This is a genomic window from Halostagnicola bangensis (assembly GCF_054653435.1).
Genome location: NZ_BAAIGG010000002.1, coordinates 113,885 through 561,292 on the forward strand (window position 1 = coordinate 113,885; position 447,408 = coordinate 561,292).

Below are 447,408 nucleotides of genomic sequence, written 5' to 3' on the forward strand. Positions count from 1 at the left end.
CCGCGGACGGTTTCGGCGTCGACGCGGTGATCCAGACGAACCACCTTCTCGTAGCCGCCGAACAGTTCGTCGGCACCCTGCCCGACGGCGAGTCGGTCGAACCCGTCCTCGGCGACCCGTTCGCCGACGAGATACAGCCCCAGCGCGATCTGGACGTCCATCGCGTTCGTTCGACCGGTCGCCCGCGCGACTTCGGGAACGGCCCGCTCTAGATCGGCCGGCTCGAGTTCGACGACGGTGAGTTCGCGTCCCATCGCGTCCGCCGCGGTACGTGCGGCTTCGACGTCGTGACTGTCGGGGAAGCCGACGACGTACAGCGGGGCGTCGAGTAGCTCCGCGACTAACGCGGAGTCGACGCCGCCCGAGAACGCGACGGCGGTGTTTTCGGTTCCGATGGTCGAGGTGGCAGTTTCGGTTGCCGTCGAGAGTTTCTCGAGGGCGGTGGCGTGGTCGGTGTACGGAGTCGGCTCGGGAAGCGACCAGACCTGTTCGGGGAGTCCCGTTTCGTTCGGCCTTAACACGGAACCGGCGGGGAACAACTCCGGTGCGTTCAGTTCGGTCGGGTCGAACGCCCACGTCTCGAACCGATCAGCCGTTCGGTCGCCGCTATCGGAGCGATCGATTGTGGAATCCCCTTCGATAAACAGCGGAACGCGTCCGAGAACATCTCGGACGAGCCTGCCGTCGACAGTCCCGGCAAAGCCCGCCGTCCCGGGAAGCGGATCGCGTTCTTCGAGGGCGGTTCGAACGGTCGTCGGGTCGGCTCCGCGAAGCGTCATTGGAACAGCTCCCCGACGCCCTTTCGAACTCGACGAGCCACGCCACCCGCGGCCTGACGGAAGCTAATGTGCCAGGGAGTTCGCTTGCCTTCGACGGAGGTCCGTCCCTCGCCGATCGCCGTCAGGACGGGATCGACGGCGCGCTCTTCAGTGTCGACTCGGGTCACGGCCTGCCCGACCATCTCGCTGATGTGAGCGTCGCTTCCGGCGGTCATGGGCAACCCGTGAGATTCGGCGAACCGTTCGGCCTGCCGATTCGCACGGCCGGTAAGAAGTCGAGAGTTGTAGACCTCGATCGCGTCGGCTTCGGCGAGTTCCTCTCGAGTGATACGAGCCATAACCCCGTGGCGTGATTCTTGAAACGGGTGGGGGACCACGGCGAGGCCTCCCTGGGACCGGATCGCTTCGAGCGTCGATTCGTAGGAGAGTCCTGGCGGTACGGCTTCGTCGATACCGAGCCCGAGGATGTGTCCGGCCTTGCTCGAGATTTCGATGCCGGGAATGCCGACCAAGCCGTACTCCGGCGCTCGTTTGGCGGCCTCGAGGCTCGCATCGATTTCGTCGTGGTCTGTGATCGCGATCGCATCGAGACCGACCGCGGCGGCCTGCTCTAAGATGAGCTCGACCGGGTCCCGGCCGTCGTACGACAGCGATGAGTGAGTATGAAGTTCGACCGACAGCACGGCCCGATCTTTAGGCCGATTGATCAAAAGCACCTCGGTACGCTGGCGCTGCCGGACGAGCCTTTGACTCTGTTTGCCATTGTTCCGTTCCTTGGCTCGCGGCTGTGATCGCCATCTACCGGATAGAGTATACACGGACGTGCACATAGAAATCCATTTACCGGCCCGCTTTCAACATGGGGATGAATGAGTCTTGCCGATTCGGACCGTGAACTCGTCGTCGAGGAACTGGGCCGTGATCCCACCCCGGCCGAGGCGGCGCTGTTCGAGAACCTCTGGAGCGAACACTGTGCGTATCGCTCCTCGAGACCCCTTCTCTCCGCGTTCGAAAGCGAGGGAGAACAGGTCGTTATCGGGCCGGGAGACGACGCGGCGGTCGTCGAACTCCCGTCGAACAGTGACGCTGGTGAGCCGACAACCGGAGCAAACGCGGAGGCCGAGACCGGAGCCGACGAGTCGGTCTACATCACGATGGGTATCGAGAGCCACAACCACCCGTCCTACGTCGATCCGTTCGACGGCGCGGCGACGGGCGTCGGCGGTATCGTCCGCGACACGCTATCGATGGGTGCCTATCCAATCGCCCTCGCGGATTCGCTATACTTTGGCGAATTCGACCGCGAGCACTCCCAGTATCTCTTTGAGGGCGTCGTCGAGGGAATCAGCCACTACGGCAACTGTATCGGCGTTCCGACCGTCGGCGGCAGCGTCGATTTCCACCCCAATTACGAGGGGAACCCGCTTGTCAACGTCGCCTGTGTCGGCCTGACGAACGAAGATCGACTCGTCACCGCCGAGGCACAGGAGCCGGGAAACAAGCTCGTGCTCATCGGCAACGGGACCGGTCGTGACGGCCTCGGTGGCGCGAGTTTCGCGAGCGAAGACCTCGCCGAAGACGCCGAAACCGAAGACAGGCCCGCCGTTCAGGTCGGTGATCCGTACGCTGAAAAACTCCTCATCGAGGCTAATGAGGTCCTCGTCGACGAAACCCTGATCGAGTCCGCACGCGATTTGGGGGCCGCCGGACTCGGCGGTGCCTCGAGCGAACTCGTCGCGAAGGGCGGTCTCGGCGCGATCATCGAACTCGAGCGCGTCCACCAGCGAGAGCCGAACATGAACGCCCTCGAGATCCTGCTCGCGGAGTCCCAGGAGCGGATGTGTTACGAGGTCGAACCCGACAACGTCGACCGTGTTCGCGAAATCGCCGAACGGTTCGACCTGGGGTGTTCGGTGATCGGCGAGGTCACGGACGGAAATTACAGTTGTAGCTTTAACGGCGAGACCGTCGTCGATGTCGACGCGTACTTCCTCGGTGAAGGTGCGCCGATGAACGATCTCCCGGTCGAGAAACCGCCGGAACCGACGGTCGACCGACCGGAAACCGATCTCGAGGAGGCCTTCGAAGCGGTCCTCTCGAGCCCGAGCACGGCCTCGAAACGATGGGTCTACCAGCAGTACGACCACGAGGTCGGCGCTCGAACGAGCGTGCCGCCGGGAGACGACGCTGCGGTCATTGCCATCAGGGAGTGCGAAACTGGCCTCGCGATCTCCTCGGGTGCCGCGCCGAACTGGACCAGTGCGGATCCGCTCGAGGGCGCGAAAGCGATCGCACTCGAGAACGCGACGAACCTCGCGGCCAAGGGCGCGACACCGTTGGCGGCGGTCGACTGCCTCAACGGCGGGAACCCGGAGAAACCCGAGGTCTACGGCGGTTTCAACCGAATCGTCGACGGGCTCGCGGAGATGTGCTCGACGCTTTCCGTTCCCGTCGTCGGCGGCAACGTCTCGCTGTACAACGATTCGGCCGCCGGACCGATTCCGCCGACGCCGACGCTCGCAGTGGTCGGAACGAAGGCGGGCTATGAGGCCCCGCCGCTCGCGGCGGAGTCCGACGGCGAACTGATGCTTGTCGGCGACCTCGGGAACGATGCCGACGGCTACCGGCTCGGTGGCTCCGAGTATCTCGCCCAGTTCTCGGGAAGTGATCGATTCCCGGAACTACCCGACGCACCGGATTCGTTCGTCGAAGCGCTCGCCGCGGTCGCCGACGACGATGCGACCCGGGCCGTCCACGACGTGAGCCACGGTGGACTCGCCGTGTCCCTTGCGGAAATGGTTTCACCGGATGTCGGACTCGAAGTCTCTCTCTCGAGCGACGATGTTGCGGGCGCACTGTTCCACGAACAGCCGGGACGGGCGCTCGTTCAGACGACCGACCCCGATACGGTTCGTGATGCGTTCCCCGACGGAATCTCGGTCGTCTCGCTGGGTTCCCCTACTGACGACGGAACGCTGACGATAGAAATTGCAGACAAAACGCTCGAAACTGACGCGGCTGAGATTCGAGCTCTTCGACGGACGATCGAACGCGAACTCGAGTAGCGAGAAGAGTTCGGAGCAACACTCCGGTAGGAAATGCTGTCTATTATGCTTCTTCGAGGGTCGTAATGTCTCGGAACTCGATTCTGGTTCCGCCGTTCTCAGTCGTTTCGACGGTGACCGTCCAATCGTGTGCTTCCGCGATCACGCGAGCCAGGACCAGCCCGAGCCCAGTACTGGCTAGCTCTTCGCCGATGGGTGGATCCAACAACTGACCGTGTCCATCGAATGCCTCGTCCGAAGCAGTGTCTGTGACGAAAAACCCACGTGTTGGTTCGGACGGGTCACCGACACCGATCGTCCCTAGTTTCACGGTGGCGCCGGTTGACCGACGGGCAGCAACGTCGTCGAAAACGGTCTCGAGGAGTCGAGTAAACCGATCTTCGTCGACCCTGAGCGTCGCACCGTTCTCGAGGCGGATGTCCGATTGCTTGAACTTCGATTGTGACGCGGCAGTCTCAACGGCGGTTTCGAGGTCGACTCGGGAACGGGCTCGGACGCTCCGAGAGTTGCGAGCGAACTCGCGAACGTCGTCGACCAACTGTTCGGCTCGTCCGAGCGTCGTCTCGACCGATTCGTCTGAAGCCGGAAGCGTCATCTCCGAAGCCGAATCGCTCTCGATATCGAGAGCGTTGGAAATCGTCTCGATCTGGTCCTTGAGATCGTTCGAGAGCACGTCGGCGACGGCTTCTAACCGTTCGGTTTGTTGCTCGAGTTGGTCCGTTCGCTTCCGGAGGAGCCGATCCTGCTCGGCGCGATCGAGTGCAACGTTCGTGTTTTCGACGAGCGTCGAGACGAGATCTAGGTCGGTCGGGTCGAACTGGTTGGGCTCAAAGGAGCCGGTCATGAGGACGCCGTGCGTGCCGATCGGAGCGATGATCTCCGATCGAATCGGTGTCGATGGGTTGTACAGTTCGTCGACCTCGGTTAGATCCTTGTAGTACTCCGTCTCGCCGGATTCATAGACGTCCCAGACGAGTCCCTCGCCCGGGCGAAAGCGAGGAAGGCCGCCGAATTCGTCGTGTGCTTTGGCCGTGCCGGCGACCGGATCGAGATAGCCGTGGGTGTCATCGAGCAACCAGACGCCACTGATCGGCAACTCGAGGAGGTCGCTTCCGGCGTGGACCGCGATCGAACAGATCTCGTCAGGGTCGTCGGACTGGAACAACCATCGGGTGAGTTCGTGGAGCGACTCGATAACCTGCTCGTGAGTTCGCTGTTTGGTCACGTCGCGGATAATCCCCGCAATGTTCGCCCGTTCGTCTTCGATCGGGACCAGTCGAAGTTCACAGATCCGATCGTTTCCGTAGCGGTCGGTAAACGGGATCTCGAGTTCCCGAAACTGCGCGGCACCGACGGAGACATCGTCGATCGCCCGCCCGATCTCGAGGGTGTCTTCGTCCTCGATCGACACTAACTGCGGGAGCGACTCGACGTGTTCGCCGAGGAGCTCCGAGCGTTCGATTCCGAAGTTTCCTTCGATAGCTTTGTTGACGGAGACGATGTGATTTCCGTTGTCGAGGACGACGACACCGTCTCGAATGGATTCGACGACGGCGGCGTTCTGGGCGAGTTTCGTCTCCCGATCCTTTCGCTCGGTGATATCCCGCATAAAGACGGAGAGCCCGTCTTCGGAGGGATACGCGCGTGCCTCGAACCAGGTTTCTAGTCGCGTGTGATAGACCTCGAACGAGACGGGGATCTGTTCGTCCATCGAGCGGTAGAACCCGTCAGGAAACTGCGTCTCGATCGTGCGAGGGAACTCGTCCCACATCACTCGGCCGATTAGCTCTCCGCGAGAGCGTTTGAGGAGCGCCTGGGCCCGCTCGTTGATGTACGTAAACCGATATCCCGAATCGAGCGCGAAAAACGCGTCCGTCACCCGATCGACCGGCGGAATCGACCTACTGGCCACGATAGATCACCGACGAGAATTGAGACGACCTGCCGGTCTCTCTCGCTCGAATGCTCAAGTGCACGCCAGATTGCAGGTCTGTCATCGGCTGTAAATGTCTATCATTGCTACGTAGAGACGGTATTTGAGTGTCGTGGCCGTCGATGGAATCACTCGACAGTTCGCGGACACGTGAGACGATCCTGTCGGTCACCATCGAAACAGCGTTCTCTCGAGTGGCTCCCCGTCGGAGTGACTCGAGGGAGTTCACAACGAAACGACCGTCCCGACGTCTTTATCGACGCCACGTTCGTAGACGTATTCCGCAGTCGCTGCATCCAGGACGGCAGACCCGACACTCGAGAAAACGAGTATTTCGTCGGCCTCCTCGCGGCCACTGTCTCCCGCCAGCACGTCGCCGAACTCGATGACTTCGAGTTCCGCGTGGCCCGAGAGATCACCGGTTTCTATGGCCTCTTCGGGAACGTCCGCGAAAATTCGATCCGCTCGAGCGATCGTTTCGTCGTCGAGTTCGCGCATTTCCGGCGAGTACGCGCCGACTGCGATGACGAGCGCTCCTGGACTCAGTGTCTCGCCTGGGAATACGGGCTCCGTGCTCGTCGTTGTCGTGACGACGACGGTCGCCCCGTCGACGGCGTCTCGAGGGTTCGAGACCGGTTCTGCAGGAACGCCAAGTTCGTCCTCGAGGTCGGTTGCACACTGCTTTCTCGAGTCGCTCGGCGAGTAGACGCGGATCGACTCGAGTTCGGTGGCGGCGTCGATCGCACGAGTTTGCCAGCGAGCCTGGGTGCCAGCCCCGATCACGCCGAGATCGATCGGCTCGTCCGGGGCGAGTTCTCTCGCGGCGAGACCACCGATACAGCCCGTTCGAGCGCTCGTTATTTTCGTCCCGGCGAGATAGGCGATGGGCTGGCCGGTTTCGACGTCGACGAGCGAAACCTGTGCGTTGACCGTCGGTAGTTCGCGCTCTGCGTTCTCGGGACAGACGGTGACGAGTTTCGTGGTGGCGTACGGAGAGCCGTGAATATACGCTGGCATGCAGAGGCCGGTTCCAGTCGGCTCGTCGGGTGTGTCGGTATCGATCCCCGTTCCGATCGGATAGTGGGGACGTTCAGGTCGCTCGACGGCACCCTCGCGCTGGCGCTCGAAAGCGCCAGCGACGACGGACAAAACGTCCTCGAGTTCGAGGAGGGAGGCGATGTCCGAATCGGATAAAATACGGACCATACCCGAACCACGGATGGCTACTACTTCAGTGTACGTCAGACAGGTGACACACTCGAACCAGTGAAACGACAAGTCGGAATACCGAGGGAATGCCGCCCCTCGGAACCACCGAATCCTTATCGGTATGTGTGTCCATTGGTAACGCATGAAGGTGGTCGTTATCGGCGGCGGTATCGTCGGCCTCTCGAGTGCGTACGCGCTCGCCTCCCGCGGTGGCGACGTCACCGTCTGTGAAAAAAGGTCCCTCGGGAGCGCAAGCACTGCGCGGAGCGCAGGCGGGATCCGCTCCCAGTTCTCTACGCCCGTCAATATCGACCTCTCGCTCGAGAGCGTCGACGTCTGGGAATCGTTCGAAGAGCGCTTCGGCGTCGATATCGGCTACCGGCGAGCGGGCTACCTCTTTCTCGCCAGAAGCGAAGCGAGAGCGGAGGCGCTCGAAGACGGGGTTCGATTGCAAACCGACCGAGGCGTCCCCAGCGAATTTCTCGAGGCGCCGGACATCGCTCGGTACAATTCACACGTCGACGCGGATTCGTTCGTCGGGGGAACGTACTCACCGGGAGACGGGTTCGCGGACCCGCACCTCGCATCGCAGGGGTACGCGACAGCGTGCGCGGATGCAGGTGTAGAGATCCGAACGAACACCGCTGTCATCGATATTCTCACGGACGCGGACGGAGACAGCGTGGTCGGAGTCGAAACCGAGGACGGACGCCTCGAGGCCGATTTCGTCGTTAATGCCGCCGGTCCCTGGGCGGGTCGCGTCGCATCGATGGCCGGACTCGAGTTGCCGATCGTGCCAAAGCGACGACAGATCGCCATCGTCTCGCCCGAGAAGGCGGTTCCGGCGGACGTTCCGTTTACCATCGATCTCGAGTCCGGAACCTACTATCGCCCGGAACGGGACGGCGACGCGCTCATCGGCGGCCACGGAGCCGAGGTCGCTACTTGCGACGACGCTCGAGCGAACCCCGATTCGTACTGCAAATCGGCGGATTTCGAGTGGATCGCGAACGCGCTCGAGACGATCTCGGGCTGGACGACCTGTTTCGGTCCGGAGACTCGCGTCAAACGCGGCTGGGCGGGTCTCTATGCTGTCACGCCGGACGATCACGCGATCGTCGAGGAGACGGTCCCCGGCTTCGTCACTGCCGGCGGGTTTTCGGGACACGGGTTTCAACACGCGCCGGCGACGGGGAAACTCGTCGCCGAACTGATTTTCGACGGCGAACCGTCGCTTGTGGACGGCTCGGCGCTCTCGAGCGAGCGGTTCGAGACGGGCGACAGACGAATCGAGCGAAACGTCGTTTGACTGTGTCGGAAACCGTGTCGAGTATACGGCGTTCATCTGTGCGGCTCGGAAAGAAACGTTTCTATTTGTACACAAAATCTCACTTTTATCCGAAGAAGGTGACATATTTGTACTCGCGCTCGCAACTGGTGTCGTATGAGTACGACGGAAACCCGACGACTGATTCTGGATACGGACACTGCCGGTGACGACACACAGGCGATTTTGCTCGCGGCGCTCTCTGATCGCGTCTCGCTCGAGGGCGTTACGATCTGTACGGGAAACGTTCCGTTCGAGTACCAGGTCGAAAACGCAAAATACACGCTCGAGCTTGCCGGGGCGGCCGAAGATACACCCGTCTACGAAGGCGCGCGTTCGCCGTTGCTCAAGGAGTACGACTTCGCAGAATACGTCCACGGGGAGGGTGGACTCGGCGGCGACCTCTTCCCCGAGACGGGAGTTCCATCGGCCGACGAGCACGCGGTCGATTACATCGTCCGGATGGCTCGAGAGAACCCCGGCGAGATAACGTTAGCCTGCATCGCTCCGTTGACGAACGTCGCACTGGCACTCCAGCGCGAGCCGGATCTTCCCGAACTGCTCGACGGCGTCTGGATCATGGGCGGAGCCGTCAACACGCTGGGGAACATCACCCCGGCGGCCGAGTACAACTTCTGGGTCGACCCCGACGCGGCTCGGATGGTGATCGAGGCGTTCGAGACGACCCTCGTCGATTGGGGCGTCACGGTGCGTGACTCGTTGTTCGAACGCGACGTGTTCGAAGAAGTCGAGTCGATAGACACCCAGTTGGCCGACTTTTACGTGACGATCACGGAAGCCGTCCGCGAGTTCAACGCCCAATCCGACGACGACGCTCTCGGCGCGGACGTCACGACCCAACCGGACTCGATGACTCTCGCGACGCTCCTCGAGCCGGATATCATCGAAGAAGCCAAAACGTACTACGTCGAAGTCGACGACCGCGAAGGTCCGACGCGGGGATACAGTCTGGTGGACGAACTCGAGGTCACCGACGGAGAGGCCCGAACCTGCGTGATCGAGTCGGTCGACGGCGATAGATTCGAGCAGATGATGCTCGATATGTACCGGCACGGGGACCCTCACTACTCCGGGTGATCAATCCGTCGTCCGTCGTATCGGCCCCCGACTGTTCGGGCGTGCCGGATGGAATTCGTCTCGAGGACCCGACTACTGTATTCGGCCGACGAAACGTGCTTGAAACACACGTACACAAACACGTGTAGGTACCACCGATAACTTTCGGAAATAGGGTTTAGGATGTAAATATAACAACTGAATTTAGGCGATCGGTTGGGGATAGCTAAAACCTCGTTCAGAAAATATAAGATGGTTCGGTTTGATTCATAACTGTTATGGAACGACGAACCTTTCTCACGTCAGTTGGGGTGGGAGCAACCGCGGGAATGGCCGGGTGTTTAGTTGACAACGGAGACGGTGACGACGAAGCGGATGTCACTGTTGGCATCGTCTACTCGACCGGGGGGCTGGGCGACGAATCGTTCAACGACATGGCGTACTCTGGCATCGAAGACGCCGAATCAGACTTCGATATCGACTACCAGGATGCCGAGCCGGATACCGTCGCGGATATGAACGATATGCAGCGGCAGTTCGCAGGGGACGAGGATATCGACCTGGTCTGTTGTATCGGTTTCGACCACGAAACCGATCTGATCGAGAACGCCGATGAATTCGACGACCAGCGGTTCGTCATTATCGACGCAGTTGTCGACGCCGATAACGTCGACAGTTACGTCTTCCGCGAACACGAAGGGTCCTTCCAAGTTGGACATCTCGCAGGGCTCCTGACCGAGACCGAATACGCACACGCTGGCGGCGAAACGAACCCCGATGACTCCATCGTCGGATTCGTCGGTGGCGAAGAGACATCGCTTATCGAGCGATTCGAGGCTGGCTACATCGCCGGTGCAGAGTACGTGGACGACTCTATCGAAACACCGTCCGCGTACGCCGGGAGCTGGGACGATCCGTCGACGGGACAGGAGATCGCAAACGGGATGTACGAAGACGGCGCGGATGTCGTCTATCACTCCGCGGGCGGTACCGGTGGTGGCGTCTTCGAGTCGGCCCAATCGTACGAACGGTTCGCGATCGGCGTCGACGATGACCAGTCACTGAGCGCCGAGGAATCAAGCGATGTCATCGTCGCTAGTATGATCAAACGCGTCGATAACGCCGTCTACGACTCGATCGAATCCGTGGTCGAGGACGAGTTCGAGGGCGGAGATACCAACGACCTCGGTCTCGAGGAGGACGGCGTCGACGCGGTTATCGGACAGGACTTCGAGGACGACCTTCCCGACGATATCGTCGACGCACTCGAAGACTCCCGCCAGCAGATTATTGACGGCGATATCGACGTCCCGGACAACCTCGACGATCTCTAGATTCAGATGAACGTTGACGACGAGTCATCAAATCGTACACGAACTGGAAACCTCGCCGTCCATCTGGACGGAATTACGAAACGGTTTCCGGGAGTCATCGCGAATGATGATGTCGATTTCGAAGTCGAGTCGGGGACGATTCACGCGCTCATCGGCGAGAACGGTGCCGGAAAGACCACGTTGATGAACGTTCTGTACGGGCTCTACGAACCGACCGAGGGGTCCGTGTGGATCCACGGTGAGCGACGCGAATTCGACGGCCCTCGCGACGCGATGGAGGCCGGAATCGGGATGATCCACCAGCACTTCATGCTCGTGGACACGATGACCGTCGCCGAAAACGTCGTCCTGGGCGACGAGCCAACCAAGTGGGGCGGACTCGCAACCGACCGAAAGAAAGCTATCGAGGAGACGAAAGCGCTTGCAAAACAGTACGGCTTCGACCTGGATCCGACCAAACGTATTCAGGATATAAGCGTCGGAGAACAACAGCGCGTCGAAATTCTCAAGACCCTTTATCGAGGATCCGACATCTTGATTCTCGACGAACCGACTGCGGTGCTTACGCCCCAAGAGGTCGATGGATTGTTCGGCATTCTCGAGGAGCTGATCGCCGAGGGGAAGACGATAATTTTCATCACGCACAAACTCAGCGAAGCGTTGCACGCGGCAGACGACATCAGCGTCCTCCGGGACGGCGAACTAGTGGACACCGTTTCGGCCGAAAACGCATCACGCGAGGATCTCGCCCGGATGATGGTCGGCAGAGACGTTCTGCTTGAGGTAGACAAACCGGATGTCGAGCGCGGCAATCCGATCCTGGAGGTCGAGGAAGTGACCGTCGAGGATGAGCGGGGCGTGACGGTGGTCGATGGAGTCGACTTCAGCGTCCACGAAGGTGAAGTGATCGGAATTGCCGGAGTCGACGGCAACGGTCAATCCGAACTCGTCGAGACCATCACGGGCCTTCAGACTCCCTCCGATGGATCGATTACGTTCGACGGGACGGAGATTACCGACGTATCGCGCGCCGACAGGATCGGAATGGGAATGGCATACATTGCCGAGGACCGCCAAAAGCGAAGTCTCGTCATGGAGTATGAGCTCCGTCGAAACGGAATTCTCGGTTGTCAACGTCTCCCGGAGTTTTCCAACGGGTGGCGGATCGACTGGGAAAGCGCCGAAGATTACGTCGACGACGTGATCGACGAGTACGACGTTCGACCGCCCGACCCGTCGGCCGAAGCGCACTCGCTTTCTGGTGGCAACCAACAGAAGTTCATCGTCGGCCGCGAGTTCGAGCGCGATCCGTCGCTCGTCATCGCATCGCAACCGACTCGAGGCGTCGACATCGGAAGCATCGAGTTCATCCACGATCGATTGTTGGACCTCCGAGCGGACGGAAAAGGGGTGTTGCTCGTCTCCTCGAAACTCGAGGAAGTCAGGCGGCTCTCGGATCGGATTGCGGTCATGTACGACGGCGACATCGTTGGTATCGTCGATCCGGCGGACGTTTCCGAAGAGGAACTCGGCCTGCTGATGGCCGGTGAACGACCGACGGGTATGGACGTCGACAGTGCTCGAGTTCGGAGGCGAGAATCCGCATGAGCAGACTACCAACGAGCATCAGCGCGGCGCTCGATCGACTCGTCGACGCCTCGCCGGTCGAACGGATCGTCATCAGTATCGCCTCGCTTCTGTTCGCGGTCGCCGTCGGAGCGGTTCTCGTACTCGTCTCGGGATTCGTCACCGAGTGCGACGACCCGTTCGTTCTCTTGCCGGGGGTCGGCTACGGCTGTTACAACCCACTCGAGGTGTACTGGACGATGCTCGAGGGCGCGTTCGGCTCCTCGAGCGGGATCGGACGGACCTTACAGGAGACGACACTGTTGCTGTTTACCGGACTCTCGGTTGCTGTTGCCTTCCGGGCCGGACTGTTCAACATCGGAACGCAAGGTCAGATGGTTCTGGGCGCACTGGCGACTGCACTAGTCGTGCTCGAACTCGGCCAGCTCGTTCCGCAAAACGTCGTCGGCATGGTCATCGTTATCCCGGTCGGAATCGCCGCCGGGGCGCTTGCCGGCGGGATCTGGGGAATGATCCCGGGGCTGATGAAAGCCTACGCTGACGCACACGAGGTGATCACGACGATCATGCTCAACTTCATCGCGACCGGAGTCGCGTTATATCTTGTCCAGAATCATGTTGGTGATCTGACGTCAGACTCGGTTCTGACCGAGACGATCCCCTCGGTTGCTCGATTCCCGACGTCTATCAGCGACTCTCGGTTTTCGATGTACGCGCTGATCGGCGCGTTACTCGTCGCGGTCGGGATCTCCCTGCTGTACACGCGGACCATCCTCGGCTACGAACTACGTACGAGTGGCATTCAGGAGACCGCCGCCGAGTACAGTGGCGTCAACGCCAAACGAAATATCGTGACCAGCATGACCCTTTCGGGCGCACTCGGTGGCGTTGCCGGTGCCATTTACGTCATGATGGTCCAGTACCGCTGGCAATCCGGCATCCCAGCGCTCGGGTTCGACGGAATCGCGGTCTCCATTCTCGCTGGAAACAACCCGATCGGCGTTATCCCTGCGTCGCTCCTTTTCGGCGGCCTTAAAAGCGGGAGCGTCGCGATCGATCTCTCACTCGGCGTGCCGAACGAACTCGTCGACGTGCTTCGCGGACTGATCATCCTCTTCATCGCGATGCCCGAGTTCTTCCGAATGCTCGGCAAGTGGTCCGGATTCGGGTCCGACCCGGTTGGGGCAAGCGGAGGTGAAGAGGCGTGAAGAAACCGACAATCGAAATTTCCAGGCGGGATGCAATGGCTCTCGGAGCCGTTTTCGTCGGACTGTTCATCTTCGCCCTCTGGACCGTCGGCCTCGTGGGTTCGTCGTCCATCTCTTCGGCGTTGCGACTTACGGTTCCCATCGGGTTCGCCGCGATGGGCGGTATCTTCGCCGAAAAAGCCGGAGTCATCAACATCGGACTCGAAGGCCTGCTCATCATCGGTGCCTTTGGCGCAATTGCAAGTCTGTACGCGCTTTCAGTTACCCCGATCGGCGCGAGCATTTGGCTCGCGTTCGCGTTCGCGGTCGTCGCAAGCACGGTGGTCGCACTGCTGTTCGCGATCGTCTGCATCGAATTCAAGGCCGACCAGATCATCGCCGGGCTCGCAGTCTGGTTGATCGCGCTCGGGTTCGCCCCGTTCGCGAGTTACATCATCTGGGATCAGACGAACAGTCCGAGCGTCGGCTCGTTCTCCGCATGGGCGATTCCCGGTCTCTCCGACCTCCCGGTAATCGGCGGTCTGTTCGTCGCGACGCCGCCCGTGATACTGCTCATTATCGCGGTTCCCGTCTCGTGGTACCTCCTCAATCGAACCACGTTCGGGATGTGGATCGAGGCGAGCGGTGAGGACCCGAAATCGCTCGATACGGCGGGAGTCGACGTTCGGAAGGTCCGATACGCCGGCGTTCTGCTTTCGGGCGTCTATTGTGGAATCGGCGGGGCCGGAATGGCGCTCACGGTCGGCCAGTTCGTCGGGAGCGGCGACACGATGATGGACGGCCGCGGGTTCATCGGACTCACGGCGTACCTGATCGGCAACTACAATCCGATCGCGGCGTTCTTCGCGTCGTTCCTCTTCGCCGGTCTCGAGGCCCTCCAGATCCAAGTTCAACAGATCGCCGGATTCGACGTCTCCTCGAGACTCATCGGGATAATCCCCTACGTCACGGTACTCGTCGTCCTCGCGTTCGTCGGGAAAACTCAGATGCCCTCGTCCGCCGGTGACCACTACGAATCCGACGACTGAGTGACTCCGCTCTTGTTCTGTCGTTCGCCCCGTTTCGACCCGATTTTCGTTTCGGCCTTCAGTTTCCGTTCGACACTCGAACCCACGATCCAGCGATGCCAGTCGACTCGTCGAGCCGACTGACGATACGGACCGAAAATACACCGCTCGAGCGTCTTCGAAGCGTCGTCAAAAATGCTCTCGGAGATAGACCTTGGTTTCCGGAAATAGCGCCTCGAGACGCTCGAGTTCCGCTTCGGATGCGGTTCGAAGCCGTCCGACTCGCTCGAGGTCGCGTGCGGAACGGGTCCCGACCAACAGCTGTGAGAGCGCGCCGATATCGAGTTCGGCGTCAGCCTGACCACTGGTTCGTTCGCAGGTCGCCTCCCCTTTCGCAACCTCGAGTTCGAAGCACCCGTCGTTCCACTCGACTAGCGGATCAGAGACGGAAAGCGTTAGTCGGCGGGTCGTTCCGGACGATTCTGCGACCGGATACGTGACCATCGAAAGCGCCGATTCGACGTCCACGATGCGGACCATCGGTCCCGTTTCGACGGTACAGTCGACGGCCTCGGGTTTCGGCGTGAGATCGAGAAGCTTCGAATCCACGGGACCGGGTAGCTCGACCGTCTCGACCTGCGAATCGTGCGTGTGACAGAACGAGAGAAGGGAGAGAAACGCGTCGTGGTCGTCGAATACCATCTCCTGGACGGCCATCGTTCGGGACTCCCATTCGCCATCGATCGTGTACACGAGATACCCCGAAATTGACCCATCGCGTTCGAGCGCGTACACGAACGGGTCCGTGCCGTGATTGGAGAGGATGCGATGTCGCCACCACGCCTCGTCTCGCTCGAGCGTGAGAGCGTACTCGCTCGAGTGTCGTCTATACACGTCGTCAAGCGATCCGTACGAATCGGAACCGACGGCGACGAAATCCGGGTCGTCGACCGCCGCAGTCGCGAACGCGAGCGCGGCAGGTTCACAGTCGTAGCTCATGCGATCGTTGGCCGTGTCCCAGCCGTACTTCCGGTAGAAGTCGTACTGAAACGGCCAGAGAACGGACACGGCCCGGTTCCGGTCTCGATACTCCTCGAGCGAACACTCGAGGAGTTTTCGAACCAACCCCTTCCGGCGAGATTCCGGGGGAGAGGCGACTCCCGCGAGTCCGGCGACTGAATGGCGCTCGCCGCGAACGTTCGCCTCGAGCCAGTACTGTCGACAGACGACGAGCGGGTCCTCGTCGGATTCACCTTCCCTGTAGAGGCCGCGAGACGATCCCAGATTGAACCGCGGCGTGTCGTGCTCTTCCGAATCGTACTCTACCGGACCCTTCTGCGGGGAGAACGCGTAGTTCGTGTACTCGAAAAAGACCCGCTTGTGTTCGTCCGGAAGGGGACGATAGTCGACCATACGCTCGCAAACGGGCCGGAAAATCAATAACGTGGCGAATAGTCAAATCGGTTACGAGTTATCGATGGGCGCGACCTCGTCGCGTTCCTCGAGAAACGCCTCGATCCGATTCAGCGCTTCCTTGAGATCCTCGAGACCGGTCGCGTAGGAAACCCGGAGATGGCCTTCAGCGCCGTCACCGAACACGTCGCCCGGAACGGCCGCGACGCCCTGGTCGTGCAACAGTTCCTCGGCGAACTCCTCTGCGGTCCATCCCGATGGAACTTCGGGGAAGACGTAAAACGCCCCCTTTGCCTCGAAACACGCCATGCCGATCTCACGAAACCGTGAGAGGACGAACCGCCGCCGCCGGTCGTACTGATCGACCATCTTTCGGACATCGTCTTCGCAGCTATCGAGCGCCTCGAGGGCCGCGTACTGGGGCGTCGTCGGTGCCGAAAGCATCGTGTACTGGTGGATCCGGTTCATCGCGCCGATCGCCTCGGCGGGGCCGAGCGCGTAGCCCAGTCGGAGCCCCGTCATCGCGTGGGCCTTCGAGAACCCGTTGAAGACGATGGTTCGCTCGCGCATCCCCTCGAGCGACGCGATAGAGGTATGGTCGGTGTCGTCGTAGGTGAGTTCCGCGTAGATTTCGTCGGAAAGTACCGTCAGGTCGTGCTCTCGAGCGAAGGCGGCGATCGGCTCGAGATCCGCCCGCGTCATGATTGCTCCCGTCGGATTGTTCGGGTAACAGATCACGAGCACGTCCGCGTCTGCCGCGCCGGCGCGTTCGAGTTCCTCGACGGTGAGCCGAAAGTCGTCCGCTTCGCGGGTCGGAACCGAAAGCACTTCGCCGCCGGCGAAGATGACGCCGGGTTCGTAGGAGATGTAGGACGGTTGGGCGACCGCAACCGTATCACCGGGGTCGACGATGGCTCGAAACGCCAGGTCGACGGCCTCGCTGGCTCCGGCCGTCACGAGTATCTCCTCGTCGGCACCGTACTCGAGGTCGAAGCGCTCGACGTATCTCGAAATGGCTTCGCGAAGCTCGCGTTTTCCGCGATTGGCCGTGTAGGACGTCTTGCCCTGCTCGAGGGAGGCGATAGCCGCGTCTCGAGCGGCCCAGGGGGTCGAAAAGTCCGGTTCGCCGACACCCAGCGAGATGACGTCGTCGCGCTCCTCGGCGATTTCGAAGAACCGGCGGATCCCGGACGGCCCAACCGATTCGACGCGGTCAGACAGCTCGATCGTCATGGGGATACCGAGAGTCTATCGTCGTCGTCGCCGTCGCCGAGCTCGATTCCGTTTTCCTTGTAGGAGGTCATCACGTAGTGGGTGACCGTCTGGGTGATCTCGGGGACGGGTGCGACCTTCTCGCTGATGAATTGGGACACCTCGCGGATGGAGTCCCCTTCGACCTCCATATCGAAGTCGTAGTCGCCGCTGACCAGTCGCAAGGCGGTTACTTGCGGAAACCGCGCGAGACGCTCCGCGATGTCTCCGTAGCCGGTTTCGCGGTCGAGCATGACGTTCAACTCGACTTCCGCGCGGACCCGCTCGTCCTCGAGTTCGTCCCAGTCGACGACCGGCTGATAGCCACAGATCACACCTGCCTCCTCAAGTGACTCGATCGTCTCTTCGACCGCCGACTCCTCGAGGTCGGTCATTCGCGCGATATCCGCAGTGCTGTATCGCGCGTTCTCACGGAGCAACTCGAGAACCTCGCGTTCGCTCATACGGACGGATGCATGAGCGCGAGTAAATTTCTTCCGGACTCGTGTCGGTCACTCCCAAACGCATCGGCCAAGAGCCGGCCTCGCAAACTCGTCGGTCAGACGGTCACCAAATCACGAAGACCGGAGACTATCGATACTTCTTGAAAAGAATCGCCCGAACGTCGTCTTTCGTCTGGACCTCTTCGGTCGATCCATCCGGGAGTTCGACGCTGTAGCGATGGTCGCCCGACGACGATTCCTCCCACTTGTCGTCGTGGGTCTCGAGCAGACTCATCATCTCGTCTAACATATCGTCGTCGTCGGCGGCACCACCGCTTTCGTCGTCGGCGTTTTCGTCGCCGTCGACCTCGCCGGCCCCTTCCGCCTCAGCTACGTCTTCAGCTCCGTCGCCTTCACCACCTTCGTCGCTACCGTCGGCTTCCGAACTCTCATTCGCTGGCTCTGCGTCCGAACCTCCCTCTTCGGATTCGTCGTAGGAAACCTCCTCGAGGTCGTCTAACTCCTCACCATCCTCGATCGGTTCCGTCGAGACATCTGCCGCTTCGAACTCGCCGTCCATCTCGAGGTCCCCGTCGAGATTGTCGATCAGGAACTGCACGGCGTCTTTCTCGCGAACGTGACCGTATTTGCCGACGACCTGTTCCGAAATTTCCTCGCGGAGATGCTGTACGAACGCGTACTGCTCGTCCGTGACCTCGAGTGACTTCATACGACATGGATGTTGCGGGGGGTACAAATAGGTGAGTCGTCGCGGCCCCCTCGAGACTCGTCTTGCGTCGGCCCCCTCAATCTCGTCTTGCTTCAAGATGGCGGCGGCGAACCCGATACTTAAGGGTCGACGGATGAAACCCACCGGGTATGGTCCTGAAAGAGTCCGAGACAGAACTGGACGAAGGTGACGCCGCGCCCCCGTTCGAACTCGAGGGTGCCGACGGAGCCACGCATACGCTCGAGTCGTTCGCGGAACACGAGGCCCTGTTGGTTGTCTTTACCTGTAACCACTGTCCGTACGCCAAAGCCAAGTTCGATCTGATGAACGACCTGGCAGAGGAGTACGACGATGTTGCCGTCGTCGGAATCAACCCCAACGACACCGAAGAGTATCCCGAAGACTCGCTCGAGAAGATGCGCGAGTACGCCGCGGAGGGCCCGATAGACTTCGACGCCTACCTGCGAGACGAGAGCCAGTCGGTCGCCGCGGAGTACGGCGCGGTCTGTACGCCGGATCCGTTCCTCTTCGAAAGCAGTGACGGGGAGTTCCGACTCGCCTACCAGGGACGCCTCGACGATGCGATGAACCCCGAGGACGAACCGACCCGGTTCCACATTCGCGAGGCCATCGACGCAATCCTTGCCGGCGAGGATGTCGACCTCGAGTGGAAGCCCTCGCAGGGCTGTTCGATCAAGTGGGTCGAGGAATAGCTGGGAGCCGTCCTGTTCAATCGTCCGGAACCGTTTCGTAGGTTGATCTTCTCAGGTAGTCGTCAGCTCGAGTAGCCATTCGATCGCCACGAAACCCTGAAGATAGTAATGTTCAAGCTCTGGGGGGATAGATCCGTGGCTATGACTAACCAGGGATGGCGACTCTTCGGAATTCTTGGCGGTGCGCTCGGGCTTCTCTCGCTGGTGTTTCCCTATCTCCGGGTCACCGAATCGGTCGGCGGCTTCGGGACTCGACAGACGGAGTACACGCTTCTCGAGGTGCTCTCCGAGGTCACAGCGCACGGCGATCCGGAAGCGGTCTACGGGGTCGTCCTACTCGTCGTCGGCGGGTCGCTGCTCGCACTCCTCGGAGCGATCGTCTCGAGCTGGCTCGTTTCGCTGGGCGGCGTTATGCAGGGGTTGGGGGCAGGCTCGATCGGGTACGTGGTCGCGACCGAGCGCGTCGTCTTCGCGGCGGGGATCGGTTCGGCGGAGATGGAACCGCGACTCGGCCTCTACGTGATCGGTGCCGCTGCGATCGTATCCGTCCTCGCGGTCGCCGCCGAGTGATCGCGCCACGTCCCGCTGCCGGCATCTCGACAGCGTTCGAAACACCTGCCAGAAGCGCGGGCGTTAAGCCGCCGGGCGCACAACTCGAGTCCATGAGTCTCGAGACCATGCAGCCGAATCCGACGTGGGACGCCCCGTCCTACGAGGAGACCGTCGATACGCTCGAAGCGCACAACGACGAACTAACCTACAAGGTCTGGGGCGGCGACTGGTGTAAGGACTGCCGAAAGCTTCTCCCCGACTTCGGCGCGGCCCTTGAGGCCGCGGACGTTCCCGAGGATCGCATCGAGGAAATCGCCGTTGACGAGGACAAACAGGGCCCCGGTGTCGAGGAGTACGACATCGAATACATCCCGACGGTCGTCGTCGAAGACGACGACGGCGAGGAGGTAACTCGCTTCGTCGAATCCGAGGATCGACCGCCGGCTGTCTGGCTCGCCGACCAGCTCGAGGCGACGCTCGAGACGGCAGAATAACGTTCGGAGAGCGAACAGCGCATATTCTTGTCCGTTCGTGTCCGATCAACATCCACAGCCAGGAGCAGTGCCGTCCGAGGACAGTCGAAGAAATCGGTCGACGTTCTCCGATCCGAGGATTAAAACGGCACGTTCTCGTCGTCGATACCGCCAATTTCGCCCGTTGGTTGTCGATCTTCCAGATACTCGAGGGCCTCGTCGATATCCGTCGTCGGCGGTGAACACGCCCGGTCTCGACAGACGTACAGCGTCGGTTCGCCGTCTCGGGCCTCCCGACCCGCCCAGATCGCCGGCGGCTCCTCGAGGTCGAGCCGATCGAGCCACGTTTCGAGTTCCTCGTCGGTCGACGGCCGTCGAGCGAGGAGTCGGTCGGGAAGATACCGTTCGCCGAGTCGGTCTCGCCACGCCTCGGGCAGCTCCGAGGCGGCAACGGTGAGCTCGAGGAGGCCGCTTTCGAGTCGATCCGCGGCGAGACAAAGCGTCGCGTACTGGAGCGGATTAGACTCGATCGTCGCCGCGTGAGTCTCGAGCGTGGTCGCCGCGATTTCGCCGAAGCCCGAGTCGGGAGCTGCCACGTCCTCGAGCGCGAGCAGGGTCTCGACGGCGACGCCCGTCGAGGAGGGCGTCGAACTGTCGTCGAGTTCCTGGGGCCGGGTCACCAGCGACTCGCCGCTTTCGGGGGTGTAATACAGCGTTTCTTGTTCCGCGTCCCAGAACTCGTCCTCGATGGTCTCTGCGAGCTCAAGCGCGAACGCGAGGTGCTCGAGATCGCCGGTTGCTTCGTAGCAGTGGAGGGCTCCGCGGGCGAGGAACGCGTAGTCCTCGAGGTAGCCCTCAATGGCAACGTCACCGTCTTTGTACCGTCGGGAAAGCCGCCCTGTTTCCTCGTCCCAGAGGGTTTCGCGGGCGAACCCGAGGGCGTCGGTCGCCGTCTCCGCGTGGCCGTCCTCGCCGAGCACGAGTGCGGATTCGGCGAACGCCGAGATCATCATCCCGTTCCAGCCCGCGAGGATCTTCTCGTCGCGGTTGGGTCGAGGGCGTTGCTCACGCGCGTCGTAGAGAGTCTCGAGGGCTTCCTCGAGTCGCCGTTCGACCTCGTCTTCGGACAGCTCGAACTGCTCTGTGAGTTCCGCCGCGGTCGCGGTCCGGTTCAGCACGTTCGATCCCTCGAAGTTCCCCGAGGAGGTGATGTCGTATCCCGCACAGACGAGTTCCGCGGTTTCCTCGTCCTCGAGAACCGCCTCGACTTCTTCGGGTGTCCAGACGTAGAACACGCCCTCTTCCTTCTGGCCGTCCTCGTCTCTGCTCTGGGCGTCGAGCGTGCTGAAGAAGCCGCCGTCGTCGTGGGTGAGTTCTCGTTCGACGAACTCGAGCGTTTCCTCGACGATATCGGCGTAGCGCTCCCTACCGGTGAGCTGGTAGCCTGCGAGCAACGCCCGCGGAATCTCGGCGTTGTCATAGAGCATCTTCTCGAAGTGAGGAATCGTCCAATCCCGATCGACGCAGTAGCGGTGGAAGCCGCCGCCGACGTGGTCGTAGAGGCCGCCCTCGACCATGGCGTCTAGGGTCTCCTCGAGTACCTCGCGGTAGCCGTCGCGATCCGATCGGTCGGCCGCTCGAGCGAGGATGTGGAGCCGAGCGGGCTGGGGGAATTTCGGCCCGTCGGAGCCGAACCCGCCGTACCGACGATCGGTGCTTCGGAGCGCGCTCTGGGCCGCGCTCTCGAGGGTATCGCTCGAGGGTGGTGCGGATTCGCCGTCTCCGACGCCTCCACCCGTTCGGTCGGGACCCGCCGTCTCCTCGAGTTGATCTTTCGCCGCGGCGGTCCACTTCTCGGCACGGTTCTCGACCTCCTCGCGATCCTGATTCCACGAGCCGCTCGTCTTCTCGAGGAGGTCCAGAAAGCCAGGCATGCCCCGCTTTTCCTCCTTCGGGAAGTAGGTTCCGACGTAGAAGGGCTTGCCTTCGGGAGTCAACCACGCCGAGAGCGGCCAGCCTCCCCGGCCCGTCACAAGCTGGGAAACGGTCATGTAGACGCTGTCGACGTCCGGGCGCTCCTCCCGGTCGACCTTGATCGGGACGAAGTTCTCGTTTAGCACCTTGGCGACCTCCTCGTCGGCGAAACTTTCCGACTCCATGACGTGACACCAGTGACACGCCGAGTAGCCGACCGAGAGGAAGATGGGTACGTCGTGTTCCCGGGCGGCCTCGAGGGCCTGCTCGTCCCACGGTTGCCAGTTGACGGGGTTGTCCGCGTGCTGGCGCAGGTAGGGGCTCTGTTCCTCGGAGAGCCGATTGCGCTCGGTTGGTTGGGTCATGCCTCGACGTAAGCCCGGGAGCTGTAAAAACACGGCGGGCTTGCGGATATCGCGATGCTCAAATCACTCATCTCGAGATATGAGTGATTTCCCGTTTCTGGCGCGCTCTCGAGGCGTCCGAGCCGTCAGTGGCGAGGACGCCTCGTTCCTTCGCAAGGGGCGAGTGAGTGAGTCTACGAACGAACGAGTCGGCTGGGGAGTACGAGGTGCGAACGAAGTGAGTACCTCGATGATTCGAGCGGGGAACGAAGTGACCCGTGAGCCGTGAGGTCGTTGTGGGCGGGATCGAAAGGGGCCGATCCGGCCGGGGCTTTCCGGACGTAAAATGCGGTTCAGTACGATCCGTGAGAGACGAGCTGACTCGAGACCGTTCAAACGAGTCCGAGAAGCGAGAGCCCGTAGACGGAGGCGACGACCAGCGCGACCGTCCAGAGGGCGATGCTGATCGTCATCCAGCCGGCCACGTCTCGAGCGCGACTTCCCGCCGCAAGCGCGACCAGCGCGGCGATGTGAACGCCGGTCAGGACGACCCCGCCCAGCGAGAGTCCGGGGAGTCCGTACCGCTCCCACACGCGGCGGGCTCGAGCGTACCGGTCGCTTCGCTCTTTGGGCGGCGCGTCGCGGCGGCTGGCCCACCAGTTCGCGATTCGTTGCTGGAAGAGAATTAAGACGTAGACCGAGGCGACGTTTCCCGCGAACGCGAAGACGCCCGTCAGAACCGGGTTGAGCCCGATCCCGATCGCGACGGGGATCACGAAGAGGATTTCGATGACGGGTATCGCGGCGAACACGAATACGAGGAGGTACTGCAGGAAGCCGGACGCTTCCTCGAGGTTCGTTCCGACGTCGATCAGCAGTGGAAGGAGGGTCATTGTGAGTCTCGGCGGGGAGTTCGATTCGACGGTAGGCGGGGGAAGTACTCTATCCGTCTAAAGGACGCACAGAATTCAAATAGTTGACGCAATCGGCGCGTTGATAGCCGAGTTAGCGCTTCACACGGGCGTGCTCGAGAAACGAGAACCCGTCTCGCTCGTCGCGCACGAGTTCCTCCCACTCGCCGTCGCGATCCCACTCGGGAAAGTGCGTATCGCCGTCAGGCTCGTCGTGGATTTCGGTAACGACCAGCCGATCGAGTGCGGGGAGGAGCTGCTCGTAGACCGTCGCCCCGCCAGCGACGAACGCGCGCTCGGTCCCGCCGTGGCGCTCTCGAGCCGCCGTTTGGGCCGCCTTGAGCGCGTCCTCAAGACTATTGGCCACGACGGCGTTTTCGGGCGTCTCGAGATCCCGACTCGTCAATACGATCGTCGTGCGCCCCGGGAGCGGTTCGCCGAGCGCCTCGAGGATTCCCTCATAGGTCACCCGGCCCATGATGATCGGGTGATCCATCGTCGTCTCCTTGAAGTGTGCCAGATCCTCGGGAACGTGCCAGGGCATGTCGCCGTCCTTGCCGATGACACCGTTTTTAGCGACGGCGACGATGCCGACGAGTTCGAGTTCGGTCTCGAGGCTTCTGCCGTCAATTCCGCCACACCGTTTCTCATTCCCGCTCATTCGGCGACCGCGAACTCGAGTCCGTCGTGGGACTCGTAGTCCTCGAGCGAGACGTCTTCGGCGGTCAGTTCATCGATCGACGCGTCGGCGACCTCGAGCGTCGGGCGCTCGAGTGGCTCCCGAGCGAGCTGCTCGAGTAGCCCCGGCACGTGGTCGAGCCGTTCGTCGCCCTCGGACTCGTCGGGAGCTTCGGCCTCGAGCCACGACTTGACCTCCCGGAAACCTTCGCGGTCGTCGACGTTGGCCAGGCGAGATTGAAGCGTCTCGAGGTTGTCTGCGTACCAGTTCCCCCGATCGCCCCGACCGCAGTAGACGTGCGAGTCGACGACCGTGTGGGCGAAGGTACCGGGTTCGAACCCGGTCTGATTGGCGATCACTTTCGTCAAAAGCGCGTACGCGGCGATGTTGAACGGAACACCGAGTGCAACGTCGCCCGAGCGCTGTGTGAGGTGACAGTTGAGCCGGTCACCCTGAACGTTGAAGACGTAGGAGTAGTGACACGGCGGCAACGTCGAGACGGCGGCGTTGGCGGGATGCCAGGCGTTGACGACGAGCCGACGCGAGTTCGGGCTATCCGAAAGTGTATCGACGACGTACTGAAGCTGATCGAATGTCCGCCGACCGTCTGCCTCCTCGCTAACCCAGCGGTGACTTTCCTCTGGCCAGGACTCGCCCTCGAGTTGGCTCTTCTCAGCTGGAATCGGATACCGACGCCAGAACCGGCCGTAGGCGGTGTCGAGTTTGCCTTCCTCATCGGCCCACGCGTCCCAGATCTTCGTCTCCTTGCGGAGGTTCTTGATGTGTTCCTCACCGGAGAGGTACCAGCAGACCTCGTGGATCATCGAGTTCCACCGGTAGCCGTCCATCGCTTTGGTCGTCAGCAATGGATACCCCTCCTGTAGATCGACCTCGTAGTGCTCGCTAAACGACGAAATCGTGTCGACGCCGGTTCTGTTCGGCTTGTGTGTCCCCTCCGAGAGAACCGAATCGACTAGCTCGAGGTACTGACGCATTATACATTTGTCTCGACTGGGACACCATAAAATCGCCTCGATTCTGCCGGTCGCTCGCGCCGAGTCGCGACCGCGGACGTTCGGGTCGAATACCCTCCACGGGTCCACTCCGGTTTTCCCCGCGAATCGCTTCCGTTGAGCGGTTACTCCGTTTCGTCCTCGGCGTTGACCGCGTCGTCGATTGCCCCGAGAAGCCGACTCGATCCGCTCTCTCCGGAGTAACTCCAGGAGACTTCTCCGTCTCCATCGATCACGATTGTCTCGGGCAAGCTCACGGCGTCGTAGTAATCGCTGGCCACACCGCCTTCGTCGATCCCGAGGAGCCACTCGCCGTCGGTTTCCGTCTCCCACCACTCGGCCAGTTCCTCGTCGGTATCCGCCGGTCCCCTCGTCCAGTCGTTGACCGTGAGAAACTGGACCGAATCCGTCGTCACTTCGGCGAACGCCTCGGACATGTCGGAAACTTGCCCCTCGCTGGTCGGACACTGGGTTCTCGAAAAGCTGACGACGAGTATCGTGTCCTCTTCGGGGATCGTACTCTCCCCACTCTCGCTCCCGCGGGCGTCGATCGTTCTGATATCGAACGGCGGACTCGGGCCGGAGCCGCTCGTCTCGCTTTCCGATCTGTCGTCGTCCGGATCCGAGTCCGAACCGTCGTCGAGACACCCGGCGAACGCCGCCAACGCTCCTACTCCCATCGCCGTCGAAGCGCGGAGATACTGGCGACGAGCGACACCGGACCACCCACCGTTTCGAGGTTGCGGGGATCGAGTGGCTCGCCCGCTCGAGTCTTTCGCCGGCCGATTCGGATCCATGTCGAAACATTGGCCCCGGCTGAAAAAAGCGTGCTGGAGAACGGCCGTTAGTCCAATGCTCAATCGCTCTGTTCGCCTCGGCGGGCGCGAGACGGTCCACCCGGACTCGATATATACTGCCGGCTGTCCGTCGTTCACAATTCTTGACGCCCCGGGGTCCGAGAATCTTTCCATAGTTACAGCTGGCAGTATACTTTCACTCCGATCTCCAAACCCTCATAGTCGCGGGCGGCCTTCCGACCACCGATGCGTACTCGCGACGGCCCGCGCGTGCTCGTGCTCTCGCCATCCGTTCTCTCGAGTCGCTCGCTCACGGCCTTGCGAGACGCTCGAGCGTACTTCGAACCGGATATCGTGTTGGTCCACGGTCCGGAACGCGCGCCGCAAGCGGACGCTCGAGCGCGACACGCGTTCGACGTTCCGGTCGTCCACCCGCCCCTGATGGACGCCGCTGAACAAGTTCAACGGCATTCGATTCGACAGGGGGAACCGGACCGCTATTCGCTCCTCATCGCTCGCTCCGTCAACGGGCTTGCGGACGCCGAACCGACTCGATCCGACGCCGACCCGACCCTCGATCGACAGCTCGAGAACACGGATCCAGTCGCCGCTGTCGTCTGTGACGACGTGACGACGACGGTTCGGCCGACGGCGCTCGAGACCGACCTCTCCTATCGATCCCAACTGGCCGCGGCGCTTCCCGCCGGCGAGACGATGACCATCATGAGCGGCGGACTCGCCGCCGGATACGACGAGGTTTGGCGACTCGAGGCAGACACCGGTGCCGTGTTGGGAGTCGGAACCGAAGGTGATGACGCGATAACGACGCCACATCCGTCCACCGAAACCGCCGTCGGCGTTCGAATCGTCGGAATCGGCCCTCGAGAGGGGTACGGAACGGCGGGATCGATTTCGGCGGTAACTCTCGGCTCCGCTGATCGGCCCGAATCCGGGACTGCAGATACTACCGAATCCGGTTCAGCCGACGTGACCGATGTCGAAACGCTCTCCGCGGACGCCTTCGGCCTCGAGGCCGTTTCCGGAATCGGACCGAAAACCGCCATCCGCCTCGAGAAGCAAGGCGTAACGACCAGAGCCGAACTCCTCGAGACGCCGATCGAGACGCTCTCGTCGATATCGGGTATTGGCCGCCAAACGGCACTGCGGATGCACCAGCACGCGCGGGTGCTCGAGTCGGGAGAACCGCGCCGCCTCTCGGACGAGCCGCTACCCGGCGGAACGCACCCTGGGTCGCCGCTGTGTCTCGACATCGAAACCGACGGACTCTCGCCGACGATCATCTGGCAGATCGGCGTCTACGATCCCGCGGTCGATGAATACCACGCGTTCGTCGAGCGATCGAGCCCGGAGGATCCCGGCCCAGTTCTCGAGCGCTTTTGCGGCTGGCTGTTCGGGGTTCATCCCGATCGGGCGCTCCTGACCTGGAACGGCTGGCGGTTCGATTACCGACACCTCGAGTCGTTTCTCAACCGATACGTTCCCAGATACGTCGACGCCTGGGACGGCGTGGCGAAGCTGGATCTCTACGGCTGGGCCGTCGGCAACGAGAACGCGGTGCTTCCCGGCCGGACGAACACCCTCGAGGACGTCTCGGCGGCGCTTGAGTACGAGGGGGCGGATACCGGCCTCGACGGCGCGCAGACGGCGGCGGCCTACCAGCGATTTATCCGAACCGGAACGGAACTCGAGTGGGATCGCCACGAGGCCTACTGCGAGGACGATTGCCGGGCGCTGTGGCACGTTTACGAACAGCTTCGAACCGCCCCCAAACCCGCTGTGGACCAAACAACGGCGGCAAATGATGGGACCGTTTCGACAAACGAATCGACGACCGCCGGCTCCCAGACCGGACTCGGTGATTTCTGATGGCAGGCCCGCGAAGCCGACTGATGCCGAGCGCGAGAGTACCGGATCACGCGAGTAATCGAACCGACGAGTATCCGAACCCATGACTAATAGCCCGCAGGAAACGGACGCGTCGCCCCTTGAGGGGCCGATAACCGGCGATAAGTTGCTCGAGAGCTTCCCGCGGTATCGCGACCCCGAGGATGTAACTGTCCTCGAGCGACCGGGCCGCGAGGCGGAAACGGTGTCGAACGAGGAGCTACTCGAGCCCGAACTCGCCGACCCGCTGGAACACGACTGTTACGTCCATCAGGCTGAAGCCCTCGAGGCGCTCGAGCGCGGCGAAAACGTCTGCGTCGCGACGAGTACGTCCTCCGGCAAAACGCGGATCTACGCGCTCGAAATCGCCCGGAACTACCTCGAGGCCAGACGCCGGTCAGCGGAGAACGAACGCGGCGACTCGACGGCCTACGTTCTGTATCCGACGAAAGCCCTCTCGAGGGACCAGGAGCGCGAACTCAACGATTTCTACGATCAATTAGGGCTCGACATCACGGTTCGAGTCTACGACGGGGACACCGAACGCGGCACCGAGCGACGCCAAATCCGGGAGGAGGCGGACGTGATCATCTCGAATTTCGCGGGCGTGAACACCTACCTCCACGACCACGATCGCTGGGCACGCTTTTTCTCCGCTTGCGACCTCGTCGTGATCGACGAGTCCCACACCTATACGGGGGTCCACGGAATGCACGTCGCCTGGATTCTCCGACGGCTCAGACGCGTCCTCGAGTACTACGGATCGGAGCCCCAGTTCGTCATGACGAGCGCGACGATCGGAAACCCCGGGGAGCACTCCGAGGGACTGATAGACGAGCCGGTGACGGTGGTCGACGAGGACGGCTCCCCCAAGGGACCCCGTGATATCGTCCTCTGGAACCCGCCGCCGAGGGAGCGCGAGGACGGGAACGCCGGTTCCGAAGACGGCGGCGAACGCGCGGACGCCGTTCCGGATGAGGGCGAGGCTTCCGACGCCGTCGAAGGGGTCATAGAGCGCGTTCCGGCGACCGTCGAGTCGCCAAAGCTCCTCTCGCACCTCGCGTACCAGGACGCTCAGACGCTTCTGTTTACACCCTCGAGAAAGCTCGCCGAACTCTCGGTCAAGCGAGCGAGCCAGCACCGACAGGACCGGCGTCGACACTACACGGACCCCGACAGGGGAAGCGCCATCGAACCGTACCACGCGGGTCACTCGAGGCGAAAACGCCACGGAACCGAACACCAGCTGAAAAACGGGTTGCTCGACGGCGTCGCGTCGACGAACGCCCTCGAACTCGGGATCAACGTGGGAGAGATGGACGCGACGGTCCAGATGGGGTATCCTGGCCAGCGCCAGTCGTTCTGGCAACAGATCGGCCGCGCCGGGCGGGGGACGGATCGCGCGCTGTCGGTGCTCGTCGCCGAACACCGAACCCTCGATCAGTACGTCGTTTCGAATCCCGATTTCTTGCTCGAATCTGCCGTCGAAAACGCTGTCGCGGACATCGGCAACGACGCGGTCTTCGCCCAGCACCTACTTTGTGCGGCCGACGAACTCGCCATTGACGAGCGGGATGTAGATTCGTTCGCCGACCGCGGGCGACTCGAGCGCGCCCTCGAGATGTGGCGACGAGCGGGGAAGCTGACGGGGGTTCTCGAAACGGGCGTTTCCTACCGCGGACCGCCGCGTCCACAGTCGACGATTTCGCTGTACGCGACACGCGGCGAGGAGTACGAGGTTCGACTCGCCGAAGGTGTCGACGAGAAACACGATCCGGAAATGGAGCCCCTCGCCCGCGAACGGGTGTACAGGGATTTCCACGAGGGAGCCGTCCGGCTCCACGAAGGTCGTCAGTACGAGGTCTGTGACGTGGTTCACGAGGGCCCCAAGCCCCACGTCACGGTGCGGCCGACGGACGTGGATTACTACACGGTCACCCAAAGCGACGTCACAGTACTGGACGCGGTCTCCCAACAGCGCCGCGACATTGGCGACTTTACACTCCACTACGGGCGTGGCCGGGTACTGGTCTATCACGGCACTTACGACGAAGTCGGGGTCCACGGCGGGAAACGGCGAGCGCAGGGCGTCCCGACCGACAACCCGCCGCTGTCGATGGAAACCCAACTGTGCTGGCTCGAGGTCCCTCGGGAGGTCGAACGGGAACTCGTCGAGAAGTATCGCGACTTTTCGGTTCCCGATCTCGACTCGGAGCTCGCCGAAACTCCACACCTCGGCTACGCCGCCGGACTCCACGCCGCCGAGCACGCGACGATCGGTGTCGCGCCACTCGAGCTCATGCTCGATAAACGCGATCTGGGCGGGCTCGCGACCCTGACGATCGATTCGCATTTAGATCGCGGAGCTGGAGAGGGGTCGGCGGAGAGCGCCGACGGCACCACCCAGTCAGCGGCGCCGGGCGACAACAAGCCGAAAAACCTCGCCGCTGCCAGGGCGACGGTTCGGGCGACCGCGGCCGAACTCGAGCGGACGCCCTCGAGCGGTTGGTTCATTTACGACGGCATCGAGGGCGGACTGGGGTTCTCGAAGGCGATCTACGAGAACTACGAAGCCGTCGCACGGCGCGCGCGAGAACACATCGCCGACTGCGAGTGCGGACGAGTCGACGGCTGTCCCGCCTGCGTGATGGACGAACAGTGTGGAAACGACAACCAACCGTTACATCGCGGAGCCGCTATCGACGTTCTGGACGCGTTGATCGGAGCCAAGGACGGGGTCGACCCTGACCCGGCCAGTTCGAACGAGACTACCGAGTCGGACGAGGGGCCAAAAGACTGGGACGATGACAGACGACCGCCGCTTTTCTACTCGTAGCGTGGTCAGCTCTCAGATTGCGTTCCTCCGAACTCTCAGATTGCGTTCATCCGAAAGGGGTAGCCGATCTGGTTACTCGTCCTTTCGGTCGATCGCCATCTCGTCGATGACCGTAATTTCCGTCCCCTTCTCGAGATCCGTCTTGGCTCGATCCGCGTCGCCGAATCCGGCACTGACAACTCGAGTAAGCGCCTCTTCGACGGTTTCGTCGATCGTCGTGATGTGGTCGTGATCGACCTCGAGAACGAAGCCGGTGGTGATGTTGGGCGAGGTGGGTAAGAAGAGCAACACCCGATCGTCTTCGGTGGTCTGTCCCGTTTTGAACGCGGTCATTCGGAACCCCTTCCAGGTCTCGAGCTTGACCGGCGTCTGTAGCGATTCGTTCTCGCCGATGGTCGTTTCGGTCGCCGTTTTCGAGGCGTTGTAGACCAGTCGGAGGCCGGGAACGCGGTTCGCGCCGTAGTCGATCAAATCTTCGAACAGTGCCCCCAGTTTCGTCCGCAGGAACGGGCCGAAGGCGATCATCAGGACGGCGAGAAACGTGAGAAACGTGATTACCCGAAGCAATCTGGCGATCTGTGCTCTGGCAGAGTCGCCGATACCGGGCAGAAACGGCTCGAGGAGGTCTGCGTTGATCACCACGCCCGGCGTGAGGTTCGAGATGAACGAATAGAGCAGATAACAGATGAACAACGTCGCGATAATCGGGCCGAGAACGATGAGCCCGCTGGCGAAGTCTCGCTTCCACGTGCTCATGGACTCCAGATCACGGGTGCGTGTACGCAACGATGTTGTTAGTATATTGTGATTGTTGTTTGTAGATTGTGATTGGCACCCAGATTGCGAAGCCGGGTCAAAGGGATATCCCGGATCGTGCTCTCTAAATTATCCACGCACGTGTATATTCTAGGCTCGAGAAAGAGCAACGCTTACAGGTTCGTGCGTCCGGCTATCGAGCATGCGCGAACACGTGCTGTTGATCGGCGGCGGCGGTCGCGAACACGCGATCGCTCGCGAGCTCGCGGGAAGCGACGTGAAACTGTCGGCCTGCGCGGGGAACAAGAACCCGGGTATCGCTCGGCTCGCATCCGAGTTCGAAACGCTCGAGACGACCGATCCCGATGCGGTCGCCGACTACGCCGAGGCGGTCGACGCCACCATCGCCGTCGTCGGCCCCGAAGCGCCGCTCGACGCCGGCGTTTCGGACGCGCTTGAGGAGGTCGGTGTCTACGCCTTCGGGCCGAAGCAGGCAGACGCAAAAATCGAGACGGACAAAGCCTTCCAGCGCCGGTTTATGGCGGAAAACGACGTTCCCGGCTGTCCCGACTTCGAAACGTTCGACGACATGGACGCCGCGTGCGCGTTCATCGACGAGTACGACGGCGACCTCGCGATCAAACCCGCCGGACTCACCGGTGGAAAGGGCGTGAAAGTCATCGGCGACCAGGTGACTCCCGAGGAGGGCAAGGAGTACATCCAGGAGTCGGAGTACGAACGGATCGTCCTCGAGGAACGGCTCATCGGCGAGGAGTTCACGGTTCAGGCGTTCGTCGCTAACGGCGGCCTCGAGACCGCTCCGGCGGTGCAAGATCACAAACGCGCCTACGAGGGAGACGAGGGACCGAACACCGGCGGAATGGGATCCTACAGCGACGCGACGGTCGACCTGCCGTTCATGACCGAACAGGACTACGAGGACGCCGTCGAGATCATCGAGGCGACGGTCGACGCCCTCGAGGACTACCGCGGCATCCTCTACGGCCAGTTCATGCTGACCGCCGAGGGTCCGAAGGTTATCGAGTTCAACGCCCGCTTCGGCGATCCGGAGGCGATGAACACCCTGCCGGTCCTCGAGACCGACTTCCTCGACGTTCTCGTCGCCGCTCGAGACGGGGAGCAGCCGCCGAACCTCGAGTTCGCCGAGCAGGCGACTGTCTGCAAGTACGCGGTTCCCGAGGGCTACCCCACGAACCCGACGGCCGGAGCGAAAGTGCAGGTTGATGAAGAGAGCGCTGGCGAGGCCTTGCTGTACTACGCGAGTGTAGACGAACGCGAGGACGGCATCTACACGACGACCTCGCGGTCGTTCGCTCTCGTCGGCGTCGCGGACTCGATCAGCGAGGCGGAGGAAATCGCCGAAGACGCGCTGGCCGTCGCCGGCGAGGAGGGGCTCCACATGCGCCACGATATCGGCAAACCCGAACTCGTCCAACAACGGATCGATCACGTCGAGGAGCTTCGAGGAGAGTAGGAACCGCGAACCGGATGCGTTGCGGGCCGTCACCGTCGTCGTCGCTATCGGTCTCTTCTCAGGAAATCAACGGAGGACCCACGCTGGGTGAATACTGTTCGAATACCCGATACGCATCTCGAGAGTATACTGCCGGCTGTAAGTCGTTCGGGATTCTCGCCGCCCCGGGGGGTGCGAGAATCTTCACATAGTTACAGCCGGCAGTATAACAACGACAGCGGAGTCGCCACAACTGATAGGCCGGCTTAGAGGACGATGCTCTTCTTGCGCATCATCTCGTGAATCGAGGCGTCGAGACCTTCGCGCCCGATTCCCGAGTCCTTGTTGCCGCCGAACGGAACGTCTCCAAGGCCGTGGCTCGGAGCACCGTTGATCCGAACCCCGCCGGCGTCGACGCGCTCTGCGACGTCCATCGCGCGGTTGTAGTCGCTCGTGAACACGGCCGCGTCAAGTGCGAGGTCGGAGCCGTTGGCGATCTCGAGCGCCTCTTCGCGGTCGTCGAAGGTCGTCACGACGGCGATCGGACCGAACTGCTCTTCGTCGATGAGCCGAGCGTCGTGGGGGACGTTCGCCAGGAGCGTCGGTTCGAAAAACTGGCTGCCGAGTTCGTCCGGAACGCCGTCTGGCGCGTGTCGACTGCCGCCTCGAATGAGATCCGCACCTTTCTCGACGGCGTCCTCGACGAGCTCTTCGACCCACTCGGCCTGATCTTCGGAAATGAGCGGGCCGAAGGCAGTGTCCTCGTCGAAGAGGTCTCCCGCCTGCCACGTGCTCATATTGTAGTCGATCTGTTCGACTAGCTCGTCGTGGACGTCTTCCTGAACGAGGATCCGGGAAACGGCCGAACACCGTTGGCCGGCGTACTTGAGCGATCCCGACGTGCAGGCACCGGCGACCTCCTCGAGTTCGGCGTCGTCGAAGACGATAGCGGGGGCGTTCCCGCCGAGTTCCATGTGGAGGTTGACCATTCCGCTTTCGCCCGCGACGTGTTTTCCGGCTCCCGAGGAACCGGTCATCGCGATCGCGTTGATGCGGTCGTCGCCCGAGAGAATGTCGCCGATATCGCTGGCTTCGCCGGGGACGAAGTTGAACGCGCCGTCTGGAATTCCGTCGACGTCCGCGATGACGTTCGCGAGGATCGCCGCCGAAATCGGCGTCTTGCTCGCGGGTTTGAGCAGAACGCTGTTTCCTGCCGCGAGCGCCGGAGCGACCTGTAACGCGGTCGTCGCGAGCGGGTAGTTGTAGGGCGTGATACAGAGAACGGAGCCGATCGGCTCGTGTTTGACGATTGCCTGCCAGCCCTCGTGACCCTCGGTCGACCCTTCGCGGAACTCTCCCTTGCTCACGATATTGCGGGCTTCCTCTGCCGCGCGGTCGAATCGCTCCGCGGCCGAACCGACTTCGCCACGCGCCGAGGAAATCGGCTTCCCGGCTTCCCGAACGATAATTTCGGCGAGTTCTTCCTCGCGATTGCGAAGCCCTTCGGCGATGGCTTCACACCACTTTGCACGCTCGACGACGGTCGTCTGGCGCATTTCGGGCTTGATCTCGTGTGCCGCTGCCAGTGCGGCACGCGCTTGTGTCGGGCCTGCCGCGGCGACTTTCGCGAACGTTCCGCCGTCTGCGAGGTCGGAGACGGAGAGGGTTTCTCCGGTCTCGAGCCACTCGCCATCGACGTAGATTCGCTCCGTCCGCTGTGCTGTCCTCGTTGCCATAGCGCCTAGTATGGCCTCCACCTTGAAAATATTTACTCAAGGGTGAAAAAACCGTAATCTGTCCGTTACAGTCAGTTCCGACGGGAGCTGTGCCGGATCGAAAGGAGAATTGAACAACTCGCAGTCGGTAATCAATAACATATGTTTCGGGTAACCAAAAAAATATTCTTTCATGGGTAAGCTTTAAGGTGTAGGATCATGTAGTACGAACTGAGATGAGCACCCAAAAGACCGTCCGACAGCAGGCAGATCACGTCGAGGAGAACGAGCTTCGCCTTGACCGTGAAAAGGCCGAACAGGTCGTCGACGCGCTGAACACGGAGCTTGCGAACGCGTACGTCCTGTATCATCAACTCAAGAAACACCACTGGGTCGTCGAGGGTGCGGAGTTCCTCGAACTCCACGTCTTCCTCGAGGAGGCCTACGAACACGCCGAAGAAGGCGCGGATCTCATCGCAGAACGCGCCCAGGCCCTCGGCGGCGTTCCGGTATCCGGACCGACGAACCTCGAAGAACGAGCAACGGTAGAGTTCGAGGGTGAGGATGTCTACGACGTCCGAACGATGTTCCAGAACGACCTCGAAATCTACGGCGACATCATCGAATCGATGCGCGACAGCATCGAACTCGCCGAGAACCTCGGCGATTACGCGTCGGCGGAGATCCTCCGCGAAATTCTCGTCGAAGTCGAGGACGACGCTCACCACTTCGAACACTACCTCGAGGACGACACGCTGGTCCTCGAAGAAGCGACCCACTAACAGTTGTTGGCAATGTGATCTACTTTATTCAGTTTGACCGGCGCGGACACTGCAGAATCGTTACCGGTTATTGTTCGTTTGTTAGTGCTCCGACTTCTGCTTTTCTATCTGTTTGTTGACGTTGGTTTCATCTGGAGTGACTGGTTTCACTCGAAGCTCTCCGAAGCCGTACTTCGAGTGGTTCCCGACACGGGTGAGTCCCGATATCGCAGTCTCCACCGGACGGTCGCCGTTGTAGCCGACAACCACGCCGTGATCGACCGTCTTCAACTCGTACATGTCGCCGCCCTCGATGACCTTCTCCAGCCGCTTCCGGAGTTGCGCTTCGTCGTCTACGCTCCACCACCACGGGACGTCCACGGTGTTCACCTTCGGGTACTCCGACCGGAGAACGAACGGCGTCACGAGTTCGAGGATGAACGCCTCGCCGTCTTCGAGACGCGAGTAGTCCAGGGCCTCTAGGTCAACGACCTGCGTGTCCTTCAGAGTGGTCATTCCGTAGCCGTAGTTCCGATTGCCTCCGAACTGAAGGGCGTCAAGCACGTCCTCGCCGAGAGGCAGAACGTCCGGGTCATCGGCGTGCAAGTAGGCATTCACGTACCAGCGCGTGGTCTGTTGCTGTTTCCGAGCGTCGTCAGGCCGACCCATGATCGTCTCGTGAGCCATCGCGGGCATCCCGCTCTGGAACCGGATGTCGTGGGCGTTCAGCCCGTCGCGGGGTCGGGTATCGAGCAGCCACGGGTGGTCGGGGTGCCGGAAGAGGAACAGATCGGCGTAGCTCTCTATGTCAGGGAGCGACGACCCCATATACGGGCGAATCCCGCTCTGCGAGTGCACCTCTGGGAACCTCCCGAACTGGTCGGGGACGAACATCCCGTGGCTGGCGTTAATGTGCTGGTGGACGTCGTCCTCCAGCTGCATCCCGAGCGCGTGGTAGATCGCGTTCCCCGAGACGTAGTAGGGATGTCCGAGATAGTCCATGTCGAGTTCCCAATGGACTTGCTGGATTCGAGTCACACGTTCCCCCTCCGAGTTTCGAAATCCTCGATGTACTGGAGTGCGGTGCTCCAACTCCAGATCCGGCGAAGGTTCGCATCGAGCACCATGTTATGTTTGTCGTGGTGGACATCGAGCGGGTGCGCGGTAAGCTGTTTCCACGCCGATGCCCAAGATCGCCACGGGCAACTTCCAAGACGCGACCGCGGGTTCCCGCCTGCGTCCTCGTCGGTTCGAAGCGCGAAGCGGTCGCCCGCGTAGATCGTCCGGTAAGGCACGATCTCCTCGGCGTCGTCCACGATCAAGAGGAGATCAGCGAACTCGTGACCGGCGCGGTAGTTGTCCAAGAGGGCTGCCACGAGCAGCGTGTGGTACTTCAGGCTCGTGTACGGGTAGTAGATGCTCTCGTTGAATCCGCTTGCTACGTCCGATGTGAGCTACGCCCGATGCATCGCCTCGGGGTCGGAGCCAGTCAGCAGGTCGCTGATGGCCTCAGAGAGACGGGGGCGTGAGAACTCGTCCGAGTCGTAGTGAGAGTTGCCCGTCAGCAGCGAGAGCCGGTAGTGCGTCTCGTGGTTGTCCACAGTCTGTTCGGGCTTCCCGTTGGGACGCGAGAGCGCCGACGCGTCGCCGTCCGCTCCGTGCGGGACGGTCTGGTTCACCGGGACGCCTTGGAAGGTGTCGGGGGCGTAGTCGTGCGTCTCGCCGTTGAGCTTGTGAGCGTCGTGGCGGTACGCGGCGACCATCACGTCCTGGCCGCCGTCGCCCTGGAAGTCACTGAGGCTGGCGTTCTCGCCCATCTACGGCCCCCCTCGATACGCTCTTTCAGCGCCTCCACGAACGCCGGGCGGTACTCTTCGGCCCACCGGTCGTCTTTCTCGTCCATCTTGTCCGTGTTGCCCTTCCCGCGGTCGAAGACGCGCTTCAGTTCACGTTCCTCGTACAGCGGGTTGATGATGTAGCAATCGACGATTCCCGCGCCGAAGTTGCGAGCACCACCGAGCTGGTGTATGAAGTCGGTCTGGTGCTCATCTAGGAAGTCGATCCCCTCCGCGAGCAGACCGATGAACTCGGGTTTCGTCTCTCGGAAGGAGAGATGCCAGCAGCCGTCCAGATTGGCGATGGCGTCCACTTCGGCGTTCCGTAGCGGTTCGCGGTTGTCTTCCCGATTTCGGGAGACGATGTTCCGGTTGAGCCGGCGGTAGTGGCCTTCGGCCTGTCCACGCGTGTAGTCCACGCTGGAGCGGACGGGGTTGAACTTGATCGGGCGACGCATTACCTTTCCCGGCTGGTTGCCGAAGCCGCCGAAAAGGTCGAAGACTACGCATCCGTGGTCTTCTTTCGGGTCATCGACGCACGCGCCCTTCTCGTGGTAGCCGTCGTCGAGATCGCGCTCGTAGACGTCTTCCTTCATGAAGTTCGCGTTGGCCTCTCCAGGATGGCAGGCGGTGCCGTCGTACTCGTGAACGACGCGCTCGATCCCGTGGCGAAGCCAGCCCGAGAGCGGAAAGGCGGGGATGATGCCGCCAATCTGGTTCTGCGGATCGTCGTCCTCGTAGTTGCCGTTCGAGGCGTGGTGTCTGTCGGTCATGATGCTATCACCGACCACCAGCAGGTCAGTCTGTATCCGCACGAATACGTCGCGGTCGATATCTTCAATCATGGTAACCCAGTTTCGTGACCTGATCACGTTTAAAAGTCAGCGAGTGTCGAGTGCGTTCCTCAGCGCATCGAGAGAGACAATGACGACGCCACCCATGTGCTGCTGGCGGATCAGGCCGTCTATCCCCACAACCGTCCCGGTAATCATCAGTAATCCTCTCACAGGGGTGTTCTAACTTCTCCAGTTGTGTCTTCGCGTTGGCCTGAAGCAGCTCCCTGCAGTGCGGTTCACTAGCATCGGATAGTAGCAGGATCTCCCGCTGCTTCATATCGTCTGACAGCTTCAGTCCGATGTCTTCATCTGGTTTTAGGGTCGAGTTCTTCATGCTTCGTGTGCTCCACGAAGCGCGGGGTCGGTGCCTTCAACACCGGCCTCATTTTCAGCCATCCCGCGCTTCTCAGCTACATCTCTATTGGCCATCAACTTATGACTTTGCATCATAGCCAACAGTTTGCTATGGTGCTAAGTCAGGTTGCTATGGTGCTAACGTAGAAGTAGATGGTCTCTGAATTACGGTACGTGAGCAAATACCGAGCCATTATGACAACGACTGACCGTGAGAGGATTACCGGTGAGGTTACTGTATCTGATGAAAAACGATACCAGGCGATCCACCGTGTGCGTAGCAGAATCGAAGAGTTGGAGACAGATGTCGATGTTCTCGCGGAACATCACCCAGAACTCCTCGAAGAGCTGCGAGACGTTGTCTGTGACGAGGAGTGACTGATTACGAGGAACGCCTCGGGCGGAACATCAGCTCACAGTATTAGCCGTAGACTCTTATTTGAGTGAGAAGCGGTCGTTTCTATTTCCAGTCAGAATACGCCGTGATGGATACAAGGCGTGAATGTGGCACCGACTGAGAGCGATCTACGTGGGTAGTGATCGGTCAGCACAGACCATACTTTGAGTACTATAGCGACTTCCGCATACAGGTGGCCGTTGATGGACAGAGATCCGTAAACTCTGTCGTACTTCGAATGGTATCCGGTACGGTCGGTCGCTCGACGATGGAGTACCCTTCTGCAGCGAAAAACTCCGATGCAGTCGTCGTGAGGAGATACAGCGTTTCAATTCCGTTGTCCCGCGCGGTCGTCTCCACTGCCTCGCAGAGCATAGTTCCGTGGCCCTGTCCTCGTTTCGGAGCTTCGACGACGACTGATCGGAGCAATCCGGTATCTCCGTACCGTTCTAAGCCGCCGATTCCGACCCGCTCGCCGTTGGCTGTCGCGTAGTAAAACTCCGCCGGGGCCGTTGCGAGGTCCTGAACGGGCAAATCGTTTCGGTTGAGGAGCTCCTTGACGTAGTCAAGATCGCCTTCGGCAGGATGGAGCTTCACTGAAGTCATACCATCTATACGTTACCCACCGTGTTCAATCCAGGTACATTTACACGTATAGTATGCAGATGATCCATCGTTTTCAGTGTGAAACAAACGAAGTCGTCGGGCTGCATTGATGCTCTAAGTCTTGCACAATGTATTTTATTGATTTCAGATAGATCGTTAGTCGTCACACTATAGACAGTCATATTGATCGCTAGTTCTGCCCGCAGATATGGATACCAACTGTATCCCATCTCCTGGGTACAACGACGATTCGAGAATTTGCAGCGTTGGTTCGGAATTTGAACCCTACTCGAGCAAATCGCCCCGAACTCGACACCCGCAGGGATACGCGTTGTGGCGATCTGGAACGAGCTGGACGACGGCGGATACCGGGAGTCCACAGTTCGGACACTCGGGATGGGCCGACAGCGACAGGTCCTCGTCGGTTACTCGAACGCCCAGATTCGTCACGATGAGCGATACGTCGCGAACCTCGAGGCGAGCTTCTACCGCACGTCCGCCGGAGTCGATTAGCCGGGCGAGCGCTTCGGGATCGAACTCGCTGGCGAGTTGGCTTGATCTGCGAAAGTGGTGATCGCTCAATACAGGACAAATAGTTACCGAGGCAGCTATTGATTTGTCCGAACATGCCAAAAGTCGTCTGCTGAATATAGAAGATGCCTTCCGCAGAGGCTTGGTTTGTTTCGCGTCAACGATGAGGAACCAACTGCTCACCTACTTACTGCGCACATTCAATATCGACATCTCGGGAGTTTCCTATTTTAATATAGTCTGACGGATACGTTCTACTATTGTTTCCTCATCAGTCATTTCGACTATTTCTTTCCCGCCGTCCCCCATCTTATCTCTCGTGTCCTCACCATCGTCTTCCCTTTCTTCGAGCATTTCGTCCACTTCTTCACCACCTTCTTCGAGCATTTCACCAGTCTCCTCACCGCCTTCTCGGAGCGTCCCTCCTACTTCATCGCCACCTTCTTCGACCATCTCTGCTGTCTCCTCACCACCCTCTTCGAGCATCTCACTCGCCTCTTCACCACTTTCTTCGATCATCTCGCCGGTTTCCTCACCACCCTCTTCGAGCATCTCGCCTGCGTCTTCGAGCATCTCACCCGCCTCTTCACCACTTTCTTCGGCCATCTCACCGATCTGTTTACTTCCCTCTTCGATCTGATCGCTGAGCCCCTCGCTGGACTCTCTAATTCGATTGGCGACGTTCTCCGTCGTCCCTTCTGTCTTTTCTGCTACTTTTTGACCCCCCTTCTGGACTTGATCAGCCGCACCGTGGGTCACTCCCCATGTGCGACTTTTGACCGTGTCAGTGACTCTATGACCCTGATTTGAGGAGCCGTCCCCCTCAGAACGGATCTTTTCGCTTACTGAACCAAACCAATCTCGGAGTACGTAACCAAGGCCGATGAGAGTGACTATATCAATTAGACGGGGACGAGATCTCCCCTTCTCAGTAGTCTTTCTCTCCTCATCGCTGGTCGCCATTTCCTCCTCGCTCCTCCTTCTCTCTTCGTGTCTGGTCGTTCCCCCGTGTGGAGTGGGAATGTCTGGCTTACTAGACATCAATTAATATCGTTGGACCCTACAGACAGTATACTTCGGCCAGCACCAGCAAGTCAAAAAATGGCGGCTGAATCATCATTCTCCAAACAGTATGTGACGGATAATAGATGATATGGAGTGGATACAAAAAATAAAGCGTGTGTTCACTTGGTAGAAGACTATCCGGTCTAAACAGGGGATCGACGTACCGCTGATTGGCCAATTAGTGAGCAGTCCACGCTATGTCGGCTTCATCCACTCCTAAAGGGGTGGGCTTTCGCCTCGCTACCGCTGTAAGCACGTATAGTGGGCAGGTAATTCACTTTATTTGGCGTGAAACAAACGGGGGTGTCGTGTTGCACTGATCCTCTGTATCTCGCATGCCGTTCTTGACAAGGATTGAGTAGTTCAACGATTTGAACGGTATGTGAGTTCCCTGTATTCACCGATCACACCAATAAACTCAGAATCGAACGTACAAATCCTCGAACTCGTGGGGCAAAGGACCTCGAGAAACCATCAGATCATCACACTCGCTGTCGACGCGACCGGACACACAACGAACGATATCCGAGACTCAGGGCTCGAGATCGACGGCCGTATCGCAGGCAATCCAGCCGTCGGTGTTGTTTCGTTCGGTCACGACGAGTTTCCCTGGTCGCGGTTCGTGTGCCGAGATGATCGTCGTCGACTCGTCTCGTGGTTCCTCGAGATCAGTATCCTGTTCCGGGACGGGGGCGTCCATTACATGGTGTTAGGTGAGCCTAAATCTAAAAAGGTTTTGGTCGGCCTAAGATCAACCCGCTGAGACGAAGGTGGATTCGCGTGGTTCACTTTCAAACGACTGGCTTCCGTTTGCACACGTATGGAGTACGATATCGTTCAGGGAGACATCGCCGCACAGTCTGCGGACGCGCTGGTCAACGCCGCGGGGACGAGCCTCGAGATGGGATCGGGCGTCGCGGGCTCGTTGCGCCAGGCGGGCGGCGAGGGCCTCAACCAGGAAGCGACAGAAAACGGTCCGGTCGATCTCGGCGAAGTCGCCGTGACCGACGCGTACGATCTCGACGCCGACTACGTGATCCACGCGGCCGCGATGCCCCACTACGGCGACGGACAGGCGACCGAACAGAGCATCAGGGACGGGACCCGGAACAGTCTCGAGACGGCCGACGACCTCGCGTGTCAGTCGCTCGTGATCCCGGCTCTGGGCTGTGGCGTCGCGGGATTCGATCTCGAGGATGGCGCGAGGATCATCGCGGAAGAACTGGCCGAGTACGACCCAGAGACCCTCGAGGACGTCCGGTTTATCGCCTACAGTGACGAGGAATACGATACGATCCGAACCGTGGTCGACGACGTTCCGGAGACGGGTTCGCACGCGGAAAGCGAAACGGATCGATAGGCGAACGGCGGATTGATAGGCGAACGAGACGACACAAGGATGCGACGCGATTCATACTGCCGGCTGTAACTCTGTGAATATTCTTCCACCCCGGGGCGACAGAATCGTGAACGACGTACAGCCGGCTGTATCAGGAGAGCGACAGCCCGCGAATTTCGACGCTGTCGCCGTCTTCGATGCGTCCGATGATCTGTCCGTCGGTCTCCGCGACCAGCGAATCCGCTTGCTCGGACGGGACGGCGACGACGAATCCGGTCCCCATGTTGAACGTCCGGTGCATCTCTTCAGCAGTGACGTTTCCTTCCGCCTGGACGAATTCGAAAATCGGCTGTGCAGGAAGCGGCTCGTCGACGACGTAGCGGTTCTCGCCCATCCGGAGTAGGTTGGTCCAGCCCCCACCCGTTATGTGAGCCGCCGCTCGCACGCCGTTTTCGACCATCGGCTCGAGTAAGTCCGTGTAGATCCGCGTCGGCCGCAGGAGCTCCTCGCCGATCGAAACCTCGGGATTGAGCGGGAACGTGTCGGTGTACTCGTGTTCGCGGGTCACGGCCTCGCGTGCGAGCGTGAGCCCGTTCGAGTGGATCCCGTTCGATGGAAACCCGACGAGCACGTCGCCGACGGCCGCCTCGCCTTCGAAGATCGCGTCTTTGTCTGCGAGGCCGACGCAGGTGCCCGCCAGATCGAATCCGGAGACGACCTCGGGCATCACGGCGGTTTCGCCACCCAGAAGGGTGAGATCGGCCTGCTCGAGGCCGACCGCGAGTCCCTCGCCGATTTCGTTCGTAATTTCGTCGTCCGGTTCGTCGATCGCGAGGTAGTCGACGAATGCCGTCGGCTCGACGCCCGCCGTGACGAGGTCGTTGACGTTCATCGCGATACAGTCGATTCCAATCGTCGAGAAGTCTTCGATGGCCTCGGCGACGAGCAACTTCGTTCCGACGCCGTCGGTCGCCAGCGCGAGATAGCGATCGCCGATGTCGAGCAGCCCGGCGTACTCCGTTGTCAGGTCGCTCCCGAAGGCCTCGAGCAACGCCGCCGTGGCGTCTTCGCTGGCCTCGATATCGACGCCCGTTTCGGCGTAGGTGAGCCCCTCGGATTTCTCGTCCTCCGGGTTGGAGTCGGTTTCGTCCGTCTGGTCGGTCATATCTGAACGACCTCCCGGATTGTCTAAAAGCCCACCGGTCCTCGCTGTCGGAGTCGAGTTGGGCCAAAAAGCTAGCCAGCCAAACCGCGTGAACCCACGGGGAGTACCCGAAACGGAGTCGCTTACCAGAACTTGAGACCGAACACCATGAGGAATCCGGCTAACAGGCCTACGCTCACGAGGAACACGGCGGCGAAGACGAGCTTGTTCCAGTTCCAGACGGACTTGCCGTCGAGCGGACCGAACGGTATCATATTGAACGCGGCCAGAAAGAGGTTAATCAGGACGCCCATGTGACCGACGATGGACAGTCCCGGGACGAACAACAACGGGAAGAACAGAAGCGCCAGACCGTGGTTGGTCAGCGGTCCAGCCACCGCGATCATTGCGTTCTCGCGTTCGGTAATCTGTCCGGCGTGATAGACCGCTCCCGGTGCGGCGAAGAGAAAGCCGATCAGCGCGCTCATAACCGCCAGAAAGAGCATTTGGTAGTCCGCCCGAAACTCGGCGACCTGACCGTACCGAATCGCGACGACCTTGTGTGCGAGTTCGTGACAGATGAACCCGACACCGACGGTTACGAAACTCAACGCGATCATCATGACGAACGTTCCGGTCGTGTCGGTACCCTGGGGAATCGGGCTCAAGATCAACGCGAATGCGACGCTCAAGACGATCCACGCGATCGCGAGGTCGATCAACTCCTTGTCGCTGAAGCTCAACTCCGGCTTCGTTTGATAGCTCACCGTTCGTTCCCTCCGACGAAGATCATGAGAAGATCCCCCACAGAAGCTCGAGCGTGTTTCGGGCACCGCGGAGCAGTTCGTCGAACAGCGCGTCGACGCCGCCGATTTCGGGGCCAGCCAGCCACGGCAGAACGACCAGTGGGAACAACAGGGTCGCAATCAGGCTCCCGATATTCGTTAACGCGACGATCATGATGAGCCGGAACAGCGGCACGTCGAACATGTCTTCGACGGCTTCGCCGAGCGGCCGCTCCGTGTCGCCGACGATCTCGTTGAGTACCTGGATGTCGCGAACGTTGACCGGTCGGTGTTTGAGTTCGACGTAGCCGGCGAACCAGCCCGGTGCGAGTAGCGGATTGATGCTGGTGAGCCAGGCGACCGAACCGCCGACGCCGGCGCTGGTCCAGCGCGCCCCGGCGAGTCGAGCGAGCGTAAAGGCGAAAATGCCGTTAAAGAGGAACCAGGCGGCAAAGAGCTGGAGCAGGAAGGTATCCTGAACACCGGCCATGATCAACAGGAAGAAAAAGCCGATAAAGACCGTCATCACGAGATAACCAAAGAGCTTGACGACCGAAAACCGGCGTCCGGAATCCGTTCCCGTAATCGACTCGAGGGGCGGCAGCGAGTCCGGGTTCTCGAGGTACTGGTCGATACCCGCTTTGTGTCCTGCACCGACGACGGCGAGGACGTCGTAACCCTGATTCGAGAGCGCGTGGAGATTGTGCGCGATGTAGGCGTCGCGTTCGTCGATCAACGCTTCGGCACCGCCGGGGCTAAAGCGGCGGAACTCTTCCATCATCGCGGCGACGACATCACCGTCGGTCATCTCCTCGATATCTATTTCGTCTACATCTTCGACGTCGGCCGTCAGCATGCCGAGTACGATACCGACGACGCCGCCGATGAGAACACCGATTCCGAGTCCGGCGAGGATACCGATTGTTCCCCGAATGGCGTACGTGCCGACGTTTTCGAACGTAGATGCGGAGATTGGGCCGACGAACGTCTCGGTCGCGACGAGTGCAACGGCGGTGACGAGTCCCAGGCAGATACCGGCGATGACGCGAATTGAGAATCCGTTAATGATCCCGCCCGTATTGGTACCCGCATTATCCAGTGACGGAAGAAAGAGCAGGCCCACTAATCCGCCGACGAGCGTCCCGCCGCCGACGGCACCGACGTATTGTAAGGTCGACTGTTCGGCGATACCGAGCATAAGGAGGTCTCCGAGACCGAACAACGGGGCGATAAACGCCGCGAATATGAATCCGAGGAACGCACCGGCGACGGCACCGAAGGTGAGGCCGAGCGTTCGAGGGTCTGTCACCCCGAGTGCCAGTCCGCCGACCATCTTGAGCTTCTCCGCAAACGAGAGGCGGGCCCAGAACCGCTGGATCGTTATCTGAATGTCTCGGTCGACCAGTGCGACCCCGCTTCCGTTCTCCTCGGCCGCGTCGATCGCGGCGCGCATATCCGCTCCCGGTTCGATATCGAACTGATCACCGAGGCGGGACTGGACGTACGAAAGCATCCAGTACGCGAGAAACTGAAAGACGGTATTACCTGAAAGGAGATCCTCTGCCTCGATGTCGTCGGGCGTCCCGCCCTGCATCTGGCGGTAGCGCCCTTCGTCGAGTTCGACGGCGACCATATCGGGAGACTCCTGTTCGATCGTCTCCTCGACCTCGTCGACGCTTGCCTGTGAAACGTGAGCCGTCCCGAGGACCTGGACGGATCCACGCTCACGTCCGGGCGGATCAGAAGGTTCGGGAACGTCGACATCACCTGCATCGCTCATTACCGGACCAACTCGGGCCCGACTTTTACCAGTATCGAAGCGTGTGAATCAGCAACGTCCGTCGTGCCGTGTCGAGAGATTGATTGCAACCCCCCGGGAAACACCGACCGATGACTGATCTCCTCGAGACCGTGGTGGAAAACCGCGAGATGGTCCAGCCCCACCACGCGAACATGCTCGACGTCACTCACGGTGGGAACGTGATGAAGTGGATGGACGAGGTTGGGGCGATGGCCGCGATGCGGTTCGCCGGCGAAACCTGCGTGACCGCGCGTGTCGATCGAATGGACTTCGAACGACCGATCCCGGTGGGGGATACGGCGTTTATCACCGCGTACGTCTACGACGTCGGGTCCTCGAGCGTGAAGGTGCGGATCGTTACCGAACGCGAGGATCTCCGGACGCACGAGCGAGAGAAAACGACCGAATCCTACTTCGTGTACGTGGCTATCGACGAAGACGAAGCGCCGACGACCGTCCCCGAACTGACCGTCGACACGACAGAGGGCGAACGCCTCCGGGAGGAGGCGCTCGCGGGCGAAAACGGCAACTAGTCGAATTCCGTTACCGGCCTCGACCAGTCGGATCCATCGCTGACTCCAGCTATCCAGTTGGCTACCGGTTTCGACCGCGGCCGCCGGTAGACAGACTCTCGCCGCCGGCACACCTATTGTTGCCACCAGTACGCCGATAGTCGGCAGTGACACACCGATCGGCAGGCTAGCGACATACCGATCGGCAGGCCAGCGACACGCGGTCTGGGTTGACAGCTGTCCGAGGACCGTTCCGTGTTCGTTTCGGAGAAGGGAGACGAGTTGCGCTACTCCAGTAGCTCCCCAACCTCGCCGAGCGACTCGAGAACGTAATCCGGTTCGACCGCTGCGTCCTCGAGGTCACCGCGTTCGGTGACGCCGGTGAGGACGGCGGCTGTCGTCATTTCGGCCTGGTTTCCGAGTTCGATATCGGTGTTGAGCCGGTCGCCGACCACGAGCGTTCGTTCCGGCGGCGTCTCGAGCCGGGAGATCGCGGTCTCGGCCGCCATTTTCGACGGTTTTCCCAAAATCGCGTCAGGTTCGCGGCCGGCGACGGCCTCCATCGCGGCGAGAATCGTCCCCGAACCGGGGATTTCCCCCTCGTCCGTTGGGATGGTCACGTCAGGATCGGTGCCGTAAAACGGGGTGTCGCCCTCGAGTGCGCGTAACGACTCCCAGATCGTTCCATAGGAGAACTCCCGATCGAACGAGCCGAGGACGACGTCGCTCTCGTCGGGATCGTCGGTTACAGCGAGATCGTGATTCTCGAGAATGGCTCGTAATCGATCGTCGCCGACCAGGAAGATGGACTCGCTGGCGTGATTCGCCTGCAGATACTCGGCCGAAACGAGCGCGGACGTCAGAACCGATTCCGACGCGATATCGAGCCCGTGTGGCTCGAGTTTCGCTCCGTAGTGGGCCGCTCCTCGGGTCGGATTGTTCGAAAAAAGCAATCTGTCGACCCCCGCGTTCTCGAGGGCGCGGAGGCCGTCGATCGCACCGGGAATCAACTCCTCGCCGCGAACGATCGTTCCGTCGACGTCGAGGATCGCAGCCTCGAAGGCAGTCATTATCCCGATAAAAGGGCGTCCACCGGTTGAGTTTTCGGGTTCCGGTTGCGCGCGTGCCCTTGTCTCGAGCGACCAAACAGTACTCGGCGGGTTCGAGGTGGGAATTCTTATCCGGAGACGACGCGAAGGATCGGTTATGGGACTCGAGGTCGAGCCGCCGGATCCGCCCGAGTTGTCGTTCGTCGATCCGAACGAGTACGACGACGCGACGATCAGCGGTGGAGAAGAGGATACTGATATCGACTACCGTCGCGAGGAACTACAGGGGTTCCTCGAGGAGGGAGCGTGGGAGGAAGCTTTCGACGAGTGGCTCGAGGACACGGATCTCGATGAACGGGAGTTCGGGATCGCTCGTGATCTCGACCTCTTCGTCGAATTCGATTTCTTCTGGGACGACTTTGCCGATCGAGTCGGCTATCACGCGCCGGGCATCGCCGAGGACTGGCAGGCGCGCGAGTACCATCCGGCTCTCGATTCGTGGGGGACCGTTTCGTCGATCAATGCGGAACTCACGGAGTTTGGACAGATCGTTTCCGTCTTACTGAAAGAGGAATACATCGACTGGGAAGCCCAGTACGAACCGCCCGAGGATCTTCCCGATTTCGACTGATCGGTCCTGTTCGCGAGCCCTCGATTCGCGGACGATCGACCGACGGTTCTCACTCTCGAGTGACGCCGATGTTCAACACCGCACCGTGGCACTTCGGACAGAACCCGATCGAAGTCGACGTCGTTTCTCGGTGTCCGCAGGCTCGACACTCGTACGTTCGCTTGTTCTCGTTCGGCGTGTACGGATCTGTATAGACCATACTGTACGGGCGAGTAAGTTTACCCAAAAGCGTTGTGTGGGTGTGCTTCGGTGGACGATTGAACAATAACTTCCGATAATATGGCGTAATATAGTGGACGATTGTGCAGTACTTCCATCCGGCCCCGCGGTAGGACCGGTCGGAATTCGGATCGATCGCGACTCAAGTATCCCTGTGTGTGAAAAGAGTTAACATGGGGCAATTGTTACAACGACATATGTCCCGGCCCGTCCAACTCGAGTACGAGTGTCTCAGGTGCGGGCGACGAGAGACGGTTGACGACGCACTTCTCAGTGAGTGTCCCCGGTGTGGTGGTGACATGCGGAACGTGGATCGGATCCAAACGTATTGATCGGCGACGAAAAGATGGCTCGAGTATCCCGTCAGCGGTGAGACGGTATAACGCCAACGCGTCTCCAACAGCCCTCAAGGTGTCGTAGGAGCCGAATCCGGTTTCGGTTCGCCGGCCGTAATCGACTCGCCGGTTACGAGGCGATTCCCCCAGACGGTTTCGGGGACTCGCGTGTTAACCATCAGCCGGAAGTAGTGATCGAACCACGCCGGATTCGCCCACTCCGGAAGCGTCGCTTCGCGCCGTTCGACGAATCGATTCTGAAAGCCGTCCGTTTGTGCTCCCGTATCCGGATCTCGTGTCGGAACGACGCATCGTTGGCACGGGTTGACGCCATTGATCGTACTCGAGCCGATCTTGAACGGAACGACCGTTCCCGGCTGATCGTAGAGTCGATCCTCCCAGAACGGTTCGACGCCGCTGATCTCGAGGTTCGGCCGGAGCCGCCGACGCATCTCTGCAGTATCGATTCCCTCGAACCACGATGCGACGGCTTCGAGGGTTCCGGTACTGATGACGGTCGGTCCCGATGCGTCGGTGTCGTCGGGAAATCCGCCTTCGTCGGCGCGGACGACCTCGACGTCGTAGCCGAAATAACACGTCAGCCACGAACCGAAATTGTCGCGATCGACCTCGAGGTGAAACGTAAAGCTGTCGTCGGTACCGTGCTCCCGGACTGAAATCGTCTCGCGTTCGACGTCGTACTCCGCGCGTAATCCGTGAATTTGTCGCTCCCGCTTGCCGTTGACGTAGTTCCCGTCCTCGTCGACGATCGCGTAACGGCGGTCCCATTCCAGACCTCCGTGTTCCCGAATCGTTGCCGCTTCTACCGGCGTACCATCCAGTGATTTGACGGGATAGACGAGTATTTGCTCGAGGTGAGCCATTGGCTGTACTAATATGATCCACCCTGAAATCAGTATCTATAACGATTATTTTATCGTTTCCAACCTCGGTTCGGGTGAGCCGATCAGCAGCCTGGGCTCTTTCGTCCAACCCGTGAGAAAATCGACGGCTCTGACCGTCCTCCGAACGAAGAGTATTCCTCACCGCTTCGGCGTGAACGTCTCGATTACGTGTGCTAAAAGATCTTATTTCTGTCTCGAGTAAATACTCATAACTACCAGTACTGTGACTATATATTCCCAAAACAGGATTCGACTAGTTGAACCCCTAAATCGGTAATAACTCCCATATGACAGCTACAATTAGGGTAGGTTGTGACACACTCAATTCAGAAACCTCCGGGTTTATGCATCAGGATGTTGGCTGGTTACGTATATGTCCGAAACCGGGACGGAGTCCCGTCCGCTGGTCAGACAGCTTCCCGATCCATCCACGGCGTCGAACGTCCGATACAACCCGTCACTCGAGGCACTGCGAGAACTCGCGAGCCCCGACGAGACGACGACCGAATACGGGTCGCCGTCGTACGTCAGCGAGTTCCGTTCCCGAAGCTCCGACCGGACGAAAAACGCGATCGATAGCGAGTTTTCAGACGACGATTACGACCTGCTCGCCGACGCCGTCGAAATCGCGGACGAGCAGGACATGCTCTGTATCGATCGCCTCCTCGGTCGTCATCCCGACGCAACGTTTTGTTGTCGACTATTCGTGCCGGTCGAGCACGCTCGAATCGCGCTCGCCTGGGCCAAACTGTTCGAGCCGGCCGACGGCCGCGATCCCAATTTCTCGACCGTTCAGCTTCCCGATCACGACGAGCGGGCGATCCGCGTCTTGCCCGACGACGGGTTCACCGCCGTCCTCGGCACCGATTATCTCGGCGAGGCCAAGAAATCGTTCCTCCGACTGTTCATGCGCCGGGCCAAAGAGCGCGACGGACTCGGCCTCCACGCCGGGAGCAAGCGCGTCCGCGTCCGCGACGAAGACGACGACCTCCGAATCGTCGGACAGGTCTTCATGGGTCTCTCCGCGACGGGTAAGTCGACCCTAACCTCCCACGGCTGTTGGCTCGAGGATCCCGAGGGGGCGGTGATGCTACAGGATGACGTCTGTGCACTCCTGCCCGACGGATCCGTCGCCGGAAGCGAAGGTGAAGGACTGTTCATCAAAACGATCGGCCTCGATCCCGACGAACAGCCCGGTCTCTACGAGGCCGCAACCGACGAATCAGCCGTCCTCGAGAACGTCGCCGTCGACGACGACGGAACGGTCGACTTCAACGAACCCCGCTATACGTCCAACTCCCGGGCGGTCGTCCAGCGCGAGGAACTCGAGAGTGCGGACGAGGAAATCGACCTGGATCGGATGGATCAAGTCTTTTTCATCACGCGCAATCCGCTGATGCCGCCGGTCGCGAAACTCGACACCGATCAGGCCGCCGTCGCGTTCATGCTCGGTGAGTCGATCGAAACGAGCGCCGGTGATCCGTCTCGAGCGGGCGAGTCGATCCGCGTCGTCGGAACGAACCCGTTCATCATCGGTCCGGAGGGCGAGGAGGGGAACATCTTTCAGGACCTTATCGAGACGCTCGATGTCGACTGCTACGTGATCAACACGGGCTATCTCGGCAACGAATCGATGGATATCGGCGTCACCGAGTCCGTGACCGTCCTCACCGAAGTCGCTCGCGGCACAATCGACTGGACCGACGACGAACGGACGGGACTGACGATTCCCGAATCCGTTCCGGGCCTCGACATCGAGGAGTACTACGTTCCGGATCACGTCGACGACTACGACGAGGCGCTCTCGAATCTTCGAGCCGACCGTCGTGCGTACCTCGAGGAGTTCGACGAACTTCGCGAGGAAATCGTCGACGCTGTCTACTGACCCGGTTATCCACTTTTCGAGTCGCACTTCCATCTATCACGATCGTTCGACGATTGAAGCAGTGTTTGCCGAACACAGTCACGATTATATGCGTTGAGTTCTCATAGCCGCTAATGAGCGTCGAACTTCGAACGCCGACCGCCCGTGTCTGCGAGCGGTGTGGTCGCGGCGAACAGTGGGACGAAACCCTCGAGGCCTGGCAACTTGCAACCGAAGACGGCAAAAAACAGATCGGAAATCCTCATTGTCTCCACGAATGGGACATCAACGGTGCGTTCAATCCGTTTGGCGGAAACTGATCCGATTGCCTGGCGTCGACCGGTGACGTAGCCACAGCCGAACTCGAAGCGTGAACACTTTTCTCCGACTCGAGCGTAGTCGGTCCCGTGCCGACAGTCTATCTCACTTCGCCGCCGGAGTCAGCCAAAGCGATTTCGGAAACGTTGCTCGAGGAGCGTCTCGTCGCCTGCGTGAACCAGTTGTCCTCGGAATCGGTCTACCGCTGGGAGGGTGAGGTGCACCGGGACGAAGAGGTCATCTTGCTCGCGAAGACGACCGAGGATGCGTACGACGACCTTCTCGCCCGCGTTCAGGAAATCCATCCCCACGAAGTGCCCTGCATCGAGCGATTCGATGAGGACCACGTTCTCGAATCGTTCGCGACGTGGCGAGCGGAGAACGTCGACTAGCCGCCGACCGGGGCCGCCAGCGCGGAGCGGATCCGTTCCGTTCGATATCTGCCAGTCCGTTTCGTTCGAGCCCTGTCAGACAGTCACAGGATCGGACTGCACGAAAAAGCAACCCTTAAAACTCGAGCGAGGATTGATTGGGGTATGGCTGGAACCATCGAAGTGCTCGTTCCGGGTGGCCAGGCGAACCCTGGCCCACCGCTCGGTCCCGAGCTCGGACCGACGCCCGTCGACGTACAGGCGGTCGTCAACGACATCAACGAACAGACAGAAGCGTTCGACGGCACCGAAGTACCCGTGACCGTCGAGTACGAGGAGGACGGCTCCTACTCGATCGACGTCGGTGTGCCACCGACGGCCGCGCTCGTCAAAGACGAGGCTGGCTTCGAGACCGGAAGCGGCGAACCGCAGGTCGATTTCGTCGCCGACATCTCCGTCGATCAGGTCAAGACGATCGCAGAGCAGAAACATCCGGATCTGCTCGCCTACGATACGAAAAACGCCGCCAAAGAAGTCGTCGGCACCTGCGCCTCGATGGGCGTCACCATCGAAGGCGACGATGCCCGCGAGTTCAAGGCGAAAGTCGACGACGGCGAGTACGACGACGTCCTCGTCGAATAACTCCCGAGCTCGCGACCGAGCTCCGCGGATTTTCGTTGTTTCCGATTCGTTAGCCGTCGGATTGTCGTTTGTCGGGTTCTTCGTCATCACTCCCTCGAGCGAGCCACGTTACAGTTGCTGGCAAGTTCAGGTACGACGATTATTCGTCTTCGGCCGGAAAGCAAACTCATGAGTGAGAAAGAAGAGATGGAAGTCGAATACGAGGGAATGCTTTCACGTGAAGACATCGCAACGCACCTCGAGGCGTTCGCGGAGAACCTGCGCGAGTCCGGCGACTTCGATATCGAAATCGGCGACAACACCGTTTCGATCGCCCCGCCCGATTCGCTCGAGTTCGAGGTCGAACTCGAGGACGAACCGGAAGACGGCGGCGTCGAGCGCAGCATCGAATTCGAACTCGAGTGGATGCGAACCGACAAGGAGGATCCGCTCCCCGATTCGAAGGAGTTCGAAGACTAATCTGTAGGCCAATCGGAAAGAGTAGTCCCATCCGGTTGCCATGCAGTCCCCTCTCATATAGTCGTGGTCCCGCGAGAGCGTGGTTCGACGGGTTTAAGTTCGTCATGGGACTTCTCTCAAAGGAGACAGGCTTCGCCTGTTTCACTGACCCGTAGGAGCATCCCTGCGTACTACGGAGGTGAACGATGGCAAACTCGGATATTGAAACAGCAGTCGCTCGAGCGCTCGAGGACTCACCGGATCGGAACTTTACCGAAACGGTCGACCTCGCAGTTAACTTGCGCGACCTAGACCTAGACGAACCGTCGAATCGTGTCGACGAGTCCGTCGTCTTGCCGTCCGGAACCGGCCAAGAAACTCAGATTATCGTCATCGCCGAGGGAGAAACTGCAGTCCGCGCAGAAGAAGTCGCGGACGACGTTCTCTCGGGCGACGACGTGGCCGATCTGGACGACGACGAGGCCAAAGACCTCGCAGACGAGACGGACTTCTTCATCGCCGAAGAGGCGATGATGCAAGATATCGCCCGGCACCTCGGGACCATTCTCGGTCCGCGAGGAAAGATGCCGGACCCGCTCTCGCACGACCAGGATGTCGTCGAGACCGTCAACAGACTCAAGAACACGGTTCAAATTCGCTCACGGGACCGGCGCACGTTCCACACGCGCGTCGGTGCCGAAGATATGGAGGCAGAGGATATCGCCGACAACGTCGACGTTATCCTTCGCCGACTGCACGCCGACCTCGAAAAGGGTCCACAGAACATCGATTCAGTCTTCCTGAAGACGACGATGGGCCCGTCCGTGGAGGTGGCCTGAGATGAGCGCAGAAGCCGAGCGCAAAACTGAGAACCTTCCACAGTGGAAAGAAGAGGAAGTCGCCGAACTCTCGGAGATCATCGAGAACTACGAGAGCGTCGGCGTCGTCGGCATCGCCGGCATTCCGAGCAAACAGCTCCAGGATATGCGCCGCGGTCTCCACGGCACCGCCGTGGTCCGCGTCAGCCGAAACACGCTCCAGACGCACGCACTCGAGAAAGCCGGATTCGACGAACTCGTTCCTCATATTGAGGGACAGGTCGGTCTGGTTGCGACGGATAGCAATCCGTTCGCACTCTACAAGGAACTCGAGGCGTCGAAGACGCCCGCCCCGATCAACGAGGGCGAGGTTGCCCCGAACGACATCGTCATCCCGGAGGGTGACACCGGCGTCGATCCGGGGCCGTTCGTCGGCGAACTGCAGAGCGTGGGTGCCAACGCACGCATCGAGGACGGTTCGATTCAGGTGATGGAGGACTCGACCGTCCTCGAAGCCGGAGAAGAGGTCTCAACTGACCTCTCGAACGTTCTCAACGAACTCGGCATCGAGCCAAAGGAGGTCGGACTCGACCTTCGTTCGGTCGTCGCCGAGGGCGTCCAGTTCGATCCCGAAGATCTCGACATCGACATCGAAGCCTACGAGAGCGACGTGGCCACCGCGGCCGCTCGCGCACGGAACCTTGCGGTCAACGCGACGTTCCCAACCGAGTCGACCGCACCGACGCTCATCGCGAAAGCGACGGGCGAGGCCAAGAGCCTCGGCCTGCAGGCGTCGATCGAATCCCCGGATCTCGCCGACGACCTCGTGAGCAAAGCGGACGCACAGCTTCGTGCGCTCGCCGCCCAGATCGAGGACGAAGAGGCGCTTCCGGAGGAACTCCAGGGTGTCGAGGCACCGGCTGTCACACAGGCAGAGCCCGACGAAGACGAATCGGCTGACGATCAAGACGAGGAGTCCGACGCTGACACCGAAGACGAAGCGGACGACGAAGACGACGATGACGATTCCGGTGGCGGCGAAGGGCTCGGCGAAATGTTCGGTTAATAGAGGTTACAACAATGGAATACGTATACGCTGCACTCATCCTGAACGAAACGGACGAAGAGATCAACGAAGACAACCTGACGGACGTGCTCGACGCAGCCGGCGTCGACGTCGAAGAGTCCCGAGTCAAGGCGCTCGTCGCCGCACTCGAGGACGTCGACATCGACGAGGCCGTCGACGAGGCCGCCGCAGTTCCTGCCGCGGGCGGCGCAGCAGCCGGCGCAGCCGCAGCGGAAGGCGGCGCTGACGAAGGCGGAGACGAGGACGCAACAGACGAAGGCGGCGACGCCGACGCTGGTGCCGACGATGAAGATGACGACGAAGACGAAGGCGACGGCGGCGAAGGGCTCGGCGAACTCTTCGGATAACTCGTCTCTAAACGATTCAATCCCGTTATTTTCTTTCAACGATAACGCGATAGCCCCGGCTCCGTTTTGCGCGATTTTCACTCGTCGGAGACTCGATTCTCACTGGCCGTCCGAGAGTTGATAACCGATTCCGCGGCCAGACCGGGCATGGCCGTCTCCGCACTCGAGTTGCTCACGGATCCAGCGCTTTCGGCCCGGTTAGTCGTCTGGGTTCTCGCGGGGGTTGTACTCGGAAGTTGTAGCGGCCTGATTCCGGGATTGCACGCGAACAATTTTGCACTGTTGCTTGCGGGGGTCGCTCCGTCGATTCCAGGGCCGCCGCTTTTCGTCGGCTGTGCAATGCTCGCGGCGGGTGTCGTCCACACGTTCGTCAACGCGGTTCCGGCGATGGCACTCGGGGTGCCCGACGCGGAGATGGCGATCACCGCACTCCCTGCCCATCGAATGGTGATGGATGGCCGGGGTTACGAGGCGATTCGACTCTCCGCACTTGGGAGTATCCTCGCCGTGATCGCGGCCGTCCCCCTCGCGCTTCCGATCACCTGGGGCGTCACCGCCGCCTATCCGACGATCCGATCGAACCTCCCGCTCGTACTGGCGATGGTCGTCGTTGCGCTGGTCGCCTCGGAGTACACGTGGAAACGCCGTTTCGGCGCGATGCTTTCCTTTACGCTCGCCGCCGCACTCGGCGGGCTCACGCTCGATCTCGAGCCGGACTCGCCCCTCGAGGCCGGGGGGATGCTCGCGCCGCTGTTCGCGGGGTTGTTCGGCGCACCCGTCCTGATCGACGCGATTCGCGGCGGCGGAGTTCCGTACCAGCGCGACGAGGAGATCCGACTGTCGCGTCGGTTGGTCGGATTGACGGCGCTCGCCGGCGCGTTCGCGGGAGCCGTCGTCGGCTACATTCCCGGTATCTCCGCGGCCATCGCGGCGGTCGCCGTCCTCGTTCTCGTTCCGGGCGAATCGGGCGACCGGGGATACATCGTCGCGACGAGCGGCGTCGACACCGCGAATTCGATTTTCGCATTGTTTGCACTCGTCGCGATCGGACAACCCCGAACCGGCGTCATGGTCGCCTTCGAGAACGCGAACGCGCCGCTCGAGCTTCCAATCTTACTCTTGAGTATCGTACTCGCCGGTGTCGCCGGATTCGTTCTCGTGATCGTTATCGGAGACTTCTACCTCGAGTTCGTCGGCCGGCTGTCCTACTGGAAGATTTCGGTGGTCGTTCTCGGACTCCTGCTCGTCCTCTCGTATCTCTTTACCGGTGTGATCGGAATCGGCGTGTTCGTCGTCGCGGCCGCGATCGGCATGGTTCCGGTTCGGCTTCGGACTCGCAGAGTCCACCTGATGGGCGTTTTGATCGGGCCGCTGATGATCGGGTTCTGACACGGTGTGATTGGGTCCGTTTCTCAGCGCGCCAAACTAACACGAACAATTATTTATTATATCGGTGTAGCGAATCGAGGTGTATTATCATGGTTGATGCTACCATTGACGTTCTGTATCGGGGCGCACTCGAGTGCGATCAAAACTACATGATCGAGGGCGAAACCCTCGGCACGAAAAACGAACCGAATCCGGAGCTCAACTACGACGAGATCCCCGTCTGGAACCTCGTCATCGACCACCCCGAAGGGACGATCCTCTGGGATACCGGCTCGCATCACGACGCGCTCGAGGGCCATTGGCCCGAGGAACTCGCCCAAGCGTTCTATCCGTACGACGCGGCCGAATACCCGCTTGACGGGGTCCTCGAGGAGAACGGTTACGGGCTCGGTGACATCGACTACGTGTTTCAGACCCACCTCCACCTGGATCACGCCGGCGGCTTGGAGTTCTTCGACGGCACGGACGTGCCGATCTTCGTCCACGAAAAAGAGCTCAAGTTCGCCTACTACAGCGCGAAGACCGACAAGGGGAGCGGCGCGTACATCCTCGAGGACTTCGATCACGATCTGAACTGGCGAATCCTCCATCGAGACCGCGAGCAACACTTCGAGGATGTCGAATTCGTGCGCCTCCCTGGCCATACGCCCGGCCTAACGGGAACGATGATTCACCTCGACGACGACGGAACCGTCGTCTTCACGGGCGATCAGATCTACCAGTCGCCCAACTACGAGGACGAAGAACCCCTCGGTGCGTCGCTCCTCTGGGGCAAAACCGAGTGGTTCGATAGCCTCCGACGGATCAAGTCGCTCGAGCGATGCCACGACGCGGAGATCGTCTACGGTCACGATACCGACCAGTTCGAGGAGATTCAGGACGGGTGGGGCAGATGAGCTACGAGCGATCGGTTTCTGCGGAACGTCACGCGCTCGAGCCCGAGACCGTCTGGCACCTACAGATGCCCCAGATTTGTTTCGGGCGCGACGCGGTCGAGGAACTGGGCTTTCAGCTCCGAGACCTCGGCGTCGAGGGGGAGGCCCGCGGGCTGGTCGTTACCGACGAGAACCTAGACCAAATCGGACACGTCGGCCGGGTCACTGACCACCTCGAGGACGCCGGCTACGACGCCACCGTCTGGGACGGCGTCGAACGCGAACCCTCGATCGAGGTCGTTGACGACTGCATCTCGTTTGTCCGTGAGAACAAAGGCGAGGAGGGCTACGACTTCTACATCGGGTTCGGCGGCGGGAGCTGCATCGATGTAGCCAAAACGACTCGCGCAGTGATCGCCAACGGCGGCGAGGTGCTCGATTACATTGCCGAGCCGACGGGCGATGGCGAGAACCTGACTGAGTCGGGGCCGCCGCTGGTCCTCATGCCGACGACGGCCGGGACCGGCGCTGAAATCTCGCCCGTCGCGATTCTCTCCGTCGAGGAAAAGGACATCAAGGAGGGGATCTCGAGCAATCACATACGCGCGGACGCGGCCGTGCTCGATCCGACGTTTACGACGACGTTGCCGCCGGATACGACCGCGAAAACCGCGATGGACGCGCTCGGTCACGCGATTGAAGGCTACACCACGCACCCGTTCGACGGATTGCTCCGCGCCACGGATCCGCAAGAACGGCCCGTCTACGCCGGCCGAACGGAACTCACCGAGATGTTCTCCGAAAAAGCGATCGAGTTGCTCTCGAGCAACGTTCGAACCGCCGTTCACAACGGCGACGACCTCGACGCTCGAGCGGGCATGTTGAAGGGTGCGTTGTTCGGCGCGATAGCGGGGCTCACTGCGGGGGCGAGTCTCTGTCACGCGATGGCCTACCCCGTCGGAAACCGATATCACACCTACCACGGGGAGACGATCGCCGTCCTCACGCCCGCTTCGACGCTCGGCTACAACGCCGCGAGCGACCCGGAACAGTTCGCCGAGGTGAGCAGGCTGCTGGGCGTCGATACGGGCGGGATGGGGGACAGAGAAGCGGCTGATCTCGCTCGAGATGCGTACGTTCGGCTCCAACAAGACCTCAACGTCATCCCGAGCGGCCTCAACGAACTTGCGGGGATTACGGAAGAAGACGTCGACTGGCTCGCGAGCCAGACCGTCGAGACCCAACAACGACTGCTCCGGTGCAATCCGCGACCGGTGACCGAGGCCGATGCCGAGGCCATCTTCCGGGACGCGCTGTACAACTGGGACTGAAATACACCGGCACGTCCTGCCGAGGTCCAGCACCGGTTTACGTCTCGACTCCATAGGCGATTTTAATGAAGGGGAGCATCCTGGATACCATCGGATCGCCGCTCGTCCAGGTGGACTCGCCGGAGGGTGTGACGATCGCGGCCAAGATCGAATCGTTCAACCCCGGCGGGTCGGCCAAGGATCGACCGGCGCGCGAGATGGTGCGAGCGGCCGAACGCGAGGGACTGATCGAGCCAGGCGACTGGCTCGTCGAGCCGACCAGCGGCAACACCGGAATCGGGCTCGCCCTCGTCTGTGCCGCTCGAGACTACGATCTCACGATCGTGATGCCGGCCTCGAAATCCGAGGAGCGACGGCGAATCATGTCCGCCTACGGAGCGGATCTGGAGCTCGTCGATGGCGACATGGAAGACGCCCGCGAACGCGCGGACGAACTTGAGGCCGAGGGCGCGATTCAACTCGGTCAGTTCGAGAACCCGGCCAACCCGGAAGCGCACTACCGAACGACGGGTGAGGAAATCGTCGAACAGGTCGGCGAACGCGAAATCGACGCCCTCGTCGCCGGCGTCGGCACCGGCGGAACCCTCTCGGGGATCGGTCGACGACTCCGCGAGGAGTTTCCAGAGATGGACGTCGTCGCCGTCGAACCCGAGCGCAACGCCGTTCTCTCGACGGGCGAATCCGGAAACGACGAGTTCCAGGGTATGGGGCCGGGATTCATCAGCGATAATCTCGACCGGGAACTGATCGATTCGGTGGAAACGGTTCGACTCGAGGACGCAGAAGACGAGTGTCGGCGGCTCGCTCGCGAGGAGGGCATCCTCGTCGGCCAGTCCAGCGGCGCGACGAGTCTGGTCTCTCGACGCGTCGCAGAGCGCATCGCCGAACCCGAACTGAACTGCCCCGAGGTGCCGGACGCCTTCGACGCGGAACCACAGCCGTCGCCGGAAACCCGATCCGACGGTAGTGGAACACTGAGCGGGGCGGGCCCCGGCGAGTTCGACGACTGTCCGCTGGTCGTGACGATCTTCTGGGACAGCGGCGAACGGTATCTCTCGACCGGGCTGTTCGACTAACTGCCGTCGTGGCGGTGGCACTCGGAATGGGAACCGCTCGATAAAATAGCTTTTTCAGCTAGCCTGAGATACATAACCGCGAACAGTGTAGCGTCACCTATCATGTCACGCCCTTCAAGACGTCACGTCATCGCCGGTTCGATTGGATTGGTCGCACTCACCGCAGGCTGTTTGGATAACGGTGGACTGGCCTCTTCACCCGACTCGACGGCCGAGAACGAAAACGGCTCGAACGATGGGGAGGACGATTCGAACGATGGAGACAACGGCACCGAAGACGACCAAGACGACGATCCGCTCGAGTACGAACCCGTCGGCTTCCGACACCCCGATCGACCCGAAACCCCCGAGGTAGATCTGCTGAGAACTGAAGCCGACGCCGAGGACTGGGCCGAAGAACGCGGTCTCGAGGCCGACGAGGACGTTTCGGCGTTCATCGCAGAGACGGATTTCGACGGCTCGAGGGTACTTTCGCTCGAGGGCGGCGCGACGGATCTCTGTTACGAAATGGTGCTCGAAACCGTCGAACTCGATGACGAAACGGTGACGGTTCGCGGCTACGTCACCGACGAGGAGACGGACGGTGAGATGTGCGCAGAGCAGATCACTGCCGTCGGCGCGCTCGTCCGAGCGACGGTCGACGGTGAACAGCCGTCTTCGTTTTCGGTGACGATCACCGACGCCGACGGGAGAGAGTACGGAACCGGAATCGCCACCGGCAGCGCCAGCGACGAGGGGTCAGAAACCAGCGATGAAGGGCACTCCGGTTCCGCTACGGGCTCCGACCAAGCGGGCGGGAACACAACCAGCTCCGAACGAGACGACTCGAGTTAACTACCCGGGTAGAAGAAACAATCAGTCATCGGTACCGTTCTTGAGAAATTCTCGCAGAATTTCGTTGAACTCCTCTGGGCGTTCGCGGGGAACCCAATGACCACAGTTGTCGACGATCTCGAGTCTCGAATTCGGAATCAGTTCGTGGGCGCGTTTCGACCACCGAACGGGGAAGAGCGGATCGTCGACGCCGTGGACCAGTAACGTCGGAACCGAGAGCGATTCGAGTTCGTCGGTGAAATCCGTTCGAGCCTCGCCCTCTGCGGTGAGTTCCGCGCGCTGAAAGGCTTCGAAGGCCTCGCCGGCACCCCGTTGGCGCGCTCGAGATCGAAACTCGTCGACGAAGTCGGAGTCGAGATCCGACGGGTTCGCGACGACGTTTCCGAGCGCCAGTCGCGTCGTTTCGCTCGAGACGCTCATCGCCGTCCAGCCGAGCGAGTTCGCGCCGGGAACGTGTGCCGCCCCTTTGAAGAACGAACCGCCGGGGATCCGGCGTCCGAGTCCGTAGCTGTCGACGAGTCCGAGCGCGTCGATGTGCTCCGGGTGCCGGAGTGCGTAACCGAGCGCGCCGGCACCTCCCATCGAGATGCCGACGAGGGTGACTCCCTCGTCCTCGAGGTCGGTTTCGGCGAGAAACCCCTCGAGGACGGAAACGTAGCGGTCGATCGTTTGCTCGCCGATCGGGGTGCTGTCGCCGTATCCCGGCCAGTTGGGGGCGTACACTCGGTAGTCGTCGGCGAGCGCGTCGATCGCGTGTCGCCAGGAGAGCATCGCGTCGTCGACGCCGCCGCCGTGGAGCAAGACGACCGGAGCTCCGGAGGTTCCGGCGCGACGGTAGCTCAGCCGAACGTCAGCGTCGCCGGGCTTGCCGATACCGGAAACAGTCGTGACGCCGGTGCCACCCGTCATCGGGTAAATTCTGATTCGGTGAGGCGAACGACGAGTGTTTCTTCGACGTCTCTGAGGTCGTATTCGGGGAGATCGCCGTCGATTCGGCGAACGAACAACGGTTCGACCAGTTCCCTCGGCCCGAACGCTGTGGTGACGGTTCGTTCTGTATTCGACCCCTCGGGATCGTCCGCAGAGTCGGCTTCGGGGCCCGTCGGTCGAGTCCGTCTCGATCCACCGTCGGATTCTCCGCCGCCGTCCGTCTCCGAATGTGGCGGCGTGTCGGTTCCGTCGCTCCCGTCTTCCCGAGAAGCAGGTGTCTCGAGGCCGTACACCTTGCAGAACTCTCCCGTAGTATCGGGGTCGATATCGCCGTTTCGAAGCTGTTCGGCGAGCTGACGCGACAGCCACTCCTCATCGTCAATGCTCGGCTCCTGAACGAGGCATTCGTCGACGAATCGAGTGAGGTACCACTGCAGATCGTTGAGCAACGAAACCGCGGCTCCGACGCTTACGGTTCGAACCGCAAGTGCGTTCTCGAACGGACGTTCGAGATCGTACGTCGCCAGCGCGTCCCTGGAGGTCTCTCGAGAGAGTAGTTCGTACTGGAGGTTCACACCGTCTTCTCCGATGAGACAGACGCGGGTCACTGTTGGGATGTGTGCGGGACTCGGTAATGTGGGTTTCGCCTCTGGCCCGGTTTTCGATCGGTACTGAAGCCGAAATATTTGTTCCGAACGGTCTCGTCGACGAAGGGCTCCCATCGGAGCAATTTTCCTTACTGGTTTGGGACCTGCGCCGTCTGCGGCCGTTTGGAGCTACTCGAGACGACTCGTTCGACGTTTCCGCGCGCCTCGGCGACGTCGACGATCAGTTCTGTGAGGTTGACGAGACCCCCGACGTAGGCATCACGGCGTTCGCGTCGACGGCTGCGAACGCTCTCGTCTCGAAGGGACTCGAGCGCTCGCGACTTGACACGCTCGTATCGATCGCAGTCCTCGATCAGTCCCACATCCTCGAGCGCGGCGAATTCGCCGAACTCTCGGTCCTCGGTCCCGCCGTAGCGGATGGCCGGTGTTCCGAGGAGACCCGCTTCGGTGACGATCGTTCCGGTGTCCGCGACGAGGAGATGGGCTTCTCGGATCGCATCGTGGATCAACGCGGGATGGAGATCGTACTCGCGCGCCGGTAACTGTCGGAGGTCCATCGTCCCGGCCTCGTCGGAGACGAAGACGGTTGCCTCTTCGGAGAGCGAGGTGAGAAGGTCCTCACGTTGTGCCGGCGAAAACCCCGCCGCACCGACGTCGTGGAGTGCATCGAAGGCGTTGAACCGCACGATGGCGTACCGTTCGTCGTCCTCGACACCGAGTCGATCGCGGATATCTGGAATCGGTTCGTAGACCGCCGGATGGAGGTACGCACACTCTTTGAACCCGTCGAACGTGTAGTGGTCCGACCCGAGATCTCGCCGCGTGACGTGTGGGGTGATGATTGCGTCGGCGAACGGCTGCGAGACGGTGTGGTTGAAATCACCCGGCTCGTCGTCGAGAAGTAACACCGTGTTCGCCGCCGTAATCGTTCCCGAAAACGCGGCGTAGGGCCCTCGTCCGAATATCACGTCCGGTTGAAACCGTCGCGCTTCGAGCGCGATTTCTGTGAGTTGCCCGCCCAGTTCGCGGGCGAACTCGAGCCGAGAGTATGCTGTTGTTTCGTGGCTACCGTACACTCTGTATGTGATACCAAAAAAATCCAGAAGGTCAGTTGTGCATCCATACTCGCGGGCCAGAACGAGGACGTTGTGGCCCCGTTCGGTGAGCCGAGAGATGGCGTTGCTGTACGTGTGGGCGTGTGCCGGCGTATTCGCGAAGATGAGAACCCGCATCGAGACGACCTTGCCACTATCGACCCTTTGTAATTAGAATGGTACAAAAGACGGTGCCGAGTTGTGTTAGATATACACACCGTAGTAAATAGCTATAGGAAAGAAACTGGACCGAAACGGTCGAGTAACTGTTTCATACCTATCCATAGCCCACGCTTACGGATCCTCACTTTTCTGTCCAGAGAACTGTGAACGACGAACTTCACGGACGCCCCACTCCAGTATGTCTCCCACAACATCGACTACCTCACAGATATGTGATAACTCAGCTTATGGTTCGACCAGTTTCGCACCCTTGGCCGCCGTCGTTGCGCGTTCGAGTAGGTCGTCCGGTTCGGCCGCCAACAGCGGCTCGAGTTGCGCGTTCGTCTCGGCCCGGTCGGGGGCGACCCGGTTACAACCCGCGTCGATCGTCGAGTCCGTGTACGTTCCGATTTCGCGGGCTTTCGCGACGATATCCTGTTTGTCCCAGGTGAGGAGGGGTCGATGGATCGGCAAATCCGTTACGCGGCTCGTCACGCCCAGGTTCTGTGCGGTCTGACTCGATTTCTGCCCGATCGCCTCGCCGGTCACGATACCGCTCGCACCCGTTCGGGTGGCGGTTTCCTCAGCCACTCGATAGAAGAACCGTCGAAGCGAGAGCATTCGCCCCTCCTCCATTCGCTCGACAAGCTTCGAAACGACGTCGCCACCGGGAACGCGATAGACGCGCATATCGAAATCCGGCGCGTACCGCGAGAGCGATCGAACGGTTTCCATCGCTCGAGCCTCGTGATCGATCCCGCCATAATCGCCGAGGTCGACGTAGACCGGGATGATCGGCGACCCGCGTTTCATGATCTCGTAGGCGGCAACCGGCGAGTCGATTCCGCCGCTGACCAGCGCGACCATCGGTTCCTGCGAGCCGAGCGGGAGACCGCCGGGCCCGGAAATCGAATCGAGGTAGACGAACGCCTCTTCGTCGCGAATCTCGACGCCGAACGTGAGATCCGGATCGTCGAGGTCGACTTCCGGTTCGAACTCGTCTTCGACCGCCTCCCAGATGACGGTGCCGCCCTCTCGAGCGAGGTCCTCGCTCGTGTAGGGAAGCCGTTTGTCCGCCCGTCTGGCGTCGACGGCGAAGGAGCCGCCGTCGTAGTGCTCTCGTGCGGTTTCTTCGAGTACGTCGTAGATTTCGTCCCGCTCGGGTGGAAGGGTAACGGCGGCGCTCGCAGAGACCACTCCGAAGGTCGTCGCCGCGGCCTCGACGGCCTCCGCGACGTCGGCTTCGTCAGTGGTAATCAGCGGTCGATGCCACCGTCGATCGACCTCGCCGGAAACCGACCGGTCCTCGAGTGATGCCTCAAGATTCTCGACGAGAATTCGAAGCATGTACCGCTTGACCGTCGTACTTTTGGTGTTTAAGTCCCCGTGGCGAACGAGGACGGTGTCAGCGCCCGGCGGGTGCATAGGATTCGATAGACGACCCTGGCTATAAGGGGGTTACGGGGAATCAAGGAGAAAGCCTCGCCCCTTCAGGGCGGGGATGAATCCGACACTACCATTCACAAACCACGTTCGATGGCACGGCTGGATATTCCACGCGGGGCAATCCATACTTTCAAGTCGGTTTACCAATATAGATTACGTATGGCGAAACAGGTCGTCACACGCACCTACACTGCTTCCATCAGGAACCAGTCACGGGTGCAAAACGACCTTGATTCGCTCGGATTCGCCGCCTCGAAACTCTGGAACGTCGGACGGTGGACAATCAGTCGCGTCTGGGACGAAATCGACTATATCCCTGAACACGACGAACTCACCGCGTACCTCAAGAGCCACGAACGCTACGATGACCTGCATTCTCAGTCAAGTCAGCGAGTCCTTCAAGAACTCGCTGAGGCGTTCAACGGCTGGTACGGCAAACGACGTAACGGAGACGTGAGAGCGAACCCGCCTGGCTACCGCAAACACGGCGACGAACACCCACGAAGCACGGTCACGTTCAAAGCCGCTGGCTTCAAACTCGACACCAAGTACAACCGGGTTCGACTCTCAAAAGGCTCGAACCTCAAAGAGTACTGGTCGGACTTCATCCTCTGTGAGTACCAGACCCGACCCGACGTCGATCTCTCCACCGTGGAAAACGTCCAACAGGTGCGGGCGGTCTGGACGGGTGACAAGTGGGAACTGCACTTCGTGTGCAACGTCGAGATCGAAGTGGCCGACACACCGGGTGAGAAGACCGTTGGTGTCGATCTCGGTATCAACAACTTTGCAGCACTCGCCTACGAGGACGGCCACAGCGAGTTGTACCCGCTTAACTGCCTGAAGCAAGATGACTACTACTTCAGCAAGCGGATTGCTCGGTGCGATGACTCCGACTCTGAGCAGGCCACCCGGCTGAACCAAAAAAAGTCTCGGCGGCGCACTCACTACTTCCACACGCTCTCCAAGCACATTGTTCAGCGGTGTGTTGAGGAAGGCGTTGGAACGATCGTGGTGGGCGATCTCTCCGGAATCCGTGAGGATGAGGAGAGTGGCGAGTCGAAAGACTGGGGCAAACACGGCAACCTCGACCTACACTCGTGGCCGTTCGACCGATTCACCGATCTGCTCGAATACAAGGCCGAGATGGATGGTATCACAGTTGAGGAAGTGTCTGAGCGTGATACGTCGAAGTCATGTTCGAGTTGCGGTCGCACGCGGGACACGAACCGTGTTGAACGCGGATTGTACGTCTGCGATGAGTGTGAGACGGTGGCGAACGCAGACGTGAACGGCGCTGAGAACATTCGACAGAAAGTATCTCCGAGTCTCGCCTGTGATGGGGGAGATAGGAGTAACGGCTGGTTGGCACAGCCATCGACGTTCCTGTTTGACAAAGAAACTGGTGCGTTCGCACCGCAAGAACAGGTCACGTCGTAAACCACAATATCCCAACGCGGTCAGGAATCTTCGCCCTTCAGGGCGGAGAGGATGTCAAGAGGGGCGGACGACGGAGCGCACGCGTCAAATGATCGACTCGTCGACCGTCGGGCTGAGACTTCCCGTGTGACTGTAAATCCCTGCAACGAGGATGACAGCCGCACAGAGCGGGATGAAGACGCTCAGCGTGTAAATGAAGCTAAAGCCGACGGCTTCCGCAACCGGAACCGCGATCAACGGACCGAGCCCGCCACCGACATCGCCGAGGACGTTGTTCGTGGCCATCGCACGCCCCATTCTGTCTTCGGGTGTGAGGTCCGCCAACAGCGCCGTAAGCGGGCCGCCGACGCCGCCCTGTCCGGCACCGATCAGCGCGCAGGCGATAACAACGTACCAGAACGACGGGGCCAAGATGAGGACGACGAAGCCGATACAGTTCGTGATCAGGAAAAAGACGAGGACGGGGACTCGAGCACCGACGCTGTCGCTGATCACACCGCCCGAGATCGTAAAGACCGCTCCACAAAGCACGGAAACCGCCATCAGCATGCCGGACGTTCCCTGCTCTTCGTAATCGATTGCGTAGCCCAGAATATCGACGGAAAGGGTCAACGATTCTGCGTCGAGGTAGATCACGAGCGTCGAGAACAGGACGCCGATGTACGCGAAGTAGAGCCCGAAGTTGACCAAGCCGACGGTGACCGCCGGCAGGGTCAACTCGACATCCCACGGTTTGACCGAGGTGTTGTGGTCCTCGACGTGCGTTTCGGGGACAATGAAGTAGGCGATAACGCTCGCGAGACCCGCGAAGGCGGCTGCGAGGATGAACGCGCTGGCGTTGCTGTATATTTCGCTGACGAGACCGCCCAGAACCATTCCGGCGGGGAACCCGAACGTAATTCCCGCGCGAACGATCCCCATGCTGGTTCCTCGCGAGTCGGCTTCGCTGACATCGGCCGTAATCGTGTACGCCGTCGCGAAGACGAGTGCGCTTCCGACCCCCCACATAACCCGCGAAAGGACGAACCAGAACTCGGGAACGTCCGGGATGAACGCGATGTCCTGGGCGAGAATCGCGACGACGTAGCCGAACGTCGCGACGCCTTCAATCGCCAGACCCGCGATGAACGGTTTTCGGGTTCCGATCCGGTCGACGAGAATCCCTGCGGGCGCGTTCGCAAAGAGCCGCGTCCACCGATTGGCCGACAGAATAACACCGACCATCAGCGCCGAGATACCGAGCACCTCGCCGAGGTTCGGGAGAATCGGGAAAATAACGCCGCCACCAAACCCGACGAAGAAAGTGCTCGCGACGACCGCAAAAACGACCGCTCGAGCGTTCGCTTCGGATGTAGACACTACGCTGACACCATGGTGTTTCGATTCGTAATAGTAGTTTGCGGGGGGAGCTAATTATTATTCCGAAGGCCGACGAGACGCTCCAGTATACGTCGGGCCGGACGAAGCCGAAGAGGGACTTCTCTGTTCCCCTATCGATCGAAAACCGAACTGTTCGGAAACGCTCTCGAGCGCGTTCTGAAAATCCTGGTCGAGTCTAGAACGTCGACAGTTCGCCGTCGATGATGCGACGGGTAATCTCTGTGACGTTTCCGAGCCCGTCATCGACGATTGCTTCGATTTCTTCTTCCACATCGGCGAGGACGACGCCGTCTTCGGTGACGACGTGAACGTCGGCGACGTGCGGTTGATCGATCGGTCGGCCGATCTGGCTCAGCAATCGAACGCGAAGGTCCCGAATGCCGTCGACTTCATCGACGACTCGTTCCGCGATGTCGGTCGAGAGCAAGTTGTAGATCTTTCCGATGTGGTTGACCGGGTTCTTCCCGCTGGTCGCTTCCATCGACATCGATCGATTCGGCGAGATGAGGCCGTTCGCTCGGTTGCCACGCCCAACGGATCCGTCGTCGCCTTGCTCGGCGGACGTTCCCGTAACGGTCAGATATATCGCGCCCTGGTCGTAATCGTCCGCGGTGTTGACGTATACGTTGACGTCTCGATCGGTGTACTCCGTGGCGATGGTCTCGACGAACTCCCGCACCGATTCGACCGCGTCGATGTACGCGTCCATGTTCGGGAGGTACTCGTCGATCATGGCCGCCGCGACGGTGACGTCGATCTGGTCACCCTCGCGCTTGCCCATGATCTTCACGTCGGGACCGAGATACGGATTCTCTTCGGCGAATTCTCCGTTGAGCCGACTCTCGGCGTTGTAGACGATCTGCTCCGTCTCAGAGAGCGGGGCGTGGCCGACGCCGAAACTGGTGTCGTTCGCCATCGGAACGGTCACTTCGTCTTCTCCGAAGACCTCTTGGAGGTCGCCGCTTCCTTCGCCCAACTTCACGTCGACGACGATATCCTCGCCGTAGGTGAGCTGTGGAATCTCCGACTCGAGGTACTCCCGCGCCGCTTTGAGCGCGATCGTTTCGGTCGGGATGATCTCACCCTCGTAGCGTTTAGTCGCTCGTCCGACGATGAGCACGTAGATCGGGTCGACGACTTCGCCGCCGCCGAACGCGGGCGCGGCTTCTCCGGCGACGAGTTGCGTTTCGTCCGTGTTGAAATGCAGGACCTGCCCGACGCGGTCGAGATACTCGCGTGCGAGCGCTCCCGCGACGCTTTCGGCGATACCGTCACAGATCGAATCGGGGTGACCGATCCCCTTTCGCTCGACGATTTCGACTTCCTGATCCTCAACAGCCCGACGTTCGATCGGTTCGACTCTGATGTTCCGCTCGCTCATTGTCTGATCTTGATCGAGCGTGGTTCTATAACTTGCGGAAACAGTTGGCCCCGATAATATGCTCTGGGGTAATCGATCGGTCGATCGAGCCGGGTTACTCCTCGAGGAGCATGCCGAGATAAGAGGTTTGAACGGTTTCGTCCGGGTCGAGTCCAAGCTGCTCGAGCACCTCGAACGCGCCCTCGCGCGCCGGTTCGAGGTCGGCGTCGGTAGCGATCGTTTCCACTTCGACGTACTCACCCACGTCGTCGACCGCATCACAGGTGATCGTATACGAGTCGAACGCCTCGAGCTCGAAGCGCTCGCGTTCCTTTCGAACCGTCGCGGCCGGTTCGAATCCGAGGCTCTTCAACACCGCGTCGAAGGCCTCCCCGTCTTCGAGACCGGTTTCGATTTCCTCGCGCGTCTTCGATTCGTCGTCTACGAGCGGCCCTTTGTACGTGACGTTGGTCTCGGCGTTTTGCTCGTCGATGGATCGTTCCCGTCGAATCCGTAGCGCTTCGTCCGTTTCGGCGAACGACCGATGCGGAGCATCGTAGTAGGTGTCCGTCTGAACGACGGTTCCCAGCTCTGTCGCCCCGAGTTCGATCACCCGATCGCGGACGCGCTCGAGATTGGCGGGGACTTTTACTTCGACCTCGTACATACCCGTTTCCACGCACAGGGAGGGTAAGTATCGGTCGTTTCTATCCGGTTTGTGGAACGGAGCTTTCAGGTTATGCACTCGAACCACGTGCTGGCGCGAAAACGTCGTCCTTAAATGTAGACAGGGGGACGTACAACGTATGACCGAGGATCAAGAGGCCGAGCTCGATGAGCAGGCCGATGACGTCGACGAAGAAACTGAAGAAGAGACCGTCGAGGGGCTCCAGAACGGAGACTTCGTCGAAATCGCCTACACAGCACGCACCGTCGAGGAAGGACAGCTAGTCGACACGACCGACGCCGAGGTTGCCGAGGAAGAGGGTGTCGACGAGGAGGACCGCGAGTTCGAGCCGCGAACGATCGTCCTCGGTGAAGGCCACATCTTCGACGGTGTCGAAGAAGAGATCACCGGCGGCGAAGCCGGTGACGAAGGCACTGTCACGATCTCCGCCGAGGAGGCATTCGGCGAGTACGACCCTGACGACGTCCAGACCGTCAGCGCCGACAAAATCGAGGAGGACGACCGCTATCCCGGCGCACACGTCCACATCGACGGCGAGCACGGCTACATTAGTACCATCATCGGCGGCCGCGCCCGCGTCGACTTCAACCACCCGCTGGCCGGCGAGGATGTCGAGTACGAGTACGAAATCCTCGAGGAGGTCGACGACCGCGAACAGCAGGCTCAGGGCCTCATCGAGATGTACCTCGACCAGAAGCTCGAACTCTGGATCGAGACGGACGAAGTCGAAGAGGAAGTCCCCGTCGAGCCCGACGAGGACGAAGACGACGAAGACCCAGAGCCTGAGTTCGAGACCGAGACGGTCGAGAAGGAAACGCTCTACGTCGAGGCGACGCCACAGCTGACGATGAACCAGCAGTGGATGTTCTCGAAACAGCAGATCGCACAGGACGTCATGAGCAAGATCGGCGTCGACCGCGTCATCGTTCAGGAGACCATCGACGGCATGGGCGGCATGGGCATGCCTGGCATGATGGGCGGTGGCATGGGCGGTATGGGCGGCGGCGACATCGAGGACGCACTCGAGGACGCCGACGTCGATGCGGACGAGATCGTCGACGAACTCGAAGGCGCAGTCGACGAAGAGTAGCTCGCACCGCTCGAGTGTCTTTTGCCGTTTTATTAACTGCTGAGATCACTTTCTTTCGGACGCGATCAGAGACAGGTGTGACCGGAACCTGATGCTCGCCGACGCGCGAACACCCGCCTTTGTCTGCCGAAATCGGGCTATTCTCATTGAGTCGGTTGTACGTCATTTCCGGCCATTCGCCACCCCGCTCTGGCGACAAACCGGTACACAGGTACAACCGACCCTATCAGGCGATGTCCCGACTCGTATCGATCTCGACACCATCAGTGAACTCGAGTTTGATCGCTTCGGTCGGTTGGCCGCCACACCGCAGTTTCGGTATTGACAGGTGATTCTCGAGTTCGGCCCCGGAGCAGTCGGTTCGGAGATCAAAAACAGCGTCGGCGCAGTGTTCCGTTCGCGTACGATTATCGGGTTCGTCCGGTCCTTTCAGACAGTGTAAGAACGCGAGGCTATCGGTCTCGCACAGTTGCTCGTCGAGTCGGTTGAGAAATTCGACGTAGGCCGCGGTTTCGGCGTACTCCAGCAGATCTACCGTGTCGATGACGACGTTCGACTCGTTCGGAAACGCTTCGATCAGTTGACTGACTTCCTCGAGGCTGTCGCCGTCACTGATCGATCGGACGGTCGGTCTGCCGACGTCTGCCCGTGTCGATTCGATCGTCCGCAACACGCCGTCGACAGAGCGCTCCGTCGTCAGAAACAGCGTCCGGCGCGCGGAAGTGAGTTCGTACAACAGTAGCTCGGATTGACTCGCCGCATCGGCTCTGTAGGCGACGACAGAGCCCGTTGGTAACCCGCCGCCGAGCGCTCGATCGAGCGCATCGATGCCGGTCTCGAGTCGCCGATCCGGAGGACTATCGACGGTCATCGTACTGGAGAGATATCCCTGCGATGCTAACGCCGAAGCGAGCCCATCGAACGCAGTACACGCTGAAGCCGTCTCGAGTGGCTGTTCGACGTCGGGAATCGTGGCGAGGACTGGGGCATCGATCCGATCGTCATACCGCGTCGGCACCGTGTCACATTTCGTAAGTACCGTTCCGACGACGGTCGCATCGAGACGACGAGCGATATCGATCGTTTTGGCCGCGGCGGTGAGGCTCTCGTCGGTCGTGGTCGTAACGACGACGACCGCATCGGCGACCGAAAGCGGGTCGGCGAGATCCGATCGCGCGCCCGAGGGACAGTCCAGTACGATGTCGGCTGTCTCGGTGCTGAGCGTCCGGAGTTGAGTTTGCATCGCCTCTCCCGCTTTCGGAGCGGGAAGGACGGCTACGTCCGAGTGATCGGGAACCTGTTGTGCGAAATCTGTGGCGGTACCGTCCACATCGACCCGCTCGATGGTCGGCTCGCGATCGACATGAGCGGCAACGTGGAGGTTCGGAAGGTGACGATCGGCATCCACGGCGATGGTCGGGTTTCCGGCACGGCCGATCGCCTGTGCGAGTCCGAGCGCTGTCGTCGTCTTTCCGCAGCCGCCTTTCGCCCCTGCAATTGCGATCATAGCCGGGTTGGTCCCGTTTTCCTACTTGAACTTACGGGGTGAATCGGCGACCGGAGAACGGAGGGATTCAAGGTGAACGCAACTGCGTACACGAACGGATGCGATACGATCACCTCATCACGAGCAAACAACTTTCGCGCGCTGCTATCGAGACCGTCCTCGATCACGCAGCCGAGATCGACGACGATCAGTCGGCCTTCGCCGACAAACACGCGGGTCGGCTTCTCGGCTTGCTCTTTTTCGAACCGAGTACGCGGACGAAGCTCAGCTTCGAGACCGCGATGAAACGTCTCGGCGGGGACGTTATCGACCTCGGTTCGGTCGAATCCTCGAGCGTGACGAAAGGTGAAAGCCTCGCAGATACGATCCGAGTAATCGAGGGGTACGCCGATGCGCTCGTCTTGCGCCACCCAAAACAGGGATCGGCAACGATGGCGAGCGAGTTCGTCGACGTGCCGCTGGTAAACGCCGGCGATGGCGCAGGTCACCATCCGACACAGACGATGCTCGACCTGTACACGATTCGGGAGAACGCGGGGTTGGACGATCTGACGATCGGCATCATGGGCGACCTGAAGTACGGTCGAACGGTTCATTCACTCGCGTACGCGCTCTCGAAGTTCGACGCCCGACAACACTTTATCAGTCCGGACAGTCTCGCGCTCCCACGAGAGGTCGTCTACGACCTCCACCAGGAGGGGGCGTCGATTCGCGAACACGACGGACTCGAGGAGATCCTGCCGTCGCTGGACGTCCTGTACGTGACTCGAATTCAGCGCGAACGCTTCCCGGACGAGGACGAGTATCAGAAGGTCGCGGGTGAATACCAGATCGGCCCCGACTCGCTGGCGGCTGCGGCCGACGATCTGACCGTCATGCATCCGTTGCCGCGAGTGGACGAGATCGCGCCCGAAATCGATGAGACCGACCACGCGGCGTACTTCGAGCAGGCACACAACGGTGTCCCCGTTCGAATGGCTCTGCTCGATCTACTTCTGGGTGAGACAGATGAGTAACGACAACCACGATGAGGAGGCCGGCCGCAACGAAACCCACGATCACGACCACGAACTCCGAGTCAGCAAGATCCACAACGGAACCGTTATCGATCACGTCCGGAGCGGGCAGGCGTTGAACGTCCTTGCAGTCCTGGGTATCGACGGAAGCGAGGGAGAAGAGATTTCGATCGGGATGAACGTTCCCTCCGATCGATTCGCCAGAAAGGATATTATCAAAGTCGAGGATCGCGAACTGAGTCAGGACGAAGTCGACGTCCTCACGCTCATTGCGCCGGACGCGACGATCAACATCGTCCGGGAGTACGAAGTCGTCGAAAAATCTCGTGTCGACCGCCCCGACTCGGTCGAGGGCGTTCTCTCATGTTCGAACTCCGGTTGTATCACGACCGGCGACGAGCCGGTTACCTCGAAGTTCGACGTGCTCGACGATGCTGTCCGGTGTTCGTACTGCGAGACGATCTTCCGCGAAAACATCCCGGCGTTGATCGATACCTGAACTTCGCGTTGAGTGATATCGATACTCGAGGGCGACAAAACCGATTCGCCGATCGATCAAAGCCCGTGAACTAACAGAAATCATAAGTACGTTGTGGCCGTAGCTGCTACTGAGTATGTCGCGCACACTCAAAATCCTGGTCGCCCTGTTCGCAATCGCCGTCCTCTGGAAGGTCGTCTCTGGTGGTGGCTCTTCGGAGGTCGAATACGATTTCGAACCGGCTGAGCAGGCCGAGCAGACGGAATAATTTCCTGAAACCAACCGAACGGACCGAACGAACACTGGAACGGGAATCGCTCGAGCCGAAGTTCGCCGGACGATTTCCCAACCAGCAAACGAGAAACCCGAACCGCTTACCCGTGCGGCGTCGTACGAACGACTATGTATGGCGTCGTCACGCGGAACGAAGACGAACTTGAGTGGCCGGAGTTCGACCGCGCCTTCTACGAAGTCAAAGACGTGACCGGTAGGTCTGCAGAACCCGTCCCGAACGCGGTGAATATGGTCTCCTGCTTCGGTGATAACGCGGCCGCCGACGCGGAGCCGTCGCTCGTTCCGGTTGATGAGAAGGGCAACGCCGCTACTCGAGACCAACCGTACTTCGACTGGGCCTACATCTGTCCGACCCGCGAGGAGTATCGCGAGGGCCTCTTCGACATCATCGACGACTGCGTCGCGGCGAACGAAGACGTTCGACTCGACGACATCGGTTTTCCGCGGGAAGAGTACTGTCACTGTGATACCTGTCAGGAGGGCTTCGAAGCTAGCGAGTACGACGACCGCCTCGAGTGGCGTGCAAGCGTCATCACGGAGTTCGTCGCCGAGGCTGTCGAGCGAATCCCCGGTCGAGTCTATATGACGCTGTATCCGGACCCGTATCCCGGCCACCTCTACGAACGCGCGGGAATCGATCTCGAGGCGCTCGAGGCTCACATCGACGAGTTCGTCGTTCCGTTGTACGACATGGCCTACTCGACGACCTACTGGCTCGAGACGATCGCGAAGGGATTCGAGAGCGCGCTCGAGACTCCGTTCAGCATCGAATTGTACGCGATAAACATCGAAATCGACGATCTGATCCACGCCGCGGAGGTTGCAGATGCCTACAGCGAGTCGGTTCTCTTCGGCTACGAGGCGAGCAATGGTCGAGCAACGTTACGACGAATGCAGGCAGATCAGCGGGAGGGAGTGTCACACGGAAATCCGGGTGCCTAACGCCGTCTCTGCTGTGAGTGAATCGCGACCGATTCGACGGCACGGTCGTTCACTTTCCCGAGTCTCGCCGTTCGTTCTGCCGGTCTACTCGAATCGCTGGGCTCGCCAGGTACGCAACTCCGCTCTATCGCGGGTATCTCCGGGCAACGTGTCGAACCATTTCGCGGCCGAAATCTCGTCGTCAGGATCCGAGATATCCGGTGTGGTGGTCTCCGCACGCGCCGCAAACACCGGTAAAACACCCCACGTTCGGTAGCCGTTCGTCTCAAGTTCGATACGCGTAATCATCGCGAGACCGTCGTAACACGCATCGACGCCCGCTTCTTCCGCCAGTTCCCGACGTGCGGTTTCGAGAAATGATTCGCCGGGATCGATGCCACCACCGGGAAGCACCCAGAGGTCGACGGCGTCGTGGCGGACTAACAGTAACTCTCCGGACGGGCGATAGACGATCGTGTGAACGCCGTACGGCGCGCCAGTTTGCCGGATCCGGTCGACGAGCGTACGGAACCGCTGGCGAGAGACCGATTCAGTTCGCTCTTGCTCGAGAAACGATTCGTACCGTCGCTCGAGTCCAAGGCTCGCCTCTTCGGCACAGCGGGTCGCCTCTTCGGCTCGGAGCGTTAGCTCGTCGACTACCATTGAACTCTCGGTAACCGATCACGGACCGACGAGCCAATACATGTGGAGGGAGTGACCATAGAGAAACATATCCACCCTCGAGGAATAACGCTTCGGTCAACGAAATTCTCGAACCGGTTCGGTTCCGAACGGTTCGTAGGCCGTTGGTCACAGGACCATTGTCAGCGGATACGAAACCGGTTATACGGTCGTCTACGAACGAAGGGTAGAAGTTCCGTCGTTCACCCGTCCGTGAACCGCCTCGGGTCAAGTGGCTCGAGACGCCATCGGCGTCTCGTCATCAAGCGAACGCTTCGCGTTCGCGGACATCGCGAATTCTGGCGGGACGAAGTCCCGCTGACCTCGCGGGATCAGAGATCCCGCTTCGCTCCGATTCGCTCAGTCACGGAAATCTTCGATTTCCGTACGACCCCGAGGCACTCGGCCTGTTCTCTCTGTAGAACACTCCTGATTGCCGAAATTTGTTCACGCGTCATCACAAAAGCGATAGTTACGAAACGCGATCGCTTCCGGTCTAAAAGCGCCCTCAAGCGTGTTAATCGGTGCTGAAATACCGAGACGGACTATATCGTGTCGTCATCGTCGTCGTCGTCGTCCATGAGTCCGCCATCGTCGTCGTTGTCGTCGTCCATCAATCCGCCATCGTCGTCGCTGTCGTCGTCCATGAGTCCGCCATCGTCGTCGCTGTCGTCCATCAATCCGCCATCATCGTCGCTGTCGTCGTCCATCAATCCGCCATCGTCATCATCGTCCATGAGTCCGCCATCATCGTCGCTGTCGTCGTCCATGAGTCCGCCATCGTCGTCGTCGTCCATGAGTCCGCCATCGTCGTCGGATCCCATCCCGTCATCGTCACCCATCAATCCGTCGTCGTCGTCCATGATGCCGTCATCATCCTCTCGCATCGACTCGCCACCTACTCCCGTCTCATCGCCAATATCCGACCCCGTCGCGGATCCGGCACCTGCGCCGGCACCGGCACCCGCACCTGTACCGGTGTCTCCGAGATCGCCCTCGAGTCTGATCTCGTCGCCGGAAACGCTGGCGACCGCCGTCTCCTGAAGTGGGAACGTGTCGTCGCCCGTCCCCTGCCAGCCGAGTTTCGCTTTTATCGTGTCCGTAATTCCTGGATCTGGTTTGACGTGTGCGGTACCGTGCTCGATATCTGCAACGATTCCGACCTCGTCACCGTTTTCGTTGACGACGCTCTTTCCGATGTCGTCATCGTTAAATTGTGCACACATTGCGTCAAGAACTACCACGAACTGCATTATGTCGGTGCTGCTTGCGAGTGACACCCCTCGGGAGGACGAAGAAGTATACTGTTGTTACTGCCACTTGCTAGCTGTGTTCTTCTTATTCCCCTGAAACGAGCGAGCCTCCCGCGACCAGTTCAGTTCGTCGGAACGGATTTCGATGGCGTCCGACGGTCGGCGTTCTCGAGCTCAGCTGTCACGAGGGCCTGATACGCCCGTCGAAGCCGTTCCGAAAGAGCCTGATGGGAGACGTCCAGTTCGTCGGACAGCTCTTGCATCGATATTTCGCGGGGAATCTCGAAATAGCCGTGATCGATCGCGGCGAGGAGCGTTTCGTACTGCTGATTCGTCATTCCGTATCGGGAATGCATCTCCGTCGTCGGATCGTACAAGCGAACGATCTCCGGCGTGATATCCACCGAGCGGAACCGATCGTAGAGCGTGCGTAGCGCTTCGCGTTCGACGAACCGCACTCTGAGCTGCCAGGAACCATTCGTCGCCGATGCAGAAAGGACGGTACCGTCCGTCGACCGAACGATTTCGAAAATATCGACGATATCTTGATCGAAGTCGATGTCGAACAACCACCGCCCGTCTCCGCTGCCGACTCGCTGATAGTTTCGGACAGTTGACGCGTCGTCCAGTGCGGATTCGAGCACCGGTAAATCCGCTCCTGAGAGCCACAACGTTCTGTTTCTCGAGGAAATAACCTGTTCCATTTCACAGGAAAGCGTCGGAACTGTGTCCGAGACATCGCCGAGACTGGTTTCGTCGATAGGGAGTTTGATATCTACGATCGAGGTCATGGACTCAGTTACAGGTAGGGAGCAATAACGGCAGTTCCAAACATATTAGCCCTGTTCAGTCTGACTGTTTCGTCTCCCGACCGGTCGCTGTGTTACTCGCGGTCGAATTAACTATCGAATAACGGGAACGCGGATCTGAGGTCGTTTTTCCCACAGAAATGGCAGACTCGTTCGCATTTTCTGAGACTGAAATTCCTCTCATCGTGTTATGTATCGTATGTGAGAATGTCCGATCACATGACGTTATGGCCATTCAATAGGCTTTCGCGAGGACAGCAAGTTGCGGTGGTAGCGTTGCTTGCAATCGCAGCTGGTGCGCTTGCAGCGCCGCAGGTGTACGCCCTCGGCAGTGGTGGAGACGGGACAGTCAAAGTCGTCGAAGTAAACGGCATTATCGACTCGAGCGAATCTCAGGAGTTCGAAGACGAACTTCGAGACGCGCGTCACAACGACTCCGTCGAAGCGGTCGTTCTCGAGATCGACAGTGGCGGCGGCCAACCGGCCTCGAGCGAACGAATGTACACGGCGGTCGAACGAACCGCCGAAGAGATGCCGGTAACGGCGGCGGTCGACTCGGTAGGTGCATCTGGTGCCTACTACGCGATGGCACCCGCCGACAAAATCTACGTTGCGCCATCCTCATCCGTCGGCAGTGTTGGCGTGACCGGCCCGGCACCGATGCCGACCGGCCCGAGCGAGGGACAGAGTGCGCCGGATAAGGGATCCTCCCATCCGGACGATGATCGAGCTGATACGGAGATGATCAAACAGACGTTCGTCGACAGTGTCATGGAACAACGCGGCGATGAAATCGAACTCGATCGCGAAGAGGTCGCACATGCACGGACCTACTTCGGCGTCGAAGCAGTCGACAACGGGTACGCCGACGAGATAGGTACGCTCGACGATGCAATCCACAGCGCCGCTGAGGCGGCCGGAGTGGACTCCTACGATATCGAGATGAACCGTAGCGATGCCGGTCCCTTCGACGGACTGGTTATCGAAACGACGGACGACGGTGAACCAGTGATACAGGCTACCGGCGAGACGGGGATCAATCCGTATCAACCGCAACTGATCGCTCCGGAGGTCTGGCACGAGCAGGTCGGCGGTGAACCGGCCGATTCAGTAGTTGCCGCCGATCACGGAGGTGAACAGCCATGAGCGCGACTGGCCGGACGCTGATTGCCACGTTCGTTCTCGGATTCGTTCTCACCATCGGGCTCGTGGCCGCAGGCACTCTCGTCGTCGACGATGGAACGCCGGAACCGGCCGAGCTCGAGCAAAGCCACTTCGAACCCGAGCACGCACTGCCCGACGAAACGGCGGACGGTGGCGATATCACGATGGATAGTCAGGAGTCGTCGAATACCATCCTGATCCACACCGGTGGAGCGGCCGCGGGGCAGGTTGCGGTCGATCCGCTGCCGATCGAGGATAGCGGGGAGTCCCCCGAACTCTCGACGGGTACCATGGGCGGTGCCGATCGGAGTGTTACGCCGCTCGTCTCGACGCTCATCGAAAACGGCCACGAGGTCGAGTTCTACGCGGGTGCTATGGAAGACGGACCGCTCGCACAATCACTCGACGAGGCTGACGCGTTCGTTGCGCCCGGCTCCGTCTCGTTCACCGCACAAGACCGACAGAGCATCGACGCGTTTACCGATGCCGGTGGCCGCTTCGTGATGACCGCCGACCCCGGTAGCTCCGGGAGCGTCGCCGAACTCGGCGGCTCGGACGGACTGTACACGGATGCGGGCTACCTCTACAACATCGCGGAAAACGACAACAACTACCTCAGCATCTACGCCGAGCCGACCGGCAGTTCGGAACTGACCGACGATGTCGACGAGGTCGTTTTCCGCAGTGCCTCCTCGGTGGGAACCAGCGACAGTGATGCGGTGCTCGAGACCGAAGCGACGCTGTCAACCACCCGCGAGGACGGCGAGTACGACGTCGCTACCGTGGACGGAAACATTGCATTGATCGGGGACTCGAGCTTTCTCGAGCCCGAAAACGCACAGCGCGCGGACAACAACGTCCTCATCGGAAATATTGCTGACTTCCTCGTGACAGGATCGGCCGGCGACGCCGATCTACCGGGAACCGAACCGCCGGTGGAGCAACCGCCGGCTGACGAACCGATCGAGGAACCGATAGACGAATCCGAAAACATTCCGGAGATGAACGCCGACGAATCGGAATAGCGCATCGAACGAACACTCGTTTTGACGGGTTTTGATTGGATCGCTCGCGCGGGATGCTCGGCCTCGAGTCGACGTTCATGATCGGCACGAGACTCGAGCGAGTCCGCGCGGACGACACGCAGATCGTCAGAATCCGAACGACACGCACGAGCCAAGAGATGCGTCGGTTGCAATAACCGAAATATCCAATTAAGTTCTCGAGAACTGTCAGACATGACGACGTACGATTCGGTCCTCTTCGACAGCGACGGCATCCTCGTCGATCCACCTGCCAGCGAGACTCAGGCCGAAGCGACCCGTGATGCGTTCCGGTCGGTCGGCGCAACCGTTGTCGAACCTCATCACGTCGACGCGATTGTCGAGGGCGTCACGCTCGAGGAACTCCACGAAATCTGTACCACGTACGACCTCGAGCCCGAGCGGTTCTGGAAAGCGCGCGAACGCCTCGACGAGGAATCCCAGTTCGAGAAATTTCGTGACGGGACCAGGGCCCTATACGACGACGTTTCCGCGATTGCGGCGCTTCCACACACCTGTGGCGTCGTCAGCAACAACCACCATAGCACGATCGAGTACGTCCTGGACGCGTTCGACCTCCACTCGCTGTTCGACACCTACTACGGCCGCGAGAAAACGCTCGAGAGCCTCGAACTGAAAAAGCCGAACACTCACTATCTCGAGAAGGCCCTAGACGACCTGGAGGCCGATTCGGCGCTCTACATCGGCGATAGCGAAAGCGACGTAATCGCGGCGCGTCGGGCGGGCATGGACTCGGTTTTCGTCCGCCGTGACCACTGCCGCGACGTCGGCCTCTCTGTTTCGCCGACGTACGAGGTTTCGAATCTGCTCGAGTTGTCCGAGATCGTAGATAGTTCGGACGAGGGGCCATACAATGTCTGGCGGACGAAAACCGAGAATCACGACTGACGATGTTCTCCACCTCTTTGTAGCGGCCGAAGATCGGTGCGAGCCCTTCGACGCCCCCGAGATCGCTGAATTGTTGAACTGTCACCGGAATACTGCACGGAACACGCTCGAGGATCTGACTTTCATGGGTGACCTCGAGTCGAAGAAGATTGCGAGCGGGAAAGTGTATTGGCGACCCTGCGAGAAGAGCTAACGGTATCGGTTTGGCCGTGAAAAGTGCGGGCCGAGCGCGATTATGAACTACGCCCAGAAATGCTCGCTCCGCTGCGCCTTTCTGGTCTAGTTCAAATCACGCCGATTCCGTTGCTGTCGGCTCACGATTTTATTCGCCGACAGAAAGCGGGCCGGGCGCGATTTGAACACACGGTCGGACGTGCTCACTCCGTTGTGCGCGACCTCCCTGCGATTCAAATCTCGCCGGTTCCGTGATGCACCGCTCACGAATTGTTCGCGGTGTAGAACGGGCCGGGCGCGATTTGAACACGCGACCGTCTGATTAAGAGTCAGACGCTCTGCCTAACTGAGCTACCGGCCCTGTACCCGAAATTTTCGGATACGCATTCAAATACGTTTCCCTTGGTACCCGTCGTGGGAGGGGAACACACACATCAACTACTGCCAATCCCAATCACCGTTCACGGAACGTACCAATCTTCGGGAGCGTTAAGTGCTGTGAGACCTACATCACGTTCATATGAGTATGGGGGTTACGATCTCGTCGATCTCTGACTACGCTATTCTCGGCTGTGGAAGCGTCGGCTACGCCGTCGCGGAGGAACTCGTCGAGCAAGGCAAAGACGTTCTTATCATCGACCGAGACGAAAGCCGGGTCGAATCACTTCGAGATCAGGACCTCGATGCACGAACCGCAGACATTCGCGAACCGGAGGCCGCCGATCTGGTCGCCGAACGCGATGTCGTTTTGATCCTCGCCTCGAACGTCGAGGCGAACAAACGCGCCGTCGAACACATCCGAAATACGGACAGCAATCAGTTCGTCGTCGCCCGCGCGAGCGATCCCGTCTCCGGCGACGAACTTTCCGAACTCGGGGCTGATATCGTCATCAACCCCTCGGCCGTTATCGCAGATTCCGCGCTTCGCGCACTCGAGTCGGGGGAACTTGAGTACAACGCCGGAAAGCTCGCACAGCTCTTAGAGGAGACGACGGAGCGACTGGCGATCGTGACCCAGGAGAGTCCGGATCCGGACTCGATCGCGAGCGCGGCGGCGTTACAGGCGATCGCCACACACCTCGACGTGGAGTCAGATATCGTCTATCTCGGCGATATGGGCCACCAGGAAAACAGGGCCTTCGTGAACTTACTTGGAATCGATCTCGTCCAGTGGGACGAACTCGAGGACCTCTCCGATCACGATACGGTCGCCCTCGTCGATCACTCGACCTCGAGCGAGGTCGATCTCGACGTGGATATCATTATCGATCACCACGAACCCGAGGCGGAGTACGAACCCGATTTCGTCGACATTCGCCCGAACATGTCCTCGACGTCGACGATCATGACGAAGTACATCCAGGAGTTCGACGTCAATGTCTCCGAAGAAGTCGCGACCGCGCTCCTGTATGGGATTCGAGCTGAAACGCTGGATTTCAAACGCGATACGACCCCTGCAGATCTCACCGCCGCCGCCTACCTCTACCCGTTTGCGGATCACGATACCCTAGAACAGGTCGAATCGCCATCGATGTCTCCGGAGACGCTCGACGTTCTCGCGGAGGCAATCGCGAACCGGGACGTACAGGGGAGCCATCTCGTCTCCAACGCGGGAATCGTTCGTGACCGCGAAGCGTTGACCCAGGCCGCCAGCCATCTGCTCAATCTCGAGGGCGTGACGACGACCGCGGTCTTTGGTATCGCCGACGAGACTATTTTCCTCTCGGCGCGGTCGAAGGATATCCGAATCAATATCGGAAAAATCCTCGCCGACGCCTACGGCGAAATCGGCGAAACGGCGGGTCACTCCACGCAGGCGAGCGCGGAGATCCCGCTCGGCATCTTTACCGGAATCGAAATCTCGGCGGAGACGAGAGATACGTTCCTCGAACTGACCGAAGAAGCGGTCAAACGGACGTTGTTCGATGCGATGGGCGTCGAAGGTGGAGAAGGATCGAACGGGAGCTAACTAGGCGATTACTTCTTCTTCTTCCTCGTCGGGGTTGCGAACGCGTTCGACGACATCGTTGATGAGGATGACATCCCCAGCGGCGCGGACCCAACGATACGGGACGATAACGCCGCTCGCACCGCGAGCTTCGGCCTCGAATAGCTCCGTGTTGAGACCCCCGAGCGCGAGCCCGGTAACGGTCTGGCCGTCGACGTTCAGGCGCAGGTCTTCGACTTCGCCGACGAAAACGCCGTTGTTCGAATAGACTTCGCGACCGACGAGGGAGGTAATTTCCTGCTGGGTATCGTCCATAATTCCATTCTTGCATGGCACACTCTTAATTGTTAGTCAGACGCGCAAGCCCTCGGCATTATGTCGGATTAAAACACAATACTGCCGTCATTTCCGAGAAAAATGACGCTAAAAAGTGTATTCTCTCTTGAGTTTAGACACCATCACTTATAAATAACCATAAGATCTAAATAATCGAGATCACCGTGTGGTCGGTAACGCACCAAATGAGCATATGGGTATGGAACGTGTAGACACAGTTGCCGGGGTGCCTCTGACATTCGGCGACCCGGAACGGGTCGGTTTGCCCGGACCGACCTACCGGTTTTACGAAGACCCAGTGAGCGAGACTCGAGTCACTCCTCTGGACGGGTTTCAAGAACGTGTTCGATATCCGCGTACTCGGTAAGCAAGGATTCCATCTCTTCGACGGTCCGTTCGCTTCGCGTTCGTCCACTGCGAACGATGTCCTCGGCGCGTTCGACGGTGGTGAGCGTGTCCGTTTGGACTGCCAGTATCGGAATCCCGCGTTCGGTTGCCTGCCCGATAATGGCTCCCGACGGACGGTGCCCACCGGTAAGGATGAGACAACGAACTCCCGGTGCCTCGAGGGCGGCAGTGTGAATTTCCGACCGATCGCCACCCGTGATGACAGCAGCGTTTTTTGTCCGGCGAAAGTGCCGAAGCGCGCTTTCGGCTCCCATCGCTCCGACGGTAAACCGTTCTACGTACGATTCGGATCCATCCTCCGCGAGCATCGTCGCCCCAAGTGCCTCGGCGAGTTCGTTCACCGTGACACCGGCCAGCGTCTGCTCCCGCGGAAGAATTCCGCGCGTCGAAATACCGTTTCCGTCGAGAAACGGAACGACGTCCGTGTCGAGTTCGTCGTACGCCGCGTCGGAAACGTTGTTAAAGAGGACGCCGTCCAGCCGATCCCCGAACGTCCGAGCCGCCGTGATGACGCGGTCGACATCGCCGGGTGACTCGTAGGACGCGACGAGTAGTACCCGAGCGTCGAGCAACTCGGCGATGTCCGCATCGGTGAGGTCGATGATGCCGCCGACGTCGAGATTGCCGCCACCTTCGACGAACAGCCGATCGCAGTCCGCCGCGAGCGTTTCGTATGCTTCGAGGACCCGTTCTCGAAGCTCATCGGGATCCTCCCGCCCTCGAATCACTTGCTCGACGAACGTCGGTGAGTAAACGATGGGCTCCATATCGTGGATCTCCGCCTCGAACTCGAGGAGTTCTCGGGCGAGGAACGGGTCTTCGTCGAGCGTCTTCCCGACGTTACTCTCGAGACGGGTCCCTTTCGGTTTCATGTAGCCGACGGCTTCGCCGCCGTCGCTACCGTTGTGAACGAGTCGGGCGAGCGCCAGCGCAATCGCGGTCTTTCCGGTGCTTGCCTCGAGGGAACTGATGAGGAGCGCCTCCGTCTCGGTCCGGGTATCCGTGTCGCTATCTGGGGTAGTATCTGTGTCTGTCATAGTTTCTCCGTATCGACTGTGAGAACGAGATCGATCGCCTGTACGCCGTCCGGCCCTGCGACGAGCGGGTTGATGTCGAGTTCGAGGATGGCCGGGAAATCGCTCACGAGCTGTGACAACCGCTGGATCGACTCCACGACGGCGTCGATATCCGCCGGTTCGCGCCCCCGTGCACCGGCCAACAGCGGGGCGGCCGTAAGGTCGTCGACCATCTCGCGGGCCTCGCTCTCGCCGATCGGTGCGACCCGTACCGACGTGTCCTCGAGAATCTCCACGAAAATCCCGCCGAGGCCGAACAACAACAGCGGGCCGAACTGTGGGTCACGGTTCATGCCGACGATCGTTTCGGTCGACTCGTCTATCTCGAGCATCTCCTGAACTTGAACGCCGAGCACTCTCGCATCCGGCTGGTAATTTCGCGCCCGAGTGACGAGGTCCTCGTAGGCGTCGTAGACGTTCTCGTCGGGAACGCCGACCTTTACGCCGCCGATGTCCGACTTGTGTGAAATCTCCGGACTCGCGATTTTCATGACGACATCGCCGTCGATCGATTCCGCAACGTCTCGTGCCTTCTCCGGGTCATCGACGACGGAACCTGCTGGCGTCGGAATGCCGTACGCCTCGAGAAGGTCCATCGACTCGATTCCGAGGCGATTCCCGGGACGCGATGTTGTCCGCTCGAGAATCTCCCGCGCTCGCTCGCGGTCGACGTCGAAGGTTGTCGGTTCGTCCCTGGATCGGTTCCGAATAGCGCGGTACCGAGCGAGCGCATCGAGCCCGGAAACTGCGCGCGCCGGATCGAAGTAGTTCGGGATTCCGAACTCGCGGAGCACTTCCTCGGCGGCTCGCGCTCGGTCGCCGCCCATCATCGAGGCGACGACGGGCTTTCCGTGTCGCTCCCGCGTCTCGATCACCACCTCCGCGAGTTTGTCGTACGTGAGGACGGCCGTCGGCGCGCTGACGACGACGGCGCTCCCGACGTTCGGATCGGCCAGTGCAGTATCGAGCGCTTGGCCGAACCGTTCGACGTCCGCATCGCCGATGATGTCGATCGGATTGTAGATGTTCGCCTCCTCAGGCATCGACTCGGTGAGTGTCTCGAGCGTCTCGTCTGCAAACGATGCCATCTCGAGGGACGAATCACCGACGGCATCCGTCGTGAGAACGCCGGGGCCGCCGGCGTTCGTGACGACGGCGACGTCGCCGGACTCCGGGAGCGGTAACCCGGAAAGCGCACGGGCGTAATCGAACAGTTCCTGCACGGACTCCGCTCGGAGTACTCCGGCTTGCTGGAGCCCCGTTTCGTACGCGCGTTCGCTCCCAGCGATCGCACCCGTGTGGGACGAGGCCGCGTGTGCCCCCGCGTCTGTCCGGCCGGATTTGACCAGCACGATCGGCGTCTCGTCGCTCACCGCCCGCGCGGCGCGGACGAATTCCTCGCCCGCGTCGATATCCTCGAGATAGCCGATGATGACGTCCGTGTTGGGGTCGTCTCCCCACTCGCGGACGAAGTCCGTCTCCTCGAGAACGGACTTGTTGCCCAGCGAGACGACGTCTCGGAACCCGATCTTTTGCTCGTTGGCCCAGTCGAGCACCGCGGTGATGAACGCACCCGACTGGCTCATGAAGGATATCGATCCCTCGCGAGCGTTTTCGGGGCCGAACGTCGCGTTCATTCCGACTGGTGTCGACATGACTCCCAGACTGTTCGGGCCGACGACGTTGAGGTCGTACGTTTTCGCGATTTCTCGGAGTTCGCGTTCGCGTTCGGCCCCTTCAACACCGGTTTCGGAGAAGCCAGCCGTGATGACGACGACGTTTTCGGTTCCCGCCTCGCCGATCTCTCGGAGCGTCTCGAGGACGACCGGCGGCGGAACGATGACAATCGCGAGATCGACCGCCGGGGCGCTCTCGAGGTCGGCGTAACACTCGAGGCCGAGCACGGTTTCGCGGTTCGGGTTTACCGGAACGACCTCGCCGGCGAATCCGCTCGAAAGGTTCTCGAGGATCGCCCGACCGACTGCGCCTTCGCGATCCGTTGCGCCGACGACGGCGACGGTATCGGGTTCGAACAGCTCGGATAGCCTTCCCATCGGTCGAGGATTTCACGAGCAGCGTGTTAAACGTGTTCGGCGTTCCCAGTCCGAAGGAGGATCTCGAATTAGTGCGTCGACAGCGCCGATATCGACTGGCTCGATCCAAAAATCGCGAAGAGATAGATGACGATCGCGGCGACGACGATCGAGCCACCCGGGGGAAGTCCCTGATGGATAGCGATACCATAGCCGCCAAGCACCGAGAGTTGTCCGAACAGGATCGAGAGGATAAGCGTCTCCCTGAAGCTGTGAGATATCTGGGAGGCGGCCGCGACAGGGATGACCAACATCGCGGCGACGAGGATCACGCCGAGAATCTGCATGGCTCCGACGACGACGACGGCGGTCATCACGATCAACAGCGTGTTGTACCAGGTGACGTTGAGCCGCGCAACGCGTGCGGCCTGCTCGTCGAAGGTGATAAACAGCAACTGTTTGTACGTCACCGCGACAATGGCGACGACCACGAGACTTAACACCGCCATCAGCTGTGACCCGCCGGTCGTCACGTACGCGGCGCTTCCGAAGAGATACTCTTCGATGTTCACGCCGGAGAGACCACGGCCGTAACTGATGATGAGCGTTCCGACGGCGAAACTCCCCGTCAGCATGATCGCGATGGGAACGTCCCCGTAGGTGTTCGTTCGCTCCGTCAACCACTGAACGCCAAGAGCCCCGAGGACGCCAACCACGAGCGCGGCCGTCAACAGCGAGCCGTCCCAATCAGTCGTCGTGGTGAACAGCAATCCGACGGCGACGCCGGCAAAAGCCGTGTGCGCGAGGGTTTCACCGATGAGCGCCATCTCCCGGTGGACCAGATATGTTCCGACCAGCGGTGCGACGATGCCGATCAAGACGGCCGTCGCGACCGATCGCCACATGAACCCGTAGCTGAAGACGTTCGTTCCCAGGTAGACGTCCATCCATTGTCCGAAGATGATGAACTGGTCGTAGAGCCCTTCAGCATAGCCGTAGCCGCGAAGCCACTCGAGACCGACGAACGCGATCATGACGACTGCCAGCAGGGCGGTCAATCCGATGCCGACGAGTTCGAGCGGGCGTCTCAGAGATCCGTTCATCAGTGGTGGTGGTGGACGACCTGTCCGGATGTTCCGTACGCCTCGGTCAGGGCGTCGCTTTCGACGAACGATTCGGTATCGCCGTGGTGGTACAGTTCCTGATTGATACAGGCGATGTGGTCTGCGCGGTCAGTGACGACGCCGATATCGTGTTCGATCAGTACGATAGTGATTCCCGACTCGTTCAGCGAATCGAGCAGTCGATAGAACTCGTCACGAGATTCGGCATCGACGCCCACCGTCGGCTCGTCCAACGCGAGCAGGTCCGCTTCGGAGGCGAGCGCCCGAGCGATAAATGCCCGCTGGCGCTGGCCGCCCGAGAGCTGGTTGACTCGCCGGTCGGCGAGTTCCGTTATTCCGACCGTCTCGATAGCATCGTCGACGATTTCGTAATCGAAATTGGTTAACCTCGAGTGGCCCGCGTGCGGAAACCGGCCCATCGTTACGGCTTCGCGGACGGTCACCGGCATCGTTCCGCCGCGGCTAGTCGCTTGCTGGGAAACGTAGCCGATGCGTTCGCCGTGTTCGAACTCCGAAACCGGCTCGCCGAACAGTTCGATGGAACCCTCGTCGGGAGAGTGAAGCCCGAGCATGAGGTGCAAGAGCGTCGTCTTCCCCGACCCGTTCGGGCCGATCAATCCGAGAAAGTCACCCTTCTCGATCGTCAGCGACACGTCTCTGACCGCGACTTTGTCTCCGTACGCGAACGTGACGTTCTCGATAGCAACTGCCGGGTTCACGGTATACTCACTTCCTCCTCGGACGCGAGGCGGCTTATTTCTTCCATTTTCGTCGAATCACTCGGCACCGAGTGCCCGTTTCAACGACGGGATGTTGATCTCTTCCATCTGTTCGACCCACCCGTATCCCGCATCGTCCCACGCTTCGGTGTTGCCCTCGAGTGGCGTCAGGGGTTCGTACTCCGTTGCATCCGTTTCGTCGAGGAGGACCTCGACCATGTCGGGAACATCTTCGTCGGGATTTTGCGTCTCGAAGGGGTCATAGAGGATCGTCTCGATATCGTGTTTCTCGACGACTTCGATCATCTCAGAGATATCTTCGGTACTCTCGACTTCGTCCGGCGAGACGCCGGCCGGCGTGTGGAGTTCGAAATCGTACCGGCGCTCGATGTACTGATAGGAATCGTGGCCAGCGAAAACCGCAACGTCACGGTCCGCGTTTTCGCTTAGCTCGTGTAGTTGGTCGTCAATTGCCTCGAGTTCGTCGAGATAGCCCGCTGCGTTTTCCTCGTAAAACTCGGCGTTATCCGGATCGGCCTCCGCGAGACCTTCGGCGATCGTTTCGACGATGTCCTGGGCGATTACGGGATCGATCCAGACGTGCGGATCCGCGTTCTCGGGAGCGTCGGTCTCCTCGAGTTCCTCCACGACCGAGACGATCGAGGTATCGGCACTCGTTTCCCAGACGACTTCGCCGTCGGCGACGAGTTCGAAGACGATCCGCGTCTGGGACACCTCGGTACCGGAGAGGACGACGTGATCGCCTCGAGATTCGGTCTCGAGTGCGTCGCTTTCCTCGTCCACGTAGCTGACTTCGAGCTGAAACTGTTCGTCGGATCCGAGCGGGAGCACGTTCCCGTCTGCGTCTTCGAAGACGCCAGCGACAGCAATTTCGCCGTCGACGGGAACGTCCGGAACGCCGCCGTGCCAGTGGCCGTCGTGCCAGTAGGCGACTTCCGCTCCGGTTCGCTGATCGTAGAGGTCGAACCCGGTAATGTCGATCTGGTCGGGGTCGAAATCGCGGTCTGCCGGCTCGCGGTCGAAATCGCCGTCGGTGTCCATCTCGAGAAGCTGGTTCTCGAGTCCAGCCATCCCGTCGATCAACGTGACGTGGTCGTAATCGCGTTTGAACTCCGCCGCAAACTCCTGTGCCCACGCGAACTCGTCCGTATCGAGATAGATAAAAACGTTCGAGTCCGCGATGTCTCGCTGCAGATCGCTGGGCGGCTCCCACCCGTGTCCCATCTGACCGGTGTCGATGGCGTTTTCGAACGCTATTTCCTCCCCGGCAATCTGCTCGGCCCAGTCCCAAAGTGGAAAGAACGCAGCGTAGCCGCCTTCGGATCCACCGCTATCGGGCTCGCTAAGACACCCCGCGATCGTGCCGAACGCAACGGCCCCCACCCCTGTTCGGAGGACGGATCGGCGTGTACGGTTCATACGAGTACGTACGAGTGAATGGGTAAAAGGGTTATTATGGAATCGGATATCGTTAATAACTCGTGACACTCGAGAGAGTCGTCTTAGTAATTAGTCCGAACGAAAGCGGTCATCGGCGTGCGAATTCGGCGCATCACAAACGCACTGGCTCTCACGGACGATAATCGAGAAGCGCATTCCGTCGGTGGTAGCGTCGAAATCAGAAAATCCGATCAGTGGTCGTCGTCGTGGTCGTCATCGTCGTGATCGTGGTCGTCATCGTCGTGATCGTGGTCGTCATCGTGGTCATGATCATGCTCGTCATCGCCGTGCTCGTCATCGTCGTGGTCGTTGTCGTATTCACCTATGACGACCTCGAGATCAGGCGTTTCGTACACGACGTGGTCGTCGGCTCGAATCTGGAAGACGACCGTCGTGAACCCGTCGCCGACGCCGTGGAGGTGGACGTGATCCCCGTGGAAATCCTCGTCCGGATCGCTTTCGACGATTCCCTCCTCCGCGCTGTCTGGCACCTCGACGGCGAGTTCGTACTCGTCACCGAGTTCGATCTCGTCGCCGTCCTCGTCCTCGACGCGTGCGCCGAGGGAGAGATTGTTGTCGTCTGGAACCTCGAGCGGATCGTCGTGCCAGTGTTCGCCGTGGATGTATACGGTTACGGAATCGTCGTCTCGATCGATGACCTCGAACTCTTCGATCTCGAGGTCCTCGGGTTCCTCACCGTTTCCGTTGTCGTCGCCTCCGTCGCCACCGTCGTCATCACCGTTCTCTTCCCCATCGTCGTCCCCGCCGAGACAACCGGCGAGAGCGAGCGTTGTCAGCGAACCCGATGCAGCGAGCACCCGTCGTCGGGACGCCGATCGTGGATTAACAGTCACTATTAGACACCAACACCCTATTGTGGGAAGTTACTAATAAATACACCGGTGTTGTTAATCAGTGTGTGTTGATGCCTAGCGCTACGAGTATTCGGAATCCGGAAATCACACCTCGACATCCTCCACGGCATAGGCCGTGATATTGCGTCTGTTCAGCGCACAACCACCTCTTCATCACTCCAACGAAACCGATAGCTGAATGCCGTCGAGGCGTTCGTAGACCGGAGTCGCTTTCCGAACGATATCGAATACGTCGAACCGGATGAGCACTCGGCCGGGTTCGATCGTCGCCCGGCAGATCGGCCCTCGACTCGTGAGAACGACGTAGGGGGGAGCCGGAACCGGTGTCGACGCGAGATCGTATCCCGCTGATTCGACGGCGTCGGACAGAACGATCGGGAGCGTTTCGAGGATTCCCGCGGACTCGAGGGCGGACTGCAACGGTTCGATTACGCGTCGGCGCTCGGTCGTCTGGGTACCGTCCCAGGAGTTGGCGACCAGGTCAGCACAGTAGTCAATCCCGTCGATGACCGTTTCGTGATCGCGCTGAATGCAGCGCCGAGTCGCTCGAACCGGATATGACACGTCGTATACTGTGTCGTGGATACCCAAAGCTGTCCCGGCTTTGGAGTGGCGTTCCGGTCGTGGTATCCCAACTCGGGAGCAAACGTACTCCTAAATGACGAGAACAACGGAGGCAAGCGCGCCGCCGAGCAGGAGGACGGCGCTGTAGGTTGCAACTTGATTTTTGAACTGCTGGTTCGACGACGTCGCAGCGAGGAGGGCTTTGACGACGATACTCGAGACCGTTGCGAGCAAGATCGCGATCGTCGCTTCTGTCGGACCGAGCTGTCCGCCACGATACAGGACGACGGCCGAGGTCGTCGCACCGGCACTCGAAACGAGTCCACTCGCGACGGCTGTAACGTAGAACCCGAGCGTTCCGAACCACACCTCCGCGAGCGATCCGAACACCAACACAGCGAGAAAGACCGCCCCGAACGCGAGTGCGTTTTTCATCGAAAACGGGCTCTCGAGTTCCATCACAGTCGACTCTCGCCAATTCGCGGTGACACCAGCCACGATGAACGCAACGACGATCACCGCGCCGAGGGGAACGATTGCCTCGTAGAGGATATCGACGCCGCCTCCCACGGTAAACGCGAGCGCGATAGCCAGATTCCGAACGGCCATCGCCGCGTCCGCGAGGATGATCGCCGCTACCGCGTAGGAGGCAGCCTCCGGCCGTTGGCGGACGTGATCGAGCATCGTCCCCACAACCGCGGTCGAGGCCGCCAGTCCGCCGAAAAAGCCCGTGACGGCGATTCCGCGGCCGCCGTAACTCGAGACGATGGCGTAGTTGACGATCCCGATCCCCGCCACAGCGACGACCATCAACCAGATCACCTGTGGCTCGACCGGTATGTCGGTGGTCCCGAGCTCGAGAACGTATTCGGGAGGTAACAGCGGGTAGATGACGAACGCCAGGATCGCGAACTCGGTCGTCGAGCGCATTTCTTCTCGAGAGAGCCCCCAGGCGAACTCGTGGAGTTCGCGTTTGAGGACGAGCAGTAGTGAGGAGAGTACTGCAACGGTTACGCCCTCGATGATGAATCCGGCCGCGACTAGCGATCCGACCCCGTAGGCGACGAGCATCGAGACGGAGGTCGTCAGCGAAAGACCCGCTTCCTCATCGTCGTCTATGAGGCCCCTGACGGCGAGTAAGACACCTTGAACGATGACCAACAGTCCACCCAAGACGAGTAACCCTTCTCCAATATCGGTCTCGAGAACGAGAATCGTAAAAACGGCCGCGAGGAGACTGATCAGGGAGAACGTTCTGATTCCGGCCGATCGTTTGGACCATTCTCGCTCGAGGCCGAGAAACAATCCGAGCGCACCAGCCAGCGCGATCCGAACGACCGTCTCGTCGAGCGTCCCCTCGACGACCTGTAACGTGATTCCGTTCATCTCCCAGTGTTATTCGTAGACACATATAAACGGACTGCCGAAATACAGCTTCTGTATCGGAAGAATTCGGATTCGAGCGGATTCGCTGATCTGTTCTCACGGGAATTCAGTGGGTGCGGAAATTGGAGCTTCGAACCGCCCCCGGCCAGTTGAGACGACTATCGAGTCGATATGTCTCGAAGAGCGAGGGGACCGATTTCGCCGTTAGAGCTCGACGTACTGCGCTTCCCACTCGCGACGGGCCTCGAGTTCGCGTTGCCCGCGTCGGGTGAGCGTATAGAAATTGGTCCGCCGGTCCCGTTGCCCCTTCTCTACGAGGCCTTTATCGACAAGCGTGTCCAGATTCGGGTAGAGTCGCCCGTGGTGAATCTCTTTTTCGTAGTACTGTTCGAGTTCCTCCTTGATGGCCAGTCCGTGAGGTTCTTCCTCGCCAGCGATGACATAGAGCAAGTCACGCTGAAATCCTGTCAGGTCGTACATTGGGTAAGTACCGGTTGTACTTTCTGTCGGAATTTAATAAATATATCGGGTTGCTCCGATCAATACGGCCATTTTCCGAGTAGCGTACGCACAACGGAGATACATACCACCTATAGCACTAGTGAGAGATTAGCCACGGATCCACACATAACACGCAGTTCATGTTTAGCTTTCAGATGATTTTTGAGAGTACAATTATGGGGTATCCGCTCCGCTACCTTCGACAGCGAGGAAAACCCAGCGTCCACGCTGGGGAGGATGTCATACAACATTGTACCGACCGTACCCTATCGAGTTGACTCGAGAAGTGCAATGATACAACTATTCTAGATTAGCCATCCGTAAACAGGAAAGCAAACCGCGTGGCGGAAAAATGCCACGCGGTTGCTTGCCGCCCTGAATTGGTCCCCGCTGACGCTTCGGCCCTCCAAGCGAAGCGTCAACTGAAGAAATTGGCCCGGAGTACTTAAAGGTATCGACAATGCCTGAAAGACGGATATATTTGAGACGATTCCTGTTTTCCGTTAAATATGTTCTTCCTCGAGGGTCCATCCAAGCGCCCGTTTGTAATACGTGAACATTTTCTCGACGCCATCGTGGTTCATATCTTCGCTTTCGAGATGTTCTTTGAGGAACTCGTACTGCTCTCGGATCTCCTGCTCGTCTCGCATGTGAAGGAATAACCACTCGAGACGCAAAAAGGTCGCCACTGCCCGTTTTCGTGGACGTTCCCGAGACTCGGAACAGACTGTCGGATACCAGTGGCCGCGACAGATACCCGCTTCGTCACAACGCTACCGCTGTCGGATTGCAGTGGCGCGAAAAAATGTGCGACCGATTTGGGTATCCGATCGAACGGTGACCAAACGGTGACCGAAGGGGATCTCGATCGATCCTCCCGATCAGGCGTTGTTATCGTTTGATTCGTTATCGTCGCCTTCGTCGTCCATATCGTCGTCATCCGCTCCGTTCATGTCGTCGTCCTCTTCGTCCATACCGTTTCCTTCCTCACCGAGGGTGAGCGTAACTTCTTCGTCGTCGCCGTCGATTTCGACGTCTTCTTCCGCCTCATCCCCTTCGTACTCGGCGGTAACGGTGTATTCGCCGTCCTCGAGGCCCTCGAATTCGACCTCGCCGTCCTCGTCGGTTTCGTCTTCCATCTCTTCGTCGTCCATCTCATCGTCGTCCTCGTCCGCTGGGCCGTCTTCGTCTTCTTCGTCCTCACCGTTCTCGTCGTCCATCTCTTCGTCGTCCATCTCTTCATCGTCTTCCTCGTCCGCTGGATCGGCTTCGTCACCCTCGTCGACAGTGACGGTCGCTCCCTCCACGGGCTCTTCGTCACCGTCTTCGACGGTTACGGTGAGCGTATACTCGCCGTCTTCGTCGTCATCTGCTGGGTCGTCGTCATCGTCGTCGTCACCGACCGGATCACCGTTGTCGTCTTCGGGGTCGTCCGCGGGATCATCGTTGTCCTGATCGTCGTCGGCACAACCGGCTAAAACCAGTGCACTTGCTGAACCAGCGGCAACTACGAACTTCCGTCGATTGAGTCGTGGGCGAGACATACAATCAGATAGTACGTTCCAGACTGTTGGAATGCGGCCTGCAACTGCCGTACGTTGATCACCTAGGGCACTTCCAATAACGAAATCAGACAGTCGGCGTAACTGAGAGGACGGTTGTCGCAACCGATGGAATTAATACGGGCTCGATCCCGTTGCATTCATAACCTAGTTGTAACTACAATACAATGATCGAGGCGTGAAACGACGGATCGCGCTCGGGTTTGGGTTTGCGGCGCTCCTCATGGCCGTTCTCATTACCGCAGTTGGGGGCCAAGACGTATTCGATGAGCTCTCCAGGGCGGATTACTCAGTGTTGGGTCTCGGTGTCTTATCGGGCATTTTCGCGTTGGCCTTTCGTGGATTCGTCTGGAACAGGTTCCTCACGTTGGTCGATAGCGGACTGTCTCGAAAACGGATCACTGGCGTCTTTCTCACCGCGATGTTCCTCAAGTACGTGACGCCCTACGGCCAGCTTGCCACCGAGCCATTCGTCGCGTACCTCGTTGTCCAGGAGTCGGAGATGGCGTACGAGGACGGTCTCGCGGGAATCATCTCCGCGGATCTGCTGAACTACCTTCCCTATTACTCGTTCGGGTTTCTGGCCCTCGGAATCGTCGCAACCGGTGATGCGCTCGGTAACGATCTGTTCGCGCAATTCGTCGCCTTCAGCGCCCTCTTCGTCGCGGTCATCTCGATTATCGCCGTCGGTGCTCGTCGCCCAGATATTGTCTACAGAATCGTCCTCTTTATTACCAGCGTCCTCCGACGCGTTCTCGGAAAACTCACGCCTCGGTTCGACGAACAACTCAGTCGGTCCGCCGTCCGCACCAGACTCGACGGCTTTTACGCGACTATCACGATGATTACGGCGGACAGACGAACGCTCCTCATCACGGCGGTGTACGCACACATCGGGATGCTATTCCTGATGCTCCCGGTCTACATCGGTGCAGCCGCGCTCGGTCACCAACTCTCACTGCCGGTCGTTGCCCTCGTTGTCGCCCTCGGAAAGCTCGGTGCCATCGTCCCCGCTCCCGGCGGAACTGGCGGAGTCGAAGCAATGGTAACGGCGAGCCTGACGACACTGGGGCAACTCGAGCCGGCGGCCGCGCTGACTATCGCGATCATCTACAGAGTCTGTACGTACTGGCTCACGGTCGGTATCGGAGGGATCTCTGCGGTATCTGTCTTGTTTCGAGGAGAGTGATTAGGTCGGTGGGTCTTTTGGGCTCCTCGCCGTACACGCGAGTATGAAAATTCGGGGCGAACGCGAGTGTACCGAGTGTGGCACCCGATGGTCGTACTACGAGACCGGGAGCGTTAGCTGTCCGAACTGCGGGACGCTCCGAAGCGTCGGTCTCGACGATCGAACCGAACACACGGATATGGAGGTCGCGTTCGATCTGACGCCGGTCCGGAACACTATCGACGACAGCTCGACGGGCGAACTCGCCGAGCAAAGTCGCGAGCGCGCCCGCGAGTACATTCGTCAACGGGGATTCGTCAACGGCGGCGATCTTCGGGAACTCGACGACACCTATCTCGCCGCGACCGAGTTACTTCACATCGCAGATATCGTTGCGCGCGAACGACGACTCGAGGAAGACGAAGAGCTCTACTTCCTTTCCCTGCTCGAGATCGCAGATCGCGGTCAACGGCCACCGCCAGCCGAGGTTCCCCCGTCGCTCCGCTCGGCTCGCGGGATCGCCGCCGCGAACGCCGTTCGAGAGTACCGCCGCGATATCCGAACCTGGAGCGAGGACGAATCGTTCACGACCGACCAACAAAGCGCGCTCGAGACGCTCGGGGATCACGTCACGCGAATCCGAATGCTCGAGGGCGATATCGAACCGAAAACTGCCGAGACCCTGATCCGGGCGACACGCGAACTCGCGGATGGACTCCGCGGCGACGGGGACGCCCTGGCGAGTGCGACACACAGAATTCAAACGCTCGAGTACGAGTAGATCGGATCACCGAAGCGGTGTCACAAACTGCCGGAAGACCCCATCCGGCTCATAGGGTCGCTCGTAATTCTCTCCCGATATAGATACTCAGTCATCGGTTTCGCTCGGCGAAACTCGTTCTCCGCTGAGGCTGGCTGAAAATAGGTACGAACGACCCTATCAGGGAAGGTCGACGTCGATTCCTTGCTGCGTACTCGCCGCGTTGACCGTGTTGTGAAGCAACATCGCTCGAGTCATCGGCCCGACGCCGCCGGGAACGGGCGTGATGGCGCTCGCTTTCGATTTCGCGCTCTCGAAGTCGACGTCGCCGACGAGTTCGTACCCCTTCTCGTTGTCCGCGTCGACCCGAGAGATGCCGACGTCGATCACGACCGCTCCGTCGGCGAGCATCGAGGCGTCGACGAGTTCCGTGACGCCGGAGGCGGCGATCACGATGTCGGCACGCCTCGTTTTTGCCTCGAGATCCTCGGTTCGGGAGTGACAGACCGTAACCGTCGCGTTGCCGCCGTCGGCTTTTTGCATAAGCAGGTTCGCCATCGGTTTCCCGACGATGTTCGATCGACCGATGATGGTCACGTCCGCCCCTTCCGTCTCGACGTCGTAGGCCTCGAGCAACTTCTGGATCCCGTGCGGGGTACACGGCTTGAATCGAGGCTGGCCCGCGACGAGCCGGCCGACGTTTTCGGGATGGAACGCGTCGGCGTCCTTGGCCGGGTCGATTCGTCGAAGCACCTCTCGATAATCGATGTGATCGGGAACCGGTTCCTGGACGATGTATCCGTGAACGGACGAATCGTCGTTGAGATCCTCGATTGCGTCGTACAGCTCGGTCGCCGGGGCGTCCCCGTCGATTTCGACGTGGGTTCCTTCGATCCCGACCTCCTCGCAATCGCGCTGTTTCATGTTGACGTACGTCTGACTCGCGGGATCGTCGCCCATCAGGACGGTCGCGAGTCCCGGCCGCGTTCCGGCGTCGGCGAGCGTTTCGATCGCGTCGGTCAGTCCATCGCGAATCTCGCTCGCAACGGCGTTTCCGTCGATGATCTCGGTCATCACTCGAGTTGCCGTGAGCGAGCGTAATCAACCCTCGGGTTTGTGCCTATTTTCGGATGACTGGTGGCAGTGATATGCATGTTCTTGCCTACTAGTGCGATCGGAACCGTAGACTCCCATCACTATCGGCGTTTGTAGAGGCCGGAAAGAATACTCTGTGGCGCGTTGGACCGAAGGCCGTCGCGATTCGGTCGCTCGAGTTGGGCTATTCGTACAGCGGGTTCGCCTCACAGAGTGCGTCGACTTCCGCTCGAACCTCGCTCTTGACGTCGTCGTCTTCGGGTGCGTCGATGACTCGAGCGATGCAGTCGGCGACCGTTTGCATGTCGCTCTCGTCGAAGCCGCGCGTCGTCAGGGCTGGCGTTCCTGCGCGGATACCGCTCGGGTCGAACGCCGAGCGCGTTTCGCCGGGGACGGTGTTGCCGTTGAGGACGATTCCCGCGTCCTCGAGCGCGTCTTCGGCGTCGCCGCCGGTAGTATCGGGGTGGCTCTCACGCAGGTCAACGAGCACGAGGTGATTGTCGGTTCCCTCCGAGACGAGCGAGAAGCCGTGCTCGGAGAGCGCCTCACCCAGCGCTTTGGCGTTGGCGACCGTCTGCTCGGCGTACTCCTCGAACTCCGGCTGGAGCGCTTCCTCGAAGCCGACCGCTTTGCCTGCGATGTTGTGCATGAGCGGGCCGCCCTGTCCGCCGGGGAAGACCGCCGCGTCGATATCGTCCGCGTACTCCTCGCCGGTCATGACGATTCCGCCGCGTCCGGAACGGATCGTCTTGTGCGTCGAACCGGTGACGAAGTCGGCGATGCCGACGGGGGAAGAGTGTACGCCCGCCGCGACGAGTCCGGTGATGTGGGCGATATCCGCGAGGTGGAACGCGTCGACGTCGTCGGCTACGTCCTGGATCCGTCCCCACTCGATTTCGCGCGGGTACGCGGAGTAGCCCGACACGATGATGTCCGGTTCGAACTCCGCCGCCTGCTCCGCGAGTCCTTCGTAATCGACGTAGCCCGTTTCGGCGTCGACCTCATACTGCTCGACTTCGTAGAGCTGACCGACGAAGTTTGCGGGGTGGCCGTGGCTGAGGTGGCCGCCGTGGGTCAGATCGAGCGAGAGGATCTTATCGCCTGCCTCGAGCATCGCGAAGTAGACGGCCTGATTGGCCTGCGTTCCCGAGTGGGGCTGGACGTTGACGTGTTCGGCACCGAACAGTTCGGTCGCACGGTCGATCGCGAGTTGCTCGACCTCGTCGGCGTATGTACAGCCGCCGTAGTAGCGCTCGCCGGGGTAGCCTTCGGCGTACTTGTTCGTCAGCGCGCTTCCTTGTGCGTCAAGGACCGCCCGGCTGGCGTGGTTTTCGCTCGCGATCATCTGAAGCGTCGATCGCTGCCGATCAACCTCGTTCTCGAGGGCGTCGGCGACGGCGGGATCGACGTCCCGGACGTGGTCGTGTTCCATAATGAATTCCCTTACTGGACGCTCCATAAGTGTACCTTTCCTCGGCAAGTGAGGTCGCTTCTCCCCGTTCCGTACCACGCCACCAACTCACAAATGACGGGAACCTGTTAGCTCGATACAACTAACTTCACCGGGTCGTATTTTCCGAATAGATGTTACGGTGGGATATTACCGGCGGCGACCTCAGGATAACCGACGCAGATAACGCCGAAATCGTCGTCAGGGGATCGAACCTCGAGATTTCCGGTTCAGGCCCGGACATCAGACGACCCGTCGACGAAACGATTGTTGTAACGACCGACGAACTTCGATTTCCACACGCGGTCGTCTACGCTTCTGATATCGGTACCAATCGACAGTACGAACTCGACCCGCGGGGCGAACCCCTGTCGCTCCCCCGCGGCGAATACGTCGTCGATATCGACGCGAGAATCAAAACGTACCTGCGCTTTTCCGGCACGGCGACGATTCGCAGAACCGACGATATCGAAACTGTCGTCGTCTCGTTTCCCGAACGGGCGCGCACCGTTCTCGGATTCCGAAGTCGCCACGAAATCCCCACCGACACGATAACGATTCCCGAAACGACCGAGGGACTCGCACGCGCAATAAGCCATCTCCACGCCTCACAAAAGACCGCGAGCCCCGACCGGACGTATCCGTCGCTCAGGGGCCACCCACCTCGTATCGAAACGGGCTCCCGGCTAGAAATTTCGGAAAGCGTTCGCCGGGACGTTACCGAGTCGGGTGTCGAACTCGTGGTCCCGCCGACGTACGAAGCGCTGTACGTCGCCGCACCTCTCGCCTACTATCTCCAGGGAAAGGTTACTCTCGACGATCGTGAGACGCCGCGTCTCCGCATAGAGAAGTACGAGACGGACCATTGTCTTCCGTCGATGCCGGCCCTCGAAGACGAAATAGAGCGGTTGCTTCGGAAGGTTTTCTTTCTCGATTGTCTCGTCCGAAACGTCGGTCCGTTCGGAACGTCCCTTTCCGAACTGAGCCTCCTTGAGGCGCTCGAGATCGATAGCGAACGGTTGTACGGCCAATCCATTCAGGACCGCCTCGAGAGATATCTCGACGTCCCGTACGAAACGGTCGAACACCGGCTCCCCGAGTGGCATCTCTCGACCTACGTCGACCCGACTCCGGCTAACGCCGAGACGCTTCCGTTCTTACTGGATCGAATGAGCCTGATTTCCACTCCGAAGTTCTCCGAACTCGCCGAGCAGGAACTGGTCGAACGGTCGCTCGACGACTTCTATCGAAATCGAGTCGGGGTTGCACGATCCGGAAACGGGCAAATCCCCTCTATCGAGATCATCAAACCGGAACTTCGTACCGGACGCGTCCACGGTTGGATCGCCGACGGCGTTCCGATCGACGTGTTCAAGTCGGTGCCCGAAGCGTACAACAATCGGCTTCGATACCTCGAGCGGCGAAGCGAGTCGTCGTCGATCGTCGTCGTGTTAAACGATCCCGAGATGGCTAGCGAACGCGAGTCGGTCGCAGAAATCTACCGAGAGCGGTCCGAATCTCTCTCGACGGAACTTACCGTCAAAGAGTCGCTTACGACCGCAGCGCTCGCTCGCGTCTTCGAGGACGAACACGATTTCGTTCACTATATCGGTCACTGCGAAACCGACGGACTGTGTTGTCCCGACGGAACCCTCTCGACGAGTAGTCTCGACGAATGTAACACGCAAACGTTTTTTCTCAATGCCTGCGGTTCGTTTTACGAGGGATTGGATCTCGTCGAGAAGGGGAGTGTTGCCGGAGCAGTGACCGTTCAGAAGGTATTGAACGATCACGCCGTCAAAGTCGGCTCGACGTTTGCGAAATTACTCGTTCACGGGTTTAGCATCGAACGTGCGATGGACCTCGCGCGGAGACGGATCATGATGGGCAAAGACTACGCGGTCGTCGGCGATGGCACGCACTCTCTTTCGCAGGGAGAACAACAGTATCCCACTACCGTGACCGTCGATCCGGTCGATGACGGACAGTACCGTCTCTCGATTGAATGCTATTCGACGCGAGAGAACGGCTCGTATTATTTTCCACACGCCGAAGGCAACGAGCATGCCTATCTGTGCGGTTCGTCCTCGGAACTATTGTTGACCGAGGAGGAACTTCCGTCGTTTCTCGAAGGTGCCAACGCGTCCGTAATATTCGACGGGGACGTATACTGGTCTCAGCAACTGTCCGCGAAAATGGCGGATGGACCGGACGGGTGACTACGGACCGCCGTAAGTGCTTACCCGTTTTGCAGACGCACACCCGAGTCGGATCGTTCGAGAATCTCGGCCAAATCGCGTTCGTATTTCATAACCGACACGCCAAAGGTGCTGATACATAGCGCCCATACACTTGCGACTGTTGTCTGATTGTATATAGTAATTACCATTACTATCCCCACTCCGCAATCGGTGAGCGATATTCTCGAGTATGCCGGACGAGCGGTTATCTATAGTTTGCAAGGCAGAGTACCCTGGGTCACCCGACCTGGGTACTTCACTATTCAGCAGGTGTAGCGTCTACGGCGAGCAAGAATTATCTCTCATTCAACCAAACTTCGACTACAACGAATCACTAACCGATAAAAATTACCAGTGTTTGGTTGAGAGTGTAACTTATCCTGTGCGAGCGGCCAACAAAATTAAGTATATAGCCATCATTTACTTCGGTACACAGATGGCTTCGAATTTACTCAATCATCAGATTGACGATATCCTCAGAGCGGTTCTAGAGGACGCGAGTGGCGACGTTTATATGGTGAACCCATCTCGGGACGCGATCGAAGAATTCGTCTCGGTCGCGACCGATTTCGACGGCTCGTTGCCGACGGTGCAGATGCTCGCCAACGAGCAAACGCTGAAGGACGTTATGGGTGACTTCATCGTCGCTTCGAACGCCGCCGATCTCATCAGCGACGGCGCGCTCGCTCTCCGGACGTTGGGGGAGACACCGGAGAACTCGCTCTGTCTCACCGAGGATCGCGTCATCGCCGTCGTTCACGCGGGAGACCGAGTTGGGGGCCTCGTTACCGACGAAGCCGACTTCGTCGACGACACGTTCGCCGCCTACGAAACCCGATGGGAGAACGCGGAACCGTTCAAACTTCGAACACCACCAATCAGCGACGTTCGAGAGACCCTTTCCGAGGAGATCAGTCCCGAGGCCGAAGCGGACTTCACCGCGATCCTCAACTCCCTCGAGACGGCACGCGGAGACGGGGACGGCCTCGACGAGGTGACCATCTCGCTGGTCGTCGCAGCGAAAAACGAAGCGCTCCTGTACGACATCAGCAAGTGGGGCGAGGATGTCGGCATCGCTTCCAAGGCAACCTTCTCCCGAACCAAGACCAAACTCGAGGATATGGGCCTCATCGATACGGAAAAAGTTCCGATCGACGTCGGTCGCCCGCGACTTCGTCTAAAGATCGGCGACGACCGACTCCGTGAAGCGGACAACGGGCAGATTGCGACCGTTACGCAGTCGATTCTCAACTGATCGCTGTCGGCCTCGATTCGACCCGTTTTGCCTATTGCTCTTTCCGTCGATCCCCATCCGATCAAACCTGAGTACGTAAACCCCAAGTTATCGCCGCGTAGAAACTCCGGTATGTACGAAGGCGTCCACGCCCGACCCGACGGTGAAAGCACCGTCGCTCGACTTGCCAAAACGGCGGCCGAATACGGTTTCGATGGCGTGGTCGTCCGAAATCACGACGACTCGAGAAGCGAGTTCGACGCCGACGAAATCACGGCGGAGTACGGCGTCGACGTCGTCGAGGGGATCGAGGTTCGTGCTGATGCGCCCGAACAGGCGAGCGGATCGGTCGGAAACTATCGATCGTCGACCACGATACTCGCGGTTCACGGCGGAACCAACGCGATGAATCGCTTCGCCGTCGAAAACGAGAAGGTCGACGTTCTCGCTCACCCGATGGCGGGGAGCGGCGATATCAACCACGTCCTGGTCAAAGCCGCCCTCGAGAACGGCGTCCGTCTCGAGTTCAACCTCGGCGACGTGCTTCGAGAGAGCGGCGGCCGTCGTGTCCGAACCATTCAGTCACTCCGAAAACTACGCGAGATCGTCGACTACTACGGCGCACCCTACGTCGTGAGCGCCGACCCCCGGTCGCACCTCGAGTTTCGCGGCCCACGAGAGCTCCGTGCGCTCGGCGACCAACTTGGCGTCTCGCCGGAGTGGATCGAAACCGGTCTCGAGGAATGGAAAGAACTCGCCGAGCGCAACCGGGAGATTCAGTCCGATTCGTTCATTGAGCCCGGGGTCAAACGAGGAAGGTATGAAGAAGAGTCTTGAGGAACACGCGGCTCGGTTCGACGAGAAAGCCAGCGAGTACGACGACTCAAAATCTCCCGAGTATCGAGCGTGTGCCGATATAGTTATCGAACACGCCGATCCCGACCCTGACGAAACGGTTCTCGATCTCGCCACCGGGACCGGTGCGATTGCACTCGCGCTCGCGGCCGATGCCGAGCACGTCGTCGGTCGAGATATCAGCCAGGGAATGCTCGAGCAAGCGCGGCGGAAAGCCGACGAACGGGGCCTCGAAAACGTTGCGTTCGACGAGGGATCCTTCCGCGAACCGGAGTACGACGACCCGGTCGATATCGTCACGTCGAACTTCGCGATGCACCACCTCGCGGACGCCGAAAAGCGGGAAGCCATCGAAACGATCGCCGCACTCGAGGCGCAAACGTTCGTCCTCGGCGACGTGATGTTCTTCGACGAACCGGATCCGAGTGAGCCGTTTTACTCGCCCGAAGTCGACGATCCGGCGACCGTCGGCACGCTCGCGGACGCGTTCACCGACGCCGGATTCTCGCTGACGGCGGTCGAACGCGTCCACGATCAGGTCGGCGTGCTCGTCGCCGAACGTTCGACGAGCGAGAAGCCGAAAACCGAATAACGACAGTACGATGAAACACCTTCCGAAGCACCTCCGCCCGAGATGGCGTTACCTCGCGGTTGAACTCGAGTCCTGGCCCGACGCAGCGATCGATCGACGGGCGTTTCAGCGCGAGCTCTGGTACGCGGGCCAGAATTTACTCGGCGATCCGGGGAGTGCAGACGCCGATTTGTCCGTCGTCAGGTTCGACTTCGGGGACGGAACCGGCAAAACGGTCATCAAAGTACGTCACGGAGAAACGGAACCTGCCAGAGCAGCGCTCGCGTGTATCGACCGTATCGATGGGTCTCCCGTCGGTATTCGCGTCGCAGGGATCAGTGGTACGATCCGTGCCGCTGAAGAAAAGTTTTTAGGTAAACGCGGGCAAGTCCCGTCAGAGAGAAACGTCGTGTTTGAGAACGCTGAGCGAGTCGCGGTCGGACGAAACGGATCCGCGGATATCCGACTCGACGACGCGTTCGTCGGCGCGACAGACCTCGATTTAGTGTGATACTATGCAGGGACAAGCCCAACAGCAGGCGTACGACCGAGGCATCACGATCTTCTCGCCCGACGGCCGACTCTACCAGGTCGAGTACGCCCGCGAGGCGGTCAAACGTGGTACGGCGAGTATCGGCATTCGAACGGAAAACGGCGTCGTTCTCGCGGTTGACAAGCGGATCCCGTCCCCGCTCCTCGAGGACTCAAGCGTCGAAAAGATCCACAAGGCGGACGATCACATCGGAATCGCAAGCGCCGGTCACGTTGCCGACGCGCGACAGCTGATCGATTTCGCCCGTCGTCAGGCACAGGTCAATCACCTGCGCTACGGCGAGCCGGTCGGCGTCGAAACGCTGACCAAGAACGTCACCGACCACATCCAGCAGTACACGCAGGTCGGCGGCGCGCGCCCGTTCGGCGTCGCGCTCATCGTCGGCGGTATCGAAAACGGCGAACCACGCCTGTTCGAGACGGACCCATCCGGCACGCCCTACGAGTGGAAGGCACTCGCGGTCGGCGCGGACCGGGGCGAACTCCAGAGCTACTTAGAGGAAAACTACGACGCCGAAGCGGATCTCGACGGCGGCATTTCCCTGGCCCTTGACGCGCTCGCATCGGTCAACGACGGCGGCCTCCTGCCCTCGGAAGTCGGGCTTGCGACCATCGACGCTGAATCCGAGTCCTTCGAGCAGTTCGGTCTCGACCAGATCGAATCGCACCTCGAGGAGAACGACCTCCTCGGCGAGGAAGGCGCGGACGAAGACGACGAGTAACGCGACCCGTTTTTGCGTTTCGCACGTTCCGATTCGAGTCCCACAGCCGTTTGTGCAGTTAGGAGTCCGACGACAGTGCGCGAACGGGTAACGGCCGACGAACCAACGGCGGATCGCCCCGCACACGCATTCGAGGTGGCTATCTCCGAAACCGCCGGACACGGAGAACCCGAGGGCGTTGGCCGGCGGCAAAAGCTCTTTTACCCGGCCGGGGGTATGCTCCGGTATGATATCACTCGACGAGGCGGTGACGGCGCGACTCGAGTCACACGGGGCGCGATTCGAAGTGTTAGTCGATCCCGACGCGGCACTCGAGATCAAACGCGGGGAGTTCGACGAGGATCTCGAGGACTACATCGCCGCCGAAGACGTGTTCGAGGACGCCTCGAGCGGTGATCGGCCGGCCGAAGATGATCTCGAGAAAGTGTTCGACACGACGGATCCACTCGAGATCATCCCCGAGGTCATCAAGGAAGGAGAGATCCAGATAACAGCCGACCAGCGCCGCGAGATGCAAGAACAGAAGCGAAAACAGCTAATCACCACGATAGCGCGCAACGCCATCAACCCCCAGATGGACGACGCACCGCATCCCCCCGAGCGGATCGAAAGCGCGCTCGAGGAGGCGGGGTTTACGGTTGATCCGATGGAGCCGGTGAGCGAGCAGGTCGACGACGCGTTAGACGATCTGCGTCCCGTGATTCCGATTCGGTTCGAAGAGGTCTCGATCGCCGTCCAGATTCCGCCGGAACACGCCGGCAGTGCTCAGGCGAAAATCCGCCAGTACGGCGATCTCGAGAGCGAAGAGTGGCAGCCGGACGGCTCGTGGATCGGCGTTATTACCTTCCCCGCAGGCCTGCAGAACGACTTCTACGACGTCGTCAACGAGAACACGAGCGGCGAGGCAGAGACGCAGGTTGTCAAGGACAAAGACGATCTCAAAACGAGATAACGGATCCGTTGTTCGACCGAGACCGGTGTCGGGAATCTTATCCGCGATAGTAGCCCAGTAAAAACCCGCTGGTAAACCCGACACCGACCGAGAGCGTCGAGACGACCGAAGTGAGCCAGTGTACCCCCTGATTTGCCTGTTCCTGAGTCTCGAGCAAGCCGGCGCTGAGCCGATCCCAGTCGACGATCACGATGCCGTTCGACTCGAGGTATCGAAAGACGACGAGTTGGACGCCGATAATGACTGCAACGATTTTTGCGACGTTTTTCACCGCAAAGCCGATCAGCCCACCGAGAATTGCACTCGCCGCAAACTCGAATCCCACCGATGTCGGGTCGATTTCCACCATAGCCGACCGAAGGGAACCGGTGACAAAATCAGTTGTGGTACGTGACATTCTGTGTTCAACGAATGCGAGTGCGTTCAAACCAGATCTGTCGAGTATTTAGGGTAAATCATCGATGAATGGGTCCGTCGGTGGACAACTATTACGAGCAGGAGGGGCTTCGAACCGTGAGAGGCGTCTGTCGGGACCGAACAGTCTGGGAGCCGACAGCGAAGCGGGCAAGCGCCACGGTCTCCACCCAGGTTCGGAAAACGCCACGGGATTCAAGGTGGTCGGACCCCTACGTGGGAGTATGAGTTACACAGCACCAATCGGGGTGACTGCCCGGCATCTCTAGCGTGTCAGAGCACCGGACGGGCGTCACGATAATCGATCGCCCGCCAAAATCGACGTTTCGGACGGTAGTGCGACGCACCCGTCGATCGACAACTGCTCAGACAATGCACAGCTAATCGTATGAAGGCACTCATCGCAAAACGAATCGACTCCGGAACGCCCGACACAAGCGAGATTCGCGAGCTCGCACGGGCGGCAGGATACGATATCGTCGGCGAGGTAACGCAGTCCCGAACGGCCGACGCCGCGTTGCAACTCGGCGAGGGGAAGGCGAACGAACTCGCAGAAAAGGCCGCGATGTCCGAGGCGACGACCGTCATTTTCGATAACCGTCTCGGACCGTATCAGATGTACAACCTCGGGCAGCTCCTTCCCGAGGGGGTCGAGATCATGGACCGGTTCACGCTGATCCTCGAGATCTTTGGCCAGCGAGCCCAGACCCGGAAAGCACAGCTGCAAGTAGAGCTCGCTGAGCTTCGCTACGAACTCCCTCGAGCGGAAGCGAAGACGAGTCTGGCAAAACGGGACGAACACCCCGGTTTCATGGGTCTCGGCGAGTACGACGAAAGCCGAGAACAGGATATCAAGTCCCAGATCAGCCGGATCAGGGACGACCTCGAGCAGATCGAGCAGAACGAACAGCACCGTCGCGAGCGCCGTCGCGCTTCCGGCTTCGATCTCGTCGCGCTCGCGGGCTACACAAACGCGGGGAAATCGACGCTTCTCCGCCGTCTCGCCGACGATCTGGACGTCGACGAAAACGAAGAACTTCACCCGGATCTCGATTCGACGGCCGAATCGCAGGATCGGCTCTTTACCACGCTCGGAACGACGACGCGACGGGCCGACATCGAGCCTCGAGACGTGCTCGTGACCGATACGGTCGGTTTCATCAGCAACCTTCCACACTGGCTCGTCGAGTCGTTCAAATCCACACTCGACTCCGTCTACCGCGCGGACCTCGTCTTGCTCGTCGTCGACGTCAGCGAACCGATCGACGAGATTCACGAGAAGCTCGTCACCTGCCACGACACGCTCTATGAACGCAACGAAGCCCCGATCGTTACCGTCCTGAACAAGATCGACGCCGTAAGCGACGAGGAACTCGAGGAGAAAGCCGCCGCCATCTCAGCGCTGGCTCCGAACCCCGTCACCGTCAGCGCGCGCGAAGGGGCGAACATCGGCGAGTTACTCGACCGGATCGATCGGGAACTCCCGGATTGGGAACAAGAGCGGCTCGTCCTGCCGATGACCGACGACACGATGAGTCTCGTCTCGTGGATCCACGACAACGCCCACGTCGAGGACGTTACCTACGGCGACGAGGACGTCCTCCTCTCGTTCGAAGCGCGCCCTACTGTTATCTCGCAGGCGCGTTCGCGCGCGAGCGACCTCGAGACGGCGTCTGCCTGATCTGACGTTTCGACCGCCGCCGTTTTTTAGAGGCGATCGACTCGGACCCAATCATATAAACCGATATCCCGTGATTGTCAGGGTATGGAACGAGTTGCAATCATCGGATCTTCGATGACCCAGTTCGGCCAGCGGGACGCCTGGATCCGCGAGTTGCTCGCAGAAGCCGGCGGCGAGTGCCTCGAGGATGCGGCCGTCGATCCGACGGACGTCGACCACCTGTACGTCTCGAACATGGCAAGCGGGGAGTTCGAAGGACAGACGGGAGTTGTAAACGCGTTAGCCCACGATCTGGGGGCGATTCCGGCTTACACCGAGCGAGTCGATCAGACGAGTTCGAGCGGCGGTGCCGGCATGTACGCCGCGTGGCGATCGGTCGCAAGCGGCGCGAGCGACATGACGTTGCTCGTCGGCGGCGAGAAGATGACCCACCGAACGACCGCAGAAGCGACGGACGTCATCGCGTCGCTGACTCATCCCTGCGAGTACAAACACGGCATCACGCTGCCGTCGTTCGCCGGGCTGACCGCCAGACACTACCTCGAGCGCTTCGACGCGCCGCGAGAGAGTCTCGGCAAAGTGGCGGCCAAGAATCACAAAAACGGCGTCGATAATCCCCACGCGCAGTTCCAGAAGGAAGTCGACCTCGAGACGATCCTCGAGTCGCCCGTCGTCGCCGACCCGCTTCGACTCTACGACTTCTGTCCGATCACCGACGGCAGCGCGGCGCTCATGTTCTGTCCGGAGTCGGTCGCGGCGGAGTACACCGACGACTACGTCGTGGTGTCGGGAATCGACGGCGCGACGGACACCCACGTCGTGCACGAACGCCCTGATCCGACGATCATGGGCGGCGTCGTCGAGAGCGGCGAGGGTGCCTTCGAGATGGCCGGCTACGAGCCCGAGGACATCGGCGTTGCTGAGCTCCACGACATGTTTACGATCCTCGAGTTCCTCCAGATGGAGGGGCTCGGGTTCGCAGAGCAGGGCGAGGCCTGGAAGCTCGTCGAGGAGGGCTATACGGACCGCGACGGCGAGTTGCCGATCAATACCTCCGGCGGGCTGAAGTCGAAGGGACACCCCCTCGGTGCCAGCGGCGTCGCACAGGGCGTCGAAATTTACGAACAACTGCTCGGCGAAGCAGGGCCGCGACAGGTCGAGGCCGACGTCGGCCTCTGCTGTAACGTCGGCGGGTTCGGAAACTGTGTCATCACGACGATCATGGAGGCAGGAGCATGACCATGGAAGCCTATCGCTACGAAGACGGATCGATCAGCTACCCCGGCCACCCGATCGGCCCCGACGGGAGCGAACCGGTCGATACGGTCGATTTGAGCGAATACACCGCCGAGGTGATTACGTGGACGACGAGTACCGCGACGCCCCCCGGCGTCCGCGAGCCCAACACGCTCGCAATCGTCGAGTTCGACGTCGACGGCGAGCCGGTCCGCGCGATCGGTCAGGCGACGAGCGACGACATCGAAACGGGCGACGAAGTCGAGCCGGTCTACGTTGACGAACTTCGGACACCGGGCGAGGGGATCAGAGAGCCCGACAGTCAGGAGTGGGACGGCTACCGGTTCGAACCGGTTTGAACTGTCGAGCGATTCTCCTCGTCGGTAATCGTCCTCAAAATCGTTTTCTGCGCGTCAATCAGCAAAGTCTGCGCGTCAATCAGCAAAATCGATCGCTGTCCGAACCATTAGTCGTCTGCGTCGTCGCCGTCGCCATCGTTGGGCGATTCGTCGCCGTCGTCACTCCCGGGAGGCTGGTCCCCGTCTTCCTCTCCGAGTCCGTCGGACTCGTCAGCGATTCGATCCCCTCGGTGGTCCGTCGACGGGTCGTCATCGTTGAACTGATCTTTGAGCGTCTCGAGTTCGGCGTCGACGTCGACGTTCGAATCGTCGTCGTCGTTCAGGACGGAACCGGCCTCGTCGGGCTCGCTCGAGTCCGAGTCGTTCCCGTCGATTTCGATCGGTTGTGCGTCGGTCGAGTTGGTCTCCTCGACGGCGTCGCGGAGGCGTCGATCCACGTCGTCACGGAGTTCTCGAGCTTCACTCAGCAGGTCGGTTACGCGTTCGTCGGCCGGCACCGATCCCTCGGAAACGCCGCGCTGTAGCTCCTCGAGGACAGTATCGAGCTGTGAGACGGTCGTCCTTCGGAGTTTCTTCGCACGTTTTTCGGTCGACTTCGCGGCCGTTTTGGTTCGGTCTCGTGTTTCCTGTTCCGTCTGGACGAGCTTGATACCGCGTTGAAACGCCTCGAGCGCCCGAACGTTAGCCTTCAACACCGCAAGTGCCGCCGGAATCGCGAACTCGTCTGCGACGCGAAGCATCTCGCCCGGCGTCGGCGGACGAAACGACGGCCGACGACGACGCGGCGCGAGTTCCTCGCGCAGTTCGTCGATCGTTGCGGAGAGCTCGCGGACTGCTTCCGCGAGCTCGTCGTCACGGTCGGTCATACCCCCCAATAGTATCTCCTGGGTGAAAAGAGAGCCGATTGAATCGATCCGAGGACAGGAAAGCGCCGAAGATCGATTTTTACGAAACTGAGACGAGCATGCGACTCACCGCTACGCCGTCGAGAAGCACCGATCCAAGCGCTTTTGTCCCCGCAAAACACCTCCACAGGTGTGCAAATCGAGAACAGTTTCATTCCAGTCCGGGGGGTCGGCGAGGCGACCGAACGCCGGCTCTGGGCGAACGGCGTGACCCACTGGGACGAGTTCGAGGGTGAGGTCGTCGGAGAGACCATCGCCCGGCGGATCGAGACGTTTATCGACGAAGGCCAGTCCCATCTGTCGAGCGGAGATATGGCGTTTTTCGCCGATGCGTTCCCGGACTCGAGTCACTGGCGGCTGTACGAGAACGTCAAGAGCGAAGCGTGTTTTTTGGACATCGAAACGACGGGGTTGGATTCTGCACGCAACGACGTGACGACCGTCAGCGTCCATTGCGGTGGTGAAACGAAGACGTTCGTAAACGGCGACGACCTCACCGCTTCCCGCTTGCAAGCGGAGTTTGACGACGCGTCGTTGCTCGTCACCTTTAACGGAAAACGATTCGACGTCCCGTTCCTCGAGACGTGTTACGACGTGAACGTCTCGATGCCACACGTCGACCTCATGTACCCGTGTAAGAAAATCGGGCTCGACGGCGGACTCAAGCAAGTCGAGAAGGACCTCGGAATCGACCGGGACAAACCGGACCTCTCCGGGCGGGACGCCGTGCGTCTCTGGCACCAATACGAACGCGGTGACGACGAAGCGCTCGAGACGCTGATCGAGTACAACCGCGACGACACGGCGAATCTCGAGCCGTTAATGGAGACGGTCTCCACGCGGTTACACGAAACTGTTTTCGAAGCCAACTGTTGATATCGGCGACAAATCGGTGGCTATAGCTTGCCGTAGAACGTACAAGTAACTGAAATGAGCGAGTACGCCTACGAAGTGGCTATCGACATCCGTCTTCGAGACGTCGACTTTATGGGCCACGTTAACAATGCTATTTACGCGACGTACCTCGAAGAAGCTCGTGAAGCGTACTTCAGCGATGTCGTCGGCCACTCACTCGTCGACCTCGATACGGTTCTGGCATCGCTCGAGATCGAGTACGAAACGCCGATCGAAGCGGAACAAGATGTGACGGTCGGACTGGAAGTTACCGGTCTCGGCGATTCGAGTATTCCGATGGTTTATGAGGTCCGGGCCGACGGCGAACGGGCCGCGACGGCGCGGTCCGTGCAGGTCTTCGTCGATCGCGAGAGCGGAACGGCCCAGTCGATCCCTCCGAAGTTACGGAATCAGCTCGAGTCTGACGGCCGCTAGGGTGTTTCTGATGGGGTTATTCGCTCACGATAACTCTTCCGTTACTCGTCACGGTAACCTGATAGCCACAGTACGCAAACTCGACTCGGCCGTTCGCTCGAGGCGACCCGTCCTCTCGAGGAGCAAACAGGGCATCCAGCGCTTCTGGATTGAGAACTTCATAAAGCGGCTCGTACTCGGGCGGTTCGATCGCTGTCGTATCGACCCCTTCTTTCTCTGCGATGGCATTGATGACTTCGAAACTAAGCGATTGCTGAGAATTTCCGTCAGACCGGTCCACTGAGAGTAGCATTGAGCGCACACTTAACACGATCAGGTATAAATCCTGTGACCTATATCTGGTTAAATTGCATAAATATGAACATCAGTGGATAAACTTGTTCAATCTGGCCTATTTTGAGGCTATCGTCGAATCTAGGACAGATACATTCCGTCCCATTTATTAAAGATTATTTATATTTCTTGGGACGATGCAACCCGATCCGGAACGATAGAAACTAGCGTATAGGATGCAAGTACTGACATAATGGATACGACCCGCCTCAAGCCGATTTACCTGTTTGGTATCGTTCTCAACATTGGAGCACTCGTATATGCCCTTTCGACCGACGCATGGTTGTACGCCGGCGCATTCGTCCTTATTTTGGTCTATCTCTCCTTTCGGCTTCGAATGATTGCGGGAAACTAAGGTGAACTTACAGTAACGTCTTCGTCTTCTTTTCGTTTCACCCGAGAAAAATCGTTCACGCCGATCGAAAAGTGGGGAAAGAGTGTAGGGGGAGTAGTGTCGCCTCCAGATTGGGGGAAACCTGGATGGGCATGTGGTTATTATTGGTAATGCCTATTAACTATTCCCCTATCTTTCACGGACTAAGTTCGGAATGATAGTTGACTCGGTAGTACGGGCCAGGGCAATTTCATGGGTTTCACGGATGAATATCTGAATTATCGCCCCGATGAAAGAACAGAACCGATGGAATAGCACCTGAACGGCATCATCGCTGATATTGTGGGGACGAATCCGCGTATCAAATTACTACTGGCTTTGAACCAACGATAGGAAGCCAGAGCAGGGATTTGAACCACGGTCAGAGCAAGCGCTTCCCTGATTCAAATCCTGTTTTGACTTCTCGCTCGCGAAAGTGCTCGCTCGAAAGCCAGAGCAGGGATTTGAACCCCGGGAGTCTCGATTACAAGTCGAGTGCATGAACCACCCATGCTCCCCTGGCACTATGAATTCGTTATTCCTCCCCCTTTGAGTGTGTATCGTTTTTCGTTCGATCCTCGAGCGAGCGTTCCATCGAGACCCGGAAGGGTTCATATCCCGCGCGCCGATAGAACCGACGCGCTCGCTCGTTTTCGGCCATCGTCTCGAGAATCAGGTCGTCAGCGCCGCGTTCGACGAGCGCTTCCTCGACTGTTTCGAGCAACGCAGTTCCGATCCCCTGTCCTCGATACGCCGGTCGAACGTACAGGTTGGAAAGAAATCCGCGAGTCGACTCGAGGGCCAGCGAGCCCGCTTCGATCGAAAACGACGCAAACCCCGCAACGGTCCCGTCGACTCGAGCGACGAGGAGTCGGCCATCGAAACTGTGTGCTGCTAACACTTCGTGCATCAGCTCCCGGTTCTGTTCGGCCAGAATGTACGATCCGTACTCCCGCTGATCGTGAGCGAGTCGAACCCAGTGCGTAACGATTGCATCGAGATCGGCGGTCGTCGCGGGCTCAATGACTGGCTGATTCTGTCTCATTCTCGAGTGCCGAGACGGCGGGGAGTGGTTCGGCGGTCAGCATCCGAAGCGCGGCCCCGCCGCCGGTGCTGACGTGTGAGAAGCCTTCGATGCCGAGCGATCGAAGGGCCGAGGCGGTGTCGCCACCGCCGACAATGCTGGTCGGAACGCCGGTCGCCGCCTCGTACAGCCCGCGCGTTCCGGTCTGGAACTGTTCGTCCTCGAACACGCCGGCAGGGCCGTTGAGAATAACGGTTCCCGCATCGTCGAGGAGCCGTTCGTAATAGGCAAGCGTCGAACTTCCGATGTCCTGAGCGGCCTCGTTATCCTGGGGCGGTAAGGCGTTGACTCCCAGTTCGTACCGCTCGCCGTCCCGAGAAATGGCGACATCACGAGGGAGCGCGATCTGACTGCCGTAGGCGTCGAGGAGGTCCTGTGCGCGATCGATCTCGTCCCAGTAGCCCTGATCGTAGATAAAATCCGAACTCCGATCGCCGAGATCGACGCCGTCGGCGACCAGAAAGACGTTCCCGACGACGCCAGCCGTCAGCACGTGGTCGGCGAGTCCCTTCTCGAGGACGCTCCAGGCGACGTCGACCGAGTCGGAGACCTTCGCCCCGCCGAGCATATAGACCCGTGGTTCGGGCGTTTCCTCGATCGATCCCAGCACGTCGAGTTCGGCTTCCATTACGCGCCCCGCGTAACTCGGAAGGACCGTCGGGAAGCCGATCAGCGACGGTTGTGAGCGATGTGCCGCGGCGAACGCATCATTGACGTACGCGTCGAGGACGGACGAGAGCCCCTCGACGAGGTGTGTCTGTGCGGCCTGGTTCGGTTCGAACTCCATGTATTCCTCGCTGTAGAACCGCGTGTTCTCAAGGACGACGCATTCTCCGTTCTCGAGGGATTTGACTGTTTCTCGAGCGGCGTCGCTGAACGTCACGTCGGCGTACTCGACCGGTCGACCGAGCAGATCCGAAAGGTGTGTTGCGTGTGCTTCGAGGCCGGTAAAATCGTCACTGCCAGGACGACCCTGATGAGCGAGGACCGCGACGCGGCCACCGCCGTCTAAGAGTTCCGAGAGGGTACCGACGTGGGCGCGAAGGCGTGCGTCATCAGCCAGCGATCCGTCGTCCGCGATCGGGCTGTTGATGTCGACGCGGACGCCCACGGTCGTCCCTTCGACGTCGAGGTCGTCGAGGGTCTCGATCATTATCGACCCTCCATCGTCTCGCCCGAAAGGTCTTTCTATCGGTCTGATATCTGCGCTACTTGCTGACACGATGTATCTTTAAAATTCGTGATAGGCCGGTACTACCCGGGCTTCTCAGACAGTTCGACAGTCCGCACACACGAGCTGACCGTTAGCATCCCAGAGCGAATCCGCGAGCGAGCCACAGTCTTCACAGACGCCCTGCGTCGAGTACTCGTCGCCGCCGTTCGGGACGATCTCGGGGTCGGTGTTCCCGTCCGTTCGCGAATCCAGGGAGTCATTGACGTTGACACCGTTCGAGAGCAAATCTTCGTCTCGCTGTGTCTCCGTTACCGAACGCGCCGCCGTCGCGTGAAACGATCCTGCCGCCGCGATGACGTCCCGTTGCGTGAGAACGCCGACAACGTCCGATCCGTCCGTGACGATGAGGTTTCGGATGTTTTCTCGAGCCATCAGATCGGCCGCATCGGTGAGCGCTCGATCGCCGCGGACGGAGATGACGGGTGCGGACATTACGGCACCGATCGTTGTCTCGGCGGCGTCTGCTTCCTCGGCGACGAGCCCAAGGATGTCCCACTCGGTGACGATCCCGACTGGTTCCGATCCCCGGACGACGAGGACGCAGCCGGCGCGTTCCTCGCGCATGAGCCGGACCGCACCGAGAACGGTGTCTGACTCGCTGACGCCGACGTACTCCGTTGTCAGGACGTCCCTGACCGACAGTTCCAGTTCCATGTGTGAACAATACCCACAGACGTTCTAAAAGCTACCCCCGCCAGGTTTAATCCCGGTGCCGTCAAAGGATTCAGGTTGGAACTCGATCGAGGTCATCGTGCTGACGGTCTGTGCCCGTCGAGCCGAGGATTCCGTTCCTCGAGTCGCCTACCACTCGAGTTCGACGCGCGTTCCGTCGGCCCGACACGTTTCGAGGGCGTGCTTTGCCGCCATTCCCGCGTTGTGGGCATCCGCTCCGCGGCCAACGCCGACTTGTAGTTCGACATCGACCGCCTCTGCGACGTGTTCGATCGCCTCGCGATAGTCGGCCTCCTCGAGATCCGGGCAGACGACGATGATGTTATCTCCGCCGACGAAAAAGGAGAGACTCTCGTGGGAGTGGCGCATGTGGCGCATGAGCGCCGCATAGCCCTGCTCGATCTCGATGAAGGTATCGTAGGCGTTGAGTTCGTCCGTGTACTCGCCCGTCGCGTCAACGACATCGAAGTGAGCGATCTGAACGTCGTTCGAGGCACCGTGATCCGCTTCGACGACCCGCCCGTCAAGGATTTCTCGCCGGTGCTTGTCCTGAGCGCTCCCGGCGTCCTGAACGAGTTCCGTCGCGTCCGCCAACGCCTGAACAGGACTCGTTCCGGTTGCCACGCCGAGACTCAGCGTGACGGGATACCGGTTGCCGACCGATTCCTGAAGGACCGCGTGATCCTCGAGGCTGAGCCCGTTGGTCACGGCGATCATGTTGTCAAAGCGGGTGAAGAAGGTGTAGCCGCCGTGGTTGCCGACGAACTGAGAGATATCCGCATACAGCCGCGACTGCATCGTTTGCAGGTCGGCTTCGCGGCGAGGTTCGGGCGTCACCGTCCACGGACCGTAGTTGTCGATCTGGATGAGCGTAACCTGCGTGTTAGTCACTGTGTCCGATCTTTCGAACGTGTTCGTATAAGTGATACGTAATCCAGATCCGTGATGCGTTCGGTGATCGACCGATCAAGCCCGCTTCTTCTCGGGGTCAGCCCCCTTCGGGTGGTACTCCCAGAAATTGCCTTCGCGCATCGCGTTACCGACTGCTTTGTGCATATCCACGATGGTCTCGAACGAATCGGTCTCGACGTACTCGAAGATGTCACTGAGAGCGACGACGCGCTGGTAATTGATTCGGATCGGATCGTCACCGTACTCCGCGACGAACTCGTCGGCCTCGAGCGGGAAGTCCTCATCCTCGTCGACTTTTCTGGCGATGATCGCCATGTCGTAGTTGCGCATCCCCTTGCTCCCTTCCTCGCCGTCCGGGTCGTGTGGCCAATCCATACCGTGACGTGTGTGCGGGGGTCGCAAAAACGTTACTTCTTCTCGTGGTCACGGAACGAAACGTACCGACCTCGAGGATTAGTCGTCGTCCGCAGTCGCTTCGGTTTCGCCGCGACGTTGGGCCAAAATTTCGTCGCGGTGTTCGTTCAACAATGGGGCGCGCCCTCGCGGCTCCGGCGGCGTCTCGGTCATCTTGATGGGACTGCCCGCGATTTCGACGTCCTCGTCCGCACCGGGTTGCTCGACGGAGGCGATCATGTCGCGGTCGTGGACGTGCGGATCGTCGAAGATGTCGTCGGTGTTCTGGACGGGTGCGACCGGAACCCGCCCCTCAAGCGTCTCACAGAGCGATTCCGTCGACAGTTCGCTCGTCCAGGTCGCGATCTCCTCCCGGAGTTGCTCGCGGTTCTCGAGGCGGCTCGCGGGCGTTGGGTATTCCTCCGCGAGGTCTTCCCGATCCATCGCGGCGCAGACTTCCGTCCAGTGGTTCGTGCCGAACGCGGCGATCACCGCGTGCCCGTCGGCCGTTTCGAAGGCGTCGTAGGGAAACAGCGTCGGGTGGGAGTTCCCCTGGCGCGTCGGCGCGGTTCCGGTGTAGGAGTGCTGGTAGATCGCGCGCTCGGTCATGCTGATCATCGAGTCGTACATGCTGGTGTCGACGTACTGACCCTCACCGGTCTGCTCGCGGTGGTTGACCGCCGCGAGGATGCCGATGCAGTTCAGCGTCGCGGTGAAGAGATCGCCGATTCCGGGCCCGACTTTCGTGGGCGGGCCCTCGGCCTGTCCGGTGATCTCCATGACGCCCCCGAGCGCCTGCGCGATCAAATCGAACGAGGGCTGGCCCTGTCGGTGCGTCTCGCCAGTCCGGGGATCGCCGAACCCGCGGATCGACGAGTAGATGAGTTCCGGGTTGTGCTCGCAAAGCGTCTCGTAGCCGAGGTCGTACTTCTCCATCGTCCCCGCGCGGTAGTTTTCGACGACGATGTCGGCTTCTTCTACGAGCGAGAGGAAGTCTTCCCGGTCTTGGTCGTCGCCGTAATCCAGTTCGATGCTTCGCTTGCCACGGTTGACGCTCTGGAAGTAGCCGCCGTAGGCTTCTTCCTCCGCATCCTCGACGAACGGCGGATTCGACCGGATCAGGTCGCCGCCGGGGCGTTCTATCTTGACGACGTCGGCTCCCATATCAGCGAGCAACATCGTACAGTACGGGCCTGCGAGGACCTGCGTGAGATCCAACACGCGAAGATTTGACAGCGCTCCCATGGGGCGATGTTTCCGGTACCGATCAAAAAACCTTCGCTATTAATGATGAAGGTGAGATTGTGTCACAAAGGCACGATGGAAGGATGTTTAAAGAATATTATCATGGAAGATCATTAACTTTATACTGCACTGTCCCGAGCGTTCGAGTACGATGTCCCAAACGGTCGTCCTCGGCGTGATTGGCTCCGACGCCCACGTCGTCGGCATTACGATCCTCGAGCAGGCATTCAACGCAGCAGGATTCGATGTCATCAACCTCGGCGTACAGACCTCCCAGGAGGAGTTCGCCGAGGCCGCACTCGAGCACGACGCGGAGGCCGTACTCGTCTCCTCGCTCTACGGTCACGCCGAACAGGACTGCCAGGGCTTTCACGAGACGCTCGAGGCGACTGGCGTCGACGCCACCACCTACATCGGCGGCAACCTCGTCGTCGGGCAGGACGACTTCGAGGAGACGCGAGCGACCTTCGAGGAGCTCGGCTTCGATCGGGTCTTCGACTCCGAAACCGATACCGAGGAGGCGGTCGCCGCCCTGAGGCAGGATCTCCAACTACGGACGCCAGAAACGGAACGACCGACCATCAGTTCCTAAATGATTCATTTCTAAATGATACGAGACGAACGCATACCGTCCGAGGAGCTACAGCGTATCGACGAACAGATCCGATCCAACTGGTCGACGGGAGAGGCCGTCGACTTCGAGGAAGCGATCGAGTACCACGAATCCTTGCCCGAGCGCAAGCGGTTCGCAGACGTCCTCGAATCGGCCGACAGCCCACTTCTCCAGCCGCGGGCGGGTGTCCCTCAGCTCGACGATCAGGTCGAACTGCTCGAGTACCTTCACAGCGAGGGGAAAGCGGATCTCCTCCCGACAACCATCGACTCGTACACGCGGGACAACGAGTACGGGAAGGCCCAAGAAGGTCTCGAGAAGGCCAGAGAAACGGGCGAGGACACGCTCAACGGCTTCCCCGCGGTTAACCACGGCGTCGAGGGCTGTCGGGAGCTGATCGACGCGATCGACGCGCCGATCGAGGTCCGACACGGCACGCCCGACGCCCGGCTACTCGCCGCGATCACGTTCGCGGGCGGGTTCCAGAGTTTCGAAGGCGGACCGATCTCCTACAACATCCCCTACACGAAACGCCACGGCCTCGAGGAGACCATCGAAAAGTGGCAGTTCGTCGACCGACTCGCGGGTGCCTACACCGAACGCGGCGTTCGGATCAACCGCGAGCCGTTCGGCCCGTTGACGGGAACCCTCGTTCCGCCCTCGATCGCGATCGCGATCATGCTGGTCGAAGGGAAGCTCGCGGCCACGCAGGGCGTGCGCTCGGTGACTCTCGGCTACGGGCAGGTCGGCAACATCGTCCAGGACGTCGCGGCGCTGAACGCCCTGAAGAAGCTGGGCAACGAGTACCTTTCCGACGAGGTCGTCGTCACTACCGTCTTCCACGAGTGGATGGGCGGGTTCCCGCCGGACGAGGCTCGAGCGAACGGCGTCATCAGCCTCGGCGGGATGACGGCATCGATCGCACAGCCGGACAAGGTTATCACCAAGTCCCCACAGGAGTTCCAGGGAGTGCCGACGAAGGAGGCAAACTCCGCGGGACTGCGCACGACGCGACAGGTCATCGATATGGCTATCGAACAACAGATCGATATCGACGGCATCGAGGAGGAACAGGATCTCATCGAGCGAGAGACGCGGTGTCTGATGGACACCATCTTCGACCACGGCGACGGCGACGTCGTCCAGGGAACGATCAAGGCGTTCGATTCAGGCGCGCTCGACGTGCCCTTCGCACCCAGCGACAGCGCGGCGGGTGCCGTGTTGCCGGCCCGGGACGACGACGGCCGCGTGCGAATCTTCGAGTGGGCAGACCTCGAGATGGACGACGACATCAAGGAGATCCACAAAGCCCGACTCACACAGCGCGCCGACACTGAGGGCCGCGATCAGTCGTTCCGCATGGTCGCCGACGACGTGGACGCGATCAGCGACGGCAAGCTCATCGGTCGGCCCCAGGGGGGTGTCTGAGATGGAGATCGAAGCTATCCACGCCACGCCCGGCTACTCGGGTTTCTTTTTCGACGATCAGCAGGCGATCAAAGACGGTGCCGAACACGACGGGTTCACCTACGACGGCGATCCCGTCACCGACGGGTTCGACGAGATTCGCCAGGCCGGCGAGTCGATCATCGTCGATATCGAGCTCGCGGACGGCCTTGAGGTTCGGGGCGACTGCGCGGCGGTGCAGTACTCCGGTGCCGGCGGGCGCGATCCGCTGTTCCAGGCCGACGCGTACGCCGAGGTTATCGAAGGCCCCGTCAACGATATCCTCGAGGGACGGGATGCGAGAGCGTTCCTCGAGAACGCCGAACTGCTCGAGGAACTCGAGATCGGCGGCGACCAGTTACACACGGCGATCCGCTACGGGGTCTCCCAGGCGTTGCTGGCCGCGGCTGCCACTTCTGAAGGGAGGACCCGAACCGAAATCCTGGCCGACGCGCTGGGCACGGAACCCGCAACTGAACCCGTCCCCGTGTTCGGACAGTCAGGAGACGACCGGTACAACAATACAGAGAAGATGTTCATCAAGGGCGTCCCTGTTCTCCCCCACGCGCTGATAAACAGCGTCGAGAAGATCGGCGAGAACGGCGAAACGCTGCTGGAGTACGTCGAGTGGCTCGTCGAGCGGTCTCAGGAGCTGGGCCCCACGGAGTACGACCCACGTTTCCACATCGACGTCTACGGCATGATCGGCGAGGTCTTCGGCGCGCCCTACGACCGCCCCGAGGTGATCGAGTACTTCGCGGCGCTCGAGGACGCGGCGGACCCCTACCCGATCCAGATCGAGGGACCGATGGACGTCGGCGACCGCACGAGCCAGATCGAGGCCATGGTCGGACTGCGCGACGGACTCCAAGAGGCTGGCGTCGGCGTCGATATCGTCGCCGACGAGTGGTGTAACACGTTCGAGGACGTGCAGGCGTTCGTCGACGCCGGGGCCGCCGATGTCGTCCAGATCAAGACGCCAGATCTTGGCGGGATCCATCGGAGCGGCCAGGCCGTTCGCTACTGCGAGGGAACCGAGACTCGAGCGTACCTCGGCGGGACCTGCAACGAGACGGAAACCTCCGCTCGAGCCTGTGCACACGTTGCGCTCGCGACGAACGCTGCGCAGGTGCTCGCAAAGCCAGGCATGGGCTTCGACGAGGGGTACATGATCGTCGAAAACGAGATGCGACGGACGATCGCTCGACGGGAGCGAGCGGAGAGACGAACGAACTACGAGACGGACCCAGAGGAGGTGACTGCGAATGACTGACTGGACTGACACCGAGACGTTCACACGCGCGCTCGAACGCGTCGAGATCAGAGAGAAGGGAAACTGCTTCGAGGACTTCGCGGAGGGCGACCTCATCGAACACGACCCCGGCCTCACGCTGACGAGGTGGGGCAACGAGTCCTGGATGAGCCAGACGTTGAACCACGATCCGGCCTACTGGCGAACCGACGCGGCGACCGCTCGAGGATTCGACGAGCCGCCGATCCACCCCGACTACCTCACCGCTGCGACGCTCGGGATCACCGTCGAGGACCTGAGCGAGAAGGGCGGGTACTTCCTCGGGCGGACCGATGTCCGGTTCCCAGGGACGCCGGTGTACGAGGGCACCGAACTCCGCGTCGAGAGCGAGGTCGTGAACACGGCCACCTCGAGCTCTCGCCCCCAGTACGGCATCGTCTCCTGGCGCACTCGAGGATTGGACGCCGAGACCGGCGACGTGCTCTGTTCGTACGAGCGGACGAACATGATTCCGCGTCGCCAGCCCGTCGAAACCGACGGGGGGTCTGCGGCGGCTTCGTCGGAGCCCGAAGACGACGAACCCGAGGACCTGCCCGCGGAGTTTCTCACTCCAGAGGGCGGCTACTTCGAGGACTTCGTCGCGGCACTCGAGGAGAGTGACGGCCGCGACGCCGCGGTCGCCTATCGCCACGAGCGCGGTCGCACCCAAGACGACGTGACCGTCGCCTCGTTGCCGCTGGCGACGCTCAACACGGCCAAGCAACACCACAACGCGGACGTGATGGGCGACTCGCCCTCGGGTGGCATCGTCACTTACGGCGACGTCACACGCTCGACCGCGCTCGGCCACGCCCGGTCCGACGAACAAACGTGGCGCGAAGTCGGCTTCGACGACGAGACGTTCCACACGTTCGTCGCCAGCGGCGATACCGTCTACGCGTTCACGCGCGTGCTTGAGGCCGTAGAGGACGCGTCGTCCGACGAAGCGGGAATCGTTCGGTTCGAACACATCGCGTTCAATCAGGATGACGAACCCGTCTACTCGGGAATTCGCACCGCAGAGATCGAGAAACGATCGAGCGACTAACGCTCCAGCGACAAGCGATCCAACGACTAACGAAACGCATCGCGTTCAACCACATTCCACAGACACAACCACGACAATGACCGACGATATCCGACTCTGTCGCACGTTCCAGACTGCACCGGCCGCCGTTCCGAAAGACGACTCGGCGAAATACCTCGTTTCGGCCCTCGAGTCCGAGGGATTCCAGGCACCCGACTGGCTGGTCCCCGACATGGAGGACGGAACCGCCCCGGACATGAAAGCGGAGGGGCTCGAGAACACGATCGAACTGGTGCCCGAGTACGAGTTCCCGGGCGAGATCTGGCCCCGCGTCGAGTGGAGCTACGAGGACGAAGAGTACTGCGAGAAAGGGCGCAAGCAGATCGACCGGCTCGTCGCCGAAATCGGCGACGAAATCGACGGCGTCGTCGTTCCGAAGGTCGGCCGTATAGCGGACGTCCGGCTAGCCGCGGAAGTCGTCGCGGAGGCCGAAGCCGAACACGGCTACGCCGACGGCTCGATCGGGCTCTCGATCATCGTCGAGACCGGCCGCGCGCGATCGGATCTCCGCGAAATCTCGAAGTTCGGCGCCGAATCACGGCTCACTGCGCTGGTCTTCGGCCCCGTCGACTACGCGGCCGAACTCGGTGGTCGAGATCTGGGCGACGGCATGCCCCGCTGGGACGGGCTCCTCGAGACGCTCTCGAACGAGGCCAGCGCAGGGAGTCTCCTCTCGATCGGCGGTCCCTTCGACGACCTGTTCAAAGAGCGCGCTGGGCTGACCTACTACAACGCCGACGAGTACGCAGACCAGGTCGAACACGAGGCCTCGCTCGGCCTCGACGGCTCCTGGTCGCTCTATCCGAAACAGACCATTCAGGCCAACACGGTCCACATGCCCAGTCACGAGGAGCTCGAACGCGACGTGCACAAGATCGAGCGGTTCAACGAGGCCAAGCGTGAGGGGACGGGCGCGGTCACTATCGACGGGCAGATGGTCGACGAGGCGACGTTCAAGAACTTCCGCAACACCGTCCAACAGGTCCGTGCCATAGATAGCACGCGGCCCGCACAGACCGACGACTACTACGAGGCAGACCTGCTCGAGCGGGCACGCGAACTCGAGCTTTCGTATCGGTAGGACGACTCGTATCGATCGGAATCGGTATTCGCCGCAGATCGTAGCGCTATTTTCTACGCGTCCGTTGGTAACCGAGTCTGGACCGTTTCCTGCTCTCGAGCCTCGAGCTCGAGCAATCGCCGTTTCGTTTCCACGCCGTCGGCCGCCGAGTAGCCGTTGAGCGCTCCGTCGCTCCCGACGACTCGGTGGCAGGGCACGATCACCGGAACGGGGTTTCGGCCGCAGGCCTGTCCCACAGCGATAGGACTCGTCTCGAGGTCCGCCGCAAGGTCGCCGTACGAGCGCGTTTCGCCGGAGGGTATCTCGCTCATCGCGTCCATCACGTCGCCGAGAATGCCGTCTGGTGTGGTGATCTCGAGGTCGAACGTTCGTCTGTCACCGCGTTCGTACTCGCGAATCTGGGTTCGGATTTCCGCGGACGATTCGTCGACGAGCGATTCGTCGATTTCGACTGTGGATTGAAGAATGGAGATGTTCATGGCTGAATACGTTCGCTGTCGATGTGTGTTTCTTGGGCGGGAGACGGATATAACTCCGCCGGACACTGAGAGTGTTCGATTCTCGATTCGCTCGATGAACGGCAAATACAGTACGAGGACTTACCGCTAGCACCCGCGAGCGAACGCAGTGAGCGAGCGGGCCAAGGAAGCCTCGAAGCCGCGCCATCGGCGCGGATGAGGGGGTGACGCCGTGCTTTTCATCAACGCTAAGCGGGAGCTTCGCTCCCGCGAGGTCCAAAAGAGCGCTTGCGCTCTTTTGAGGATTTTGCCGAGTGCGGTCGCGAAGCGACCGCACGCAGAGCAAAAGGTTGGCACGTGTAGTGAGCCATCTCGTATCAGCGAAAATAGGTCGCGATTAACTTACTCGTCAATGATAGTCGCCTCTTCCGGCGAAGCGATCTCGAGGTCGGATGCACTTTGGTCGATCTCTTCTGCCGTCGTGTCTGTTGCATCGGCGAGCAACTCGGTGAGCTCGTCTGGCGAAAGAGAGTCCTGAGTAGGCGACTCTTGGCTCATATTCTCCCCTACTGTGCTCGGACGGATAAAGTTACGTGTGCTCTCGCCACCATCTGACCACTTCGGCGGACCACCTGGTACCGTTCGCTCCTCATAGACATCGATAAAGTAGTCCGTTTCCTGCCTGAAGTAGTCAACACATCCTCGGATCACTGTCCCACGATTTGACGGTAATAGTCCGTGTGCTAACTTCAAGTGAACTTCCTTGCTCGACTGTCGATCGGTGTCGACGTGAAGCCCTTCTTGGTAGACATCGTGCCCGGTTACTGATGTTTCGTTATGGTCCATGCGGGCGATCGTATCCCACTGAACTGGATTAGTTACCGTCTGATAGTGGAGTTGAACAAGGAATCGAGGAATGTGAGAATGGCCTTGATCGAACCCAACTGTAATATGACAGTCTGATCGTCCGGCCTGTACGGGCTTCGAAACATCATATCCAGCGGGAAGTGAAGGAAAAGTCATCCTTTCTACCCACTTCTGTTCGCAAGTAGTTCCAAACTATCGATATACCTTGTGACCGCGTCTGATTCGGACTTACCGGACTGTCGTAGGCATCCTTGTAGTACCGCTGGGCGACCCAACTTACTCTCCATAGAGCGAGTGCCATAGAACAGTTCGAATGTCTCCTGTGACTATCCAACAAACGGCAAGCACAGAGTCTGTATGTGCCAAAGCAGACGCTACAGATCTTTCTTCATACAAGTGGCTGTCCTTGGACAGAGTTTGTCGAACTCAGTTGTCTGCTGGATATCGGTTGGAGCGTCACTCCGATGAATCTCCACGTATCCGCGGGTCGCAAAGAACCCGGACGCGGTTGTGGTCAGCAGATACAGTGTGTCAATATCGTTGGATTCCGCCTCGGTTTCGAGCGCATCACAAAGTGCTGCTCCGTAGCCGTTACCCCGTTTTGAACGTTCAATCACGACTGACCGAAGAGCCCGTGGGTTCCATGGTTTTCAACACCACCAACGCCGATTCGCTCGTCCCCGTTGTAGCTGATGTGGAACGCACCAGGGTTGGAACGAACATCCTGCGAAGGCAAACCGTTGTCCTCTAACAGAGTCTCGACGTACGTGAGAGCATCTCCATCCGCTTGTTTGAGTGTCAGCGATACGCTATCACCTCTCGATTATACGGAGAAACAGCTACTATTTTATTTTTCGGGGTGCTCGGTATGCGCGCTGTATCTCGCACGAAGGCAAGAACATCCATCGCATCCGGTAGGTTGATCGGCGGGACATTCGCAAGCCAACTGACCGCGACATACACCGAAGCACGGTCGAAATCAATTCTCGAGACCTCTTCTATGACACTCCTTTACACAGCAAAATACGGCGGGGTTGGGATTTGAACCACGCGAAGACGTTCCAGGACGCTCGTTTCACTCGCGTCCGGGCTGCGACTTCTCTGATTCAAATCCCAACGTTCACGCTTTGCTCCTCACGTATTGTTCGTCGCAAAAGCGGTGGGGTTGGGATTTGAACCCAAGAGGCTGACGCCACCTGCTTTCAAGGCAGGCGCAATAGGCCGCTCTGCCACCCCACCTCATCCCTCTTTTCCGCATCCGGTTAAAAAGCGTTGTCGGTCTATCGGCGTTCGAGTCGTTCGTCTTCCCCAACCTCGAGTCCAAGTTCGCCCACGACCTCCGCGGTGTCGAGCGCATTGACTCTGTTCGCGGCAGTCTGGGCCTCGAGCATCGCGACCGTCGCACAGAGCCCTTGCTCGGTATCAACGGTCGGAAACATCGGCGCGAAGCCGCTCTGGAGCCCGGCATCGGCCGCTCGAGTCGCGAGCGTCGAGAGTTCCGGAACTTCGTAGGCGTCTTCGAAGTCGATCGATTCCGAGAACGCACTGAAGTACGTTCGACCGCCTGACGACGGGCCGAGAACGACGTCGTGGCGTCGAATCGACATCGCCGCGCCGTCGATTTCGGTTCGCCCGACGAGCGGAGCCGTCGGCTCGAGAACGCCGACGCTCGCGGTTCCCTCCCACTCGAGAAGGTGGGTGACCGTGTTACCGACTCGAGCCGACCGCGTGGAGCCGACCTGCCGTTCGAACCGCACGTCGCTCAGCGTCTCTGCTGTGAGCGCGTCCTCGGCGATGGCGCGAACCTCGGCTTCGGGATCGCCGCCGTCGAATCCCACCGGAAGCGTTTCCGCATCCCGATAGTTCACGAGCAGTTCGCCGCCGCTGGCCGCGATGGCGCGGAGCACGTCCGCGGTCGTCGCTTCGTAGAGCCGTCTCGCCTCCCGTTCCGAGAGGGGCGTTTGTTCGGCGAGCGACGCTAGTACCAGCCCGTCTCGAGGAGGAGCCACCGGAACGACGACGATCATAGTCGCCCGTCGGCTCCGACGAGCCTTGAAGGCAGTGCTTCGAGGGCTCTCGAGATCCCTTGATCGGAACCGATCCGGTAGCCGAACGGTCGGATGAACTATAATCGACGATCCCGTTGCTTGTCGTATGAACTATCGGACATCGACTGCTGTACTCGGGATACTCGCCATCGCGTCGCTCGTGGTCGTCGCCATTGCCAGCTTCGTCGATAGCTTCGCGCTCGAGGCGACCGGAGCGACCGAACATCTGCTCGCCCCGGTACTCGGATCGCTCGCCGTCGCCGCACTTGTCGTTCTCGGGCTCGCGATACTGGGCTCACGCTCGAGGCGGTGGCTGGCGAATCCGTACTGGTAGGACCGAGATTCTCGAAAAAATCCCCGTTGTCGTTAGCGACCCTGCCGCCCCTTTGTCTGTCGATAATCCGTCGCCAACAGTTCGGCGAACGCTTCGACCCACGCCTGGGTCTGCTCGTCGGTTTGTTCGCTCGGGGCGATCATCGGAACGAGTTCGAACCCGCGCCCTCGAACGCGCTCGCCGTGTAACTCCTCAAGGTCGAGTTCTTCGGCGGGCGTGCGCGTGTATTCGGTCGCAATTTCGGCCAGTGCCCGTTTGCCAACTGGGACGATGATCTCGGGGTTGATCATCCGAATTTCGGCCTCGAGGTACGGCTCGCAGTTCGTAATCTCTTGGTCGGCCGGCGGTCGCTCGGGATCCCGACACCGCGTGAGGTTCGTCAAGTAGACGTTGATCAGCGACGGCTCCGACGGCGGGGAGGTTGCGTCACAGAGCCCCAACCGCTCGAGGATTCGTCGGACGCCACCACTCACTGATTCGGTTTCCCCCTTATTAGCTTCGGGACCGACGAACGGCACGCCTGCCTCGTCCGATTCAGCGCTCGGTCGCTCGCCGACGAACAAAAAGTCCGCGCCGACATCGCCGTAGCCGTGGACGACCTGCGTCCGCGTCTCACAGAGTGCCGGACAGTTTTGGCACTCCTCGTCCATACCGTAGGGGTTCGCTCGAGACTGTTGGTTCGCGTCCACAGCGTGTGCCTCGCGCTGCGGGGACAAAAGCGCCGCGTCTGTGCTCGATGGGACACTCGGCGTTCCGACCCGGGCCGCGGACCCGAGTGCTATCGGCTGAGTCCGCCGCGTTCGGTGACCTCGAGAATGAACTTCACGTTCCGGACGATCTCCTCGGGACTCGTCTCCTCGTCGGCGTCGTAGAGATCGCTGGTCCGATACAGGATGTTTGCGAGTTGTTTGCTCTCGCTGGTCTCGCCTCGGATTTCGTCGGCGATGGTCCGCAACCGTTCGACTCGTTCGGGATCGGGATCGAACGCGGTCTCCGTATCGAAGTCGTCCGCTCTTCCAGCCGAGTCCCCGTCACCGTCGGCCGTCATTCCTCTTCGGGTGGTCGCGTCGCGGCGGCGCCGGTTATCGAGCGCCGGTGGACGATTCCGGTGTTGTTCGAGACGTTCTCAGTGATTTCGCGGAAGGCGTCGCCGGTCTCGTTGTCCTCGTCGAGGACGACGGGCGCGCCCTCGTCCCCGCCTTCGCGAACGGAGGGATCGAGCGGCACCGAACCCAGGAACGGCATGTCGTGGGCCGCCGCGAACTCCGAGCCGCCGTCCGAACCGAAGATGTCGTGTTCGCCGCCACAGTCCGGACACGCGAACGTCGCCATGTTCTCCGCGATGCCGAGGACGACGGTGTCGTGTTTGGCGAACATCTCGAGGCCCTTGCGAGCGTCGTCGAGCGCGACGCCCTGTGGCGTCGTGACGATGACGGCACCAGTTACGGGCATCGTCTGAAGCATCGTCAGCTGAGTGTCACCGGTTCCCGGCGGCAGGTCGATGACGAGGTAGTCGAGGTGGCCCCACTCGACGTCCTCGGTCAGTTGGGTGATGACCTTGTGGACCATCGGGCCGCGCCAGATGACCGGGTCGTCCTTGCCGGTGAGAAATGCCATGCTCATCAGTTTCACGCCGAACTTTTCGGGCGGGACGAGCGTCTCGTCTTCCGTCGCCATCGGCGGCTCGTCGGCGTCGACCATCCGGGGAACGTTCGGCCCGTAGACGTCGGCGTCGAAGAGGCCGACTCGAGCGCCCTGCTGGGAGAGGCCGGCGGCGAGGTTGACAGCCATCGTCGATTTCCCGACGCCACCCTTGCCCGAGGCAACCGCGATGACGTTCTTGACGTTCGGGAGCACCTGATCCTCGCTCGCGAGGTCGTCTCGATCCGGAATGCTCGCGGAGAGATTGACTTCGAGCCCTTCCTCCTCGAGCACGGACCGAACCGCTCCGGCGAGTTCCGTCTCCGAGGGAGAATACGGTGCACCGAGAGCGAGATCGATCGTCACCTCGCCGTCGTCGACGGTGAGGTCGTTGATGAGCCCGAGCGAGACGATATCGTCCCCGAGATCGGGATCCTCGACCGATTGTAGGCGATCGCGAACGGCGGCTTCATCCATACCGGTAGTCTGCTCTGCCGTCGAAAAAGCGTTGTGTTACCGGCCGATGAGAACCGTCTCAGGCATTGAAATCGAATCGTGGGCCGCCGTAGGACGGAGGATCCGGCTCGAGTTCGACGCCCCGTTCGTATCTGACGAAGTTGAGATAAAACGGCCGACCGCAGCCCTCGATGGTGTCTCCTTCGAGATCGGTTACCCGTCCGTCCTCGCCGCAGAGAAAGGCGATTCCGTCGGCGGACTCGAGTTCGTCCTCATCCGATGTGGCGTACTTCCAGCCGGGCCGGGGTTGTTTCGTCACCGACCTGTCGGCCATCTCCGGTCGTCGCTCGACGCTGACGACGGCGTCACAGTGCGGACAGGTGTATCGAACAGTGACAGTCATCGAGCGGTCTATGGCTTTGATGAACGTAAGCCTGCGGTTGGTGGGCACATTGGCGAGCGTGTCCAGGTCCGAAGCGACCGCGCCCGTGCATCGAGTTCCCGGAACACCTTTTGCGCTAACGGCTGTGGTCACGAATATGATCGACGAGACGGCCGAGGAAATCAGGGAGATGCAGACGCACAGCTCCTCGGTGGTAGCCGTAAACGCGACGCGCGCGCTCAGGGATCTGCTCGATCGCGAATACGCGACCGTCGAGGAGTATCTGCGCGCCCTCGAACAGAACGGAAAGGTACTCAGACGGGCGAACCCGTCCCACGCGTCGTTGCAAAACGCGATTCGGACGGTGAACCGAGAAGTGACCGACGAGAACCCCGAGAACGTCGACCAAGCGAAGACGGCGACGGAGACGCACATCCAGGCGGTCATCTCTCGAATCGAGTCGGCAAAGCGCCGAGCCGCGGAGAACGCCGTCGACGTGCTTCATAACGGAGACACGCTGTTAACTCACGATTACTCCTCGACGGTTCTCGAGGCGCTCGAGATGGCCTCGGCCGACGGCAAGCAGATCGATGTGTACGTGACGGAGGCCCGCCCGCGATATATCGGCCGAAAGACCGTCAGAAAACTTGCAACGCTCGAGAACGTCGAGCCGACGTTGATCACCGATAGTGCGAACGGCCTCTATCTCGAAGAGTGCGATCGCGTCGTCGTCGGAATGGACTGTATCGTCGACGAAACGCTTTACAACCGAGTCGGGACGTTCCCGATCGCTGCCGCCGCCGACCAGCTTGACGTTCCCGTAACTGTGCTGGGCTCGGCCGCGAAACTCATCACTGACGGGTTCGTTTTCGAAAACGAGTTTCGGTCGGGGAGTGAGGTGTTACTCGAGCCCGCAGAGGGCTTTGCCGTCGAAAACCCGGCGTACGATGCGACGCCGGTCTCGCTACTCGAGAGCGTCATCACCGACGACGGTCGAAAGACGTTTTGAATCGGCGGGCACTTCCTAACGTCGGTAACGTCTTCTTCCGTCGTCCCCGTTTGAAAGGAATCAGTGCGAGTTCCGTGAGGTGGCTAATTTACGATCTTCAGACACGGAGTGATTACCGTTTTTCAGAATAGTTCAGCGCCTGTGAGTTACTGGCGTCGGTCGAGAATTTCGACTCAGACCGACCGGCCGTTGTTGTCCAAAAAACCGTTCCCATAACAACAAACGCACCGATTATTGCGATCAGAAACGGTGCAATGTTCGTGGTACTAATTGCAGCATAACCACCGACAACGGATGCGAAAAGAATATTCACGACGGTAGAGATGAGGAGTAATATAGTATTATGTTGCTCCGCTCGTGTGTCGTTCTTTTCTGATGATTCCGTGATGGATTGTGATCCGCTTCGAATCTCGAGGTACGGCCGAAACAGTTCGAGCTGGTCCGTCGGGCGGATGATTCCGCGAGTTTTGTTGTAGTCAATGATACCCTCTTCGTCGAGCGTTGGAAGATGGGATTGATACAACGGAATGTACACCCGTTGACGCTGGGTCGAATCGAGTTTCGCTACGGTCGTCTCGTGTTCTAACGCAGCAACGTGCTCAGCGACATCACGCATTTTGACGGGGCCGGTGGTGTCTAAGAGATATCTAATCGTCTCTCTCCGGCGGCTAGTCTGAAGAATGTGGAAAACGGTATCGCTCGAGAGCGCGTTCGACTGTTTGGTTTGCAAGTCATCGGATGGGTCGTCCGGAGCGTGGGATGGATCGCCAGTTGTAATTGACATGCTCTCTACGCAATTGAATAAATGGGCCTAATATAGTCTTTTTCCTCTAGTTTTTCGTGAAAACATGCTATTTTAATTTCCAAATAAAGTATGACTGTCGGATAATACTGAAAAAGTAAATATATGATATATTCGATCCCACCGCGATATTCAAGCGAGTAAACCGTTTATCCCATCGTATACTGTTGGAGTACTCGAAAGGGGGTTCGCGGTGAGAATATTCTTCCCAGCCCCCGCTAACGCGTTATTTTGTGCGATCGATTAGGTCATGACCTATTTAATAACGTATATTTTAGTCCGTTGGCTCGAGAATTATTGCTATTACTGTGCTTTCTCCGCGTAACTTGTTATACTATTCATAACCATTTCTGTGATAGAACTGCGTGGGTATTACCCAAATGACACGCCAAGATGACACGACTCGTAATAGCCGTCGTAGTGTTCTCCGAACCGCTGCAGTAATCACCACGGGAGCGGTTGGACTCACGGGAGTAGCGTCTGCAGGCGAACAGAAGAAATCCGGCAAGAGAGACGATAGAAAACGCGACGGGAAACAAAAACGAGACCACAAGAGAGACGGGAAAAAACGAGACGGGAAGAAGAAAGGCGGCAAAAAGCACGATCGGAAGAAGAAAAGCGGGAAGAAACGGGACGGTAAGAAGCACGGTGGCAAAAAACGGGACGGTAAGAAGCACGGTGGCAAAAAACGGGACGGTAAGAAGCACGGTGGCAAAAAACGGGACGGTAAGAAGCACGGTGGCAAAAAACGGGACGGTAAGAAGCACGGTGGCAAAAAGCACGGTCGGAAGAAGAAAGGCGGGAAGAAACGGGACGGCAAGAAGAAAGGCGGCAAAAAGCACGGTCGTAAGAAACGTGACCGCAATCCCAACAGCCAGCATCCCAACCCGGTCAACGACCCCGAGGGATTCGCGGAATCTGTTCGACAGACGGTCATGCAAGACTTCGAACAGTAGTCTCACTCTCATCACCCACAGAGGGTGTCTTCCTCTCGTCGGAACGAATAGCGATCATTTGGCACGCAATTCGGGTCTCCGCAATCCTCGAGCGCAGAGTCGACGACGCCCGGTCGAGTCACATTGCTTTTTGTTTCGTTTCACTGTGGCCGATACTGTGTGGGGGCGGTCTCGAGGCTTTTTCGAGGTCGATTTGACTCAACGACTGTGTTCTCGACCGTGGTTCCTGTCCACCGCCGCTCACCAGTAGGTGATGGAACCTCAGCCCTCGAGGCAGAATCACGGTTCAGGTGATAGTCACGCCTGTCGGCACTGACAGTTATCCCGGTATTTCGCATACGTACAGCATGCGTCTCCTGCAGATTTTCGTTCCCCACGGCGATCGAGACCTCGTTCTCGAGACGCTCGAGGTGGAGGGGATCGATTACGCGATCACCGAAGAGGTCGGACCGGGCGATTTTGAAGCACTTGTGTCGATACCGATCACGCCAGCAGGAGTCGAACCGATACTCGAGAGGTTACACGAAGCCGGCCTCACAGAGGAGTCCTATTCCGTTGTCGTTGCGGCTGAAACGATCGTTTCTGCGCGGGAAGAAGAGTTGACCGATCAGTTCGGTGGCACGCGAATCTCTCGCGAAGAACTCCGATCGCGAGCGGTGGACCTCGCCCCGGACTCCTCGACGTACTTCGCGTTACTCGTGTTGAGTACGATAATCGCGACTGCAGGACTGTTGCTCGATTCGTCCGCCACCATCATCGGTGCGATGGTCGTCGCACCGCTGATGGGACCGGCGCTCGCCGCCAGCGTCGGGGTTATCGTCGACGACGACGATCTCGCTTCTCGAGGCGTCCGGTTGCAAGTGTTTGGACTCCTCGCGTCGGTTCTGACCGCGGCGGTACTGGGCTATCTACTCCGCGGAACGGTTCTGTTGCCCCCTGCGTTCGATATAACGACCGTTCCAGCGGTTCAAGAGCGTATCACGCCGGGCTTTCTCGCCCTTTTTCTCGCACTTGGTTCCGGGGCGGCCGGCGTGATCAGTCTCGTCCGAAACGTCGGCTCGGTGCTCGTCGGCGTGGCAATCGCGGTTGCGCTGATCCCACCCGCGGCCACCGCCGGACTCGGGATCGCCTGGGGGCATCCGGAGGTCGTCCTCACCGCGGGAACGTTAGTGCTGATCAACATGTTCTCGATTAACCTGACCGCCTTGTTGCTACTGTGGATCTCGGGATACCGCCCGGACCGTGCCGGAAACGTCGAACGGGTCTACGGCCGACTCCGATCGCGTGTCCTGGTCATCCTGCTCGTCATCGCTTTACTTTCGGTCGTTCTCGTCGGGGTCACCTACGGAACTCACCAGACTGCAGCCGTCGAACACGACGTGACCGTCGAACTCGAGGCGATGAGCGAGGATCCCGCTTACGAGACCCTCGAGTTCGAAGAGGTGTCCGTCGAGTACGAACTGTATGACTTCTACACCGGCGAGCGCCCGGCGGTAACCGTTCTCGTTGAGCGGCCGCCCGGAACCGAGGAGTCGCCAGACTTCGCAGAAACTGTCCGAGAACGTCTCGAGACGGCAACCAGCGAGGAACTCGCGGTCGTCGTCGAACTCGTCGACACGCAACGGGCGTAGTCCGATACGGAGGCCTTCCGCTCTCCCGTTCTTTATTGTCGAGAGAGTGGAAACACGCTGTTACCCAAAATAGTAATATGGTATTACTCATATCGAATAGCCAATATGTGGGAAAAATATTAAATATTTACTGAATATCTGGATGGTTGTATAGATTATTAGGACACAATACTTATTTCGTTCGCACGCTCCCTACCTCTATGGACAGTTGGCATCGCATACAAACGACGCCGAAACAACTCGTTAGTATTCGCTCGTCGAGTTGTTCCGGGGAGAAATCGGGGGTTTCTAAATGAGTTCGATCGGCATCGGTATCGTCGGTCTCGGTGGAATGGGCCAATTACACGCACGAAACTTTCTCGACCAGGGTGCGGATATCCGTGCCGGTGCTGATCTGGTCGAAGCAAAGCGAGCTCAATTCGCCGAAGAATTCGACGCGGACACGTACGAGTCCCACGAGGGACTCATCGAAGACGGTGCGGTCGACGCCGTCATCGTGACAACCCCGAATCGATTCCACGAATCTATCGCCACCGCAGCGCTCGAGGCCGGGCTCGACGTTCTCGTCGAGAAGCCACTTGCCCACACGCTCGAAAGCGCGGAACGAATCGCAGACGTCGAAGCCGAATCCGACGGGATCTGTATGGTCGGCTTTCACAACCGTCACGCGGCTTCGACCGCAATGTTCAACGAATACAACAACCGCGGCCGATTCGGCGACTTGACCCACGTCGAAGCGAACTACGTTCGTCGTCGCGGCGTTCCCGGTCCCGGCTCGTGGTTTACGGATCCGGGCCTCGCGGGCGGCGGGGCGTTGCTCGACATCGGCGTCCACGCGATCGACCTCGCGCTCTACACGCTCGGATTTCCCGAGGTCACCGAAGTGTCCGGCGTGACGAGAACGACGTTCGGCACGCGCGAGGAATACGCCGACCCGGACGGGTTCGGCGACAACTGGGAAAGCTCGGCCGAACCGTACGACGTCGACGATTCGGTCAGTGCGTTTATCCGGTGTGGAGACGGAACGACGGTGTCCCTTGAGGCGGCCTGGGCGACGAACCGGGAGCCCTCGACCGACTTCGTCGTGCGCGGAACGGAAGCCGGTGCCTCGTTCGATATCGGCGACAACGATCTCACGATTCTCGAGGCCGGAACGACCGGCTGTGACCACTACGCGGACATCGACCTGACCGGTGATCCGTCGATAACCGGCCATCAGGAACAGGATCGGCGATTCCTCGAGGCCGTCGCGACCGGGATCGAGCCCCAGACGAACACGATCGATGAAGCGTTGACCGTCCAGCGCGTGATCGATGCCATCTACCGCTCGAGCGAGACCGGCCGTTCCCAGCAGATCGCCGAAGCTCCCGAGCCGGAAGTTCAGGCGCAACTCGAGTAATACCAGTTAACTCCACTGAACCGTTCTAACTTGACTCTACCTGTTTTCGAGTGATTCTCTCGCCGTTGTCGATCCGACTTCTCAGCGTCACTGTTCTCGCTTCGTCTGTCAGTCGACAGTCATTACGGTCACCGTTCGCGTTCTCGGGCCGTCGAATTCGGCTAACAACACCGACTGCCACCGCCCGGTCGAGAGCGAGCCGCTTTCTATCGGAATCGTCACGGACGGGCCGACGATCGACGCCCTGAGATGAGCATCCGCGTTTCCGTCGAGTTGATCGTGAGCGTGTCCCTCGTCGGGAACGAGGTCCGCGAAAAATTCCTCCAGGTCCCGCCGAAGTCGAGTTTCGTTCTCCTGTAAGAGAACGCCCGCTGTCGTGTGCCGGACGAAAACCGTACACAACCCCTGTTCGACGTCGTCCGGAACCGCATTCGCGACGCGATCTGTCAGATCGACGGTCGTCAATCGCCGATCGGTTTCGAGGGAAAACTGCATACTGGTGCTGTGTGGCCGACGGACAAGAACGAACGGGTCACAGCTGAGCGGACGCCCACGCGGCTCGTTCGCGGACGGCCGCGTTCGGATCTTCGGCCGCGAGTACTTCGAGCGTGTCTCGAGCGTCCTTGACCTCGCCGTAGCCAATCGCCGTGCAGGCGTTCGCGCGAACGTGGGCGTGATCGTCGGAAAGCAACTCGAGTAACCGCTGTTGGGCCTGCCCGGCGTCGTTGGTTTCCGCCGCGACGCGTCCGATCGTCACGGCCGCGTTCGCTCGCGTGTTCGGATCCTCGCTCTCGAGTGCTCCAGCGATCGTCGGACACGATGCTTCGACTGCCGACGGCGATGTTCGTGCGATATCGCCGAGACAGGCGATCGCGTTGTTTCGAAGCGCACGGTCGTCGTGATCAACCAGCGAAACGACATCGTCGACGAACTCGAGTTCGACGGTCGTCTCCGCTCTGACTACCCGTCCGAGCGTCGATAGTGCCGAAACACCGCCTTTTTGGGGCGTTCTCGCCAGCGTCTCCCGTAGTATGGGGATCGCCGGTGTGAGTTCCGTCGGATACTCCCTGGAGAGTTCCGCCAGTATCTCGACCCCCCACCGATCGACAGTCTCTCGCCCCTCGAGGACGACGAGGAGTTCGCCGACGTGATCGATGACGGTGTCCGGTCGTTCCTCTGCGATCGCGTGGAGACTTCGGAAGAGGTCTCGAGCCGCTGATTCGGGTTCGTTTGTGATCAGAAACGAGATAATTCCAGAGGCGGACGGCGCCACGTCATCGGGGGATTCGTACGCGAGTTCCGCCAGACAGTACGCGATGGCGTCGCTCGATTCGGCTGAGTGCTCCGAGAGGAGTTTCCGAAGTTTCGGAACGGTCGGAAGACACGCTTCGGGGTGCGTATCGACGGCCGATCGAACCGTCTCGAGGGCCTGTTCCCGGCTCGAGGGATCGTCGCTATCGAGCTGTGCGAGGACGGTCGGAAGCTCGAAATCCAGGGCCGAGTCACTATAGCGTTCGACCGACGCTTCCCCATCGCTATCCATGCTACTGTTCCGATACGGGATAAGCGGTAAAAGTCTTCCGATGGTTTTTCCGCCAAGCGTCAGGAGAAAAAGACGGTCACGCGAGCCAATCGTCCGGCTTCGTGTCGTAATCGACGTCCTCGGCGGCGAGGTGTTCGACCTCTTCCCACGGCACGTCTTCGGTCGTGATGGATTCGCCGTCGTAGCGGATGCACTTTCCTCGCTCCTCCGGTTCGGGCTCTCGGTTCCTGCGTTTTGCTACCTCGATATCGTGTTCGTCGACTTCCTTGACCACCGTCAGCAAGTTCACCGGGCGGCCCCACAGTTCGAAGACCCGTTTGAGGGTCTCTTTGGCCTGTTTGAGATCGAGCATGACGCCGTTGTACTGGTGACCCAGCAGTAACTCGTTGGCGTTATTGTAGTTGCCGTCGTAGACCGCGATCGTCGGTTTTCCGAAGTTGGTGAACTGCAGGAGCAGTTTCTTTTTGACGTCTTCGGCTTCGTCGCTCGAGACGTGGAACTGTCCCGTCGCCTGGGAGTGTTCGTACGTGAAGTAGTCGTTTTCCGTGATGAACTCCTGGGTCAGGAACTGATCGAGGAAGGTCACGTCGTTGTGGCTCTCGCGGATGTCGAACATCCGGTCCCAGCCGGCGGTGAACTCGACGTCGGCGAGCGCCTCCTCGACGCTTTCGTACCGGGCGTCATCGAACAGGTAACGGCCGATCCGTTCGAGGTCGTTCTGGCTGACCCGCGTCAGGAACCCGCGGTGCTGGCGCTTGACCAGCGAGTAGTGTCGCCGGGCGAGTCCGTCGTAGGTGAGAACCTTCCACGGATACCGTTCGACATCCACGGGCCGATCGGCCCGTTCTGGACTGGCGGCGTCAGCCGCCCCGTCGATCTCCCCGTCGCGAGCGGCTTCGAGCGCGTCGTCGTCGACGTACTCCGGCGGAACGTCCTCGAGGCCCTCGAGCGTCTCGGGTGTGATTCGCGCGAGCGCCTCCGGCGGCTCGAGCGTCTCGAGTACCGCATCGAAGTCTACGACATCGGTGAGGTTCCGCCACGAAACTCCCTCGACTCTGAGCAAGCGCTCGAGTACCTCCCGTCTGTTCGTCTTGTTCTCGATGTACTCCCACAGTTCCATCCCGAGGCTGTAGGGGTTGAGCCCAGGCGAGGCGAGCACTCGTGCCATGTGGTCGGCGTAGTTTACGAACTCGTTGTCGCCGGCGAATCCCTCGTCGCTCATCATTCTGGACTCGTGGTAGGCGGCCCACCCCTCGTTCATCACCTTGGTCATCTTCTGGGCGGCGAAGTAGTACGACTCCGCACGCATCATGTCAAGGATGTCCCGCTGCCAGGGCTCCATCTCGACGGCCCGGCCCGACTCCTCGTCGAACTGTTTGCCGTACTCGCGGACGAACGCGAGTACGTCCTTCTGTGGATGTTCGGGGAACTCGACCGAGACATCCTCGTTTTCGACCGTCTCGAGCCACTCCTCGTCGAACACTTCGCCCTTGACCTCCTCAGAGAGACCGAGTTCGTCGAGCTTTTCGGCGAGATCCTCGTCGATTTTGTCGGGCACGTCGCCCTCGATATCGAGCCGACGCGTGAAGATCTGGTGCTGGTCGATGTTGTCCTCTAAGGTGAGACAGTGATCGATCCATTTCTCGACTTCCGCTCGCTCGATGTCCGGATCGGACATGTAGTCGTCGATGGCCTGAGCGTGGCGCTCTAACATGGCCGCCGCGTTGACCGCGCCCTCGTCGGCCTGTCCGCCCGTAAAGAGCCCGAACCACTCGTTGTTCGCGAAGAAATCCGAGTGGGCCTCGACGTGGGTGATAACTGCCTTCTGGTCGGAGATCGTATTTGACTCCTGTAAGAACGCGTGGGATGGATTGTCGTTGTTGACGATCTCGAAGGCCTTCCCGCCGCCGTACTGGCCTTGCTTTTGCTGTTTGTCGTACTGCATTCCCCACCGCCAGTGAGGGTATCGCGACTGGAACCCGCCGTAGGCGATGAGTTCGTTCATCTCGTCGTAATCGATGATCCAGTACTTGACCGGATACGGCTCGAGGCCGAGTGTTTCGGCCAGATTTCGAGCCTCCTCGACCGGCTCTACTAATTCCTCGGCGATCACCTGCTTTCGGAACCTGTCGGCGTTGGAATTCGTTTTACTCATTTGTCTGTGTCTCGCTGTTCGAAATTATTCGTCCGCCTCGCTCTCCGTCGAGAGGATCTCGTAGATCGCGTCGGTCACGTCGTCCTCACCGTTGACGTACGCCACCGCGACGTCCTCTGCGTCTCGGCCGAAGTGTTTCTCGAGCTCCTCGGCGTGGGTGGCGTTGATCGCGTTGCCGCTCGGTTGGGTTTCGACGTACGCGTGGAGGTTCGCGGGAATCTCTTCCATCCTCGGGATGACCCGCTCGCCTGTGTCGTTCGAGGAGTTCTCGGAGTCACCCGCGGCGAAGACGTACCGGTTCCAGTCGGTCCAGGGGTACTCCTCTAACAGTTCGGCGGCGAGTTCGTACGCGCTCGAGATCTTCGTGCCGCCGCCGCTGCGGATGCCGAAGAACTCGTCGCGGTCGACTTCCCACGCCTCGGCGTCGTGGGCGATGTAGACGAACTCCGCGTTGTCGTACTTGCCCTGGAGGTACCAATCGAGCGGCGTGAAGGTCCGCTCGACCAGTTCGCGTTTCTTCTCGCGCATCGAGCCCGACACGTCGCGGATGTTGACCACGACGACGTTCTTCTCTTTTTCCTCGATGATCTCGGGATAGCGGTACCGCTCGTCCTCCCGGCGGAAGGGGACGTGTTTGATCCCTTCTCGGCGAATCTTCTGCTGGACGGTCTCGCGTTCTACGTTGGCCTCGACCTCCTCGATCGAGGACCACTTCCCGCGCTCGTCGGCCACATCGGCGTGGGCCTCTTCGACCCAGGCCATCGAGACCGGGAGGCTCTCGCCGCGAGCCCACTCGAAGACCTCGCGCGGCGAAATCCCCTCGACCTTGCACAGTTCCCGGAGGAACTCCTCGTCGAAGTCCATCGTCAGCTTGCGCTTGAGGCCCTCTTTGAACATACGCTCGAAATCGAGCGTGCTGTCGGGACCCGATCGTGTGAGGTCCGTGAACGGTCCTTCTTTCTCCTCGATGACCTGCTTTCCTTTGGGCTCGAGATCTAGCCCGAGTTCCTCGTCAAGTTCCTGTGCGAACTCCTCGGGATCCATCTCGTAGTACTCGTGCTCGCCGCCTTCCTCGCCGGGTTCGTCGCCCTCGTCGCCGTCCTCGCCCGGCTGGGGCTGTGGCTGACCCACCGGTTGGCCCACGTCGGGCGTGTCGCCGTCTCCCTGTCCGACGCCGCCCTGATCGCGCTGATCGTAGGCAAACTCGGGTAAGGAGACGATCTTTACCGGAATGTTGATCGAGCCCGGCCGGCTCTGGCCGAGATCTCCGTACTGGATGAAATCGGCGAGATCCTCGCGGCGGTTCTCGCCCACTTCGCGGAACCGCTCGAGGTCGTCTCTCAGCCCCATCTGTGCACCTCCGTTCGCTCGAGTCGGACGAATCGTCCGCCCGCCTCGAGCACCGTTTTCGGGTCCGGGGCGGACGACGTGTGGTTCGATACCGCCCCCCAATCCAGCGCGCGTTTCCCGTGATCGTTCGTACTCAGTTCCATCGGTAGCTCACCTGTCCCATAATGTGTCTGCTGGTCAGTTCGGCGGAGGCCTCGCTGTACTCGAAGAGATCGACCATCGTCTCGATCGTTCGGTCTTTGACGGCCTCCGTCTCGGTGCCGCTCGGCGGATCGTCCCACTGGCGCGGGTCGAAGTCCTCGAAGGTCCGCTCGACGTCGTCCCAGTCGTGGCTTTCGAGGACCGTATTGATGACCGGGATCGCCGTGAGATCGACGTTCTCGACGGCGAAGTCCTCGTCGCGGTGTTCCCAGGCGTGGCGATTGAGCGCGGTAATTACCTTCTCGCGGCGGAACTGGACGACACTCTCTCGAGGCTGGTTGCCCTGGTAGGCCTCCTCGGAGAAGCGCCCGAGGTGTTCGACCTCGAAGAGTTTCATCTTCAGCGCGTCGGGTTCGACCTCCTCGCCGCGGTCGTTGTACAGCGGTTGATCCGTTTCCCAGGCGTAGACGTGCTCGACGTATTCGGCGACGGTCTCTTCGTCGACCCGCTTGTCGTGCATGATCGCCTCGATGACGTCCGACTCCTGCTGGTCATAGATGTAGTTTTTGACCGGCACGATCCGATTCTCGAATTCGGACCGTTCGCCGGTCGAGAAGACTGGGGCGTCTCCGAGCCCGTCGGCCATCGCGTTCAACACGTCTCGAGGCATGATGACGTCCTCGACCGGAAGCTCGGCGTGGTGGCGGTCGCGGTCGGTCTGGAGCAGTTCGGCCAGCCGGTCGCGCGTGTACGTCACCGGCACGCCGTGTTCGCCGTCGTGGCCGTCGCCGTTGAACTCGAAGTCGTCTTTCGTCCGGCGACTGTCGCCCTCCTGCAGGTACCCCTGGTCGAAGAGCAATGCCTTCTCGACGAGGTCCAGCCCGGCCGGCAGGTTCTCCTCGTCGAGACGCGTGACGACGGCGTATAGCGCCGCGGCCTCGACCGCGTGGGGTGCGAACTCTCGCACCGTCGTCTCCCCCTCGCTATCTCTGACTGTCACCGACACCGGCTGGCGGATCCGCCCTTCGAGTTCGTCGTACGTGTCCGCCTCCCAGATGGATGTCTCGTTCGTCAACTCTCGGCGAATCAGTTCGGTCTCGAGGCTCAGGTTCGTCAGGTAGCCAAACTGGTGTTTGTCGAGCCGTCGCTTCAACGCCTTCAGCGGATCCATCCCGTTTCGATCCGAGTGTTGATTGAGCTGGGCCTCAAGGTCCGGGTTCGAGATGATGAGCATCTGCGTGTCGACGTCCATCCCGATCCCCTTGTCCAGTTTCACGGACTGCTCGTCGGGAACGTTCAGGAGCTTCTGGAGCAAGTCGGCGTGCTGGGCGGCGTCTTCGACGATGGTGAGGACGCCGTTGCCCTGCGAGATGACGCCGTCGTAACTGAACGCCTGCGGGTTCTTTCGACCGCGCGAATCGAGTTCCTGTAACATGCCGTGCATCCAGGAGCCGACCAGGCGCTCCTTGGGCGGCCCGTCGTCCTCCGAGTGGAGCACGCCGACCCCCTGGCCGACGTCGACGACGTAGTTTTTCACCCGGAGGTGGTTCTCGTCGGTGATCGCCGAGAACAGCGACTCCTCGCCCTGGCGGCGATACCGTTCCTCGAGGAACTCGTAGGCCTCCCGCGAGAACGGATCGAGTTCCGAGTCGATGTGGATCGGGACGTGGTCCTCGAGCTGTCCGTTCAGTTCCGCGAGCAAGTCTTCGCGGATTTCTTCCGGGAACACCGTCAGCGGATGGGCCTGGACGGGGCTCTCGTACCAGTGCTCGTCGTCGCCTGCAGTCGGATCGCCGCCGTAGCTTAGTCCTCTCGAGTCGGACGCGGTCGTCACGTTCCACTCGACGGTGTAGCGTCGGCCTTTGGGGGTCTTCGAGTACTCCCGAAGCCCGTTGACCAGACACCGTTTGAGCTCGGACTTGCCGGTCGCGGTCGGCCCCTCGAACCAGATGATCTTCTCGTCTTTCGCCCGACCCGCGGCGATCGATCGCAGGTCGTCGACGAAACTGTTGAGGACTTCGGTGTTTCCGAGGATAGCGTGTTCACCGTCGTTGTGCGGATCGTCGAAGAATCGGTAGCGCTGTTTCTCCTCGCCCTCTTCGACGACGGTCCGCGTACCGGCGGCTTCGATCGCCTCGAGGAGGTACTTCGAGGCGTGGGAGGCGATCGTCGGATTCTCGAAGATCCGATCGACGTACGCCCCGAGGCTCATCGGCTCCTCGTAGGTCTCCTCTAAGGTCCGGTCGGCCTCGCGAACGTAGTCGTTTCCTCTCATGGTGGATCCTCGCTCATGTTAGTCCTCGATTTCAGCTTTCGCCACCTCCGCGCCGGCGAACTCGAGGACCTCCTTGGCGCCGCCTTCGGAGTAGCCCTGTTCGATCAGGGCGTCGATCCACGAGGATCGTTCGTCGTCGTCGACGTCGCTTGCGCTGACCAGCGCGGAGAAGTTGATGTTGTGTTTCTTGTCCTCCCAGAGCTTGCGCTCGAGTGCGCGGCGCAGGCGCTCGTTGTCCTGCGGATTGAACGCCTCGCCCTCGCGTGCGCGCCTTGAAACCCAGTTAGAGACTTCCTGTCGGAAGTCGTTCTTGCGGTCCTCGGGCACGTCGAGTTTCTCCTCGACCGACCGCAGGAACGTTTCGTCGGGTTCCTGCTCGCGGCCAGTCAGCGAGTCCTCGATTGTGTCGTCGTCGATGTAGGCCATCACGTGATCCATGTACTTCTCGCCCTGTCGCTGGATCTCGTCGATGTCGTAGGCCAGCGCGTGACGGACGTCTTCGATAGCTCGCTCGCGGTACTCCTCGCGTACGGTCTCTAAGTAGCGGTAGTACTTCTCGAAGTTATCCTCGGGAATCGAGCCGTGGTGCTCTAGGTTCTCCTCGAAGAAGTTAAACACCGTTAGCGGGGAAAGGAACCCTCGAGAGCGGTGTTTGGAGTCCATGATTGCTTCGGCAATCTCGTCGCCGATGAACCGGGGAGAGATGCCCACCATCCCTTCGCCGATCTCGGCTTTCGCCGCGGCCTCCTCGCGGAGCTTCTTTACGTCGATGTCATCGCCCTCATCGATCTCGCCGTTGTAGGCTTTGGCCTTGGAGAGCAGATCGACCGTTTCGGTATCGGGCTCTTCGATCCGCGTGAGGACGCCGAACAGCCCCGCCATCTCGAGCGTGTGGGGCTCGACGTTGATATCCGGAACGTCGGCGTTAGAAAGCATCTTGTTGTAGATCTGGGATTCCTGCTCGTAGGAGAGGACGTACGGGAAGTCGATCCGCTTGGTTCGGTCGTTAAACGCTTCCATCTTCTCGTCGCCCTTCTTGTCCTTGTACTCGGGCATGTTCGTCCGCCCGACGATCACCTGGTCGATGTCAATTCGCGGGTTGTTCTTGGGCTTGATCGTCATCTCCTGGGTGGCGTGTAAGAAGTCATAGAGGAACTCCCGCTGGAGCTTGAGCAGTTCCTCGCCGGAGAAGATACCGCGGTTCGCGTTACAGAACGCACCGGAATAATCGAACGCGCGCGGGTCGCTCTCGCCGTAGACGGCGATTTTGGAGTAGTTAACGTCGCCGGTCAGTTCCGTCTCGTCCTGGTTCTTCTTGTCTTTGGGTTCGAACGTCTCGAGGCTCTGGCGCTTGTTCTCGTCGGCGATCAGCCGGACGATCTCGATGTGGTTCTCGAGGACGGCCTGCAGGTCGTCCTCGTAGTACGCCAGCAGCTTGTCCATGTAGAACTCGCTTTCGGGATCCAGACTCTGCTCGTTCTGGATCGTGTAGGGTGCATCGAGACGCTCGTTTAAGTCCTCGAGTACCGAGAGTCGTTGCTCGAGTGGGAGCAACACCAGCGGATCCTGATTCATCGGCGATCTGACTTGGTCGTCCGTCGGATCCTGGTCTTTGATGACGTCACAAAGGTTGGTCCACCGGAACGTGTACATCCGCCCCTCCTCCTGGAGGGTGTAGTCCTCGAAGTACTTTCGAACCTGTTTATCGAAGTGGGACTTCCCCGAACCGACGGGGCCGAGCAGGAGTTTGATTCGACGCTCCGGGCCGAGTCGGCGAGCGCCCGATTTGACCTTGTTGACGAACTCGTGGATCGATTGGTGGATCACCTTCCCGTAGAAGGTGTTCTCGCCGTCGCCGAGCGGATCTTCACTGGCGAGTTGGTACTCCACGACCCCTTCCGTCTCGTCGTAGATCGTGCCGTAGTAATCGAACATGTCCGCGACCCGCTGGTGAGCGTTGCGGGTGATCTTCGGGTCCCTGTAGGCCGCCTCGAGATACCAGTCGAACGACTTGGTCTCGCGGAGGTCTTCGGGCATCGACTGCTTGTAATCGGTACTGAGCTTCTCGAGTGTCTCAATGTCACCAGTCATGGTATCAGTTGTTGGGGTGTCTCTCTGTTCGCCGGTCCGTGTCCGCGCACAGAATGATTGTGAACGAACGGTGGTTCGCCGGGTGGCTCGCGTATTGCTGGGCGGGACACGGTGACGTTCTCGTCACAGCCGCCGATTCTCGCCGAAGAACATCGAATCGAGAGACGATTGCGTTGCTCCTCGAGGTAGCAGGCCTCTGAGAGCGGGTGTCCGCGGGCGGCGTCGGGTGTGGTGTCATGGTTGTCATCACCGCGCGAGCGTGCAACGATCGACACCTCGTCGCGTTACGACAGCACCTGGAGGTTCTCACGGTACGACTGCACCTGAGAGCAGGCACGATCCGGCTATCGGATACCGGAAGTATTTAATATGTAGTAATACAGCAACTTAAGCTTGGCCCCAAAGGGTATTTATGAGGACCCGATTCGAGGCCAGTATTGACAGAACCACTGATTGTCAACGGACATCACACCGATTATTGGGGGATCGAGCGTATAAACGAACGGCCTGCATGGACACGGAGCGCTCGCGCGCGATCTCGTCGCGACTCGAGAACGAGCGATTCGGGCGGTTTTCGAGGGGCCCCGCGACTGTCGTCCCGGCCGACGGCGACGATACTTTACGTTCGCTACCCCTACCGATCGCAATGGCAGATCTGGCGGGCCTTCCCGATAGCTGGACCGTCTGGAACGAGGGCGAAGACGGACGTATCGTCCTCGCGTACCGACCCGATGTCTTCAACGGCGACGCGTTCCCCGCTCCGTGTTTGCCAACGCTCTATCTCACGCACGGACGCCGCACTCGTCGGCCCGGAGCCAACCCGGGGACCGTCGACGACGATTGGCACGTTACGCTCTATCTCGAGCCCGAGGTCCACCTCCGAGAGACCAATCGATTCCCCTCGCGCCCCGAGGCGCTCGAGAGACTCGTCGAACTCGCTCGAGCGTTCGCCGACGGCGAGATCGATTATCGCGACATCTATCAGGTCCCTCGCGAGGAGTACTTCGACCGACTCGACGAACTCACCGGCGGAACCGAAATCGAAGACTGACGAGGATGTATGGCTGAAGGGCCCGTAATACTGCCGAACGTAGCGGCTGAGGAGCGTGAAATCTACAGCGGTTACTTGTGTCGCTCCGGGACGTGAGGCTTAACCGCGAGTGGCGGCTACCGTTCGACATGTCGACCGTCACCCTCCTCGGAACCCGGCTGGCGGAACCGGGGACCGAATTCGTCTATCACGGCGAAGCCGACGCCTGCGCCGGCTGTCCGTACCGAAGCCAGTGTCTCAATCTCAGCTCGGAGACGAAATACCGCGTCACGTCGATCCGGGAAAACGCCCAGACGCTCGAGTGTGCCATGCACGACGAGGGCGTTCGAGCCGTCGAAGTCGAGCCGGTCTCGGTGAAAGCAAACGTCAGGAAGAAAGGCGCGTACGCGGGAAGCAAGAACGAGCTTCCGGGCTCCTGTCCGTACGTCGAGTGTCCGAGCCACGAGTACTGCGAACCCGACGGAGTCGATCTCGACGAGGAGTACCGCATCAAAGATATCGTCGGCGATCCGCCACATAATGTTTGCCACCTGAACCGTTCGTTACAGTTGGTCGAACTCGAGGTCGACGAGTAGGACCCTTCCCGGTCGAACTGATTCGTTATACTTCCGGCAGTAAGTCGTTCACAATTCTCGTCGCCCCGGGGGTGCGAAAATCTTCACATAGTCACAGCCGGCAGTATTAGGAACTCCGGGACCCGTCGGTGGGCGGTTCGCACACCCAGTACGTCTCTCGCTCGTCGATCGTGTATCCGTGATCGGCGAGGATCTCTCGACACTCTGCAGGCGCGTTCCCCTCGAGCCCCTCCTCGTGGCACTCGAGAAAGACGAGCGGGTGCTGGGTCTCGAGGGTGCTCCGGCCCCCCTTCAACACCGCGGGTGCGGTTCCCTCCACGTCGATTTTGAGAACATCGGGAGCAGGTCCCGCCTCGACCATCGCGTCGAGGCGCTCGACCGGAACCTGCAGGACTTCCGCGACCGACGCCTCCCAGCGCTCGGCGCTCTCGCGGTCGAACCCCGAGAGTTCCGTGTACGTCGAGACGTAGAACGTCTCCGACCCCCTCTCTTCGCCGAGTCCGACGGGACTGAATTCGAGGCGGTCTTCGAGTCCGTTTAGCTCCGCGTTCGAGAGGAGGTGTTCCGCGGCCGAGGGTGCGGGTTCGAACGCGACGACGTGTCGGTTCGGTTCCGCCGCCAAAAGCGCGAGCGAGTAGGTTCCGACGTTCGCGCCGATATCGTAGATGACGTCGTCCGGACCGCACCGGCTGTCGAGTTCGGCGAGCATCTCGTCGTTGCCGTGGCGGTTGTAGAGTTCGTAGCTCCGGATCGTCCCGGCCGCCGTCCGTTTTTGCGGCGCGATCGCCTCTCGAGCGTAGTTCGCTCTGACGAGCCGATAGTAACCGCCGAGAACCAGTCGTCGAAGTTGCTGGTAACCGCGGCGGCGGATTGACCCTTCGGACATACTCGCCTTCTCGGGCTCTTCGCTGTTGGGTGTTTTGTTGCTCGCTCGGGAGCCGACCCCGATTTCGGCCAGTTCGCGAGAGTCAACAGGGAAACCCTGATACCATCACCCACCCAACCGATTCCCATGAGCGACAACGCCTGGACCGACCGGATCGTCAGCGAGCGGATGACCGTCGACCAGGAGTTCTCCCCGCGAGTGGAGAGCTCCCGGTTCTCGAGTCAGGAGTGGAGCCTGATCATGACCGCGACGGAGTTCGAAATCGAACGGCCCGAAACCCCCGAGGAAGCTCGAATCGTCGCGAACACCGAAAACGTCGATAGCATCCTCCCGGAACTCGAGAACGTCCGATCGCAGATGGGCGCAATGGGCGCTGGCGGCGGCGCTGGTGGCGGCTCGGGGTCCGGCGGTGGCGTCGTCGATTCGATCAAAAGCGCCCTCGGAATGGGCGGGGGGTCCTCGGGCGGGTCCCACGATGCCGAACGCGAAGCCGCGGAGACGCTCACCCAGGAGTACGCCGAGGAGTTACAGGCGCAACTCGAGTCGAACCACCGCTGGGAGTCCGTTTGCGAGGCCGCGGTCGACGCCGGAGCGGAGACCGAGTAGTCGAGGTTGTCCCTCCCGGGCGAATCAGAAGGAGCGCCAATCGCCGAATCACGCGTAGCTATAGTCACTGATGATGAAGGATTCTCCGAGACGAACCGTCGGGAAACGCGTCAAGAATCGGGTGTTGCTGCTGGCTGTCCTTACCTAATCCTCGCTCTCGTTGGTGTGAACGACCCCTGCCTACTCGCTCACGTTGACGCCCTCGCTCCTTGAGGAAGGGATCTTGCCCGCCTGCATTTCAGATAAAATCGCCAAACTTCGCAGTAGTTGCCCGACGAGACGGCTCTGTTTCGCTAACCACCCGAGTGAAACATCGTCAACTCGCTCGCTTCGTAGATGTTCATGAGTTCGGTAATCAGTTCGTCGTACGATTCGTCCTCGACTCGCAGTTGATCCAGGCGCTCTACCGTCTCTTCGTCGAGTTCGACTGATGGCATACTCAAGGCTACGTCATCGACAGCTAAAAACACCGAGCCGACACTGAAAGGGGTTGAACCGTCCGGGATTCTAGCCCGTATCCGCCGGGCTGGGAGTCACAAGCCACAGCACATTTAGGTAGCCTCCGCCAGCATAGAAGTATGACAGACGAAGTAGAGACGATAACCTTCTCGATAGAAGCTGACGACGGCGACACGGAGACCGTAACCGTTCCGGCGGGACTCGTCGACATGGTCGCCGAAGGCGGACAGACCCCCACGGAAACGCTCGGCGACGTCGCACTGCTTTCGTTCGCGAGCCGAGCCCACCACGTCGTCCACCACGGCGAGGGCACTGACGAGGAACTCGAGGCCCAGGAAGCTCGCGTGATGGACCTGTTCGAGGAGCGCTTCGGCGTCACCTTCGGCGAAGCGACCGGTCACCAGCACTGAGTTCCGACGGACGACTCGTTCGCTGATCCGTTTCTTCGAGGTCGCACTTCGAGAGTGGAATCGTTCTCTCGGTTCAGCACTCGAGTCACTGTTTCATCTCGAGAACGTCGGTCCAGTTCGACTCGCTGACAATCGCTCGGCGGCTGGCTAACTTAACAATATCTTGGGCGACTTTAGCAAAATATTTGGCACTGAAGCAATTTGACGTAGCTTGATGCTCCAGCGTTTCGATCCAAGCGACAGATACAGCGGCGCAACGAGTGCTCACAGCCGATGACCGAACAGACCGAAACCGAACGAACTGACGATGCACAGACCGGACAAACGCAGGTTTGCCGGGCAACCGGTCGAGAGGATGGATTGGTCGGCAAGTACGACATCTGGCTGTGTCGCCAGTCCTTCCGAGAAATGGCTCGAGACATCGGCTTTCGAAAGTACGACTGATCCGCTCACGGTTGCGATCCAATTCCACAATAGTTAGGTGAAATTATCGGAACTGTAACGTATGGACGCGTTCGTCAGTCTCGCTCGAGAGCGCTTCAGCCTCCGTTCCGCCGCGGAACTCGCCGTGATTCTCGGTGTCGTCGCGCTGATTTTCGACATCTCGGTCGGAAGCTACCTCTCGATTCTCGGCGTGATCGCGGCGATCCGCCTGGGTTACGTCTTCGCCGACTCGCGCGGATTCAACCGCGACATCGTCTCGCTCGGATACATGCTACTCGGGACGGTCGTCATGGCCGTCATCATCGCCCTCGAGTCCGTGGGAATCGCGTATTACGCTCTGCTCTGTATTGGGGGCGTCAGTTCGGTCCTTCTCGCTCGAGCCGTCTTCGGTGACGCCGGGGCAGACTCCTAATCGTCGGTGTCGCGCTATCCGCGATCTTACCGGACCGCTGAAAGTATCGGATTCTCCTCGGGTGGTTCGTCTTCGGCACCGTCGTCTCCATCGGCACCGTCAACTTCGACGCCGTCGCCGTTCTCCGGTGACGCTCCGGGTTCTTCAGGTCCGGCTTCATCCTCCGCCGGTGGTTCCTCTGGAGACTCGGCATCCGGCGGACCGTCCGCTTCGTCGGGTTCGTCGTCGAACTCGTCCTCGACGACCCCGTCGTCCTCAAGCGGGTCATCCTCTTCGAACGGACCGTCGTCCTCGGGTACCGGATCCTCCGCGTCCGCGGCTTCCTCGATCGTCACCGTCGCCGTATCGCTGTCGTCCTCGCTCGAGACGGTTGCGTCGTACTCGCCGGGCTCGAGATCGGACGTATCGACGGCGAACACGACGATCTCACTGTCGCCCTCCCCGAGCGTCAGTTCGATCGAATCAGAGACGCCATCGATTTCGAGATCTATCGACTGCGCCCCCGTTTCCCCACCGACGTTTGCGATTTCGACCTCGAGAGTTAGCTCGTCGCCCTGCTCGACCGGTTCGATCGGCTCGAGGATGTCGACTGAGAACTCGGCGGGTTCGTCCGGATCGATCTCGCCCGCAGGGTCGGTCTCGACGACGACGGGCTCGTCGTAATCGTAGAATCCCATGTCGACCACCCAGGTGAGTTGCTCGTCGTCGTCCTCGGGCGTCCAGTCGACGGTGAACGAGTCCGATCCGGGCGCGAGTTCGGTCGGCGGCTCGTCCTCGGTCGCCCCCTCGAGTTCGCTCTCGACGATCAGGTCGGCGTCGTTGGGGTTGTCGTAGCCGAAGGTGACGTCGATCCCGTCGTCGGTCGGCGTCGTGTCTTCGACGCTGAGTTCGGGAAGCTCCGGCCGAACTTCCTCGACACACTCGCCCGCATCCGGGCTCAAGTAGTCGATACTTCCGGGAACCGCGTCGGGCGAACTGAAGCCGACGATCGTCGCGCCGAAGTCGCCGCTCGGAACCTCGACGATCGCGCCATCTTCGGTCTCGGTCACGGCGAACTCCTCGCCGACCTCGAAGACGATCGTTCCTTCGAGCGGTGCCTCGATGTCTTCACCGACCGTGACGGAGTACTCGCCCAGCGTGTTTCCGATACCGCCGCTCTCGTAGAACGTCGTCGCGACGATAATCCGGTCACCGTCCTCGAACGAGCCGGTCATCTCGGCTTGATAGCAGGTCGGGAACTCCGCCTCGAACTCGTCGGGAACGTCGTCGGGTTCGACCGTGTACTCGATGGTTTCGGTCTCGAGCACGTCGCCATCGAAGTCGGCGGTCTCGTCGTCTGGCTCCGCGCCGTTCGCCTCACCGTCGTCCGTCTGCGCATCGTCCGCTTCCGCCCCGTTTTCAACCCCATCGACTTCCGCCGCCGAAACGACGTTGACGTCGAGGGTGGCGTTCTCCTCGAGGGGTGGCTCGAGCGCGAGCGTCTCGTCGGTGGCCGTTTCGTTCGCCTCGTACGGTCCGCTTGCGGCTAGCTCGGCCCCTTCCTCGTCGGTTACGGTCAGCCCGTACTCGACGGTCGCGCTCGCCTGGTCGACCGCGAGCGTCGAGCCGTTCCCCGTCTGATCGACGACCGAGAGCGTCGCTTCGGGCTCGGCAGGCGGGTCGGGCTCCTCGTCTTCGAGCGCGTATTCGATCGACTCGCTCGCGAGTTCGGTTTCGTTCTCGGCGTCGAGAACCGAGACGTCGACGGTCGTGTTCTCCTCGATCGGCGGCTCGAGGATAATCGTCTCGTTCGTCACCAGTTCGTTTGCACTGAACGGACCGGTTTCTGCCGTCTCGCCGTCGTACTCGGCGGTGATCGCGTACTCGACGGACGCGTTCGCTTCGTCGACCGTGAGCGTCTCGCCGTCGCCCTCCTGATCGGTCACCGAGAGCGTCGCCTCGGGCTCAGCGGGTGGGTCCGGCTCGTCCTCTACGGTGACGAACGCGCTGTCGAGCACCGGTGTGCCACCCTGGGTGACGTAGGGATCGTCGTCCTCGCCGCCGCTGTCGACGTACTGGAAGGTTTGGTCGTCGGTCGTATCGTGGTGGACGGCCGCGACGATGGGGCCGCTCTCCTCAAGCGGTTCGTCGAGGTCGATCTGGATGTCCTCGTAGTCGCCCGACTCGAGGTACTCGGAGTGACCGATGACGCCTTCCGGATCGACGCCGATGTCGACCCCGTCATAGACCGCGACGAAGCCGCCCTCCGAGAGCGAGACGCTGTCGACGGTGACGTTCTCACCGGCACTTTCCTGATCGGCGAGGCTAATCGACGCCTCGCCCTCGAGTTCGTCGATCTCCTCGACGATCTGGACGACCTCCACCTCGACATACTGGACGATCTGGGCTTCGTCGTCGATTCCCTCCGCGACTGCGTACGCAACCGCGTCACCGGCCGCCGCTTGGGTCAGGGACTGCACCTGCGAGACGCTGATCTGCTGGTACTGGATCACGCTCGCGGCCTCCTGGCAGGCGCTCGAGGCGGCGATCTGGATCTGCTCGATGGACGCTTCCTGATGTTGGGAGAGCGCGCCGCTCGAGGCGCCTTCGGCCAGCGCCTGTACTTGCGTCACCTCGACGGCTTGCTGCTGGAGGACCGCGCCCTCTCCGGCGCCGAACGCCGCCGCCTGGATCTGTTCGACCTGGACGATCTGTTGCTGGATTGCCGTCTCGACGGCACCCTTCGCCGCGCCCGTCGCTGCGGCCTGAATCTGCGTGACCGAAATCTCCTGTTGCTGGACGAGCACGCCCTGTCCCGCGCCGTCCGCGGCGGACTGGATCTGTTCGATCGAGGCCTCCTGACTCTGGGCGATCGCACCCTTTGCCGAGCCAAAGGAGGCTTCCTGTACCTGCGTGATCGAAATCCGCTGTACCTGCTCGACGCTGACCGTCTGGAGCTGTTTCAGCGGACCCACGCCCGCACCGTGGGCCGCGGCCTGGGTCTGTTCGACGCTCACTTGCTGTTGCTGGACGAGCGCCCCTTTCGCGGCCCCCGTGGCGGCTTTCTGGATCTGTTTGACCGTCACCTCCTGTTGCTGTTCGACCTCGAGTCTCTGATCCTGTTCGAGCGCCTCGGCGGTGCTCCCCTCGATCGCACCGCTCGCCGCACCCGCCGCCGCGTACTGGACGTGCTCGAGGGTGACCTGCTGGCGCTGTTCGGCCGTAATCTTCTGGTACTGCTCGAGAACGCCGTAGGCCGATCCCTGTGCGGCTTCCTGAATCTTCGGGGCTCGGTCGACGCCTTTCTCGCCGGCCTCCGCAGCCGCGCCAGCGGCCGCGCCGACGGTCGCGACCTGTATCTGTTCGACCGTCACCCGCTGGTGCTGTGCCATCGCGCCGTGGGTCGCCCCCCAGGTCGCACTCTGCATCTGACTCGCGTTGACCGTCTGGTACTGCGCTAACGCGCCGCTGGTCGCTCCGCCTACGGCGGCCTGGACCTGCTCAGCCTCGACAGCCCGCGATTGCATCAGCGAGCCGTGGACCGCACCTTTGGTCGCCTCCTGGATCTGTTCGGCTTGTGCCTCTTGGTACTGGGCCGCGGACTGGCTCGCTCCCTCGAGGGCCGCCGTCTGCTGTTCCTGCGTGATCTCGACGCCCTGGGCCTGTGCGAGTTCGATACCCTCTTCGACGCCCGCTTCGACGGCATTTTCGTCCTCTTGTGCGAGCGCTCCCACATCGGCCGCCGCGGCTTCCGGTTCGACGGCGGCCATCGAGACGGCCTCGAGGTCAGCCGCCCCCGTCACGACGGATTCGCTTTCGTCGAGTTGCCCGACCTCAGCGTCGTCGATGGTGTCACCCATTTCGACGCCGTCATCCGCTTCGTCATCGGGAGTCTGCTCGAGCAAACCCCCGCCCCCGAGAAACGGCAAGGCGACGACACTGACGACCATCGAGACGGCGACGAGTGCTGTGAGAAGAAGCGTCGCTCGCTTCATCGTGTCCCTCGAATCTCGAAATCCGTCGCGTTCCGACTAGCCGCCCCCGTAGACGAACCCGTTCGGTCGCTTTCTGCTGATCCGTAACTTTTTGCCGATCCGCATTTCGCCGATCCAAAGTTCCGATGACCTCCCGCCGGTCCGCGATCTGCGTTCCCCCGCGCTCGAGCCGTCGTGCTATCGGTCCCCATACGATCCGAAGCGGGACGAATCGACGCTTAAGCACCCCGTTCGTTCCAGTTAGGAGGGCGATACAATGTCGTGTTGGAAATCGACGTTGTTTTTGAAAACTCTGTAACCGGCCTGTTGCGTCCATTTTCTCGCCGTTTGGAGAATCTTTGAGGGGGCCTTCAAACGGTGGGCGAATCCGACAGGTAGTGATTGGTTGGAGTCGTTCATGTGAATCGGGCTCCGCTAGTGCTCAAGTTGAGCGCCCCCGTTCGATTCATCTTAGATGGTTGAAATGTAGGCATGTTTGTGATGTGTTCGATACCGATGAGCCGATGAGGCATTCGATCGACTCGATCGGACCCGCGACGCAGCCACTCGAGACGTGGTAAACCGAAGTTTTCATCACGGTTTACGGAAGAGGGTGGGTATGGAAACCAAACAGGAACCGGTCGACCTCGTCGAGGGGGACGTGGTCCGGTCGTTTGCTCGAGCGGCGTTACTCGCGGCGCTCATGGGGGCGACTGCTTTCGTCGCAATACCGATTTCGGGGGTTCCGGGAACGCTCCAGATGCTCGTCGTCTTCCTCGCCGGGCTGTATCTGGGTCCAGGGTGGGGAGCGTTCGCGATAATTCTCTACCTTCTTGCGGGCGGACTCGGCGCGCCGGTCTTCTCCGGGTTTTCCGCGGGCCCTGGCGTTCTACTCGGGCCGCACGGTGGATTTCTCCTGACGTTTCCCGTCGGTGCCCTACTCGTCGGTGCGATCATCCATCGCGGACGCGACCTTCGCGACCCGGCGACCGTCTCCCTGCCGATCGTCGTCCTCGGTCTCGTCACTGCGACCGTCGTCGTCTACCTGGCAGGGTTCATCTGGTACGCGTGGGTGACTGGCGTCGCACTCCTGGAAGCGTTTACCGTCGTCGCGCTGCCGCTGATTCCGGGCGACCTGCTCAAGATGGCCGCCGCGATCGCCATCGTTCGCTCCGGCGTTATCGACACCGTATAGCGAGTACACCGCATACCGAGTCCGCTACTCCACACCTGCACACATGATCGAACTCCGATCCGTCACGTACGGCTTCGACGATCACACCGTCCTCGAGGAGTGCACTCTCGAGATCGAAGACGGCGAGTTCGTCCTCCTCGCGGGAGCGAACGGGAGCGGGAAAACGACCTTGCTCCGGCACTGCAACGGGCTGCTAACGCCCGATGCCGGCGAGGTGCTCGTCGACGGCGTTTTGGTCGCCGAAAACCCCGTCGCCGCCCGAACCGCCGTCGGGATAGTGTTCCAACACCCGCGAGATCAGTTTGTCTCGTCGACCGTCGGCAACGATATCGCGTTCGGCCCCGAAAACCTCGGCCTCGAGCGAAAGGAGATCGACCGCCGCGTCGAAGCCGCACTCGAAGCGGTACATCTCGAGGGTCGGGGGGATGACCGCATCGATACGCTTTCGGGCGGCGAGCAATCACGGGTCGCCATCGCCGGCGCACTGGCGATGGAACCGACGCATCTCCTGCTGGACGAACCGTTTACCGGTCTCGACGCACCGTCGCGTGACTCCGTTCTCGACCGGCTCGAGTCACTCTCGTTGGCTGGAACGGGGATCGTCCTCGCGACGCACGACCTCCGAGATGTCGCCACTCTCGCGGACCGAATCGTTGTGATGCAAGACGGGCACATTCTCGTCGACGAACCGCCAGCAAGGGCGCTCAAGTCGCTGGCCGACCTCGAGATTCGAGTGCCGTCATGATCGGTGGCACGAATTGCTGCCTGACGACCGACGCGCGTATTCACTCGAGTGCCGAACGCAGTATTTTCCTGGGTACCGAGGAGATGGTGGAGACTCGACTTTCACTCAGCAATTCTCGAGGTGATTGGGGCGGATGCTGACCTACGAACCCGACGACACGTTCGCCCATCGGCTCGACCCGCGCTCAAAGCTCGCCGTCCAGATCGGGTTCGCCGTCACGGCGCTGGCCCATACCACGCCGCGGGCGCTGGTCGTCTTCACCGCCTTCACGATTCTCGGACTCGCCGCCGCGGGCGTCGCGCTCTGGCGGGCCCTCTACGGCTACCGCTTCGCGCTCCCGATCCTGGCGGCTGCGCCGGTCATTTCGATGCTGACCATCGGCGCACCCTGGGTCGTCCCGGCCGACGGCGTCGATCCCGCGCTGGCGAGTTACCGGGTTCTGTTGATCCTCCTGTTCAGTGCGGCCTACGTTAGGTCGACGCCCGCACGCGACTCTCGAGCGGCTATTCAACGAACGGTTCCCGGAAAACCCGGCCAATTGCTCGGCATGGGTGTCGGGCTGGTGTTCCGGTTCGTTCCGCTTCTTTTGGCGGATCTCCGTCGCATTCGTCAGGCGATGACCGCCCGTCTGGGCTCCGAACGAAGCGTACTCGACCGTGTCAATCGGATCGGCGTTCTCGGACTCTCGAGGGCGTTCACTCGAGCTGACCGGCTATCGGTCGCATTGCAGGCGCGATGTTTCTCGTGGAATCCAACGCTTCCCGCGCTTTCGTTCTCGAAACTCGATTGGGCCGTGTGCGGGTTCGGAGTCGTCCTCGGACTTACGGCAGTGCTTTGACCGTTCGCTCTCGGGAGCGCTCGAGGATGCGATACCCGAAGACGGCACCGCGATGGGAGATCAACGGATCGAAAGCCGACCCGTTTCGGCCGTCCCGTCCTCCGTCTCAGAATCCGGAGCGAAAACGGGAATATCTGAACCGTCCTCTAACTCCCGTTCGAAAAACTCCTGATTGTCTCGAATCGTCGCTTCGTCCCAGGTCCACCACTCGATCTCGAGGAGCTTCTCCCGAACCTCCTCGGGGAATCGCCACTTGATGTGCTCTGCGGGAACGCCGCCGACGATCGAGTACGGTTTCACGTCGTTGGTGACGACCGAGCCGGCACCGATGACTGCGCCGTCACCGACGGTCACCCCTGACAGCACCGTCGAACCGATACCGATCCAGACGTCGTTACCGATCGTTATCGGGCCGTTCGACGCGGGCGGTAGCTCGCTGTCGAGCACTTCGTCGTACAACCGAATCTGCATCGACGGCTTCGTCATTTCGTGGTTGATCTGCTGGAAGGTACTCCGCTTTGCAATCGCGCAGTACTTCCCGAACTCGACGTTCCCGATCACGTCACAGTTCGGCTCGAAATTCGTCTGTTTGTCAACGGTGATATCCCCATTGAGTATACACCCACGGCTCACTCTCGTCATCGGTCCGAGGCCGATCTCCCCCCGGAACAGACAGCCGCTAGAGACCCGAGCCGACTGTGCAATCTCGAGTTCGAGCCCCTCCGCGTATCGGTTGATCAAGCCGTGTGTGACGGTCGGATATCCGAGGGTGGAGAGTACCCGATCGAGAGTGGTAGTGAGGTTCACACGTAATAATCGTCCCAACGCCGTTTCTGATATAGTTCACTAAACGTACGTGAATAGTCACTCTCAATATGATAAATACCGAGACGATACGTTCTCTAGGCGATGAATTATCCCGTTGAGTGGGGTTGTGGATTTCGAACAGACGGCTGTCTCATCCCGGTTGACAGTCAAGTAACAGAGCGCACGCGGACGAAGATGCTATCAACCGCCTACAGATTCGTTTCGGGGCTAGCCGATGGGGTCGAGGGAAGTTCTGCGAGACAGTCCCGACAGTAGGTGAAAACGAAGTCGTTTGCGGTGCCACAGTGCGGACAACTAGCCGGTTGTTCGGGGTCTCGCATCGTGCCGGTTGGTTCTGCGGTCATACTTCGCCGTGTGTGGCTCAAACGTATAGCGACTACCCGTACGTATGCAAGCTTTCGTAGCCCTCCAATAAATCCCGATCGAGCTGTCCCGGCTCCGTCGCACACGAGCCTCCGAAACCGAAACCGATCTCCGCCTCGGATTCTGCCTGCCGTTGCCTTTTGCTCGCCGGTCCCCTTCCTCGAGTATGAGCGCGAACCACGAACGGGAACTCGAGGAATCGTTGATCGAGGCGATCGACGACGTTCGGCACAACAGCGACGACCTCGACGTCGACGAGGTGAGTGAGTACATACTCGGTGAGGACCAGATAAACCGCTACCTGATCGGCCTGCAGGACGACTGTACGCGGGCGTCATTTTACTGTACGGCGACCAGATCCATCGCCTACAAACCGGTAACTGGCGAGTCGCCGTCGAAACTCGTCGACACGGTAACTGGGGTGTCTAACCGACAACAGCTCCGGGATTGGATCGTCGATCAGGAGTGGTCGTGGATCCACCCGCGATTTCGGTGGCTACTCACCGATTGAACGCGGACGAGGTTGCCGAATTTCTCTCTCCAGGTATTTTACCACGCTCGTGGATGGAGAATCGCCGCGGTTTTCGTGGCAGTTTCAGCGCCGAAACCGAACCGGCGATAAGATTGATATGTTCGTACTTGCAATAGCAAGTTGCGAAGGAGGAGGATGGGGGGAATCTGTTGTTGCCAACAGTCCGATCATCGCCAACACGCCATTCCTTCCCCGACGCATACCCAACACTAGGGTACCCAACGTTAGGCCGTAACAGGCCTTTTGCAGCCGGGAATCAGGGAATGCTACACTCACCAGACCCGTAGTGTGACCAATTGGCTGCTGGTTCGTTGGTCGATGATCTTCGCACGATACTATCTTCGTTTCTCTGGAACTGGCTGTCCGGTAACATGTTCGCCGGAACTGACTGGTCAGAAGTATGGTGGTTGAAATCGCCAGCAACAGACGTATCAGCTCGAGTAATGTGACCACAATATGGCGACGAAACCACCACTCGAATGTCCGCTCTGTCACGATCCAATCAGACACGGTCAAAAACTCGAGCACCACCTCGTTCACAATCACCAAAAACGCCAACTCGCGAAGTTCGTCGCCACGGAAACGGTTGCCATGGAAAGCAACGAAATCTCGGAGTAACAGCGACGGAACGGTCTCTCCCCGGACATAATTGCTGAGACGATTGTTGCAGTTGATACCATCGATCAGTGATAAGAGCCGCCTGTCCGCCGTCAAACCACAATATTCTACGACGTTATCGATACTGCCCATTAGTTTGTGAACCATGTTCACAACCTTATTACGATATAGCGCCGATTTTTACTCGGATGCAACGACGTGACGTTCTTATGGGAAGTGGTGCAGCGCTCTCACTGATACTGGCTGGCTGTGCGGGCGACGACGCGGAGGATGTCGAAGGTGGGACGCGCGATGATGATAACGGGACTGGCGACGACAACGGTTCGTCGGGTTCCGCGGATCTCGAAATCGTTGATCACGATCTCGTCGTCGAGGAGGGAGCGTTCTCAACGGATGTTTATGTGGCGGCGACTGTCGAGAACAGCGGCGACGAACCCAGCGGAGATATCGAACTGCAGGCCGATTGGTACGATAGCGACGGAAACTATCTCGACAATGACGCCGGTCGACTCACGTCGCTCGAGGCCGGTGAGACGTGGTCAGCGCGCGTCTATCACCACGGATCGGGCACAGAGGATATTGAGGACTACGAACTCGAAGGCGAGTTCGACGAAGATGCCCACGAGCCCGCAGATGGGTTGACACTGGCCGATAGTACGATGGAGGTCAGAGACGACGAGTTGGTCGTCGAAGGCGAAATCGAAAACGAGACCGGCGAGGAGCAGAGTTACGTGGAGATCGTGGCGAAAGTCTACGACGAGGACGGGGTCGCGCTGGGCGACGAGTGGACCAACGTCACCGACCTTCGAGCCGACGAGACGTGGGCGTTCGACGTCGAGTACTTCTCTGCGGACATCCGAAACCGCATAGACGAAGCCGAGGATCACGACATTCTGATCAAGGACTCGAGCTGGTAGCGCGCCGAACCCGTCTGTTTGGGTACCCCACTCATCGTTGCTACGAGCATGGGTATCCACGAGCCGTCAACCGCAGAGTACTGGAATCGAATGGACCGTCTGCACACCGTCAGACGCTCGTCTGACCGGTTTTTCACCTACTGAGTGTCTGACTGAGGTACAAGTGAAACGGCCCCCCGTCGTCGGTATGGCAATCGAACCGTCCACCCGTGCACGAAACCGACAGCTCCACCGACAGCGTGTGCCAAACATGCGGAGACCAACACGATGACGACGGTGACGATGGCGATTCCGATGGTGGTGACAGCTATCCGATTGGTCTGGGCGACGCGAGAGCGACGACGCGTGACGTTCCGCGAGCGGGTTCGAACGATCGTTCCATTCGTGCTCGTCCTGTTCGTCATCACCGTCGCGACGCTCGGCTACCTCGAACTCGTCGCCGCGCTACTCGAGGTTCTGGAATAAGTGAGCCGAAAGCTGGTCTGTGACCGTGGCCGCGGATTCGTCCGTTCCGAACCACGGCTGGAGCAACGGCCAGAGACACTCTGTTTGGTTCGTATGGACGCCGTCTTCCAAAACGTATTCCTCGTCGTGAAGGACGGGTCGATGCTCATTCTCCATGGCTTGGTAGGCCGGGAACTCATCGGTCCAGACCTCTCCCAGCGGCTTGGAGAGGCCGTCTATCTCCTCAATCACCGGGCCAAGTTCGTCGTCATAGTTCGTTCCCTCCTCAGCAGACACCACTCGAAGCACGTCGCGGCAGGCCGCGACGAGCGTCAGTTCATCTCCCTGTTCTCCCGTCCATCGTGTTCGTCCTGCTTTAGCAGATCGTTCAAATCAAGTTGACCCGAGTGACGCTCCGGCCGTAGCGAGCCGTTTTTCTCACCGTCGCGTGCGGCTACCTCGATTCGACCGTGGCGTTCTCCGGCGGCTCGAACTCGAACGTCTTGTCGTCGAGTTCCTCGTTGAACGAGACCGTCTCGAACCGTTCGATCATCTCGTACCGTTCTCCGTCGGCGTTCTCGAAGACCATCCGCTCTTTCAGCGGGTAGTCGTACTCTTCGTCGACCCAGACCGTCTGCTCGACGACGTCGAGTTCGTCGGGGGCGTCGACCGCCTCGAGCGCGTAAACGTACTCGGTGCTACCGATGAGAACGGAAATACCGTCTTCGACCGCCTCTTCCTTCAGATTGACGTCGAGGACGTTGGTCTCGCGGTCAGCAATCTCCTCGGTTCCCCGGTAGTCGAGGTCGTACCACTGGAGTTGTTCGGCAGCCATCTCGGCCCGATCCGACCGCACGTTTTCGCTCTCGAACGGTTCGTCGGTCTCGTGGTGCTCCGCGAGCGACAACTCCGGATAGTACCACCACGCCCCCGACGCGTTCGAGGCGAAGACGGCCCCGTCCTGATCGGGTTCCGTCGTCTCGAGAACCTCCTCGCGGTAGTCGACGTAGGGCCGTTCGTGGACGAGAACCGTTTCGGAAATCGTCTCGTTGCCGCCGGTTATGTCGATCGTCATCTCGCCGGTGACGTCCTCGAGATCGTCGTCGTAGACGAACGTGCTCTCGAATATCGCCTCCGAATCGGGTTCCTCGCCCGCCGGGAGCGCGAGACAGCCGCCGAGGAGAACGAGCAGCGCGAGCGCGCCGAGGAGCGCCACGAATCGACGAGAGGCCATTGGCATAACGACAAAAATACATCGGCCTAAACGTTTCTATCTCCGTGTCTGTTTAGCGTGGTTCCCCATCGATGTCTCTGCTTGCGAATCTGCTCATTCTCCTCCCAGCACCGATGTCAGTTATCGGGCGGACCGAGTCCCCGCCGTTCCCACGTCGCTACCATCGTCGTGAGCGTTTCGTGTATCCAGATCCCCTCCTCTGAACAGAGTCTACAGAAGATTTTTCACATCACCACTTGCTCGCGCAGAGCGTAATGAGTACGAAAAATTTTGGTCGTGTCGCAAAGTCATTTAGAACTGTCTCGGTGCGGAGTGAGACTGCTCTCGGTGAATATCTATATCGAGCTTTGGACTGTTATTCCCGCCAATTTCGAAGGTTATGTTCTCTGTGACTGGCCGGGAACGACGAGTCGCCTGGAACGTCTAAACGGTTCGAAGATGCCAATCCCGAACTAAGCGAGCACGCCTGGCAGTTAGCCGCTGATCGACTGCTTGAGTATGACCGTCGAACTCGCGGAGGCTGTGGAGGTGCTCAAGAATACAAGCATTGGATCCGTTGGTTATCGCGACAACCGGTTCATTACCACTCTTAGTAGTATTCGGAGTGAAATCAAACCCACCTGAGGCGTCGGGATACCTCGACCCTGAATCGTAGGATTGTAAGGAATTTGGTAGAAGACGGTGGAGGGATTTGAACCACGGTCGGAGCAAGCTCCTCCCTGATTCAAATCCCTCTACCGAGTTGCGTCGCTCCTCACGTGTTGTTCGTCGCAGAAGACAAGCCGGTGGAGGGATTTGAACCCTCGACCTAATCCTTACGAAGGATTCGCTCTGCCAGTCTGAGCTACACCGGCACTGACGCGTGCTATTCTTACGTAGGTCCGAAACAGGCCATAAGGGTTGCGAATCTCGACCGCCTCGCCGTGTGGTGGATTATCACGCTATTACCCCTCGAGTCGCACGTCCAGACAGACGTTGAGTTCGTGTGGCGCGTAGGATCTGACCACTCGAGAAGTTTCGACGGTTACGTTGTACTGCGGTTCGGCGGCGTCGCGAATCGCTCGCTCCCCGGGGCCAAACGGATCGTCTTCGTGCTGGATATCGTAATAGTGTAGCACGCATTCCTCGCCCGCAATCTGGACGGCGGGCCCGAGGAACTCGTCGGCGCTGTGCGGGAGATTCATTACGACCCGGTCGGCCCACCCTTCGTACTCGGGTGCTACCGACCGAACGTCGTCACAGATCGCCGTGACGCGGTCCTCGACGCCGTTCTGACGGGCGTTTTCGCGCAGATAGTTGATTGCCGTTTCGTTGATATCGACGCCGACGCAGGTCGCGCCGCGTTTCGCGAACGGGACGACGAACGGGCCGACCCCCGCGAACATGTCGAACGCGTTTTCGCCGGATACCACCTGTTCGGCGACCCGATTGCGTTCGGTCGCCAACCGTGGAGAGAAGTAGACCTCGGCGAGGTCGAGTTCGAACGCGGCGCCGTACTCGCGATGGACCGTCTCGGTTCCGTCGCCCTCTATTACCTCCCAGTCGCGAGTTCGCGTTTCGCCTTTGATCTTTGAGGCCTTGTTCAGGACGGTCTCGACCGGTAGGTCGGAATCGACGATCGCCCGAGCGATTTCGGCCGGTTGCCGTTCGTCTTCGTCGCGGTTGTCTTCGTCGGCCCCACCGTTGTCGTCTTCGTCGGCCCCCACACTGTCGTCTCCTTCGTCGAGCAATGCGACATCGCCGATTCGTTCGTAGGAGGGATCAAACCCCAGAAGATCCGCCGGCGTCGTTTGCGTTTCGCGCTCGGGGAGGTCGTAGAAGACGATCTCGAGGTCCTCGAACGCTTCGGAAACGACGTCCGGGTCCGTGACCGGAATGTAGAGCCAGTCGTCCTCGACGATGATCTCGTACCCGTCGGCGATAAAATCTCCGTCAGCGAGTTCCTGACGCGTCGCTTCTCCGTTCGCGGGCGGCACGCGGACGCACGGAACGTTCATGCACGAACTCGCCGGTGAGCCGCCGTAACGCTGACGTTTCCGTCTCGAGCGATAACTCGTTTTCTACGAACGAGCGGAGCTTTCACATCGATAACTCCCGAGAGACGACGGCGGCCGGGAATTAGTCGTATCTAATCTATTTCTTAGACCATAACAACTATATCTGTTGCTGGTGCTACCTTCGGATGACAATGATGAAACACGCAAGCGACGAACCGAGCGGGTTGACACGACGCCAAACGATCACCGGTGCGGCCGGTCTCGGTTTCGCGGCGATGGCGGGCTGTCTCGGTGACGATCCGCAGGACGATACCGGTGATGCGGAGTACACCGTTTCGACCGGATTCCTTGCGCTCTGGGACATCACGCGGAACGTTGCCGGAGAGCAAATGGACGTGATCGATCTCGTTCCGACCGGAGAGCACGGACACGAATTCGATCCCGGAACGGGCGTCGTCTCGGAGATCGAAGACTCGGACGTATTCATCTACCTCCGCGACTTCGCGAGTTGGCAGGACGACGCGGCGGCCGAACTCGAGGGGGATGACGACGTGTACGTGATCGAAGCGGCCGACGACATCGAGTTCTTCGATAGCCCGGCCGAGGACGACGACGAACACTTCTGGATGGATCCGGTCAGGTGCCAGTCCGCAGTCGATCACATCGCGGCGGAGCTATCGGAAGTCGATCCCGACAACGCCGACGAGTACGAAGCGAACGCGGATGCGTTCAACGACGAACTGCAGGAACTCCACGAGGAGTTCGAAGCCCTCGTCGAGGGTGCCGAGATCGATCAGTTGATCGTCGGAACGCACGATTCTTTCCAGTGGTGGCATCGTCAGTACGGCCTCGATATCCACTCGCCGATCGGAACGTCTCCCGATTCCGAACCCTCGGCTCAGGAGATCGAGGAGATCGAAGGGATCATGGACGAACACGGGATCGAACACGTCGTCTACGACGTCGGCGAACCCGACGATCTCGCGGAGTCGATCGCCGACGAAACTGACGCCGAAGTGCTTCCGATCTCGCCCGTCGAAACGCAACTTCCCGAGTACGACGAGAACGACTGGGGCTACGTCGATCACTACCGGGAGATCAATTTTCCAACGCTCAAGGAGGCGCTCGATGTTCAGTAGAATTAGCCACGTCAAAAATAGTCAATTGCAACGGCGAAAGATTTGCTGGTCCCCCATCGCTTCCAACCACAGATGAGCTCCGTTATCACCGCCGAAAACGTGAGTTTCGCGTACGACGAGCAACCGGTGGTCGAGGACGTTTCACTCTCCGTCGAGGAAGGCGAGTTCCTCGGGTTGATCGGTCCGAACGGATCGGGGAAAACCACGCTGTTAAAGATACTGCTCGGATTGGAGCAACCGGATTCCGGAGCGGTCGAACTCTTTGGCACTCCCGTCTCGGAGTTTACCGACGGAACCCGGCTCGGGTACGTTTCACAGCAATCCTCCGAAGCTGACTCGATGATGCCGGTCACCGTCCGCGAAGTCATCGAGATGGGGCGATACCCCCACGCCGGGTTACGACGATTGAACGACGACGATCACCGGATCGTCGACGACGCACTCGAGCAGGTCGGTATCGTCGACCTCGCAGACAGACGAATCAATCAGGTCTCCGGCGGACAGAAACAGCGGGCGTACATCGCTCGAGCGCTCGCGTCCGAGGCGGACTTGCTCGCTCTCGACGAACCCACCGTCGGCGTCGACGCCGACTCGGTCGAGCAGTTCTACGATCTACTCACCGAACTCAACGAAGGCGGAATGTCGGTCGTTCTGATCGAACACGACATCGGCGTCGTCACGGAGTACGCGGACACGATGGCCTGTCTCGACTGCGAGCTGTACGAACACTGTGAAACGGACCGATTCCTCGAGAGCGGTGCCCTCGAGAAAGCCTACAGTTCGGCACGCGTATTACGATCCGCCGATCACTCGTCCGCCGAGTACGCAACGGGTGATTGAAATGTCGATCGAACGCCTCGAGTCGTGGAACCGGCCCGTCGGCTTGCTCGCGGCGGCGCCGGTCGTCGTGGCCGCGTTTTACGTGCTTATCTACGTCCTGTTCCCGCCGCTGTTCGACGGGTTTTGGGGAGCAACGTGTGGCACCTTCGATACGTGGTTGGTTTGCAGCGGTTTCCTGCAGCGGGGGTTCACCGCGGGGATTCTTATCGGAATCACCGCGCCAATTGTCGGCGCGTATCTTGTGAACCGCCAGATGGCGCTGATCGGCGAAGCGCTCGCACACATGGCCTTCGGCGGGGTGGCGGTCGGACTGTTTGTCGGCGCTGCCGTCCCCAGCCTGGATTACCCGCTCCTGTTTGCGCTCGTCGCCGCGACCCTCGCCGCGCTTTGCATGCAGTACATTGCAATTCGGACGGACGGCTATGCGGATATCCCCATCGCGGTCATGCTTACGGGCGGATTCGCCCTCGGGATCGCCGTCATCTCCTACGGCGTGACGTTTCACGCGACCGTCGAGAGCTACCTGTTCGGGGACATCCTCTTCGTCCCCTTCGAGAACGTCCAGCTCATGGTCGGGCTCACGATGCTGGTTATCGGGACGGTCGCCCTGACGCACAAACAGCTCCTGTTCATCACTTTCGACCGGGAGGCGGCGCGACTGGCCCGGATCAACGTCAGGTTCTACGATACGCTGTTGATCGTCCTCACCGCGCTCGTCGTCGTCGCCGCGATGCAGATACTCGGTGCGATCCTCGTCGCCGGAATGCTCGTGATCCCCGTCGCCGCGGCGATGCAGTTCACGAACAGCTTCAACCGAGGGCTCGTCCTCTCGGTCGTCTTCGGCCAGGTCGCCGTCTTCGGCGGGATCTTTCTGTCCTACCAGTGGGATGTCGCCACAGGAGCGATGATCATCCTCGTCGCGATCGCACTCTACCTCTGGTCAGTGATCGCATGATCCGAACGAGGCGGTGGCAGACGTGTACGGAACCGCTCGAGCATGACGACTGAACGCGATCCCCCTGCCGACGCTTCGGAGACGCCGCGTTCGAGGAGTACCGTCGATTCGGACGCCGTTACGCCGGTGATGGAAGATTATCTGAAAACGATCTACGAACTCCAGTATGACCGCGACGGAGCGGTCTGGACCTCGAGGATCGCCGACCGCCTCGAGGTGACCCCGCCGACGGTCTCGAGCATGCTCGAGAAACTCGAGCGCCGTGGGTTGATCAACAGGGAGAAACACCGGCCCGTGACGCTCACCGAATCGGGCGAGAACGTCGCACTGGGCGTCATCAGAAATCACAGGCTACTCGAGACGTTTCTCGCCGATTACCTCGAGTACGAGTGGGATGAAGTCCACGACGAGGCGGATCGACTCGAGCACTACGTCAGCAATCAGTTCGTGAACCGATTGACGACGATTCTCGAGGACCCCTCGAGCGATCCCCACGGCGATCCGATTCCGGACGAAGAACTCGCCCCGCCGAGCCAATCGTGGACTCGGTTGAGCGAGGCAGAGATGGACGAGTCCCACCGCGTCGAACGCGTCCGCGCCGATGGCGAACGGCTCCGGTATCTGGCCGACTGCGGAATTACGCCCGGCGTCACCGTCGAAATCGTCGAACGAACGCCGCTCGAATCGACCGAACTCGTCGCCGGTACGGATCGGGAGGAAGCGCCGCTGACCCTTCCGAAACGGGCCTGCGAACGGATTTTCGTCCAACCGGTAGACGGGAGCAACTGACCGGAGACGGGAATAACTGCTATTTGGCCCACGGCCGAACGGAACGTATGGAAACGCAGACTCGATTGACGACCCTCGAAACCGTCCACGAGGAGGGGTCGTGGTTGTTTACCGCTCGAGACCGCCACGGAGAACCGGAGGAAATCATCCTCGTTCCGTGCGACGAGGGCGTCGAAGCGTGGGTGAACCGATGTACGCACGAAGCCCAACGGCTCGATCGCGGATTCGGTGCCGCTATCCGCGATGGTGAAATCATCTGTCCGAAACACGGATCCCTGTTCGATGCCTGTTCGGGCGACTGCGACAACGGTGACGCCGCCGGGACGCGGCTCGTCTCGGTCGATGTCGACGTTGTCGACGATTCGCCGGTCGACGGCGGCGACGGGAGCGAGGAGACAACTAGCACGGCCGACGAAGCGACGACTGAAGGCGTCGAGTTCGTCGCTCTCGTCGATCGTCAGTACACGTTCGACCACGTCGGCGGACTGGAGGACGGTGACGACGGAGACGATGAGGACGGCCCGTCGTCGACGTCACACATTTCACTGTAGCGAGACCGGTTTTGGCCTCACGATATTAGACAGATCTAAAAATAAGATTAGCTAGGCAAAATTTAAGGTGGGTCGCGTGGACGTGACTACTACGCATGGAGGTGATCAACAACTCGAGATGAACAACGGAAAACGGAAGTGCTGACCGGCTACGGTCGTGCCAGGTGACACCCAGCCGGCAAGCCTATGGACTGTGACGCGCCTCTGCAGATGGCGTCACGGTACCTGGATCAGTCACCATATGGTCGTCATTCCGACGACTCGAGCTTCTGTGTTGCCGATCGTTCCCTCGATCGATTGGCAGCGTACTCATGCCACACCTTCTATAGGGATTAGCAATCTAAATCATATTCTTCCTGAGTCGGCTGGTTTCTAGTGGTACACTTTCGAAGATTTGAATACCCGAATCCAAATGCTAATCCCTATAGTACGCGAAGATTTTGAACGTTTAAACGGTGTTTTTGCCGAATCTCGAATCGTTCCATCGCGCTTTCCGATAGTTCATCGTCTCGGTCATTCACGTTCGCTTTCGGTGGCCGAAGAGCGCGTTCAAACGCTCGAGAGATAGAGGCGGTGCCCTCGCGGGAGACGGTGGTGACATCCATTATCAGCTCCCAAAACGGGTATGCAAGCGTATCTATGTCGTACCTCAATGCCGAGGGTGACCGATTACGTGCATTCGGATTTCCCTTCTCAGTTGAGATAGAGATGTATTAGTCTAATAATTTAATCATATCTATGATATTCGAGATAGTAGTCGGAGATGAATACGATATCGGAAGAAATCACCGACGAACGGCGAAACGCTGGTAGCCGATCCACGTCGTGTCAGTAACACCTGATAATATGTCCGGTGGTCTTCTCATGGGACACCGACAGTACGTGATCAGTCAACGTACCGTTCAACCTTAACAACAACAAAACGATTCATCAGTAGTTTTGAGTTCCATTTGTCTTATAGATTCTAGAAGGGCGTATTTAGTACTGATAGATTGATAATGACACCAATAGCTTCAAGTCATAGCTAGTAGTACTAATTTATATGATCGAAGGGTTCCTTACTATAGGCGAGTTTATTGCCATTTGCTTTTTGCTTCCTATGATCGTATTAGGATTTATAAAAACTATTGACCAAATACTATTCCGATTTGAAGGATCCAGTTCCTTCTTTTCGAAAAACCATCTTGCCTGTTGGTTTTTTTACTTGTTATCTGGTGTTTCGCTAGTCGCCTTAACCATACTTACAGATGTGATAACTGTGCCAATTGCCTTTCTAGGATTTCTAATTACAATTTGTCTTCTATCATTTGAAACAGTGCTATCTAACCAGACTACTAGCGACCACAATAAAAGCCCAACTATAAGCCGGATACTTGATCGCATTTAATTGCTACCTTTCATCTCTCAAGACACTAGTGCCCTCGCAAGTGTGGATAGCCTAGTTCTGCTCTTTCTCCTTGATGGTTGGATAGAGCCGGTGTAGCTTCGTTCGGGCATTATCGGTAGTGAACTGCCAGTCGATCGAGACGGTAGCCTTGTTGCGCTCGGTTTCCCACGCGGCGACCTCCGTTCGGAGTGTCGCCGCGTCAGGAATGCGTCGGCTGAGGCACTGGGTGCTAAGCGCACTCAACTCGATTTCCGCCATGTTGAGCCAGCTCCCGTGTTTCGGCGTGAAGTGAAACTCGAATCGGTCGAGATACTCTCGTGCTTCTTTCGGGTTACAAAACTCGTAGAAGGCAGCCGGATTGTGCGTGTTGAGGTTGTCAAGAACTACCCGGATGCGGTCTGCATCCGGGTAGTGCTCATCCGCGAGTTCTTGCATTTGGTCGACAAACTCGCGCTTGCGTCGTCTCGGTGTAACCGTGATGTGGCGCCAACCGGTGAGCGGTTCGGTGGCGATATGGATTTTTCGCTCACCGTTGCGTTCATAATGAGTGTCCTCGCGTGCGACCGCTCCCGGTCGCACCGGGAGCGGGTCGCTGACGTGCTTGTGAAGCGTCTTGCTGGACTCATCGAAGCAAATGACTGGACGATCTTCATCGTACGGCTCGTGGTAGAGCGCAAGCACGCTTTTCATGCGGTAGACGAACTTAGCGTTCTGTTTCGGTGGAATCAGCCAGTACTTCGAGCGGTGCGGTTTCAGGTCGTTTTTTTAACCGCTGTCGAACGGTCTCTCGGGAGATCGACTCAAGGTCGATCTCCTCGAGAGTGACTAAGCGATCGGCGAGGAGCTGATACGTCCAGCGAGAGTGTCCGTCTGGTGGGTCAGAGCACGCAAGTGAGAGCAAATGAGCCTCACCACGGCCATCGAGCTTTGGCTCGTAGTCGCGGTCGGGCTTGCGGCGATGGAGCGCCGCAAGCCCTCGCTCAGAGTACGCTTTTCGCGTGCGGTACGGTGTAGAGATCGAACAATCGAGGTGCTCACAGATCGCGGGATCTGTGAGCCCTTCGTCAGCCTTTAGAAGGATTCGTGCACGTGTGATGTCCTCTGCTCTGTGTTCACCCGTCGAAATAATCGCCTCAAGTTCGCTTCGTTCCTCGGTGGAGAGGTTGATGATGTGCTTCTTCCGTCCCATTCCTGTAGAGAGGTGCTCAGAAGAGATAAGCTAAGCAGTCGACGCTTGCAAGTGCACTAGTGCCGTTCCAAGCCTGTACTGATGAGGAAGATCGATAGCGTTCATCCGGTTTTTCTCATCAATCGACGCCTGGAACGGTACTAATAGAACTTCTCAGAAGTTCGAATTTTGAGGCTGTGATTCACTTCTTGATGAGAAACAGATCGAGGTTGACGGTGAGAAAAAGTGGTTGTACGTCACGATCGACACAGAATTGAAGCTGCTGCTCGAAATCGACGTGTACAGCCGCCGCGGGACTGACCCCGCGGCGACGTTTCTGCATCGACTCACCGAGAAACACGAAATCGACGAGACAGAGTTTCTCGTCGATGCTGGCGGCTATCTGACTGCCCTCGATCGCCACGAATTGAGCGGTCAGCTCAACTACAGCGGCCGAAACCACGTCGAAAAGTAGTTTCAGACTGTCTCAATGCGGATCGACCGCTTTCACTCCTTCTGGCGGGGCAGTCCAGCCAGTGCCCGTCGCTGGCTGAGATGCTTCAGGCACCACTACAACCACGATCGACGAACCAGGCTCTGAATGGCCGAACACCAGCCGAGGAGGTGCTGAACTAGACAGTGCCAGAAATAGAGTCTATTAAACTATTCTACTGTGGCTGAAAGGTAATTCCGACACCAGGAACTGGTGGCGCAGCAGGGTAATGACGAATACGGACACCACAGCCATCATTAGCTTCGTATATGACCAGTGCACCGAGTCCAGCGAGTAACCCAGCTATGGTTGAAATGACGCCAATTGGCGCGCCAATTCCTGATGCTGAAGCTATTATTCCTCCGATCGCACCAGCCGTTGCACCAGATGCCATTGCGGTAGCAACATTACGGCTCAAACTATCCTCAAGATAAAGCGCATGCCGTACTCCACCGCGCCACGTCGTTTCTGCCTCATAATCGTTTTTGCCACATAGAATACCAATTTCTTGATTTGAGCCGTATTCATTGAGACCTTTTTCTGTTGGTGTGACCCATAGTTGGTCCTCTCTTTCTTCAAATTCAACGTATCCATCTGATTTAGCATCGTTCAATCCTTCTACTCCCGTTTGCATGTATCCGTTTAAATCGGACGGGGATACCTCAATAGAAGACTGCGATGCTTGAGCTGGGGTTACAGATTTCTTTGGACCTGTATACACGAGTTCCCCGTCTTCTAACTGAATATCATCTGCATCGGAGGACTCTGCATCGCTTGCTAGAGTACTTGTAGCTAACAACGGAACTGTGAGGAGCCCAGCTGCTGCCGATCGAACGAATCTACGCCGAGTCTTGATGTTTTGGCTATTGTTAGACGGCACGAATGTATATATATATATACAATATCTCTTATAACTATTACTATTCACCATAGGCAACACATACAAAGACAATTGTAGAGAGAAAATAGATACTACGTGAATCTAACTCGAAACCTACTCCCCGACCCCGTCACTACGGTAGTCCATGCTCACCTTCATCGGCCTCGGCCTCTACGATGAACGCTCGATCACCGTCGAGGGCCAGGAGGCGCTCCGAGCCGCCGACCGCGCGTACGCGGAGTTCTACACCAGCAAACTTGTCGGAACGACGATCGAGGATCTCGAGACGCACCACGACACGTCGATCGAAGTTCGCGATCGCGCGGGCGTCGAACAACACCCCGAAGAGATTCTCGAGGCCGCCGAGTCCGAAGACGTCGCCTTCCTCACCGCAGGGGATACGATGATCTCGACGACCCACGTCGACCTCCGACTCCGCGCTCACGAGCGCGGTATCGAGACGCGGGTCATCCACGGCGTCACGGCCCAGACAGCCACGAGCGCCCTGACGGGGCTCCAGAACTACCGCTTCGGAACGGCCACCACGCTTCCGTTTCCCTACGCCCACGGTGCCGAGGGGCTCCCCTCGAGCGTCACGAATACGATCGACGCCAATCACGAAGAAGGCAGTCACACCGTCGTCTACCTAGACATCAAAGTCGACAACGAGGCCGCGATCGAACGCGTCGATACCGACGAGACGGTCGAGGAGTACATGACCGCCGACGTCGGCGCCGAGTTGCTCGCCGAGGAGTATCCCGACCTCGTCGGCGTCGTCGTCGCTCGAGCGGGAAGCCCCGATCCGCTCGTCGAAGCGGGGACGATGACCGACCTCGCGACGCGGGAGTTCGGCGACCCGCTCCACTTGCTCATAGTCCCCGGGGACTGTCACTTACTCGAGGCCGACGCGCTGGTCGAACTTGCGGGTGCGGATCGCGAGGATCTGGATATCGTCTGAGGTCCGCTTGCTCGGTCGAGACGAACTACGATCGATTCAGCGAAAAAACGACCTACGATCTCTCATCGTCCAGTTCGGTTTCGGGAAACCGGTTGTACTCCGGCGACCCTTCGGATCGCGGGTCTATTTTGTCTCTCTCCAGTTCGTCCGTTTCCGGTTCGTCCGATTCGAGCAGGGTCTCGAGTCGCCGTTCGAACTCGGCTTCGTCGATCCTTCCGGTCGAATACCGGTGTTGAAGCGACTCGATCGGGTCTTCGGTGGCCGATGAGTTCTCGTCTCCCGCCGATTCGACGAGCGGGAAATCGTCGCCGAGGAGCCAGACGAGCGGGAGGGCGATGAGGATTCCCGAAAACGGGATCGCCATCAAAAACGCCGGGAGCGCCAGAAATCCGATGAATAACCAGAGTCCGGCCGAAAGGAGCGCGATCCCGACCAGTAGCCGACGTTGTTCGAACGTGGGAAGATCGGTGGCCATAGTCGACCATATCTGTCACCAAGTAAAGCCGTTACTGTGTGTCGAACTACCGCTCGAGGACCGACTCGAGATGCGACCCGAATTCCGTGGGCGCTTCGACGTGGGGTGTGTGTCCCACGCCGGAGAGCACGACCTCCTCGAACTCGCCGCCTTTGTCCTCGTAGTCCTCGAGAACGGCGCGGGTCTGATCGACCATCGGCTGGGGCGGGAACTCGTCCTCGCCAGGCCAGTCGGGAACCTGCCCGAGTCGTCCGAGCGCCCCCAAATCGAACACTGACTCGTTCGAGACGATCTGGTCGGTTTTGCCACGAAGCCACAGGACGGGCGGTTTCGAGTCGATTTCGGTAATCGAAGAGAGGTCGCAGTATTTCGGCGAGACGGCGTTGTTGACGCCGGTCTTTCCGGGTGCCACACCGGGCCAGTTCGTTGACTCGAGCGATTCGCCAGGGTAGTTTTCGGTTCCAGTCTCCGTATCGAGCATACCGGTGACGTACGACTCCTCGCGTTCCGGATCGAAATCGTACGTCGGGTCGACGTAGAACGAGCGCAACACCGCCCGCGGAGAGCCGTCACCCGTCGGCTTTCGAGTCCGGTTCTCGAGGCCCGCGACGAACTCGTCCGTCGAGAGGCCGCCGCCGGAGCCGGCGTAATCGTCGTAACACGGCGTTCCCTCGAGATCCTTTGTTCCGCCGAATCCGTACGGCGAGACCGGGTTCAGCAACACGAGCGATTCCACGGCGTCCGGGTACTTTATCGTGTACTCCATGGCCACACCGCCGCCGTTCGACCAGCCCACAAGCGTCGCGCTGTTTTCGATCTCGAGATCGACGCACAGCGCTCGGAGATCCGCGACGAAATCCTCGAGGCCCCACGTTGCGTCGACGGGTTTCGTCTCCGAATCGCCGTATCCTCGGAAATCCAGTGCGATCGCTCGGTATCCGTCCGGAAGCTCCGTCAATCGATCTTCGAAAAATCGCGAGGACGAGACGTTTCCGTGTAGAAAGACGATCGGGTGACCATCGGGGTCGCCCGCCTCGAGAAGGTGCGTCTCGAGACGTTTCGTTTCGACGAGTCGCGAATCGACGCCGGGGAGTGTGTCCGCTCGAGTCACGACCGGGCGCTACCACGTCGTTCCAAATAACTGTTCGCGCAGGATGTGGTGGCCGTCTATAGTTCGTCGATGATCGCGGCCGTCACGTCTGCCGTCGAGGCGTCGCCGCCGAGGTCCGCCGTTCGCGGCCCGTTCTCGAGGGTCGTCTCGACAGCCTCGTGCACCGCGTCGGCCTCCTCGTCGTGGCCGAGGAACTCGAGCATCATCGCTGCGGAGACGATCGTCGCGGCCGGGTTCGCGACGCCTTCGCCGGCGATGTCGGGTGCGGTGCCGTGGACGGGCTCGAACAGCCCTCGCTCGGAGCCGACGTTTGCGGAGGGAAGCAGACCGAGACCGCCGACGAGCCCTGCGGCGAGATCCGAGAGCACGTCGCCAGCCAGGTTCGGACAGACGACCACGTCGAACTGCTCGGGATCGAGACAGACTTTCGTCGCAAAGGCGTCCATCAGTACCTCGTCGGTTTCGACGCCCTGCTCGTCGGCGACCGACTTGATCGTGTCGCGAAAGACCCCGTCAGTCTCGCGCATGACGTTTGCCTTGTGGGCGATCGTAAAGCCGTCGTGATCGCCGTCCTCGACGTACTCGCAGGCGAACTCGCCGAGATCCCTCGAGGCCGACTGGGTGACGACACGGGTCAGCGTCGAGACGTCCTCGGAGAGGCGATCTTCGTGACCGGCGTAGACGCCCTCGGTGTTCTCGCGGAGGAAGACCAGGTCCGTCTCCGGGCGCACGGCGTCGATTCCGGGATAGGCTTTCGCCGGACGAATGTTCACGAACGAATCCACCGCCTCTCGGAGCGGCAGAATAACGTCTGCCGCGGTCTCGCCCGCCGCACCGAACAGCGTCGCGTCCGCCGACGCCGCCAGCTCGTACGTTTCCTCGGGGAGCGCCTCGCCCGTGACTTCCTTTACGCGGTCGCCTGCATCGGCCTCGCGAAATTCGAAGTCGATCTCGAGCGACTTGAGGACCTCGACCGCGGCCGGCGTTACTTCCTGTCCGATTCCGTCTCCGGGGATAACGGCGATTTCGTGAGTCATGCTTGAACGTCTCGAGGGGACCGAAATGAGGGTGTCGATACCGGGATTGGCGAGCACGCAACACATGCGAGTTGCTGAACTTGTTGGTCGCCACCCCGGTGGTACTCTCGTAAAAACCGTAAAATCACTCTGGTTGATCGGTTCAAAGAAGACACGTCGTCGAGCAACCGAGCGTGGCAGCTACGACGAAGCCGTCGAGTCGTCGACGTACGGCAACTCCTGGGCTTTCTTCTGGACTTCGCCGGCGTTGGACTTCATCAGCGCCGTCGTGTCCCAGATGCCATCAACCAGCGCCTTTCGCTGGGCGTCGTCGACGGTCACGTCAATCGTCTCTCCGCCGTAGGTAACCGTCTCCGCTTCGATGTCGACATCGATCTCTTCGTTCGGGTTCTCGTCGACCCAGGCCTGCAGTTCCTGAATCGTCTCGCTGTCGGCGGTGACGGTCGGAATACCAAGCGCCAGACAGTTACCCGCGAAAATCTCGGCGAAGCTCTCGCCGATGATCGCGTCGATTCCCCAGCGCATCAGGGCCTGGGGCGCGTGCTCTCTCGAGGAGCCACAGCCGAAGTTACTGTTGACGACCATCACCGAGGAGTCCTGGTAGCGCTCCTCGTTGAACGGGTGTTCCTTCTGGTTGTCGTCGTCGTCGAAGCGCAGGTCAAAGAAAGCGAACTCGCCGAGCCCGTCGAAGGTGACGACCTTCATGAACCGAGCCGGGATGATCTGGTCGGTGTCGATATCGTTGCCCTCGATCGGAACGCCGGATCCCGATTCGTGGGTTACTTCCGGAATGTCGACTTCGTCGCTCACGCCAGATTCACCTCCTTGAGTTCGCGCACGTCAGTAACCTCCCCGGTGATCGCCGCGGCGGCGACCATCCGCGGATTCATCAGGACGGTCCGGCCGTCCTTGCTCCCCTGCCGGCCGACGAAGTTCCGGTTCGAGGAGGAGGCACACGCCTCGTCGCCCTCGAGTTGGTCTTCGTTCATGCCGAGACACATCGAACAGCCGGCGTTTCGCCACTCGAAGCCGGCTTCCTCGTAGATGTCCTTGAGGCCTTCTGCCTCTGCAGTCTCCTGAACGCGCTGACTGCCGGGGACGACCAGCGCTCGAACGTCGTCGTCGACCTGACGACCCTCGACGATTTCGGCACCGCGTCGGAGGTCGGGCAGTCGGGCGTTGGTACACGAGCCGAGGAAGGCGACGTCGATGTCGTACCCCTCCATCGTCTCGCCTGGCTCGACGCGCATGTGTTCCTGGGCGCGTTCTGCCGTGTCCGCCTTGTCCGCGGGGAGGTCTTCGGGTGCCGGAATCTCTTCGGAGATGCCGATTCCCTGGCCTGGGGTCGTCCCCCAGGTGACGACGGGCTCGAGCTCCGAGCCGTCGATGGTGACGACGTCGTCGTACTCGGCGTCGTCGTCGCTCGCGATCGACTCCCAGTACGGTTTGAGCTCCTCGAACTTCTCGGGGTTCTCCTGGAAGTGGTCAGTCTGCTCGAGCCACTCGTAGGTGGTCTCGTCGGGGTTGACGTAGCCCGCTCGAGCGCCGCCCTCGATGGACATGTTACAGATCGACATCCGGCCTTCCATGCCGAGGTTTTCGATGGCCTCGCCGGCATACTCGTAGACGTAGCCGACGCCGCCTTCGGTTCCCAGGCGGCTGATGATCTCGAGGATGACGTCTTTCGCTTCGACGCCATCGCCGAGCTCGCCGGTGATCTCGATCTTGCGGACCTTCTGTTTCTCGAACGCGAGCGTCCCCGTCGCGAGGACGTCCCGGATTTGGGAGGTCCCGATACCGAACGCCAGCGCGCCGAACGCGCCGTGGGTGCTCGTGTGGGAGTCGCCACAGACGATCGTTTTACCGGGCTGGGTGAGTCCCTGCTCCGGTCCGATGACGTGGACGATTCCCTGGTCGCCCGAGTTCGGATCCGAAAAGTCGATGCCCGCGTCCCGAACGTTCTGCTCGAGTTCGGACATCATCTCCTCGGCCGAGTCCTCCTCGTACGGGCGGGACTGGTCCGACGTCGGGACGATGTGATCGACCGTCGCGTGGGTCAGTTCGGGGTAGGCGACCTCAAGGTCTCGCTCCTCGAGCATGCCGAACGCCTGCGGACTGGTGACCTCGTGAATGAGGTGCAGTCCGACGAACAGTTGGTCCTGTCCGGTCGGTAGCGTCGTTACTTTGTGCCGATCCCACACCTTATCGTAGAGTGTTCCCTCGCTCATTTGTTGTCCTCGACCCCGTCGGTTCGTACGTGCCCCCGTTCGAAGACCCGATTGGTTCGGTTCGCATCCGTCTCTTCGGTCGGTGGCGTATGACTGACGGTTTTCATCGTCCGCTCGTCCGTCGTCCCTGTCTCATCCGTCGTCGTTCGTTCGTCTTCCGGATCGACGACTTCCGATCGGCCCCCGTCCGCCGCGACGATCGGGCCGCGACTGAACAGCTGTCCCGTCGATTCGTCGGTGTAGGGATTGGTGTGGCTGATTTCAGCCATCGTGTTCCCGGAATCGGAAGCCGTCTCCGTCGTTTCTGTCTCTCGTGTCATCTGTGTTCGGTCGCCTCGATTAGTCCGCCTGAACGCGCGTTTTCTCGTCCTCGTCTTCGCTCTCTTCGTTCGCTTCCTCCCACGCGAAGAGGGCGCGAAGTCGTTCGCCGACGTCTTCGATTTCGTGGTTCTTCTCCGCCTGGTTCAACTGGGTGTAGACTGGCCGGTTGGCCTGGTTCTCCGCGACCCACTCGGTCGCGAACTCGCCTTCCTGAACCTGTCGGAGGACTTCCTCCATGTTCTCTCGAGCGTGGTCGTCGATAATCTCGTCGCCGCGAGTGAGGCCGCCGTACTCGGCGGTGTCGGAAACCGAATCCCACATCGCGCCGAGGCCGCCTTCGTACATCAGGTCGACGATGAGCTTCATCTCGTTCATGCACTCGAAGTAGGCCATCTCTTCGCTGTAGCCGGCGTCGACGAGCGTCTCGTAGCCGACCTTGATCAGCTGGGCGATGCCGCCACAGAGGACGGCCTGCTCGCCGAAGAGGTCAGTTTCCGTTTCCTCTTTGAACGTCGTCTCGACGACGCCCGCTCGAGTACAGCCGATTCCCTTCGCGTAGGCGAGCGCCCGGTCCTTCGCGTCTCCGGTCGTATCCTGGTAGACGGCGAGCAGTCCGGGGGTTCCCTCGTCGCGCTCGTAGTTTCGCCGAACCAGGTGGCCCGGCGACTTCGGCGCGATCATGGTCACGTCGACGTGTTCGGGCGGCTGGATCTGGTTGTAGTGGATGTTAAAGCCGTGGGCGAACTGGAGCGTGTCACCCTCCTCGAGGTGCGGTTCGATCTCCTCGTAGACGGCCGGCTGGACCGTGTCCGGAACGAGAACGGACACCACGTCCGCCTGTTTCGCCGCTTCGGCCGCGGTCGCGACCTCGAGGCCCTCTTCGCGGGCGGGTTTGCGCGAGGACGAATCCTCGCGGAGGCCGACGATCACGTCGACGCCGCTTTCGTGGAGGTTCAACGCGTGGGCGTGCCCCTGACTTCCGTAGCCGAGGACGGCAACGGTCGAGTTTGCGAGGTGCGATTCGTCTACGTCTCCGTCGTAATAGATTTCGGTGGTAAAGTCTTCAGTCATCGTCTGCGTGTGGTTGTTGTGGTTGGGTTGGCTCGTTCTGGGCCGATTCTTCCGGCGGCGCTTCGCGGGCAGTGTCCGTCGTTCCGCGCGCCAGCGCCGTCGTTCCGGTTCGGGAGATCTCGCGGATGCCGAACTGACCGAACGCTTCGATCGCCGAATCGATCTTCTGGTCGCTTCCCGTGATCTCGATGGTCGCCGTCTCGGGAGTGGCGTCAACGGTCTTACCGTCGAACATATCCGCGACGGCCGCGACCTGATCGGGCCGCATCGCGTTGACCTTTACGAGCGCGAGTTCGCGACGCATCGCGTCGGGCTCGAGCTCCTGGACCGAAACGACCGGAACGAGCTTTCGAAGTTGTTTTTTGATCTGTTCGATACCGGGGTCGGGTTCCTCGACGACGAGGGTGATCCGCGCTCGGTCCTCGTCTTCGGTCGGGCCGACCGTGAGACTCTCGATGTTGAACTGTCGCCTCGAGAACAGCCCCGAAACGTCCGAGAGGACGCCCGGCTCGTGCTCGACGAGCGCCGAAATGACGGTTCGGCGCGGATCGTGCTGAGCCTCGACCTCGGGATCGACGCGAATCCCCTGTGCGGTGCGTCGTCCCTTTGGCGTGGGGCGTTCTTCGGGGGCTGGTCCGTCGAGTCCACCGCTCATAGCTGGTCCTCCGCCAGCGCGAACTGGCCGTTGTCGCCGCCGCTTGGGACCATCGGGTAGACGTTCGCCTGCGGATCGATGTGCGCGTCGATCACCGACGGGCCGTCGTAAGCGAGCGCTGCCTCGATGGTGTCTGCAACCTCGTCGTACTCGTCGATTCGGAAGCCCTGCGCGCCGAAGGCTTCGGCGAGCTTGTCGAATTCGGGCATCCAGTTGTACTCCGAGGCGGCGTGACGACCCTCGAAGAAGGCGTCCTGCCACTGTCGGACCATCCCGATGTACTCGTTGTTAAGCACCACGACGGTGATGTCGAGGTTTTCGCGAACTGCGACGGAGAGACCCTGAAGCGTCATCAGGAACGAGCCGTCGCCGTCGATGCAGACGACCTCCTGGTCGTCGTCGGCGGCGATCCGCGCGCCGATCGCCGACGGCAGGCCGTATCCCATCGTGCCGAGTCCGTGACTCGAGACCCACGTCCGCGGTTCGGTGTAGGTCCAGTACTGGCAGGCCCACATCTGGTGTTGGCCGACGCCGGTGGTCACGACTGCGTTGTCGCTGGTCGCCTCGTCCAAGGCTTCCACGACGAACTCCGGCTGGACCGGTCTATCCTCCGGGGCGTCGTAGGCCATCGAGTAGTCGGATTTCCACTGCTGGCACTGTGCGCGCCACTTGGTCGCCTGCGGCGAGGTTTCCATCTCCTCGGCCAGCTGGGTGACGACCGTCTCGGCGTCGCCGATCAGCGGATAGTCCGCGTGGATGTTCTTCGAAATCTCCGCGGGGTCGATGTCGACGTGGATCAGTTCGGCGTCGGGAGCGAACGTCTCGATGCCGCCGGTGAGGCGGTCGTCGAAGCGCGTCCCGATGCCGATTAGCGTATCGCAGTGGGTGACCGCCATGTTGGCGTAGCCGGTGCCGTGCATGCCGGCCATCTCCATCGACAGTTCGTGATCTTCGGGGAACGAACCGATGCCGGGCATCGTCGTGATGACCGGAATCTCGTGTTCGATGGCGAACTCGCGACAGGCCTCGCTGGCCTCGCCCTTGATGACGCCGCCGCCCAGGAGCAAGGCGGGCTTGCTCGAGTTCTCGATCCGTCGAGCCGCTTGCTCGACGATTTCGGGATCCGCCCGCTCTTGAACCTCGTAGGTGTCCGGCACCTTCGGGTTGTCGGGCTCGTGATCCGTATCGGCTTTCGTCACGTCCTTGGGCAGGTCGACCAGAGTCGGTCCCGGTCGCCCCTCCCGTGCGAGTGCGAACGCTTCGCTCACGTCCGAGCCGACGGTGTCGGGGTCGTCCGAGAACGTGTTGTCCTTCGTGATCGGCGTCGTGACGCCGGTAGTGTCGGTCTCCTGGAACGCGTCGTTACCGACGAACTCTCGTGGAACCTGCCCCGTCAGTGCGAGCATCGGGTCCGAGTCCATATCGGCGTCAGCGATCCCGGTGACGAGATTCGTCGCACCCGGTCCGGAGGTCGCCAGGCAGATTCCCGGCTCGCCCGAGACGATGCCGTAGGCGTCCGCCGCGTGGGCGGCCCCCTGTTCGTGGGCCATCGTCACGTGATAGATGTCCGAATCGTAGAGCGCGTCGTAGACGGGCATGATCGCACCGCCCTGAACGCCGAAGGCGTACTCGACGCCTGCGTTCTCGAGCGCTCGAATCACCGATTGGGCGCCCGTCGTGACGGGTTCCTGTTCGGTGTCGGATTCGGCTCTCGAATCCTGTGTGGTCGCGGATTCGTCTGCGTGCTGTTCCCCTGTCGGCGGATCGTCCGTTTCGGTTGGTGATGTGATCGAGGAAGCGCGTTCGCTCATGTGGGTCCTCCCGCCGTTTTGCGGCGATTAGTTGTCATATAGTGTGTCGACTGCTGTGTGACTTGTCGCTGTGGAATCGATGCGAGGCCGGAACGAGAAGGAGGTGTGTGAGGGGCTAGACGGCCCCTACAATAGCGAACTGAGCGGACACGCCGGTGTCGACCGCACTGACCACCAACTGTGTGCGTGACCTCATTACCTCGACTGTAGCTATCTCGAGCGTCATAACTCTTCTGCGTCTTGTTCGGACGTGATGGTTCCCGTAGCCGATGCTCGGGAACGCTTGCAAACAGGGAGAACATCCCTAGGCGCGCACCTCCTCTTTGTCCTGTGTGCGCTCGATATCCGCTTCCTCGGCGAAGCGCTCGAGGTCGCTGACGGTGACGCGGCGCTTTTCGGCGCCGTAATCTTTGACCCGTCGAGTGACCGCGCGAACCTGCTCGTCCGTGGGATCGAACCCGCGCTCGTGCAGGCGCTCGCGGACCGAGTGGGTGCCGGTGTGTTTGCCCATGACCAGTTTGCGTTCCGCGCCGACCATTTCGGGGGTCATGACGCCCGGTTCGAACGTATCGGAGTTCTCGATGACGCCTGCGGCGTGGATCCCGCTCTCGTGGGAGAAGGCGTTGTCGCCGACGACCGGCTTGTTGCCCGGGGTCTCCATCCCGCTTTTCTCCTCGACGATGTCGGAGAGTTCGGTGATTCGAGTCGTGTCGATACCGGTATCGACCTGATAGAGGGATTCGACGGACATGACGAACTCCTCGTAGGCCGCGTTACCCGCTCGCTCACCGATGGAGTTGACCGAAACCTGCGCCTGATCGGCTCCGGCTTCGATGCCGGCGATCGCGTTCGCGGTCGCCAGCCCGAAGTCGTCGTGGGCGTGGACGTCGATCCGTGCGTCGGTGTGATCGCACACCTTCTCGATCATCGCCCGGAATCGGCCGGGCGTGGCGACGCCGCAGGTGTCGGGAATGTTGATCCAGTCGGTTCCTGCTTCGGTGACCGCTTCGATCACGTCGATCAGGAACTGTTCGTCGGTTCGCGTCGCGTCCATCGGGGAGAACATACACGTTGCTCCCGCGTCCGTGACGCGTTCGACCGACTCGACTGCGTTCTGTACGACTTGTTCTCGTGTGGCGTGCATCGAATCTTCGATCTGGACATCGCTCGTGCTCACGAAGACGTGAACCATTTCAACGCCGGAATCAAGTGCTGCTTCGATATCACCGTCGACGACGCGGGCTAACCCGCAGGTCGTCGCGTTGGTGGCCGAAGCAATATCCCGGACTGCCTCGAATTCGGCGTCGGAGTTGACGGGGAACCCAGCTTCGATCACATGGGTGCCCATCTCGTCCAGAATCGAGGCGATCTGGCGCTTGTCGTCGTAAGAAAACGACGTTCCAGGGGACTGTTCGCCGTCCCTGAGCGTCGTATCAAAGACTCGTGCAGTTTCGATTTCTTCAGTGGAATCTAACGTGCCCTGGAAGAACTCGACCGCCCTGACTGGTATCAGAGCCGTTGTCTGGTGAAGACATTGTATCAGAATCCGACGTGCGACGTGATATATAAAGGTAACGCTGTGGCCGCTTTTCCGCCGTCACCTGTGAGCGTGTCACTCGGCGTGGAGTCAAGAATCGCAAGACATCAACGTCCTAATACACTTCACAATATCCCTATATGCTACAGTAGTACTCCGGGGACTCGAGCAGGCCACACCCTGTTGAGTTACAAATTTCTCCCCACGATCGTCGAATTAAAATGGGTTGGCGCTCGCGCGCGGTCTCGGATGAACGTTCGGGCAGTAACGGTTCTGGCTGGAGACCAAAACAAGACATATGTTTCCTTCTTCCAAGAAGTCCTTCCAGATGTGTTCTCCGAGATCTTATTTCAAGATCTATTCGATCTAGGATATCATTCGAGCGCGTTCTGATGAGTTTCGTACCGCTCGACGTACCGCGACTCGCAGGACGAACAACAGAACTGTTTGACTTCTCCATCGACCTTCGCAGTGACGCCGTTGCCCGCGATTTCTTTCCCGCAGACAACGCACTCGAGCGCGAATCCGGTCGCCGAAACGCCGAGGGATCGACTCGAGCGATTGAGGACCGTCACGTCGTATCCGACGAGTCGCGTCAAGTCGAGTCCGGACTCGAGCCACGACCGCACGTCCGTCTCGGGGAGCGTCGCGGAGACGACAAGCGACCCGTCGAGGCCTTCGAACACGTGTTCGACCTCCTTTAACGCGGCAACTGACTCGTACACGTTACTGACCGCGTCCGGTTTCGGTTGCAACTTGATCAGGACGGGGAGGGACTGCTCGAGTCGGGATTGATCGACATCGACGGTGAAACCGCGGATCACGCCCTGTTCCTCGAGTCGGTCGACTCGATCTGAGACCGCAGGCGGCGTCAACCCGACGTGGTTCGCGATGTCGCTATAGGGTCGTCGAGCATCGTCCGAAAGGAGCTGGAGAATCTCGAGGTCGATATCGTCGAGCGAGCGCATATCGGAGATAGTGTACGGGTTCTTATTAGCGTTCCCCGCGGCCGCTGTTTGATTTTCCGTTTTCAGTCCGCGAGCGCGCCGTCCTCGAGATCGAGCCACGAACTCGCCCAGCAATCGATCTCTTCGAAGACCGGCTCGAGCGATTCGCCCTTCTCCGTGAGGCTGTAGTAGGTCGCGATCGGCGCGTCTTCTTCGATGCGGCGATCGACGAAGCCCGTTTCCCCGAGGTCGTCGAGAACTCGAGAGAGGGTTCGGGCGTTCGCGCCGGTCGAGCGCTTGAGTTCGTTGAAGCGACGCTCGCCCTCGAGGAGGTCGTGCAAGACGGCGAGTCGCCACTGCGAGCCGATCTGCTCGAGCGATTGGATGACTGGACACGCTTCGGCGTTCACTTCCTCGGCCGTAGAGTGTTTTTGAGCGGGTGACATCGTGATTACCTGGTAACCCGTATGCCTCGAAAGCGTATAGGGGTTCGGGAACGAACCAGCTAACACGAGGTTAGTGCCCTGACGGCTGTAGACTCTGCATGCACAGGCCATCGGGCCAACGGCTGGCGAGTTGGGGATAAACCGACTACAGGAAGGGTACCGAGAGCACCACAATGACCGAAACACCACCCACGACGGGCTTGCACCACGTGACGAACATCTGTACCGACATGGACGAAACCAGGAAGTTCTACGAGGAGGTCCTCGGCTTCCACACGGTCAAGATGACCGAGAACTACGACGATCCGGGGACGCTCCACTACTACTTCTCGTCGACGCCGGAGGGCGAACCGGGGACGAACGTGACCTACTTCGAGTACCCGAACTCGCGAGGGCAGCCGGGACCCGGCGCGAGCCACCACTTCGCGATGGGCGTCGAAGACGAGGAGACGCTTCTGGAGTGGCGCGAACACCTGAAAGACCACGGCGTCCGCGTCTCGCAGGTTCGGGACCGAACGTACTTCAAGAGCATCTACTTCAGCGATCCCGACGGCCTGGTGTTCGAACTGGCCACCGCGGGCCCGGGCTTTACTGCTGACGAGGACGAACCCGGAAGCGAGTTCGTCGACCCACAGGAAAGCTAACGGTGAACGACGACAGAACACGTTCCATGAACGACAATAGAGCGCGATCTACGGACGACAATAGAGCGCGATCTACGGACGACAATAGAGCGCGATCTACGGACGACAATAGAGCGCGATCTACGGACGACGAAACGATCGAAACCGAGTCCGTCGAAATCGACGTGGACACGCTCGAGGGATCGCTCTACCGCGTCCTCTCGAGCGTCGTTATTCCCCGTCCCATTGCGTGGGTATCGACGACCAGCAGCGACGGCGTCGACAATCTCGCGCCATACAGCTTTTCGACGGTCGCCTCCGTCAGTCCGCCGATCTTGCTGTTCGCACCGGTCGACGACCAGAAGGATTCCCCGCAAAACGTGGAGAAAACGGGCGAGTTCGTCTTCAACCTCGTCACCGAGGACGTCGTCGAACCGATGAACGAGACGGCCGCGACACTTCCCGCCGAGGAAAGCGAGTTCGACCACATCGGGCTCGAGCGTGCGGCGTCGACGACCGTCGAGCCGCCGAGGGTTGCGGACGCCAAAGCCGCCTTCGAGTGTACCCACCACGAAACGATCGAGGTCGGCGGTTCGGTTCTCGTCCTCGGCGAGGTCCAGTACGTTCACCTCGACCGGGACCTGCTGGGCGACGACGAGAAAATCGACGTCGCGAACGTCGACGCGGTCGGTCGGCTCGCCGGGAGCATGTACGCGACGACCCAAGATCGGTTCGGACTCGAGCGGCCGCCCTGACTGCTCGCCGGCGAGCATTTGCAACACAGTTGGGCGTTCATTTTCCGCTTGTCCGTCGAATCACCGTTTCCATCCTTGTCGCGTTTGCGAGTCAGTGCTCGGAATCGCTCGAGAGCAGGGCGTCGATTCGCTCGAGGGCTTGCAGACAGAGCGGCGCGTGGGCGGATGTGAGAGAATTCAGCTCGAATGCGATTCGACAGCGGCCGGATTCGAGGTCGTCGACACGGTGGCCGGTCGCGGGGAGCCGGGCGACGTTCCACGTCCATCGTCGCTCGCTCGGGTCACACGACGTGATGGTGAACGGCAGCCACATTCCGGGAGCGGTCCGGACGCGGCCCGTCGTCCCCTCCTCGATTCGCCGGTGGCTCGCCTCGACGTCGGTCACGGTCGGTGCCCACTCGAGCCACCGCCGGGTATCGATCAGAACGTCCCAGGCGTCGTCGGGATCAGCCTCGAGGACGTGAGACGCCTCGAGGCGGGGGCCGCGCGACGTGCTGACGGTTCGGAGTTGGGTCATGGGTACCCCTACGACGGGAGGGAAGTTGGGTTTCGGTGTTCGTGAGATGGATAATTCATATCGATGATCGGTTTTCGCCTCGTGTGCGTCGGTCACCGCTCCGGGAACAGGAAAGTTATCACTCACTAATCAAAATAGACGAACGTGACAGATTCGATCTCGAGGCGACACGTCCTCGCGGGTGCGCTCGCCCTCGGCGTCGGCGGACTCTCGCTGTCGGCCGCGAACGACCTTCTCGAGGACTTCGCGCCGTTGTCCGGCGAGGTGTGGGAGTCTGCGGATCGAACCCTTTCGGAGTCGGTACGGAGCCCGTACGGCCACGCGGACGTGACCGTCGACGACCACGGCGTTCCGCACGTCGAAGCCGACGACGAGGAGGCCGCCTACTACGCCGTCGGCTACGTGCAGGGGTTCGACCGTCTCTTCCAACTCGACCTGCAGCGGCGGTCGATGCGCGGACGGCTCTCGGAAGTCGTCGGCGAGGACCTCCTCGAGGGCGACGAGTTTCACGTCTCCATGGACTTCCTCGGCGCGGCGGAGGCGACGTGGGACGAACTCGAGGACACGACGGCTGGAACGATGCTCTCGGCGTACGCCGACGGGGTCAACGCCGCGATGGAGCGCGAGGACCTTCCACTCGAGTTCCGGTTGTTGGATTATGCTCCCCGCGAGTGGACGCCCGTCGATTCGCTGTTGATGGACAAGCAGATCGCCTGGGATCTGACGGGCAATTTCGACGAACTTCGGCGAGCGATCGTCGCGGACCGTCTCGGCGAGGACGTCGTCGAGGAGCTGTTCCCTGACCGGATGGACCACGAAACGCCGATTATTCGAGACGAAGACGATGTCGGGATTGCGTCGTCGAACGACACCACCTCCGTCGGCTCAAGCTCGGTCGGTGCAACCGTCACGGCGTGGCTCTCCCGGTTCGAATCCCCGCCGGGCGTCGGTTCGAACAGCTGGGTGGTCTCCGGCGAACACACCTCGAGTGGAACCCCGATCGTCGCGAACGATCCGCACCTCGCGTTGATGACCCCGGCGCTGTGGTACGAACAACACGTCGAAACGCCCGAAGCGTCGATCCGCGGGGTGACGTTTCCCGGTATTCCGTTCGTCATTATCGGAGCCAACGCCGCCGGCGCGTGGGGGTTCACCAACGTTGGTGCGGACGTCCTCGACTGTTACGAGTACGAGATAGACGAGGCCGGCGACCGATACAGGTACGAGGGCGAGTGGCGCGAGTTCGAGACCGAACAACGAAATATTCCGGTTGCCGGCGGCGAGGATCGGGCGCGGACTATTCGGAAGACGATCCACGGCCCCGTTATCGAGCGCGAGGGCGAGACGGTCGGCGTCGCCTGGACCGGCCTCTCGGCGACCCGGACGGCGGAGGCGATCTACGACCTCGGGCGAAGCGACGGCGTAGCGCAAGCGCTCGAGGCGCTCGAACTGTTCGACGCGCCGACGCAGAACGCGGTTTATGCGGACGCCGACGGACGAACGCTGTACGCGATGACTGGTCGGCTTCCGATCCGCAGAACCGACGGTGAGGTCGTGGACGGCAATCGGCTCTTCGACGGCTCCGCCGGCGAAGGCGAGTGGGACGGATACACGCCTTACGGAACGTCCTCCTGGGACGGGTTCGTCCCGTTCGACGAGAAACCCCACGTCGTCGATCCGGACGTGCTGGCGACGGCCAACCAGCGGGTCGTCGACGACCCCGAGCACTACGTCGGTACCGCGTACGCGGACCCGTACCGCGGACATCGCATCTACGACGTGCTGAACGAACGCGTCGACGACGGCGAGCCGATAGACCCGGAGGATCACCGCGATTTACAGCGGGATACCGTCGACGGCCGCGCCTCGCAGTTGGTTCCCGAACTGCTCGAGGCGCTCGATTCGACTAGCTCGACCGCCGATCTCTCCGACGACCTCGGCGAGACCGCCGAACTCCTCGAGGAGTGGGAGTACCGGATGGACCGAGAGTCGGAGATGGCGCTCGTCTTCGCGCGCTGGCTCGAGCAGTTCAAGCGCGTCACTTTCGAGCCCCAGTTCGGCGACGCCAATCTCGACGAGTCGTACTACCCGAGCGACTGGATTCTCGCGACACTTCCCGAAGACAGCGAGTTCTTTGCGGAGACCAGCCGGGAACGGGCGATGGTCGAGGCGCTCGAGGCAGCACTCGAGGAGATCGACGACGCGGACTGGGAGAGCTACGGCGACTGGAACACGACGAGGGCGATCGAACATCCCCTCGGCGTCGAAGCCGGCTTCCTGAACTACGAGGAGATGGCCGCGGACGGCTCGAGTGCGACGGTCAAGAACTACCGCGTCGGGTCGGCCGTGGGTAGCGGGTGGCGAATGGTCGCCGAACCTGGCGGCGAAGCGTCGGGGATTGTGGCGGGTGGCAACTCGGGCGATTTCTTTTCGCCACACTACGACGACCAGTTCGAACCGTGGCTAAACGGCGAGTACAAACCGATGGATCGAACGATCGAGGGAGAACACGAACTCGAGTTCGTGGAGGAAGATGCATGAACGGAGCGGATTCGGTACGGAGCCGGACGAAACGGGCGCGTGAGGTACTCGACCGGATCCGGAACGAACCTCTGGTTCACGTTTCCGCAGTCGCCGTCGCCGCCGTCATCGGCCTCGTCGTCGCCTCGATTCACTGGTTCGGACTCCTTCTCGGCGGAGCCTTGCTCGGACTTGTTGCACCGACGCTTCGCCGTGCTGTCGCGAACGGGGTCGCGTTCGGAGCGGTCGTTCTATTCGTCTTCGCCCTAACGCTGGGGAGTTCGGCGTGGGCGCTCCTCGAGATGACGCCGATCGTCTACATCACCGTCGGGAGCGCGTTCGGGCTCCCGGTGTTCGGATCGCTGGTACGGGGAGTCGTATAGCAGATTTTGCAAACAGCGACGTATCCTTTCTGCGTGCTAGCAGATCGAATTTTATATGTGAGTTATCTTTTATGTATTCACATGGCCGAATCGCCGCTGGAATCGAAAACCGACAGCGCCAAAAACGCGCGAGCGGAGGCCGCTCGTAGTACGGGCGCAAAAATGAAGCGATCGAACGAAACGGCCGATACCTCGAGTCTTAGTCTCGGTTGAACACGCTCTTGATCAGCGAGACGATTCCACCGTCGTCGTCACGGTCCGTGTTTTGGCCGTTTTGTTCTTTCGTCATATATCGGGTTAGAAGACGTTCGGGCTAAAAACCGTATCAATATGTTGTCTTCGAACTGCATGCCGGCGGGCGTACTGTTTTTTCCCCGTCCGCCGTACCCCGACCCATGGAGTACACGACACTCGGTACCACCGGAATGGAAGTCAGCCGCCTCTGTCTGGGCTGTATGAGCTTCGGCTCGAGCGACTGGCGTGAGTGGGTCCTCGAGGAAGAACAGAGCCGCGAAATCATCGACCGCGCGATCGATCTGGGTATCAACTTCTTCGATACCGCGAACATGTACTCGTACGGCGAATCCGAGCGGATCCTCGGCGACGCGCTCGAGGGCTACCGCGAGGAGTCGGTCGTCGCGACGAAAGGGTACTTCCAGATGCGCGAGGACGATCCGCTGTCGGGCGGACTCTCCCGGAAAGCGATCGAACAGGAGCTCGACGCCAGCCGGGAGCGCCTCGGCATGGAGACGATCGACCTCTACCAGATCCATCGCTGGGACGACGAGACACCGATCGAGACGACGATGCGGGCACTAGACGACGCGGTTCGACGCGAGAAGGTCCGTTACATCGGTGCATCCTCGATGTGGGCCCACCAGTTCGCCGAAGCCTTGCACGCGAGCGACAGCCTCGGACTCGACCGGTTCGTTACAATGCAAAACCACTACAATCTGGTCTACCGCGAGGAGGAGCGCGAAATGCTTCCGCTCTGTGAGCGAGAGGGGGTCGGCGTCCTCCCGTGGTCGCCGCTCGCTCGAGGGTACCTCACGCGACCCCACGAGGATATCGACGCGACGACGCGCGGCGAAACGGAAGAGCACATGTACGAACATCCCTACCGAGACGGAGGTGGACCGACGATCAATGAGCGGGTTCGGGAACTCGCCGACGATGAAGGCGTAACCATGGCCCAGATCGCGCTGGCCTGGTTGCTCCACAAGGACTGGGTCGACGCGCCGATCATCGGGACGACCAGCGTCGAGCACCTGGAGCAAGCCGTCGAAACGCTCGAGATCTCGCTTTCGACGTCCGATCTCGAGTGGCTCGAAGAACCCTACGAGCCTGTGCCCGTCTCCGGCCACTCCTAAAATTGTGTCCAGAGCCGTCTAAATGCCTGATATCTTCAGAATCGGTCCTTCAACGCCTCTCGCAGGGTGATACCAATATACTGTTGGGCGACATAGGAGCCCTATGAGTACTCCGGTAAAACGATTCCTCGTGATGCTCGGCGGTTCAGTCGTCAGTGCCGCGGTCCTCACCGTGTTTCTCGCACCGGAAAACGCCGTCATGGCGATCGCGACCTTCGCAGTCATCATGATTGGCGGAGCGACCCTGTCGTACGTGATCGGATTCCTCGGAACGTCCTGGGACGACACCGCCTACACGGAATACGATGAAGCCGGCGAGGCACCCGAAGATCACACTGCGGCGGCCCAGACCGACGCCGAGGAGTTTCAATGGATGATCCGTGAGGGGATCGGCGTGGCGATCGCATCGCTGTTCGGGCTCCTCCTGTTAGCGGTGTTCATGCTCGAGGAGACACGGATCGCGTCCTCGCCCGGCTTCACGACCGGAAATATCGAAACGCTAACGCTCATCGCCGTGCTCGCGGTGGCCCTGGTGGTCGTCGGCCTCTGGAGCTGGCGCGGAACGCCAGACGACAGCGGATCGACGTCTCGAGACACCGATGATACTCGCCGCTAGCTCATGAACAGGCGCCGCCCGGCACGCTCGTGGCGCATCCCCATTATCTCGGTGAGCGGCGCGAACGAAGCCATCGCGGCGATGTCGTCGTCAACGTGTCGCTCGCAGATGTCCGAGACGATCGGAAGGAGGTCGGCCAGTATCGCCTGAATATCGGTGTGACTGAACCGGCCCAGACGCTGTGTCGCACCGAGGACGCCGGTGACGAACGAGTACGCTTGTGCGAGACAAGCCTCGAGCCTCGACAATCCGCTTTGTTGGGCGACGACGCCGAACACGACCGGATAGTGACCGGGCGTCTCGCCGAGGTCGATCGCCTCGGCGTACACTCGCTCGAACGACCGCTCACCGCTCCCTGAATCAGTCGACTCATCCGTTCGAATTCGATCCCCGTCGACGAGCACGAGCTCGGACAGCTGTCTGCCCGCTTTGGTCGAACTCTCGCGAAACTCCTCGGCCATCGTCACGGCGTGAAGCCGTTCGTCGACGGAGACGAGCGCGTCGAAGTCCTCGCCGCTGGCCGCCTTGTGAGCGTTCGCGACTGCAACGGTTTCACAGGGGCCGACGATCCGCTCGAGATAGCCCCTGATGATCGCCTGTAGCTCGTCGGCGTCTTCGATGCGGTCTTCGTTGAGATACTGCTCGAGACCGTAGGACGCGGTATAGCCCCCGATCGGCAGAAACGAGTCCGAGAGACGGAGCGCGGTCAGGAACGGCGCTGGATCAGTCGCCATGGTCGTGGTCGTGACCGTGATCGTGGGTGTGGTCTGGCGCTTCGTTGTGGGAATGGTGGCGGTCGTGATCGTGCGTGTGGTCCGACTCGCCACTGTGTGTATGCTCGTGGTCGAAACTCCCACCACCGGCAGGCTCCGCGTCGAGATCGGTCACGAACAACTCCGCGTCGACGGTTACCTCCCGAACCGTCGATCCGGGCACGACGTCGACGACGACCCGCTCAACGATGTGGCGGTCGGCCTCGAGCGGCACGTACACGACGCCGTCGTCGAGCGCGAGATCCCAGTGTTGGTTCCCGACGCGGTGGCCGAGTTCGACGGCCGCCGCGAGCGATTCCGCCGTCGGCTCTGGTAGCTCGACCGCGAGCGCCTCGAGCGGTTCGAATGCGACGACGATCATTCGGTCGTCCTCGCGGACCAGAACGTCGCCGATCGACAGCGCCGGTTTGTCGAGAACGACGCCCACGTCGGTTCCGGCGTCGGTCGTCGTTCGGAACCGCGATCGCTGTCGCCGGTCCGCATCGATCACGACTCGCTCGAGCGTCCCGTTTTTCGCGTGGCGTTCTCGCTCGCGGTCGAGCTCGTCGTCGGCGTGGACGTTTCCGAGAACGCCGTCGATTCGCTTCATTAGTACCTCCGGTCGGCTGGAATGCCGACCTCGAAGAACGCCAGTCTCGTCTCGTCCCACGCGTCTCGGATTGCGTTCGTCACGTCGAGTTGGCGGTAGCCGAGAACTCGGACGACGACGCCGACCTCGTGTGGAAGCGTGGAAACGCCGACGAGCGTGGAATCGCCGTCACCGTTCCCCTCGAGCCGATCGTGAATCCGATCGGTCAACGCCTCCGAATCGCAGTCGGGAGCGAACACGTACAGGGAGCCGATCACGTCGTACGCACCGACGCTGGTCGAATCCCGCGGATCTCGCTCGTCCGGCCGGATGTCGACCGTATCGGCACAGACCAACTCGCCGTCGTGTTCGGCCTCGACTCGAGCGTGGTAGTGATCGAAGTCGAACGACTCGTGCTCGCTCAGGCCGTCGGGAACGAGGACGTCGCCGACGAGCACGATCGCGTCGTCCTCGAGATCCACGCGAACCGTCTGCAGACATCGTGCATCCTCGTTGACGATCGTCGGCCCCGGAACGTACTCGAGGTAACTCCCGGACTTGGCCTCGAGCGTCGCGTCCAGGTGGGCGTAGTTCGCCCGCATACTGTGGACCTTCGTCGCGCTCTGGGTGGTAACGTTCGCCCGCGCACCCGATCGGGCATCTATCTCCATCCGGTGACGATCTCCCTGCGCGACGCCGCCCGTCGGCTCCTGTGCGATGAGCGTCGTGAGCCCCGAAAGTGGATCGGTCTCGAGGGTTCCCGTCAGGTGGTATGGAACGTTGACGCGGTCACGAACGAGTCGGGTCTGATTCTCCCCCGAGCGAGCAAGCGTCGCCTCGAGCAGGCCGTTCTTCCCCGGTCCTCCCGCCGGTGCTTGCGCTAAGGACTCTTCGGCGTACGCCTCGAAGGCGGGCGGGAGCGCCGGAAATCGGCCTCGACGCGACTCCTTCGCACCCGTGCTCACGCGAACAGCACCTCGCGTTCGACGTGCTCGAGCACGTCGTCGATTCCCTCGCCTGCTTTGCAGTCGGTGAAGACGAAGGGGTCGTCCCCGCGGACGGCTCCCGCGTCGCGTTCGATCACGTCGAGGTCGGCGTCGACGTAGGGGGCCAGATCGGTCTTGTTGACGATCAGCAGATCAGCCTGGGTCACGCCCGGTCCGCGCTTGCGGGGGATATCCTCGCCCTCCGCGACGCTGATAACGAAGACGAAGTAGTCTGCCAGTTCGGGATTGAACGTCGCGGCGAGGTTGTCGCCGCCGCTCTCGACGATCACCACGTCCAGGTCCGGATGGGATTCGGTGAACTCGTCGATCGCCGCGAGGTTCATCGAAGGATCCTCGCGGATTCCGGTGTGCGGACAGGCACCGGTCTCGACGCCGTCGACGAGATCTTCCGGAATCATGTCGGCAAAGGATTCCCGGAACACGTCGGCGTCCTCCTGAGTCATGATATCGTTCGCGATGACGCCAACCTCGTAGTCGCGTTCGACGAGTGCCGGGACGAGGTGTCTGACGAGTGCCGTCTTGCCGGAGCCGACGGGGCCGCCAATACCGATCTTTGCAACGTCTCGGTACCCCATTTATTCGACCTCCGTTCGCTCGGTTGCCTCGAGCCCGTCTGGATCTTCGAGGTCCTCGTGCTCATCTCGCGCTTCGAAGTCGTCCAGTTCCTCGAGCTGTTCGCGCGTATCCGCTCGAATCGGGTCGTGGATCGTCACGAGCTTCGTTCCGTCGGGGAAGACGGGTTCGATCTGCACCGTGTCGACCATCTCCGGGACGCCGTCCATCACGTCCTCGCGGGTGAGGAGCTGGGTTGCTTCGGCACGAATCTCCATGACCGTATCTCCGTCTCGAGCGCGCTCACAGACCCAATCGGAGACGTACGCGACCGTTTCGGGATGGTTGAGCTTCACGCCGCGGTCCTTTCGCCGCCGAGCGAGTTCGGCCGCCATGAAGACGGTGAGCCGTTCCATCTCCTTCGGCGAGAGCATCATCGGCAGGCCACCCCGATCGGGGACGCTGTTCGTTCTCGAGTTTCGGTCCGTCCAACGGCGTCGCTGGGCCGCGGTTGTCGTTTTCTCGGTGTAGTTGAAATCTCGTTCATAAATCGTCCTAGAGCATGTATCGCTGTGCGAGCGGGACTTCTTCTGCGGGTTCGCAGGTGACGTGTTCGCCGTCGATAGCCACCTCGAACGTCTGGGCGTCGATGTCGATATCGTCGGGACAGCGGTCGTTGCGAACCATGTCGGCTTTACGAACCGAGCGCGTTCCGCTGACCGGTCGAACCGGCGTTTTCAGGTCGTAGGCCTCCCCGACGCCGTTCTCGTCGGCCGCCTCGCTGACGAACGAGACCGACAGCGCCTGCTTTGCACGCCCCTGCGCTCCGGCGCGTTCGCGGCCGATGATCGGCTCGCAGGTCATCAGCGAGCCGTTCGCCTCGCCCATCTGGGACCAGACGGGGAATCCGCCCTTGATGACCGCCTTCGGCTTGATTCCGAAGAACGCGGGGTTCCAGAGGGCGATGTCGGCCAGCTTTCCGGGCTCGAGCGAGCCGATGTAGTCGTCGATACCGGCCGTGATCGCGGGGTTGATCGTGTACTTCGCGACATATCGCTTGATCCGTGCGTTGTCTGCGTCGGTTCCCTCGTCCGCGGGAAGCGGACCGCGCTGGGCTTTCATCTTGTGGGCCGTCTGCCAGGTCCGACAGATCATCTCGGCCATCCGTCCCATCGCCTGGGAGTCGGTGGTCATCATGCTGATCGCGCCCGTATCGTGGAGGACGTCCTCCGCGCCGAGTGTCTCGGCCCGAATTCGGGATTCGGCGAACGCGACGTCCTCCGGAACGTCGGGATTGAGGTGGTGACAAACCATCACCATGTCGAGGTGCTCGTCGAACGTGTTCTCCGTGTACGGCATCGACGGGTTGGTCGACGACGGAAGCATGTGCTCGTGGCCGACCAGCTCGAGCACGTCGGGGGCGTGGCCGCCGCCAGCGCCTTCGATGTGGAACGTATGAATCGCCCGCCCGTCGACGGCGTCGAACGTCTCCTCGACGAATCCCGACTCGTTTAGCGTGTCCGTGTGGATACAGACCTGAACGTCTTCCTCGTCGGCGACCTCAAGGCAGGTGTCGATCGCCGCGGGCGTCGATCCCCAATCTTCGTGGAGTTTGAGCCCGCAAGCTCCGGCCTCGACCTGCTCGTAGAGCGCTTCCGGCCGACTGCTGTTGCCCTTTCCGTAGAAACCGACGTTCATCGGCCACTCCTCTGCGGCCTGTAAGAATCGCTGGATATTCCGCGGTCCGGGGGTGCAGGTCGTCGCCCCGCCGCCGAAACCGCCGCCGAACATCGTCGTGACGCCGGAGGCGAGTGCGTGTTCGACGAGTTGTGGGCTGTTAAAGTGAACGTGAATGTCGAACGCACCGGCCGTCGCGATCAGTCCGTCCGCGGGAATCGTATCCGTGCTCGGACCGATCACCATGTCGACCCCGTCCATCGTATCGGGGTTGCCAGCTTTGCCGACGCCGACGATTTCGCCGTCGCGAACGCCGATATCTCCCTTGCAGATCCCCAGAATCGGGTCGATGATGACGACGTTTGTAAACGCCCAGTCGAGCGTTCCGTCGGCCTGGGTCGTCCCAGACTGCATTCCCATGCCGTCTCGCATCGTTTTGCCGCCGCCGAAGACCGCCTCCTCGCCGGGAACGCCGTAGTCGGTCTCGATCTCCGCGAGCAGATTCGTATCGCCGAGTCTGACCCGGTCGCCTTCCGTCGCTCCGAACAAGTCGGTGTACTCCCGGCGAGGCATCTCTCGAGTCATTGCGATCCCTCCGACGCTCCGCCGTCGTCATCCGCCTTCGCGGCAGTTTCGGTTCCGTTCGTTTCCGTCCCAGACCCGTCTGCATTCGATTCCGCGGGAAGCTCCACGCCCAGATACCCGTTCGCTTCGGCGCGCTCGAGCGCACGTCTACGGATCTCCGCATCATCGAGCGGTCCGTTCACGAGGCCGCCCATTCCGTGGACGATCCGGTCGCCGCCGATAGCCACGAGGTCGACCGCTCGCTCGCAGCCCGGTTCGAACCTGATGGCGGTTCCGGCGGGGATGTTCAACCGATAGCCGTAGGCCTCGTTTCGGTCGAACAACAGCCCGGGGTTGGCTTCGAAGAAATGAAAGTGAGAGCCGACCTGAACCGGTCTGTCGCCCGTGTTCTCGACCGTCACCGACGTCGTCGCTCTGTCGGCGTTGATCGTAACCGGCTCTGACGCCGGGAGGAGTTCTCCGGGAACCATCGATGTCATCGAAGGGGCCTCCTCGAGTGTTCGGTTCGCTCGTTCCAGATATCGTTCATCACGCTCCCGTCTTACCAGACAAAGACCGTAAGTCTACGCTAGAATAACAATATTTGCCCATCATATCTTGGCAGAACAGTAACTACTCACTAAAAATAGATGTACATCTGATATACGTCCATATATTGGGAGAATACGACTGTACGTGTGATTTGGTCCCAAAATATATCAAAATCAACTATTGGAATTGAATCGAGGCCGGTCTGCGAACGGTCATCGAGACCGATCGTGCGGAACCGAACAGGCAAGTCCAAAAGTCCAAAAATGGAGACGCACTGTCTCACCACGGTCTATCCCCTACCTGCCCTCTTACCGGGGATGAATAGCCGTTCACGTCCGTGAGTGCCAACCCCGGAAGGATGGTAATATCCAAAAGCACTGATCGAGCGGTTTTGACATCTTGTTATTTTAGACCGGTCTTCTTTTAGTATCGATATATAGCGGTACAAACGAAACATACGCACACATTATAAGGGAAGACAATCTGTTTATTGTTACTTTACGGCTACCGCTGATGGCTTAGGATATAGTATTATCTTGAGGGAATCCTTTTATACCTCCTCTAACTCGTCAGGGTGTAGATGACTACTGGACAAACGTGGGCCCATTCAGGGAATAAGGTGTACAATAATTGTATTTGTGTGTCTGTCGACAGCTCTTCGGGTGAGGCCGATGAGTGAACAGCGCCTTTCCCGCAGATCGGTGATCGCTGGGAGCTCGGTTGGACTCGTCAGTGCAGCCGCCGGCTGTATCGAAGAAGGCGGACTTCTCGGCGGCGGTGGCGGCAGTGATGGACCGATTATCGGGGTACTCGAGGATCGTTCCGGCGAGTTCGCGTTGAACGGCGAATCGAAGTGGCAAGCAACGCTGATGGCGATCGAGGAGATTAACGCGGACGGGGGCGTCCTCGGGGAAGAGGTCGAGGTGTACGATCCCGATCCGCAGTCGGATAACGAACGCTATCAGGAACTCACTCGAGAGGCGATCAACAGCGAACAGGTCGATGCGCTCTGGGCGGCCTACTCGAGCGCCGACCGCGAGGCAATTCGACCGATCGTCAACGATCACGATCAGCTGTACTTCTATACGACTCAGTACGAAGGCGGCGTTTGTGACGAGACGGTCTTCCCGGTCGGTGCGACGGCCCGCCAACAGCTCGGAGCCGTGATTCCGTGGATGATCGAGGAGTTCGGCGACGAGATATACATCATCAACGCCGATTACAACTTCGGGAACATCTCCCAGGACTGGGTACGACTGCTGGCGGACGAAGAAGGGGCGGAGATCATCGGAAGCGAGGAGATCCCGCTCGGCGAGACCGACTTCGCGTCGACTATCAACGACATTCAGGCGGAAGATCCGGACTTCATCGCGTCGATGTTAGTTGGCTCGGATCACGAAAACTTCTACGACCAACGTGCGGACAACGAACTCGACATTCCGATCGGCTCCTCGACGACGATGGCCCAGGGGTACGAACACGAGCGGCTCGATCCGCCGGGGCTGGCCGACATTTACGTCGGTGTCAACTACATGCCGGAACTCGAGACCGAGGCGAGCGAGGAGTTCACCGACAAGTTCTACGACGAGTACCCGGACGCGGAGTACGTCAATCAGGAGGCCCAGAACAACTACTTCTCGGTCTACCTCTGGAAGGAAGCCGTCGAAGAAGCGGGAACGTTCGACCAGGACGAGGTCATCGCCCAACTCGAGAGCGGGATGGAAGTCGACGCGCCGGAAGGGACGATCGAGCTCGATCCCGCAACGCATCACATGACCCATCACATGCGTATCGGCCACTCCGACGAGGACCACAATATCACCTTCGACGAAGAGCAGTACATCGAACCGTCGTTCCTTCACGAGGTCGGCTGTGACCTGACCGAGGAATCGGAAACGACCCAGTACGAACCGTCCGACTTCTACGACGGGATATAGCATGGCAACGGATAGTTTACCGGATGCGGTGTACGTTGTCCTGCGAATCTTCTTCGAGTTTACCCACAGCTTCGGGCTTCTCGTCCTCGCGACCGTCGGACTCGCGGTCATCTTCGGAATGATGGGGATCATCAATCTCGCTCACGGCGAGTTTATTCTTATCGGAGCCTACGGGACGACGCTCTCGTTTCACGCCGGACTGCCACTCCCCCTCGCGATGGTTACCGGAGTGGCCGTGACGACCGTCGTCGGACTGATTCTCGAGCGGACCGTCATCCGGCACCTGTACGACCGACTGCTCGACTCGATGGTTGCCACGTTCGGATTGAGCCTCGTGATCATCCAGCTAACCCGGATCCTCTTCGGAAATACGACGAACAACGTCAGCCTCTCGATGGGGAGTATTAGCTACGGTCCGTACTCGAGCGGAACGTACCGCATTCTCCTCGCGGTAATCGCGCTCGTCGTCCTGGCCGTGCTCTACTGGGTTTTCACCCGGACGAAGTTCGGTCTTCGCGCGCGAGCGACCATGCAAGACGCCGAGACGGCACGCGCGATGGGTGTTAACACCGACCGAATGTACATGCTGACGTTCGGACTCGGTGCGGCGTTGGCGGGCTTAACTGGCGCACTCTTCACGCCGGCATTCACGGTCGATCCGGAGATTGGAAGTGAGTTCCTCGTCGAATCGTTCGTCACCGTGGTTGTCGGCGGACCGTCGGTGCTCATCGGGACGTCACTCGGTGGCGCACTTCTCGGGACGATCGATGCGATGTTCACCTGGATCGGCGGCTCGTTCCTCGGTGAAATTATGATCCTGATCGCCGCGATCATCGCCATTCGAATTATGCCTGAAGGAATTACCGGGCTCCTCGAGGACTGGCGACAGAAACGGAGGGAAGACGAATGAGCGTCCGATCGTCCATCGGAGCGCTCGCGAGCCGCCTTCGGGAGCCGTTCGAAGGGCCGAACACCATCGGGAACACGAACGGGTTCTGGATCGGCTTTCTGCTCACCGTGTTGCTGTTTGCCATCTACCCGATCCTGTTCGGGCCCTACGCCGCGTTGAATCCCGCACAGTTTCTGGTCTTCGCGCTGCTGGCCGTCAGCCTCACGTTCATCTGGGGATTCTGTGGCATCCTGAGCTTCGGTCAGGTTGCGTTCTTCGGCGTGGCCGGCTACACGTTCGGTATCGTGACGATCAACATCCCAACATACACTGGCGCGACGCTGGGGATCATTATCGCCGTCGCGGTCGCTACGGCCTTCGCCGCGGTGATTGGGTACTTCATGTTCTACGGCGGTGTTCGCGACGTCTACGTGACGATACTTACGCTCGTCGTCGCGCTCGTCCTCCACACGTTCATGGAGCAGACGGCCGGTTCCCAGTGGACCATCGGCGAGGCACACCTCGGCGGATACAACGGAATGAACGTTCCCCAGGACCTCGCCGTCGGGTTCGGTGAGACCGGGGTCGCGTTCGACGGCGTGGCACACTACTACGTCGTCTTGTTCACGTTGGTCGTTACCTACCTCTTGTTGCGCGCGGTCGTCAACAGCCGCTTTGGCTACGCGATGGTCGCCACTCGAGAGGACGAAGCCCGAACGGAGATGTTCGGCTACAACACGACGTTCATCAAACTCGCCGCGTTCACGGTGGGCGGCGCGATCGCCGGTATCAGCGGCGTTCTCTTCGTCACCTGGGGGGCCTACATCAATCCGAGCCAGTTCGAACTCGTCGCCGCCACGATGCCCGTCATCTACGCGAGCATCGGCGGTCGAAAATCGTTCGCGGGGACGATCCTGGCCGCCGTCGCGATTCAGTATCTCGAACTGCAACTGACCGGCGAGTGGGCGTTCGTCATCGTCGGATCGTTGTTGGTGCTCATCATCCTCACAATGCCCGACGGAATCGCGCCACGGGTCAGAAACCTCGTCCTCGCCGTCGGCGAGTGGCGTTCGAACCGCGACCGATCCGAGCAATCACCACCAGCAGAGGAGGTATCCGATTAATGGCTACTAGTGATCCAACTGTCAAGACGACCCAGGCCGTCGACGAAACGGGAAGCGGAACCGATCGCATACTGCAGACGCGAGACCTTCGAAAACAGTTCGGTGGACTCACGGCAACCGACGACGTGGATTTCGCTGTCGAAGCGGGCGAACTTCGCTGTCTCATCGGCCCGAACGGGGCCGGCAAGAGCACGTTCCTCAACCTCATTACCGGGGTGCTCGAGCCGACCGCCGGATCGATATACTACAACGGGAGCGATATCACCGACCTGGAATCCCACAAACGGGTCGACCGCGGAATCAGTATCAAGTTCCAGGTGCCGAGTCTCTACCAAGAGTTTACGGTCCGCCAGAACGTTCGGATCCCGCTCCAGCGGGTGGCCTCGAGTTCGGAGTACGAATCACGCACCAGGGAGATACTCCAGCGGTGCAACCTCGAAGACGAGATCGATACCGTCGCGTCGTCTCTCTCGCACGGCCAACAGCAGCGACTCGAGATCGGGATGGCGATGGTTCTCGAGCCAGACCTCATGCTACTGGACGAACCCGTGGCCGGTCTCTCGGTCGAGGAATCCGCAGACATCGCCGAGTTGCTGACGTCGATCAACGAAACCGACGGCGTCGCATTCATCGTGATCGAACACGACATCGATTTCGTCGAATCCATCGCGGATCGTGTGACGGTGCTCCATCAGGGCGGCATCTTCACCGAGGGAACGATCGAGGACGTCAGGGCCGATCCCGACGTCAAGCGAATCTACCTGGGGGAGGAACACTGATGCTCGAGACCGAACACCTCGGCGTCTCGTACGGGAAAACGCCGATACTCAGGGACGTGAACATCTCGATCGAGCAGGGAGAAATTGTCGGTATCATGGGCAAAAACGGCGTCGGGAAGACGACGCTCGTCAAGGCCCTGATCGGCCTGTTAGACATTAACGAAGGTCGAGTGACGTTCGACGACACCGTGGTCGCCGACGCAACGGCCAATCGGGAATCGTTCTGGCGCGCGGAGGCGTTCCCGCAGGGGGTCGCTTCGACGCTAGCAGGGACGCCGATCAGCAACGCACCCGGACGACTCGGCGAGTTCTTCCCGCTCGCAGCGGAATTGACTCCCGACGTGACCGCAGACCAACGCGCACGTGCGGGAATGGGCTACATTCCTCAGGGCCGAGACGTTTTCCCCGAACTGACCGTCGAGGAGAACCTCGAGATGGGCGAGACGATCAACGGCGATGCCGGCGAGTTCCAGTACGACGCCGTCTACGAGTTCTTCCCGATTCTCGAGGAGCGCCGTACGCAAGATGCGGGGACCCTGAGCGGCGGTCAACAACAGATGCTCGCCATCGGCCGCGCGCTGATCGGCAATCCGGATCTCCTGTTGCTCGATGAGCCCTCCGAGGGAGTCCAGCCGTCGATCGTGCAGGATCTCACGAGGGATCTCGAGCAGGTCAACGAGGAGCTCGGAACGACGATCCTCTTCGTCGAGCAGAACCTCCACGTCGTCCAGAACCTCGCCGAACGCTGTTACGCGATCGACAAAGGAACGATCGTCGACGAACTCGGCCAGGATCGACTCGACTCTCGAGATGCAGTAACCCAGTATCTCGCGGTCTGAAGCCGACAAAATGCGGCCGGCAGCGTTTCGAGCGGTTCGTCGATTCTCGTTATAGATCCCACTCTTCTCGAGCGTAGGCCATCTCCCAGAACTGGTGCTCGAGTCGGGCACAGGTTAGGAACGCCTCCTCCATCGCCTCGTGCTCGCCAGGGTACCGTTCGCCGCACTGATCGACGAACGTTCGCATCCAGTCGACGGCCTCGCGAAAGTCGTCGCTGGTGTACTTTTCGATGAACGGCGTGTAACGGTGTTCTTCCGGTGCGATCTCCGCCATGTGGTCCGCGATATCAAGATACCCCTGTCCGCAGGGGTAGATCGCCGCCGCGATTTCCGCCAGCGATCCCTCGTGGGCGGTCCGGACGAGGTAATTCGTGTACGCGATACAGGTCGGCGATTTCTGCACCGACTCGAGTTCCGCCCGATCGATGCCGTAGTCGGCGGCGAACTCCCGGTGAAGATCCATCTCGTAATCGAGAACGGTGTGTGCGACCTCAAGCAAGTGTGTCATCGTCTCCTCGTCGCGGGCCTTCGTTCCGGCGATCGCAAACACGCGCGCGTAGTCGAGCAAATATCGGTAGTCCTGTCGAACCCAGGTAAGAAACGCTTCCTCGTCGAGTTCACCCGTCGCGAGTTCTCGCACGAACGGATGATCTTTCTGTGCCTCCCAGATGTGGTCGCCGGTCTCGAGTAGCTGATCGCTGAACGCCATTAGCAGACAGCAAGCCCCTCCAGCGTAATATAATTGGCCACTATAATTGGGTTATATCTCGCTGTCGATCGAACCACGTCTCGATCGGTGACGGACAGTCGAAAACAGCGCTGGGACGGTGAATTGCTCACCCTCGAGGGGCGGGCTTCCCGTTTCGACGACACAAATTGGAAGAGACTCAGGAAAGTCGCGCCGTGAGATCCGCCTCGGTAATGATTCCGATCGTTTCGCCCGCCTCTGTGATCATGACGGCCTTATAATGCTCGAGGAGGTTACTGATTTCGTCGAGGGTGGCGTCCTTCGAGACCGTCGGGAAGCTCTCGCTCATGTGGTTGTCGATGGTTTCGTCTCGGGACTCCGAATCGAGGTGAACCAGATCGCTCTGGCTGATCGATCCGACGGGAATGCCGTCCTGGATAACCGCGAGTTGCGAGTACGCTTCGGACTCCATCTTGCGCGCGGCCTCACTGATCGAATCGTCGGGTGAAACGCTGACGACGGCCTCGTTCATGAGGTCCTCGGCGCGGATCACGTCGCTTTCGGCCTCCTCGAGGGCGGTGACGATTCGACGCAGCGTCGAGAGCCGCGGGTCCACGTCCCCGCCTTCGATCCGGGCGATCAGCGGTTGGGAGACGCTTGCCTTCTCGGCGAGTTCACTTTGGGTCAGCCCGAGGTCGGTACGGCGCTGTCGGAGGTCCGCGGGCGTCGGTAGCTCCATACGGCTAAATAACTACGGGTTATAGAAAGTCTTTGGGTCGTGTCGACTTTTGGGCGGTAGTTATTCGTCGTCGTCGGCTTCGGTCTCGAAGACTTCGACCACCGACAGGGGGACGTCACGGAGTGCGCCGCCGATCTCGCTCTTGGCGATTCGAGAGGCGTGTTCCTCGCCGTCGGCGTTAAACACGTCCATCTCGAGGGCGAGACCGACGAGTGCGGTGTCCGCGGCGATAAACGCGGAGTCGAACGGTTCGCCGCAGGCGGGACAACCCGTCGCGCCGACTTCGACTTCGACATACTCCATGTTCTCCTGATTGAGTCGCTTTCCGGCTTCGCTTACTGCGACACCGATTGCGTCGTCGACTTTGCTGACATCACGAACGAGCCATGCAGCTTCCATCGCGACGAGATAATTGCTCATACCATCCAAACGTGGTGGGGGGTTTCCTCTCTTGCGATTCCGTTCTCGACGATTTTCCTCCGATCTGCGGGTGCGGACGAGAGTTAGATGATGAGCATAACTTATGAGAATCACCCGGAGTGAATCCGGTCAGGATAGCCGTAGTTCGTTTCGAACGCTCCTTTGGTTGTCCTCTCTACAACCTCAGTTGAATCGCAAGACAGCGCCGACCCGAAACGGAGCGAAACGATCGTCACTGCGGAGAAAGACACAAAGACTTATATACTCCCTCGGCCTGGGCGACGATGAACGCTGATGAAATCCCGCGTACACAACGCCGCGCTGTTCGCAATGTATCAACTGTGCATTGTCGTCGGTATCGCCGCAATGCCGCTTGCAATCGTTGCTAACCAGATCGGTCTCAACTTCCCCCTCCACCGGGTCCTCGCAAATGTCGGTGAGGCCCTCGAGAAGGCCCAGAAATAGGCAGAAGACGATACGGAAACACCAAATCGACCACCGAAACCGAACAACTGTACCGACCTCGACACGATTAAGCCGCCACCGCGGATATCACGATTTTCCGAGCAATCACGTTTTTTCCGGGCAATCACGTCTTTTCCGAGTACTTCGACCCACGAAGCGACAGCGCTCCCGTCTGCTATCCGTTCGAGAACAGTCGATATCATCTCGGAAGCGGAAACGAGAGTGGTGACCGCCGATGTTTTATATCGCCCCGGTCGTTAGACACCTATAATGCGAACACCAACACGCGACTCGGAGTTCTCCCGGACGGTCGACCAGTTGGCAGACGACACGGACCCGTACGGGCCTGAGCTCGGTTCGATGCCCCAGAACGATCTCTCGCGCGCCGACCTCGACAACGTCAACAAGACAGGGACGACGACGATCGGAATCACGACTGCCGACGGCGTGGTTATCGCGACGGACATGCGCGCCAGCCTCGGCGGCCGCTTCGTCTCGAACAAAAACGTCCAGAAGGTCGAGCAGATCCACCCGACCGCCGCACTGACGATGGTCGGCAGCGTCGGCGGCGCACAGTCGTTCATCTCGAGTCTCCGCGCGGAGGTCAACCTCTTCGGGACCCGCCGCGGCGAGGGGATGAGCATGAACGCGCTCGCGACGCTCGCCGGAAACTTCGCTCGAGGCGGTCCGTTCTTCGCTATCCACCCGATTCTGGGCGGCGTCGACGAGGAAGGAAGTCACGTCTACAGCATCGATCCGGCCGGCGGTGTCATGGAAGACGACTACACCGTTACCGGGAGCGGAATGCAACTCGCCTACGGGCACTTAGAACAGACCTACGAAGAGGGTCTCTCGAACGACGAGGCGACGACCATCGCGGCCCAGGGAATCAAGTCCGCGGCCGAGCGCGACACAGGCTCGGGTAACGGCGTCTTCCTCTGTGAGATCACCGAAGACGGCGTCGACATTCAGGGCCACAACGACTTCGAAGAAGTCATTTAGAGCAGACGGGTTTTGCGTTCGTTTCGAACACCACAGACAACAGACTAGCCTAGTTACCACTCAGTCGCGATCCGACGCGTCCGGCAGGGTAAACGAAAACGTCGAGCCTTCGCCGGGTTCGGATTCGACCCAGATCTCGCCGCCGTGTCGTTCGATAACGCGTTCACAGAGTGCGAGTCCGATACCAGTCCCTGTGTGTTCGTCTTGATTGTGGAGTCGCTGAAATACCTCGAAGATTCGATCCATCTCTTCGGAATCGATACCGATCCCGCGGTCGCGAACGGAAACGACCCATTCTTCGCCTCGTCGTTCGGCAGACACGTGAATCCGAGGGCGTCCGTCACTGTACTCGATCGCGTTGTCCAAGAGGTTTTGGAACACCTGTCGAAGCTGGTTGACATCGCCCTCAACGTCCGGTAGCGTTTCGACGGTGATCTCGGGGTTTGTTTCCGCGATCCTTACCTCGAGGTCCGTGAGAACGTCTTCGAGCATGGCGTCGAGATCGACCCGCTCGAACGGCTGACCCTGCGTTTCGATCCGGGAGTAAGCGAGCAGTCCATCGATCATCTCGCGCATCCGTTCGGCACCGTCGACGGCGAACTCGAGAAATTCCATGCCGTCCTCGTTGAGAACGTCTTCGTAGCGACGTTCGAGGAGTTGAAGATAACTCGAGATCATCCGTAGGGGCTCTTGTAAATCGTGGCTCGCGGCGTAAGCGAACTGCTCGAGCCGTCTCGTCTCGGCCCGTAATTCGTCGATATACTCCCGCCGCTCGAAGTAGATCTTCACGAGCGTCGCGAGCGTCTCGATCAGTTCCTGTTCTTCCTCGAGAAACGGCGCTTTCGCTTCATTCGTCGGATTCTCGAGTAAAACGATGGTAATCGAGACGGGCGTATCGTTGGCCGTACTCCTGTGGGCGGTTATCTGTCGGTTCCGTGGCTCGTAGGCCTCAGTTGTTGCTTCGTACTCCCCAACCGAAGCCCGCGCAGCGGTATGATCGGGATATCGGAATGATTGCGGGAGTTTTGTGACGAACTCCGAGAGTAGTTCGTCGACCGGTTGGTCGCCGGTTTCGAGCAAGCTCGTGGCGAGCTGGACGGCGGCGAGTTCTTTCTCCCGCTCCTCGAGTTCGCGTTTTCGCCGTTCGGCCAGCTCTTTCAGATCGGTAATATCCGTCGCGGTCGTGACGACTTGGTCGGGTGTGTCTTGCTCGTCGGTGATGGGCGTGGCGTTTACGGACAGCCACGTCCGTCGGTCGCCGGGCCGCTTTAGTAGGATTTCTTGATCGTATATGGGTTCGCCCGTCTCGAAGACTCGGGTTGCAGGTCGGTCGCTTACCGGGAGGAACTCGCCGTTCGCGTCGAACATATCCCGTTGGCCAGCGACGTATTCGGAACCATCGCCTGCGGAAACTCCCAGGAACTGTTCCATTCGCTCGTTAGCCCGTCCGAGCGTTCCGTCCGGATCCGTGACTGCGATTCCCACTGGGCTCGTTTCCAGAATCTGTTCGACGAGATCGCGTTCGCGCTGAAGTTGTTGTTCCCACCGTCGTCGATCGGTCATATCGCGGGTAACCTTCGCGTATCCCTGCAACTCGCCGTTGTCCTGAATCGCCGTGATCGTCACGCTCGCCCAGAATTTCGATCCGTCCGCGCGGACACGCCACCCTTCGTCCTCGACCGAACCACTCTCTCTGGCCGCTTCGAGGCTCCGGGCTGGAACGTCCTCAGTTCGATCTTGCTCTGTGTAGAACATCGAAAAATGCTCGCCGATAACGTCCTCCGAATCGTAACCTTTGATCCGCGTTGCTCCCTCGTTCCAACTGACAATCTGGCCCTCCGTGTCGAGCATGAACAGTGCATACTCTTCGAGGGCATCGACCAACGATTTGAACCGCTGTTCGCTCTCCCGTCGAGCTTTCTCCGAAGCTTTCCGCGTCGTGATGTCGTAATATAGTTCGATACGACCGCCGTCGTACTGGCCGGATTCGATCGGTTTGCTTCGGTGCTCGAGCCAGCGTTCGTCTCGGTCGGGACCTGCCGTGATCCGACACTCGAACTGCTCGACGTAACTGTTGTCGTCGTAGGTCGCCGAGACGGTTTCGACGAACGCTTCTGGGTCTGCGAGGCGGTGTCGAATCGTCTCCTCGATTATCGTCCGCTTGTCTCGGTCGATCACATTGCTTCGGTCCACGTCGAAGTACGTCTCCGTGGTTTCGTTGATCCAGACGATGTCGAACTCGTCGTCGAGCACGAAGACACCGATATCCGCTTCGTCGATCACCGAGCCGAGCGATTCGCAGGTACTCCATATCGGGGTTATCGCGTCGTCGTCTCGAGTATCTGGAAGATGCCGACGATCCTCGTTCGTCCGAACGATCCCGATGGCCCCATCGAACTCGCCGTCGACGACGAGCGGACTGAAGCGCAGCTCACAGGCGACGGAGCCTCCATTCGCCGCTTCGATCACGCAATCGAACGCCGTCTGATCGTCATCGCCATCCGCTTCGAGTCGAGCGCGGATCTCACGCTCGAGACGGTCGACAGTATCCGCCCGAAAGAGACTCGAGGCGTGTTCACCGAGGAGTTCCTCGCGAGCATAGCCCGTTTCCTCGAGGAGCGTATCGTTGATTTCGACAAATCGACCCTTCGAGTCGAGTTGATAGACGCCGTCGTCTACCAGCTCCGCGATCGTCTGAAATCGCTGAATCGATTTGGTTTCGTCCGTGCCACCTCGAAACGCGTCATCAGCGGCCGGCTCCCCGTCGCTCATATAGTTGAGTAGGCTCTGAATCCTAAAAGCGCTCTGCCGGACTGACGACGCCGTGCTGGGTTCCCGTCCTCATCGACGATGTCGGACACCGTTCGTCGAAGCTACCCGTCGGTATGTGCTCGCCGATATCCCACCAGTCGACGCTTCCGGTGCGAATCAGAGTTCGATCCGTCGGTCCGACGACACACAATCGACGCCGCGCAGCTCGAGCAGTTTTGCCGTGAACCGCCGTTCGATCGACCACGCGTGAACCTCGAGGTCGACCGCCTTCGCTCGGTCCACGAGCAGCGTGCTCAGACACCGCCAGTAGTTTGCTCCGATCACGTCACAATCGAGTTCGACCGCGGTCGTCACGGGCGTCTCGAGGTGTCGACTGGCCAGCAGCCCGGTGGGTTGGTTCGGATCAAGCGCTCGAATCGACCGAAGTTCGGGCTCGAGAAAAGAGGTCGTGACGACCCGATTTTCGATCCCGTCGATCGCCTCGAGCACGTCCGCCGCGATGTCGAGTTCCTTCATCTCGAGGTTGATCTCGATCGACGGCGGAACGACCTCGAGCATCTCCTCGAGCGCCGGAACGCGCTCGCCCGACTGGAGCACGGAGAGGGTCTGGAGTTCCTCGAGCGAACTGTCCGCCACCGCGCCGACGCCGCCGGTGACGCGGTCGACGGTTTCGTCGTGGATGACCACGAGTTCGCCGGAGCCACACCGTCGGACGTCGAACTCGACGGCGTCGGCATATTCGGCGGCCGATTGGACAGCCGCAATCGTGTTTTCGGGTGCCGTCGCCGCGAAGCCGCGGTGAGCGATGAGCCGCATGAGAGTATTGTACCTAAACTGGCACACGAACCGGTATCAAGGTGGCGGAGCGGGTCGATACGCAACTCGGTTGGTCCACTCTGCTATCGCTTTCGAGACGCCAACCGCCCTCGTCCGAGTTCGATCACGTGATCCTATATCATTCGAGCCACAAGTATCTGGTATGAAAGCCGTTCGATACCACGAACACGGCGGAACGGACGTACTGGAACTCGAGGAGGTCGACCGACCCGAGCCCGACGCGGGCGAGGTGCGCGTCGAGATCGCCGCTGCGGGAATCAACCCTGTCGACACCTACTTCCGCGAAGGGTCGTACGCGCCCGAGTCACTCCCCTGGATTCCGGGATCAGATTTCGCCGGCACTGTCGAGGCGGTGGGGGACGACGTAACCGAGTTTCAACCGGGCGACCGCGTGTTCGGAACCGGACTCGGAAAGGACGTTCCCGGCACGTGTGCGGAGTACGCCGTGTCGCCGACCGACAGGATCGCGGTCCTTCCGGAGGGGACCTCCTTCGAAGTTGGCGCAGCGCTTGGCGTTCCCGCCGTCACCGCCTGGCGGTCGCTTATCGACCACGCCGACCTCGAACCAGCCGAACGCTGTCTCGTCCACGGCGGAAGCGGCGGCGTCGGCCACGCCGCGGTCCAGATCGCGGCCGCGACCGGTGCCGACGTGACGACGACGGCCTCACCGGAGTACCACGACCGACTCGAGTCACTGGGCGCGGACGCGACAGTTGACTACGCTCGAGACGACCTCGAGGACCCCGTCGTCGAGGCCGGCTCGCCGGACGTGATCCTGGATCACCGACTCGATGACTACCTCCAGTTCGACGCCGACGTGGCGAAGCAGGGGACTCGAGTCGTCGGGATCGGCAACACGGTTCCGGAGGCCGGCTTCTCGAACGTGCCCGCGGCTCGCTCGAAGGAGCTGCGGATTCACCTGATCAGCATGTTCAACACCCCGGATATCTCCGCGGTGCTTCGTCGCGTCGCCAAACTGCTGTCGGCCGGGAAGCTGTCCGCCGAAATCGCTCGGACGTACGACCTCGAGGATCTCGATTCCGCTCACGAGGACGTGCTCTCGGAGAGCTTCTTCGGGAAGTTGGTCGTCACGCCGTAGAACGGGCGCCGTCGAACAGCCACCGACGGTCGTCACACTCCGTTCTCGACGCCCGAACGCAGGGTATCCGTTTTTGGACCTTCGCGCCGAACGGGTGTCTATGTCTGTCACGTACGACTTTTCGGAAACCGTCGCGGTGATCACCGGCTCGAGCGGTGCGCTCGGCAGTTCGGCCGTCGAAGCGTTTCGAGACGCCGGTGCAACCGTCTGCGCCGTCGACGTCGTCGAGCCGGACGACGAAGACAGCCTCCTCGAGTCCGATGAGGGCGTCCGCTTCTACGAGGCGGATCTGACCGACGAGGACGACGTCTCGAGGCTCTTCGAGGAGATCAACGACGACCATAGTCGGGTCGATCATCTGCTCAACATCGCTGGCACCTGGATGGGCGGGGATCACCTCGAAGAGACTGGCACGGAGGAGTTCGACGCGTTGATGAACATCAACCTGAAGACGGCCTTCTTGACCTCGAAGCACGCCCTTTCGCACTTACAAGACGCGGAGGGCTCGATCGTGAGCGTGAGCGCGCGCTCGGGACTCGAGGGCGGCGAGGGCGACGGCCCGTACCGGATCACCAAAGCCGGAATTCGGATCCTGACGGAGACGCTCGCAGAGGAGAACCTCGGAACGGTGCGGGCAAACTGCGTGATGCCGAGCGTGATTGACACGCCGATGAATCGGGAGATGATGCCGGATTCGGATCACGAGAAGTGGGTCGATCCGGCCGACATCGCGACGACGATGCTCACGTTGTGTAGTGAGGCGACGAGCGTCACGAGCGGCGCTGCTGTTCCAGTCTACGGCGAAGCCTGAGGCCACTGACAATAGAACGCGCAGTATGATTTTCTCCCACCCGGCTAGTTGGTCCGTCGAGGAGGCACGGACACAAGAGAACGGAATTAGTCGAGCTGTTCGTTACAAATACCCCTGATCTTGTAACCAGCCGTACAACTGATCAGGGTCGGTTCCTGTAAGGAACTCGTAGTATCCGAGGACGCCCAACACGAGAGTAACGACCAGAACGAGGAGAAGAGGGACACGGACCGCCCAGATCCACGCCGTCCCCAGCCCGCCGAGGTCGCCAATTCCTTTTTCGAGTTCTTGGACGGCGAACTTCGGAGCGATCCACCCAACGAGGATCATCAACATCGTCGCACCGAATACGAGAAGAATCCCCTCGACTAGTCCATCGAGCATGTCGAGGAAGATTAGGTCGTAGGTAACAGGGACACCGAGAAGGTAGATGACGCCACCCATGCCGAGTGCCGCCTTCCATCGTTCGACTCCCTTCTCGTCGATGACGTATGCAGTCACGACCTCGAGCAGTGAAATTGCACTCGAGAGCGCAGCAATAGCAACTGTCCCGAAGAACAGTACCCCGAGAATGTGACCGCCTGGAACGGATGCAAACGCTTCAGTCATTGACACAAATATTGCGCCAGCGCCACCGTCTCCCGGTTCCTGAATACCGGCCGAGAAGAAGATTGGGAACACGACAAGTCCGGTCAGGAACGCGATTCCGGTGTCGAATCCGATGATTGTCGCACCGTCCTTTGAGAGGTTTCGGTCTTCACCGAGGTAGGATGCATACGTAATCATCACGCCCATCCCGAGTGACAGCGTAAAGAACGCCTGCCCGGCCGCTGCCGGGAGTAATTCCACCCAGTTATCCGCGATTACAGCGAAGTCCGGTGACAGATAATACGAATATCCTGCACCGGATTCGGGCAGCGTAAACGCCCAGACGGCCATTCCGACGAGCAGGAGAATAATCGCAGGAACCATTACCTTCACTGCAAGTTCGATCCCGCGACGGATGCCCAACGCGACAATTCCGATCGTTAACGCCATGAAGAGCGTATGGAAAAAGAACGCATCGAGGCCAGTCGACAGTTCGCCGAACATGATGGCCGCTGATGGTTCTCCAGCCTCAGCTGCAATATCTTCGTACCCTGCGAGTTGGCCTGCGTAGCTATCGCGAAAGCCTTCGACGAAATACCGGATGAACCAGCCTGCGACGACGCTATAGTACGATAATATAGCAAACCCGGTCATAATGAATATTGCGCCGATGAACTTCCAGGCTCCCCCGCCAAGTTCGATGAGCGCACCCACCGGATTGCGTTCAGTGTGCCGACCGACAACGAACTCAACGAGGATTGCCGGGAATCCGACGACCAGGATAAATAGTAAGTATACCAGTAAGAAGGCCGCACCACCCCCTTCACCGGTAACGAACGGGAACCGCCATATATTCCCGAGGCCGACGGCGCTCCCCACCGCGGCTAGTATGAACCCTGTTCTCGTGGCCCACGTTTCACGTTCTGCCATGGGCGGGATATCTTCCCCCCCACCACTAATAACTTACTAGATATGACGGATTAATGGAGAATTGTCTCGAGAAATTTTGCCTAAAAAATGGACGGAAATCTTTTTCCCAGTGGTTACACGACTGTTCGCTATGACTCGGAGCAGGTGGTCGCCGTGACGATGGAGGATCGCATCGAAGAGCTGGAGGAGTTTCGGGCGGAGGCGCTGAAAGGCGGCGGCGAGGACCGGATCGAGAAACAACACGAGAAGGGAAAGATGACCGCCCGCGAGCGGATCGATTACTTCCTCGACGAGGGGACGTTCACCGAGTTCGATCAGCTCCGCACTCACCAGACGAGCGAGTTCGGGATGGAGGAAAAGAAGATACCCGGCGACGGCGTCGTTACCGGGTACGGCGAGGTCGACGGCAGAACCGTCTTCGTCTTCGCCCACGATTTCACCGTCTTCGGCGGCTCGCTCGGGGAGGTGTTCGCCGAGAAGATCTGCAAGGTCATGGATATGGCCATGGAGGTCGGCGCACCAATCGTCGGGCTCAACGACTCCGCCGGCGCGCGAATTCAGGAGGGCGTCAAGAGCCTCGCCGGCTTCACGGAGATCTTCCGCCGGAATCAGGAAGCAAGCGGCGTCGTCCCACAGATTTCGGGGATTATGGGCCCCTGTGCTGGCGGTGCGGTCTACTCGCCCTCGATCACCGACTTCATCTTCATGGTCAAGGACACGAGTCACATGTACATCACCGGACCCGGCGTCACCAAGACTGTCACCGGTGAAGACGTGACTCACGAGGAACTTGGCGGGGCGGTCACCCACGCGAACAAGACCGGCGTCGCGGAGTTCGCCTGCGAGAGCGAAGAGCAAGCACTGGACAAGATCAAGCGCTTGCTCTCGTATCTTCCACAGAACAACGTCGAGGACCCGCCGCGCGTCGAGCCGTGGGACGACCCGGATCGACGTGACGAGGCGCTCGAGGATATCGTCCCCTCGAGTCCGCAGAAACCCTACGACATGACCAACGTGATCGATTCGGTGGTCGACGAAGGTTCGTTCTTCGAGGTCGCGGACAACTTCTCGCAGAATATCGTCGTCGGATTCGGCCGACTCGACGGCCGCTCGGTCGGTATCGTCGCCAACCAGCCACGAGTCAACGCCGGCACGCTCACCGTCGACGCGTCGATGAAAGGCTCGCGTTTCGTGCGTTTTTGCGATTCGTTCAATATTCCGATCGTCACCTTCGTCGACGTTCCCGGCTATATGCCCGGGACCGATCAGGAACACCGCGGGATCATCCGTCATGGCGCGAAGCTTCTCTACGCGTACTCCGAAGCGACCGTGCCGCTGCTGACGGTCATCACGCGCAAAGCCTACGGCGGAGCCTACTGCGTCATGGCATCGAAGAACCTCGGTGCGGACGTCAACTACGCCTGGCCGACGGCCGAAATCGCGGTGATGGGGCCCCAGGGTGCCGTCAACATCCTTTATCGCGAGGAACTCGCGGAGGCGGAGAACCCGGACGAACTCCGCGACGAACTCATCGAGGAGTACCGCGAGGAGTTCGCAAATCCCTACACGGCGACGGACAAGGGCTTCCTCGACGACGTCATCCTCCCGACTGAAACCAGACCGCGCCTGATCGCCGACCTCGAGATGCTCGAGACCAAGCGCGAAGACAACCCGGACAAGAAACACGGCAACATCCCGCTCTGAGATGGCATCCAAGCAACGAGCCCGCGCCGACGAGCGAGACGAAGCAGAATCAGTCGAGGCATCGAGCATCGAAATCGACATCCCGGACGACGCCGACGAGTCCGAGGCAGCGGCCATCGCGGCTGCAGTTAGTGCACACGTCCGCGACCAGGAACTCGCCGCAGCCGCCGCGGCCGCCGATGAGGAAGACAGCTGGGACGGAAAACGGTGGAGCTACGCGGGCCGGATTCGAGCCCAGCAACAACGAACCACTCGAGTCCCCAGAGACGCACCCACGAACCCCTGGAGCGCCGCGGGCCGGACCGACCGGTTCTGATCACCGGCCGAGTGTTGTCGACGATCGCGTCTGACCGACGGGCGCTTCGTGTTGATGGCCAACTGTCGCCGCCGACGGATCCTCGTCGACGAGCGGGCGCCCTCGAGACACCTCCGGACATCGCTTCCGATCGAACGAACGACGATATTTCGTTACCGTTCTCGAGCAAACTGCCCAGATCTCGAGTGATCTCGCTATCGAACCGACTGCAGATGACAGTGACCGGTTCCCAGACGGACTGACGAGAAATCGATACCGAGAGATCGGTTGCGAAAAAGTAAGGTAGGGCGCTTGCGACGGTTCTTGTAGGAATGTTCAGGAAGGTTCTCGTGGCGAACCGCGGCGAAATTGCGGTACGGGTTATGCGAGCGTGTGAGGAGCTAAACGTCGGGACCGTGGCTGTTTACTCCGAGGCCGATACGGACTCGGGTCACGTCAGGTACGCCGACGAAGCCTACAACATCGGCCCGGCGCGCGCGGCCGACTCGTACCTCGACCACGAGGGCGTCATCGAGGCGGCCCGAAAAGCCGACGCCGACGCGATCCATCCCGGCTACGGCTTCCTCGCGGAGAACGCCGAGTTCGCCGGCAAAGTCGAGGCCGAAGACGGGCTCACCTGGATCGGCCCCTCGAGCGACTCGATGGAAACTCTCGGCGAAAAGACCAAAGCCCGCACCGTCATGAGCGAGGCGGAGGTCCCGATCGTTCCGGGGACCACCGAACCCGTCACCGACCCCGACGAAGTCAAAACCTTCGGCGAGGAACACGGCTATCCGATCGCGATCAAGGCCGAGGGCGGCGGCGGCGGCCGCGGGATGAAGGTCGTCTGGGAGGAAAGCGAGGTCGAGGACCAACTCGAGAGCGCCCAGCGCGAGGGCGAAGCCTACTTCGACAACGATTCGGTCTACCTCGAGCGCTACCTCGAGAATCCACGCCACATCGAAGTTCAGATCGTCGCCGACCAGCACGGCAACGTCCGCCATCTGGGCGAGCGCGACTGTTCGCTCCAGCGCCGCCACCAGAAGGTCATCGAGGAGGGGCCGTCCGCGGCGCTTTCGGACGAACTCCGCGAACAGATCGGCGACGCGGCCCGCCGCGGCGTCGCGGCCGCCGAGTACACGAACGCCGGCACCGTCGAGTTCCTCGTCGAGGAAGAGGAGGGACGCGACGGCCTCCTCGGACCGGAGACGAACTTCTACTTCCTCGAGGTGAACACGCGGATTCAGGTCGAACACTGCGTCACGGAACAGATCACCGGAATCGACATCGTCAAGCGCCAGATCAAGATCGCGGCCGGCCAGGAAATCGACTTCGACCAGGGAGACGTCGATATCGACGGCCACGCGATCGAGTTCCGAATCAATGCCGAGAACGCGGCCAACGACTTCCAGCCGGCCTCGGGCGGCTCGCTCACCACCTACGACCCACCGGGCGGCGTCGGGGTTCGCGTCGACGATGCGCTTCGGCAGGACGACAAACTCGTCACCGACTACGACTCGATGATCGCGAAGCTGATCGTCTGGGGCGAGGATCGCGACGAGTGTCTCGAGCGATCCCTCCGCGCACTCAGAGAGTACGACATCGAGGGGATCCCGACGATCATCCCCTTCCACCGACTGATGTTGACCGACGAAACGTTCGTCCAGAGTCGCCACACGACGAAGTACCTCGACGAGGAACTAGAAGAAGACCGCATCGAGGAAGCCCAACAGCAGTGGGGAGCCGACGAGTCGACGACCGACGCGGACGACGAGGAGGTCGTCGAACGCGAGTTCACCGTCGAGGTCAACGGCAAACGCTTCGAGGTCAACCTCGAGGAACACGGCGCGCCGCCGCTTCCGACTGGGGACAATCCAGGCGGCTCAGCGCCGAGCCCGCCGGACGTCGCAGGTGGTGACGACGGTGGAGACGACATCGAACTCGAGGACGGCGAACTCGTTGACGCCGAGATGCAGGGGACGATTCTCTCGGTCGAAGTCGAGGAAGACGACGAGGTCGCCGCCGGCGACGTGCTGGTCGTCCTCGAGGCGATGAAGATGGAAAACGATATCGTGGCCTCTCGCGGCGGGACCGTCACGCAGATCGCGGTCGACGAAGGCGACAGCGTCGACATGGGCGACAGTCTGGTCGTCCTCGAGTAAATCGGCGCTCGAGATCCGGAACCAACTATTCGACTCGTTTTGCGAACGCTGCTACCCGCGGTGGCACGCACGGTTCAGAGACGCTCGCGCAACGCCCAGACGTCTTCGGCCGGCTCGAGGCGACTCGGTTCGGCTCCTCGCTCGGAGAGGATTCCGGCGTGATACAGCATTGCCTTCAGCTGGAAGACCGTCGGCGAGTGATAGATCGAGCCGTCCTCGAGCGCTTCGGATCGTAAATTCCCGTCTTGCGTGAGCACTCGGCGTCGGATCGCTTCGTCGCCGCGGACGAACAGTTCGACCGCGAACGTCGGATGGAGTACGTGAAGGTACTCGACCAGTGTCGGCAACGACGGTGTCGGGTTTCCGTCCGCGTGGAGATTCTCGAGTTCGGTCACTATCAACTGGGTAGCGGGGTACGCGAAGACGACCCGCCGCGCGAGCTGGCCCCACGCCGGCGCGGCGTCGATAAATCGCTGGGACGAGCGGTACCAGTCTTCGAACGCCTCGAGGGCGGCCTTGGCGGAGCCGTGACGGCGAATCCCGAACCGGACGACCTCCCGACCGAGCGCGGTCAGCGTTACGCGATCCGGTCGAACGCTGACGAGATCGAGAAATTCGGCTCCCTGTCGCGCGGCGTCGGTCGCGCTGACGACCCTGTGCGTCGAGAGGAGCGTCTCCGTCTCTCCATCGGCGTAGTGTGCGAGGGGATAGCCGAGGTAGTTCTTCGGGTGGTTGAGCGAAAACGACTGATCGGCGACGCCCTGCGCGCTCGCCTGGAACCGTATCGCGTTCGCTTCCGACGTCGTTCGGTTCCCGACTACTCGAGGGGTCTCAAGCGGCTCGACGGTTCCCGCCGAATCGACGCCGAGTACGCCGACGTTTAACTCTCGAGCGAGCGTTCGATCGGTCTCGGACACCGCGACTGCCGGCGCGGCGAGGTACGCCGCGTTCGCCTCGTGTAACCGATCGTGCGCCTGAACGATTCCGCGGCGCGTGTCGACGCTCCCGTCGGTCGTGTGACCCTTTGCTTCGACGGCGATCAACGGCGGCTCTTCGCCGAGTCGTTCGACCGCAAGCAGTTCCGACTCGAGCGTTCGAACGCCGACGAGGTCGGGATAGCCGCCGCCGATCTCGATGTGATTGAACGGGGCAAGCGTCTCGCGAACGGAGCGATCGATAGTCTCGTCCGCCAGCCAGCGCTCGCTCGCGAACTGCGTGTCGACGACGGCGTAGGTTCCTTCCTCCTCGGGAAACAGCCGCCGCTTGGTGTGTGCGAGCACGGTCGGTTCGGAAAGCGATCCCCCGGAAACGGACATAGCGTGCTATTAGTGACCGGTGTGAAAACCGTTGTTGCTCGAGCGGACGCGGTCGTCTGTAGCGATGCTGTTGTTCTCGATAGGCCGATGGTGCTTTCGACAGTTCGGTAGCGCTCTCACCGAGTCGATGTGCGACGAACGTCGCCCGTTGTCGCATCGACGTGGACATCGACGACACCGTCCGGCATCTCGAGTGGGACGATCCATAGGCCGCTCGTTCGATGTGGCTCCTCGAGCAGCGTCGCTTGCTCGCTCCTGTCGCTCTCGAGTGATTGACGGGCAATTCGAGTCGCTTCTTCGGGTTCGTCGACCTCGATATCGTCGGTCATTCGAAGCGTGACGACCGGTGCATCCGCCATTCGCACGATGCGCTCGGTGACGCTCCCGACGAGGAAGCGGTCGAGGCCGGTCCGACCCTGGGTCCCCATCACGATCATGTCGATGTCGTTCTCGCTCGCGTAGTCGAGAACGCACTCGTGTGGCACGCCGCGTTCGATCGTCGTCGTCACTGGGATCTCGTCCCGACTTGCTTCGCTCTCGACGTGGTTGACGGCACGTTCCGCCTCCGAAGCGGCCGCTCCGTTGCTCGTCGTGCCGAGCGGCCCTTCGGGAACGATCGAAAGCGCGTGAACCGTTCCGTCGAACCGATCCGCGATCGTGAGTCCGTGATCGATCGCTCGTCGGGTCCCGTCGCTCCCGTCCGTCGGAATCAGCACGTTCTGGTACATCGATTCGATTGAATTTGGGGTGTCACGTATAAATATGCTGAGTAGCGACGCCGGTTGGACTTCCCTCGGTCGCTGTATATTCGCGCAGGCAAATTGTCATCCTTTCCCGGAACGCCATTTATTCGTCTCGCTGGGGTTTGTGATACTAATGGTGTTACGGGAATGATGGATCGGACCGGTCGAGGCGCGTGGTTCATCCGGCGAGCCGACACAGAAGCAAGGGAGTTGCGCCACGGGGCGTCACCTGCATCCAAATGAGCGGCGACGCATCCGATAGCACGACGTATGTCCGTGGCTAACCCACGCCGGGAGTTTATCGCCGCCGTCGGCACGGGGGTCACCGGGTTCACCGTCGGCGGCTGTCTCGATACTGATACCGCCGACCACGATCTGCCAGCGCTGGTTCTGACGTGGCAGCGAGACCCAACGACCACGATGACTATCGACTGGCATGTCGACTCGAGCGGCGCTTTCGTAGACGATCCGGACACCCTCGAGTATCGGGCAGACGGCACCGAAAGCGACTGGAGGGAGCTTTCGAGTTCCTCCCACGGCTTCGACCAGTACGATCGACGAATCCACCGCGTCGAACTAACCGGTCTCGAGCCCGGAACCACCTACGAGTTTCAGGTCGAATCTGGGTCCGCGTATCGGTTTCGGACGATGCCGGCACGGTTGGACGATCCGCTCACGTTCGCGGCCGGTGGGGATACCGACGCGTCGGATTGGGATCGGATCGCGAGCGAGTTGTTGGCGTACGATCCCGAGTTCCTGGTAATCGGCGGTGATTTTGCCTACGCAGACGGCGGGACGAGCCACGATTCCCTCGAGCGCTGGCACCGGTGGCTCGAGACCGCAAACCAGGAGTTGATCGACGACGAGGGTCGCGTGGTTCCGATCGTCTCGGCTATCGGGAACCACGAAACCAGAAACGGGTACTATCACGAGGCGACTCGACAGCTAGCGGATACGGATGAGTGGCGGGAGTGGTACGCTCCGTACTTTTACAACCTCTTTGCGTTTCCCGGCCACCCGGGCTACGGCGTGTTGGATTTCGGCGAGTACCTGAGCATGCCGGTTCTCGACAGCAATCACACCAACACGATCGACGGAACCCAGACCGAATGGCTCGAGGACGTTCTCGAGGAACGTTCGGAGACGACTCACGTCATCCCGGTCTATCACGTACCGGCGTGGCCCTCTCATCGGGAGATCGAACTGGATCTAGATCAGCGCTCCCAGTTTCACTGGTGTCCACTCTTCGAGCGCGCCGGCGTCCGGTTTGCCCTCGAGAGTCACGACCACACGTTCAAGCGGACCCACCCGCTACTCGAGGGCGAGCGCGACGAGGACGGGATCGTCTACGTCGGTGACGGCTGTATGGGACGGCCGCCGCGGGAGGCGGATGCCGATCGCTGGTACATCGACGAGGCCAGCGGAACGTACAACTGTCACATCGTTACGATCGACGAGACGAAAGCACACGTCGAAACGATCGGTGCGGATGGGGGGGCACTCGACGAGGTGAGCCGAGATGTCGTTTGAACGAGCGACGCGCGCTAACCGTCCGTCGAGCAGTCGTCGAGCGTCCGTTCCGCCGTCACGTCCGACGCGTTCGGTGACAACAACGTCGACACCCGCGCGTTTTCCTTGATCTGAACGCCGCCTTCGGGAACGCTGAGCGGGAGCAACGGGAGGTGTGAGCTGACCCAAACCGTCGGATGGGAACAGCCTCGAGCAAGTAGTTCGTTGCGCGCCTGGAGAACGAGTTGGTCTTCGACGTCGGTGAGAAATTCGTTGTGCTGAAGGACGTACCGTCCGCCGTCTAGCTCCCACCAGCCGTAGTCGTCGTTCGGGGCCTGTTGGGCCGTCGGGACGGCCTCGAATTCGGCGTCCTCGAGTTCGTCGCCGCCGAAATCGAGCTTGCCGGGGGCGTCGACGGTGTAAATCGCGCTCACCGTCAGATCGATTCCCTGATCGTGAACCTGCGTCGGCTCGTAGACGAGGTTATCGACATGAGTCGCGAGCGGATGCTCTTCGGACATATCGGTTGGAGTAACGCTCCGTATCGTAAAAAAACGGCCGCCCGGACGAGTCGGGGTGATCGGAACGGCGGGCGAACTGGAACGTCGTGCCAGCTCCCGGAACTTGATGTGATCGGCCGCGTAGCTATACACCATGGTTGACGTACTGAGGGACGACATTGCTCGCTTCGTTCGCGCCGCCGGACCGGAACCCGACGAAACGCTCCGCGAAATGGACGAGTACGCCGCCGCCGAGGGGTTCCCGAACGTCGGTCCCGAGGTCGGCGGCGTTCTGGAACTCCTTACGCGGATGATCGGTGCTCGACGCGTCTTCGAGTTCGGGTCGGGGTACGGCTACTCCGCGTACTGGTTCGCGAAGGGACTCTCCGACGACGGCACTGTCGTCCTGACGGAAGTCGACGAGGACGAACTCGAGATGGCCAAAGAGTACATGAAAGCCGGCGGCTTCGACGACCTCGCGCGGTACGAACTCGGAGACGCACTCGAGACCGTCGACCGCTACGACGGCCCGTTCGACGTGGTGTTGATCGACCACCAGAAACATCGCTATCCCGAGGCCTTCGAGGCGGTCAAATCGAAGGTTCCAATCGGCGGAATACTCGTCGCGGACAACGCGATGACGGCGGGGAGCATCCAGTTCGAGAAGTTACTTGAGGTGATCGATACCGGGCGGGAACCGTCGGGAGTGAACGAAGACACACGAGGAATCGCCACGTATCTCGAGGCCGTCCGTTCTGACCCCGCGTTCGAGACGGTCATCCTCCCGCTCGGAGAAGGGATCGCGGTAAGTTACCGAACGGAGTGATTGTGGTGCGTTACCGAACGGAGTAATCGGAATCGTTTTCGACGACACGGTCGTCGGCCGCTTCGGTCCCCGGCGTTGCGCCGTACTCGCGAAAGCCGAGGAAGACGCTCGTCGCACAGGCCAGTAGCAACGTTCCCCAGGTTAGCGCTCCGACCGTAATCGCCGCGAGCGTCGTCGAACCCGGAAGGACCGTAGAGATCGTTCCCACGCCGACGATGTGGAGCGTGGCGACGCCGAGAAAGCTACTCCAGAACCCAAACGAGAGCGTCGCGAGCCGTCTCCGGCTGACGACGGTAGCGACTCGAGCGACGGCGTAGACGCCCCCGACGGCGAGCGCTGTGCCAGCGACCGTCGGAAGAATTTCGTCGCTGGTAGCGCTAATACCTCCGGCGGCTGCAAAAAGCGCGAACGATACTGCCAGAAGCGACCGATCCGATTGGAGTGGTGAGTGGATCACGTCGGACACTGCGTTGGTGGCACCTACATGCGCCCGAATATATAGTTATTGGCTGGGCGAGATATTGTGAATCGACAGCAAGAATCATATCGAAAAGCCGGGTCGAACCGCTCAGGTTCCGGATCGATCCGGTTTCGGCGCGACGTGCGGTTCCGGAACGAGGTCCCCGAACGGTTGCTCGTCGAGCCACTCGAGGAGACAGACCAGTTGCTCCGTCGCCGCCTCGAAGAGGTGATCGCCGATTTCCGGCGTCGCATCGGTTTGATCCCCGAAGACGCCGTTCTCCGAGATCTCCTTCGAATCGTAGGTGACTCGAGCGCCGTTGACAGCCATCGCGGCTGGATCGAACGCCGTCATTCCGCCGTCCCGGGCGTCCTCGAGACGGTCCTCGCGAACGAGGTCGTTCGCGATGTGCATGATCATCGCGGTCTCTTTCGGACCGCCGTGGGGACCGGGTGTCGCGAAGACATCCTCGATCAGTTCCGGGATCGACTCGTCCCACATCCATTCGATTGCGTAGGCCGTTCCGTCGTCGCGCAGTCGTCGCCCGACCTCCCGCAGGTGCGCGACGTTTCCCCCGTGGGCGTTAACGAAGACGATACGATCGATTCCGTGATAGGTGAGGTTTCTCGAGAGGCTCTCGACGTAGTCTCGAAAGACGGGTGCGTCGACCCACATCGTTCCGTGGAACTGTCGGTGGTGGGGGCTGACGCCGATCGGGATCACCGGCGTACAGAGGTGGCCCGTCCGGTCGGTAGCCGCTCGAGCGAGCGCGTCCGCGATCATGGAGTCAGTGCCTTCGGGGAGATGTGGGCCGTGTTGTTCCGTTGAGCCGAGCGGAACGACGGCCAGCGATTCGGTTTCGACGTACTCGCCGAGTTCCGGCCACGCGCGGTGTGGTAGGTACATATGCGGTAATCGACTTCGGCACGCAAAACGGTACGTACGGGAGAGATACCACAGGCATCCCGGGATAAATCCCATATGGCGATATCAAATGGCGGATCGACCGATTGCGTGCTCGAAATGGGAACTCGAGCGCTCGAAATAGGCCACGGACAATCGGCCGGTACGCTGAGACGGCCCGATGCGAAGCATTGACGTGATACGGCGTTGAACAATTGTCGTAGCTTTCGGGCCGCCCACCGCCAGACGTGACGACTAATCGTTATGAAAAAATTTCCCTCGATTCCACGGGTTGCGAACGCACCAGATGACCTCCTCGAGGAGGGCCATCTGTGGCTTCTCGAGAAGGTTGACGGCGCGAATTTTCGGTTCCAGCTCCGACAGTCGGGGCTCGTTCGGTTCGGCGACCGAAGCCGGGTCTACGACGACCCGGACGAGGTTCCCGTCCCGTATCGACACGCCGTCGACCACGTTCGGGAGAACATAGATCGCGAGGCGCTTCGAAACGCCGTCGATGACGTCGAGGATATCGTGTTCTTCGGCGAGGCGATGCACCACCACGCGATCGAGTACGATTGGGGACGGACGCCGTCGTTTCTCGGCTTCGATGTCTGGTCGGCCGATGCGGGGAAATTCTACCCGCTCGATACCGTCGAACGTATTTTCGATCGGATCGGCCTTCGACCGGTGAACGTCTTCGAACGGGAACGACGAGCGCGGGACTTCGACCCCGACTCGTATGCGATCCCGGAATCGAAGTGGTACGACGGCCTCGCGGAGGGAGTGATCGTCCGAGACAAGCGGGGCCGGCGGGCAAAACTCCTCCATCCCGCGTTTCGAGAGGTCGACGAAATGGTTCCGGTCGACGCACCCGCCGAGGCGTTGGCGGGACGGTACGTAACGGAACGCCGACTCGAGAAGGTCGCGGCCAAACTCGAGGACCGGAATCGACCGGTGAACTTCGAGACGCTGTACGATCGGGTCGTGACGGATATCGTCCGCGAAGCCCACAAAGAGCTCTATCACGGGAGTGCTCCTGTGGATATGGAGTCGTTCAGATCGGAAGTCGGTGCGCTGACGCGGCGGTATCTCAAAGCCCGGAACGACGATAGTTGGAAGTAAAAGCACCGCATCTGCCATTTCCTGTGAAAGTTCGGCGAGCATCGACCCGTGAAATGATAAAGGTTAATAAATATGGCGGCATGAGTTGTTATATGGCAGTCGTAAGCGTCTCCATGCCGGACGAACTCCTGGATCGACTCGATCAGTTTGCCGACGACCACGGCTATACCGGGCGGAGCGAAGTCGTCAGAGAGGCCTCTCGAAACCTTCTCGGCGAGTTTGAGGACACGCGACTCGAGGGCCGGGAACTGATGGGGATCGTCACCGTTCTCTTCGACTACGAAACGACCAGCGTCGAAGAGCGGATGATGCACCTGCGTCACGAACACGAGGATCTCGTCGCGTCGAACTTCCACAGCCACGTCGGCGACCACCACTGTATGGAACTGTTCGTTCTCGAGGGAGCCCTCGAGGATATCTCGACGTTCGTCGGAAAGATCCGCGCGACCCAGGACGCGCTCACCGTTGACTATTCGGTCATTCCGGTCGACAGCTTCGATCCGATTAGTCAAGAACACTGAGACGAGGCGCGTTTTCTCCGATCAGCCTGTCTCCACTGGAAGTAACCAATAGTTGCGAGATTCGCTTGGAGCGCGTACTTTTACTATTTCCCACTCGTAGGACTACTCGAAATGTCTTACACGAAGGTCAACTACGAGGAGGTCGACCAGGTCTCGAGTGCGATGCACTTTCTGAGCGACCCGCTCGAGACCGAGCGGGTCGGCGTGACGGTTGCACGGTGTGACCCGCAGTGGAAGAGCCAGCCCCACGACCATGTCGATAACGACCACGAGGAGGTGTACGTGCTCATCGAAGGCGAGGCGGAAGTGATCGTCGACGACGAACCAGTGGAGATGGCGACGGGCGATGCGCTGTGGATCCCGCCCGAGTCGACGCGCCAGATTCGCAACGGCGACACCGAAAGTGCGTTCGTTCTCGTGAGCGCACCCTCGATCGCAGACGACGACGATACCGACGGCGAGTGGCTACTGAGCGGCTTTGCGGGATAGACTGGCGTCTGTTTTTGATATGACTCGAGAAGCGGTGTCGCCATCGGGGCCGGAGTTCAAACGCCGGCGGCTTCTGCCCCGGAGTATATCCCGCTCGGTACTGACAAACGGCGTATGAACCCGCTCGAGGACAGCATCGTTCCGGATCGCGCGCTCGACGTCAAAACCGAAGCAAGCGAGTTCGCTCGAGAACACATCGAGCCAAACGCGGCCGAATACTACGAATCGGGTGACTATCCGTGGGATATCCTCGAGGCCGCACAGGAGGCGGGCCTCGCAGGGCAAGACATCCCCGAAACCTGGGGCGGGCGAGGGCTCGAACTTCCACAGCTCCTCGCGATCACGGAGGAGTTCTACCGGGCGGACGCCGGCATCGCGTTGACGATACAGTTGGCGAGTTTCGGCTGTGAAATCACGTACGAATACGGGAGCGACGAACAGTGTGAGGAATACGTCCGACCCGTTGCCGAAGGCGATCAGCTATCCGGGCTTGCCGTCTCGGAGCCGGAAACGGGGAGCGATCTCGCGGGCATGCAAACCAGCGCGGAACAAGACGGGGACGAGTACGTCCTGAACGGGGAGAAGTACTGGATCGGAAACGGCGTCGAGGCCGATTGGGTGACCGTCTACGCCCGAACCGGTGATGACGAGAACAACCGGTACGGGAATCACTCGATGTTTATCGTGCCGACCGATACGGACGGCTACGAGGCCGAACACATTCCCGAAAAGATGGCCATGCCCGCCTCGAAGCAGGCCCACATTACGTTCGACGACTGTACAATTCCCGAATCGAACCTGATCGGCCACGAGGGTGCCGGGTTCATGATGCTCGCGGACTTTTTCAACCACGGCCGGATCGTCGTTTCGGGGCACGGGCTCGGACTCGCCGCGGCGGCTATCGAAGAGGCATGGGAGTTTACCCACGAACGGGAGGAGTTCGGCCGGACGATAAACGAGTTTCAGGCGGTCCAACACGGACTGGCGGATATGCTCGTCGAGTTCGAAAGCGCTCGAGCGCTGGTCTGGCGAGCGTGTCGAAAGGTCGAAAGCGACGAAAACGCGGGTTACTGGGCCGCGCTATCGAAGACGAAAGCGACGGAAACGGCGGTCGACGTCGCAGAACAGGGAATGCAGTTTCACGGCGGTCGATCGATCCTCGACGAACGCCGGATCGCGCGCGTCTATCGTGACGTTCGGGTGCCGGTCATCTACGAAGGCGCGAACGAGGTCCAGCGAAATCTGATCTACGGACAGGCTCCCTGAACTCGAGTCGAATCGAGATCCGCTCGGAAACGTCCCGTCACCGGGAGGTCGTCTAACGAAGAACACTGGTCGAGCCGGGTTATCTGTTGCCGATAGCGATTAGTTAACTGTCGGATCGATCGATTTGGATGACCCGCCGAACGCCCCGTTAGTAATCTGACTCGAGACGGACTCGATCTGTTCGACGAGTTGTGCTTTCGAGATGGGTTTGACGAGATATTCGTCGAAACCGGCGTTGGAAATCTCACTAGCCGGGTTTATCGCGGACACGATAATTACGGCACCGTCGTATCCGCTCGCTCTGAGCAACGATAGCACTTCGTCACCGGAGAGACCAGGCATTCGGCGATCGAGCAGGACGACGTCCGTCGATTCGGTTACCTGCTCGAGCGCCTGTTCACCGTTGTAGGCTGTTGTTACGTTCCAGTTCGGCTCCAGCCACGCAGCGAACAGATCGGCAAGCCGTGGTTCGTCGTCTACGACGAGTACATTGATCTTCGATTCCTCCGTTTCCCCCTGTCCCATCATCGAACACACCTACGGATAACCAATGGTGCTTCCCTGTCATAAAGCTCGTGACCAGGTGTCATCCCGATTACTGGTTTATAGTCCTATAAAAAATAACTAACGGCAGATTTACTTCCAAAGTACGGGACTGTGACGACGGACAACACAGATCAATTAACAGAATTGTTTTGTTCTACGAAAGAAAGATACTGCGATAGTATCAGCTGTGGCGAGTCTTGATAGTACCCGAAACCGAATACCTTCGACCGGGATAGGATCGGCGGAATCACCGCAGCGCTATCGAAAAGCCGTCTTACTGCCCTTCGAAGTCCGGATCGCCGTCGCCCATGAAGGCCGTGATTCCCTCCATGAGGTCGTCCGTTCCCATAAGCTGACCGAACGCGGCCGCTTCGTACTCGAGTCCGGCGTTCGTGTCGTTTCGACCAGCGAGCATCGCTCGCTTTGTGTACTTAGAAGCGATCGGCGGACCGCCGGCGAGGCTCGCCGCGAGTTCGAACGCACGCTCTTCGAGTTCGTCGTTCTCGTGAACGTCGTTGACGAACCCGTACGACTCCATGGTCTCGGCATCGAATCGGTCCGCGGTAAGGATGATCTCCTTCGCGCGGCCCTCACCGACGATGTTCGGCAAGCGCTGGGTTCCGCCCCAACCGGGAATCAGTCCGAGGTCGAGTTCGGGTTGGCCGAACTCGGCTCGCTCGCTGGCGACGCGCAGATCTGCACACATTGCAAGCTCCATCCCGCCGCCGAGACAGTAGCCGTCGATGCCGGCGACGACCGGCAGATCGCTCGATTCGAGGGTTCCGAACGTCGACTGGCCTTTCTTCGAGAGCTCGGTCCCGTGGAGCGGATCCGCGCCGCCCGCGGCCATGCTCTGGACGTCCGCACCTGCGGAGAAGGCTTTCTCGCCCTCGCCGGTGATGAGAATCGCTCGGACCTCGTCGTCATCCTCGAACAGTTCGACGGCTTCGACGAGTTCGTCGAGGATCTGTTCGCTGACGGTGTTCATCCGGTGTGGGCGATCGAGGACGATGTGGCCGACCATCTCGCCGGGATATTCGACGCGGACCGCCTCGAAGTCGGCGGCGTCGCCGTCGCCATCGTCGGCCGGGTCGTAGAACGTTCCGATCTCCGTACGCTCTTGGAGGTACGAAGCGGGCTCGTAGCGGTCGTGACCCGTGATTTCGTGGGCGTCTTCGAGCGTCTCGAGGGCCTCGTCGAGCCCAAACTCGTCGACGACCGTGACGGGACCGTCGGGGAACCCGGCACCGAGCATGACTGCTTCGTCGATCGATTCGGGCGGGGCGACATCGTTGCCGATCAGTTTCGCGATTTCGTTTGCCATCGACGCGATCAGCCGCCGCTTGACCAGTTCCGAGTGCTGGTCGGTCGGAATGTCGACGCCGTCCCCGTCCTCGTAGTCGTAGAACCCCTTCCCGGTCTTCCTACCGAGCTCTTCGTTCTCGACTTTCTCCTCGAGCAACGGAGCCGGCTCGTAGGCGTCGCCGAGCACTTCGTGCATGTATTCGAGGACGTGGTAGCTCACGTCGTTTCCGACCTGGTCGCCGAGTTCGAAGCTTCCCATCGGCAGTCCCATGTCGAATTTCGTGGTGGAGTCGACCTCCGCGATGGTCGCCTCGTCGTTGCTGACGAGCCACGACGCTTCGTTCATCAGCGGGACGAGAATGCGGTTGACGATGAAACCGGGCTCGTCTTTGTGCACGCGCACGGGCGACTTCCCGAAGTCCTCCGCGAGTCCTTCGACGACCTTGAGGACGGCGTCGTCGGTGTGTTCCCCGGAGATAACCTCCACGAGGGGCATCCGGACCGGAGGATTGAAAAAGTGCATTCCGCAGAACCGTTCGGGTCGTTCGGTTACCTCCGAGAGGTCGGTAATCGAGAGGCTCGAGGTGTTCGTCGCGAAGATGGCATCGTCGGGAGCGACCTCCTCTACGTCGCCGTAGACATCCTTCTTGATCTCCATCTTCTCGGGAACCGCCTCGATGACGATATCGGCGTCGCCGACCGCCTCGCTCATGTCGACCAGCGGCGTCACGCGCTCGAGCGCTCCGTCGGCTTCCTCCTGCGAGAGCTGGTCGTTTTCGGCGAGCTTGTTCAGCGACCACTCGATTTGTTCGTAGCCGTCCTGGACGAACTCCTCATTGATGTCGCGCATGTTCACGTCGTAGCCGGCCATCGCGGCGACCTCCGCGATACCGTGACCCATGTTACCCGCACCAAGAACTGCGACGGTGTTGATATCTTCCAGATCCATGGTTCATTGTGCAATCCGTACCGGTTTCAACGTTTCCCTCTCAAAGAAAAGAAACTTCATTTGAGTTTACAGACGGTTACAAAGTTCTTTATCGTTCAGGCAGGAAAGGTCCAATATGGAATTTGGATTATCCGACGAACAACAACAAATCCGCGAAGAGGTAACGCGGTTTGCAGAGAACGAAATCGTCCCAGTCGCCGAGGAGTACGACGTAGAAGAGAAGTACCCCCACGACGTCATCGACAAGGCCGCCGAGATGGGCCTAACCGGCTCGTACATCCCGATGGAGTACGGCGGGGCGGGCTACTCGATCCTCGATACGGCGATCATCACCGAGGAACTGTTCTCCTACGATCCCGGTATCGCGCTGTCGATCGTTTCGACTTCCTTCGGCTGTGAGGCGATCATGAACTTCGGGACCGAGGATCAGAAAGAGCGCTTCCTCGAGCCCGTTGCGTACGGTGACAAGATCTCGGGCGCGGCGATCTCCGAGCCCGATACCGGCTCCGACGTCTCTTCGGTTTCGACGCAGGCCGAGAAAGACGGCGACGAGTGGGTAATCAACGGGAACAAGATGTGGATCACCAACGGGACCGTCGGCGACTTCTTCGTCGTTCTCTGTAAGACGAACCCCGATGCGGAAGGGCGATACAACGGCTTCAGCCAGATCATCGTCGAATCCGACCGCGATGGGTTCGAAGCTGACAAGATCACCGGCAAGCTCGGGATCCGCGCATCGGACACCGCCGAACTCATCTTCGACGACGTCCGCGTCCCCGAGGAGAACCTCGTCGGGACCAAAGACGCCGCGTTCATGCAACAAATGCAATTCTTCGACGAAACCCGAACCGCGGTCGCCGCCCAGGGCGTCGGTATCGCGAAAGGTGCGACGCGAGCGGCCCTCGAGTACGCCCAGGACCGCGAGCAGTTCGGCCAGTCGATTTCGGAGTTCCAGGCGATCCAGCACAAACTCGCCGAGATGGCGACGAACACCGAAGCGGCTCGGAACCTGACCTACAAGTCCGCCTGGAACGTCGATCAGGGCGAGGACATCACAAAACTCGCGTCGATGGCCAAGGAGTACGCCTCTCGCGTCGCCGTCGATGTCGCCGACGAGGCCGTCCAGATCCACGGCGGAGCCGGCTACGTCAACGACTTCCCGGTCGAGCGGTTCTACCGAGACGCGAAGATCACCCAGATCTACGAGGGAACGTCGGAAATCCAGAAGAACGTTATCGCTCGCGAACTGCTCGGCAAAGGGTTCTAACTCGGGCGTTTTCGCTTTTTTCGTCGCTTTCGTTTTCGTTTCAGATGCCCTTCCCTTCCGGCACCACGTCTCCACTGGCACACCGCATCTACCGGTGCCACGCTATCCACTGCTTTATACTCCCGACCGGCATCACGACGTCGACAGCGCCCGAGGGACCACTACCGGTTTCGGTCACTCACGTTCACGGACAGTATCAAAAAAGCGAGGCGATTACTCCGCCGGCTCCGCGACCCGCTGTCCGCTTCCCAACTCGAGGCCGCCCTCGAGCGTTCGGACGGGGTAGGGGATGTCGATTCCTTCTGCGTCAAAGCGTTGTTTGACGCTGGTGACGTACTCGCCACGAATTCGGACGAAGTCCGCTCGACCGGGATCCCCGATCCAGAACCGAGACTGCAGGCCGACGTCGGAGTCGCCAAGTTCGGTGAGACGGACCGACGGGCCCGGCTCGTCCAGAATGTCGGGGTGGTCCTGTGCTTCTTCGACGATGATCTGGGTCGCTTGCTCGATATCATCGCCGTACCCGATCCCGAAGACGAACTTCAATCGTAGTTTGTTCCCGTCGACGGGGTTTTTGAGAACGCCGTTCGTGAGTTCGAAGTTCGGCACCGTTAGCAGTTCGTTGTCGAACGTCCGAACGCGGGTGACACGCAGACTAATGTCCTCGACGGTGCCGGCGTGGTCGCCCCACTCGATCCAGTCGCCGATCTTGAACGGTTTGTCGGTGTAGATGAAGATGCCGGCAACGAAGTTCGAGATGACGTTCTGCGTTGCGAGCCCGAGCGCGAGCGCACCCGCCGCGGCGATACCGGCCATGGAGACGAGGAAGTTCCCGTAGTCCGCGAAGCCGAACGCGACTGCGATGGCGACGAACACGACGCCGAACTGCGTAATCAACAATAGCGGTTTCTGTGCGTGGGCGTCGAGGCTTCGACGATCCATCGCACGAGTGACCAGCGGCAAGACGACGAACCGGCCGATGAAGTAGATTGCCAGAAACGCCGCGACAAATCGGATCAGGCCCGCAGCGCTCTCTGCAACTTCAGTTGATACGCCTTCGATGTTTTCGAGTCTCGCTCCGATCGGGCCGAGCGCTGGAGCCAACACGGCCGAGACTCCTCCCGCCGTCATCGATACATCACTGCCGTGTGACCTCGCGTGTCGAAGACCGTCGCGTTCACACGGTCTGCGAGATCCCCTGCCTTCTGTTCGGTCGAGCTCCCGGCTCGAGCGGCGCGAAGGAATTTGACCTTGACGAGGTCCCGATCCGCGAGTTGGTCGTTGAGTTCGTCGACGACGGCGTCGATTCCACTTTTGCCGACCCACACTGTGACGTCGAGATCGTGCGCTTTGCGTTTCCGTTCCTGTTGATCCATAGCACCGCCTAGCGGGCCGATCGGTTTCAATCTTCGTGAACGGAGCCGACCATCGGATCTCACTCTCGCGAGACCGAAATCACTCCTCAGCGTTGGTTTCGTTCGCTTTGTCACCGGTCTCGTAGGGATATCGTGCGTGAGCTCCACAATCACAGGTAATCACGACATGTCCGTCTTGGAGCCGGACGCGTGCGTTCGTTCCCGGGCGAAGATACCGATCACAACGATCACACGTGAACCGGCGAAACGTCCTGGGGAGCTGTAATCGATTGCGCTCGGCGACTCGACGGGCGAGTCTCACATATTCGCGAGAGCGGTCGTCGTCGGATGCCGAAGCCGCCGCTCGAGCGAGTTCGTGCAACCGTTCGATGCGCTCGGCGGCGACATCCATCACTGGTCACTTTCGTCGGTTGGCCTATTGATGTTGCGCTCTCGCCCCGTCCTGTTTCGACCGGTGCGCTCACAGGACAGAGTCCGAACAAAGACGATACTGCGGAGAGACGACAGGCAAATGTACTATCGGTAACTTCGATGCGTTTTAAGCCAGTGACTTCGTTCTGGCGAAACGTGTACCCGATCGTAACAGCAAACCTCCCCTCCATCCTCTCGAGTGCGACTGCGTCGGTTAGCCGTGGATATCGGTCTGCCAGCCGAATTCCGCGGATTCGTTCGACAATGTGCTTCGGCGATTCCCGTTCTCACCCCTGTAGCCCCTCCCTACCGGCCGAGCGGTCGAATACATCAATTGCATTCGACCGGGTAGGCCGGTTCAACCGGATTGACGATACAGTTATAGCCAAACAAAGTACGCAATATTGTTATATATCGAACTCGAACAGGAGTAATAGAACACAATGACCGGAAGTTCGGATGTCCCCCCCGAACGGGTCAGTCGTCGATCGGTGCTAGCTGCTGGCACGGCCGGGCTCATAGCAGGTACGGCAGGCTGCGTAAATCAGGTCCAGAGCATGGTTAGCAGTGACACCGGTACCGATGACGACACCTCCCTTCGGATCATCACCGTCCCCGCTGATAATGATCGCCAAGCCGTCCAGATTGCACGAGAGCTCGAGGGAAACCTTGAGGCGCTCGACTTCGACGTTTCACTCAACCTCCGCACTAACACCGAATTTCAGCGATCGGTCATGCTCGAACACGATTTCGACATGTACGTCGGTTCCCTCCCGACAGAGCCGGATCCCGATTTCCTGTACGAACTACTTCACTCATCGTACAAGAGCGAAACCGGGAAACAGAATCCGTTCCGATTCGAGGACATTACGACCATCGACGGAATGTTGAGAGAACAACGCGAGACGGAGGACGGCAGGGACGAGATAGTCTCCGACCTGCTCATCCAGATCGCACGGGAGATGCCGTTCATTCCGATCTGTCTGCCAGAGGGACACCGAGCCGTACAACCCGAGATGGCGGATCTCTGGGAACGATTCCATCCGTACACGCGGTTAGGCTATTTCGGTAACGATGAAACACCAGCGGAACTGACATCGCTGATCATGGATTCGCGTCCGACACGGAACGTCAATCCGTTTTCGACGGAACATCGAAATCACGGAACCTACATCGATCTCCTGTATGATTCACTGGCGATCGATGACACACTCGTCTACGGCGACGACGAACACATTACCGAGAGCTTTGAAGAGAGCGATCTCATCCCGTGGCTCGCAGAATCGATAGAATGGGGCGAATCCGAACTGACAATCCGAATCCGCGAGGACTGTACGTTCCACGACGGTGAACCCCTCACCGCCGAAGACGTCGCGTTCACCTACGACTTTCTCTCAGACACCACGGGAGGACTAGGCGATTCACCGCTTCCGGCGACGAACTACCGTCGCCACGCTTCTACCGTCGAGTCTGTCACTGTCGTTGAGGACACCGACGATGAGAACGAATTGGAAGACGAGGAGAACCTCGAAGTGACACTATCGTTCAGTACGAACCGAGCGGTGGCGGAGCAGGCACTTCTCATCCCGATCCTTCCGAAACACGTTTGGGGAACCGAAGAAGGTGCGCTTGCGGAGTTAGACGAAGACGAGATTCCCGTACAACAGGGACGGTGGAGTCTGCTCGGTTCAGACGAAGAGGATCTCATCGTCGGCAGTGGTCCGTTCCAATTCGAGGAAAAGGCCGAACAGGATAGTCTAACCCTCTCGCGGTTCGACGACCACTTCACTCGAGCTGACGACATCGGTTTGCCCGAAGTAACCGTCGAAGCGCTCGAGTTCCTCAACGATACGAGCAGTGCGTCAGCGCTCCAGCAGGTCGAAGGCGGCGTCGCCGACGTCACGACCTCGCGGATCGAACCGCACGTCGTCGAAGATGTCTACGACGGCGAAAGCGATGAAACAGAGATACTCGTCGAGACGGATCCATGGTCGTTCTATCACGTCGGGTTCAACACCGATAGCGGACTCTGCCAGAGTCCGAGCTTCCGGAACGCCGTCGGACGGGTGATCGACAGGCAGTACGTTGCAGAAGAGATTTTCTCCGGGTATGCGGAACCGATCTGGACGCCGGTCGCAAACGAGGAGTGGCTCCCGGAGGAGGACGAGCTCAGAGACGAGGCGATTTCGTGGATGAACGAGCGTAACATCGAACTCACGGACAAAGAGTGGGACGAACACCAGCCGTTCGCGCCGTTCTGTGAATTAGACGACAATCGCCTCGGCCAGGTCGATATCGAGGAGGCACAGCGGGCGTTCGAGAACGCCGGATTCCAGTACAACGAAGACGGTCAAATCGTAGGCTACTGATGTTACAGGAAGTTCTGACTGAGGTCGCTATCGTCGTCGGGATTATGCTCGCGATTTCGATTCCGCTGTTCATCGGAGGGGATCGTATTCGTGAGACAGGGTCCGAGTGGCGAGTACGGATTCGAACCTCTGTTCCGATTATCGCGATTCTACTGGTTGTTCTATTGATAAATCAACAGTACCGGCACGAAATAGGGGATCTGTCCACCGAATACGGATGGTGGATGACTTGGACGTTCTACGAGATTGAGGACGAGCTCATCATCTGGTTCCAGTCCTACGATTATACGATATTAATTCGGTTTTTTTCGTTTATTTACATCTACGCGTACGTCTTCTTGCTAATCTTCCCCGTTCTCGCGTATTTCGCGCTCTCGGATACTCGCCCGTTTCGACAGCTTCTTACGGCCTATACGCTCAATTACGGGATCGGCCTGATCGTATACGTTCTCGTGATGGCGTTCGGTCCGAGAAACATCATGCCGGAGATGTTCGAAACCACCCTTTATGACTTTCAGCCACGATACCAACACCTGACTCGAGAGGTAAACGAGTTCAGAAACGTCTTTCCGTCGTTACACACCTCTCTGGCGATAACCGTCGGGATATTCGCAGTGCGGACAAGAGACGAGTATCCGAAGTGGACTCCGGTTGGTATCTTTCTCGGAATCAGCGTCGCCATCTCGACGATGTACCTGGGGATTCACTGGGCAATCGACGTCGTCGCAGGTATGATTCTGGCAGTCGTTTCAGTCGCCATCTCAGTTCTCGTAGTCAACCGCTGGGGGGTGTGGAAACGCAGCTCCGAGCGTCTGCCAACGCTCGCGGAGATTCGAGGCTGGATAGCCTCGACCTGGCGTTCGATTCGCGAGTGAGCCGGGCGGTCTGACCAGTGGCTCGTCGCGCCAGTTTCTCGCGAGTCCGTGGCGCAATACTGTTATACCGTGAGCGGCCAAGATTTCTGAAGGAACTAATGAACGACACTCCGGTCGGGCACGGGCAAGTAAGTCGTCGCTCGCTCCTCGCGACGGGTGCGGCCGGCGCGTCTCTCTCGACAGCTGGCTGTGTTCGACAGCTCCGCAGTATCGTCAATAGGGACAGGCTAGAGCAACTCTCGTTGACGATAACGACGCTTCCCGCGGACGGTGACCGAGAAGGGATCCAACTGGCTCGACATCTCCGTGCAAACCTGGAAGCGGCCGGTGTCGACGTCTCCCTCGAGATGCGCTCGCAGGAAGAATTCTTGCGGGCGATTCTGATCAATCACGACTTCGACTGTTATGTCGGACGCCATCCCGGCTCGATGGATCCGGACTTTCTGTACGAAGCCCTCCACTCGTTGTACGCCGAGGAATCCGGCTGGCAGAACCCGTTCGGGTTCACGAATCTCGCGTTCGACGAATTACTCGAGGCCCAGCGCCGGGCAGACGACGGCCGGCAGGACGCCGTAACCAGTGTTCTCGAGACGCTGGCGGTCGAGGTTCCGTTCGTCCCGGTCTGTGTCCCCGAAGAGTACCGACTCGTCAGGACGGACCGGTTCGACGGCTGGGACGAGTACCACCCGGCGACCCGGCTCGGTCCGCTCGGCCTCGAGCCAACGACGGAGACGGACCAGTTACGGACGGTCGTCATCGACGCGCGACCGTCCCAGAATCTCAATCCGCTCGCCGCGGAGTATCGAAGCGGAGATACGTTCGTGGATCTGTTGTACGATTCTCTGGCGACCGAAAACTGGATCCAGAACGGAACCGATCAGGACGACACCAACGAGAACGAAGACGACGATGACGCCACAACGACGACCGAACTGCTCCCGTGGCTGGCAGAATCCTGGGAGTGGAACGACGATACGCTCGAGGTGACGATCCGCGAGGACTGTACCTTCCACGACGGGGAGCCCCTCACCGCCGAGGACGTCGAGTTTACATATAACTTCCTCGCGGACACGTCGATGGGCGAAAGCGAGGTACAATCCCCCGCGCCGATCTATCGCGGTCTCGTCTCCGCTATCGACGAAATCAGTGTCGAACCGGAGTCGGATCACCAACTGTCCTTTACGGTGGAGACGGGAGAAGCCGTAGCCGAACGGGCGCTAACCGTTCCGATTTTACCGAAACACGTCTGGGAAGAGCGCTCGAGTAGCGCGGATATTCCGGGCTATCGGGTCGCCGAGGGAACGACCGATGCGCTCGTTACGGACAACATCCCTGCCGTCGGGAGCGGTCCGTTCGAGTTCGGCGACCGAGCCGAGCGCGAGCACCTCACACTCGAGCGGTTCGACGACCATTTTACCCGACGCGATTCAGTCGATCTTCCCGAAGCGAGCGTCGAGGAGTTGTACGCCGGAATCGACCCCCGAAGCACCTCGGCGATTTCGCTCGTCGAAAGCAACGACGCCGATATGACGCTCTCGACGCTCGAGACCTACGCAATCGAGGACGTGACCGAAGGGGATGGTGTCGAGCTGCGTGCCGACCGGTCATGGTCGTTCTACCATCTCGGATTCAACACCCGAACCACGCCGTTTAGCAACCCCCGCTTTCGCCAGCTCTGTGCGCGACTGATCGACAGGGAGCGAGTCGTCGAAGAGATTTTTGAGGGGTACGCGCGGCCGGTCGAAGCACCGGTGACCGACGAGTGGATGTCCGAGAGTCTCGAGTGGGACGGAAGCGCACTCGAGACCCCGTTTCTCGGCTCCGACGGCGAAGTCGATGTGGGTGCGGCCAGGCAGGCGTTCGCCGAAAACGGGTTTAGTCACAACGGAGACGGAGAACTGCTGGTGAGACGCTGATGTTAATGCAAGTCCTCGTGCAACTGGTCGTAGTCGTGACACTGTTGAGTCTCCTCTCTATTGCGGTCTTCGTCGGACGAAATCGCCTCGGCGAAACCCGAGTCGAGTGGCGCTCTCGAGTCCGAGCAATGACACCGGTTACGGTCGTCCTTGCCATCGTTTTGGGATTCAACAGCGTTGCCAGACAGGTCGTTCCGGAGCTCTCGTGGATGATCGACTGGAATCTAACAACGCCGATTTACAAACTCGAGGGCCAGTTCATCCTCTGGATGCAGGACCAGGCGACGCCGGAGATCACCGCTTACTTCTCGTTCATCTACATCTACGGCTACGTCTTTTTGCTGGTGTTTCCTGTTATCGCGTACTTCGCACTCTCGGATACCAGATCGCTCCGCGAACTCCTCTCGGCGTACACGTTGAACTACACGCTCGGACTCGTCCTCTACACCTTCATTATCGCGTACGGGCCGCGGAACGTGATGCCGGAACTCGTCGACGCGTTGCTCTACGATACGTACCCGCGGTACCAACACCTCACTCGAGAGGTCAACCGAAACACGAACGTCTTCCCGTCGCTCCACACGTCCCTCGCCGCGACGGTCATGTTCATGGCCTATCGAACGCGCGACGCCTATCCGAAGTGGTTCGTGCTCGCACTCTTCCTTGGCATCAGCGTGGCGATTTCGACGATGTACCTGGGAATACACTGGGTGATCGACGTTATCGCAGGGATCGGCCTTGCGTATATCAGCGTCGTGCTCTCGAAACACCTCGTCGGCAGGTGGTCGCTCTCGGATTCGATCGGCGGCCATCTCTCGAGAATACGGAAGCGATAAGATAGTGTTATTGAGATTTTGAGGCGTTCAGATGAGACTGTGTGGAGAATAAACCTGCAAAAACGAAAGCCGAGCGAGTCGCGTCGTTACTCGTCTTCGAGCGCGTCGGCGATTCGCTTGAGCGCTCGAGTCTGATCACGCATTTCGTCGCGGAGCTGTCGGACCTCCTGGACGAGTTCCTCGTTACCGACTTCTTCGCCGCCGCGTCCGCCTGGGCCAGCACCTGGCGGGCCGCCGGGGCCGCCCGGGCCGCCGCCGCCCATCATACCGCCCATCATCTGTGCGAATGGGTTACCGCCGCCACCCATCCCGCCGGGGCCGCCCGGGCCGCCACCGCCGCCACCGAAGGGACTCTCCGGCGGCTCTCCTTCGCCCTCGCCCTCCTCGGCTCGTTTTTCACGAATTTCTTCGACGCGCTCGCGGAACGACTTCGATTCGTCGTCTGCCTCTGGGCCGTTGTCGTTAGCGTCGGGTTCGGGTTCGTCTGTCATGGGTCTGAATTCAGCCCGTGTTCGGAAAAGTATTGTGACCTATCGCCTGTCACCGAAGGAAAGTCGAGTCCCCTAGCCGAACGATCCAAGCGAGGATTGAAGCCTCCGTTCGGAGTCGCCGGTTTCGAGTTCGTATCCGACCAGATCTCGTAGGTCGACGACGTAGGTCGTTCCACCTCGCTCGAGGACGAGGAGTCGCCCCTTCAGGCCGACGACGGTTCCAGTCGCGATCGTCTCTCGAACCGGTCGGCTCTCGAGGTCGATCCCGTGGTCGAACGCGTAGCGGTCGATGACGTCGAACCGTTCGAGAAGGGTGTCCCAGGCGTCCGAATCGACCGACGCGGCGAGCGCCTCGACTTTCGTCGGCGTTCGGACCCGATCGACCAGCTCCTCGGCTATTTCGGCCTCGATCTCGCGGGCGATGCGACCGTTCGAAACCGTGTGGATATGGGCCGCGCGATCGGCACCTTGTTCGCGCAGTCGCGTCTCGAGTCGCCGGCGTTTCGTGACGCCGACCTTGAACGTGTCCGGCGCGAATGCGGCGATATAGACGGCGTGTTCTTCGTAGCAGTCCATCTCATCTTTGAGGCAGGTACCGGTACAGCGAGCACAGACCCACGTACTCGTGTGGAACTCGCAGTGGGGGGCTTTGGGCCGGTTGCACGGAACGTGTTCGTCGACGTCGACGATCCCGGCACAGTGGCGAGCCCCGAGGGTGTACGACAGGGTGGTGCCGGGATCGAGCGGCTGGTGGTTCACGGCGGTGCCGTCGCTGAGAACCAACGAAGAGCCGTTTCCCGTCCGTTCGTAGCCGACCACTTGCACGTGTTTACGTTCGAACCGATCTCGTATAGGCGTCACGCTCTCGCCGTCGAACGCGCGTGGTCGGCCGCCTCGTCACGGCCCGCGGCGACCGTCGCCGACAGCGAAGTAAATAACCCGTTCGACTCCTAACCGACGGCTATGCAAGCGCTGGTCATCGCGGCACACGGGTCACACCTCAACCCGAACGCGTCGAATCCGACGTACGCCCACGCGGATGCGATCCGCGAGACGGGCGCGTTCGACGTCGTTCGCGAAACGTTCTGGAAGGAAGAGCCGCACTTTCGGGAGGTCGTTCGGACGATCGACGCCGACGAAATCTTCGTCGTCCCGCTCTTTATCAGCGAGGGCTATTTCACGGAGCAGGTGATTCCTCGAGAGCTTCGCCTCGAGGGGTGGGACCCCGATCTGTGGGACTCGGACGGGATCGACGCCTCGCAGGCGACGCTCGAGGCCACTGACGTCGACATGACCGTCCACTACTGTGGTCCGGTCGGAACGCACGACGCGATGACGGACGTGATTGTCGGTCGAGCCGAACGCGTCACGGGCGATCCATCGGTCGGGGAGGGATTCGGACTGGCGGTGGTCGGTCACGGGACCGAGCGAAACGAGAACTCGGCCAAAGCCGTCGAGCATCACACCGAACGGATCCGCGAGATGGATCGGTTCGACGAGGTCGAGGCGCTGTTTATGGACGAGGAGCCGGAGGTCGACGACGTAACCGACTATTTCGACAGCGAAGACGTTGTCGTCGTTCCGCTGTTCATCGCCGACGGCTTTCACACGCAGGAGGACATTCCCGAGGATATGGGGCTCACCGACGACTATCGAACCGGCTGGGACGTGCCCGGCGAAGTCGACGGCCACCGGATCTGGTACACCGGTGCGGTCGGTACCGAGGACCTGATGGCCGACGTCGTCCTCGAGCGAGCGGCAGACGCCGGAGCCGATATCGAACAGGCGATCGATCACGACCGGAACGAAACAGGACCGACCAACGCCGACGTCGCGGGTGACTGAGTCGTGGAACTTCGAGACCACGAGTTCGAACGGCTCCGTGCGGCGAGCGAAGACGGCTTCGAGTTCGACGGACTCAAACTCGGTCGAACGCCCGACGGCTACGTCATCGAGACGCCAGTCGAATCGGGTACCGAGCTAACGAAGGCCGAATTCCGAACCGCACTCGAGGCGGTCGACGAGTACGTCACGAACTGGCGGTACTGGCAGGAAGCCGTCGACGGCGACGGGACGGCCGGACGGGCGTTTCTCCGGTGGTGTGAACGAGCGCCGACCGAAGCGGACGGGAGTGACGCGTCCCTTCCGGTTCCGGGCCGATACGAGGCGCTTCGAGATGGAATCGATCGAACGTGGGGCCAACTCCGAGTTACGGCTCGGTTCCTCGACGTCGACGAACCTGACGGCGAGCGCGTCTACGACCTCTGGCACGTCGACGACGCCGACACGCCGCTGTCGGAACTCGAAGTGTACGACCAACCCCGCGAGGCTCGAGACATTTCGACTTACGACGAGAACGGCCAGTACCGCCCGCTGAAGACGGCGCCGACGCTCCGCTCGGGCTGGGCCTTTACGGGTCTCTCGGGGACGGAACTCGTCGATGCGGTCGACTTCTTCTATCCGGCAACGGTCGCCAACTGGCACCGGGAACGCGAAGGTGCACTCGACGTTGATCACTGGACCGAAACCGCCGAGCGCCAGACTGGTATCTACGACGTTATCGACGAACTCCCGCGCGAGGCCGTCGAGTGGATGGCCGAAGCCTGCTGTGTGGACTCGCAGTGTCTTCGACGGCGCGAGTGGCAGTACGAGGAGCGCGACCAGCTCGACGTCGACGGCGGAGACGGGAAATTCCCCTGTCGCGAGCCGTGCTCGCTGGTGATCGCCGCCGCTCGCAAGTGGGCGATCCTCGAGTCGGAATCGGAGAAAACCTACGAGCTCGAGCTGACGACCAGCGAACTCAATCAGCTCGAGGAACTGATCGACGCGGTCGCAGAGGGGCGAGTCGACGACGTTCGCGAGGCGGACGTTAACGAGGGAGCCAACCGCTACCGGGCGCGTTACCTTCGAGCGAAACGGTTCGAGGACGGCTCGTTGGACGCCGTCGAATCGAGCGAACCCGGTCAGTAGAGTAAGAGCCCTGCGGCGACCACGACCCCGACGGCGACCGTGAGAACGCCGACGAGTGCGATGGGGCCACCGATCGAGCCGGCAGTGAGAGCCGCGACGGCGAGCGCGACGATTGCGAGTGCGACAACCCCGAGTGTCGCCGGCTCGAACCCGCTAACGCTCGAGAACTCCTCGAGGGCGGACGGCTCGGGATCAGGTCGTTGTGGCTCGCCGAGAGAGTCGTCGACATCGACTTCCGGCGGACCGGGAACGACTTCGATGTCGATCGCGACGGTTTCTGCGCCGTAGCCGATCGAAACCTCGAGCGTTCCCGCTATCGGGTCGTCTATCTCTGGAACCGAAACTGGGACCGCTTTCTCCTCGCCCGGTTCCACGTAGTAGTTCGGTTGTTCGAGGGAAGCGATACGAGAGAGTTCGCCCTCGAGCCGACAGTGAGCGTGTGCGGGGACGTTGTGACCGCGAAGGAGGATCCCAAACGAGCCCTCCGTATCGATCATCGTCGAAGACGCCTCGAGAGACTCTCCCGCCTCGCGGTTGATCTCGAGGGTGAGTACAGACCCGGACACGGTTTCGGTCACCTAGGCTGGCGTCTCTTCGCGCATATCTGGCGGCAAGAGGTTCGGAATCCCATCTTCGATCGGATAGCGTTGTCCACATTCTGAACAGACGAGTTCACCGGACACGATTTCGTCTCCGTCGTATTCGGCGTCCTCGAGTTCCAGGTCGTGTTTATCGAGCGGACAGCAGAGGATCTCAAGCAGCGACTCCTTCATAGTTGAAGGCTATCGGCCGAGAGCAAAAGGTTTCGGGAAATCGATCGGTACACCTTCGAAACGGCACCCATCACCGTTAGTTCCGCGTACTGTCGGCTGTACGTCGTTCACGATTCTCGTCGCCTTGGGGGCGAGAATCGGCGCTTGATCCGCGGAATATCGTCGCCGGGTACGACGAACCTTCTTGTGGGGTGAGTTACTGACCCTATCTATGACAGTCAACACGACACATCACGTCGGAATCACCGTTCGCGATCTCGAGACGGTTCGTTCGTTCTACAGCGACGTACTCGGGCTATCGGTCGTCGACACGTTCGACGTTTCTGGGAAGGCTTTCGAAGACGCTGTCGACGTGTCGGACGCAGCCGGTTCGTTCGCACACCTCGAGTCCGACGACGGCGACGTTCGCATCGAACTCATCGAGTACGAGCCAGAAGCGCGGGCGAGCCGAGCGGAGTCGATCAACCAGCCGGGGGCGACTCACGTCGGATTCGCGGTGGACGATCTCGAGGCGTTCGGGGAGACGATTCCCGCGGATGTAGAGGCCTTGAGCGAACCGAAAACCACCGCCAGCGGAACGACGATCATGTTCCTTCGCGATCCGGAGGGGAACCTGGTCGAGATTCTCGAGACGTAAGTCCGAAAAAGCTCCGCCGAAGTCATTCCTACTCGTACGGAGGCGTTACTCGTACGGGTCTTCGACGATGACGGTCTCTTCTCGCCCCGGGCCGACGCCGACGGCGTAAATCGGCGTCTCGAGTTCGTCAGCAATATACTCCAGATAGGCCCGGGCGTTTTCCGGAATCGCGTCGTAGCCCTCGGCCGCGACGGCCTCCCAGTCGACGTTCGACCAGCCGTCGAACGTCTCGAGCGTCGCCTCACAGCGACCCCACGCTTCCGTCGTGGGAGGCATTGTCAGCGTTTCCTCGCCGTCGAGAACGTAACTGTGGCCCACCTTGACTTCCTCGAGGCCGGCGAGTACGTCGATGTGGTTTATCGCGAGCCCAGTGAAGCCGTTCGCGCGCGCCGCGTGGCGCAACATCGGCATGTCGAGCCAGCCGACGCGGCGCGGGCGACCGGTGACGGTTCCGTACTCCCCACCTTCGTCGCGGATGTATGTCGCCAGTTCTTCGGCGTCTCTGTCCGCTCCGGTGGCCCCGTCGTAGTTTGGCGTCTGTCCCTCGACACCGCCCAGCTCCGTCGGGAGCGGGCCGGTGCCGACGCGGGAGAGATACGCTTTGACGATCCCGATCACTTCACCCTGCCCGACGACCGTCGGGCCGAGACCGCTGCCGACCGTCGCGCCGCCCGCGGTCGGGTTCGAGGAGGTGACGTATGGATAGATCCCGTGGTCGATGTCGATCGAGGTTCCCTGTGCTCCCTCGAGCATGACGTTGTCTCCGCCGTCGATGCGACTCTGGAGGTAGGTTCCGCAGTCGACGGTCATCCCCTCGTTGGCGAGTCGCTCGCCGTATTCTCGGTAGGTTTCGAAGAGCTGATCGATGTCGAACGCCTCGCCGGTCTCTTTCCCGAAGACCTCCTCGGCGAGCGCTTTCTTTTGAGGAACGACGTACTCGAGTCGCTCGCGGAGCACGTCTGGTTCGAGGAGGTCGCCGATACGGACGCCCCGGCGACCCGCCTTATCCTCGTAGGTCGGGCCGATTCCGCGTTTGGTGGTCCCGGCCGCGAGGTCGTCTTTTTCGTCCTCCTCGATTCCGTCGAGTGCGCGGTGGTAAGGCAGAATCACGTGTGCCCGCTCGGCCACCCGAACGTCCGGGTCGAGACCGCGCTCGCGGAGCGTATCGATTTCGTCGAATAGCGTTTCGGGGTTGACGACGCAGCCGTTCCCGAGAACGCCGATTTTCCCTCGGACCGCACCGGAGGGAACGAGTGAGAGTTTGTACTTCGTGCCGTCGTGAACGACGGTGTGTCCGGCATTGTCGCCACCCTGATACCGGGCGACGACGTCGACGGCGTCGCCGTAGATATCGACGACTCCGCCCTTGCCTTCGTCGCCGAGTTGGGACCCGACGATTGTGACGGTCATAACAGCGGCGGATTCTTGCCGGGCCGATAAACAGATTACGGTATTGCCGGGGGATCTCGGAAAAGCTGTGCACGAACGTGGATATACGCTCCTCGCTTCAACGGTGAGTTCAGCAGCTCAAGGCATTCAGCGACGAGAAGACGAACGCGAACACGGTTCCCGCGCCCTCGGGTAGCCACGCGCTTTCAGTACCCAAATTGATACGCTTGCGCCCCGGTGAATGTATCAGAGACAGGTTCCGAAATACGAACCGTTAACTACTCGCAAGAACCATCATCGAATTGAAAGTGTTCCGTCCGGTTTCAGAGAGTAACTTTTAAAAGGCGGAAAGACAAGTTAACAAATGCCATGATAGACCGACTTGAGAAGGAAGTCGATATGCTGGAACGACATCTACAGGTCCTGAAGATGGTTATCGAAAACGAACCGATCGGGATCGTCAAGATGTCGAACGAAACGGGCTACCCACACCACAAAGTGCGCTACTCGCTACGCGTGCTTGAAGAAGAAAACCTCATCGAACCCTCGAGCCAGGGTGCGATCAAGACCGAGCGCACGGTCGAGTTCGTCGACGAACTCGACGGCAAAATGGACGAAATCGTCGAAAAGCTCGACGGAATGAAGATCGAAGACGCGACCGAAATCGAAGGATAACGTAATTCTACTCCATACTTAGAGTTCTGGAACGTTCATATGGAAGCCGCTCGATCGTGACTCGACGAGCGCGAGATGATAGCCCTGTTTTCGCGAGAGATTAACGTAGCTCAGCTTCGAGCCTCGGCTGAGAAAGCCGCTGCTCGTCGCCTGTTCGGTTACCTCGAGCGCACCGGGTTCGAAGTAACTCGAGGTGACGACCATCGCAGCGCCGAGATCTTGGTAGTTCGCGGTGACGGCGGACGCCGCCTCCTCGAGTTCCGCGAGCATCTGTTCGGTCGCCGGGTCGCGCGAGTCGTTGAGGTTCGCGACGATCAGCGGGTTCCCCATTTTGTCGAACGCGACGACATCGAACGTCACCTCGTTCGGAACGTCGTCGGTCTCGTCGTCTTCGAGTGAAATCGTCGCGTGGAGTTCGGCTCGGTCGACGTACGGGATAGCATCGTAGAGATCGGCGAGTCCGTTGGCGTGGCCCGTCTCCCGGATTTCAAACAGCAACGTCTCGACGAGCCAGTCGACGAACTTGTACTCGATCGTGTCGGTGAGAAACTCCTCGTAGGGCTGGCCCGCGACGGTCACGTCGGACGCGTCGAAGGACGTGTGTTGTTCGAGTTGGAGGTTCGAAGCCACCGACTCCTGATCACCGTCGCCGTCGTGAGCCGATTGGAGCGTCGAGTCGCTTTTCGACGCGTACCGGACGAACAGGTTCGTCCCCGCAAGCGCCTCGTGTGCTGAAAGCTGGCGTCCCGAATTCGACCCGCCGAACCCAGTCGTCTCGCCAGCACCCGGTTCCGCGTTACGCAACTGTTCGCATTCGGCTTCGAGGTCGTCGATTTTCGATCGAAGACGCTGGACCGTCGCAGTAAGCTCCTGATTTTCCGCCTGCAGCCGTTCGCGTTCGGCTTCGAGATTCGCGTTCTCCGTCTCGAGTGTCTCCTGCCGAGATTCGAGTTTTCGAGCGTGCTGGGTGAGCGCCTCGATTCGCTGTTCGTACTCGTCGATGGCCGCCTCGAGCGAGTCAGATTCCGAGTCGAAGGCCTCTTGTTCGCTAACAGGCGAGCGCGTGCTGGACCGACTCGGTGCTTCCTGTTCGACCGCCGTGGTCGAGTCTTGGGCCGCTTCCGATGTCGTCGAGGGCTCTGTCGCCGATTGGTCGCGCGGTTCCGACGCGTTCGATTCACTACGCGCGGGACCGTCCGCCTGTGGGCGCTCGGGCGGTCGCTGTCCGGATTGTCGGCGAATCGCTTCGACGTGCTCGGACTTCTCGGGGTCGATCGATGGAATGCTTCGCGTCTCGCGCCACTTTTCTTCTTGCTTGAGACGCGCATCGAGTTTGCCGTCCTCTTCGGACTCGGATACCGTTTCGTCGTGTTCTTCGTCCTCGTCGTACGTTACAGATTCTGATTGGGTCTGTTGTGTTCCCGGGGCGGACTGCTCCGGTTCGCTTTCAGCTTGCACATCAGCTTCGCTCTCGGGCGAGGAGTCGCCCGGCGTCGCGCTGGGATCGGACGAACGTCTCGCTTCGCCCGGAACAGAATCGGACTCGGGCGATTGATCGGCGGACGAGGAACTCCGCGACGACTGCTGGTCCGGTGGTTCGTTGGTGCCGTCCGATTCGTCGGTTCGTCCGGCGTCAGTTTCGGTTGGCTCGGGATCGACCTGCGGCCGATCAGTCGGTGGTTGATCGGTCGCGTCTGTGGCAGGTTCCTGATCGGGCTGGGAATCGGTGCCTTCTGTCCCGGATGGATCCGTCAGATCGGACGTCTCGCGAAGGTCTGATGCGGACGCCGGCCGAGTGGCGTCGTCCGAAACGACTGCTTCGCTCGAGTCGGCCCACTCATCCGGATCCGAGCCGGCAGTCGCTTCCGTGCTCGCAGAACTCGAAGCGTCCGCCGTCGCGCCCGTCTCCGCCGCATCGGTGGTTGTCGCTGAACCGTCAGTTGTAGACGGCGCCGGTTCCGCTACCGGCGCGCTGTCGGAATCGGCCGGTGGTTGCGGAGCCGAACTCCCCTGAGGATCGTCAGTCGTCGATGCGGGTCGAGTACTACCGCCCTCCGGGACATCTGTGACGTTGATTTCGGCGTCGACCACTTCGTATATGCCGACCTCGTCGGCGGCGCGCTCGAACGCCTCGTCTCCCGTAAGCAGACGCTCTGCGTTTCCGATGTACGCGGCGGCCATCCGTCGACCGCCGTAGTAGACGGCGTAGTAGTCGCCGCTCAGCACTTGTTCGCTCAATTCGATATAGCCGGTGAACGAACCGTCCTGTAACGTCTGATCGACTTCGGAGAGCGGCGTCTCGTTCGTGTAGTAGTTCGCCCGTGTTTCTCCGCCCTGTGCGTGCATCGAACAAAGAAGTGGAAGCGAAGCGTGTGGAGCGGCGTAAATCGTGCCGGACGCCTGCTCGAACGCTTCAATCTCGCCATCGACGACGCCAACGACTCGGCCGTTGAGCATAAACAGCCACGTCTCGCTCGCGGTAACGACGCCAGAAAAGCCGTTATCAGCGAGTGTTGAAAGTTCGTTGTAACCGCCAGTGAAGGGACGAGAATCCCACCGTTCAACGCGCTCTTGCGTGCGCGAGTCCATAGTCCAACATGCCGTAACCGGAACAAATACGTTTCGCCTATATTTTCGATTCCGCGTCGTCGGCGAGCTCCGCCATTCGCTTTCCGATTCGACCGGCGCTCGAGAACTCGTCTTCGCTCATCGCACTCGCCAGGGCGTTACCGAGGACGAAGACCGCGTGTTTGTGTTCGCTTTTCGATTTGTGGACGTGGGACGGATCGACATCCAGTTGTCGGTACGGGTCGAAAAGCTCCTCGTCGACGTTCTCACGCTGGGAAAAATACTCCATGATGACGACAAGTTCTTCGTGGAGGTCGAGGAGTTCGTCTTTGTGCATGGGCCACTGTACGAACGGTTTCGATTTAAGAGTTTTGTGCAATTCGCTCCCAAAACCGTCACGAAAGGAGTATCGGGGTGGATACATCAGAAAATCACCCACGCTAAAATGAACTGTTGGGGCGCTCTCTACGGAAAAGCGGGTTACGGCAGTTCAGCGAACGCGACCGGCTGTGATTGGGGGAATACGCGATAACGATACAAATATGCCAGTCTGGGTCCTTCGACGCGTTCGATCAGGTGTCGCGGAGAGGTTCGCCGGTCTGTTCTTCGGTTGACGTTCGCTGACCCGCCGGGAACCAGGCGAGTTCGTGTTCCGCCGTGACGCGGACGGCGACGCGCTCGTCGAGGTCGATGTGATCGGAGTGGTTGTGCATGCACTCGATGGTCTCGCCCGAATCGAGTTCGATCCGGTAGAGGACCGTCGGACCGAGATAGCGGCGGTAAACGACGGTTCCATTTGCCTCCGGCTCGGCCGCAGGGTAAGCGGTTACGTCGTCGGGTCGGACGAGCAAATCGATCCCCGTTCCGTCGTACTGGGTGGCGAGGCCGTGAACGTTGTCCCGAAGCACTCGTCCGACGGCCGTATCGACGTGGTCGCCGTGGACTTCTCCGGAGAGAAAGCTCGCGTGGCCCAGAAAGCCGGCAACGAAACGCGACTCAGGTTGCTGGAAGATCTGTTCCGGCGTGTCGACCTGTTCGATGTCGCCGTCGTTCATCACCGCCACCCGATCGGAAATCGAGAGCGCCTCCTCCTGATCGTGGGTGACCGAAACAGCCGTGACGCCGGCTTCCTTGATGATCTGGCGTACCTCCTCACGCATCTCCACGCGCAGGTCGACATCGAGGTTAGAGAACGGCTCGTCCAGTAACAGCATTTCGGGTTCGGGTGCGAGCGAGCGTGCGAGCGCGATCCGCTGTTGTTGACCGCCCGAAAGTTCCTCGGGCTGGTGGTCGCCGTGAGACTCGAGTCCGACGAGTTCGAGCAACGAAGCCACTCGAGCGTCGCGTTCTTCCTCGGCCCACTCTTGTAGTCCGAACGCGATGTTTTCGCGGGCCGTCATATGCGGAAAGAGTGCGAACTCCTGAAAAACGACACCGACACCGCGGTGCTCCGGCGGAACGAACTGCCCGTTCCCAGCGACCGGCTCGCCGTTCAATCGAACCGCTCCGTCGTTTGGCTTCTCGAGCCCTGCGATAAGCCTGAGCGTCGTCGTTTTTCCGCAGCCAGAGGGGCCGAGTAACGTCAAAATTTCCCCGTCTCGAACGGACAAGGAGAGATCGGTTATCACCTCTTCGCTCGCGTATTGCTTTGCGATCCCGTCCAGTTCGAGGACCGTCTCGGTCGTCGTGGGTTCTCGAGTACGTTCCTCACCCGTCGTTGTGACCAGTTGTCCGTTCGACATTATCTCCCCCGGAAATACCGGAATCTACCTAGTTTAGGGGTGCCTAAAACACTTATAATTACCGATCCATCCGCTTTACCGGAGTGATCGAAGGAACCGTCGGCCAGAATCGTCGAACGTGCGAAAACCGAGTTACAACTCGACGCCGCTCGGGATCAGACTATGCTGGCGTAGGAGACTCCCCTCGTCGTCGTAGACGAGGAACGTTCGTTTGTCGTAGCTGACGAACGGATCGCCGTCGATGCTGATCGCTACTTCGTAGCGACCCTCCTCGTCGGCCGTCCGTTCACCGTACCCTCGCGCGGCCTGAATGAACTTCAGGACGTCGGACGCATCCTCGTTGAGTTCGAGGATGAACTCGCCGGTCACCCTGTTCGTGACGCTGACGACCGCCGCCGCTTCGTCGTTCCCCCCGAGCGGCGACTGGAGCCGAAGCGACGCATCCGTTTCGTTCGCCTCGAGAAGATCGCCGGTCGGCCCTGTCAGGCGCTCGCGAAGATCCGTCGTCGGGCCGGTAAACTCGATCGATACCTGCGGCTTCAGCGGCTCGCTATCGGTCTCGATCCAGTCGACATTGCTGACATCTAATGTGAAGTGCTCGCGCCTCATTCCGTGTCTATCGCTTGGACCTCACACGGTATGAACGTAACGCACGCAGTGTCTAACGGACTGGAACGATAACCGGCAGACGTGAGCGCGGTAATTCACGTTTTCGTGAGTGATTCGCCCGTCGTGATACCCTCTCGAGATCGACGTTCCGCGACGGTTCGAACGTCTTTTGCCCATGCTGGTTAGAGTGATAGATATCGAATGAGCGATCGCGCCGAGGTTCGTGCCACGTACGATCGAATTGCCGATCACTTCGCTTCGACGCGCGAGTACGCCTGGCCCGAGGTCGAAGCCTTCGTCGAAGATGTACCGTCCTCGAGCGTCGGCCTCGACCTCGGCTGTGGAAACTGCCGGCACGCGGAACTGCTCGCCGATCGAACTGATCGCGTGATCGGCCTCGACGCAAGTGGCGGGTTACTCGAGACGGCGCGCACGAGGGCGGACGAACGGGAGTTCGACGTGGAGTTACTGCAGGGAGATGCCGCCCGACTCCCCGTCCGAAACGGAACGATCGATCTCGCGGTCTACGTGGCCACGATCCAGCATCTGCCGACCGAAACGAGCCGACACAACAGTCTGGACGAACTCGCTCGAGTGCTCGCACCCGGCGCTCGAGCGCTGGTGAGCACGTGGTCGACCGCCCACGACAAGTTCGACGAAACCGAGTCCTTCGACACGACCGTCGAATGGACCCTCCCGGGCGGGGAGACGGTCGACCGATTCTATCACATTTACTCGCCGGCTGGGTTCGAAGCTGCGCTCGAGGCCAGCGATCTCGAAATACTCGAGTTCGAACTCTCGAGTGGCAACTGCTATGCGACCGTCGGGCCGTCGTAGCCCCCACTCGAGCGAACAATCGAAAAAGGAAGGCACTTAAGGAAGTATCTCCAATCGCCTGATAGAGCGCGGATGGTCTAGTGGTAGGACCTGAGCCTTCCAAGCTCATGGCCCGGGTTCAAATCCCGGTCCGCGCATTCCTTCGGCGAACAAATCCGTGAGCCGAAGGAATCGTCCGAGGGATTTGAATCACGCGAGTCGCAGCGTCCGAACGTAGTGAGGACGACTGTCTCGCAGTCGGGTTCAAATCCCGGTCCACAAATTCTAGTAGCGAACGACAGTAGTCATTCGAGGGAATAGACTACTCGTTGCCATGTAGCGGCGAAGTTTTCACACTTCGATTGCATGTATAGCTATGACTCCGGCTGGCGAAACGAGTGATGATTGCGGTGAAATAATAGACCTCTTACTTATCGAACCAAATCACGGCGATGTTCGTCTCTTTGAGGAGAACTTCAAGGAGGGGAAAATATTCAACTCCATTCACGCTGTCTCCGATGGTGAGGAAGCGCTTGCGTTCATCAATCAACGCGGCGAATACGAAGAGGCGCCACAGCCGGATATAATCTTACTCGAGCCACAGTTACCCGGAAAGAGCGGCATGGAAGTTCTCTCGGAACTAAAGAACACACCAAAAGTAACGGACATCCCCATCGTCGTCCTCACGAGTTCAGAACTCGGGAAGGATATCGTGAAGTCGCACGATCTCGAGGCGGACGAGTATATCCGAAAACCGGTCGGAGCCGAAGATTTTATCGAGTTCGTTCAAGAAGTCGAGAACTTTTGGCTCGCCGTTGTTCGAAACAACGGTAACTCGGGTGGCTGATGGCCAGAGTAGTTCTGTTTCTCACTACGTAGTGTAGAGGGCGAGGCGGGGAGGACTCACCCGTAGGTCTCGAGAAGGTACGCATCGAGATCCGCGACCAGTATTGCGTCCGAACTCCAAAAGCCGGTAAACTCGCCGTATGAGCCCTCTTCGGCGAGCAACGCGTACGAGCCGCGGGGGTCGTCGCCACCGTCGTAAACGAGAAACCAGAACTCGCCGATTTCCTCGGCAGTCTCGATGTGGACCGTCGGTGCCAGCGCGATCGGAGCGGTCCAGTCGGACTGTCCGTACACGTGAATCTCGAGGTCCGTTTCACGTCCGAGTCGATCGTAGACTGAGAGTTGGTGGTCGAACGCGGAGAACTGCTGGAAGCCAGCCCGAAGGGTGCCGGTCCCGATGTGCCAGGCGCGGTGTTCGATATCTCGCGCGGTCGCGAGCAATTGCCGCCTGCTGAGCGGGTGCGTGAGCGTGTTCTCGAGAATCTCGAGCAAGCGACTGTACTCGGCTCCGACGAAGTGATCGTTCCACGGTTCGGGGATCGGTGGATCAAGGAACTCGCGAACGGCGGACAGCCCGATCGATGCGCGGAACGTTCCGTTTTCGTGAACGATGAGGAACCCGTCGTCGCTGGCGTCCGGAAGCGACCGATACTCGGTGGTGATGTTTCGGTGTTCGAACTGGTCGACGAGTTCCATTTGTGGCTGCGGCGCGTAGATTTCGATCGATCGGTTGGTCTCTTCGACGCGCTCGAGAAAGTCTGCAAGTTTCATCGATCTCGAGTGGTTCGGTCTGGGGTTTTCGGAACGTGTGCTGGTTCGGGCTGTGCCATGCTCAGGACCCGGTTTCTTCGCTACAGGCGCGTTCGATAATCGCTCGAATCGGCTCCGGACACGGCGCGAGCGAGACCGATTCCGTCGACCGATCGTAGTCGACGAGACTCGATTCGATCAGCACCGGAAGGTGACGGTGTCGAAGGTCGGTGGCAACGGCATCCCGATCGTCTTTGTCCGCCATCTCGGACGAATTCGCGTTCACCCACCCGGTAACGACGTTTGCAATATCTTGGACCGTGACACGGTCGTGCTCGAGGAGAAAGTAAAGTGCGTACCGACGATCACGTTCCTGAAGGATATCGAAAACGCTATCGATCGCGCCGGGATCAACAGCTTCTCGGTCGGAGTGCTGTGAGTTGTTGATCATCGGTCGCCACTATCTAATGTAGAATATCCGATCAAGTCACTCTTTGGCTTGCAGAAGGGACGTCTTTTCGAGCAATTGGAACAACGATCCATTCGCGATTTGACAAACACTCAAACAGCTTCGTTATTCCTCGAGGGGCGAATCCGAGGGTTGTTGATACACGTCGATCATGATGGCGAAGACGGCACCGAGGACGAGTCCGAACAGCGCGTGACCGGCGAGGCTTTCGACGGCAGTTCCCGGGAACTCGGCAGCGGCCTCACCACCGACTTGACCGGCCAGGGTTGGCAACACGATCAACGGAAGGATCGCCCAGACCGCCAACCCGAACGCGAATCCAGCACCGACAACTCGAAGCATGATGCCAATTTCCGAGAGGGCTTCCGTTTCGGGGTTCGTCCGAATAATTCCGAGGACCATCTCCCTGGTGACGATAAATCCGAACAGCAGTCCCAGGACGGCACCGTGAGCGATGTGAATCGCCCAGCCGACGACGCCGCCCGCCTCGAGACCGTAAAAGGCGGGGATCGCGACCTGCAGAATACCCGGGTCGAACAACCACATAACGAGGCCGAGGGTGGCCGCGCCGATCGCGCCGGCGATCGCACCGCCGATTGGCCAGCCGAGGCGACTCTCGATTCCGTACGTGGACGTCTCTTCAGACTCAGCGCTCATACTGTCGGACCCTACCACGAACTGCCCCAAAAGCGTTCGTCCGGCATCAGTTCCTCGAGAACGGTCCAGGTGCCGATCCATCGGACGAAACGAGGACCTTTGTGGCTCCACAAACGAGTCGGGGCTACCGTGGAACTCGAGCTACTGGGCTGGCCGCCGGACGGGCCGAAGATCCGGTTGGATTATAGGCGGTTTAGCTACGCCGGGAAGTTCGTCATGACGAATACGGGCAAGGCAGTTGCCAGAGCGAGCAACGACGAGGGAGACGATGTGCTCGCAGCAGCATCGTTCAACGAGGACAGGACCGACGCAGACACGCTCTGGATTCGTTACGTTACTGTCGCGAAGTCGCGACGGGGAGGAGGGATCGGCCCGAGGTTGCTCGGATTCGTTCGCGATAGGGCGATCGAACGCGGATACGATCGAGTGCGTATCGCGGTCAACAATCCCTTCGCGTATGAAGCGCTCTATCGCACCGGGTTTCGGTTTACCGGCGAGACAACGGGGTTGGCAGAACTCGTCCTCGAGTACAGCGCTGAAGGGGGGACTGGCGGGGGCAAAGTGGACGACAGTTCAGAAACAATCGCTTATCCCTATCAAGAAACGGCGGACTATCATGACGGACTCGATCTGTTTCGAGAGCGCGAGCTGTCCTCAAAGGAGGAGTCGTTTCTGGACGACCGACTCGAGTGAGAGCTTCCGTCCAGTGAACGCCAACGCAGAGGGTGCTCCGCTATGGGGAAACACAACGATTCAAACCCCGGGACCCCAATACAAGAGTAATGGGAAACGCAGCATTACGGGATATCGCTGTCATCGACGACGTTCCCTTCGAGGATATCGAAGGAGTCGTCGCGGTCGACGCGCACAACTGGTTGTACCGGTACCTGACGACGACGGTTAAGTGGACCTCGAGCGGGAAGTACACGACGGCAGACGGGACGGAGGTCGCGAACTTGCTCGGCATCGTTCAGGGCGTTCCGAAGTTTTTCGAGAACGATATCGTCCCCGTGATGGTCTTCGACGGCGGACCCTCGGAACTCAAATCGGACGAGATCGAATCCCGACGGGAGCAGCGCCAGACCTACGAGGAACAACTGGAAGTCGCGCGCGAAGAAGGCGATCAGGTTGCTATCGCACAACTCGAGTCGCGCACCCAGCGGCTCACGGAGACGATACAGGAGACGAGCCGCGAACTCTTCGAGCGTCTGGACGTTCCCGTGGTCGAAGCGCCTGCAGAAGGGGAAGCACAGGCGGCACACATGGTTCGTCGCGGCGACGCCGACTACGTCGGCTCAGAGGATTACGACGCGTTGCTGTTCGGGTCGCCCCTGACGCTCCGTCAACTGACAAGCAAGGGCGACCCCGAACTGATGGACCTCGATGCGACGCTCGCACATCACGACCTGACCCTCGAGCAACTCATCGACGCCGCGATTCTCATCGGGACGGACTTCAACGAAGGGGTTCGCGGGATCGGCCCGAAGACGGCGCTCAAAGCGATCACCGAGCACGGCGACATGTGGAGCGTCCTCGAAGCGCGCGGCGAGAGCGTCGAGTACGGCGACCGGGTCCGCCAGCTGTTCCGAGAACCGAACGTCACCGACGACTACGAGTTCGAGACGAGTCTCGAGCCAGACATCGAGGCCGCTCGAGCGTACGTCGTCGATGAATGGGGGGTGGATGCGGACGAAGTCGAGCGCGGTTTCGAACGAATCGAAGAAAGCGCCGTGCAGTCGGGGCTCGACCGCTGGACATAAGAGTGCTTGCGGAACGTGAGGGTACTTGCAGAACGTGATAGCGGCCGCTGGACGTAATAGCAGCCGTTGGCCGAATTGGTGGGTCGATAATCGGGGAGCTGCGACGACGGTTTGTTGTGCGTGAACTACTTTTTGATCGGTGTCCCTGAGAGACAGTTCCTTCGACTACCGACTGTTCAAATGTATGAAAAAAATGCGTTTTACCAATATGCCAGGATACATATGATATGGGAATTGCTGTAGCCGATATGATTAATTAACTACAGTTGAACTGAACGGGGGTCGAATTATCTCAAACGAACCACCGGTTCCGTGTCAAACATCAATTTCACGTGGAAGTGATGCGGAAAACCGCATGAGTGAAGCAGGTTAATACGGACTTGGTGCTGAATAGTCTGCGACAGTGATAAAGCGAACGTCTCGGATAGCGGACTTGATCCATCTGAAACGACGGATGGTACTGGATGACGTGAATAAATTCGACCCGAATTCCTCCATAGTCAAAAATCAATCACTAACGTCCAGTTTCATTATGGTGAAGACATTTATACGAAATCCGTTCTTACTCGTCCATCTCTACCACGTTTCAATGGATCAAATCATGAACTGTGTACGCTGCGGAAACGATGCTGGATACAATCGACTGGTCGCCGAACTGTACAGTGGGGCCGAGATCGGGGGGTTGTGTATGAACTGCGAGAAAGAACACTACGGGGAGTGTCTCTCCTACGTGTCTCAAAACGAGCCACGTCAATGTGCCTTTTGCGAACGTGACGGACATTTTTCCCTCCCGCGATGGATGCCGTCGCTCGAAAAAAGGGGTAACAAAGCCGTCTCGTCCGTCTCACTCGAAAAGACGGACACTGCAGTGAAACTATGCGACGAACACGCCCAACCAGTTGTGAACGAACCGATGACCGACAAACGACTCGTCACACGATGACGGGACCGTTGCGAACGCATGCGTCTTGGATGTCGAAAAACGACGACCGGATACTTGAGCATCTCGCTCGACACGGCGCTCGTCGACCGCGCCAACTTCGCTCCGAATTGGCCGAACGAAGCGCGGCGCTCGACCTGCGCGCTGCGTATCTCCAGAAGCGTCTCGAGATACTCGTCGACGCGGGGTTGCTCGAAAACGACGGATTCAGATATTTGGTTTCTGCGCGGGGAGTAGCGTATCTCGAGGGCGAACTCGATGCGAGCGCATTGGACCGGAGCAACCCTCAATGAGGACGAACAGCGGCTATGGGGTCTCCTGTGATGGGCCGCCGGACCTGATCGGCTCACGTGTATCAGTTCAACCGCCGGATGATCACGAACCCGTTTCCGTAGATGGTGATCCCGAATCCCTCATAGGCGAACCAGATGTGGTTGTTATCGCGGCGGGATTGTGCCGACCGCGGTTCGAAAATCGTCTCGAGACTGTCTGAATCCACCACGTTGTGGATCGACTCGAGTGCTTCGGGTGGCTCGTCGGATATCTCGGCGACCATCGTCACGATTTCGACTGCGAGCGAATCGTGTTCATCCCAGTCGTACTGGAAGAACGTCATTCCCGCTCCCGGCGTTGATGCGTCTATCGGAGTGTGCTCTCTTGATGCAGTCATGCGTTCGTTCCCCTTCAGTTGACCGTCTTGGACACTGATAGGGATCACAGTCTATACCGGGGAATAGTATAAATCCCTGTCAGACAAATTACGGGATTTTGTACGACGAAATTAATTCGGTAGGGGGTACCGTTGGGTGAATCGCGTCTCCCGAAATTGTCTTACGCCGCTCCGTCTGCCGATTTTGCGTGTGTCCCGTCCTCGTGCGGCGGTTTTACGAAAAATCGGGGAAAAAGCCTCGCGCTTCAGCGCGGGGAGGATGTCAATCGGGGGTGCCGGTGAAGTCCGGACCCAAAGGAGGCCCGGCAGGCTCGAGGTGGTTCGTTGTGACTCCGCCCGATGAGGGAGAACGCAGTTGGCCGGATTCAAGGAAAAACAGCGCCACCGCTCGAAACTGTGAGTGTGACGAATGAAGATATGAGTGTGGACACCCGTGGTTGCCCGGCGTTCCGACCGGGGGAATCCCAGTTGCCTCCTCCACCCCGCGACCCGTCGAGCGACAGGTGTCCGGCGGTCCACTGCTCGCTTCCGCGCCTGATGGGCTGTCGCCGATTAGCCACGATGGGACGTCCCTGCGGACGGCCATCGTGGCCCGCTGTCCCCGACGGACGAGGCTTCTCTGTTGGCTCCCGGGGCCCCGGTCGGTCTGACCGGACGCCCACGGGGATCGGCCCCCGCTAAAGACCATAGTGCGGGTAACGAGCAGGGCCTAACTGCCCGACCTAGTCCACTTCTTTCTAGTTGCCATTGGCTTAAGGGCCTTTCGCTCCGTCCGTTCGAAGACGGTTTCGCTCTCGGTCACTCGAGCTCGCCGTGATCCGCTTTGCCGGACTCGCCGCGTTCTTTCGACGACAGCGGGATCGCGAACACGAGCAACGCCGCGTAGTAGAGTCCGACTGCACTGACGACGACCGTCCCCTCGATACCGGGGAGCGAGGCGCTCTCGACGAACGTATCGTCCGGATTGAACGCCCAGAGGTGAAACACCCACCCCAGCAACATTGCTGAGATCAGCGGAAGGTAGACTCGGCGCAGGCGATGGCTGAGGGCACCGCGATAACTGATCTTCGCTACCGGATCCCGATAATCTCGACTCAACTCGGCGCGCCAAGCGTCGGTTTCGACGCCCTGTGACGGGTCCAATGCGTTCGCGAAGAGATTTTCCTGGAGTGTCCGGACTCTCGAGCGCCAGATATCGTAGTCACAAAATCGTCGCGCCTCGATAAAGAGAAAAATAGTCCCCATGATGAGCCCCGCGAGAATCACCGCGTGGGATACCTCGCCGGAGAACGAGTATGCGACGATCGCGCTCATTACCGTAACCGCCCAATTAGTGGTCGTATCCAGCCGATCGCGCCATCCGACGGTTCGTTCCATCTCTCCGCGATACAGGTGCGCCGCGACGGAACCGAGACCGGTGCTCTGATCGATCATCTCGCGACCGATCTCTTTCTCCGAACGGTCCTCGGGGTCGAAGTCAGTCGTTCCGTCGCTCATGCCGACTAATAGGGGTTCTACGAACGAATTGCTTTCCATGGGTCGGAATTTCGGACTGTGAAGCGACCAGACCACAGCGGGCGAGGGCTGGCGACCCAACCAGATTGAATCCGTCTCCTCGAGTCCCACGTGAACACTATCTCGATCGGGCGGCTCCGTCGTGGTATCCTACTCGAGAAAGTCGGCGACGGCAGTTTCCGTACCGGCAATAACGAGGGCGTCGATCCGCTCGAGCGACCGGTCTTCGATGTGCGTGACGAGCTCTCCCTCGTCTTCGAGTGCGACAATCGAACAGTTGGTCCGAGCGCGGAACGCTTCGGGATCGAGTTGCTCGAGTTCGTCGGTCTCGAGCGTCGACGTCTCGATCCGCGTCAGCGTTACTCGCTCACCGAGCGTCATAATTTCCCGATCGAACACTCGAAGCGTGATCATTCGTCCGGCAACGTTCGGAAGGCTAAGGACGTCGTCGGCGCCAGCCGTTTGGAGTCGGCTCACGCTCTCTTCCCGGTCGCTCGCGACGAGGAGTTCGAGTTGGTCGGTAAGCGAGCGTGCGACGAGCGTCGTCAGTATCGCATCGTCGTCATCGTCGAGCGCGACGAGCATGGTTTTTGCATCCTTGATATTCGCCTCGGTAAGGGTCTCTACGGTCGTTGCGTCACCGACGACATCGACGAAAGGACCATCCTCTTCGTCGACGAGTCTGGTCTCGACGCCGGCACGCTCTAACGTTCCCATGGCCGTTCTGCCGACGATACCGGCACCGATGATGACGACGGGCCCGCGAACGGTGTCGTACCGATAGCTGGTTGAACCGACGATTTCTTCAGCGGTCTCGAGGTCGTCGCTGTTGCCGACGACGAGTAAAGTCGTATTCTCGTCGGCGTGTACATCCGTCGGCAGCGACGCGAGGAAATCACCGCGGACCCATGCGCCGAGCACCGTTACCCCGATCCGTTCGAGACGGCGGGAAGCGTCGAGCGTTTCTCCGTAGAGGTCACCGTCGGGGCCGACCGGAAGTTCGATTATCTCGAGTTCCTCGCCGCGCTCGAAGGTGTCCTCGGGGAGTTCTATCACGTTCCGGACTTTATCCCCGAGTGACTTTCCGAGACGATGTTTCGGCGACAACACCTCGTCTGCACCGGCGTATCGGAGGTACTGAGCGCGAGAGGGGTCGGTAACGAGCGCAAGGATGCTCGCTTCGATATCGCGCTCTTTGGCTGCGAGGACCACGCGAATGTATTCGTCCGCCGACGCATCGACGAGTACCGTCTCTGCGGCGTCGACCCGTGCATCGTCGAGCGTTTCCTCGGACGACGGGTCGCCATAGAGAACCGTGTAGCCGCGTTCGTGGAGTCGCTGGGCTCGGTCCGACGACGGGTCAACGATTACGTACGGCGTTTCGCTCGACTCGAGCGCTTCGATCACGGACTGATACAGTTCGGTGTAGCCCACGATAATGACGTGGTCTTCGACCTCGTCGATCTGTTGGGGCGGTGTGGGCTCGATGAGATCCGCGACCCACGGGACGACGAGTACGGGAAACGCGACGAAGATGTACGCGATTCCGGTTATTTGAATCAGGATCATCAGCGCCGTCATCTCGAGGGTCTGCCAGGGCGCGTCTTGCCCGTAGCCGGTGGTGGTCATCGACTGAACGACGATTTCGAACGCCTGTACCCAGTTACGGGGTTCACCCTCCAGTGAAGCCATTCCCAAGCTGTAGGCGACGGTGTAGACGACCAGAAACACGAGAAGCGATCCGACGTAGATGCCGAGTCGCCGTCTCAAGTTGAGCACGGTTGACCACCGAGCCTGGTGTTCCATCCGCCGTGAAGTTGTGTCGGATTCATCGGACTCGAGTGCTGTCTCCGACGCCGACGATAATCGTTCTTGGCCGCGCAAGCTACTTTCTCTGCACTGTTTGAGAAACCGATATCGGCAGTTCGTTTTCGGCAAGCTGATTGGGATTTTCGTCATCGGGGGATATGAGAGGAAAAGAACAACTAGGTAGGGCCCAAATACGCGACTATGGGACTCGGAAGCACTGCAAAGAAGATCCAGATGATGTCGGACAAGGCTGAACAGATGTACAAACAGGTACAGCAGCTCCAGAATCGGATTATTCACCTTGAGGAAGAGGTCGACGACACCCACGATACCGTCAAAAACCTCGATCATCAACTGACCGAACAGCGGGAATTGTTGCTCGCGATCGCCGACGAACGGGGGATCGACGGCGAGGAGATCCTGGCCGAGGCCGCCATCGACGAGGCAGAAGAGACTGCGGACGGAGAAGCCGAATCGGAAGCGAATAGCGCCGAAGCGGCCGGAAGCAAATCAACCGAAGGAACCGCAACGCCAACCGAGCAGTAACGACGATACTCGCCACCGCTTGTCCGGCGCGTCTTTTGTCGATAACACTAACAACAGGGGCAACATTTGCCAAGACGATGACGACCCACGGGAAACCGTTGGATTCGGTGCTCGAGACGATCGGAGAAACGCCACTGGTTCGGATTCACGACGCCCCCAGCGGCGTTCCGATCTACGCGAAACTCGAGTCGTTCAATCCCGGCGCGAGCGTCAAAGACCGCATCGGACAGTACATGCTCGAACGGATGCTCGAGCGAGGTGACGTTCCGGCGGGTGGCACCGTGATCGAACCCACCGCGGGCAACACGGGAATTGGGTTCGCCATCGCGGCCGAGCAACTCGGACTGAGCGCTCTCTTCGTCGTTCCCGAACGGTTCAGTCTCGAGAAACAGCAACTGATGGACGCGCTCGGTGCGAGGGTGATCAACACGCCAACCGAGGACGGCATGGACGGTGCGATCGAACGAGCGTACCAACTCGCAGACGAACTCGACGACGCGGTCGTTCCACAGCAGTTCTCGAACCCGCTGAACGCCGAGGCCCACTACGCGACGACGGGGCCGGAAATTTACGACGCGCTCGGAGGCGAAGTCGGTGCGATCGTCGCGGGCTGTGGCACCGCGGGGACGCTGATGGGAATCGCGTCGTACGCACGCGAGCAAAACCCGGAGACCTACGTCGCGGCCGTCGAACCCGAAGGCTCCCTCTACGGCGAATTTATCGAGGAGGAACGCGAGGAAGGGGAGTACAAAACTGAAGGGATCGGCACGCACAACACGGAAACGAACGAACTCTTCGATCCCGAACTGGTCGACGACATCCACGCCGTTCCCGACCGAGACGCACACGAGGAGCTTCGGCGACTCGCCCGCGAAGAGGGACATCTCGTCGCCTCGAGTTCGGGTGCGGCGAGCGCCGCCGCGAAAGCCGTTGCACGCGATATCGCCACCGGCGAAATCGACGTTCCGTACGATTCCGTCGTCACGGTGTTTCCCGACTCGAGCGAGCGATACCTCTCGAAGGGAATCTACCGGGATTTCGAGGAGTGGGAGAACTAACGGGAGTCCTCGATGCAGGTTTGGCGAGTGAACCTCCGTACGAATCCGAAGGCGCTCAGCTCCGACCGGCCGGTCCACCCCGCAAGTGTCTGCTGGTCACTTATTCGCGCTCGCGATGTTCTCGACGTATGGCAACCGAACGCACGTGGGCGCGGCGGACCGTACTCCGAATCACTGGCGCGTCGGCGACGATGGCGCTCGTCGCCGGCTGTGGCGGCGACGAAGAGCCCGAATCCGAAGAAGGGACTGGAAACGGCCAAGAGCGCGAGGAGGACGAAGCAGGCGACGACGGCGCGATCAACGACGACGATGGCGCAGGAGATGATGCGGAAGATGACAACGGTGGAGCCGATGATGGCACAGACGGCGACGACGAAGGCAGCGAATGACCCAGCTACCGAAATTACCTGCACGAGCGCCGAGGACCGCGGCCGATCCCACTGCTCCCGCTGAGCGGAGACGATCGATTTCGAAGCTACTCGAGGAGCCGCCGGTGCTCCACTTTCATACACCGGTCCTGGACGACCTGCCTGCCAGCATCTTCGACGCGGGCCGCGGCGTCGTCGTCGCTAATTCCTAACTGCGTCCAGACCGCGTCGACGTCATCGCGTTCGAGGACCTCGTCGACGATTCCGTCGACCTCGTCGCTCGGTCGAAAGACGCAGACGACGTCGATTTCCGACTCGAGGCCGGCCAGCGAATCGGCTACAGGGCGGTCGAATATCTCTTCGGCAAACGGGTTGATCGGGTGGACGTCGTAGCCGTGCTCGAGCAAATACGCCGGCACGTCGTGAGCCGCCTTGCCCGGCGAACTCGAACAGCCGACGACGGCGATGGACTCGTTCTCGAGAATAGTCCGAAGTTCTTCGTCAGTCTCGACTGGCATACATCGGTGTAGAACCCCCGTTAGTAAACGTCTGTGGGACTGTCGTCCGGGCGGCTCTTTTTCAGAAGACGGTCAACAACTCGTCTGCGCGCCCGACGATAAAGGCCAACGCGGCGAGGAACATTCCGTATTTGAGCGACGATTGGCCGCTCGTCGGGTCCTCGAAGCTCTTCACACCGGCATAAAGCATGAACAGGTCCGCCGGAATTACGACGACGAGGTAGGCAACCCCGAAGTATCCCAGCAGATACGGGAGCGGACTTGCGAGAATACCGATTACGAGTAACCCGAGCGAGATCAGCAATGCCCGTCGTTCGCCGACCGCGATCGGCAACGTGTTCAGCCCCTCGGCTCGATCACCCTCGATGTCCTCGACGTCTTTGACGATCTCTCTCGTTAGGGTCGCGATCGCCGCGAGCACGAAGAGCACTATTGCCGACTCGATATCGCCGACCGCCGCGCTCCCGAACAGAAACGTGCTTCCGACGAGGTAAGCGACGAGCGCGTTGCCGATACCCGGTAGCCCCTTGAACACTTCCGTGTACGCGACCAACGCGAGCAGATTTATCCCGGCGATGGCGATCGCGAGCGGCGGGAGCAACAGCGCTAACCCGACCGCGACCACGAACAACACGATACTGAATATCAACGCTCCGCGCGGGCTCACCGCGCCGCGCGGAATCGCCCGCTCGGGCTGGTTGATCCGGTCGATTTCCCTGTCGAAGTAATCGTTTATCGCGTTGCCGGCACCGACGGCCAATGCGGTCGCCCCGACGGCCGCGGCGACCGCTATCGGCTCCCCGGTCATCCCACCCGCGACGAACGCACCGATAAACGTGAGCACGCTGGCCGCGATCACGTTCACGGGACGCGTTAGCTCGAGTAACCCACGTGTCGTCTCCGCCGCTGTCATATCCCGGGATGGTCAGGCCCGGGAGATAAACAATCCGATACCGCCTCGCCGGTCGCTATCGACTCACTGGTCGCCCGCCGAGGAATGGCTCCCACTCATTGCCAATTCTCGAGATCACAGAGCGAATCGGGTGCCACGGAGATCCACTGCCCCTCGTTCTCGTCGTCGTTGGATCGTCCCGGTACTGCGGTCCAGGTCTCGTCTTCGTCGGTCAACAACTCGAGGACATCGCTGGCGGGCTCATCCGCATCTGGGATGGAGGGTTCGTTCGTCATCATGACTCGTCCCTGTCTTCGAACGCCTCGCTAATGACCCGTCTGAAAATTTTCACCGACTGAGAACTACCGATACTTCGGGGTGGTCGGGGAGTGCTCGAGGCCAGTTCAAATCGAGTAACTTATACGGAGCCGTCGGGAACAAACAGGTGAGGGCGCTTAGCTCAGTCTGGACAGAGTGCTTGGCTTCGGACCAAACCGTCGCGGGTTCAAATCCTGCAGCGCCCATACATTTGAGGTGGAATAATCGCCGGACAGCACGGCGGTTGTCGGTCGAACGCGCCGGTTCGTTGCTTTCGTTCGATAGACAAGCGAGGGAGGGCTGACACGCGGTTTCCCGTTACGATCCCAGTCTACGCGCGGGTGTCACGATGCTACGCCCTTGTGTCCCGACGGCCCGTCGCGCCACAACTGGCGACAGCCAGACCGACACAAGTCCCAATACCGGAACTGTCCTAGAAGATCTGCGGCACGTTAGCCGCGCCGGTTCTTGGAACCCATCTATTTGTTCTGCATTATTCCGAATCCTCAAAAGTATGTGAAGCTTTCTGTGAGAACCTCTGCCGGGGTGCTGTTTCAGTCAGTTTGGAGAGCCTAATAACTATTTTGCACTCCTGCCGCAGAACGGATGGTGGCATGGCCAAAAAATCGGTCTCTGCTCATCTTAGTGTCGAACTCGGCAGCACAGAACCCAATCACAGTAGACGATTTGATCGCTTCCGCGATGTTCTCGGCGTACTCTTTGAGGAACTTGGAGGAAAACAGTGTATTGGGCCGACGCATGATTCCGGGTGAGGAGGCGTCTTAGTGTACACTTGCCGTCTCCTCGTTCCTCTCGAAAAGAAGCCTCGATAAGCTGTCGCTGTCGCGTGGTTCTTCGCTTAGCTAAAAACGAATGCTATACGGACTATTCGATGACCCGTTTTTGTTTTTCTTTTAGCAGCCACACCTGATTCTAAATTTATATTCCGGTGATCACTGAGGGGACGTACCAACAGACTTTAAACACTCTAAATTTGATAAGTATACCATGTCGAAAGACTCTGGTTCGGATACTACTCCTTGGTTAAGAAGGAGAGTATTACAAACCTCGGTTGCTGGATTGCTTACAGGAACTGCTATCAGTGTTGGCTCGACACCAATCTCAGCTCAGGAAAACGAGACCGATGCAGATGATGAGACTGCAGATAATGAGACTGAGACCAACGACGAAGAGAAGGAAGAAGGGGCCGACGAAGAGGAGGAAGAATCAACGACGTGTGATGGATCACCTAGTATGAGTCGGACGAGCGTGACCACGCCAAATAGTCGGATCACGACCGAGGATCCAGCCGTGGTTGAGGCCAATTTCCGACCAGATCAGATGACTTCCGATGAATGTACTATCATCGTTGATCTCGAATTCAGCTTTACTGACTCGGGCTTCCAGTGGGGTGGCGGTGCAGAATGGGATCAAGCGACTTCAGATCTCGTAGTTGGCACATTCGAGGTACGCCCCGGAGAAGTCCGCGACATCCGTGCCGAGCTTCACACGCAGGGTGCTGAAGCTGGTGACAGTGTAACCGTTGTCGCAGACTATGAGCTTTGGTTTGAGGGGAATCTCGAAGAATCTGTTCAGCAGAGTGGCATCAGACATACCGTCGATGTTGAGGAACCGAACCCGGCTCCAGAAGAACCAGAGGATGATGACGAGACCACAGCTGAAAGCGTCCCCGGATTCGGCGTTCCGGGTGCCCTTGCAGGGATTGGCGGGGCTGCTTACGTCCTCAAATCTAAATTGATTGGCGGCGGTGAGTAGTCGCGCTCAACTTTTCATAAATGGTATGTGGACAATCCCAAACAATGAGGTTGACAGATAGTATCGGACTTCGATACAGTGTACGTATTTTATTGCTTGTTTTCTTGCTGATGGTTCTCACGCTTACACTTTCTGTTGGAGCTGTCGCTTCGGGCACTTCTGAAAACGCTAGCTTATCCCCGACAGCAGAGTTTGAGATCACACCGTCTGATCCCGGGCCTGATGAAGAGTTTGAACTGGATGCTTCAATGTCAGAAGCCCCGGCTGGGGAGATTACGAGTTATGATTGGGACGTAGAGAGCAGTGGCTCGTGGGGAGATTGGGAAGGCGCTAGCTATCCTTCTGGTGAGACCATCACTGGAGAGTACAGCAGCTACGGTGAATACGACATTGAATTAGAAATTACTGACAATGGTGGAGCAACCGATACTGTCACGAAAACGGTCTCTGTGGACGCGGAAAGACCAACAGCGGAGTTTGAGATCACACCGTCCGATCCCGGTCCTGATGAAGAGTTTGAATTAGATGCTTCAATGTCAGAAGCCCCGGCTGGGGAGATTACGAGTTATGATTGGGACGTAGATAGCAGTGGCTCGTGGGGAGATTGGGAAGGCGCTAGCTATCCTTCTGGTGAGACCATCACCGGAGAGTACAGCAGCTACGGTGAATACGACATTGAATTAGAAATTACTGATAATGGTGGTGGAACTGACAGCATCACAAAAACGGTCTCTGTGGACGCGGAAAGACCAACAGCGGAGTTTGAGATCACACCGTCCGATCCCGGGCCTGATGAAGAGTTTGAACTGGATGCTTCGATGTCAGAAGCCCCGGCTGGGGAGATTACGAGTTATGATTGGGACGTAGATAGCAGTGGCTCGTGGGGAGATTGGGAAGGCGCTAGCTATCCTTCTGGTGAGACCATCACCGGAGAGTACAGCAGCTACGGTGAATACGACATTGAATTAGAAATTACTGACAATGGTGGAGCAACCGATACTGTCACGAAAACGGTCTCTGTGGACGCGGAAAGACCAACAGCGGAGTTTGAGATCACACCGTCCGGTCCCGGGCCTGATGAAGAGTTTGAATTAGATGCTTCGATGTCAGAAGCCCCGGCTGGGGAGATTACGAGTTATGATTGGGACGTAGATAGCAGTGGCTCATGGGGAGATTGGGAAGGCGCTAGCTATCCTTCTGGTGAAGCTATAATTGGAGTGTATCAAGGCGTTGGAGAGTATGAGATTGAGCTGGAAGCTACTGACAACGGCGGCGCGACTGATTCGGTGACGAAGACGGTTGATGTTGGGGGTGACGGCCCTACCGCTGATTTTGATATTTCATCTCCGAGCCCAGCACCAAATGAGGAGATTGAATTTGATGCGTCTGGTTCGGAGATCACAGCAGGGGATACTGTAACCTATGACTGGAGTTACGAAACTGCGGACGGTGGTGATGGTAGTAGCTCAGGTGAATCGGTTATTCACTCATTTGGAAACTATGGCGAATTCAGGGTAACTCTGACTGTCATCGATGAATTTGACCGCAGTGATTCAACCGTGAAAAATATCAGTGTTAGAGGTGAGGGCCCAACAGCTGATTTCGAATATTCACCATCTGACCCAGGTCTAGATGAACGAATTGTGTTTGATGGTTCAGTGTCCACAGCGCCCGACCTCACCATTGAGGACTACCGTTGGTTCGTAAATGGGAGGCAGCAAGAATCGGGGAGCGAAGTCAGTATCGTGTTTGATGAGGCAGGTGTATACAACATTGAGTTGGAAGTTGAAAACACAGGCGGCAAGATCGATCGAATTAACGAAAACCTTCGAGTCGGAGATGAGGCAGCCATCATTGATAATCCGGACTTTGAACTAGTGCGTAGCTCCCTGGAGTCAAGATCAGTTGACGTTAACCCCGGGGAGACGGTGTCATTTATATCTGAATTAGAGAGTGAAGAGGTGCCGGAGGCGACCAAAGTACTCTATGTTGATGGAACATTTATTAACAGATCTAACGTGGATTCGAAAACGCTTCGAACAGCCCATCAGTTCGAAGATATCGGTGAGCATACCGTCGAAGTCGAAGTGGAGGGCGCAGCAGGCAAATCCGATATCGTCCAATGGGATGTAACGACACATACGTTTAATTCCCTCCCGAGAGTCGCTGATCAGTCCTCATCTGAAACAGTGGATCTCGACGGTAGTACGGAAATTCTGACTTTTTCAATTCAAAACCCCGAGGTCAATGACCGTGAGATTGACGCTGAAATCACCGCTGAATTACCTGACGGCATATCTATCTCTGCTGCTAGTGGTGTCTCTACAGGTGATGCGGCGGTACAAACCGCAACTGAAACTGTTGCTCCAGGCCACCAGGAATCGATGCGACTGGACATAAATGTCGAAGATGAGTCTCTTGATGGACAGCAAGTAACCATCCCGTATCAGATTAGATATCAGCCCGTCGGAGATGAAGATGTGACTTATACACCAAATGAACAGGAGTTAGAGGTTATTGTGGGTAGTGCGCAAGACGGTGAGGGTGAGAGCGGCGACGAAGCAACCGACGACGAAGTACCAGGCTTCGGTGTGATACCCGCGGTGATTAGCATTTTACTGCTGATGATTGGTGTGAGGCGTATGTCATCAAAGGAGTGACAGCCATCAAACTCCGATCGGCTTCTGAGAGCAGTTGATCAGCTACAGATCATCGAGGTACTCTCGGCGCTGTTCCATCTTCTCTTCTTCCGAGCGAGAATCGTAGTGTATCTCCAGCACCGTCTCGGAGACGTTCGCTCGGTCCCCAACTGCCTTCATCGGCCAGTCTTCCGAAAGCGCGTGTGTGATGCCGCCCCGTCGGAGGGCGTGAGGGCTCACAGAGGAGGGACACTCCGAAGCACCGTCGTAGTCAGCCGCTGAACACTCGTCAATTTCACGCCCATGGGGACACTCTCTTGTTGGGACGCACGGTCGGGTGTATCGATAGCAGTCGCCGTGAAGGGTGGTCGTGTGAGCACGCCCTTCCGGTGTTGTTACGAGAGGGTCTCGGCCGTGTTCGTCGGTGACTGCTGGTCGTTGGCACTTGATCCAGTCATCCAGTACCTCACAGACGTCTTCCGAGAGCGCAACGAACCGCTCTCCCGTCTCACCATTCTTCAATGGTGTCCCTGTCTCTGGGCGATGGATTACTTCGAGAGCCTGGTTTGCAGGATCGTAGTCGGTACAATCGAGCGGATGAATCGCACCAACTCGCATCATTGTGTGCCACATCAACTCCAGCGCTACGTGGGGTCGTGAGGCGTACTCGTATTTCCGCAGATGTTCCAAGATCTGTTTGGCTCGCTCTGCGTCCAGCATTACGCTCCGGATGTTGTCGTTGCCGGTCAGCGTCGGTGACAGCACTTTTGTGTGCAAATCCTGTTCGACACCATCGATAGATTCCAGCCACTTGATGAACACTCGTAACGTGTCCATTTGGGTCTTCTCGGTGGCCGGTGCCAGATCACCTTCGACACGCCGCCAGATTCGGAACTCGTGGAGCTGGCGGCCTGAGAGCTCGTTCAGGTTCTCGATTCCTTCCTCGTCGCACCACCGGATGAAGTGGCTCAACCGTGAACGATGTGAATAGATCGTCGCTTGGGTTACACTGTTTTCACGGTCGGCTAAATACAGTTCGAGTGCGTGGTCTGGGTTGATGGGGTCGAGATTCATTGGTCGTATCCACGCGAGCCCCCGTCAGAAACACCGTTTTGAGACGGCCGATTTCGATCGCCTCACGCCTCAAAGGTCGATTCGTTCGACACTCGAACTAGAGCCTGCAGCGCCCATTCATTTGAGGTAGAATAATCGCCGGACAGCACGGCGGTTGTCGGTCGAACGCGCCGGTTCGTTGCTTTCGTTCGATGGCCGAACAAGCAAGTCGGTGTCACGGAAATCCGCGCACATCCGAACTGATTGCAGCCGAGAAAATCGATCGCCGATTGACGTACGATTATCGTTAGAGATTTTCGGCTCTGTTGAAATCCGTAGTGAGTTACAGATTTAGTCGGTAGTTTGAGTAGATGCAGACCCTCCTAAAGTCTCGGTTGCTCCGATTTGTCGAGGAAGTATTTCAGTTAGCGCAACGGGCCGTGGCTCAATACTCCTCGAAGTTCTCAAAACAACGCTACACGCTTCATCAGCACATCGTTCTCCTGTGTCTCAACGTTCGGAAGAACACGACCTATCGAACACTCCTCGACAAACTTATTGATATGTCTCGCATTCGGAACACAATCAACCTCACCGAATTCCCTGCACCGTCAACGTTGTGTAACGCTCTTGTCATGGAGATCGCTCTTGTTACGGAGATTGTTGGTGACCGAAGGACTGGTCAGTAATAGGCAGGAAATCGGTTCTATTGCCGCTCTGATCGACGAATCGATCCCTATTTCAGACGCTATCCGATCTGCCGAAACCACCCGAAGACTCTCTACCAACAATCTGCTTTAGAAGAGCGTTCGGAGTATTTGATGCGATACCGGTGGGTGTCTTCCTTTGACAGTGTCTTAGATGGCCTCTTTGATCCTGAACTCGTACTACTTTCAGCGGTCGGGACTGCCAAGCAATGGACCTTCGAGGTGCGCGGAGAAACACTGTGGAAGATCCTTGACCGACTGAAATTGGCGTGACCGAAATATAGTTTGTATTCATCACGAACCGTTATCGATACACGGTCCGAAGTATGAACGATGCCGTACATCCAGTGTGAGGGGGCTGACCTCTACTACGAAGACCGCGGCGAGGGCGAACCGATCCTGTTCCTTCACGGTGTGTTGCACGGCCTCCGGTTCTTCGAGCCGCAGTTGGCCGGGCTCTCGGACGACTATCGGACGATTGCATTCGATTTCAGGGGGCACGGCCGGTCGGAGAAGACGGAACTCGGCCACACGGTCCCTCAATATGCCCGAGATCTCCACGCGTTCGTCAAACAGCTAGACCTCAAGGACGTCACCATCGTCGGTTGGTCAATGGGTGCATTCGTCTCGTGGGACTACGTGGATCAGTTTGGCACTGACCGCATTCGTGGATTGGTCAATGTCGACATCGAAGCCACCCGGTTCCAGTGGGACGACTACGACTACGGGCTCGCTCGGCTAGGGGACATTCAGAGCCTGCTCGAACTGGCCCAGTCCGACCAGCTCGGTCTCGTCGACCGATTCACGGAACAGGTCTTCGCCGAACCCACGGCTGAAGCGAAAACGCTACAGTACGACGAAATCACCCGGACACCACCCCCAATCCAGAGCGCCATCCTGTTCGACACGCACACCAGAGACTATCGATCCGTCCTCCCTGAGATGGATGTCCCGATGCTGGTCTGTGTCGGCACCGCCGAAACGAGAGGCTCAGTCGACGCCGTTCGAAACGTCGCGGAACTCGTTCCCAACGCGAGAGTAGAACCCTTCGAGGCGAGTGGCCACTGCCCGCCGTTCGAGGAGCCCGAGCGATTCAATCGAGTACTGGGCCGGTTCGTAGACTCGCTGTGAGCGATGCGCACCCTGGAGTCATCACGGCAAGTTGGATTGTTCATAGAATCTGAGTCAAACTGCCAGTTCGGGTGGAGTGTATACGAACCGCAGCCGAAACGAATACTCGATTCGTTAGTTCGATTCACGGGTGAACGCAAGCACCTCGTCGATGAAGCGGTCTGTCACGGTGAGCATCGCAACGTGTGCGTGCCCATCGAAGGTAACGATCCGGCTGTTCGGGAGTGCTTTGTTGAGCGCCTCTATCCCGTCTTTGTAAAGCGGGGGGCTCTCGCTGCCGGACAATAACAAGGTCGGCGTGGTTAGAACGTATCGGACGAGTTATTCGCGTCCTCGTCGAGTACGTCTCGATCATGTTCTTCGGCGCGTACCTCGTCGGAATCAGCGTGTTGCTGTGGCTCTACAACATGATCTGGTCGTACTGGGCCGGACCGCCGGTCGAAGACGCCGACGTCTGGAACTTAACGGGGACCGAACAGTTCACGCACGAATGGGAGTGGTTCGAACGTCACCTCGAGACGAAATACGGGATCGAGCCGACCGAACCGACGCGAACGCGACCGTCTTCGACGCCCGACCCCGAAGTCGGGAGCCCGGCCGTCTCGCTACAGATCGTCCCGGTCGCCCGTGGCGATCGACGATCCCCAGCGCCGTCTCCCGATTGGGGCGGCGCTCGAGGAACGCCTGAAACAACACCCGAAAAGGCCGAGAACTCCGATGAGCCGCCGACGATCGCGACGTCACCGCCGAGAACTGTCGGGGGCGGTTCCCGCCGAGTACGCGAGCGAGATCAGTGCGAGCCCGATATACAGTCCCGCCGCACCGAGCGCGCTCGGAAAGAAAAGGAGCCCCCACTTCGACCGGAATCGAGGTGCCTACTGCGCGAGATAGCCGCCTTCGACGGGGAGGGTAACTCCCGTGACTCGAGAGGACATGTCCGATCCGAGGAACAGAACGGCGTTCGCGATCTCCTCGGGGTCGGCCAGTCCGGGCATCGGTTCCGTCTCGAGGAACTGCGCTTCCATTTCGGGGTGTTCCTCGACCGTCCGTTCGATCATCTCGGTTCGGACGATTCCCGGCGCGACCGCGTTCGCGCGGATCCCGTCCTCCGCGTACTCGAGTGCGGCGTACTTCGTCAGTTGGCCGACAGCCGCCTTCGCGGCACCGTAGCCGCTGTACTGGGGAACGGCGACTTCGCCGCCGATCGAGGAGGCGCTGATGATCGAGCCGCCGTCGTCCGCAAGCATTGCTTCGATTCCGTATTTCATGCCGTACCAGACGCCCTTCAGGTTGACGTCGATCACTTGCTCGAAGGCGTCGTTGTCGTACTCTCCGAGTCGCGCAACGGGGCCTTCGATCGCCGCGTTGTTGAAGAGCACGTCCAATCCGCCGTACTCGCTGACAGCGGTTTCGATCATCCGCTTTGCATCGTCGGAATCGGAAATATCCGTTCGGACGAACGTCGCCTCGCCGCCGTTCTCTGTGATATCGGCCACTGTTTTCGCACCGCCTTCTTCGTCCACGTCCGCGACCACGACCGACGCCCCGTGGTTGGCGAAGACCTTCGCCGTCGTTCGACCGATTCCGGATGCTGCACCCGTAATGACTGCAACGTCATTTTCGACTAGCTTCATAGACTATCGCTTCGGCCCACAACAGATAGCGATTCTGGTTGGCGGTCGTAGTTGTATGTAAATAACTCACATAAGATATGTCTATATAGGCGATATTTCTTCCTTAGTTAGTGATTCGCTATGACAATAGAGGAGAGAGTGACAGCGCTAAACACACCCCACTGAGCCGTTTGTGAAATTCAGGTTGGTATACCTGACACTTGGCAAGAACGCTTATGTAGAACTCAACTCAACTATTTGAGTATGAGTTACTACGAATCAGATGCGCTGACGATCGAATGGGAGTCAACGATAGATGCCGTCGTAATGGACTGGCACAACTTCGCGAAAGGTGACCAATACCGGGAGGGACTCGAGAAGGGTCTGGAGTTAGTCGAAGAAAAACGAGCCGAGAACTGGCTTGCCGATCTCCGAGATCTCGGGACCGTGACCCAGGAGGACCAGGAGTGGACACAAGAAGAGTGGCATCCTCGAGCGTTCGAAACCTCACTCTCGACTATCGCGGTGATTCAGCCGGAAAGCGTCGTCGCAAACATGTCCGTTGAAAACCTCGTCCAGGAGTTCGGCTCCAACGAGAACAAATCGCGGATATTCAGCGATCGAGCCGAGGCAGAGTCGTGGCTCAAAAACCAGTAAGGCTCCGGACTAACTTCGCAGAAAATGGCGAGTAGTATTGCCATTAACCGCTACTTTCCGTCTCTCAGTATCGATATGTTCTCGAAGAGACAGCCGAGCAGGAGGTGAGCAGACGAGTTGAGTTGATATCAATCTCAAGATGACGAAATTATCTTAGTTCCGATCCGGCATCGTCGACAGCCGAGCGACGGCGTTCATATCCGGCCGACCCGAGGAGGGCATCGTCGAATGCCTCGTCGAGCGACCCGGAGAAGAGTCCTCATCACTGTCGCCAACCAATCCCCCGCCGAGTAATCCGTCCTCGTCTTCCTGCTGGTCTGCTTCCTCACGTTCGGCCTCCCCATCGTCAACTTCTCGGTCGCCGTCGTCTTTGTCGGTGCTGCTGTCTGTCTCACCGCCACGAAGCCCCTCGAGTCGATCCTGAAGCGATTCGAGTTCGTCGCTAAATCCCTCAACATCGGTTCCGGCGACGGATTCGAGCGTCGACCCGAGCATCGACTCGTCTTCCGAATCGGTTTCATCACTCGAGTCGGCCTCCCCATCCGACTCACCGTCTGAGCCGACCCCACCAGCTGACTCACCGTTTGAGTCGACCTCATCATCCGACCCGTCCTCGGAGTCGACCTCGGTACCTGATTCGTCGTCAGAATCTGGTGCTGATTCAGTGTCTCGCTGACTGTCGTCCCCGCCCGCTTGAAGCGTTTGCCGGAGGTCGTGCAAGTTCTCCTCGAGTGTCGCTCGCCAGTCGTCTTCGCCCTCATCGCTGTCGCTATCGGCCCCGCTCTCCTCGAGGAGATCCGCGACGGTTGCCAGCGTGACCAGCGCGTGGAGTTTTCGAAGCTCGTCTTCGGGAGCCTTCGCGATCGCTTCGGGAATCGATGCTGGTTCGCTTCCGTCGGGGAGTTCGGCGAGCCCGACCGCCTCGAGAACCGCTTCCGGATCGTTCGTCTCGATGATCTCCCGCGCGTCCGCGGCGTTCTCGAGAAGCGGGCTCGAATCGTCCGGTTCGATCAGCTCGTCCTGTTCGCCGAGCTCCTCGAGCGGGACATCGAGGACGTCCTCGAGAGCGTCGTCGGCCTCGAGTTCGTCCCGTGACGAGGAGAGCAGTTCCGAGAGGCGGTCACCGATATCGTTGCTCATTATTTTTCACCCGATGTTTCAGTATGGTTCGTGTTGGTCGTGGGTTCGTGCCGAGGTCCGTACTTAGCCCCCGTTCGACACCGTCGCAAACTCGTCGTCCGATTCGGACACGGTCTCGACGATCCGTTCGGTCATCTCCTCGCGACTGAGGTTGGCTTTCACGCCGACGTCTTTGGCGACCGACTGGAGATCCGAATACGACATGATCTCGAGGAACTGCTCGAGAGTCTCTTTGCGAAGCCCCTCGAGGTCGCCAGCATCGGGTTCATCACCCTCGTCGCTATCCTGTTCGTCGTCGGTCGTTGAGTCCTCGTCCGCCACTTTACCGTCCTCTTCACCCTCGTCAACTGCATCGTCACTCTCATCAACTGCATCGTCCTCATCCATCTCTTCCGCCTCACCATTCCCGCCGTCCTCATCCATCTCTTCCGCCTCACCATTCCCGCCGTCCTCATCGTCCTCGCTCTCGAGGACATCCTCGAGACTACTCCCTTCGGAGATTCCCTTCGCCAGTGAGGCCACAGAATCACTGGCTTCGAGATCCTCGAGAGTTTCGGTGAAGGCGTCTTTGATCGCGGCCGTGAGCTCGGAGCGGAGTTCCGAACGGTCTTTTTCTTCCTCGAGTCCCTCGCTTATCGTTTCGTGAACCTCGCGGCCGATCGCACCGCCGAGTTCGCGGCCGATTCTGTCGCCGAACTCGCGACCGACGGATGCCCCGATTTCGTCGCCGTTGATACTGTCCTCGAGCGATCCGTCGCCGATTAGATCGGCAACGTCGATCTGTTCGCTGACTTCGTCGGCGACGAGCTGTTTCAGATCCGAACCGTCACTCATCCGGCCCACCCCGATACTTTCCGATCGCGGCTGAGTGATTCACTCCCATCGGGCTACTCCTCCTCGGACTCCTGATCTTTCTCACTTTCCTCTTCCTCGTCACCGGTTTCCTCGTCCGTTTGTTGGTTCTCGTCTTCTTGCTCGTTCTCATCCTCGTCTTCCTGCTCGCTTTCGGATTCTGCGTCCTCGTCTTCAGATTCCCCATTGCCTTCGCTCTCCGCTCCGGATTCCTCCTCATCCTCGGTGGCTTCCTCGTCATCGCTTTCCTCGTCTTCAGCTTCATCCTCGTCATCGCTCTCCCCATTGTCCGCTTCCTCCTCGGCGTCTTCTTCCTCCGCCTCGTCGGAACTCACCAACTGCTCGACGACGAGTCCACCGATCGTCCGACCGACGGACTCACCGATTTTTCGTCCGGCGAACGCACCGATCTGTCTTCCCAGCGCCTCGCCGAGTGGTTCGTCTTCGTCGATTTCGCCTTCCCACTGGGTTCCCTCGAGCAGTTCCTGAATATCGATGTTTTCCGTGATTTTCTCGTAGTCGATTCGCTCGGTTATTGATTGTTCACTCATGATTGGGATTCCGCTTGCGCCGGTGATTCGGACTGGGACTGTTCACTCGAGTCGTCCTGACTGTTCTGGGGTTCGATCTGTTCGGCCAGTTGCCGGATGATTTCGCTGACGATCGTCGCGACGAGTTCCTCGATGGGGAGACCGGGAACGAGACCGACGAGTTTCTCTTTCAGCCACTTGCCAGCGGCTGCGAGCCGACCGCCGGACGCTTCGTCGTCGCTCGGTTCGTCTTCGTCGCTCTCCTCGCCATCATCCTCCTGCTCGCCGTCATCTCCGGTGCCGAATAAACTGCCGAACAAACTACTGAAAAAGGCCTTCGGCTTCCCGAGCAGGCTTTTGAGCCGTTTCGTCACCTTCCCGTAGAGGCTACCGAGATACTGTTTGGGCTTCTCGAGCAACGACCCGAGCAGCGCCTTTGGTTTTTTGAGTAGCGATTTCGCTTTGTCGAGAATCCCACTCAGCATCGCCTTGGGACCGTCGAGGAGCCCCGTTACGGCGGATAGCAGGTTCCCCAACAGGTTGTTCTTGCCCGGGCGAGCCGACACGTCGAGCGTAACCGGATTCAGGTTGACCTCGAGGCCGAGCAGATCGAGAAACAGGCCGTCGAGATCGAGGTGGAGAACGCCGGAGGCATCGTCGCCTTCGTACACGTCATCGGCGTCCTCGACGTGGTATTCGTCCTCCTCGTCCCCCTCTCCGTCCCCCTCATCGGAATCATCCCCACCCGCGTCCTCGTCGGAGTCGTCCGCATCAGTAGATTCCTCGTCGTCGTCAGTCTCACTCTCTTCGCTCTCGTCTCCCGGCTCCGCCGTCGCTTCGTCGTCCGACTCTCCGTCCGTACCGTCTGACTCGTCTGCTTGTGCGTCCTCTTGGCCGCCGTCCTCGGATTCGTCGTCCGCTGTTGTGGATGTCTCTTCTGACTCAGTCGATGACTCGGCGGTCTCTCCATCGGTTTCCGATCCTTCGTTTTCGTCGCCTTCTTGGGAACCTTCCGCCTGACCGCCATCGGCCATCACTCTCCTCGCCGTTTGTCGTTCGTCGTGGTGATGGCTCGAGGTGGCACCGACGCATCCGGAGTCCGGACGGTCCTCGAAGCCATCACCGGCTAACCCGTCTGTCATTATACGAGAACATACACGAGAAAGATCGTTGTGGTGGTTTCCCTTGCGTGTGCGTCCGTTGGGGCCACTCGGACGAACGCTTTAATCTAGCGATGTCGATAGGTAATGAGATCGTGAACGGGTACTCGTGGCGGACGAAACGAATCTGTCTCCGATCGACGAACTCCCTCAGGTAGATTCACTCTGCTCGAATCTGATTTTTGCCACACACTGTCGTTACTCGAGTGAACCAACGCGAAGGGCGTACTCCCCTCGCGTTCGGTCTTCATCGTGATATTCGACAGGTTCCTCGATTGCGCCGATAATTCCTTCCTGAAGGGTTGCCGCGGTCGCGATCCCTTCGAACTGCTCGAGGCTCTGCTCGCCGTCATCGAGAGAGAAGCATCGAACGCCGTGTGTGTCCGGCTCTCGAACTCGGAAGTTCTGGGCGCAGGGTGCAACCATCGTCTCGCCGACCGCCTCGAGGCCGTGGATGAACCCGCCGACGTTCGCATCCCAGAGCGAGTTCCCATCGGCGTCGAAGGCGGCGATCCGGTGTTCGTTCGGATGGCGATTTTCCGTCTCTCGGCTCTCGACCGCGTAGGTGTTGCCCGTCACGAACGCGACGCGGCCGTCGTTCGCGTGGGCGTGGTTCGGATAGGCGTACAGCGTCTCGCCGTCGATTTCAGTCTCGATCGCGAGGTCGACGCACCACAGTTCGGCACCGCCGGATCCCAGAAGGTACCCCCGTTTGTCGCCGTGACTCGAGACAGCGATCCGGTCGCCGTCGAACGAAACGTCTCCGACGCGTCGGTCGCCTTCAGTCCCGGGATCCCAGGTCCAACTCGGCGACCCGGTATCGGTCTCGAGCACGACCAGTCCGTTGTCGTGCTCGCCCATACACCGGTTGTAGCCGACGGCGAGTCGCTCTCCCACGTCGTCGAGGTCGATCGAAATCGGCGACGCGTCGGTTTCGTAGCGCCAGCGAACCGTTCCGTCGGCGTCGAACGCGTAGACGGTGCTGTGCCATTCGCGGTGCTCTCCGTCGCGTTCGTAGCGCCGCGCGGCCGCGTACAGCACGGGCTCCGTCTGATCGGCGACTGCGCCTTCGTCGTTTCCTGCCGAACCCGACTCGAGGCCGACGACGTAGGGAAGGTAGAAGATACTCTCCCTCGAAGCCTCTCCGACGTCTTCGCACGTGTCGTAGGACCACTCCCGCTCGCCCGTCTCGAGGTCGTAGGAAACGATCGTCCCGGTTTCGCCGCGACCGGCGACGATGAGAGAATCGCCGAGCGTCTCGAGGCCGACCGCGTGTTCGGGGTGGTCGGTCGACCACCGCGGCTCGAGCGTCTCTCGGTCGAACGCGGTGACGGTTCCGTCCCACTCGCCCGCAATGATGAGTGAGCCTGTCGCGTGAACGCTCGAGCGAGTCCACATGTGCCGACTCCGGGCGCTCTCGATGTCTCCCAGTGGTTGCGTTTCGAAGCTCCTCGATCCCTTCTGTTCGTTTGCCGCCATGCTCACTCCTCCGGGAACGTCTCGTGGAGCAAGTCATGGGCATCCTCGAGGCCTTCGAAAATGCTTTCGCCCTGCTCAGTTAGTCGGTGGACGGCGCGTTCGGCGTCGCGAACGGACAGCAGTCGGCCCCGCGTATAGTTGTATTCGGGATCGTTCTCGTCCATCGTCGCGACCGTCTCCTCTAAATCGACGAGCGCCGCGTCCAGATGGCGTTCGAGTTCGGTGAGGCTTTCAGCCTCGGTGAGGGCCTCGATCGGCCCCTCGAGGTGGCCTTCGAGGTCTTTCTCCGCGTGTTCGCGGGCGTGTCGGTCCCCGACGCCGAGGACATTCATCAGTCCGAGTTTCAGCGCTTCGATTTCGTAACAGCTCATGATATGAATAGATTACAACGTCTGATCGACGAGATCGCTCACGATGCGATCCCTGTCTAAGTGGTCGGAAACGATTCGATCCGCATCGCTCGCGTCGACGTCGCCGTACCAGATTCCGTCGGGGTAGACGGCGACCATCGGCCCGTCGCCACAGCGGCCGAGACACGACGACCTGGTGATTCGGGCGTCGCAGTGCTCGGAGTCTCGAGCCTCCTGTCGAAGGCGCTCGAGCACGGCCGAGGATCCCATCTCCGAACAGGTTCGGTTCGTGCAGACGGCGACGTGTTTTCCCGGCGCATTGTGGCTGTGCGGATCGTCGTCGACGTTCTCGCGGTCCGCGTGACTCTCTTGGTGGGCCAGTGCTCGCAACATCGCTCGAGCGCCGCCCCGGTCCTCCTCGTAGCCCTCGAGATCGACTTTGTACTTGCAGGTATCACAGGACATTTCGACGCTGTCCGATCTGGCTTCCTGCCAGCGGTCCGCGAAGACGTCGAGCAGCCTCGAGTCGGTCCCGAGCGGGTCGCCGGCGGCCGCCTCGACGTAGGGGTAGTCCGCGTCGAACTCGTCGGTCCAGTCGCGCACGCGCTGGGTCAACACGCCGTCGCCGAGCATGTACGGCAGGACCACGACGGCGTCGGGACGGTGTTTCGAGAGTCCGTGGAGGGTCTCCTCGAGGCGCGGTTCCGTTACGCCGACGAACGAGGCTTCGGCCCTCGAGAACTCTCGACCTTCGTAGAGCAACCGGGCCAGCTTGTGCACGTCGCCGTTGGCGTCCGGATCGCTCGAGCCCCGCGCACAGCAGACGACTGCGACGTCGTCCTCGGCTCGATCGACACCCAACTCGCGTTCGACGGCCCCGGCGCGGTCCTCGAGCAGATCGAGGATCGCCGGGTGGATCCCCAGGTGCGCGCCGTTGTTGATCGCAATGTCGTGGGCGGCTCGGGCCTGGTCGATCGCCAGCGGCACGTCGTTTTTGACGTGACTTGCTGCGAACAGCGAGCAATGAACGACGGTGATCTCGCTTGCGAGGGGCGCGAGCCCCTCGAAGGCCTCGTCGATGGCCGGCTCGGCCAACTCGAGAAACGCCGCGTCGACGGGGATCCCGAGCCGTGACTCGAGGTCGGCCGCCAGTTCGCGAACCTGTTCGTTCGAGCGCTCGCGCCTCGAACCGTGGCCGACCAGCAGGACGGCCTCGTCGTCGAAGGCGAACGCGGTGTCGTCGGTTTTGCTCATAGTGGTGCGTTCCGGATGAGTCGTCGCTCAACCCCTGTCGCGTATCGCAGTCCTCAGTCGTACGATTCGGCCTGCTCGAGGCTCTTTCGCAACTTTCGCTCGCGACTCGGTGCGTAGAGACCGCTCTCCTCGCAGTCCTCGTAGAGCCACGTGCCGAACTCGGGAGCGGCGGCGTCGTCGATGCCGAACCAGTAGCCGCCCGAGGAGGTCTCGGAGAGGTCGCCCATCGGTGCCCCAATCGGGCAGTCCTCGATCAGCCCTCGAGTCAGCTCGAGAAGCGCCTCGTCGTCGTGAACGAACGAGATACCTACGGTCCCGCTCTTCGATTTGAAACAGATCGTTCCACAACCCTCGAGAACGCCCCGAAGCAGTTCCCGCTCGTGACTCGAGAACGCCGAGAAGCGGTAGTTTCCGCGCCCGTCGACGGGAAGGCCGAGCGTCGAACGCCGTCCGAAGAGGGCGTCGTCCGTCTCCCCAGCAGTGTCACCGGAGGCCGTCTCGCTCGAGCCGATCTCGAGCGTGTACTCGTCTTCGGTTCTGGTGATCGACGCATCGTGGGCGTACTCGCGGCTGTTCGTTTCGTGCTCGATCTCGCCGCCAGCGATGGCCGCGAGAACGTTCGCGGACGCCTCATCGTTGGTCACGACTTCGACGGTGTCGTCACCGACGTCTCCGCTGCCAGCGATATGGCCCCAGAGGTACGCCGACGCGGGGTGTCTCGCGAGGGGGTCGGCGGGAACCTCGATCTCGAGCGGTTGGCCGTCGGCTCCGGAGACGGCGTCGCTCATTCGCCCACCTCGCGAACGATGATGGCGTCGGTTGGGCAGGCCGCGGCGGCCTGCTGGGCCTCGTCGATCCGGTCGTCGTCGAACGTCGCGACGACGCGCTCGTCCGTGTCGGTCACCTCGCCCTCGCAGTCGTAGATTGGGTCCGCGTCGGGATCAATCGTCGCCAGCCCGTCTTCGCCCTCGACGAATCGCGGATCGCGGGTCAGGCAGGCGAATATGCCGTCGCAGGCGTCCTTCTCGATGGTAATCTCGTAGGCCGGCATGGTCAGTAGTCGTATTTCGTCTCGTAGCCGCGAGGCGTGACCATCCGGTCGTCCCAGACGTAGGTTTCCTCGTTGCCGACGACGATGGTCGTCGTCATGTCGATGATCTCGCTCTCGCCGAGCTCCTCGAGTTCGCCCAGTTCGGTGATCATCACCTGCTCGTCCTCCCGGCCCGCGCCGTGGACGATACCGACCGGCGTGTCGGAGTCGCGGTGGGTGAGCAAGATCTCACAGCACTTCTGGAAGTTCTCCCGGCGCTTGCGACTCCACGGGTTATAGATCGTGATCGTGAAGCTCTCGCTCGCGACCGAGTGCAGTCGCGACTCGATTTCGGGCATCGGAACCAGATGATCCGACAGCGATATCGAAACGGTGTCGTTCACGAGGGGAGCGCCGAGGCGGGCTCCACAGGATTGGGCCGCCGGAACGCCGGGGACGACCTCGAAGTCGACCATCGACGCCGTCGCGCCCTTGGACTCGATGATCTCGAGGGCGAGTCCCGCCAACGCGTAGACGTTGGGGTCGCCGCTGCCGACGATCGCCACGTCGTTGCCCGCGAGCGTGCGGTCGATCGCCTCCTCCGTGCGCGAGACTTCGCCGCACATCGGCGTGTCGTACAGTTCGTCGGCTTCTTCGGTAATCTCGTCGGGGATCAGGTCGATGTAAGTCGTGTAGCCGACGATGTGCTCGGCCTCGAGCAGTGCGGTCTTCGCTCGTTCGGTCATCCCCTCCGGATGGCCAGGGCCGAGCCCGACCGCGATCAGCTGGCCGGGATCGCCCTCGAAGTCCTCGACCGTCGAGCCGACCTTTTCGTCCGTTTTCTCCTGCTTGCTCGAAGCGCCCGAACTCGCGCCGCATTTCGAACTCGAGCCCAATGACGAGGAGTCGGATGATGAGTCGCTCGAGGAAGACGAAGACGCCCCGCATTTCGAGCTTGAGGCGGATTCGGAGTCGCTCGAGGAAGCTGACGACGACTCACTCGAGGATGCGGAACTCGCGCCGCACTTCGAGGACGTCTCTTCGGTCTCGGTTGTCGATGCGCCGCAGTTGGATGCCGATTCGGTTTCGTCCGCGTTGGTGTCAGTACTCATTGGCTGTTAGTGTTAGAAATTGTCGACGTCACGCCCGCCGCGGGGGGTGACGAGGTACGTTCGGTCGTCGTTCTCCCAGGTTTTGGTCTCGTGATTACCGATGATCAGCGAGGTTCCCATGCCCGAGACCTTGTCGTCGTGATCGGTCGCCTCGTCGAGGCTGGTGATGAAGTGGTCCTCGCCGTTCCGGCCGGCGTCTTCGCGGCCGGCGTCGTTGACGATGGCCACGTAGGCGTCGTCGGTCCGCTCCTCGCGGACGATATCGACCGCTTTCTCGTAGTTTCTCCAGCAGTTATAGAGGACGATCACGAAGTCGCTGATGGCCGCCGCACGGAGCTTTTCCTCGATTTCGTCCCAGCCGCGCCACTTATCGGAGAGCGAGATCGTACAGAAGTCGTTACACAGCGGCGCGCCAACGTTCGCCGCACCGCCCAGCGCGGCGGTTAGTCCCGGAACGATTTCGACGGGGATATCGTTCGCGTCCTCCTCCTCGGCCATCAGGAAGATCAGGTCCGACTTGCCGTAGACCGAGGGGTCGCCGCCCGAAACGTGGGCAACGTCCTCGCCTTCTCGAACGCGATCGAATGCCTCCTTCGCCAGCTCGATCTGGCGGCCCATCGTCGAGCGGACGATCTGCTGTTCGAAGCCATCCTCGCGGTCGCCTTCGGCTCGCGCTGCGGTGCCATCTTCACGAGTCGCGATTCCGTCGTCGTCCACCGCTTCCTCCGGCGGAAGCGTTCCGTCGTCACGAAGGAACGCCTGGTAGAGATCGGAGGCGATCACGCAATCGGCGGACTCGATCACCTTCTTCGCCTTCGCGGTCATGTGATCCGGTAGACCCGGGCCGATGCCGACAACGTAGAGAGTTCCATACTCCTCGGGGGTTCCCGAATCCGCTTCTCCCGCGGCGGCGTCGGTTCCGCTCATTTGCCGATCGCCACCGTAACCTCGTTTTCGTAGCCGAGCTTCTCGAGGACGAGTTCGTTCTCAGCCCCGCCAGCGATCGCGCTCGCCTCTGAGACACCCGGCCAGCCGATCAGGTCCTTCGAGCGCGAGGGCGTCGGCCCCTCGTGTTCGAGCAGGGTTTCCTTGTCGAAGACGACCACGCCGAGGTCGAGTTCGTCCGCGGCCTCGAGCAGTCCTTCTTCGTCTTCCTTTCGAGTTGCCGTGCCGACGAACTCGACGTCGTCGAAGTCGTAGTCGGTTTCCTCGAGCGCCTGTTCCCAGGCGGCGAGGAAGGCGTCCTTGCTCGCGCCCGAGACGCTTCCGGTGCCGAGCACGATGCCGTCGTCCTTGTTCCGTTTGAGTACCGTCACGTCGTCGCCGACGAGGACGGCCTTCGGCCCCTCGATTCGCGCCACGGGGCCGAGATTGTCGTCCAGCACGGCGAGGTTGGTCTTCACCGTCGAGTCACCATTGACCACGTGGGCGTCCATCGCCTTCGCGCGGGATTCGACGCCCTGCTTGCCGGCGGCCTCGCTCGCGGTGGTCATCGCCGGTACGGCACCCATCGTCGCCAGATCCTGTGCGACTTGGTTCGCGCCGTGGTGGCCACCCGTGATCGGGATGGCCCATGTGAGCTCCTCGTCGACGACGCAAATCGCGGGGTCCTCCCACTTGTCGTCGAGCAGGTGGGCCGTCTTCCGCATCGCGATGCCCGAAGCCATCAGGCCGATAAAGCAGTCGTACTCGCCCCAATGCTCTTCGAAGACGTCGCCGTGGTACTCGATGATGTCGATGCTCTCGTAGCGGTCGCCGATCTCCGCCTCTATCTCCTCGGCGGTCTCCATCTTCCGCCCGAAGGAGATGATCGCAATCTCTTCGGCGACCTCGCCGTCCGAATCCGCCGTCGAACAGTGACCGCCCGAATCTGTACTCGAGTCGTCCGTCCCGTCTGCGTTCTCAGTTCCTGAACTCATTGTCGAACCTCTCTTATCGAAAATCCGTCCGTTCCACGCCGAATTGACCCATCTAGTCCACCGCGGGGGTGGGACTGAAAGGGGCCAGCCCCGTCGGCGAAGGCGGGCGACGCAAGCACCGCAGGGAGAGAGCAAAGCGAGCGACCGAGGCGCACAGCGAGCCCCCCGAGTCGACGGGGCTGGGGGCTTTCTCCGTGTTTGCGGTACCGTGCCCGCCGTCCCTTAGTCATCGCTCGCCTCCGGTTCGCTCGTGTTCTCGGACGAACTGCCAGATGACCCACGATTCGCCCAGTCGCCGTAGAGGAAGGATCGCTCGTAGCCCGCTCCCGTCACCGCATCGCCGATAACGACCAGCGCGGAGGCTCGATACCCCGCCTCCTCGACTTTATCGGCGATATCGCTGACCGAACCGATAATCACGTCCTCGTCGGGCCAGGAGGCGTGGTAGATCACGCCGACAGGCGTCTCGGGATCGTGACCGTCCTCGAGCAGGCGATCCATCGTGTCCCGAACGGCGTGGGTCCCCAGATAGATGCAGGTCGTCACGTCGCCCATCTCGACGAACTCCGAAATGTGGTCTTCCTCCTCGGTCAGGGTCTTGCCCTGCGGCCGGGTGAACGCGACGTGGTTCGAGACCTCGTTAAGCGTCAGTTGGGTCCGCAACGTTGCGCTCGCGGCGAACGCGGATGTAACGCCGGGAACGAAGTACGTCGGCACGCCCTCGTGTTCCAAGGCGTCCATCTGCTCGAGTGCGGCCCCGTAGATCGCAGGATCGCCGCTATGGAGTCGCACCACTCTCTGGCCGTCCTCGTAGGAGTCTCGCATGAGCGGGATCAGCTCCTCGAGGTCCTTCCCCACGGAGTTCACCAGCTCTGCGTGGGCGCAGTACTCGTCCAACAGCTCGCTGTTGACCAGCGAGCCGGCGTGGACGACGAGGTCGGCTTCCTCGAGGAGTTCCTTCCCGGCCACGGTCAACAGTCGAGGATTGCCGGGTCCGGCTCCGACGAAGGGGACGCCCTCCTGGTCGTCTCCCGCGCTGTGGTCGAAAATTCGGTCGTCCAGTTCCTCCCGCCGGCGCTCTCCCTGGGCGTCGATCGCCTCTTGGGGGTCGCCGCCGTCCGTCGCCACAGTCGTCGTCTCGTCCGTTGTATCCGTCATATTCAGTGACCTCCGCAATCGCCCTGAGCACAGCCCTCGGCGCGCTCTCTTTCCATCGTCTCCGTCGTCCCGCCGTCGGCGAGGGGTTCACCGCTCGAGGCCGATTCTTCGCCCTCCTCCGTCGGTTCGTCCGTGCCCTTCATCTCGTCAGTACCGTTGATCTCGAACGCCGCCGTCGCCGACTCGATCTCGAGATCGTCCTTCACGGCGTAGGCGAGCGTATAGTAGTCCCGTTCGTCGATTTCCGCGGGGTCGTCCGTGATCAGCGTCTCGCCTTGCTCCATGAACAGCCGTCGGCCGTAGGTCACGTCGTAGCCCGCCTCCACGAGCCCCTCGTGGGTCGCCGGCGCGTCGGTGACCTTGAACAGGATCATTCGATCCGGACCGGTCGGGCTGTGGCCGTCCGCGGCCTCCCGCAATGATAGCCCGGCTCCGGCCTCGATTTCGACTCCCATCGCGGTCGCAAAGCCCGTCACCGCGCTCACGCCGGGAACGATCTCGAGGTCCACGTCGTCGTGGAAGGCGTCGATCGTCCGGCGCAGGTGGCCGAACGTCGAGTAGACGTTCGGATCGCCGAGCGTGACGAACGCGACGTCACCGTCGCGGGCTCGAGGTGCGACTTCCGCGGCGGCCTCCTTCCAGGCCGAGCGGAGCTTCTCCTCGTCTTTGGTCATCGGAAAGTCCAGATCGCCGATCTTTGACTCCTCGACGTGGTTCAGCGCGACCGACCGAGAGAGGCGACCGGGCGAGTAGACCACGTCGGCCTCCTTGAGCACGCGCTTTCCGCGCACCGTCACGAGATCAGCTTCACCGGGTCCGAGTCCGACGCCGTAGAGGGTCATTGGTCGAGCCCTCCAACCTGACTCTCACCGTCGCCAGCAGGCCGGCCGCCATCGGCGACGACTTTCTCGCCGTCCTCGTCGTCCGCATCCGCAGTCGCGCTCCCGACCAGCATGTAGACCGGGTTGTCCGAGTTGAAACTCGTCGCGCCGGCGAGTTCGTAGCCGTGGCTCACCTGAAACTGGACGACCTCCTCGAGTAAGTCCCGCTCTCGGAAGGCCTCTGTCGCCTTCCCGGCGACCTCGAGTCGCGAGACGTTCATGATCACGCGGTCGATTTCGGTCTCGACGGCGTGATCGAGGACGGCCTCGAAGTTCCGGCTCCCGCCCAGAAAGAGGGCGTCGGCGTCGTCGGGGAGCCCCTCGGGAGCTTCCTCGTTCCGAAGCTCGACCGCCGCTCGGATCGAGTCCTCGTTCGCGGCGAGGTTCTTCTCCGTCGTCTCGAGGCGTTCTGGTTTCCGCTCGAGGGCGGTCACTCGCCCAGCGTGCTGCGCCGCTTCGATGGTGATCGCCCCCGTACAGGAGCCGACCTCCGCGAAGTGGTCGTCGGCCTCGAGGGCGAGTTTCGAATGGACGACGGCGCGGACCTCCGACTTCGTCGGCCCGGCCTTCGCATCGTGTGGAAGCGCGATGGGTGGCATCACCGGATGGAACAGAAGCCACCCCTAAAACAATTTTGTTTGGAGTAGGGAAAATATGATTGTCAAAATGGCTCATCAAGAAAACTACCGATTGGTAAAGCACATGGAATCATCGTGCCAGTGACTAGAATAACAAGGTTTGTTAATGTGGATGACCAACTGAGATCATGGATAACAGAGTACGATTAAAAACACTAAATGGGCCAATAGTCAAATATGTTTTCGTATTAATATTTTCCATATTTGTGTTTGCTAGCTTACTATTTGGCTATCAAGCATATGATCGTGGTAATTTACCAGGCACAATTACTTCCCTAATTATTGCCTTCTCCTTCATTTCATTATCTATTTATGTGTTGTCAGATATTGACTATGATCGTATGATGTTAATTTACTCTATATGCCTACTGGGTGTGTTATTCCCCACATACCTCATTCAAGCAACCAGAGTTAATTTCGTATTCATTATGGTTGCTATCTTTATGACTGTATATTCAATCATTAGTATCAAGAGAAATACCTAATTATGGGTTTCAAAGAATGAATCGATATAATTATCAATGACATTTGGATCGAGATCCCAAAACCAATATGTGTTCTACATTATATCTAGCAATATCTTGTTACTCAACAACCTCATCTATTGACTGCTTATGTCTGTTGCGTGAGCTGTTAGATAGGATAATCCAACTTGTTCTAACGGACCCCCCGCAATACATGGGTCAGGGATGATAGGCACATCAATGCAAGTGTCGGCAAAGTAGAATGTGAATTCAACACCATCGGGTTCTCTATGACGATCAAGTTCATTTTCAGTCAGAATGCTCTTAAGAGCTATAGCGCCAGCAAGCGCGCTCACAACTAATCCAGGCGCGCCAAACTTACCCGACAACACACCTGCAAAACTGGACACACCTGCATTAATTAGCAGGAGTTGCTGAACCTCAAACGTTAAATCTTCATCTAATTTGACTTCATGTGTGTTCCACGGCGTAAGAATCGGACTCTGATCTGATGAAATGGAGTTTTCACCACTGCTTAAGATAGTAACCGGCTGATCTTGAGTTAATGCTTTCTCCGTGGGTGCGAGAAAAACTCCGTCTTCCACTTCTTTGACTTCTATCAGCCCTTGTTCCTTTCGCTGATTCATTTTCTGTTCAAGATACTCATGATCTGCATCCGTTGAAGATTTAACCGAGGACTTGACTACAATATCATCATCCTCAATCGTGAATTTTGGTTCTTCGTCTATTTCGTCCTCATATTGGAAATCATCTGGGGTGATTTCGCCGGAAGAATTGTGATCTTCGTCGCCAGAGACCTGTGAGGGGACCCCCATCAATGCGAGTGACCCAATCGTTGCAGTTAGGACCCTTCTTCTATTAACTTTCGAATCTTATTGTCTGCTGTTATCTACTGACATCAAATAGTATTTGATTACCATAGGATATAAACATTATGGTGGTCCATCATCTTTCAGATTTAGGAGGCCATATTTGTACTCAAGGTAAAATTCGACTATATCTAATCTATATCAGAGATTCGCTATTGACAACGAAGACGATTGTGAGAATGTCACTCATTATGCGGTATTAAGTACTCCTGAGCACCTGCAATCCAAATCTCCACCTTCAAATAGAATATCGTGGTGGCAAGTACATCTGTGACGTTCGTCCTTCCCCTTATTGATTTATTGTGTCTTTAGACGAATTTTAATTTCTAGGATCGATAGTCTCGAGGAACCGATCGAACGCCCCGCTCTCGGGGTGGACGTGGACGTACGTGCCGAGCGATTCGTATTCGACCAATCCATCGTGCTCGCCGTCGATACCGTCCCCGCGAACCGTCTCGAAAGCGAACCGGGCGTCGCCCGCCACGTCGGCGCTCGAGTAGTGGAACTCGTGACCTCGGATCGTTTCGCCGGCGTTCGCCGTGAGCGTGCCGTCGACGGCCTCGAGTTCGACGTGATCCAACGCCTGATAGCGGTCGTGCATCGTCACGTCCGCAGGAAGGATGCCGGCCATCTCGCTCGTCTCGCCCTCGGCGGTCGTCAGCGACTCGCTCATCGCCATCAGGCCGCCGCACTCGCCGAGCACGGGGAGACCCTCGCTCGCGAGGTTTCCGAGTTCGGAGAGTGTCCCCGCCGACTCGAGTTCCGACGCGTGGAGTTCGGGATAGCCGCCGGGGAGATAGACGCCGTCGCAGTCGGGAACCGGGTCGCCCGAAAGCGGCGAGAACGCGACCAGTTCCGCGCGTTCGCGAAATCGCTCGAGAGTTGCAGGATACCGGAAACAGAAGGCCGCGTCGTCTGCGACGGCGATTCGGGCGTCGACCGACGGATCGGACCTCCCTGCGCCGGCGACCATCTCGGCGGCGGAAGTTTCGGGTTCGGGCGGTTCGCTCGCAACATCGGCCAACCGCTCGGCCTCGAGCGTCTCCGCGGCTTCCCGGAGCGCTTCTCTCGGCAGCGCCGCTTCGCCGCCCATCTCGAGGCCGAGGTGTCGATCCGGAATCTCGAGGTCCGGCTTCGGGGGAATCCGCCCGAAGAACTCGAGGTCGTCGGGGAGCGCATCCCGAATTCCCTGCTCGTGGCGGCCGCCGTGGGCACGCTGGGCGACGATTCCTGCAACTTCGATATCTCGACCGATTGCGTCCGCGTACTCGCGAAAGCCGAGTGCCGTCGCTGCGACGCTTTCCATACCCGCCTTTGCGTCGACGACGAGCACGACCGGCACGTCGAGCGCTTCCGCGACCATGGCGGTGCTCGAGCCGTCGCCATCGTAGAGGCCCATGACGCCCTCGACCACGCAAATATCTCCCTCGCCGCGGTGGTAGTTCCGAAGCAGTCCCTCCTCGCCGCAGAGCCAGCGATCGAGCGTTCGCGAGGGCCGACCCGCGATCGCCTCGTGGTGGCTCGGATCGATGAAGTCCGGGCCCGCTTTCGCGGGCTGGACCTCGTGGCCCGCATCCTCGAGGGCCTGAACGATTGCGAGGGTGGCGACCGTTTTCCCGACGCCGGAACTGACGCCGCCGAGGACGAATCCGTTCATCATTGTGGTTGCGTTCGGACAACCGAACTTGAATCCGTCGGTGACGCCGCCGATAGCGCCAGCGAGTTCGATATAATGGGCGACTGTCCGTTTTAACTTCTACAGAGGGTGTCATAGAACAGTTCGCATACCTATCTTCAACTACCCGACGAACGGTAAGTACAGGCGGAGACGTTACCGCTGGAGTCCAGCGCAAGCACTGCACCCGCGAGCGACCAACGGGAGCGAGCGGCTTTTTAGCGTAGATTTTTGGAGGAGTGGTGAGCGAGCAACGCGAGCGAACCCGACGAGAAAAAGGTACGTTTGCATACCTACTTATCGGTCAGTTCACTGAAAGAGTGAATGTAATCAACACCGTGGGAAGAGTTCTATGACACCCTCTTCTACAGGCTAAGTCCCCGTCTTCAAGGAACGAGCCGCGGTAGCGGCGAGTGAGTAGGGTGGGGTAGTTCACTTGGTTATAGTAATCGTCCCGATACAGTACCGAGTCTCTCGCTTGACTCCACCGTGGATCCGACGTTTACGAGGGACTTGGATAAATACCCGAAACATTTTATATTAGGCATTGAATATTCGCACACATGACAGATAAACAACCTGTGAGTTCGCTAAAAGACGCTGGATCGACTGCTTCTCTAAAACTCGTCGGTCGGTGGCTACTCCTTCTGGGCACCCCGCTCGCACTCGCAGCGGTGTTGTGGTTTCATCCGGCCGCTGGCGAAGAGGTGTACTCCAATCTCGAACCGGTTGCTGACACGTGGTTCTATATCCACATCCTCCTCTTGCCTCTCTTTGGCCTGCTCGGAGTCGTCCTCTACGTACTTCTGGCCGGTTATCGGGGCACCACTGCGACCATCGGACGGATCGGAATCGCGGGATACCTCGTCTGTTATATCGCGTTCGAATCGATCGCTGGCATCGCAACTGGAATCCTCCTCCGTGAGGCACAGAACCTCTCCACCGAACAGCAGGAGGGCGTCGAAGCCGTCCTTCAGGTGATTTTTACGGAGCCGATAAACGGGGTGGTCGGGGTACTGGCCCTACTCGGGACCATCGGAATCCTTCTCGCAGTCGTCGCTATCGGCGTTGTACTACGCCGTTCGGGTGCCCCGCTCGTCCCCCTCGTCTTACTCGGTGGCGCACCGATCGCCATCGTCGCTCACGGGAGTGGGTTGGCGGATGTGATCGGGATGGTGCTGTTCGCCACCGGCGTCGCATGGCTCGAATTCGGATGGACATCGACTGACGAAACGGAATTCAAGCAGGGAAACTGAAATCGACAGCTGATGAAGTGCCCCTCGCACAATCATCGAGGTTGCAAGGTGTAAATCGTGTCGAGCGCCGCTCTCGAGTCGGAACGCCGTTCGGCCACGAACAGCAACGACGGTGCTCGACGACGCGACGTTCGCCGAACGGTCGGCGGCGGTTCGAGACGCGCGCGTGTGAGCGGTTCACACTACCGACGAACGTAAGGGAATCCATCGGTTACGACTGTTCTGATCACGATGACCGAGGAACCAGAAGACGAAACCGAATATCACCTTCGAGAAGCGCTCCAGCACATCAGCGAGGCCCGAGACGGCGAACTCAGAAAGACGAACGACGTCGCGCTCGAGGAGGTCTCGAAGACGGTGTCGGCGGTGTTGCGCGAACACAGACAGGACGAGTGATGCGCCGTCGCCGGAACACGAATCAGATAATGCAAGTAAATCGGAGAATTCCGCACCGATACCAAGTCGATCCGTGGATCTACCGCTGAGGAGGGCTGTTGACGCGGATAGACGAGCTCAGAGAGTGAGTATCGTATTAGACTCCCCTTGGTGATCTCACTCTCGTTTACTGGAGCCGGAGGTTCCGAAGTCCGTGGGTATACATTGTCGGATGGACATCGAAATTCTTCACTCGGTTTCGAGTTCCCGAAACAGTTTCTTTGTATGTTAGCATTCCCAGAGGGGTATCATCGTGTACGATCGTTTGCAGTTCGTCGTATATCTCTTTTCGTTCCTCAACGTCTGTCACACGTCGCCCTCGCTCAATCAGTTCGTCAGCCTCCGGGTTGTCGTAACCCGTATGTATCTGTGAATCTGTCGAGTGGTAAAACGTCATGGCACGATCCGGGTCTGCTACCCAAAAGAAGTTGTACGACCACAGACCTACATCGAACTCACCTGCCTCCATGTCTTCCTGGATCGCGGCTACCTCGGTCACGAGTATCTCGACATCGATCCCCACTTCACTGAGTTGATCCTGAATTACCTCCGAAATGAGTTCCAATTCGGGTTGCCGGGTGTAGGTTCGGAGCACGATCTCGAAGGGAGTCCCATCGCGTTGACGGGGGGTGCCCTCCTCTGGGGTAGCCTCCCAACCGGCATCTTCCAACAGGGTTCTCGCTCGTTCAGGATCGTATTCGTACGGCTCGAGGGACGTATTCGCCCAATCGCTCACTGATGGATCGAACGGTCCTACAGCAGTACTTCCCAGATCGCTAAGAACTGTCTCAACGATTGTTTGCATATCGATCGCGTGGTTGACTGCCTTCCTGACCCGGACATCGTCGAACGGTGGCCTCCGAACGTTATATGCCAAAAAACGATTATCAGTGGTCGACGTTATGCTGAGTTCCACGTCATCGTTTTCCGATAAGTCTTCCAGGGCCGACGCTGAAAGGTTGTATGAAATGTCGAGTTCGTTCGCTTCAAGACTGAATACGCTCGTTTGGCTGTCTTGGATTCCCTCGTAAACAACCCGATTGATTTGGGGCAACGATTCGTAGTAGTCGGAATTCTTCGTTGCGACGATCCTCTCGTTCATCTGCCAGGAATCGAAGACGTACGGTCCGGTTCCGATCGGTTCCTCGAACTCCCCCGAATCAGTCGTTGAATCCGAACTAATTATTGAGGCGTATGGATGTGATAAATACGACGGGAGCGGTGAGAATGGGGTGGTCGTCGTGATTTTTACTTCGTGCCTATCCGTTGTGGCGACTTCTTCAACGGGTAGCGGAGACAAAAGACTCGATTCAGCAAACGCTCTGGACAGAGAGTGTTCGACTGATTTGCCGGTTAGATCTGTCCCATCATGGAACTGCACGTCATCTCGAATGTCGAACGTCCAGGTTCGGTTGTCGTCAGTTACTGTCCAGTCAGTGGCTAGCTGTGGCTGGATTTCTAGTTCAGGGGAGACACGACACAGTGATTCATAGACGCCAATTTGCCCTAGCGGTCCACCGCCGTGATCGACCGGATCGATGGATTCCGGAATGTATGTTCCTCCAATCCGAATGGTCGACGATTGCGCAGTGTCGGACGAACAGCCTGCGATGGATCCAATCGCAGCTGTACCGAGCCCGGCTGCGAGAAGCCGTCGTCGAGTGTATTGAGTCATCTGTTATTAACAATATGGGACATAGTAACAAATACTATGATATATATTAAGTGTCTTAATATCAACTATGAGGGTGAATTTACTACCGGATTGTCCTATCCGTACGATGCAGTCTCGTTTGCTCTTTGAAGTCCTCAATTCACGACTCGCTCCGCAGATACAGGTATCTCCACAAGGCGGGAAACCCCGCGCCGCGACACCGTTCTCTTCGAGAGAGCGAGAGAGATAGTTCACACCGCGTTCGCGTCTCGAAGTCCGCCCGAACGGGAAACTTGCAGGCTGACGATCCTGAGGTGTCACCACCAATAATCAACATATCGAACTCACAGGCGGCGGCTAACGTGACAGTTCGCTGTGGGTCGGTCCATGGCTGCGGATTCAGGAGTTGGATCGATAGGCTACAGGTTTCTGACGAACGTGCTATATCACCGAATTGGCCTGTAAGACAGTCGAGAACCGTTTCGTTGGTCCTCCGCGAACACGTGCAAGGCGAACAAGTCACCGCCACCGGAAGGGAAGCGGCGGTTCCGGGCGGACGTTGATCTCGCACCTAGTAAATATTCACTATGAATTAATTATTTATAGCAAATTAACACTCTTATATATTACCACCTCACGAAACTGCTTATCGTCTTCGTCCGAAGACGGCATCATGACGCGACACGATCAGACGGGCGAGGAAATCAAGGCGACTGTCCAACAGTACTGGGACGGCCGCGCCGATTCGTTCGACGACGACAGCCAACACGGCATTCACAGCGACGAGCAACGGGAGGCGTGGCTGTCGGTGCTACGTCCGTGGACGGGCGAGCCACCGAAGCAGGTCCTCGATGTCGGCTGTGGAACCGGCGTGATCTCGCTGCTGCTGGCGGAACTCGGTCACGATGTCACGGGCGTCGACTTCGCACCGGAAATGCTCGAGCAGGCGCGAACGAAGGTCGAGCAGTCGGAACTGTCCGCCGAGTTCCAGCGCGGAGACGCGGAGAACTTGGCGCAGTGCGACGACGCCTACGACCTAGTAACGGCGCGCCACCTCATCTGGACGCTGCCGACCCCCGAAAACGCAATCGACGAATGGCGTCGCGTTGTCCAGCCCGGTGGTCGTCTCGTCTTGATCGAGGGCCACTGGGACTTTTCGGAGGTGTTCGAGGGGTACGAAGAAATCCACGACGACCTGCCGCTGTACGACGGTCGGCCGCCCGAAGAGCTGGCGACGTTTCTCAGAGAACAGGGTCTCGAAAACGTCGAGTACGAACCTCTGAAGGAGTCTGAGCTCTGGGGACAGGAGCCAAATTACGAGAAGTACATCATGGTCGGCGACATGTCCGAGTAGCTCATTCTGCCCCATGCCGTCGTGGGGTTTTCCTCGCACGAGCATGGTATGGCGCAGGCGGTGCGGTACGAACCGCTCATTGTCGTTTACTGGACCAGTGTGTAGCGCCCGGTCGGAGACGAAACGGCGAGTCGGGCCCGTCCGAACGTGACTCGAGTCAGGCTACGATACGGGCTGTCTCACCGCCAACACGACCAGATCCGAAAACGGTGTATCCGCCTCGCCGCTCCCGCCGGCGTGTTCCGATAGCTCGCCGAGCGTGAACCGGTGGATCTCCTCCTCGTCGTGGGTCAACTTCTCGAGTACCAGCGCCTCGAGATCCGGGTCAGCTCCCTCCTCGAGCAGGAACTGCGCGAGGTCGCCGGGCATTCGGTCGTATGGCCGGGGAAGCACCAGCACGTGCCGGCCGTCCACCGTCACAGCACTCGCCAACCGAGCCATGTCGGCCTCGAGGTCGCCGCTTTTGTGCAACGTGACGAACTCGGTATCCTCCATCGGCGTTCGGGCCCGGCTCGCGGCCATCTGTAGCGAAGAGATGCCGGGAATAACGCTGACCGGTGTTGGGTCGATATCTCTGCGCTCTGCCTCGCATTCCACGGCGTCCTGCACTTTTCCGACGAACTGGTAGCCCGAGTGGTTCGGATCGCCCATCGCGACGGCAGTTCCGGACTCGCCGGCTGCGACGCGCCGACCGAACTCCTCGAGAGCGTCAGCCTCATCCTTGTAGCCACAGGTCAGCAGGTCGGCGTCGGTGAACTCCTCGACGAACTCCACGACGGTCGTAAAGCCGACGACGACGTCTGCCTCCCGAACCGCCCGGCGTCCTCGAGGCGTGAGGTACTCCGGGTTCCCGGGGCCGACGCCGACGGCGTAGACGGGTTCGTCCGCGTCTTCGTCGATGACGGGTTCCGAACTCGCCGCAGCGAACGTCGCCGGATCCGGCCCCGCCTCGAGGTCGTACTCGTCGCTCATCGGTCCTCGTCAGCGTCCTGAGCCGTTCGCTCGTCGGCCGTCAGTTCCAACTCGAGCCCTTCAGCCCGCACGTCCTTCGCGACGTGGATCAGTTCGTTCGTCAACGCGGCCGCGAGCCCGCTTCCGCCGCGGCGACCGACGTTGGTGATCGCCGGAACGTCGTAGGCCTCGCTGATCTCGCGGATGCGCTGTCGGCTCTCCTCGGCCTTGACGAAGCCGACGGGCGTCGCGACGATCGCGGCTGGACGAGTCCCGTTTTCGATACAGTCCGCGAGGGCGAACGCGGCGGTCGGCGCGTTTCCGACGACCGCGATCGCGTCGTCGTAGACGCCTTCCTTATCGAGTTCGAGCACCGAGGCGGCGGTTCGGGTCATTCCGGTCTCCTTCGCCAACTCGGCACCGTTGCCGATCGCCTTGCGCTTCTCGCAGTTGTGGCCCCGGCCCGTAATGCCGGCTTTGGACATCGTGATGTCGGTGACGATCGTCGTCTCCGCGAGCACCGCTCGAGCGCCCGCCCGAATCGGCGCGTCCTCGTCGTCGCCGAGTTCGTCACTCCCCGTAAATTCGATCAGGTGCTGGAACTCGATGTCGCCCATCGAGTGGACTGACTTCTGGCGGATCCGATCGGCCAGTGTCTCGTCCGGGACGAACTGCCGGACGATGTCCATGCTCGTCTCGGCGATGTCCATCGCGTTCTGGGTCGTCGCGCCGAGGTCGGCGTACTCTCGTTCGAACTCCGGTTCTCCGTCCTTCGAACCCGCTCCCGCCTGCTCAGTCTGCTCAGTCATCGTTCGTCACCCCGACGGCCTCGTTGGTCGTGCGCGCCTCGAGGTCGCCCTCGACGGTCAGGTTGATGTCCCGCAGTCGATCGACGGTCTCCTCGTCGGCGTCCCACAGGTCGCGCTCGATCGCCTCGAGGAGGGTGTCCGAGATGGACTCGAGCGCCCACGGGTTCACGTCGCGCATCCACTCCTGGCGATCCTCGTCGAAGGCGAACTTCTCGGCTACCTCCTCCCAGAGCGTATCCGAGACGACGCCCGTCGTGGCGTCCCAGCCGAGGGTCACGTCGACTGTCGTCGAAAGATCGCCCGCGCCTTTGTAGCCGTGTTCTTCCATCGACTCGAGCCAGTCAGGGTTCAACACGCGGGCCCGCATCGACTTGCGGACCTTCTCCTCGTTCGTGTAGACTGAGACGTTGTCCGGATCGGAGGAGTCGCCGACGTAGGACGCCGGCTCCTCGCCCGAAATCTCGCTGACGGCGGAGATGAACCCGCCGTGGAAGGCGTACCAGTCCGAGGAGTCGAACTCGTCCTGTTCCATCGTGTCCTCGAGTTTGACCGTCGCGTCGACGCTCGAGAGCCGGCGTTCGAACGAATCGTGGGCGTCGCTGACCTTCCCTCTCGATCCCATCGCGTAGCCGCCCCACTGGACGTAGACGCTCGCGAGATCGCTTCGGTCGTCCCAGTTGCCCTCGTCGACCGCCTTGTTCGTTCCGGCACCGTAGCCGCCGGGTTTGGTCGTGAAGACGCGGTGTTTCGCGGCTTTTCGCGCGTCTTTCGCGTCGAGTCCGTCTTCGTCCTCGAGTTCGGCTTGCTCCTCCTCGACGTGTTTCTTGACGTAGTTCATCTCCGGTGGCTCCTCGAGGTCGACGACCGCGTCGACGGCGTCGTGGATGACGCCCGCCGCGGCGGGGAAGGCGTCTCGGAAGAGCCCCGAGACGCGCGTCGTCACGTCGATTCTGGGCCGGTCGAGTTCCTCTAGCGGGATCGGCTCCACGTCGTCGATCCGGCCCGCGTCGGTCCACTGTGGCTCGACGCCCATCATCGCCAGCACTTGCGCAATCGTCTCGCCGCGGGTGCGAACGGTCGGCGTCCCCCAGGCGACGACGCCGATTTCTTCGGGGTATTCGTCGTTTTCCGAGTGGTGGCGCTCGAGCACGCCCTCTGCGACTTCGCTTCCGACCTGCCAGGCGGCCTTCGCCGGCACCTTGCGTGGATCGAGCGTGTAGAAGTTCCGCGCCGTCGGAAGCAGGTCGACGCCGCCGCGTGTCGGCGCGCCCGACCCGCCCGGCGGAACGTACTCTCCGTTGAGGGCATCCGCTGTCCGCGGGATCTCGTCTTCGGCCCCCTGGACGCGAGGTTGGGCTTCCTCGCAGATGTACGCCAGTGCCTTCCGAAGGTCGTCGTGCGCGCCGGATTTCGCTCGTGCATCGCCGATCGTCTCAAGATCGACAACGAGCAGATTCATGTTGACCTCGTCGTCAGGCCCACCGTCCACCTCGGATTCGGGCACGTCGAACTCGTGTTCGGCGAGCGTCTCGAGCAACTCGAGGCTGGTCTCGAAGACGCGATCAGACGCCTCGGCGTAGGTCATCCCGAGATCGTCGTCGTAGACTCCCGGCGAGTCGAGCATCGTCTGGTAATCGATTCCCAGCACGCCAGCGACGCTCTCGCGAAGGCTCGGCGCACCCGGGTTCTCGAGTCGCGTGAGCGCGACTAGATACTCGACGAGGCGTTCCCCCTCCGGCGGTTCGGACATCGTGTGCAGACCCAGCCGAATCTGGGTCGTTTTGACGTCCGTGAGGTACTCGTGGATCCGTTCGACGAGGTCGTCGATCTCGAGGTCCTCGCCGTCGACATCGCCTTCCGCGAGCGTCGTTCCCGATTCCTCGGGGCCGCGAACGTCGACCTTCTTATCGATGGTTCCCCCAATCCCCAACTCGACCGCGAGATCTAGCTCCTCGACTGTCTCCCGAATCAGGGTCTCGAGGTGCTCGCCGTCGTCCGCGCGGGCGTCTTCCATCCCGGCTTCGCGATACTGGTTCGCGAGTTCCTCGAGTTCCGACAGTTCGTCGTAGGTTCCCGCGTTCCGCATGACCGGCGTCAGGTAGTCGACGATCGCGGCGTAGGATCGACGCTTGGCCTGCGTTCCTTCGCCAGGGTTGTTCACGATGTAGGGGTAAACGTTCGGCAGGTCGTCGATCAGCTGATCCGGCGCGCTCTCGCCGTCGAGGCCGACGGTCTTGCCGGGGAGCCACTCAAGGCTCCCGTGGGTGCCGAGGTGGACGACCGCATCGGCGTCGTAGGTGTCGCGCATCCAGCCGTAGAACGCGTAGTAGTCGTGTGGTGGCTGGAGGTCAGAATCGTGGTACACTTTCGAGGGATCCATCCCGAACCCGCGCGGGGGCTGGACGGTGACGAGCACGTTGCCGAACTCGACCCCCGGAATCGCGAAGGGCCGATCCGGTACTTCGCCCCACTCCTCGAGGACGTTTTCTCGAAACCGCTCGTCCGCGTCCGCGAACCAGTCAGCGTACTGGTCGCTCGAGACCACATCAACAGAGAGGTCTCGGACATCCTCCGGCGCGACCCAGCGATCCTCGAGGGTGAGCTGTGCGGTCAGCTTCTCGACGAGCGTCTGGCCGTCTTCGGGCATCTTGCCACCGAGATCGTAATTCCGGGTGTCGAGTTCCTCGAGCAAATTGACTGTGCTTTCGGGCGAGTCCAGGCCGAACGCGGTCCCGATCCCGTCGTCGCTCGGCGGGTAGTTGTGCAGGACGACGGCGACCTTCTTCTCCTCGTTTGGCGTGTGGCGAAGCTCGGCCCAGTTGACCGCGAGCCTCGTCGCGTGGTCGACTCGGTCCTCGATCGGGTAGTGGTGTTTTGGCGCGCTCCCAATCCCGGCCTCGTCGTCGGTTCGCTCCTTGCCCGAAATCGGGTGGGTGATGACGTTGCCGTCGAACTCGGGCAGCGCGACCGAAAGGGCGAGTTCGAAGCCCATCACGCCCGTATCGTTCGATTCGTACCTCGAGCGCGAGCGCATCGTCGTGATCGTCTGAAGGACCGGTACACCGAGGCGATCGAGGAAGACGTCTTCCGCGGAACTCCCTTCGTCGTCGGCACTCCGTCCCCGCTCGTCCATCGAGAGCGAGAACATAAACGAGGAGAGGACCGCGTCGACGATCGGTGCTCCCTGCTCATCGATGAGCCAGCTATCAGTTACCCACTCCGCGTCTTCCTGTTCTTCCGTATCGGTCGCCGGGTTACAGAATATCGGGAGCGCATTCGCACCCTGTTCCTCGAGGGCTCGGACCTGCGCGTCGACGTAGCGCGTGTTCTCGTGGGTCCAGTGCGATTCGTAGAACCAGACGGCTACCGTCGGCCGATCCGGGTCGAACGTCTCGAGGAGTTCCTCGTACTCGATCCCCGGATGGTCGGGGTGGTAGACGCCCTCGGTCGGGAGCGCGGTGGGGTCGGCGTATTCGGCGTTGAGGCCGTCGTTATCGGCAGTATCTCCGTACTCAGAGACGAGGTATCGACACAGGTTCTCGACGTTTATTGTCCCGCCCTTCTCGAGGTACTCGTAGGCGAGTTCCCGGTGTGAATCGCTGACGGTCGTATCCTCAAACGCGTAGGCGTCGCCGGTCGCTTTCACGACGAGCGGAACGCCCGCGTCCTCAAGTTCGGCCGTCGCGTAGTCGTATCCCGGCATGCTGTCTTCGGCCCCGTGGAGCCAGAAGACCGCCGCCGTCGCTTCGGTTAGTTCGTCGACGAACGCCTCGATCGACGTCTCGTCGTCCAGGTCCGACTCGGACCTGACGACAAGGTCGACGCCCTCGAGGCGGTCTGCGGCCTCGCCGATCGAGCCGAGCTCGTTCTCGGTCGCGGTGTAGATCCCGATAGATGTCATCGTGTTTTTAAACCTCTATTGTATTAGCTCAAGCATGGTTGCAAACGCTGGAGACAAAAAGGTATCGTCACTGCCCTTTCCAGCGATCGTCGGACAACAGGAACTCAAGCGAGTGTTGCTCGCCGTCGCAGTCAACGACGAACTCGACGGCGCACTCGTTGCCGGCGAAAAAGGAACGGCGAAGTCGACGGCCGTTCGCGCACTGATCGACCTGCTTCCCGAACAACGGGTCGTCGCGGACTGTCCGTACGGTTGTTCACCCGATGATCCACGCCTGCAGTGTACCGAGTGTCGAGAGCGTGCGAATCGATGCGAGACGAACGATACTCGAGAGGGATTACCGGTCGAGACACGACCGGTTCCGCTCGTGACGCTTCCTCTTGGAGCCACTCGCGACCGCGTCGTCGGCACCCTCTCTGTCGAAGATGCGCTCGCCGGCGAAGCCGACTTTGACCCCGGCCTGCTCGCTCGAGCCCACCGCGGAATCCTCTACGTCGACGAGGTCAATTTGCTCGAGGATCACCTGGTCGACGTTATCCTCGATGCGGCGGCTTCCGGCGTCAACACCGTCGAGCGAGACGGAATGAGCGTCTCTCATCCCGCTGAGTTTACGCTCGTCGGAACGATGAACCCCGAAGAGGGAGACCTCCGGCCCCAGCTTCGAGATCGGTTCGCACTGCAGGCCACCGTCGAAGGCTGTCGGGAAATCGAGGATCGCGTCGAAGTCATCGATCGATCGCTGGGGCTCGAGCGGGACGACCCGGACACGGAGTACGCCGACGACGTTCGGGATCTCCGGAGCGACCTCGAGGACGCCAGAGAACGCCTCGAGTCCGTCGATCTCCCCAACGATTTCAAGGCGGACATCGCTCGCCTCTGCCTCGAGGCCGGCGTCGACGGTCACCGCGGGGACGTTGCCACCGCCCGAACGGCCAGAACGTTGGCCGCACTCGAGGGCCGCACGACGGTTATCGAACCCGATGTCCACGAAGCGGCGTCCTACACCCTCCCCCACCGCCTCCGAAGTACGCCGTTCGAGGAAACGCCGGACCTCGAGGACTTGCTTGAGGAGGAGTTCGACGACTCGTCCGACGCGGGAGACAGAGAGCGTGACGATGACCACGATTCGGACAACGCCGATGAAGCGAACGGCCGACCCGAGGGAAACGAGACGACGAGCGATGACGAGTTGGGACACGACGAGGGCGACGCTCGAGACGGGCAAGATTCGCCCGGCGATACCGATTCTAGTGGAGAGGACGAACGGACGTCCGAATCGACGCCGGAACCGACAGCAGCGGACGATTCGACCGACAGCGAAAAGAGCAAGGAGCGGTCTTCCACCCGGACCGGACAGCAAGCGGACGCAGGATCCGAGGCGGGCGAAGACGGCAGCGGCGACGATAGCCGCGGCGAAACTAACGAAAGCGGTGATGACGGCACCGACGACGAAACGGCAACGCCACTGCTCCCCGGTCAACGAGCCGATATCGGGGAAGCCGCCGCGCCGAATATCGACGTCAATCCCAGCGACCACGAGACGCCCGATAACGCGTCCGGCGGTTCTCGAGCGAGCACGACCCCGACCACCGACGGCCGCGGAGCCCGCGTTCGCACCGAACAGCTTTCGACGAACGGTGAAAGCGGCTCGATCGACGCCGCCGCCTCCGTTCGATCTGCCGCGAACCGCGGCGAGTCAAGCGTCGGCGAGCGCGACCTCCGGCAATCCGTCCGAAGCGGCGACGCCGCGGTGACGATCGTCTTCGCCGTCGACGCGAGCGCCTCGATGCGTCCCGCGATGCGAACGGCGAAAGGCGTCGTCCTCGACCTCCTTCGGGATAGCTACCAGAATCGCGACGAAATCGCGTTCGTGGCGTTTGCCGGGGACGACGCCGACGTACTCTTACCGCCGACCAACAGCGTCACGCTCGCCGCCCGGCACCTGAAAGACCTCCCCTCCGGTGACCGAACGCCGCTTCCGGCTGGTCTCGAGACGACTCGAGCGGTACTCGAGCGCACGGAATCCGACGCCTCGGTCGTCGTCCTCGTCACCGACGGCGGCGCGAACGTCGCAGGCGAAAACGGCAGTCCGACCGATGCCACGCGGCAAGCGGCCCGACGGCTCGAGTCGACCGGTGCGTCGGTCGTAGTCGTCGACGCCGGGGACGACTCTCGAGCCGGGCTCTCCGAACTCGTCGCCGCCGAAACGGGTGGCGAACTCGTTTCGCTGTCAGCGCTCTCGGTGGAGGCCGTACGTTCGGCTGCGGAATTTGCTTCGGCAGACGAGTAACTCGAACAGTTATTGTCGTGGAATCACACGTCCAGCGTATGCGAAACCACGAGCGGCGAGAGCTCTTCGTCGAGGCGCTACTACTCGGGGTGATCATTCTGGCGTACGAGGCATTTGTCCGAGGATCCGTCAACTGGGTGTTCGTGATCGGGTCCCCGCTACTCTACGCGGTCGTGAAACCAGCGATCGGACGGATAAACCACGGTGTTTTCTAACCCGAATCGTCTTGCAAACTGCTTATCTCGCAAGCCGGATGATCCGAAAACTGAGTCGAGCGGAGCGAAGCAAACTCTCCTGCTCAGTCGCTTTCGTCCTTCTCCGGCCACGAGACCATCTCGTCGTAATCCTCCGGTGCAACCGGCCCGTCGAGTAGCGGGTCATCGGTTTCTTCCATCCACTCCCGAAGCCTCGACGCGAGTCTGAGTCGGACGTCTTCGTACTGCGGTTCGTAGATGAGGTTTTTACCCTCTTGTGGATCGTTATCGAGGTCGTACAGTTCCTCGTAGGCCCGTAACGGGGTGGCGTACTCCTCGCGCACTTCCCGTCCGGCCAGACTCGAGAAGATGTCGGCCGTCAGATAGACCGTCGGCAGGTGCCAGAAGTTCCGAATGTACTTGTACCGCTGCGTTCGGATCGCTCTGACAGGGTTGTACATGTCGTGCCAGGTAATCTCGGCGAACAGTCGCTCGCGCTCCTCGTAGTCGTCGTTCCCCGCTTGGGCCTCGTCCTCGTCGTCCGTTTCTCCGCCGGTTACGAGCGAGCGAAAGCTCCGGCCGCCGAGGTCATCGGGAATATCGGACCCGATTAGCTCGAGAAGCGTCGGTAAAACGTCGACGTTGCTGATGAGTTCGTCGTAGCGCTCGTCCGGTTCGACGACGCCGGGGTACCGAACGAGAAACGCCGCCTCGATTCCCGGATCGTAACATGACCCCTTCGCTCGAGGAAACGCGATGCCGTGTTCCGTCGTGAAGATTACCACCGTCTCTTCGGCTATCCCGTTTTCTTCGAGTCCCTCGAGGATCGTGCCGACGGCATCGTCAATGGCGTATAACATCCGCCGCATCGCAGCGAGGTCTCGCCGAATTCCCTGTCGATCGGGAAGATAGGGGAGCGGCTGGACTTCCTCGGGATCATCACAGCCGTAGAAATCGGATTCGAACCCAAATCGCCCGTTCTCTTCCTCGGCGCGGTGGGCTTCGAAAAATCCGATCGATGCGAAAAACGGCTTCTCGTACAACTCCTTTTCGAGAAACGTCGACACGACCGATGCGACGGTCCGGGCGCGGTTCACCTGATGAACTTCGGGCGAAACGCCCGGATACAGGTTCCCCTCCGAGTGAACGTACTCGTACTCGAGCCGGTCGGTATCCTGTGCGATGTGTTGCAGGCCGAAGAGGTGCGTTTCGTACCCTTCTTCGTTGAAATATTGCGGCATCACTCGTCGACCGGATTCGATCTCCCACTCTCCGTGTGCTAATCCCATCAGCCCGTTCACGTGGGGCATCTGGCCGGTCATCAGGCTCCCGCGGCTTGGAGAACACTGCGGTGCGCTGACGTAGTGGTTCTCGAGTAAGGCGCCCTCCTCCGCGAGCGAATCCAGATTCGGCGTCTCGATATCTACCCCATAGCAGCCGAGATGCTGACCGATATCGTGACAGTGAATCAAAAGAACGTTCGGCTGGGTGTCGGCCATTGCGTCCCCATCCACTACAGAACGGCAGTTAAGTGTTGGCCGTCAGTTGGGTCCCGTTTCGGGAACGATGCAACGAGTTTGCAACGTTCTGTCGCGAAACTACTCCTCAAACAACTCGTCGACAGCCGATCGTCCTGCAAGCGCCGCTTCGTCGGCGACGGCTTCGGGGTCGTCTGCGTCTTCGGGTGCGTCGAGGTAGACATCGATTTCTAACACACCATCCTCGAAAACGGCCGTGACATCACAATCGCGGACTGCCGACTGCTTGTACCGCGAAAAAATGACCCCTTCCGCAGCGTCGGAGGCGGTCTGGACGACCGTCTCCGGGTCGGGTTCTGACTCCGCTTTTGTATCTGTGTCCATTGCTAGTTCAGTTGTTGTTGTGGGTTATGAAGCCCCAAAAATTGGGGGGTTCGTGGTCGTATTCCGTCTCGAGTCGAATCCGCCTGTCTCAGCGCGATTCGTTTTTATGCGCCGCCTGCGCCTGGGCCGCCTGGGCCTGCCGGGCCGCCCATGCCGCCGCCAGCGCCGCCGAGCATCTGCTCAAGTTCTTCCTGTAGGGACTCGAACTGGTCCTGGACGCGCTCTTCTTGCTTCTCGAGGGTTTCGAGTCGGATTTCGAGGCTGTCGACCTTCTCGTCGAGGTCGTCTTCGGCTTCGTCGTACTCGGTCTCGACGAGGAGTTCGCCAACCTGTCGGTACATCGTCGTGTCGCCCTCGATGTTCTCGAGTTCCTCGAGTGCGTTCTCGGCGTCGGTGAGCGAGGATTCGGCTTCCTGCTTCTGGACGGCGACCGTCTGGGCGGTCTCCTGAAGGTCCTGCAGTTCCTCGATTTTCTCCTGTGCTTCCGGCGGTAGATTACCTTGCATACCTCGACCGTAGCCCTCCGGACTGATAAAGCCAAGCTTTGCGTTCGGAGATCGGTTGCACGCTCTGTTGACCGCCGACCCCACCGTCGGTCAGACGAACCGTTTGCCGGCAGTTGCGGTCTCCTCTGCGATATCGATCAGCGAAAACCAGGTATTGAGCGCCGCTCGAAGGGCGATGACGTCCGCGGCTTCGATCTCGATGAAAACGGTTCGGTCGCTTCGGGAAATAGTCGTTCGAGATCGTTCGTCGTCGATTTCGCCGATCTCTCGAGAAACGCTTTCGGCGACGATACGCGCTCGAGTTCCGCTCTCGTAGTCGAACTCGAGGGTCGCGCCGTGAAGAGACACGCTATCAGTGGGCGTCGACTTCTTTGACGTCTCGGCTGCGCTCTTTGAGAAGGACCCGATGTCCACAGTAGGGACAGCGGACGCCGCCGTATTCGTCGAGTTGCACGTCGCGTTTACAGCGGGAACATTTGTAGCTCATGGTGAACTGACTCTGTAAGGTCGTTAGTCGTCGCTCTCGTCTTCGGACAGCGCGGCTCGAATCGATCGAGTCACGGTTTTGCCGGCCGGGGTCTGCGGGCGGTAGGCACCGCCGGTGAACACTTCACCGGTCTCGTCGTTCTTCCAGATGCCGGTTCCGACGCGAGTGACGTCGTCGCCGTCGACCTGTGCGCTTTCCATGTCCGCTTCGATCTCGCTCACTCGTCGTCGCGAAACGCGTCCGTAGCGTGCACCGAATCGGCCAGCGCTACCGACGATTCCAGAGTTGTTGCTCATAGTATCGTATGCTATCCCCAGCGGATTCATAAAGCTGTTGAGTCACGCTCGTCCGGCCGTCCCGTTGGTCGTGGCTGGCGCCCACAGCAGTTCTCGAACGACGACACCCAGTGCGGCCAGATAGCCAGCCGGTGCGAGCGGTGCGGCGAGTAACCCCGTTCCGATTCCGGTGACTGCGATGAGCGTTTGGACGGTAAGGCCGCTCATCGCAAGCACCGGAATCAGCGCCAGGACGACGTCGGCGCGTTCGAGCATCGTAATTACATCTAATTACGGCTTGCCGGATAAGTGACTGACAACCAGCAGGTTCTGTCTCTTCCATCGAGTCGAACGGACCGATAGGCGACGAACGTCCCGGAACCCGACTCTCACTCCTGCGATCGCTCTTAACCTGGTTCGGAGTACGCTTTGGCTACTGAAACTCCTCCTCGTCGAGCACATCGTTGAGATCATCACGAACGCGTTCGCCCATCTCTCGGTCGCGTGCGGTCGTTACAATTCGATTTTCCTGCACGCTTGAGCCGTCTCGCAAAAGGAGGCGAATGTTTCCGCCGTCGTCGGCTCGAGTGACTTTTGCGCGCAACCCCGACTGCGACCCCTTGCCACCCGCGTCGATCGGTCCGGGGATGACTTTCTTTACGTGCGGGTGACCCGCGACGGTCTGAATGGCCCGCATCCCCGTACGGCCGCCGATGAGCGTCGTGTGGCTCCCCCCGATCTTCTCCTCGAGCGGGAGATTGACGACGTCGAGCGCTTGCTCCCCGTTGCGCTCGATGACGGCCTCGACGGGATTCGCGTCGTCGACGCGATAAAACGTGTGGTGGAGGGTGTTTCGAACGGCGCGAATGACCGGCCGATCGCCCGCCGCATAGACTTCCTCCGGCCGTTTTCTGCGGATTTCATCGCCGATGAGCTCCGCGAAGTTTCGAAACTCGACGGTTTCCTCCTCGCCGGTTTCGGGAACCGTCGTGATCGTCGTCTCGCCGAGAACCGTCTCCTCGGCGAGCATCGTGATCGTCGCCCGCTCGCGACCTGCCTCGAGAACGATCCGCTCCGTATTCTCCTCCCGACAGACCAGACAGAAGTCTCCGGGTTTCTCGAGCGGCGACGCGCAGTGACGACACTCCATTGCTCTGTGCCCGTTTGACGCCGTCCGTGTAAAACGCCCGCGCTTTCGTTCAACCGTTCGGGCCGGTCGACACCGAGAAGCGTTCGAGACGGTCGAGCTACATGGCGTTCGACCCTCGCGAGGCGCTCGAGCCGAACTACCCGAGTTCGACGGGGTCGACTTTCAGGTACTCGCGAGACAACACCGTCGCGTAGGATCCCTTCGGCAACGCGAACGAAAGGGTCAGGGGCTCGTGCTCTACGGCGAGGTCGGTTCGAACGAGGATCGCGCGTCGGGTTCCCGTCGAGTGGAACTCGCCGGGGAGATCGAAGTCGCCGGGCTCGAGGCCGAGGTCGTCCAATACGTCGCGTTCGATTTCACCCTGTTCACCGTCGGCCAGTTTCGTGTCGGTGCCGACCAGCGGTGCCGTCACGAAGGCTCGCCCGCGCTCGCAGTGTCGGGTGACCGATCGAACCCGCCGCTCGTCGACCCGCTGTTCTCGATCGACGTCTGGTAACTCGAGTTCGTCGGGCGCGTCTCGATCGGCGAAACAGACGACGTCGCCTTCGACTGGCTGATAGAAGGGGAGCCCTCGCTCGAGGCGTTCGGTCAGCATCAGGTTGAACGCGTAGGACTGGGCCGCGTGGACGAACAGCCGCTGGAGGTTCGACGGCACGCGCTCGAGCGCCGCTCGGTAGGTCTCCGGCCCTGGGTCGCCCGACTCCTGACTCTGGTGTTCGGCCAGTTCGTGGAGCATCGAGCGCTCGTACCGAAGGCGGTTCGGGAACCGCTCGAGCGATTCCTGCCAGTCGCGAGTTTCGTCGACGAACTCGCGGGCCTCTTGGGTCCCCTCCGGTTCGGACTCGGTGGGGTTACCGAGATATGCCATCACCGCGCCCTCCCAATCGCCTCGAGCGATCGCCAGGCCGACTTTGTGGGTCACGGGACGCCGACTTCCGAACCGCTGTTGACCGAAGAAGTTGGGAACCGCGACGGACGTCGGCGAACCGTCTTCGTCGGCGTCCGTCCCGCCGTCGTTCCCGCCACCAAACTCGGCGAGTTCGTCGGTTATCTCCGCGGCGTTCTCGGGCCGTTCGGCGTCGCTGACGACCAGTTCGAACGCGTTCCCCGCGAGATCGCCGAACTCGAGCGATCGTCCCGCTCTCCCAAGCACCTTGATCTCGGCCCCGTTCACGTCTGGGAGTTCGTTCCGTTCGGTCTCGTAGACCGAGAACAGCTGGGTCGTCACGGCGTACTTGTCCTTGGTTCCGGCCCAGTTGATCCGTTCGCGGCTGACTCCCAGGGCGTCCGAGAGCTGGGACGCAAAGTCGTTCGTGTCCCAGCCCGTGAGCGTGGCCCGAAAGACGAGGTGCGGATAAGCGTCCGTCGAGGCGTCGACGGGCTCGGTCGAGAACCGCTCGAGTTCGCGCACGCGAAAGTGGTCGTCCGACTCGCGCAAGCGACCGCCGACCCCGTCGGCGTCGCTGACGTAATACTCCATGCCGACGGCGGCTTCGGTTGGATGGGCAGGACGCATACTCGTATTGAGAACGGCTTTGGTCGCCGGGACTAAATCGGTTCGTTCTCGAGACGGCGGATCGAATCGCTCGAATCGTCCGTCTGTATCGAATGTCATTTGGAGAACCAATTCCGTTCTCCCCCATGAAGCAGGCCTCGCTCCGGAGCACGCTGCTTGCGATGGTCGGCGTGCTCGCCGCGTTCATCGCCGTCCCGCTCGCTACCGGCGAGTCCGTGCGAATCGGGACGCTGATCGCTACCGCCCTGGGCTGTCTCGTCCTCCCGGTACTCGCGTATCATCCGGGCCCGCTCGAGGAGCGAACGGCGATCGTCGGCGGAGCCCTGTTGACGGTCGTCCTCGTGAGTGCAGCGCTCTGGCTACACGTGTGACGTTTCTATACTATAGCGCCCCCATTCTCTCTCGCGAAGTCCCCAAACTGAAAACCGCTCACTCCGCGACGTCGTCGACGAGTTCGCGCACGTACTCGAGTTCGTCTTCTAGCACCGTGTGGCCGACGCCCTGGTAGATCCGTTTCTCGGTGTCGGCCTCGAGATCGTCGAAGGCCCGAATCGACTCCTCGACTCGTTCGACCGGAATGTGCGGATCCTGGTCTCCACAGCCGATGAATATCGGCGTTCCGTCCATCGATCCGTCGTACGCCCGCGGCGTTCCTTCGGGGCCAATCAGCCCGCCCGAAAGCGCGACCACGCCGCCGTATCGGTCCGCGTTTCGAGCCGCATACTCCGTCGAGAGACAGCCGCCCTGGGAGAAGCCGAGCAGGATCGTCTTCTCGAGTGGAACACCTGCAGATTCGACCGTCTCGAGCGTGTCATCCAGTTTGGCGAGCGCAGAGTCGAGGTGGGGCTGGTTGTCCTCGAGCGGCGCGAGAAACGATTGGGGGTACCAGGTGCCGCGATGGGCCTGGGGCGCGAGGAAGGCGATATCGTCGCGCGCGAACTCGTTGGCGAACTCGAGCATGCCCTGGGCGCGAGCGCCGCGGCCGTGGACGAGAATCATCGCCGCGCCAGCTTCCTCGAGGTCGGCTCCGGCCCGCTCGATCGGCTGGGTTCCGTGCGGATCGTCGATCATAGTCGGTCCAACGGCCCGAACGCCAAAAGACGTTGGTGAGGCGGCGATTCGGACCGCGATGTGCAAGCGCCGGCGCGAGCCGTACTGAACGCAAAGCCCTCGAGAGGGGACGGCCGAACTGACGACAGACGAATCGGCGAGAGCCGAACTGATGGTAACAGAGCTGGCGACAGTCGAGATGAAGACCGGGCGGCTTCGAGCGTTCGATCTTCGATCCGCCTTCGGCGCGCTCGAGCCGTGTTAGGTTTACGTATTCGTCGGTTGTAGGGCTCCGAGCTGTTTCGAGAGCCGCGGATTCGGCGAACCCAGTTCGGATTCCGCGAAACCACCGGTCGAATCCGACGAGTCCGCGCCCAAAACGACGAGATTCCAATGACAACAGATTCCAAAGCACTCGTTCGACGCGATCCGGAGGAGATCTGGACAGACGGAAACCTGGATGCGATAGACGAAATCTTCGCGGAAACGTTCGTCCTGCACGATCCGTCCGCCGGCGACGAGCGTCAGGGTCGCGAGGAATACAGGGGATACGTGGAGACCTATCGAGAGGCGTTTCCCGACGTCACCTACGAGGTCGAATCCGTGATCGGCGAGGACGAAGCGGTCGCGCTCCGGTACACCGCACAGGGTACCCACGAGGGGGCGTTCATGGGCATCGAGCCGACCGGCGAGCGCGTTTCGGTGTCCGGGATGGAGATGTACCGCGTCGAAGACGGGGAGATCACCGAAATGTGGACGAACTACGACGCGCTCGGCTTGCTCCAGGAGCTCGGGGCCGTCCCGTCGCTCGAGGAGATTGCGGAGGAATAACCGTTCTCTGACAGGCTAAGCAAATCTGGCTTCTCCATCGAATTCGTTCCACTGTCGTCGACTTAGTGGTAGTTTGACTGCCGTTTTCGATCGACCGACGAACTCGATACTCTTTTCACTACTCGGTGTTATTACCTAGTTGTATGAGCGAGTTCGAAAAATTCAGCGACGTCGGTGAAGCGGACGTAACGCGAGCGATCGGACAGGAATGGACCGAAGAGTTCATGGACTTCTCGGATTCGGACGTCATCATCGTCGGTGGCGGCCCATCGGGCCTGACAGCCGCAAAGGAGCTCTCGGAGCGCGGCGTGAAGGTCATGGTCGTCGAGAAGAACAACTACCTCGGCGGCGGCTTCTGGCTCGGCGGCTTCCTGATGAACAAGGTCACGGTTCGGAGCCCGGCCCAGAAGGTTCTCGACGAACTCGATGTCTCCTACAAGGAATCCCAGGACAGCGAGGATCTCTACGTCGCGAACGGACCGGAGGCCTGTTCCGGTCTGATCAAGGCCGCCTGCGACGCTGGTGCGAAGATGCAAAACATGACCGAATTCACGGACATCGTGATCCGCGAGAACCACCGCGTCGGCGGTATCGTCATGAACTGGACGCCCGTCCACGCCCTGCCTCGAGAAATCACCTGCGTCGACCCGATTGCCGTCGAAGCGGACCTCGTCATCGACGCGACGGGTCACGACGCGATGGCGGTCACCAAACTCGACGAGCGGGGCGTTCTCGACGCGCCGGGCATTCAGGACGCCCGTGACCGAGGGCAGGTCATGGACCAGACCGACAGCGAAACCTACGGCGCACCCGGCCACGACTCGCCTGGTCACGACTCGATGTGGGTCGGCGAGAGCGAGGACGCCGTCGTCGAACACACCGGCCTCGTCCACGAAGGCCTGATCGCGACCGGAATGGCGACCGCAACGACGTTCGGACTACCGCGTATGGGCCCGACGTTCGGTGCCATGCTCGTCTCCGGCAAACGCGCGGCCCAGGTCGCCCTCGATGAGCTCGAGGTCGACGCCGAACCGGTCGAACTGAGCTCCCGAGCGGCGCCCGCTGACGACTGAACCCGCGATGGATCGAGTCGTCCTGTATCGAGCGCCGACGACCGAAGCGCAGGTCGAGGAGATTGCAGGCTGGCTCGAGGAGCGCTTCGAATCCTCGGTCGGAGCGGATGTCGTCGTGCGGGATCGGTTTCTCGACGTTCATCGAACCGACGAGTTGGCCGAGCGGTTCGCGAAAGCTCGAGTGCACTCGCCGTATGATCGCGAAACGGGGAACACGATGCTCGGCACGATCCGCTACGAAGAGCGAGCACTCGAATCACCTGATCGCGCAGGGGGTGTACTATACGACGGACTGCAGGTCCAGCGAGCGCTCAACGACGCGCTTGCACCCGAAGAGCGGAGTCTTGAGACGCTTCACGTCGCGATCCTCGACCGGGCGATCGGAACCTGGGGTGATCACGACGGCCGATGGCACAAGCGAGTGAACGTGCCCGGCCAACCCGGAATCGTCTCCGTGCCGGGGCTGTACGAGGCCCCGGCAAAGCCCGAGAGTTATTACAAGGAACAACAGCGCCACGCGATGCTCTCGGGAGATACACCGCCGCGAGAGGTCCTCGAAAACCGCGTCGAGGGTGACTTTTTGATCGAAAACGACCCGCGCACGACGGACGCGCTATGTGGATACGTTCTCCAGACGGTTCATTACCTCCTGACGGGAGAACCCTTCTGTGAGGAGGAGAGCTGTCGGTTGTTCAACGCCCACTACCACGAGGACCTGATCGAGGCGCAACTTCGAGAACCCGAATTCTGTAAAGCCCACGCGTCCACCTACGACTGATACCGGTCTCCTCCTCGCTTTCTCGCGGACGGCCGGAACCGCTTTACTTCCTCACGCGCCACCGAATTCGGTGCACATTTTTACGTCGATGCCGACCTACCAACTATAAATGAGTGATGAATTTACGCTGTCGATTCCCGTTCGGTTTCGCGATATCGACCGACTGAATCATGTCAATAACGCGGTGTATTCGACGTACCTCGAGGAGGCCAGGTTCGCCTATCTCGAGTCGGTACTCGGTGTCGACATCACCGAGTTCGAACTCGTCATCGTCAACCTCGAACTCTCCTTTGCACGCCCGATCTCGCTCGACGACGAACTCGAGGTCGCGGTTTCGATAACCGAACTCGGCGAAACGAGTTGGACGATGACCTACGAGTTCCGGGTCGACGGAGACGTCGTGGCGACCGGCGAGACGACGAACGTCCACTTCGATCCGGAAAGCGACCGACCCGAACCCCTTCCCGACGAGATCCGGGAACCGATACTCGAGCACGAGTCGCTCGAGTGAGAGGCTCCGCGCCGATTTCGACGATTTGAGTGTCCGAACGGCAGTCGAGCTACAGTGAGTGATCGATCAATTGAACGCAACTATTATGTGTGTCATTCTCTTACAATAGAGTATTATGCCCACATCCATCTGTCAGGATGAAAATGAGAGGGTCGAGCACAGGGATCGCGTTTTCACCGCGCTCTCGGCCGAGCCGCGAAGACAGGTCCTGATTTCGCTCCTGAATGCCAGTCCGGAGGAGTTCGTCGAACTTCCCGGAGCCGCAACCTCTCCGGCTCTGGACTGTGAGTTACGGGAGCTTCGATCCCGACTGATTCACCGTCACTTGCCGGTGTTAGAGGACTACGAATTCGTCCGCTGGGAAATGGATCCGTTTCTGGTCCGACGAGGCCCGAAATTCGAACAGGTCGGTGACGTCATAGCGGTCCTACTCGACCTGCCCGAAACGGTTTCGGTTCAGCTCGTCACCGGGTACGGGCAACTCGACCGCGATCTCAGGACGGAGTGAACGATTGCAAGACCGCTGGTATATCCCGGCTCTCGAGTTGATCGGCTCAGCAAAACGGTCGTAGCCGGAACCTATTCGAACCGACCACCGGTCAAGCGCACGACGCCGAAGGCGTGGGTTTCGTGGGCGACTGCGACGGCGTTCTCTCGAAGTTCGTCGTGGGCTTTTCCGATGCGTTCGTCCAGCCGCTCGGTCGGCGGCTTCTCGTAGCGAAGCTTCGTCGTCGGCGGCGTCGAAAGAACCGTGATAGCGTGAAAAACGGCGTTTACCGGCGGCCCGTACCACCGTCTGCTTCGGGCGGCATTGACGAGTACGAGGTGGCCGCCGCTTCCGACGAGTTCGCACCAATCGTCGACCGCGCCGTCGGGATCCGAGAGCATGCCGACGACGAACGTCGCGATCACCGCATCAACGGGGCCGGAAATCGGCGGCATCGTCGCATCTCCGCGAACGACGTGTACGTTTTCATACGGTGCGGTCAGGTCGCGCGCTCGTCGGAGCACTGGCTCGGTAAAGTCGATGCCGACCACAGCCCCCTCCGGACCGACCGCTTCCCGAAGAAAGGGAAGGTTTGCACCCGTCCCACACCCCATCTCAACGACCGTGTCGCCTGGCTCGAGTCGACAGGCGCTGGTCGCTCGTCGCCGAAGCGTCGCGATTCCGGGCGTTTTGCGAGCAAGCAGGTCGTACAACTGCGCCCACCTCCCGTAGAATGCTTGGGCGTCCCCCGATCCTGTTTTGGTCATCCTCGTCTCCCTCAACGTCAGCCGCCATCCTTAAATTAACGAGCGAACCGTATCAGCGACTGATTCTGGGTCCGGTCCGAGTACGTACGTGATCGGTTCGATCCCCATCCCGCCGGTCTGATAGAGTACCGTCGCATCCGGATTCGCGTCGATCGCTCCACCGATGCTCGAGGCGATGTCGGCCGATTCGTCGAACTCGGCGGTCGCATGTCCTTTCGATGCAAGGGTTTCGACGATGTCCCGGTCGTACTTGATGTTGGCCGCAGCCGAGACGTCGGCTCCGTGTCGACGCGCCGCGAGCAACACCGTTGCGACGTGCTCGGAAACCCCGAACTCCGGGCCGCCGGGGACCGTCGCTTTTCCCTTCACATCGAACACGCGACCGGGAACGCCCGCGACATCGTCCACTCCATCGGCGTCGGGTGTGCACGCCACCAGATTCGAACCGACTGCGGGAATCAATCCCGAAAAACCGCTCGTGTTCTCGAGGATGCGAAGCCCTCGCCGGAGCGAGGAGAGAACGCGTTCGCTCGCCCGAAGATCACTTTCCGGATCGTGGACGCGGAAACTGGATTCGCACTCGGCGAGCTCCGGAACCTCCTCTTCGTGAACCCGTGCGAGGACGTCCCCGCCACGTTCGAGTTCGCGAACCAGAATCTCGAGTTCGATGAGCGCCTGCACTGGGGTCGTATCGCCCGTTGCGAGCCCCTCTCCGAGTTCGGCGACGAGGCTCTCGACTCGCTCGTCAGTTGCGACCAACTGGTTTACGGTTACGTCTCCGTGAGCGTACTTCGAAACGGCACTCTGGCTGATTCCGAGCACGGTTGCAACTTCACTCTGCGTAAGCCCCCGTTCGCGTAGTTCACCGGCTAACATTGATCGAACTGTCGGCAAGAATTCTTCGACGACGATCTCTTCGACGAATTTCATCTGTTGACCCGGTCTAGGGGGTGACGTGGGATAACTGTGGCTCACTGCTGTGGGATTCGTGTACTCTCGACGGGGGCACAACGCCTCGAATCGAAAGGAAATCCATCCGGCTCAAGATTCATTCCGGACGTTCCTGTCTCCGAGAATTCGATTGTGCGCCTTCAGTGTGATCCATATCGTGAATTTCGATGCGTGTCCCATCTGCTCGTCCGTCGGTGATCGAAAACGACCAGCCGTGAGCGATGGCGATCGCCCTAATTATTTCGAGCCCGAACCCGGTTTTTGCATCATGCGAGACGTCGCGTTTTTGCAATTGGGTACGTTTGGCCGGTCGAATCCCAGGGCCATCGTCTTCGACGTATATCCCGTCCTCGGTCGTTCCGACCCAGATAGTAACCGACGAACCGCCGTGCTCGACGGCGTTGCAAAAGAGGTTCTCGAAGACCTGTGCAAGGAGGGTTTCGTCGGCAACGAACGAGCGAGAGGATTCGATCTCGAGCGAAGCGTCGGCGGTCGGCGTCTGCGCCCACGCGTTCGTTGCGACATCCGCCAGCGCGACCTGTGTGAGGGAACTGACGCGCTGTGTCCGCGCGAATTCGAGTATCGAATCGACCATCTCGATCATTCGGTCGGTACTTTCTTGAATCGCTTCAATCGCGCCGGGGTTCGTTCCGGGTGTCCGCAACTGTTCGGTATAGCCGTCGACGATATTGAGCGGGTTACGAAGGTCGTGAGAGAGCGCGTTCACGATCGTTTCGAGCTGCTCGATCTGTCGATCCCGCTGGAGTTCGGCTTGTTTACGGGTCGTGATATCGATGTGCGTGACGATGCCGTATCGGTCGTCGTCGTACGTGACCGTGGTCGCGTCGAGAAGAAACCAGCACTGATCGTCCGGTGGATGACATGGATACTCGAGTCGGAAGCGCTCGCGATCGGCAGACAACAACTCTTCGAGGCCGTTTGCGACTGCAGTCGCGGTCGGGTGGTCGGCCTGCCGACAAACCGTCAAATAGTTTTCGCCGACCCAGTGGACGTCGTGGGCCGAACCGTTCGCATCCCCGAACGCCATCCACGAGTCGTTCGCGAAGACGATCTCGCCCGTCGCATCCAACAGCGCAATCTCGAACGGGAGGGCATTGAAGCTAACCTGGAGCAGATCGGTGTCGACTACGGGACTCACTCTTGTTCTCTAGAAACACTAGTCAGGAAAAATAGCTGTCGGCCATCACAGCGAGTTCGGGTAGCGATAGCTATCGTCAATCCGTTCGCTCGAGTTGATCGCCGCCGAACTCGTCGTCGCTCTGGATTCGAGAGGCCTGCGGACCGTCCTGGTCCTGATACTTCGATCCGCGGTCGCTTCCGTATGGCCGATCGGCGGGCGTTTTGAGTTCCGTAAACGTCAGTTGCGAGATCCGCATTCCCGGCGTCAGCGCGACGGGTGCGGAGCCGAGGTTCGATAGCTCGAGGGTGATCTGTCCGCGATACCCCGGATCGCAGAGGCCTGCTGTGGCATGAACTACCACCGCGAGGCGACCCAACGAGGAGCGCCCCTCGACGTGGGCGATGAGATCCGCGGGGATTTCGACGCGTTCGTGAGTCGTTCCGAGGACGAAATCACCCGGATGGAGGATGAAGTCGTCGTCGTCATCAACGACCGTCTCGGTCACGTACTCGTCGACTTCTCCCTCGGAGGTGGGGTGGATGCAGGGGATGTTCGTCCGCTGGAACTCGAGGAACTCTCGCCCGAGTCGCATATCGACGCTCGCCGGCTGGATCTGAAGTTCGTAGTCGTCGATCGGGTCGATAACGAGGTCGCCCTCCTCGAGGCGCTCGAGGATGTCCGCGTCGGAAAGGATCATGTGCGAGCACTCGAGTGGAGGGGATTAAAAGTCACTGAAAGGCGGCCTCGAGAGCGCCGCGGGTGTGGCGAACAGACGGCAGTATACTATCGGGCTACAGCGCGTCCTCGATATCCGATTCGACGTCGTCGTAGGATAACGGCTCGTCGACCGTTTGGTCGTCGACGACGACCGTCGGAGTGGCCTGAACGCCAGCATCTTCGGCCCGCTCTTTCTCCGCTTCTAACTCGTCTCTGAAACGTCCGTCCTCGACGGCTTCGACTACCTGTTCCCCGTCGATACCGACATCATCTGCGACCGCTCTGACGTCGTCCAGCGAGTACTCGCCAAAGTGCGTGTAAATGTTCTCCGTAAACTCCCAGAATACGTCGTCGCCCCCCTGTTCTTGAACGGAGCGGGCCGCGCTAGCGATTTCCCACGACCACTCGTCGTCCGCCGGTATCGGAAAGTCGCGTTGTTCGTACCGGATCTGTCCGGAATCGATGTACGCCGCTTTGATATCGGGATAGACGTTCGTCTTGTAACTCGCACACCCTCCGCATCCATAGTCCTCGAACGCCATGACCGTAACATCCGCGTCCGGATCGCCCGCAACCGCAATCGGGAGCTCCGAGTCACCCTCGAGTGCTATTTCGTCCGCGCTCGAGCCGAAACAGCCGGCGACGGCGACGGCGGTACTCGTAAGCGCCGTTGCAGTGAACGTACGGCGTGAGATATCCATGTCTCCGCTAGCGACTACGCCGTGAAATATGTAGTGACAGCGGCATTCTGAATCTGTTTCTCGTCACCATATCTTAATCAGGAATTCGGTTCACGACTCAAGACTAACCGCCGTTCCTATATCGCTCGCTCTCGAGACGTACGATATGAAACAGGCCATCGTCGCGCGGACCGACATCGGGATGGGACAGGGAAAACTCGCTGCGCAGGTCGCACACGCCTCGCTGTCGGCCTACGAGAAAGCCGACAAACGAACCCGTCGAGAGTGGAAAAACAGCGGGCAGAAGAAGATCGTTCTCAAGGGAAGCAGCGAACGCGAACTCCACGAACTCTCCGAGATTGCCGAACACAAAGGGATCGCAGAAGCGCTCGTCCGCGACGCGGGACACACCCAACTCGAGCCGGGGACCGTGACCGCACTAGCCGTCGGTCCAGCAGAAGCGGATCTCGTCGATCGCGTAACGGGCGAATTGCCACTGTTTTGAACGGTGGATAGCGAAACGGCTCCGGCTCTCGAGGTCCTCAAATGCACGCGGTCTCCCCGCCAGTCCGGTTTTCCTCCCAAGAAATATCGAGCACACATCCAGAACGCTGAAGGAACCACCGAACGAAACTCCGCAGGATGAAACGTCGCGCGTTTCTCGTCCTTGCGGTCTGTCTCCCTGGCTGTGTCGGCAACGGCGAGGAGATACAGGAACCCGAGGACATCGAAATTATCTGGGATAGCCTGATCCGGGACAATCCCGGAACCGAGGAGGAACGCGTCTACGTCTGGGGAGTCGCCAGAAACGTCGGGGACCGAACGCTGAACTACGTCGAGATTCGGGCGACGTTTTTCGACAACGACGGAGAGGAATTAGAGAGCGTCATCGAAAACGTTCAGGAAGACGTCAGCGCCGACGAGGAGTGGGGATTCGAAATCGAATTCCCCGATTTCGGCGAACGCGCCGCGGAGGTCGAGGAGTACGAACTCGAGCCAGCCACCGGCGTCTGAGAGAGAACGGATCGAGCACATGGACCAAACCCGACAGCAAGACCCCATCACAACAGTCTCGAGTGGAGCAGCCATCTCGAATGGGCTGTCTCCACCGAGCGGTCTGTCGCCCTCAAGCGGCCCGTTGCCCTCGAGTGGCTATTCGACCGTCCGGATCGGATTGTGCGTCTGGGCCCTCTCTTATGGCGACTCCCGCCGCTCGGAGCAGTTTCAAGAATCGCTCTTCGAGGTGAGGTGCTGAGATGGGCGACGGAAGCGGAAACGGAGATGGTTCCGAGGTCGACGCGACCGATCTCGAGGCTGACGGTTCGGAAAGCGGTCGCTCCTCGAGCCACGATCAGGAACGGGAACTCGAGGAACGGACCGACAAAGGGAGTTCGTTCGCAGTCGCCGGCGAGAGCGGCGATCCGGGCGGGGTAGATGGGGCGACCGATCACGATACGGGCGTATCGACGCTCGCGAAGCAGGGGAGCATCACCTTTATCGGGAACGTCGTCAACGGCGCGATGGGGTTTGCGATCGTCATGTTGATGACGCGGTTCGTGAGCCCTTCGGTGTACGGCCTGTTCGTGCTCGCCACGTCCGTCATCCTGTTCATGCAGGTGTTCGCGAATCTCGGACTCCCGCTGGCGATCGATTACTTCGTCCCCCAGTACTTGGACGAGGGCGAACGGGGGAAGGCCAAGGGCGTCATCGTGCAGGTCACCGCGACGGTGCTCGTGACCTCTTCGATCGTCGCGCTCGTACTCGCGGCGAGTTCCGGCTACGTCGGCGAGTTCTTCCAGGAGCCGTCGATGCAGATCGCACTCTTGCTGTTGAGCGTGACGATCCCGATGCTGGCGATCTACAACGTCTTGCTCACCTCCTACTACAGCATCAAGAAGCTCCAGTACCGAGTGATAATGCGCGACCTCGTTCGACCGCTGGTCCGGTTTACCGTGACCGCGGCGCTCTTGCTCGCTGGATTCGGTCTTCTCGGACTTATCGCTGGGTACGTCATCGGGCTGTTTATCGCCATCACGATCGGTGCGATGGTCTTTACTTACAAAGCCTGGGACCTGCTCTCGACGAAACTCGAGTTCGTCGCGCCGAAACCGCTCGTGACGTACTCGGTTCCGCTGGCGATGACGAGCGTCGTCTTCGTCCTGATGGGCCACGTCGATTACTTCGTTCTCGGCTTTTTCCTCGATTCGGACGACGTGGGGATCTACAGGGTCGGCTACATGCTCGGCTCCGGGTTGATGATCATCTTCAATTCGCTGTCTCCAGTTTTCAAGCCGCTGATCGCCGAAACTCGAGAGGATACGGCGCTGGTCAACGAACGGTTCCAGGTTGCGGCTCGATGGATCGCAGGGCTGACCCTCCCCATCGCGATCACGCTCTCGCTGGGTGCGAGTTCCTACCTCGCGGTGTTGTACACGCCACAGTACAGCGAGGCGAGCGCCGTCGTCGCGCTGTTGGCCCTTGCGTTCCTGTTCAACGTCACCTTCGGCGGTCCCGACGGAACGCTTCTCCAAGGAATGGGCTACTCCCGGGTCGTCTTCGCGAACACGCTCGTCCTCTTCGGCGCGAATTTCCTCGTCTCGCTGGCGCTCGTCCCGCTGTTCGGGATGGAGGGGGCGGCGATCGGTTCGGCGACGGCGCTCTTTCTCGTCGGCGGACTCACCATCGGCGAACTCTACTACCTCGACCGCGTTCACCCGTTCACGCGGGATTTCGGCAAAATCGTTTTCGCCGGTATTCCCGCAACCATCGCCGGGGCACCGGTCGTCTATTTCATCTCCTCGGATACGATAATCGTCGCGCTCCTCCCCATCGTCGTCCTCACGACGTACGTCTTCACGCTCCTCACGACCGACGCGTTCACCGACGACGACGCCCAGATGGCAGCCGAGTTCAGCCCGGCGATCGAAAAGTGGCTTCCCGCGGGTCCGTGGAACCGATGACAACCTCCCTGGTACCGAACTGCGGCTGGAAAAACCGAATTCCGAGAATTTAGCTTCCGTCGAAGAGCATACCAGGCGCGTCGATATCGATCGACGCGACGCGGGCGACATCCCACAGCGTCGCTCCGTTGCTCGTCACGACGGGAATACCCAGATCGTCCTCGAGTCGGTCGACCGCGGCGAGCGATCGGTAGTTCGTACACGACACGAAGAGCCCGTCGAGCGGCGTGGCGTTCGCGAGTGCCGTCGCCTGATCGTACGCGTCCTCGGGCTCGAGCGTCCCGATTTCGGTGTTCGATTCGATTCCGCGACCGTCGATGGCGACGACGTCGAAGCCCCCCTCCTCGAGAAATTCGACTTCGCGCTCGTCCAGCGCGTCGGTGTACGGCGTGACGACGCCGACGCGTTCGATTTCGAGTTCGGAGAGCGCCCGCACGACGGACCGGGCCGTTGCGACGGCGGGAACGCCCGCGGCGTTCTCGAGGCGCTCCTCGAGTTCCACGTCGAAGCCGGGGCCGTGAAGCAGACTACCAGTGGTGCAGGCGTAGGCGACCGCGTCGACATCGGCGTGTTCGAGTAGCCCCGCCCCGCGAACCGCGTCGTCGCTCATCGCGTCGAGTTCCTCGACGGTGACCGACTCGAGGGCCATCCGAGCCGAGTGGATCGCGACGCTATCGGCCGTCGTCCGCTCGAACTCGGGTTCTGCTGTCGTGTTCGACGAGGGGACGATCAGGCCGATTCTCGAGTCACTCATGGTGATCGGTGTCCGGGAGTTCCTTTTCGTCCGCCAGATCGCGGTCGATCGCGGCCTGCTTCCGATCGTCTGGATCGCCGTGACCGCCGCCGCCGGGCGTTCGAACCGTCACCGTCGTTCCGGCGGGAACGTCGACTGTCGTCTTCGCGGCGACCGCCGTATCGTTGGCGTCGGTCGCCCCGCTTTCGTCGCCCGAATCGTCGCCGCTATCCGACTCGAGGCCGTCCGGTTTTTCGATATCGTCCGGCAACTCGAGCAGATTCTGCCCGCACGAACCATCCTCCCCGCCGGCGACCCCGGCGGGCGCATGTCGACGGCGCTCGGTGAGCAGGGAAACCGTTGACTCGGTTTCGATGGTCACGGCGCGCTCGAGGCCGAGCCCGCCGCGGAATTTCCCCTGCCCGCCGCTACCGGGTCGGAAGGCGTAGCGTTCGACCCGCATCGGATACTCGGTCTCCATCGACTCGATCGGCGTGTTGAGCGTGTTGGTCATCCCGACCTGCACGCCGTCCATCCCGTCCGCGCCGGCTCGAGCGCCGAACCCGCCGGCGATCGTCTCGTAGTAGGTAAAGGAGCCGTCTCGAGCGCCGATGGTCAGATTGTTCATGGTCCCCTGTCCCTGCGCGGGGACGCGATCCGGCGCGGCCTTCGCCAGCGCGGTAAAGACCACGTCGGTGACCCGCTGGCTGGTCTCGACGTTTCCGCCGACGACGGCCGCGGGCGCGGTCGGATTGAGCAGGGATCCTTCGGGGGCGTCGACGGAAACAGGTGCATAGCAGCCGTCGTTCGGCGGAATTTCGGGGTCGGTGATACATCGAACGACGAAGTAGACCGCACTCTTGGCGACCGCGATCGGTGCGTTCAGGTTCCCTTCGACCTGTTTTGCTGTTCCGGAAAAATCGACGTCGATCGTCGCGCCGTCGACCGTAACCGTCGTCTCGATTCGGACGTCTTCGTCGGTGATCCCGTCGCCCTCGAGCACGTCGGTCGCCTCGTAGACGCCGTCGGGTAGCTCCTCGACCTCGCTCACGATGCGTTCTCGAGAGTAGTCGATCACGGCGTCGAAGCCGGCCAGCACGGTCTCCCGCCCGTGCTCCTCGATGAGCGAGTCGACGCGCTCCTCGGCGCGCTCGTTCGCCGCGAGCTGTGCGCGAAAGTCGGCCCGTCGCTCGCGGGCGTTGCGGACGTTCGCGAGGATGAGCGACTGCACGTCAGATCGGATCTCGCCGTCCTCGACGAGTCGAATCGGCGGCAGTCGAAGCCCCTCCTGATAGATCTCGCGGGCCCCGGCGGGCATGCTTCCGGGGGTCATCCCGCCCACGTCGGCGTGGTGCGCTCGAGAAACCGCGTAGCCGACGATCTCGTCCTCCGGAGCGATCGGCGAGACCATCGTCACGTCGGGCAGGTGCGTGCCGCCGGTGAACGGGTCGTTGAGAACGAACACGTCGCCTGGTTTCGGATCGTGCTCGCGAACCGCCTCGACGGCTTCGGGCATCGCCCCGAGGTGAACGGGGATGTGTTCGGCCTGGGCGACCATCCGACCCTCGGCGTCGAACAGCGCCGTCGAGCAGTCGCGTCGCTCCTTGATGTTCGGCGAGTAGGCTCCGCGGATCAGGGTCTGGCCCATCTCCTCGGCGGCGCTCTCGAGTTGATTTCGCAGTACCTCCAGGGTGATCGGATCGATTGCTGAGTCGGTCATCGGTGTGGCTGATTGCTGTTGGCTCATCTGGCTATGCTCCATCGTCTGACTGTTCCTGGGTCATGACGAGCGCGCCGTCCTCGAGGATCTCGCCGGTCCACGCGGGCGGAACGACGGTCGTACTCTCGGCCTGTTCGAGGACCGCAGGTCCCTCGACCGGCGTTCCCGGCTCGAGCCGGTCGCGTTCGTAGACGGCGGTTTCGTGCGTGCCGTGGCCGGGAAAGTGGGCGTCCCGAGTGCCGATTCGGGCGTCGCCCTCGCCGTCGTGGCGGACGAGCGGGTCGGGGCCGTCGACGGTCGCGCTCGCGCGCAGATTGACGACCTCGATGGCTTCGTCCATCGCGTAGCCGTAGGCCTGTTCGTGCGCTTCGTGGAACCGCTCTGCGACCGCCGCTGAGTCGAACGTCTCTCCGGCTGAAACGGACAGTTCGAAACTTTGCCCGGCGTACCGGCAGTCGGCGGTTCGTTCGATCCGAGCCGCGTCGGGATCGGAGGCGTCTGCCAACACATCCGAAACGAGTCCGTCGTAGACGTCCTCGAGACGTGACGGATCCGCATCATCGAGACCGACGCCGACCGTCCTCACGGCGTCGTAGCTCTCGTCGGCCGCGAGCAGGCCGAACGCAGAAAGGACGCCGCCGGGACGGGGAACGACCACCCGGTCAACCTCGAGACTCTCCGCGAGCGCCGCGGCATGCATCGGCCCCGCACCGCCGAAGGCGACGAGCGCGAACGCTCGAGGGTCGTGCCCGCGCTCGACGGTGACCGAGCGGATCGTCCGGGTCATCGTCGCGTTCGCGACGCGGTAGACGCCCCGAGCCGCCTCGAGTGCGTCCTCGAGGCCAGCTTCGTCCGCGAGCCGTTCGAGGGAATCGTGGGCGGCTTCGACATCGAGCGTGAACTCGCCGCCGAGTGCAGTTTCCGGGCCGATATACCCCAGTACGACGTTCGCATCCGTTACCGTCGGTTCGGTGCCGCCGCGGCCGTAGCAGGCTGGACCGGGTTGAGCCCCCGAGGAACGGGGACCGACCCGGAGTGCACCGCCCGCGTCGACCCAGGCGATCGAACCGCCGCCAGCGCCGACGGTGTTCACGTCGACCATCGGCGTCCGGATCGGGAGGCCGTCGATTTCGGAGTCGGTCGTCCGTTCGGCTTCGCCGTCCCGGACGAGGCTCACATCGCTCGAGGTGCCGCCCATGTCAAAGGTGACAAGTCCCGAAACGGCGTCGTCGTCCACCGTGGCGGCGGCGCCGACGACGCCCGCTGCGGGCCCCGAAAGCGTGGTTGTGACGGCCTGCTCGCGGACTGTTTCGGGATCGGCGATGCCGCCGTTGGCCTGCATGATCTGCGGCGCAGGGATACCTGCCTCGGTCGCCTCCTCGACCAGCCGGCCGACGTAGCTGTCGATGGCCGGGCGAACATAGGCGTCGACGGCAGTCGTCGACGTTCGCTCGAACTCGCGGAATTCGGCGAGGACCTCGTGTGAGGCCGAGACCGGAACCTCGAGTTCCTCGCGAAGCACGTCGGCGACGACTCGCTCGTTTTCGGGGTCGGCGTAGGCGTGAAGCAGACAGATCGCAACGCTCTCGATGTCGCGCTCTCGCAGGGCCGAAGCGAGTTCGCGAACCTCGTCCTCGTCGACCGCTCGTTCGACGCCCTCGGGCGTCGTTCGCTCCTCGAGTTCGTACCGTCGACGGCGCGGAACGAGCGGGTCGGGCTTTTCGGCCTCGAGATCGTACAGGTCGGGTCGATCCTGTCTGCCGATCTCGAGTACGTCCCGGAACCCTTCGGTCGTGACCAGCGCGGTCTTCGCGCCGCCGCGCTCGAGGAGGGCATTGACCGAGACGGTCATCGCGTGGGCAAACTCGTCGATCTCGCTCGGCTCGATGCCCGCACGTTCGCAAGCCTTCTCGATGCCCTCGAGCACGCCGACGCTCTGGTCGTCCGTGGTGGGTACTTTCGCGGTAACGAGTCGGTCCTCGACCGAGAGCGCCACGTCCGTGAACGTGCCGCCCACGTCGACGCCGACTCGCGTATCGGCCGCGCTCGAGTGGACATCTTGCGTGGCGGATGCTGCCTCGTCGGTCGTTTGATCCGATTCAACTCCGTCTGTCATGTCTGATTCGTTCATGTGAGATCAAGAGAGATAGTGGTGCTGTCCGATTAGAGGACGAGAATGTCGTACAGTGTCTGCAGACCGATTCCGACCACGACCAGCGTAACGAGTCCACCGAGAACGTTCTGGAGCGTGCTGTTCGTGTATTCCCCGAGCAGCGATTCGTTGTTCATCGCGTAGATCAGGAAGACTGCAAGGATCGGCAAGAGGAGACCGTTCGCGACCTGTGCGAAGACGATCACTTCCACGGGGCTATAGTCGAGTGCCGAAAAGACGATGCCAACGCTAAGGATTGATACCCAGATAGCGCGGAATCGCGTCGACGTAAGGTCTCGCTCCCATCCGAGTGCGCCAGCGGTGGCGTACGCCCCTGCCAGGGGTGCACTCATCGCACTCGTAAAGCCGGCGGCGAACAAACCGACCGCGAAGAACGTCAATGCATAACCGCCGAAGACCGGCTCGAGCTGGTCGGCCATTTCACCAACGTCATCGATCGCCGTCCCTTCCGGAAACACCGCCGCGGCGGTAACGACGATCGAGGTCGTGATGATTCCGCCGAGGACGACCATCGCGATCGTATCCGTTCGACACTCCGCCAGGTCGCTCGGCCCGTCCCAGCGCTCCTGAACCGTGCTCGCGTGAAGGAACAGGTTATAACCGACGACGGTCGTTCCGACGAGCCCCGCAATGAGGTACGCAGACCCCTCTGGAACCGTCGGGACGAGTCCACCGGATAGTGCGCCAAGATCCGGTCGGACCATAATCGCGTTTGCAACGAACGCGAGCCCCATGACGGTGACGAGGCCAATAAACACCCGTTCGATTAGCTTGTAATTACCGGTCCAGAGCAAGGTACCCGCGATGAGCCCGATGATCGGTCCCCAGACGTTCTCGCTGATCCCAGTAATCGTGTTCAATCCCGCAGCGCCGCCGACGATATTGCCGGTCTGGAACGCTGCTGTTCCGATACCAATTGCGGCGACAACCAGCCCGACAGTAACCGTCTTGATGAACGGGTTCGACGACTCGTTCCGAAGCGCCTCTCCAAGCCCTTCTCGAGAGACCAGCCCGAGTCGTGCACTCATTTCCTGTAGGACCAGCGTCGCGATGATCGAGAACGCGATCGTCCACAGCAGGAGGTAAGCGTACTCCGCGCCGATGACGCTTGCCGTCGTTACAGTACCTGGTCCCACGAACGCCGCCGCGACGAGCGCCCCCGGACCGATTGCCTTGAGTCGGTTGACGATACCCATGTGCGATATACACTCACATCCCTCTCCGTAACCACCAAAAGGGTTGTTGAGAAGCGGTCATACGGCTCGATACAGTACCGGTAATTGGACGAAATCTGTATGAGAGTGTATGGTCTCGTGTGAAAAAGTATGATATTGTATGAATTCGTATGATCTCGTCTGCGTATGAAGATGTGTGGTCAGAACTCCACTTGTCGACTCCGGTCAACTGGCTCGGCCGGGTTCGGCTACTCGCCTTCGTTCTGCTCGCCTGCCGGCCGCTCGGTAATAAACACCTTCGAGAGCCCCTGATCGATCTCGATGTCGACCGGGAGATCGACCGTGCTTCGTTCGATGAACCGCGTCATGAACCAGCGGATCGGTTCGGACGCGAAGACGATCTGGTAGACGCCATCCTCCTGGGTTCGAACGCCAAGAAAGCCACAAAAAGACAGCCACTCGAGGAGTTCTTCGACGCCGTCGAAGCGCTCGGCGTACTCTCGAGCGTGGTAGTCCGAGACGCGGTCGGCGGCCTCGACGAACGCTGGATCCGGGTCGCCGTCCTCGTAGAGGTGTTCAAGAAAACAGTGCAGAAAGTCGACGTCGAGTAGAACGTGCTCGCCCGAAGAAAGCATCTGATAGTACTGCTCTAGGTTGTCGCTGGGCCGACCGCTCGCGGCTTCGAAGTTCGCCGCGTAGAACGCGAGCGCCCGTCGGACCACCTCGCTCTGGCCGTTGTCCGTCTGGGACATGAGCGTCTCGAGTGCTGTTTCAGCGTCGTCGTCGAGAGAAACCGTCATACGGCGGGTCATAGGTGTGGAGAGGAATTCCAGAGGGATAACTGTCCGCAACCGAACTCGAGCAGTGTTCACGACTCGGGTATTTTTCAACTCGGGGACGTTCACGTCGTATTTCGAAACTCGACGAAGTTCGATCTCGAGTCGACACGGCGCATCTCGAGCCACCTTGCGCACGCGAGCGCTCAACGCACGCACACTCGCGTAGTCTTGCGATTTCAGGCGAGTTTCGGCGAAAGGGTTATCCCAATCTCGGTCGTACCGAGCGATCATGCTCGAGAAGTTCCTTGTGGGGGGTGAGCGACCGTGGAGCTGATTATTACGGAGAAGGACAACGCTGCGCGGCGAATCGCCGAAATTCTGAGCGGAGACTCGATGGACTCGAGTCGCAAGAATGGAGTGAACGTCTACGAATGGGGCGGCAAGCGCTGCGTCGGTCTCTCTGGACACGTCGTCGGGGTGGATTTCCCGCCGGAGTATTCGGACTGGCGCGACGTCGAACCCGCGGAGTTGATCGACGCGAGCGTCGAAAAGACGCCGACCAAAGAGAACATCGTCGCGACGCTTCGAATCCTCGCGCGCAAAGCCGAACTGGCGACGATCGCGACTGACTACGACCGCGAGGGCGAACTCATCGGCAAGGAAGCCTACGAGATCGTCGAGGAAGCTAACGACGAGATCCCGATTCGCCGGGTGCGGTTCTCCTCGATCACCGAAAACGAGGTCCAGTCGGCGTTCAACGAACCCGACGAACTCGACTTCGACCTCGCCGCCGCCGGCGAGGCCCGCCAAATCATCGATCTCATCTGGGGAGCGTCGCTCACGCGATTCCTCTCGCTGTCCTCGGGCCAACTGGGCAACGACTTCATCTCGGTCGGCCGAGTCCAGTCGCCGACGCTCAAACTGATGGTCGACCGGGAGCGCGAGATCGAGGCGTTCGATCCCGAATCCTACTGGGAACTGGTCGCCGATCTGGCGAAAACCGACAGCGACGACGGTGCCGAGGCCGACGGCGAGAGCGGCGAGGACCCGACCGCGCCGTTCGAAGCCCAGTATTTTTATCGAGACGAAGACGACAACGAAGCTGAACGCGTCTGGGACGAGTCCACCGCAGAGGGGGTCTACGAGACGCTCTCGAGTGCGGACTCGGCGACGGTCGTCGACGTCAACGGTCGCAGCCGGACGGATTCGCCGCCAGCACCGTTCAACACCACTCAGTTCATCCGCGCGGCGAGCGCGATCGGCTACTCCGCTAAACGGGCGATGTCCATCGCGGAGGACCTCTACACTGCCGGTTACATTACCTATCCCCGAACGGACAACACGGTCTACCCGGACGACCTCGAGCCCGACGCGCTCTTGGACGAGTTCGTCGGCCACCCGACGCTGGGCGAGAGCGCAGAATCGCTCCTCGAGGGCGACGAGGAAATCGTTCCGACGGAAGGCGACGAGGAGACGACCGATCACCCGCCAATTCACCCGACAGGAGAGATTCCGTCTCGCGGCGGCGACGTCTCAGACGACGAGTGGGAAGTGTTCGAACTCGTCGTGCGACGATTCTACGCGACCGTCGCCGACCCCGCGGAGTGGGAACACCTCAAGGTCGTCGCGGAAGTCGACGACGAAGAGCGACTCAAAGCCAACGGCAAGCGTCTCGTGGAACCGGGTTACCACGCCGTCTACCCGTACTTCAACACCTCCGAGAACTTCGTTCCCGCCGTCGACGTGGGCGAGGAGCTCTCGCTTTCCGATGCCGAACTCGAGGCCAAAGAGACCCAACCGCCGCGGCGATACGGACAATCACGGCTCATCGAGACGATGGAGGACCTGGGTATCGGGACGAAGTCGACCCGCCACGAGACGATCGAGAAGCTCTATGACCGTGGCTACATCGAGAGCGATCCGCCGCGGCCGACGCGACTCGCGATGGCCGTCGTCGGTGCCGCGGAGGACTACGCCGACCGCGTCGTCAGCGAGGACATGACTGCCCAGCTCGAGGCGGACATGGACGCCATCGCGAACGGAGAAGCATCGCTCGAAGACGTCACCGACGAGTCCCGAGAGATGCTCGAGGATATCTTCGCGAGTCTCGCCGATTCCCGCGAGGAGATCGGCGACCAACTGCGCAAGTCGCTCAAAGACGACAAGCGCCTCGGGCCGTGTCCCGAATGCGGCGAGGACCTGCTCGTTCGGCGCTCGCGCCACGGCTCCTATTTCGTCGGCTGCGACGGCTATCCCGACTGCGAGAACACGCTCCCGCTCCCTTCGACGGGCAAGCCGCTGATCCTCGACGAGGAGTGCGAAGAACACGGCCTCAACGAGGTGAAGATGCTCGCCGGACGACAGACGTTCGTTCACGGCTGTGCGCTCTGTAAGGCCGAAGAGGCCGGCGAAGGGCCGACGCTGGGGGCGTGCCCAGAATGTGGGGACGACAGCGCGACTCCGGAGGAGTCGCGAGAAGGCGGTGAAACCGCCGAAGCGGGCGGCGAACTCGCCGTCAAGACCCTCCAGAGCGGCTCGAGACTCGTCGGCTGTACCCGGTACCCCGACTGCGAGTATTCGCTCCCGCTCCCCCGCCGGGGCGAGATCGAGGTCACCGACGAACGCTGTGAGGAACACGACCTGCCGGAACTGCTCGTCCACAACGGCGACGAACCGTGGGAGCTTGGCTGTCCGATCTGTAACTACCGCGAGTTCCAGGCTCGAGAAGCGGACAGCGGTTCGGACCTCGAGGCGCTCGAGGGAATCGGCGCGAAGACCGTCGAAAAGCTCGCGAACGCGGGAATCGAAGACGTGTCGGATCTCTCTGATGCCGATCCGGATGCCGTCGCCGAGAGCGTCGACGGCGTGAGCGCGGATCGAGTTCGGACGTGGCAGGCGAAGGCCTAACCCCATCAGGCGGTCGCCGTTGAAGCTGTAACTCCGGTTTTGGTTCCGCGTTACCGTTCACTTATCGAGTTCCGTCTCGTCGTGACTGACGGTGACGTTGCGCGACGGGGATTTTTTATTGGACACATCAGCGTCTTCGACGGCGGATCGAATCGCGCGGAGTTCCGCGAGAATCTCCTCGAGAACCTCCTCGTCGGGCCGTTCGTCCGCTCCCTGTTCGTCCGAACGGTAGCGACTGATCATCGCCTGCACCTGCTTTGGGGCTCGAACAGAGGCAAAGCGCATCTCGACGCCGGCTCCGCCCGCGGTGCTGATCCCGACGTGGCCGTACCCCATGACGTTCCCGACCGCGGTCTGGGTGTAGGTGCTGTTTTGCACCTTTTCGAAATCGACCCGTTTGACGTCCCTCGAGAAGACGCCGCGTTTCTTGTAGAGCGCACTCGAGGTAACGACGTAATCGGTTCGACTGATGCGCAAGACCGCCCAGAGAACGACGGGAAGCGTCACGATCGACAGGACCGCCATCGCGACGAGCCCGGCAGATACCGAGAACGGGAACAACACCAGCGTACTCAGCGGTAGTAACAGGAGTGCCACAATCGGTGTGATCGTCCGCCAATCCGGTCCGCCGATCCAGTGGACTGACTCGCCGTCCTCGAGCGATAGCCACTCGAGATCCGTCGTCGAGTCGGGTGAATCAGCGGGCTCCGAGCTGATTACGATTCCATCGGATTCGTCTGATTTGGGAGATGTCATCGTGTACGTTCAATCTGGCTGCTGCTACCGTGTCCATTCGTCCCGTCGTCGTGTACGTTTTGTCTCGTGATTGTGCTAGATCGGAACGGCTAGGACAAACCGCTCCGATTGTTCAGGGAACCTGTTCGCGCTTTTTCGAAAGGACTGTCCGGTCGAACGAACAGACCAGGTCGTCGTCCTGATTGAAGGCTTCGACGCGCATCGTGACGACGCCGCGGTCGCCGTCGGACGTTTCTCGCTTCTCGGTAACGGTCGACTGGACGCGGATCGTATCGCCGTGAAAGACCGGTTCCGGGTGCTCGACAGAATCGTACGAGAGGTTCGCGACGATGGTGCCGTCGGTCGTTTCCGGAATCGAAATACCGACCGCCAGCGACATCGTGTAGAGTCCGTTGACCAGTCGTTCGCCGAACTGAGTGTCCTCGGCGAATTCGGAATCGAGGTGTAGCGGCTGCTGGTTCATCGTCATATCACAGAAGCGCTGGTTGTCGCTCTCGGAAATCGTCCGCCGCCGCTCGTGCTCGATGGTCGTACCGACCTCGAGTTCCTCGTAGTAGAGTCCGGTCATACCAGAGACATAGATGGCGCCCCCAAAGAATGTCAGTGGTGATCGGTGAACTATCCGATTTGGTCCGTTGGGTATGGAAAATCCCCATGGATGGGATTCGTCTAATTTCATTGCCCCACACATTTCAATAGAACATAATTACTAAATAGATAGGAGGAATTCTCGTAGACGGAAATCGCATAATGGTAGGAAGATATTATAGTGAGAAGCGTGCTGGGGTATCCACTGACCGATCCGAACAAAGTAACATTCATCGAAGTATGATTGTGAAGGCCGAACGATGAATAGAAGAACAATCGCGTCACTAGCTGTTCTTGCGGTGATCCTTCTTTCAGGATGTCTTCATATGACTGCGACAGTCGAAGTTTCTCCGGATGGTGACCTCGAGACGATGGCAGTCGAAATGGAGATGGATGAGATTCTCTACAACGAATTCGAGGCTGAAGCTCAGGAGGAAGGGTACGACTCAGTTGAGGCGATGCTGGAAGACGATATGCTAGACGACACTGACGACGAGTACTACGATGACGTGAGTTCATCGACCAAGGAACTCGATGATGGAGATTATCTCGTGACTGTCAGTGCCGACAATGTTGACCCTGGTGGATCGGACGATATCGACGTCACAGTTGAGGACGATATGATCGAGTTCGAAGATAGCGGCGTCATGGACGATACCGGCGGAGAAGAAGGTGGTGAGATGGACGAGTTTGACAGTCAGATTACCGTCGAGTACGAACTGATCATGCCTGGCGAGATTCAGGACCACAACGCTGACCAACTAAGCGACGATGGAACGACAGCAACGTGGGATCTGGTAAACTCGAACGAAGAATCGGTGTATGCGGAGAGTGAAATCGACGACGATGGAATGCCTGGCTTCGGTGTTTCCGCGGGCCTTCTGGCGTTGTTGGTCGCAGTCGCCAGTCTCGGACTGTATACGCGGTCTTCCTGACTGTATGTGACGAACGAGACACATCAAGACTGATTTTTGGCCGGTGGTCGGTTGCGCTGTCCGACGAAAGACCGCTATCCGAGTAGTTCCGCGTCTTCGTCGCTCCCGTGTTGAAACACGGATCGTCTTCGTGTTAACGAATTCTCGAGTGCCTTGGTCGGTGAGTTCGTGTCCGTATCCGGACTTGTTGACGCCGTCGAAGGGCAATCTGGGGTCTGATTTGACGAGTTCGTTTACGAACGTCAGACCTGACTCGAACGGATAACCGATTCTCCAAGACCGAGAGTATTGAGAACGCTGTTCGCTCACACGCATGGCGGAGAAGATTGTATCAATGGTATGATTTCAAAAGACTTTCACCACAATCCGGCCGTTTTGGCGTATGGTCTCCCTCGATAGACGGAAACTGCTCGGCGCAATCGGTGCCGGTTCCGCAGGATTGATCTCTGGCGGCTACTGGCTCCTCCGCGACGACGACCTCGACTGCCCCGAGTATCTCGACCCGGCTCAGGAGTACACCGGCTCCGCTGCACTCAGTTGGTCTCGGCCGGTGGTGGACGACGAGACGGTCTTCGTCGGCGGCGGAGCCGGTATTTCTCGGACAGGTTCCGGAACGGATATGTTTCGCCTGCTCGCGATTGATTCGATGGGCGAACTGAAGTGGGTGGCCAGACAGGAACTCGCCGGCGGAATCGGCGCTCCCCGGCCAACCGACGAGCAAGTGTTCGCTTCGACTGGTGGGAATACGCTGTTAGCACTCGAGCGGTCGACCGGCAATCTCCAGTGGGAGTTCGACGCCGGCAACAACGAGGACAGTAGTATGGGAATGGAAACGCTCGTTCACGACGATACCGTCATTGCGGCGGTGACCCAGCCCGACCACGACGATCTCGAGGCCGACAATCTCGTCATCGGCGTTTCGGCGGACGACGGGTCGATCCGGTGGACGGTTGAACTGGCGGACGAAGTTTCGCGAGGTCTCGCGCTGGTCGAGGAGACGGTCGTCGCGGCGACCCACGACGGAACGGTGGTCGGTATCGACCCGGAGACGGGCGACCAACTGTGGGAGACCGCACTCGAAGCGGCTCCCGGCTGGTACGACAGGCCGGTCTCGTTTGCGGATATCGCATGGGTACCTCGTAGTGATGGCGTCGTCGTCGGCCTGGCACTCGAGTCGGGGGCAATCGAAGAGCGACTCGACGGTGGGCGTGTCGCAGACGGCGAGGAACACGTCGACGGCGGGTTCGTCCAGGTGGTGCGGGCAATCGACGACGCGCTGATCGTGAGCGGAGCGGACGGAACGCTAAGCGCGTACGACGACGACCGCTCCGAGCGCTGGCGTCACGACGGAACCGCGAGGGCGGCAGGACTGATCCGGTCGGACGAACGGGTCGCCGTTCTCGACCAACGCGGAGTTTACTACGAACTCGACGAAGCGACCGGAGAATTCTATCGGGAGTTCAGCTTGATTGACACCGCTCGAGAGGACGGGTGCGGCACCACGCCGTCACAAGAACAGTTCAGAGGGCTGGTTTCCGCGTCGCTGTCGATCGTAATCAGTGGGCAGCGGTTCGGAACGAAACGATATCGAATCCCCGCTTCGGGGTGAGAGAAGCCGTTCTGGTGAAGGAAAACGGCTCCCCGAGCCGAATCGAGCCTGAACGTTCGTCTCGAGACGACCGCCCGCTATTCGACTAATCCGGCGTCCTCGTCGCTCCCGTGCTGGACCCAGATCGTCTTCTCGTTGACGAACTCTCGGATTCCGTCTCGAGCGAGCTCGCGGCCGTAGCCGGACTCCTTGACGCCGCCGAACGGTAATCTGGGATCGGACTTGACGAGTTCGTTCACGAACGCCATTCCGGATTCGAACTGTCTCGCGACGCGTTCGCCTCGAGTCTCGTCTTCGGTCCAGACGCTCGCGCCAAGCCCGAAGCGCGTGTCGTTCGCCTTCTCGATGGCCGCCTCCTCGTCGGGAACCCGAAATACCGTCGCGACTGGGCCGAACAACTCCTCGTGATCGGCTGGCGATCCCTCGGGAACGTCCGAAAGCACCGTCGGCGGGTAGAACGCACCCTCTCGGTCCATCGGCTCGCCGCCGATATGTAACTCCGCTCCCTGATCGACGGTCTCCTGAACTTGTTCGTCGAGCGTCTCCATGAGGTCCTCGCGCGCCTGCGGGCCGATATCGGTTTCTTCGTCCATCGGATCGCCGACGACCCGCCCGTCCATCCGCTCGACGAATCGCTCGAGAAACTCGTCGTAGACGTCATCGACGACGATGAACCGTTTCGCCGCGATACAGGACTGCCCGGAGTTGATGAGCCGAGATTGGGTCCCTTTCTCGACCGCGGACTCGAGGTCCGCATCGTCGAGAACGACGAACGGGTCGCTCCCGCCGAGTTCGAGAACGGTCTTTTTCAGCTCGCTTCCGGCGGTTTCGGCGACCGACCGGCCCGCCCCGCTCGAGCCGGTGATCGTGATGGCGTCGATTCGATCATCTTCGATGACCTCGTCGATTTCGTCGGAGCCGATCAACAGCGAACTGAACGCGCCGTCGGGACAGCCGGCTTCCCGAAAGACTTCCTCGATGGCTCGAGCGCAGCCGGGGACGTTCGAGGCGTGTTTGAGAACGCCGACGTTTCCGGCGGCGAGGTTCGGAACGGCGAAGCGAAACGCCTGCCAGAACGGGAAGTTCCAGGGCATGATGGCGAGGACCGTCCCAAGGGGCTCGTAGCTGATCAGCGTTCGAGCGTCCGCGTCGCTCGCGACTCGCTCGTCCTGCAGGTGCTCGGCGGCGTGTTCGGCGTAATACTCACAGAGCCAGGCGCATTTTTCGACCTCCGCTTGGCTCTGTGCGATGGGTTTTCCCATCTCCGCTGTCATCAGCTCTGCGTACTCCGTCTCCTTCTCGCGCAACTGCTCGCCGGCTCTGGCTAGCATCCGCTGTCGGTCTTCGATCGGAACGTCTCGCCACTCAGCGAACGCTTCCTCGGCCCGCCCTACGGCCTCGTCTCGCTCCGCGGTCGACTCTCCTTCGTACGTCTCAAGCGTCTCGCCGGTCGCGGGATTCGTGCTTTCGATGGACATGAAAGAGGTCACGGGGAGTAGCGCCAAAGTTCGCTGGGCGGAATTCGCCGGCAGTGCGACGAGGATGATTCGCGTCCACTGTCGGCTCCCAACCCATACTTTCAATTCGTCCACTCGCGCACACACTCTGTATGGCTCGTCGAAGCGTGCTCTTTACGCCGGGAGACCGCCCGGAGATGCTCCGAAAGGCACCGAAGTCCGATGCGGACGTGATCGTGTTCGATCTCGAGGATGGGGTTTCCCCGGATCGAAAACAACAGGCTCGAGAGGGTGTTGTAGACGCTCTCAGCGATCCCCGATTCGATCCCGACTGCGAGGTCTGTGTCAGGACCAACGCCGAACCGGAACTGAGGGACGCCGATCTCGAGGCGCTGGTCGATTCCGGACAACTCACACTTGACGGCCTGATGCTCCCCAAGACGGCATCGGCTTCGGACGTCCAGTCCGTCGTCGATCGACTCGAAGAGTACGCGACAACAGTCCCAATTTTCGCGCTCATCGAGAGCGCTTCCGGCGTTCTCGAGGCTCCGAAGATCGCCCGCGTTCCGGAAACCACGGCGCTCGTTTTCGGTGCTGAAGACCTTTCTGCGGACATCGGCGCAACGCGAACATCGGTGGGAACCGAGGTTCTGTACGCTCGAGAGCGCATCGTGCTCGCGGCGGCGGCGGCCGATATCGATGCCATCGATACCGTCTTTACCGATTTCGAAGACGAATCTGGCCTGCGAACGGAAACGTCATTTGCGATCCAATTGGGCTACGACGGAAAACTCGCGATCCATCCCGCGCAGATCGAACCGATCAACGAGGCGTTCGTCCCCGAACCGGCGGATCTCGAGTGGGCGCGCGACGTTCTCGCGGCCAAACGCGAGGCCGACGACATCGACCGCGGCGCGTTCGAAGTCGACGGTGAGATGATCGACGCGCCGTTGATCGCTCAAGCGAATCGAATCCTCGAGCGTGCCGAACTCGAAGATGGAGAATACTGACCGTTCATCCAATATATGGTGATATCCATATCAATTAATGTACTATCGACACCATCCCATGATAGACATTCGCTACGCTTATCCCCTGTTCAGAAAAATAGGCGCGTATGTCGGAGCAAACGAACCCATTCGAAAGTTTGCAATCTCAGATCGACGAGGCCAGTTCTCACGTCGACGTCGATAGTGACGTCCTCGAGCGCCTCAAACACCCGGAACGAGTTCTCGAGACGAACCTCACCGTCGAACTCGACGACGGATCGCTCGAGCGATTCAAAGCGTTTCGGTCCCAATTTAACGGTGACCGCGGCCCCTACAAAGGGGGCATTCGATACCATCCGGGAGTGTCTCGAGACGAGGTCAAAGCGCTCTCCGGGTGGATGGTGTACAAATGTGCAACCGTGGGGATTCCCTACGGCGGCGGGAAAGGCGGGATAATCATCGACCCCGACGAGTACTCCGCAACCGAGATCGAACGACTCACGCGAGCGTTCGCGAAGGAACTCCGGCCGATGATCGGCGTCGATCGGGACGTGCCAGCACCCGATGTGAACACGGGCCAGCGGGAGATGAACTGGATCAAAGACACCTACGAGACGCTCGAGAACACCACCGAACCCGGCGTCGTCACCGGAAAAGCACCTGATTCCGGGGGTAGCGAGGGTCGCGTCGAGGCGACCGGGCGATCGACCGTTCTGGTCGCACGCGAAGCGTTCGACTACCTCGATAAAGACCTCGAGGGAGCGACGGTCGCCGTGCAAGGCTACGGAAACGCCGGCTGGATCGCCGCGAAACTGATCCACGAAATGGGTGCAACCGTAGTCGCGGCCAGCGACTCGAGCGGTGGCATCTACAACGCCGACGGCATCGATCCGGTCGCCGCGAAAGACCACAAACACGAAACGGGGAGCATCACCGGCTACGACGGCGCGGTCGAGGAGATTACGAACGAAGACGTCCTCACGCTCGACGTCGACCTCCTGATCCCGGCAGCGCTCGAGAACGCCATCGACGGTGACCTCGCACCGGACGTTCAGGCCGACGTGATCTCGGAGGCCGCAAACGGCCCGCTCACGCCCAAAGCCGACGAAATACTCGCCGACGAGGACGTGCTGGTCATTCCGGACATCCTCGCGAACGCGGGCGGCGTCACCGTCTCGTACTTCGAATGGGTGCAGAACCGCCAGCGGTTCTACTGGACGGAAGAACGGGTCAACGAGGAACTCGAGGCGATCATCGTCGACGCGTTCGCCGATCTCGTCGACACGTACGAAGCGAACGATCTTCAGTCGTTCCGAACCGCCGCCTACGTCGTTGCAGTTCAGCGGGTCGCCGACGCGTTCGAAGAAGCGGGAACGTTCCCCTGATCGGCGCTTCGTTTCTACCTTCGCGCGCTTCGCTCCTGACTCCGCGCGGAGTTCGACGCTCGTGACTGATTTCCAACCGGCCCGTTCGATACTCGGTAGCTTTTTCTCGTCTGCTCCGAATCTCCCTCCAACGCTTGAATGATCCGAGATCGGCTGGCGGTGTACCGCGACCGTGTCCGCCGCGAGCTGACTACCGCATTTGCGGAGGATCACTCGCCCCACGAAGTTGCAGTTAGTTTTGCGATCGGATTGTTCGTCACATCGATGCCCACCGGCGGGCTCGGACTCGGGTTACTGGCTGCGATGGCATATTGGCAGTCGTGGACGAGCAAGACGGCAATGTTCGGAGCGGTCGTCTGCATGAACCCGTTCGTGAAACCCGCAGTGTACGTCGCGAGTTATCAGCTTGGGAGCATGCTCCTCGGATCCGAACAGCTCGTCTTCGTCGGTCATGGGACAATCGACACGGCATTCGCCCTCGTCCAGTTCTTGCTCGTCGGAAACTTCCTCATCGCACTGGCGCTTTCCGGGCTCAGCTACCTGATCGTGTTACACCTTACGCGATCTTACCGCCGGAGAGAGGATCCGTCCGTTGGATCTTCGCCGGTTTCGGTCGCGCTCTCGCTGTTCAACCGGCGAAAATAGCCACCGAAGCGTCCATCAATTTGTCGTCTCGCCGCAAGTCATAAAACCGCGTACGCGATAAGCAAACCGCCAAACACGGCGAACGCGACTCCGACCCCTCGGGTGGCTCGCAGTCGATCCTTCTGGCCGATTGCCTCGGCACGAACCGGCGTCGCACCGCGTTTTCGTTGGGCCTCGAGAATAGCAGGTGCGTACAGGATACCCCCAATCCCGAGTCCAAGCATGCACAATCCGGTAATGAGTATGAAAGCCATCGATGGACTGTGGTTTCCACCGGGGCGGTTTAAAGGCCGAGTTCTCGGCCGATAACGAGGTGCTGGATTTCGCTGGTCCCTTCACCGATTTCCATGAGTTTCGCATCGCGGTAGAATCGTTGGGGGGCGAAATCCGTGGTGTAGCCGTAGCCGCCCAAAACCTGTACCGAATCTTCGGCGACCTCTCGAGCGGCTTCGCTCGCGTCGAGTTTCGCGAGCGCGGAGGCTTTCGTAACGGGTTCGCCGCGATCGTACTTCCGTGCGGCTTTGTGAGTCAGCAGTCGCGCACGCTCGGTCTTCCGGTACATATCGACGACTTTGTCGCGGACGGCGTCGAACTCCGAAATCGGCTGACCGAACTGTTCGCGTTCGGTGCTGTATCGCTTCGCGTGCTCGTAGGCTCCCTGGGCCAGCCCTGTCGAGAGCGCGGCGATGGAGATGCGACCCCCGTCGAGGGTCTTTTTCGTCTGCTCCCAGCCCTCGCCCTCCTCGCCCAGAAGACGATCGTCCGGGAGTCGTACGTCGTCAAGCGCGATTTCACAGGTGGGAGAGGCGTTGAGCCCCATCTTTTCCCAGGTCGTCGTCACCTCGAAGCCGTCGTCTTCGTTCGGGTCGACGATGAACGTCGAGATGCCGTCGTAGCCGGCGTCCGGGTCGGTTACGGCCTTGACGAGAATCGAACCCGCGACGGACGCGTTGGTGATGAACTGCTTGGTCCCGTCCAGGACCCACTCCGAGCCGTCCTTTCGGGCCGTCGTGTTCATATCGGAGGCATCCGAACCGCTCTCGGGTTCAGTTAACGCCCAGCCGCCGAGATACTCGCCCTCAGCGAGCGGCCGAAGCCATCGTTCCTTCTGGTCTTCGGTGCCGAACAACTCGAGCGGTTTCGACGCCAGCGAGGTGTGTGCGACGTAGGACAACCCCACCGAGCCCGAAACCCTGCCGATCTCTTCGGCGACCAGCGCGTACATCAACGTATCGCCGCCCAACCCGCCGTACTCCTCGTCGATGGGAATTCCCATGATATCGAGATCTGCGAGCGTATCGAAAATCTCCTCGGGGAACCGGTGTTCGTCCTCGATCTCCTGAGCGATCGGCTCGATTTCGTCCGTACAGACGTCCCTGACGGTTTTTCGAATCATCCGATGCTCGTCGGATAGATCGGCTTCCATACGCAATACTTGCCACCTCGAGCAATAAACGCACCGACGGCTCGAGTAGTGTTCGCAGCTCGGCACCGGAAAATCGATCGGCGGCGAAGCCGAGAGAACGGCGAACGATTTGCTCCCTACCAGCCTCGGTCGTCGAGGTCGTCGTCCGAGTCGTCAGCGTCGTTGTTGTCCGTGTCGGCAGCGTCGTCCGGGTCGTCAGCGCCCCACTCTTCAGGGTCTTCCGCGTCTGTCTCACCCTCGTCGAATCCACTGCCGATACCGTCACTACCGGTTCCGGGGTCGGCGCCGTCACGTTCGGCGTCACCATCGAGACCCGATTCGTCATCCGAGGCGTCCGAATCGTACCATTCGAACTCGTCTTCGCCGTCGACCGCGCCGGGACTGTCCGACGCCGACCACGGATCGTCGTCATCGTCGTCGCCGAATTCGTCTTCGTCAGTGTCGTCTGGAGTATCGTCCGTCTCATCCCACTGCGAGTCCGTCGCGTGACCGGTTGCCGAGCCGCCGGCAGCCGCGCCCGCGACGTCCCCGCGAATCAATGCGCGCTGGTCCGGGATCAGATCGAGTTCCCCGTCGGTATCGCCGAGCAACAAGAGAGCGTAGTACTGGAAGTACGCCGTAATCGGCGTCCAAACCAACGACAGCACCAGCAGAAACATAAGCAATCCGAGGATCACGAAGAAGAACAGAATGATTCCGCCGACTGCGCCCAACTCCGCGAGAACAGCGACCAAGATGAACAGCAGAATCACGAATGGAATCGCAAGCACGAACGATGTGATAGCGATCACGGCCCACGCCGTTATCGTGATGACGAGCAGGATGATCCACGCGAGCACCAGATAGACGACGTACTCCGTCCAGTTCGCTTTGAACGTCGACCAGAAGCGACTCCAGGCGCTCAACACGCCCCGCTCCTCGAGGAGCATGACCGGAGCGACGAATTCGGAGGTAAAACGGAGGATGGCGCTATAGATGAGCGTAACGACGAACCCGTAGGCCACGAACGCGCCAAGGGTGCTTCCCGAAGCCTGACCGAGTCCGTCGCCGGTCGTTGCGACGTAATAGAGCGGACCGCCCACGAGCGCTATCGAAGCCAGTATGACGCCCACCCGGAACACGAAGAGCCGAAACCCTCGACCGAGATTCTCTTTGAAGTACCGTCGGAAGTGTATCTCATCGGAGCGCAACGACTCGATGAAGACGAACTCCATGATCGCCTTGATGAGGGCGTACACCAGCCAGATCCCTCCGAAGAGTAGCCCGATGATGACCAATCCGGCGATCAGTTCCTCCAAGGGAAACTCCTCCCCGGTCTCAGCCTCGAACTCCTCTTCGAACTCCGTCCATTCTTGGGTCTGGGTCGGATCCTCCGAGTACATTCCGATATCTCCCATCGGAATTCCCGGCCCGGTCATCCCGAGGCTACTCACGAAGAAAACGATCAGCGCGAGTTTGAGCACAAACCCGATTCTGAGCGGCGTGAGGAACTCGCGGGTTGCGTCGATTGCATCACTGAGGTCATCGACAGCATACATGATTAGTCTGGGTTTCTATCGCCACCATGAAAATAATATTGTTATGACGGTCACTCCCGTTTTCAGGACAATTCGGTTCTCCTCACTCTCGAGAGTGGGCAACGTCGACGTTCATCGAACACCTCTTATCGGCAACAGTTCGGGACTCATATAAGCCCAAAAGCCCTCACTGCCACCACATGGATATCCGCCAGCTCGCACGAGGGTCAGTCGAGTGGAGCCGTATCGAGCGTGTTATCCGCACGCTGGCGGATCGGTACGATCGAGAGGTCGTTCGCGTCGAGTTCCTCGAGACGGACAACTGGCTGTCGACGCCCTGCGTGATCGACGACGAGTGGTTCGTCAAGATCGTCTCGAAGCAGAACGCGCTGGTACACGGGCTGTTGACGGCCGGTAGAAACGTGGGGGCGTTTTCCTCGGGAACCGAGGGATTCTTCGATCGGTTCGATACGCCGCTCCAGATGGTCGAACACGAGTACGAAGCGACGAAACGAATTCGAGAACTCGGACTCAACGCGCCAAAACCCATCGAGTCGTTCGAAGTTAACGGCCTCGGCGTCCTCGTCCTCGAGTACCTCCCCGAATTTCGATCGCTCGACGACGTGTCGGATTCGGTCGTCCGATCCCACGCGCCGGAACTGTTCGAGATGCTCGCCACGATGCACGCCAACGACCTCGCACACGGCGATCTCCGCGCAGAGAATCTCCTGCTGTGTGAGGACGAACTGTACGTTATCGACGCGACGAGCGTTTCAGACGGCCGAATGCCGGAAAGCACCGCCTACGATCTCGCCTGCGCGATGGCCGTCCTCGAGCCCAGAATCGGGGCCCGAGCCGCCGTCGACGAGGCGGCGGCCGTCTACAACGCAGAATTACTGCTTTCGGCTCGAGAGTTCCTCGATTTTATCCGAATTCGCCCCGACCACCAGTTCGATTCGACGCGACTTCGAAGCGAAGTCGAAAAGGTAGCCGATCTGCAGAATTGACATCCTCTCGCCCCTAAAAGGGCGAGATTCCTCCGTTGGGGTTTGGCTACCGGCCCACAGAGGTAACAATCCGTCCGTCGCGGCCACCGAAACGACGAACAGCGGAATAGTCGTATCCGCCTTCGGGACGTCTATCGCCCTCGCTACGGACGGTGGATCACGGAAACGAGGAGTGGGGTGGCGAAAGGCGTGGGCGAGTGGTGGATCCGTCCTCCTAGGAGTTCGACGGAGCCGGAGACGAGCAGTACCGGTGAAGACGTGAAAAGCGTCGTAAACCGGCATCTCCTGATCAGGCCGGGAGCAACTAAAAGATCCCGGTCGCGGAACCGCTCGTCGTTCGACCGCTCTCCAGTGTCTCTCGAGCGCCGTTCTGTCTCGAGTCGGGTCCCGAACCGTTCCCGAGCCGTCTCGTTAACACCGTTCCACGCGTCGACTTGATGAACGAAACCGGACAAACACCACCGATTTCACCAATCAGTTCAGGCTTGGATCGCCACTACAACCGACGGTCTTCAAGCGCGGGGAAGGAGCTGCGTACGTCTTCGACGGCGCCGGGATCGATCCCCGTCGATACCTGCGCCGGATCGTCGCCGCTCGAAGCCAGACGGACGCCCCACGGATCGTACACGGTCGACCGGCCGATCAGTTCGGCGTCCTCGAACGTCCCGGAGCCGTTGACCGCCGCGACGTAACACTGATTTTCGATCGCTCGAGCCCGCGCGAGCGTTTCCCAGTGTTCGATTCGAGGATAGGGCCACGCGCTCGGGATCAAGAGGAGTTCGGCACCTGCATCGACCAGTTCGCGATAGAGTTCGGGAAATCGGAGATCGTAACAGGTCGTCACGCCGACGGTGAACCCACAGATGTCTGCGGTTTCGACCCGCTCGCCGGCGACGAGAAGTTCGCTCTCTGCGGATTCGTAGCCGAAGAGGTGGTGTTTCCGATAGACCAGCTCGAGGGTTCCGTCCGATCCAAACAGCGCCGCGGTGTTCGCGAGGCCCTCCTCGGCGGGCGTCGGGACGGCCTCGGTCGCCGCGAGATCCTCGACGATGGTTCCCGCGAGGACGGCGACGTCGTGGTCGACGGCCGCGTCCCTGAGTCGATCGAACGTTCGCCCGCGGATCGGTTCGGCGTAGTGCTCGTACTGATCGAACGCGAAGTAACCGACGTTGAACAGTTCCGGGAGCACAACGAGGTCGGCACCAGAGGACGCCGCTCGAGCCACCGCCGCCGTCGCTCGTTCGACGTTGCCGTCGACGTCGCCCGGTTCGATCCCGATTTGTGCGAGCGCCAGTTCGGTCGCCGAGTCGTCGGTCGAGTGATCTGTCTCCATCGAACCTGTCGTTGAGTGATCGGCCGTCATAGTGGGTAATCAGCGAAATTCGGGTCAATCAGCGGACCGGGAGTAGTCGTCCGAACGGATGTCGTTCTCGAGTCCGCGACGAAGGTTCTCGAGTTCCTCGTCGAGGTTTCGCTTGAAGAACTTCTCGACGCCAGGCAGTTTTCCATCGACGACGAACTGGTTCTCGAGGCGAGCCCCGTTTTCGGTCTCGACGATGTCGTGATCTCCCGTGACGTCCATCACTTTCGATCGGCCGACGAACTTGACGTAGTTCGGTGGCTCTCGAGTGACGTCTTCGGTCTTTACGGTAATCGTCCGTCGAATCAGCGGGATCGGTAACTCGACGTGCCACGTTGCTTTGTTGCCGGCTTCGTCATCGATCGTGTACTCGGAGACGACACTGATAGATCGCGCTCGGTTCTCCGGGTCGGAAATGAACTCCCAGACGCGTTCGGGGGAAGCGTCGACTTCGAACGATCGATCGACCCGTACTGTCATGTGAGTTGTATCCGTGGTTCACGGGTAAAAAGCCGGTGAAATCGGCGACTGACTCAACTGAGCGTGACTTTCCAGGTTGTCGAACGCGCCCGACCCCACTTCTCGATATCGACGTCCTCCGATTTCTCTGCGAGGTGGGGAAGGCGAGCGCCGACCTGTTTCGATGAGAGATCGATAGCTGCGGCAATGTTCTTCGCCCGGAAATACTGTTCCCCTCGGGCTGCACTCTCACGGAGATAGGAGAGAATGCGCTGTTCTTCGTCGGAGTAGTCGGTCATCGTCCGTGATCTCTCTAGGGTGTCTGTGGCCTTAACTCTTAACGGCTGAGACCAGCTTCTGACTGTGAAAATCGCCAGCAGTGACGGGTTATGAACGCGATACTCGAGGAGTGTATCGAGAAATACGATCGGCAGGCTGTCGCGGATTGATTCGACAGCGACGCCTTCCGTTTACTCCCAGATGTGAATACCGGCGACCGCGATTATCCCGAACGCGACAGCTCCAGCAAAGCCCCAGGCCGCCGTAATTTCGGGAACACCACCGAGCTCGAGCGCACCGACGATCATCGCAACAGCACCGACAACGACGAGTGCGCTGAGTGCCATCGTGAGGCCGACGCCTTTGTCCGACGCGGATTCCGTTTGGGTAGTCATATCAAGCCGGTTTCGAGTGAAGTCTCTTAATTGCACTCATTCGCGGTGATTCTCGCCACCGGCGAGGGCTGCTGTCGAGGCGGTGTGAACGACTCCGGCAGGTCGAACTCCCCTCAAAAAGACCGAACGACCTTATCTGATCGTCGTATGCTCGGACTCTTCGTTGAGCGCGAGATTGGCGGCAATTTCCGCGTTTCGCATGGCGTATCCCGCGGTCTGTTGGACGCTGACAAGCACCTCACGAACTTTGAGGAGGTCGTCGTTGTCCATTTCGGGTAGTTCCGCGAGGATCTCTTCCTCCCGGTCTGCGATATCCTGATAGAGTTCGCGAGCTTCGATCGTCTTGTCGTAGTCCCGCTCGACGGCCGACTCGACCGCGAGGGACGTGATCTCGTCGACCAGTTCGGTCAGTTCTCGGATTTCGCGCATGACGCTGCTGTCGATGTCGAGCGTGTGACCCTTCGTCTCCATCACGATATCCGCGATATCTTCGGCGTTGTCGGCGGTCAACTCGAGGTTCTTTGCGATCGAGCGGTAGCCGATCAACGGAAAGCCGCTGTTGAGACCGACCGCACGGGCGAGGTTCGGATTCTGGTAAGCCGTAAAGATCAGGCGGAGCAGTAAGACGAAGATCTTGTTCGCCTGTCGCTCGCGGTTTAGAGCCCGCTGTGCGAGGTCCGGGTTTCCGTGGGCGAGCGCTTTGATCGCTTCGCCACGCATCGTCCGGCCGGTTCGCTCGAGTCGCTCGAGCAGGCTATCCAGCGTGAAGTCCTCCGGGTCGACTGAACAGCGAATGGAGATGTTCTCCGGCGTTTCTTCGATGACGCCGAGTCCCATCAACTGCGTTTCCGCGCGGTAGACCGCGTTGATGTGATCCGACTCGAGCGCGCCATCTTCGCATTCGATTCGAATGACGCGTCGACCGAGAACGTACTGGGCGACGATCGCTCGTTCGACAGCTTTCGAGTCGAGATTGTCGGCGTGGATGATCGCCTCGGTTTCTTCCGAGTTCGCAGACTCGGGCATCACCGTCAGCGTTCCTTTGCCGCTGGTTCGAAGCGACACTTCGTCGCCTTTCTCGACACCGTGTTCGGATGCCCATTCGGCGGGGAGCGTCATTGCGAGCGTCGACGGACCAAGTCGCTGCACTTTCCGCGTTTCCATACCGCTCCCTACGCAGGACGCGACCTTAATCCTGACTATATACTCAATACATTCTACTGCGTCGTTATATCCTTGCGTCGTTCAGAACATTGCGTCTCATCCTTAAACAACCTTCACGAGGCGGGTGGTATACCGCCCCGTCTGGACCTTGATCCAGCCGCGAAGCGTTTCGTCGAGTTCGTCGTCGTCGGTGTCGACATGAAACGTCCCGATGCCGTCGAGTTTCTCCTCTGATGCGACGATATCGAGCGCTTCGGATCGTCGAATAACGGCCGGCGAGATCTGGTGATTACCGCGACCGAAGAGAAATCCCTGTCCGCCGATCGGAGAGACGACGATCGTGACCGGATCCTCGAGGACCGCCAGAATTTGGTCTTCGGTCGCGTCTCGCTCGAGGAGCTCACCGCCTCGCCAGACGTCCACGCCGAGCGGGGACGGATCGATACCGAGTTCCGATTCGATCCGACCGACGGTGCTTCCGGGGCCGAACACGTAAGTCGCCTCCTGGTCGATATCTCGGGCATATCCGGCAGCCAGGGATTCGACGTTCCCGCTCGCGAGTTGTTTGCTCGATTGGACCTCGGAGGAAACGGGAACTGAAACGACCGCTTTCAGTTCCGACCGAACCGTACCATCCCGGTAGGCGTCTTCGTCGATATCGTTTACCTCCCGCGGTTCGACCCGGTCGAACTCGGCAGCGACTCGACCGGCGTCGGCTGGTGTAACGGCGAACACCGAGGAGTAGATTTTCACGCCCGCCGGGACGCCGAGCATCGGCGTATCGACGCCGGCTTCCTCGAGCACTTCGGCGACGTCGACGGCGGTCCCGTCCCCGCCGACGAACAGGACCAGGTCGACATCGCACTCGAGAAACGAGCGAACCGCTCTCCGCGTGTCTTCGGCCGTCGTCTCCTCCCCGTCTGCGGACGCCGAACGCGAAAATTCTTCGGACGCGTCGGGCTCGAAGACGACTTTCGGCTCGAATCCGACGGCTCTGACGGCGTCCTCACCCAAACTTCCCGCCGCCGTGTAGACGGAAAGCTCCGAACGGAGCCGAAAGAGCGTCTCGAGCGCGTCGCGTGCGCGACTCGGAGCCCGCGGTTTCGCACCGCGACGGCGGGCCTCCTCGAGTTTGCCGTCCGTTCCCTTCAGGCCGACTCGACCGCCCATACCAGCGATCGGATTGACGACGAACCCGATTGAGTTCATAGGTGAGATAGCGGGGACGGCTCCAAAAACGGTGTGGCTTCCCGTTCGGCTACCACTACGATCCACCGCGGCTCACCGTTTTTCTGAAACGTTAAGAGGGATGGGCCGGGAGTATCGACCATGACTGCACTGACACACCTGCTCCTCGAGGCGGAACCGGCACTTCCGATGACCATCGTCGGCTGGGGCGTCCTGCTCGTGAGCCTCCTGATAGCCGTCGTCTGGCTTGCGTTTTTGTATCGTTAACTCGGTTGTTCGGTCCGATCTTCGAACCACTCAGCCGCAGCTTGGACGGTTTGGCGGTCGGTACTTTCGATCGCTACTCGTACGGATTCGCCGGGATAACTCCCGACGGAGACATCGAATCGGTCCCTGAGTTCGGCGAGTCGATCGAGCAGTGCGCTTTCTGGTTCGTCCGCGACGACGACCTCGCGATGGGACCGAACGCCGTTGAATTCGCCGGCAATCCCGTCGAACATCGATTTCATCTCTTCTGGGACGCCGGGGAGGACGTAAATATTCTCGAGGACCACACCGGGAGCGACGCCGTTCGTATTATGCAGCACTCGAGCACCTGCCGGAAGATTCCCCGTTCCATCCGTCAGATCCTCGCGGGAGTAGCCGCCTTCCTCGGCGAGCCACTCGAGCGCTCCTTCGTGCGGTTCGAGTCGTCGCCCGACCGCAGCGGCGACGCCTTCCATGGTTACGTCGTCATGAGTCGGTCCGAGTCCGCCCGTGACGAGTACGGCGTCGTACTCGGCTCGATACTCGTTTACTACTCGGGCGATATCGTCGATGCGATCCGGTATCGTCGTCACGCGCTCGACGGCCACCCCGCGGTCGGTGAGTTGCTCGGCGAGCCACGTCGCGTTGGTGTTGGCTGTTCGTCCGGCGAGTAACTCGTCCCCGACCGTTACCACGGCAACGTTCATAGCACTTCGTTCGAACTCCGCGACCATAGGTATCTCGTCGCCCGGTGCCGTCGTCGACGCTTCGAACGCTGTCGACGCCCCGACCGCCGTCGGCAATTCGCTTGGAGAGGAACTAAGTATTCTCGAGATCATCTCCGAGTATGAACAGTAGAGTCGGGTCCGATGGAGCCCCGGTGAAAACGGACCGTTCCCGAACGACCGACATTGTCGGCACAACCCGAACGCTCCGGATCGGACACGATCGCCCCATCAGGATCAGTGCGGGGCATCGAATCCTCCATCACGACGGCAAATGCGCTCGACCGCACGGACACAATTACGAAGTTTCCGTCACCGTCGAAGGCGAACTTACCGAAGAAGGATGGGTCGTCGACAAGGGAGATATTACCGAGGTAATCTCTGAGTGGGATCACATGTTCCTGCTCGAGGCTGGTGATCCGCTGGTCGACGCTTTCGAAGCGGCCGGCGACGGCGACGCGCTCGTCGTTCTCGAGCACCCCCCGACTGCGGAGGTGATGAGCGTCGTCTTGGAGAACCGCCTCGCGGATGCCCTGCCCGAGAGCGTGGACGAGATTACCGTCCAGGTGAGCGAAACGAGCGAACTCTGCGGCGGAGGGACTCGCTGAGATGCCCGTCTCGAGTTCCGGTCCGGGTTCGAAGGGTGCCTCCGCCTCGAGTACAGGAAGCGATTCTGGGCAGGAGTCGGATGCTGTCGAGAAGCCGAAGGGGGACGCCCTCCCGATCAACGAACTCTTCTACTCGATTCAGGGCGAGGGAACGCTCGCGGGCGTCCCATCCGTGTTCGTCCGCACGAGCGGCTGTAACCTCCGGTGTTGGTTCTGTGACTCCTATCACACCTCGTGGGAACCCACCCACGCCTGGATGAATCTCGACGATATCGTTTCCGAAATCCAGTCCTTTGAGGAGGCGAATCACGTCGTCCTGACGGGCGGCGAACCGATGCTCCATGACGAGTCGGTGACGCTTCTCGAGCGCCTCGACGAACTGGGCTATCACACGACGGTCGAAACTAACGGGACGATCTTCCGCGACGCCCCGATCGACCTCGCCTCGATCAGCCCGAAACTCGAGAACAGCACGCCGACGCCCGAACGCGATCCGAGGGGCGAAGTTCCGAAGGAATCTCGGGACGGTGACCGGCGGCCGGCGGGAGCCCTGAACCGGGACGAGGGCGAGTTCGAATCGAAGCACGAACGCGACCGGATCGACCTCGAGGCGATGAGCGAACTTCTCGAGTCCGCCGACTTCCAGTTGAAGTTCGTCGTTACCGGCGACGACGATATGCCCGAAATCCTCTCGCTGCTCGAGGAGCTTCGGGCGGAATCTTCGGTTCCGATCACCGACGACGACGTCCTCTTGATGCCCGAAGGTGCGACTCGGGATCGGCTCGCAGAGACGCGGACTCGAGTGGCCGACCTCGCGATGGAACACGGCTTTCGATACACACCCCGACTCCACGTCGACCTGTGGAACGACGCCCCAGAAACGTAGACGACGGATTAGTCCCACAAATGACTCCCAAAACAGACACCGACGCGACCGACGAATCGACTTCCGAAGGCGACCGCCCCCGTGATCGCGCCGTCGTCCTCCTCTCGGGCGGCATGGACAGCGCGACGGCGGCCTACGAAGCACGAGAGCGCGGCTACGACATTTACGCGTTGCACACCTCCTACGGCCAGCGAACCGAGAGCCGCGAACTCGAGTGTGCCCGCCAACTCGCGAGCGAACTCGCGGTCGAGGACTTCCTCCGGATCGAAACGGGACACCTCGCGGCAATCGGTGCCTCGAGTCTGACGGACGAGGAGATGGCCGTCGAAGACGCGGATATGGAAAGCGAGGAGATCCCGGACAGCTACGTCCCGTTTCGCAACGCGAACCTGCTCTCGATGGCGGTCTCCTACGCGGAGGCCAACGACTGCGAAGCGGTCTTCATCGGCGCCCACAGCGAGGACTTTTCGGGCTATCCGGACTGTCGACCCGCGTTCTTCGACGCCTTCGAACGCGTCGTCGAGGTCGGAACGAAACCCGAGACGGAGATTTCGATCGAAGCCCCCTTCGTCGAGTGGTCGAAGACCGATATCGCCGAACGGGGACTCGAGCTCGAGGTACCCTACGAACACACGTGGTCGTGTTATCGTGAGGATGAGCCCGCCTGCGGAACCTGTGACTCGTGTGCGTTCCGGTTGCAGGCGTTTCGAAACAACGACGTTCGGGATCCGATCGCGTACGCGGAGCGTCCTTCATATCCACAGAGTTGACCGTTCGTATCCGTTCCCTCGAGTGCTTTTCTCACAGACGAACGACTCCCGGAAACTCGCGGGCACACTCAGCGGACACTTTTGTAAAGTCGCCCAATCGGTGCGAGCGACACGCATGGGGAAACGCTCATCTGTCACTGCGTCGAATCGACCGATAATGGGTCTCCCCCTCCTCGAGTGGTTTCGCGACGAAAATGGCGACTGGACGGTCCCCAGGGGCCGTAAGGGTGAGTTCGTCGCGCTCGCTGTCGCCCTTCCGGTTTTAGTCTATTTCGTCGCGCCGGATCCGGGAGCGCTTCACCCGGGCTGGCTCTGGCCGGTAATCCCACTCGGGATCGCGAGCGGGCTGCTCTACACCCGGCGCTATCGACGTCACGTTATCGACGCGATCCCCGAAGATATCGGCAGTTGGGTGATCCTGACGATGCTCGGGGGCGGGTTCGGCCTCTCGACGCTCGAGGCGCTCGGTCTCGCGCGACCAGCGATGTTTTTTGCCCTCGCCGCGGGACTGACGATCCTGAGCGTGTATACGCTTCGCCTCCTCTCACCACTCCACGACGATTGTCAGCCCGCGCGTCGCGGCGTTGAACCGCCGAGTGGAGAGTCACCCAAAAGCACTCCCGAATGAGCTGTTAGTCGTTAATCACGTACTCGTTTTCGACCGTTTCCGGTTGAATAACGGTTATCTCGCCCCCTTCTTCGTACTCAGATATGGCTTCGACAGCGTTCTCGAACTCCTCGAGCGACTCGTCGAGTTCGAAGTACGCCAGAGACGTGATCCCGCCCAGTTCGGCGGTCCACTCGAGTAACTGCTCGACTTCACCGGCCGACGGATCCGACACTCGCGGACAGAGCGTCGGATTGGTCGCGTAGCCGCCGACTCCATACCGGCCGGCAAAGCCGAGTTCATGGTGTTCCGCACAGAGCTCGAGCGTCCGCTCGTTGTACCTGCCGGTCGGATAGGAGACGCATTTCGCGCCGTCCTCGTAGCCGTTATCCTCGAGCCACTCGACCGCGTCCGCGAACGCATCTTCTTGCTCGTCGTCGTCGAGTCCGGTCGGGTTCTGTGCGTTGTGCGTGTTGCTCGCGATGGTCCAGTCCGCATCAGCGAGTTCCTCGAGTTGCTCCTCGGTGAGTCGGTCGCCTTCTGCTTGCTCGTTCTCACGAATGCGCCCGGGCGGGACGAAGGCGGTCGCCGGATAGTCGTACTCCTCGAGAATGCCGAGCGCTTCCGTGTAGTGGTTCTCGTAGCCGCCGTCGAGCTGGATCATTACCATACCGTCGTCGGGACGGGGGACGAAGTGAAGGTTGTCGATCCAGATCTCCCGGCCGTCGTCTTCGCCACCAAGCATCGTAATCTGAATCTCGGAAACCTCGTCCATGTCCGCGTCGTCGTCGGCTTCTGCGACGCCGAAGTTGGTTCGCTCGAACGAAAGTTCGCCGATCTCGCTTCGGAACGCGATCAGGTCGCCGTCGTCGTCGAACAGCTGTATCAAGAGATCCGACAGGGAGCCCGACTCGACGGCGAGTCCGGGGCTCATCCCCGAGAAGTCTTCGGAGTCCGACAGCTCGCGCGCGATCGTAACTCGTCCGTCCGCTTCGGCCTCGAGGTGGGCGGACTGGGAGCCGGTGTAGTATCGGTCCTCGTCGGCGGAGAGCGATCCTTCGATCGTCTCCCAATCGTCGAGGTCCTCGAAATCGTCGAACTCTTCGACGCCCCCGGTTTCGTCGTCCCCCTCGTCTCCATTGTCGGATGCGTCGCCGTCCGAGGGCTCGTCATCGTCGTCCGATTCGTCAGGGTTATCCAGTTCGGCGCAGCCAGCGAAGGCGACTGCGCTGATTCCCGCGGCTGTCGTGAGATACGTTCGTCGGTTCATCGGAGTGTCCGGTCCTTCGAGAAAATCCCGGTAAGTTATTGATCGAGTATCTATGCTGTATCCGGCGCCTCTCTGAGACAACGAACGGCTTCAGTGGCGGCAAGACAATTGTCGTTCCGAAACGATCCGAACGTCGTCTCGGTATCCGGACACACCGGAAATCACCGATACTCTCCCCTTCTAGACAGAGCACAGGCTCGAAGTGCAATTTCATCTGGCTGGGGTGCGTGATTTCGGACAGCGTAAGGGGGAGCAAAACGCTGTATGGTGCGGTTTACTCGAGCGGGGTCGCTAAAAACTGCTCCGGGGGACTATCCGCTCGAGTCGGTTTGTCGCTTTCCTCGTTCGATGGTCGTGGCGTAGATTCCGGCGAGGACGATTCCCCCGCCGACGACGGTCACCGCGTCGGGGACTTCCGCGAGCAGTGCCAGCGCCAGGATGGTCGCCCCGACCGGTTCGCCCAGCCAGGCGACGCTCACGACGACCGACTCGAGGTGTTTCAGCACCCAGTTGATGACGGTGTGGCCGAAGATACCGGGACCGACGGCCATCCCGAAAAAGAGCAGCCACTCGCGGGCCGGATAGGCGACGTAGTCGTGTCCTTGAGTTCCAACGAGGACGAACAAGGTCACCGCACACGCGGTGTAGACGACGGTTACGTACGGGAAGAGCGAAACGCGCTGGCGGATCGACCGCCCAGCGAGAACGTACCCCGCGACGGTGATCGCACCCAGCACTGCGAGTGAGTTGCCGTAGGCGGTGGCATCCGAGAGTGGTGCCTGACCCGCATCCCCGAACGACATCGCAGTCGCCCCGACGAGTGCGACGACGATACCGATCACCGTTTGCCGGTTGACGCGCTCGCCGAGCAAGAGCGCGGCACCGATCGCCACGAAGATGGGCTGAGTCTGAACGAGCGTCACGCTCGCCGCGACGCTCGTGTGATTCAAGCTCTCGAACCAGGACACAAAGTGGATCGCCAGTGCGACGCCAGCGATGCTCGCAAATCCGAGGTCGCGACTCGAGAGTCGGCCGAACTCCTCGCGGTGGAACGCGAACGCGATCGGTGCGACGATGGCAGTCGTGAAAAGCACGCGATAGAAGGCGGCGACGGAACTCGGAGCAGTACTCCAGCGGACCAAGATTGCACTCGTACTGGCGGCAAAGACCGCGAACGCGAGCGCGGCGACCGGCGTGGTCTGGACGTTCGTCCGCACTGTCACTGCTCGATGATCTTCCCGTCGGAACTAACCTGTTTCGAAGGCGACACACCAGGTTGCTCCCAGCGGTTGCGTCATTGGCAAGGAAGGCGGTGGGCCGATCCGATGGAAGGATCGCTTTCGAAGCGAGATTTAGGGGTACATGCCCTCGGCTTCTCCACTTGCGGCGTCGAGACCGACGATATTGTCTTCGGACAGGTCATCGTAGTCCTCGACGTACGCGACGGCGTCCTCCCGGTCCGCGAACGGAACGGGGCTGTCCATCGGCGCGGTGGTTCGGTCGTGGTCGTGTTCGAGGACGAACGATACCTCCTCGGCGTCGATCAGTTCGCCCGTTTCGAACCCCGATACCCACGCACCGGTGATTTCGGAATCGGGTCCGCCGTGGTTCGGATCGGTCGGGTCCGCGTAATAGGCGAAGAGACAACCGGGCGAATCGAAAAACGTGGCACCGTCCTCGCCGTGAACGAGTTGTGCGTCCCAGTCCTGCCAGTCGTTCGGTTGCATGTTACAGACCGGGCAGTTGTACCCCTCTGGCGGATCGATCGGCTCGTCACCCGGGTGGTCCACGAGCTCGAGGGCTTCCCCACCGTTCTCGCTCCCGGATCCGTCGTCAGCGTTCGTTCCGTCGTCGCCCTCATCGTCCAGACAGCCTGCGAGGAATCCGGTTCCAGCGACAGCGGCGACGAGTGCCCGTCTCGAGACCGAACAGGCATCGGATCGGTTCATAGTTCATCTAGCCAATACGGCATCAAAACCCGTTTGGTTCGTCTCTCGAAGCCGCTGAACTCGCCCGGCCAGCGGTCGAAGTTAGCGCTTTGGCTCGAGGCGCTCTTTCGTCCGCTTGTGACGGGCCCGAAACATCGGCTCGAAGCCGACCCGCGAAAACGGAGTCGCGAGGTCGCCGATGGAACCGAACGGGAGCGTGTACTCGACACGATCGCGGAGTATCGTTTCCTCGCCGTCCGCGAAAAACGAGTGCGTGTGAATCCACGTGTCGAACGGGCCGTCGACCATCTCGTCCCGAAAGAAAGCGTTGCCATCTGACCGTTCTCGCGCAGTGATCACCGATGTCCACCGTTGTCTCGGTCCGACGCCGAACGGTCGGATGGAGAGCGAAACCTCGGACCCGCCCTCGAGCACGCCCGGGTCGAGTTCCCCATCCGGCCCGAGCACCGATTCGACACGCAATCCCATCCATTCTGGCGTGAGCGCTTCGAGCCCTGAAACTGTCGAGTGAAACTGCCAGACCTTCTCTATTGGTGCCCGGATTCGCGTTTCACGCTGGTAGGTCGCCATAGTGAGAACACGTGGTCAACTGGCAAAAGGGCGGAGCCTCTATTCGTTGACGTGGTTGCCGAGAGACGAGCGAGCTACTTGAGACGTTCCTGAAGGAAAGACGGGTGAGCCGCGGTAACGCCCTCGATCTCGAGAATCTCGTTCGAGATGATCTCGCCCAGCGAGTCGCCGTCTTCGGCTCGAACTTCGGCCATCAACATGTGATCGCCGCTCGAACTGTACAGCGCCTCGATCTCGGAAAGGGCCTTGAGATCGTTGGTCGCTTCGACGTACCGTTCGCTCGCGACGTCGATCCCGACGAGGGCGATCGTCTGGCTCGAGAGTTTCTTTGGATCGATGTCCGCAGAATATCCGATAATGACACCCTCCTCCTCGAGTTGCTTGATATATTTTCGAACGGTTGGTTTCGAGACGTCCGCCCGATCGGCGATATCGGCGTAGGACGCCTGCGCATCCTCCTCGAGAACTTCGAGGATGCGATCTTGCGTTCCCTGAGTGCTCATACCAGTATGTTTTGCTGGCGAAGAAAAATATCTTTTGTATCTGGAAACGACGGATTGCTGACGCTCGAAAATCATGGTCATACTGTAATCAGGCGAGCTGAGTGCAATCTCCCGGCGAGTCTGCAGATCCGAAGCATCTATCGTCGCCCTTATTCTTTTGGTGGGCACAAGCACAACCAATGGTCGACTACAATCTGGTGAGCGGTCTTGTCTGGCTCGTCTGCGGTGTGGTTATCCTGTATCTCGGCTATTTGATCGCCATTCAGGGGCGTGCGGACCTGCACTCGGCGTACGAGGAGTCAGTCGACCCCGCCTACGCGTCTCGGTGGGCAGGAGGAACGGCACTTCTCATGGGCGTCCTCGTCGTGACCTACGCGATTCGAGAGATGGTCTACGGCTTCCAACCGTACGCCCTCGGCGGACTGGTCGTCACATTGTTGGTCCTGAGTTACGTCTCGAAGCTGTTCGCCCGCGGCTACGGTTCTCGAGACGGCTCGGACCACGAGTCGAACGATTGATGTAATTCTACGACACATTCGGTTGTATGAAACGGTCCCGGCTTCGAGCGGCCCTCCTCCTGACTCTCGGTCTTGTCGTCATCGCCGGCTGCGCGGGTATCATCGGCGACGACCTCAGCGGCGACGACCTGCAGGACGAACTCAACGAATCCGAACCGCCCGAAGCGGTCTCGGCGACGCTCGTGACCGAAGCGACGTTTTCAAACGAGACGATCGAGGTAACCGAAGACCTCTGGATGCGTTCGGACGGAGCCAGCCGAAGCGAAAGTGAGTACGGGACCACCGCAACAACGAGCGTCGACGACGGAACGCAGATTTGGACGGAGACCGAGGGGACGAACACGGTCACCGTTATGGATTCGGAAGAGCCGTTCGGTGATCGACTCGGCGCGACGTACGATGCGAACGAGCAGTTACTCGAGGAGTTCGACATCGCAGAGATCGACGAGACGACCGTCGATGGACACGACGTGTATCACCTCGTCCTCGAACCCGAGGGGAACGAGTCGATCGACCGTTCGATCGACATCGCAATGGGCGACTCGATTTATTCCGTTCCGGTCGGATCCGCCGGTGGGGAGTCGACTTCAGCGGGACTGACCGACGATCCCGAGCGGACCGAACTGTGGCTCGACCGGGAGCATTTCTTCCCGGTCAAATACGAATTCGAGACGGCCGACGGGGGCTATACGATGGAGTATCAGGACCTGACGTTCGATCCCGATATCGCCGACGAGAAATTCGAGTACGAGCCACCGGAAAACGCAACCGTAGAGGAGATAAATCTCCCGTCACGGACGGAGTTCGATACCGTCGGCCAGGCGGACCTGGCCGTCGACTTCGACGTCGAAGCGCCGACGTACGAGCCGGAATCGTACGATCTCGAGACCGTTTCGGTCTCCAAGCACGAGGCGGAAAACAGAACGAACGTACGGAGTTCCTACGCCACTGCAGACGACAGCTTGCTTTCGGTCGAAGCGACGGACGATCCGGACGCGTTCGCGTTCGACGGCGAGTCGATACAGATTGGTAACCGAACCGGGACTATCGACCGAATGGAATCGATCGAGACTGTTCGGCTCACGTGGACGTGCGGCGATATCGGTTATTACGTCGGTGGACCGCAGGACCTCGGTGAGGAGACGGTCGTTTCGGTGGCGGAGTCGATCAGCTGCGAGGCGTAGTATACCGGTTCCGTGGAGAGATTTAATCCGAGAGCAAAACCATTATTCCACCGCGATATACGAAATCGAATCCGATGAAATAATAACCCCCGCCAAGAGATGAATCTGGCATGACCCGGTCCCGTTTCATCATCCTTTTTACCGCGGTCGCGCTCGTCGTTCTAACAGCCGGCTGTATCGGCTTGACCGATGACGGTGACGACCCGGGTGAACGCCTCCAGCAGGAACTGGCCGAAACGGAGCCGCCGGAAGCGCTCTCGGCGACGGTCGAAACGTCGACGACGATTGAAACTGCGAACGGCTCCGAGACCCAATCGACGACGGAAGCCGTTTGGCTCCGAAACGATGGAACGAGCCGAACCGAAGCTGTGAGCGGTGAAACGGACGGATCCGACGGCGGTTACGTCGTCGTCAACGACGGCGACGAAGTCTGGCACCAGGACAACGAGACGGGTTCGATAACGAGTTATGAAACCCAAACGAGCAACCAGAGCCGCCTCGAGCGCATCTACGAGGAACAGGAGCGGTACTTCGAGCGCTTCGACGTCCAGTCCGTCGACGAGACGACCATCGACGACCGTGACGCCCACCGCGTCGTCTTCGCGCCACCACAAAACGAAACGCTCGAGCGGTCGATCGACATCATGGTCGAGGAGACGACCTACCGGATTCCGCTCGAGACGAGCCTCGAAGACGCCAGCGACGAGCACGCGGAGGAAATAGAGATCTGGTTCGACGAGGAGACGCTCTTTCCGCTCCAGTACGAGATGAAATCCGAGTCCACCGAGTTCTCCGTGAGCTACGAAGACGTTTCGTTCGACGAGTCCTTCGAGGACGAGTTATTCGAATTCGAGCCGCCAGCCGATTCGGAACCTGTGGGAATTACCTTCCCAGAATTCAACGAATATGACACCGTCGAAGACGCTGACTCGGCGGTCGACTTCGATGTGTGGGAGCCCGATCCGGAAACGATACCAACTGATTTCGAATTCGATTCCGTTCAGGGGGTTACCTACCCTGATCAGGACCGAACACAGGTTACCCAGACCTACCGAGTCGGTAGCGAACGGAGTCTATTGGTTGCCATCGGCGACGGGCCTCGAGAGATACCTGTCGACGGCTCATCAACAACTATCGGCGGTGTCAACGCAACGATCGGCGAGACCGATCACGGAACGGAACTCGAGTGGGAATACGAAAGCAACTACTACCACCTCTTCGGTGACGCGGAACTCGAAGAGCAGACGCTTCTCGAGATAGCCGAGTCACTACTCCGTTGAGCCTGGTGGACTCCCAATTAGTTCCGCTTGTTGTTCAACTGCCGTTCATTGTTGGCCATTTGGACTGCAAACCTGCAACTCGAGGACGAAGTCGCGACTCACGGATCGACGTTCGAAAGAGAAAAACTCGAAGATTTTCGCTCGGTCCCTACGTGTGGCGCTCGAGCAGGTCGTAGCTCCGCTCCCACTCGGCGTCGTCGTCGAAGTAGCGCTCGGCGAGCGGTTCCTGCGGGACGCGGCCGAGATCCTTCTTCTCCTGCTGGTAGGATGGACTCTCGTCGTCGACGTAGTATCGACCGGTGAGGACGGTTCCCTCGTTGAGAACGTCTTCGGTCTCGTGCATCATCTGAGCGGCTTCGCCGCGGTCGGTGACATCGAAGTCGTAGTCATCGGACTCCTGGACGTCGATATAGGGGACGTACTGGCGCGCGTCCTTGTTCCAGGTCGGACACTGGGTGAGGAAATCGACGTGTGCAAAGCCGTCGTGTTCGATGGCTTCGGCGATGATTTCCTTGGCCTGGTTCGGGTTGACTGCGGCCGTTCGGGCGATGTAGGTCGCGCCCGAGGTCAGCGACATCGAGAGCGGGCGGATCGGCGTCTTCGCCGTTCCACCGGGCTGGGTCTTTGACTTGTGACCCTTCGGGCTCGTCGGCGAGGTCTGACCCTTCGTCAGGCCGAAGATCTCGTTGTTGAACACGATGTAGGTCATATCGTGGTTCTCTCGAGCCGTGTGGATGAAGTGGTTCCCACCGATCCCGTAGCCGTCACCGTCGCCACCGGCGGCGATCACTTCGAGGCCGTCGTTAGCGAGTTTGGCCGCACGTGCGACCGGCAGTGAACGACCGTGGATGGTGTGAAAGCCGTACGTGTCGAGGTAGCTGTTGAGCTTCCCCGAGCAGCCGATTCCGGTACAGACAAGCGTTTCTTCGGGAGTTCGCCCGACTTCCGGAAGCGCCTGTTTCAGCGATTTGAGTACACCGAAGTCACCACAGCCCGGACACCACGTCGGCTGTGGCTCGACCCCTGGGGTGTACTCCTCGCGGTCGATCTCTCGTTCGTCGCCAATTGCGTTGAAAGCACTCATGGTTAGTCACCTGCTGCGGGTTCGATGTGTACCTGTGCGGTCGGTTCTTCCTCGCCACCGTTGAGGTTGATCTCGGCGGATTCGACGACCTCTGCCGGTTCGAACGGGTTACCGTTGTACTTCAGCAGGCTCGTCATCTTCTCGCCGTACCGGCCGAGTTCCTTCTGGATCAGGCCGCGGAACTGGGCGGTGGCGTTCATCTCGACGACCATCGCTTCGTCGACGCTCTCTAAGAATTCGACCATCTCGGTCTCTGGGAACGGCATCATATCGGAGACGCCGACCGCTTTGACCGAGTGACCGTTCTCGTTGAGTCGGTCGACTGCTTCCGCGACGGCACCCTGGGAGGAGCCCCAGGTAATGATGCCGAAGTCGGCGGACTCGTCGCCGAAGTAGGTCTGATTCGAGTCGTGTTCTTCGTCGAGTTCCTCGCGGATGTGGTCGAGCTTCTGGATGCGGCGGCTCATCTGGTAGACCCGGTTGTCGGGGTCTTCGCTGATGTGGCCGACCGGCGAGTGCTCGTTACCCGTCGCGAGGAAACGACCGCCCTTCTGGCCGGGAAGCGACCGCGGGCTGACGCCGTTTTCCGCGCCCGATTCGTGTTCGTACGCGAACCGGTGGAACTTCCCGGAGGCGTCGTGTGCGGCTTCCTTGAGCTCCTCTTCGGTGAGCGTCGAGCCGAGGTCCGGATTCGGCTCTCGATCGAAGAACTCGACGGGAACGTTCGTGTTCTCGCCCGAAAGCTTCTGATCGTAGATGATGATCGCCGGAATCTGGTACTCGTAGGCGATGTGGAACGCGAGTCGCGTCTGCTCGTAACACTCCTCGATAGTCGCCGGTGCGAAGACGACTCGAGAGGAGTCGCCCTGACTCGTATAGAGGACGAACTCGAGGTCGCCCTGTTCGGGTTTGGTCGGCATCCCGGTCGAGGGACCGGCGCGCATTGACTCAAGCAGGACGATCGGCGTCTCGGTCATCTCGGCGAGGCCGAGCGGTTCGCTCATCAGTGCGAAGCCGCCACCCGACGATCCGGACATCGCTTTCGCGCCAGCGTGGCTCGCACCGACGGCGAGGGCCGCGGCGGCGATTTCGTCTTCGACCTGCTCAGCAATCCCTCCCATATCGGGGAAGTTCTGGCTGAGGATCGTAAAGACGTCCGTCCACGGCGTCATCGGGTAGCCCGCGATGAACCGACAGCCCTCGTCGATCGAGCCGTAGGCGATCGCGTTCGAACCCGAGAGCAACGCCTGCTCGGTCTCGTGTTCGCCAGTTGGGGCACGAAGATCGTGTTCGAACTCGTACTCCTCGTTGACGATCTCGTAGGCCTCGTGGAGGATCTCGAGATTCGACTCGAGGACGTCCCCGCCCATCGCGTCGCTCATCAGGTCCTCGATGTGCTCGAGATCCATGTCGAGCAGAGCCGCGGTGACACCGACACCGGCGGTGTTACGCATGACTTCGCGGCCGTGTTCTTTCGCGAGACCGCGAAGGTCCATCGGGAAGACGTGCCAGTCGTTCTCCTCGGCACGTTCCTCGAGATTGAGATCGGCGACGTCCTCCTCGCTGACGAGGCCTTCGTCGTAGACGATGATCCCGCCCTCGCGGAGTTCATCTAAGTTCTCCGAGAGTGGCTTGATCTCTTCGTTTCCGTAGTAGGCCTCTTCCTGTGGGTTCCGCGCGAACGAGTCACCCAGCGCGAGCAGGAAGTTGTAGCCGTCTCCTCGTGACTGTACCTCGTCGGCCGATGCGCGAATTTCGACGTACGTGTGACCACCGCGAATCCGTGACGGATAGTGTCGGTGGGTGAATACGTGCAAGCCTGCGCGCATCAGCGCCTTCGCAAAGTTCTGGCTCGTCGAGTCGATTCCATCCCCGGAACCCCCTGCGATTCGCCAGATGAGTTCGTCATCGCTCATAGTAATGTCTTGGCCGGTGGGCCAGCAGTATCACAATCTTCGGTCTACCGTCCCTAAAGACTTTGCTATAGATTGCCATGCATCTATCGTGAAGAATGAACAACCATCCACTTTAGGTGCCAGAATCCCTCATATTCGTTAGGAAGGTTCATCAAAAGTAGAAGATTCCTGCCGTTCGAAAACCAATTTCAGGGAATGCGTAGGTATATTGGACGCTCGTTCAATAGTCTTGCAGATAACTGATCGATTGGTTTTGAGAAGAGCGAGAGGGAGCCGGGATAGCAGGTAAATCCGACAACACGTTACCGAGTCATCGAGTGGCTCTCGACGCTAAAAAAACGAGACGGCTCGGGGCTACTCGTTCTGTGGGTTACTCGGGTGATACTCGGTGTCGTACGTTCCGGGCTGATCGTCGACTCGATCGGGATTGATTCGGCCCGACAGCAGCATAAAGTCGACCAACGTCAACGCGAGCATCGCTTCGACGACCGGGACACCTCGAGGAGGCAACACCGGGTCGTGGCGACCGATGACTTTCTCCTCTTTGAGTTCGCCAGTCTCCCAGTCGGCAGTCTGTTGACTTTTCGGAATCGACGTCGGTGCGTGCAGGGTGACCTCGCCGTAGATCGGTTCGCCCGAACTGATCCCGCCCTGGATGCCGCCGTGGTCGTTTTCGACCGGCGTCGGGTTCCCCTCCGAGTCGAACTCCCAGTCGTCGTTGCGGTCTTTCCCCGTGTATTCGCGCGCTTGCCGGCCGAGGCCGAACTCGAACGCCGTCGTCGCTGGAACGGCCATCATGGCCTGACCGAGCCGTGCCGAGAGCGAATCGAATCGCGGCGCCCCCAGTCCGGTCGGCACGCCCTGGGCTTCGAAGTAGATCGAACCGCCGATCGAGTCGCCTTCCTCTTGGTAGTCCTCGATGAGATCCTGCATCTCAGTCGCCGTCTCGGGATGTGCACAGCGAACGTCGTTTTCCTCGCTGTGCTCGAGCATTTCCTCGAAACTCACGTCGGGCGCTTCGACGTCACCGATCTGGTTGACGTGAGCCTTGAGTTCGATTCCCTGTGCGGAGAGGAGCTTCTTCGCGATGGCTCCCGCCGCGACCCAGTTGACGGTTTCGCGTGCGGACGATCTGCCGCCGCCGCCCCAGTTTCGCGTTCCGAACTTCGCTGAGTAGGTAAAGTCCCCGTGTGACGGCCGCGGCGCGGTGATGAATGGCTCGTACTTGCCGGATCGCGCATCCTTGTTCTGGATGACCATCCCGATCGGCGTCCCCGTCGTATAGCCGTCCTGAACACCCGATTTGATCGAGACGTCGTCGGCTTCGCCCCGACTCGTCGTGATCATCGACTGGCCCGGCTTCCGCCGATCGAGGTCCCCCTGAATGTCCGATTCGGATAGCTCGATGCCGGCCGGACAGCCCGAGACCGTACAACCCATCGCCTCGCCGTGACTCTCGCCGAACGTGGTCACCTGGAAGAGGCGACCGAACTCGTTGCCGTTCATTACCGGCACCTCAGAGACGCGGACACTTAGCGGTACAGGATTGGCCTGAATTTTCGGGGGGTCGACGAAACGGTCCGCGCGGAGAACCTATCCGCTTCCCTGAAAATCATGGGCTTGTGTGATTCGCACAACATATAACTGCCCCATCGTTGTAGCCTGGGGTTATGTATCGACGCCGCGTGCTTCTCGCCGGAGTCAGTGGCACAGTAATCGCGGTCAGCGGCTGTCTCTCGGGAGAGAGCGAGTCAGATCCGAAGAGCGACTCGAGCGACGGATTCGAAACGGTCAACGGCTCCGAATCGGACGAATCCGATGGCGGACTCGAGGTCGACTCGAGCGACGAATCCGAATTCGAGAACACCGACGCGACGCCCGAACCGCCGGATGATCCCGCCGACCCCGTCGCAACGTCGCGAACCGGCAGTCTACTCGGTGAGGGGCGGAGCCACCAGATTCGGATCTGGAATCTCGCGGACGACTATCGAAGCGTGGCGTTCGAACTCGAGAGCGCGGACGCATCCGGCGGACAGACGTCGGTCGTCGGGAGCTACGGACTTGCCCCGGAACAGCACGTCCTCGTGGAACTCTTCGATCGGGAGTCGTACGAACTCGAGATTTCCGCGGACGGCACCTCCCTCGGTATTGACGGCGACGAACCAATTGAACTCGAGGAAGAGCGATTCGACGATCCCTGCCCCGGAACGGACATCTTCGTCGGAGCGCAGACGGATCTCGTGATCAGCGAAGACGCCGAAGCCAATCACTGCTCGGAATAAACTGGCGGAGACCGTGACGGATGCATAGAACTGCGGTCGTACGCGCTTGAGCAAATTAACGATCCGCTCAATCGAAGTGGAACTGGTCGATCGCTCGAGACGAGCGGTAGACCGAAAGCGCACCGAGAACGGCTGCCATCAGGGTGCTAGTAATCGCACCGATCAGTCCGAGCACGAGCGGCTGCACGCCGAGCCAGTCGGCGACGAATTCGTTGATTATTCCGGTGTGTGCGATCAGGGTCGGCATCGCGGCGATAAAGAGGACGATCGAGAACGCGGCGAACGCGATCGTACTCGGAATAATTGCCTCTTGACTTCGAGAGACGCTCACTTCCTCGTAGCGCGGGAAGATCGTCCCGATTCCCGAAGCGAGCGGGCCCGCACAGAGTGCGAGAACGATACACGACAGCGTGAACGTTGAGACGAGCGTCAACGGCATCGGACTCGCGATACCCAGGGAAGCGGTCGAGACGGCAGTCAGCGGAACGCCGATTATTGCACCGGCAAAGACGTGCCCGGCGACCAGGGTCTTACCGGATTCGAGTCCGAGCACCGTTACGGGAAGCGTGGCCCCCTCGTTTCCGAGCACGTTCAGGGTGAACAGGGTTCCAGTGATCCAGGCACCGCACAGGCCGACGAGAATCGGTAAGGAACCGCCGATACTGCCGGTCTGTACCGTCGTCGTAATCGGCATCGCGAGAAAGATCAGCGGATAGAGCACGAACGAGAGCGTGATCGGCGCACGTCGGGCTCGAGCCCAGTCGACTCGAGCCACCCCGTATATCGGTCGGGGAACGAGCGATGCCAATCTGGATTCTTCCGTCTCCGCCGCCGGTGTTTTCGTCTCTGTATGATCGACGCGGACAGGGTCGGTATACCAGAGCCACCTCGCGAGGTGGCCGAGTGCCGTCGGGGCGATTGCCACACCGAGGACGCTAATTCCGACTGCGCCGGCGGCTCGGAATACCGATGCCTCGGAACTGAGCGTCAGAAGTGTGAGATCGCCGAACCAGACCAGCGGCGTCTGGGCGAACACCATGACGAGCGGGTCGAGTACCGAGCCGACCGACTGGGTAAAGATAACACCGAAATAAACGAGGCCGAGAAGGCCGAGAAACACCGTTCGAAGGCGGGTGAGCAGCCGGGAACGGACGCCGGAGTTTTTCACTGCGAGTGCGAGTGCAAATCCGGAGAGGATCCCGAGTGTGACGATTGCACAGATCGTCACGAACAGCAGAAGTGCAGTGAGCGCTGACTGTGCACCAACGGCAAACGCGAGTGAACCGATGCCGCCGAGTGCGACGGCCGGTATTCCCCAGAGTAACAGCTCCGCGACGACGAGTCCGCCGATGAGTTCGCGATGCGAAATCGTCGTCAACAGTCCATCGGAATGATCGGGATCTAATCCGGTCGCGTATATTCGATAGCCGCTCAATCCCGTGACGAACAACCAGCCGTAGACGATACCGATGTGACTCACCGCGAGCGGGTCGTCAACGTTGCCAGCCTGCACGCTGTGTCCGAAGAAAAACATCGCCGCGATCCCCATCAACGCGAACAGACTCCCGAAACCAACTGCAATGACGATAGCGAGTAACTGCCACCCGTTATCCCGCAGTTTACGCCACCGTCGGCGAAGTTCTGTTCTACCGATGGTCCAGACGTGAGCGGTCGCCGCGGAACGTGTCCCCAGATTCATAGGAATCTCACCACCGTCTATTCACCCATCACCGGTGCGCCGTGGTCGGTCGTCACCGAAAGGAACACGTCCTCGAGCGTCGTGCCTTCGGCGGCCTCGAGCGTTCCGGTCAGCTTCTGGGGGTCTCCTTCCTCGACGATCCGTCCCTGATAGAGGACGCCGACGAGATCAGCGAGTTCCTCGACGACCGGGAGAATGTGCGTCGAGAGAAAGACGGTGTGACCCTCGTCGGTGACTTCGGAAATAACGTCGAGGACAGTCCGAGCGGCTCGAGGGTCGAGCCCGGAGGTCGGCTCGTCGAGAAAGACGACTTCGGGTTCGTGGAGCAGGGCCTGAATGAGGCCGATCTTCTGGCGCATCCCTTTCGAGTAGGCCTCGATCCGTTTGCCGGCGTCCCCCGTGAGGTCGAATCGGTCTAACCAGAAGTTGATTCGTTCGGTAGCGGTCTCCGCGGGGATATCGCGGAGGCGCGCGAAGTACTCGAGTTGCTCTCGACCCGTAAGCTCGTCGAACACCGGCGGATCTTCGGGCAGATACCCCAGCGATGATCGGACGGCGTCGCGGTCGGCAATCGACTCGCCCATAATCGTCGCGTTACCGGAGGTCGGGCGAGTTAGCGTCGTCAGCATTCGCATTGTGGTGGTCTTTCCGGCTCCGTTCGGCCCGAGGAAGCCGTACACCGTCCCTTGCGGGACGACGAGGTCGAGTCGGTCGACGACGGTGGTACCGTCGAACTGCTTCGTGAGGTCAGTTGCGGTGATTGCGTTCATATGTTGAAAGCTGGGTGGTGATTAGTCTCAATCAGTACTCGGGTACAAAAATAACCTGTCATTCGTTTCGGAACGTTCGCGAAAGTGGTTTCGAGTATCACGCGAGAAGATGAGTTGCGATCCATTCGCACCCCCAAGGCCGAAGTCGCGTCAGCAGCCAATTCATGGGCATCTCTTCCTTTCTGTACTACCCATATAACTCAGTCCACCGTTTTCTGATTCAGAAAACCCGGTCCCACTCCGTGGATAGCAGTCGCGCGAACTCACTCCCGATCGAATTCCACATCAGGGTGAGGGCTTCCCTCGAGGGAGGCGTCACTCCGATCGATCGACGGATGCACCCAGTTCCGACAGCGTGTCGAAGAACCCGGGGAACGAGACGTCGACGTGTTCGGCCCCCTGGATCGTCGTCTCGCCGTCGGCGACGAGTCCGGCGAGCGCCAGCGACATGACGATCCGGTGGTCCGCACGGCCGTCGACCGTCGCGCCCCGAATGGTCGACTCGTCGCCGTGAACCGTCAGCGAGTCCCGCGTCTCGGTCGTTTCAACCCCCATCTTTCCGAGTTCCTCGGCCATCGCGCTCACGCGATCGGTTTCCTTGAAGCGGACGTGTTCGGCGTTCGTAATTCGGGTGTTCCCGTCCGCGACTGCGCCGAGAGTCGCGACCGTTGGCAGCAGGTCGGGCGTATCTTCGACGGACACTTCGATTCCCTCGAGCGGCGCTTTCGAGACATCGATCGTGCCGTCCTCGCGATTCCACTCGACAGCTGCACCCATCCGATCGACGATGTCGACGATTGCGGTGTCCCCCTGCGCGCTCGGGTTGGCACCCTCGATGCGGAGGCCGTCCTGGCTCGCGATGGCTCCCGCCGCGAGCGGATACGAGATCGACGAGAAGTCGCCGGGAACGGCGTACTCACCGCCCTCGGGCGCGTAGGACTGTCCGCCGGGAACCGCGAACCCGTCCGCGGTCGCTTCGGCGTCGACGCCGAAGTCGGCTAACACCTCGATCGTGATGTCGACGTACGGCGCAGACTTGAGCTCCGTCTCGAGGTCGATCTCGAGGCCGTCTGCGGTCACTGCTCCCGCCAGCAACAGGGCGGTAATGTACTGGGAGGAGACGTCGCCAGGGATCGAGACGCTGTCACCGGAAAACGGACCGGAGACGACCAGCGGTGCCTGCCCGTTCTTTCGCGTGCTTTCGGCCTCGGCGCCGAGATCCGTGAGCGCGTCGAGAAGCGGCCCTTGCGGGCGTGAACGGAGCGACTCGTCTCCGGTAAGCACGCTGGTGCCGTCGACGAGGGCGGCCGCCGCGGTTACGAGCCGCATCGTCGTGCCGCTGTTATCGCAGTCGATCACGTCTGCCGGGACCTCGGGTTCGCCGTCGAAGCCCTCGATCTCGAGCGTGCCGTCCTCGCGTCGATTTACGGTCCCACCGAACAGTTCGACCGCGCGCGCAGTCGCTCGCGTGTCCGCGCTCCAGAGGGCGTCCCGGACTGTCGCCTGCTCGGCGTAGCCCGACGCGAGAATCGCCCGATGGGTGTAGCTCTTGGATGGCGGTGCCGTCGCCGTTCCCCGAAGACTCGAGGGAGCGAGCGTGACGTTCATGCTCGATCTGTGGGGTGGATACCCTATACCGATACCGATACGCCGTCTCCACGAACGGCTACGGGCAGCCGATCGACGACGCGATATCCTCGAGCGGTTCACCAATGTGCGGGCTCGATACCTCGAAACTCAGCTCCTCGCATTCCCAGAAGATGCTCTCGATGTTGCCGTCGCGGAGATACGCTTCGTGGCCATCAATTTCGATCGGCTCGAGTACATCCTCGTTGTGTCGTGACGATTCGCGGACGGCGACGAACAGTTCGCGCTCGGCCGTGCTCGTATCGACGTACCAGCTCGTCGCCGTCGTGCTGAAGGATTTGTCGAGAACGGTAATCCGATCCAGATCGAACGCCTCGGGAACGTCCGGTTCCGGTAGCTCGTAGGGAACCACCGCCTCCGCAGCGGCTGGGGATTCGTATACTCCGACGGGTTCCATCCCGACTGACTCGACATTGGCATCTTCCGGCGGGTCGTACGTGAACGTTCCATCCTCGAGACCCTCGTTGATCTCGAGTTCGTCGTACGTTACCGTCAGGCTGTGTAGGGTCGTTTCGTCCGTTTCGACGAGCGTTCGTTCTTTGATCGGGTATCGGTGTTCGTCGTCGATCCAGATCGTTCGGACGACTTCCGCCTCGTCGATCTCCCCATCGTCTGCCATCCCGAGCGGAATCACGTAGATCGTTTCGCCGACCAGGAGTTCGATGGATCGCTCGAGTTCGTCATCCGATTTCGGCGTGGCGTCGACGACGTGGGTCTCCCTGTCATCGACCGCGTCGGTTCCGTCGTATGCGAGCTCATAGTCCTCGAGCAGGGTTTCCAGAACGAGACGCGTCCGATCGGCGACGATGCGATTGGGGTGGTGTCGTTCCAGAACCCGGTCCATCGTCGGATCGTAGCCCCAGGTAACCGCCTGGTTTCGTACTGAAACCGTCCCCGTCGGTGCTCGCGAATCGGTCGACTCGAGGACCTCCTTTCGCTGAGCATCCGGCGGACGCTGGTAGAGTCGCTCCGTCCGTTCGACAGTCTCTTCGGGCGTTTCGGCGGTCATCGTCCGAACGGCGGCGAGGTCGTCGATCTCCGCACGTGCGTCGATCGCCTCCTGAACGAGTTCGTCACTTGCCGGATCCCCCTCCGAGCTGTCGGTCTCGAAACAACCGGCGAGCGCGACTGTCGCTCCCGCCGTGATGAGACGTCGACGGTGCATACATCCTGATTGTATGGTCTATTGATAAGAGTGGGGATTCGAGTCGAGCGCGACTGACTCGCCCAGCGTCTGCGCACAGATTTCCGAACTCGTCGGCTACTCGCCCAGTTCCGAGACCCTCGAAATTATGTACTCGCCCGCCACAGTTCCGGCTATGGATATCGATCTCTCGCCGCTCCGGTCGGCCCTCGAGGCCGAGGGTATCGACGGCTATCTCATCGATGCGGACGGGTCGGACTCCGATCAGCGGTACGTCTCCGACTTCACCGCGCCAGATCCGTACCAGACGCTGGTCACGACAAACGGCGGAGCCGGCGACTCGAGCGATACCGGGGGGAGAGACGGGGTACACCTCCTGGTCTCCGGACTCGAATACGGCCGGGCCCGAAACGAAGCCGAGGTCGACTCGATCGCCCGTCGCGCCGATTTCGACTACCGGGAACTCGTCGCGGAGTACGGCCCGTACGAAGGAAAGATTCGCGTTATTGCGGCGTTTCTCGAGTCCCACAACGTCGAATCTGTCGCCGTTCCCGCGGGCTTTCCGACGGGGACCGCAGACGGCCTCCGGGAGCAGGGACTCTCCGTGACGGTCGAACCCGACGGAATCGTTGAAACGGAGATTCGCGCGAGCAAGACCGAGTGGGAGATCGAACAGATTCAGGCGACCCAGCGAGCCAACGAGCAGGCGATGGCCGTCGCCGAAGGGATGATCGCGTCCGCCGACGTCGAAGACGGGATCCTCGTCCACGAGGGCGACCCGTTGACGAGCGAACGCGTCACCGAGGAGATCGAAATCACGCTCCTTCGACACGGTTGCGGTCTCGACGAGACGATCGTGGCCGCCGGAGCCGACGGAGCCGACCCTCATAATCGCGGTAGCGGGCCACTCGAGGCCGGCGAACTGATCGTGATCGATATTTTCCCGCGGGACAAGGAGACGGGCTACTTCGGCGATATGACGCGTACGTTCCTGCGCGGCGAGCCGAGCGAGGAACAGCGACGGCGCTACGACGTGACCGAGAAAGCGTACGAAGCGGCACTCGAGGCCGTCGAAGCGGGCGTAACGGGATCGGCCGTTCACGATGTCGCCTGCGACGTCATTGAAAATGCCGGCTACGAAAGCCTTCGAAGCGATCCGACGACAGAAACGGGGTTCATCCACAACACGGGTCACGGGGTCGGCCTCGACATCCACGAACAGCCGACGGTTTCGCCGTCCGGCGGCGAACTCGAGCCCGGCCACGTCATCAGTATCGAGCCCGGCATCTACGATCCCGCCGTCGGCGGCGTCCGTATCGAGGATCTGGTCGTCGTTACCGAAGACGGCCACAGGAATTTCAACGAGTACGAGGTTCGCCTCAAGCCCAGCGACTAAGATCCAAGGCAGGAAGCCGACAGCGTACCCGCCAGAACGAGCAGTCGATGAATACCGAAATTGCGGAACTAGGCGAACGTTACGCTTCCGTACAGATCTCGAGGAAATTCTCGAAGACTTCGTCTCCCTCTTCGGTGTGGGCGACCTCCGGGTGCCACTGGACGCCGTAGAGGTCCCGATCGGTGTCACTCATCGCCTCGATCCCACAGACGTCGCTCGAGGCGGTGCGTTCGAACCCATCCGGAACTTCTTTGACTTCGTCCGCGTGACTCGCCCAGACGCGGGTTTCGGGGTGGAGCGAACCCGTAAGCGGGTCCTCGGGTGAGAGGAGGTCGACGGTGACGTCCGCGTACCCGCCGTACTCGCCGCTCCCGACGCGACCGCCGAGCTCCTCGGCGATCAACTGCATGCCCAGACAGATTCCCAGAACCGGCATCTCCGACTCGAGATACTCGGCGGATCGACCCGTCCGATCCATGTCCGGACCACCGGAGAGGACGACGCCGTCGGCGTCGACGTCTTCGGGCGGCGTGTCGTTGTCGATCAGTTCCGAGTCGACGCCGAGGTCGCGAAGCGCTCGATCCTCGAGATGCGTAAATTGGCCGTGGTTATCCACCACAACGATCTTCGTCATTGGCGGAACGTAGCGGATCAGACGGTAAAAACGGTCCGGAACCGAGCCTGAGAGTCGATCTTCACTCGCTCGAGCGGTGACCGTGTAGCGTTTTGGGTCGTCCTCCCCGAAACGGGTGTCTCGAACGCTTCCCAGCCGGCCGTCCACAACGATCATGGACATTCGGTACGTTTATGGACGCCTCCCAAGAGGATTCGTGTATGGCCGTTGATCTCAGCGAGTTCGACCATCCGGCGTGGCTGACCGCGGTAGGAACCGGCGTGGGGTATCTGTTGATTCTCGTTCTCCTGACAGTCCTGCTGTTTCTTATTCCATGGCAGATCTTCGCGATGCTTTGATCAAAGCCGCCGATTACTCGCCATGATCCGTTCGGACGGATCGTCCGTTAGATCGGACGCCTTCTCTCCTTGAGATCCTCCCCGTCCTGAAGGGCGATGGGTTCTCCTCGCACTTCCGTAAGTCCTCGATTTGGCCAGCGCGCTTCTCACCACCGGTAGGAAGAATCTGCAGCGGTCTTGAGGAGAGTGGTGCTACCGGACGGGAGTCGAGAGCAGTGGTTCAAACGAGGGTCGAGAGACTACGACTGTCGAAAACACGGTAGGCAAAGCGTCACGCAATCGGATCGGTCCAACGACCGGTCTGGAGATTTCAGGCGAACGTCTTCGAGACGTCTTCGGTCTCGTCCGAACTGGCCTGGACTTTCTCCCAGGCGTTCTGGAAGTCCTCCATCGCGATCTCGGTTCGGTCGTCGCGAATCGCGAACATCCCGGCTTCGGTACAGATCGCCTTGACGTCCGCGCCGGAGGCCTCCTCGGCTTCGGCGGCGAGCGTGCCAAACTCGACGTCGTCGGCGACGTTCATGCCTCGAGTGTGGATCTGGAAGATGAGTTCCCGACCCTCCTCGTCAGGTTTCGGAACCTCGATAAGGCGGTCGAAGCGGCCGGGACGAAGGATGGCGCGGTCGAGCATATCAAAGCGGTTCGTGGCCGCGATGATACGGATCTCGCCGCGCTCTTCGAAGCCGTCCATCTCCGAGAGCAGTTGCATCATCGTCCGCTGGACCTCGGCGTCGCCGGAGGTCTTGGACTCCGTTCGTTTCGCGGCGATCGCGTCGATCTCGTCGATGAAGATGACCGCGGGTTCGTGTTCGCGGGCGACCTCGAAGAGGTCACGAACCAACTTGGCACCCTCGCCGATGAATTTGTGGACCAGTTCCGAGCCGGCCATCTTGATGAAGGTGGCGTCGGTCTGGTTGGCGACGGCTTTGGCGAGCATCGTTTTTCCTGTCCCTGGCGGGCCGTGGAGGAGGACGCCGCTCGGCGGGTCGATCCCGACGTCGTCGAACATGCCGGGTTTCTTCATCGGCATCTCGACGGTCTCGCGGACCTCCTGTAGCTGGTCCTCGAGCCCGCCGATATCCTCGTAATCGACCTCGGGGCTCTGGGTGACTTCCATGACACGAGCCCGAACGTCGGTTTCTCCTGAGAGCGTCTTGACGACCGAGAGGGAGTTGTTGACAGCAACTCGAGAGTCCGGTTCGAGGTCCTCACGCATCTCTTCGGTGACTTCGGTGAGGGCTTCCTGATTGTTGCCGTGTTGTTTGATAATAACGCCTTCGTCGGTCAGTTCCTGCACCGTCGCGACGAACAGCGGTGACTGCTTTAGCTTCTTGTTTTCGTGGGTGAGTCGCTCGAGTTTCTGCTGGTATTTGTTGTTCTCGGCGTTCGCATCGAGGAGTTTGTCACGCATCTCCTCGTTTTGCGACTCGAGGATCTCCAGACGGTCCTCGAGCGACTGTATTTTCTCCTGTTGGGACGCCTCGTCCTCATCGTATGGGAGGTCGACGTCGTCCACAGTGTCGCTCATCAACCCACTCTTGGGTGTTGGTTCATAAGAGACTTCGGGTCGATACACTGCCGGTGACTGTATTACTCTGGAGCATTTATTGAAACAGAAAATATTATCACCTTGTATCCGAAACGGGTACTACGATGAGTGCTTCAGAGCCGTTTCGACAGGAAGCCGACCCCCGCGGAAGCTGGGAGGACGTTCGAGATCTCCCGCCGAGTGCGAAACTCGTCGCGAAGGTACTCGAGTACAACGACACGATGACCCAACAGCAGATCGCAGACGAGACCCTGCTTCCGGCGCGGACAGTTCGATACGCGCTGAATCGACTCGACGAGGAAAACGTCATCGACTCCCGGTTCTCGTTTTCCGACGCACGAAAGCGACTCTACACGCTCGATATCGAATCCTGACGGTCTCGTAGTTCCCTACGGCTTTCTTTCTCTCTTCGCTCGAACTCGACAGAGAAGTCACTTTCACCGCGGTCACGGAAGCCATTTAGGCTAGCCACAGTAACGTCACTGTAGATGACGCGGGTGATACACACGGGCGATACCCACATCGGGTACCAGCAGTACAACGCACCCGAGCGACGGCGGGACTTTCTCGAGGCATTTCGCGAGGTCGTCGACGATGCGGTCGAAGACGACGTCGACGCGGTGATCCACGCGGGTGACCTCTTTCACGACCGACGGCCGGGACTGGCGGATCTGCAAGGAACGGTCGAGGTCCTGCGGCGACTTGACGATGCCGACATTCCGTTTCTGGCGGTCGTCGGCAACCACGAATCGAAACGCGACGGCCAGTGGCTCGACCTGTTCGCCGACCTCGGCCTCGCGACTCGACTCGGCGCCGATCCCTACGTCCTCGAGGACGTTGCACTCTACGGACTCGATTTCGTCCCCCGGTCGCGACGGGACGGCCTCGAGTACGAGTTCGAACCGCTCCCCGACGCCGCCGAGCACGCGGCGCTGGTGACCCACGGCCTGTTCGAGCCGTTCGCCCACGCCGACTGGGATACAGAACGGCTCCTCAAGGAGTCGACCGTCGATTTCGACGCCGTTTTGCTCGGCGATAATCACAAACCCGACACCGCCGAGGTGCTCGAGACGTGGGTCACGTATTGTGGATCCACGGAGCGAGCGAGCGCGAGCGAGCGCGAGGAGCGAGGATACAACATCGTCACGTTCGACGCCGGGACCCAATCGGAAGACGGTGGAACAGACGACGTGACGATCCGCAGACGCGGTCTCGCCAACACTCGAGCGTTCGTCTTCGTCGATGTCGAACTCAACGAGGAGGAGGGAATCGACCGGGTACAGGATCGCGTCCGGGAGTATGATCTCGAGGACGCGGTCGTGATCGTCACCGTCGAAGGCGAGGGGCGGCCGATCACCCCCGCGACCGTCGAGGAGCTCGCGACCGACCGGGGCGCGTTAGTCTCCCGTGTCAACGATCGGCGAGAGCTTCCCGACCAGGACGACGAGGTTTCGGTCAGCTTCGCGGATCCCGACGAAGCCGTCCGCGAACGGGTCCGCGAGTTGGGTCTCAGCGACGCGGCGTTGAACCTCGATCGAACGGTGCGAAAGACCGACCTCGCGGATTCGAACGTCCGCGAGACCGCAGAACGGTTGGTTCGGGACCTCCTCGAGGAGGACGAGTCGGCGTTCGAACCCGCTCCGGATCGCGATCCCGCGGAGGTGACAACGGTCGCCGACGCGCTTGGAGACGGTAAGGGGGCCGATGACCCAGACGGGGAAGCGACCGACGAGCCCGATTCCGATACGGAAAAAGCGACACCGGTGGGGGATGACGACGAACCGGAGACAGCTCCGATTGACGCGGACGAGAGTTCTTCTGTAGAATCGACCGAAGCAGCTGAACCGGACGGCGTGGACAGCGACGAAGCGCCGGACACCGCCGAGGACGGCAAAAGGCCGGAGAGTTCCGAGGAGGACGGAAGGCCGGACACCGCTGAGGACGAGCACGAATCGGACGACGTCGGAGCCGAGGACGAATCAGTCGATCACGACCGAGAGAGCGAGCCTGCGACGGACCGTTCGGAGGGGGCAGAAACCACGTCGCTCGGTGATTTCGCATGAAAGTCGAACGAATTCGGCTTCGGAACTTCAAGTGCTATGGCGACGCCGACCTCGGCCTCGAGCGAGGAGTCACCATCGTCCACGGCGTCAACGGGAGCGGCAAGTCGACGCTCCTCGAGGGCGTCTTTTTCGCGCTCTACGGCTCGAAAGCACTGGACAATCGCACGCTCGACGACGTGATTACGACGGGCGAGGAGGAAGCCGAAGTCGAGCTGGCGTTTCGCCACGACGATGTCGACTACCGGATCGAGCGTCACCTGAAGCTCCGCGGCGATCGGGCGACGACGACCAAGTGCGTACTCGAGACTCCGAGCTCGACGATCGAGGGCGCGACCGACGTTCGCCGGAAGGTGACGAATCTGTTGCGGATGGACGCCGAGGCGTTCGTCAACTGCGCGTACGTCAGGCAGGGGGAGGTGAACAAGCTCATTCACGCCTCGCCGAGCGATCGCCAGGACATGATAGACGACCTCCTGCAATTGGGCGCACTCGAGGAGTACCGCGAACGCGCGAGCGACGCACGACTGGGCGTAAAGACGGTACTTGACGGCCAACGGGACGTACTGGAGGACCTCCGAAATCAGGTCGATCAGAAGGAGGACAAGGAACTCCACGAACGGCTGAACGAACTCGAGTCCAGACGGGCCGATATCGCGGACGAGATCGAGAACTTCGAATCCCAGCGGGAGAACGCAAACGAGACGCTCGAGGCGTCGACGGAAGTTCTCGAGCGCCACGAGGAGACGCGCGAGGAGATCGAGACCCTCGAGGAGGAGATCGAGACGCTCCGATCGAAAATCAACGAAACCGAGCGCAAACGCGAGAACGCGAGCGAAACGATCGACGAGCGAAAGTCGCGCCGAGACGAGCTCGCGGATGAACGCGAGACGATCACGGCGGAGATCGACCACGCGAACGAATCCGATGGCGACGACGATGCTATCGGTGACAACGACACCCCTGAATCGGTCGAGCTCCCCCAAGCGCTCGAGTCGACCGCCGATGTCAAAGAGCGGATCGACGCGCTCGAGGGCCGAGACGAACAGCTCCGCGACGACCTCGAAACGCTCCGGGTCGAAATCAACGAGCGGTCGAACGAGAAAGAGCGACTAGAAACCGAAGCGGACGAGTTCGAGTCCGAGGCGACACAAAAACGCAAGAAAGCAACCGAGCTCGAGTCGAAGATAGCCGACGACGAAAACGCGATCGACGAGCGCGAGGAGAAGCTCTCGACGCTCGACGAACGGATCGAAACGGCCCGCGAGCGGTTCGAAGGGAGCCCGATCGACTTCGGCGACGCGGCCGACCACCGCGAGACGGTCGCCGAGGAGCGCGAAGCGGTCGTCTCGGAGCTCGGCGACGTCGCTGCGGAGATCAAAGCCGTCGAAAGCTCGATCGAGGAGGGTGAAACGTTGCTCGCGGAAGGAAAGTGTCCCGAGTGCGGCCAGCCGGTTGAGGACTCCCCACACGTCAACGTACTCGAGGAAAAGCGCGAGACGCTCGCCGAACTCGAGGAAAAGCGCGAGGCACTCAAGGAGGAACGCGAGGAATTGGACGAGCGAATCGACCGCGCGGAGACGCTCCGCGAGGCCGAACGCGATGTCGAGCGGCTCTCGGACAACCGCCAGAACGTCGCGCAACTGCTCGAGGAAAAGCGCGAGACGCTCTCGGACCGTCGCGATCGATGCGAGGAACTGCGCGAAACGGCGGACGAGCTCGAGTCGGAAGCCGAAGATAAGCGAGAAGCCACGGACGACATCGAAGCGGCCATCGGTGACTCCCGGAGCGAACTCGGCGAGATCAACGGAACGCGCGGCGATATCAGGGCCGAACTGGAGGATCTACACCGACTCGTCGAGATCGACGACGAGCGCGAGGAGATCGAACGCGAGATCGAAAACGCCCGCGAGCGCCGCGAGGACTGGCAGACGATGAACGACGAGCGGCGCGAACAGCTCTCGAACAAGCGGGATCGGAAACGAGCGCTCGAGGACGAGTTCGACGAGCAACGGGTCGAGCAGGCTCGCGAACGGAAACGAAGCGCCGAAGACTACCTCGAGAAGGTCGACGAGAAGCTCTCGACGCTTCGCGAGAAACGAAACGAGGTACAGAACGCGATCGGCGGCGTCGAGAACGAACTCGAGGAGCTCGAACGCCTGCGCGAGCGACTCGAGTCGATCGAATCGCGTTGTGACGATCTCGAGTCGTTGTACGAGGAAGCCGAAACCCTTCAGGCGACCTACGGCGACCTGCGGGCGGAGCTTCGCCAGCGCAACGTCGAAACGCTCGAGCGGCTCTTGAACGAGACGTTCGAGCTGGTCTATCAGAACGATTCGTACGCCTCGATCGATCTCGACGGACAGTACCGGTTGACGGTGTATCAGAAAGACGGCGAACCGCTCGAGCCCGAACAGCTCTCGGGCGGCGAACGGGCCCTGTTCAACCTCAGTCTGCGGTGTGCGATCTACCGACTCTTGGCTGAAGGCGTCGAGGGAACCGCGCCGATGCCGCCGCTGATCCTCGACGAGCCGACGGTGTTTCTCGATTCAGGCCACGTCACGCAACTCGTTTCGCTGGTCGAGTCGATGCGCGACCTCGGCGTCGAACAGATCGTCGTCGTGAGCCACGACGAGGAACTCGTCGGTGCCGCGGACGAACTCGTTCGCGTCGAAAAAGATGCGACGTCAAACCGGTCGGAACTCGAGCGCGGCGAGCCGCCCGAGATCGCGTTGCTCGGCTCCGACTGATCTTTACAGGTCGGCTGATTCGAGTTTGTCGTTCAGTCTGTCGTTCAGTCTGTCGTTCAGTCTGTCCTTCTCGAGAACGTATCGACCGACTTCACTCCGTTCGAATCCCCTCGAGCGCATCCGTCCCGGTTTCGGTGACACGATACCCGCGTTCGCCGGAGACCTCCGTCTCTGCGAGCAGATCGGCGGCCGTGAGTACGGCGAGCGTTCCGTGAAGGTCGCTTTCACAGAAGGCGGTATCGCCCAGGATCGTCCGAACGCGGGTCGGACCCCGGTCGGCGAGTTCGAACAGCAGTCCGAGCGTCTTCTCGTCGTGGACGTTCGTGACGAGCGTTCGAACCGGATCGGCGACGGCGCTCGCGGCCGTCTCGAGCGGCGACTGGTCGGTAGCCTCGAGTCGGTCGTTGCGGACGTAACATTCGTTACCGGTTGCCGGATCCCGGACGAGACTCGCATCGTCCGATCGTTTCAAGAGAACGTAGTCGGTTCCGTCGTCGTCACGTACGGTTTTCATGGTGTAGGTAGTGTGTTACCGCTCTGAGGAGGGGTCTGAGTCAAGGGAGTCCTGGGATCGAAAAGCCCTGTATCGGCGGTACGCGAGCCCGAACAGGACGAGGCCGCCGACAGCGAGGACGCCACCGATGGTCGTCATTCCCTGGATGAAAAACAACATCACGCCGAGTGAGAACGCGAGCAACGCGGCGTTGACCGCGACAACGATCGCCCAGAAGTGTTGAAACACTGCTTTCGGAACGTCCGTCTCGTCGGTCGAGACTTCCGGAATCGAAACTTCCGGCGGCGAAACCGTCGGATGCTCGGGCTCTTCGGGCGTTACGTCGGGAATCGTAATCGAATCGCTCTCCGGGTCTTCGAACTCCGCCTCCGGATCGTATTCATCCGGTTCGTTTTCGGATCGCTCGAACACCACAGAAGTGAGAACGGCCACGAATGGCAAAAGCATTCGCGTTCGTCTCCATCCACCTTCAGGTTAGCCTGTCGACATTCGTTTGCTCCTGTCGTCGGTACGCCCGCTCAAACGATCTCTTTGAGCGGGAGCGTCTGCGTCGTCTCGACCCACGCGAGGGGGTTTTCGGCGTCATAAAAGACGACGCCGTCGTCCGTTTCGTACGATTCGATCGTTTCGGTGCCCGTGGGTTCACTAGTTGGTGCGTCGGCCGTCGTCTCGTCGGTAACTCGAGTGGACACTTCGATCACCTTGAGCCATGCTATGTGTTACCAATTTATAGGTCTTATTGCCTCTGCAATATCACGTTCGGCGACGCGACCGGAGTACACGGCCGTCGCTCGCCGGTTCGAACCGCCCGAAGAACCGTATGCGGGGGTTTTTATCCGACGGCTCCAAAATCAGCAACCATGACTGACGCGGGACAGACCGGACTCGACTCGTTTTCTGCCGAGTCCGGGGAGCGACCGGACGAGGAGGCGATGGCCGTCGCGGGCAACGGCGGGATGGAGCGCCCGGAAGTGGTCGACGTCGTCGAGGAGACCCTGCCGGACGCGACGGGCGAACTCGAGCTCGCCGTGATGCAGGTCGATTACACGATCGACGGCTACGGCGACGACGAGCGGGTTATCATGAACGTCTTCGGGCGCACGCCGGCAGGGGACTTAGAGCACGTTCGCGTTCTGGGCTTCAAGCCGTATTTCTACGCACCCACGGATTCGCTCGACCGGCCGCCCGAAGAGGAGTACGACCGCCTGACTGGGAGCGAGGAAACCGGCGAAAACGGAGAGTCCTACGAGAGCATTCGCGGCGAGCGGTTGACGAAAATATTCGGACAGACGCCTCGAGACGTCGGGAAAGTCAGAGACGAGTTCGACCACTTCGAGGCCGACGTGTTGTTCCCGAACCGTTTTCTCATCGACAAGGATATTCGAAGCGGTATCACGGTGACCGAGCGCCGAAACGACGACGGGACGCTCGTCGTCCCCCACGACGAAGTGGTTGCCACAGATGTCGACGCCGACCCGCGGGTCAATACGTTCGACATCGAAGTCAACGACCGGGCCGGATTCCCCGAAGACGGCGAAGAGCCCATCGTCTGTCTCACGAGCCACGATTCCTACCGCGACGAGTACATCATGTGGCTCTTCGAAGCGCCGGACGGCGAGGGACAGATTCCCGGCGAAATCGACGAGTACGAGCCGATCGAAGGCGAGATCGAACACGAAGTTCGCGCGTTTTCGGAGGAAGAAGCGATGCTCGAGGCGTTCGTCGACTACATCGACGACACCGACCCGGACATCCTCACCGGCTGGAACTTCGAGGACTTCGACTGTCCGTACTTCCTGGATCGACTCGAGGAACTCGAAGGGCCCCACCACGACTACGATCTGAATTCGGACCGACTCTCGCGGGTCAACGAGGTCTGGCGAAGCAACTGGGGCGGCCCCGACGTGAAAGGTCGCGTCGTCTTCGATCTGCTCTATGCCTACCAGCGGATGGTCTTCTCGGAGCTCGATTCGTACAGGCTCGACGCCGTCGGCGAAGCGGAACTCGGCGTCGGGAAAGAACGATACGCCGGCTCGATCGGCGACCTCTGGGAGGACGATCCGACGCGGTTGCTCGAGTACAACCTCCGGGACGTCGAACTCTGCGTCGAACTCGATCGCCAGCAGTCGATCGTGCCCTTCTGGGACGAGGTGCGCTCGTTCGTCGGCTGTAAGCTCGAGGACGCGCCGACGCCTGGCGATACGGTCGACATGTACGTCCTCCATCAGGCTCACGGCCAGTTCGCCCTTCCCTCGAAAGGCCAGCAGGAAGCCGACGAAGAGTACGAGGGCGGGGCCGTCTTCGAGCCGATTACGGGCGTTCGAGAGAACGTGACCGTGCTCGACCTGAAGAGTCTGTACCCGATGTGCATGGTGACGATCAACGCCTCGCCGGAGACGAAAGTCGATCCCGACGAGTACGACGGCGAGACGCATATCGCACCGTCGGGAACCCACTTCCAGAAAAAGCCCGACGGGGTCATGCGGGAGATGATCAACCAACTGCTCGCCGAACGAGAGGAAAAGAAGTCGCTTCGAAACGAGTACGAACCCGGAAGCCGAGAGTACGAGCAGTACGACCGCCAGCAGGGAGCTGTCAAGGTTATTATGAATTCGCTCTACGGCGTCTCGGGATGGGAACGATTCCGGCTCTACGATAAGGACGCCGCGTCCGCAATTACCGCAACAGGGCGAGAAGTTATCGAGTTTACCGAAACCGCGTCGAAGGAACTCGACCATACCGTCGCTTACGGAGATACGGATTCTGTCATGTTGGAACTCGGACCGGATGTCTCGAGAGAACAAGCGCTCGAGCAATCGTTCGACATCGAGGATTACGTCAACGACCGGTACGACGACTTCGCACGCGAGGAACTGAACGCGGAGGAACACCGCTTCCAGATCGAATTCGAGAAGCTGTATCGTCGATTTTTCCAGGCCGGGACGAAGAAACGCTACGCGGGACACATCATCTGGAAGGAGGGCAAAGACGTCGACGACATCGACATCACCGGGTTCGAGTACAAGCGCTCGGACATCGCCCCGATCACGAAGGAGGTCCAGCACCAGGTCATCGAGATGATCGTCCGCCAGGGCGATATCGAGGGCGTCAAAGAGTACGTCAACGGAATCATCGAAGAGTTCGAATCGGGCAACGCAAACCCCGAAGAGATCGCCATTCCGGGCGGCATCGGGAAACGGCTCGACAACTACGACACCGACACCGCACAGGTTCGCGGCGCGAAGTACGCGAATCTCCTGCTCGGAACCAACTTCGACCGCGGGAGCAAGCCCAAACGGCTGTATCTCGATCGCGTTGATCCATCCTTCTTCCGCAAACTCGAGGAGGACAACGAGTTCGACGCCCGGCGCGATCCCCTCTACGGGGCGTTCAAGCGCGACCCGGACGTCATCTGTTTCGAGTACGACGATCAGATTCCCCCCGAGTTCGAGATCGACTACGACACGATGCTCGAGAAGACGCTCAAGGGTCCGATCGAGCGAATCCTCGAGGCACTCGACGTCTCGTGGGAGGAAGTAAAATCCGGGCAAGAGCAGACCGGGCTGGACAGCTTCATGTAACGGGTCGAACCACTGCGATACCACTCAATTTCGGCTCCTCTCCCCGGCCGTATTTATCGGCGTAATCGACCTCTCTCAGCTACGTTTTCGCCAGATGGCGTTCACATCGGTCGATTCGGAATCCCGCCAGTCGTCTGGAGATCCTTTCCCTTTCAAAAAATTATCTTCCGAAATCGGAACCGTAACCAATTAGATACCAAACCCTTATCACTCGCACGACCCACCATTTGGACGACAGAGGTATTCGTACTATGGCACGCTTAGAGCTCCGAAATCTGCATGCAGAAGTGGCAGAGGGCGACGAACAGATCCTGCACGGCGTCGACCTCGAGGTCGAGTCGGGCGAGATCCACGCACTGATGGGTCCGAACGGCTCCGGGAAGTCGACGACCGCCAAGGTCATCGCCGGTCACCCGGCCTACGAGGTCACGGAGGGCGAAGTGCTCGTCCACCTCGACGAGAACGAGTTCGGCGACGACTTCGAGATTCCCGAAGACAAGCGGACATGGAACATCCTCGACCTCGAGCCAAACGAGCGCGCGGCACTCGGTATCTTCCTCGCGTTCCAGTACCCGGCCGAGATCGAAGGCGTCACGATGACGAACTTCCTCCGAACCGCACTTAACGCAAAGATCGAAGAGCGCGAAGAGCTCTTCGAGGAAGGCGAAGGCGAAGGCGAAGACGACGCCGAAGACGAAGGCTTCGAGACCTCGCCGATGGAAGGTCCCGCCGACGACGGCGAAATCGGCGTCGCCGAGTTCCAGGAGATCCTCGCCGAGAAGATGGAGGAACTGGATATGGATGAGCAGTTCGCCCAGCGCTACCTTAACGCCGGCTTCTCCGGCGGCGAGAAGAAACAAAACGAGGTCCTGCAGGCCGCGATCCTCGAGCCGGCAGTTGCAGTGCTCGACGAAATCGACTCCGGGCTGGACATCGATCGACTCCAGGACGTCTCGAACGGCATCAACGCCCTTCGCGACGAGCAGGGAACTGGGATCCTCCAGATCACCCACTACCAGCGAATTCTCGACTACGTCGAACCCGACACCGTCCACATCATGCTCGACGGGGAAGTCGTCAAGAGCGGCGACGCCTCGCTGGCCGCAGAGCTTGAGGACAAGGGGTACGACTGGGTCCGAGAAGAGGTCTACGAGACGGCGTAACCGAATGCAGCTAGAACAACGGTAATAACGCTACAGCCGTAAACACGAATACATACAAATCATGAGTTCCGAACAAGATCACCTCAAAGACACTGACACCGAAGCGCGTTTCGAGTTTAAAAAAGAAGAGCGCTCGGCCGTCAGATCTGACAAAGGCCTCACCGAAGAAGTCGTTCGACTGATCAGTGAGGACAAAGACGAACCGGATTGGATGCTCGAGCGGCGTCTGCGTGCGCTACAGCAGTACCACGCGATGCCGATGCCGACAGACTGGCCCGGCCAGCCCGACCTGACCGAGCTCGACATCGAAGAGATCGTTCCGTATATCCGCCCAGACGTCGACAAGCGCGAAGGCGTCGACGACTGGACGGAGCTTCCGGACGAGATCAAAGACACGTTCGACAAACTCGGCATTCCGGAAGCCGAGAAGAACGCACTCTCGGGCGTCGGCGCGCAGTACGAGTCCGAGGTCGTCTACCAGAACATGCAGGACCAGTGGGAGGAGAAAGGCGTGATCTTCATGAATATGGATCGCGCCGTCGAAGAACACCCGGAGCTCGTCAAAGAGTACTTCATGACGACCTGCGTGCCCCCGAGCGACAACAAGTTCGCCGCGCTCCACGGCGCGGTCTGGTCCGGCGGCTCCTTCGTCTACATTCCCGAAGACGTTACCGTCGAGATGCCCGTTCAGGCGTACTTCCGGATGAATTCGGAAGGGATGGGCCAGTTCGAGCACACGCTGATCGTCGCCGAGGAAGGCTCCGAAGTCCACTATATCGAGGGCTGTTCCGCGCCGAAGTACGGCTCGCACAACCTTCACTCGGGCTGTGTCGAGGTCTTCGTCGAAGACGACGCTCACGTTCAGTACTCGACGGTGCAGAACTGGTCGAAGAACACGTTCAACCTCAACACCAAACGCGCCATCGTCGAAGAGAACGGCACGATGGAGTGGGTCTCGGGCAGCATGGGATCGAAAGCGACCATGCTCTATCCGTGTACGATCCTCAAGGGTCGCGGCGCGACGGACACCCACATCACGATCGCGTTCGCAGGTGAAGGCCAGAACATCGACACCGGTGCGAAGGTCTACCACAACGCACCCGACACCAGCTCGACCATCGAGTCCAAGTCCGTCTCGAAAGACGGCGGCCGAACCAACTACCGCGGCCTCGTCCACATCGCCGACGGTGCCGAGAACTCGAGTACGGCAGTCGAGTGTGACGCCTTGATGTTCGACAACGAGTCCACCTCAGACACCATGCCGTACATGGAGATCGAGGAGGCGAAAGTCGACGTTGCCCACGAGGCGACCGTCGGCAAGATCGGCGACGAGGACATCTTCTACCTCCAGTCCCGCGGACTGGACGACGACGACGCAAAGAAGATGATCGTCGCCGGCTTCATCGAGCCAATCACGGAAGAGCTCCCGATCGAATACGCAGTCGAACTGAATCGTCTGATCGAACTCGAGATGGAGGGAAGCCTCGGATAACTCCGAGATCACAATGAGTACGCAGGTACACGCCAATCTAACGGATGCACAGGTACGCGAAATCAGCGGGAACTTAGACGAGCCCGACTGGCTTCTCGAGACGCGTCTCGAGGCCCTCGAGGCACTCGAGGAGCTGGACATGCCCGACGTGATCCGAACGCCGGGTCAGAACTGGACCAACCTCTACGAGCTCGACTTCGAGTCGCTCGTCGATCCGCTGAACGCCGCCGAAGAGAAAGAGCAAGTCGGACCGGACAACGCTGAGGTCCTTTCGTGGGCCGAGGCTCTCGACGAATACGAAGCCCTCATCGAGGATCACTTCGGTTCCATCGTCGACCCACAGGAGAACTACCTCACGGCGCTTTCGACGGCGCTTTTCTCCACGGGAACGGTCATCTACGTCCCCGAAGGGGTCGACGCCGAGGACGTGACGATCCGGACCGAGATGAACTCCCGGTCGCTGTTTAACTACACGCTCGTCGTTACCGAGGAGTCGTCGTCCGTGACGATTCAGGAGCGCCAGTCGACTGGCACAGAGTTGGAAGACGAGCAGTATTACAGTGGCATCGTCGAAGTCGCCGCCGGCGAGAACAGCTACGTCCAGTACGGCTCGCTACAGGATCTCTCCGAGGAGACGTACAACTTCACCGTCAAGCGAGCGGACGCCGACACCTACTCCACGGTCAACTGGATCGAAGGCAACGTCGGCTCGAAGCTGACCAAGACCGAAACCTCGACAGAGCTCAACGGAGACAGCTCCGAGAGCCAGATCGTCGGTGCGTTCTACGGTCACAACGACCAGCACTTCGATCTCGACGTTAAAGTCTGGCACCGCGCCGAACACACGACGGCGGACCTCGTCACCCGCGGCGTCACCGACAACGTCGCACGCTCGGTCTACGAGGGTGTCCAGGACGTCGGGCAAGACGCCTGGGACACGAGTTCCTACCAGCGCGAAAACACGCTGATGCTCTCCGATGAGAGCGAGGCAGACGCCTCCCCGAAGCTCATCATCAACAACCACGATACGGAAGCCTCACACAGCGCAACCGTCGGACAGGTCGACCAGGAGGACCTCCTGTATATGACCTCCCGCGGTATCACGCCCGAAGCGGCTCGAAACATGCTCGTCGAAGGCTTCTTCGTTCCCGTCCTCGAGGAAGTTGCCGTCGACGAACTCCGCGAGGACTTCGAGTCACTGGTTCGAACCCGACTTCGTAACTAAGCGGTTTGTTTTCGCCCGGCCGTTTTCGAACGCTCGTTCGTTCTCCGTCGCACGTAGCCAGATTCAACATCTCTTCGAGAGCGTCGCCCGGTAGTGGCTCGTCACACCGCCCAGTTAGCGATAGACCCCGACGGGTGTCACCGAAGAAGCGGGAAGTTAAGTAACACGCCCACCCAGACAGGTGTATGAGTCTGGGACAGCGTGTCTCGACCGACCACCAGTTGACCCGCCTCCTCCAGATCGGCGTGGTCCTCGAGGAAGTCGTCGAGTCACGCGCCGCCCACCACCTCGAATCGCTCCCCGCCGAGGAACGCGCGGAGGTCGACAAAGAGGTCAGGGAGCTACTTATGGAGGCCGCGGAGGAATCGGCCGACCACCGCGATCGGCTCGAGACACTGATCGAGGATCTCGAGGCGGAAACGGTCGGCTACGAGGATATAAATCAGCTGGTCGACGCCCAGTACGGACCGCCGGAGGATACCGATGGCGTCCTGTACGACCAGCTCTGTAACGAGGAGACCGCCTACAAATTCTACGACGATCTCATCGAAGCGATCGAAGCTTCCGACGCAGCGTTCGCCGTCGACCGAGATCGAGTCCTCGAGACGTTGCGAGAGATCCGCGAGGAGGAAAAAGAGGGCGTCGAGGAGGTCACAGATATTATGGAGCGACGAGCATGATCGGGACACGTAGTTGTTACAGACGACCGACGAGTCGGACCGATCGACGACCAACGCAGTGTAACAAGGGTTGGCGATGAATACAGCAGATCAATACCTCAAGGCGATCTATCTCGCCCAGCGAATGGAAGACGGTCCGGCATCGACCGGGACGCTCGCGGATCTCCTCGGCGTGAGCCCGGCGAGCGTCAACGAGATGATCGGCAAACTCGAGGAGAAAGAACTCGTCGACCACGAAAAGTACAAAGGAGCGAGTCTCACGGACGAGGGGCTCGACCGCGCCCACGAGGCGCTCCAGACGTACTGTATCATCGAGCGATTCCTCGCAAACGTCCTCGAGGTCGACGAGTTTCGCGACGAAGCGCGAGCGCTCGAAAGCGTTATCGACGATACGGTCGCCGACAGACTCGATACGATCATCGACCGCCCGGAGCAGTGCCCCGACTGTTTCGACCCGGAAGCCGACTGTTGTCGCCTGCTCGAGGTCGGCGGGCCGGCGAACTGACGGCTGTTAGATTTGTTTTGACGGGGTATCAATCCTTCTCGAGCAAGTCCTCGTAACAGGCCCGTTCAATACGATACGACCCGCACCCTGGACAGTATTGTCTGTTCAGTTCGAACTGTCGGTGGCAGTTTCCACATTGATACGCACGATCGCTCGCCTCTCGACTCCCGGTGTCGGTGAGATACCTTCGGAGAGCGCCGACCCAGCTTCGAGGAGTCATTCGGGACGATCACCCGACCGCTTTGCTGTGTCGTCTCGATCAGCTGGGGAAATCGAGTCGGATTCGCCACTGTCGTTCCGTTGGGCAATATCCTCACTCGGCTGTTTCGTACCCGAACGCCGGCTGGAGTTGTCGGGTTTCCCGACGGCCCAAACCTCGCGATCGCCGAACGTGATATAACGGTGTCCGACGAGTGCGGCGACGATCAGCGCCACGATGACACTGAGGCTGAGTCCGACCGGAAGCGACCACGATCCGCCTTGCCAGTCGTCGTCGAAGACCGCTCGATAGTAGGCCGCTGGTTCTTCTCCGTGAACCGCAAGAACGACTTCACGATTGTTCTCGAGCGAATTATCGTTCCAATTGAGGCTCCCGACGAGAGTCGTCTCGTCGTCGATAATCACCCCCTTGGCGTGAATCTTCTCGAATCGGTTTCCGGGCTCGACGAGTGACACCTCGAGTGGGAGCTCCTCGTCCGCAGCCGTTCGCTCGAGCGAGGCTTTCAATTCGGCGTTGTCGTCTTCGACGTACCAGGACGAATCGAGCAGGATCCGGACCTCGACGCCGCGGCGGGCGGCATCGACAGTTTCCTCGACAAGAGAAACGCCAGATCCGCCGATACTGGCCTGCTTGACGAGTATTTCGTCTTCGGCTTCGGCGAGAAGTTCCCGGACGCGCTCTTGTGCGTTGTCGGGAGCGAGGAGGAGTTCGACGCCGTCGACGTCGACCGCTTCTGCTCGATGTTCCGTCGTGAATTCGGTCTGGCCCCGTTCGTCAGTTTCGTCGTCGACGAAGGTCGTGTTTTCTCGATGGCTCGCGCCCGATTTCGTGTCCCATCCCTCGAAGTCGGCGATGAAAACCGTCTCGAGGGCCGTTGCGAGTTCCCGATCCTCGACGGTGATCCCCCACCCTCGGCTCGAGTCGCCGCCCAGACCCGAGGGTTTCCAGTTCTCGCTCGTGACCAGCACCGTGTCGTCGGCGATAGCGTATTTCGGGTGGTGGAACTGATACCGCGCTCCCTCGCCACCGGTCGCGCGAACGTCGACGTCACCGTCTTCGAGCGACTCGAGGATCGATTCGGTCGGTTCTGGCGTTCCGCCGACTGGACCCGACTCGAGGAGGACGTCGACGTCGACACCGCGTTCGCTGGCCTTTACCAGTTCCGCTGCGATGGTCTCAGACGTGAAGGTATAGCCCGCGACCACGAGTCGATTCTCGGCGTCGCGAATCGTTTCGAGCGGGATATCGGGGCTATCGGGAAGGACGAACGCCGTCGCTTCGTCGGCGTCGGTGGTCGTCCGCTCGAGACAGGTCGCGTCTCGCGGCCACCACTCGCCCTGGCTCTCTCCCATCGTCGGGTTGTCCGTGTTTCCTTCCTCGAGATCGCTTCGATGCCAGCGCTCGGCGAGGGGTGCATCGTCGTACGAGACCGTATCGATTCGTTCCGACCCGTTCCGTAGCTCGAGGCTGTCCCCGTCGGTCGCGAGGCGGAGGTGCCCGTCGAGCTCGAGCGGGTTGTCGTCGGTGAGTGTCGCCGTTTCGTTCGCGTCGGTCGTAACCGCGACACGGTCGGAGACCGTTTCGTTCGGGAACGTTGCAGTCGTGTGTCCGTCCGTGACGGTCCAGTTCTCGAGCGACGTCTCCGGCGGCGTCTCGAGGACGAAAAACTCACCCACGTTTTCGTACGTCGTGGGGTTGGGGTACAGTTCGACGATTCGTGGTTCATCAAGGATTCGGGGTTCGCCGTCGCCTCGAGCGTGTTTCGGACACGCGAGTGCGGACGTGGTGTTTTCGAAGCCTGGTATCCCGTCTGACGGCGTTGCTGTCTGTACGCTTGTGTCGGTCGGCATTGCTGTCTGCATCCGCTCTGAGCCATCCTTGAGGGACTCGCTGTCGGCGTCGACTCCGGGCTGTCGATCACCGATCATCGAGGGAATATCAACGAGAGCGGTAGCTATTACGCTCGCGAAGAGACAGCAAACGAGGACGGCGACGAGTAGCGCCCGGATACGCATCACTCGTTCTGGCCGCGTATCGATATTTAAACCCTCAGACGGAACGTGGATGTTTGTCGACAGCCGGTAGAGCGTCGGGAACGGACGGCAAGTAAAGCGATCGACGGCGACGAAATGAGGGCCGAGACGGTTACACGAAGTTCAGGAGAAAGTCTTCGACTTCAGTCGTGTGAAGGGCGTCAAGCCGCCGGCTCGAGATCGACCTTCTCGGCTTCGGCCTGCACGAGGTACGCACGGTCGTCGGATGCACCGGCAACGGCCTCGAGAGCGCGTTCGGTGCCAATCTGATTGAGCGCCCAGGCGGCGCTCGCGCGAACGGTATCTTCCTCGTCCTCCTCGAGCCGTTCTGCGAGCGGGTCGATCGCTCGAGTGTCGCCGATGAGACCAAGCGCGCGAGCGGCGGAGCTTCGAACGACGGCCTCCTCCTCGGCTAGTTGGTTTGCGATCGGTTGAACGGCCTCCTCGCTGCCGACTTCACCCAGTGCACGCATCGCGGGGCGCTGTAGTTGGGGGTTCGAATCGACGTAGTCGAGCAAGGCCTCGACGACGTCCTCGTCGGCTTTGCCGATCTTTCCGAGGATCGACATCGCGGTGGTGTCCCGTCGGTTCGCCCGTTGGAGCATGGGTTCAATCGCTTCCTCGGGGCCCATCCGCTCGAGGGATTCGAGACAGTGTTCCTCCATGAAGTCCGACCCCAGCGACTCGAGGGCGAGCAACACCATGTCGACGTTGCCGCGTTTCTCGTGAACTTTCAGCGCGTGCCACTCCGGCGGGAAGTCCTTGACGTGATCGAGCACGTCGTAGTACCCTTCGCGGCGGAGCTGTTCGCGAACCTGCAGGTCGTCCCACGCCGTCGCGTCGTCGACGTCCGACTGGAGGTCGTCGGTCGTCTCGAGGAGCGATGCGATCTCCTCGTCGTCTTCGTCTGGATCGAGTTCGGCGGATTCGATTTCGGCCTCGACGGTCTCGAGGGCGGTGACGAGCGCCTCGAGAAGGGGTTCGTCGTCTGCGGGAGAAATCGAGGTCCCGAGAACGGCGTTGCTATCCTCGAGAGCGGCCTCGATCGCCTCTCGGAGTTCCACTTCGCCTTCTTCGGTCCAACGAGTTCCTTCGATATCGCCTTTGGCATCATCGACCTCGCTGACGACGTCTTCGGCGTACGGTCCCCGCTGGTCGTCGACATCGGACTGGATGTCGTCGACATCGTCCTCGAGCGCGTCGATCTCGTCTTCGACCTCGTCGAGTTCCCCCTCGAGCGCCTCGTGTTCGGTTTCGAGTGCCGCGACCGGTCCGGTGGGTTCGTCGTCGGCCTCCTCGTCTCCCTCATCGGCCTCTTCGTCCTCGTCTGTTTCGGGTTCGGGAAGCTCGATGTCGTCGAACTCCTCGCGCAGGGAGTCGAACGCCTCGCGAACGGGGTTGATCTCCTCGCGGACGGGCTCGAGTTCCGCTTCGACATCGTCGAGGTCGTCCTCGGTCTCGGCGGCTTCGAACGTCTCGCGAACGGGGTCGATCTCCTCGCTGATCGGCTCCAGATCGTCGCGGACGGGCTCGAGGTCGCCCTCGATCGACTCGAACCGTTCGCGGACCGAATCGATCCTCGTCTCGAGGTCCGCCTGCGTCGGCTCGGAGTCGGGAGCGTCCTCGTCGCTCATCCCACCACCCGGCGGGCCGTCTTCGTCCTGACTCTGTGCATACGATATCATCGTGTCAGGACGCTCCTAAGCGTTTCCATGCAGAGTCCACGAACGCCCTCGCTCGAGCGGTGAGAGAATACGGTCCTCGATTACACGTTCCCGTGTATTTCCGTGTTTTCGGCGTCGCCGGGCTCGGAAGCGTCCGACTGCGTGTCTTCGCGCCAGTAGAACCACGGACTGAGCGTCATGTACGCGATCCCGAGCGTGAGCAAGGCGTACGGAAAGGTCCGTCCGGCGAAGCTCGGAACGAGAATCGCCAGGACGTGAACGATGCCCATGATCAGCGTGTCTCGAACGAGCAGATCCGGATACCGGATCCGGGACACCATGAGATAACAGAACGCCCCCGTAACACCGAGAATGAGCCACGGTTCGGTGGCGGGCCCGCGGGCGAGAATCGCGGCACCGATAATCGTCGCCGCCAGCGTCGTCTGGATCCCTTCCGTGTGACTCGCCGTCGTATCGTAGGCGGTGTACATGCCGAGTCTTGCAACGGCCATCGCGACGAACAGCGCACAGATACCGATCACGAGGAGCAACTCGGACGTGATCGCGTCGAACCCGATACCGAGTCCGTCGGTGACGACGACGAACGCGAGGACAGCGGGAGCGACCCCGAAGGAGGCGACGTCGGCCAGCGAGTCGAGATACGGTCCCGCCTCGGTTCCGCCGTATCGGCGGGCGAGAATGCCGTCGAGTCCGTCCGCGATCGCAGCGAACAAAATGAGCCTGGCGGCGACATCGATGTCGACGAAGGCGACGACGACGGCGATAAAGCCGAGTGCAGCGTTTGCGATCGTCACTGCGTCGGCAACGCCGAGTCGACCGACGAACCGGGGGAGCATACTCGCGAATTCGACGGGGAGTTACCTTACGTGTTTTCGTTTGGTCGACGATTCGCAGTTCCGTTTGGTTGGCGACTCGCATTTTCGTTTCGTCGACGACTCGCAGTTCCGTTTGGTCGACCCTGGGAGGTCCCGGTGAGACCGACCGAACCACACCTTCCAACTGGGAATCGAACCGGGGGCTTATATTCAGTCTCTGCTAAGCACGGTTATGAACCGCCGTGCCTATCTCGCTTCCCTGGGAACGGTAACCACAGTGGGGATAGCGGGTTGTTCAACGGTCTCTGGAATGTTCGGAGAGCCCTGCAGTGGCGACAACTGTGATGTCGGCATGACCCGAACCGAATTCGTCCCCGAAACGTACGAAATATCTGCCGGGGAAACCGTCGTTTGGAAGAATACGAGCGAAGCCGACCACACGGTTACGGCGTACTGGTCGGGGAAGTTCGAAGAGGGGGACGCAGAGTACTTCGCCACCGGCGACTACGACGATTTCGAGACGGCAGACGAGGAGTTCTGGAACGAAGCGAACGGAACCATCAGCACTCGAGAGACGTTCGAACACACCTTCGAGGTCCCGGGAACGTACAGCTACGTCTGCTTGCCGCACGAAGACGGCGGAATGATCGGGTTCATCGAAGTCACCGAGTGACAGTGTAGTTGCGGTCTCGAGACATCCCGTCGCGAAAAAACGATTCGATCGATCGAACGGTGGCGTCGAACGGCGTAGTTCGAACTGTTAGTCGTCCGCCGCGACGTCTTCTTCGTCGACATCGACTGCCGTCGCCTGTTCCTCTGCGACTTCTTCCGGATGCGCTTCGAGAGTCGTCTTCTGAATCTCGACGCGGCGAAGCGGATAGATTGGCTTCGCTTCGCCGTAAATCGCCGAGGAGAGTCGACCTTCGACGACGCCGTCGATCAGGTCGTCGAACGTTCGCTCTTCGGCGGCTTCCTCGACCATATCGACCATCTTTTCGCGGATGGCCTTCTCCTGGCTCGCGTCGGCCTTCTTGGTCGTGAACGCGACCGGCTGGATCTGGACGCGGTAGTCGTCCGTCGTGAGGACGGTGACATAGGCCTCGATCTTGGAGGCCCCGCGTCGGACCAGCGAGCGCAGGTAATCCCGCGTCAGGGAGTGCTCCACGAAGTCCGTGTACGCACTGTCGCTCCCGACGTCGGTAATCTTGAAGGTGAGCTTCGTGTTGTTTTCGCTGGCGGTGTTGGTCAGATCGCCGAGCGTCGTTTCGATGGTCCGTCCGTAGACCTTGTCCGGTTCATCTGCAGGTGTTTCGCCGAGCACTTCCCGGTCGAACTGCTCCGGGGCGTGTACGGTGTACCACCGTTTTTCCTGTTTTGCGCGTGAAACTGATCGTTCGCTCATTGTGTGTTAGGTTCGTGTTTCGTGTTGGTGTCGGAGTTCGTCGCGGGCGGGGACGCGCCGTCCGCATCCGCGCTCGAGTCCCTCCGACGGTTGGTTGTCTGCGAGTCGATGCTGCCAGATGTGCGCTCGGCAATACTGCGAGCGACGTCGAGGTTGACGACGTAATCGTCGACCGTCGAGTGCAAACTGCCGGTCGCCTCGCGTTCGATCCGCGTGACGACGGCTCGGGTGCCGTCCTCTCGGCGTTCGACACTCGTCTCCATCTCATCGGTGTTGTCGGGCGCGAGCGCCCGAGCGAGGCGTTCCGCATCGTCGTGTGTCGTCCGAATCGTCGCTTTCCTCGTCATATCTGCCCTCGTACTGCCGCGATGATCGTCGATTCGTCCGCGTCCGAGTCGTAGGTCAGGTAGCCGCGCCGTCGGCCCACGTCGTAGCCACACCCGATCCCCTCGCCGTCGAGTTCGCGGGTGATCGCCTCGAGCGTCGACCCGAGGGGACGTGCGTCGGTGGTCGCGACGCCGGTTTCACCGTCACCGACCGCCAGAACGAGCGGTTCCGGCGATCTGTAGGCCGCTGTGAGTCGGGCGACGGTTTCGACCGGGCCGTCGTCGATGTTGACGACGACGATACCGTTGTAGCGTTCGGTCGAGCCGGCCCCAAGCGCCGCGTGTGCGACACGACCGTGGTCGCGCCACGCGTCGAGTGCCGGATCGCGTGCGTCGTGACCGAGCGCCAGCGCGATTCCGGTTCCCGGCTCAACGCGCGCCGTCGCCTCGAGCACGTCGGCGTAGCCGCCGATCGTCTCGAAGACGGGTACAGTGTGTCGAGTCGACTCCGGTACGTCTGGCGACGCGTTCGTCGCCGCGTACGGACTCAGAGCTCGAGCGATCGCGTTCGAAGCGCCGTCGGTAGCTTCCGGCATCCCAACAGCGTCGATCGCGACGAGCGAGCCGATCTTTCGGTGAATCTCTCGAGACGCGCTCGTTTCGGAGTCGATCCCCTCCGCGGGGACGAGAGCCGAAAACGCCTCTCGAGTCGCCTCGGGATCGCCGGACCACGGAGCCCGCACTCGCGTCGAGTGGGCGAGCCCGTCGATCGGGTCCGCCGTCGGTACCGCAACGCCGGGTCGTTCTTCGAGTAGATTCCGCTCGAGTGCCGCCTCGAGGAGCCACTCGGTCTCGCCAGCGCCGGGATCGACGCCGGCCGCGACGACGCCCGCAAGCGCGAGTACTGGATCCGGCGTCGAACCCAGTTCGCGTGCGAGTTCGCAGGCCTCGAGGGTGGCCGGTCGATCCGAGGGGTCGATCCGGGACACGTCGCCGTCGACCGTGCCGACGACGAGCGTCTGATCGGTCTGGGGTCGGTCCTGACTATCCTCGGTGAGGGTCGTCCGTTCGCCGACCGTCCTGACGGCACTCACCTGAAACGGGATCTCCCGTTCGGCGAGCGCGTCCGCGATGACCCCGCAAGCGGCGAGCGCGTCGCCGTCTGGTCGCGTGACCAGACGGACGAAGCTCGCGCTCTCGAGGTCGGCGGTGGCGAGTGTGGCTTCGGTCGAACGACCCTCTGTAGACATCTGGAATTACTCCTCGAGAAGCGACTTCGCGACGTCGTAGGAGTAGGTGAAGTCGGGTTCGACTTCCTTCCCGCGGTAGTAATCGACGAGTCGGCGCACTTTCGATTCGGTGTTTTGCAGTGCGCGCTTGTTCTGGTAGTCCTGTGGGTTCTGCTGGACGTGCTCGCGGAGTCGGATCGCACGTGTCATCAGGCTTCGGAGGTCCTCGGGAAGCTCCGACCGCGCGTCGTTCTCCTCGAGAATCTCGGTGAGCTTCTTGCCGGTCGCCAGTTTGACGTCCGGAATCGGCGTGCCCGTGACACCCTCGTCACGCAGCTTGATGCCGATCTGGCTCGGATCGTAGCCCTGCTCTGATAGTTCGACGACCCGCTCTTCGATCTGGTCTGGGTCGACGTCGCTCCACTCCGGTGGTTCGTCTGCCGCCGGCTTGTCCGATCCGGACGAGCCTCGACGGCGCGTATGCATTCGTGCCATTGATTGAGGATAGGAAACGCACTGACCGCCGCATATGTCCGGCTCTCGCCGGGTTGCACTTCCGCAATCTCGAGTCACCCAAAGAGACGGGGTGACAGGGTCAGATTTGCGGCCGTGCGGTTCCCACTGGTATCTACTCGGTTAGGGACTAAAGGGTTTCTACCTCCGACCGCGAGTGTTGTGTTCGGGGGTTGTTGTCTGCTCGAGTGTGGGACAGTACCGCGGTTCCCTCCAATTCGAGGGGTTTATCTATGCCCACAGAAAACCCGTAAGTACGAACGAGGGCTCGTAGATCAGTGGTAGATCATCCCCCTGGCACGGGGAAGGCCCGGGGTTCAAATCCCCGCGAGTCCACTCCTTTTCGCCGCGAACAAACTCTCGAGCGGCGCACATAGTCGGCGAAGGCGGGATTTGAAGCCCTGGAAGTCGCAGCGCGAACGAAGTGAGCGACCGTCTTCCTTCGGGTTCAAATCCCGGCGTCTTCGCGAGCAACGCGAGCGAAGGCTCGGGAGACGGAGTCTCTCGTTGAGTTCACTGCTTTCTGCGCTGTCACCCAATTGGCCAGACAGCGGCATGTCTTCATGAATCACCGAGCTGGGTTTGGTGATTTTCATCGCAAAACCGACAATCGCGTCTGAGTGATTTGAACCCGTCTCCGCTGTACCCCTTGAGCCATGCGCCGGTTTCACGCAGAGAGTTGCGCTGGATGATATTATCAATTCTCTCCTCTCTCGGCCTCATCGGATAGACAAGCAAATTGATACCACTGGGATGTAGTGGTAGGAACATGCGCATATCTCCCGAGGAAATTACAGTCGGTGGTCATTACGAAAAAGACGAAATCGAGGAAGCCTACGATACTGGCTTTGGATATCAAATCTCTGGCATTAATCCTCGGCGAGACAGTCAAGACAGACGCTATGTGCTGGTGTTCGCCAACGAGGATGGCCCGTATGATGACTCGGTAACGCAGGGTAGATTCGAGTACATTGGAGAAGGTCTCTCGGGAGACCAAAGTGAATCCTCCCCGGGGAACTCAGTTTTAATTGATACTGTGTCTTCAGGAGTCCCGGTCCACTTCTTCTATCAGGATTCCGGTAATGGTGAGTGGGAGTATCAGGGATTAGTTGATGTCCTCGACTATCGGTTCGAGGAGCAAGATGGTCGGCAGATCTTGGTGTTCGAAATGGAACACCAAGAGAGGAACTGAGGACAGTTACTTCCCGTCGAGGAAATCCCGCTGAAGATTTTGTGAGGTCACCCATGCTCGGTCGTCAACAGCGACCCCCGACCGTAGTCCTCATTTTGTCTGAGGTAACCTACACCTCACTACTCGAGCGCTCTTGACTAGCTCTGACGGCGAAACATCTATGCCGATGAATTCATAATGAATTCATATGAGCCGAACATCGATTCCGGTCGATTCAACCACCAAAGAACGGTTAGATCAGTTGAAGCGAGATGACGAGACGTGGGATGAGTTCTTAGAGCGGGCCACCGCTACTGAAGAGCCAATTCAAGCCGGGACGTGGTCGGACGATCAAGCAGAACAGGCAAAGGAGTCTATCAGGAACTCTCGAGAGAACTGGCGATGACGTTCCTCGATAGTTCGACGATTATCGAATACCTTCGGGGTAACCAGACCGTCATCGAGCATCTCGACAAACGGCAACCCTGGTGGACGTCGACAATTTGCGTTTTCGAGATCCTGAACGGCCCGACAGGGTCCCCGGATTTCGACCCGATCGAAGAACGCCAGAAGTTCAGCGGTGTCGAGGCACTCGAGTTCAACGAACAACTTGCGCTGGAAGCCTCACGATTACAGGACAAGGCAATCAAGGATGGGAGCGAGTTATCACACCGGGACGCGATGATTGCCGCTACTGCCCGATCGACCGGTGACGAATACGTGGTTGCAGATAGCGACTTCGAAATTCGACCGCTCGAGGACGTGATGGAGATCACGAATCTCCACAACAACGTCTGAGCTGCTTACGGTAGCTTCGAAATCGTATTTGGTCGAGAAGTTACGGAATACCCGTTCTCGAGGCCGAGAGCGCAGTAGTGGACTTCTTCGCTGTCTCGTAGGGTCACTTGTATCGAACCGACCGAACGGCTCTAGCAGAGCGCTCGAGGGGCGAGCCCGTTGCCAGGATGCCGTCTCGCCGTCGCGTTGCTCGAGGAAATCGAGTTGTTCGACATCAGTCGGCTGTGTGAACGCGCTCATCGTTGGTAGTCCACCTCCATAGTGGGATATGGGCAGTTTTCACAGCCAGTTCGGGGGATGGCGCCATCGACGTCTTGGTTCGTATCCGACCGCTGCAGTGTGGACAGTATCGGGTCATACTCAGAACCCTCCGCTGTACTGCGGTTGACCGTGGCGTAGTTCACCAATTGCCCGTCCACCATCTTCGTGAGCAACGCGAGCAAACGCTCGGGAGACGAAGTCTCCCGTTGAGTTCATTTCCTTCACGTTGCTTTCGCTCGTTCATTCTTCGTCGTTGAATGCTTCGGATTGTTTTCCATCTTTTCGGAGTCTCTGTTCTGGCCGTAGTGGCGAATCAGTCACAAACTTCTTCTTCAACTTCTTTCTTTATAATAATACTAATATCCCACTCACCAGAGTTGATTATCGCTTCATTTTCGAAGGTAACGTAGTGCCTGCCGTCGTCTGACGCAGCAAACTCTCGCGAAATATGTTCTTCAGGACCAATATCGGCAATAGTTGCACCAGACGGGTCTTCTATCGAGACAGCAGGGCGTGCCTCGCCACCAGTCTGCCGGGCGGTGACTTCGATTTCATCATCCATCTCAAGATCCAATCGGTATAATCCTCGCTCGCCTGCAGAATAACTTTCCCACTCATCTACGAGTTTCTCTTCTTCTACGGTCGTCTCCATTCTACAGTTTTCTTCGTTGCCATCATCACTTCCACTTCCGGCTCCTCCATCACCTGAGGTTCCGTCTTCTGAACTCAGATCATCAATGCAACCAGCGAGGGCAACAGTACTAGCTACTCCAATCGACGATATAACAGCACGTTTCATCACCTTTCTAGACATACTTAGGAGAAAACACTAACCTCTAACCGATAAACATGTTGGCTATTCAGACAAAACCCACTCTTGTACGCTCGCGCAATTGTACCCTCTAGCGGATGACTCCTGCAGGTTGGTCCGAGAACCGTCTCGAGGTCGTTCCATCCAATTATAAACGAGTTGAGATCTACGTCTGTGGACGCGAGCGTAGCCTCTCAAGTTCGATAGAGGTCGTGAGAGCCGGGCTAAGACTATCCGATGTCCTTGGCCTCATCGTGAGTCAATCGACGGCACTTCGAGTCCACTGGTGAAGTGAACGAGTGCTCGAAATCTCGACGAGCGATGTACTCGAGTTTTGGGCAATCAGCTGCGAGATCTGACAGTAATCCGTCCCAACTTGGTCCGGAAATGTATCTTTTTGAGAGTCCCGAACCGACAAATAAGATCGGTTGAACAGGTTTTGAACCGACTGTTTCACGAATATCCTCAGTAATCTCTGTCCTATATTTCTCAAGATTTTCCATATATCTTTAATTTACCCCATATTAATAAGACTTTCCTGACAGCTAGAGGGGTCCTCAAACTTCAGTTTTCTCCCAACAGAACATGACGGGTTAGGTTAATTAGGTACGAACAGGCCCGAGGTCTGTATAAAGTGTCCTCAAAGACCGGGTTCTCGGACACCACTTCACCAATGCTTTTCTAGAAATAGATTATTAATCGGAATATGGTATCAGCAGCCGTTTTGACAATCGTTGCTTCCGTGATTGGATTCACGGTTGCAGGGCTATTCAACGTGTATAGTACATATAGGATGGCAAAGGCGCAAAAAGAACAGCTTACGATCAGAATGCAAGAAGAGAATGAACGGCATCGATCTGATTATTTTCTTCAAAGGAAGGTTGACGCGCTGATGGAATTCTACTCTATTGTAGAAAAAACTCGACATCATTACAAAAGGCAAGCTGACAGGGTGGGTTACGATGAATTATCTAAAGAGGACTATTTAGAGGTAATAGATTACTTTGACGAGTTCCGAGTAGCGAAGGATAAAGCCATGATATTCTTAGACAGCGATCAACAAAATACAATCCTTGAATTATACGATCTCCTATATGATGTGAATTACAATTTAGATCAAGGAGTGAAAAACCCCAACTCAGCTGAAAGATATGATTTTCAAGATCACGGATTATCCGAATTCAACGATCGCTTCGATTCTGTAGAAGACGTGTTGCAAGCTGAAATAAAGAAACCGATTGATGCCATTGAGGATAACTAAGCCACGGTCTCAATTCGGATAGTCACTGGTGCCAATAACCAATATTTCCCATGTCTCTTCATCTGTCCGTGTCACCCGTACTGGTTGATCCTTCACGTGTCCATCTTCATCAACCAATCAAGCGCCCGAAGCTCGCTCTTCGGGAGCACAACACCGCCCGACGTTCTACCAGCTTGAACCAACTGCCGGATCGTCATGTCTACATTTGTAACAGGTACTGAATCTGTTTAAACATAGGGCTCACCAGTACGAGACTATGATATTCCTGATCGCTATCTCTATTCTCAATCCCCCTCGAGTATCGATTTCGAAGACCCTTCACTTAGAGAGAAGAGTGTTGACAACGTCTATCATGGTCTGCACCCGGTCGGCTTCGCGAGGTTGTCCGTTGATCTGGATTCAAATGCCCGCTAAACAGACCTCGAGCCACCTTCCACCCAACCAAAAAACATCCTCGAGCACCCCCAACTACTCGAGCAAATCCCCTCGAACCCGACACCCGCAGGGATACGCATTGTGGTACTCTGGAACGAGTTGGACGACCGCAGTAACCGGAAGTCCACACTCGGGGCATTCGGGGTGAGACGACAGTTCCTCGTCGGTCACCCGAACGCCGAGATTCGTCACAACGAGCGAAACCCCGCGAACCTCGAGACGGACCTCAACCTTCTCGCCACCAGATTGAATTAACCGCGCCAGCGCCTCGGGATCGAACTCGCTGGCGAGCTGGTAGGAGTCTCGAGGGACGCCCTGTTTCTCGAGAGTTCGGACGATGTCCACGACCAGGTCAGTCGTCGGCGGGGTCATCGCTTGCACTCACCTCTGGACCCGTGAGCCGTGCTTAGCTGTACTCGACTTCGATTCGTCTGTCGGACGGGATGTTTAAGCCCGCGGAGAAGCAATCCGAACATGGTTGACAAACCCTCCCGGGTTTGGAAGCCACGTCTCGGGTGTCATCACCACCCGGGGCATTTCAATACGAACGCCCCCTTCCGTGGAGTTTTGGCTTCCATTTGACAGCACGTCCTGTATTGTCATATAACTACTGTTTTCGTTGAGGAATAATGTGTTCTCGTCTTTATTGTCGCGTTCATCCGACAGACTGTCACAGTCAGCGAAAGACAGTCACAGTTACCGAAAGAAGGGGGCGCGAAGCGGCTACTGCCACAGCGCGGTGTCCGTGTAGTCTGCGAACCGTCCGATTCGATAGCGTTACGAAAAATCAAGAACGTGCGTAATGGAGATCTGCGTCGGGTTTTGAGATTATTTCCAAGGGACGAGCCGCTATATGTGCAATGTGCAAGGTGGATGAGAGCTTTCGCTGGGAAGCAATTTTTCCCAGATGCAAACCATCGGACTGCGATGTTGACTCTTGATTATGTGTTGGGGGAAAACGAAATAGAGACCCCAAATTGGCCGGGAGAGCATGTTGTTGAATCCGTTAGACAGTCAAAATTCTTGATCGCCGACAAAACGTATGTGACCTTCGATACCCTTTGGGAAAAGGACGAGCTATATCTTGTTTGGCGTCGTCACTTTGTTCAGTATTGGGTGTCCATAGATAATTAGTCTTCAACTTGAACTTCGCCCATTGCGACATAGGCATCGTGACTTTCACGTTCTTTTTCGTCCATCTTCTGTTGAACTTTTTTACTCATCTGCGTACCTCCAATTGGCGGAGAGACCAAGACTATCTGGCCATAGCCCGCCTCTTTACAGGTCGACTATATTGCGCATATATTTAAAATGTTGCCATTATCTCGGGAGTAGTTCGTACAACAAAACGAAGATTCATCGTCGAGCGGTAGACGAAGTCTCATAGAATACTTCGGTTCCCAACCTTTCATATCGCTACGTTCGGATAGTCGTTTGACGCAATTACCGATTCGATCTACTGTAACTATGTACCGGCGAAACTGCGAAGAGCTATCACGGAGTATCCTGCTCGAGAGTACCGACGCGAGGGTGGGACAGACCTCGAGCAACATGACTCCAAATCAAACGTCTATTCTCGAGAGATGTTCACTGCTCGAAGAGCAAAGCTCAGGTACCTTCGAGTAAAGCCTCTCGAGACTTCATCTCGAGCAGTTCCACCCCTCAACCGAGTCTCCGAGCGGACGAATCTATATCAGCGCTCGAGACCAAACTTTCCCAATGCGAATTCTGGCCGCCCACGTCGGCGCGGGGGAACGCTGAGCAATGAAGGGGACCCTCGCGGAGCGGTACGCTCGAGTCATCACCGAGCACAGCCGAGTGGTCGTCGCCCTCCTGCTCGTCGTCACCGCCCTCGTCGCGGCCGGAGCGGCCGTCGGCGAGACGGAGGATGCAGGGATCGGCGAGTTCGAGACCGATTCGGAAGAAATCGAAGCGCTCGAGGAGATCGAAGCAACCTACGGCACGGACGACGCCGTCGTCACCCAAATCGTGATACGCGAGGGTGACGGCGACGTGCTCACTCGAGACTCGTTGCTCGATGGCCTCGAGTTACAACAGGAGATCCGAGACGACCCAGACGTAGACGCCACGCTCGAGGAGGACCCGTTCCTCGCACTCGAGAATCTCGTCGCGACGGGCGCAGTGTTCGAGGACCGCGCCGCTGAGGCGAACGGCCAGCCCGACACGTCCGAACCCACGCTCGAGGAGCAGATCGATGCCCTCGAGTCACGATCGGACGAGGAGGTCGAAGAACTGCTCGCGGACGTGCTCGATCCCGATGCGGAGCGGGGCGGCGAGGACGCCTACGAGTTCCTGCCGACGGCGTACGAACCGGGCGAGACCGAGGCGGAGTCCCGAATCGCGTTCGCCTTCCAGCTCGACGAAACTGGTCCTGACGAGGAACCCCAGGCCACCTACGACGCGCAGGTGACGATCGACTCGCTGGTCGACGACCGGTTCGACGACGCCTTCGTCTTCGGACAGGGCGTCACCGACGAAGCGTCCTCGAGCGCCGTCGGCGACAGTTTCGCGATCATCACCCCCTTCGCGCTCGTGCTCGTCCTGTTCGTCCTCGGGATAACCTACCGCGACGTGGTCGACGTGGGAATCGGCCTCATCGGGATTGCCATGGTGCTCGCCTGGCTCGCCGGGATCATGGGCTGGCTCGAGATCCCGATGAGTCAACTGCTGATTGCGGTGCCGTTCCTGTTGATCGGACTGGCCATCGACTACTCGCTCCACGTCGTGATGCGATACCGGGAGGCTCGAGCCGGGTTGTTAGACTCGGAACCAGAAGGGGACGGCGACCGGATCGGCCCCAAAATCGGGATGGGGATCGGGCTCGCGGGCGTCTCACTCGCGCTCGCGGCCGCGACGTTTTCGACCGGCGTCGGCTTTCTCTCGAACGTCGTCAGTCCGCTTCCGGCGATTCGGGACTTCGCGATCCTGAGCGCCGGCGGAATCTTCGCGACCTTCGTCGTGTTCGCGATGTTCGTTCCGGCGTTGAAAGTCGAAGTCGACGGCATCCTCGAGAACCGATTCGATCGCGACCGCGTCAGGGAGCCGTTCGGGATGGGCGGCGGGCTCGTTACCCGCGGGCTCGGCGGTGCCGTCGCGGTCGCCCGTCGAGCGCCGTTGGCCGTCATCGCCGTCGCGTTCTTGCTCGCGGTCGGCGGTGCCTACGGCGCGACCGGCATCGACACGGAGTTCAACGAGGCGGATTTCCTGCCCCAGGACGCACCGGAGTGGACCAACTCCTTACCGGGGCCGTTAGAACCGGACACGTACACGATTGCCGACGACGTCGAATACCTCAGTGACAACTTCCGAGAGCGTGGCGAGGATACACAGACCCAAATACTGATACGCGGCGACGTGACCGATCCGGCGACGCTTCCGTCCATCGACGACGCATCCGCTGAGGCGAACACGAGCGGGACCGTTCTCGAGAATCCGGACGGGGACGCCGCGATCGACGGGCCCCAGACGGCCATCCGCGAGATCGCGGCAGAAAACGAAACCGTCGCGGCGGCGCTCGAGGAACGCGATACGTCCGGAAACGACCTTCCCGACGAGGACGTGGACGGGTTCTACGATCTCCTCTTCGATGCCGACGAGGATCGAGCGAGCGAGGTACTCTATCGGACGGACGACGGCGAGTACGAAACGAGCCGGTTGATCATCGACGTGCGCGGTGACGCGGCCGCACAGGATGTTGCGGACGACACGAACGGCGTCGCGACATTGATCGAGACCGGCGGGCCGGTGACTGCGACGGCCGCTGGCGGTCCCGTAACGACGGCGGTCGTCCAGGACGCGTTGCTCGAGACGCTCGTCCAGGCGTTCGCGGTCACGCTCGTCGTAATTCTGACGTTCCTGACGGGGCTCTACTGGGTTCGACACCGCTCGCTCACATTAGGGGCTGTCACGCTCGCGCCGGTCGTCGCCGCGCTGGCCTGGTTGCTCGGAACGATGGCGGTACTCGAGGTGCCGTTCAACAGCGAAACGGCGGTAATCACGAGTCTCGCGATCGGACTCGGCGTCGACTACAGCATTCACGTCGGCGAACGGTTCGTCGCAGAACGCGACGCCCGAGACTCCCTCGACGACGCGCTCGTCGCGACGATCACCGGAACCGGCGGGGCCCTCCTCGGAAGCGCGGCGACGACGGCCGCCGGATTCGGGGTCCTCGCGCTCGCGCTCGCGCCGCCGCTCCAGCGGTTCGGGCTGGTCACCGGCCTGAGTATCGTCTTCGCGTTCCTCGCATGTCTCACGGTGCTTCCGTGCCTGCTCGTCGTCCGCGAGCGGGTTCTCGAGCGGGTCGGGTGACTGATAGGGTCGGTTGGAACTGTTTACCGATCAGTCGCCAGAGGGAGTGGCGACTGGCCGGAAATGACTGACAACCGACCCTATGACATGGGCACAGAACTACCGGGTCGGCGGGACGCTGACGAATGGGTTTTTGAGTGATAGGGAGGCGAACCCCGTTCATGACTATCGACGGCGACGACTGGTCGGGTTCGTCCCTCGATTCAGAAGAGCCGAAACGCATGCAGGAGACGCTTTCCACCGCCGGTACGATCGCTACGACGCTCTCTGCCGTCGTCGAGACCCGAACGGTAACCGTCCAAGACGACATCGGCGAGGAGACGTTCTTTTCGACGGACGATGGAGTGACGACGGTCACGAACCGATACGACCTCGAGAAGGCCGTCCCGCTCAAGCGAAAGACACAGTTCCGGGAAGTCGATCGATACTGGGTGAACGAACCCTACGCGTTCGTCAGCATCTTCCACTCGACGACCGAAAACGAGCTGAAATACTTCCTGATCGAACCGCACCTGAACGACCTCGAGGCAGACGTTCGGGAGTTCCTCGCCGAAAAGCTCCGGACGACGATCAAGTACGCTGACGAGGAGGGCAAACAACGGACGGAAAGGCGGGACGTCATCGAGCGGGAAACCGGACGACTGCTTGAGCGATACGATCTGCTCGAGAAGACGAACGGCCGGAACGGAGGCGGTCTCCTCGAGACGATCCGGGCGCTGTTTCGGGGTGAGCGAGCCGATCGAAGCCGCCGAGACGAGCGAGAGACGGACCAACCGGATGGCACACGCGAACTTCGGGGAATCGAAGCGCGTCCGGAGCCATCAGTTCTCGCGGCCGATCGAGAAACGCTCAGCGAGTACCAGATCGAGAAGCTCCGCTACCGGCTGAATCGGGACTTCGTCGGCTACGAGCGCATCGACGGGATCAAACGCGATCCCAACGTCGAGGACATCTCCGTCGCCGGCTACAACGCTCCGGTGTTCGTCTACCACGCGGAACACGAACAGCTCATTTCGAACGTCCGCCACGGCGAATCGGAACTCGACGACTTCGTCGTCAAACTCGCCCAACGGTCCGGAAACGGGATCAGCAGGCGACGACCGCAAGTCGACGCCACGCTCCCCGACGGCTCGCGGGCGCAACTGACGCTCGGCTCGGAGGTTTCGGATCACGGAACGAACTACACGATCCGGCAGTTCACCGACGTTCCGTTCACTCCGATCGATCTCGTCAACTGGAACACGTTCAGCCTCGAGGAGATGGCGTTCCTCTGGCTGGCCGTCGAGAACGGAAAGAGCCTGCTCCTGGCCGGCGGAACGGCATCCGGGAAGACGACGAGCCTGAACGCCGTCTCCCTGTTTATCCCCTCGAGTTCGAAAATCGTCTCGATCGAGGACACGCGGGAGATTACGCTCCCGCAACGAAACTGGATCGCGAGTACGACCCGGCCCTCGATCGCGACTGATTCTGCGGGCGCGATCGACGAATTCGACCTGCTCGAGGCGACGCTCCGTCAACGCCCGGACTACATTTTGATGGGCGAAGTCCGCGGCGAGGAAGGACGAACGCTGTTTCAGGTCATGTCGACGGGCCACACTACCTGTACGACCTTCCACGCCGACTCCGTCGACGAGGTCCTCAAGCGGTTTACGACGACGCCGATCGACGTCTCGAAGACGATGGTTACCGCGCTGGATCTGGTATCGGTCCAGACCCAGACTCGAGTGCAGGGGCGGACCGTTCGACGGAACAGGGGAATCACAGAGATCAACCACTACGACGCAGAGAACGACGAAATCAACGTTCGAGACGTCTATCAGTGGCGGGCGGCGACCGACGATCATCGAAAGATCGGCGACTCGAACACCCTCGAGGAGATTCGCTTCGATCGCGGCTGGAGCCGAGAACGACTCGAGAACGAGCTGTTCGAGCGACGGGTCGTACTCGCGTACCTGATCGAGAACGGATTAAACGCCTACGCGGAAGTCGCCGCAACTGTGCAGGCGTATACGACCGATTCGGACCGCGTCCTCGCTCTGCTGGCGAACGGTCGCCTCGAGGAGGGACTCGAAGAACTTCGCGAAATGGAGAGCGTGCTGATCGACGGGAATTCGGCGGCGGATGACCTCGTTTCTCGTCCAGAGCCGTCCGCGGCGACGGAAAGGCGCTCGAAGAGCGTTCTTGCTCGCGCTGACGACACGATATTCGAGGACTATCGCACTGAAAACGTGCGAGCGACGGCGAGACACCCGTCCAAACCCGACGGTCCGGCCCCTTCCGATGCTGAGTCCCTCTCCAGTCTCGAAGCTGATTCTCGCCCCGAACTGTCACTTCAAGCGGATGGTGGCGATCCATGAGATTCGAGGGAACCCCGGCTGTCGGAAAACGAGCGGTGAGTCTCACGACGCTCGAGACGAAACTCGAGCGGGCCGGAATAGCTGAGGCCGCAGAGGGCTATCTCGCTCGCGCTGGCGTCGTTGGATTCGTCGTCGGCTTCATCAGCCTGTTGCTCGGAGTGGGGCTCGGCTCCACGCTGGTCGAGACGAGCACTGCCCTGGGAGCTTCCGTCGCAGTTGCCGGAACGGGGCTCCTGTTCGGAACGGCCGGCGCAATACTCGGCTTTGGTTCGATTATTGTCCGCCCGTACGCACGAGCGACCGCCAGAAAGCGCGAGATCAACATGCTCCTTCCCGACGCCGTTTCGTTTATGTACGCGCTGTCGGTCGGCGGCCTCGGTCACCTCGAGCTTCTCGAGGCGGTCGCCGACGCGGAGGACGCCTACGGCGAAGTCGCAGTGGAGTTCCAACGCGTTCTGCGGGACGTGGAGTACGTCGGGTCCGATTATCGAAGTGCGATCCGAACCCAGGCACACGAAACACCGAGCGACGAACTGTCCCAGTTCTTGCTGGATCTGCTCTCGACTATCAACAGCGGCGGTGACATGGAGCGGTTCCTCGAGGAGAAATCGGAACGCCACGCCCAGACCGCCAAACAACAACAGGAACGAACGCTCGACACGCTGGAACTGGTCGGCGAACTGTATATGACGCTCTCGCTGTTCCCGCTCTTGCTGGTGATCGTCGTCGTCGTGATGCAACTGCTTCCGAACGCGGCTGTGACGGGCCAACTGCTCTATCTGACCGTGTACGGACTACTTCCGGCGATCGGAATCGCGTTCCTCGTGCTCATCTCGACGATCAAACGGGACGAGTGCGGTGACGGAGTCCTCGAGTTCGCACGTTCCTATCGGCAAAGCGAGACGACGCCCAAAGAGGGGCTTTCGGATTCGGACCCCGCCGAACGGTTCGTCGGCCGTTACCGGATTTTCACTCGGATAACGCACCGAGAGCGCGCGTACAAGAGATGGACCCTTCTCGCGGAGCCACACGCGTTCTTTCGCGAGCGCCCACTCGCTACGCTCGCGGTGACCATCCCGGCATCGCTTCTCGTTGTCGGAGGGGCGACGGTAATCGGCATCAGTGGGCTTCCCTGGGGCGGTAGTGCCGCTGATCCGATACGGGCGACGGTCGTTTGCCTGTATGTTCCGCTGTATCTCGTTTTGACTCCACTCGCGGCGTTCTACGAGTGGAACGTCTCACAGCGTACTGCGGTCCTCGACACGTTTTCGGAAGACCTCCGAAAGCTCTCGAGTACAAACGATACGGGGCAACCGCTCCTCGCGTCGCTCCGATCGGTTTCCCAGACGGCCGACGGAAGACTGGCTACCGAGTTCGAAGCGATGCATACCAAGGTTGCCTACGGGAGGCGTCTGGACCAGGCGCTCGTCGAGTTCGCAAACAGCTATCAGCTCCCGAGGCTGGCCAGAACGACGCGGCTCATCACCGAAGCGCAAAAAGCGACGAATCACATCACGCCCGTGTTACGGACGGCCGCAACGGCGAGTGAGAACCACGACGAACTCGAGCGAGAGCGACGGTCGCGAACCCGAATGCAGGTCGCCATCATCGTCATGACGTTTCTGACAGTCCTCGCCGTTATCGCGGTCTTGCAAACGCAGTTCGTCGAGACGATGTCGGGGCTCGGGACCGAAACGGCCACCGGTAGCGGCGGCGCTTCCGGCCAACTGACGAACGTCGATTCCAGTTCTCGTATCGATGCCGGCACGCTTTCGGCGTTGTTCTTTCACGCGGTAACCTTCCAGGCGATTCTTTCGGGATTCATCTGTGGATACCTTCGGAACGCGGACCTGTTGAGCGGAGCGAAGTACGTGATCGCGCTTTCGACTATCGCGCTCGTCGGCTGGGCGGTGGTGATTTGAGATGATAAAAACACGATCACACTGGGTTTCGAGCGGTGACGTGGATCGGGGCCAGACCGCACAGGATTTTGCCATCGGGATCGGGATATTCCTGCTGGCGGTTGCGTTCGCGTTCGCGACGGTCCCCTCGCTCGTCGGACCGGATGCCGTAGAGAGCGACAGCGCCGCATATGCTCAGGCCGACCGCGTCGCGACGGCAATCGTCGACGACCTCGAGACCGGCGAGAACCCGAACGAACTAGACGGAGACCGACTCGAGAACGAGTACGATACCGAAGGGTTTCCGGAGCGGTTCGGGCTTCGAACGGTCGACGGAGCGTCGCTCGAGTCGGTGACGATTTCTCTTGAGACGCTCGACCGAGAAACCAGCCTCCTGACGTGGGGAGACGCCGATGTGGATGATCACTCCGCAGTCACGGTCGAGCGCCTCGTTTCCGTAGACGGTATCAACGAGTGTCAGTCCGCCTGCCGGCTCACCGTGGGGGTTGGGAACCGATGAGTCCCCGTTTGCTTTCCCTCCCGTGGCGGGCGATCACCTCGATCAGCCGTATGAACGAGCCTCGAACACTCGATCGCTCTGGCAGTGATCGCGCGCAGGCGTACACGCTTGAGGGATTCGTCGGAGCCGCAATCGTTCTCGGTGTGGTCCTTGTGGCCCTTCACTCGGGACCGCTCGCGGCGGTTATGGAGGAGTCAGGCGAACGTGATCGTCAAAACCAGCTCCAACAGGAAACACAGGATGCGCTCGTCGTCGCAGCCGCTGCGGACGGGAGACCGGGCGACGAAGATATGGGAACCCTTTCGGCGTTCGTTCGTGCATGGGACGGCACCCAGTTCTCGAGTGATGAACTCGAAAGCTACGTTCTCGGAGAGGTACTGGCCGACCAGTTCGGAGAATCTCCGAGGGATCTGGAGTACCTGATCTCGTTCACTTTCGAGAACGAAAACGGGTCGGTCAGCCAGGAGACGGTGTATGCGACCTCCGACGAAGAGCCGGACACAAACGCAGTCGCCGCGAATTACGTGGTAACTGTCTTTGGGGACCAGGAGGAGGCCGACGACTTCGGTCTCCGTTCTTCGATCAGTCCTCCAGGTGAATCGGTCGGCACCGTGATCGGCGTGGAGGTGACCGTCTGGTGACTCGCTCTCGAGACCGCGGGCAGTTACTCCTCGTCGGTTCCGTCGCAATCGCATTCGTCCTCCTCGGATTGGTCCTCACCTTCAACGGGATGGTGTACACGGAGACCGCTTCCTCGAGCGCAGAAAGTCGGGACCGCGGCGCGATGCAGGCGACGGAACACGGGATCGTCGACGGTGTTCAACACATCGTAGAAGCCGCGTGGAACGAAGACGAGTTCGAATTTGAAGCGGACATAGAGCGAGCGGTAGCCGAGTACGTCGAACAGTATCGACGGATGAACGCCGCCGGTGGAACGGCAGTCGTCAGTGCGGAACTAGCTATCGTCGAAGACGAAGGCGAAATTCGGCGGTTCAGTGGCGAACGGATCGGAGCCGACGGAGAGCTTCTGTTCGAGGGAGAGTTTTCGAAATTCGACATCGAAACGGCAACAGATACCGTAACTCAGGAAATCGCGATTACGGCCGTTCCGCTTGAGGGGGATCCAGTGGAGCTCTCGCTCGCCCCGACCGGTGACGGAGCGATATCGGTTGGAACGGCCGATGGAAACGCCTGTACGGTCGAGACAAGCAACGCCGAACTCGATCTCGTAACCGGCGACGACGGTGTCGACGAAGAGAACTCGGGCGACTGTGAGTACGACGTTCTCGAGAGCGAGAGGGCCTACGAGTCCGTCACCGTCGATCCAACGAACGACGCGGTGCTCGAATCGTACGATGTCGTTACGAGCGGTTCGGATACGCGAGTCCAAAACGCCGAGTCAACCGGCGTCGAGTTCGCCGAGCTGACGCTTCAGTACGACTCGAGCGACGTCACGACCGAACGCACCCACGCGATTTACGGGTTCGGTGAGGGGCCGTGATCGCGTTCCGTCGCGACTGCCGTGCGGTTTCGATCGCACTAACGCACGCCCTGACACTCGGAATAACGACGATACTCGTCGGTGCTCTGCTACTCGGTGGTGGAACGTTCCTCGAGGCCGAGACCGACCGAACCGTAGCCGACTCGCTCGAGACGACGGGCGAGCGCCTCGCAACCGAAGTCACTCGCGCTGACGGCCTGGGATCTACCGACGGAGCGACCGAGGAGGTCACACTCTCCGTGGAGTATCCGGATACCGTCGCCAACTCGCGGTATAGAGTCGGACTCGTCAACGACTGTCACAAAATCGATGTCGCGCTGTCGGCGAGCGAACACTGTCTCGAACTCACCGCGACCCGCATCGACGAGTCGGTGTACGTCCCACTCGGAGAGTTGGATGCAGACGTCGATACAAAAGGCTCGGTTCGAGGCGGGGCGATCTCGGTCGTTCACGATGGTGATCAACTTGGGTTCGAAAACCCATGAAACGGACCCGAAACGAGCGGAGCGGGCGACGCGACGAACGCGCGGTCACCGAACTCGTTAGTTTTGTCCTCGTCTTCGCAACGATCGTTCTCAGCGTTGCCGTGGTGTCCATCGTCGGCTTTCAGGCGATACAGATCGAGCAAGAGCACGAACAGTTCCACCTCGCTGAACGGGCAGTAGACGATCTTTCGAATGATTTCAACGATATCCTTCGAATCGACGGTGTGAGCCAGCGAGACAACGAGTTAGCAGTTAGTGGTCGGACTATCGCTCCGGGCGAACCGGGACCGCGGCTGGAGGTCGCCCTCGACCACGCGGGTGGGACTGACACTGAGTCGTGGCGCCTCGGCTCGTTCGTCTACGGGGATGATTCCCACGCGGTCGCGTATGAGGGCGGGGGCGTGTTTCGAACGAGCGAAACCGGCGAACGGACGAGTCTCGCGGAGCCGCGGGTACGGTGTGAGGATGAGACTGCAATCGTTTCGGTCATAAAGATCGAGGAAGACAACCGTTCCGTCCAGTCGAACGGGGTCGTTTCAGTTACTGCGACGGAAACGGAGTCGTATCGAGAGACGTTTTTCGACGTCAATTCGCTCGAGATCGACGTCGAAACTGCACGCTCGTCCGACCGCGGCTGGGAACGCGCCTTTGACGGATGGACTGAAACCGGCGATGGCTGGACGTGTACCGGATCGGAGGGTGCGGTTGTCGACAGCCTCTCCGTTCACGTCGTGACGATCGACATCGACTACGCTACGTCGGTCTGAATCCGTTGCCAGGCCGCGTGGTCAGTGAAAGCGCCGCGCTCTCGAGGTTGAATGGAGACGTTTCTACAGTCCGGTCCCAAAAACGACGTATAATGCCCTTCACGAGGAGTTCGGTTGATTCTGATACACTCGGAGACGGGAATCGTGAACCGAGAACGCGGACTGTACTCTCGAGGAAATCGTCTCCGATTTACCGATAACGAGGTATCCCTCCGGCCGGAGCGACCGTTCGATGGTCTCGAGCATCGGCGTTTTGTACTCGCTGTCGATGTAGATGAACAGGTTCCGGCAGGTCGCGAGGTCGAAGTCGGATTTGGGTTCGTCGTTTATGAGGTCGTGGCGTTCGAAGGTAACGGTCCGTTTGATCGAATCGGTTACTTCGTAGGTTCGCCCGTCTTGCTCGACATAGTTCGAATAGTCCTCCAGAAACTCGAGTTGCTCGGCCAAATCGACCGTTCGGAGTTCCTCGTAGGCTCCCTCTCGAGCGGTCTCGAGTGCGGGTTCGCTGATATCGGTCGCGAGGATTTCCACCGCGGACTCGTCGATCCCAGGATCGTCGTGTGCGAGCATCGCTAGTGAATACGGTTCGCGTCCGTCCGCACAGGCCGCACTCCAGACGCGTACGGTTCCTCGAGTCTCCGATAGCTCTCGGAGGACGGCACGGATCCCCTCCCAGACGTCGGGATTTCGAAAGAAGCCGGTAACGTTGATGCTCATCGACTCGAGCAGGGCGACCTGTTCATCGGGCGTCGCTCGGAGGTGGGCCAAATACTCCTCGTACGTCTCGGAATCGGTCCGTCGCATTCGAGACGTGATTCGTCGATCCAGATAACTGTCGTTGTAGTGACTCGTCGCGAAGGCGAGTTCGGTTTCGACGTACTCGAGTAGTGTTTCGAACGTATCCGTCGTCATAGCGTTTGGTCTTCGTGTTCGTCATCCGCAGTCTCAATGACGAGTTCGCCCGTCTCGAGGGAGAACTCGACGGTTCGTCCGTGATTTCCGCCGACATCTTCGGCGACGAGCGGGACGTCGAGCGTCTCGAGTTCCGCCTTCGCCGTGGCGATGTTCCGTTGGCCAACGCTGTCTCCGAGACGCTTGAACTCGAACATATCGCTGCCGCCGGCTATTTTGGCCTCGAGAGCCGACCGAGAACCGCCGGCCTCGATCGTTCGTCGGCGCAGCGCTCGTACCGCCGTGTCGGCGTACTTCCCCGGTTTGTCACTGGTCGTCGTCGTCTCCGTACTGTCGGGTAACATCGCGTGTGCTAACCCACCAACCGCTCGTTCGGGATCGTAGAGTGCGATCGCAAGACAGGACCCCAACCCGTAGGATTTGAAGATATCGTTTCCGGTACCGACGAGAGCATCGGAAATGCGCACCTGTCGTGGAACGGGTGCGTTCGGCTCAGAATTGGGCTGGTTCATCTGTAGCCTCCGATCGGTTGAAACCGCTTGTAATGTTCTCCGCTGCGATATAGTCACTTGTGCGTACCCGTTCAAGTACTCTTCCCTCGAAAACGAAACGGAAGCTGGCGATCGGGTCGGACGATAACTACCGGGGCCCTGGCGGCGAATCGTCGTCCGATTCGTCCCCGCCTTCGACGTCGAGGCCCATCCGCTTTCGACGTTCCTCTAATTCCTTGACCTGACGGTAGTAGTAGGCGACACCAGCGCCGCCGACGACCACGACGACGCCGATCAATCCGAGAAACAGCGGCACGTCTCGCGTATTGTAGTACCGCAACGAGATTGCGCTCTCTGCATTGTCCCACGTCAGTTGCTCCTGATCGTCGACAGTCTCTCGGTCGTAACCGCTCGGACTAACGCCCCCTAACAGGAAGTTCGAGGTGCTGTGTCCCTCGGGAATGGTTACCTCGTAGCTTCCTTCCATATACATGCCTAGCTGGAACGATTTGGAGGTCGAATCGCCCGAAAACGCGAGCGTTCCGTTTCCGTCCGGCACCCTAATATCGGTACTCGCACTCTCCTGTTCGATATCGAGTTCCGAGCCCGTTAGCTCGGTTCCGTTCTCATGCCAGTATCGAACGGCGTGGACGTCCACGGCCTGGTCACTGTAGAGGGTTGATTCGGACAGCGACAGCTCCTCGGTTCCGTTCAGATCGTAGACGGCACGATACTCGCCGCCACCGATCAGGCTCGCGCCTTCGACGTCGATTGCGACGTCGGCGTTACTCTCTTTTAAGTCCTCGTAGTCTTGCTCGCGGTCGAGTTCCTCGTCGGAGATGCCTCCGAAGAACATCGAACAGCCCGCAAGCGTCGCAAGCAGACCGACGGCGACGATGCCGAGAACGAGACGTCGGTTCATGACGGGTTAAGGGACGACACACCGGAGCTCTGCCGGTAGATACTCACCAATACTCGAGAGCAGACCCGGAGGATCGGTATCCTCCGGACAAATGACACTCTGCTCGAGCAAGCCGAGTCGTTCGACAGTGATGTAATCCTGTGCGTGGCCGGCGCGATTGAGCGTCGCCCGAACTTCGGCGCGGGTTGCGCTGTTGACGTTCAGCCGACCGTCGCCGCGGCTCCACTCGTAGAGCCGGTCGCGTTCTGCCTCGGCCAGACGAGAGGGCTCTGCATCTTCGTCGCCGAACTCGCCGCCGTAGACGAACCGCAGCGGCATGTGCTGGACGAGTCCGTAGCGTTCGCGGATCTGCGTCGGTGAACCGGGACCGAGATCGAACTCCTCGGCCGGGATCCGAACCGCTTGGCCGGCGTCGAGGATGAAGCCGTCTTCGTCCCACGAATCTAGCGTTCCGACGTACGTTTCACCGGCCTCGAGATCGGGGACGATCTCGCCGAACTCCTCGCGGAGGACGTTTCGCGCGACGACTGCGTCCTCGCCCTCGATCGTTACCGAGGGGAAATCGTCGTGGCGCACGCCGACCTCGAATTCGACCTCGAGGTCGCCGATTTCGTTGTTCACTAGGGATCGGAGCGAATCCGTCGCTCGCTCGCGTGCATCACCGCTGACGTAGAGTTTCGTTGCAAGTACAACCATCAGGCGTCGATATTAAGTTCGTCTTCGAGGGCGGCGAGACGATCGTCCATAGCGTTTACGAGTCGGTCATTGTCCATCGACTCGACTGGCGAGCCACATTCGGGACATTCGAAGCCGAAGTCCATCGCTTCGCCGAACTCGAAGCGGATCGAACAGATCTCGCAGAGATAGAATTCGTGGTTTCGTTCGTACTCCTGACGGCCCTCGAGGGCGTCGTGGAGACGGTGCATCTCTTCTTCTAAGTTCTCCGGGATGTTGTCGTACTGGAACGTCCAGAGGTAGGTCAGCCAGCCCGAATCCTCGTCTCGAAGACGACGGTAGGTCGCCAGATCGTTCTCGTACAGGATAAACAGCGCCCGACGGACGTCGTTGAGCTCGAGATCTAAATCTTCTGCGAGCTCCTCGTCGGTCACTTCCCCGTCCGGCGGTGCCGCCGCGACGGGCATCCCCGTTGGGCCGACCAGCTCGTGTAAGTACTTCTGGATGACTGGATCCTCGAGCAACTCCTCAAAAGCCATTAGCTACCCCTAATAGTATGCGACCATTAAGTCTTTTGAGCGACGACGCAGTCCTTGGTCGAACGGTTGTCGTGGTTCGATCCGGTACCTGATCGTTCTCGAGAATCACTCGTCGTCGACTGGTTCGACCCGCTTTCCGGTTTCCTTCGGAATGACCCGACGATCGGCCCCTTTCCATTCCCGATCGAACTCGCGTCCCTCGAAAAGCCTGTCAAGAAAGACCGCCAGCCCGGCGACCTCCGAGTGGGGCTGATTAGTGACGCCGACGTTCCAGTCGGCGGCTTCGTAGACGTCGAAGGAGACTTTCTCGGAGCCGACGACGATCAATAGCGGCGTTTCGTGTTCGTCGTGTGAGGTTCGAATCTCGTCCTCGACGGATTCGACCCGCTCGCCGTACATCGTCAGGTGGACGACCGAGCCGTCCCAGTTCCGGATGATCGCATTCGGCGAATCGGTCAGTTCGAAGTCGAAGGGGCCGCCGAATCGGTCCGTGATATCCGCGACGGTCTCGAGTGACTGTCCGGCGTTATCGGGAAAAATCACGCGGTCGGCACCCAGTGCGCGCGCTGTCAATCCGACGTGTGTCGTCATCCGTTCGTCGCGCCCGGGTCGGTGACCGAGACGGAGAACGGCGACTTCGGGCGAGCCATCCATGGACGGCACTTGTGGCGTCGAATATATGTGGATTCGGATTAGAAAGCGCTGGCTCGAGACAACGCCGTTCGGTTAGTGGTCCCGATCGCCGGAACCCTCTCCGTCGGCGGTCGCGAGCGCCGAACTCGTCACGAGCGCGAAGTAGGCGACGATGCCTGAAATCATACACAGGTAGTACGCCCACGTCGGGCCGTCGACGAGTTGGAAGAGCACTTCGACCATGGTCACCCAGACGATCGCGAACGCGAGGTCCGTCAGGATCCCCCATCGCTCGTCTCGAGCCGTCTCGAGTCGCTCTCGAACGCCAGTCACGGATCTCTCACCCTGACTCTGATGTCGGATTTGAAAGTTCGTTTCATACGCGGTGAACCCGTTGTGCTGTGGAAAAGCTTGCTTTCGGTATCTGCGTCGATCGCCCTTCGACCGGTCCGATCCCAGCGACCGGCGAGTTGACCGCCGGCACACGGGAATCGGTAGTCATACGCTTACGCGTCTTCGTCGCGAATGTCGACGACCATCGTCGGAATCGTCGTCGTTCGGAGGGTTCGCTCCGCGACGCTTCCGAGGAGTGCGCGTCGGACGCCGCCGCGGCCGGCCGATCCCATCACGATCAGATCGATGTCGTTTTCCTCGCCGTAGTCGGCGATCTGTCGATGTGGTTGACCGGCGATGATCGACTCGGTGACGTCGACGCCGTTATCGGCCGCCTGATCCGTGACCGAGCTGGTCGCGTTCCGGGCGCGCTCCTCGAGTTCGGGCATTTCGCCGAACTTCCCCTGTCGAATCCGATCGACCTGTTCGGCGCCGAGCCCGATATCCATCGCGCTGGTATCGACGACGTACAGCGCGTGTACGTCGGCGTCGTACTTCGCCGCGAGATCGACTGCGTGGGAAACGGCGTTCTCTGCGACCGTGCTTCCGTCCGTTGGGACGAGTATCGTATCGTACATTGGTCTAATCCTGATTAATCGTCTGCTGGAGTGCCGCCGTCCGCGACGGCGTCTTCGGCTGATTCAACGTTTTGCATCGGCTCCGGACTGTGGCACTGACGAACGAGTCGTTTGACGTGCTGTGGCGGGTTTTCGGTCACCAGCGACACGGCGATGATCGTCAGGAAAGCCACCGGAACGCCGACGAGCGCGGACGATTCGGCGGGTATCACGGCCGCGACTTCCGGAACGATCGCCTCCTCAGCGCCGATAGCGTCGACGTACTGTGGAACGACGTCGTTCAGGATCGCGCCGAACGAAATCGTCAGACCGACGAGCATCCCGGCTATCGCGCCTTCTCGCGTGGTGTTTTCCCACCAGAGACCGAGGAAGAACACGGGGAAGAAGACACAGCCGGCGATGGCGAAGGCCATCGCGACGAGTTCTGCGATCAGTGCTGGCGGGTTGAGCGCGACGAGCGTGACGAGCACGCCGAGTGCGACGATCGTTGCTCGACCGACGATCAACTGTTCGCGCTGACTCGCGTCAGCCTTGTAGAGGTTCGTGTAGATGTCGTGTGCCGCAGCCGAGGAGCCGGAGATGAACAGTCCGGCGGTCGTCGCAAGCGCCGCGGCAACCCCACCGGCGGCGACGAGACCGACCAGCCATTCCGGCAATCCAGCGAGTTGGGTCGTCAAAACGACGAGTGCGTCCGCCTCTTCGCCCGTCATTTCTGTGTAATCCCCGACACCTTCTTCGTACAACAGCGATCCGAACGCACCGTAGGCGGCCGTTCCCCAGTACAGCAGACAGATGAAGAACAGACCCCAGACGGTCGACCAGCGGGCTGTTCGCTCGTTATCGACGGTGTAGAACCGAACGAGAACGTGCGGGAGTCCGCAGGTACCCACGATGAGCGTAAAGGCGAGCGCTACCCAGTGGTAGTAACTCGCTTCTGCGAACGGCTCCGTGAACTGTGCGTTGATGTCCGCCATTTCGGTCGTCTGCGCGCCGAACTCGATGTACGGAAGCACCGTCGACCAGCCTTCCGTGTAGCCGGTTGCATAGAGGCCGATCAGGAACGCCAAGATGAGGATGACGTACTGAATGGCCATGTTCTTGGTCGTTCCGAGCATCCCCGAAAGTGCGACGTAGACAATGGTCACGCCCATCAGGAGGATTACGCCAACCTGGTAGTCGACGCCGAAGATGTACTGGGCCATCAGCCCCATTCCGCTACCCTGGCCGATGGCGTAGACGAACGCGATCAACAGCGTGGTAAACGCCGCGATCGCACGGCCGGTCTCCGAGTAAAACCGATCGCCGATGAAGTCCGGCGCGGTGTACTTTCCGAATCGGCGGAACTGTGCCGCCATGAAGATGAGCAGGATGAAGTAGCCCGTCGTCCAGCCGACGAGGTACGCCAATCCGAAGTATCCCGCTAACGCGATCGTCGACGCCACGCCGAGGTAGGATGCCGCGCTCATCCAGTTCGCGCCGATCGCCATCCCGTTCTCGATGCTCCCGATAGAGCGACCGGCAACCCACAGTTCGTCGACCGCGGCAACCCGGAAGAGCCAGCCGACCGCGAGGAATAGGACCAGCATCGTGATGACCGTCAACGCTGGAACGAGTTTGAATTCACCGACGTCGAGTGCCGTCTCGAGGAATATCGGCTCTATCATTCTTCACCTCCATCGGCGGCTACTGCCGCGCCGGTATCGGCTTCGTCCCCGTGTTCGATGCCGTACTGATCGTCGAGACGATCCCGCTGCCAGGCGTACGCCGCCGACAGCAACAACGCACCGAGCGGAGCCATCACCGCGGTCAAGAAGTAATGAAGCTGGAAGCCCATCACCATCGTCTCGGTCATTATCTCCGGTGCGATCGCCGTTGCAGTTACCGGCCCGAAGACGAACAGAATCCAGGCGATAAACGAACCGATGATCACCTTCATGTGATCGCGCATGAACGGAGTCGCCGGTTTGAATATGTTTATCTCCTTATCGAGGTAGTTTGCAGTCTGAACGCCGCCATCAGTTTCGAAATTCGTCTCTTCGTTCCCCTGTGAGCTATTATCTGTCATATTTTGGTTTCGTGTTGTGTTCTCTTTGGTACGTTATCTCCAAAGAATCGAAGACGAGTTTAGTCGTCTTGTCCGCCCGTTGCGATTTCGTCGACGATCTCCGGATTACGGAGCGTCGACGTGTTCCCCAGTTCGTTTCCGCTCGCGATGTCTTCTAACAGTCGTCGCATGATTTTGCCCGAGCGCGTTTTCGGTAGTTCCGGCGTGAAGACGACCTCCTCCGGTTTCGCGATCGGACCGATCGACTCGAGTACCCCTTCGACGACGCGCTGCTGGAGTTCGTCGCCTTCTTCGTAGCCGTCCTCCGTAATTGCGTAGACGTAGACGGCTTCACCTTTGACTTCGTGGTCGCCGCCGACGACGGCCGCTTCGGCGATCCCTTCGACGCCGACGATCGCGCTCTCGATTTCCATCGTTCCCAGCCGGTGTCCCGAGACGTTGATCACGTCGTCGACCCGCCCGAGCACGGTTATGTAGCCGTCGTCGTCGATTTTTGCGCCGTCTTCGGGGAAGTAGACCCACTCGTCTGCATCAGGGTCGGAGTACTCCTCCCAGTACTCCTCGATGAACCGCTCGTCGTTCTGATAGAGGGTTCGGAGCATCCCCGGCCACGGTTGATTGACGGTGAGATAGCCTGCGTTACCCGCCTCGACTTCGCTCCCTTCGGCGTCGACGATTCGACCGTCGATTCCCGGAAGCGGTGGACCGGCAGAACCGGGCTTCATCGTCCCGATTCCCGGCAGCGTCGTGATCATCATGCCGCCCGTCTCGGTCTGCCACCAGGTGTCGACGATCGGACACTCCTCGCCGCCGATGTGTTTGTAGTACCACTTCCACGCGCGCGGATTGATCGGTTCGCCGACCGTTCCGAGCAATCGGAGCGAGGAGAGGTCATGTTTCTCGGGGTAGTCGGTACCCCACTTCATGAACGCCCGAATCGCCGTCGGAGCCGTGTAGAAGATGTCGACGTCGTTCTTCTCGACGAGCTCCCACATCCGGTCTTTCTCCGGGTAGTCGGGGGTTCCTTCGTACATCACCGTCGTCGTTCCGAGCGCGAGCGGCCCGTAGACGATGTAGGAATGACCCGTAATCCAGCCGATGTCCGCCGCACACCAGTAGGTATCCTCGGGTTCGATATCGAGGACGGCGTGACTGGTCCAGGCGGCATACGAGAGGTAACCGCCCGTCGTGTGTTTGACCCCCTTGGGTTTCCCGGTCGTTCCCGAAGTGTACATCAGGAACAGCATGTCCTCCGCATCTCGAGAAACCGGCTCGACCGACTCTCCGGCGTGGTCTGCGACCAGTTCGTCGTAATCGTGCTGGTTGTCGTCCAGTTCGTGCTCGAGTTCGTCGCCGAGCCGATCGACGACCACGACGTCGGAAACGTCGTGATCAACGCCCTCGAGTCCTTCGTTGGCTTTCTCGATGTGATCGAGCGCGTCGCCGCGACGGTAGTAGCCGTCGCAGGTGACGAGATATTCGCTGTTCGCGGAGTTCATCCGTGTCGCCAGCGCGTCGGCCGAGAACCCGGCGAAGACGACCGAGTGTGGTGCACCCAGTCGGGCGCAGGCCAACATCGCGATCGGAAGCTCCGGAATCATCGGCAAGTAAAGCGTCACGACGTCATCCTCCTCGACGCCGAGATCGCGGAGCGTCGAAGCGAACTCGTCTACTTCCTCGAGTAGTTCTTCGTACGTGTACGTGCGCGTTTCGCCGGGTTCGCCCTCCCACTCGATGGCGACGCTCTCTGCGCGTCCGTCCTCGACGTGTCGGTCCAGACAGTTTTCGGAGGCGTTCAGTTCGCCGTTCGTGAACCACTCGTAGAAGGGGGCGTCGTCGTCCTCGAGAACCGTGTCGTACTCCTCGTTCCAGTCCAGAAGGTCGGCGGCTCGTTCCCAACACTCCGGCCAGTTCTCCTCGAATTCCTCGTAGATCCCCTCGTCTGCCACGTTCGCCTGTTCGACGAACGATTCCGGTGGCTCGAAGGATCCCTGTTCTTCGAGTCGCACCTCGAGATCGGCGTTCTCGTCTGTCATGGTACACCCAATCAATGATGTACCAGGGTACTAAACGGAGTATCTAGCTGTGTAAACTTGCCCCGCGAGAATATCACTATAGTTTATTAATTTTTTACGAGTTCCAAGACAATAATGTCGCGATTAGGGATCTCGTTCGACAGCTGTCCGAAGCGATAGCGAAAAATCGACCGGTGGCCTCGGGTTTCTGCAGTTCTTCCGGCGGAGTAGGTCTCGGGTCTAGATACTTAACACGACAGTCGTCGGCGCTCACCCAAATTATATTCGTAAGAGACGAATGCCCTTGCACACGCTAGTCTCGTGGCGCGTCGAAGAACGTTCTGAGTAGTTCGTGCTGTCCCTTTCGCAAGTGATTGTGTAAGGTCGGCGAGGAGACACCCATCGCGTCGGCGACCTCTTCGGCGGTGCTTTCCCGCGGCCAGTCGTAGTAGCCGCCGAAGTACGCGGCTCTAAGTGCCGATTCCTGTCGGTCCGTGAGTCGGTCCTCGAGACCCTCGCGAAACTCGTAGGCGGTCTGGACGGTTCGTTCGGCTTCACGTTTCCCGATGAGCTCCGAGTCCGGAAACGCGGACCGCAACCCGTCGACGATCGTCCGTATATCGGCCGCTCCCGCGCATTCGGCGGCGATGGTTGCCGTTCCGTTTTCGACGACGGTCTCGAGAACGGTCACGCCGTACTCCGTAAGCGTCAGCGTCGGCGAGGATCCCTCGACGATGAATTCGACGCGCCAGCCGTCCTCGTAGGTCTCGATCAGCCGACAGTCGTCGATACCCGGATCGGCTTCGGCGAGTTCGAAAACCGTCTTCGGCGGTCCGTCCTGAAGCGTCACGTAGTACAGTTGCGTCGATTCCGAGACCGGGACGAACGAATCGATCTCGAACCGACAGCCGAGCTGGGCCGACGTATCGACGAAAAAGGACTGCTCGTCGCGACAGGCAAACTCGAGTTCGACGACCGTATCCGACAGCAAGAGATTGCGACGGCGGACCGCGGCGATCGCGTATCCGACCTGCCGACCGATCGTCTCGAGCCAGGCGAGTTCGTCCGCTCCGAACCCCCCCTCGCGTTCGGTCACGACCGAAAGCGTTCCGTAGACGGTATCGCCGTAGGACAGGCAGACGCGCGCGAGTTTGCCTTCGACGTACTCCTCCTCGAGCGTTCCAGCAATGTCCGTTACCACAGTTTCGCTCATTTCACTTCCGCTGACCGCGGAGGCGGCCGAGTGCGGACGTCCGGCTTCGGACGTATCGCTCCCCCCGAGCGTATCGGTACCGTCGATCGCATCACGACCCGCGGACGCATCGGTACCGTCACCCGCGGACGCATCGATACCGTCGGGCGATTCATTGGTCCCGGACACCTCGCTTCCGGCGGGTAGATCTGCGCCGATTTCACCGGTGCGTGCGGTTCCGTCGGCGGCCAGCTCAGCGCCGCTTCGATGGCGGTGGGATCGCCTGCTCTCGGTCTCGGCGTACCAGTCGTCCGGAACCAACCGTTCGGCGGCTTCGGGGTCGATACCGCTCGAGGTCCGCCACTCCCGTTGCCCGGTCGTTCGCGTGGTTCGATCGATCCAGGCGAATTCGTACGCCGGCCCATCAACGAGCGTCTGACAGCAAACGGATTCAACTTCATCGTGTGCGGACGCCTCGAGAAGCTGGTTCGTGACGGCCTGAAATCGGTTCGTGACCTCGTTTGCCCGCTCGATCCGGTCGTTCCTCGAGCGTTCGTTCTCGAGTCGATCTCGGTAGCTCGAAACGTCGTGGACGAAGAGGGCGAACCCGCTTCTGGTGCCCGTTTCGTCACGCAGGGGAACGATAAGTTCGGTCGCACGGAACCGGCTCCCGTCTCGGTTGACGAACCAACTGTCGTCCTCGTGAGGGGAATCCGTCGTCGCCTCGGCGAGTTTGTGATCGAGCGCGTTGGCGTCGCGATCGTCGTCTGCATAAAAGGTGGAGGCGTACGTACCGACGATTTCGGTGGCGTGGTAGCCAAACGTCGAGACGGCGCTCCGATTCCAGCGCTCGACGTAGCCGTCGGCGTCCAGTCGTACCAGAGCGCACCGATCGGTTGCGGCGAGCAGGGATCTGACGATGCCGTCGTCGCCGGCGGCTGGCAAGTTCCGATCGGATCGTCCCTCGTTTTCAGTCGGCTCGAAGGCAGCCACGAGTTCTTCGTCCGTCGGCTCGGAGAGGTACGCTTCGAGGGCTTCGAAGCTCTGCCAGCCGCCGGCCGATTTGACCACGCGCGGGTTGATCTCGTCGCTAACCAGCGCCGACCGGGCGAAATAGTGACGCAGATCGCTTGAGGAAACGGACGAGAGAGACGGATCGTTCGTGCGTTCGCTTGCGCGGTCTGCAACGTCGGAGACGAGCATCTGGAGCCGTCTCGGCGTGACTGGAAAGATCCGTTCGGATTCGGCGAGGTCGTTGCTCCGGACGTACCGCTCGAGGTCGCGTTGGACGGCTGTCGGAAGGTATGCGGACCGCCTACTGTCGGGGTCGGCCTCACCGCTCCCCGTCTGTTCGTCGACCGCCTCCCCCGGAATCCGAAGCAGATATCGCGACGGATCGGCACTGACCTGATCGACGTCGTCGTTCGAGAGTCGCGCGAGTTCCACAGGCCGAAGGCCGACCTCACCACAGAGCCTGACGACGAGCGCTTCTCGATACGTTTCGGCGGCCTCGAGAAGGGTCTCGTACTCACTTCGCGTGAGCGTGGTCGCCGCCGCCTCCCCGAGAGTCATATTTCGTGTTTTCTACGAGACCGAACATAGTTCTACTGGTACCTGGCGGATTAGAACGGCGATTAGAAATATAATGCAATTAGGTCCGAAGTACCAATTTCGCGAAACTGAGCAAGACGAAATCCGTTGCGTCCCGCTTTCGTATCCTTATTCCTGGGAGGCTGACTGAATCTCGCCGACGATTTCGGGGTTTCGGAGCGCGCTCGTATCGCCCAGTTCCTCGCCGTTCGCAACGTCCTCGAGCAGTCGACGGAGGATTTTACCGGAGCGCGTTTTCGGTAATTCCGGCGTGAAGACGATTTCTTCGGGAAGCGCGAGCGGACCGATCGCATCCTCGATGCTAGAGCGGATCCGAGTTCGAACGTCTGCTTCGTCTTCGACGCGTCGCTCCGTGCTCACGTACGCGTAGATCTCCGTGTCGTTCGAATCCGCCGTGCGACCGACGACGGCCGCTTCGGCGACGCCTTCCGTATCCGCAATCGCCCCCTCGATTTCCATCGTACTCAGCCGGTGGCCCGAGAGATTGATGACGTCGTCGACGCGGCCGAGGACGGTGATATACCCGTCCTCGTCCACTCGAGCGGCGTCCCCGCTGAAGTACACCCACTCGTCGTCCTTGGGTTCGGAGAACCGCCGCCAGTACTCGTCGACGAACTGCTCTCGCCCGTCGTACAGCGTCCTGACCATTCCCGGCCACGGTTGAGCGAGCGTCAGGTAGCCCGCCTCGCCCGGGTCGACGGGGTCGCCGGTCGCGTCGACGACGCGCGCATCGATTCCCGGCAGTGCGGGACCCGCCGCTCCGGGCTTCATCTCGGAGATTCCCGGTAGCGTCGAGATGGCGATCCCGCCCGTTTCGGTCTGCCACCAGGTATCGACGATCGGACACTCGCCGCTCCCGACGTGCTCGTGATACCACTCCCAGGGTCGGGGGCTGATCGGCTCGCCGACGCTCCCGAGCAGGCGCAACGAGGAGAGATCGTGACGGTTCGGGTACTCCTCTCCCCACTTCATGAACGCACGGATCGCCGTCGGTGCCGTATAGAAGACGTCGACCGCGTTCCTGTCGACGATCTCCCAGAGCCGATCGCGATCGGGATAGTCCGGAGAGCCCTCGTACATCACCGTCGTCGTGCCGAGCGAGAGCGGGCCGTAAACGATGTAGGAGTGTCCCGTGATCCAGCCGATGTCGGCCGCACACCAGTAGGTGTCCTCGGGTTTGATGTCGAGTACCGCGTGGCTCGTCCAGGCGACGTTCGTGAGATAGCCGCCCGTGCTGTGGACGACTCCTTTCGGCTCGCCCGTCGTTCCCGAGGTGTACATCACGAACAGCATGTCTTCGGCATCACGGGAAACGGGCTCTACCGTTTCGCCGTAAAATTCCTCGAGCAGGTCGTGATAGTCGCGTTCGTTCTCGCCAAGCACGTGCGGGAGGTCGTCACCGAGACGATCGACGACGACCGTCTCGACGTCCTGCTCGAGGCCGATGATCGCATTATCGGCCTTGCTCTTCTGATTGAACGCGTCGCCGCGCCGATAATATCCGTCACAGGTGATCAAAAACTCCGAGCTCGCGGCGTCCATCCGCGTCGATAGCGCGTCGGCCGACAGCCCGGCGAAGACGACCGAGTGTGGCGCGCCGATTCGGGCACACGCAAGCATCGCGATCGGCAACTCCGGGATCATCGGCAAGTAGATCGTGACGACGTCGTCCTCTTGGACGCCGAGCGACCGTAACGCGGCGGCACACTCGTTGACCTCGACGTAGAGATCGCGATAGGTGTAGGTTCGCGTCTCGCCGTGTTTTCCCTCCCAGCGGATCGCGGCGTGGTTCTTGCGCCCCGACTCGACGTGGCGGTCGAGACAGTTGTACGACGCGTTGAGGCGACCACCGTCGAACCACCGGTAAAACGGCGCGTCCTCCTCCTCGAGGACTGTATCGTATGTCTCGTCCCACTCGAGCAACTTCGTGGCTCGTTCCCAGCACGCCGGCCAGTTCGCTTCGAACTCCGCGTAAACGTCCGAATCCGAGACGTTTGCCTGTGAAACGAAAGACGTTGGCGAACTGTGTGGTGTTCCGGTGGGTGCAGTGACGTTCCGGTCCCACCCGTTCGGATCGGCCATGTCTTGTCTCAATCGACGGAAGTGAGACGAATAAACGTTCTGTCGATCTCTCCCTGTCTTGCCGGTTTCGGGCGTTCGAATCGAACGTCAACGGCGTGAGAGTATCACCGAACAAAGAGAAAATGTACCCGATAGATCGACGACGGTCGCGAACACCCTCAAGCCGACCCGCTGACCGGTACAGGAGGTACTGTTTAGTATCCTCCACTGGGACTTACTCCCATGGCAAACGCCGTTCTCGTTGCGCTGGACAGCTCCGATCCCGCTCGAGCAGCGCTCGAACACGCCTGTCGGAATCATCCGGATGCGACGATAACCGCCTTACACGTCGTCGATCCCGCGGACCAGAGCAGTTACACGTCGATGACGGGCGCACCGACGGTCGAAACGCAGGCCACGAAACGACGGCAAGAAGAGCGCGTCGAGTCGCTGTTCGACGACGCCCAGCATATCGCCGACGAATACGGGGTCGTCCTCTCGACCGAAATGAGGACGGGAGACCCCGCAAAGACGGTTGCAACCGTCGCGGAGGAGGGGAATTTCGACCTCATCGTCGTCGGTAGCCACGGCCGGGAAGGGATGACTCGAATCCTGCTCGGGAGCGTCGCAGAACGGATCGTACGTCGAGCTCCCGTTCCGGTGACGATCGTCAGGTAATCGATCACCTCAGCTCGTGTGACGAACGACGTACACGTCGTAGCGCTGGTCGTTCGCGACGGGACTACCGACGCTCGAGAGCGGTGCGATCACCGACCCGGCGTTCTCCGAACCGATGAAGACGACCGACGCCTCGATCTCCCCGGCGACGAGGCGGATCTCGCGGACGACGTCCGTCGTCGCCGTGGCGGTCGGCTCGTCCGAGTCGACTCGTTCGGTTCGGAACGTCGCCTCGGGTGCGACCGCGTTCGACCGTTTGGCAATTCCGTCCGCGATAGCCGCCTGGTCGAACGGCTCTCCTCTGGTTATCCAGCCTCGTTCTCGAGCGTAGTCCTCGTCGTCCGGGATCACTGTCAAGACGACGAGTTCCTCGCCCAGTAGGTCGCTGAACTCTGTCGCCTTCTCGAGCGCACTGGTCGCCAGTTCCGACCCGTCGTACGGAACGAGTAGTGACATACAGCAGTAACTCACGACGGTGACAGTAAACCTTCGCCCTAGAACTCACCAGCTTCGGCGGCTGGACCGCCGTAGCGGTGGTCTCGCTCGCTCCGACTCTCGTCGTTGTCGGCTACTTCTCCTGGCCTCGAGTTCCTCCGGCATCGTCGACCACGAGGACGGGACGATCCGAGAGTCGAACGATCGCGTCCACCGTGCTCCCGAGCAACGCCCGTCTGAACGACGAGCGTCCGTGAGACCCGACGACGAGCAGACCGATCTCGTGTTCGTCGGCGTACGCGAGGATCTCCTCGTGAGGCGGCCCGGTTCGCATCGACGTGGTGACCGAGACCCCCGAATCGGCGGCCGCCTGCTCGAGGGCCTCGAGCGAATCGCGGGCGTGCGCTCGAAGCCGCTGTTCGACCTCGTCGGGATCGACGAGGCCGCTGTCGTAGGCCGTCCGCGTTTCGACGACGGCGACGCCGTGAAGCGGGACCTCGAGCGCTCGAGCGAGTGAAACCGCGTCCGTCACGGCGGCCGACGCGTCGTCGCTTCCGTCGGTCGCAACGAGGATCGATTCGTACATGCGCGAAGAGACGGCCCGTGTGCTGAAAGAACCACGTGTCGGTCCGCCCTTTCAGTGCGCGTGGGTTCGGCGGGATTCGACGTGCAATGGGCCACTCAGAATCCGTCGATAGGGTACTTTCGGACGAACCGTGCATGGAGACGGCCCGAACGAACTGTCGTCGGGGAAGACCGGAACCGGCCGGTGACGTGGTCGGACCGCGCGAACGACGACACGTTTCGAGGGCGTCGATCGAACCGCTTTTGCAACGCCGGCGGGTAGCAGTGTCCGATGGACGTACTGATCGTCGGCGCGGGATCGATGGGGACCTGGTTCGGCAGTGCCGTCGACGCCGCGGTCGCGTACACTGACGTAGACCCGGACGCCGCGGCGAAGGCCGCCGAAGCGACGGACGGACGCGTCGCGGACCTCGAAGAAGAGAGCGGCTACGACGCCGTCTGCCTCGCCGTGCCGATGGATCACGTCGCCGACGCGATCGCGGAACACGCCCCCCGAGCGGAGCGGGCAATACTCGACGTCTCGGGCGTGATGGAAGACCCCCTCGAGGCGATGGACGCCCACGCGCCCGATATCGAACGCGTCAGTCTCCACCCGCTGTTCGCGCCCGAGCGGGCACCGGGGACGGTCGCGGTCGTTCGAGAAGAACGCGGCCCGGTCACGGCCGCCCTGATCGAGGATCTGGTCGCCGCCGGAAACGACCTCCTCGAGACGACGGTGGACGAACACGACGAGGCGATGGAGACGATCCAGGCCTCGACCCACGCGGCGATCCTCTCGTTCGCTCTCGCCGCGAAGTCGGTCCCGGAGGGGTTCGAAACGCCGGTCTACGACGGACTTCGGGACCTCACCAGAACGGTGACAAACGGAACACCGCACGTCTACGGAGAGATTCAACGAACCTTCGACGGCGCCGAGGCCGTGGCCGACGCCGCGGCGACCATCGCCGAAGCGGAAGGCGAGGAGTTCGAGCAGTTGTACGAGCACGCGGCCGAGCGGTGGCATGAGGACGAGCGAGCGAACTCGATCGGCAACGGGTCGACGGGTTCAGCCCTCGACGACAACGAACGAGGTGATCTCGAGTGAACGTAAACGAACGAGTCGAGGCCGTCCGATCGAACGCCCAGTATCTCCGAAACGTCAGGCCGATCGATCCGGAGGAGATCTGCGAGTATATCGACGGCGCACCACACCCCGCCGTCGTCCGACAGGACCTCCGCGAGCAGGCTGCCGACCTCGAGTTGCTCGAGCGAGACGACGGTACCTTCGTCCCGGTCGAAGACGAGCCGGTCCCGCCCCGTCGCGAACCGGTTACTCGATTCCCCGAAGCGTACGAACAACGGATAGAGAGCTTCCTCGCGGATCGCTACGGGCCGAACTGGGCCGACGGTGCGGCCGGCGACCTGCTCCGGTCGACGATCCGCCGGTTCAAAGCCCAGTACCTCGAGGGTGCTCCCGTCGAATACGACGAAGACGTCGCGGCCGGATACGCGATCTACCACCTCCCCGGTTACTACGCCGCGACCCAGTATACCATAGAGGAGTTGGCCGATCGCGGGTTACTCGGCCGAAATCTCCGCGTGCTCGACATCGGTGCCGGAGTCGGCGGTCCGGCGCTCGGACTCGCGGACTACCTTCCCGAGGACGCGTTGCTCGAGTACCACGCCGTCGAACCCAGCGACGCGGCCGACGTTCTCGAGGAACTCCTCGAAGAGACCGGTCGAAACGTTCACCCGACGGTTCACCGAACGACGATCGAAACGTTCGACCCGGCGGCCGCGAGTAGCGATACCTTCGATCCGACTCGACCGGACGACGGCTTCGACCTCGTCCTCGTAGCGAACGTCCTGAGCGAACTCGAGGATCCGGAGACGGTCCTCCGATCCGCCCTGGAATTGACCGCACCGGACGGTGCAGTAGCGGCGATCGCACCGGCGGACAAACAGACCAGCATCCAGCTTCGAGACCTCGAGCGGGCGGTCGAGGACGACTCGATCGCTACCGGGAACACGCTCGAGTGGTCTTCGGACACGGGGTCGGCTCCAAACGGAAATTCGGCCGCCGACGCAGAATCGGCCGCCGAAGCGGAGTCAACCCCTGACGCTGAGCCGGACCGCGATTCGGGTGGTGATTCGGACACCATCACCGTCTACAGTCCGAGCGTCCGACTCTGGGACGGCGAGCGGCCGACCGATCGCGGGTGGTCGTTCGACGTCCGCCCCAATCTCGAGGTGCCGTCGTTCCAGCGCCGCCTCGAGGACGCCGCAGACGAAACTGACGACGCGTACGCACCGGGTGAGTTCGTCAACGTCGACGTGCAGTTTTCGCACTCGATCCTCCGACGTGACGGGAAACGGCGAATCGATCTCACGCTCGACTCGGGTTCGTGGGCGAAGATGGCCGAAATGGATCGACACGTTCCGAACCGAATCGACCTCGTCGCGGCGAAGATGAGCCACTCGCTGAGTGACGATGACGACGGCCCGAGGTCGAACAACCCACTGTTCAAGATCAGCGACGGAAGCGAGCACGTCGACCACTACGCCGTCCTGACCAGAGAGACCGCGATGAATCGCGCGTTGGTCGAAGCCGAGTACGGCGAGGTCTGTTCGTTCGACGGCGCACTCGCGCTCTGGAACGACGACGAAGGCGCGTACAACCTCGTCGTGGACGAAGAGACCATCGTCGATCGGCTTGTCTGAGCCTCTCGACCGCCGATTCCGACCGCGCTGTTTTACGAACTCCCAGACGCATCTCGAGGGGGTCCAAACGGTGGGCTTTTCGGTATCCCCTTCGAGCGAATCGATATGAGCGACTCTCTCGAGATCCTGTTGACGAACGACGACGGGATCGATAGCCCCGGCATTCGGGCGCTGTACAGCGCGCTGTCGGAGATAGCCAACGTTACCGTCGTCGCGCCCGCGTCCGACCAGAGCGCGGTTGGTCGGTCGATCTCCCACGAAGTTGCGGTGACCGAACACGAACTCGGCTACGCGGTCGAGGGAACGCCCTCCGATTGCGTGGTCGCCGGACTCGCGGAACTCGGTCCGAAACCGGATCTCGTCGTTTCGGGCTGTAATCGAGGGGCGAATCTCGGCGAATACGTCCTCGGACGGTCGGGAACCATCAGTGCTGCCGTCGAGGCGGCGTTCTTCGATATCCCCGCGATCGCAACTTCGTTGTACGTTCCGACCACCCCGGATCGTCCGTTCGACGAAATCGAACTCGAATCCAGCTCGTTCGGCGAGGCCACGCGAATCACGACATACCTCGCCGCACACGCCCTCGAGGCCGGAATCTTCGAACACGCCGCCTATCTCAATGTAAACGTCCCGCTTCCGGACGGGCGGCCCGCGGACATCGAGATCACCCGCCCGTCGAAGCGGTACGAAATGGACGCTTCCTTCAACGGCGACTCGATCCGGCTCCACGATCGCGTCTGGGAGGAGATGAATCCCGACGCCATTTCCGATCCGGACGGAACCGACCGAAATGCCGTCGTCAACGGGCGTATCAGCATCTCTCCGTTGACGGCACCACACACGACGAACCACCACGAAACGCTTGAGGGACTCGTCGACGGCTACCGCGACCATATCCAATAATCGTTCTGATATTTCACGAATCGCTGAGAGTGGAGCAAGACCCAGCAAGATTTGTAGCAGGGCCGCAAACGATCACCCATGGCAACGGTCGAAATCGAATACTGCGTCCCGTGTGGGTTCCTCTCTCGCGCGATGGATCTCCAGCGGACGCTCTTGACGACGTTCGGCGAACAACTCGAGGCGGTCACGTTGAAAACGGGCGCCGACGGGATTTTCGTCGTTCGCTTCGACGGCGAAGTTGTCTACGACAAAGCGGCAGACGGCTTCGACGTGGATGGAATCGTGAGAGATGTTCGCACACAGTTGTGATGGCTGACCTGTCGGTAACGACGACCACGTAGTCACCTTGCACGTCGCAAGGGCGGCGGCTTTCGCCATCGTGAACGTCACCGTAGGTGAGACCATTCATCGGTAAAAGAACACACATATGATATTCGAAAAACGCAAAACCAAGGTAGAAGTACGTTCAATAGACGATTATCTCTGTGGAGGGTAATACGCATGGTATTTAACACACTCTGGACTCGACTATCGTCTCTCTGGACCGAATCCGAAACGCGGGTGACAGAGGATTCGTCGGGGGATCAGACGACGTCCGAGAACGCCGACGAGACGCTGAGTTACGCCGAACAGGTCGAGTACGGAGTCGATGAAAAGGAACTCCCCGACGAAGATAAGGTTCTCAGAATGCTCGTCAAACGCGGTGGGCGCGTCGACGAAAACACTGTTCTCGAGGAAACCGGATGGACGCAAGAACACCTGATGGAAGTCATCGACGGCATGGAAAACGAAGACGAGGTCAGCGCACTGAGCGTCGGACGCAAACGCGTCATCTGCCGTCGCGGGTTCGAGCCGAAAGGATATCGATCTCATCTGAACGAATAACTGTCGACGAATGGGGTTGCATCCTCCGACACGTACGGGACGAAAGACTCGAGATCTCGAATCGCCGCCTGCTCGTTTGACCGGACGTTTTGTAGATGTTTTACCGGAAGTCGTGACGAATTTCCGATTCGGGCCTAACAGCGGAAATTCTGCGTTCCCAGAACGACGACAATTGCGAGATATACAATCGCCGTGAGTATCCGATTCAAACGATTTTTACTCGAACAACACAATCTGGAGCGTTGAACGGTAGTACAATTACAGTGACTCTCGCTTCGAGCGCTCGAACATGTCCGAACGATCAGCGTCCACGAAGACCGTCGGCGTCTGTACCCACTGCGGCGCGTTCCACGCCGTGTGCAAACGCCCGGACGGATCCGTTTGTGCGATCGGATCACCGCAGGGTGTCACTGTGGCGAGACGGAGTTTCGTCTCCTCGAGGAGTGATCGAACGCTCACCGAAGTCTTCGGCTGCTCGAACGAGCTAACTGAACACGCTTATACAGCAGAGTTCTCTCGATACAGCTATGGACGATCGAACGGGGCGTCTCGAATACACACGGACGGTGCTCGAGGACGCACCGACGACCAGAACGAGCGAGTACGAGAACGCCGATCTGGAGGCCGTTCATCGGGCGCTCGAGGATCGCCTCGAAAACCGTGCCGAGGCGAGCAAATGCGAGACCGACGAGGTGAGTGAACGGGCTCCACCAATCGGCGTCCGGTCCGAACTCACCGGTTCCGAGACGGGTGACGGTCGCGGTGGGACGACGGAAGGGCGACTCTCTGCAATCGTCGATTGTGCCGCGTACGACTCCCGTTCGTTCCGGTTCAAACCGCGCGGACCTCACGGGGCGATGGCGATCATCATCGGGTTGATCGCCGCATTGCCGACTATTTTCATATCGCTGCTTCTCTCGCTCTTTGGCTACTACCTGTATCGATCGGAAAGCGAAGGTAAAATTCCGTTACGTCGGTGGGAGGCAATCGATATCCTCGTCACCGAGTCGGCGAGTACCGAGGCCGGAGCGGAAGCCCCCAACCGTTCCTCGTCGACCGTTCGCGCGACCGGAGCGGCGGAATCGTTCGTCGGCGTCGATACCGATCGGCTCGTCGAACTTCCCTGGGCCCACCGAAAAGCTGTCGTCATGGAGGTCAAAGAGTGGTCAAAGCGGGCGATGCAGGACGCCCCTGCGACCAGAAACGACGAAGACGTCTTCTTCGATTACCTGACGATGTGGCTCAAACGGAAGGCGAAAACGGACGTCGAGACCGTCGAATCCCTGCAGGCCGAGATCGCTCGCGACCCGGCGGCTCGACGGGCGTATACCGCACACGTTCTGGGCGACTCGGCCGAACTCGAGGACGAAGCAGATGACTCGGACGCCCTCCTCGAAGTGCTCGAAGACGGCCAATAACCCGATTTCGAACTTGTGCGACGATCGTGGCTCGATTATTGAGGCGCGCTCGCAAATCGGTTTCTCGTATCGGCAGAACTCACTAGTTTCGAGAATCGGTTTGCACTCGTCTCGAGCCGTGCATAGCGGTTCGCCTATCGTGCGCGGCCCCGTCGCACAGCGATCCCGATTCGGGTTCCAAGGTGATCTCTCGAGCCGATTGGCGGCTGCGCGCTCGCCGGGAGGCCCACCGCTCGAGCGCATCCGGGAGCGATCGCTCGGAACAGACGGCAAAGAGAGTAAAGCAGGCGGCGTCGTGGAGTTACTCGAGCGAAAGCGACGTGAAGGAAATGGACTCAACGGGAGACGGAGTCTCCCGAGCCTTCGCGAGCAACGCGAGCGAAGACGCCGGGATTCGAACCACGGTCGTTTCGCTTCGCTTCACTCCCTGATTCGAATCCCGCACGGTCCGTTATCGCCCTCACTATCGTTCGGCACGATAACGGGCGTGGCGGGATTCGAACCCACGATCAGAAGGTTAGGAACCTCCTGCCCTCTCCGCTAGGCCACACGCCCTACTCGAGAAAAAGTTTCAGTTCGCCTCGGTTTCAGTGTCGGTTTCGACCTCGGCGTCCGTCTCGTCTTCAGACGTCACGGGTTCGGTGTCGACGAATTCGGACTCCTCGTCCTCGTCTTCGATATCGTCGTACGTGCCCGTTTCACGCATTTCCTCGAGTTCAGTTTCGACCTTTTCACGCCCTTTCTGGAATTCACCCATCGCCTCTCCCGTCGATCGAGCCAGCTTTGGAATCTTGTTTGCTCCGAAGAGCAAAATCGCGATGAAAAGGATGACTAATAGTTCCGTCCCCCCTGGAATGGGAGCAAACAGCGGTGCAATTTCGATTGCCATCTCTATGCGTGGCTTATCCGCTGGCAATTATAACCTTTTTGGACGACGCGGCTAGGCAAAATCGATTGAATTAGTGGCTTAAAAGACTGTATCGAGGTGCTAGGCCATGACTCCACTTCAAGGTAGTGCCGAGCGGAGAGGTACGATTGTGCAATTTGGAGGACCTTCGCGTAACTCTACGGAGTGTCCTGTCAGAATACCACCATGCTCTCGCGAACACGTTCGAACTCGGGTTCACACTCGAACTCGAGACTATCTCACGAACGAAACTGTCTTTCCTCCCAACGTACAAACTCCAGTGATGCCAGAAACCGGTGATACTGCACCAGACTTCACAGCACCGCTCGCAAACGGCGACGTAGACTCCATTACGCTCTCGGACGCTCTCGAGAACGACGCGCCGGTCGTCCTCGCGTTCTTCCCCGGCGCGTTCACGGGCGTCTGTACGACCGAAATGTGTACGTTCCAGGACCGTCTTTCGGCGTTCGAGGACGTCGACGCGACGGTGTACGGGGTCAGCGTCGACTCCCCGTTCTCGCTCAACGAGTTCCGCGATCAGAACGACCTCTCCTTTGGCCTGATCAGCGACTTCGAAAAAGAGATCATCGATGACTACGACATCCGCATGGACTTCGAGGACCTCGGCGTCTACGGCGTCGCCAAACGCTCCGTCTTCGTGGTCGACAGCGATGGCGAAATCACCTACGCGTGGGTCACCGACGACCCGGGCGTCGAGCCGGAGTACGCCGAAGTCGAAGACGCGGTCGCTGACGCCTCCTGATCGACGCGGTCAACTGCCGAGACTTGCCGTTCTCGGCTTTCAGTACCGTTCGAACTGGCGGAGGGCTTTTTTACTCCGCACCCGACCACAGTATATGAGCGAATCGTCACCTGCTGAGGACCCTCGCCGCGTCTACACCCCCGACAAGGAACACAATTTTCCTGACGAGAAGTGCAACGAAGTTCTGGCGTTCGTCGAATCGGACGAGGAAATTCAGACTTACCTCGAGGCCCAGAACGTCAACGCGGTCGACAGGAAGCGGTACAACGACCACGGCGCGAAACACATCGAGATCGTTCGCAACCGCGCGCTCTGTCTGTACGATCTGCTCAAAGCCGGTAACGTCGATTTCAACGGCGCGCGCCAACAGGGACTCGATGAGGCAGACGAGTCGGTTATCATCACCCTCGCCGCAACGCTACACGACGTCGGTCACGTCGTTCACCGCGACCAACACGCCTACTATTCGATCCCGCTGGCGGCCGATATTCTCGATCGAGTCTTGCCCGAGTTCTACGACGTGCCAGACAGCGTTCGCATGAAAGGAGAGGTCCTTCACGCGATCATCTGTCACCACACCGCCGAAACGCCGCTGACCACCGAGGGCGGAATCATCCGCGTCGCGGACGCCCTCGACATGGAGCGCGGGCGCTCGAGGATTCCGTACGAACAAGGAGGACGCGGGATCAACACGCTCTCGAGTCAGGCGATCAAACGCGTCTCGTTACACGAGGGCGATAGCCGACCGGTCATGGTCGAAATCGCGATGACGAACGCCGCCGGCGTCTATCAGGTGGATAACCTGCTGAAAGCCAAGCTCCGCGGATCGGGACTCGAGGACGACATTCGTATCGTCGCGGTCAACACGAACGAGAACCACGAACAGCTCGTCGAACGGATCGAGCTATAGGGTTTCTCACCCCAATACAGAAAGAATCGCTGGCCCGCTGAGAGAGTCAGCCCTCAGACGAGTCGATAAACGCCGTCGGACTTCTCGAGGTGGCCGCGCTTTCGAAGCGTCTTCGTGATCGAAAGGACGGTCCCCTTATCGAGTCGAAGCCGATCGCACAGCTCATCGGCAGTTGCACGTTCCCACGTCGCGACGGACAGATAGACGAGTTTGGATTGGCCGGAGTCGATATCGGTCGGAATCCGGACCGCAGTCGAATCGTCCTGAAGTTGCGATTGACTGTTCATACACGACACTCATGCAATCGACGATTATCAAACTATGCCACGACAATTGTCGAAGTCTCGGCCCCTCCGAACGAGGCGAAAATTGAAATCAGGTTAGTGAGGCACTCTTCCTCGAGAACTGCCTCAAGAGCCGTGGGGCAATTGTCGTTCTCAATGATGGATAGTGATGATTTGGGAACAGCAACGAATCGATCCGATCCCGTCCGCGATAAAAAAGCGGAAAACGTGTAGCGTCAGTAACTCCGAACCTTCGGTTCGTACTCTTTGCTTTCGCCCTCGAGGATAACCGGTCGGTACCAGATCGACGGCTTGCCGGCGTTCCAGGAAACCAGCGTGTGTTTGAGCCAGTTTTCGTCGTCTCGCGTCTGGTTTTCCTGTCGCCAGTGAGCGCCGCGGAACTCGTTTCGGACGAGCGCGCCGAGCGCGATGGTCTCGGCGACGTCGATCAGATTCCGGGTCTCGTAGGTCATCTGTAGATCGGTGTTGAAGGTCGTCGAGGGGTCGGCGACGTAGACGTCGCGATACTCCTCGCGACACTCGCGGATGATCTCGAGGGCCTGTTTGATCCCCTCTTCGGTCCGGAAGACGTTGACGTAGTCCGTCATCGCCTTCTGGAGCTTCGATCGAATTTCCGCGTGTTGGACACCGTCGTCTTTGTTCATGAGCCGGTCGATGCGTTCGGATTCGGTTTCGACGGCGCGCTCGAGAACGCCCTCGGCATCGGCAACCTGACCGGAGCCGTCGGCCGCGACGTCGTCACCGATCGGCTCGAGGCCGGCTGAACCCGGCTGTACCGGGAACTCGGTGTCGTCTTCCTCTTCGACCGCATCGGTGTATCCGGTCTCGATTTCGGCGTCGCCGAGGTCGCCACCCGCCGCGTGGTAGCCGGCTCGCTTGCCGAAGACGATGAGTTCGGGTAGCGCGTTTCCGCCCAGGCGGTTCGCGCCGTGAACTGAGACGCAGGCACACTCGCCTGCCGCGTAGAGCCCGCTGACGCAGGTCTCTCCGTTTTCGTCGGTCTCGATCCCGCCCATCGCGTAGTGCTGACCGGGTTTGACAGGCATCGGTTCGACCAGCCCATCGGCGCCTTCGAAGTCCTCCGCGAGGTGGAGAATGTTCTCCAGACGGTCGATAATCCGCTCCTCGCCGAGGTGGCGCATGTCGAGGTGAACGTACTCGTCTTCGACGCCGCGGCCCTCGCTGACCTCCGTCAGTTCCGCACGCGCGACGACGTCGCGGGAGGCGAGCTCGCCGTCGTTGTTCGCGTAGCCGTGTTCGAACATGAACCGCTCGCCCTCGTTGTTGTAGAGGATTCCGCCTTCGCCGCGGACACCCTCCGAGAGGAGCACGCCCGTCGACGGAAGTGTGGTCGGGTGGAACTGGATGAACTCCATGTCCTCGAGGGGAACGCCCGCGCGGTAGGCCATCGCGTGGCCGTCGCCGGTACACGAGACCGCGTTGGTCGTGTGATCAAAGGCCTGACCGGGACCGCCCGTCGCGAGGATCACGCCGTCGTTCGCTTTGAAGCCTTCAATCTGGCCCGACTGGACGTCGTAGCCGACGACGCCGTGACAGGTCCGATCGTTGGGATCCGGCTCGTCGGAGGTCGCGAGGTTCATCACGTACCACTCGTCGTAGACCTGAATGCCCCGCTTGACGACCTGCTCGTACATCGTATGGAGCAGGTGGTGTCCCGTCTCCGCACCGGCGTAGGTGGTTCGCGGGAACGAGAGGCCGCCGAACGGTCGCTGTGAAACGCGACCGTCGTCCTCTCGAGAGAAGGGCAGACCCCAGTGCTCGAGGGTGATGGTCTCCTCGGGTGCATCTTGGGCCAGCGTCTCGACTGCGGGAGCGTCGCCCAGGTAGTCCGACCCCTTCATCGTGTCGTAGGCGTGGAGTTCCCAGTCGTCGCCCTCGCGAAGCGCTGCGTTGATACCGCCCTCTGCCGCGCCGGTGTGGCTCCGAACTGGGTGGAGCTTCGTGACCATCGCCACGTCCGCTCCCGCTTCGTTCGCCGCGACCGCAGCCCGGAGGCCGGCACCGCCCGCACCGACCACGATAACGTCGTGTTCGTACATAGTTATTACCAGAATTTCAGGTTTTTCTTGACTGCCTCACGTTTGAGCTCCTGAATGTGCTCCGTGAGTGGGATGTCTTTCGGGCACACTTCGGTACAGGAGAACTGGGTCTGACAGCGCCAGACACCGTGTTCCTGCTCTAAGATCCGAAGTCGGTGCTCCTTGATCTCTTCGTCTTCGCGCTCGTCCATCGCGAACTTGTAGGCCTTGTTGATCGCGGCCGGACCGAGGTACTGGTTGTCGCCGGCGGCGATGTTACACGAGGACATACACGCGCCACACCAGATACAGCGCGTAGACATCTTGACCTTCTCGCGGTTTTCGCGAGGCTGTCGTTGTTCCTCGAGGTCGCCCTCGGGAAGGTCCTCCTGCTGGAAGTAGGGTTCGACGGCGTGCATCTGGTCGTAGAAGTGATCCATGTCGACGACGAGATCCTTGACGACCTCCTGATGTGGAAGCGGTTCGACCCGAATCGGCTGTTGTAGGTCCGAAATCTGGGTCTTACAGCCGAGCTGTTGTGAGCCGTTGATGAAGAAGGCGTCCGACCCGCAGATCGCCTGCCGACAGGAGTGACGGAAGGTTAGTGACGAATCGAACTCGTCGCGCGCGAAGATCAACGCGTCGAGGACGGTCATCCCCTTCTCGAAGGGGACGTGGAACTCGTCGAAACGAGGCTCTTGCTTTCCGTTCACTTCGGGATCATAGCGAAAGACCTTCAGGTGGACCGACTCTCCCTCGACGTCGGATTCGTCGACGGACTCCGCTTCGGCCAGTCCCTGTTCTTTCTTGTCGAGTCGCTCTTGTTGTGGCGACTGCTGTCCCTTCATTTCGGGATCTTTCGGTGCCTCTTGGGTTTCCGGTTGTTCTTGCTGTTGTGTACTCATTAGACGCTCACCCCTGCCATGACGATTGCAACGTAGATACCCTGTGCGACGAGTGCGACACCCGAGAGCGCCAAGACGGCGAAGACGACCTTCTTCGGGGTGCCGGAGAGCCCCTGATTGACCAGCGCGTTGTAGATGCCGTTGATGCCGTGGAACGCGGCCGTGATCAGGAACAACACCATCGTCAGGAAGTACCCGACGTTTTCCATCCGCGCTTGGGTCCCGGCGAAGGTAACTTCTGCGGCGTGATTGACGAAGTGAAGTTGGAAGAAGTGAAACGCCAGAACGATTATCAAGAACGCCGCGGTGATCCGCTGGAGTAACCAGCCGGTTCCGCCGGGCGTAAACGAGGAGTACCGTTCTGCCATTAGAAGCCCACCCCCTGAAGGAACGTCGGCACGCTCGCGACGGTAATGACGCCCGTGAGGATAAGGGAGGCGTAGAAGCTCTTGTCCTGCGAATCGAGACCGATTCCCAGATCAACCATCAGGAGTCGCACCCCGTTCAAGATGTGGAAGACTGCGACCGCGAGCAGTCCGACTTCCAGTACTCGAATAATAAAGAGGCTCTCGAGTCCCTGGATCGTCCCCGTGTAGACGTTTACCTCCTCTCCGGCAAGCATCATCATCTGTCCATCCGCTGCACCGATTGCTGTGCTCAATACGGCAATGTGGGTAAACAGGTAGCCGATAAGCATCCACCCGGTGAACTTGTGAAAAATCCACGCCCACATCCCGGCCGAGAACTCCTTCCACCGACCGAAGTCCTCGATGAGACCGCGATTGTAAGACTGACTCATACACTCATGTGGTGGGTTAGCCTGCGGGGGTATAGAAGTTACTTCTTTGATTCCGAAGCGGGTACAGAAACGGGCAAAACACAACTCGGGCGGGAGTGAGTCTGAAACAACTCGGATAGAAGATCGAATCCGTGGTCAACGGGACGGCCCTGAGTCATTCGAGATAACTCAACAGCGGATCGACGTTGTTTCGTTCGCGCTCTAAGGCGGTGCGCGTCTCCGGTTTGAGACCGACGAGATGACAGAGCGGGTTGCCGGGATAGACCACTGGGTTCTCGAGGACGCCGACGATCAACCCGGTAAACGGCGCTTCGACGGAGACGATGTCTTCCTCTTCTTTGAACGGATCCGTGATCGTACAGATCACGTCGCCCTCCCGGACGAGTTCGCCGCGGCCGTGTTTCATATCCACCATTCCGCCGGCGTCGGCGCGCAACCACGTCTTTTCGTCAGTATCGTCGATGAGGATGCGCCACCCGGGCCAGTGAACGGACGACTCCCGGTGGAGTCCGAACTCGGCGAGCACGCTCGCAACACCCGTCAGCGCGCGATCGATGAGCGAGCGCTGAAACCGGTGGGCTTCGCCCATTTCGATGGTGATCGTCGGAACGCCGGCGTCCGTCGCCTCCCGTCGCAACGTTCCCGTTGGCCCCTGTCCGTCAATGATGACGTTCGAACTGAACGCGTTGGCGAGCCGGATGATGTCGTCGTACTCCATATCCGCGCGGACGTGAAGCATGTTCGTCCGACCTCGAGTCGACGTGTGAAAGTCCAGCCCGAGGTCGCAGGGCTCGATGAAGTTCGTGAAAATTCGGTGGGCCATCCGTCGAGCGCTGGTCGACCCCTCACGTCCCGGAAACGACCGATTGAGGTCCCTGTCGTAGATCGGCAGATATCGTTCCTGGGCCAGAAAGCCGGGGACGTTCATTACGGGGAGGCAAACGAGCGTTCCGTGGAGTTTCGTGTGATCCCAGTCATGGGCGACTTCTCGGACGACTTCGATGCCGTTGAGTTCGTCGCCGTGGGCCGCCGCCGAAAGAAACACCGTCGGCCCCGGATGCTGTCCGTTGACGACTGTTACCGGAATCCGAACAGGATCGCCGAGATACGTTTCGCTGATTCCGTACCTGATATTCACCGACTCGCCGGGATCGACTCGACCACCATTGTAAGTAAAGACGTCGTCGGCCTCGCCGGACGCATCAGTGTCGGCTGGGTCGGCCGTCCGTTCATCCGTCATGGTCTCCCTGTCGTCGTCCGGTATGAAACGTGTACCGCTGTTCGAAACCGTTCGCGAAATTTCCCCCCGAGGGCATATGTTTTGTACGAGGGCATGTTAGTGGAGAGCATGGATCTTCGTGAGGCGACTGAAGACGATGTCGATGAGATTCGAGAGATTGCTCGAGCCTCGCTCAATTCGCTGTATACTGACTTTCTATCGGAAGAAACGATCGACGACGCGCTCGAGCAATGGTACGGAGAGTCGTTCGTCGAGGACGTCAACGATAACCACTCCCTGTTCATCGTCGTCGAACGCGACGGCGAACTCATGGCGTTCTCTCAGAGCGTGCTGGTCGGCCAGCGCTACGGTACCGGACAACTGCTCTGGTTGCACGTCCACCCGGACTACCGCGGGAGCGGCGTGGGCGTCCGACTGCTCGTCCGAACGCGCGAACTCCTCCTCGAGGAGGGCGCAGATCAGGTCCGCTGTTTCGTCCTCGCGGACAACGAGGGTGGAAACCAGTTCTACGAGGACCACGGCTTCGAGCAAGCGGGCCAGCGGGAGGTTGAAATCGGCGACGAAACGTTCACTGAGAACGTCTACGCGGAAGCCGATATCGAGAGCGACGAGGGGTGGGATGCCGTCGATCAACTCGAGATCGACGGCGAGAACGTCTACGTGAGCTACGGCGAAGCAGCCCGCGGGTCGAAATCACCGTTTTACTCCGCCTACGGGACCGACGAGTTCGAGGAGCGATACGGCTGGCTCTGTGGCAACTGCGACTCGATCGACAACGCGATGGACACAATGGGGCGTATCGAGTGTAACAATTGTGGAAACCGTCGGAAAGCGACGCGCTGGGACGCCTCGTATCTCTAAAGAGTACAGCGCGAGTTCCACGGGTTACCCGACTCGTGGTTGTTTATATTACGGAGGGATTTCTTCGACTCTCGAACGGTAGGCTGTCCGTGTCTTTCTCCGAAAGCCGGAAGAAACGGATCCTTCTTCCAATCACTCGGTGGCAATCAGCGGCGTTTGTCGTGCACCGATAGATCAATTTAGTTCGACATTTCTGACTGTTGTAAGTCCATTACAATTGCCCAGTGAGGACGTTGATTCACTGTATCAATCAGTCACCGGCTGGTTCACGGCCTGGTCGTACTGCGTTCAACATGCGATTGAAGCACATCTGATAAATGGATAGACAGGAGCACATCGTCCGAGGATTCAAAGCGACGCTCGTCGCTCGAGCCGTCTACATGATCTCGAGCGCACTGTTGATGTTCCTTCTCGCCAGTTATCTGCTCGACCCGGAAGGGTACGGCGAACTCTACTGGGCGATCGGCATTCTGGCGGTCGTGCAGTTGTTCGCCGACGTCGGTCTGGGCAAATCAGCGGCGAGATACGTTTCAGAGTACCGAGAAGACGATCCGGGACAGATACCGCATCTCTTGCAGACGACCGTCGCGGCCAAGCTCGTCGTAATTGCCATCGTCGCGTACACGCTGTTGCTCTTTCACGACCAGATCGCAGTCGCGCTCGGCGATCCGGGAGTCGCGCCGTTTCTCGCGGCAGGCGTGATCTACATTACGGTCAACTCCTTCAACGTGTTCTCGCAGATCGTTTTCCAGGGGTACAACCAGCTCGTCTACAGCGCCGCGATTCAGGCGATCAGCGGAGCGGCTCGGTTGGTTTTCGCCGTAGGATTCGTCCTCGCCGGGCTCGGTGCCCTCGGCGCGTTCTTCGGATACATCGTCGGCTACGCGATTGCGGCAGTAATCGGTCTCGCGATTCTCTACTACAAATTTTATCAACCGACCGAAGCCGCAGAAGTGTACGAAGACGGCCTCTCGCGTCGATTGCTCGAGTACAGCGTTCCGTTAACGGCGACTCGGAGCGCGAACGTTATCGACAAACAGATCGACATCGTCCTCGTCGGTGTCTTTCTCAACCCGGTTGCGGTCGCCTTCTACACGCTCGCAAAGCAAATCACGGACTTCGTCCTTGCTCCCGCAGAGTCGCTGGGCTTTACGATATCGCCGAATTTCGGCGAGCAGAAAGCCGCCGGGCAACTCGAGGATGCGCGCCGAATCTACGAGATGGCGCTGACGAACGCGATGTTGCTTTACGTGCCCGCGGCCGTCGGGCTCGCGTTGGTCGCGGAACCGTTCATGACGATGGTGTTTGGAAACGAGTACGCGGGTGCCGTGCCGGTCATGCAGATCCTCTGTCTGTTCATCGTTCTGCAGGCGGTTACGAACCTCACGAGCGATAGTCTGGATTATCTCGGCCGCGCTCGAGCCCGTGCGGTCGCGAAAGGCGGGACGTCGATCGCGAATCTGGGACTCAACATCGTCCTCATTCCGACGATCGGCGTCGTCGGAGCCGCGATTGCGACGATTATCACGCACACCGTCTACGTGCTGGTCAACCTCTACATCGTCCACTCCGAACTATCGCTCCGGATCGGTTCGCTCGCTCGATCGTTCGGGAGTATTTGTGCCATCACCGGAGTGATGGCCGTGACCGTACTGTTGGTCACGCCGCTGATATCGAACCTCTTCATGCTGTTCGGAGCGATCGCGCTCGGCGTCGTTACCTGGGGCGTGCTGGCTATCGCGAGTGGACTACTCGATCTTCGAGAGGTTCGATCCATCGTCACCTGAGATGGTCGGTCGTACGTCACTTCCGGCCATTCGCCACCCAGCTCTGGCGACAAACCGGTAAATAGGTACAATCGACCCTATGACGCTGACAGCGCGTTCGAAAGCGTATTCACCTGCTGACGTTCCGGCACGCTGAAACCACTACCAACGCTTTTCCGGGTTCTCGGTGTTCATGTGGTATGCCTAAAAGCGATCCCGTTACGGTTGGGGTGCTCAGCCTTCACACGAGCAAGGAGACGAAAGCGATACTCAACGCCGTCGAAGCGCTCGGTCACGACACGGAGTGGCTTCGCGAAGAAAATACGAGCGTTCGCGTCGAGGACGGCACCATCTTTCTCGAGCCCGATGTCGACGTTATTGCAAATCGGATGTTACTTTCGAATACCGAACAGCCCTGCGAAGAACTCGGACTCGTCAATACGTTCTCGCAACTGGTTCCGATGCTCAACGAGCCAGGGCCAGTACTCACGGCGGTCCACAAACTCTCAACTGCTGGCGCGCTCGCGACGAACGGCATTCGCGTTCCCGACGTATTGCTCGCACTCAACAGCGATCAACTCAACGACTCGAGACAGCAGTACGGCGACGAAGCAGTCTACAAGACGGCGATCGGAACCCACGGCGGCGGTACCTGGAAAGTCGGACCCAACGACGTCATCAACGCCAAAGTTGGCAACCGATACGCGTTCTTACAGGAACTCATCGACCGGGACGACCAACGCCACCGCGACGTCCGAATCTATGTCGTCGGCGGCGAAATCATCGGGGCGATGTATCGGTATGCGCCCGATAACGACTGGCGGACCAACGTCGCACTGGGCGGTGCAGTCGAGGACGCCACGGAAGAACTCCCCGAGAGTGCCCGTGAGATAGCCAGACAGTCCGCGGCCGCGATCGGCCTCGATTACGCCGGCGTCGACCTCGTCGAAGGCGAGAACGGCTGGTTCGTCCTCGAGGTCAACCCGACAGCCGGTTTCAAGGGGTTGTACGAAGCGACACACGTCAGCCCGGCACCCTACATCGCGAAACTCGCCATCGAACACGTGGGTGGTACCGTCGACGATGATCGAGTCGCGGAGCTCGCCGGAACGCTCGATGACTCCCAGCCGCTGGCGCGTCCCCCCGAGCAGGCGATGGTCAACGACGAACCGGCCACCATCGGCTACACGGAGGAAATCGTCCTCTCGGGAACCAGCGGCTCGGAATCGGTCCTCGCCAAGTCAGACACGGGCGCGACTAGAACCAGCATCGATACGAGCCTCGCCGCCGACATCGGCGCAGGACCGATCAAGTCGGTCACCCGAATCAAATCGGGAAGTTCGAAAACGTCGAAGAGCCGACCCGTCGTCGATATTGTGGTCGGCGTCGGCGGTAACCGCCACACCGTCACCGCGAGCGTCGAAGACCGGAGCCACATGGACTACCCCGTTTTGCTCGGGCGCGACATCCTCGAGAACTACCGTGTCGACGTGAGCAAACGCGTCGATCGCGACGTGGCCGACACGCCCGAAGAGGAAGAATAACGCTTGACATCCTCCCCGCCCTGAAGGGGCATGACGAGACGCAAAGCGTCTCGTTGCACCCGAAAACGCGAAGCGTTTTCGAGGACGAGGATTCCCACGGCACCGCACCGCTGGGTTGGGATGGGGACGGTTTGTAGCCCCCTCAATGGATGGCTACTGGCTGTGTCAATCAGCTGTTACTCCTATCTCGACGTGGGATTCAGAGGGACTTTTGCTGACCACACCCCAAATTCTGGTGCAGAAGAGGGTGTCTTCTGTTTAGAATCGGGGAATCCCGATACTGTCCGATTAGTGGGGCGGGTAGACCGCCTCGGCCACCTGTTATTATAGTGATTAACCACTTAAAATATCTGACTATAATGTCGAATATGGTTGGTGGCGAGTATTGTCGGATTCATCCCCGCGCTAAAGCACGAGGCTTTCTCCTTGAACTTCCGTAACCACGTCGATTGTGCGAGATCGATTGGGGACGTCGACTGCGAGACTTCGACCTCAAAAGCGAAAGCTCGAGAGAGCGCTCCCCCAATCGTTCGTCGCTTTCTGACTCCCGCTCG

The 447,408-nt window shown here is 60.2% G+C and carries 447 protein-coding genes, 8 tRNA genes, 1 other RNA gene and 7 pseudogenes (1 of these 463 running past the window's edge); 206 read left to right on the top strand and 257 right to left on the bottom strand.

Annotated elements, in window-relative coordinates; translation table 11 throughout:
• Both ACYQ14_RS02125 and ACYQ14_RS02130 read right to left on the bottom strand, forming a co-directional pair.
• Nucleotides 1–779 carry the 5' portion of an asparagine synthase C-terminal domain-containing protein gene (locus tag ACYQ14_RS02125; protein ID WP_459884356.1) on the bottom strand. The gene continues 349 nt to the left of window position 1, outside the view, so the window shows 779 of its 1,128 coding nt (coding positions 1–779); it begins with the start codon at nt 777–779; its stop codon lies beyond the left edge, outside the window.
• Nucleotides 776–1,462 carry a PHP domain-containing protein gene (locus ACYQ14_RS02130; RefSeq protein ID WP_459889955.1) on the bottom strand — a complete coding sequence of 229 codons (687 nt, stop codon included), beginning with the start codon at nt 1,460–1,462 and terminating at the stop codon, nt 776–778. The genes ACYQ14_RS02125 and ACYQ14_RS02130 overlap by 4 nt, the downstream gene beginning before the upstream one ends.
• Nucleotides 1,463–1,648: 186 nt before the next feature.
• Here ACYQ14_RS02130 and purL point away from each other — a divergent pair, with 186 nt between their 5' ends.
• Nucleotides 1,649–3,844, top strand: a complete 2,196-nt coding sequence (gene purL / locus ACYQ14_RS02135; RefSeq protein WP_459884359.1) for a phosphoribosylformylglycinamidine synthase subunit PurL — start codon at nt 1,649–1,651, stop codon at nt 3,842–3,844.
• A 43-nt stretch (nt 3,845–3,887) separates the two neighbouring features.
• Here purL and ACYQ14_RS02140 read toward each other — a convergent pair whose 3' ends face one another.
• Entirely contained in the window at nt 3,888–5,756 is a 1,869-nt protein-coding gene (locus ACYQ14_RS02140) for a PAS domain-containing sensor histidine kinase (protein ID WP_459884362.1), read from the bottom strand.
• A 246-nt stretch (nt 5,757–6,002) separates the two neighbouring features.
• Nucleotides 6,003–6,983, bottom strand: coding sequence for an ornithine cyclodeaminase family protein (locus ACYQ14_RS02145; RefSeq protein ID WP_459884364.1), 981 nt, complete (start codon nt 6,981–6,983; stop codon nt 6,003–6,005).
• A gap of 145 nt (nt 6,984–7,128) precedes the next feature.
• On the opposite strand from ACYQ14_RS02145, the gene ACYQ14_RS02150 reads away from it, so the two are divergent.
• From ACYQ14_RS02150 to ACYQ14_RS02175, 6 genes are all read left to right on the top strand, one after another.
• The gene (locus ACYQ14_RS02150) at nt 7,129–8,295 is read left to right on the top strand and encodes an NAD(P)/FAD-dependent oxidoreductase (protein WP_459884366.1); all 1,167 of its coding nucleotides are present in this window, start codon (nt 7,129–7,131) and stop codon (nt 8,293–8,295) included.
• Between the two features lie 135 nt (nt 8,296–8,430).
• A complete protein-coding gene (locus ACYQ14_RS02155) occupies nt 8,431–9,411 on the top strand; it encodes a nucleoside hydrolase (RefSeq protein WP_459884368.1) in 981 nt (326 codons plus the stop codon).
• 257 nt (nt 9,412–9,668) lie between these two features.
• The gene (locus tag ACYQ14_RS02160; RefSeq protein ID WP_459884370.1) at nt 9,669–10,724 is read left to right on the top strand and encodes a BMP family lipoprotein; all 1,056 of its coding nucleotides are present in this window, start codon (nt 9,669–9,671) and stop codon (nt 10,722–10,724) included.
• A 6-nt stretch (nt 10,725–10,730) separates the two neighbouring features.
• Nucleotides 10,731–12,332, top strand: a complete 1,602-nt coding sequence (locus ACYQ14_RS02165) for an ABC transporter ATP-binding protein (RefSeq protein ID WP_459884372.1) — start codon at nt 10,731–10,733, stop codon at nt 12,330–12,332.
• Complete coding sequence (locus ACYQ14_RS02170) at nt 12,329–13,519, top strand: ABC transporter permease (protein WP_459884374.1); 1,191 nt, start codon at nt 12,329–12,331, stop codon at nt 13,517–13,519. The genes ACYQ14_RS02165 and ACYQ14_RS02170 overlap by 4 nt, the downstream gene beginning before the upstream one ends.
• A 35-nt stretch (nt 13,520–13,554) precedes the next feature.
• Nucleotides 13,555–14,547, top strand: coding sequence for an ABC transporter permease (locus ACYQ14_RS02175; protein WP_345782535.1), 993 nt, complete (start codon nt 13,555–13,557; stop codon nt 14,545–14,547).
• 168 nt (nt 14,548–14,715) lie between these two features.
• Here ACYQ14_RS02175 and ACYQ14_RS02180 read toward each other — a convergent pair whose 3' ends face one another.
• From ACYQ14_RS02180 to ACYQ14_RS02195, 4 genes are all read right to left on the bottom strand, one after another.
• Nucleotides 14,716–15,939 (bottom strand): GNAT family N-acetyltransferase, encoded by a 1,224-nt coding sequence (locus ACYQ14_RS02180; RefSeq protein ID WP_459884376.1) that lies wholly within the window; start codon nt 15,937–15,939, stop codon nt 14,716–14,718.
• A 51-nt stretch (nt 15,940–15,990) separates the two neighbouring features.
• On the bottom strand, nt 15,991–17,172 hold the full coding sequence (locus ACYQ14_RS02185; protein ID WP_459884378.1) for a pyridoxal phosphate-dependent aminotransferase: 1,182 nt from the start codon (nt 17,170–17,172) through the stop codon (nt 15,991–15,993).
• Entirely contained in the window at nt 17,169–17,654 is a 486-nt protein-coding gene (locus ACYQ14_RS02190) for an Lrp/AsnC family transcriptional regulator (RefSeq protein WP_283837415.1), read from the bottom strand. Before ACYQ14_RS02190 ends, ACYQ14_RS02185 begins: the two co-directional genes overlap by 4 nt.
• Nucleotides 17,655–17,781: 127 nt before the next feature.
• Nucleotides 17,782–18,363: a hypothetical protein gene (locus ACYQ14_RS02195; protein ID WP_459884380.1), complete on the bottom strand. Its 582-nt coding sequence runs from the start codon at nt 18,361–18,363 to the stop codon at nt 17,782–17,784.
• Between the two features lie 149 nt (nt 18,364–18,512).
• On the opposite strand from ACYQ14_RS02195, the gene ACYQ14_RS02200 reads away from it, so the two are divergent.
• From ACYQ14_RS02200 to ACYQ14_RS02210, 3 genes are all read left to right on the top strand, one after another.
• Nucleotides 18,513–19,076, top strand: a complete 564-nt coding sequence (locus ACYQ14_RS02200) for a thioredoxin family protein (RefSeq protein ID WP_459884382.1) — start codon at nt 18,513–18,515, stop codon at nt 19,074–19,076.
• A gap of 141 nt (nt 19,077–19,217) precedes the next feature.
• Nucleotides 19,218–19,646, top strand: a complete 429-nt coding sequence (locus ACYQ14_RS02205) for a hypothetical protein (RefSeq protein ID WP_459884385.1) — start codon at nt 19,218–19,220, stop codon at nt 19,644–19,646.
• A gap of 92 nt (nt 19,647–19,738) precedes the next feature.
• The gene (locus tag ACYQ14_RS02210) at nt 19,739–20,122 is read left to right on the top strand and encodes a TlpA family protein disulfide reductase (RefSeq protein WP_459884387.1); all 384 of its coding nucleotides are present in this window, start codon (nt 19,739–19,741) and stop codon (nt 20,120–20,122) included.
• Between the two features lie 119 nt (nt 20,123–20,241).
• Here the strand turns inward: ACYQ14_RS02210 and ACYQ14_RS02215 are convergent, their stop codons facing one another.
• Nucleotides 20,242–22,440, bottom strand: a complete 2,199-nt coding sequence (locus tag ACYQ14_RS02215; RefSeq protein ID WP_459884389.1) for a thioredoxin domain-containing protein — start codon at nt 22,438–22,440, stop codon at nt 20,242–20,244.
• A gap of 79 nt (nt 22,441–22,519) precedes the next feature.
• Here ACYQ14_RS02215 and ACYQ14_RS02220 point away from each other — a divergent pair, with 79 nt between their 5' ends.
• On the top strand, nt 22,520–22,708 hold the full coding sequence (locus ACYQ14_RS02220; RefSeq protein WP_459884391.1) for a hypothetical protein: 189 nt from the start codon (nt 22,520–22,522) through the stop codon (nt 22,706–22,708).
• Between the two features lie 103 nt (nt 22,709–22,811).
• On the opposite strand, the gene ACYQ14_RS02225 is transcribed toward ACYQ14_RS02220, so the two are convergent.
• The 4 genes from ACYQ14_RS02225 to ACYQ14_RS02240 all read right to left on the bottom strand — a co-directional run bounded on the left by ACYQ14_RS02225 (nt 22,812) and on the right by ACYQ14_RS02240 (nt 25,819).
• Nucleotides 22,812–23,312: a small multi-drug export protein gene (locus ACYQ14_RS02225; RefSeq protein ID WP_459884393.1), complete on the bottom strand. Its 501-nt coding sequence runs from the start codon at nt 23,310–23,312 to the stop codon at nt 22,812–22,814.
• Nucleotides 23,313–23,424: 112 nt separating this feature from the next.
• Nucleotides 23,425–23,991, bottom strand: coding sequence for a dihydrofolate reductase (locus ACYQ14_RS02230; RefSeq protein ID WP_459884396.1), 567 nt, complete (start codon nt 23,989–23,991; stop codon nt 23,425–23,427).
• Nucleotides 23,988–25,004 carry a thymidylate synthase gene (gene thyA, locus ACYQ14_RS02235; RefSeq protein WP_459884399.1) on the bottom strand — a complete coding sequence of 339 codons (1,017 nt, stop codon included), beginning with the start codon at nt 25,002–25,004 and terminating at the stop codon, nt 23,988–23,990. The genes ACYQ14_RS02230 and thyA overlap by 4 nt, the downstream gene beginning before the upstream one ends.
• Before the next feature lie 143 nt (nt 25,005–25,147).
• Entirely contained in the window at nt 25,148–25,819 is a 672-nt protein-coding gene (locus tag ACYQ14_RS02240; RefSeq protein ID WP_459884401.1) for a TlpA family protein disulfide reductase, read from the bottom strand.
• Between the two features lie 246 nt (nt 25,820–26,065).
• Between ACYQ14_RS02240 and ACYQ14_RS02245 the strand changes: the two genes are divergently transcribed.
• Nucleotides 26,066–27,706 (top strand): ribonuclease H-like domain-containing protein, encoded by a 1,641-nt coding sequence (locus ACYQ14_RS02245; protein WP_459884404.1) that lies wholly within the window; start codon nt 26,066–26,068, stop codon nt 27,704–27,706.
• Nucleotides 27,707–27,788: 82 nt separating this feature from the next.
• Complete coding sequence (locus tag ACYQ14_RS02250; protein ID WP_459884406.1) at nt 27,789–30,560, top strand: DEAD/DEAH box helicase; 2,772 nt, start codon at nt 27,789–27,791, stop codon at nt 30,558–30,560.
• A gap of 72 nt (nt 30,561–30,632) precedes the next feature.
• On the opposite strand, the gene ACYQ14_RS02255 is transcribed toward ACYQ14_RS02250, so the two are convergent.
• Complete coding sequence (locus ACYQ14_RS02255) at nt 30,633–31,316, bottom strand: DUF502 domain-containing protein (RefSeq protein WP_459884408.1); 684 nt, start codon at nt 31,314–31,316, stop codon at nt 30,633–30,635.
• Between the two features lie 202 nt (nt 31,317–31,518).
• Here ACYQ14_RS02255 and purD point away from each other — a divergent pair, with 202 nt between their 5' ends.
• Nucleotides 31,519–32,811 carry a phosphoribosylamine--glycine ligase gene (purD, locus tag ACYQ14_RS02260; RefSeq protein ID WP_459884411.1) on the top strand — a complete coding sequence of 431 codons (1,293 nt, stop codon included), beginning with the start codon at nt 31,519–31,521 and terminating at the stop codon, nt 32,809–32,811.
• 245 nt (nt 32,812–33,056) lie between these two features.
• Here the strand turns inward: purD and ACYQ14_RS02265 are convergent, their stop codons facing one another.
• Nucleotides 33,057–34,526 carry an aldehyde dehydrogenase family protein gene (locus ACYQ14_RS02265; RefSeq protein ID WP_459884414.1) on the bottom strand — a complete coding sequence of 490 codons (1,470 nt, stop codon included), beginning with the start codon at nt 34,524–34,526 and terminating at the stop codon, nt 33,057–33,059.
• A gap of 215 nt (nt 34,527–34,741) precedes the next feature.
• On the opposite strand from ACYQ14_RS02265, the gene dpsA reads away from it, so the two are divergent.
• Nucleotides 34,742–35,287: a DNA starvation/stationary phase protection protein DpsA gene (dpsA, locus tag ACYQ14_RS02270; RefSeq protein ID WP_459884416.1), complete on the top strand. Its 546-nt coding sequence runs from the start codon at nt 34,742–34,744 to the stop codon at nt 35,285–35,287.
• An 81-nt stretch (nt 35,288–35,368) separates the two neighbouring features.
• Here dpsA and ACYQ14_RS02275 read toward each other — a convergent pair whose 3' ends face one another.
• The 3 genes and pseudogenes from ACYQ14_RS02275 to ACYQ14_RS02285 form a co-directional block, all read right to left on the bottom strand.
• On the bottom strand, nt 35,369–36,304 hold the full coding sequence (locus ACYQ14_RS02275; RefSeq protein ID WP_459884418.1) for a hypothetical protein: 936 nt from the start codon (nt 36,302–36,304) through the stop codon (nt 35,369–35,371).
• Nucleotides 36,301–37,083, bottom strand: a pseudogene (locus ACYQ14_RS02280) (DUF8168 family protein). The gene ACYQ14_RS02275 and the pseudogene ACYQ14_RS02280 overlap by 4 nt, the downstream one beginning before the upstream one ends.
• Nucleotides 37,029–37,946: a hypothetical protein gene (locus ACYQ14_RS02285; RefSeq protein ID WP_459884420.1), complete on the bottom strand. Its 918-nt coding sequence runs from the start codon at nt 37,944–37,946 to the stop codon at nt 37,029–37,031. Before ACYQ14_RS02285 ends, ACYQ14_RS02280 begins: the two are co-directional and overlap by 55 nt.
• A gap of 540 nt (nt 37,947–38,486) precedes the next feature.
• On the opposite strand from ACYQ14_RS02285, the gene ACYQ14_RS02290 reads away from it, so the two are divergent.
• Nucleotides 38,487–38,669, top strand: a complete 183-nt coding sequence (locus tag ACYQ14_RS02290) for a hypothetical protein (protein WP_459884422.1) — start codon at nt 38,487–38,489, stop codon at nt 38,667–38,669.
• Nucleotides 38,670–38,859: 190 nt separating this feature from the next.
• On the opposite strand, the gene arsN2 is transcribed toward ACYQ14_RS02290, so the two are convergent.
• The 4 genes from arsN2 to ACYQ14_RS02310 form a co-directional block, all read right to left on the bottom strand.
• The gene (gene arsN2 / locus ACYQ14_RS02295; protein WP_459884424.1) at nt 38,860–39,294 is read right to left on the bottom strand and encodes an arsenic resistance N-acetyltransferase ArsN2; all 435 of its coding nucleotides are present in this window, start codon (nt 39,292–39,294) and stop codon (nt 38,860–38,862) included.
• Nucleotides 39,295–39,579: 285 nt separating this feature from the next.
• Nucleotides 39,580–39,876: a hypothetical protein gene (locus tag ACYQ14_RS02300; RefSeq protein ID WP_459884426.1), complete on the bottom strand. Its 297-nt coding sequence runs from the start codon at nt 39,874–39,876 to the stop codon at nt 39,580–39,582.
• Nucleotides 39,877–40,050: 174 nt separating this feature from the next.
• Complete coding sequence (locus ACYQ14_RS02305) at nt 40,051–40,866, bottom strand: hypothetical protein (protein WP_459884428.1); 816 nt, start codon at nt 40,864–40,866, stop codon at nt 40,051–40,053.
• 556 nt (nt 40,867–41,422) lie between these two features.
• Complete coding sequence (locus tag ACYQ14_RS02310; RefSeq protein ID WP_459884430.1) at nt 41,423–41,590, bottom strand: hypothetical protein; 168 nt, start codon at nt 41,588–41,590, stop codon at nt 41,423–41,425.
• 120 nt (nt 41,591–41,710) lie between these two features.
• On the opposite strand from ACYQ14_RS02310, the gene ACYQ14_RS02315 reads away from it, so the two are divergent.
• Nucleotides 41,711–42,250, top strand: a complete 540-nt coding sequence (locus ACYQ14_RS02315; RefSeq protein WP_459884432.1) for a macro domain-containing protein — start codon at nt 41,711–41,713, stop codon at nt 42,248–42,250.
• A gap of 130 nt (nt 42,251–42,380) precedes the next feature.
• On the opposite strand, the gene purM is transcribed toward ACYQ14_RS02315, so the two are convergent.
• The 3 genes from purM to ACYQ14_RS02330 form a co-directional block, all read right to left on the bottom strand.
• Nucleotides 42,381–43,394 carry a phosphoribosylformylglycinamidine cyclo-ligase gene (gene purM, locus ACYQ14_RS02320; RefSeq protein WP_459884434.1) on the bottom strand — a complete coding sequence of 338 codons (1,014 nt, stop codon included), beginning with the start codon at nt 43,392–43,394 and terminating at the stop codon, nt 42,381–42,383.
• 122 nt (nt 43,395–43,516) lie between these two features.
• Nucleotides 43,517–44,140 carry a zinc metalloprotease gene (locus tag ACYQ14_RS02325; RefSeq protein WP_459884436.1) on the bottom strand — a complete coding sequence of 208 codons (624 nt, stop codon included), beginning with the start codon at nt 44,138–44,140 and terminating at the stop codon, nt 43,517–43,519.
• A gap of 22 nt (nt 44,141–44,162) precedes the next feature.
• Complete coding sequence (locus tag ACYQ14_RS02330; protein WP_459884438.1) at nt 44,163–45,938, bottom strand: TraB/GumN family protein; 1,776 nt, start codon at nt 45,936–45,938, stop codon at nt 44,163–44,165.
• Between the two features lie 110 nt (nt 45,939–46,048).
• On the opposite strand from ACYQ14_RS02330, the gene ACYQ14_RS02335 reads away from it, so the two are divergent.
• A complete protein-coding gene (locus ACYQ14_RS02335) occupies nt 46,049–46,492 on the top strand; it encodes an acyl-CoA thioesterase (protein WP_283837442.1) in 444 nt (147 codons plus the stop codon).
• A gap of 266 nt (nt 46,493–46,758) precedes the next feature.
• Here the strand turns inward: ACYQ14_RS02335 and ACYQ14_RS02340 are convergent, their stop codons facing one another.
• Nucleotides 46,759–47,541 (bottom strand): HAD-IIA family hydrolase, encoded by a 783-nt coding sequence (locus ACYQ14_RS02340; RefSeq protein WP_459884441.1) that lies wholly within the window; start codon nt 47,539–47,541, stop codon nt 46,759–46,761.
• Between the two features lie 136 nt (nt 47,542–47,677).
• On the opposite strand from ACYQ14_RS02340, the gene ACYQ14_RS02345 reads away from it, so the two are divergent.
• Nucleotides 47,678–48,151, top strand: a complete 474-nt coding sequence (locus ACYQ14_RS02345; protein WP_459884443.1) for a DUF7992 family protein — start codon at nt 47,678–47,680, stop codon at nt 48,149–48,151.
• A 49-nt stretch (nt 48,152–48,200) separates the two neighbouring features.
• On the opposite strand, the gene ACYQ14_RS02350 is transcribed toward ACYQ14_RS02345, so the two are convergent.
• Nucleotides 48,201–48,350: a rubrerythrin-like domain-containing protein gene (locus tag ACYQ14_RS02350; protein WP_283837446.1), complete on the bottom strand. Its 150-nt coding sequence runs from the start codon at nt 48,348–48,350 to the stop codon at nt 48,201–48,203.
• A 217-nt stretch (nt 48,351–48,567) separates the two neighbouring features.
• Here ACYQ14_RS02350 and ACYQ14_RS02355 point away from each other — a divergent pair, with 217 nt between their 5' ends.
• Nucleotides 48,568–48,702, top strand: a complete 135-nt coding sequence (locus tag ACYQ14_RS02355; protein WP_459884445.1) for a rubrerythrin-like domain-containing protein — start codon at nt 48,568–48,570, stop codon at nt 48,700–48,702.
• 74 nt (nt 48,703–48,776) lie between these two features.
• Here the strand turns inward: ACYQ14_RS02355 and ACYQ14_RS02360 are convergent, their stop codons facing one another.
• The gene (locus ACYQ14_RS02360; protein WP_459884447.1) at nt 48,777–49,589 is read right to left on the bottom strand and encodes an MOSC domain-containing protein; all 813 of its coding nucleotides are present in this window, start codon (nt 49,587–49,589) and stop codon (nt 48,777–48,779) included.
• 394 nt (nt 49,590–49,983) lie between these two features.
• Here ACYQ14_RS02360 and ACYQ14_RS02365 point away from each other — a divergent pair, with 394 nt between their 5' ends.
• The 13 genes from ACYQ14_RS02365 (at nt 49,984) to ACYQ14_RS02425 (ending at nt 61,000) form a co-directional block, all read left to right on the top strand.
• Nucleotides 49,984–51,495: a phosphoenolpyruvate carboxykinase (ATP) gene (locus tag ACYQ14_RS02365; protein ID WP_459884449.1), complete on the top strand. Its 1,512-nt coding sequence runs from the start codon at nt 49,984–49,986 to the stop codon at nt 51,493–51,495.
• 113 nt (nt 51,496–51,608) lie between these two features.
• Nucleotides 51,609–51,794: an HEWD family protein gene (locus ACYQ14_RS02370; protein WP_459884451.1), complete on the top strand. Its 186-nt coding sequence runs from the start codon at nt 51,609–51,611 to the stop codon at nt 51,792–51,794.
• Nucleotides 51,795–51,881: 87 nt separating this feature from the next.
• Complete coding sequence (cutA, locus tag ACYQ14_RS02375; RefSeq protein WP_459884453.1) at nt 51,882–52,184, top strand: divalent-cation tolerance protein CutA; 303 nt, start codon at nt 51,882–51,884, stop codon at nt 52,182–52,184.
• 144 nt (nt 52,185–52,328) lie between these two features.
• The gene (locus ACYQ14_RS02380) at nt 52,329–52,805 is read left to right on the top strand and encodes a 50S ribosomal protein L11 (RefSeq protein ID WP_283837455.1); all 477 of its coding nucleotides are present in this window, start codon (nt 52,329–52,331) and stop codon (nt 52,803–52,805) included.
• 168 nt (nt 52,806–52,973) lie between these two features.
• Nucleotides 52,974–53,264: an amphi-Trp domain-containing protein gene (locus tag ACYQ14_RS02385; protein WP_459884456.1), complete on the top strand. Its 291-nt coding sequence runs from the start codon at nt 52,974–52,976 to the stop codon at nt 53,262–53,264.
• Between the two features lie 185 nt (nt 53,265–53,449).
• Nucleotides 53,450–54,082 carry a 50S ribosomal protein L1 gene (locus tag ACYQ14_RS02390; protein ID WP_283837457.1) on the top strand — a complete coding sequence of 211 codons (633 nt, stop codon included), beginning with the start codon at nt 53,450–53,452 and terminating at the stop codon, nt 54,080–54,082.
• A 1-nt stretch (nt 54,083) separates the two neighbouring features.
• On the top strand, nt 54,084–55,127 hold the full coding sequence (locus ACYQ14_RS02395; protein WP_283837459.1) for a 50S ribosomal protein L10: 1,044 nt from the start codon (nt 54,084–54,086) through the stop codon (nt 55,125–55,127).
• A gap of 14 nt (nt 55,128–55,141) precedes the next feature.
• The gene (gene rpl12p / locus ACYQ14_RS02400; protein WP_459884459.1) at nt 55,142–55,495 is read left to right on the top strand and encodes a 50S ribosomal protein P1; all 354 of its coding nucleotides are present in this window, start codon (nt 55,142–55,144) and stop codon (nt 55,493–55,495) included.
• A 147-nt stretch (nt 55,496–55,642) separates the two neighbouring features.
• Nucleotides 55,643–56,884 (top strand): tripartite tricarboxylate transporter permease, encoded by a 1,242-nt coding sequence (locus ACYQ14_RS02405; RefSeq protein WP_459884462.1) that lies wholly within the window; start codon nt 55,643–55,645, stop codon nt 56,882–56,884.
• Nucleotides 56,885–56,973: 89 nt separating this feature from the next.
• Nucleotides 56,974–57,780 carry an N-acyl homoserine lactonase family protein gene (locus tag ACYQ14_RS02410; protein ID WP_459884465.1) on the top strand — a complete coding sequence of 269 codons (807 nt, stop codon included), beginning with the start codon at nt 56,974–56,976 and terminating at the stop codon, nt 57,778–57,780.
• Nucleotides 57,777–59,090, top strand: coding sequence for a hydroxyacid-oxoacid transhydrogenase (locus ACYQ14_RS02415; RefSeq protein WP_459884467.1), 1,314 nt, complete (start codon nt 57,777–57,779; stop codon nt 59,088–59,090). The genes ACYQ14_RS02410 and ACYQ14_RS02415 overlap by 4 nt, the downstream gene beginning before the upstream one ends.
• Nucleotides 59,091–59,155: 65 nt before the next feature.
• Entirely contained in the window at nt 59,156–60,166 is a 1,011-nt protein-coding gene (locus ACYQ14_RS02420; protein WP_459884469.1) for a PLP-dependent cysteine synthase family protein, read from the top strand.
• Nucleotides 60,167–60,268: 102 nt separating this feature from the next.
• Complete coding sequence (locus ACYQ14_RS02425) at nt 60,269–61,000, top strand: hypothetical protein (protein WP_459884471.1); 732 nt, start codon at nt 60,269–60,271, stop codon at nt 60,998–61,000.
• Nucleotides 61,001–61,021: 21 nt separating this feature from the next.
• On the opposite strand, the gene ACYQ14_RS02430 is transcribed toward ACYQ14_RS02425, so the two are convergent.
• From ACYQ14_RS02430 to ACYQ14_RS02445, 4 genes are all read right to left on the bottom strand, one after another.
• On the bottom strand, nt 61,022–61,909 hold the full coding sequence (locus ACYQ14_RS02430; RefSeq protein WP_459884474.1) for an alpha/beta fold hydrolase: 888 nt from the start codon (nt 61,907–61,909) through the stop codon (nt 61,022–61,024).
• A complete protein-coding gene (locus ACYQ14_RS02435; RefSeq protein WP_459884476.1) occupies nt 61,906–62,538 on the bottom strand; it encodes a DUF5804 family protein in 633 nt (210 codons plus the stop codon). The genes ACYQ14_RS02430 and ACYQ14_RS02435 overlap by 4 nt, the downstream gene beginning before the upstream one ends.
• Nucleotides 62,539–62,666: 128 nt before the next feature.
• Nucleotides 62,667–63,770: a DUF354 domain-containing protein gene (locus ACYQ14_RS02440; RefSeq protein WP_459884478.1), complete on the bottom strand. Its 1,104-nt coding sequence runs from the start codon at nt 63,768–63,770 to the stop codon at nt 62,667–62,669.
• A gap of 270 nt (nt 63,771–64,040) precedes the next feature.
• On the bottom strand, nt 64,041–65,219 hold the full coding sequence (locus ACYQ14_RS02445; protein WP_459884481.1) for a tRNA sulfurtransferase: 1,179 nt from the start codon (nt 65,217–65,219) through the stop codon (nt 64,041–64,043).
• Nucleotides 65,220–65,399: 180 nt separating this feature from the next.
• Here ACYQ14_RS02445 and ACYQ14_RS02450 point away from each other — a divergent pair, with 180 nt between their 5' ends.
• Nucleotides 65,400–66,680, top strand: coding sequence for an RNA-guided endonuclease InsQ/TnpB family protein (locus tag ACYQ14_RS02450; protein WP_459884484.1), 1,281 nt, complete (start codon nt 65,400–65,402; stop codon nt 66,678–66,680).
• An 84-nt stretch (nt 66,681–66,764) separates the two neighbouring features.
• Here the strand turns inward: ACYQ14_RS02450 and ACYQ14_RS02455 are convergent, their stop codons facing one another.
• The 3 genes from ACYQ14_RS02455 to cyaB form a co-directional block, all read right to left on the bottom strand.
• Nucleotides 66,765–68,039, bottom strand: coding sequence for an MFS transporter (locus ACYQ14_RS02455; protein WP_459884487.1), 1,275 nt, complete (start codon nt 68,037–68,039; stop codon nt 66,765–66,767).
• A 196-nt stretch (nt 68,040–68,235) separates the two neighbouring features.
• On the bottom strand, nt 68,236–69,441 hold the full coding sequence (locus ACYQ14_RS02460; protein WP_459884490.1) for a methionine adenosyltransferase: 1,206 nt from the start codon (nt 69,439–69,441) through the stop codon (nt 68,236–68,238).
• Between the two features lie 94 nt (nt 69,442–69,535).
• Entirely contained in the window at nt 69,536–70,087 is a 552-nt protein-coding gene (cyaB, locus tag ACYQ14_RS02465) for a class IV adenylate cyclase (protein ID WP_459884492.1), read from the bottom strand.
• Between the two features lie 139 nt (nt 70,088–70,226).
• On the opposite strand from cyaB, the gene ACYQ14_RS02470 reads away from it, so the two are divergent.
• The gene (locus ACYQ14_RS02470; protein ID WP_459884494.1) at nt 70,227–71,198 is read left to right on the top strand and encodes an FKBP-type peptidyl-prolyl cis-trans isomerase; all 972 of its coding nucleotides are present in this window, start codon (nt 70,227–70,229) and stop codon (nt 71,196–71,198) included.
• Between the two features lie 226 nt (nt 71,199–71,424).
• On the opposite strand, the gene ACYQ14_RS02475 is transcribed toward ACYQ14_RS02470, so the two are convergent.
• A complete protein-coding gene (locus tag ACYQ14_RS02475; RefSeq protein WP_459884496.1) occupies nt 71,425–72,705 on the bottom strand; it encodes a DUF7125 family protein in 1,281 nt (426 codons plus the stop codon).
• A gap of 98 nt (nt 72,706–72,803) precedes the next feature.
• Here ACYQ14_RS02475 and pyrB point away from each other — a divergent pair, with 98 nt between their 5' ends.
• From pyrB to ACYQ14_RS02495, 4 genes are all read left to right on the top strand, one after another.
• Nucleotides 72,804–73,721, top strand: a complete 918-nt coding sequence (pyrB, locus tag ACYQ14_RS02480) for an aspartate carbamoyltransferase (RefSeq protein WP_283837482.1) — start codon at nt 72,804–72,806, stop codon at nt 73,719–73,721.
• On the top strand, nt 73,714–74,220 hold the full coding sequence (gene pyrI / locus ACYQ14_RS02485; protein ID WP_283837483.1) for an aspartate carbamoyltransferase regulatory subunit: 507 nt from the start codon (nt 73,714–73,716) through the stop codon (nt 74,218–74,220). Before pyrB ends, pyrI begins: the two co-directional genes overlap by 8 nt.
• 115 nt (nt 74,221–74,335) lie before the next feature.
• A complete protein-coding gene (locus tag ACYQ14_RS02490) occupies nt 74,336–74,467 on the top strand; it encodes a hypothetical protein (RefSeq protein WP_283837484.1) in 132 nt (43 codons plus the stop codon).
• A gap of 134 nt (nt 74,468–74,601) precedes the next feature.
• The gene (locus ACYQ14_RS02495; protein ID WP_459884499.1) at nt 74,602–75,435 is read left to right on the top strand and encodes a hypothetical protein; all 834 of its coding nucleotides are present in this window, start codon (nt 74,602–74,604) and stop codon (nt 75,433–75,435) included.
• A gap of 84 nt (nt 75,436–75,519) precedes the next feature.
• Here ACYQ14_RS02495 and ACYQ14_RS02500 read toward each other — a convergent pair whose 3' ends face one another.
• The 3 genes from ACYQ14_RS02500 to ACYQ14_RS02510 all read right to left on the bottom strand — a co-directional run bounded on the left by ACYQ14_RS02500 (nt 75,520) and on the right by ACYQ14_RS02510 (nt 78,139).
• Nucleotides 75,520–76,077: an NUDIX hydrolase gene (locus tag ACYQ14_RS02500; protein ID WP_459884501.1), complete on the bottom strand. Its 558-nt coding sequence runs from the start codon at nt 76,075–76,077 to the stop codon at nt 75,520–75,522.
• A 563-nt stretch (nt 76,078–76,640) separates the two neighbouring features.
• Nucleotides 76,641–77,321, bottom strand: a complete 681-nt coding sequence (locus ACYQ14_RS02505) for a hypothetical protein (protein ID WP_459884503.1) — start codon at nt 77,319–77,321, stop codon at nt 76,641–76,643.
• A gap of 149 nt (nt 77,322–77,470) precedes the next feature.
• Nucleotides 77,471–78,139, bottom strand: coding sequence for a helix-turn-helix domain-containing protein (locus ACYQ14_RS02510; protein WP_459884505.1), 669 nt, complete (start codon nt 78,137–78,139; stop codon nt 77,471–77,473).
• Between the two features lie 285 nt (nt 78,140–78,424).
• Between ACYQ14_RS02510 and ACYQ14_RS02515 the strand changes: the two genes are divergently transcribed.
• The 5 genes from ACYQ14_RS02515 to ACYQ14_RS02535 are packed head-to-tail and all read left to right on the top strand — an operon-like array spanning nt 78,425 to nt 81,466.
• Nucleotides 78,425–79,303: a S49 family peptidase gene (locus tag ACYQ14_RS02515; protein ID WP_459884507.1), complete on the top strand. Its 879-nt coding sequence runs from the start codon at nt 78,425–78,427 to the stop codon at nt 79,301–79,303.
• Nucleotides 79,300–80,346 (top strand): hypothetical protein, encoded by a 1,047-nt coding sequence (locus tag ACYQ14_RS02520; RefSeq protein ID WP_459884509.1) that lies wholly within the window; start codon nt 79,300–79,302, stop codon nt 80,344–80,346. The genes ACYQ14_RS02515 and ACYQ14_RS02520 overlap by 4 nt, the downstream gene beginning before the upstream one ends.
• A 35-nt stretch (nt 80,347–80,381) precedes the next feature.
• On the top strand, nt 80,382–80,522 hold the full coding sequence (locus ACYQ14_RS02525; protein ID WP_459884512.1) for a hypothetical protein: 141 nt from the start codon (nt 80,382–80,384) through the stop codon (nt 80,520–80,522).
• Between the two features lie 37 nt (nt 80,523–80,559).
• Nucleotides 80,560–81,273, top strand: coding sequence for an HAD family hydrolase (locus tag ACYQ14_RS02530; RefSeq protein ID WP_459884514.1), 714 nt, complete (start codon nt 80,560–80,562; stop codon nt 81,271–81,273).
• Entirely contained in the window at nt 81,239–81,466 is a 228-nt protein-coding gene (locus ACYQ14_RS02535; RefSeq protein WP_459884517.1) for a hypothetical protein, read from the top strand. The genes ACYQ14_RS02530 and ACYQ14_RS02535 overlap by 35 nt, the downstream gene beginning before the upstream one ends.
• A gap of 268 nt (nt 81,467–81,734) precedes the next feature.
• Here ACYQ14_RS02535 and ACYQ14_RS02540 read toward each other — a convergent pair.
• Nucleotides 81,735–81,808 (bottom strand) — tRNA-Lys (locus ACYQ14_RS02540).
• 159 nt (nt 81,809–81,967) lie between these two features.
• Here ACYQ14_RS02540 and ACYQ14_RS02545 point away from each other — a divergent pair.
• Entirely contained in the window at nt 81,968–83,416 is a 1,449-nt protein-coding gene (locus tag ACYQ14_RS02545; protein ID WP_459884519.1) for a DHH family phosphoesterase, read from the top strand.
• On the opposite strand, the gene ACYQ14_RS02550 is transcribed toward ACYQ14_RS02545, so the two are convergent.
• The 12 genes from ACYQ14_RS02550 to ACYQ14_RS02605 form a co-directional block, all read right to left on the bottom strand.
• Nucleotides 83,417–83,710 (bottom strand): PRC-barrel domain-containing protein, encoded by a 294-nt coding sequence (locus ACYQ14_RS02550; RefSeq protein ID WP_283837497.1) that lies wholly within the window; start codon nt 83,708–83,710, stop codon nt 83,417–83,419.
• A 335-nt stretch (nt 83,711–84,045) separates the two neighbouring features.
• A complete protein-coding gene (locus ACYQ14_RS02555; RefSeq protein WP_459884521.1) occupies nt 84,046–85,176 on the bottom strand; it encodes a phosphotransacetylase family protein in 1,131 nt (376 codons plus the stop codon).
• Nucleotides 85,173–87,269 (bottom strand): acetate--CoA ligase family protein, encoded by a 2,097-nt coding sequence (locus ACYQ14_RS02560; protein ID WP_459884523.1) that lies wholly within the window; start codon nt 87,267–87,269, stop codon nt 85,173–85,175. Before ACYQ14_RS02560 ends, ACYQ14_RS02555 begins: the two co-directional genes overlap by 4 nt.
• A gap of 68 nt (nt 87,270–87,337) precedes the next feature.
• Nucleotides 87,338–88,351: a metal ABC transporter permease gene (locus ACYQ14_RS02565; RefSeq protein ID WP_459884525.1), complete on the bottom strand. Its 1,014-nt coding sequence runs from the start codon at nt 88,349–88,351 to the stop codon at nt 87,338–87,340.
• A complete protein-coding gene (locus tag ACYQ14_RS02570) occupies nt 88,351–89,091 on the bottom strand; it encodes a metal ABC transporter ATP-binding protein (protein ID WP_459884527.1) in 741 nt (246 codons plus the stop codon). Before ACYQ14_RS02570 ends, ACYQ14_RS02565 begins: the two co-directional genes overlap by 1 nt.
• 57 nt (nt 89,092–89,148) lie before the next feature.
• The gene (locus ACYQ14_RS02575) at nt 89,149–90,531 is read right to left on the bottom strand and encodes a metal ABC transporter solute-binding protein, Zn/Mn family (RefSeq protein WP_459884529.1); all 1,383 of its coding nucleotides are present in this window, start codon (nt 90,529–90,531) and stop codon (nt 89,149–89,151) included.
• Between the two features lie 212 nt (nt 90,532–90,743).
• Nucleotides 90,744–91,370: a hypothetical protein gene (locus ACYQ14_RS02580; RefSeq protein WP_459884531.1), complete on the bottom strand. Its 627-nt coding sequence runs from the start codon at nt 91,368–91,370 to the stop codon at nt 90,744–90,746.
• Between the two features lie 210 nt (nt 91,371–91,580).
• Nucleotides 91,581–91,991 carry a DUF7988 family protein gene (locus ACYQ14_RS02585; RefSeq protein ID WP_459884533.1) on the bottom strand — a complete coding sequence of 137 codons (411 nt, stop codon included), beginning with the start codon at nt 91,989–91,991 and terminating at the stop codon, nt 91,581–91,583.
• 90 nt (nt 91,992–92,081) lie between these two features.
• On the bottom strand, nt 92,082–93,377 hold the full coding sequence (locus tag ACYQ14_RS02590; protein ID WP_459884535.1) for an MgtC/SapB family protein: 1,296 nt from the start codon (nt 93,375–93,377) through the stop codon (nt 92,082–92,084).
• Nucleotides 93,378–93,581: 204 nt separating this feature from the next.
• A complete protein-coding gene (locus ACYQ14_RS02595; RefSeq protein WP_283837509.1) occupies nt 93,582–93,857 on the bottom strand; it encodes a PadR family transcriptional regulator in 276 nt (91 codons plus the stop codon).
• A 524-nt stretch (nt 93,858–94,381) separates the two neighbouring features.
• Complete coding sequence (locus ACYQ14_RS02600) at nt 94,382–94,528, bottom strand: hypothetical protein (RefSeq protein ID WP_283837510.1); 147 nt, start codon at nt 94,526–94,528, stop codon at nt 94,382–94,384.
• 231 nt (nt 94,529–94,759) lie between these two features.
• The gene (locus tag ACYQ14_RS02605; protein WP_459884539.1) at nt 94,760–95,422 is read right to left on the bottom strand and encodes a hypothetical protein; all 663 of its coding nucleotides are present in this window, start codon (nt 95,420–95,422) and stop codon (nt 94,760–94,762) included.
• 196 nt (nt 95,423–95,618) lie between these two features.
• Between ACYQ14_RS02605 and ACYQ14_RS02610 the strand changes: the two genes are divergently transcribed.
• On the top strand, nt 95,619–96,629 hold the full coding sequence (locus tag ACYQ14_RS02610; protein WP_459884542.1) for a lysylphosphatidylglycerol synthase transmembrane domain-containing protein: 1,011 nt from the start codon (nt 95,619–95,621) through the stop codon (nt 96,627–96,629).
• A gap of 43 nt (nt 96,630–96,672) precedes the next feature.
• Nucleotides 96,673–97,389 (top strand): DUF7117 family protein, encoded by a 717-nt coding sequence (locus ACYQ14_RS02615; protein ID WP_459884545.1) that lies wholly within the window; start codon nt 96,673–96,675, stop codon nt 97,387–97,389.
• A 159-nt stretch (nt 97,390–97,548) separates the two neighbouring features.
• On the opposite strand, the gene ACYQ14_RS02620 is transcribed toward ACYQ14_RS02615, so the two are convergent.
• Nucleotides 97,549–98,442: a bifunctional methylenetetrahydrofolate dehydrogenase/methenyltetrahydrofolate cyclohydrolase gene (locus ACYQ14_RS02620; protein ID WP_283837517.1), complete on the bottom strand. Its 894-nt coding sequence runs from the start codon at nt 98,440–98,442 to the stop codon at nt 97,549–97,551.
• 205 nt (nt 98,443–98,647) lie between these two features.
• Nucleotides 98,648–99,895, bottom strand: a complete 1,248-nt coding sequence (gene glyA / locus ACYQ14_RS02625; protein WP_459884548.1) for a serine hydroxymethyltransferase — start codon at nt 99,893–99,895, stop codon at nt 98,648–98,650.
• A gap of 152 nt (nt 99,896–100,047) precedes the next feature.
• Between glyA and ACYQ14_RS02630 the strand changes: the two genes are divergently transcribed.
• The 7 genes from ACYQ14_RS02630 (at nt 100,048) to ACYQ14_RS02660 (ending at nt 107,039) form a co-directional block, all read left to right on the top strand.
• On the top strand, nt 100,048–102,132 hold the full coding sequence (locus ACYQ14_RS02630; protein ID WP_459884551.1) for a hypothetical protein: 2,085 nt from the start codon (nt 100,048–100,050) through the stop codon (nt 102,130–102,132).
• A 457-nt stretch (nt 102,133–102,589) separates the two neighbouring features.
• On the top strand, nt 102,590–103,408 hold the full coding sequence (gene tbsP, locus ACYQ14_RS02635; RefSeq protein WP_459884552.1) for a transcriptional regulator TbsP: 819 nt from the start codon (nt 102,590–102,592) through the stop codon (nt 103,406–103,408).
• A gap of 111 nt (nt 103,409–103,519) precedes the next feature.
• On the top strand, nt 103,520–104,224 hold the full coding sequence (locus ACYQ14_RS02640; protein WP_459884554.1) for an RNase P subunit p30 family protein: 705 nt from the start codon (nt 103,520–103,522) through the stop codon (nt 104,222–104,224).
• A complete protein-coding gene (locus ACYQ14_RS02645; protein WP_283837524.1) occupies nt 104,208–104,834 on the top strand; it encodes a class I SAM-dependent methyltransferase in 627 nt (208 codons plus the stop codon). Before ACYQ14_RS02640 ends, ACYQ14_RS02645 begins: the two co-directional genes overlap by 17 nt.
• 10 nt (nt 104,835–104,844) lie before the next feature.
• The gene (locus ACYQ14_RS02650; RefSeq protein WP_459884558.1) at nt 104,845–105,324 is read left to right on the top strand and encodes an Rpp14/Pop5 family protein; all 480 of its coding nucleotides are present in this window, start codon (nt 104,845–104,847) and stop codon (nt 105,322–105,324) included.
• A 4-nt stretch (nt 105,325–105,328) separates the two neighbouring features.
• Nucleotides 105,329–106,087, top strand: coding sequence for an archaeal proteasome endopeptidase complex subunit alpha (gene psmA / locus ACYQ14_RS02655; protein WP_283837527.1), 759 nt, complete (start codon nt 105,329–105,331; stop codon nt 106,085–106,087).
• Nucleotides 106,088–106,313: 226 nt separating this feature from the next.
• Nucleotides 106,314–107,039: a ribosome assembly factor SBDS gene (locus ACYQ14_RS02660; protein ID WP_459884562.1), complete on the top strand. Its 726-nt coding sequence runs from the start codon at nt 106,314–106,316 to the stop codon at nt 107,037–107,039.
• 37 nt (nt 107,040–107,076) lie between these two features.
• On the opposite strand, the gene ACYQ14_RS02665 is transcribed toward ACYQ14_RS02660, so the two are convergent.
• Nucleotides 107,077–107,388 (bottom strand): FUN14 domain-containing protein, encoded by a 312-nt coding sequence (locus ACYQ14_RS02665; protein WP_283837529.1) that lies wholly within the window; start codon nt 107,386–107,388, stop codon nt 107,077–107,079.
• A 453-nt stretch (nt 107,389–107,841) separates the two neighbouring features.
• Between ACYQ14_RS02665 and hflX the strand changes: the two genes are divergently transcribed.
• From hflX to ACYQ14_RS02680, 3 genes are all read left to right on the top strand, one after another.
• Nucleotides 107,842–109,134 (top strand): GTPase HflX, encoded by a 1,293-nt coding sequence (gene hflX, locus ACYQ14_RS02670; protein ID WP_459884565.1) that lies wholly within the window; start codon nt 107,842–107,844, stop codon nt 109,132–109,134.
• Nucleotides 109,135–109,218: 84 nt separating this feature from the next.
• Nucleotides 109,219–110,373: a thiolase family protein gene (locus ACYQ14_RS02675; protein WP_459884568.1), complete on the top strand. Its 1,155-nt coding sequence runs from the start codon at nt 109,219–109,221 to the stop codon at nt 110,371–110,373.
• Nucleotides 110,370–110,729 carry a PhlB family protein gene (locus tag ACYQ14_RS02680; protein WP_459884571.1) on the top strand — a complete coding sequence of 120 codons (360 nt, stop codon included), beginning with the start codon at nt 110,370–110,372 and terminating at the stop codon, nt 110,727–110,729. Before ACYQ14_RS02675 ends, ACYQ14_RS02680 begins: the two co-directional genes overlap by 4 nt.
• Before the next feature lie 107 nt (nt 110,730–110,836).
• On the opposite strand, the gene ACYQ14_RS02685 is transcribed toward ACYQ14_RS02680, so the two are convergent.
• A complete protein-coding gene (locus tag ACYQ14_RS02685; protein ID WP_459884573.1) occupies nt 110,837–111,595 on the bottom strand; it encodes a DUF7547 family protein in 759 nt (252 codons plus the stop codon).
• A 171-nt stretch (nt 111,596–111,766) separates the two neighbouring features.
• On the opposite strand from ACYQ14_RS02685, the gene ACYQ14_RS02690 reads away from it, so the two are divergent.
• Both ACYQ14_RS02690 and ACYQ14_RS02695 read left to right on the top strand, forming a co-directional pair.
• Complete coding sequence (locus ACYQ14_RS02690) at nt 111,767–112,510, top strand: ribonuclease H-like domain-containing protein (RefSeq protein WP_459884575.1); 744 nt, start codon at nt 111,767–111,769, stop codon at nt 112,508–112,510.
• 54 nt (nt 112,511–112,564) lie between these two features.
• Nucleotides 112,565–112,963, top strand: coding sequence for an acyl-CoA thioesterase (locus ACYQ14_RS02695; protein WP_459884578.1), 399 nt, complete (start codon nt 112,565–112,567; stop codon nt 112,961–112,963).
• Nucleotides 112,964–112,979: 16 nt separating this feature from the next.
• Here ACYQ14_RS02695 and ddfA read toward each other — a convergent pair whose 3' ends face one another.
• The 8 genes from ddfA to mct all read right to left on the bottom strand — a co-directional run bounded on the left by ddfA (nt 112,980) and on the right by mct (nt 119,209).
• Complete coding sequence (gene ddfA / locus ACYQ14_RS02700; protein ID WP_459884580.1) at nt 112,980–113,255, bottom strand: DdfA family disk-determining factor; 276 nt, start codon at nt 113,253–113,255, stop codon at nt 112,980–112,982.
• An 863-nt stretch (nt 113,256–114,118) separates the two neighbouring features.
• Nucleotides 114,119–114,192: transfer RNA gene (locus ACYQ14_RS02705), tRNA-Thr, on the bottom strand.
• Nucleotides 114,193–114,204: 12 nt separating this feature from the next.
• Entirely contained in the window at nt 114,205–114,714 is a 510-nt protein-coding gene (locus ACYQ14_RS02710) for a GNAT family N-acetyltransferase (protein ID WP_459884582.1), read from the bottom strand.
• Nucleotides 114,689–115,906: a phosphoglycerate kinase gene (locus ACYQ14_RS02715; RefSeq protein WP_459884584.1), complete on the bottom strand. Its 1,218-nt coding sequence runs from the start codon at nt 115,904–115,906 to the stop codon at nt 114,689–114,691. Before ACYQ14_RS02715 ends, ACYQ14_RS02710 begins: the two co-directional genes overlap by 26 nt.
• Nucleotides 115,907–116,020: 114 nt before the next feature.
• A complete protein-coding gene (locus tag ACYQ14_RS02720; protein ID WP_459884587.1) occupies nt 116,021–116,641 on the bottom strand; it encodes a CBS domain-containing protein in 621 nt (206 codons plus the stop codon).
• 147 nt (nt 116,642–116,788) lie between these two features.
• Nucleotides 116,789–117,550: a GTP cyclohydrolase III gene (locus ACYQ14_RS02725; RefSeq protein ID WP_459884590.1), complete on the bottom strand. Its 762-nt coding sequence runs from the start codon at nt 117,548–117,550 to the stop codon at nt 116,789–116,791.
• Nucleotides 117,551–117,625: 75 nt separating this feature from the next.
• Complete coding sequence (locus tag ACYQ14_RS02730; RefSeq protein ID WP_459884593.1) at nt 117,626–117,946, bottom strand: DUF5785 family protein; 321 nt, start codon at nt 117,944–117,946, stop codon at nt 117,626–117,628.
• 78 nt (nt 117,947–118,024) lie between these two features.
• A complete protein-coding gene (gene mct / locus ACYQ14_RS02735; protein ID WP_459884595.1) occupies nt 118,025–119,209 on the bottom strand; it encodes a succinyl-CoA:mesaconate CoA-transferase in 1,185 nt (394 codons plus the stop codon).
• Between the two features lie 151 nt (nt 119,210–119,360).
• Between mct and glmS the strand changes: the two genes are divergently transcribed.
• The 5 genes from glmS (at nt 119,361) to citE (ending at nt 124,727) form a co-directional block, all read left to right on the top strand.
• The gene (gene glmS / locus ACYQ14_RS02740; RefSeq protein WP_459884597.1) at nt 119,361–119,801 is read left to right on the top strand and encodes a methylaspartate mutase subunit S; all 441 of its coding nucleotides are present in this window, start codon (nt 119,361–119,363) and stop codon (nt 119,799–119,801) included.
• Nucleotides 119,802–119,816: 15 nt separating this feature from the next.
• Nucleotides 119,817–121,250: a methylaspartate mutase subunit E gene (locus ACYQ14_RS02745; protein WP_459884600.1), complete on the top strand. Its 1,434-nt coding sequence runs from the start codon at nt 119,817–119,819 to the stop codon at nt 121,248–121,250.
• 1 nt (nt 121,251) lies between these two features.
• The gene (locus ACYQ14_RS02750; protein ID WP_459884603.1) at nt 121,252–122,541 is read left to right on the top strand and encodes a methylaspartate ammonia-lyase; all 1,290 of its coding nucleotides are present in this window, start codon (nt 121,252–121,254) and stop codon (nt 122,539–122,541) included.
• Nucleotides 122,534–123,607, top strand: a complete 1,074-nt coding sequence (gene mch / locus ACYQ14_RS02755; protein ID WP_459884605.1) for a 2-methylfumaryl-CoA hydratase — start codon at nt 122,534–122,536, stop codon at nt 123,605–123,607. Before ACYQ14_RS02750 ends, mch begins: the two co-directional genes overlap by 8 nt.
• 76 nt (nt 123,608–123,683) lie before the next feature.
• Nucleotides 123,684–124,727 carry an L-malyl-CoA/beta-methylmalyl-CoA lyase gene (gene citE, locus ACYQ14_RS02760; RefSeq protein WP_459884608.1) on the top strand — a complete coding sequence of 348 codons (1,044 nt, stop codon included), beginning with the start codon at nt 123,684–123,686 and terminating at the stop codon, nt 124,725–124,727.
• 53 nt (nt 124,728–124,780) lie between these two features.
• Here citE and ACYQ14_RS02765 read toward each other — a convergent pair whose 3' ends face one another.
• The 6 genes and pseudogenes from ACYQ14_RS02765 to ACYQ14_RS02790 form a co-directional block, all read right to left on the bottom strand.
• Nucleotides 124,781–125,206 carry a methylated-DNA--[protein]-cysteine S-methyltransferase gene (locus tag ACYQ14_RS02765; protein ID WP_459884611.1) on the bottom strand — a complete coding sequence of 142 codons (426 nt, stop codon included), beginning with the start codon at nt 125,204–125,206 and terminating at the stop codon, nt 124,781–124,783.
• A 381-nt stretch (nt 125,207–125,587) separates the two neighbouring features.
• The gene (locus ACYQ14_RS02770) at nt 125,588–125,743 is read right to left on the bottom strand and encodes a hypothetical protein (RefSeq protein WP_459890118.1); all 156 of its coding nucleotides are present in this window, start codon (nt 125,741–125,743) and stop codon (nt 125,588–125,590) included.
• A 99-nt stretch (nt 125,744–125,842) separates the two neighbouring features.
• A pseudogene (locus tag ACYQ14_RS02775) lies at nt 125,843–126,208 on the bottom strand (DUF7718 family protein); the annotation flags it as partial.
• A gap of 218 nt (nt 126,209–126,426) precedes the next feature.
• Nucleotides 126,427–126,669, bottom strand: coding sequence for a GNAT family N-acetyltransferase (locus ACYQ14_RS02780; protein ID WP_459884617.1), 243 nt, complete (start codon nt 126,667–126,669; stop codon nt 126,427–126,429).
• Between the two features lie 540 nt (nt 126,670–127,209).
• Nucleotides 127,210–127,291: transfer RNA gene (locus tag ACYQ14_RS02785), tRNA-Ser, on the bottom strand.
• 41 nt (nt 127,292–127,332) lie between these two features.
• Nucleotides 127,333–128,079, bottom strand: coding sequence for a hypothetical protein (locus ACYQ14_RS02790; RefSeq protein WP_459884620.1), 747 nt, complete (start codon nt 128,077–128,079; stop codon nt 127,333–127,335).
• Between the two features lie 127 nt (nt 128,080–128,206).
• Here ACYQ14_RS02790 and ACYQ14_RS02795 point away from each other — a divergent pair, with 127 nt between their 5' ends.
• On the top strand, nt 128,207–128,434 hold the full coding sequence (locus ACYQ14_RS02795; protein ID WP_459884623.1) for a hypothetical protein: 228 nt from the start codon (nt 128,207–128,209) through the stop codon (nt 128,432–128,434).
• 32 nt (nt 128,435–128,466) lie between these two features.
• Here the strand turns inward: ACYQ14_RS02795 and ACYQ14_RS02800 are convergent, their stop codons facing one another.
• The 4 genes from ACYQ14_RS02800 to ACYQ14_RS02815 all read right to left on the bottom strand — a co-directional run bounded on the left by ACYQ14_RS02800 (nt 128,467) and on the right by ACYQ14_RS02815 (nt 130,934).
• On the bottom strand, nt 128,467–129,123 hold the full coding sequence (locus tag ACYQ14_RS02800; protein WP_459884626.1) for a uracil-DNA glycosylase: 657 nt from the start codon (nt 129,121–129,123) through the stop codon (nt 128,467–128,469).
• Between the two features lie 89 nt (nt 129,124–129,212).
• Nucleotides 129,213–129,482 carry a DUF7976 family protein gene (locus tag ACYQ14_RS02805; RefSeq protein ID WP_459884628.1) on the bottom strand — a complete coding sequence of 90 codons (270 nt, stop codon included), beginning with the start codon at nt 129,480–129,482 and terminating at the stop codon, nt 129,213–129,215.
• Entirely contained in the window at nt 129,479–130,552 is a 1,074-nt protein-coding gene (locus ACYQ14_RS02810; RefSeq protein ID WP_459884630.1) for an Mrp/NBP35 family ATP-binding protein, read from the bottom strand. Before ACYQ14_RS02810 ends, ACYQ14_RS02805 begins: the two co-directional genes overlap by 4 nt.
• 58 nt (nt 130,553–130,610) lie before the next feature.
• On the bottom strand, nt 130,611–130,934 hold the full coding sequence (locus ACYQ14_RS02815; RefSeq protein ID WP_459884632.1) for a DUF7969 family protein: 324 nt from the start codon (nt 130,932–130,934) through the stop codon (nt 130,611–130,613).
• 136 nt (nt 130,935–131,070) lie between these two features.
• Here ACYQ14_RS02815 and ACYQ14_RS02820 point away from each other — a divergent pair, with 136 nt between their 5' ends.
• Complete coding sequence (locus ACYQ14_RS02820) at nt 131,071–131,922, top strand: eIF2B alpha/beta/delta subunit family protein (protein ID WP_459884634.1); 852 nt, start codon at nt 131,071–131,073, stop codon at nt 131,920–131,922.
• A gap of 112 nt (nt 131,923–132,034) precedes the next feature.
• Here ACYQ14_RS02820 and ACYQ14_RS02825 read toward each other — a convergent pair whose 3' ends face one another.
• Nucleotides 132,035–132,700, bottom strand: a complete 666-nt coding sequence (locus ACYQ14_RS02825) for a DUF7344 domain-containing protein (RefSeq protein WP_459889957.1) — start codon at nt 132,698–132,700, stop codon at nt 132,035–132,037.
• A 540-nt stretch (nt 132,701–133,240) separates the two neighbouring features.
• Here ACYQ14_RS02825 and ACYQ14_RS02830 point away from each other — a divergent pair.
• The 3 genes from ACYQ14_RS02830 (at nt 133,241) to ACYQ14_RS02840 (ending at nt 136,710) form a co-directional block, all read left to right on the top strand.
• Nucleotides 133,241–133,930 (top strand): histone H1-like repetitive region-containing protein, encoded by a 690-nt coding sequence (locus ACYQ14_RS02830; RefSeq protein WP_459889959.1) that lies wholly within the window; start codon nt 133,241–133,243, stop codon nt 133,928–133,930.
• 97 nt (nt 133,931–134,027) lie between these two features.
• Nucleotides 134,028–135,311, top strand: a complete 1,284-nt coding sequence (locus ACYQ14_RS02835) for a TIGR00341 family protein (protein WP_459884636.1) — start codon at nt 134,028–134,030, stop codon at nt 135,309–135,311.
• Between the two features lie 292 nt (nt 135,312–135,603).
• The gene (locus ACYQ14_RS02840; RefSeq protein ID WP_459884638.1) at nt 135,604–136,710 is read left to right on the top strand and encodes a Gfo/Idh/MocA family protein; all 1,107 of its coding nucleotides are present in this window, start codon (nt 135,604–135,606) and stop codon (nt 136,708–136,710) included.
• A 108-nt stretch (nt 136,711–136,818) separates the two neighbouring features.
• Here ACYQ14_RS02840 and ACYQ14_RS02845 read toward each other — a convergent pair whose 3' ends face one another.
• The 7 genes from ACYQ14_RS02845 to ACYQ14_RS02875 all read right to left on the bottom strand — a co-directional run bounded on the left by ACYQ14_RS02845 (nt 136,819) and on the right by ACYQ14_RS02875 (nt 146,265).
• Nucleotides 136,819–137,205, bottom strand: a complete 387-nt coding sequence (locus ACYQ14_RS02845) for a secondary thiamine-phosphate synthase enzyme YjbQ (protein ID WP_459884640.1) — start codon at nt 137,203–137,205, stop codon at nt 136,819–136,821.
• Nucleotides 137,206–137,242: 37 nt separating this feature from the next.
• A complete protein-coding gene (locus ACYQ14_RS02850; protein ID WP_459884642.1) occupies nt 137,243–138,253 on the bottom strand; it encodes a HEAT repeat domain-containing protein in 1,011 nt (336 codons plus the stop codon).
• Between the two features lie 76 nt (nt 138,254–138,329).
• Nucleotides 138,330–140,408, bottom strand: a complete 2,079-nt coding sequence (locus ACYQ14_RS02855) for a SpoVR family protein (RefSeq protein ID WP_459884644.1) — start codon at nt 140,406–140,408, stop codon at nt 138,330–138,332.
• 24 nt (nt 140,409–140,432) lie between these two features.
• Entirely contained in the window at nt 140,433–141,758 is a 1,326-nt protein-coding gene (locus tag ACYQ14_RS02860; protein ID WP_459884646.1) for a YeaH/YhbH family protein, read from the bottom strand.
• Entirely contained in the window at nt 141,749–141,901 is a 153-nt protein-coding gene (locus ACYQ14_RS02865; RefSeq protein ID WP_459884648.1) for a hypothetical protein, read from the bottom strand. Before ACYQ14_RS02865 ends, ACYQ14_RS02860 begins: the two co-directional genes overlap by 10 nt.
• On the bottom strand, nt 141,892–144,174 hold the full coding sequence (locus tag ACYQ14_RS02870; protein WP_459884650.1) for a PrkA family serine protein kinase: 2,283 nt from the start codon (nt 144,172–144,174) through the stop codon (nt 141,892–141,894). Before ACYQ14_RS02870 ends, ACYQ14_RS02865 begins: the two co-directional genes overlap by 10 nt.
• An 18-nt stretch (nt 144,175–144,192) precedes the next feature.
• Nucleotides 144,193–146,265 (bottom strand): PrkA family serine protein kinase, encoded by a 2,073-nt coding sequence (locus ACYQ14_RS02875; RefSeq protein WP_459884652.1) that lies wholly within the window; start codon nt 146,263–146,265, stop codon nt 144,193–144,195.
• A gap of 646 nt (nt 146,266–146,911) precedes the next feature.
• Between ACYQ14_RS02875 and ACYQ14_RS02880 the strand changes: the two genes are divergently transcribed.
• A complete protein-coding gene (locus ACYQ14_RS02880; RefSeq protein ID WP_459884654.1) occupies nt 146,912–147,316 on the top strand; it encodes a DUF5820 family protein in 405 nt (134 codons plus the stop codon).
• Between the two features lie 128 nt (nt 147,317–147,444).
• A complete protein-coding gene (locus tag ACYQ14_RS02885; RefSeq protein WP_459884656.1) occupies nt 147,445–147,891 on the top strand; it encodes a UPF0179 family protein in 447 nt (148 codons plus the stop codon).
• A 106-nt stretch (nt 147,892–147,997) separates the two neighbouring features.
• Here ACYQ14_RS02885 and ACYQ14_RS02890 read toward each other — a convergent pair whose 3' ends face one another.
• Nucleotides 147,998–148,777, bottom strand: a complete 780-nt coding sequence (locus ACYQ14_RS02890) for an FkbM family methyltransferase (RefSeq protein WP_459884658.1) — start codon at nt 148,775–148,777, stop codon at nt 147,998–148,000.
• Nucleotides 148,778–148,903: 126 nt separating this feature from the next.
• Here ACYQ14_RS02890 and ACYQ14_RS02895 point away from each other — a divergent pair, with 126 nt between their 5' ends.
• Nucleotides 148,904–149,383: a DUF5799 family protein gene (locus ACYQ14_RS02895; protein ID WP_459884660.1), complete on the top strand. Its 480-nt coding sequence runs from the start codon at nt 148,904–148,906 to the stop codon at nt 149,381–149,383.
• 293 nt (nt 149,384–149,676) lie between these two features.
• Here the strand turns inward: ACYQ14_RS02895 and ACYQ14_RS02900 are convergent, their stop codons facing one another.
• Nucleotides 149,677–149,820: a DUF7557 family protein gene (locus tag ACYQ14_RS02900; protein WP_283837577.1), complete on the bottom strand. Its 144-nt coding sequence runs from the start codon at nt 149,818–149,820 to the stop codon at nt 149,677–149,679.
• Nucleotides 149,821–149,961: 141 nt separating this feature from the next.
• Between ACYQ14_RS02900 and ACYQ14_RS02905 the strand changes: the two genes are divergently transcribed.
• The 3 genes from ACYQ14_RS02905 (at nt 149,962) to ACYQ14_RS02915 (ending at nt 151,108) form a co-directional block, all read left to right on the top strand.
• Complete coding sequence (locus ACYQ14_RS02905) at nt 149,962–150,252, top strand: DUF7545 family protein (protein ID WP_283837578.1); 291 nt, start codon at nt 149,962–149,964, stop codon at nt 150,250–150,252.
• A 273-nt stretch (nt 150,253–150,525) separates the two neighbouring features.
• Nucleotides 150,526–150,696: a 30S ribosomal protein S14 gene (locus ACYQ14_RS02910; RefSeq protein ID WP_459884662.1), complete on the top strand. Its 171-nt coding sequence runs from the start codon at nt 150,526–150,528 to the stop codon at nt 150,694–150,696.
• Between the two features lie 61 nt (nt 150,697–150,757).
• Entirely contained in the window at nt 150,758–151,108 is a 351-nt protein-coding gene (locus ACYQ14_RS02915; protein WP_459884664.1) for a hypothetical protein, read from the top strand.
• A gap of 26 nt (nt 151,109–151,134) precedes the next feature.
• On the opposite strand, the gene ACYQ14_RS02920 is transcribed toward ACYQ14_RS02915, so the two are convergent.
• The gene (locus ACYQ14_RS02920) at nt 151,135–155,082 is read right to left on the bottom strand and encodes a DUF7282 domain-containing protein (protein WP_459884666.1); all 3,948 of its coding nucleotides are present in this window, start codon (nt 155,080–155,082) and stop codon (nt 151,135–151,137) included.
• A 598-nt stretch (nt 155,083–155,680) separates the two neighbouring features.
• Between ACYQ14_RS02920 and ACYQ14_RS02925 the strand changes: the two genes are divergently transcribed.
• From ACYQ14_RS02925 to ACYQ14_RS02935, 3 genes are all read left to right on the top strand, one after another.
• Complete coding sequence (locus ACYQ14_RS02925; protein WP_459884668.1) at nt 155,681–156,256, top strand: biotin transporter BioY; 576 nt, start codon at nt 155,681–155,683, stop codon at nt 156,254–156,256.
• Between the two features lie 43 nt (nt 156,257–156,299).
• Nucleotides 156,300–157,001, top strand: coding sequence for an energy-coupling factor ABC transporter ATP-binding protein (locus ACYQ14_RS02930; RefSeq protein WP_459884670.1), 702 nt, complete (start codon nt 156,300–156,302; stop codon nt 156,999–157,001).
• Between the two features lie 133 nt (nt 157,002–157,134).
• Nucleotides 157,135–157,839: an energy-coupling factor transporter transmembrane component T family protein gene (locus ACYQ14_RS02935; RefSeq protein WP_459884672.1), complete on the top strand. Its 705-nt coding sequence runs from the start codon at nt 157,135–157,137 to the stop codon at nt 157,837–157,839.
• A gap of 60 nt (nt 157,840–157,899) precedes the next feature.
• Here the strand turns inward: ACYQ14_RS02935 and ACYQ14_RS02940 are convergent, their stop codons facing one another.
• Both ACYQ14_RS02940 and ACYQ14_RS02945 read right to left on the bottom strand, forming a co-directional pair.
• Nucleotides 157,900–158,646 carry a CatB-related O-acetyltransferase gene (locus ACYQ14_RS02940; protein WP_459884674.1) on the bottom strand — a complete coding sequence of 249 codons (747 nt, stop codon included), beginning with the start codon at nt 158,644–158,646 and terminating at the stop codon, nt 157,900–157,902.
• Between the two features lie 209 nt (nt 158,647–158,855).
• The gene (locus tag ACYQ14_RS02945; protein WP_459884676.1) at nt 158,856–159,011 is read right to left on the bottom strand and encodes a DUF7577 domain-containing protein; all 156 of its coding nucleotides are present in this window, start codon (nt 159,009–159,011) and stop codon (nt 158,856–158,858) included.
• 185 nt (nt 159,012–159,196) lie between these two features.
• Between ACYQ14_RS02945 and ACYQ14_RS02950 the strand changes: the two genes are divergently transcribed.
• The 4 genes from ACYQ14_RS02950 to ACYQ14_RS02965 all read left to right on the top strand — a co-directional run bounded on the left by ACYQ14_RS02950 (nt 159,197) and on the right by ACYQ14_RS02965 (nt 161,562).
• On the top strand, nt 159,197–159,541 hold the full coding sequence (locus tag ACYQ14_RS02950; RefSeq protein WP_459884678.1) for a hypothetical protein: 345 nt from the start codon (nt 159,197–159,199) through the stop codon (nt 159,539–159,541).
• A gap of 477 nt (nt 159,542–160,018) precedes the next feature.
• Entirely contained in the window at nt 160,019–160,180 is a 162-nt protein-coding gene (locus tag ACYQ14_RS02955; protein WP_459884680.1) for a hypothetical protein, read from the top strand.
• 188 nt (nt 160,181–160,368) lie between these two features.
• Nucleotides 160,369–161,097: an FxLYD domain-containing protein gene (locus ACYQ14_RS02960; RefSeq protein ID WP_459884682.1), complete on the top strand. Its 729-nt coding sequence runs from the start codon at nt 160,369–160,371 to the stop codon at nt 161,095–161,097.
• Between the two features lie 267 nt (nt 161,098–161,364).
• Complete coding sequence (locus ACYQ14_RS02965) at nt 161,365–161,562, top strand: hypothetical protein (RefSeq protein ID WP_459884684.1); 198 nt, start codon at nt 161,365–161,367, stop codon at nt 161,560–161,562.
• Nucleotides 161,563–161,613: 51 nt separating this feature from the next.
• On the opposite strand, the pseudogene ACYQ14_RS02970 reads toward ACYQ14_RS02965, so the two are convergent.
• The 4 genes and pseudogenes from ACYQ14_RS02970 to ACYQ14_RS02985 form a co-directional block, all read right to left on the bottom strand.
• Nucleotides 161,614–161,925, bottom strand: a pseudogene (locus tag ACYQ14_RS02970) (IS1595 family transposase); the annotation flags it as partial.
• Between the two features lie 70 nt (nt 161,926–161,995).
• Entirely contained in the window at nt 161,996–162,775 is a 780-nt protein-coding gene (locus ACYQ14_RS02975; RefSeq protein WP_459884686.1) for a LolA family protein, read from the bottom strand.
• A 780-nt stretch (nt 162,776–163,555) separates the two neighbouring features.
• Nucleotides 163,556–163,629, bottom strand: a tRNA-Thr gene (locus ACYQ14_RS02980).
• A gap of 90 nt (nt 163,630–163,719) precedes the next feature.
• Nucleotides 163,720–164,772 carry a class I SAM-dependent methyltransferase gene (locus ACYQ14_RS02985; RefSeq protein ID WP_459884688.1) on the bottom strand — a complete coding sequence of 351 codons (1,053 nt, stop codon included), beginning with the start codon at nt 164,770–164,772 and terminating at the stop codon, nt 163,720–163,722.
• A gap of 191 nt (nt 164,773–164,963) precedes the next feature.
• Between ACYQ14_RS02985 and ACYQ14_RS02990 the strand changes: the two genes are divergently transcribed.
• From ACYQ14_RS02990 to ACYQ14_RS03010, 5 genes are all read left to right on the top strand, one after another.
• A complete protein-coding gene (locus ACYQ14_RS02990; RefSeq protein WP_459884690.1) occupies nt 164,964–165,911 on the top strand; it encodes a metal ABC transporter substrate-binding protein in 948 nt (315 codons plus the stop codon).
• Nucleotides 165,912–165,983: 72 nt separating this feature from the next.
• The gene (locus tag ACYQ14_RS02995) at nt 165,984–166,751 is read left to right on the top strand and encodes a metal ABC transporter ATP-binding protein (RefSeq protein ID WP_459884692.1); all 768 of its coding nucleotides are present in this window, start codon (nt 165,984–165,986) and stop codon (nt 166,749–166,751) included.
• Nucleotide 166,752: 1 nt separating this feature from the next.
• Complete coding sequence (locus ACYQ14_RS03000; RefSeq protein WP_459884694.1) at nt 166,753–167,706, top strand: metal ABC transporter permease; 954 nt, start codon at nt 166,753–166,755, stop codon at nt 167,704–167,706.
• A gap of 42 nt (nt 167,707–167,748) precedes the next feature.
• Nucleotides 167,749–168,495, top strand: coding sequence for a metal-dependent transcriptional regulator (locus ACYQ14_RS03005; RefSeq protein WP_459884696.1), 747 nt, complete (start codon nt 167,749–167,751; stop codon nt 168,493–168,495).
• Nucleotides 168,496–168,542: 47 nt separating this feature from the next.
• Nucleotides 168,543–169,046, top strand: a complete 504-nt coding sequence (locus ACYQ14_RS03010) for a Rieske (2Fe-2S) protein (RefSeq protein WP_459884698.1) — start codon at nt 168,543–168,545, stop codon at nt 169,044–169,046.
• Between the two features lie 1,438 nt (nt 169,047–170,484).
• Here the strand turns inward: ACYQ14_RS03010 and ACYQ14_RS03015 are convergent.
• Nucleotides 170,485–171,189 carry an IS630 family transposase gene (locus ACYQ14_RS03015; protein ID WP_459889961.1) on the bottom strand — a complete coding sequence of 235 codons (705 nt, stop codon included), beginning with the start codon at nt 171,187–171,189 and terminating at the stop codon, nt 170,485–170,487.
• Nucleotides 171,137–171,622, bottom strand: a complete 486-nt coding sequence (locus ACYQ14_RS03020; protein ID WP_459884700.1) for a helix-turn-helix domain-containing protein — start codon at nt 171,620–171,622, stop codon at nt 171,137–171,139. Before ACYQ14_RS03020 ends, ACYQ14_RS03015 begins: the two co-directional genes overlap by 53 nt.
• Before the next feature lie 187 nt (nt 171,623–171,809).
• Between ACYQ14_RS03020 and ACYQ14_RS03025 the strand changes: the two are divergent.
• A pseudogene (locus ACYQ14_RS03025) lies at nt 171,810–172,237 on the top strand (transposase domain-containing protein); the annotation flags it as partial.
• Between the two features lie 32 nt (nt 172,238–172,269).
• Here ACYQ14_RS03025 and ACYQ14_RS03030 read toward each other — a convergent pair.
• Nucleotides 172,270–172,974 carry a hypothetical protein gene (locus ACYQ14_RS03030; protein WP_459884702.1) on the bottom strand — a complete coding sequence of 235 codons (705 nt, stop codon included), beginning with the start codon at nt 172,972–172,974 and terminating at the stop codon, nt 172,270–172,272.
• Between the two features lie 145 nt (nt 172,975–173,119).
• Between ACYQ14_RS03030 and dph5 the strand changes: the two genes are divergently transcribed.
• A complete protein-coding gene (dph5, locus tag ACYQ14_RS03035) occupies nt 173,120–173,932 on the top strand; it encodes a diphthine synthase (RefSeq protein WP_459884704.1) in 813 nt (270 codons plus the stop codon).
• A 52-nt stretch (nt 173,933–173,984) separates the two neighbouring features.
• Here dph5 and ACYQ14_RS03040 read toward each other — a convergent pair whose 3' ends face one another.
• The 12 genes from ACYQ14_RS03040 to ACYQ14_RS03095 form a co-directional block, all read right to left on the bottom strand.
• Complete coding sequence (locus tag ACYQ14_RS03040) at nt 173,985–174,407, bottom strand: SHOCT domain-containing protein (RefSeq protein WP_459884706.1); 423 nt, start codon at nt 174,405–174,407, stop codon at nt 173,985–173,987.
• 46 nt (nt 174,408–174,453) lie between these two features.
• Nucleotides 174,454–175,518, bottom strand: coding sequence for an alpha/beta fold hydrolase (locus tag ACYQ14_RS03045; RefSeq protein WP_459884708.1), 1,065 nt, complete (start codon nt 175,516–175,518; stop codon nt 174,454–174,456).
• A gap of 56 nt (nt 175,519–175,574) precedes the next feature.
• Entirely contained in the window at nt 175,575–176,555 is a 981-nt protein-coding gene (locus ACYQ14_RS03050) for an isocitrate/isopropylmalate family dehydrogenase (RefSeq protein ID WP_459884710.1), read from the bottom strand.
• A gap of 180 nt (nt 176,556–176,735) precedes the next feature.
• Nucleotides 176,736–177,365, bottom strand: coding sequence for a 3-isopropylmalate dehydratase small subunit (gene leuD, locus ACYQ14_RS03055; protein WP_459884712.1), 630 nt, complete (start codon nt 177,363–177,365; stop codon nt 176,736–176,738).
• Nucleotides 177,362–178,783 (bottom strand): 3-isopropylmalate dehydratase large subunit, encoded by a 1,422-nt coding sequence (leuC, locus tag ACYQ14_RS03060; RefSeq protein ID WP_459884714.1) that lies wholly within the window; start codon nt 178,781–178,783, stop codon nt 177,362–177,364. Before leuC ends, leuD begins: the two co-directional genes overlap by 4 nt.
• Nucleotides 178,780–179,103 (bottom strand): DUF7989 family protein, encoded by a 324-nt coding sequence (locus tag ACYQ14_RS03065; RefSeq protein ID WP_459884716.1) that lies wholly within the window; start codon nt 179,101–179,103, stop codon nt 178,780–178,782. Before ACYQ14_RS03065 ends, leuC begins: the two co-directional genes overlap by 4 nt.
• Before the next feature lie 19 nt (nt 179,104–179,122).
• A complete protein-coding gene (gene ilvC / locus ACYQ14_RS03070; protein ID WP_459884718.1) occupies nt 179,123–180,175 on the bottom strand; it encodes a ketol-acid reductoisomerase in 1,053 nt (350 codons plus the stop codon).
• Nucleotides 180,168–180,830, bottom strand: coding sequence for an acetolactate synthase small subunit (ilvN, locus tag ACYQ14_RS03075; protein ID WP_459884720.1), 663 nt, complete (start codon nt 180,828–180,830; stop codon nt 180,168–180,170). The genes ilvC and ilvN overlap by 8 nt, the downstream gene beginning before the upstream one ends.
• Nucleotides 180,827–182,641, bottom strand: a complete 1,815-nt coding sequence (gene ilvB / locus ACYQ14_RS03080; RefSeq protein ID WP_459884722.1) for a biosynthetic-type acetolactate synthase large subunit — start codon at nt 182,639–182,641, stop codon at nt 180,827–180,829. Before ilvB ends, ilvN begins: the two co-directional genes overlap by 4 nt.
• 304 nt (nt 182,642–182,945) lie before the next feature.
• Nucleotides 182,946–184,187, bottom strand: coding sequence for a LeuA family protein (locus tag ACYQ14_RS03085; protein WP_459889963.1), 1,242 nt, complete (start codon nt 184,185–184,187; stop codon nt 182,946–182,948).
• Nucleotides 184,188–184,552: 365 nt separating this feature from the next.
• Nucleotides 184,553–185,146, bottom strand: coding sequence for a winged helix-turn-helix transcriptional regulator (locus tag ACYQ14_RS03090; protein WP_459884724.1), 594 nt, complete (start codon nt 185,144–185,146; stop codon nt 184,553–184,555).
• 62 nt (nt 185,147–185,208) lie between these two features.
• A complete protein-coding gene (locus ACYQ14_RS03095; RefSeq protein ID WP_459884726.1) occupies nt 185,209–185,571 on the bottom strand; it encodes a winged helix-turn-helix transcriptional regulator in 363 nt (120 codons plus the stop codon).
• Between the two features lie 173 nt (nt 185,572–185,744).
• Here ACYQ14_RS03095 and ACYQ14_RS03100 point away from each other — a divergent pair, with 173 nt between their 5' ends.
• The gene (locus ACYQ14_RS03100; protein ID WP_459884728.1) at nt 185,745–186,215 is read left to right on the top strand and encodes a VOC family protein; all 471 of its coding nucleotides are present in this window, start codon (nt 185,745–185,747) and stop codon (nt 186,213–186,215) included.
• A 26-nt stretch (nt 186,216–186,241) separates the two neighbouring features.
• Entirely contained in the window at nt 186,242–186,949 is a 708-nt protein-coding gene (locus ACYQ14_RS03105; protein WP_459884730.1) for a flavin reductase family protein, read from the top strand.
• A 91-nt stretch (nt 186,950–187,040) separates the two neighbouring features.
• Here the strand turns inward: ACYQ14_RS03105 and ACYQ14_RS03110 are convergent, their stop codons facing one another.
• Nucleotides 187,041–187,466: an SRPBCC family protein gene (locus tag ACYQ14_RS03110; protein WP_459884732.1), complete on the bottom strand. Its 426-nt coding sequence runs from the start codon at nt 187,464–187,466 to the stop codon at nt 187,041–187,043.
• A gap of 144 nt (nt 187,467–187,610) precedes the next feature.
• On the opposite strand from ACYQ14_RS03110, the gene ACYQ14_RS03115 reads away from it, so the two are divergent.
• The 4 genes from ACYQ14_RS03115 (at nt 187,611) to ACYQ14_RS03130 (ending at nt 192,355) form a co-directional block, all read left to right on the top strand.
• Nucleotides 187,611–190,007 carry a penicillin acylase family protein gene (locus ACYQ14_RS03115; protein ID WP_459884734.1) on the top strand — a complete coding sequence of 799 codons (2,397 nt, stop codon included), beginning with the start codon at nt 187,611–187,613 and terminating at the stop codon, nt 190,005–190,007.
• Complete coding sequence (locus ACYQ14_RS03120; protein ID WP_459884736.1) at nt 190,004–190,369, top strand: hypothetical protein; 366 nt, start codon at nt 190,004–190,006, stop codon at nt 190,367–190,369. Before ACYQ14_RS03115 ends, ACYQ14_RS03120 begins: the two co-directional genes overlap by 4 nt.
• Before the next feature lie 395 nt (nt 190,370–190,764).
• Nucleotides 190,765–191,739: an aldo/keto reductase gene (locus ACYQ14_RS03125; RefSeq protein ID WP_459884738.1), complete on the top strand. Its 975-nt coding sequence runs from the start codon at nt 190,765–190,767 to the stop codon at nt 191,737–191,739.
• 103 nt (nt 191,740–191,842) lie between these two features.
• Entirely contained in the window at nt 191,843–192,355 is a 513-nt protein-coding gene (locus ACYQ14_RS03130) for a hypothetical protein (RefSeq protein ID WP_459884740.1), read from the top strand.
• Here the strand turns inward: ACYQ14_RS03130 and ACYQ14_RS03135 are convergent.
• From ACYQ14_RS03135 to ACYQ14_RS03165, 7 genes are all read right to left on the bottom strand, one after another.
• A complete protein-coding gene (locus ACYQ14_RS03135; protein ID WP_459884742.1) occupies nt 192,352–193,089 on the bottom strand; it encodes an urease accessory protein UreF in 738 nt (245 codons plus the stop codon). The two genes, ACYQ14_RS03130 and ACYQ14_RS03135, sit on opposite strands and share 4 nt — an antisense overlap.
• The gene (gene ureE, locus ACYQ14_RS03140; RefSeq protein ID WP_459884744.1) at nt 193,079–193,717 is read right to left on the bottom strand and encodes an urease accessory protein UreE; all 639 of its coding nucleotides are present in this window, start codon (nt 193,715–193,717) and stop codon (nt 193,079–193,081) included. Before ureE ends, ACYQ14_RS03135 begins: the two co-directional genes overlap by 11 nt.
• Nucleotides 193,717–194,661, bottom strand: a complete 945-nt coding sequence (locus tag ACYQ14_RS03145; protein ID WP_459884746.1) for an urease accessory protein UreD — start codon at nt 194,659–194,661, stop codon at nt 193,717–193,719. The genes ureE and ACYQ14_RS03145 overlap by 1 nt, the downstream gene beginning before the upstream one ends.
• Nucleotides 194,658–195,278 (bottom strand): urease accessory protein UreG, encoded by a 621-nt coding sequence (gene ureG / locus ACYQ14_RS03150; RefSeq protein ID WP_459884748.1) that lies wholly within the window; start codon nt 195,276–195,278, stop codon nt 194,658–194,660. Before ureG ends, ACYQ14_RS03145 begins: the two co-directional genes overlap by 4 nt.
• Nucleotides 195,279–195,692, bottom strand: a complete 414-nt coding sequence (locus ACYQ14_RS03155; protein ID WP_459884750.1) for an urease subunit gamma — start codon at nt 195,690–195,692, stop codon at nt 195,279–195,281.
• Nucleotides 195,693–195,810: 118 nt separating this feature from the next.
• The gene (gene ureC / locus ACYQ14_RS03160) at nt 195,811–197,517 is read right to left on the bottom strand and encodes an urease subunit alpha (RefSeq protein WP_459884752.1); all 1,707 of its coding nucleotides are present in this window, start codon (nt 197,515–197,517) and stop codon (nt 195,811–195,813) included.
• Entirely contained in the window at nt 197,514–197,996 is a 483-nt protein-coding gene (locus ACYQ14_RS03165; RefSeq protein WP_459884754.1) for an urease subunit beta, read from the bottom strand. Before ACYQ14_RS03165 ends, ureC begins: the two co-directional genes overlap by 4 nt.
• Nucleotides 197,997–198,719: 723 nt before the next feature.
• On the opposite strand from ACYQ14_RS03165, the gene ACYQ14_RS03170 reads away from it, so the two are divergent.
• The 5 genes from ACYQ14_RS03170 to ACYQ14_RS03190 are packed head-to-tail and all read left to right on the top strand — an operon-like array spanning nt 198,720 to nt 203,616.
• Nucleotides 198,720–199,985: an urea ABC transporter substrate-binding protein gene (locus tag ACYQ14_RS03170; protein ID WP_459884756.1), complete on the top strand. Its 1,266-nt coding sequence runs from the start codon at nt 198,720–198,722 to the stop codon at nt 199,983–199,985.
• A gap of 1 nt (nt 199,986) precedes the next feature.
• Nucleotides 199,987–200,895, top strand: coding sequence for an urea ABC transporter, permease protein UrtB (gene urtB / locus ACYQ14_RS03175; protein ID WP_459884758.1), 909 nt, complete (start codon nt 199,987–199,989; stop codon nt 200,893–200,895).
• Entirely contained in the window at nt 200,892–201,998 is a 1,107-nt protein-coding gene (locus tag ACYQ14_RS03180; protein WP_459884759.1) for an ABC transporter permease subunit, read from the top strand. Before urtB ends, ACYQ14_RS03180 begins: the two co-directional genes overlap by 4 nt.
• Nucleotides 201,998–202,777 carry an ABC transporter ATP-binding protein gene (locus tag ACYQ14_RS03185; protein WP_459884761.1) on the top strand — a complete coding sequence of 260 codons (780 nt, stop codon included), beginning with the start codon at nt 201,998–202,000 and terminating at the stop codon, nt 202,775–202,777. The genes ACYQ14_RS03180 and ACYQ14_RS03185 overlap by 1 nt, the downstream gene beginning before the upstream one ends.
• Complete coding sequence (locus ACYQ14_RS03190) at nt 202,777–203,616, top strand: ABC transporter ATP-binding protein (protein ID WP_459884763.1); 840 nt, start codon at nt 202,777–202,779, stop codon at nt 203,614–203,616. Before ACYQ14_RS03185 ends, ACYQ14_RS03190 begins: the two co-directional genes overlap by 1 nt.
• Nucleotides 203,617–203,665: 49 nt before the next feature.
• Here ACYQ14_RS03190 and tenA read toward each other — a convergent pair whose 3' ends face one another.
• The 3 genes from tenA to ACYQ14_RS03205 all read right to left on the bottom strand — a co-directional run bounded on the left by tenA (nt 203,666) and on the right by ACYQ14_RS03205 (nt 205,463).
• Nucleotides 203,666–204,325: a thiaminase II gene (tenA, locus tag ACYQ14_RS03195; protein ID WP_459884765.1), complete on the bottom strand. Its 660-nt coding sequence runs from the start codon at nt 204,323–204,325 to the stop codon at nt 203,666–203,668.
• Nucleotides 204,326–204,503: 178 nt separating this feature from the next.
• Nucleotides 204,504–205,043 carry a CBS domain-containing protein gene (locus ACYQ14_RS03200; RefSeq protein ID WP_283833998.1) on the bottom strand — a complete coding sequence of 180 codons (540 nt, stop codon included), beginning with the start codon at nt 205,041–205,043 and terminating at the stop codon, nt 204,504–204,506.
• Between the two features lie 60 nt (nt 205,044–205,103).
• The gene (locus ACYQ14_RS03205; RefSeq protein WP_459884768.1) at nt 205,104–205,463 is read right to left on the bottom strand and encodes a DUF555 domain-containing protein; all 360 of its coding nucleotides are present in this window, start codon (nt 205,461–205,463) and stop codon (nt 205,104–205,106) included.
• Between the two features lie 294 nt (nt 205,464–205,757).
• On the opposite strand from ACYQ14_RS03205, the gene ACYQ14_RS03210 reads away from it, so the two are divergent.
• Both ACYQ14_RS03210 and psmB read left to right on the top strand, forming a co-directional pair.
• Nucleotides 205,758–205,928 (top strand): hypothetical protein, encoded by a 171-nt coding sequence (locus ACYQ14_RS03210; protein ID WP_283834000.1) that lies wholly within the window; start codon nt 205,758–205,760, stop codon nt 205,926–205,928.
• A gap of 270 nt (nt 205,929–206,198) precedes the next feature.
• Nucleotides 206,199–206,930 (top strand): archaeal proteasome endopeptidase complex subunit beta, encoded by a 732-nt coding sequence (gene psmB, locus ACYQ14_RS03215; protein WP_283834001.1) that lies wholly within the window; start codon nt 206,199–206,201, stop codon nt 206,928–206,930.
• Between the two features lie 60 nt (nt 206,931–206,990).
• Here the strand turns inward: psmB and ACYQ14_RS03220 are convergent, their stop codons facing one another.
• Entirely contained in the window at nt 206,991–209,702 is a 2,712-nt protein-coding gene (locus ACYQ14_RS03220) for a PAS domain S-box protein (RefSeq protein WP_459884770.1), read from the bottom strand.
• Nucleotides 209,703–209,858: 156 nt separating this feature from the next.
• Nucleotides 209,859–210,518: a glycerophosphodiester phosphodiesterase gene (locus ACYQ14_RS03225; protein WP_459884772.1), complete on the bottom strand. Its 660-nt coding sequence runs from the start codon at nt 210,516–210,518 to the stop codon at nt 209,859–209,861.
• 163 nt (nt 210,519–210,681) lie between these two features.
• Between ACYQ14_RS03225 and ACYQ14_RS03230 the strand changes: the two genes are divergently transcribed.
• Both ACYQ14_RS03230 and ACYQ14_RS03235 read left to right on the top strand, forming a co-directional pair.
• Complete coding sequence (locus ACYQ14_RS03230; protein WP_459884774.1) at nt 210,682–211,638, top strand: NADPH:quinone reductase; 957 nt, start codon at nt 210,682–210,684, stop codon at nt 211,636–211,638.
• A gap of 100 nt (nt 211,639–211,738) precedes the next feature.
• Nucleotides 211,739–212,449, top strand: coding sequence for an SDR family oxidoreductase (locus ACYQ14_RS03235; RefSeq protein WP_459884776.1), 711 nt, complete (start codon nt 211,739–211,741; stop codon nt 212,447–212,449).
• A gap of 102 nt (nt 212,450–212,551) precedes the next feature.
• Here the strand turns inward: ACYQ14_RS03235 and ACYQ14_RS03240 are convergent, their stop codons facing one another.
• A complete protein-coding gene (locus ACYQ14_RS03240; protein WP_459884778.1) occupies nt 212,552–213,967 on the bottom strand; it encodes a sodium-dependent transporter in 1,416 nt (471 codons plus the stop codon).
• Nucleotides 213,968–214,126: 159 nt separating this feature from the next.
• Here ACYQ14_RS03240 and ACYQ14_RS03245 point away from each other — a divergent pair, with 159 nt between their 5' ends.
• The 3 genes from ACYQ14_RS03245 (at nt 214,127) to ACYQ14_RS03255 (ending at nt 218,128) form a co-directional block, all read left to right on the top strand.
• Nucleotides 214,127–215,671: an acyl-CoA carboxylase subunit beta gene (locus ACYQ14_RS03245; RefSeq protein WP_459889965.1), complete on the top strand. Its 1,545-nt coding sequence runs from the start codon at nt 214,127–214,129 to the stop codon at nt 215,669–215,671.
• Between the two features lies 1 nt (nt 215,672).
• Nucleotides 215,673–215,987, top strand: a complete 315-nt coding sequence (locus ACYQ14_RS03250; RefSeq protein ID WP_459884780.1) for a DUF8022 family protein — start codon at nt 215,673–215,675, stop codon at nt 215,985–215,987.
• A gap of 311 nt (nt 215,988–216,298) precedes the next feature.
• The gene (locus tag ACYQ14_RS03255) at nt 216,299–218,128 is read left to right on the top strand and encodes an acetyl-CoA carboxylase biotin carboxylase subunit (RefSeq protein ID WP_459884782.1); all 1,830 of its coding nucleotides are present in this window, start codon (nt 216,299–216,301) and stop codon (nt 218,126–218,128) included.
• A gap of 74 nt (nt 218,129–218,202) precedes the next feature.
• Here ACYQ14_RS03255 and ACYQ14_RS03260 read toward each other — a convergent pair whose 3' ends face one another.
• Both ACYQ14_RS03260 and ACYQ14_RS03265 read right to left on the bottom strand, forming a co-directional pair.
• Entirely contained in the window at nt 218,203–219,444 is a 1,242-nt protein-coding gene (locus ACYQ14_RS03260; protein WP_459884784.1) for a hypothetical protein, read from the bottom strand.
• A gap of 116 nt (nt 219,445–219,560) precedes the next feature.
• Complete coding sequence (locus ACYQ14_RS03265; RefSeq protein ID WP_459884786.1) at nt 219,561–220,172, bottom strand: universal stress protein; 612 nt, start codon at nt 220,170–220,172, stop codon at nt 219,561–219,563.
• Nucleotides 220,173–220,463: 291 nt separating this feature from the next.
• On the opposite strand from ACYQ14_RS03265, the gene ACYQ14_RS03270 reads away from it, so the two are divergent.
• A complete protein-coding gene (locus ACYQ14_RS03270) occupies nt 220,464–221,717 on the top strand; it encodes a purple acid phosphatase family protein (protein WP_459884788.1) in 1,254 nt (417 codons plus the stop codon).
• Nucleotides 221,718–221,731: 14 nt separating this feature from the next.
• On the opposite strand, the gene ACYQ14_RS03275 is transcribed toward ACYQ14_RS03270, so the two are convergent.
• Nucleotides 221,732–222,217 carry a dCTP deaminase/dUTPase family protein gene (locus ACYQ14_RS03275; protein ID WP_459884790.1) on the bottom strand — a complete coding sequence of 162 codons (486 nt, stop codon included), beginning with the start codon at nt 222,215–222,217 and terminating at the stop codon, nt 221,732–221,734.
• 133 nt (nt 222,218–222,350) lie between these two features.
• Here ACYQ14_RS03275 and ACYQ14_RS03280 point away from each other — a divergent pair, with 133 nt between their 5' ends.
• The gene (locus ACYQ14_RS03280; RefSeq protein ID WP_459884791.1) at nt 222,351–223,022 is read left to right on the top strand and encodes an O-methyltransferase; all 672 of its coding nucleotides are present in this window, start codon (nt 222,351–222,353) and stop codon (nt 223,020–223,022) included.
• Between the two features lie 10 nt (nt 223,023–223,032).
• Here the strand turns inward: ACYQ14_RS03280 and ACYQ14_RS03285 are convergent, their stop codons facing one another.
• Both ACYQ14_RS03285 and ACYQ14_RS03290 read right to left on the bottom strand, forming a co-directional pair.
• On the bottom strand, nt 223,033–223,488 hold the full coding sequence (locus ACYQ14_RS03285) for a hypothetical protein (RefSeq protein WP_459884793.1): 456 nt from the start codon (nt 223,486–223,488) through the stop codon (nt 223,033–223,035).
• A gap of 102 nt (nt 223,489–223,590) precedes the next feature.
• The gene (locus ACYQ14_RS03290) at nt 223,591–224,388 is read right to left on the bottom strand and encodes a creatininase family protein (protein ID WP_459884795.1); all 798 of its coding nucleotides are present in this window, start codon (nt 224,386–224,388) and stop codon (nt 223,591–223,593) included.
• 261 nt (nt 224,389–224,649) lie between these two features.
• Between ACYQ14_RS03290 and ACYQ14_RS03295 the strand changes: the two genes are divergently transcribed.
• The 4 genes from ACYQ14_RS03295 (at nt 224,650) to ACYQ14_RS03310 (ending at nt 227,783) form a co-directional block, all read left to right on the top strand.
• On the top strand, nt 224,650–225,507 hold the full coding sequence (locus ACYQ14_RS03295) for an RNA ligase family protein (RefSeq protein WP_459884797.1): 858 nt from the start codon (nt 224,650–224,652) through the stop codon (nt 225,505–225,507).
• 92 nt (nt 225,508–225,599) lie between these two features.
• Entirely contained in the window at nt 225,600–226,028 is a 429-nt protein-coding gene (nikR, locus tag ACYQ14_RS03300) for a nickel-responsive transcriptional regulator NikR (RefSeq protein WP_283834017.1), read from the top strand.
• A 111-nt stretch (nt 226,029–226,139) separates the two neighbouring features.
• Nucleotides 226,140–226,517: a cupin domain-containing protein gene (locus ACYQ14_RS03305; RefSeq protein WP_283834018.1), complete on the top strand. Its 378-nt coding sequence runs from the start codon at nt 226,140–226,142 to the stop codon at nt 226,515–226,517.
• A gap of 114 nt (nt 226,518–226,631) precedes the next feature.
• Nucleotides 226,632–227,783 carry an acyl-CoA dehydrogenase family protein gene (locus ACYQ14_RS03310; RefSeq protein WP_459884799.1) on the top strand — a complete coding sequence of 384 codons (1,152 nt, stop codon included), beginning with the start codon at nt 226,632–226,634 and terminating at the stop codon, nt 227,781–227,783.
• Between the two features lie 99 nt (nt 227,784–227,882).
• Here ACYQ14_RS03310 and ACYQ14_RS03315 read toward each other — a convergent pair whose 3' ends face one another.
• Both ACYQ14_RS03315 and ACYQ14_RS03320 read right to left on the bottom strand, forming a co-directional pair.
• On the bottom strand, nt 227,883–228,308 hold the full coding sequence (locus ACYQ14_RS03315) for a response regulator transcription factor (RefSeq protein ID WP_459884801.1): 426 nt from the start codon (nt 228,306–228,308) through the stop codon (nt 227,883–227,885).
• A 295-nt stretch (nt 228,309–228,603) separates the two neighbouring features.
• Nucleotides 228,604–230,583 (bottom strand): 3-hydroxyacyl-CoA dehydrogenase/enoyl-CoA hydratase family protein, encoded by a 1,980-nt coding sequence (locus ACYQ14_RS03320; RefSeq protein ID WP_459884803.1) that lies wholly within the window; start codon nt 230,581–230,583, stop codon nt 228,604–228,606.
• Between the two features lie 115 nt (nt 230,584–230,698).
• Here ACYQ14_RS03320 and ACYQ14_RS03325 point away from each other — a divergent pair, with 115 nt between their 5' ends.
• Nucleotides 230,699–231,850, top strand: a complete 1,152-nt coding sequence (locus ACYQ14_RS03325) for an acyl-CoA dehydrogenase family protein (protein WP_283834022.1) — start codon at nt 230,699–230,701, stop codon at nt 231,848–231,850.
• 213 nt (nt 231,851–232,063) lie between these two features.
• On the opposite strand, the gene ACYQ14_RS03330 is transcribed toward ACYQ14_RS03325, so the two are convergent.
• From ACYQ14_RS03330 to ACYQ14_RS03340, 3 genes are all read right to left on the bottom strand, one after another.
• Entirely contained in the window at nt 232,064–232,981 is a 918-nt protein-coding gene (locus ACYQ14_RS03330; RefSeq protein ID WP_459884806.1) for a mechanosensitive ion channel family protein, read from the bottom strand.
• A complete protein-coding gene (locus ACYQ14_RS03335) occupies nt 232,978–233,226 on the bottom strand; it encodes a YhbY family RNA-binding protein (RefSeq protein WP_459884807.1) in 249 nt (82 codons plus the stop codon). Before ACYQ14_RS03335 ends, ACYQ14_RS03330 begins: the two co-directional genes overlap by 4 nt.
• A 79-nt stretch (nt 233,227–233,305) precedes the next feature.
• Nucleotides 233,306–233,617, bottom strand: coding sequence for a ribonuclease P protein component 4 (locus ACYQ14_RS03340; RefSeq protein ID WP_283834025.1), 312 nt, complete (start codon nt 233,615–233,617; stop codon nt 233,306–233,308).
• A 577-nt stretch (nt 233,618–234,194) separates the two neighbouring features.
• Here ACYQ14_RS03340 and ACYQ14_RS03345 point away from each other — a divergent pair.
• The 4 genes from ACYQ14_RS03345 to ACYQ14_RS03360 all read left to right on the top strand — a co-directional run bounded on the left by ACYQ14_RS03345 (nt 234,195) and on the right by ACYQ14_RS03360 (nt 239,633).
• Entirely contained in the window at nt 234,195–236,006 is a 1,812-nt protein-coding gene (locus tag ACYQ14_RS03345; protein WP_459884809.1) for an ABC transporter substrate-binding protein, read from the top strand.
• A 224-nt stretch (nt 236,007–236,230) separates the two neighbouring features.
• The gene (locus ACYQ14_RS03350; protein WP_459884811.1) at nt 236,231–236,881 is read left to right on the top strand and encodes a phosphatase PAP2 family protein; all 651 of its coding nucleotides are present in this window, start codon (nt 236,231–236,233) and stop codon (nt 236,879–236,881) included.
• A 98-nt stretch (nt 236,882–236,979) separates the two neighbouring features.
• Nucleotides 236,980–238,797: an ABC transporter substrate-binding protein gene (locus ACYQ14_RS03355; protein WP_459884813.1), complete on the top strand. Its 1,818-nt coding sequence runs from the start codon at nt 236,980–236,982 to the stop codon at nt 238,795–238,797.
• Nucleotides 238,797–239,633 (top strand): phosphatase PAP2 family protein, encoded by an 837-nt coding sequence (locus ACYQ14_RS03360; RefSeq protein ID WP_459884815.1) that lies wholly within the window; start codon nt 238,797–238,799, stop codon nt 239,631–239,633. The genes ACYQ14_RS03355 and ACYQ14_RS03360 overlap by 1 nt, the downstream gene beginning before the upstream one ends.
• Before the next feature lie 86 nt (nt 239,634–239,719).
• Here the strand turns inward: ACYQ14_RS03360 and ACYQ14_RS03365 are convergent, their stop codons facing one another.
• Nucleotides 239,720–240,124, bottom strand: coding sequence for a hypothetical protein (locus ACYQ14_RS03365; protein WP_459884817.1), 405 nt, complete (start codon nt 240,122–240,124; stop codon nt 239,720–239,722).
• A 72-nt stretch (nt 240,125–240,196) separates the two neighbouring features.
• Complete coding sequence (locus tag ACYQ14_RS03370; protein WP_459884819.1) at nt 240,197–240,949, bottom strand: DUF2797 domain-containing protein; 753 nt, start codon at nt 240,947–240,949, stop codon at nt 240,197–240,199.
• 138 nt (nt 240,950–241,087) lie between these two features.
• On the opposite strand from ACYQ14_RS03370, the gene ACYQ14_RS03375 reads away from it, so the two are divergent.
• The gene (locus ACYQ14_RS03375) at nt 241,088–241,969 is read left to right on the top strand and encodes a CbiX/SirB N-terminal domain-containing protein (protein WP_459884821.1); all 882 of its coding nucleotides are present in this window, start codon (nt 241,088–241,090) and stop codon (nt 241,967–241,969) included.
• Between the two features lie 3 nt (nt 241,970–241,972).
• A complete protein-coding gene (locus ACYQ14_RS03380; protein WP_459884823.1) occupies nt 241,973–243,094 on the top strand; it encodes a DR2241 family protein in 1,122 nt (373 codons plus the stop codon).
• On the opposite strand, the gene ACYQ14_RS03385 is transcribed toward ACYQ14_RS03380, so the two are convergent.
• Nucleotides 243,088–243,660 (bottom strand): DUF7524 family protein, encoded by a 573-nt coding sequence (locus tag ACYQ14_RS03385; protein ID WP_459884825.1) that lies wholly within the window; start codon nt 243,658–243,660, stop codon nt 243,088–243,090. The genes ACYQ14_RS03380 and ACYQ14_RS03385 overlap by 7 nt on opposite strands.
• A gap of 12 nt (nt 243,661–243,672) precedes the next feature.
• Nucleotides 243,673–243,867, bottom strand: coding sequence for a methytransferase partner Trm112 (locus ACYQ14_RS03390; protein WP_283834035.1), 195 nt, complete (start codon nt 243,865–243,867; stop codon nt 243,673–243,675).
• Between the two features lie 211 nt (nt 243,868–244,078).
• Here ACYQ14_RS03390 and ACYQ14_RS03395 point away from each other — a divergent pair, with 211 nt between their 5' ends.
• A complete protein-coding gene (locus ACYQ14_RS03395; RefSeq protein ID WP_459884827.1) occupies nt 244,079–244,504 on the top strand; it encodes a VOC family protein in 426 nt (141 codons plus the stop codon).
• A 45-nt stretch (nt 244,505–244,549) separates the two neighbouring features.
• Here ACYQ14_RS03395 and ACYQ14_RS03400 read toward each other — a convergent pair whose 3' ends face one another.
• On the bottom strand, nt 244,550–245,914 hold the full coding sequence (locus ACYQ14_RS03400; RefSeq protein ID WP_459884829.1) for an adenylosuccinate synthase: 1,365 nt from the start codon (nt 245,912–245,914) through the stop codon (nt 244,550–244,552).
• Nucleotides 245,915–246,262: 348 nt separating this feature from the next.
• On the opposite strand from ACYQ14_RS03400, the gene ACYQ14_RS03405 reads away from it, so the two are divergent.
• A complete protein-coding gene (locus ACYQ14_RS03405; protein ID WP_283834038.1) occupies nt 246,263–246,568 on the top strand; it encodes a hypothetical protein in 306 nt (101 codons plus the stop codon).
• 18 nt (nt 246,569–246,586) lie between these two features.
• On the opposite strand, the gene ACYQ14_RS03410 is transcribed toward ACYQ14_RS03405, so the two are convergent.
• The 4 genes from ACYQ14_RS03410 to ACYQ14_RS03425 form a co-directional block, all read right to left on the bottom strand.
• Nucleotides 246,587–249,157, bottom strand: coding sequence for a DUF7527 domain-containing protein (locus ACYQ14_RS03410; protein WP_459884831.1), 2,571 nt, complete (start codon nt 249,155–249,157; stop codon nt 246,587–246,589).
• 37 nt (nt 249,158–249,194) lie between these two features.
• Nucleotides 249,195–249,473, bottom strand: coding sequence for a UPF0058 family protein (locus ACYQ14_RS03415; protein WP_283834040.1), 279 nt, complete (start codon nt 249,471–249,473; stop codon nt 249,195–249,197).
• A gap of 235 nt (nt 249,474–249,708) precedes the next feature.
• The gene (locus ACYQ14_RS03420) at nt 249,709–250,878 is read right to left on the bottom strand and encodes an ABC transporter ATP-binding protein (RefSeq protein ID WP_459884833.1); all 1,170 of its coding nucleotides are present in this window, start codon (nt 250,876–250,878) and stop codon (nt 249,709–249,711) included.
• A gap of 132 nt (nt 250,879–251,010) precedes the next feature.
• Complete coding sequence (locus ACYQ14_RS03425; RefSeq protein WP_459884835.1) at nt 251,011–251,487, bottom strand: DUF5793 family protein; 477 nt, start codon at nt 251,485–251,487, stop codon at nt 251,011–251,013.
• A gap of 201 nt (nt 251,488–251,688) precedes the next feature.
• Between ACYQ14_RS03425 and ACYQ14_RS03430 the strand changes: the two genes are divergently transcribed.
• The 3 genes from ACYQ14_RS03430 to ACYQ14_RS03440 all read left to right on the top strand — a co-directional run bounded on the left by ACYQ14_RS03430 (nt 251,689) and on the right by ACYQ14_RS03440 (nt 253,150).
• The gene (locus tag ACYQ14_RS03430) at nt 251,689–252,324 is read left to right on the top strand and encodes a class I SAM-dependent methyltransferase (RefSeq protein WP_459884837.1); all 636 of its coding nucleotides are present in this window, start codon (nt 251,689–251,691) and stop codon (nt 252,322–252,324) included.
• A 66-nt stretch (nt 252,325–252,390) separates the two neighbouring features.
• Nucleotides 252,391–252,461, top strand: a tRNA-Gly gene (locus tag ACYQ14_RS03435).
• A gap of 218 nt (nt 252,462–252,679) precedes the next feature.
• Complete coding sequence (locus ACYQ14_RS03440) at nt 252,680–253,150, top strand: response regulator (protein ID WP_459884839.1); 471 nt, start codon at nt 252,680–252,682, stop codon at nt 253,148–253,150.
• A gap of 56 nt (nt 253,151–253,206) precedes the next feature.
• On the opposite strand, the gene ACYQ14_RS03445 is transcribed toward ACYQ14_RS03440, so the two are convergent.
• From ACYQ14_RS03445 to ACYQ14_RS03455, 3 genes are all read right to left on the bottom strand, one after another.
• Entirely contained in the window at nt 253,207–253,920 is a 714-nt protein-coding gene (locus tag ACYQ14_RS03445; RefSeq protein WP_459884841.1) for a DICT sensory domain-containing protein, read from the bottom strand.
• Between the two features lie 61 nt (nt 253,921–253,981).
• Nucleotides 253,982–254,350, bottom strand: coding sequence for a DUF7344 domain-containing protein (locus ACYQ14_RS03450; RefSeq protein ID WP_459884843.1), 369 nt, complete (start codon nt 254,348–254,350; stop codon nt 253,982–253,984).
• Nucleotides 254,351–254,473: 123 nt separating this feature from the next.
• Nucleotides 254,474–255,025 carry a hypothetical protein gene (locus tag ACYQ14_RS03455; protein ID WP_459884845.1) on the bottom strand — a complete coding sequence of 184 codons (552 nt, stop codon included), beginning with the start codon at nt 255,023–255,025 and terminating at the stop codon, nt 254,474–254,476.
• 129 nt (nt 255,026–255,154) lie between these two features.
• Between ACYQ14_RS03455 and ACYQ14_RS03460 the strand changes: the two genes are divergently transcribed.
• From ACYQ14_RS03460 to ACYQ14_RS03470, 3 genes are all read left to right on the top strand, one after another.
• On the top strand, nt 255,155–255,718 hold the full coding sequence (locus ACYQ14_RS03460) for a GNAT family N-acetyltransferase (protein WP_459884847.1): 564 nt from the start codon (nt 255,155–255,157) through the stop codon (nt 255,716–255,718).
• A gap of 89 nt (nt 255,719–255,807) precedes the next feature.
• The gene (gene fen, locus ACYQ14_RS03465) at nt 255,808–256,785 is read left to right on the top strand and encodes a flap endonuclease-1 (protein ID WP_459884849.1); all 978 of its coding nucleotides are present in this window, start codon (nt 255,808–255,810) and stop codon (nt 256,783–256,785) included.
• A gap of 972 nt (nt 256,786–257,757) precedes the next feature.
• Complete coding sequence (locus tag ACYQ14_RS03470) at nt 257,758–258,018, top strand: ArsR family transcriptional regulator (protein WP_459884851.1); 261 nt, start codon at nt 257,758–257,760, stop codon at nt 258,016–258,018.
• Nucleotides 258,019–258,080: 62 nt separating this feature from the next.
• Here ACYQ14_RS03470 and ACYQ14_RS03475 read toward each other — a convergent pair whose 3' ends face one another.
• From ACYQ14_RS03475 to ACYQ14_RS03490, 4 genes are all read right to left on the bottom strand, one after another.
• Nucleotides 258,081–258,395, bottom strand: coding sequence for a HalOD1 output domain-containing protein (locus ACYQ14_RS03475; RefSeq protein WP_459884853.1), 315 nt, complete (start codon nt 258,393–258,395; stop codon nt 258,081–258,083).
• 421 nt (nt 258,396–258,816) lie between these two features.
• Nucleotides 258,817–259,128, bottom strand: an RNA gene (ffs, locus tag ACYQ14_RS03480) — signal recognition particle sRNA.
• 65 nt (nt 259,129–259,193) lie between these two features.
• Nucleotides 259,194–259,892 carry a DUF2270 domain-containing protein gene (locus tag ACYQ14_RS03485; RefSeq protein ID WP_459884855.1) on the bottom strand — a complete coding sequence of 233 codons (699 nt, stop codon included), beginning with the start codon at nt 259,890–259,892 and terminating at the stop codon, nt 259,194–259,196.
• Between the two features lie 168 nt (nt 259,893–260,060).
• On the bottom strand, nt 260,061–261,689 hold the full coding sequence (locus ACYQ14_RS03490; protein WP_459884857.1) for an NAD-binding protein: 1,629 nt from the start codon (nt 261,687–261,689) through the stop codon (nt 260,061–260,063).
• A 231-nt stretch (nt 261,690–261,920) separates the two neighbouring features.
• Here ACYQ14_RS03490 and ACYQ14_RS03495 point away from each other — a divergent pair, with 231 nt between their 5' ends.
• The 3 genes from ACYQ14_RS03495 to ACYQ14_RS03505 all read left to right on the top strand — a co-directional run bounded on the left by ACYQ14_RS03495 (nt 261,921) and on the right by ACYQ14_RS03505 (nt 263,712).
• On the top strand, nt 261,921–262,265 hold the full coding sequence (locus tag ACYQ14_RS03495; protein ID WP_459884859.1) for a DUF5798 family protein: 345 nt from the start codon (nt 261,921–261,923) through the stop codon (nt 262,263–262,265).
• 77 nt (nt 262,266–262,342) lie between these two features.
• On the top strand, nt 262,343–263,323 hold the full coding sequence (locus tag ACYQ14_RS03500; RefSeq protein ID WP_459884861.1) for a PLP-dependent cysteine synthase family protein: 981 nt from the start codon (nt 262,343–262,345) through the stop codon (nt 263,321–263,323).
• Nucleotides 263,324–263,451: 128 nt separating this feature from the next.
• Complete coding sequence (locus tag ACYQ14_RS03505; RefSeq protein WP_459884863.1) at nt 263,452–263,712, top strand: hypothetical protein; 261 nt, start codon at nt 263,452–263,454, stop codon at nt 263,710–263,712.
• Between the two features lie 86 nt (nt 263,713–263,798).
• Here ACYQ14_RS03505 and ACYQ14_RS03510 read toward each other — a convergent pair whose 3' ends face one another.
• From ACYQ14_RS03510 to ACYQ14_RS03520, 3 genes are all read right to left on the bottom strand, one after another.
• Nucleotides 263,799–264,209, bottom strand: a complete 411-nt coding sequence (locus ACYQ14_RS03510) for a CoA-binding protein (RefSeq protein ID WP_283834057.1) — start codon at nt 264,207–264,209, stop codon at nt 263,799–263,801.
• Nucleotides 264,210–264,270: 61 nt separating this feature from the next.
• Nucleotides 264,271–265,122, bottom strand: a complete 852-nt coding sequence (locus ACYQ14_RS03515; RefSeq protein ID WP_459884865.1) for a geranylgeranylglycerol-phosphate geranylgeranyltransferase — start codon at nt 265,120–265,122, stop codon at nt 264,271–264,273.
• A gap of 95 nt (nt 265,123–265,217) precedes the next feature.
• Nucleotides 265,218–265,397: a DUF7511 domain-containing protein gene (locus ACYQ14_RS03520; RefSeq protein ID WP_459884867.1), complete on the bottom strand. Its 180-nt coding sequence runs from the start codon at nt 265,395–265,397 to the stop codon at nt 265,218–265,220.
• A gap of 153 nt (nt 265,398–265,550) precedes the next feature.
• Between ACYQ14_RS03520 and ACYQ14_RS03525 the strand changes: the two genes are divergently transcribed.
• From ACYQ14_RS03525 to ACYQ14_RS03535, 3 genes are all read left to right on the top strand, one after another.
• Nucleotides 265,551–265,625 (top strand) — tRNA-Arg (locus ACYQ14_RS03525).
• Nucleotides 265,626–266,427: 802 nt separating this feature from the next.
• A complete protein-coding gene (locus ACYQ14_RS03530; protein ID WP_459884869.1) occupies nt 266,428–267,195 on the top strand; it encodes a PGF-CTERM sorting domain-containing protein in 768 nt (255 codons plus the stop codon).
• A 44-nt stretch (nt 267,196–267,239) separates the two neighbouring features.
• A complete protein-coding gene (locus tag ACYQ14_RS03535) occupies nt 267,240–269,855 on the top strand; it encodes a PKD domain-containing protein (RefSeq protein WP_459884871.1) in 2,616 nt (871 codons plus the stop codon).
• 42 nt (nt 269,856–269,897) lie between these two features.
• On the opposite strand, the gene ACYQ14_RS03540 is transcribed toward ACYQ14_RS03535, so the two are convergent.
• Nucleotides 269,898–270,908, bottom strand: a complete 1,011-nt coding sequence (locus tag ACYQ14_RS03540; RefSeq protein ID WP_459884873.1) for a tyrosine-type recombinase/integrase — start codon at nt 270,906–270,908, stop codon at nt 269,898–269,900.
• A 350-nt stretch (nt 270,909–271,258) separates the two neighbouring features.
• Between ACYQ14_RS03540 and ACYQ14_RS03545 the strand changes: the two are divergent.
• Together ACYQ14_RS03545 and ACYQ14_RS03550 are read left to right on the top strand one after the other, a co-directional pair.
• A pseudogene (locus ACYQ14_RS03545) lies at nt 271,259–271,516 on the top strand (IS5/IS1182 family transposase); the annotation flags it as partial.
• 411 nt (nt 271,517–271,927) lie between these two features.
• Nucleotides 271,928–272,725, top strand: a complete 798-nt coding sequence (locus tag ACYQ14_RS03550) for an alpha/beta fold hydrolase (protein WP_459884875.1) — start codon at nt 271,928–271,930, stop codon at nt 272,723–272,725.
• 114 nt (nt 272,726–272,839) lie between these two features.
• On the opposite strand, the gene ACYQ14_RS03555 is transcribed toward ACYQ14_RS03550, so the two are convergent.
• Complete coding sequence (locus ACYQ14_RS03555) at nt 272,840–273,016, bottom strand: alpha/beta fold hydrolase (protein ID WP_459884877.1); 177 nt, start codon at nt 273,014–273,016, stop codon at nt 272,840–272,842.
• Between the two features lie 584 nt (nt 273,017–273,600).
• The gene (locus ACYQ14_RS03560) at nt 273,601–274,359 is read right to left on the bottom strand and encodes an SDR family NAD(P)-dependent oxidoreductase (RefSeq protein WP_283834067.1); all 759 of its coding nucleotides are present in this window, start codon (nt 274,357–274,359) and stop codon (nt 273,601–273,603) included.
• Nucleotides 274,360–274,602: 243 nt separating this feature from the next.
• Here ACYQ14_RS03560 and ACYQ14_RS03565 point away from each other — a divergent pair, with 243 nt between their 5' ends.
• Nucleotides 274,603–274,995, top strand: a complete 393-nt coding sequence (locus ACYQ14_RS03565; protein ID WP_459884879.1) for a hypothetical protein — start codon at nt 274,603–274,605, stop codon at nt 274,993–274,995.
• 153 nt (nt 274,996–275,148) lie between these two features.
• On the opposite strand, the gene ACYQ14_RS03570 is transcribed toward ACYQ14_RS03565, so the two are convergent.
• The 10 genes from ACYQ14_RS03570 to cobJ form a co-directional block, all read right to left on the bottom strand.
• On the bottom strand, nt 275,149–276,135 hold the full coding sequence (locus tag ACYQ14_RS03570) for a hypothetical protein (RefSeq protein WP_459884881.1): 987 nt from the start codon (nt 276,133–276,135) through the stop codon (nt 275,149–275,151).
• A 63-nt stretch (nt 276,136–276,198) separates the two neighbouring features.
• Complete coding sequence (locus ACYQ14_RS03575) at nt 276,199–276,969, bottom strand: hypothetical protein (protein ID WP_459884883.1); 771 nt, start codon at nt 276,967–276,969, stop codon at nt 276,199–276,201.
• Between the two features lie 53 nt (nt 276,970–277,022).
• Nucleotides 277,023–277,538 (bottom strand): hypothetical protein, encoded by a 516-nt coding sequence (locus ACYQ14_RS03580; RefSeq protein ID WP_459884884.1) that lies wholly within the window; start codon nt 277,536–277,538, stop codon nt 277,023–277,025.
• Nucleotides 277,535–278,659, bottom strand: coding sequence for a hypothetical protein (locus ACYQ14_RS03585; RefSeq protein ID WP_459884886.1), 1,125 nt, complete (start codon nt 278,657–278,659; stop codon nt 277,535–277,537). The genes ACYQ14_RS03580 and ACYQ14_RS03585 overlap by 4 nt, the downstream gene beginning before the upstream one ends.
• Nucleotides 278,660–278,875: 216 nt before the next feature.
• Complete coding sequence (locus tag ACYQ14_RS03590; RefSeq protein ID WP_459884888.1) at nt 278,876–280,156, bottom strand: outer membrane protein assembly factor BamB family protein; 1,281 nt, start codon at nt 280,154–280,156, stop codon at nt 278,876–278,878.
• Nucleotides 280,157–280,158: 2 nt separating this feature from the next.
• The gene (locus tag ACYQ14_RS03595; protein ID WP_459884890.1) at nt 280,159–280,527 is read right to left on the bottom strand and encodes a DUF3209 family protein; all 369 of its coding nucleotides are present in this window, start codon (nt 280,525–280,527) and stop codon (nt 280,159–280,161) included.
• Between the two features lie 12 nt (nt 280,528–280,539).
• Nucleotides 280,540–281,760, bottom strand: coding sequence for a CbiX/SirB N-terminal domain-containing protein (locus ACYQ14_RS03600; protein ID WP_459884892.1), 1,221 nt, complete (start codon nt 281,758–281,760; stop codon nt 280,540–280,542).
• 53 nt (nt 281,761–281,813) lie between these two features.
• On the bottom strand, nt 281,814–282,548 hold the full coding sequence (locus tag ACYQ14_RS03605) for a cobalamin biosynthesis protein (RefSeq protein WP_459884894.1): 735 nt from the start codon (nt 282,546–282,548) through the stop codon (nt 281,814–281,816).
• The gene (locus ACYQ14_RS03610) at nt 282,545–282,811 is read right to left on the bottom strand and encodes a ferredoxin (RefSeq protein ID WP_283834077.1); all 267 of its coding nucleotides are present in this window, start codon (nt 282,809–282,811) and stop codon (nt 282,545–282,547) included. Before ACYQ14_RS03610 ends, ACYQ14_RS03605 begins: the two co-directional genes overlap by 4 nt.
• Nucleotides 282,812–282,813: 2 nt before the next feature.
• The gene (cobJ, locus tag ACYQ14_RS03615; RefSeq protein WP_459884896.1) at nt 282,814–283,686 is read right to left on the bottom strand and encodes a precorrin-3B C(17)-methyltransferase; all 873 of its coding nucleotides are present in this window, start codon (nt 283,684–283,686) and stop codon (nt 282,814–282,816) included.
• On the opposite strand from cobJ, the gene ACYQ14_RS03620 reads away from it, so the two are divergent.
• A complete protein-coding gene (locus ACYQ14_RS03620) occupies nt 283,640–283,912 on the top strand; it encodes a hypothetical protein (RefSeq protein WP_459884898.1) in 273 nt (90 codons plus the stop codon). The genes cobJ and ACYQ14_RS03620 overlap by 47 nt on opposite strands.
• A 2-nt stretch (nt 283,913–283,914) precedes the next feature.
• On the opposite strand, the gene ACYQ14_RS03625 is transcribed toward ACYQ14_RS03620, so the two are convergent.
• From ACYQ14_RS03625 to ACYQ14_RS03655, 7 genes are all read right to left on the bottom strand, one after another.
• A complete protein-coding gene (locus tag ACYQ14_RS03625) occupies nt 283,915–284,829 on the bottom strand; it encodes a precorrin-3B C(17)-methyltransferase (protein ID WP_459884900.1) in 915 nt (304 codons plus the stop codon).
• The gene (gene cbiG / locus ACYQ14_RS03630; protein ID WP_459884902.1) at nt 284,826–285,821 is read right to left on the bottom strand and encodes a cobalt-precorrin 5A hydrolase; all 996 of its coding nucleotides are present in this window, start codon (nt 285,819–285,821) and stop codon (nt 284,826–284,828) included. Before cbiG ends, ACYQ14_RS03625 begins: the two co-directional genes overlap by 4 nt.
• 222 nt (nt 285,822–286,043) lie before the next feature.
• Nucleotides 286,044–286,979 (bottom strand): cobalt-precorrin-4/precorrin-4 C(11)-methyltransferase, encoded by a 936-nt coding sequence (locus tag ACYQ14_RS03635; RefSeq protein WP_459884904.1) that lies wholly within the window; start codon nt 286,977–286,979, stop codon nt 286,044–286,046.
• A 2-nt stretch (nt 286,980–286,981) separates the two neighbouring features.
• Nucleotides 286,982–287,821 carry a cobalt-factor II C(20)-methyltransferase gene (locus ACYQ14_RS03640; protein ID WP_459884906.1) on the bottom strand — a complete coding sequence of 280 codons (840 nt, stop codon included), beginning with the start codon at nt 287,819–287,821 and terminating at the stop codon, nt 286,982–286,984.
• Nucleotides 287,818–288,459 (bottom strand): precorrin-6Y C5,15-methyltransferase (decarboxylating) subunit CbiT, encoded by a 642-nt coding sequence (gene cbiT, locus ACYQ14_RS03645; protein WP_459884908.1) that lies wholly within the window; start codon nt 288,457–288,459, stop codon nt 287,818–287,820. Before cbiT ends, ACYQ14_RS03640 begins: the two co-directional genes overlap by 4 nt.
• A 640-nt stretch (nt 288,460–289,099) precedes the next feature.
• Complete coding sequence (locus tag ACYQ14_RS03650; RefSeq protein ID WP_459884910.1) at nt 289,100–289,798, bottom strand: hypothetical protein; 699 nt, start codon at nt 289,796–289,798, stop codon at nt 289,100–289,102.
• A gap of 373 nt (nt 289,799–290,171) precedes the next feature.
• Nucleotides 290,172–291,509, bottom strand: coding sequence for a cobyrinic acid a,c-diamide synthase (locus tag ACYQ14_RS03655; protein WP_459889967.1), 1,338 nt, complete (start codon nt 291,507–291,509; stop codon nt 290,172–290,174).
• Nucleotides 291,510–292,090: 581 nt separating this feature from the next.
• On the opposite strand from ACYQ14_RS03655, the gene ACYQ14_RS03660 reads away from it, so the two are divergent.
• Nucleotides 292,091–292,783, top strand: coding sequence for a hypothetical protein (locus tag ACYQ14_RS03660; RefSeq protein ID WP_459884912.1), 693 nt, complete (start codon nt 292,091–292,093; stop codon nt 292,781–292,783).
• A gap of 231 nt (nt 292,784–293,014) precedes the next feature.
• Nucleotides 293,015–293,179, top strand: coding sequence for a hypothetical protein (locus ACYQ14_RS03665; protein WP_459884914.1), 165 nt, complete (start codon nt 293,015–293,017; stop codon nt 293,177–293,179).
• Nucleotides 293,180–293,345: 166 nt separating this feature from the next.
• Here the strand turns inward: ACYQ14_RS03665 and ACYQ14_RS03670 are convergent, their stop codons facing one another.
• Nucleotides 293,346–294,893 (bottom strand): ABC transporter substrate-binding protein, encoded by a 1,548-nt coding sequence (locus tag ACYQ14_RS03670; RefSeq protein ID WP_459884916.1) that lies wholly within the window; start codon nt 294,891–294,893, stop codon nt 293,346–293,348.
• A 652-nt stretch (nt 294,894–295,545) separates the two neighbouring features.
• Between ACYQ14_RS03670 and ACYQ14_RS03675 the strand changes: the two genes are divergently transcribed.
• Entirely contained in the window at nt 295,546–296,226 is a 681-nt protein-coding gene (locus tag ACYQ14_RS03675; RefSeq protein ID WP_459884918.1) for a class I SAM-dependent methyltransferase, read from the top strand.
• Between the two features lie 162 nt (nt 296,227–296,388).
• On the opposite strand, the gene ACYQ14_RS03680 is transcribed toward ACYQ14_RS03675, so the two are convergent.
• The 3 genes from ACYQ14_RS03680 to cobN are packed head-to-tail and all read right to left on the bottom strand — an operon-like array spanning nt 296,389 to nt 301,887.
• Nucleotides 296,389–297,198, bottom strand: coding sequence for a cobalt-precorrin-7 (C(5))-methyltransferase (locus ACYQ14_RS03680; RefSeq protein WP_459884920.1), 810 nt, complete (start codon nt 297,196–297,198; stop codon nt 296,389–296,391).
• Nucleotides 297,195–297,986 carry a precorrin-8X methylmutase gene (locus ACYQ14_RS03685; RefSeq protein WP_459884922.1) on the bottom strand — a complete coding sequence of 264 codons (792 nt, stop codon included), beginning with the start codon at nt 297,984–297,986 and terminating at the stop codon, nt 297,195–297,197. The genes ACYQ14_RS03680 and ACYQ14_RS03685 overlap by 4 nt, the downstream gene beginning before the upstream one ends.
• Nucleotides 297,979–301,887 (bottom strand): cobaltochelatase subunit CobN, encoded by a 3,909-nt coding sequence (gene cobN / locus ACYQ14_RS03690; RefSeq protein WP_459884924.1) that lies wholly within the window; start codon nt 301,885–301,887, stop codon nt 297,979–297,981. Before cobN ends, ACYQ14_RS03685 begins: the two co-directional genes overlap by 8 nt.
• A 34-nt stretch (nt 301,888–301,921) precedes the next feature.
• Here cobN and ACYQ14_RS03695 point away from each other — a divergent pair, with 34 nt between their 5' ends.
• Nucleotides 301,922–304,177: a VWA domain-containing protein gene (locus tag ACYQ14_RS03695; RefSeq protein WP_459884926.1), complete on the top strand. Its 2,256-nt coding sequence runs from the start codon at nt 301,922–301,924 to the stop codon at nt 304,175–304,177.
• Nucleotides 304,178–304,215: 38 nt separating this feature from the next.
• A complete protein-coding gene (locus ACYQ14_RS03700) occupies nt 304,216–304,392 on the top strand; it encodes a hypothetical protein (protein WP_459884928.1) in 177 nt (58 codons plus the stop codon).
• Between the two features lie 83 nt (nt 304,393–304,475).
• On the opposite strand, the gene ACYQ14_RS03705 is transcribed toward ACYQ14_RS03700, so the two are convergent.
• From ACYQ14_RS03705 to truD, 9 genes are all read right to left on the bottom strand, one after another.
• Nucleotides 304,476–305,870, bottom strand: coding sequence for a sulfatase family protein (locus ACYQ14_RS03705; protein WP_459884930.1), 1,395 nt, complete (start codon nt 305,868–305,870; stop codon nt 304,476–304,478).
• A 99-nt stretch (nt 305,871–305,969) separates the two neighbouring features.
• Nucleotides 305,970–306,233 (bottom strand): DUF3194 domain-containing protein, encoded by a 264-nt coding sequence (locus tag ACYQ14_RS03710; RefSeq protein WP_283834095.1) that lies wholly within the window; start codon nt 306,231–306,233, stop codon nt 305,970–305,972.
• A gap of 104 nt (nt 306,234–306,337) precedes the next feature.
• The gene (locus ACYQ14_RS03715; protein WP_459884932.1) at nt 306,338–306,739 is read right to left on the bottom strand and encodes a prefoldin subunit beta; all 402 of its coding nucleotides are present in this window, start codon (nt 306,737–306,739) and stop codon (nt 306,338–306,340) included.
• A gap of 90 nt (nt 306,740–306,829) precedes the next feature.
• Nucleotides 306,830–307,087, bottom strand: a complete 258-nt coding sequence (locus tag ACYQ14_RS03720) for a KEOPS complex subunit Pcc1 (RefSeq protein ID WP_459884934.1) — start codon at nt 307,085–307,087, stop codon at nt 306,830–306,832.
• A 4-nt stretch (nt 307,088–307,091) separates the two neighbouring features.
• A complete protein-coding gene (locus tag ACYQ14_RS03725) occupies nt 307,092–307,226 on the bottom strand; it encodes a DNA-directed RNA polymerase subunit P (protein ID WP_283834098.1) in 135 nt (44 codons plus the stop codon).
• Nucleotides 307,227–307,249: 23 nt separating this feature from the next.
• A complete protein-coding gene (locus ACYQ14_RS03730; protein ID WP_459884937.1) occupies nt 307,250–307,522 on the bottom strand; it encodes a 50S ribosomal protein L37ae in 273 nt (90 codons plus the stop codon).
• Nucleotides 307,523–307,564: 42 nt separating this feature from the next.
• On the bottom strand, nt 307,565–307,777 hold the full coding sequence (locus tag ACYQ14_RS03735; protein WP_459884939.1) for a hypothetical protein: 213 nt from the start codon (nt 307,775–307,777) through the stop codon (nt 307,565–307,567).
• Between the two features lie 157 nt (nt 307,778–307,934).
• Complete coding sequence (locus ACYQ14_RS03740) at nt 307,935–308,651, bottom strand: DUF2103 domain-containing protein (protein WP_459884941.1); 717 nt, start codon at nt 308,649–308,651, stop codon at nt 307,935–307,937.
• Between the two features lie 136 nt (nt 308,652–308,787).
• The gene (truD, locus tag ACYQ14_RS03745; RefSeq protein ID WP_459889969.1) at nt 308,788–310,167 is read right to left on the bottom strand and encodes a tRNA pseudouridine(13) synthase TruD; all 1,380 of its coding nucleotides are present in this window, start codon (nt 310,165–310,167) and stop codon (nt 308,788–308,790) included.
• Nucleotides 310,168–310,292: 125 nt separating this feature from the next.
• Here truD and ACYQ14_RS03750 point away from each other — a divergent pair, with 125 nt between their 5' ends.
• Entirely contained in the window at nt 310,293–310,538 is a 246-nt protein-coding gene (locus tag ACYQ14_RS03750) for a hypothetical protein (RefSeq protein ID WP_459884943.1), read from the top strand.
• Between the two features lie 58 nt (nt 310,539–310,596).
• Here ACYQ14_RS03750 and ACYQ14_RS03755 read toward each other — a convergent pair whose 3' ends face one another.
• A complete protein-coding gene (locus ACYQ14_RS03755) occupies nt 310,597–311,238 on the bottom strand; it encodes an alpha/beta hydrolase (RefSeq protein ID WP_459884945.1) in 642 nt (213 codons plus the stop codon).
• 372 nt (nt 311,239–311,610) lie between these two features.
• Here ACYQ14_RS03755 and ACYQ14_RS03760 point away from each other — a divergent pair, with 372 nt between their 5' ends.
• From ACYQ14_RS03760 to ACYQ14_RS03780, 5 genes are all read left to right on the top strand, one after another.
• Nucleotides 311,611–312,048: an ester cyclase gene (locus tag ACYQ14_RS03760; protein ID WP_459884947.1), complete on the top strand. Its 438-nt coding sequence runs from the start codon at nt 311,611–311,613 to the stop codon at nt 312,046–312,048.
• A 143-nt stretch (nt 312,049–312,191) separates the two neighbouring features.
• Nucleotides 312,192–313,121, top strand: coding sequence for a sulfide-dependent adenosine diphosphate thiazole synthase (locus ACYQ14_RS03765; RefSeq protein WP_459884949.1), 930 nt, complete (start codon nt 312,192–312,194; stop codon nt 313,119–313,121).
• 7 nt (nt 313,122–313,128) lie between these two features.
• Nucleotides 313,129–313,899, top strand: coding sequence for a DUF7001 family protein (locus ACYQ14_RS03770; protein WP_459884951.1), 771 nt, complete (start codon nt 313,129–313,131; stop codon nt 313,897–313,899).
• Nucleotides 313,900–314,008: 109 nt separating this feature from the next.
• Nucleotides 314,009–314,410: an acyl-CoA thioesterase gene (locus ACYQ14_RS03775; RefSeq protein WP_459884953.1), complete on the top strand. Its 402-nt coding sequence runs from the start codon at nt 314,009–314,011 to the stop codon at nt 314,408–314,410.
• A 115-nt stretch (nt 314,411–314,525) separates the two neighbouring features.
• Complete coding sequence (locus ACYQ14_RS03780) at nt 314,526–314,918, top strand: hypothetical protein (protein ID WP_459884956.1); 393 nt, start codon at nt 314,526–314,528, stop codon at nt 314,916–314,918.
• A gap of 71 nt (nt 314,919–314,989) precedes the next feature.
• On the opposite strand, the gene ACYQ14_RS03785 is transcribed toward ACYQ14_RS03780, so the two are convergent.
• The 5 genes from ACYQ14_RS03785 to ACYQ14_RS03805 all read right to left on the bottom strand — a co-directional run bounded on the left by ACYQ14_RS03785 (nt 314,990) and on the right by ACYQ14_RS03805 (nt 319,174).
• The gene (locus tag ACYQ14_RS03785) at nt 314,990–315,664 is read right to left on the bottom strand and encodes a class I SAM-dependent methyltransferase (protein WP_459884958.1); all 675 of its coding nucleotides are present in this window, start codon (nt 315,662–315,664) and stop codon (nt 314,990–314,992) included.
• Nucleotides 315,665–315,694: 30 nt separating this feature from the next.
• Entirely contained in the window at nt 315,695–316,594 is a 900-nt protein-coding gene (locus ACYQ14_RS03790; protein ID WP_459884960.1) for a thiamine-phosphate synthase family protein, read from the bottom strand.
• Nucleotides 316,595–316,712: 118 nt separating this feature from the next.
• Nucleotides 316,713–317,774 (bottom strand): PAS domain-containing sensor histidine kinase, encoded by a 1,062-nt coding sequence (locus tag ACYQ14_RS03795; protein ID WP_459884962.1) that lies wholly within the window; start codon nt 317,772–317,774, stop codon nt 316,713–316,715.
• Nucleotides 317,775–317,850: 76 nt separating this feature from the next.
• Complete coding sequence (dcd, locus tag ACYQ14_RS03800; protein ID WP_459884964.1) at nt 317,851–318,453, bottom strand: dCTP deaminase; 603 nt, start codon at nt 318,451–318,453, stop codon at nt 317,851–317,853.
• A 94-nt stretch (nt 318,454–318,547) separates the two neighbouring features.
• On the bottom strand, nt 318,548–319,174 hold the full coding sequence (locus ACYQ14_RS03805; protein ID WP_459884966.1) for a DsbA family protein: 627 nt from the start codon (nt 319,172–319,174) through the stop codon (nt 318,548–318,550).
• A gap of 145 nt (nt 319,175–319,319) precedes the next feature.
• Here ACYQ14_RS03805 and pth2 point away from each other — a divergent pair, with 145 nt between their 5' ends.
• The 3 genes from pth2 to ACYQ14_RS03820 all read left to right on the top strand — a co-directional run bounded on the left by pth2 (nt 319,320) and on the right by ACYQ14_RS03820 (nt 322,113).
• Nucleotides 319,320–319,658, top strand: coding sequence for a peptidyl-tRNA hydrolase Pth2 (gene pth2, locus ACYQ14_RS03810; protein WP_459884968.1), 339 nt, complete (start codon nt 319,320–319,322; stop codon nt 319,656–319,658).
• 137 nt (nt 319,659–319,795) lie between these two features.
• Nucleotides 319,796–320,167: an FxLYD domain-containing protein gene (locus ACYQ14_RS03815; protein WP_283834117.1), complete on the top strand. Its 372-nt coding sequence runs from the start codon at nt 319,796–319,798 to the stop codon at nt 320,165–320,167.
• Between the two features lie 242 nt (nt 320,168–320,409).
• On the top strand, nt 320,410–322,113 hold the full coding sequence (locus ACYQ14_RS03820) for a flippase (RefSeq protein WP_459884970.1): 1,704 nt from the start codon (nt 320,410–320,412) through the stop codon (nt 322,111–322,113).
• 49 nt (nt 322,114–322,162) lie between these two features.
• Here ACYQ14_RS03820 and ACYQ14_RS03825 read toward each other — a convergent pair whose 3' ends face one another.
• The 5 genes from ACYQ14_RS03825 to ACYQ14_RS03845 form a co-directional block, all read right to left on the bottom strand.
• The gene (locus tag ACYQ14_RS03825; RefSeq protein WP_459884972.1) at nt 322,163–322,867 is read right to left on the bottom strand and encodes a maleate cis-trans isomerase family protein; all 705 of its coding nucleotides are present in this window, start codon (nt 322,865–322,867) and stop codon (nt 322,163–322,165) included.
• The gene (locus tag ACYQ14_RS03830) at nt 322,860–324,566 is read right to left on the bottom strand and encodes a hydantoinase B/oxoprolinase family protein (protein WP_459884974.1); all 1,707 of its coding nucleotides are present in this window, start codon (nt 324,564–324,566) and stop codon (nt 322,860–322,862) included. The genes ACYQ14_RS03825 and ACYQ14_RS03830 overlap by 8 nt, the downstream gene beginning before the upstream one ends.
• A 31-nt stretch (nt 324,567–324,597) precedes the next feature.
• Nucleotides 324,598–326,682, bottom strand: a complete 2,085-nt coding sequence (locus ACYQ14_RS03835; RefSeq protein WP_459884976.1) for a hydantoinase/oxoprolinase family protein — start codon at nt 326,680–326,682, stop codon at nt 324,598–324,600.
• A gap of 47 nt (nt 326,683–326,729) precedes the next feature.
• Complete coding sequence (locus ACYQ14_RS03840) at nt 326,730–327,935, bottom strand: Nramp family divalent metal transporter (protein ID WP_459884978.1); 1,206 nt, start codon at nt 327,933–327,935, stop codon at nt 326,730–326,732.
• Nucleotides 327,936–328,162: 227 nt separating this feature from the next.
• Nucleotides 328,163–328,726 (bottom strand): ribbon-helix-helix domain-containing protein, encoded by a 564-nt coding sequence (locus tag ACYQ14_RS03845; protein WP_459884980.1) that lies wholly within the window; start codon nt 328,724–328,726, stop codon nt 328,163–328,165.
• Between the two features lie 291 nt (nt 328,727–329,017).
• Between ACYQ14_RS03845 and ACYQ14_RS03850 the strand changes: the two genes are divergently transcribed.
• Complete coding sequence (locus ACYQ14_RS03850) at nt 329,018–331,600, top strand: DNA topoisomerase I (protein ID WP_459884982.1); 2,583 nt, start codon at nt 329,018–329,020, stop codon at nt 331,598–331,600.
• Nucleotides 331,601–331,657: 57 nt separating this feature from the next.
• Here the strand turns inward: ACYQ14_RS03850 and ACYQ14_RS03855 are convergent, their stop codons facing one another.
• Together ACYQ14_RS03855 and ACYQ14_RS03860 are read right to left on the bottom strand one after the other, a co-directional pair.
• On the bottom strand, nt 331,658–332,356 hold the full coding sequence (locus ACYQ14_RS03855; protein WP_459884984.1) for a PH domain-containing protein: 699 nt from the start codon (nt 332,354–332,356) through the stop codon (nt 331,658–331,660).
• A gap of 112 nt (nt 332,357–332,468) precedes the next feature.
• Nucleotides 332,469–332,924 (bottom strand): MaoC family dehydratase, encoded by a 456-nt coding sequence (locus ACYQ14_RS03860; protein WP_459884986.1) that lies wholly within the window; start codon nt 332,922–332,924, stop codon nt 332,469–332,471.
• A 346-nt stretch (nt 332,925–333,270) separates the two neighbouring features.
• Between ACYQ14_RS03860 and ACYQ14_RS03865 the strand changes: the two genes are divergently transcribed.
• The gene (locus ACYQ14_RS03865) at nt 333,271–333,879 is read left to right on the top strand and encodes a hypothetical protein (RefSeq protein WP_459884988.1); all 609 of its coding nucleotides are present in this window, start codon (nt 333,271–333,273) and stop codon (nt 333,877–333,879) included.
• Between the two features lie 114 nt (nt 333,880–333,993).
• Here ACYQ14_RS03865 and ACYQ14_RS03870 read toward each other — a convergent pair.
• Nucleotides 333,994–334,143 (bottom strand): annotated as a pseudogene (locus ACYQ14_RS03870) (aldehyde dehydrogenase family protein); the annotation flags it as partial.
• 118 nt (nt 334,144–334,261) lie between these two features.
• Here ACYQ14_RS03870 and ACYQ14_RS03875 point away from each other — a divergent pair.
• Nucleotides 334,262–335,488, top strand: a complete 1,227-nt coding sequence (locus ACYQ14_RS03875; protein WP_459884990.1) for an outer membrane protein assembly factor BamB family protein — start codon at nt 334,262–334,264, stop codon at nt 335,486–335,488.
• Nucleotides 335,489–335,565: 77 nt separating this feature from the next.
• Here the strand turns inward: ACYQ14_RS03875 and ACYQ14_RS03880 are convergent, their stop codons facing one another.
• The gene (locus tag ACYQ14_RS03880; RefSeq protein WP_459884992.1) at nt 335,566–336,966 is read right to left on the bottom strand and encodes an NAD-dependent succinate-semialdehyde dehydrogenase; all 1,401 of its coding nucleotides are present in this window, start codon (nt 336,964–336,966) and stop codon (nt 335,566–335,568) included.
• Between the two features lie 131 nt (nt 336,967–337,097).
• Between ACYQ14_RS03880 and ACYQ14_RS03885 the strand changes: the two genes are divergently transcribed.
• The 3 genes from ACYQ14_RS03885 (at nt 337,098) to ACYQ14_RS03895 (ending at nt 339,964) form a co-directional block, all read left to right on the top strand.
• On the top strand, nt 337,098–337,955 hold the full coding sequence (locus ACYQ14_RS03885) for an HpcH/HpaI aldolase/citrate lyase family protein (protein ID WP_459884994.1): 858 nt from the start codon (nt 337,098–337,100) through the stop codon (nt 337,953–337,955).
• A 107-nt stretch (nt 337,956–338,062) separates the two neighbouring features.
• On the top strand, nt 338,063–339,319 hold the full coding sequence (locus ACYQ14_RS03890) for a Glu/Leu/Phe/Val family dehydrogenase (protein ID WP_459884996.1): 1,257 nt from the start codon (nt 338,063–338,065) through the stop codon (nt 339,317–339,319).
• Nucleotides 339,320–339,478: 159 nt separating this feature from the next.
• Nucleotides 339,479–339,964 carry a DUF2062 domain-containing protein gene (locus ACYQ14_RS03895; RefSeq protein ID WP_459884998.1) on the top strand — a complete coding sequence of 162 codons (486 nt, stop codon included), beginning with the start codon at nt 339,479–339,481 and terminating at the stop codon, nt 339,962–339,964.
• 38 nt (nt 339,965–340,002) lie between these two features.
• On the opposite strand, the gene ACYQ14_RS03900 is transcribed toward ACYQ14_RS03895, so the two are convergent.
• The 3 genes from ACYQ14_RS03900 to ACYQ14_RS03910 all read right to left on the bottom strand — a co-directional run bounded on the left by ACYQ14_RS03900 (nt 340,003) and on the right by ACYQ14_RS03910 (nt 342,928).
• Nucleotides 340,003–340,218 carry a hypothetical protein gene (locus ACYQ14_RS03900; RefSeq protein ID WP_459885000.1) on the bottom strand — a complete coding sequence of 72 codons (216 nt, stop codon included), beginning with the start codon at nt 340,216–340,218 and terminating at the stop codon, nt 340,003–340,005.
• 29 nt (nt 340,219–340,247) lie between these two features.
• Nucleotides 340,248–341,390 carry an acyl-CoA dehydrogenase family protein gene (locus ACYQ14_RS03905; protein ID WP_459885002.1) on the bottom strand — a complete coding sequence of 381 codons (1,143 nt, stop codon included), beginning with the start codon at nt 341,388–341,390 and terminating at the stop codon, nt 340,248–340,250.
• Nucleotides 341,391–341,506: 116 nt separating this feature from the next.
• Nucleotides 341,507–342,928 carry a DUF7544 domain-containing protein gene (locus tag ACYQ14_RS03910; RefSeq protein ID WP_459885004.1) on the bottom strand — a complete coding sequence of 474 codons (1,422 nt, stop codon included), beginning with the start codon at nt 342,926–342,928 and terminating at the stop codon, nt 341,507–341,509.
• A gap of 179 nt (nt 342,929–343,107) precedes the next feature.
• On the opposite strand from ACYQ14_RS03910, the gene ACYQ14_RS03915 reads away from it, so the two are divergent.
• The gene (locus ACYQ14_RS03915; protein WP_459885006.1) at nt 343,108–343,914 is read left to right on the top strand and encodes an RIO1 family regulatory kinase/ATPase domain-containing protein; all 807 of its coding nucleotides are present in this window, start codon (nt 343,108–343,110) and stop codon (nt 343,912–343,914) included.
• Nucleotides 343,915–344,410: 496 nt separating this feature from the next.
• Here ACYQ14_RS03915 and ACYQ14_RS03920 read toward each other — a convergent pair whose 3' ends face one another.
• The 6 genes from ACYQ14_RS03920 to ACYQ14_RS03945 form a co-directional block, all read right to left on the bottom strand.
• Nucleotides 344,411–345,247 (bottom strand): carbon-nitrogen family hydrolase, encoded by an 837-nt coding sequence (locus ACYQ14_RS03920; protein WP_459885008.1) that lies wholly within the window; start codon nt 345,245–345,247, stop codon nt 344,411–344,413.
• A gap of 54 nt (nt 345,248–345,301) precedes the next feature.
• A complete protein-coding gene (locus ACYQ14_RS03925) occupies nt 345,302–345,754 on the bottom strand; it encodes an SRPBCC family protein (RefSeq protein ID WP_459885010.1) in 453 nt (150 codons plus the stop codon).
• A gap of 53 nt (nt 345,755–345,807) precedes the next feature.
• Complete coding sequence (locus tag ACYQ14_RS03930) at nt 345,808–346,032, bottom strand: DUF7123 family protein (RefSeq protein WP_459885012.1); 225 nt, start codon at nt 346,030–346,032, stop codon at nt 345,808–345,810.
• A gap of 171 nt (nt 346,033–346,203) precedes the next feature.
• Nucleotides 346,204–346,407, bottom strand: a complete 204-nt coding sequence (locus ACYQ14_RS03935; RefSeq protein ID WP_283834138.1) for a DUF7525 family protein — start codon at nt 346,405–346,407, stop codon at nt 346,204–346,206.
• 132 nt (nt 346,408–346,539) lie between these two features.
• Nucleotides 346,540–347,571, bottom strand: a complete 1,032-nt coding sequence (locus tag ACYQ14_RS03940) for a PhoU domain-containing protein (RefSeq protein WP_459885014.1) — start codon at nt 347,569–347,571, stop codon at nt 346,540–346,542.
• Between the two features lie 102 nt (nt 347,572–347,673).
• Nucleotides 347,674–348,780, bottom strand: a complete 1,107-nt coding sequence (locus tag ACYQ14_RS03945; RefSeq protein ID WP_459885016.1) for an ATP-NAD kinase family protein — start codon at nt 348,778–348,780, stop codon at nt 347,674–347,676.
• A 120-nt stretch (nt 348,781–348,900) separates the two neighbouring features.
• On the opposite strand from ACYQ14_RS03945, the gene ACYQ14_RS03950 reads away from it, so the two are divergent.
• Nucleotides 348,901–349,026, top strand: coding sequence for a hypothetical protein (locus tag ACYQ14_RS03950; protein WP_283834141.1), 126 nt, complete (start codon nt 348,901–348,903; stop codon nt 349,024–349,026).
• Here ACYQ14_RS03950 and ACYQ14_RS03955 read toward each other — a convergent pair.
• Nucleotides 349,023–349,712: a competence/damage-inducible protein A gene (locus ACYQ14_RS03955; RefSeq protein WP_459885018.1), complete on the bottom strand. Its 690-nt coding sequence runs from the start codon at nt 349,710–349,712 to the stop codon at nt 349,023–349,025. The two genes, ACYQ14_RS03950 and ACYQ14_RS03955, sit on opposite strands and share 4 nt — an antisense overlap.
• Nucleotides 349,713–349,852: 140 nt before the next feature.
• Between ACYQ14_RS03955 and ACYQ14_RS03960 the strand changes: the two genes are divergently transcribed.
• The 4 genes from ACYQ14_RS03960 (at nt 349,853) to ACYQ14_RS03975 (ending at nt 352,622) form a co-directional block, all read left to right on the top strand.
• Nucleotides 349,853–350,338 carry a 6-pyruvoyl trahydropterin synthase family protein gene (locus tag ACYQ14_RS03960; RefSeq protein ID WP_459885020.1) on the top strand — a complete coding sequence of 162 codons (486 nt, stop codon included), beginning with the start codon at nt 349,853–349,855 and terminating at the stop codon, nt 350,336–350,338.
• Nucleotide 350,339: 1 nt separating this feature from the next.
• Complete coding sequence (locus tag ACYQ14_RS03965) at nt 350,340–351,224, top strand: 7-carboxy-7-deazaguanine synthase QueE (protein ID WP_459885022.1); 885 nt, start codon at nt 350,340–350,342, stop codon at nt 351,222–351,224.
• A gap of 20 nt (nt 351,225–351,244) precedes the next feature.
• Nucleotides 351,245–351,994 (top strand): 7-cyano-7-deazaguanine synthase QueC, encoded by a 750-nt coding sequence (queC, locus tag ACYQ14_RS03970; RefSeq protein ID WP_459885024.1) that lies wholly within the window; start codon nt 351,245–351,247, stop codon nt 351,992–351,994.
• A gap of 157 nt (nt 351,995–352,151) precedes the next feature.
• Nucleotides 352,152–352,622, top strand: coding sequence for a hypothetical protein (locus ACYQ14_RS03975; RefSeq protein ID WP_459885026.1), 471 nt, complete (start codon nt 352,152–352,154; stop codon nt 352,620–352,622).
• Between the two features lie 4 nt (nt 352,623–352,626).
• Here the strand turns inward: ACYQ14_RS03975 and ACYQ14_RS03980 are convergent, their stop codons facing one another.
• The 5 genes from ACYQ14_RS03980 to lrpA1 form a co-directional block, all read right to left on the bottom strand.
• The gene (locus tag ACYQ14_RS03980; RefSeq protein WP_459885028.1) at nt 352,627–353,871 is read right to left on the bottom strand and encodes a polysaccharide deacetylase family protein; all 1,245 of its coding nucleotides are present in this window, start codon (nt 353,869–353,871) and stop codon (nt 352,627–352,629) included.
• 311 nt (nt 353,872–354,182) lie between these two features.
• Nucleotides 354,183–355,088 (bottom strand): DMT family transporter, encoded by a 906-nt coding sequence (locus tag ACYQ14_RS03985; protein WP_459889971.1) that lies wholly within the window; start codon nt 355,086–355,088, stop codon nt 354,183–354,185.
• A 135-nt stretch (nt 355,089–355,223) separates the two neighbouring features.
• The gene (locus ACYQ14_RS03990) at nt 355,224–355,820 is read right to left on the bottom strand and encodes a nitrous oxide reductase accessory protein NosL (protein ID WP_459885030.1); all 597 of its coding nucleotides are present in this window, start codon (nt 355,818–355,820) and stop codon (nt 355,224–355,226) included.
• 81 nt (nt 355,821–355,901) lie between these two features.
• On the bottom strand, nt 355,902–356,390 hold the full coding sequence (locus ACYQ14_RS03995; RefSeq protein WP_459885032.1) for an SRPBCC family protein: 489 nt from the start codon (nt 356,388–356,390) through the stop codon (nt 355,902–355,904).
• Between the two features lie 74 nt (nt 356,391–356,464).
• Nucleotides 356,465–356,893 carry an HTH-type transcriptional regulator LrpA1 gene (gene lrpA1 / locus ACYQ14_RS04000; protein WP_283834151.1) on the bottom strand — a complete coding sequence of 143 codons (429 nt, stop codon included), beginning with the start codon at nt 356,891–356,893 and terminating at the stop codon, nt 356,465–356,467.
• A gap of 179 nt (nt 356,894–357,072) precedes the next feature.
• On the opposite strand from lrpA1, the gene ACYQ14_RS04005 reads away from it, so the two are divergent.
• The 3 genes from ACYQ14_RS04005 (at nt 357,073) to ACYQ14_RS04015 (ending at nt 359,875) form a co-directional block, all read left to right on the top strand.
• The gene (locus ACYQ14_RS04005) at nt 357,073–357,411 is read left to right on the top strand and encodes a hypothetical protein (protein ID WP_459885034.1); all 339 of its coding nucleotides are present in this window, start codon (nt 357,073–357,075) and stop codon (nt 357,409–357,411) included.
• Nucleotides 357,412–357,437: 26 nt separating this feature from the next.
• A complete protein-coding gene (locus ACYQ14_RS04010; protein WP_459885036.1) occupies nt 357,438–358,595 on the top strand; it encodes a LolA family protein in 1,158 nt (385 codons plus the stop codon).
• Between the two features lie 110 nt (nt 358,596–358,705).
• A complete protein-coding gene (locus ACYQ14_RS04015) occupies nt 358,706–359,875 on the top strand; it encodes an outer membrane lipoprotein-sorting protein (protein ID WP_459885038.1) in 1,170 nt (389 codons plus the stop codon).
• Nucleotides 359,876–360,023: 148 nt separating this feature from the next.
• Here the strand turns inward: ACYQ14_RS04015 and ACYQ14_RS04020 are convergent, their stop codons facing one another.
• The 3 genes from ACYQ14_RS04020 to aroC all read right to left on the bottom strand — a co-directional run bounded on the left by ACYQ14_RS04020 (nt 360,024) and on the right by aroC (nt 364,381).
• Complete coding sequence (locus ACYQ14_RS04020; RefSeq protein WP_283834155.1) at nt 360,024–360,959, bottom strand: thiamine pyrophosphate-dependent enzyme; 936 nt, start codon at nt 360,957–360,959, stop codon at nt 360,024–360,026.
• Between the two features lie 2 nt (nt 360,960–360,961).
• Nucleotides 360,962–362,875, bottom strand: a complete 1,914-nt coding sequence (locus ACYQ14_RS04025; protein WP_459885040.1) for a 2-oxoacid:acceptor oxidoreductase subunit alpha — start codon at nt 362,873–362,875, stop codon at nt 360,962–360,964.
• 354 nt (nt 362,876–363,229) lie between these two features.
• Nucleotides 363,230–364,381, bottom strand: a complete 1,152-nt coding sequence (aroC, locus tag ACYQ14_RS04030; protein WP_459885042.1) for a chorismate synthase — start codon at nt 364,379–364,381, stop codon at nt 363,230–363,232.
• Nucleotides 364,382–364,545: 164 nt separating this feature from the next.
• On the opposite strand from aroC, the gene ACYQ14_RS04035 reads away from it, so the two are divergent.
• The gene (locus ACYQ14_RS04035; protein WP_459885044.1) at nt 364,546–365,157 is read left to right on the top strand and encodes a hypothetical protein; all 612 of its coding nucleotides are present in this window, start codon (nt 364,546–364,548) and stop codon (nt 365,155–365,157) included.
• A 67-nt stretch (nt 365,158–365,224) separates the two neighbouring features.
• Here ACYQ14_RS04035 and ACYQ14_RS04040 read toward each other — a convergent pair whose 3' ends face one another.
• The 4 genes from ACYQ14_RS04040 to ACYQ14_RS04055 all read right to left on the bottom strand — a co-directional run bounded on the left by ACYQ14_RS04040 (nt 365,225) and on the right by ACYQ14_RS04055 (nt 370,438).
• Nucleotides 365,225–366,856, bottom strand: coding sequence for a hypothetical protein (locus ACYQ14_RS04040; protein ID WP_459885046.1), 1,632 nt, complete (start codon nt 366,854–366,856; stop codon nt 365,225–365,227).
• 17 nt (nt 366,857–366,873) lie between these two features.
• Complete coding sequence (locus ACYQ14_RS04045; RefSeq protein WP_459885048.1) at nt 366,874–367,626, bottom strand: ABC transporter ATP-binding protein; 753 nt, start codon at nt 367,624–367,626, stop codon at nt 366,874–366,876.
• A gap of 315 nt (nt 367,627–367,941) precedes the next feature.
• Nucleotides 367,942–369,234, bottom strand: a complete 1,293-nt coding sequence (gene aroA / locus ACYQ14_RS04050; RefSeq protein ID WP_459885050.1) for a 3-phosphoshikimate 1-carboxyvinyltransferase — start codon at nt 369,232–369,234, stop codon at nt 367,942–367,944.
• A 58-nt stretch (nt 369,235–369,292) separates the two neighbouring features.
• Nucleotides 369,293–370,438, bottom strand: a complete 1,146-nt coding sequence (locus ACYQ14_RS04055; protein ID WP_459885052.1) for a LolA family protein — start codon at nt 370,436–370,438, stop codon at nt 369,293–369,295.
• A 154-nt stretch (nt 370,439–370,592) separates the two neighbouring features.
• Here ACYQ14_RS04055 and ACYQ14_RS04060 point away from each other — a divergent pair, with 154 nt between their 5' ends.
• Nucleotides 370,593–371,813: a M24 family metallopeptidase gene (locus ACYQ14_RS04060; RefSeq protein ID WP_459885054.1), complete on the top strand. Its 1,221-nt coding sequence runs from the start codon at nt 370,593–370,595 to the stop codon at nt 371,811–371,813.
• A gap of 79 nt (nt 371,814–371,892) precedes the next feature.
• Here ACYQ14_RS04060 and ACYQ14_RS04065 read toward each other — a convergent pair whose 3' ends face one another.
• Complete coding sequence (locus ACYQ14_RS04065; RefSeq protein ID WP_459885056.1) at nt 371,893–372,447, bottom strand: GMP synthase subunit A; 555 nt, start codon at nt 372,445–372,447, stop codon at nt 371,893–371,895.
• Nucleotides 372,448–372,647: 200 nt separating this feature from the next.
• Between ACYQ14_RS04065 and ACYQ14_RS04070 the strand changes: the two genes are divergently transcribed.
• The gene (locus tag ACYQ14_RS04070) at nt 372,648–372,785 is read left to right on the top strand and encodes a hypothetical protein (protein WP_283834163.1); all 138 of its coding nucleotides are present in this window, start codon (nt 372,648–372,650) and stop codon (nt 372,783–372,785) included.
• A 310-nt stretch (nt 372,786–373,095) separates the two neighbouring features.
• Here ACYQ14_RS04070 and pan1 read toward each other — a convergent pair whose 3' ends face one another.
• On the bottom strand, nt 373,096–374,313 hold the full coding sequence (gene pan1, locus ACYQ14_RS04075; protein ID WP_459885058.1) for a proteasome-activating nucleotidase Pan1: 1,218 nt from the start codon (nt 374,311–374,313) through the stop codon (nt 373,096–373,098).
• 125 nt (nt 374,314–374,438) lie between these two features.
• On the opposite strand from pan1, the gene ACYQ14_RS04080 reads away from it, so the two are divergent.
• The 3 genes from ACYQ14_RS04080 to rad50 all read left to right on the top strand — a co-directional run bounded on the left by ACYQ14_RS04080 (nt 374,439) and on the right by rad50 (nt 379,144).
• Nucleotides 374,439–374,708 (top strand): MarR family transcriptional regulator, encoded by a 270-nt coding sequence (locus ACYQ14_RS04080; RefSeq protein WP_283834165.1) that lies wholly within the window; start codon nt 374,439–374,441, stop codon nt 374,706–374,708.
• Between the two features lie 114 nt (nt 374,709–374,822).
• The gene (gene mre11, locus ACYQ14_RS04085; protein WP_459885061.1) at nt 374,823–376,397 is read left to right on the top strand and encodes a DNA double-strand break repair protein Mre11; all 1,575 of its coding nucleotides are present in this window, start codon (nt 374,823–374,825) and stop codon (nt 376,395–376,397) included.
• The gene (rad50, locus tag ACYQ14_RS04090) at nt 376,394–379,144 is read left to right on the top strand and encodes a DNA double-strand break repair ATPase Rad50 (RefSeq protein WP_459885063.1); all 2,751 of its coding nucleotides are present in this window, start codon (nt 376,394–376,396) and stop codon (nt 379,142–379,144) included. The genes mre11 and rad50 overlap by 4 nt, the downstream gene beginning before the upstream one ends.
• A 91-nt stretch (nt 379,145–379,235) precedes the next feature.
• Here rad50 and ACYQ14_RS04095 read toward each other — a convergent pair whose 3' ends face one another.
• The 3 genes from ACYQ14_RS04095 to ACYQ14_RS04105 form a co-directional block, all read right to left on the bottom strand.
• Nucleotides 379,236–379,658 carry a DUF7346 family protein gene (locus tag ACYQ14_RS04095; RefSeq protein ID WP_459885065.1) on the bottom strand — a complete coding sequence of 141 codons (423 nt, stop codon included), beginning with the start codon at nt 379,656–379,658 and terminating at the stop codon, nt 379,236–379,238.
• 15 nt (nt 379,659–379,673) lie between these two features.
• Complete coding sequence (locus ACYQ14_RS04100; protein WP_459885067.1) at nt 379,674–380,072, bottom strand: DUF7322 domain-containing protein; 399 nt, start codon at nt 380,070–380,072, stop codon at nt 379,674–379,676.
• Between the two features lie 104 nt (nt 380,073–380,176).
• The gene (locus ACYQ14_RS04105) at nt 380,177–380,359 is read right to left on the bottom strand and encodes a DUF7331 family protein (protein WP_459885069.1); all 183 of its coding nucleotides are present in this window, start codon (nt 380,357–380,359) and stop codon (nt 380,177–380,179) included.
• A gap of 159 nt (nt 380,360–380,518) precedes the next feature.
• On the opposite strand from ACYQ14_RS04105, the gene ACYQ14_RS04110 reads away from it, so the two are divergent.
• From ACYQ14_RS04110 to ACYQ14_RS04135, 6 genes are all read left to right on the top strand, one after another.
• Nucleotides 380,519–383,239, top strand: coding sequence for a DNA-directed DNA polymerase (locus tag ACYQ14_RS04110; RefSeq protein WP_459885071.1), 2,721 nt, complete (start codon nt 380,519–380,521; stop codon nt 383,237–383,239).
• A gap of 251 nt (nt 383,240–383,490) precedes the next feature.
• Nucleotides 383,491–384,402, top strand: coding sequence for an ABC transporter ATP-binding protein (locus ACYQ14_RS04115; protein ID WP_459885073.1), 912 nt, complete (start codon nt 383,491–383,493; stop codon nt 384,400–384,402).
• Between the two features lie 61 nt (nt 384,403–384,463).
• The gene (gene sufB / locus ACYQ14_RS04120; protein WP_283834173.1) at nt 384,464–385,894 is read left to right on the top strand and encodes a Fe-S cluster assembly protein SufB; all 1,431 of its coding nucleotides are present in this window, start codon (nt 384,464–384,466) and stop codon (nt 385,892–385,894) included.
• A gap of 13 nt (nt 385,895–385,907) precedes the next feature.
• Nucleotides 385,908–387,119 (top strand): Fe-S cluster assembly protein SufD, encoded by a 1,212-nt coding sequence (sufD, locus tag ACYQ14_RS04125; RefSeq protein ID WP_459885075.1) that lies wholly within the window; start codon nt 385,908–385,910, stop codon nt 387,117–387,119.
• A 185-nt stretch (nt 387,120–387,304) separates the two neighbouring features.
• Entirely contained in the window at nt 387,305–387,799 is a 495-nt protein-coding gene (locus tag ACYQ14_RS04130; protein ID WP_459885077.1) for a ferritin-like domain-containing protein, read from the top strand.
• A gap of 76 nt (nt 387,800–387,875) precedes the next feature.
• Complete coding sequence (locus ACYQ14_RS04135; RefSeq protein WP_283834176.1) at nt 387,876–388,304, top strand: metal-dependent transcriptional regulator; 429 nt, start codon at nt 387,876–387,878, stop codon at nt 388,302–388,304.
• A 216-nt stretch (nt 388,305–388,520) separates the two neighbouring features.
• Here the strand turns inward: ACYQ14_RS04135 and ACYQ14_RS04140 are convergent, their stop codons facing one another.
• The 3 genes from ACYQ14_RS04140 to ACYQ14_RS04150 all read right to left on the bottom strand — a co-directional run bounded on the left by ACYQ14_RS04140 (nt 388,521) and on the right by ACYQ14_RS04150 (nt 393,078).
• Nucleotides 388,521–390,539 carry a phospholipase D-like domain-containing protein gene (locus ACYQ14_RS04140; RefSeq protein ID WP_459885079.1) on the bottom strand — a complete coding sequence of 673 codons (2,019 nt, stop codon included), beginning with the start codon at nt 390,537–390,539 and terminating at the stop codon, nt 388,521–388,523.
• 179 nt (nt 390,540–390,718) lie between these two features.
• Nucleotides 390,719–392,191, bottom strand: coding sequence for a HEAT repeat domain-containing protein (locus ACYQ14_RS04145; RefSeq protein ID WP_459889973.1), 1,473 nt, complete (start codon nt 392,189–392,191; stop codon nt 390,719–390,721).
• A gap of 131 nt (nt 392,192–392,322) precedes the next feature.
• Nucleotides 392,323–393,078: a protein sorting system archaetidylserine synthase gene (locus ACYQ14_RS04150; RefSeq protein ID WP_283834179.1), complete on the bottom strand. Its 756-nt coding sequence runs from the start codon at nt 393,076–393,078 to the stop codon at nt 392,323–392,325.
• A gap of 211 nt (nt 393,079–393,289) precedes the next feature.
• On the opposite strand from ACYQ14_RS04150, the gene ACYQ14_RS04155 reads away from it, so the two are divergent.
• The gene (locus ACYQ14_RS04155) at nt 393,290–393,730 is read left to right on the top strand and encodes a cupredoxin domain-containing protein (protein WP_283834180.1); all 441 of its coding nucleotides are present in this window, start codon (nt 393,290–393,292) and stop codon (nt 393,728–393,730) included.
• 87 nt (nt 393,731–393,817) lie between these two features.
• Here the strand turns inward: ACYQ14_RS04155 and ACYQ14_RS04160 are convergent, their stop codons facing one another.
• Genes ACYQ14_RS04160 through ACYQ14_RS04175 form a run of 4 tightly spaced genes read right to left on the bottom strand, consistent with a single transcriptional unit; the run spans nt 393,818 to nt 396,509 of the window.
• Nucleotides 393,818–394,459, bottom strand: a complete 642-nt coding sequence (locus tag ACYQ14_RS04160) for a 30S ribosomal protein S3ae (protein WP_459885082.1) — start codon at nt 394,457–394,459, stop codon at nt 393,818–393,820.
• Complete coding sequence (locus ACYQ14_RS04165) at nt 394,456–394,806, bottom strand: KEOPS complex subunit Pcc1 (protein ID WP_459885084.1); 351 nt, start codon at nt 394,804–394,806, stop codon at nt 394,456–394,458. The genes ACYQ14_RS04160 and ACYQ14_RS04165 overlap by 4 nt, the downstream gene beginning before the upstream one ends.
• Complete coding sequence (locus ACYQ14_RS04170) at nt 394,803–396,035, bottom strand: exonuclease (protein ID WP_283834183.1); 1,233 nt, start codon at nt 396,033–396,035, stop codon at nt 394,803–394,805. Before ACYQ14_RS04170 ends, ACYQ14_RS04165 begins: the two co-directional genes overlap by 4 nt.
• Nucleotides 396,036–396,041: 6 nt before the next feature.
• A complete protein-coding gene (locus ACYQ14_RS04175) occupies nt 396,042–396,509 on the bottom strand; it encodes a 30S ribosomal protein S15 (protein WP_283834184.1) in 468 nt (155 codons plus the stop codon).
• A 282-nt stretch (nt 396,510–396,791) separates the two neighbouring features.
• Here ACYQ14_RS04175 and ACYQ14_RS04180 point away from each other — a divergent pair.
• From ACYQ14_RS04180 to ACYQ14_RS04195, 4 genes are all read left to right on the top strand, one after another.
• Nucleotides 396,792–396,863: transfer RNA gene (locus ACYQ14_RS04180), tRNA-Ala, on the top strand.
• A 433-nt stretch (nt 396,864–397,296) separates the two neighbouring features.
• Complete coding sequence (locus ACYQ14_RS04185; RefSeq protein WP_459885087.1) at nt 397,297–397,719, top strand: SRA domain-containing endonuclease; 423 nt, start codon at nt 397,297–397,299, stop codon at nt 397,717–397,719.
• 187 nt (nt 397,720–397,906) lie between these two features.
• Nucleotides 397,907–398,104: a DUF7557 family protein gene (locus ACYQ14_RS04190; RefSeq protein ID WP_459885089.1), complete on the top strand. Its 198-nt coding sequence runs from the start codon at nt 397,907–397,909 to the stop codon at nt 398,102–398,104.
• Nucleotides 398,101–398,496, top strand: a complete 396-nt coding sequence (locus tag ACYQ14_RS04195) for a PIN domain-containing protein (RefSeq protein ID WP_459885091.1) — start codon at nt 398,101–398,103, stop codon at nt 398,494–398,496. The genes ACYQ14_RS04190 and ACYQ14_RS04195 overlap by 4 nt, the downstream gene beginning before the upstream one ends.
• Before the next feature lie 574 nt (nt 398,497–399,070).
• Here ACYQ14_RS04195 and ACYQ14_RS04200 read toward each other — a convergent pair.
• On the bottom strand, nt 399,071–399,571 hold the full coding sequence (locus ACYQ14_RS04200; RefSeq protein ID WP_459885093.1) for a hypothetical protein: 501 nt from the start codon (nt 399,569–399,571) through the stop codon (nt 399,071–399,073).
• 703 nt (nt 399,572–400,274) lie between these two features.
• On the opposite strand from ACYQ14_RS04200, the gene ACYQ14_RS04205 reads away from it, so the two are divergent.
• Nucleotides 400,275–400,829 (top strand): hypothetical protein, encoded by a 555-nt coding sequence (locus tag ACYQ14_RS04205; protein WP_459885095.1) that lies wholly within the window; start codon nt 400,275–400,277, stop codon nt 400,827–400,829.
• Between the two features lie 468 nt (nt 400,830–401,297).
• On the opposite strand, the gene ACYQ14_RS04210 is transcribed toward ACYQ14_RS04205, so the two are convergent.
• Nucleotides 401,298–401,645, bottom strand: coding sequence for a hypothetical protein (locus tag ACYQ14_RS04210; RefSeq protein WP_459885097.1), 348 nt, complete (start codon nt 401,643–401,645; stop codon nt 401,298–401,300).
• Between the two features lie 1,383 nt (nt 401,646–403,028).
• Between ACYQ14_RS04210 and ACYQ14_RS04215 the strand changes: the two genes are divergently transcribed.
• The 8 genes and pseudogenes from ACYQ14_RS04215 (at nt 403,029) to ACYQ14_RS04250 (ending at nt 413,124) form a co-directional block, all read left to right on the top strand.
• Nucleotides 403,029–405,593 (top strand): efflux RND transporter permease subunit, encoded by a 2,565-nt coding sequence (locus ACYQ14_RS04215; RefSeq protein ID WP_459885099.1) that lies wholly within the window; start codon nt 403,029–403,031, stop codon nt 405,591–405,593.
• A 209-nt stretch (nt 405,594–405,802) separates the two neighbouring features.
• A pseudogene (locus ACYQ14_RS04220) lies at nt 405,803–407,935 on the top strand (type II/IV secretion system ATPase subunit); the annotation flags it as partial.
• Between the two features lie 11 nt (nt 407,936–407,946).
• Complete coding sequence (locus ACYQ14_RS04225) at nt 407,947–409,872, top strand: type II secretion system F family protein (RefSeq protein WP_459885101.1); 1,926 nt, start codon at nt 407,947–407,949, stop codon at nt 409,870–409,872.
• A gap of 1 nt (nt 409,873) precedes the next feature.
• Nucleotides 409,874–410,371 carry a DUF7287 family protein gene (locus ACYQ14_RS04230; RefSeq protein WP_459885103.1) on the top strand — a complete coding sequence of 166 codons (498 nt, stop codon included), beginning with the start codon at nt 409,874–409,876 and terminating at the stop codon, nt 410,369–410,371.
• A 50-nt stretch (nt 410,372–410,421) separates the two neighbouring features.
• The gene (locus ACYQ14_RS04235; RefSeq protein WP_459885105.1) at nt 410,422–411,012 is read left to right on the top strand and encodes a DUF7288 family protein; all 591 of its coding nucleotides are present in this window, start codon (nt 410,422–410,424) and stop codon (nt 411,010–411,012) included.
• Nucleotides 411,009–411,872, top strand: coding sequence for a DUF7261 family protein (locus tag ACYQ14_RS04240; RefSeq protein ID WP_459885107.1), 864 nt, complete (start codon nt 411,009–411,011; stop codon nt 411,870–411,872). Before ACYQ14_RS04235 ends, ACYQ14_RS04240 begins: the two co-directional genes overlap by 4 nt.
• Entirely contained in the window at nt 411,869–412,357 is a 489-nt protein-coding gene (locus tag ACYQ14_RS04245) for a DUF7266 family protein (protein WP_459885109.1), read from the top strand. The genes ACYQ14_RS04240 and ACYQ14_RS04245 overlap by 4 nt, the downstream gene beginning before the upstream one ends.
• Nucleotides 412,354–413,124, top strand: a complete 771-nt coding sequence (locus ACYQ14_RS04250) for a DUF7289 family protein (protein ID WP_459885111.1) — start codon at nt 412,354–412,356, stop codon at nt 413,122–413,124. Before ACYQ14_RS04245 ends, ACYQ14_RS04250 begins: the two co-directional genes overlap by 4 nt.
• Before the next feature lie 99 nt (nt 413,125–413,223).
• Here ACYQ14_RS04250 and ACYQ14_RS04255 read toward each other — a convergent pair whose 3' ends face one another.
• The 13 genes from ACYQ14_RS04255 to acs (ACYQ14_RS04315) all read right to left on the bottom strand — a co-directional run bounded on the left by ACYQ14_RS04255 (nt 413,224) and on the right by acs (ACYQ14_RS04315) (nt 427,232).
• Nucleotides 413,224–414,036, bottom strand: coding sequence for a CheR family methyltransferase (locus ACYQ14_RS04255; protein ID WP_459885113.1), 813 nt, complete (start codon nt 414,034–414,036; stop codon nt 413,224–413,226).
• Entirely contained in the window at nt 414,033–414,548 is a 516-nt protein-coding gene (locus tag ACYQ14_RS04260) for a chemotaxis protein CheD (RefSeq protein WP_459885115.1), read from the bottom strand. The genes ACYQ14_RS04255 and ACYQ14_RS04260 overlap by 4 nt, the downstream gene beginning before the upstream one ends.
• A gap of 127 nt (nt 414,549–414,675) precedes the next feature.
• Nucleotides 414,676–415,449: a DUF5803 family protein gene (locus tag ACYQ14_RS04265; protein WP_459885117.1), complete on the bottom strand. Its 774-nt coding sequence runs from the start codon at nt 415,447–415,449 to the stop codon at nt 414,676–414,678.
• Between the two features lie 6 nt (nt 415,450–415,455).
• Entirely contained in the window at nt 415,456–416,145 is a 690-nt protein-coding gene (locus ACYQ14_RS04270; protein ID WP_459885119.1) for a DUF2110 family protein, read from the bottom strand.
• Nucleotides 416,145–416,663, bottom strand: coding sequence for a transcription factor (locus tag ACYQ14_RS04275; protein ID WP_459885121.1), 519 nt, complete (start codon nt 416,661–416,663; stop codon nt 416,145–416,147). Before ACYQ14_RS04275 ends, ACYQ14_RS04270 begins: the two co-directional genes overlap by 1 nt.
• Before the next feature lie 105 nt (nt 416,664–416,768).
• Complete coding sequence (locus ACYQ14_RS04280) at nt 416,769–417,317, bottom strand: tRNA (cytidine(56)-2'-O)-methyltransferase (RefSeq protein WP_459885123.1); 549 nt, start codon at nt 417,315–417,317, stop codon at nt 416,769–416,771.
• Between the two features lie 72 nt (nt 417,318–417,389).
• Nucleotides 417,390–417,629, bottom strand: a complete 240-nt coding sequence (locus tag ACYQ14_RS04285) for a DUF8119 family protein (RefSeq protein ID WP_283834203.1) — start codon at nt 417,627–417,629, stop codon at nt 417,390–417,392.
• 173 nt (nt 417,630–417,802) lie between these two features.
• Nucleotides 417,803–418,267 (bottom strand): universal stress protein, encoded by a 465-nt coding sequence (locus ACYQ14_RS04290; RefSeq protein ID WP_459885125.1) that lies wholly within the window; start codon nt 418,265–418,267, stop codon nt 417,803–417,805.
• Between the two features lie 14 nt (nt 418,268–418,281).
• On the bottom strand, nt 418,282–419,931 hold the full coding sequence (locus ACYQ14_RS04295) for a VC_2705 family sodium/solute symporter (RefSeq protein ID WP_459885127.1): 1,650 nt from the start codon (nt 419,929–419,931) through the stop codon (nt 418,282–418,284).
• On the bottom strand, nt 419,928–420,332 hold the full coding sequence (locus tag ACYQ14_RS04300; RefSeq protein ID WP_459885129.1) for a DUF4212 domain-containing protein: 405 nt from the start codon (nt 420,330–420,332) through the stop codon (nt 419,928–419,930). Before ACYQ14_RS04300 ends, ACYQ14_RS04295 begins: the two co-directional genes overlap by 4 nt.
• Before the next feature lie 59 nt (nt 420,333–420,391).
• Nucleotides 420,392–422,368 (bottom strand): acetate--CoA ligase, encoded by a 1,977-nt coding sequence (acs, locus tag ACYQ14_RS04305; RefSeq protein ID WP_459885131.1) that lies wholly within the window; start codon nt 422,366–422,368, stop codon nt 420,392–420,394.
• A 292-nt stretch (nt 422,369–422,660) separates the two neighbouring features.
• A complete protein-coding gene (locus ACYQ14_RS04310) occupies nt 422,661–425,111 on the bottom strand; it encodes a bacterio-opsin activator domain-containing protein (protein WP_459885133.1) in 2,451 nt (816 codons plus the stop codon).
• Between the two features lie 147 nt (nt 425,112–425,258).
• Nucleotides 425,259–427,232, bottom strand: coding sequence for an acetate--CoA ligase (acs, locus tag ACYQ14_RS04315; RefSeq protein ID WP_459885135.1), 1,974 nt, complete (start codon nt 427,230–427,232; stop codon nt 425,259–425,261).
• Between the two features lie 222 nt (nt 427,233–427,454).
• Between acs (ACYQ14_RS04315) and ACYQ14_RS04320 the strand changes: the two genes are divergently transcribed.
• Nucleotides 427,455–427,889 (top strand): universal stress protein, encoded by a 435-nt coding sequence (locus tag ACYQ14_RS04320; RefSeq protein WP_459885137.1) that lies wholly within the window; start codon nt 427,455–427,457, stop codon nt 427,887–427,889.
• A gap of 9 nt (nt 427,890–427,898) precedes the next feature.
• Here ACYQ14_RS04320 and ACYQ14_RS04325 read toward each other — a convergent pair whose 3' ends face one another.
• Nucleotides 427,899–428,345: a universal stress protein gene (locus ACYQ14_RS04325; RefSeq protein WP_459885139.1), complete on the bottom strand. Its 447-nt coding sequence runs from the start codon at nt 428,343–428,345 to the stop codon at nt 427,899–427,901.
• A 112-nt stretch (nt 428,346–428,457) separates the two neighbouring features.
• On the bottom strand, nt 428,458–428,910 hold the full coding sequence (locus ACYQ14_RS04330; protein WP_459885141.1) for a universal stress protein: 453 nt from the start codon (nt 428,908–428,910) through the stop codon (nt 428,458–428,460).
• A gap of 270 nt (nt 428,911–429,180) precedes the next feature.
• Between ACYQ14_RS04330 and ACYQ14_RS04335 the strand changes: the two genes are divergently transcribed.
• The 5 genes from ACYQ14_RS04335 (at nt 429,181) to ACYQ14_RS04355 (ending at nt 433,397) form a co-directional block, all read left to right on the top strand.
• Complete coding sequence (locus ACYQ14_RS04335) at nt 429,181–429,993, top strand: prephenate dehydrogenase/arogenate dehydrogenase family protein (RefSeq protein WP_459885143.1); 813 nt, start codon at nt 429,181–429,183, stop codon at nt 429,991–429,993.
• Nucleotides 429,990–431,609: a small ribosomal subunit Rsm22 family protein gene (locus ACYQ14_RS04340; protein ID WP_459885145.1), complete on the top strand. Its 1,620-nt coding sequence runs from the start codon at nt 429,990–429,992 to the stop codon at nt 431,607–431,609. The genes ACYQ14_RS04335 and ACYQ14_RS04340 overlap by 4 nt, the downstream gene beginning before the upstream one ends.
• A 105-nt stretch (nt 431,610–431,714) precedes the next feature.
• Nucleotides 431,715–432,512 (top strand): 5'/3'-nucleotidase SurE, encoded by a 798-nt coding sequence (gene surE, locus ACYQ14_RS04345; RefSeq protein WP_459885147.1) that lies wholly within the window; start codon nt 431,715–431,717, stop codon nt 432,510–432,512.
• A gap of 78 nt (nt 432,513–432,590) precedes the next feature.
• The gene (locus tag ACYQ14_RS04350; protein ID WP_459885149.1) at nt 432,591–432,821 is read left to right on the top strand and encodes a SelT/SelW/SelH family protein; all 231 of its coding nucleotides are present in this window, start codon (nt 432,591–432,593) and stop codon (nt 432,819–432,821) included.
• Between the two features lie 192 nt (nt 432,822–433,013).
• Complete coding sequence (locus ACYQ14_RS04355) at nt 433,014–433,397, top strand: helix-turn-helix transcriptional regulator (protein ID WP_283834217.1); 384 nt, start codon at nt 433,014–433,016, stop codon at nt 433,395–433,397.
• Between the two features lie 258 nt (nt 433,398–433,655).
• Here ACYQ14_RS04355 and ACYQ14_RS04360 read toward each other — a convergent pair whose 3' ends face one another.
• Nucleotides 433,656–433,856, bottom strand: coding sequence for a hypothetical protein (locus ACYQ14_RS04360; RefSeq protein WP_459885151.1), 201 nt, complete (start codon nt 433,854–433,856; stop codon nt 433,656–433,658).
• Between the two features lie 68 nt (nt 433,857–433,924).
• Here ACYQ14_RS04360 and ACYQ14_RS04365 point away from each other — a divergent pair, with 68 nt between their 5' ends.
• Nucleotides 433,925–434,815, top strand: coding sequence for a hypothetical protein (locus ACYQ14_RS04365; protein WP_459885153.1), 891 nt, complete (start codon nt 433,925–433,927; stop codon nt 434,813–434,815).
• Nucleotides 434,816–434,997: 182 nt separating this feature from the next.
• Nucleotides 434,998–435,246 carry a hypothetical protein gene (locus ACYQ14_RS04370; protein ID WP_459885155.1) on the top strand — a complete coding sequence of 83 codons (249 nt, stop codon included), beginning with the start codon at nt 434,998–435,000 and terminating at the stop codon, nt 435,244–435,246.
• A gap of 51 nt (nt 435,247–435,297) precedes the next feature.
• Here the strand turns inward: ACYQ14_RS04370 and ACYQ14_RS04375 are convergent.
• Together ACYQ14_RS04375 and ACYQ14_RS04380 are read right to left on the bottom strand one after the other, a co-directional pair.
• Nucleotides 435,298–435,370, bottom strand: a tRNA-Arg gene (locus ACYQ14_RS04375).
• A gap of 16 nt (nt 435,371–435,386) precedes the next feature.
• Nucleotides 435,387–435,704 carry a twin-arginine translocase TatA/TatE family subunit gene (locus ACYQ14_RS04380; protein WP_283834220.1) on the bottom strand — a complete coding sequence of 106 codons (318 nt, stop codon included), beginning with the start codon at nt 435,702–435,704 and terminating at the stop codon, nt 435,387–435,389.
• A 301-nt stretch (nt 435,705–436,005) separates the two neighbouring features.
• Between ACYQ14_RS04380 and ACYQ14_RS04385 the strand changes: the two genes are divergently transcribed.
• Entirely contained in the window at nt 436,006–436,485 is a 480-nt protein-coding gene (locus tag ACYQ14_RS04385) for a redoxin domain-containing protein (protein WP_459885158.1), read from the top strand.
• Nucleotides 436,486–436,579: 94 nt separating this feature from the next.
• The gene (locus ACYQ14_RS04390; protein WP_459885160.1) at nt 436,580–437,395 is read left to right on the top strand and encodes an HD domain-containing protein; all 816 of its coding nucleotides are present in this window, start codon (nt 436,580–436,582) and stop codon (nt 437,393–437,395) included.
• 53 nt (nt 437,396–437,448) lie between these two features.
• On the opposite strand, the gene ACYQ14_RS04395 is transcribed toward ACYQ14_RS04390, so the two are convergent.
• From ACYQ14_RS04395 to ACYQ14_RS04420, 6 genes are all read right to left on the bottom strand, one after another.
• Nucleotides 437,449–437,682, bottom strand: coding sequence for a MarR family transcriptional regulator (locus ACYQ14_RS04395; RefSeq protein ID WP_283834223.1), 234 nt, complete (start codon nt 437,680–437,682; stop codon nt 437,449–437,451).
• Nucleotides 437,683–437,915: 233 nt separating this feature from the next.
• A complete protein-coding gene (locus ACYQ14_RS04400; protein WP_459885162.1) occupies nt 437,916–439,760 on the bottom strand; it encodes an FAD-binding protein in 1,845 nt (614 codons plus the stop codon).
• Nucleotides 439,761–439,765: 5 nt separating this feature from the next.
• Entirely contained in the window at nt 439,766–440,644 is an 879-nt protein-coding gene (locus tag ACYQ14_RS04405; RefSeq protein ID WP_459885164.1) for a succinate dehydrogenase/fumarate reductase iron-sulfur subunit, read from the bottom strand.
• Entirely contained in the window at nt 440,644–441,012 is a 369-nt protein-coding gene (locus tag ACYQ14_RS04410; RefSeq protein WP_459885166.1) for a succinate dehydrogenase/fumarate reductase transmembrane subunit, read from the bottom strand. The genes ACYQ14_RS04405 and ACYQ14_RS04410 overlap by 1 nt, the downstream gene beginning before the upstream one ends.
• Nucleotides 441,012–441,443 (bottom strand): succinate dehydrogenase, cytochrome b556 subunit, encoded by a 432-nt coding sequence (sdhC, locus tag ACYQ14_RS04415; RefSeq protein ID WP_283834227.1) that lies wholly within the window; start codon nt 441,441–441,443, stop codon nt 441,012–441,014. Before sdhC ends, ACYQ14_RS04410 begins: the two co-directional genes overlap by 1 nt.
• Nucleotides 441,444–441,597: 154 nt before the next feature.
• On the bottom strand, nt 441,598–442,683 hold the full coding sequence (locus ACYQ14_RS04420) for a succinylglutamate desuccinylase/aspartoacylase family protein (RefSeq protein WP_459885168.1): 1,086 nt from the start codon (nt 442,681–442,683) through the stop codon (nt 441,598–441,600).
• Nucleotides 442,684–442,791: 108 nt separating this feature from the next.
• Between ACYQ14_RS04420 and ACYQ14_RS04425 the strand changes: the two genes are divergently transcribed.
• The 3 genes from ACYQ14_RS04425 (at nt 442,792) to ACYQ14_RS04435 (ending at nt 446,854) form a co-directional block, all read left to right on the top strand.
• Nucleotides 442,792–443,544, top strand: coding sequence for a GNAT family N-acetyltransferase (locus ACYQ14_RS04425; RefSeq protein ID WP_459885170.1), 753 nt, complete (start codon nt 442,792–442,794; stop codon nt 443,542–443,544).
• 317 nt (nt 443,545–443,861) lie between these two features.
• A complete protein-coding gene (locus ACYQ14_RS04430; protein ID WP_459885172.1) occupies nt 443,862–445,331 on the top strand; it encodes a flippase in 1,470 nt (489 codons plus the stop codon).
• Between the two features lie 179 nt (nt 445,332–445,510).
• Nucleotides 445,511–446,854, top strand: a complete 1,344-nt coding sequence (locus tag ACYQ14_RS04435) for an ATP-grasp domain-containing protein (RefSeq protein WP_459885174.1) — start codon at nt 445,511–445,513, stop codon at nt 446,852–446,854.
• Nucleotides 446,855–447,408 lie beyond the last annotated feature (554 nt).

Coding starts and splice junctions, on each gene's coding strand:
- purL (WP_459884359.1), top strand. CDS start 1,649: ATGAGTCTTGCCGATTCGGACCGTGAACTCGTCGTCGAGGAACTGGGC.
- ACYQ14_RS02145 (WP_459884364.1), bottom strand. CDS start 6,983: ATGGTCCGTATTTTATCCGATTCGGACATCGCCTCCCTCCTCGAACTC.
- ACYQ14_RS02150 (WP_459884366.1), top strand. CDS start 7,129: ATGAAGGTGGTCGTTATCGGCGGCGGTATCGTCGGCCTCTCGAGTGCG.
- ACYQ14_RS02155 (WP_459884368.1), top strand. CDS start 8,431: ATGAGTACGACGGAAACCCGACGACTGATTCTGGATACGGACACTGCC.
- ACYQ14_RS02160 (WP_459884370.1), top strand. CDS start 9,669: ATGGAACGACGAACCTTTCTCACGTCAGTTGGGGTGGGAGCAACCGCG.
- ACYQ14_RS02165 (WP_459884372.1), top strand. CDS start 10,731: ATGAACGTTGACGACGAGTCATCAAATCGTACACGAACTGGAAACCTC.
- ACYQ14_RS02170 (WP_459884374.1), top strand. CDS start 12,329: ATGAGCAGACTACCAACGAGCATCAGCGCGGCGCTCGATCGACTCGTC.
- ACYQ14_RS02175 (WP_345782535.1), top strand. CDS start 13,555: ATGGCTCTCGGAGCCGTTTTCGTCGGACTGTTCATCTTCGCCCTCTGG.
- ACYQ14_RS02180 (WP_459884376.1), bottom strand. CDS start 15,939: ATGGTCGACTATCGTCCCCTTCCGGACGAACACAAGCGGGTCTTTTTC.
- ACYQ14_RS02185 (WP_459884378.1), bottom strand. CDS start 17,172: ATGACGATCGAGCTGTCTGACCGCGTCGAATCGGTTGGGCCGTCCGGG.
- ACYQ14_RS02190 (WP_283837415.1), bottom strand. CDS start 17,654: ATGAGCGAACGCGAGGTTCTCGAGTTGCTCCGTGAGAACGCGCGATAC.
- ACYQ14_RS02195 (WP_459884380.1), bottom strand. CDS start 18,363: ATGAAGTCACTCGAGGTCACGGACGAGCAGTACGCGTTCGTACAGCAT.
- ACYQ14_RS02200 (WP_459884382.1), top strand. CDS start 18,513: ATGGTCCTGAAAGAGTCCGAGACAGAACTGGACGAAGGTGACGCCGCG.
- ACYQ14_RS02205 (WP_459884385.1), top strand. CDS start 19,218: ATGACTAACCAGGGATGGCGACTCTTCGGAATTCTTGGCGGTGCGCTC.
- ACYQ14_RS02210 (WP_459884387.1), top strand. CDS start 19,739: ATGAGTCTCGAGACCATGCAGCCGAATCCGACGTGGGACGCCCCGTCC.
- ACYQ14_RS02215 (WP_459884389.1), bottom strand. CDS start 22,440: ATGACCCAACCAACCGAGCGCAATCGGCTCTCCGAGGAACAGAGCCCC.
- ACYQ14_RS02220 (WP_459884391.1), top strand. CDS start 22,520: ATGAGTGATTTCCCGTTTCTGGCGCGCTCTCGAGGCGTCCGAGCCGTC.
- ACYQ14_RS02225 (WP_459884393.1), bottom strand. CDS start 23,312: ATGACCCTCCTTCCACTGCTGATCGACGTCGGAACGAACCTCGAGGAA.
- ACYQ14_RS02230 (WP_459884396.1), bottom strand. CDS start 23,991: ATGAGCGGGAATGAGAAACGGTGTGGCGGAATTGACGGCAGAAGCCTC.
- thyA (WP_459884399.1), bottom strand. CDS start 25,004: ATGCGTCAGTACCTCGAGCTAGTCGATTCGGTTCTCTCGGAGGGGACA.
- ACYQ14_RS02240 (WP_459884401.1), bottom strand. CDS start 25,819: ATGGATCCGAATCGGCCGGCGAAAGACTCGAGCGGGCGAGCCACTCGA.
- ACYQ14_RS02245 (WP_459884404.1), top strand. CDS start 26,066: ATGCGTACTCGCGACGGCCCGCGCGTGCTCGTGCTCTCGCCATCCGTT.
- ACYQ14_RS02250 (WP_459884406.1), top strand. CDS start 27,789: ATGACTAATAGCCCGCAGGAAACGGACGCGTCGCCCCTTGAGGGGCCG.
- ACYQ14_RS02255 (WP_459884408.1), bottom strand. CDS start 31,316: ATGAGCACGTGGAAGCGAGACTTCGCCAGCGGGCTCATCGTTCTCGGC.
- purD (WP_459884411.1), top strand. CDS start 31,519: ATGCGCGAACACGTGCTGTTGATCGGCGGCGGCGGTCGCGAACACGCG.
- ACYQ14_RS02265 (WP_459884414.1), bottom strand. CDS start 34,526: ATGGCAACGAGGACAGCACAGCGGACGGAGCGAATCTACGTCGATGGC.
- dpsA (WP_459884416.1), top strand. CDS start 34,742: ATGAGCACCCAAAAGACCGTCCGACAGCAGGCAGATCACGTCGAGGAG.
- ACYQ14_RS02285 (WP_459884420.1), bottom strand. CDS start 37,946: ATGATTGAAGATATCGACCGCGACGTATTCGTGCGGATACAGACTGAC.
- ACYQ14_RS02290 (WP_459884422.1), top strand. CDS start 38,487: ATGACAACGACTGACCGTGAGAGGATTACCGGTGAGGTTACTGTATCT.
- arsN2 (WP_459884424.1), bottom strand. CDS start 39,294: ATGACTTCAGTGAAGCTCCATCCTGCCGAAGGCGATCTTGACTACGTC.
- ACYQ14_RS02305 (WP_459884428.1), bottom strand. CDS start 40,866: ATGTCTAGTAAGCCAGACATTCCCACTCCACACGGGGGAACGACCAGA.
- ACYQ14_RS02310 (WP_459884430.1), bottom strand. CDS start 41,590: ATGGACGCCCCCGTCCCGGAACAGGATACTGATCTCGAGGAACCACGA.
- ACYQ14_RS02315 (WP_459884432.1), top strand. CDS start 41,711: ATGGAGTACGATATCGTTCAGGGAGACATCGCCGCACAGTCTGCGGAC.
- purM (WP_459884434.1), bottom strand. CDS start 43,394: ATGACCGACCAGACGGACGAAACCGACTCCAACCCGGAGGACGAGAAA.
- ACYQ14_RS02330 (WP_459884438.1), bottom strand. CDS start 45,938: ATGAGCGATGCAGGTGATGTCGACGTTCCCGAACCTTCTGATCCGCCC.
- ACYQ14_RS02335 (WP_283837442.1), top strand. CDS start 46,049: ATGACTGATCTCCTCGAGACCGTGGTGGAAAACCGCGAGATGGTCCAG.
- ACYQ14_RS02340 (WP_459884441.1), bottom strand. CDS start 47,541: ATGACTGCCTTCGAGGCTGCGATCCTCGACGTCGACGGAACGATCGTT.
- ACYQ14_RS02345 (WP_459884443.1), top strand. CDS start 47,678: ATGGGACTCGAGGTCGAGCCGCCGGATCCGCCCGAGTTGTCGTTCGTC.
- ACYQ14_RS02350 (WP_283837446.1), bottom strand. CDS start 48,350: ATGGTCTATACAGATCCGTACACGCCGAACGAGAACAAGCGAACGTAC.
- ACYQ14_RS02355 (WP_459884445.1), top strand. CDS start 48,568: ATGTCCCGGCCCGTCCAACTCGAGTACGAGTGTCTCAGGTGCGGGCGA.
- ACYQ14_RS02360 (WP_459884447.1), bottom strand. CDS start 49,589: ATGGCTCACCTCGAGCAAATACTCGTCTATCCCGTCAAATCACTGGAT.
- ACYQ14_RS02365 (WP_459884449.1), top strand. CDS start 49,984: ATGTCCGAAACCGGGACGGAGTCCCGTCCGCTGGTCAGACAGCTTCCC.
- ACYQ14_RS02370 (WP_459884451.1), top strand. CDS start 51,609: ATGAGCGTCGAACTTCGAACGCCGACCGCCCGTGTCTGCGAGCGGTGT.
- ACYQ14_RS02380 (WP_283837455.1), top strand. CDS start 52,329: ATGGCTGGAACCATCGAAGTGCTCGTTCCGGGTGGCCAGGCGAACCCT.
- ACYQ14_RS02385 (WP_459884456.1), top strand. CDS start 52,974: ATGAGTGAGAAAGAAGAGATGGAAGTCGAATACGAGGGAATGCTTTCA.
- ACYQ14_RS02390 (WP_283837457.1), top strand. CDS start 53,450: ATGGCAAACTCGGATATTGAAACAGCAGTCGCTCGAGCGCTCGAGGAC.
- ACYQ14_RS02395 (WP_283837459.1), top strand. CDS start 54,084: ATGAGCGCAGAAGCCGAGCGCAAAACTGAGAACCTTCCACAGTGGAAA.
- rpl12p (WP_459884459.1), top strand. CDS start 55,142: ATGGAATACGTATACGCTGCACTCATCCTGAACGAAACGGACGAAGAG.
- ACYQ14_RS02405 (WP_459884462.1), top strand. CDS start 55,643: ATGGCCGTCTCCGCACTCGAGTTGCTCACGGATCCAGCGCTTTCGGCC.
- ACYQ14_RS02410 (WP_459884465.1), top strand. CDS start 56,974: ATGGTTGATGCTACCATTGACGTTCTGTATCGGGGCGCACTCGAGTGC.
- ACYQ14_RS02415 (WP_459884467.1), top strand. CDS start 57,777: ATGAGCTACGAGCGATCGGTTTCTGCGGAACGTCACGCGCTCGAGCCC.
- ACYQ14_RS02420 (WP_459884469.1), top strand. CDS start 59,156: ATGAAGGGGAGCATCCTGGATACCATCGGATCGCCGCTCGTCCAGGTG.
- ACYQ14_RS02425 (WP_459884471.1), top strand. CDS start 60,269: ATGTCACGCCCTTCAAGACGTCACGTCATCGCCGGTTCGATTGGATTG.
- ACYQ14_RS02430 (WP_459884474.1), bottom strand. CDS start 61,909: ATGACGGGTGGCACCGGCGTCACGACTGTTTCCGGTATCGGCAAGCCC.
- ACYQ14_RS02440 (WP_459884478.1), bottom strand. CDS start 63,770: ATGCGGGTTCTCATCTTCGCGAATACGCCGGCACACGCCCACACGTAC.
- ACYQ14_RS02445 (WP_459884481.1), bottom strand. CDS start 65,219: ATGCACCCGCCGGGCGCTGACACCGTCCTCGTTCGCCACGGGGACTTA.
- ACYQ14_RS02450 (WP_459884484.1), top strand. CDS start 65,400: ATGGCGAAACAGGTCGTCACACGCACCTACACTGCTTCCATCAGGAAC.
- ACYQ14_RS02460 (WP_459884490.1), bottom strand. CDS start 69,441: ATGAGCGAGCGGAACATCAGAGTCGAACCGATCGAACGTCGGGCTGTT.
- cyaB (WP_459884492.1), bottom strand. CDS start 70,087: ATGTACGAGGTCGAAGTAAAAGTCCCCGCCAATCTCGAGCGCGTCCGC.
- ACYQ14_RS02470 (WP_459884494.1), top strand. CDS start 70,227: ATGACCGAGGATCAAGAGGCCGAGCTCGATGAGCAGGCCGATGACGTC.
- ACYQ14_RS02475 (WP_459884496.1), bottom strand. CDS start 72,705: ATGATCGCAATTGCAGGGGCGAAAGGCGGCTGCGGAAAGACGACGACA.
- pyrB (WP_283837482.1), top strand. CDS start 72,804: ATGCGATACGATCACCTCATCACGAGCAAACAACTTTCGCGCGCTGCT.
- pyrI (WP_283837483.1), top strand. CDS start 73,714: ATGAGTAACGACAACCACGATGAGGAGGCCGGCCGCAACGAAACCCAC.
- ACYQ14_RS02490 (WP_283837484.1), top strand. CDS start 74,336: ATGTCGCGCACACTCAAAATCCTGGTCGCCCTGTTCGCAATCGCCGTC.
- ACYQ14_RS02495 (WP_459884499.1), top strand. CDS start 74,602: ATGTATGGCGTCGTCACGCGGAACGAAGACGAACTTGAGTGGCCGGAG.
- ACYQ14_RS02500 (WP_459884501.1), bottom strand. CDS start 76,077: ATGGTAGTCGACGAGCTAACGCTCCGAGCCGAAGAGGCGACCCGCTGT.
- ACYQ14_RS02505 (WP_459884503.1), bottom strand. CDS start 77,321: ATGTGTGCACAATTTAACGATGACGACATCGGAAAGAGCGTCGTCAAC.
- ACYQ14_RS02510 (WP_459884505.1), bottom strand. CDS start 78,139: ATGACCTCGATCGTAGATATCAAACTCCCTATCGACGAAACCAGTCTC.
- ACYQ14_RS02520 (WP_459884509.1), top strand. CDS start 79,300: ATGAGCGCGACTGGCCGGACGCTGATTGCCACGTTCGTTCTCGGATTC.
- ACYQ14_RS02530 (WP_459884514.1), top strand. CDS start 80,560: ATGACGACGTACGATTCGGTCCTCTTCGACAGCGACGGCATCCTCGTC.
- ACYQ14_RS02535 (WP_459884517.1), top strand. CDS start 81,239: ATGTCTGGCGGACGAAAACCGAGAATCACGACTGACGATGTTCTCCAC.
- ACYQ14_RS02545 (WP_459884519.1), top strand. CDS start 81,968: ATGAGTATGGGGGTTACGATCTCGTCGATCTCTGACTACGCTATTCTC.
- ACYQ14_RS02550 (WP_283837497.1), bottom strand. CDS start 83,710: ATGGACGATACCCAGCAGGAAATTACCTCCCTCGTCGGTCGCGAAGTC.
- ACYQ14_RS02555 (WP_459884521.1), bottom strand. CDS start 85,176: ATGACAGACACAGATACTACCCCAGATAGCGACACGGATACCCGGACC.
- ACYQ14_RS02560 (WP_459884523.1), bottom strand. CDS start 87,269: ATGGGAAGGCTATCCGAGCTGTTCGAACCCGATACCGTCGCCGTCGTC.
- ACYQ14_RS02565 (WP_459884525.1), bottom strand. CDS start 88,351: ATGAACGGATCTCTGAGACGCCCGCTCGAACTCGTCGGCATCGGATTG.
- ACYQ14_RS02575 (WP_459884529.1), bottom strand. CDS start 90,531: ATGAACCGTACACGCCGATCCGTCCTCCGAACAGGGGTGGGGGCCGTT.
- ACYQ14_RS02590 (WP_459884535.1), bottom strand. CDS start 93,377: ATGAACGGAATCACGTTACAGGTCGTCGAGGGGACGCTCGACGAGACG.
- ACYQ14_RS02595 (WP_283837509.1), bottom strand. CDS start 93,857: ATGTACGACCTGACAGGATTTCAGCGTGACTTGCTCTATGTCATCGCT.
- ACYQ14_RS02600 (WP_283837510.1), bottom strand. CDS start 94,528: ATGCGAGACGAGCAGGAGATCCGAGAGCAGTACGAGTTCCTCAAAGAA.
- ACYQ14_RS02605 (WP_459884539.1), bottom strand. CDS start 95,422: ATGTCTCGCCCACGACTCAATCGACGGAAGTTCGTAGTTGCCGCTGGT.
- ACYQ14_RS02615 (WP_459884545.1), top strand. CDS start 96,673: ATGAAAATTCGGGGCGAACGCGAGTGTACCGAGTGTGGCACCCGATGG.
- ACYQ14_RS02620 (WP_283837517.1), bottom strand. CDS start 98,442: ATGACCGAGATCATCGACGGAAACGCCGTTGCGAGCGAGATTCGCGAT.
- glyA (WP_459884548.1), bottom strand. CDS start 99,895: ATGGAACACGACCACGTCCGGGACGTCGATCCCGCCGTCGCCGACGCC.
- ACYQ14_RS02630 (WP_459884551.1), top strand. CDS start 100,048: ATGTTACGGTGGGATATTACCGGCGGCGACCTCAGGATAACCGACGCA.
- tbsP (WP_459884552.1), top strand. CDS start 102,590: ATGGCTTCGAATTTACTCAATCATCAGATTGACGATATCCTCAGAGCG.
- ACYQ14_RS02640 (WP_459884554.1), top strand. CDS start 103,520: ATGTACGAAGGCGTCCACGCCCGACCCGACGGTGAAAGCACCGTCGCT.
- ACYQ14_RS02645 (WP_283837524.1), top strand. CDS start 104,208: ATGAAGAAGAGTCTTGAGGAACACGCGGCTCGGTTCGACGAGAAAGCC.
- ACYQ14_RS02650 (WP_459884558.1), top strand. CDS start 104,845: ATGAAACACCTTCCGAAGCACCTCCGCCCGAGATGGCGTTACCTCGCG.
- psmA (WP_283837527.1), top strand. CDS start 105,329: ATGCAGGGACAAGCCCAACAGCAGGCGTACGACCGAGGCATCACGATC.
- ACYQ14_RS02660 (WP_459884562.1), top strand. CDS start 106,314: ATGATATCACTCGACGAGGCGGTGACGGCGCGACTCGAGTCACACGGG.
- ACYQ14_RS02665 (WP_283837529.1), bottom strand. CDS start 107,388: ATGGTGGAAATCGACCCGACATCGGTGGGATTCGAGTTTGCGGCGAGT.
- hflX (WP_459884565.1), top strand. CDS start 107,842: ATGAAGGCACTCATCGCAAAACGAATCGACTCCGGAACGCCCGACACA.
- ACYQ14_RS02675 (WP_459884568.1), top strand. CDS start 109,219: ATGGAACGAGTTGCAATCATCGGATCTTCGATGACCCAGTTCGGCCAG.
- ACYQ14_RS02680 (WP_459884571.1), top strand. CDS start 110,370: ATGACCATGGAAGCCTATCGCTACGAAGACGGATCGATCAGCTACCCC.
- ACYQ14_RS02685 (WP_459884573.1), bottom strand. CDS start 111,595: ATGACCGACCGTGACGACGAGCTCGCGGAAGCAGTCCGCGAGCTCTCC.
- ACYQ14_RS02695 (WP_459884578.1), top strand. CDS start 112,565: ATGAGCGAGTACGCCTACGAAGTGGCTATCGACATCCGTCTTCGAGAC.
- ddfA (WP_459884580.1), bottom strand. CDS start 113,255: ATGCTACTCTCAGTGGACCGGTCTGACGGAAATTCTCAGCAATCGCTT.
- ACYQ14_RS02710 (WP_459884582.1), bottom strand. CDS start 114,714: ATGAGACAGAATCAGCCAGTCATTGAGCCCGCGACGACCGCCGATCTC.
- ACYQ14_RS02715 (WP_459884584.1), bottom strand. CDS start 115,906: ATGATCGAGACCCTCGACGACCTCGACGTCGAAGGGACGACCGTGGGC.
- ACYQ14_RS02720 (WP_459884587.1), bottom strand. CDS start 116,641: ATGGAACTGGAACTGTCGGTCAGGGACGTCCTGACAACGGAGTACGTC.
- ACYQ14_RS02730 (WP_459884593.1), bottom strand. CDS start 117,946: ATGGATTGGCCACACGACCCGGACGGCGAGGAAGGGAGCAAGGGGATG.
- mct (WP_459884595.1), bottom strand. CDS start 119,209: ATGGGAGCGCTGTCAAATCTTCGCGTGTTGGATCTCACGCAGGTCCTC.
- glmS (WP_459884597.1), top strand. CDS start 119,361: ATGTCCCAAACGGTCGTCCTCGGCGTGATTGGCTCCGACGCCCACGTC.
- ACYQ14_RS02745 (WP_459884600.1), top strand. CDS start 119,817: ATGATACGAGACGAACGCATACCGTCCGAGGAGCTACAGCGTATCGAC.
- ACYQ14_RS02750 (WP_459884603.1), top strand. CDS start 121,252: ATGGAGATCGAAGCTATCCACGCCACGCCCGGCTACTCGGGTTTCTTT.
- mch (WP_459884605.1), top strand. CDS start 122,534: ATGACTGACTGGACTGACACCGAGACGTTCACACGCGCGCTCGAACGC.
- citE (WP_459884608.1), top strand. CDS start 123,684: ATGACCGACGATATCCGACTCTGTCGCACGTTCCAGACTGCACCGGCC.
- ACYQ14_RS02765 (WP_459884611.1), bottom strand. CDS start 125,206: ATGAACATCTCCATTCTTCAATCCACAGTCGAAATCGACGAATCGCTC.
- ACYQ14_RS02770 (WP_459890118.1), bottom strand. CDS start 125,743: ATGAGCCAAGAGTCGCCTACTCAGGACTCTCTTTCGCCAGACGAGCTC.
- ACYQ14_RS02790 (WP_459884620.1), bottom strand. CDS start 128,079: ATGATCGTCGTCGTTCCGGTGGCTCCTCCTCGAGACGGGCTGGTACTA.
- ACYQ14_RS02795 (WP_459884623.1), top strand. CDS start 128,207: ATGAACTATCGGACATCGACTGCTGTACTCGGGATACTCGCCATCGCG.
- ACYQ14_RS02805 (WP_459884628.1), bottom strand. CDS start 129,482: ATGACGGCCGACGGTGACGGGGACTCGGCTGGAAGAGCGGACGACTTC.
- ACYQ14_RS02810 (WP_459884630.1), bottom strand. CDS start 130,552: ATGGATGAAGCCGCCGTTCGCGATCGCCTACAATCGGTCGAGGATCCC.
- ACYQ14_RS02815 (WP_459884632.1), bottom strand. CDS start 130,934: ATGACTGTCACTGTTCGATACACCTGTCCGCACTGTGACGCCGTCGTC.
- ACYQ14_RS02820 (WP_459884634.1), top strand. CDS start 131,071: ATGATCGACGAGACGGCCGAGGAAATCAGGGAGATGCAGACGCACAGC.
- ACYQ14_RS02835 (WP_459884636.1), top strand. CDS start 134,028: ATGCGTCTCCTGCAGATTTTCGTTCCCCACGGCGATCGAGACCTCGTT.
- ACYQ14_RS02840 (WP_459884638.1), top strand. CDS start 135,604: ATGAGTTCGATCGGCATCGGTATCGTCGGTCTCGGTGGAATGGGCCAA.
- ACYQ14_RS02845 (WP_459884640.1), bottom strand. CDS start 137,205: ATGCAGTTTTCCCTCGAAACCGATCGGCGATTGACGACCGTCGATCTG.
- ACYQ14_RS02850 (WP_459884642.1), bottom strand. CDS start 138,253: ATGGATAGCGATGGGGAAGCGTCGGTCGAACGCTATAGTGACTCGGCC.
- ACYQ14_RS02855 (WP_459884644.1), bottom strand. CDS start 140,408: ATGAGTAAAACGAATTCCAACGCCGACAGGTTCCGAAAGCAGGTGATC.
- ACYQ14_RS02860 (WP_459884646.1), bottom strand. CDS start 141,758: ATGGGGCTGAGAGACGACCTCGAGCGGTTCCGCGAAGTGGGCGAGAAC.
- ACYQ14_RS02865 (WP_459884648.1), bottom strand. CDS start 141,901: ATGGAACTGAGTACGAACGATCACGGGAAACGCGCGCTGGATTGGGGG.
- ACYQ14_RS02870 (WP_459884650.1), bottom strand. CDS start 144,174: ATGAGAGGAAACGACTACGTTCGCGAGGCCGACCGGACCTTAGAGGAG.
- ACYQ14_RS02875 (WP_459884652.1), bottom strand. CDS start 146,265: ATGACTGGTGACATTGAGACACTCGAGAAGCTCAGTACCGATTACAAG.
- ACYQ14_RS02880 (WP_459884654.1), top strand. CDS start 146,912: ATGGCAGATCTGGCGGGCCTTCCCGATAGCTGGACCGTCTGGAACGAG.
- ACYQ14_RS02885 (WP_459884656.1), top strand. CDS start 147,445: ATGTCGACCGTCACCCTCCTCGGAACCCGGCTGGCGGAACCGGGGACC.
- ACYQ14_RS02890 (WP_459884658.1), bottom strand. CDS start 148,777: ATGTCCGAAGGGTCAATCCGCCGCCGCGGTTACCAGCAACTTCGACGA.
- ACYQ14_RS02895 (WP_459884660.1), top strand. CDS start 148,904: ATGAGCGACAACGCCTGGACCGACCGGATCGTCAGCGAGCGGATGACC.
- ACYQ14_RS02900 (WP_283837577.1), bottom strand. CDS start 149,820: ATGCCATCAGTCGAACTCGACGAAGAGACGGTAGAGCGCCTGGATCAA.
- ACYQ14_RS02905 (WP_283837578.1), top strand. CDS start 149,962: ATGACAGACGAAGTAGAGACGATAACCTTCTCGATAGAAGCTGACGAC.
- ACYQ14_RS02910 (WP_459884662.1), top strand. CDS start 150,526: ATGACCGAACAGACCGAAACCGAACGAACTGACGATGCACAGACCGGA.
- ACYQ14_RS02915 (WP_459884664.1), top strand. CDS start 150,758: ATGGACGCGTTCGTCAGTCTCGCTCGAGAGCGCTTCAGCCTCCGTTCC.
- ACYQ14_RS02920 (WP_459884666.1), bottom strand. CDS start 155,082: ATGAAGCGAGCGACGCTTCTTCTCACAGCACTCGTCGCCGTCTCGATG.
- ACYQ14_RS02925 (WP_459884668.1), top strand. CDS start 155,681: ATGGAAACCAAACAGGAACCGGTCGACCTCGTCGAGGGGGACGTGGTC.
- ACYQ14_RS02930 (WP_459884670.1), top strand. CDS start 156,300: ATGATCGAACTCCGATCCGTCACGTACGGCTTCGACGATCACACCGTC.
- ACYQ14_RS02935 (WP_459884672.1), top strand. CDS start 157,135: ATGCTGACCTACGAACCCGACGACACGTTCGCCCATCGGCTCGACCCG.
- ACYQ14_RS02945 (WP_459884676.1), bottom strand. CDS start 159,011: ATGACCGCAGAACCAACCGGCACGATGCGAGACCCCGAACAACCGGCT.
- ACYQ14_RS02950 (WP_459884678.1), top strand. CDS start 159,197: ATGAGCGCGAACCACGAACGGGAACTCGAGGAATCGTTGATCGAGGCG.
- ACYQ14_RS02955 (WP_459884680.1), top strand. CDS start 160,019: ATGGCGACGAAACCACCACTCGAATGTCCGCTCTGTCACGATCCAATC.
- ACYQ14_RS02960 (WP_459884682.1), top strand. CDS start 160,369: ATGCAACGACGTGACGTTCTTATGGGAAGTGGTGCAGCGCTCTCACTG.
- ACYQ14_RS02965 (WP_459884684.1), top strand. CDS start 161,365: ATGACGACGGTGACGATGGCGATTCCGATGGTGGTGACAGCTATCCGA.
- ACYQ14_RS02975 (WP_459884686.1), bottom strand. CDS start 162,775: ATGGCCTCTCGTCGATTCGTGGCGCTCCTCGGCGCGCTCGCGCTGCTC.
- ACYQ14_RS02985 (WP_459884688.1), bottom strand. CDS start 164,772: ATGAACGTTCCGTGCGTCCGCGTGCCGCCCGCGAACGGAGAAGCGACG.
- ACYQ14_RS02990 (WP_459884690.1), top strand. CDS start 164,964: ATGATGAAACACGCAAGCGACGAACCGAGCGGGTTGACACGACGCCAA.
- ACYQ14_RS02995 (WP_459884692.1), top strand. CDS start 165,984: ATGAGCTCCGTTATCACCGCCGAAAACGTGAGTTTCGCGTACGACGAG.
- ACYQ14_RS03000 (WP_459884694.1), top strand. CDS start 166,753: ATGTCGATCGAACGCCTCGAGTCGTGGAACCGGCCCGTCGGCTTGCTC.
- ACYQ14_RS03005 (WP_459884696.1), top strand. CDS start 167,749: ATGACGACTGAACGCGATCCCCCTGCCGACGCTTCGGAGACGCCGCGT.
- ACYQ14_RS03010 (WP_459884698.1), top strand. CDS start 168,543: ATGGAAACGCAGACTCGATTGACGACCCTCGAAACCGTCCACGAGGAG.
- ACYQ14_RS03020 (WP_459884700.1), bottom strand. CDS start 171,622: ATGGGACGGAAGAAGCACATCATCAACCTCTCCACCGAGGAACGAAGC.
- dph5 (WP_459884704.1), top strand. CDS start 173,120: ATGCTCACCTTCATCGGCCTCGGCCTCTACGATGAACGCTCGATCACC.
- ACYQ14_RS03040 (WP_459884706.1), bottom strand. CDS start 174,407: ATGGCCACCGATCTTCCCACGTTCGAACAACGTCGGCTACTGGTCGGG.
- ACYQ14_RS03050 (WP_459884710.1), bottom strand. CDS start 176,555: ATGACTCACGAAATCGCCGTTATCCCCGGAGACGGAATCGGACAGGAA.
- leuC (WP_459884714.1), bottom strand. CDS start 178,783: ATGAGCGAGGGAACACTCTACGATAAGGTGTGGGATCGGCACAAAGTA.
- ACYQ14_RS03065 (WP_459884716.1), bottom strand. CDS start 179,103: ATGACACGAGAGACAGAAACGACGGAGACGGCTTCCGATTCCGGGAAC.
- ilvC (WP_459884718.1), bottom strand. CDS start 180,175: ATGACTGAAGACTTTACCACCGAAATCTATTACGACGGAGACGTAGAC.
- ilvN (WP_459884720.1), bottom strand. CDS start 180,830: ATGAGCGGTGGACTCGACGGACCAGCCCCCGAAGAACGCCCCACGCCA.
- ilvB (WP_459884722.1), bottom strand. CDS start 182,641: ATGAGCGAACGCGCTTCCTCGATCACATCACCAACCGAAACGGACGAT.
- ACYQ14_RS03090 (WP_459884724.1), bottom strand. CDS start 185,146: ATGCGCTCGCTCGACGATATCGACCTCGAGATTCTCCAGCTCCTTTCG.
- ACYQ14_RS03095 (WP_459884726.1), bottom strand. CDS start 185,571: ATGTCACCCGCTCAAAAACACTCTACGGCCGAGGAAGTGAACGCCGAA.
- ACYQ14_RS03100 (WP_459884728.1), top strand. CDS start 185,745: ATGACCGAAACACCACCCACGACGGGCTTGCACCACGTGACGAACATC.
- ACYQ14_RS03105 (WP_459884730.1), top strand. CDS start 186,242: ATGAACGACAATAGAGCGCGATCTACGGACGACAATAGAGCGCGATCT.
- ACYQ14_RS03110 (WP_459884732.1), bottom strand. CDS start 187,466: ATGACCCAACTCCGAACCGTCAGCACGTCGCGCGGCCCCCGCCTCGAG.
- ACYQ14_RS03120 (WP_459884736.1), top strand. CDS start 190,004: ATGAACGGAGCGGATTCGGTACGGAGCCGGACGAAACGGGCGCGTGAG.
- ACYQ14_RS03125 (WP_459884738.1), top strand. CDS start 190,765: ATGGAGTACACGACACTCGGTACCACCGGAATGGAAGTCAGCCGCCTC.
- ACYQ14_RS03130 (WP_459884740.1), top strand. CDS start 191,843: ATGAGTACTCCGGTAAAACGATTCCTCGTGATGCTCGGCGGTTCAGTC.
- ACYQ14_RS03135 (WP_459884742.1), bottom strand. CDS start 193,089: ATGGCGACTGATCCAGCGCCGTTCCTGACCGCGCTCCGTCTCTCGGAC.
- ureE (WP_459884744.1), bottom strand. CDS start 193,717: ATGAAGCGAATCGACGGCGTTCTCGGAAACGTCCACGCCGACGACGAG.
- ureG (WP_459884748.1), bottom strand. CDS start 195,278: ATGGGGTACCGAGACGTTGCAAAGATCGGTATTGGCGGCCCCGTCGGC.
- ACYQ14_RS03155 (WP_459884750.1), bottom strand. CDS start 195,692: ATGATGCTCTCGCCGAAGGAGATGGAACGGCTCACCGTCTTCATGGCG.
- ureC (WP_459884752.1), bottom strand. CDS start 197,517: ATGACTCGAGAGATGCCTCGCCGGGAGTACACCGACTTGTTCGGAGCG.
- ACYQ14_RS03165 (WP_459884754.1), bottom strand. CDS start 197,996: ATGACATCGATGGTTCCCGGAGAACTCCTCCCGGCGTCAGAGCCGGTT.
- ACYQ14_RS03170 (WP_459884756.1), top strand. CDS start 198,720: ATGAGTGAACAGCGCCTTTCCCGCAGATCGGTGATCGCTGGGAGCTCG.
- urtB (WP_459884758.1), top strand. CDS start 199,987: ATGGCAACGGATAGTTTACCGGATGCGGTGTACGTTGTCCTGCGAATC.
- ACYQ14_RS03180 (WP_459884759.1), top strand. CDS start 200,892: ATGAGCGTCCGATCGTCCATCGGAGCGCTCGCGAGCCGCCTTCGGGAG.
- ACYQ14_RS03185 (WP_459884761.1), top strand. CDS start 201,998: ATGGCTACTAGTGATCCAACTGTCAAGACGACCCAGGCCGTCGACGAA.
- ACYQ14_RS03190 (WP_459884763.1), top strand. CDS start 202,777: ATGCTCGAGACCGAACACCTCGGCGTCTCGTACGGGAAAACGCCGATA.
- tenA (WP_459884765.1), bottom strand. CDS start 204,325: ATGGCGTTCAGCGATCAGCTACTCGAGACCGGCGACCACATCTGGGAG.
- ACYQ14_RS03200 (WP_283833998.1), bottom strand. CDS start 205,043: ATGGAGCTACCGACGCCCGCGGACCTCCGACAGCGCCGTACCGACCTC.
- ACYQ14_RS03205 (WP_459884768.1), bottom strand. CDS start 205,463: ATGAGCAATTATCTCGTCGCGATGGAAGCTGCATGGCTCGTTCGTGAT.
- ACYQ14_RS03210 (WP_283834000.1), top strand. CDS start 205,758: ATGAAATCCCGCGTACACAACGCCGCGCTGTTCGCAATGTATCAACTG.
- psmB (WP_283834001.1), top strand. CDS start 206,199: ATGCGAACACCAACACGCGACTCGGAGTTCTCCCGGACGGTCGACCAG.
- ACYQ14_RS03220 (WP_459884770.1), bottom strand. CDS start 209,702: ATGAGCGACGGGGAGCCGGCCGCTGATGACGCGTTTCGAGGTGGCACG.
- ACYQ14_RS03225 (WP_459884772.1), bottom strand. CDS start 210,518: ATGCGGCTCATCGCTCACCGCGGCTTCGCGGCGACGGCACCCGAAAAC.
- ACYQ14_RS03230 (WP_459884774.1), top strand. CDS start 210,682: ATGAAAGCCGTTCGATACCACGAACACGGCGGAACGGACGTACTGGAA.
- ACYQ14_RS03235 (WP_459884776.1), top strand. CDS start 211,739: ATGTCTGTCACGTACGACTTTTCGGAAACCGTCGCGGTGATCACCGGC.
- ACYQ14_RS03240 (WP_459884778.1), bottom strand. CDS start 213,967: ATGGCAGAACGTGAAACGTGGGCCACGAGAACAGGGTTCATACTAGCC.
- ACYQ14_RS03245 (WP_459889965.1), top strand. CDS start 214,127: ATGGAGGATCGCATCGAAGAGCTGGAGGAGTTTCGGGCGGAGGCGCTG.
- ACYQ14_RS03250 (WP_459884780.1), top strand. CDS start 215,673: ATGGCATCCAAGCAACGAGCCCGCGCCGACGAGCGAGACGAAGCAGAA.
- ACYQ14_RS03255 (WP_459884782.1), top strand. CDS start 216,299: ATGTTCAGGAAGGTTCTCGTGGCGAACCGCGGCGAAATTGCGGTACGG.
- ACYQ14_RS03260 (WP_459884784.1), bottom strand. CDS start 219,444: ATGTCCGTTTCCGGGGGATCGCTTTCCGAACCGACCGTGCTCGCACAC.
- ACYQ14_RS03265 (WP_459884786.1), bottom strand. CDS start 220,172: ATGTACCAGAACGTGCTGATTCCGACGGACGGGAGCGACGGGACCCGA.
- ACYQ14_RS03275 (WP_459884790.1), bottom strand. CDS start 222,217: ATGTCCGAAGAGCATCCGCTCGCGACTCATGTCGATAACCTCGTCTAC.
- ACYQ14_RS03280 (WP_459884791.1), top strand. CDS start 222,351: ATGGTTGACGTACTGAGGGACGACATTGCTCGCTTCGTTCGCGCCGCC.
- ACYQ14_RS03290 (WP_459884795.1), bottom strand. CDS start 224,388: ATGTACCTACCACACCGCGCGTGGCCGGAACTCGGCGAGTACGTCGAA.
- ACYQ14_RS03295 (WP_459884797.1), top strand. CDS start 224,650: ATGAAAAAATTTCCCTCGATTCCACGGGTTGCGAACGCACCAGATGAC.
- nikR (WP_283834017.1), top strand. CDS start 225,600: ATGGCAGTCGTAAGCGTCTCCATGCCGGACGAACTCCTGGATCGACTC.
- ACYQ14_RS03305 (WP_283834018.1), top strand. CDS start 226,140: ATGTCTTACACGAAGGTCAACTACGAGGAGGTCGACCAGGTCTCGAGT.
- ACYQ14_RS03310 (WP_459884799.1), top strand. CDS start 226,632: ATGAACCCGCTCGAGGACAGCATCGTTCCGGATCGCGCGCTCGACGTC.
- ACYQ14_RS03315 (WP_459884801.1), bottom strand. CDS start 228,308: ATGGGACAGGGGGAAACGGAGGAATCGAAGATCAATGTACTCGTCGTA.
- ACYQ14_RS03320 (WP_459884803.1), bottom strand. CDS start 230,583: ATGGATCTGGAAGATATCAACACCGTCGCAGTTCTTGGTGCGGGTAAC.
- ACYQ14_RS03325 (WP_283834022.1), top strand. CDS start 230,699: ATGGAATTTGGATTATCCGACGAACAACAACAAATCCGCGAAGAGGTA.
- ACYQ14_RS03330 (WP_459884806.1), bottom strand. CDS start 232,981: ATGACGGCGGGAGGAGTCTCGGCCGTGTTGGCTCCAGCGCTCGGCCCG.
- ACYQ14_RS03335 (WP_459884807.1), bottom strand. CDS start 233,226: ATGGATCAACAGGAACGGAAACGCAAAGCGCACGATCTCGACGTCACA.
- ACYQ14_RS03340 (WP_283834025.1), bottom strand. CDS start 233,617: ATGGATGTCGCCGCCGAGCGCATCGAACGGTTGCACGAACTCGCTCGA.
- ACYQ14_RS03345 (WP_459884809.1), top strand. CDS start 234,195: ATGGTTAGCAGTGACACCGGTACCGATGACGACACCTCCCTTCGGATC.
- ACYQ14_RS03350 (WP_459884811.1), top strand. CDS start 236,231: ATGACTTGGACGTTCTACGAGATTGAGGACGAGCTCATCATCTGGTTC.
- ACYQ14_RS03355 (WP_459884813.1), top strand. CDS start 236,980: ATGAACGACACTCCGGTCGGGCACGGGCAAGTAAGTCGTCGCTCGCTC.
- ACYQ14_RS03360 (WP_459884815.1), top strand. CDS start 238,797: ATGTTAATGCAAGTCCTCGTGCAACTGGTCGTAGTCGTGACACTGTTG.
- ACYQ14_RS03365 (WP_459884817.1), bottom strand. CDS start 240,124: ATGACAGACGAACCCGAACCCGACGCTAACGACAACGGCCCAGAGGCA.
- ACYQ14_RS03375 (WP_459884821.1), top strand. CDS start 241,088: ATGCAAGCGCTGGTCATCGCGGCACACGGGTCACACCTCAACCCGAAC.
- ACYQ14_RS03390 (WP_283834035.1), bottom strand. CDS start 243,867: ATGAAGGAGTCGCTGCTTGAGATCCTCTGCTGTCCGCTCGATAAACAC.
- ACYQ14_RS03395 (WP_459884827.1), top strand. CDS start 244,079: ATGACAGTCAACACGACACATCACGTCGGAATCACCGTTCGCGATCTC.
- ACYQ14_RS03400 (WP_459884829.1), bottom strand. CDS start 245,914: ATGACCGTCACAATCGTCGGGTCCCAACTCGGCGACGAAGGCAAGGGC.
- ACYQ14_RS03405 (WP_283834038.1), top strand. CDS start 246,263: ATGATAGACCGACTTGAGAAGGAAGTCGATATGCTGGAACGACATCTA.
- ACYQ14_RS03410 (WP_459884831.1), bottom strand. CDS start 249,157: ATGGACTCGCGCACGCAAGAGCGCGTTGAACGGTGGGATTCTCGTCCC.
- ACYQ14_RS03415 (WP_283834040.1), bottom strand. CDS start 249,473: ATGCACAAAGACGAACTCCTCGACCTCCACGAAGAACTTGTCGTCATC.
- ACYQ14_RS03420 (WP_459884833.1), bottom strand. CDS start 250,878: ATGTCGAACGGACAACTGGTCACAACGACGGGTGAGGAACGTACTCGA.
- ACYQ14_RS03425 (WP_459884835.1), bottom strand. CDS start 251,487: ATGAGGCGCGAGCACTTCACATTAGATGTCAGCAATGTCGACTGGATC.
- ACYQ14_RS03430 (WP_459884837.1), top strand. CDS start 251,689: ATGAGCGATCGCGCCGAGGTTCGTGCCACGTACGATCGAATTGCCGAT.
- ACYQ14_RS03440 (WP_459884839.1), top strand. CDS start 252,680: ATGACTCCGGCTGGCGAAACGAGTGATGATTGCGGTGAAATAATAGAC.
- ACYQ14_RS03445 (WP_459884841.1), bottom strand. CDS start 253,920: ATGAAACTTGCAGACTTTCTCGAGCGCGTCGAAGAGACCAACCGATCG.
- ACYQ14_RS03450 (WP_459884843.1), bottom strand. CDS start 254,350: ATGATCAACAACTCACAGCACTCCGACCGAGAAGCTGTTGATCCCGGC.
- ACYQ14_RS03455 (WP_459884845.1), bottom strand. CDS start 255,025: ATGAGCGCTGAGTCTGAAGAGACGTCCACGTACGGAATCGAGAGTCGC.
- fen (WP_459884849.1), top strand. CDS start 255,808: ATGGGAAACGCAGCATTACGGGATATCGCTGTCATCGACGACGTTCCC.
- ACYQ14_RS03470 (WP_459884851.1), top strand. CDS start 257,758: ATGTCGAAAAACGACGACCGGATACTTGAGCATCTCGCTCGACACGGC.
- ACYQ14_RS03475 (WP_459884853.1), bottom strand. CDS start 258,395: ATGACTGCATCAAGAGAGCACACTCCGATAGACGCATCAACGCCGGGA.
- ACYQ14_RS03485 (WP_459884855.1), bottom strand. CDS start 259,892: ATGAGCGACGGAACGACTGACTTCGACCCCGAGGACCGTTCGGAGAAA.
- ACYQ14_RS03495 (WP_459884859.1), top strand. CDS start 261,921: ATGGGACTCGGAAGCACTGCAAAGAAGATCCAGATGATGTCGGACAAG.
- ACYQ14_RS03500 (WP_459884861.1), top strand. CDS start 262,343: ATGACGACCCACGGGAAACCGTTGGATTCGGTGCTCGAGACGATCGGA.
- ACYQ14_RS03505 (WP_459884863.1), top strand. CDS start 263,452: ATGGCAACCGAACGCACGTGGGCGCGGCGGACCGTACTCCGAATCACT.
- ACYQ14_RS03510 (WP_283834057.1), bottom strand. CDS start 264,209: ATGCCAGTCGAGACTGACGAAGAACTTCGGACTATTCTCGAGAACGAG.
- ACYQ14_RS03515 (WP_459884865.1), bottom strand. CDS start 265,122: ATGACAGCGGCGGAGACGACACGTGGGTTACTCGAGCTAACGCGTCCC.
- ACYQ14_RS03520 (WP_459884867.1), bottom strand. CDS start 265,397: ATGACGAACGAACCCTCCATCCCAGATGCGGATGAGCCCGCCAGCGAT.
- ACYQ14_RS03530 (WP_459884869.1), top strand. CDS start 266,428: ATGTCGAAAGACTCTGGTTCGGATACTACTCCTTGGTTAAGAAGGAGA.
- ACYQ14_RS03535 (WP_459884871.1), top strand. CDS start 267,240: ATGAGGTTGACAGATAGTATCGGACTTCGATACAGTGTACGTATTTTA.
- ACYQ14_RS03540 (WP_459884873.1), bottom strand. CDS start 270,908: ATGAATCTCGACCCCATCAACCCAGACCACGCACTCGAACTGTATTTA.
- ACYQ14_RS03550 (WP_459884875.1), top strand. CDS start 271,928: ATGCCGTACATCCAGTGTGAGGGGGCTGACCTCTACTACGAAGACCGC.
- ACYQ14_RS03560 (WP_283834067.1), bottom strand. CDS start 274,359: ATGAAGCTAGTCGAAAATGACGTTGCAGTCATTACGGGTGCAGCATCC.
- ACYQ14_RS03565 (WP_459884879.1), top strand. CDS start 274,603: ATGAGTTACTACGAATCAGATGCGCTGACGATCGAATGGGAGTCAACG.
- ACYQ14_RS03570 (WP_459884881.1), bottom strand. CDS start 276,135: ATGAGCAACGATATCGGTGACCGCCTCTCGGAACTGCTCTCCTCGTCA.
- ACYQ14_RS03575 (WP_459884883.1), bottom strand. CDS start 276,969: ATGAGTGACGGTTCGGATCTGAAACAGCTCGTCGCCGACGAAGTCAGC.
- ACYQ14_RS03580 (WP_459884884.1), bottom strand. CDS start 277,538: ATGAGTGAACAATCAATAACCGAGCGAATCGACTACGAGAAAATCACG.
- ACYQ14_RS03585 (WP_459884886.1), bottom strand. CDS start 278,659: ATGACAGACGGGTTAGCCGGTGATGGCTTCGAGGACCGTCCGGACTCC.
- ACYQ14_RS03590 (WP_459884888.1), bottom strand. CDS start 280,156: ATGGCGGCAAACGAACAGAAGGGATCGAGGAGCTTCGAAACGCAACCA.
- ACYQ14_RS03595 (WP_459884890.1), bottom strand. CDS start 280,527: ATGAGCTGTTACGAAATCGAAGCGCTGAAACTCGGACTGATGAATGTC.
- ACYQ14_RS03600 (WP_459884892.1), bottom strand. CDS start 281,760: ATGAGCAAAACCGACGACACCGCGTTCGCCTTCGACGACGAGGCCGTC.
- ACYQ14_RS03605 (WP_459884894.1), bottom strand. CDS start 282,548: ATGAGCGACGCCGTCTCCGGAGCCGACGGCCAACCGCTCGAGATCGAG.
- ACYQ14_RS03610 (WP_283834077.1), bottom strand. CDS start 282,811: ATGCCGGCCTACGAGATTACCATCGAGAAGGACGCCTGCGACGGCATA.
- ACYQ14_RS03625 (WP_459884900.1), bottom strand. CDS start 284,829: ATGAGCGGAACCGACGCCGCCGCGGGAGAAGCGGATTCGGGAACCCCC.
- cbiG (WP_459884902.1), bottom strand. CDS start 285,821: ATGAGTTCAGGAACTGAGAACGCAGACGGGACGGACGACTCGAGTACA.
- ACYQ14_RS03635 (WP_459884904.1), bottom strand. CDS start 286,979: ATGACGGATACAACGGACGAGACGACGACTGTGGCGACGGACGGCGGC.
- ACYQ14_RS03640 (WP_459884906.1), bottom strand. CDS start 287,821: ATGACCCTCTACGGCGTCGGACTCGGACCCGGTGAAGCTGATCTCGTG.
- cbiT (WP_459884908.1), bottom strand. CDS start 288,459: ATGCCACCCATCGCGCTTCCACACGATGCGAAGGCCGGGCCGACGAAG.
- ACYQ14_RS03650 (WP_459884910.1), bottom strand. CDS start 289,798: ATGGGGGTCCCCTCACAGGTCTCTGGCGACGAAGATCACAATTCTTCC.
- ACYQ14_RS03655 (WP_459889967.1), bottom strand. CDS start 291,509: ATGAACGGATTCGTCCTCGGCGGCGTCAGTTCCGGCGTCGGGAAAACG.
- ACYQ14_RS03660 (WP_459884912.1), top strand. CDS start 292,091: ATGACAGATAAACAACCTGTGAGTTCGCTAAAAGACGCTGGATCGACT.
- ACYQ14_RS03665 (WP_459884914.1), top strand. CDS start 293,015: ATGACCGAGGAACCAGAAGACGAAACCGAATATCACCTTCGAGAAGCG.
- ACYQ14_RS03670 (WP_459884916.1), bottom strand. CDS start 294,893: ATGACTCAATACACTCGACGACGGCTTCTCGCAGCCGGGCTCGGTACA.
- ACYQ14_RS03675 (WP_459884918.1), top strand. CDS start 295,546: ATGACGCGACACGATCAGACGGGCGAGGAAATCAAGGCGACTGTCCAA.
- ACYQ14_RS03680 (WP_459884920.1), bottom strand. CDS start 297,198: ATGAGCGACGAGTACGACCTCGAGGCGGGGCCGGATCCGGCGACGTTC.
- ACYQ14_RS03685 (WP_459884922.1), bottom strand. CDS start 297,986: ATGACTGAGCAGACTGAGCAGGCGGGAGCGGGTTCGAAGGACGGAGAA.
- cobN (WP_459884924.1), bottom strand. CDS start 301,887: ATGACATCTATCGGGATCTACACCGCGACCGAGAACGAGCTCGGCTCG.
- ACYQ14_RS03695 (WP_459884926.1), top strand. CDS start 301,922: ATGGTTGCAAACGCTGGAGACAAAAAGGTATCGTCACTGCCCTTTCCA.
- ACYQ14_RS03700 (WP_459884928.1), top strand. CDS start 304,216: ATGCGAAACCACGAGCGGCGAGAGCTCTTCGTCGAGGCGCTACTACTC.
- ACYQ14_RS03705 (WP_459884930.1), bottom strand. CDS start 305,870: ATGGCCGACACCCAGCCGAACGTTCTTTTGATTCACTGTCACGATATC.
- ACYQ14_RS03710 (WP_283834095.1), bottom strand. CDS start 306,233: ATGGACACAGATACAAAAGCGGAGTCAGAACCCGACCCGGAGACGGTC.
- ACYQ14_RS03715 (WP_459884932.1), bottom strand. CDS start 306,739: ATGCAAGGTAATCTACCGCCGGAAGCACAGGAGAAAATCGAGGAACTG.
- ACYQ14_RS03725 (WP_283834098.1), bottom strand. CDS start 307,226: ATGAGCTACAAATGTTCCCGCTGTAAACGCGACGTGCAACTCGACGAA.
- ACYQ14_RS03730 (WP_459884937.1), bottom strand. CDS start 307,522: ATGAGCAACAACTCTGGAATCGTCGGTAGCGCTGGCCGATTCGGTGCA.
- ACYQ14_RS03735 (WP_459884939.1), bottom strand. CDS start 307,777: ATGCTCGAACGCGCCGACGTCGTCCTGGCGCTGATTCCGGTGCTTGCG.
- ACYQ14_RS03740 (WP_459884941.1), bottom strand. CDS start 308,651: ATGGAGTGTCGTCACTGCGCGTCGCCGCTCGAGAAACCCGGAGACTTC.
- truD (WP_459889969.1), bottom strand. CDS start 310,167: ATGCGTCCTGCCCATCCAACCGAAGCCGCCGTCGGCATGGAGTATTAC.
- ACYQ14_RS03750 (WP_459884943.1), top strand. CDS start 310,293: ATGAAGCAGGCCTCGCTCCGGAGCACGCTGCTTGCGATGGTCGGCGTG.
- ACYQ14_RS03755 (WP_459884945.1), bottom strand. CDS start 311,238: ATGATCGACGATCCGCACGGAACCCAGCCGATCGAGCGGGCCGGAGCC.
- ACYQ14_RS03760 (WP_459884947.1), top strand. CDS start 311,611: ATGACAACAGATTCCAAAGCACTCGTTCGACGCGATCCGGAGGAGATC.
- ACYQ14_RS03765 (WP_459884949.1), top strand. CDS start 312,192: ATGAGCGAGTTCGAAAAATTCAGCGACGTCGGTGAAGCGGACGTAACG.
- ACYQ14_RS03770 (WP_459884951.1), top strand. CDS start 313,129: ATGGATCGAGTCGTCCTGTATCGAGCGCCGACGACCGAAGCGCAGGTC.
- ACYQ14_RS03775 (WP_459884953.1), top strand. CDS start 314,009: ATGAGTGATGAATTTACGCTGTCGATTCCCGTTCGGTTTCGCGATATC.
- ACYQ14_RS03780 (WP_459884956.1), top strand. CDS start 314,526: ATGCCCACATCCATCTGTCAGGATGAAAATGAGAGGGTCGAGCACAGG.
- ACYQ14_RS03785 (WP_459884958.1), bottom strand. CDS start 315,664: ATGACCAAAACAGGATCGGGGGACGCCCAAGCATTCTACGGGAGGTGG.
- ACYQ14_RS03790 (WP_459884960.1), bottom strand. CDS start 316,594: ATGAAATTCGTCGAAGAGATCGTCGTCGAAGAATTCTTGCCGACAGTT.
- dcd (WP_459884964.1), bottom strand. CDS start 318,453: ATGATCCTTTCCGACGCGGACATCCTCGAGCGCCTCGAGGAGGGCGAC.
- ACYQ14_RS03805 (WP_459884966.1), bottom strand. CDS start 319,174: ATGGATATCTCACGCCGTACGTTCACTGCAACGGCGCTTACGAGTACC.
- pth2 (WP_459884968.1), top strand. CDS start 319,320: ATGAAACAGGCCATCGTCGCGCGGACCGACATCGGGATGGGACAGGGA.
- ACYQ14_RS03815 (WP_283834117.1), top strand. CDS start 319,796: ATGAAACGTCGCGCGTTTCTCGTCCTTGCGGTCTGTCTCCCTGGCTGT.
- ACYQ14_RS03820 (WP_459884970.1), top strand. CDS start 320,410: ATGGGCGACGGAAGCGGAAACGGAGATGGTTCCGAGGTCGACGCGACC.
- ACYQ14_RS03825 (WP_459884972.1), bottom strand. CDS start 322,867: ATGAGTGACTCGAGAATCGGCCTGATCGTCCCCTCGTCGAACACGACA.
- ACYQ14_RS03830 (WP_459884974.1), bottom strand. CDS start 324,566: ATGACCGACTCAGCAATCGATCCGATCACCCTGGAGGTACTGCGAAAT.
- ACYQ14_RS03835 (WP_459884976.1), bottom strand. CDS start 326,682: ATGACAGACGGAGTTGAATCGGATCAAACGACCGACGAGGCAGCATCC.
- ACYQ14_RS03840 (WP_459884978.1), bottom strand. CDS start 327,935: ATGGGTATCGTCAACCGACTCAAGGCAATCGGTCCGGGGGCGCTCGTC.
- ACYQ14_RS03845 (WP_459884980.1), bottom strand. CDS start 328,726: ATGACCCGCCGTATGACGGTTTCTCTCGACGACGACGCTGAAACAGCA.
- ACYQ14_RS03855 (WP_459884984.1), bottom strand. CDS start 332,356: ATGACATCTCCCAAATCAGACGAATCCGATGGAATCGTAATCAGCTCG.
- ACYQ14_RS03860 (WP_459884986.1), bottom strand. CDS start 332,924: ATGACCGGACTCTACTACGAGGAACTCGAGGTCGGTACGACCATCGAG.
- ACYQ14_RS03865 (WP_459884988.1), top strand. CDS start 333,271: ATGACTGCGACAGTCGAAGTTTCTCCGGATGGTGACCTCGAGACGATG.
- ACYQ14_RS03875 (WP_459884990.1), top strand. CDS start 334,262: ATGGTCTCCCTCGATAGACGGAAACTGCTCGGCGCAATCGGTGCCGGT.
- ACYQ14_RS03880 (WP_459884992.1), bottom strand. CDS start 336,966: ATGTCCATCGAAAGCACGAATCCCGCGACCGGCGAGACGCTTGAGACG.
- ACYQ14_RS03885 (WP_459884994.1), top strand. CDS start 337,098: ATGGCTCGTCGAAGCGTGCTCTTTACGCCGGGAGACCGCCCGGAGATG.
- ACYQ14_RS03890 (WP_459884996.1), top strand. CDS start 338,063: ATGTCGGAGCAAACGAACCCATTCGAAAGTTTGCAATCTCAGATCGAC.
- ACYQ14_RS03900 (WP_459885000.1), bottom strand. CDS start 340,218: ATGGCTTTCATACTCATTACCGGATTGTGCATGCTTGGACTCGGGATT.
- ACYQ14_RS03905 (WP_459885002.1), bottom strand. CDS start 341,390: ATGGAAGCCGATCTATCCGACGAGCATCGGATGATTCGAAAAACCGTC.
- ACYQ14_RS03910 (WP_459885004.1), bottom strand. CDS start 342,928: ATGTATGCTGTCGATGACCTCAGTGATGCAATCGACGCAACCCGCGAG.
- ACYQ14_RS03915 (WP_459885006.1), top strand. CDS start 343,108: ATGGATATCCGCCAGCTCGCACGAGGGTCAGTCGAGTGGAGCCGTATC.
- ACYQ14_RS03920 (WP_459885008.1), bottom strand. CDS start 345,247: ATGGAGACAGATCACTCGACCGACGACTCGGCGACCGAACTGGCGCTC.
- ACYQ14_RS03925 (WP_459885010.1), bottom strand. CDS start 345,754: ATGACAGTACGGGTCGATCGATCGTTCGAAGTCGACGCTTCCCCCGAA.
- ACYQ14_RS03930 (WP_459885012.1), bottom strand. CDS start 346,032: ATGACCGACTACTCCGACGAAGAACAGCGCATTCTCTCCTATCTCCGT.
- ACYQ14_RS03935 (WP_283834138.1), bottom strand. CDS start 346,407: ATGACTACCCAAACGGAATCCGCGTCGGACAAAGGCGTCGGCCTCACG.
- ACYQ14_RS03940 (WP_459885014.1), bottom strand. CDS start 347,571: ATGGAAACGCGGAAAGTGCAGCGACTTGGTCCGTCGACGCTCGCAATG.
- ACYQ14_RS03945 (WP_459885016.1), bottom strand. CDS start 348,780: ATGAACTCAATCGGGTTCGTCGTCAATCCGATCGCTGGTATGGGCGGT.
- ACYQ14_RS03950 (WP_283834141.1), top strand. CDS start 348,901: ATGACTGCACTGACACACCTGCTCCTCGAGGCGGAACCGGCACTTCCG.
- ACYQ14_RS03955 (WP_459885018.1), bottom strand. CDS start 349,712: ATGAACGTTGCCGTGGTAACGGTCGGGGACGAGTTACTCGCCGGACGA.
- ACYQ14_RS03960 (WP_459885020.1), top strand. CDS start 349,853: ATGAACAGTAGAGTCGGGTCCGATGGAGCCCCGGTGAAAACGGACCGT.
- ACYQ14_RS03965 (WP_459885022.1), top strand. CDS start 350,340: ATGCCCGTCTCGAGTTCCGGTCCGGGTTCGAAGGGTGCCTCCGCCTCG.
- queC (WP_459885024.1), top strand. CDS start 351,245: ATGACTCCCAAAACAGACACCGACGCGACCGACGAATCGACTTCCGAA.
- ACYQ14_RS03975 (WP_459885026.1), top strand. CDS start 352,152: ATGGGTCTCCCCCTCCTCGAGTGGTTTCGCGACGAAAATGGCGACTGG.
- ACYQ14_RS03980 (WP_459885028.1), bottom strand. CDS start 353,871: ATGAACCGACGAACGTATCTCACGACAGCCGCGGGAATCAGCGCAGTC.
- ACYQ14_RS03990 (WP_459885030.1), bottom strand. CDS start 355,820: ATGAACCGATCCGATGCCTGTTCGGTCTCGAGACGGGCACTCGTCGCC.
- ACYQ14_RS03995 (WP_459885032.1), bottom strand. CDS start 356,390: ATGGCGACCTACCAGCGTGAAACGCGAATCCGGGCACCAATAGAGAAG.
- lrpA1 (WP_283834151.1), bottom strand. CDS start 356,893: ATGAGCACTCAGGGAACGCAAGATCGCATCCTCGAAGTTCTCGAGGAG.
- ACYQ14_RS04005 (WP_459885034.1), top strand. CDS start 357,073: ATGGTCGACTACAATCTGGTGAGCGGTCTTGTCTGGCTCGTCTGCGGT.
- ACYQ14_RS04010 (WP_459885036.1), top strand. CDS start 357,438: ATGAAACGGTCCCGGCTTCGAGCGGCCCTCCTCCTGACTCTCGGTCTT.
- ACYQ14_RS04015 (WP_459885038.1), top strand. CDS start 358,706: ATGACCCGGTCCCGTTTCATCATCCTTTTTACCGCGGTCGCGCTCGTC.
- ACYQ14_RS04020 (WP_283834155.1), bottom strand. CDS start 360,959: ATGAGTGCTTTCAACGCAATTGGCGACGAACGAGAGATCGACCGCGAG.
- ACYQ14_RS04025 (WP_459885040.1), bottom strand. CDS start 362,875: ATGAGCGATGACGAACTCATCTGGCGAATCGCAGGGGGTTCCGGGGAT.
- aroC (WP_459885042.1), bottom strand. CDS start 364,381: ATGAACGGCAACGAGTTCGGTCGCCTCTTCCAGGTGACCACGTTCGGC.
- ACYQ14_RS04035 (WP_459885044.1), top strand. CDS start 364,546: ATGTATCGACGCCGCGTGCTTCTCGCCGGAGTCAGTGGCACAGTAATC.
- ACYQ14_RS04040 (WP_459885046.1), bottom strand. CDS start 366,856: ATGAATCTGGGGACACGTTCCGCGGCGACCGCTCACGTCTGGACCATC.
- ACYQ14_RS04045 (WP_459885048.1), bottom strand. CDS start 367,626: ATGAACGCAATCACCGCAACTGACCTCACGAAGCAGTTCGACGGTACC.
- aroA (WP_459885050.1), bottom strand. CDS start 369,234: ATGAACGTCACGCTCGCTCCCTCGAGTCTTCGGGGAACGGCGACGGCA.
- ACYQ14_RS04055 (WP_459885052.1), bottom strand. CDS start 370,438: ATGCACCGTCGACGTCTCATCACGGCGGGAGCGACAGTCGCGCTCGCC.
- ACYQ14_RS04060 (WP_459885054.1), top strand. CDS start 370,593: ATGGATATCGATCTCTCGCCGCTCCGGTCGGCCCTCGAGGCCGAGGGT.
- ACYQ14_RS04065 (WP_459885056.1), bottom strand. CDS start 372,447: ATGACGAAGATCGTTGTGGTGGATAACCACGGCCAATTTACGCATCTC.
- ACYQ14_RS04070 (WP_283834163.1), top strand. CDS start 372,648: ATGGCCGTTGATCTCAGCGAGTTCGACCATCCGGCGTGGCTGACCGCG.
- pan1 (WP_459885058.1), bottom strand. CDS start 374,313: ATGAGCGACACTGTGGACGACGTCGACCTCCCATACGATGAGGACGAG.
- ACYQ14_RS04080 (WP_283834165.1), top strand. CDS start 374,439: ATGAGTGCTTCAGAGCCGTTTCGACAGGAAGCCGACCCCCGCGGAAGC.
- mre11 (WP_459885061.1), top strand. CDS start 374,823: ATGACGCGGGTGATACACACGGGCGATACCCACATCGGGTACCAGCAG.
- rad50 (WP_459885063.1), top strand. CDS start 376,394: ATGAAAGTCGAACGAATTCGGCTTCGGAACTTCAAGTGCTATGGCGAC.
- ACYQ14_RS04095 (WP_459885065.1), bottom strand. CDS start 379,658: ATGAAAACCGTACGTGACGACGACGGAACCGACTACGTTCTCTTGAAA.
- ACYQ14_RS04110 (WP_459885071.1), top strand. CDS start 380,519: ATGACTGACGCGGGACAGACCGGACTCGACTCGTTTTCTGCCGAGTCC.
- ACYQ14_RS04115 (WP_459885073.1), top strand. CDS start 383,491: ATGGCACGCTTAGAGCTCCGAAATCTGCATGCAGAAGTGGCAGAGGGC.
- sufB (WP_283834173.1), top strand. CDS start 384,464: ATGAGTTCCGAACAAGATCACCTCAAAGACACTGACACCGAAGCGCGT.
- sufD (WP_459885075.1), top strand. CDS start 385,908: ATGAGTACGCAGGTACACGCCAATCTAACGGATGCACAGGTACGCGAA.
- ACYQ14_RS04130 (WP_459885077.1), top strand. CDS start 387,305: ATGAGTCTGGGACAGCGTGTCTCGACCGACCACCAGTTGACCCGCCTC.
- ACYQ14_RS04135 (WP_283834176.1), top strand. CDS start 387,876: ATGAATACAGCAGATCAATACCTCAAGGCGATCTATCTCGCCCAGCGA.
- ACYQ14_RS04140 (WP_459885079.1), bottom strand. CDS start 390,539: ATGCGTATCCGGGCGCTACTCGTCGCCGTCCTCGTTTGCTGTCTCTTC.
- ACYQ14_RS04145 (WP_459889973.1), bottom strand. CDS start 392,191: ATGAGCGACGAGGACGCTCCCGACTCCGAGCCGACGCAGGCGGACCTC.
- ACYQ14_RS04150 (WP_283834179.1), bottom strand. CDS start 393,078: ATGCTCCCCCGGTTCGTCGGTCGACTCGGCGTTGCCGACGCAGTGACG.
- ACYQ14_RS04155 (WP_283834180.1), top strand. CDS start 393,290: ATGAACCGCCGTGCCTATCTCGCTTCCCTGGGAACGGTAACCACAGTG.
- ACYQ14_RS04160 (WP_459885082.1), bottom strand. CDS start 394,459: ATGAGCGAACGATCAGTTTCACGCGCAAAACAGGAAAAACGGTGGTAC.
- ACYQ14_RS04165 (WP_459885084.1), bottom strand. CDS start 394,806: ATGACGAGGAAAGCGACGATTCGGACGACACACGACGATGCGGAACGC.
- ACYQ14_RS04170 (WP_283834183.1), bottom strand. CDS start 396,035: ATGTCTACAGAGGGTCGTTCGACCGAAGCCACACTCGCCACCGCCGAC.
- ACYQ14_RS04175 (WP_283834184.1), bottom strand. CDS start 396,509: ATGGCACGAATGCATACGCGCCGTCGAGGCTCGTCCGGATCGGACAAG.
- ACYQ14_RS04185 (WP_459885087.1), top strand. CDS start 397,297: ATGCGCATATCTCCCGAGGAAATTACAGTCGGTGGTCATTACGAAAAA.
- ACYQ14_RS04190 (WP_459885089.1), top strand. CDS start 397,907: ATGAGCCGAACATCGATTCCGGTCGATTCAACCACCAAAGAACGGTTA.
- ACYQ14_RS04195 (WP_459885091.1), top strand. CDS start 398,101: ATGACGTTCCTCGATAGTTCGACGATTATCGAATACCTTCGGGGTAAC.
- ACYQ14_RS04200 (WP_459885093.1), bottom strand. CDS start 399,571: ATGTCTAGAAAGGTGATGAAACGTGCTGTTATATCGTCGATTGGAGTA.
- ACYQ14_RS04205 (WP_459885095.1), top strand. CDS start 400,275: ATGGTATCAGCAGCCGTTTTGACAATCGTTGCTTCCGTGATTGGATTC.
- ACYQ14_RS04215 (WP_459885099.1), top strand. CDS start 403,029: ATGAAGGGGACCCTCGCGGAGCGGTACGCTCGAGTCATCACCGAGCAC.
- ACYQ14_RS04225 (WP_459885101.1), top strand. CDS start 407,947: ATGAGATTCGAGGGAACCCCGGCTGTCGGAAAACGAGCGGTGAGTCTC.
- ACYQ14_RS04230 (WP_459885103.1), top strand. CDS start 409,874: ATGATAAAAACACGATCACACTGGGTTTCGAGCGGTGACGTGGATCGG.
- ACYQ14_RS04235 (WP_459885105.1), top strand. CDS start 410,422: ATGAACGAGCCTCGAACACTCGATCGCTCTGGCAGTGATCGCGCGCAG.
- ACYQ14_RS04250 (WP_459885111.1), top strand. CDS start 412,354: ATGAAACGGACCCGAAACGAGCGGAGCGGGCGACGCGACGAACGCGCG.
- ACYQ14_RS04255 (WP_459885113.1), bottom strand. CDS start 414,036: ATGACGACGGATACGTTCGAAACACTACTCGAGTACGTCGAAACCGAA.
- ACYQ14_RS04260 (WP_459885115.1), bottom strand. CDS start 414,548: ATGAACCAGCCCAATTCTGAGCCGAACGCACCCGTTCCACGACAGGTG.
- ACYQ14_RS04265 (WP_459885117.1), bottom strand. CDS start 415,449: ATGAACCGACGTCTCGTTCTCGGCATCGTCGCCGTCGGTCTGCTTGCG.
- ACYQ14_RS04270 (WP_459885119.1), bottom strand. CDS start 416,145: ATGGTTGTACTTGCAACGAAACTCTACGTCAGCGGTGATGCACGCGAG.
- ACYQ14_RS04275 (WP_459885121.1), bottom strand. CDS start 416,663: ATGGCTTTTGAGGAGTTGCTCGAGGATCCAGTCATCCAGAAGTACTTA.
- ACYQ14_RS04280 (WP_459885123.1), bottom strand. CDS start 417,317: ATGGATGGCTCGCCCGAAGTCGCCGTTCTCCGTCTCGGTCACCGACCC.
- ACYQ14_RS04290 (WP_459885125.1), bottom strand. CDS start 418,267: ATGTACGATACGATACTCGTCCCAACGGACGGAAGCACGGTCGCAGAG.
- ACYQ14_RS04295 (WP_459885127.1), bottom strand. CDS start 419,931: ATGATAGAGCCGATATTCCTCGAGACGGCACTCGACGTCGGTGAATTC.
- ACYQ14_RS04300 (WP_459885129.1), bottom strand. CDS start 420,332: ATGACAGATAATAGCTCACAGGGGAACGAAGAGACGAATTTCGAAACT.
- acs (WP_459885131.1), bottom strand. CDS start 422,368: ATGACAGACGAGAACGCCGATCTCGAGGTGCGACTCGAAGAACAGGGA.
- ACYQ14_RS04310 (WP_459885133.1), bottom strand. CDS start 425,111: ATGACTCTCGGGGAGGCGGCGGCGACCACGCTCACGCGAAGTGAGTAC.
- acs (WP_459885135.1), bottom strand. CDS start 427,232: ATGGCCGATCCGAACGGGTGGGACCGGAACGTCACTGCACCCACCGGA.
- ACYQ14_RS04320 (WP_459885137.1), top strand. CDS start 427,455: ATGGCAAACGCCGTTCTCGTTGCGCTGGACAGCTCCGATCCCGCTCGA.
- ACYQ14_RS04325 (WP_459885139.1), bottom strand. CDS start 428,345: ATGTCACTACTCGTTCCGTACGACGGGTCGGAACTGGCGACCAGTGCG.
- ACYQ14_RS04330 (WP_459885141.1), bottom strand. CDS start 428,910: ATGTACGAATCGATCCTCGTTGCGACCGACGGAAGCGACGACGCGTCG.
- ACYQ14_RS04335 (WP_459885143.1), top strand. CDS start 429,181: ATGGACGTACTGATCGTCGGCGCGGGATCGATGGGGACCTGGTTCGGC.
- surE (WP_459885147.1), top strand. CDS start 431,715: ATGAGCGACTCTCTCGAGATCCTGTTGACGAACGACGACGGGATCGAT.
- ACYQ14_RS04350 (WP_459885149.1), top strand. CDS start 432,591: ATGGCAACGGTCGAAATCGAATACTGCGTCCCGTGTGGGTTCCTCTCT.
- ACYQ14_RS04355 (WP_283834217.1), top strand. CDS start 433,014: ATGGTATTTAACACACTCTGGACTCGACTATCGTCTCTCTGGACCGAA.
- ACYQ14_RS04365 (WP_459885153.1), top strand. CDS start 433,925: ATGGACGATCGAACGGGGCGTCTCGAATACACACGGACGGTGCTCGAG.
- ACYQ14_RS04380 (WP_283834220.1), bottom strand. CDS start 435,704: ATGGCAATCGAAATTGCACCGCTGTTTGCTCCCATTCCAGGGGGGACG.
- ACYQ14_RS04385 (WP_459885158.1), top strand. CDS start 436,006: ATGCCAGAAACCGGTGATACTGCACCAGACTTCACAGCACCGCTCGCA.
- ACYQ14_RS04390 (WP_459885160.1), top strand. CDS start 436,580: ATGAGCGAATCGTCACCTGCTGAGGACCCTCGCCGCGTCTACACCCCC.
- ACYQ14_RS04395 (WP_283834223.1), bottom strand. CDS start 437,682: ATGAACAGTCAATCGCAACTTCAGGACGATTCGACTGCGGTCCGGATT.
- ACYQ14_RS04400 (WP_459885162.1), bottom strand. CDS start 439,760: ATGTACGAACACGACGTTATCGTGGTCGGTGCGGGCGGTGCCGGCCTC.
- ACYQ14_RS04405 (WP_459885164.1), bottom strand. CDS start 440,644: ATGAGTACACAACAGCAAGAACAACCGGAAACCCAAGAGGCACCGAAA.
- ACYQ14_RS04410 (WP_459885166.1), bottom strand. CDS start 441,012: ATGGCAGAACGGTACTCCTCGTTTACGCCCGGCGGAACCGGCTGGTTA.
- sdhC (WP_283834227.1), bottom strand. CDS start 441,443: ATGAGTCAGTCTTACAATCGCGGTCTCATCGAGGACTTCGGTCGGTGG.
- ACYQ14_RS04420 (WP_459885168.1), bottom strand. CDS start 442,683: ATGACGGATGAACGGACGGCCGACCCAGCCGACACTGATGCGTCCGGC.
- ACYQ14_RS04425 (WP_459885170.1), top strand. CDS start 442,792: ATGGATCTTCGTGAGGCGACTGAAGACGATGTCGATGAGATTCGAGAG.
- ACYQ14_RS04430 (WP_459885172.1), top strand. CDS start 443,862: ATGGATAGACAGGAGCACATCGTCCGAGGATTCAAAGCGACGCTCGTC.
- ACYQ14_RS04435 (WP_459885174.1), top strand. CDS start 445,511: ATGCCTAAAAGCGATCCCGTTACGGTTGGGGTGCTCAGCCTTCACACG.